Source organism: Methylocaldum sp. GT1BB (genome assembly GCF_051027545.1).
In the GTDB taxonomy this organism is placed as follows: Bacteria; Pseudomonadota; Gammaproteobacteria; order Methylococcales; family Methylococcaceae; genus Methylocaldum.
In genome coordinates this window covers 1321786-1779529 of sequence record NZ_CP194902.1, presented here as the reverse complement: position 1 = coordinate 1779529, position 457744 = coordinate 1321786, and the positions used below count along the sequence as shown (strand labels likewise).

Genomic DNA, 457744 nt, shown 5'->3' with positions numbered 1-457744 from the left:
AAGCCGCATTGGCGGCCAAACAGGTGGTCGGGTGTTCCTCTTCCTCTACACTGATGACTTCTGGCGCGACTATGAGTCCTATCGATCAAAGGGCGTCGTGTTCGTCCGTGAACCAAAGCATGAGTCGTACGGGACGGTTGCCGTGTTTCTCGATCTCTACGGCAACATGTGGGATCTTCTTCAGCCAACGGAATCACACATCAGGCTTCGCAATGGCAGCGCCTAACAATTCATTCAAGCCGATGCCGCTTCACGGCACGGCATAACTCAAGCATTGAGGCCGTAGAACACCCTCAACTCGAAAATTGAGCCCGGGAACAATCAATCGGTTGTTTGCCCTAAAATGCTCGAAAATAGGGTCTTTCTACAGCTTCGTTAAGCGTCCAACACCAGTCGAGGTATCTAATGCCAACAGCCAGACCATTCCTCATGTTTCAGGGCGGCAGCGCGCAGGCTGCGCTTGACCTGTATTTCGCCACCTTCCCTGATTCCCGCATGGTGCGAGTCGAATACTGGACTCAAGGCGAGCCGGGTGCTGCCGGCACGATAAAGGTCGCCTTATTCACTATTTGCGGCCGCGAGTTCATGTGCTCGGATAGCCCGATAAAGCATGATTTTTCGTTCACGCCTTCGAGTTCCACTTTCGTGGAATTTGGTTCGGCAGCAGAGCTAGAGCAGGCATTTGAAACGCTGTCTGAGGGCGGCCAAGTCCTGATGCCTTTGGACAACTACGGGTTCAGCCAGCGGTTCGGCTGGGTAAATGATCGCTTCGGCGTATCTTGGCAGCTGAACCTTGCTGCCTAACACGGCACGCCAGCCGACCGTTTTGCCTCCGCTCCGCCGCGGCAAAACGTCGGCCGAGTTCAGGCGTTGGGCGGTATGAAGATCGAGCGGTTGGCCACTGCGCTGGATCCTGACTGGCTGCGCTTGCGCCTCGAGTTGTGGCCTGATGGGCGCGCAGACGAGCATCTGGACGAGATGGCCGCCTTCTTGGTAGAGCCGGAGCGCTACGCTCAGTTCATCGCCCGGTCAGCAGAGCAAGGAGCAGTTGGTTTCGCCGAAGCCTCCATCCGGACCGACCACGTGAACGGCACTAAGTCCGCGCCCGTCGCATTCCTGGAAGGTCTGTACGTGAGCCCAGGCGCCCGAAAACGAGGCGTGGCAAGAGCTTTGGTCGAGGTGGTGGCTCAGTGGGCCACTTCTAGAGGTTGCGTGGAGTTGGCTTCCGACACGCCCATCGAGAACGAGGTGAGTCAAGCCGTCCACCGCAAGCTGGGCTTCGCAGTGACGGAGCGAGTGGTGTACTTCAACAAGACGCTCAAACCCACGAATGCCGCCTTGCCCGCGCGGCCGGCCGTGGAGGGTCGCGTTAGCTCGAACGTTAGGCGTCCCATCAACAAGATCAGTATGTTGAGCGATGAAGACCAAATCCGCGCGCTTGTTCAAACGTGGCAGTCCGCCACCAAGGCAGGCGACATAAAGACCGTGCTTGGTCTCATGACAGACGATGTTGTCTTTCTCGTTCCTGGCCGGCCGCCTATGCGAAAGGCGGAGTTTGCGGCCCTGTCACAGGTCCCGCCCGGCAGCCCTCGTCCGAAGTTCGAGGGCACGTCGGAGATTCAGGAGGTTCAAGTTTCTGGTGACATGGCGTTCGTATGGACCAAACTTTCTGTCGCGGTCACACCGCCAGGGGCGAGCCAGGCGATAGAGCGAGTGGGGTATACGCTTACGGTCCTGCGGCGTGAGCATGGCGAGTGGCTCCTGGCCAGAGACGCAAACCTCTTGTCACCAGTTCAGCGTTCTAGCACATGACGTCCAACCGATCGCTCCAACCGACGCGCTACCGCGAGCTTTGCCCGCTTCCGCGCGCGTGTGAGCTCAAACGTTAGGCTCAAGAATATGGCGCGAAGATACCTCACCCAGTCCGAAGCAGAGTCCGCCCTGAGTAGAGGGAAAGCAATTGAGTGCTTCCTCGGCGCTTGTGTCAGAGACGGGAAGCCAGGCATTCGGTGGCTTTCTGCGCGTGTCTCTAAAGAGGGCTTCACTGTCTCAGTCTATGAGAGCGCGAATATCGGGAGCGCAGAGTTTACTGACGTTTACGAATTCGGACCGCTCGACCCGGAACTTGAGTTTGAGGATCCGGTAGAAACGTTCAGCGCCGACTCCTTTTCCAAGCTTACCGCTGAGCTAGAGCGTCGGTTCTTTTGCTGCACAGAGCGCTTAGTGAACGAGTTCGTAATTCAAGATGAGTATGCAGACTATTTGGCGCAGAAGCGCTCGTAAGGTGGGGCCCAACAAGGCGCTCGAGGCGACGCCGCTAAGCTTTGCAGCTTTATCAGGCATCGTCATCGGCGCGCGTCAGCTTGGTCGTTGGGCGGCATGAACACACCGCGCGATCCATCGTCGAGCATTCGCTCGTTGTCGGGCAAATGCCTATGCGGTGCCGTCCGGTACACGGTCGAAGATAGCTTCTGCTACGCACTCAATTGCCATTGCTCGAACTGCCGCCGCGCTACTGGGGCTGCCTTCAAGCCGTTCGCGGGTATCGAGCGTGAGAAGCTCATCCTCAGCCAGGGGCCCGAATCCCTGCTCATCTTCGGAGAGGAACTTGCCCACGACGCACGGTGCGCGAAGTGCGGTTCCCTCCTTTATTCCGTGGTTCGAGAAGGTCAGTTCGTCCACGTACCGCTCGGGACGCTTTGCGATGAACCTACCATCCGTCCCTCGGCGCACATCTTCGTCGGCTCGAAGGCGCCGTGGTTCACCATCACCGACAGACTCCCTCAGCACAATGAGTTCGACTGAGAACCAAGGCGCCCGCATGCCGCCCGACCCTTCGTTGCACCCGATTCGCTACAGCGGGCTTCGCCCGCTTCCGCGAGCGGGTGAACTCAAACGTCGAGGGTGTAGAAAAACGCTCAACTCGAAAATTCAGTCCATGAACAATCAACGAGTTACAGACCCTAGAATGCGCGAAAAAAGGGTTTTCCACAGCCTCGATAGGCAGAAGGAAATTATGAAGCAGCTACTCGCTGTGGTATTTGTACTGTTTACATTTCGAGCCTATGCCGTTGGTTGGGAAGAAAGCGACAAAGTAGCTGCCATATTTAAAGGCTCCGGCGTGAACGGCACGTTCGTTCTCTATGATGTCACCGCGCAACGATTAATTGGCTACGGCAAAGCTCGCGCTGAAACACGTTTTGTTCCAGCCTCAACGTTCAAGGTTCCCCACTCGCTGATCGGACTCTCAGTTGGCGCGGTAGAGAGTGTTGACGAAGTCCTGCCTTACGGTGGTCACCCACAGCCGTTCAAAACCTGGGAGAAGGATATGGGATTGCGCGATGCGATTACCCTGTCCAATGTCCCGATCTACCAGAGTTTGGCCCGACGTATCGGCTTAACGCGCATGAGCGAGAATCTTTCGCGGCTTGATTTCGGAAATGGAGAAATAGGTACTTCCATCGATACCTTTTGGCTGAATGGCCCACTCAAAATCAGTGCTGTGGAGCAAACTCGTTTTCTTGCCAAGTTGGCTCAGGGGGCATTGCCGTTCCCCCGGTCGGTTCAGAAAAGCGTTCGCGAAATCGTTCTAATGGAGCGGGGAGAAAATTGGGCGCTATATGGTAAAACGGGTTGGGAAAACGCTCCTAACCGAGGTATTGGCTGGTGGATCGGGTGGGTACAAAAAGGCGATCGTGTATATGCGTTTGCATTGAATATGGATATTCAGCAAGCAACCGATGCCAAGAAACGTGTAGAACTGGGTAAAGCGAGCCTTAAAGCGTTGGGGATACTGTGACGACAAAACAGATGCCTAACAATCGCATGCACTCGGACAGCAAAAGGCGCCACATCGCTCTGCCTTTTGCTGCCGGTGATGCACAGCATTAGGCCACGCAAGCAGGACTATGCACTGACTCGTCGCACTCATGATTCACGTGCCTGTACCGTCAGAGGCTCGTACCTGGTATCAGCGGGCGTTCCCCGAAGCGGATCAGGTTCACTCCATCTCAGGACTCCAAGCGGTTCGTGTCGGCGATGTTCAGTTGGAGTTCGTGCCCTCCGACGAGAAGGTCTCCTCTGGTCCGGCGGGTACCGTCGCCTACTGGCAAGTGCCAGAGTTCAACGCAGCGTTGGCCGCACTCCAGGATCTCGGAGCCACGCTCTACCGCGGGCCGCTGAACATAGAGAATGGTCTCGTCATATGCCAAGTCCGAGCCCCCTGGGGCAACTGCATTGGCATCAAGGGCAAGAGAAGCTAGGCGCTCGCGCGGCGGTGGACTGCTCGTCTCACGTCAAGGCTGCTTTCGCCCGAACGCGTGGCCTTACCCTTCGCCAGAGCCGATCTCCACCTGCATGGCACTTGGCCCCTCGGCTCAAACGTTGGGCGTCATCGAAGCCATGGTTAAACGGCCGTGTCGAAATTGGACAGCACCGTTCGACTACGTAAAGAGCATTTCGCTCGCTTAGGAGATCACGATGAGTAAGGTACGCGTGCTGTGTTTCAGTCTTTCCCTTGATGGATTCGCCGCCGGGCCCGAACAGAGCCTCGAAGATCCGAATGGTATCGGGGGTCTGGATGTACACGAGTGGTTTTTCCCGACCGCAACGTTTCAGCAACTGCTGTACGGCAAAGAAACGGGCACAACCGGAATAGACAACGATTTTGCGGCGCGCGGCATCCAAAACATCGGAGCGTGGATTTTGGGCCGCAATATGTTTGGCCCGGTTCGCGGCCCTTGGCCAGACGAGCACTGGAAAGGCTGGTGGGGTGAGAACCCTCCGTTTCACACACCGGTCTTTGTGCTGACGCATCATGCACGCGCGCCCATCGCGATGGCAGGCGACACGACATTTCATTTCGTCACGGAAGGAATCCACGCGGCCCTAGAGCGCGCCAGAGCGGCGGCAGGTGGTATGGATGTGCGCCTTGGCGGTGGAGTGGCAACGGTTCAACAGTATTTGCGCGCGGGTCTAGTCGACGAACTCCATCTTGCTTTTGCGCCTGTTCTGCTAGGTTCAGGGGAGAACTTGTTCTCCGGCATCAACATGCGCTCGCTCGGCTATCGATGCGTGGAGCGTGTGGCTACCGACAAAGCAACTCACGTTGTCCTAAGAAAAACCTGAGTATCGAGATAATGCCGCCCAACAAGGCCCGTCGGCTGCGCTTGGGCGTTAGCTGCAATCAAAAAGGAGACACGCCATGAAAATTACCGTTGAAACCACCGTAGCTGCACCCATCGAGGAAGTCTGGCGTGCATATACGACACCCGAGGACATCAAACAGTGGAATGCTGCATCCGATGATTGGCACACAACCGCTGCCACGGTCGATTTACGCGTTGGCGGTACCTTCTCCTCACGAATGGAGGCAAAAGACGGCAGCATGGGGTTTGATTTCGCTGGCACTTATACGAATATCGTGAAGCACAAATTGATCGAGTATTCCTTCGGCGATCGCGCAGCGCAGGTAGAGTTCGCTGATAGTCCGAAAGGCATTAAAGTACGCGTAACCTTCGATAGCGAGCCAACTCATTCTATCGAACAACAGCGCGAAGGGTGGCAAGCCATTCTTAACAACTTCACTCACCATGTTGAGGCAAGCAGGTAGTTTCTCGCGGCGCCAATCGCCGCCGACAACCCGTTTCGACACCGACTCGCAAAAGGGGCCGCCTCCCGCCCCTTTTGCTCGCGGGTTAACGCGAACGTTGATGCTGTAGAAAAACGCTCAACTCGAAAATTCAGTCCATGAATAATCAACGAGTTATAGACACTATTAATCAGGCCCGTAAATACCCTCCTGGTATTTCGGGCCGCCGCCCAGGCCGGTACACGCCCGGCCTGGGCTCACGCGGCTTGTCGCCGCGCCGGGGCATCCCTGCCCCGGATTAACCCGGCCTATATTTATAAGCCGGGTTAATAAAATGCTCGAAAATAGGGTTTTTCTATACCCTCGTTACACTTCGAGATCGTGTATGAGGAAAGTCGCCTTTTTTGGGATATTGCTGCTACTTTTCGGTAGGAATGCGGTAGCGGGGTGGTATCAGGTCACTAATTACATCGGCAAAATTGGTACGTACCCCATCCATTTTTCACTTCAGGAATACGACTTTGGCAGTGGCCTAGCCTTCCACGGGAGCTACTACTATGACAAGAACATTATTCCGATTCCGATCTACGGCAAACGCGGTAGCTCAGGCACTATTGAGCTTTGCGAAATTCATGACGAGACTGAATTTGATCGCATTATTGTTCAAGGTTCCCGATCTGGATTTGACACATCATCTTGCCAATTCAAGCTGAGCGCAGATGAGACTGGTGCTCAGGGAACATGGGTCAGTGGCGGAAAGAGCTACGATGTGAGCCTGCACCGAAACACTATTTTGGATGACAAGACCGGCGCGGGATTGACGAAAGGCAATATAGAAATCCCATTTTGGGGGCAAACCAAGAATCACGCATTCATTGGTGTTTATGAAGGTACCGAGTCCGGCGTGATTTTCAAAACGATCAAAGTGATAGACAAGCACACCCGAACCGTAACTCAGGAGTTTAATCCGCAAGACCACGACTGTTCATTCGGGTTCATCATGACGCCTATATACATGAATGTCGGGAGCTATAAATCTAAGGTAGAACAAATAACCCTTAGTTGTGACAGAAAAGACAGTGATTTTGCTTTTTACGTCTTCAATCAGAAATCCAAACAATTTGTATTTTCGCAGACGAGGTAATCCAACTTCCGGTCCCAGCTGCCCGGCAAAAGCCGCGTGGTTTCGGTGTTACGAGTCACTGTTTGGACGGCCGCTTTTGTGGTCGGATGAGTAATTCTTTAAGTCTGCCATGAAGAGATTGCTTGCGCTCTGTCTCCTCGGATCGCCGGCGAGCTTCTACGCCGCGGACTTTTGTGAACGCGATACAACAATCGATCCGGAGTTTCCTGCCGGTCTCGGTGGTTCCTACGAAATCGTCGGGAAGGACCCTCTTACGGGATCCGCCTATGCGGGATCGCTTATTGTCGATTACGGCAAATCCACCTATTCGCTCACCCGCTCGGCTCAGGATGATAAGGTCCATGGAGACGCTTGGATCGAGCGCTGCGGCGCCGACAAGATCGTCGTTTTGATCGCTCGCCACTACACCAAGCCCGCACCGTTGGATCTCAGATGTTCTCTCGGAGCAGATGGCGGCAACTATTATCGAACGACTTGTAGAACCCGTTACCTGGGCACCCACCGTTGGAGCGGTCTGGAAGCATGGTTTCAAGAACAGGAGTGAGCTTGCCTATCAACACCGTCAACACGGACGGCCACAAGCGATGCGCCTTCGGCGACGGTAAATTGATTCAAGCTTTCGTAGGTCGGCAATCCTTTGCCGACGAAGACGCTCGGTTGGCAGGTGGCGTCGGGAAAGGATTCCCGACCTACAGGGCGGCACGGTTGTAGGTCGGCAATCCTTTGCCGACGAACCCGTTGGCCCAACGGCACCGTCGGGAAGGGCGGCTTCGGCGCTCCAATCGCAAACGGTCATCCCAGGAGCGCTGGGATGACCCTTCCAATCGCAAACGGCCTGGCCGGGAGCGCCGGCCACGCCCTTCCCGAAGACGCCGTTTGCGATTGGGAAGGGATTCCCGACCTACGCGCGAATGCCCGTACAGTAGGTATGAAAATGCTCTAAGTACATTCCGCAAATATTTGCGGAATCTCGACAGATTGGCTTGATTGGCGGGGTTGTCCTGCAGGTTGTCTATGCCGCAAGACTTCCCTGAATGTACTTAGCGTCATACGGAGAAAACGAGAATGCCGCTTTCTGACGATTCAAAAGCTCAGGCGGGCACGAGCAACGAATATCTTCTTGCGGTAACGGTCGGCGAACGCAAGCCTCTGAATAGCACCGTCTATCTGGCACCCTACGATCACTATTGGCCGAAACAGTTTGCGTTGCAAGCCAGCAGAATTCGTGACGCCCTATCCGAGAAGGTGCTGCTGCTTGAGCACGTCGGTTCCACATCGGTTCCGGGATTATCAGCGAAACCGCTCATCGACATGGTCCTCGCAGTGTCCGATTCCGCGGATGAATCGTCCTATGTCGCTCCGCTTGAGTCGCTCGGCTTTGTGATGCGCATTCGCGAGCCCGATTGGTTTCAACACCGAATGCTAAAAGCCCCGGAGCCTGACGGTAATCTTCACGTGTTCACTGTCGGATGCCCTGAAATCGATCGGATGCTGGCATTCCGGGATTGGCTCCGGACACATGATGACGACCGGAAACTCTACGAGGAGACCAAGCGTCAATTGGCAGCACGAATCTGGAAAGACATCCAGGACTATGCGGACGCAAAAACAGAGGTCATTCATGACATACTCGCTCGGGCACAGCGTTCACCATGAAAACCATAGCGACGTATTTAAGCTTGGATTGCGAGAGCGAAGCGAAACATAATCTAAGCTTATTCATTCGAGTTAGATGCCTTCCAACGGGCTTTGCCCGCTCCCAAGCGACCCTGAACTCGGGCATGTTAGAGGACATAATCGGAGTCCAGTCAAGTGAATGTATCTGAACAAAAAATATCGCCGTCAGCTATGGCGGCGGCGAAAAACGGAAACATCATCGAAGCCATTAAGATCGTTCGGGAAGATACCGGCCTGGATTTGAAACATGCCAAGGAATTGGTTGAAAGAGAACTCAAGCATGATGGCCGGTCTTCATCATCTTCACCGCACTCGAGTATGCCAATCAATGCGCTTGTGGCATTGCAAAATGGTCAACTGATAGATGCCATTAGACATTACCTGGAACATAACAAAATTGGCTTGAAGGACGCGAAGGAAGCAATAGAAGACTACTTGGCAAAAAACCCATCGGTTCATCAACAGTTTAAGGCAGCCGCAGCTAAGGGGAGGAATCCTGTCGCAAGGATACTATGGGCAATCGTCGCAGTAGGCTTGATAGCCGTTGGAGGATACCTGGTTACCAAGAATTAACGCTTTAACCGGGAACCCAAGGTAACGAGCCTGACGAGAGCCGTTTGGAGAGTTGTTCTTATTTGCAGCTTTGGGTTTTTGAAGGATTTTCCCCGTCGAGCCCATTAGCTAACACGTTGACGTTTTATAAAACGTTTAACCCGCAAATTAAAATCATAAATAATCGATGAGCCCGCGCAGGGGCGCATTAGCTTAACCGTAACGCCCCCCCTGCGCGAGTTCGGTCAATGGTCTTTGTCCGTTCACAGAGCCGATAGCGCCATATCCACCATCGACCACAACCCTGCCCAAGAGGTTTTTCATCGGCCATGGGCGATCAAGTCTATTGAAGCTCCTGTTCCGATACATTGGTCTAAGGGAGACGCGAAAATGCCGGACGCCGATCTACCGCCAAATTTCCCGCGAGTCTGCCCATGAACTCCGTACCTGCGACCAGCTATCGACAACCCGCCGTATTTTTCGGCCACGGCAGCCCGATGAACACGCTGCAGCACAATCGGCATACCGACGCCTGGGCATCATTCGGAAGGCGGTTGCTGCAACACCCGCCGGCAGCCGTGCTCTGCATTTCGGCGCACTGGTATATCCATGGCACCGCCGTCACCGCGATGGCCGCGCCGCGCACGATCCACGATTTCGGCGGCTTTCCGCAGGCCTTGTACGAAGTGGAATACGCCGCGCCTGGCTCTCCCGAGCTGGCACAACGCGTGGCGGAATTGTTGTCGCCGCTCGCCGTCGCACTCGATCGGAACTGGGGGCTGGATCACGGCACCTGGTCGGTGCTCGCGCATGTCTTTCCGCAGGCGAAAATTCCCATCGTGCAGTTGAGCATCGATGCGAGCAAGCCGCCCCTGTTTCATTTTCAGCTCGGCCAGAAATTGGCGGCATTGCGCGATGAAGGCGTGCTGATCATGGGCAGCGGCAATACCGTGCACAATCTGCGAATGGTGAACTGGGACCATGACGCGCCCGCCCACGATTGGGCGCTGCGTTTCGACGAACGCGTGCACGATTGTCTCGTCAATGGGGACCATACGTCATTGATCGACTATGAGCGGCTTGCCCCCCAGGCTCTACTCGCCGTGCCGACGCCGGATCATTATTTGCCGCTGTTGTACGTCTTGGGCGCGCGCCAGCCTGGAGACGACCTCCGATTCATTACCGAAGGTATCGAGCTGGGTTCGATCAGCATGCTGGCGTTTGCCTTTTCCTGACAAGCAATCGGGTGAATCGGTGAACACGAAAGGCATCGGCACGGCGGATTGGATGGAGCGTCAGCGAAACTTATCGCATCTTTAGCCGGTTTCTCGGGCGAATCTCGCCAGTCCGGTCGCTTAAGGAAGCTCTGATCAAGTTGATTCCGTTCATGGTTCGACAAGCTCACCACGAACGGAACCAATACGTTACCGTTCGTCCTGAGCCCTTCGACTTGGCTCAGGACAGGCCTGTCGAAGGATTCAATCAGAGCTTCCTTAAGGCGAACGTGGCGATAGCTTGTCTTCACGAAAAACCTGTAAACAAAAACTCACACGCCAAAACGGTCTCGCAAACGAACCCTTCCGCATAAGGTCCTAATTCACAGAAAACAACGCACAGTGTTGCAAAAAGCTATCGTGATCGTCTTACAGATGGCAGAAGGACGCTAGACCATTTTCCGATCTGGTATCAGGGAGCCCGATAGATAGGTCGGCAATCCCTTGCCGACAAAGTCTTTTGCCGAGCCGATAAGTCGGCAAGGGATTGCCGACCTACGTTCTTCCCACCCGAACACGAATCCGTACACAGCGATGAAAAACGCGCTAGCTCATGAAACACGGAACCGCGCAAGAAGACGCATACCGAGAGAAAAGGCCAGGACGTATTGGGCGGCTTTTCAAAATCGGAGATTGATCGCGAATCGTTGTACCCAGTACACGGAAGGTGCTCTATGACGAAAACCGTTGAGATTTCATCGATTCACGAGAGGCCTGTAACCGAAGACGGCAAAAGCAAGAGAGTCGACATCGTTTACTTCAATGGTGGGGGCGCCCACAAAGGCGTAGCCATGGCTCTACAGGCCGAACTGCAACGCTCTCTTCCCGAAGCCGATGTTCGGGCAGTCAACACCGACCAGATTTTTTCTCACGTTTCTTTGTTGGATTGGCTCACCCGAGCGGGCATTAAGCTTTACAACACGGGTCTGCAATGGGAAACGATGATCGGTTTGCGGCAATACATCGCGCTCGGAAGGGGATTGATGACCTTGATGCAGCCAGCGGCCCCGCGCCTTGCCGCGTTTTGGAAACACGCAGCGCCGCATGTCGTGATCTCGACGATTCCTCTTTGCAATGGAATCATTTTCGCCGCCGCCCGCGAAAGTAACCCGGAAGTGCGCTGTGTGACGATTCCGGTCGATTTCGAAGAGTTCCATAGCCGGTACTGGTTCGACCCGGCCTTGATGTCCTACTACTTGTGCGGAACCGAGCGGCTCGTGCAGCAAGCCTTGCAAAACGGCGTGCCGGAGTCTCATGTCTTTTCTCTCGGGGGTATGCCGGTTCACCCGTCTTTTCTCGCACCCGTCGATACCGACGCGGCAGACGCTCTCGAAGAATTGGGATTGCGAAGGGATCTTCCGACAGTACTCATCTTCTTTGGCGGCCAGGGCTCAAGGTACATGGTCGACATCGCGCGGCGGCTGGATGCTGCAGCGACTCCCGTGAATATGATCGTAATCTGCGGTTGTCACAGAGCAGCCTACGAGGCACTTTGCAAGTGGCGCTCACGCAAGCCCAAGCTGATCGTGGGATACACCGCCAAGGTCGCGGAATACATGAGGCTTGCAGATGTCATGGTAGGCAAGCCAGGCCCGATCTCCATCCATGAAGCCATAGCCTGCCGCATCCCGCTCGTGCTCATGGACAATCCGTCCATGCGCATACTTTTCGAATACAACATCCGTTGGGCAGAGGAAAACGGTATCGCCAAACGGGTCCGGTCCCTGGCGGAAATTCCCGAGGCAGTAAATGAAATCCTGGCATCGGACCACTACCGTCGGAACGTGGCTCGCATAAACGTCGATGCCAATGCGTGCGTTGCTGCTTGTCTACGGCAATTGATGTAAGAGCGTTAGCGGTAGGATGGGTAGAGCGCCAGCGAAACCCATCGCTTTCTGGCTGAAAGGCGGTCTGCTTGGCTGGCTCCTTGAGCCGGCTTGGCTTGCCGGAATGCGACGAATGGGGATGCAGTCGCTCGCAGCGTTCAAATTCCTGGTTGAAAACGGGACCCTACAAAGGCGATCATTCCGGGCTTCCGATGGCTCCGACCACATACTAACGGCAACTGAATCAACCCAACGAAACGACCAACGCTTCGCTGCACCGGACGGCAATTCCGCCGTGTTCCATAGCCGCCGGTGAACTTTGGCGTTGGGCATAAGGATACCTGCATGATTAGGCATCTCTCTATTGCACTGCTCGTGATTCCAGCGATTGCGCTCGCAGACAATCACCGCCCCGAGGACTGGCCAGAGGGCAGCGCGATGCACACGGGACGTTCCGCGCAAGTTAGTTTCGCCGCCGCTGATAAACGCCTCAATGAGATTTACCAGAAACTGCTTCGATCCATGCCGGCAGATGAGCCGGACAATTTCCCAAAAACAGCACTCATAGCGGCACAGCGGGCCTGGATCAAATTCAGAGATACGGAGTGTGCCCTGGTCGGTGAAACCGAGGGAGGCGTGCGCATGTGGAAGTCAGCATTCGACACGGCGTGCCAGTCCCAGATGACGGATGAACGCGTTGAACGGCTGGAGAAGCTTCTTACCGGCTATGAAAATTAGAGCGTTTTCCGAGTCGGTGTAAGGGATTCGGATATGTAGGTCGGCAATCCCTTGCCGACGTATCGGCTCGGCGAAGGGCTTTGTCGGAAGGGCAGCTCTGGCGCTCCCAGAGATACCGTTTGCGATTGGAAGGGTCGCGACTAAGAGCCTATCCCAGTAGGAACAAAAGCGTGATGAGCGACCTCTAATGCCGAAATTTCGAGTCAAGAGGGGCTCTTATGGGACTGGTGACGAAAGATGATGGCTGGCGCATTCCGGATGAGCTGTGGGAACGGATGGAACCGCTCTTGCCGCCGCGTAAACCGCATCCGCTCGGGTGCCATAACCCGCGGGTGCCGGACCGACAGGCGATGAATGCGATCTTGTTTGTGCTCCGGACCGGGTGTCAGTGGAATGCGCTGAACGCCACCGGGATTTGCTCCAGCAGTTCGGCCCATCGCCGCTTTGTCGAGTGGACCGAAGCCGGGGTGTTCCAGGCGTTCTGGCGCGAAGGACTGCTGACTTATGATGCGTTGAAGGGCTTGGACTGGTCGTGGTTGGCCATGGATGGGGCCATGACGAAAGCGCCGTTGGCGGGTTCAAAAAAACGGGACCGAATCCGACCGACCGGGGCAAACAAGGTGCGAAGCGAAGCCTGTTAACCGATGGCGCGGGCCTGCCGCTGAGTGTGGTGATTGCCGGCGCCAATCGGCACGACCTGAAGCTGGCGCGGTCCACCTTGGCGGCCATCGGCGTCCCGCGCCCTGTACCCACGCCGGAGCAGCCGCAAGGCTTGTGCCTGGACAAAGGCTATGACTATGACGAGGTGAGGGACTTGGCCAAGGCCTTTCAGTTTACCGCTCACATTCGAGCGCGCGGTGAGGAGGCCGAAGCGATCAAGAAGGAAGCCGGTTTCAAGGCGCGGCGCTGGGTGGTCGAACGGACCCACAGCTGGCTCAACCGATTCCGCCGGATTTTGATCCGCTGGGAAAAACGAACCGACACCTATCTTGCCATGCTGCACTTGGCCTGCGGCATCATTACTTGGCGGGCAACGGGTCTACTGGGATAGGCTCTAAAGCGACCGTTTGCGATTGGAAGGGTCGCGACTAAAGCGACCGTTTGCGATTGGGAAGGGATTGCCGACCTACGTTCTTCCCGCCCGACACGAAGCCGTACGCCGGGATGGAAAACGCTCTAAGTACATCCCATAAAGTTCTGCGGAAAGGGCGTACACTGGTGGCATGAAAGCCATCCTGATCCCCCCGTTGGGCAAAGCGCAACAGAGTGAGTTAGACACCCTGTATCGAAAGACCAAGGACCCACGACTCCGAACTCGTGCCCAGATGGTCTTGCTCTCGGCCGAGCGGGGTCTCAAAGCGCTGGAGATCGCGGGGATCGTGCGGGAGAGCGAGGACACCGTGGTGCGGTGGCTGAAACGGTATCAGAGCGAAGGCGTGGACGGGCTGAAAGATGCGCCGCGAGCGGGACGGCAAGCCAAAGTGACGGCGGCGTATCGGGCCGCCCTGGTGGCGGCGGTACGGCGCCGTCCGCGCAGTTTGGACCTGCCGTTTTCCATATGGACCCTGCAACGGCTGGTGGATTACCTGGCCGAGCAAACCGGGATTCGCATCGCTCTGGAAACCCTGCGCCAAACCTTGAAGCGCGAAGGGATTGTGCTCAGTCGTCCGCAGCATAAGATCAGCAGCCCTGATCCAGACTATGCGGTGAAAAAAAAGCGGTCGAAGACACCCGTGATCACTTGAAACCGGGCGATGTGTTTTACTACGCCGACGAGTTTAACCTCAGTTGGCTGCCTACCTTGACGGCGTTGTGGAGCCCGGTAGGCCAGCAAATTATGATTCCGACCCCAGGTCAGCCTAAGAAGCGCTATGGGTTGGGAGCGGTGAATTACCATACCGGTGAAACCGTGGTCTTATTCAAACGACACAAGCGCCGTCGGGAGGTGGCCGAACTGCTGCAAGCCATAGTGGACCAGCATCCCACGGGGACGATTTACGTCGCGTGGGACAATGCCGACACGCATCAAGACGACGAGATCGAAGCGGTCGTGCGCGGAGCCGCCGGGCGACTGGTCCTGCTGTACTTGCCGACCTATAGCCCTTGGCTCAACCCGATCGAGATGCTGTGGCGCCATTTCCGCCGCGAAGTGACCCATTGCGAACTCTTCGAGACGGTAGCCGCCTTGCTCCAAGCCGCCCGCGAGTTCTTCGACCGTCACAACCGCTCTCCACAGCAGGTGCTCTCGATTATCGGTTCCTATGCCGCAAAAGTTTCATGAATGTACTTAGAAGCAGCAGACAAATAGGGTCGATTCGCGATTGATGCTGGACTCGCCTGTCCCACACTTTGCGGCGGAGCAGCCCGCAGAGGCGAATTGCAGGGATGTGCAAGGCTGTTGTTCATCGGCGTTTCGCCTCCTTGAACAAGGCGGATATTGCAGCGCGTAGCAGTTTGAAGACGACTTCTTAGGACAACGATATTCACGAGTCCCGTTTAACCTAAAACCGGCGGTTGGACGTGCTCGAGTGTGCGGCGGGCGGGTCGGATGGCAAGGCGCGACGAGGCCGCGGGGTAGTCTCCCGCAACGAGGAGCAACACCGCCAGGCGGCCCGCCCGCCGTGCAATCGGGTGCGTAGCAACGTCACCCAAAGGGTGAGACCCCCGATGGCTATAAAGGGGTTTTCTCATAAGAGCTTATTTAGCCATCGAAGCGGTCAACCGCCGTTTTTAGGTTTAACCACGCTGATGGTGCCATCCCCTTCCATGTAGGCTGCCTGTATCTGGGACAGGTCCGCTACCCCACTCTCGCGGACCTTGCGCATCAGTTCCTCCTCGGTCAGGAACTCTCGGCGCAAGTTACGATGCAGAATGCGCCCGTCCTTTATCAGTTCGAGTGCTTTAGGTGCCAGGACGCGCTCGATCCATCGGAACCGGTAAGCGGCCCAATCGAGCAGGAAATTCCAGAACACGATGGTGCTGATCAAAAGTAAGCGTCCGCCGAGGACCGTCTCGACGGATTGAAAGGCTCAGGCGACACTGGTGCGAGCGGATGCACGGGGTGTCCGCACACTCTTGAGGTGGACGCACTGATGACTCACGATGCTGACTTCACAATGGGCGTGGTGGCGATGGATACCTTGGGCCGGCGGCGGTTTGCGCCTGAGTTCAAGCGCGAACTGGTGGAGCGGACCCTACAGCCGGGCGCCTCGGTCGCGGGGATTGCGCTGGCGCATCGGATCAACGCCAATCAACTGTTCAAATGGCGCCGACACTACCTTAAGGACCGGAACGCCCCGGCCGGTCCGCCGGGGCCGACCTTATTACCGGTGGCGATGACGCCCGCATTGGCCGCGCCAGCGCGCGAAGCTACGGTATCCGCTCCACCGGGCACCATCACCATCGAACTCGGGGGTACGCGGGTTCAGGTGAAAGGTTCCGTCGATGCGGCGACCTTGCGCACCGTCCTCGCGAGTCTCAAGGGCCCATGATCGCGCCTCCGTCCGGCACCCGCATCTGGATCGCTGCCGGGGTGACCGATCTGCGCCGCGGCTTCGATGGCCTGGCCGCCCTGGTCCAGACCCAGCTCCAAGCCGAGCCCTTCTCCGGACACATTTTTGCCTTTCGCGGGCGACGCGGCGACCGGATCAAACTGCTCTGGTGGGACGGCGATGGACTCTGCCTGTTCGCCAAGCGGCTGGAGCGGGGCCGCTTCGTCTGGCCGCAGGCGACGGGCGGCACGGTATCCCTCACCCCCGCCCAGTTGTCGATGCTGCTGGAAGGCATCGACTGGCGCCGCCCGATCCGCACCGCGCCTTCTCACGCCGCCTGACGGAGGGCGGGTATAATCGGGGCATGACCAACCCCGACGTGCTTCCCGATGAGATTCCCGCCCTCAAGACGCTGATTGAAGCCCAGCGCGTCGAAATCGCCCACCTGAAACTCCTCGTCGCCAAGCTCCGCCGCCAGCAGTTCGGGCGCCGCTCCGAAAAAATGGCCGGGCTCCTCGATCAATTGGAACTTCAGCTGGAGGAACTCGAAACGGGCGATGCGGAACTCGCGGCGATCGTCGAACCGCGCGCAGCCGAGCGCCGGGTAAGAACGCCCCGGTCACTGCCCGATCATCTGCCCCGCGAAACTCAGGTCCATGCCCCCGGCTTGGCCGAGTGCCCCGACTGTGGCGGTCCCTTGAAGCCCTTGGGCGAGGAGGTCGCCGAAATCCTGGAGTACGTCCCGGCCCGCTTCCGGGTGATCCGCCACGTCCGCCCCAAGTGTGCCTGCGCCCGCTGCGACCGCATCGTCCAGGCGTCGGCGCCGAGCCGGCCCATCGCCCAAGGCTTGGCGGGTCCTGGGCTCCTGGCCCATGTACTCGTCTCGAAATACGGCGATCATCTGCCGCTGTACCGCCAGTCGGCCATCTACGCCCGCGAAGGCGTGGACCTGTCCCGGTCCACCTTGACCGATTGGGTCGGGGAAGCCGCGGGCCTCCTCCGGCCGTTGGTCGCGGCAATCCGCCGGCATGTGCTCGCCGGCGACAAACTCCATGCCGACGATACCCCGGTCCCGGTGCTCGCGCCCGGTCAGGGGCGCACGAAGACCGGTCGGCTGTGGACCTATGTCCGGGACGACCGCCCGGCCGGTGATCTCACGCCGCCCGCGGTGTGGTTCGCCTACGCGCCGGACCGCCAAGGCCAGCATCCCAGGACGCATCTCAAGGACTTCGAAGGCGCCCTGCAGGCGGATGGCTATGCGGGATTCAACGGGCTGTACGACACCGGTCGCGTGCAGGAAGTGGCCTGTTGGGCGCACGTCCGGCGCAAGTTCTACGAGCTCCACAAGGCCCACAGGAGTCCCTTGGCGGCCGAGGTGCTCCAGCGTATCGGCGCGCTCTATACGATCGAAGCCGAGATCCGGGGCCAGCCGCCGGAGGCCCGTGCCGCAGCGCGGCAAGCCCGCGCGGGTCCGCTCCTCGCGGCGCTTCAGACCTGGCTGCACACCACGCTGACACAGGTCTCGAAAAAGTCGGCGCTAGCCGAGGCGATCCGCTATGCCCTGACCCGCTGGCCGGCGCTGACCCGCTATCGCGATGACGGTCGTCTGGAGATCGACAACAATGCCGCGGAACGCGCGTTGCGGGTGGTGGCGCTCGGCCGGAAGAACTATCTATTCGCCGGCTCCGACGCCGGCGGCCAGCGAGCGGCGGCGATCTACACCCTGATTGGCACGGCCAAGCTCAACGGCCTCGATCCGGAGGCGTACCTCCGGACCGTGCTGGCCCGCATCGCCGAGCATCCCGTCAATCGAATCGACGAGTTCCTACCCTGGAACCTGGCCGATCAGGTGACGGAACTGACCCAGCCCATCGCGGCTTGACGCCGTCAACACGGTAAGGCTCGGACGCTTACGATCAAAATGAGTCCGTCGGTTATGGACTTGTAGTCGGCCGCCATGGCGTTCTGTGCCGCATCGGCGATGATCACCACTACGATGAGGTCGCTGACGGCAACCGAGCCGATGTCACGCTTGATGATCAGGCGGAAGATCAGGAATAAGAACCAGTAGACCAGCGTCCCGCGAATGATCGTCTCCGCGACGGGAGCGCTCGGGATGAAGAGTTCCGCCCAATCGATGTTGAGAAACGCGTCCACTGCTCGCTACCTCGTGACTGCTTTCCCCTAAATAGACTGCCGGAACCGGTAGCGAGTTTGTGAAGAGGTTAGGAAAAGCCGCTCGATCAGACGAGGGAGGAAAGATCCTTTTCGATCTGAGCGAACACCTCCTCCTGGCGTTTCATGTCTTGCGGCAATGTCTTGGCCGCCTGTTTCAGCGAATCGGCGAGATCCTTCGCCAGTTCCTCCGCACCCGGCACGTTCTTCAGCAAGGCCGCGATCTCGCGCTGCTTGAGCAGTTCCAGTTGGGCCTTGATTTCGCCGTTCTCGGCTTCCAGCCCCGCCGCCAAGCGGGCGCGATAGCCGGACACCGCCTCCCGGAGGCCGTCGATCAGATCGTCGCGCGGATCCTTGTTAGCCGCCGACGGCTTGGGCTTCACGCCCGGCACTTCGGGGAGCCGCACCACCGCGCCCGGCTTGAAGGCGTCGGCGCGGGCGAGATGGGGGTTGGCCTTGAGCAGCGATGCCTCGGCGACCTTGCGCGTTTCCGGCGTGAGATTGGCGAAGAGGCGATCGGCCAAGGCACCGATATTGGCCTCGCTCCTGAGCGTAATGACACGCATGAATTCACTCCTTACCTAAATATGGACATTTAATGCGTTCCACGGTGCCGGCAACGCCGTTCCGTTGACCTCGATGGCACCGCTGGTCAAGTTGCCGAGGACCGCAAAATTTCTCGCGGTCAGCGACAGGGTCGGAAATTCGGTCACGCCGACCAGACGGTTGTTGGCCACGCTCGCGTGATCGCACCCGATGCGCCCGACCAGCGGCGCCGGTCCTGCGGTGACGGCACCGCTCAGTTCGGCATCGTTCTGATCGAAGAGACAGCTCAGCACGTCATCGATTTCCACCAAAGGCATTACCGTAAGCGTCCCGCGCAGGCGGTTTCCCCGCAAGCTGGTATTGCCGCGCGCCAGGCTCGCCAGGATGCGCGCCCGAAAGGCGCTCAGGTAGAGGTAGCCTTCCTTCACGGGCAAGACCATCACCCCCGGCGCGGTCACCGTAGTCCCGCCCGCGGGTCCGCCCTGCGCCGCGCCGGACGGGGCGACGACGATCGCTTGCCAGGCGGCGGCACTCGTGGTTTCGGTCCCCTCCAGGCGCGCCAGCGAGTTGTCTTCCACCGCCAGTTGGCTGAAGCTGGCGCCCACCGCCAATCCCACGGTGCGCCCCAGGAAGCTCTGGGGGCCGATGCCGAACATCCGGTTGCCCGCCACCCGCAGTTCCCCCGAAGCCACCGCCAGCAGTGCCGCGCGCAGCGGGCTCTGGGCGGCTTGACGGGCGACGCCGGCGAACAGGTTGTTGACCACGTCAGCCCGCGCGACATCCGTCAGGAGCACGCCGAAAAACGGCCGACCCTCCTGATTGAATCCCGCCCCCAGGTTCGAAAACTGGTTGTTTTCCAGGCACAGATAGGCGGCGCCGGCCTTGCGCTCCATGACCAGCGCGCCGAGTCCCGTGTCCTCGATGACGTTGGACTTGATCATGGCCCTGCCCAGCGTTTGGCGGATCGCCAGGCCGTTGCCGCGTAGTCCGCGAATCCGGTTGCCGTGGATCATGACCCGATCGATGGAAACCTTGTCCAGGCCGGGTTCCAGCACGATGCCGTCCGCCGCCGCCTCGCCCGAGCCCACGATCTCGTTGTCGACGATGCGCAAGCCGTCGGTGCCCGCGACCACCCCGGCGCCGGTGATATGCATGAGGTTGCCGGCAATGGCGATGCTCGCCGCCGGCAGCGCTCCGCCCGTCACCGCGACGCCCGCCAGGGAGCAGCCGAGCAGCAAGTTGCCCGCCAGCCGCAGTTCGCCGTAATGAAGGCTCATGCCGGCGAAGTTCACTCCCCGCTGGCTGCACAGGAACACGTTGTCTGTCACCCGGCATTGCCCGGTAAGCAGATAATTGCGCTCCCCGGTCAGGGCCGCCACGCCCTGCTCGGCAACCAGGGTGCAATCGCGGATCGACGCGGCGAGCACCGCGCCCGAGAGGCCCACCGCGGCGGAGGTGGCATCGCCGGCCGCCACGCCGAGCACGGCCAGATGCACCAGGTGCAGATCGATGCAGGCCGCGACCTCGATAAGCGCGGTCGTGCCTCCGCCGGCGGCTGCCCCCAGCAGGGCCAAGTTCTCGACGGTCACGCCGATGCCCTGGGCGATCCGCATCAGGGGCCCGGCGGCGGCCCCCTGCAGAAGAGTCTGCCATCCCTGACCGCGAATCCTCAGGGAACGGACGCCTTCCAGGTTGAGCGGCGCGTCCAGCCGGTAAGTCCCGGCATCCAGACAGATGGTGCCGCCGCGCTGGCGGATGCTGTCGATGGCTTGCTGGATGGTCGCGGTGCCCGCGTTATGTCCCTCGGGATGGACGCACACGGTGCAATCGCAGCTCTCGCCCACCGCTTCGGGCGGCCAGAATACCCGGCAATCGGTCTCGCTATCGGGCAGGGTCACCACCGCGAGCCGGGCATAATGGTGATGAATTCCCCGGGGCGGGGCATGGTCCAGCGGCTCGATGCTGCCGTCCGCCACGCGCGCCGCGAACACCCAGTAATCGCCGGCCCGGTATTCGCCGCCGGCCGGGTCCAGGTCGAATTCGACGAGAACGCCGTTCTCCAGCGCCAGTTGGGTGCCGACCGGCGGCAGCGGAATGCCGTCGGAGCTCGCCGAGGCGTTCAGATCGTGGAAGGTGGAACCGTCGGCGCGACGCACCAGCCCCGACTGATCCCAGCGCCGGATGCGGGTATGGCGGGTAGCGTTGGTGCGGCCTTGGGCGTCGACGGGAAAGAGTCCCGCGGGCAGCGCGTCTTCGAGCAAGATCGAGCGGGTGGCGGCGTCCACCCCGTCGCCGGACCGGATGCGCCGCAGCAGGCCGGGTCTCCCGTGCAACTCGTGCCAGTCGTCCAGGATTTCGATCCAGTCTCCGGCATGAAAGCCGAGCACTTCGTCACGGCCGACGCTCTCCACCGCCAGCCGGTTGCCCCCGTGGATCTCGATGACCCGGGTGGCGACCGTGGCATTGTCGCGCGACCACTTGAAGGTGGCCGTTCCCTGCCCGCCGCCGCGATGAATCTCCACCCGGTACAGCTGGTTCTCCAAACCCTTGTAGCCCGCCGTGGGCGGCACCAGGCAAGGGTTGGGATCGCCCGGCACATCCCCCGTGGAATTGGTGAGCCGGCCCGCCGAGGGCCGGATGACCGCCGCCCAGCCGGGCACCTCGCCGTCCGGCGTGGCGCAATTGGCGTTGTCGATGCCGGCCAGCACCTTCACCTGCCAGACGGTTTGCAGGCGCGCCGTGGTGTCCACTCCCACCGCCTTCTCGACCAAGGGCGGTTCCTGCAAGTGGGTGACCTCGCGCTGCCAGACGTCGAGATACACCAGGTGCGGCCCCCCCGTGAGCACCGGACGGTTGAAGATATCGGCAGGCGCGGCCTGATCGGTCGCGTTGAACGGCAGGTACGGCTGCCCGAAAAACGGCACGTCGCCGGTGCCGGTGAGTTCGGCGAGCGTGGCGTCCCACTGCGCGGGCTGTGCGCCGTGATTCTCCGCCAGCAGGCCGTCCACATACAGGCGTCCCGGACCTATGGTCAACGCCCCGGCGGTGGCGAGGATGCGGAAGCCGTTGGGCGTGGTGCGGGGCACCACCGCGCGGCCCACGGTATCCAGCGTCCCGGCCTGGAGGCGGCGCGCGAGCTCCGCCACCCACTCGTTCCAGTCGGAATCCAGTTGCACCCTCCCCTGTTGCATCACCACCCCGAAGAAATCCTTCCACGGGTGAAAACTGAAACGGCTGCAGTCGAAGCTCATGGCTCGGGCTCCTCAAGTCTCGTAGAAAACGCCGGACGACAGCCCGACGCGTAAGAATTCGCGCAAACGTACGTGCAGATTGGCCTCGCGCTGGGCGGCGAACAGCGCGTGATAGGCGCCCATCTCGCTCTCGTCGTCCGCCCCGCGCCGGATTTCGTCCGGAGTGCTGCGCATGAGCTGGCAATACGCCGGGACGCCGTAGCGCAGCGAGGTGAAATGCGGAGCAATGTCGGACTCACCCTCCGCGCTCTCCGGCTGACAGCGATGGCGGCGCGGCACCAGCGAGGCGAAGGGCAGATAGGAAAAACGCACGCAGCCGGTCTGGCGGCGCCGCGCGTACACCGGCGGCAGAGTATCGCCCGGCGTGGCGCGGGCCAGGAGGATGCTGTTGGAAATAAGACCCACGGCGTCCGCGTTGATCTTGCCGATTGCGGTGCAGGCGGTGAGGGAAAGTTCGCCGCCCGGCGAAACCTCGTCCGGCGCGCAATAAGCCGTGGCGGCGGGATCGTTGGCGTCGAGGATGGCATCCGTGGCCGCGAGTCTCGCCCCCTCGGCCACCCGCAGGGCGCCCAGGATCGCCCGTTCCAGTTCCACGGCCAGACCCGGCAGTTCGGCCACCAGGCTCGCGGCGCCCGGTGAAACGGGATCGCCCGCCCCGTCCAGCGCCAAACCGGGCACCAGGGTGGCATGGGCGATGCGCAGGCGCGCGAGTTCGTTGCCCGCGGCGGGCACGTGCAGCCGCGCGCCGGCCACCAGCAGCCCCTCCAGGGTGAAGGCACTGTTCGCCCCGCCCGTGACGGGGAAATCCCCGCCGAGGATCAGCGTCGGCCGGCACCGCCCGGCGGCCCGCAGGATCACGTGCCCGCCGGCATTCACGTTCACCGCCAGGGTTTCGTCGTAGCGCCCGCTGTCGGTGATTTCCACCACCCCGTCGCCGGCCAGGGCCGCCAGGGCGGCCTGGATCGTGGGGTGGTCGTCGGGCACCCGGATCACCAGAGCGCCCGGCGCGTCGGCGCGGCGCTCGCGGGGATATTCGCCGCCGCCCAGGTCCGCCGGGAACCCGTAGTGATAGGTGACCTGGAGGCTTTGGGGCACGGCCACGGAATCCCCCAGCGCGATTCTTCCCAGCACGGGATCGATGCCGTACTTGTCGCCCAGGGTCGTACCGTCCGGCAAGCTCCCGGTAAGCGGCGCGTGCGCCCAGCCGCCGCCGTCGTCGGCCAGGTTGCAGGCCACGACGCTTTCCCGGGGCACCTCGACCCCGTCCGCGTACAGCACGACACTGGGCTCGGCGTTGTCGACCTCCGCCCCGGACGATTCCCGCGAACCGTAATAAAGCGCCTTGCGGGCATCCAGCATCCGGCGGCCGATCGGGTCAGGCACGTTGATGGGCTCGGCCAGGTGGGTGATTTCGTCCTCGGCCACGGGGTTGGCGTAAAGCTGGAGCGGATGGCCCAGGGGGCTCGCCAGGTAGCGCCGGTCGTCGACCCGCACCGCCGGGCTCCGGGTATGCGGATAGGCGTCGAGTCGCCAGAGGAATATCCCCACGTTGGGGATGTTGAAGCGCCCGCGCCGGCTCTCGATCCGCCGGACGTCCACGGTGTGCGCCGCCGAATCGAAGGCCGTGCCGATCCGCGCCAGCGGCTCCCATTGCCGGAGGTCGGGCGCGTACCGGCTGTGCGGCCTGAGATGGTTCATGTACTGGGTGGTCCCCAGCAACTGGAAGAACTCCACCGCGCGGGCGTTCCACCCGGTGACGTCGCGGGCGAGCTGCTCCAGCACCGCCGCCGTGCCCTTGCGGCGGCGCAGGGCGATGGTGTGGGCGACCTCGGCGCGGGCCAAGCCGCGCGCCTCTCCCAGGGCGTGCAAGGGTTCGTAGCCGATCAGGTCGCCGATATAGGGAATCGCCCAGTCCGCGCAGGTCTCGATGAAAAGGTCGTCGTAGAGCTGGTCGAGATTCTCCTCCAGGACCGCGAACTCGTCCGCGAAGGCCATCAGCAAGGCCTTGAGGGGGCCGCGGGCGGCTTTCCCGCGCAGCGCCTCGATCCGCTCCTGCTCGGCGACGGTCGCACTGGGCAAAGCTTTCAGGGCGGCGAGCTCGGCGGCTTCCGCCGGCGTCAGCAGGCTCTTTAAACCCGTGGCGAGCTCGGCGTCGCGGATGCGGTGTATGGCCGGCAGTAGCCGGAACAGGGTATCGGCGTCGAAGCTCATGACATCGTCTCCAGCACCAGGGGCGCGGCGTCCAGGGTGAGCAGCTCGGCGGCCAGCGGCGCCGCGCCGAGGGAGGCCACGGGCAGCGCCGCGAACAGGCGGGGCGCGAATTTCGGAACCGGCGTGTCGCTCCGGTGCAGCTCGGCCACGTGCACCGCCTCGACGCCGGTTACGGCCTGGGCGACGGCGGCCACCTCGTCCACCGAGACCCCCTGGCCGAAGCCGCGCGCCTCGAAGCCGAAGGCTTCCCTGAGGCGGGCTTCGACGCCGGCAAGCACCAGCTCCGGCTCGGCCTCGGCGGCGACTTTCACCGCCAGCCGCGTCCGGAACCGCGCGTCGCGATAGCTGACCAGGGTCAGCGGCAGGAGCGGATCGCCATGGCGGCGCAACGCCGTCTGCAGGTTGCGGAACGTATCGCCGTTCGCGGGAACGGCGCTCCCCTCCTCGCCCGCCACGGTGAGGAACACCCCGCGGGCCGGACCGCTGGGCAGCCACAGGGCGTGGGCCTTGGCGATGCCGGCGAAGGCGCGGGCGAAATCCCGGTAGTCCCGGATCGATACCGCCCGCTCCAGGGTGAGCACCGTGAGCGGCGCGTTGACCCGCGCCCGCTCCTCGGCTTCCGGGTCTTCCCCGCCGCCCGCCGGCTCGGGATTGGTGGCGCCGGTAACGCCCAGTGGGCGCGAGAGCAGGGTGGTGAGCTTGCCCGCCGCGACATTGCCCGCGAGCCCCAGGCCCTTGCGATAGGCGGCGCGCAGGTTATGGTCGCCGGACGGCGGGCGGGCACCCTCGATGCCGTCGCCGAACCGCACCGTGGCTCGCGCCTGGTCGTCGATGGCGAGTTCGTACACCCGCTCGTTCGGCCCCCGGGCGTAGAGGCTGGGAACCTCCTGCCAGAGGAGATCGTTGGCGCGCAAGGCTAGGGTCGACTGGCGCCCGCTCGGGGTGGCCGCGCTCACGAAGGTGAGCGGCGCCTGGCGCAGGCCGAAGCCGGCGTTGGCCACGCGGGCGTCGCCGCTGCCCAGGATCTCGTTCACCGTTTCCCCGTGGGTGGCGCGCGCGACGTTGGCGTTGACGCGCACGGACTCGCGGTCGTAGACGTGCTTGAGGGGCGCCGCGAGGGTGAAATAGCTGCGGTCGCGGTCCTGGCTCACGGAAGTAGCCAGTTCCCCGACGAAAGCGATTTCCGACACCTCCTCGTCGCCCGGTTCCGGCGGCGCCGGTTCGATGGCCGCGGCGGCCGCCTCCAGCACCCCTTCCCGCCCGTCCCGGTCCAGCAGCCGGAGGCGCAACTCCGCGCTGCCCGGGTTGGCGAGCCGCTCGCCGAACTGCGGCGGGGAGAGCACCAGCCATGCGCTGCCGGATTTCTGCTCCGGCGCGGCCGCGAGGCGCAGGGAGTCTCCTTCCTCGACGGTCACGCTGCCCCCTTCCACAAGCGTCATGGTCACAGCGCTCCTGCCCTTGCGCAGCCGCACGCGGGCGCGCTTGCCGCCGATCGCCAGCGCACGGCCGGGGCCGATTCCCGGCGCGAGCCGGCCCAGCGCGAGCAGGTCGCCGTAGAGAGGAAATCCGAGCGGCGTCGAGGTCACCGGCAGCGGCTCGGACTGGGCCAGCACCAAGGTCTCGCGCAGACCGAACAGGCCGATGTTTTCGGTCGTGTCCGGCACTATGCGGGTAATCTTCCCGCTCAAGCCGTAGTCGCGGCGGGAAAGATGCGCGACGGATTGGGCGCGATAGAGTTCCACATACCCTGCGGCGAGCTTCGACGAAACGGCACTGGCTAAACCCGACGGCATCGAGGAGAGTGCGCTAGCGACCGGTGACGCCACGGCCGAGTTGGCGAAAGCCACCGGAATCAACTCGATGGGGCCCAGAATCCCGATATCCACAGAATCGGGCGGCGGCGCCGCGGCGACCAGGGCGATCCAGCCGCCCGGAACGATTTTCGGATACTCCGCGTCGAGATCGATCCGGGAATTCTGAATCCCGAAGTTCGCCCACTGTTGCCCGTCTGCGGTGAGGAGACCGTTAGGCGCGGGGTTGTTCGGCGTGAACAAGATCCGCGGGTCCGGCGCATTGTGACCGAACAGCGCGGCACGCTGGCGGAAGACGTAAACTGTCGCGCCCGCGCCTGCCGGCTCGACATGGGGGCTCGCGCTGCCCAGCGGCTCGTCCCAAACGATCCGGGTGCGCTGCTTTTCCCGGTCCTCCTCCACGGACGTGAGCACCCGGACGTCCCAGCGCTCGCTGCCGGTATCGTCGAGCCGCTCCTGGCCCACCACGAGGATGACATCGCCCGCCCCCACGCCGTTGCCCACTCCGGCCAGCCACAGCTCGCGGTCGCCGAAGCGCGGGCGCCAGGGGACCGAGGCCTGCACAGGAATGGCGTTCCATTCGGCGCGGGCTTCCACCGGCTCCACGGTCTCGAAGGTCTGGGGCTGCTCGCCCGGACCCGGCACGCTCTGCACCCTGGCACCCACCGGAATCTCCACGGGACCCGCGGCCAGCGCGGGACTGCCCGGAACCTCCTGCAGGGTGAAGGCGAGAAAGGTCGAGGCGGCCACGCCGGGCGCGAGCTCGTAGCCGATCAGGCGGGCCAGTTCGAGAATCGAGCGGCGCTCGGTCGCCGTGCGCAGGAAGTTCTCGTTGGCAATGCGTTCCTGATAGAAGGACAGCACGTCCAGGGTGGTGGCCAGCGCATCGCAAAGGGCGATGGTGAAATCGCCGCCGTCCCGGGTGGTAAGCCCCGCGAGGGCCGGCAAGCCGCTGCTCGAAAGCCGGGCGAGCAGGGATTCCCTGAAGCTCGCGTGCACGCCGACCCGGTAGGCGACGGCGGACTGGCCGGGCGGGTTGTCGATGCGCGCCGGCGTCTCGGCGTCGAGGCCCGCGCAGCATCCGCAGTGGTCGAGGCTGGAATCGGCCATCACTTGCCTCCGAATAGGGACAGGCGAAGCACGCCGTGCTCCGGGAAATTGGGGTCGTTGTCGAGGCGGGGAATCTCCAGCCGGGACAGGCGCAGGAAACCGTCGGCGAGCGGCCCCGGGTCCTCGCTGCCCTGGCGGTGGAAGCGGGTCACCTGCACCGAGCCCACGCCCGCGACCTGGCGGGCCGCCGCGTATAGCGAGCTCAGGTAGACGGTTTGGCCGAAGCTCAGGTTATCGGGATGAAACAGCCCGCGCCGCCCGTCGGGCAGCATCCGGTTGCCCAGGACCGCCAGCAATCCCGCGCGCACGTCGGAACGGAAATAATTCGCCTGGACGCAGACCAGGAGATCGATTTCCAGGGAGACGAACACCGGATCGTTGATTTCGGTGTCGTGGCCCGCCATTCGGTAACGCTCGAGGTGGCGGGTGATCCGGGGCTCGAAGTCGTCCGTGGCTATCGACAGGCCGCCGGCCCGGTCCACGGTGACGAACACCGTGTACCAGCTCCCGGTCCAGCGCAGCGTCGCCGCCGCACGCTGCACGCCGGGATGGCGCTCGGTGACTTCGGCGTAGTCCTCCGGCGTGACCGCCCGTTCCTGGCGGCGGAAGGCTTGCGGGGCGCGCCGGCGCACCACCGCGGCGTCTTCCGGGTCCACGCCGCCCTGGGCGGCCAGGGGATTGCGCGCGCCGAGCACAGAACCGTCGCCGCTCGCCACGTGGGCGATGGTGTCCGCGCCGACGTTCCCGGCGCGGCCGTTGCCGACCCGGTAGCGCGTTGTAAATGCCATACCGGTTTTGGGCCGTTGCCCGTGCACACCGTTGCCGAAGCGCAAGCTGGCCGAACCGTCGTGCTCGACCTCGACGACGAAATGGGGATCGTCCGGCTCGCTGTTCAAAAGGTCGCGCCGCGCCGTCCAAGTGCCGCCGTTCAGGGTGATCGCGGGCAGGCAGTCCTCCATAAGCCATTGCATCGCGAACGCCGCCGGCGCTTCCGGATCGAAGGCCAGGCGTTCGGTGCGGCTCACTCCCTCCTTCACGGTCGTCTTGAGCACCGTGCCCGCGTAGGTGAGCGGCAGGTTACGGAGCCTCGGCGCGAAACGCGGCGAAAGCTCCACGGGCTCGGCGCCGGTGCAGCGATTGGCGTCGCGCTCGGGCGGATAAACCAGCCGCGCCGGGGGCACGCTGCCCAGGTTCTCGTCCGCCGGCAAGGTGAAACCGTGATCGGCGAGCACCAGGTTGCCCCTTGCGACGCTGACCCGGTCGAGCTCCACTTCGCCGTGCGCCTCGTCGGTGACCGAGGAAATGCACAGCGGGAACGGCAAGGCGTCCTCGGCGGCCCAGGCGATCTCGGTAATCTCTGCACCGCTGACGGGATCGGTGAGCGGCGCCGCGGGGTCGTCCGGCGAGAACTTGCGTACCGAGACCAGCCGCACCACGTGGCGGTGCGCGGGATCGGCGTCGCCCGGCTCGCCGGTCGAAGGTCCCAGCACCTCCTCGAACAGCAAGGCGTCGCCCGCTTCCAGCACGGCGAGATGGCCGGCGAGCGTCGCCCGAATCGCGCCCTTGGGCAGACAGCAGCGGCGATCGCCCCAGGCATGGAAATCGATTTCGTTATGCGCCGCGTAAAGCACGACATCGTGCAGCGGCTCGAAAATCGCGGGACTTTTCCGCAAGGCGGCTTCGTCATCCCGCGATCCGGGGACGATACGCGACGGCAAACCCGGCACCCGGCCGTAGAAACGGGTGCCGGCCCGCGGCAAGGCCACTCCGTCCGCATTCACCGCCACGTGCAGCCAGACTCGGGCATTGCAGCCTTCGTGCATGGGATAGTCGACCAGCAGGGCATGGCGGCGGAGCGAAGTGCGCAGGCGCGCGGTTTCCAGGTAGGCTTCGGTGGCGATGGCGTCCTGCCGGTAGGACAGTTGATCCGCCACGTAGGCCATGAGTTCGGCGAGGGTCACGCCCAGGTCGGCGGCGCTGCGCTCGCGCCAGTCCGGCACCAGTTGGCTGATCCGGTCCAGGATGAGCCGGCGGAAGCTTGGATAATCCTTGGCGAGATAATCGATCTCCGGCGCCGGGACGGGCTCTTCGGGACAGTCCTCCCGCTTCCGGCAGTCGAACTCGCTGTCGCACTCGACCTTGAACGAGAATTCCACCTCGGAAAGCCGCGGGTCGAAGTTTTGCGGCGGCGTTTCGTCCAGCGCCGAGCGCACCAGACGCAACCGGTACGGCGAGAAATCGCCGTAGCGGTCGACGCGGACCAGCAGGACGTGGTCCGGCTCGGGCAGGCCGGCGAAGAACGCCGCTTCGGCGGGGGTGGCCTCCGCCGGCGGCGCGGAAGCCGGCGCCACCCATTCGACGCGGACGCCGCGCACCCGCTCGCCGCCTTCGATGCGGACCTGCTGGGCCGCGAAACCCGGCGGAACCGCCTTGAACAGCCGGACCAACAAGGTTTGCTGGCGCGGGCTGCCGAGCGGCGCTTCGCGGTCCAGCACTTCCAGATAGTCGATGCCGTTGAGGGTGGGATGGGCGGCGACCTTATTGCGGCGCCGTTCGTCGCAGCAATGGTAGATCATGGCAGCGCCCCTCCGCGTTCGAACGTCGCTACTTGGCTGGTACCGGTACGGCGGATCGCATAGCGCACGGTCACCCTCAGGGTCGACTCGATCGCTTCCACCTCCACGCCGTCGAGCGCGATCAGATGGCCCAGCCATTGCTGCAGCGCGCCCTGCACCAGGAACTGGGTGGTCGCGGCCAGTTCGACGCTATTCGGCGCGAACACCAGTTGCATGAGCCCGCTGCCGAAATCGGGCCGCATCACCCGCTCGCCCGGCGAGGTGAACAGCACCTGCTCGATCAGGCCGCGGATGTACGCCTCCTCGCCGGCTTCGGCGGTGCGCCCTCGATCGTCGAACTGGTAGGGGTATTGAAGGTTCATGGATGTTAGCTATCAGCTGTCAGCTTTCAGCGATCAGTTATTCTTCTCGTTCCCACGCGTGGCGTGGGAATGCCGTTCTGGCGCGCCGCGCCCCGTCACGGCCCGCAGCGCGGGCCGAATCGGTTCCCACGCAGCGCGTGGGAACCAGAAATCAACTCGCTGTCAGCTTTCAGTTCTCGGCTGACAGCTGACGGCTGATAACTGTCAGCTATCAAGCTCCTATCACCCGCGTCTGCGCCGCCACCGGCAGAAGCGGCGTACCGTTCGGCGCGCAAACGGCCCGACTGTCCATCAGCACCAGCGGCTGGCCGTTGGAAAAGACCCGCGTGGCCGCCACCACCCACTGTCCGGTGACGCAGGGCACCGGGCCGCCGCTCACGTTGAACGGGCAGCCGGCGATGGCGTAGGGCGCGGCCATGGTTACCGTGGGCTGGCCGCTCACCAGCACCCTCGGGTTCGGAGCGGTGGGCGTTGCCGTGCCGCCGTGCGCGCACAGTACCGAAGCGCCGACATGCAGAAGCGGTCCGGGCATCTCAGACCACCGTCAGCGCGCCGTTGTTGATGGTCACGGTCGGCCCGACGAGGGTGATCATCGCGCCCTTGCCGTTCTGGATGTAGATGCCGGTGTCGTTGACGATCAGCGTCGCCCCCGTGGCGCTTTTCAGCATGATGCCGCCGGTGGGACCCGGCAGGTCCGAAATCGTCAGTCCGTTCTGCAACGGCGTCTGCAGGGTGATGGCGGACAGGCCCGGCGGCGTGGCGCGGGCCAGCGCCGGCACTTCGGCCCCGCTGCCCCAGAAACAGCCCACCCAGATCGGATAGTCCGGATTGCCCTGCTCGAATTCGATCCACACGCCCGAACCGATAATGGGCAGGGCGAACATGCCGTTCTGGATGCCGGCGATCGGCACGCAGGGCATGGCCCAGGTCGCCGGAGCGAGGCCCGCCACGTCCGGCACCTGCACCTGCAAGCGGCCCTGCTGCAAGGGATCGATGTTGTTGAGCACCATGCCGCGGTACTTGCCGTAATACTTGCCGCTCTCGTTCATACGGGCACCCTCGGCGTGATGGAAACCAGGCCGTTCCGCGTGAGCCGAAAGCTCTGCTTGAACTCGCCGCGCTTGAGAGTGCTGGTGACGCTCTCGACGTAGTAGAGCCCGTCGTAGGCCACGCCCGCACCGCGTACTCCCACCAGTTGCCGGGCCTTGAGCACCCGGCCGTAGCGCAGCACGTCCAGGCTGCCGTTGGCGCTGACCGCGTCCTGCGACTTCTTGGCCTCCGCGAGTCCCTTGGAAATCGCCTGCATGGGATTCATCTTGGCGGTGTCCTTGAGCACGGTAAGATTGGCGATGGGCGTCGGCAACGCACCCAAGGGCGGTTGCAAGGGATTGAGATTGGGGATGGGAATCGGAATCGGCACACGGGTCAGCTGGTTCTGAATGAAGACCACCGGCAGCACCCCCTTGGTGGGATCGAAGGAAAAACTCAGCGACTCCACGTTGGTCAGTGCGTCCATGTCCACGTTGAGCGCCGGCTGCGGCACGCCCACTTTGATCTCGGGTCCGAAGTAGGCGATGTTGGTGCCGGGCGCCGGCCCCGGTTCGACGTAAAAGACGTAGCCCACCTCATCCGCCAGTTGCCGGATGTATTGGAGATCCGTGCCTTGCTGGGCGGGAATCTTGTCGACGGGAATGGGCACGTCCGGGAACAGCACGGGGATCACCAGCGGAATGAGGCCGAACGGCGCGTACTTGGCGCACAACAGCGCCACCCGCGCCTCGATCGGCAGCGCCGGGAACGGCAGGCCGCTGAAATCCAGCATGTCCATCGCCTTGGTGAGGTCTTCGCCGGTGACCGTCACCGTGCCGGGAGCCCCGTTGCTTCCCGCCTGCACCTCGACATTGGTCATGACGCCGTCGAACAGCGGCTGCGGCGTGCCGTTCAGGGTCACGATCAGCATCACCCGCAGCGGCGGCGTCGCGGGACCGGTACTCTGCGCCCCGGCGATCAGAAAAATCGTGTTCAGCTCCGACTTGCTGCTGAACTGGAACGAAAGCTGGAAACCGCTGGCCGCGCCGGCCGCCGTGGTGACCTGCACGCTGTCGAGCGCATCCATCACCACCCGCGGAGCCGGAATGGGCACCACCGGGCCCATCAGCAAGGTGAGCTGAATTCCGTTTTTCATTGATAACCCCAAGACTTGCGGCTGCGCGGCACCGCCCCCACAGGGCAAAGGTATCTACACAAATCGTCACCCCGGGAGGGAATGCCGGGGTCCAGAAGCCATGGATGGCAGAGGCGTGTCACTTCCCTGTGCTCTGGATTCCGGCACAAATTCGCAAGGAGCGAATTTGGACGTGCTAAGCACGGTCCGAAGGACGAGCCCCAGGGAAGGGGCGAGCAATCCCTGCCGGAACTACGGCTTTGTGCATTTAGGTAGATACCCCTACCCACAGAGGGGATGAAGCCCGCATCAAGACGGCTCTGCAGCGGGTTAGCCAGCATCCGCCCCCCCCGGAATGCCTTCCGGCAAGGTGATGCGCAGGCGCCGCCCGGCGGTCTCGGTCAGTTCCTCCGGACGCATGGCGCGGTTGGCGTCGCAGATGCGCCAGTATTGCAGCGGGTCGCCGAGATAGCGCGCGGCCAAATTGTCCAGCCGGTCTCCCTCGACCACCGTGTGCTCCTGCAGCAGCGCGAAGTTCTCCGGCGGCGGCACGAAGCGGCGTTTCAGATACACCACGGTCGTGCCGTCCGGCCGCGTAAGCTGGGCCGCCGCGATGCCGTGGTAACGGCTGGTGGCGGGAAACAGCGGCGTGACCAGGACGTTGGCTTGTAGAAAGGCTTGGATTGGATCAGTCATTAGTTAGCTCTCGGTAGTTAGCTGTCAGCCGTCAGCTTTCAGGTTTCAGCATTCTGCGATTCCAACTTATCTGCTGACCGCTGATAGCTGACGGCTCATTCAATCCCTCCGATACCAAGTGCCGCGAAGCTGCCCGGCTGGGCCTTCGCCGCGAGTTGTTCCTTGGTTTGCAGATAGCTCATGAACAGGCTTCCGCCCTTGTGGGCGAAGCCGAGGTCGTCCACCGAGAGCACGCGCAGCCCCAGGCTCACCTTGGCGCGGATCGGGTTCAGCGCGGGATCGAAAGCCTCCTCGGTGATCGAGAAGTCCGTCAGCCGCACCGGCACCACACGGCTCTTGCTCCACACGAACAGCATCAGCGGCGCCTCCATGGGCGCTATTTCCAGCGTCCCGGAACTGGCCTCGGCATCGACCCGCAACAACTGGGCGCTGGTCGGATGCGCCAGGGATTCGAGCACCGCCAGTTGAGGCTGGATGCCGTGCTCGACCACGGCGCGATGCTGGTCCGGAAACTCCAACTGGTCGGCGGCGTCGATCTCGGCGTCCAGCTTGATCGTCTCCACCGCCGGCCCCTTGAAGCGCATCGGCTCCGAGCGGTTGACCGCTTCCCCCCCGGCCGACTGGATCTGCAATGTGCGCGACAGCGAGTCCGGGTTGTACTGCAGCGAAATGATGCGCAGCACTCGCGCCGACTCGGGATCGATCAGCACCAGGCCGCCCTTGAGGACACGCGGAGAATTGGGAAAGGTGGTCATTCAGGCACCTCGGGCACTCTCGGTTTGCGATCGGGCAGATCGACCTTGGGCGGCTTGGGTTTGGTGCCCGAACAATCCTCCGTATCGCCGCTGAGGTTGTAGATACTGCCGTTGCACTGATCACAGGGCGTATTGTCCGGCGGATTGATGAGGGTCCTCCCCCTGGAGTTGATCTTGACCAGGTTGGTCTGCCAGCCCAGGCACCAGGTGATGGCGTCCTTGAAACCGCGCGTGCATACCTTGAAGGCCGTGCTCAGCGCCTGTACCGGCGTTCCGGAAGCGCCGAAATTGCAGCCATGGTCGGAAGTCGGGAACCTAGTTGTGCTTGCGTGCATGTCGTTCTTCTACCGCTCTTCATATCAGGAAACTGCAAACCTCATCGGGAGATCTAGGGCGGCCCCCGGTGGCAGATTTTGTCGTGCCACCACACCGTATCGGTTCCGGACTTGAGGCCATACTTCGGCTTAACGCCGTAAGTGCTGCCCTTGGCATGGCCTAACGGAGCTAAAAAGTTCGCGATTCCGTCATAGAACCGTTGCAGGTCGAAGCAACGGGGGTCGCAGTGGCCGCCGGCAAACGCGTCTTCGACAAAGTGGGTCGTGGTCATGGGCCATACCCCCGCCGCGACTGCCGCTCTCAGATACATCAGGGTCGTATTCCAATATTGTTCGGCCGAGTAAGGGGGATCGGGGAGCGGCAAAATATCGGGATTCGAAGGATCGCAGGTGTTCTCGCTTTTCGCGCCTTTCTTGACACCCACCTGTACGAGCTCGACCGAAACCGTCGCTCTCGCCCGCTGCGCGCGGGCTTCGAGCACGGGTCCGATCACCTTGCAGCCTGATGTCAGGTCCGCCTCTTTACCCTTTACGGCGACCGCCGCCGCGCCTTCCTTCTTCTCCCGCCGGCAGATCTCTGCGACGGCCCAATTGCCCGTGGAGAAAATCTTCCCGCTCGTCGCATCCAACTTGTCCTTCGCACCTTTTTTCTCATCTGCAACCTCCTTTGCGCTCAAGGGAAGCCCAGTCAACGCATCAGCCAAGGCTTTGTCTTTTGCTGCCGTATTCGTTGCTTTCCAGACTTTGCGTAATGCGGTCTCACGGTCTGCTTCCCGAAGCAGGTCCTCGCCCTTTTCAAATTCGGTGGTGGTCGGGCGGCGAGGATCGTAGAAATCCGGGCGCTGGATGATTTCCTGCCCGGTAGCGGGCACGAAAACGTTTGGACCGCTGCCCAGAGGGCCCCGTGCTTTCTTGGCTTCCGTCTCCAAATGAGCCCGGGAGCTGGCCCCAGATGTGTCATGCAACAAGAACTTGGCGCCTGCGACGGAGCCGAAGGATTTGACGGGAGCAACTCCGATATCCTGAAACAGCGAGATGGCCAAACCCTGTTTTTCATCCTTAGGAATGGTTTTTCCCGCCCAATCATCTTTCTTCGCCTCCTTGGTACCCTTGTCGTCCGGGTCACGGAAAAGCCGATCCGGCGTGCCGCCCGCCAGGGATGAAATCGGGAGCCGGTCACTTCTATCGGCTCTTTGACCGGAGCCTGTTCCCGCCGCACCCGACTGCTGCACCACGTGCGTCAGCTCATGCGCCAGCAGGCGCTGCCCCTCGCGCGTCTCCGGCGCGAACCTACCGGTGCCGAACACGATGTCACGTCCCACGGTATAGGCGTGGGCGTCGACCTCCCGAGCCGAGCGCTCGGCGTTCGCGCCGGTGTGTATGCGTACCCTGGAAAAGTCATAACCAAAGCGCTGTTCCATATCCCGACTCAGTGCCGGCTCGAGCGGCCGGCCGGAACCGGCCAAGATCTGGTCGACACTGGTGGGCACCGCTTCGCCGGCTGACTGCCTAGCGAACCGCTGGATACGCAACGGCGCGACACGGACGGCGGGCCGCGCCGGCATCGCTAGCACCTGATCGGCGATCCGATCCGCTTCCCGTTCGTACGCGTCGTCGGGTTCGCCAACCGCCAGCTTGGTCTGGATGCCCGCCATGCGCTTCTTGCCGCATTCCTCGCATTCGCCGCTCAGACCAGGCGAGCCGCCGCAGGCGCACTTGCGCTGCAAGAGTACGCCGCGTCCCGTTACTGACGAGGCTCCGGCGGTGTTCTTCGGCTGTGTTCCCGTGTACGTAATCATCGGTCTATACCTTGGACGGCGCTCCTCAGAATCTCCGGTTTATTCTTAAAAACAATTCCGACGCTGACCTCGTTCGTGCGAAGCGGCCTCCATTCCTCTTGCACCGCTTGTCGGGATTCTTGTCCCTCGACCCCGACCAACGCTGCTATAGGGTGAGCCTCCCATTGATGGGTTTCGCTGCGCTCTACCCATCCTACGCAAGGCTCTCCAGCTACGGGCATTTCTTGGCGTCCTGACCCTTGCAGGGATTCGACACCATGAACCCCTTGGTCTTGAAGCGTTCACAACATACGTTTTTAAGGGCGGATGCACTGTATGAGACTTGGACTTTGGTGCCGCCCTCTACAGAGTGATAGTTGATCTTTCTGATCGTGTCCTGCTTGGCTACATGCACACAAGCCAGCGAGCCTAAACTCAGGCTGCCTTCGTGAATGGCCTGGTTGCCGGTCTTCGGCCCCTCGACAAAGAACACCGCGAAATTCATTGTCGCTTTCGAAGTGTCTTTGAAGTACTTGCCGGCGCGCTTATGGCCGGTGATTTGTTCCGCCTTCGGAACCGACGTGTGGTGATATCCACAGCCCTCGATGCGCGTGACGGTGTGCGCTCCACTATCGGTAAGTCCTTGGGACGCCTTCCCTCCGACGATTCCCACCTTGATATCAGCTAGGCTGACGGGGCTGGAAAAGTACTTAGCCGCAAGTTCGCCGGTTGGTACCAAGTCTCCGTCCGCGTCCGTCGTTGTTCCGGTGAAATCAATGCTTATCTTTTGTATCCAGGGCTTTTTGTTCTTGTCGGTTTTCATCGTGAATGAATCCTCGACGTCCGCCCCATGGTCGCAAGCGCCGAAGTTGGCGCTAGTCTTTGGCCGATAAGGCATGATGGCCAGTTGTGGCTTGTTGTGAGCAACACTGCTCCAATCTGGATCTGATTGCTGAACGACATGGGTCAATTCATGGGCAATCAAGCGTCGTCCTTCGTGCGTCTCCGGTATGAACCGACCCGTACCGAACACTATGTTCTGACCAACTGTGTAGGCATGGGCGTTCACCTCCAGCGCCGATTGCTCGGCGGCTCCGCCCAAATGCACTCTTACTCGTGAAAAGTCGTGGCCGAAGCGTTGCTCCATGTCCTGCCGTAACGCGGGCTCCAGTGGCCTGCCGGGACTCGCGAGGACTTGATCGACGCTGGCAGGCGCAACCTCCATTTGCCCCGAAGGTCTCCCGGTAAAACGCTGGATGCGCAGGGGCGTCGCACCAGCCGCAGGGTGTACCGGCATCGCCATCACCCGATCGGCGATCCGGTCCGCTTCCAGCTCTAATGGGTCGTTACTCGCACCTACCGAGAGCTTGCGCTGCAACGCGCGTGATTGGCACTCGTCGCACATTTCCCCCAGTGGAGATTTCGAGGAGCCGCAGGCGCATTTGCGCTGGAGCAGTCCGTCGGCGACGGACACGGCCGAAGCTTTGGGCTTGGCGGGTGCGGTTTGAAGGGCTGCGGCGGCGCTCATCGCCCGGTCTCCCGCGCAATACCCCGAGCTAACTGCGCCCCCACAGTCACCGGTTTTGACTCCGTTTCGATGCGAACTCCGCCTACCTTGAGCCGCGGTAAACTTCCTCGGGACACGAAATGCGCCGCGGCATTCGGTTCGGCGAGGAGAAGACGGTTCAATTCCTCGCGCAAGCCCTCGGCAATGGCGTGTCGGTCCTCGTGCCGAAATCCTTTCAGCACCAGCCGATCGATATGCACTACGACACGCTTCATACCCACCCCCGCGTTTCCACGTCCGTCAGGGGCCGCTCGCGCTTGGCGGCTTCGTCGTAGGCGGCGCGCAACAGGTGCGGCATGCGTACCGGTTCCGCGGCTTCGGCGGCGAAAAAGGCGGCGTTGAGGGCGATGTTCCGGATGTTGCCGCCGGCGACGTGGAGCCGGGCGAGCTTGGCGGGGTCGAGCCCCTCGGTCGGGGTGGCGGCGGGAAAGATGCCGCGCCAGATGGCTTCGCGCTCCGCGGCGTCCGGGAAGGGGAACTGGACAACGAAACGCAGCCGGCGCTGGAAGGCCGTGTCCAGAGCCGCCTTCTGGTTGGTGGTCAGGATGGCGAGGCCGCGGTAGGCCTCCATGCGTTGGAGGAGATAGCTCACCTCGATATTGGCGTAGCGGTCGTGGCTGTCCTTGACCTCGCTGCGCTTGCCGAACAGCGCGTCGGCCTCGTCGAACAGGAGGATGGCGCCGCTGTCCTCGGCGGCGTCGAACACCCGCCTGAGATTCTTCTCGGTTTCGCCGATGTACTTGCTGACCACCGAGGACAGGTCGATGCGGTACAGGTCCAGGTGCAGCTCGTTAGCCAGCACTTCGGCGGCCATGGTCTTACCGGTGCCGCTCTCGCCGGCGAACAGGGCCGAGATGCCTAGCCCGCGCGCGCCTTTGCCGGAAAAGCCCCAGTCCTCGTAGACCTTGAGCCGGTGCCTCACGTGGGCGGCTATCTGGCGCAGCGTGGCTTTTTGCGGCTCGGGCAGTATCAGATCGTCCCAGGTGGCGGCGGAGTCCAGCCGCTGTGCCAAATCATCGAGCCGGGTTCGGCCCAGCGTCCGGCAGGCTCGCCAGAGTTCTGCGTCGGGATGGGAGCTCGCGGCCAAGGTCGCGCGCAAGGCCGTGCCGGTGTTCGAAATCGTCTCGGCGCCCAATCGGAACTGGCCGGCAACCCCCTCCAGCGCGCCGTTGAGCCGGGTAACCGCATTCCCCAAGGCCGCTTCCCACAGCCGTTTTTGCTCACTGGCGTCGGGTTTGTTGACGACGAACCGCAGGTTCGCCCGGTGTACGGCCAAGGGTTCGGGGGCGGAGAGGAACACCAGGCCGCCGAGCCGTTCGGCCAGCCGAACCGCCGGTCCGTAGGCCGTTTCTTCCCGGTCGCAGTCGATCAGCAGCGCGGCTTCCAGCAACACCGCCTCCCGCTGCCACAACACGGCCAGCGAATCCAGTTCGTGGACGGCGGCGGGAACGTCTCCGGCCCGCAGAACGCAAAGCTGCAAACCCATCGCCGAGGCGACCCGAGCCGCGACGTCCTGCCGTCCCGAGGCGTCATCCCCTGCCAGTTGCACTATGGGCCAGGATTCGCGTCTTTCAAAGGCTTCCAGCACCGCTTCGGCGACCCTGAGTTGAGATTCGGCCATCGCCCGGACCGGCGGGCGCGGCTGCAACAGCGGCTGCAGCCGAACATCGAGATAATTCACCCCGGCGAGATAGTGCAGGACCCGCTCGTCCATCTTCAGGCGGGCGGCGCTGAGTCCGGCGTTCTCGTCCACCTCGATCAGCCGCCAGCGTCGCAGCGGGCGGGCCGGCGTAAGCGCGCTCCAATGGGCGTCTTCCAGGACGGCGAGCGCCAGGCCGAAAGTGACATGCGTCCTGGAAGGCTGACCCTGGGCAGCCGCGCAACGGGCGGCCAGTTCGCTGTCCATCTCCGCCCCGGCGCAGAGGAGGATCAGGTCGCGCTCAAAAGGACTCAGATCGAACCGTTCGGCCAGGTGGTCGATGGCGGCGGGCGCGGGCATCGCGGCCCTTGCATTATCCAAAGCGGCCGGATCATCGCTCCCGTGCCCGTCGAGCCGCGCCTTCAGGCGGGCGAATTCCGCCGTCAGCAGGCGCTGGTTACCGGCGGTCCAGTCGTGTTCGAACTCCCGGGCGTTCATGTGATGGTAATCCGGCGATCGAGGAACACCGGCGGTTTGGCCGCGCGGTCGATGATCGGGCTGTCTATCCCGTCGATCCGGAGCCGTGCCAAATGGGAGCCGACCGGTGCGTCCTCGATCACGAAATTGAGCGCGGTAACCGGCGGGACGTAAGCCACCGGAGCGAACTCCTGCTGGCCCAGCACCAGAACCGCCCGCTGTCCGGCGCGCAAGGCGGGATGGAAATTCAGCGTGAAACTGGCAGTTCCGTTGCCATCGCGGACCACGTTCATGGGCAAGCCGGTGATGTCGGGAGCCAGCGTCAGGGCGAGCCGGTTGGTCTCGCGCGGCTCGGTCTCACCCGGACGGACCAGCCGCGCACCGACACGCCAGACCCCGACCGGAAAGCTGGCTGCCTGCGCCACCGGGATGGAAAACCGAATCAGCGCGGCGCCCCCCGTTCCCATGGCAGCGATGCTCTGCTCCACCTCGAAACGATCGTTGCTAAGCAACACCGTGCGCCCGGTCCCGTCCAGGTGGTGGCCTTCGAGATCGATGGTCTCTCCCAGCCGCGCCACAGGCTGACCGCCGGACGGCTTGACCGCTTCCAGCATGGGCAGCGACGGCACCAGGCCGGGTTCCACCACCACGCCGCGGTCACGTTGGGTGATCGGATCGATCGGACCGCGGGACAGCACCGGGAGGGGCGAACGGACGGGCTCGGCAGCCTCGATAAGCACCACGCTCGCCAGGTAGGCGGCGGTGGGCCGGTAATGGCTCTGGATCGCGGTCCAGAGCTTGGACATTTCCTCGGTATTGAGATACGCCGGGGTTATCTTGATCTGCTCGATCTGGTCCGCCAGGCCCGACTCGGCCAACGCGCGCTGCAGCGGGGTGCCTGGCGGCGGTGAGGGAGTCAGGGCGTTGCGGATCGCCTGGCGGGCGAGCACCGGGGTTTCGTGCAGGAATTGCATGGCGTAGCCGAGCAGGATCTCGGCGTGCAAGTCGCCGCTGCTGTAGGCCGAAATGAGATAGTGCAGGTCGAGTGCAAGGGGCGGATTGGAAAGGCGATGCCGACCCGAGGCGTCGCGCGAGGGCAGGCCCTCGTTGCGCCAGCCGGTGTTGGGCGTGACCTGGTGCAGGAACAGGTTGAGCTGGGAAGCTTCGCTGCCGTTGGGCGGCACCACCCGGTCGGGCGGGCCGACGCTCACCGACACCGAACTGCCGATGACGCCGGCCACGTTCTGATTGATCAGGCCGTCGTTGAGCAGGTCGCGCAACACGGCGGTGACTCCGGCGATGGCGAGCGCGCTGCTCATGGGCGCTCTCCCCGCCGCCGCGCCAGGTATTCTTCCAGGGTCATCGGCTTGGCCGACGGCGGCGTCCGGCGCTTGGACGGAGGCGCTTCGTGCACCGCGGTGACCTCGATCCGGCCTATGGTCACGTGCACCTCGGTGGATTCCCCGGCCCGGCTTGCCGAGACGGCGCCCCGTGAGGAATCCGGCGGCCGATTCCCCGCATTCCATGCCGGCGAATGCATGGCCCGTTGCGGAGGAAGAAGCGGCTCGACCATGTGTGCCAGGCCATGGACATTGACTCGTCCTTCGCGATCGGCAGAATCGCCCTCGATCATCCTGCGGGAGCTGCGAGGCACGAGGTCTGCCACGGATTCAGCAGACGATTCCTCAAGGCTTTCTGCATCCATAAAGCCCGCTTGCCCCGTCTCGGCTGCGACCGGCGTCGGGCCGATGCTCGCTCTGGGTACGTCCGGAACAAAGGCCGCATGGTCGGCGACGCGTGCTTCGAAAGCGGGCTTGTCCGGTACGTTCTCCGGAACATCGAGCCGCCGCACCGGGTCCTCTACGGTCCACTGGCGGGCAGACCGGCTGTCGCCGGGAACCGAGTTCGGCAGAACGGCTTCCGGCAACTCCGGTTCGACCAGGGCGGGCGGCGGCGCATAGGGCAGCCGTGCGGCGGAATGGACGCTTTGCGTAAGGCCCATGGCCCGTCCGACGAGACGCTGCACGAATCCGCTCATGATGCGTCCACCATTTCGAGATAGATCGCGCGCCGCTCGGGCGAGAGCGCCAGAATCTCGGGTTCGGTCCAACTGTAGGCGCGGGCGAGACGATGAACTTCGGTCAGCAGCGCGCGGGCACGGGCCTCGATTTCCTCCCAGAGCAGCGCGCCGATGTCGAGGCCCGCCACCCACCGGTGTCCGCAAGCCTCGCAGGCCAGCTCCAGGGCGATGTCGGCCATGGGGTCCAGCGCTTCCAGCCCGGCCTCGACTTCGGCCCGCAGATCGGCGTCTTCGGTCCAGGCCGTATTCCCGCCGTCGACCCGGCAGCGGTCGAGAAACTTCCGGCTCGCCGTCTCCACGTCATGTTCCCCCGCGACCGCTGCAAGATCGCGGCTCGAAGGCGGGCGGAAACGGAAACCGGCGACCTCCAACTCGGAACGCCCGTCGCCCTGCCCCGTGCCGGCGAGCAATTGCCGGCTATCGAGCGCGAACTCCAGCCGTTCGCCGCAGCGCTCGCAGTCCAGGTACGCCTCGATGCGGGATCCGAAGCTGGCCTCGCGTAGGCCCAGCAACGCGGTGTTGATCACACCCAAGGGGAGATCGGGGAGGCGGGAGGACGGAAGGTCCGGACGGGCGAAACCGCCCAGCAACAGCGCCCGATCGATCGGGTGCCGCGTTCGACCGCGCTCCCACAGCGCCAAGAGTTCCGCTTCGCTCGGAGCCCGCATGAGCTTCAATCCGGTTCGGTGAAGCTAGTCTCGGCGGGCTCGGTCACGTCGTAATCGCGCTCCCAGCCCTCGTTCTCGAGCTTGATGGTCTGGATCGCCACGGCGTTGGCATTGGCGTCGAGATCGGGCAGCGCCTGGTACTCGGACACCCAGCAGCGGAACACCTTGTAGGCCAGCGCGAGTTGCCCGGCCTCGTTGTAGACCTCGATGATGATGTCCTTGCGGAAATCCTTCAGCGAGACCTCGGCGCCCAGGCCGGAGCCGAAGTTCCACACCTTGTTCGCCCATTTCTCGAATTCGGTATCGTGGGTGACGCCCCGTTCGAGCGTGATGGCCTCGAACTTGGTGCGACCGGGAGACTTGCGCGAGGTGGAAGGGTCGCCGCCTTCGCGGTGTTCGACCATCTCGGTGGAGCGCTTGAGAGCGCCCACCTTGGAGATGCCGGCGACGTAGCGGCCGTCCCATTTCACGCGGAATTTGAAGTTCTTGTACGGATCGAAACGCTGAGCGTTCACGGAAAACTGCGCCATCTTGAATTCTCCCCGGTTAAGCCTGAATCTGTCCGGCCAACTGCTGGATGCGGATCACCACGAATTCGGCGGGCTTGAGCGGAGCGAAGCCCACCAGGATGTTCACGATGCCCAAATTGATATCGTTCTGCGTGGTGGTCTCGCGGTCGCACTTGACGAGATACGCTTCCCTGGGACTCTGGCCCTGGAAAGCGCCCTGGCGGAACAGGTTCTGCATGAACGCGCCCACGTTGAGCCGGATCTGCGCCCAGAGGGGTTCATCGTTGGGCTCGAACACCACCCACTGGGTGCCGCGGTAAAGACTTTCCTCGAGAAAGAGGGCCATACGCCGCACCGGCAGGTATTTCCATTCCGAAGCGAGCAGATCGGCCCCGACCAGGGTGCGGGCGCCCCACACGACCTTGCCGGCGACCGGAAAGCTGCGCAGGCAGTTGAGGCCCAGGGGATTCAAGCGCCCGTTCTCGCCGTCGGTGAGGGTGTAGGTGAATTCCTGGACCCCGGAGAACGACGCTTCCAGGCCGGCCGGCGCTTTCCACACGCCGCGCTGGGCGTCGGTCCGCGCCATGATCCCGGCCACTGCGCCGCACGGGGCGAAGCTGCCCAGGCGATTCTCGTTGAGGGGGTCCGGCATTCGGAGCCGCGGGAAATACATGACCGCGTTGCGGGCGTCGTCGTTGCCGATGGTTCCGCGGACCCCGTTCACCCCGGCCTCGGCCGTGGCGACCGCCGTGCTCGGATTCGCGGTCCAGGCCGCGGGCGGGTCGACGATCAACATCGCCCGGCGGTCCTGGCAGTAACTTGCCGCGGCGGCCCAGGTCGCGTTGTCGACATCCGGCCACGACGCACCGGTGCCGGCCGGCGGCGTATCCCGCTCCGTTCCCAGAGGCGGAATGCAGAGCAAGTTGAACAGGTCGACCGGCTCCAGGGCATGGATCCCGGTGCGTTGATTCGGATCGCCGGTGATTTGCCCGTCGACCAGCGGGTCTCCGTCGTCGGTGGCGTTGCCTACCGCCGCTTGCGTGGCGTCGGTGGGGCTTTCGCCGTCCGGTGCCGAGGTACGCACCCTCACGAAACTCGACCCCTGGGCGAGAACGGTATCGACGAAGCGCGGATCCGTGACCTTGCCCGACACGTTGCGGAAACGCTCGGAGGCGATCACCCGTGTGCCGCCGGGGCGGTCGAGCTGCTCGACGGTCAGGTTGAACAGGGCCGTGTCGCCCGGATCGCGGGTTTCGTGATCCACCGTAGCGCGCAGGGCGGCACCCCAGGTGCCTGGGCTGGATGCTTCCAACACCAGGTTGCCGGTCGTCGTGACCAGGGTGATGGTCGCGGTGCTGGCCGCCACGTCGCCATTGAAGACCCGCACGATGATCGCATCGCTCCCGCCGTGCTGGAAGAAATGGCTGACGGCATAGCTCATGGTGCTGGCCTGCCACAAACCGCCGAAGAGGCGGGTGTACTCGGCGAAGCTCTGGATGCGAACGGCTTGGTTCACGGGGCCTTGCAACGCCCTTCCGATGAAGGCGGTAATGGAGGTGGCCACGCCCGTGATGGTTCGAACGCCGCTGGGCACTTCTTCGATATAGACACCGGGATAGGTAAGAGCAACGGGCATGGCGATCTCTCCGTATCGACTGGTTGGTTAAGAACGGGGACCTGCATCCCCGGCCGTCATATCAAGGCGTGGCATCCCGCGCGACGAGGATCTCGACGCTGGCGGGCTTGTCGGAGCTGCTATTGGTGAATTTCATTTGGCGTGGCGCCACGCCGAACAAGGCGACGCCGCCACCGGAGAAGATTTGGGGACTGTCCAGTGTCAGAGAGGAGGAATCGGTGGTCCCGTCACTGACCTTGAAGCTCAGATGCGTACCGTAAGCGGAAGACTTGATCACCAGAAGGTGAATGGCGCTGCTTCCCCCCGGTTGCAGGTCGATGACCTTATCGCTGTCGCCCGGCTGGATCGAAACCTCGATCCGGTCGGTTGCCTCGATCTCCTGAGGCGGGCGGGAAAGAGTCACCGCCGCGCTGCCACTGACCTGTATCGTGAGCGACCAACTCAGAGTTGCCATGAGCTTTCTCCTTTTTTATTTGAGCGTCATGAGCCTTTCCCGAGCGGTAATACGCCTCTTGAGGACCCTTTGTCAAGGCCGAGAGACATCCGTCGATATCTTGAGACGGAATACGAGATTTACGCAGTCGTAACCATCACGGCAGCCGGACATGGCGTACCGGGTGACGGGAGAACAGGCGGGCCATCAAAGCGCCAAAGCCTGACCGACTTTCCATGTCCCTGTCTTCCAAGCCTCTCGATCGGCTATCGTTCCAGAATGAGCTCGGCTAGCTTCGTACCCAGCACTCTCGATCGAATCTTTCCGAACGCCGTATCGCGGCCGGTCGAGGTGTCGTCCTCGAACGGCGAAAAGCCGCAATCATCGGTCGTTCCCAGTTGATCGAGCGAAAGGTATTCTGCGGCCTTCAACACGCGATCGCGCACCGCCTCCGGCGTCTCGACCTCCGGATTGAGCACGTCGATCACGCCGACGAAAATCCTCTGCCCCGGCCACACATGCCGCCGAAGCGCGGCGAGCGCGCGGTCGGACTGTTTTTCGCTGGCCAGCTGAACGTAAAAATTGTCGGCCTTGAGCTCGAGCAAACTCGGCAAGAGTTCGGCATAGTCCACGTCCGCACTGTGGGTCGAGTCGCGGTCGCCGCCGGGGCAGGTATGAACGCCGATGCGCCGCCGCTCCTCGGGAGTGAAATGATCGAGCACGCGATTGTTCAAAGCGATGAATTCCCGAAGCAACCGCTTCGAGGGATCGAGCTTGACCGCGAGCCGACCCTCCGTGAAATCGATCTGCACGCGATAGGCTCCCGCCTCGAGACAACCCCGGATATCCCGGGCGGCTTCCCGGACGAGGTCGTCGAGGAAAGCTTCCCGAGGATAGCCTTCGATCCCGTCGGGCGGATAGATCAGACTGAGCGCCGAAGCCGAAATGACGGCCTGCTTCACGGGCAATGAGGTCAGGCGTTGGGCAGCCCGGAGGTATTGGTCGGCGTACGTCGCATAGCGAAACGGCTCCGCCGTCAACCGCGGCAACTGGCGCGTATGGCCATCGGCAAACGTAATGACCGCGCCGTCCGGGGCGATGTTGGGAAGGCCCTGTAGCGGATAAGTGGCAAAGCTCGGCTTGGTTTGTTCGCCATCCGTAACGACTGGCGACCCGGTGTCTTCGAAGCGGCGGAGGGTATCGCGCAGAGCCTCCTCGGACACCGTCGCCAGTCGTTCCGAGGAAGCTCGACCGGCACGAAACTCCCGCAATAACGCAAGAAGCTCCGGAGGACGGGGAATGCTGCCTATCGGTTCAGTTGGAATCGTCATGGTATTCTCCGCAAGATAACGAAATGGAGGAGATCACTTTCGGCCGCAAAGTGTCTCTATCAGCGTTCATGCCGAGCGGCCGTTCTGTCGGGTGCTCCCGGACACGGCACCATAGGTGGCGACAAGAAAAGGCACCGCATACGTCAAAATCGCCTGCGTCAAATTCCAGGGCGACGCGCCCAGGAGAGCCTCGGGTTGGTTGATAAGATTCAAGAGCGTGCCGACGACCAGGGTAACCCGCAGCGAGCGAGGATAAACTCCGCCCGTCAGCGCCAACCGGTGACAGGCCATCACTTTCGTCCTGTAACGGAATAACATGTCAACCCAAAAAGCCTTGTTTGCTCGCATTCCTGAAGCTCATCAATATCTATATTTAATTAAAATTCATTAATATAAAACCAATCTTGGATGGAAACCTTATAACTCGGCTCCATCCGATGCGTCAACAGAATCTTCCGTAAACGTCAAATATAGAGATGTAATGGTTATGCGCCTCCCTCCGCGCGACCAGCGCGACATGCTGAAGATCGGCGAGTTAGCCGAAGACCTGGGAACCACGCCCAGAACTATCCGCCTGTACGAAGAACTGGGCCTGATCGCGCCCGAACGGACCCGTGGCGGGACCCGGCTTTACCGCAAGAAAGACGTCAAACGCATGGCGATCGTCCTCCGGCTTGCCCGCTTGGGGATGGAATTGAGCGATGTCCAGCGGCTCGCTTGCGTTCGCGAGCAATGCGGCTCCGGGGCGGAAGCCGTATCGAAGGTATTGCCGCTCCTGGATGAACTGCGGGGATGGATTGATTCGACCCGGAGCGAGCTGGAATTGGTGGAACGCGATCTTGAACGGGCTGAGATGCTGATTCGCCAATGCAGCCGATGCCCGAATCGGCCCAATCGCCTGGATTGCCCGCAATGTCCCGTCGACCGGGATGTCGACTTGACGGATCTCGCCCGTCTTATTTGGGATCCGACCAGCCCCTGATCCGGAACGCCTATCCGGCTATGCCGCAGGACCGGCATTGCCCAAGCGGGCGAGGCGTTCAATGTCACCGGCCCATCACGGGCTACCCGGATATCGCCGTCGGAAAATTCGAGCAGCAGGCCGCGAGGCCGCAACCCACCGCGCGACCTCGGATCGGTGGGTTACGCGGAGCCTGTCGCGAGCGGAGCCGAGGGGCTATCCCACCATCGATGGGTTTCGCTTCGCTCTACCCATCCTACGATGAATGTCCATTCGAATGCCGAATGGAATTAGCCGCCACCAGGATTCAACGCGGCGACTCGTGCAGAGACGGCCTGGCTTACGGAACCGCGGCTTCCGAGATCGCGGCGTCGGCCGAAGCGGCGGCGGCCAGCGGCAGATACACCACGAACTCGCTGCCCCGTCCCGATCCCTCGCTGTGGACCTCGACCCGGCCGCCGTGCAGCTCGACCAGGCGGCGCACCAGGGCCAGCCCGATTCCCAGCCCCCCTTGAGACCGGTCGAGGGTACGGTCGACCTGGGTGAAAAGATCGAACACGTGGGGCAACATCCCGGCCGAAATACCGACACCGGTGTCGCGGACGCGGACGACGGCCTCGTTGCCCATTTGCGCCGCCGTGAGATGAATGTGTCCGCCGGCAGGCGTGTACTTGGTGGCGTTGTTGAGCAGATTGGCGAAAATCTGGGCAATCCGCACCGGGTCCGCATCGAGAAGCAAGGGTTCCGGCGGGAGGGAAACGCTCAGATCGTGGTCGTTTGCCTGGATGAGCGGCTGATTGGTTTCAACGGCATGACCGATGACAACCGCCAGATCGACTCGCTCCTTCTTGAGCTCGATCTTGCCGCGGGTGATGCGGGACACTTCCAGGAGATCGTCCACCAGCCGGACCAAATGGTTCACCTGGCGCTCCATCATCGTGAGCATGGCACGAGTGCGTTCGTTGGCCACAGCTTCGGCGTCGGATCTTTGCAGCACGTACAGGGCATTGCGGATCGGGGCCAGCGGATTTCTCAGCTCGTGCGCCAGCATCGCCAGGAACTCGTCCTTCTGGCGGTCGGCAGCGCGCAAGGCTTCCTCCATGTGGTGGCGCTCGGTCATGTCGGTTACCAGCGCCACCAGGTGCGCCGGCACATCCGCCGATTCACGCAGCAGCGAAACGAACTTGCGCACCCAGACCGTTTGGCCGTCCTTGCGCAGGTAGCGGTTTTCCATTTCGAAGTAAGGAAGTTCCTCTTCCCGCAGGCGGCGGAGCGCGGAAAAATTGGCGGCACAGTCGTCGGGATGCACCAGGTCGGGCAAAACGAGGTGACCGAGTTCCTCCTGGGTATAGCCGAGCAGAGTGCAAAATGCGGGATTGCACTTCAGAACATGTCCCTCTTCGTCGGTGATGGCGATGCCGGTCCCCGCATGCTCGAAGATGGCGCGGAAGCGCTGCTCGCTGGCGCGGAGGGCCTCGTCGGCGCGCTTGCGCTCGGTGATGTCGTTGAAAAGAATCGCCACTTTTCGTTCCTCCGGCGCGCCGATCCGAAAGGCGTAAACATCGTAATAACGGTGGAGCTGCGCCGCGCGGTTTTCGAAACGCATCGGCTCGCCCGTCAAGGCGATCCGGCCGTAAATCTCGAACCAGTGTTCCTCGTGCAGAGGGGCGATTTCCCGCATCCGTCTGCCGGCCGCGTTGGGAATTCCCGTCTGGCGTTCAAATGCCGGATTGACGGTCAGGAACCGGTAATCCACGGGTTTTTCGTTTTCATCGAACAACACTTCGATGGTACAAAACCCCTGGTCTATGGACTCGAACAGGGCTCGGTATTTCTCTTCCGACTCGCGCACCGCGTTCTCGGCCACCTTGCGGTCGGTGATGTCCTCGGTAAAAAGGATTATCCCGCCGATGGCGCCATCCGCCCCGCGCCACGGCCGCACCTCCCAACGCTGCCATTGGACGGTTCCATTGGTTCGGACGAAGTGGTCTTCGTCGGCGGTAACGACTTCGCCGGCCAGTGCGCGGCGATGGGCGTTTCTCCAGCGCTCGGGAATCTCGGGGAAGACGTCGTAATGGGAACGGCCCCGCACCTCGCCTTCGAGACTGTAATCGTCCAGCCAACGGCGGCTGACGGCGAGATAACGCATTTCACGGTCGAACATGGCTACCGCCGCGGGTGCATATTCGATAAACAGCCGTAGCCGCTCCTCGTTCTCGCGTGCCTCCGCCGTACGTTCGAGCACGCGGGCCTCGAGCTCGCCGTAGGCGCGCTCTAAACTGAACAGCGCCTGCCGGTGTTGCCGGGTAAGGGCGGCGACCACGAGCGCCGAGAAGGCGACGATGACCAAGAACATCTGTACCAGCCACTGCCGCTCATCGGGAGCGAAGTCGGGATTTGCGAACAGCCCGAGCCCGCCCGCCGTGTAGCGCACCGCCATGACCGTCAGGATGGCCATGGTCAGCGCCATTCCGAAAATTTCGAAGCGCAGCGTGGCCCACAGCAGGGGCAGCATGATGATGTAGCCGTACGGAAATCGGCCGGTGAAGACGAGGTGGGCAATAGCGACGAACACGGCGATCATCGTCCCGGCTTCAACCCAGCGAGCGACTTGGATGTCCCGCCATTTCCATCGAGCCTGAAAGACCTCCAGGACCAGGGGAGCCACGATCAGGACGCCCACGCCGTCGCCGACCCACCAGAGCGGCCAAACCCAGGTGAACGCCTGCCACCCGAGCGCGGCCAAGATCGCGGCACCCAGCGTTGCACTGAGGACGGGGCTCAACAACGCGCCGAAGAGGATCAGCACCAGCACCTCGCGCAACCCGCGCAACTGAAACGGCGCGCCGCACCAGCCGCGCACCAGGCTTGCGCCGACCAGTGCTTCGAGCGTATTGCCCAAATAGATGGAAAGAGCGGCGGAAAGCGGAATGTGGAACAGCCACAGGTCGCCGGCCGCTTCGGCGGGCAATCCGGCCAATATCCACCAAGGCCAATGGCGTTTCTCGCTCAACAACAGCACCGCAAGATAGAGACCGCTCGGCGGCCACAAGGTTACGCCCGATCCGGGCAGCAGCGTCAGCCAATGGCCGAGCCAGGAGCCCAGCAGGTAGGCGGCGGCGAATAAGGCAAGGTGAAGGAATTTTGGGCGGGGCGACTCGAACACGGCTTTACCAGGGTCGTAATTACGGGGCAGGCAGGCAGATGGACCGATCGATTTCGGGGGAGTGGAAGACCGATCTTCCCCGCGTCATGCCCTGGATATCCAGGCGTTTGCCCGGCTCAACGGGCGCGCCGGCAGGAGTTGTAATCTCATCCTAATGTACAGAAAGGGTGTTCCGTTTGAATCAACGCATTTTCGCATTTGGTTCGAAGCGAAGGAAGGGTCAACGGCTCGCGGTAACGGAACCGACAGGCGAGTGCACGGCCACCCGGCCGGGCAAAGACGTCTTTGGAGGTCGCGGATCGAAGCCTCAAACGCGCCATGGGAGTGCGGCCTCTTTATGGCGTTTCGATTGTTTCGGTTGAGCCGACAAATTACCGGCTGGACGGGGCCGTTTCCTCTTGGCCCAGTCCGCCTAAAAATCCTTGACTCGAAAATTCGGCTTTTGGATCATCGACGAGCTACCGTCCCCAATCTGTTCATACCATTGCGTTTTTCATGCCCGTCAGGGCGGCAAATGCGCGATTGCTGCAATCGGAGGACACTTAAAGATGCCTCAAGATCGGTCATTGGTCCCGCGCCCGTCGGAGCAGCACGCCGCCTGGCAAAGAGCGCTGCACGGCGGCGATCTTTCGCGATTGGAACAGCTTGCTCTCAACGACGATCCGGCCGCCGCGCTGTTCGAGCTCGAAACCTACGTCAACGGGATCTACCGGGCCAGTCAGCATCCGCTATCCAACCGTCCGCTGCCCGATATCCGCTCCGAAGTGCGTCTGGTACTGCCTTACATCGAGGAGATCCGGACCCGGCTCGGATGGCGCATTCGGGAGTTCGATCTCGGGCTGCTGCGCCTGATTCGCCGATCGAGCGCGCTGTCGCCGGTGTTGGGAGCCGGAGTCTCGATGGGCGCCGGTGCGCCGTCCTGGTCGGATCTGGTGCTCTTGATGCTGGAGGAAACGCTCGACAAGGGCCTGGAATTCCATGAATCCGTGCCCGCCGCCGACAATCCTCCTCAAGCTCCGATCGAATTCCTTCCCGACGGCACCGTGCGCACCGGCGGGAGCGGCACCTGGCGCTTTGAGCAACGGGTCAGCGAAGTGAGGCGCTTTACCTCGGAGCAGGAGCAAATCGCACGAAGGATCTTCGCCGAGGTGAAGGCCAAACGCTCTTCCACCGATGTCGAGACCCTAATGCAGGGAGCGCAAGTGTGTTACGACCTTTGCGGTCAACACCTGTTTCGCCTGCTCACCAGGATTCTCTATACGCGCGCGAAAGAGCCCGGCGAGATCCACCGGGCCATCGCCGAACTGGCGCATGCGCAGGAGGTGCCGGTGCGCGGTCCCGGCCTGTTTCCGGGCTGGGACTCGATCATTACCTACAACTTCGATGCCCTCATGTCCGAAGCGCTCGCCGAACAGAAGATCCCGCATGCAGCCTGGGCCATGAAGGGCGATGAGCTTCGAGGCGACCCCGACGAACTGGCCCGCAACAGCCGGTGGCACCAACCGGTCTTTCATCTGCACGGCTACACGCCCAGACGCTTGTTTTTGATAACGGACGTCCGCTTTGTCTTTTCGACGTCCCAGTACCTGACGGTGTACAAAGGTCCGCGATCCAGGATTCTGGAGACGGTTTATCGGGGATTTCTGGCCAATCCGGTACATATCGCGCTCTATATCGGTTGTTCGTTCACCGATGACGCGATGAACGACCTGCTTCGGGAAGCCATCGCGGAATACCCGGGCCGCTACCACTACGCGCTCCTGAAGTGGCCGCACGACAGACAGGGGAAGGAACCGGCCCCGGACGAGATCGAGGCGGAATCGGCCAAATACCTCGAATTCGGCGTGCGTCCGGTATGGTTCGACGATTTCAAGGAATTGCCGGGTTTGATCCGGCACTTGCAGTGATGATGGCTTCGGTAACGAGTGTACGTGCCGGTGCCGTGTGCGCCCTTGCTGAATGATCATGCGCGCTCGTTGCCGGCGATCAACACACCCAATCGCAGGCGTTTCGGCGCGCATGAAAGCGTGCGGGCATTTCCGATCTTCGCATTCGTGGTCTTCGTCAGGAGGCCGCTTCGCGTTTTTTCCAAGATCATCAATCGCTCAGCTTCGGGCGGGTCGCGCCGACATCAGCCGTTTTCGGAAACAGTGCGCTGCTCGATAAGAGCGCGATCAGCGTCACCGGCAGCTAACTCTCGGCGGGAAATGCGGGTAATAATAAGCCGTCCCGGTCAAGGCCAAAGGTCGTCTTGGTCCATCGACCGGTCGAACCCGACGGAATTGCGTAGAAAGCGATGAATAACGTTACTTCATTGATTCGATTGATCGACAACGGGCTCTCGACCCAAGTGATGCTTAACGACGGCGGCATGATCTTCGGGTTTTGGCCGCACGACATCATCGCGCGGGGAAATGTAGAGGCGGGGGTTGTCGTGGTAAGGGGGATGGTTTGCGTTGACTGTCAGCCGCCGCAGGACCGCGTCATTCCGCTATGCGACATCGGCGGCGTGTTCAGCGAGCGGCCGCGACAAACCTTCATGGCTGACCCGGCGTTTTTCCAGCGCAACCCGGTACCGAGGGGATGGACGACGATTCACACCTTGCTTCCGAGTACCGTCGCCGCGCGCTGAGAAGAACCGGATCAGGCCGGCATCTCCCGAACAATCCAGTGGTTTATGTTGAGCTCTCTCTTAGCAGGGAGGGGAGCGACAATGCGCACGGGCACATTAAAGGCAAGATTATGGCTTCGTTAGTAAAACATATCGCTTCGATTGAACTGGCGCCCGCCAAAACTATGGGACTCAACGACCTGGGCGTTCCCATCGACGAGACGACGCAGGTGAAAAAGGGAAAATTGCAGGAGTTCCTGCAAACCCTCGACACCGACGCCGTTGCCCGTCGTTACCAGAATGTCCGTTTCACCGCGGTCAAGACGACCGAAGCGGGCCGCCTGTTTTCCAAGTTATTCATCCAGTTCGAAGTGTTCGGCGATGACTGGAGCAGCCGTTGCGACAACACCGGGGTCGATTACGTGCTCTACCGAGGGGACAAGGTTTTGCACCACATCCATCAGGGGAGGATCTTCCTACCGTATTGCCGCAGCTGGTATGAAAACCAGTACGAGCACACCATTCCCAACGGGGTATTCGACGAAGTCACGCGCATCGAATTTGTCGCCAATGCCGATGAAATGCAGCCTGGCTGACAGGAAAGACGAAGCCCGCGCGGTTGCGGCGGCAGAGAAGCAGGCTCACGCCAACATAACGCGGGCGCCGGGCTCCCTGCCCTGTGCTTAAGGTGCGTCCGAAAACAATGTTCCGATTCGTATATCTGGTGTAGGGTGGGTTAGGCGCGCACTCCCACGAAGCATTCGGCAGTCACGGAACTCTTCGCGCGCCGTAACCCACCGGTTGCGCGGCCTTGGTCGGTGGGCTACGGCGCGCGGAAACACCAAAGGAACTTTGCAGGTGTCGTGCGATACGCGCCTAATTCCATTCGGCATTCGAGTGAACATTACGTAGGGTGGGTTAGCGGAGCGTAACCCACCGATTCGAGGTCGCTCGGTGGGTTACGGCCGCGCGGCCTAACCCACCCTACTACGAAATCGTTTTCAGATAGAACAGAATGTTATCGGCGACCAAGTCCGTAACGATCAACTGCCGTTTCCGGTGTCACCGGAGCCGGTTTGCTTTTTCCTCGCGATTGCCTCAGCCAGGTGATCCGCCGCGGCGGTGATTGCGGCGGCGCGCCGGTGCATTAGAGCCAGCATCTCGTTCAGCAAGACTTGAGGATCGTCCTCTACCACGCTTTCGCCCACCAGCCAGCAGGCCAGTGCGGGTTCGTCCCGGCCCAAGGCCCGAGCAGTGTCCCGCTGCCAATCGCTACCGAACAGAAACCGCGCCGCATTGCGAAACAGGTCCCGCTCGGACGCATCGGGGTCGAATACGCGCGTGGCGGAATCGCCCGTCGACGGGTTTGACTCATCCGCACGTGCGTCGAGTGGCGGCTCCTTTTGAGCGGGCGGAGCAGGCACTCTGAACTCCTCGTGAGTGGCCTCGGCCAGGCGCGAGATTTCAGGCAACACCGAACGTATCAGCTCGGCGCCGGCCAGGGGCACCTTCCAGTGGCGTTTCTCGGGAACCCATTGCACCTTCGGAACCCAGCGCAGCATCCGGTGCAGCGTGTCGCTATAGCCCGCCTTGATGATGATGCCATCATCGGTAACTTGTACCCACGGGTTCGGCGGTAAGGGGTTGGCCGCCAGGGCGGCGCGCGCTTGGTTTTCGTCAGTCATAAATTCGGTACGGAGACTTGGCCTCGACAATCAAGTGAAGCGAATAAGGTAACGCAGCCTGTCAACCTGGAAACGGCAGTTCAACCTGCTCGAGTGTGCGGCTGGCCAGGTTCTTTTGTTCGAACAAACCCGCCACAAGTGTGGAGAATTGTCGACTAAATTACAAGGTTATTTGTATGGAAATTAGCTGCGTTGCAATACTCCGCAGCCATCGGCAAGGCCGGAGCGGCGATAAAATTCGTTCATCCGCCCGCTCGTAGTGCCTTATTTTTCCGTCCCGCAACAGCAAACTCGACTGACCGCTCCCGCCCTAATCACACCGAAAACATCTGCCTCACGCACTCAGACCACGGTTTGGCGCGACAACTGCTTAGTTATTCAAAAAGGCCCGAATCGTCCCGTTTGCCGGAATGTGCTTCGTCTATACGGCGTCGATGTGACGGCCTTCGCAAGGGTATCGATGAGGATTGACAGATTGCGGGGTGTGCGATGATCGAGATTTCTGCGGCCGACGGCCACGTATTTTCCGCTTATCGGACCGAGCCGCCGGACGCGCCCAAGGGCGCGGTGGTGGTGCTTCACGAGGTGTTTGGCGTCAACCGGCACATTCGGACGGTGACCGACGCATTCGCGGCGAAGGGTTATATGGCCATCGCGCCAAGCCTCTTCGATCGGGTAAAAAAAGATGTCGAGTTGAGCTATGACGACGCCGGTGTTGCCGAGGGTCTGGATCTCGCGCGGCAGGTAGGACTGACGAACGCCATCGCCGACATTCAGGCGGCGGTCGATGCCGTCGCCAGTACCGGCAAGGTGGCTATCGTCGGCTACGATTGGGGCGGCTACCTGGCTTACCATGCGGCCAACATGGTGAAGGGACTGGCTTGCGCCAGTATCTATTACGCCTGCGGGGTGACCCAGGATTTATACGGAAAGCGGAAGATTCAGACGCAGCTGCATTTCGGGTCTCTCGATCCGTATATCCCTTTCGAGCTGGTCGTTCAATTCCGTTCCGCCAGACCGGACGTCAGCGTTTACGATTATCCGGCGGGACATAGCTTCAACTGTGAAGAGCGCGATACTTACGACGCTTCGGCGGCCCAGAAGGCATTCGAGCGTACCTTGACGCTGATTTCCCACAACTTGGAAGGCCCGCCTCCCGTCACCCTGAAGAACGCGGGAAGCTACGCCTCGGCGAAAGTCGAGAAGAAGAAAAAGCAGGCTTCGGACGACCTCGGACCGCCGCTGTAACGGGAAAGGTACGAAATCCCGAGCAGTTTCGGCGTCTTGAGTTCGGAGCCCGCCGAGAGTTTGAGAAAGAGTCGGAGTGGTTATGACGGTCATCGAGCGCAATTTCGGGAAGAGAACACGCCAGACGATAAGGCGCTTCGGGGAGCTCTTGTGCCTGGATGCCCTGCATGAAGCCAATATCAAGGCTAATCCGGTGCCTTACCTCGAGCGGGCGAGCGAACGCATCTTTCAATTGGAACGGGCTTTATTCGAAGCCGCCCAGGCCGTCGCGCCACCGGCGGAAGTCTCTCCGTCAGGCGAGTGGGTTCAAGTCGACAAAGCGGAGTACGAACGCCTACTGCGCTGCCGCGACATCGTCGAAAAAGCGCTCGCCGAGCATGCGAGGGATGAGGAGTTTTAATCATCGGGCGCGGCCCGGTGCTCGATTTTTGGAGACTTTTGTTATGGCCATGAATCTTAGATCGTTTTTCAACGGCCCCGAGTGGGCGGAAATCGGCATTCCAGACTGGTTTAAGGGACGGGCTGAGGCTTTGATCGCCCAGCTCGGCGACGACCATCCCGATGTCCAGGTATTCAAGGACATTCTTGCCGCCGGGCGGATCGGGCAGGAGGCCGTGATGCGTGCGGATAAGCTGGCCGGAACGACCAAGAACGCCGATGTCTTTCTCCTCGCCGTCGACATCGCGACCCATGGATTTACCGTATTGCAGGTGATCGCACAGATGGTTCCCCTGCGCCGGAAAGCAGCCTAGGGGCTTTCCGATCACGTACGCCGGAGCCCGGCCGCCCCCGTGCTGCCTGCCGGCAAGCCCACCGGTACGTGCTCATTCCTCCTGTGACTGGGAGTTGCGTACCGCCGGGGTGGCGGGAAACCGGGAGAGGTCGCGCCAAAGCGGTCAGGACATCCCCTGCCCCACGAGCTGATCGGCCGGATAAAACAGAATGCAGCCGGGCGCTCAGCCCGAAACCGCGGCCTTGTCCCGAGCGTCGAGTTCCGCGCGGATCTTATCCATGTCCAGCGCCCGGACATGCTCGATCACTTTTTCCAGCGAACTGGCGGGCAATGCGCCGGATTCGCGAACCACCACGATCCTGTCTCGCAACACCATCAGCGTCGGCACCGAGCGGATATCGAATCCTTGCGACAGTTGGCGTTGTTGATCCGTATCGATCTTGCCGAAAAACAAATCGGGGTGTTTTTCGGAGGCGGCTTCGAAAACCGGCGCAAAGGCGCGGCACGGCCCGCACCAGGTTGCCCAGAAATCCAGAACGACGATGGGATGGGTTTCGATCACCTGCTGAAAGGTGTCGTCGGTGACTTCGATAATGGCCATGACTCAAATACCAGGGCTGTTGGGGTGGAGAAAGAGGTCGGCGCAGGTTCGCTGCACCGATGGCGAAAGCTAGCCGGTGATGTCCACCTGCACCATGCCGTTCTGCAGGCGCATGGGATATTCCTTCATCTGCCATCCGGCAGGTTGCAGAGACTTGCCGCAGCGACCGTCGAACACCCATCCATGCGCGATGCAATAAAGAATTCTGCCGTTGAAATCGCCCTGGCCCAGGGAAACGCCTTCATGCGGACAACGCGCTTCATAGGCTTTCGGCTCTCCGCCGTCCGGCCACATGATGACGATCTCTTTGTCGCCCACCTTGCAGGGCACCAACTCCCCTTCGCCGATCAGGCTTTGTTTGCAAACGTCTTCATAGGCCATAAAGGGTCTCCGGATGATTCAAACCAGGCCGGGGTCGATCGAAATGCGCCATTTTCGGTTCAGACAGGACCATGCCTGCAACGACACCGTAGGAGCGGCCTCTTTGCACGGTATCCAGATTTTTTGTGGCGCGTATGTATTGGAAGCGATAAACATGCCATCGGTTTGCAACGGCAATTTCTCAATGATTTCAGGACGATCGTCCCTCGATGCAATGTCCGGAACTGGACAAACCCGACAAACCTGATTGCTGTTTTCCGAAATCGGCAGAGCCTTACGACTATCTTCTTGAATGATGCGGCGCCTTACTCCCGCCTGGCACGCATGCAGGGTGACGAAAAAAGAGGCCGGCAGGACGGTCGGGAGTTTGGCCGAACGATAGGCCTCTCATTCAGAAAGCAGAACAGTGATAAAGTTGGTCGTAGTGCGTAGGCAGGGCTTCGCTCGGAGAATTTCCTGAACTTGGCCTGTCCGCGCGGCCTCCTTGACTGGGCATCAAACCGGCACATCGGTGAATCGAGATGAACGCGAGCGATGTTTTTGGGTTTGCGGACGCATTGGGTCCCGCCAGGATCATTCACGTTTATGAACCCTCCGCAGGGTTGAAAGGCATTCTGGTCGTAGACAATGTTGCGAGGGGTCCCGCCATCGGGGGATTGAGGATGGCGCCCGATGTCAGCGTGGCGGAATGCTTTCGTCTCGCCCGGGCGATGACGTTCAAAAACGCGGCCGCCGGTTTGCCTCATGGCGGCGCCAAGTCCGTCATTTTCGGCGATCCCAAAATGCCGGGACCGGATAAGGAAAGACTCATCCGCGCTTTCGCCTCGAGTTTGAGAAACGAAAGGGATTATATTTTCGCGCCCGACATGGGTACCGATGAAAACTGCATGGCCTGGGTGAAAGACGAAATAGGCCGTGCCGCGGGTTTTCCCAGCGATCTGGGCGGCATTCCGCTGGATGAAGTCGGCGCAACCGGCTGGGGGATTTATCAGGCCACGGAAATTGCGGCGCGCTACTGCAATATGAAGATCGACGGCGCCCGAGTCGTGATCCAGGGGTTTGGCGCCGTCGGCCGGCACTCGGCGCGCTTTCTGGCGCAAGCCGGGGCAGTCTTGGTCGGCGCATCCGATAGTCGGGGCGCCGTTTACAATCCTCGCGGCCTGGATGTCTCGGCTCTGATGGAACTGAAAAAGACGGGAAAGAGCGTTTCCGACGTTACGGCCGGGGAGAAACGGGACCGGGACGCCGTGATCGACATGGAATGCGATATCTGGATTCCCGCCGCACGGCCGGATGTGATCAACGCGGCGAACGCATCGCGTCTCAACACCAAACTGATTGTCGAGGGGGCCAACATCCCCGTCACCCCCGAAGCCGAAAAATTCCTGCACGAGCACGACGTGCTCTGCGTTCCGGATTTCATCGCCAATGCGGGCGGCGTGATATGCGCTGCCCTGGAATATCGCGGCGTCACTCAAGCGATGGTATTTTCGTCGATTGGGGAAAAAGTGCGAAGCAATACGGAGCAGGTCTTGGAGGCCGTCAGTACCAAAGCCATTCTTCCGCGGCACGCCGCTTTGGAGCTCGCCGAGCAACGGGTCAAAAAAGCCATGTCTTACCGGCGCTGGTCTTTATTTTCCTCGGCGGATGATAATCCTAGAAGCGGCAGTTGACCGCTTCGATGCACCAGAAACGCCCGATGAATCCTGAACGCTCGGTCTGGTATCAGTCTCACCTGGTGGGTGAAACCGCTACGCACCCGATTGCACGACGGGCGGGCCGCCTGGCGGCGTTGCTCCTTCTAACAGGGGCCGACCCTGCCGCGTCGTCGCGCCTGGCCAGTCGACCCACCCGCCGCACACTCGAGTGCGTCCAACTGCCGTTTCTAGGATAATAGCCGTAGGATGTGGTGAACGAAGTGAACCGCATCGTTCGAGCGACCTCGGATCGGCGGGTTACGCTGCGCTAACCCGCCCTACAATAAATATTCATTTGAATACCGAATGGAATTACTTCACCCAAAGGCGCTTTCCGGTCGCCGCTCAGAACAGCAGCGATGGCCAGGAGCGGGTAGTCCAAGTTTGGTTCGTTTTTCGCTGACCCAGCTTCAGCCCTTGACCCTGGATTTCAAATGCTCCGCAAGGCGCCTCATGGCCGACGAACTGTCATCGGGCGCAAGGCGAACATTGATGATGCTTGGCGTGGCGCGGTCTGCGAGCGATTTGACGAGCGCCTCCTCAAACGCTTCCTCATCGGGCGCATCGTATCCGTTCAGCGGACCGAAAAGCTCGCCCAGCCGGTCGAAACGCCAACAGCCGATGTCGTTGAAAGGCCCGTCGAGGATGAACCGTTCGGTGCTGTAACCGCAATTGTTGAAAACCACCACGATGGGAGCCAGGCCGAAGCGTACGTGCGTCGAAAGCTCGGTGCCGGTCATTTGAAACGCGCCGTCTCCGACCAGGATGAGCGCACGATGATCCGGACGGGCGATTTGCGCGCCGAGCGCGGCGGGCACCGCAAAGCCCATCGTGGTATAGAAAGCGGAGGACAAGAACTCGCTCCGCTCGTAGACCTGTAGGTCGATCGCGGCAAACAGGCAATCGCCCACGTCGCAGACCACGATCATGTCGGAGGTAAGCGCCCGATTCAGCCGTTCGATCAAACGGGCGATCGTCATCGGCCGGTTCGGTTCGGGAAACCCGCTCGCTTCAGGCACGGCGGGCGCCGCCGGGAAGGTTTCGCTCCGAGCTTTCACCGAGCGCGCCAAGGACATGACGAAATCCGACAGGGTGACGCGGGGATAGCGGTGATAGCGGATCACGACTTCGTTCTGGGCCGCGCGCACGATGCGATGGGGATCGAGACGCGCGGTGTAGATGCCGGTATCGATGTCGTTCAAGGTGACTCCCAGCATCAGCAGCAAATCGGATTGCTCCACCATGTAACGCGCGTTCTCCGAACTCATCGCGCCTTCATAGACGCCGAGATAGGCCGGGTGCCGCTCGGCAATCACCGACTTGCCGGTCAACGTGGCCGCCACCGGCAAGCGTGCCCGTTCGACCAGTTCGACCAGAGCGTCCTGAAGTCCGCGTCGATGCAGTTCGAGGCCCGCCAGAATCGTCGGCGATACCGACTTCGTCATGAGCTCCGCGGTCTCGGCGACCGCTTCCGATAAGGCGGCTTCATCGCTCGAAGGCTCTTCGAGCGGCTCTTCCGGCACCGAATAGCCTTCAGCCATGACCAGATCGCGCGGGAGCTCGATGTAAACCGGTTTGCACGACCGGCGGGCGGTCGCGATGGCGCGGTCGATTTGGCGAAAGGCGATGACCGGGTCATCGAGCACGACCGTGGCGCAGGTGATGCGATCGAAAATCTCGCGCTGAAACGTGAAGGGGCCGAAGCGGTGATGAATCAGTGGATCTTCTCGCTGTTCGCGCACGCCCGGAGCACCGCTGATGACGACCACCGGCGAGGACTCCGCATGGGCACCGGCGACCGCGTTGACCGTATTCAGCGCTCCCACGCCGTAAGTCACCGCCAGCGCGCCTATGCCCTGGCAGCGAGCATAGCCGTCCGCGGCAAAGGCGGCGGTGTCCTCCCGCGTGGTGCCGATGTGCTGGATCGGGCTTTTGACCATCAAATCGTAGAAGCCGAGCACATAATCGCCGGGAACGCCGAAGATATGTTTGACACCGGCATCGTATAGACGCTTGAGGAGGTATTGTCCGATAGAATCCGATTTTGCAGTGCTCATGACGATTTCTCCGGTACTTTCAAATTTGACTGTTTTGGCCGCTTCCGATTGCGTATCCGTAAGTCCATCATCGTTTCCGGGCCAGCCTCGGCCGGCCGATCCACCACCGGTTGACTCCCCACAACACGATGCCGACGCCCAGCAGCGCGAGCGAGATCGCGTAGTCGCTGGCCGGCCGTGCGGATAGTACCGGTAGAGCCAGATAGCCGCAGAAAATCGCGCCAAGCACGGGCGTTCCAGGCGGCGCCCGGAAGTGCGCATGCTCGACTTTCTCCCGGCGCAGCACCAGACAGGCGATATTGACCCCGGTGAAAACGCACAGCAAGAGCAGGGCCGTGGTGCCGCCGAGCTTCCTCACGCCATCCTCGCCAGCCGTAACGACCAGCGCGACCGCAATCGCGGTGGTGAACAGGATCGACACCCATGGCGTGCGCCGGGTCGGATGCACGGCGCCGAACACCGGCGGCAGAATCCGTTCGTTCGCCATGCCGTACAGCAGCCGGCTGGCCATCATCATGTTGATCAGGGCCGAGTTGATCACCGCAATCAGGCCGATGCCGGCAAATACCTTCAGCGGAAACGCCGGCGCACCCACGGCGACCACCTTCAAAAGCGCATCGGATCTGGCGGCCGAAAGCGTCTCGGCCGGAATCAGCAGCGAAGCGGTAAGCGCCACCAGCTCATAAATCAGGGCCGCGGCAATCAGCCCCGACAGCAACGACCGCGGGAAAATCCGCGCGGGGTCCCGGCACTCCTCCGCCATGTTTACCGCGTCCTCGAATCCGACCATGGCGAAGAAGGCCAAGGAAGTGGCCGCCGAAATCGAGAGCAGCAGGTTTCGGTCCTCGGTGTCGAATTCGAGGAGCCGGCTAGGCTCGCCTTGACCGCTCCCCGCCGCGTACACGCCTATGGCGATGACGATCAAGAGGCCCGATATTTCGACGCCGGTCAGTACCATATTGATCTTCACCGACTCGGCCACCCCTCGAAAGTTGATCAGCCCGAGAACGAGGAGAAAACCGACCGCCACCGGCAGCACCGGCCAGGGAGCGAACGGCTGGAGGTAGGTAGCGGCGAATGCGCGAGCCGCCGCCCCGGCGGCCGTAATGCCCGAACTCATCACGGCGAAGGCGACCAGGAAGGTCAGGAACGGGATTTTAAACGCCCGCTGGGTGTACAAGGCCGCGCCGGCCGCGCGGGGATATTTGCCGACCAGCTCCAGGTAGCTGAACGCGGTGAGGAACGCGACTCCGAACGCTACGAGAAATGGCAGCCACAGCGCTCCCCCGATCTGGCCGGCCACGCTGCCGACGAGGGCGTAGATGCCGGTGCCGAGCACATCGCCGATCACGAAGAAGAACAGCAGCTTGGGACCTATCGCCCGCTTCAGCGCCGGCCGGCTCTCAACCGTGCGCTCGCCGGTCTCGCTCATCTCGTCGTCTCGCCATAGCGGACCCCGGCACAAAACAGCACCCGAGAATGTGTTTCGGCGATGCTCCGATCGTTCCCTTGCGGCACTGGGTGCTCCGAGGCAGTAATCCGCATTTCTCACGGATAGAGTGTGCATTAAGAACCGAAAACCGGGAAACTTGTTTTACCATGCTCGTTATCAGGTTATTGCTAAAATTCCATTTAACAAAGGCGCAGGTTGAAATGCAGTAAACTTATCCGCCACCTTAAAAACGCAGTCCTCGTGATCCCCTCGACGGTCCAATCGAAGCTCGTTGCCGCACTTCAGCACAAACGAATGATACTGGCTCGCGTGCTGACGCTTATCGTGATGTTGAGCGTCGGCGGAGTCGGGGAATATATGGTACGGCTGGAACGACAAAACGCCGAACGCGAGCAGCGCAGCCAGGTCATCAGCGAAGTCGGTCAACTCAGAGCCGCGCTGGAAAGCGAGCTTAACGCCACGCTGTTTCTGACGCAGGGCATGATCGCCTATGTCACCACACGCTCGACCCTCGAACCCGAGGTGATCGAACCGATGCTCAAAACGCTCTACGAGTACGGACGGCATGTCCGCAACATCGGACTTGCGCCCGGCAATCGCCTGACCTACATCTATCCGCTCGAGGGTAACGACAAGGCGCTTGGACTCTACTTCCCGGATGTGAAGGAGCAGTGGCCCGCCGTCGAGCGAGCCATCCGCGAACGCAAACCGCGACTCGCCGGCCCAACCCAATTGAAGCAGGGCGGCGTGGGCCTGATCTACCGGATTCCGGTATTCCTCGGCGCCCAGGGAGACTATTGGGGGCTGCTCAGCATGGTGATCGATATCGAAAGCCTGTATGCGCGCGTCGGCGTAGCGCCCAATGTACGGGGATTACAGCTTGCCTTGCGAGGCAGGGACGGCACCGGTTCGGAAGGAGAAACCTTCCTGGGCGACGACTCGTTATTCGATACCGATGCCATTATCGCCGAGGTCATTACACCGGGCGGAACCTGGGAACTGGCAGCGCGGCCCGACCGTGGCTGGGGCCGAGGCGGCCACTTCGGCTGGCTGCGCGGCGGCTTCTGGCTAGTCGGAATCCTGTTGGGGGGCGCCTTGCATCAAGTCCTGCTCTTCGCCGTCCGACGCGAACAACTCTCAGAGCAGCTGCGAGAACGTACGATCGAACTCGAACAAAGCCATGCCATGCTCATCGCGGAAGTCGACGAGCGCAAGCGTCTCGAAGAAGAACTGCGCCACTTCGCGTTTTATGATGCTTTGACGCGGCTGCCCAATCGCCGTTTGTTGCTGGATCGCCTTCATCAGGCGCAGCTCGCGAGCGCGCGCCAAAGATCCCATGTTGCCGTGATGTTTCTCGACCTGAACAATTTCAAGGAGCTCAACGACAATCACGGCCACGATATCGGCGACCAACTCTTGATGGATGTCGCCCGACGCCTGCAAAGCACTGTCCGGGAAAGCGACACGGTCGCGCGTCTCGGCGGCGATGAATTCATAGTGATGCTGGAGGGACTCGGCCCGGAGGCGGAAAAAGCGCGGAATTACGCCGCCGCCCTTGCCGACGATATCCGCAATGTGCTGGGTCAAGAATACGTCCTGGGCGATATCCGGCACCAATGTTCGGCAAGCATCGGCATCAAGCTGTTCCTGGGCACTAACGAGGACCCCGACCAGATTCTCAAGGATGCCGATATGGAAATGTACCGAGCCAAACAGCGTTCCGGCAGGGTGGCTTGGGGCTGAATGTAAACGATCGATGACGGTAAGACACACTGTCGGCAAAGGATTGCCGACCTACGCCCCTATGGCGCGGAGGTCGTAGGGTGGGTTAGGCGCACTATACCGCCGATCGATGCCGAACACTGCGCTTCACGTGCGCCGTAACCCACCATAGTAGGTCGGAAATCCCTTTCCGACACACGGTCGGCAAAGGATTGCCGACCTACCATCCTAGAGCAGTTTCCGTTCGTCGCTCAATCGCGGGCTAAAGCCTGCTCCCACAGGCCGTAAACCAATCCGACAACCACCCTATAATCCGGCAGAAACGGCATGGCAGTTGGCGCATGGCCTCCCCCTCGGCTTATTGGATGATTTCATGGCGAAAGGAAGACGCGTCTTCCAAAGGTTCGATATGGGTCACGATGAGGAGATTCGGAATGACCTCGCGGATATCGGACTCGATGCGCTCCAGGAGTTCGTGTCCCTCCTGGACCGTCATCGCGCCGGGTACGAGCACATGCAGGGTGATCAGCCGCTGGGTGCCGGCGACGCGGGCGCGGAGGTCGTGGAACTGGATGCCTTGCCGCCGGTAGTTGTCGAGAATGCGTTCGATGCGATGGCGTTCCTCGGGAGGTATGGCGGCGCCGAGCAGCCCGGAAAGCGAGCGCAGTATGAGCTGGGTGCCCGAGACCACGATATTGAGGGCCGCCAGAAGCGCGATGGCCGGGTCCAGCCATTGCCACCCGGTCAATGCGATTCCGCCCAGCCCTGCCAGTACGGCGCCGGTGGTCCAGACGTCGGTCATCAAATGCTTGCCGTCGGCCTCGAGCGTGATCGATCCGGACCGGCGTCCCGCCCGCAGCAGCACCCTGGCCACCGCCAGATTGACCAGCGCTGCCGCCACCGAAACCAGCATGCCCAGATTGATCGCCGCCAGCGCCTGAGGATGCATCAGGCGATCCCAGGCCGCCCAGGCAATGCCGGCGGCCGCCACGACAATCAGCGCGCCCTCGAAACCGCTGGAGAAATATTCGGCTTTACCGTGCCCGAACGGATGGTTCTCGTCGGCCGGTCGCGCGGCCAGCGTGAGGACGACCAAGGCCGCCGCGGCTCCGAACAGGTTCACCAGGGATTCGGCCGCATCGGACAGAAGCGCCACGGAACCGGTCACGAGATAGGCGACCGTCTTCAACGCGATCGTCACGAGGGCCGCGAAGATCGATAGCCAGGCATAGCGGGTGAGCGGGGCCTCCGGCGATCGCGAAGCGGTTACTTCATTCCGACCATCCTCAGCGGCGCGACGAAAATAGCCGGCGAGAAAATTACCCGCCGCCCGGACGAGACGCCTCGCCGCATAGTACAGAACCATGGGGCCGGCGACGGATAACAGCCCGCCGAACATGGCGATCAGCCAGTCGTCCCGGTGTAAGGGTTGCAGACTCAAACGCGCGGCCAGCCAAGGCGTCTGCACCAGAACCAGCGACGATCCGACGGTCGCAACGACCATCAGCCAGGCGGTCTTCGTCCGCAAACGGCTCAGAACGGCAGTGGCCGCCGCACTGGCGCAGGTCAGCGCCACCATCGCCATGGCGCGCGCATGTTCGACACTGCCGCCCGGCAGAAGGCTGCGGTCGTAGGTCCACAAGATCAGCGCAGTGATCAGAGCTCCGATCGTGGCGATCAGGAACCACTCCCCACCCGAGAAAAATCGCGCCTCCCGGCGCTTCGGCACCAGCCGTAGCGGCCCGCGCGCCGGCAGTTCCTGAAACACCAAAAGCGCCGTCGGGTGGATGAGCGTCTCCAGCCAGACGATATGTACGGGCAAGTACAGGATGGGATGCCCGATCAGCGGAATGAAGGTGGCCGTAATGACCAAGGGGATGTGGATCAGCAGCAGATATTGGAAGCTGAGCTGGAGATTGCGGAATAGCTGCCGCCCCTCGGCGATGGCTCGGACGATGGTGCCGAAATTGTCGTTGAGCAGGACGATGGAAGCGATTTCTCGTGCGCTGCGGGTACCGCGCTCGCCCATGGCGATGCCAATGTCCGCGGCCTGAAGCGCCGGAACGTCGTTCACGCCGTCGCCGGTGACGGCCACGATCTCGCCTTCCGCCTTCAATGCCCGCACCAGGGCCAGCTTCTGGGTAGGCAGGGCGCGCGCCACCACGTCGACATCCGGACGAAGAGAGGCACCATCATCGAGACGGCGGACCAGTTCGTCGCCCAGAACGATGCCGCCCTTCATCCCGATCTGCCGCGCCACGCCGCCCGCGGTCGCCGGGTGATCGCCGGTGACCATCACCACGCGGATGCCGGCGGCGCGGCATTCCCGCACCGATTCGATCACGCCGTCCCGGATCGGGTCCTCGAAAGCCAGCAATCCCAGGAACCGGCCGCCGCGGTCCGGTTCGCCGCCGCTCCAGGCGCCATCCAGATGCCAGCATGCGCAAGCGAGCACCTTGTGGCCTTCGGCGGCCAGGCGGTCGACCCGCGACGCCCAATCGGTCCGTTCCACCTCGCTAAGGTTTACCAGCGCCAGCAAGACTTCAGGAGCCCCCTTGCTGGCCACGTGTATCCTGTCGCCGATCCGCACCACCACGGTTTCGCGGCGGCGCTGCTCGGTGTAGGGATAGGTCTCGAGCACGACATCGGCAGCGGCCGAAATCGCACGTTTCTGAACGCGTTCGAGGATCGCCGTATCCATGGGATCGCCGGATTCCGCACGGGACGCAAACGCCGCCCATCGGAGCAGTTCATCTTCGGAAACGTCCGCGCCGGGGGCCAGATGTTCGAGCCGAAGACGGCCCTCGGTAATCGTGCCGGTCTTGTCGGAACAGATGCAGGTGATGCGACCGATGTTCTCCACCGATACGCCGCGCCGGACCAGCGCCTTCCGCCGCGCCAGCCGATACACGCCGACGCCCAGAAACAGGGTGAATACCACCGGAAACTCTTCGGGAAGAGCCGCCACCGCGAGGGTCGCCGCGCTGACCAGGGCGTCCACCCAGCCGTGGCCTTGATGCAGCCGCACGCCGGCCAGAATCAGGCAAAGCACTCCGGCAGCCGCGATCAAGAGCGTCACCAGGTTGGAAATGGCGGTCTGCAACGGCGTGCGCTCCCGTTCGCCGGCGGCCGCGGCACGGACGATCTCGCCGTAAAGCGTTTGCCCGCCCGTATACACTACAGTCATTTCCGCCTGGCCGGTCAACAGGCGGGTACCGGCGAATCCCCAATGCACATCGTCGATCCAGGCTGATTCGTCGAATCGCAGCGGCATTGCTCTGAGAGCGTGCTTCGGCACCGGATACGCTTCTCCGGTCAGAGACGATTCATCCGCCTGCAATTGCTCCCCGACGGAGATCAACCCGTCGGCCGGAAAAGCCTCGCCGGTCTCGATCCGCACCCGGTCGCCGGGAACCAGCTCGGAAGCGGAGATTTCCAATAGCGCACCGTCACGGACGACACGGGCGGTCTGAGCAAGCTGCCGGCCGAGTCCTTCAGTCGATACCTGTGTCCGGCGATGCAGAAAGGCATCCATGCCCAGCAACGGCAGAATGGCCGCCATTAGCGTCATCGCCTCGGCATAACTGCCGAGCACGGCATAAATGAGACCGGTTCCGACCAGGAACCAGATCATGGGGTCCTTGAGCGTATCGCGCGCCAGTTCCAGCCACGGACTGCCGGCGATTTCGAGAATGTCGTTCCGGCCATATCGTTTTCTGCGTTCGGCGATATCGATAGAGGACAGTCCGCGTGGGTCATGCGGAAGATCCTTCATTCGTACAGCGGGAATATCGCGACGCATGGCGGTGACGGTCTCTTTGGAAGGAAGCGGCCGGCCGAACCGGGCATTCTGGATAGTTGGCCCCGTATTATCGGCGTCGATGCCGCCGAATGTCACCGTTGCCGTCGCGACACAAGACCTGGATGGTTCTCCGCGTGCAAATAGCGTCGGAACTTGGCGGTTCGCGGGGAACTCCGCGATGCTGTCCGTTTCCAAATAGAAACATCGGCGTTACTTGATAAGGAATCGAGACATCAGGATGCAAAGAGGAATCACTTTAGTCTCGCCGCGCGAATCCGCGTTCGCGGGTGTACAGAATCCACCGCCCTACCAGTCCGAATCGGAGACCTCAAGCTAAGCCGTACGCCATGGAAAGCTCATTCCAACCCGGTGCGGTAGTCGTCAGCAGAGACGGTTTACCGGGTTTTGTCGATCCCGCATTCCTTCCCGTCAACGAACAGTCCGTAGTGCAAGTGCAATTCGAGCGCGGCGAACGGCTGGTGATCCCCGTGAACGTCCTCGATCGGCAGGAAGACGGAACCTATGTTCTGCCCATGACCTTGGCCGAAGCCATGACCACTTGGCGGGACCCGTCGGAAAACGGCGAAACGCTGACCATTCCCGTAGCGGAGGAACGACTGGTACGGCAAATCCGCAAAATCGAAACCGGGCGGGTGCGCATCACCAAACGCATTTCTACCCGGGTCGAAGAGGTCGATGATCCACTAATCCAGGAAACGCTTCATGTCGAGCGGGTCGCCGTAAACCGTCCTATCGATGAGCCGGTGCCCGCCCGGCATGAAGGCGACACGCTGATCATTCCCGTATTCGAAGAAACCCTGGTAGTGCGGAAGCAGCTGATTCTGAAGGAAGAGCTGCACGTGACCCGACGCAAAACGGAATCGCACCGGCCGCAACAAGTGACCCTGCGGCGCGAGGAAGTGTCGGTCGAGCGGGTTCCTCCGGAGAGACAGACGACGGACCTTGAACAGCCTGGAGTCTCAAACTGAGATGCCTCAATGTTTTTGATCGTATTTTTTAACGTTCGGACGAGGAGAAAGCCATGATTAACACAGTGGTTGGATTACTGGATAACCGATCGGAAGCCGAAAAAGTCGTGCACGACCTCGAGCGTGAAGGCTTCGGCCGAGATCACATTCATGTCATGACCAGCGATGTCGAATACGAGCGCGAGCTAGGCGCAGCCGGTGGAGCCCAGAAGGAATCCGGCCTCCGCTTCGTCCTTTCCAAGCTCGGGCTGCTGGAAGAGCGCCGGCATGAAATCGGGCTTCCTGCGGAGGACATCCGTTATTACTCTGAAGGCGTACGCCGCGGCGGCCTCCTGGTCACCGTCGAAACCGACGAAAGCCACGCCGACCGTGCTGCAGAGATTCTGGAGGAACACGGCGCGGTGAATATCGAGGAGCGCGCGGGTCAATGGCAGCAGACCGGCATGACACAACAGCCGACCATGGGCAAAGCGGGCACTACTACAGAACCTATGCGTACCGCCGAGGAAGCGAAAATCCCGGTCGTCGAGGAAGAGCTGAAAGTGGGCAAGCGCGCCGTCAAGCGTGGCGGAGTCCGCGTCTATACCCATGTCAAGGAGCGGCCGGTTGACGAAGACATCACTCTGCGCGAAGAGCACGTCAACGTCGAACGCCACCGGGTCGACCGTCCCGTGTCGGACGCAGACATGGCAGCCTTCAAGGAAGGCACCATCGAGCTCACCGAAACGGGGGAAGAAGCTGTAGCCTCCAAGGAAGCACGGGTGGTTGAAGAAGTCACCGTCAGCAAAGGCGTGACGGAACATATCGAGACCATCCACGATACACTGCGCCGGACCGAAGTCGACGTGGAAGAATTCGGCAGAGGCGCAGCCGAAACACCGTCCGGCTTCGAGCGTTTCGATGCCGATTTTCGCCAGCACTATTCGACCCATTTCGGCAATCAGGGACAGCCTTATGATCGGTACCTGCCCGCCTACCGCTTCGGCCACGCGCTGGGTAGCGATCCCGCCTACTCCGGCAAGGACTGGGCAGCGCTGGAACCGGATGTCCGGCGTGTGTGGGAGAAAAAACAGCCGAGCAGCAAATGGGACCAGATGAAAAACGCGATCCACTATGCTTGGGAACGCGCGCGGGGTCATCGCTGAATGCATCCGGCTCGCCTAACCCTTTAGGAACTTCCTGAGAAAGCCCTCTCCCCTCTGGATGGCGTCGCGAAAGCGCCCCCGCCACTGGGGAGAGCACAGCTGCCCGGTCAGGCTGGAATCCCTTCCCAATCGCAAACGGTCGCTTTAGTCGCGACCCTTCCAATCGCAAACGGTGTCTCCGGGAACACCAAGGCGACGATTTCCGACACAAAGCCCGTCGGCAAAGGGTTACCGACCTACGGCTGTAGCACCCTGTAGGTCGGGAATCCTTTCCCGACGCCACGTCCCGGCCGAGCGTCTTCGTCGGCAAAGGATTGCCGACCTACGTTCTCCCCTCCTGGAACGAATCCGTACACCGGGATGGAAAACGCTCTAAGTACATTCAGGGAATGTCTTGCGGCATAGGCAACCTGCAGGACAACCCCGCCAATCAAGCCAATCTGTCGAGATTCCGCAAATATTTGCGGAATGTACTTAGCAACAGGTCGACCATGCTCGGTCAACGACCTGCCCCGGCGGCCGTTAACGAGAATGAGCGCGTGATGATCCGGACGTGGATCCTGCTCGCTATTGGAGCCGGACATCCGCCCGCCACACCTCGACCAGATTGTCCGAGAACGTCGGCGCATGACCGAAGTTGCAGTAGGCGGCCGAACTGATCACATTGACCGAGCCGTCGCTGCGATTGCGGCTCCGCCAGTATCCGAGAGTCGCGACCACCACGCCCGGCGGAGTATCCTCGGTAACCCGCGCGTCGGCTTCGAATTCGCCGCGGTCGTTGAATACCTTCACATTATCCCCTTCGCGAATGCCGCGCGGTTCGGCGTCGGCCGGGTTGATGAGCACGAATTGCTCGCCCTGGGCGCGAATCTTGTGCTCTTCGTTCGCGTAACAGGAGTTCAAAAAGCCGTGGCTTTTGGGCGAAAGGATATTCAGCGGAAACCGTTTCGCCCGCTCGGGATCGCTCTCCGGCCGCTCGCGGCAGAGCACGTAATCGGGCAAGTCGTCGATCGGTTCCGCGCCTTGGCCGCTTTCGTACATCTGTCGGAAAACGGCGCCGACGAAATTGCCCTGCGCGGCGCCCGAGGCCTTGAACTCGCACTTTCCCGAGGGCGTCGGGAAGTTGCCCTCGGCGTGCGGCGCCGAGGTTTCCGGTTTGCCGCCTCGGATATGGGCGTAACCGCGCCGCTCCAGATAAGCCAGGTCGATGTCCCGAAGCTGCGGCGCATTCCAGTCGACGTAGTGTTCGATCATCTCGCGATCGCTGCGCGTGAACTGTTCGTCGTCGAATCCCATGACTTTTGCCAGGCGCCGGAACAGCTCGGTGTTGGGCACGGCTTCGCCCGAGGCCGGGACGGCTTTCTGGTTGAGGGTCAAATAGAGGTGGCCCCAGGACCACATGATGTCGTCCATTTCCCCCGCCATCGCGGCGGGCAGAACGATATCGGCGTAGGCGGCGGTGTCGGTGATGAAGTGCTCGCTGACCACCGTGAACAAATCCTCGCGCTTCAGGCCCTCGACGATCCTGTTGGTTTCCGGCGCCTGCGACACCGGGTTGGCGTTGTAGACCATCAGGGACTTGACCGGCGGCGCGAGCGGCATGCGCCCTGTCAGCGCGTCGCCCAGCTTCAGGATGTTGATCACGCGGGTCCCCGGCTTGATCCATTCCGGCCGGCACACCCGATCCCAGTGAATCGGAAATTCCCAGACCGGCATTTGTAGCAAGCCGCCGCCCACGTGTCGCCAGGCCCCGGTCAAGGCCGGCAGACAGCACACCGCGCGGATGGTCTGCCCGCCTCCGTGATGACGCTCCAGCGCGACGCCTATGCGAATCGCCGCGGGCTGGGTCGTGGCATATTCGCGGCTCAACTTCCGGATGTCGTCGGCGGGAATGCCGGTGATTTCGGCTGCGTACTCGGGCGTGTAGCGCGCCGCCCTCTCCTTCAGATCCTCGAATCCGATCGTGTATTGGGCGATATAGTCGCGATCCAGCAAATCTTCGGCAATGATCTGATGAATCATCGCCATGGCCAGGGCGCCGTCGGTGCCGGGCTTCGGGGCCAGATGCCAGTCGGCCTGCTTGGCGGTGCGGGATTTGTAGGCGTCGATCACCACCACCTTGGCGCCGTTTTTCTGCGCCTCGTGGACGATATGCCAGTGATGCAGGTTGGTGCTGACCGAATTGCAGGCCCAGATGATGATGTATTTCGACTGGGCGAAGCTTTCCGGATCGACGCCTCCGGTGGGGCCGACCGTGAGCAGCCAGGCGGTGGACGAACCGCTCGCGCAGAAGGTTTTTTCCAGCACGCTCGCGCCCAGCTTGTTGAAAAACGCATCGCCGACGGTCAGGCCCTGAAGAGTGCCCTGGTTGCCCAGGTAGTTGTAGGGAAGAATCGCTTCCGCGCCGTACTCGTCGATGATGGCGGTCCAGCGGGTCTTGATCTCGTCCAGCGCCTCGTCCCAGGAAATCCGCTCGAACCGGCGCGAGCCTTTCGGCCCCACGCGGCGCAAGGGATACAGCACGCGCTCCGGATTGTAGTGATGGTCGTGGAAATCCTTGAGCTTGGTGCAAAGGCCGCCCCGCGTTAGCGGATGATCGGGATTGCCGCGCACATTGACCAGCCGGTCGTTTTCGACTTCGTAGAGCATCGCGCAGGTGTCCGGGCAATCGTGCGGACACGCGCCGAATACGGTTTTCTTCTCGCTGGCAGCTGCCATTTCTTCTCCTCCGGTCAATCGTTTTTATACAAATTTCAATCAAGATGACGCATGGGAATCGTCATACTCGATGTCCGTCGCGTACACATCGTAAGCCTTGCTGTATTCCATGACCCGAGCCACCTCCGCGATGAAATCTTCGCCGTACCCGGCCCGGCGCAGCAGGTGAAATCCGACTTCCATGCCCGAACTGATGCCGCCGCCGGTAACGATCCGTCCGGCGTCGACCACCCGCGCCCGGCTGATGCGGCAGGCCGGGGCCAGCTCGGCCAGGCGGTCGATGGGCACTTTGCCCGACGGGGATTGTTCCACGCGATCGGGCTCCTTGCGGTTGGTCGCCGCTTTTCCGTCCAACAGCCCCATCTTGGCGTAAATCCAGGAACCGGTGCAGACCGAAACCAGCAGGGTTCTCTCGGGCAAGCCGCGGATGAACTCGTGCAGATGCCCGTTGTTGATTTCCTGCCGCGTGCCGAAACCGCCCGGGATCAGGAAGGCGTCCATGTCGGGCCGGTCCGCAAAGGAATAGTTGGGCAGCACCGTAAAGCCGGCCTGCGCCTGCACCGGACGCAAGGACTCGGCGATAAAGAAAGCCTCCAGCTCGGGATCGAATCGCCGGGCGACCGAGAATACGCCATAGGGCGCTGCGAAGTCGACGATTTCCAGATCCTTGCAGATGTAAATGCCTAATCGGAAACCGGGTTTAAACGTGTAACTCATGGTTGTTTCCTTGTGCTGGTCGAGGAGCAATCCGCCATGTAGACAGACCTGTCTACAGCATTGATGAGACAGACCATTCTGTCAATAATCCCGTAAACGCTTTCAAAACCTCTCCTGATTAGCGATGAACTTCAGCCAAGCGAATTTGCCACTCGGGTCGAGGCTTAGCGAACGCCGCGGCGCGCGCCAGCCGTTGAAGCAGGGTTTTGAGATTGAAACGCCGATTGAAGCGGTATTGGAACTCGGCCAGGTACCGCTGGGCGTATTTCTCGAATTTGAACGCGTGATAGGTGCCGGAAATGGCTGTCTTCAGGTTGCTCAACAGCGTATTTACCCAATGGAACTCCGGATGTTGCGCCGACTGCCGCCCAGAGCCCAGGATCAGGCGATGATGGCAAGCGACGACCTGGTGCAGCCTCCGAAACCCGCTCAGGCCATCGGTGAGTGCGTAGGTCGACGGGGCCAAGGCGCGTTTGGCCCAGACCGCGACAGCCTGCTGCGTGAACGGCAGGGGATCGACGCGCAGGAACAACGGACGCCCGTCGTCCGTGGTTTGTACCGCCATCACAAAGGCCAACTTGTTTTCGGAGCCACGCCCCGGTTTCCCCGGCCGCTCACCGCCCAGGTAGGCATCGTCGATCTCGACCCGCCCGGCCAGCTGCCGATCCGTTTCCCGTTCCGCCATCACCTGGATCAACTTGTGCTTCACCAGCCATGCCGTGCGATAACACACCCCGAGATGGCGCATCAGTTCCGGTGCCGAGACATTGTTCTTGGCCTGGGTCAGGAGATACATGGCCAGAAACCAGGTGGTCAGCGGCAGCTTGGTCGCTTGGAAGATCGTCCCGGCGGTCAGCGTCGTTTGGCTCCGGCAGTGTCCGCATTGCCAGTATTTCCGCCCGATCCGTTCGAACACCGTGTGGCGCGCGCCGCCGCAGACCGGACAGCGGAAACCGTCCGGCCAGCGCAGGGCCTCCAGTGCCGCTTCGCACTGCGCTTCACTGCCGTATTGCGTCAGAAACTCGGCTAACGACAAACCCTTTTGAAATTGCACCCGGTTCATAGGCATGGGACACCCCGCTTGTGATAGATGCCCATAGTCTAAGGACCCTAGCGGCTCACTATGTGAGCCTGTACTGAACTTCGTCGCTAATCAGGAAACCTCTTATGACTCAAGACGCCACGCCTCTTACGCCCTCGGCACGCGACCGCATCCTGGAAACCGCGCAGCGGCTGTTCTACCGGCACGGCATCCGTGCCGTGGGCGTCGATCGCATCATCGCCGAGTCGGGCGTCGCCAAGATGTCGTTCTACCGCCACTTCCCGTCCAAAAAAGACCTGGTGATCGCGTTTCTCGAACGGCGCCACCGGTTCTGGATGGACTGGGTCACCCGGCGGGTTCGGGAATTGGCCGAATCCCGAACTTCGCCCAGCCTCGGCATCATCGCGGATGCCCTGAAGGAGTGGTTCTCGGAACCGGACTTTCGCGGCTGCGCGTTCATCAATACGGTCGCGGAACTGAGCGACGACTCGGCGGAAGAACGCCGGATCGCGGCGGATCACAAGCGGGAACTGCGGGATTTCGTCCGAACGATGATCCCGGAGCGGCCGGGACGCTCGGCAAACGACGCGGCGGAACTGGCTCTGCTGATCATCGACGGCGCCATCGTGCGCGCCCAAATGACGGGCAATGCTGAAGTGGCTGAGGAAGCGCGCACCTTGCTCGAATTTTTGGATGGGGAACCGCTCGGATCAACCGCTTAGAACCTACTCGAGCGCCGGAATCGGGGAGGCGACGGCTAGGGAAGTGACACCGCGGAAAACCGAGCGGCGACCAGGACGTCGGAAGAAGGACTTGGTCGGTCCGCTGAACGCCGGCTTCGAAAGAAGCGCGGCGATAGAAGGCGGCAGATCAGAACATGCCGAATCTCCCCAGCCCGAGGTGTCGTGAAAGGCTGCCATCAGAGACAATCAGCTTGCCCAATCGACGATCCGCGACGCTCGTCCCCGTCGCTGATTTCTCCCCGGAGGGGAAACGCTTTTACGGCACCCTCGATCCAGGAGAGGCTGCCAGGCGGAGAATCCATTTTCCGCCCCGCTCATCGGTAAAAAATCGTCGACTAGGGCGCGCAGTTCCGCACGGAATCCTGCTGGTCGGCAATGCAACGGTCGCCGTTGACATGGGGGCCGCCCTCGATCAGGTCATCGCCCGCGCCGCCCCAAAGGATATCGTCGCCCTCGCCGCCGTCGATCATGTCGTTACCCAGGCCTCCGCGCAGCACATCGTTGCCGTCGCCGCCGCAGATCAGGTCATCCCCGCCGCGGCCGTCGATCACATCGTTGCCAGCCAAGCCGACAATCACATCGTTGCCCGGCGTTCCCCGCAAGGCATCATTGCCCGCAGTGCCGACAATGGTCGCCGGCATGCCGAAGCACGCGGGCGAAGCGGGCGCGCTGACGAAGAGCACGGCCTGGCCCTGGAAAGCATTGCCGGCCACCGTTTGGCCCAACGCCCCCACCAGGAAGTCGGGTGCGCCATCGCCATTCACGTCGCCCGCCCCGGCTACCGCAGAACCAAACTCCGCGTTCGTTTGGGGCGTCGTATGATCGAGGGTGTGAAGGAGGGTCCCATCGGCCCCGCTGAAGACGAAGGCCTGGCCTTGTTGGCTGTTGCCGGCCACGTTCTGTCCGGGCGCGCCTACCAGGAAGTCGGATTTGCCGTCGCCGTTCACGTCCTGTGCCCCCGCTGCGGCATGGCCAAACCGGGTGCCGTCCTGGGGCGTCGGATCATCGAGGGTCAAAAGCAGGTTGCCATCGTCCCCGCTGAAGACAAAAACCCGGCCCTGAGCCACATTTCCGCCCACGGTTTGCCACGGCGCCGCCGCCAGGAGGTCGGGAATCCCATCGCCGTCGACATCCCCTGCCCCGGCCACGGCAAAGCCAAACCGGGCATCGCCTTGAGGCGTCGGGTCGTCAAGAGTATGGAGCAGACTCCCGTCGGCCCCGCTGAAGACGAAGACGTGGCCGTGAATCACGTTGCAGCACGTGACGCCTCCGGGCGCGCCTACCAGAAGGTCGGATTTGCCATCGCCGTTCACATCGCCCACTCCGGCCACCGCAGAGCCAAACTCGGCGAAGGACTGGGGCATCGGGTCATCGAGGGTCAGAAGCAGACTCCCGTCGGCTCCGCTGAAGGCGAAAGCCTGGCCTTGGTTAGTACGTCCCCCGACGTATTGCCCAGGCGCTCCCACCAGGAAGTCGGGGGTATCATCGCCGTTGATATCGCTCACCCCGGTCACGGCAAAGCCGAAATAAGCGAGTTCATCGGGTATGGGCTGGTTGACGGTATGCAGCAGTCTCCCGTCCGCTCCGTTGAATATAAAGGCCTGGCCCCGATAAGCATTTTGCGATGGCGCCCCCACCAGAAGATCGGAGCTGCCGTCGCCGTTCACATCCCCCACCCCGGCCACGGCCTGGCCGAACTCGGCCTGCATCTGAGGCACGGGATCATCGAGGGTCAGGAGGACACTGCCATCGGCTCCGCTCAGAACAAACGCCTGACCTTGGTCAACATTGCCGGCCACCGGCTGTCCCCATGCCCCGACCAAGAGATCGGGGATGCCATCGCCGTTCACGTCCCCCGCTGCGGCCACGGCCTCGCCGAACAGACCGCCTCCCGTCATGGGATTGTCGAGAGTCAGTGGTGTATACGGGGCCTCGGCGCGGGCCGAGACCAGCCAAACCCCGGCCAGCAGGCCGAGACCGTAATTCAATACCCTGGGCCGGACTCCGGCCCTGAAGGCTGCATGGAGAACCGCCGACGAGCCGGTCCTTTTTCCGTCATCGCTTTTCATACGAGTTCCTCCCTAATCGAATTGGTATAACCGAACGAAAGCCTCGGCTTTTTGGAATTCTTGCCGGGGCTCGGTGATATTGCGAAATTGATGCCACCGAGTGACAGCAGGTCGGGTCGGATGGAATCCGGATTTGGCCGTCGAGCGAAAGACGCAGGCACTTAAAGCAAGCAACTCATTGATTAACGATTAATTTTTACCGGATTCACGCACGATATGGGGCCGTGCAAGCATCGTTCTTAAAAGACTCGCTAAACGTATGGGGAAGTTTGTGGATTATCGGGTTAGGTCACACCCAGGCTCGGAATCGAGGGAAGGATGGGCCGGGAAAAGACCTTGGGTCGCCCGCCCGGTTGCCGGTTTCAAGAGAAGGGCGACGATCTGCCTGGCGTCCGAATGCCGTCCACCGCTATGCCAGACCGGAGGATGCAAAGTCCCTCCCTCGGTGGAAAAGGGTTAGTAGGTGCGGAATCGGTTTCCGACATAACCGATCTATCGGCCACGGCTTGTCGACCTATGGCGACATTACAGGTTACAGTTTTGCACGGTATCCCGGTTATCGGCGGCGCAACGATCGCCGTTGACATGAGAGCCGCCGTCGGCGATGTCGTTGCCACCGGCACCGTCCACGACATTCAGCATATCGTCCCCCTCTCCGCCCCGAAGGATATCGTTGCCTGAACCGCCGCTGGCCCGGTCTCGACCGGGGCCGCCCTCGAGCAGGTCATCGCCCGCGCCGCCCCAGAGGATATCGTTGTCCTCGCCGCCACTGAGCTTATCGTTACCCGTGCCCCCACGGAGCGTGTCGTTGCCGTCGCCGCCGCAGATCAGGTCATCGCCGCCGCGGCCGTCGATCACGTCGTGGCCGGCCAGGCCGACGATGACGTCGTTGCCCGGCGTTCCCCGCAAGACATCATTGCCCGCAGTGCCGACAATCGTCGCCGGCATGCCGAAGCACACGGGCGTCGTCGGCCGGCTGACAAAGAGCACGGCCTGACCCTGACCAGGATTGCCGTCCACGCTTTGGTTCCAGGCACCTATCAGGAGGTCGGTTTTGCCGTCGCCGTTGACATCCCCCGCGCTCGCCAGTACCTGACCGAAGTGGGCGTCATCCTTGGGCGTCGGATGGTCGAGGGTGTGCAGCAAGATGCCATCGGCCCCGCTGAAGATGAAGGCCTGCCCCTGATGTGCATTGCCGCCCACGGTTTGCCTGGGCGCTCCAACCAGGAGGTCGGATTTGCTATCGCCGTTCACATCGCCCGCGCCGGCCACGGCCGAACCGAAGTGAGCACCTTCCTGAGGCAGGGGAGTATCGAGGGTCTGAAGGAGGGTCCCATCGGCCCCGCTGAAGACAAAGGCCCGTCCCTGGTACTCGTTGCCACCCACGTCTTGCAGGTAAGCTCCCACCAGAAAGTCGGGGGTGCCATCGCCGTTCACATCGCCCGCGCCGGCCACAGCATCACCGAAGTGCGCACTTTCCTGGACTATCGGGTCATCGAGGGTGTGCAGCAGGGTGCCATCGATCCCACTCAGGACAAAGGCCCGGCCTTGGCCGCGATTGCCGGCTACAGTTTGCCCGGACGCTCCCACCAGGAGGTCGGGAACCCCGTCGCCGTTTACATCGCCCGCGCCGGCCACGGCCGAACCGAAGTGAGCACCTTCCTGAGGCAGGGGAGTATCGAGGGTCTGAAGGAGGGTCCCATCGGCCCCGCTGAAGACAAAGGCCTGGCCCTGGCCGAAATTGCCCCCCAAATCTTGCGAGGATGCCCCCACCAGGAGGTCGGAAATCCCATCGCGGTTGACATCCCCCGCACCGGCCACGGCATCGCCAAAGTAGGCGTCGTCCTGAGGCGTCGGGTTATCGAGGGTGTACACCAAGGCCCCATCGGCACCGCTGAAAATATAGGCTTGGCCCTGGTCAGCGTGGCTGCCCACATCCTGGAAGGGCGCCCCCACCAGGAGGTCGGGAATCCCGTCGCGGTTGACATCCCCAGCCCTAGCCATGGCTCGACCAAAATAGGCGACAGCCTGGGGTGTCGGGTTATTGAGAATGTGCAACAGACTGCCGTCGGCCCCGCTGAAGACAAACGCCCGGCCTTGGGCATAGTTGCCATCCGCGTTTTGCCAGGACGCCCCCACCAGGAGATCGGGAATCCCATCGCGGTTGACATCCCCCGCACCGGCCACGGCGTCGCCAAAGTAGGCGTCGTTCTGGGGCGTCGGGTTATCGAAAATAAGGGGCACATAGGGAGACTCGGCGTTAGCCGACGCCAGCCAAAATCCGACCAGGACTCCGAGACCGCGCTTCAGGACCATAAGCTGGATTCGGGCACTCAAGGCCTCGCTTGAGAGCCGCCAACGGGCCGGTCCGTTTTCCACGCTTTTCATACGAGTTACTCCCTATCTCTATGGGTATCATCGAACGAAGGCCGCGGTTTTTTTTGCGTTTTTACCGGGCATCGGTGAGTGTGCGAAATTAATGCCATCCGTGGGCGGTTGGGTCGGATCAATGGAATCCGGATTTGGCCGTCAGGCGAGGAATGCGGAGTTGGATCAATGTCACATTCGGAATGAACTTCTCTGTTCGCCGGATAGTCGCACCGCACTTGTCCTTGCAACTGCTGCCTTCAAGAAGCTTACTTCGTCACATGCAACGACTTGCGGTTCGCGGAATTCGTATTGACACCATGGCGACCGAGCTGTTAGCGTGAAGCCATGAATCGACGGCAGCCCTCCATCCCTCCTCTTCTGGCTCTTACCCCGAGCCTCGGTCTGCTGCTGCCCCGCGCGGGCAAATAACTCACCTCATTTTTTCCTTCGATCGACTGAACACCCTTCACGGGATAACTGCGTCCGTACGACGCCTTTTCCTGGAGTACGACCATGAACCACCTGACGCCCGCCCTACCCCTGCTTCGACTTCAACCCGGTTGCCGGGCCTTGCGTTCGCGGCAGCCCGGCAGCCTTTCCGTCGCCGCAATGGACACTCATCGCATCCGACGAAAACCCAGGAGTCACCGATCATGTTGAAGCAGCCGAACACCAAATACCGTTCCTTTCCCAAGGTCCGACTCGCGGACCGCACCTGGCCCGACCGGGTCGTCACCCAAGCTCCCATCTGGATGAGCACCGATCTTCGCGACGGCAATCAGGCGCTGTTCGAGCCCATGAACGCCGAGCGCAAGATGCGCCTGTTCGAGAAGCTGGTGGATATAGGCTTCAAGGAAATCGAGGTCGCCTTCCCTTCCGCCTCGCAGACCGAATTCGACTTCGTCAGGACTCTGATCGAAGGCGGACACGTCCCCGCCGACGTCACCATAGAGGTGCTCACTCAGGCCCGCGAACACCTGATCCGTCGCACCATGGAATCGCTCTACGGCGCCCGCCGGGCCATCGTCCACGTCTACAACGCGACTGCCCGGCCGTTCCGGGAAATCGTTTTCGGCATGAGCCCCGACCAGGTCATCGCGATGGCGGTTTCCAGCGTGAAGCTGGTTCGGGAACTCGCGCAGGCGCATCCGGACACCGAATGGGTGCTCGAATACAGCCCGGAAGCCTTTACCGGCACCGAACTCGAGTTCGCCCGCGACATCTGCGACGCGGTAGTGGAGGCCTGGGGCGCGACTCCGGAGCGCAAGGTCATCATCAACCTGCCGGCGACGGTGGAGATGGCGACACCCAATGTCTACGCCGACCAGATCGAATGGATGCACCGGAATCTGGCGCGGCGCGAATGCGTCGTTCTGAGCGTCCATCCCCACAACGACCGGGGCACCGCGGTCGCCGCAGCGGAACTTGCGGTCATGGCCGGGGCCGATCGTGTCGAGGGTTGTCTGTTCGGCAACGGCGAGCGGACCGGCAACGTGGACTTGGTGACTTTGGCACTCAATCTGTACACCCAGGGCATCGATCCGGGCCTCGATTTTTCGAACATCAACGAGATCGCGCGGACCGTGGAAGACTGCATCCGCTTGCCGATCCATCCGCGCCACCCTTACGTGGGCGATCTGGTATTCACGGCCTTTTCCGGCTCGCATCAGGATGCGATCAAAAAGGGCCTGGCCCATCAGCGGCCCGATACATTCTGGGAAGTGCCTTACCTTCCCATAGACCCGGCCGATTTGGGCCGTTCCTACGACGCCATCATCCGGGTCAACAGCCAGTCGGGGAAAGGCGGCATCGCCTACCTGCTCGAGTCGGCCTATGGACTGGTGCTGCCTCGCCGGCTACAGGTCGAATTCAGCGGCATGGTGCAACGGCATGCCGACGCCACCGGCGCCGAAGTCATGCCGGACGAGCTTTGGCGAATGTTCTCCGAAGAATATCTGGGACCGGCGACGACCATCCGCTATCTCGAGCATCATCTGTTCGAGCATGGAGCGGTTCAGGGAATTCGCCTGATGCTGGAGACGAACGGCCGGCGGATCACGCTGACCGGCGAAGGCAACGGTCCCATCGATGCCGTGGCTCACGCCTTCGGGGGAATGGTGCGGGTGCAATCCTATGAAGAACGTTCCATGGGACAAGGAGCCGACGCCAGAGCCGCCGCCTTCGTCGAAGTCGCGATCGACGGCATTCCCGGCATCCGCTATGGCGCCGGCATAAACGCCAACATCGTCACGGCGTCGGTGCTGGCGATCGTCAGCGCCCTGAACCGCGGCCTCAACGGCATCGAACCCGAGGCGCGGGAAGAGGTTGTCGCCATTTTGGAAAAGTCCGTGCGACAGGTCGCTTGATTCGCCGGAAACGGAACGAGACGAACGGCGTTTGTCGCGAGAGCGAAGTCCAGGGAGGGACTTCGTCAAAAAAAGGAAACCGGCAAACCAATCAGGACGCTGAGAAGCTCATCATATTCTGCGTGCCCGTGTTTCCGTCCATTGGAAGACTTCCATGACGGGACTGCGCTCGGCACGCCAAATTGAAAATCGGTGTACGGACCGATGCGCCATCACTGTTCTTTCAAGCACCGCCGCTTGCATCGCGGCTTGTTGCGATGCCGGATCAACCGAGCCGGACGTAATATCCAGATCTCCTTCCACTCGATCGAGCGCGCTGTCGTCCAGCCTTGACGATGCAATACCCGTTTCTTGCCGGGACGGCTTATCCAAGGCACGAAACTCGGATTGACCATAGGCACTGGTTATGGATGAGAGCACAAGCGATAACAGACCACCCCGTGTGAATGATTTTTTCATCCGGCTCTTCATGATTTTCTGATCGAGGTAAAAAAGCGGGGGAGCGCATGACCGCTCCCCCGCCTGGTTCTCCGGCCCTCATCAGCATTCGATATGAGCCCGAGGCTTCTCGTTATTTACCACCAATGCTCTGCTGCGTGACCGACACGATAGTCTGATCGGCGCCGCCCTTACTAAAAAGGGCTAGATTGACCGCAGTTATCGTGGTTACGGCTATGTTCTGGTTAACGTTACCAGCGTTGACCTTACCACCGTTATCTTTCTTAAACGGTATCAAAGTCCCGCCTTCGACGGCAGAGAGTTGCCCTTCGGTCATCGGTTTTAAGCTGGACACCTTACCCAACGCACGGAAGTCGTTATCGGCCATTGCAGGCCCGGCAACCATAACCGATGACAATACAGCCGCTAATGCATAAGACTTCATAATGGAACTCCTTCTCTCATGATCCAATAATTATGATGACGACGATTTGATCCCAGAGAAATCAAAGTATGCCGATTTTTCACGGAACCCTATCCAATCGGGCTCCGTAACCGAGCTGGCCCGGATTTTACGGACACTAATTCGAACTCCTTTTGCTCATCGTCCAAGTTTTCGATGGCCGCTTGATACGAGAGTTCAACGAAATTCTACGTACGCCGCTTGACGCAGCCGTTGCCCATCCGACTCGCGGCCGTCAGCTTACTGCACGCTTTCAGCCACCTGAGGAAGCTCTGAACAGTGGATTCCGTTCATGCCCCTTCGACAGGCTCAGGAGAGCGTTCGACAAGCCTGTCCTGAGCCGAGCCGAAGGGCCTATCCTGGGCCCTTCGACAAGCTCAGGACAGGCCTGTCGAAGAACTTAGAGCGTTTTTCATCCCGGTGTACGGCTTCGTGTCGGGCGGGAAGAACGTAGGTCGGCAATCCCTTGCCGACTTATCGGCTCGGCAAAGGATTGCCGACCTACCTATCGGGCGCTCTGACACCGAATCGGAAAATGCGCTCATCAGAGCTTCCCTGACAGGCGTGACTGTAATCCGGCCGCCCCGATCGGAATAAGGCGGCCTTGGCTTTAATAGCGGAACACTGCGGGCTGGAACCGGATGCCGTCATCCGAAGCACCGACGACCGCTCGTCGCAGCGGCGCGTGCTGAAAGGCGTTGTTCGCGGCCAACGGGAAGGATTGTTCGGAGTGCCCTTCTTCGTCTACGGTCCGCACCGCTACTGGGGCAATGACCGTCTCGAGTGGCTGTTGCGGGACATTGCCATCGACTTGGGTAAGAGCGTCCCCGATTCAAAAAATGATGTTTTTTCCGGTTTGTTTTCATTCGATGGCGATGTCAAAACCGATTGAATTCGACACCGAACGGCTTCGGCTACGGCAGTGGCGTATCGCCGATCTTGAACCGTTTGCGCAGCTGAACGCCGATCCGCGGGTGGCGGAAACGTTTCAACGCCCGGCCATCCGCTCCGTAAGCACTGTTTGTATCGCCTGCCCAAAGCGCGATGGGAAAGCCATGCGCAGACAAAGCTCGGGATTGATACAAATGAGTTTTAATGCCCTCCCCGATTTGGAGGAGGGCGCAAAGTGCGCCGGTCTTGCCGATAAAAGCCCGACCTTTTACGGCATGCGGCGGTTTTCACTTGGGGCCCCGGCAAATTTACGGATTGCAGTTTTGGAAAGAATTCTTCGAATTGCCCGCGCATAAGTCCCGACCGGCGCCACCGTCGATTCGATCATTGCCAGGACCGCCTAAAATGGCGTCGTTGCCCGCGTCGCCCCGAAGCGTATCGTTGCCGCCGGCACCCGAAATCGCGTCGTTTCCACCACCGCCGCCGACGATATCGTCACCCGCACCGCCACGAAGCCGGTCGTTACCCTCGCCACCACAAATCAGATCATCCCCGCCACGGCCGTCGATCGTGTCGTTGCCGCCCAAGCCGGAAATGACATCGTCGCCCGACGTGCCGCGCAACGCATCGGGGCCATCCGTTCCCTCGATCGCTCCGGCGGGTGGGGAGCCAGCGCACGGGTCCGTTGCCGAGGCTACGGCTATCCCTGACGGCTGGACAATGTGGGGATCGGTAATCGAAGTCAGCAAGACGCCGGTGCGCGCGTCATACACCTTGACATCATTGGCATAGTATTCCGAGACGTACAATTTCCCCTTGTAGGGATGCAGCGCGATCTGATCCCATCCGATCGATGCGAACGTACTGGAAACCGGAATTGAAAACAGATGCTCGGCGCCGAGTACCGCGGTAACTGCGTTATACGCAAAGACGTCGACGAGACCCTCGAAGCCGCTTCTGGCAAAGACCCGGCGTCCTGCGAAATCCACCAGGCCGGAAACGCCCTGTATACCGGATAACGGTCGTGTGTCGACCTGTTTTAGCCCGGGGATCGTGAACGACTTAATTTCAGCAGGAAAGCCATTAAGGACAAGGCCCGACGTGCCACCCGGAGCGCAAAAGACATTGTTGGGTTCATCGGAACCGAGAGACAGGCCCTCGCCCGTATCCCTCAACAGGCCCGCGCCATCGATGGTGAGGCGGCGCACCCTCCTGTCCGTATACGATACGGCCAGCACCGAGCCATCGCTGCAGACTTCGATCGAACTGGTATCAGAGCCCACGAACAAGGTATGGATCTCGGTCTGGCTGGCGATGTCGACGACCGAGATCGGTTGAGGATCAATGGAATCGCACACCAGCAGGAACTTGCCGTCCGGGCTGATCGCGAGCTCCTCGCCATGATTGGAAATGGGAATCGGGTTTGGGCCTTCGGCAAGTCGGGGTGGCAACGCGGTCAAATCGATGACGAAGACCTCGCTGTTGAAATTGGTCACAAAGCCCCGAGTCTGATCCGGCGTAATAACAACGTCACCGATACTGAAACCTGGGATTGTCGTTACCGAGCCCAACACCGTATCGGTGTCGGCATCGAATACCGTAACTGATCGTGTAGCATCATCCGCTACCATGCCGAGAGTCCTCGCGAAGAGCGAGGGGGCCTGTAAGGCCAGGACAAGAATAACGCCATTGAGCACCGTCGCCGGGCCAATCCTTGTCCCGTAATCGCTATCCATACGACTTCATCCCTGCAGGTGTGATTGAAAGGCGGTCTGCAAAATCGATTGAAGAAAAGGTGCATAATCTTGGACACACTCAGGATCGGACCATTCGTATCGGATCCAAGAATTAACGTGAAGCGCCGTATGCGCATCAGTCGGTCGACACGGACCGGACCCATCCAATTTCCACCCTTCGTTCGAGGTACCAAGAACTATGAGTTCGTCCATCACCCGGAGAAAGTTTATGCTTGCCGCGTCGTCACTCGGGCCTCTCATCCTGACCAACCCACTTTACGTCTTCGCCAAGACCGGCCGTGGTGACTCGGAAGTATCTCGCCCACGCAATGAGGCAGAGCGACGACCGCGATCGGGTGACGAGCGGAAGCCTCGCATCCTGGTCTTCGACGTCAATCAGACGATGCTGGATCTGAATGCGCTTCGGCCGCAATTCGAGCATGCGTTCGGCAACGGCGCCGCGCTGGACGAGTGGTTTTCGCTTCTTTTGCAATACTCGATGGTTGTGTCCCTGACCGACGCGTACTCCGACTTCGGATCGATCGGCAAAGCGACGCTGGACATGCTGGCTGACACCAAGGGAATCAAGCTCTCCGCCGAGGACAAGAAGCGTATTCTGCAAGGCATACTGACGCTCCCGCCCCACCCGGACATGGTCGACAGTTTGGAACGCTTGCGCGCCGCGGGCTTCCGAATGGTCACGCTGACCAATTCGAGCCCAGCGGCCGTCAAGGCACAGCTGGAAAACGCCCGGCTCACCGAGTATTTCGAGGAGTCCATCTCGGTGGACTCCATACACCGTTTCAAGCCCGATTTGCAGGTCTATCGGAGCGCAGCCGAGCATCTCAGTGCCAAGCCGAACAAACTACGGCTCATCGCCGCGCATGCCTGGGACGTGTTCGGCGCGATGCAGGCGGGATGGCACGCCGCGTTTGTCGCGCGACAGGGAATCCCCCTGTTCCCGCTGGCTCAGAAACCGGATATCGTAGCCTCCGACATGAAAGGCGTGACCGACGCGCTCCTGCGGTAAGGTCTTGCTCTACGAGCAGCTGGCACCATCACCGTTGCTCCCCTACCGAACAACCCTATCGAGGACACAGAATGATTACCGGCGGCTGCCTGTGCGGCACGATCAGATATGAAATGGATAACCCGCTTCAGTTCGCGCGTAACTGCCACTGCGCCATGTGCCGAAAATCTACCGGCGCAGCCTTCGCGACCTGGGGCTATGTCGAAGTCCAAAATTTTCGGTGGGTCCAGGGGGAGGAGTTCTTGGGACACTACCCGTCGTCTCCCGAGATCACGCGAACTTTCTGCGAGGTGTGCGGTTCGACCCTGCAGTTTCTTGCCATGCGGGCTTCGGCGGCAGCTTTCGGTTTGGCATTGGGCACGGTCGACAGCGATCCCGGCTGCAAACCCATGCGTCATGTGATGGTCGGTTCCAAGGCGCCATGGTTTGACATCACCGATCATTTGCCGCAATCCATGCTGGCTGCGCCGGATGACTAATTAGCCGGCATTCCGTGCTCCGACCTAAAAAGGACATACCACAGTACGTCCGTTCTAAACCAGGCAGTTCGACGCCCTCAGGAGAATCCAGCTTCATGAACACCTATCTGGTCTTCTCGTCGTCTTATACTTTCTGCTGAGTGTTCATGTCTCCGGGCGTCAGGGGGCTAGCAAAACGCTCATCGGCATGGATGCCGATCCGTCGAGCCCCCTCAACAAGGCCATTCGCGCGCATGGCAATGCCGCGGAGTACGTGCCCCTGTTGATCGTTCTTTTTCTTTACTTCAATACCGTTGGCGCCGGCGCATGGGTCGAGTGGACGGTAGTCGCCCTCACCCTCTGCCGAGTGCTTCATGCGGCGGGCATGCTGATGTCCGCCGATCTCAACCGGCCCCATCCGCTTCGCATCATCGGAGCCTTGGGTACTTACCTCGGCGGTTTCGCCCTCGGAATCGCTCTCTTGCTTAGCACAGCATCGTGAAAGAAATGAAAATAGCCATCATCGGAATCGGCGGGGTGGGCGGGTATTACGGCGGCAAGCTGGCCCGGTTTTACGCGGCTGGAAATGATCCCGAGATCGTGTTCGTCGCCAGGGGCGAGAACTTGAGGGCGATCCAGGCTCACGGCCTTCGTCTGACTACCGAAAACGAAAGCTTTACCTCGCGGCCTCACGTGGCCACCGACGATCCGTCCGAGCTTGGGGTCTTCGATTTAGTCCTGTTTTGCGTCAAATCCTACGATCTCGAATCCAGCGCGCATTCCCTCAAAGGCAATGTCGACGAACGGACCACGATCATCACGCTGCTCAACGGCGTCGACAACGCCGAACGCTTGAAAGCGATTCTCCCCGAAGCGCGCATTTGCAACGGTTGCGTCTACATCGGCGCCCGCCTCGCTGCCCCAGGCGTAGTCCACCAGGCCGGAGGATCGTGCAAACTGTTTTTCGGCCCGGAGAGCGCAACAGCCGGAGATTTCGAAGCGATCGAAGCGCTCCTGCGGAAAGCGGACATCAAGGCCGAGTACCGGCGGGACATCGACGCCGTGGTCTGGGAAAAATATCTGTTCGTTTCGCCTTTCGCGAGCGCGACGGCCTATTTCGACAAAACTCTCGGCGAACTCATGGACGACGACGAAAGCAAGGCGGTCCTGATCAGACTATACGAAGAACTCGAACGCGCCGCACGGGCGAAAGGCGTTCGTCTCCCGCTCGACATCCGGGAGCTCTCGCTGGGCAAGGCCGCATCGTTTCCCCATGGTGCGAAATCGTCCATGCACATGGACTTCGAAAAAGGCGGGCGGACCGAATTGGAAACGATGACGGGAGCCGTGGTCGGAATGGCGCGCCAGTACGGAATTCCCGCGCCGCTCCACGAACAGGTCTATCGCGCCTTGTCGGCGCGTGCGGAACGGTTCGTCCAGAAAAGCGAACCGGCGTGAATGCGCTTCAGCTCATAGGATGCGCTGAGGTACGACAAATCGGCAGGGCGAGGCGCAACGCGACGAGCGGGCAGGCCAGGGACGGGCTGCCCCGGACTCGCGAGCGAAGCGGGACAGCGTAGCGTGGCGAGGCCAATTTGCACGGCGGAGCCGCCCGCAGGGTGCCGGATAGGGAGGTCCGGCATGAACCGCATCGATCGCGAACAATGCCTGTCCTGAGCCCAGTCGAAGGGCCTATCCTGAGCCCGGTCGAAGGGGGCTTCCCTTCGTTCAGCGCATCCTGTGAGCTAATAAATGGGCAGAAATACGTCAGTAACAGCCTCGCCTTCCGACACATCCGGAAAGAACCGGATTCGTTGCAAGAACATCGGAAAATCTCTCGGTTCTTCTCCGCTTTGCGGCAACCATTCGGAATAAAGGTATCGGATGGTATCTCGAAGGGTGTCATCGGAGCCGATGTGCCGCAACACCGCGCATCTGCCTCCGGGAATGGTTTTGCTCACTATCCGGACTTCGTTGTTGGCGAGGTCGTGAACGGTTGCTGCACATATGTCGATACGATAATCCTCAGGGGCGATTTCTGCCGGGTCGTTGTAGAGAATGTTGAATGTGGCACTAACCTTTGGCGAGAGATGATTCTGCTTTCGCCATTCGATGAATTTCCGTATTGAGTTACCGATCAGTTGTGGGTCGCCACGATGTTCAAGCGCGGCGACCTTGGTTTCATTGAAGGTGACGATTTTGACCTGCTCGCCGTTCGTTATCGATTTCATGTGATTGCTCCTTAGTTCGCTCAATCGTTGATAGGTCGCGTACCAAGGATTCCACTGCGGCTGACGCCTGAATTCGGAAGGTGACTGCCCGATGCTCTTTTTGAATGCGCGAGAGAACGACTCTGGCCCTTTGTAGCCACTGGCCAAAGCTATGTCGATGACTTGGCGGTGGCTGCGAAATGCTAGCTGATAAGAGGCTCGTTTCAAGCGACAAAGTTGAACATACTCGTATACACCGATCCCGAAGAGTTCAGAGAACTGCCGGTGGAAATGATATTTCGAGAAGGCCGCAACACCGCTGAGTATTTCCACGGAAAGTTCGTCCTCCAGGTGGTTATCAATGTATTCAAGCACCTTCCGGAACCGAGCGTGGACCTTCGCTGTGTTAGTGTTCAAAGAAACGTCTCCTTGGCGTTCAGGAGACTATCGTTCCAAGAACGAAGGGGCATAACAGATCTTGCGGAGCTAACGTTTTTGTTGACACATAATCGGGATAGGGCGATGCCTTACGGCACCGCTCCTCCCACACCACCGGGCATACGGGTCAGGTACCACGGCGGTTCGATGAATAACGGCCATCTCATGCTGCCAGCTCCGGCAGCCCCAGGTTAAGGAAGGTACGGCGCGGTAAGGCCAGCGTCAAAGCGGGCGTCTTGCTAAGCCGCCAGGGGCCATGCGCCGATTTACTGGTGTTCCAGGCTTCCCGGACGCTGACCCCGCATCTTCTCAGTTCGCGGTAACCCGCTCTTCCCCATTGCTTCCACTGATAGTAGCCGTAGGCGAATCCGGTTATCGAGCCGTTGTCGGCAAAGGGTTGCCGACCTACAACATCTGTAATCGCCGATGTCAGTCAGGGGCCGGCAAAAACCGGGGACGACACCTTGGGCAAAGTCACCTTCACCAGCAAGCCGCCGCCCGGTCGGTCGGCCAGGGCAATTTCGCCGCCGTGGCGGCGCACGACCATGCGGGCGATGGTGAGCCCCAGCCCGGTGCCGCCGGTTTTGCGGCTGCGCGAGGCTTCCAGGCGGAAGAACGGGACGAAAACCCGATCCCTCATCGCGTCGGGAATTCCGGGTCCGCGGTCGCCGATGGTGATCTCGATGCAGTCGCCGCTATCGATCAGCACCACGTCCGCTGCTCGCCCGTAGGTCAGGGCATTGTCGATGAGGTTGGCGAAGGCGCGGCGCAGCGACACCGGGCGGCCCGAATATTTCAGATGCAAGGGGCCTTCGCAGGAAACAGGCTTTCCGGCGTCGGCGAAATCGTCGCATAGGCTTTGCAGCAGTACCGACAGATCGAGAACGGTCGGAGGTTCCGCCGCCGAATCGTCGCGGGCGAAGGACAAGCTCGCTGTCAGCATCGATTCCATCTCGTCCAGGTCGGCGGCCGCTTTCCGGCGTTGAGCGGGGTCTACTATCAATTCCGTGCGGAATCTCAGCCGGGTCAGTGCGGTTCTCACATCGTGGGAAATGGCGCCCAGCATTAAAGTACGGTCTTCGATCAGGCGGCGGATGCGGTTTTGCATGTCGTTGAAAGCCGCCGCGGCCTGGCGGATTTCGCTGGGGCCGGTCTCGCTCATGGGCGGGACATCCACATTGGCGCCGAGCCGTTGCGCGGCAAGGGCGAACCGGGCCAGTGGAGCGGTCACCTTGCGCGCGGCCCATAGCCCCAACGCCATGATGCCGAATAATGACACGCCGATTGCCAGCACCAGCCGCAAGGTCGAAAGCGCGCCGACACGCTCGGTTGCCATCGAGAACTGCACCCAGGTGCCATCCGACAGCGCCACCCAAACGTGCAGAGGGCCCGGTGCCGGCATCATCCAGTCCAATGCCGGCCGCTGCGCGCCGGCCGGATACCCGGCCTCGACCCGCTCTAGCCCGTAAGACTCCGAAAGAACGCGGACATCGCGCGCCAGATGGTGGGTCATCGCGTCTTGAGCCATGGCGGGCGGCGTTTCTCCGGGCCGCCAGGCAACCGACAGGCCCGGTTCGCTCAAGGCGGGAATCAAGGCCGGCCGGGAATCGGGGGACACCCGATTCAGCACCGAGGCGACGACGGCGGTACGGTGCAGGTTTCGGAAAGTCTCGTTCCATCCCTTGCCGTGGAACAGATCCAGCATGAAGATCGACAGGCTTGCCAACATGGTGAGAGCAAGCCCAGCGACGAGCAGCCCAACGATCCTGCCGGCGATGCTGTCGGGCCAGAGTCTCATTGGGTCTCACTTCTCGCGAAGGACACGGGGCACGAACAAATAACCGCCGCCGCGCACGGTCTTGATCAGCGTCGGGTCGTTGGGATCGGCCTCGATCTTGCGGCGCAGCCGGCTCAGCTGTACGTCGATGCTGCGGTCGTACGGGCCGGCAATGCGTCCTTTGGTCAAGTCCAGCAACTGGTCGCGGCTCAAGACGCGTTGCGGATGTTCCGCGAAGGCAGCCAAGAGATCGAACTCGCCGCTCGTCAGCGGCATCAGCACGCCCTCCGGTGAATGCAGTTCCCGCTTGGCGAGGTCGAGCCGCCAGCCGTCGAAGACCAATGTCTTGGCTCCGTCGGACGCATGGCTCGGCGCTCCACCGGTACGCCGCAGCACCGCCTTGATGCGGGCCAGGAGTTCGCGCGGGCTGAACGGCTTCACCACGTAGTCGTCGGCGCCCATTTCCAGCCCGACGATGCGGTCGGTCTCCTCGGCGAGCGCGGTGAGCATGATCACCGGCAGATTCGACGTCGCCCGCAGCCGGCGGCAGAGCGCGAGGCCGTCGTCGCCCGGCAACATCAAATCCAGCACCACCAGATCGAAGCGCGCGACATCCATGGCTCTCGCCATGGCGTGTCCATCCGCCGCCGCATCCACTCGATAACCATGCCGTGCGAGAAACCCGGACAACAATTGGCGGAGTTCGCGGTCGTCGTCTACGATCAGAATACGCGGAGACTTCGACATGGGCGGATTGTCAGACATCCTTCACAACATTCCAGAAAAACTTTGTAACTTTCGGTAACAGATGGCGCAAATGAAATCGGCCGTTACAAATCTGCCACTCGGCGAAACCGTTCCGTAACCGATCGGGATTATCGTGTTATCCAACTCAAATGGAGAGGTCCCAAGCAATGAACGCCCCGTCTCGACCCGAGAATTCCACTACCCCAAAACGGCTGCTGAAGCCGACCGCATGGATCGTTTACCTGGTCATCGGTTTCGAAATCCTGTTCATGATCAGTCCGGCCGCCCTCTATTTTTACTCCTTGTACGGGCCGGCCTTGAATGTTCTCAACCGTTGGGAAGCCACGGCCTGGCTGACCCAGTTCTTTCTGCCCCATATTTCGACGACCCGGAGTCCGGTTCTCAACGCGCTGCCCTGGATCGGCGGGGTCTTCGCAGTGATCGGAGCGGCATGGTTCCTGGCCTCGGCGGGCCAGCTCTATTGGAACAAGTTCCGCCAAAAAGGACTGGTCACGACGGGCCTGTATGCCTTCAGCCGTCACCCGCAATATACCGCGCTGGCGCTGCTTGGACTGGGCACCCTGCTGATGTGGCCGCGCTTTCTCGTCTTGATCGCATACGTGGCGATGCTGTTCATGTATCGCTATCTCGCCGCCCTGGAAGAGCGGCGCTGCGAAGCGGAGTTCGGCCAAGCCTACCGGGATTACCAAGCCCGCACCCCGCCGATTCTGCCTTTCATTCCGCATTCCGCGGATCGCGGCGGACATCCCCGGATCGGACTCGGTGCATTGGGCGCCGTCGCGAGCATCATCGCTGCCTTGCTCATCGGATTCGGTTTGCGGGAATATACGCTATCGGAAATCACGGCGGTTTACCCAAACCGCGCCGCCGTGTTGTCGCCTGCTCCGCTCAGCGAGGAGGAACTGCTCGCGGCCTATCGTACCGCACTCAAGAACTCAGAGGTTCCGCAGCTGCTGGCGCGCTTTGGCGCGGATCCGCTGGTGGTCCATGTGGTACCTCGGGATTGGCACCTGGCCGACTTGCCGATCGACCTCGAGCCGGGGCGAGGAGGCCACCACACGCCGGCGAACTTCGACAGACGTTACTACAAGATCCTGTTCAGCCAAGCGCGCATCCATGAGAAGCGCGCGGCCGGGACGGACATCGTTCGATCGGCCTATGGTGTCGATCCGTTGCTGTTGGTCGAAGTCGACATCGCCGCCGGCAAGGTTACCGCCATCGAAACGCCCCCTGCCCACGTCGTGTGGGGCGATATTCCGACCCCTTTGTTTTAATCACGGAGATTCGTTATGAGGTTGCATCGTCTTGCAAGGTTCGTTGTCACGGCTGCGCTTGCGGCTATCGCGTCCGCTTGCGCCGACAAATCCTTGGTCGGCACGGCAGGAAACGGCGACATTGCGACAGTCAAGGTGTCCGGAGCAAGACAAGACATATCGGCCTCACATCCAAGCCTGTTCGACCTCTACGTCTCGGGAGACGGCAATACCGTTCGGGTGCCTTCCGGGAGCGCCATCAGGACATTGTGGGTTAGCGGAGTCAATCACAGGATTACCGTTTTATCCGGTGCGACCGTGCAATCCATCCAGATATCCGGAGTCGGAACGTCCATACGTCTGCCCGAGAACATCCATGTCGCCGTGAGCAGCAGCGGGGTGGCTGGCCGGGTTGTCGATGACACTGATGGTACGGGGCTCGACGATTAGCCTCCGCGCATTTGGAAAGAGGGAGGGGACCGGCAAACATCACGCACGCACTGAAAAAGAACCATTTTGGACAATCTGAACCCATTTCGCGAAGGAGATAGAGATGACCGTTAAACCGATTCCCGACGGCTTTCATACCGTGACGCCTTTTGTAGTCGTGGAAGGCGTCCCCCGGCTGATCGAATTCCTCAAGACCGCATTCGGAGCCATCGAGTGCATCAGAATTCATGACGCCGAGGGGCGCGTCATGCATGCCGAGGTCAAAATCGGAGATTCGATCGTGATGATGGGCGAGGCGATGGAACGACGTCCTTGTATACCGGCACTGCTTCATCTCTATGTACCCGACACGGATGCGACCTATCGCGCGGCACTGGATGCCGGTGCGACGTCGTTCATGGCACCGGGCGATCAGTTCTGGGGCGACCGTATGGCAGGCGTCCAAGACCCGGCCGGCAACCACTGGCTGATAGCGACCCATGTGGAGGATGTCGAGCCATCCGAGATCGCCCGGCGGGCGCTGGCTTTCAAGAAGGAATGAAACGATGGTCTACCAAGGTAGCTGCCACTGTGGAATTCATACCTTTGGCGAAGGCACCGACCCCTCGGGCCGCGCCATGGCGGCCATCAATGCCCGCTGTCTCGAAGGCATCGATTGGTCACGAGTTTCGACCAAGCACTTCGACGGGCGCAGCCTCTGACCGTGTCGTCCGGCGAGGAGCGACAGCGATCAGGCAGACCGCTTTTAAAGCAAGGAACCATTCATGACACGCGACGAGCAATCCATACGCGAACTGATAACGACCTGGCATCGCGCTACCGCATCCGGCCAGGTGTCCGAGATTCTGCCCCTCATGTCGGAAGACGTCGTTTTCCTGGTCGCAGGGCAAGCTCCGATGTGCGGCCGGCAGGCATTCGAACAAGGCTTTCGCAACGTGCTGCAAACCCACCGCCTGCATGTCGAGGGCGAGATTCGGGAGATCGAGATCTCGGAAAATTGGGTCTATTGCTGGAGCTGCCTATCGGTTACCGTGACGCCCCGAAACGGGGGGGTTCCGGTACAGCGGACCGGCGACACGCTAACCATTCTCCGCAAGGGAGCTGATGGGGCTTGGAGGGTTTTTCGCGACGCCAACCTGCTGGCCGTCGCGGCGTCCGAGAAGACCGATGATGCTTAACCCGGCGTGGCTCGGAAAACATGAACGTAAAAGAGCGGCCTTGTCCTTGTGGCGGCGCTCACTCCGGTTCGGCGCGTATTTCTACATCGTGCCCAGTTGGTTCATATGCTCTGTGCCGCAAATCGAGTCCAGATGACCGTAAGCGTGATGAACCCGGCAAAAAATGCGGCAAACCGGACCGGCACGTAATTAAAGCCGATATGGATAACCGCATGGGCATAGCGCGTTGCCACGAAAATCCAGGCCAAAGCAACCTGCACATTGTCGAACTTGCCGGTCGTCAACATGAACAAACAGACAACATAGAAAAGGACGGGGAGTTCCAGGAGGTTCATATACGCTCTGGCAGGACGTTCAATCCATTCGGCGGGCACTGGCGCAGTCGACGCATAAGTCCGGAAGTAACGCTCCGATGCCGTGCCACGGATGAATGCAAGGTTTCTGTATACGACCATCAGTACCGTCACCATGGCTGTAAGGCCGGCAAGCGCAACAACTGGCTTAATCAACATGCCGGGATTCAGGTGGACATCCGCAGTAGCGGGCGTCATCCGAATAGCCGCCACCAGCATCGCAACGAATAGTGCGACGATAATGCCGACCATAATGTATGTTCTAACCAGTGTATCCGTGGGGATTTTCTCAACTGTCCAATCAGTCTGAAGGTGTCCGTGCCGTTTGGAAGGGCTGGTCATAGTGTCTCTCCTTGCTGCGGGTCGGGATAGTTTCGGGGCGCATCGCTGCACGCTTCGAGGCGCCCCAAGCTTAAATACTTGTATTATGCAAGCGCTGTACTTTCGCACATGGCATTGCCTTTGCCAAGTGCCGGCTTGGCTCGGGAGACGGTTCAGGCCAAGTGCTCGGCTTCCCAGCGTTCCAGCTTCTCCAGAACTTTCCTGACAAATTCGTCGCGGTTCCCCTCCAACTGACCGGCGACGTCGGGCGGAATCTTGGCAGTGCCCACATGCTCATCGGACCATTTGACGATTTCGATCATGACATGGATCAGCGACTTGCCGGATGGCGTCAGGTAGTACAGCTTGCGGGTCTTGCTTTCCGGGTGCGCGACGGATTTGACCAGGCCGGCCTGAACCAGGCGGCGAAGCCGGTCGGCCAGGATATTGGTGGAAATTCCTTCGAAGGAATTGAGGAGATCTTTGTATTCGTGCAGGTTGCGGAACATCAGGTCGCGGACGATCAAGAGCGTCCATCGATCACCGATAAGGTCCAGGGCATGGGCCAGCGGACAGGGCGAGCTGTCGCTATGGCATAACAGTTTGGGCAAGACAAATCTCCAGAACAACGCTTGCGTTACGCAAGCGTTTGCAGTAGTTTCTAAAATGCTTTTGATAAACAAGTATTTTAAGCTTTGGAGGAATTCCATGACGAAAAAGTTTCTGTTGGCCGTGCTGGCTTATGTCGCCCTCTCGTTCGCCATCGGCGCCCCCTGGCACTTCATTCTGTTCAAGGATGTGTACCACGAGTTGGGCATATACAACCGTGCCGAACCGATCATCCCCCTCGGTCTACTTTCGATGTTCGTCCAGGGCGCGATCATCGCCCTGCTGTACCCGTACTTCGGCTGCGAAAAGACGCCGATTCGCTCAGGGCTGGCTTTCGGCGGCCTCATGGGCTTGTTCCTGTTCAGCGTGTCGACCTTGGCGAACGCGGCGAAAATCCAGGTCTCTTCCATCGAACTCTGGCTGACGGTTCAGAGCACCTTTCACCTGATCCAATTCGCCGCCGCGGGGGCAGCTATCGGCTGGATATACGGCAGCGACTTCAAACATGCCGGTCGATCCCAAGCTCCGGTGCGAGCCGCCGGTACCGTCCGATAATGCTGAACCGGACTTTTGGAGGAACTGATCATGGCTTGCGATCCGGGCTTGTCGCAGCGCTTGGAGGAAATGCTCGCCGAGCGTGCCGGCTTCGAGGCCAAGAACATGTTCGGCGGCATCGGCTGGCTGCTGCACGGCAACATGTGTGTCGGCATTTATCGATCATGGCTGATCGTCCGGGTGGGCGAACATACGGCCCGCCGGCTTTTCGAGGAAACCCATGTCAAACCGATGGATATCACCGGAAAGCCCATGAAAGGCTGGGCCATGATCTCCGACGAAGGGCTGGCGGAAGATCGTCAACTTCAGCATTATGTCGACTTGGCTATCGAATTCGTTACCGGCCTGCCCCCAAAAAATCCGTGATGGTGATATGAACCGTCCGCATCGATCCGGAGGACCAATCCCCATGAAGCCGTCCGACTACTGCATCTTCGACACCCCGCTCGGTCCTTGCGGAATCGCCTGGCGCAACGGCTGGACCAAAGGCGCCCCGCCGGCAGTGACTTCGTTTCAGCTTCCCGACCACACGGCGCAAGCGACGGAAGCGAGGCTCGCACGGGAATCCGGCGCGCGCCCGGCTAGCGCTCCGCCGCCCGCGATCGCGGCCATTATCGAGCGAATTCGCAGGCACTTCGAGGGAGAGGCCGAGGATTTTCGGGACATCGATGTCGACCTCGACGGCGTGGGACCCTTTGCACGGGAAGTGTATGAAGCCGCTCGTGCCATTCCGGCCGGGCGAACCATGACATACGGCGAGATCGCGGAAGCCCTGGCGCGCCCCGGTGCGGCGAGGGCCGTCGGCCAGGCTCTGGGGAAAAACCCGATCCCCCTGATCATCCCCTGCCACCGGGTACTGGCGGCCGGCGGCAAGCCCGGCGGATTTTCGGCGCCGGGCGGACTGGCGACCAAATCCCGGATGCTGGCCGCCGAAGGAGTCGCTTGGGCTCTGCCGCCGACACTCAAGTCGGCACAAGATCTCCGGCGTGCGGCGGCGCGCCTTAAAGCCCTCGATCCCCGCCTGGTCGATTGCTTGTCCCGGCCCATCGCATTCAAGCCGAATGCCGAACACTCTCCCTATGCGGCGCTGCTAAGCGCGATCGTTTACCAACAACTGACGCCCAAGGCGGCAGCCACCATCCTGAACCGGGTGAAGGGACTTTATCCGGGGACGACGATTCCGGAACCCGGCGAACTCCTGAACACCCCCGACGAGGCTTTGCGGGAGGCGGGCCTGTCGAAAGCGAAAACCGCCGCGCTGAAGGATCTGGCGGCCAAGACTCTGGACGGTACCGTACCGACGGCAAGGGCCATCGTTGCGCTGCACGACGACGAGATCGTGCAACGGCTGATCTCGATTCGAGGCGTCGGGCGGTGGACGGTGGAGATGCTGCTCATCTTCAATCTTGGCCGGACGGACGTCTTTCCGGTCGACGACTACGCGCTCCGAAAAGGTATCGCGAGAGTCTACGGGATGCCGGAAGTCCCCTCCCCCAGCCAGCTCATTTCTCTGGGGGAGCGTTGGCGACCCTATCGCACGGTGGCCTCGCTTTACCTCTGGAATGTCGTCAATGCCGAAGTCTTTTGAACAAGAGTAAACCTATGATGGATGGCAACCGCCAAGTCACCCTGTTTCATGCCCCCAATACCCGTTCTCTCGGCACCCTAACCCTGCTCGAGGAACTCGGCGCCGATTACCGGCTGCACGTGTTTAACCTGAAAACGGGCGAGCAGCGCAAGCCCGACTATCTCGCCATCAATCCCATGAGCAAGGTACCCGCCCTGCTGCATGGCGATGCCCTGATCACCGAGCAGGTGGCAATCTTCATCTACCTCGCCGACCTCTATCCGGAGGCGGGACTCGCGCCCGCCGTCGGCGATCCCCTGCGAGGACCTTATCTACGCTGGCTGGTGTTCTACGGTTCCTGTTTCGAACCGGCCATGGTGGACAAAGGCTTGGAGCGTGAGGCCGCTCCGCGGTCGACCTCCCCGTACGGCGATTACGACACTATGTTAAAAACGCTGACCGATCAGCTCGCAAAGGGGCCTTACATTCTGGGCGAGAGGTTCACCGCCGCGGATGTGCTTTGGGGCATCGCCCTTTCCTGGACCACGTCGTTCAAGCTCGTGCCGGAATCGCCGACGATCAAGACCTACATCGACCGCATCAATACCCGCCCAGCGGTGGCGCGAGCCAGAGCCAAGGATGCCGAGCTCGCCGCGGCTCAGGGTTAGGGCCTCTTTTCGCTTTTGTATCAAAGGGATCCATAAATGATTCGGCTTTCGTTGCAGAGGCGTGGCTTGATGCTTCTGTCGGCTGCCACCGTTCTTTTTTCTTCCGCTGCCCCTGCTCAGGAGAAAAATGAGAGCCCCAAGGAACTGGAGCTCAGTTATGAGACCTTCGACCAGCGCCCTGGCAGCGGCTGGCGCAAAATCGCCGATCAGGGAAAGTATCTGGAAGCCGCCAAGCTGATCGACCGGTACGAAAAAGAAGCCAAGGTCCTTGAGGAGTGGCAGCGCGTGAACCTGCGGTTCCATGCGGGTCAGCTCTATGCAGCGGCCGAAGAGAAAGACGAGGCGCTCGCGCGCTTTAGGGCCGCTTTGTACGAAAATGAACCGGCCGAGTCACCGATCCGGTGGAACGCTTATGTCCGGGCGACAATCGCCTTTCTGGAACGAAACCGCGAGAAACTGGCCGAACTCCGGGAAGAGATCGCCAAAGGGCCAAGACTTCAAGGTGCCGTACCGAACCTCGACGTCGTCGATCGCTTGATCACATGCTTCGACGAGCCTTATTCGGTTGCGTATGGCGGAAAAACAAAAGCGTGCAAGTGACCCATCCGCGAAAGCCGACGAAAGGATTCAGCGGGCACACGCTCGCTCATGCCGAACCTTGACCTCACGAAGCGAGTATCTGTACTCGGCTTACTCGTACGTTTGATATAGGGCGGTCCGGCGGCATCGCAGCGCTCTGCGCTGAAGCCACGGTCGCTTCTCTGCGTTTTCGGAAAGCGCCGGAAAAATTTTTCCCGATTTCACGATCAAGTGTCGAATCGGCGCCTCCCCAAACGACTATCCAGCGCCTACAGCCTTTTCATCACGATATGGAGGAAGCCATGAAATACCTGTGCCTGGTTTACAGCGAGGAAGAAAAGCTGCACAGCCTCCCCGAAAGTCCGAAAGATGCCGAATGCCTGGCCTACGCCAATTCGCTCCGCGAGAGCGGGCATCTGCTTGGCGGAGAACCCCTGGAATCGGTTCAGACCGCCACGACCGTACGGGTCCGCGGCGGCAAGGTGTCGGTCACCGATGGCCCATTTGCCGAAACGAAAGAACAACTGGCCGGGTTCTACCTGATCGATGCACGGGATCTCAACGAGGCTATCCAGATCGCCGCGAAGATCCCGCCGGCGCGCGTGGGCAGCATCGAGGTGCGTCCGATCCGGGAGTTGAAGCCGTAGGACGAATACGGTCCATCCCGCCCGTGAAATTCAACAAAAGAGAAAGCCATGAAATATCTGTGTCTGGCGTACGAAGCGGAAGAAAAACTTAACGCTTTGTCCGCAAGCGAGTGGGATGCCCTGCGGCGCGAGACGCTCGCCTATGTCGAGGAGCTTCGCGAAAGCGGCCACCTGATCGTCACTCACGCCCTCAAGAGCGTTCGAACCGCCGCGACGGTACGGGTTCGGAGCGGCGGACTATCGGTGACGGACGGTCCTTTCGCCGAAACCAAGGAGCAACTGGGCGGTTTCTTTCTGATCGAAGCCGCCGATCTGAACGAGGCGGTCCGGATCGCATCGAGGTGGCCGTCGGCGCGCCTTGGCAGCATCGAGGTCCGCCCCATCGAGCCAGTGCTGAACGTGGAAAGCCGCTACGGCGGAGCCCCGTGACGCCGCCCGACGCGAATACCATGCGATCGCAGAGAGAGGTCACCATGAATCACCCTATTTATCTACCGAAAATCGTATCCAAGGCCGAGTGGCTCGCCGCACGCGAGGAACTGCTCATCAAGGAAAAAGAACTCACCCGGGCGCGTGACGCGCTGAATGCCGAACGCCGCCGGCTGCCGATGGTGAAGATCGACAAGGCTTATGTCTTCGAAGGACCGGACGGCCAGTTGAATCTGCCCGATTTGTTCGAGGGCCGCCGCCAGCTCATCGTCTACCATTTCATGTTCGACCCAAATCGGGACGAGGGTTGCGTCGGCTGTTCATGGGTGGTCGACAGCATGGGCCACCCCGCCCATCTTCACGCCCGCGACACCTCGCGGGTCCTCGTCTCCCGCGCGCCGCTGGCCAAGATCGAGCCGTTCAGGAAACGCATGGGCTGGGACGTGCCCTGGTATTCCTCTTTCGGAAGCGACTTCAACCGGGACTTCGGCGTCACCACCGAGCAGGGCGAAACGTTCGGCGTGAGCGTCTTCCTCCGCGAGGGAGGAAACATCTTTCAAACCTACTTCACGGCCGGACGTGGCGCCGAGTACCTCGGCAGTCATTGGAGCTACCTCGACTTGACACCCTTCGGCCGGCAGGAGGATTGGGAAGACTCTCCGGACGGATGGCCGCAAACTCCACCGTATGGATGGTGGCGCCACCATGACAAATACGCTGGGTGAAAGGGAGCTCATGTACCCCCCACTTCGGTGAAGCCCGACTCAACCCATCCATCTACGGGAGAAAAGCCATGAAAACTGAAACGACCGAAACCGAGATCCGAAACCTGGTGAACAGCTGGCTGAAAGCCGTGCTGGACGGAAACATGGACGCAATCGTTTCCCACTACGCCCCGGACATCCTCGCATTCGATGCCGTATCGCAATTGCAATTCAAGGGCGTGGACGCGTACCGACAACACTGGGAAGCCTGCCTTGCCCTGTGTCCCGGCCCGATGATCTTCGAAATTCACGACCTGAGCATCGTGGCAGGCAATGACGTGGCGTTCTGCCATGCTCTCAACCGGTGCGGCGGAACGGGAGAAAACGGCGAAGAAAAAGTCGGATGGATGCGGATGACTGCCTGCTACCGCAGGCTGAACGGACAATGGAAGATCGTGCACGAGCATTTTTCGGCGCCCTTCGATATCGAGAGCGGCCGCGCCTTGCTCGACCTCACGCCGTAACACAGCCATGAGAAAACTGCTCCGGTCGACGGTAACGTCCCTGGACCGCTCCATGGCCGGGCCTAACGGGTGCTGGACTGGCATGCCGAGGGAGAGGACTTCGGTGATGTCGATTTCGCGGTTCCTCATTCGACCACCTAGCGGCAGTTGGGCGTTTTCCATCTGTTCGCCGAAAACCAACCGATAAGGATCCACCACCATGGCAACCGAAACCATCCAAGCCTACGACGAAGCCCAGATTAGACAACTCATCGCCGATCAGATGGATGCCGTCTGCGCCAAGGACGTGGGCCGAATCATGTCCCGCTACGCGCCTGATGTCGTTTTCTACGATTGCAAACCTCCGTTCCAAACCAAAGGCGCAGAGGACTACCGCCGTATTTGGGAAGAGTGCTTGCCGTGCTTCCCGGACTCTTTCGCCATAGAAACGCGGGACCTCGACATCTTCGTAAGTGGAGACCTGGCGCTCGCCCACTGGCTGTTCCGCTTCACCGGGGAAGAAAAGGACCATCCGGCAATGCAAACCTGGATGCGGCTCACGGCCGGCTATGAGCGGAAAAAGGGCAGCTGGCGGATCGTGCACGAGCATTGCTCCCTCCCCTTCGATCCGCCTACCGGCAAAGCCGTATTCACGCTCGACCTTTAGCCCGATCCCATGACGACAGCCGCCCCGTTCGATCTTGGATGACGACTGTTTTTTTCATCAATCGATAAGAGGAGAAAAAATCCATATGACCGATTCCACCCCGACAAGCGCTGCCGACCGTGAAATTGTCAGCTCGCGAGTGTTCGATGTACCGCGCGAGCGCTTGTTGAAGGCGTGGCGCGATCCCGCCCAATTGGCCGCGTGGTGGGGGCCGAAGGGTTTTACCAACACTTTTCACGAATTCGACCTGCGGCCGGGCGGCGTCTGGCGTTTTGTCATGCACGGTCCCGACGGGGTCGATTATCCGAACGAGAGCGTCTTTCTCGAGGTCGTCGAGCCCGAGCGCATTGTGTTCCAGCATGTGTCAGGTCCGCGGTTTCAGATGACGGTCACCTTCACGGAGGAGGCCGGGGGAACCCGGCTCGAATGGCGGATGCTCTTCGAAAGCGCCGCGGAATGCGACAAGGTCCGGGCGGTGTGCGTCGAAGCGAACGAACAGAATTTCGACCGCCTTCAGGCACAACTGGCGAAGCTGACCCCGTAGGCGTCTTAATACCTCAACCGAGAAAAGGAGATACCATGCATATCCAACCCTATTTGTTCTTCGAAGGCCGCTGCGAGGAGGCGCTCGATTTCTACCGCCGCGCGCTCGGCGCCGAAGTAATGATGCTGATGCGTTTCAAGGAAAGCCCTGAGCCCCATCAGTGCCCGCTCCCGCCCGGAGCCGAGGAAAAAGTCATGCATTCGAGCTTCCGTATCGGCGAGAGTACGGTGCATGCTTCCGACGGTTTCTGCCAGGGGCAGCCGAACTTCCAGGGCATTTCGCTATCGCTCTCGGCGCCGAACGAAGCGGAGGCCGATCGCCTGTTCGCCGCGCTGGCCGAAGGCGGACAGGTGCAGATGCCGTTGGGCAAAACCTTCTTTTCGCCGTGCTTCGGCATGGTCACCGACCGTTTCGGCGTGGCGTGGATGATCATCGTAGAGAGTGCGGAATAGAGCCAACCCAGGAGCTCGGCTTCCGCCGGTCCAGGCCGTCCGGAAGCCGAGCTCCTCAATTGAAACTGAACAGGACAAACACCCATGCGATTCATGATCATCGTCAAAGCCACCAAAGACTCCGAGGCGGGCGTCATGCCGACCGAGGACCTCATTGCCGAGATGGCGGCATACCACGAGGAACTGGCAAAAGCCGGCACACTGATCGATGGCTCCGGGCTCCAGCCGAGCGCGAAGGGTTGGCGCATCGAGTACTCCGGCGAGAAGCGTTCGGTGGTGGACGGACCCTTTGCCGAAACCAAGGAGTTGATCGCCGGCTACACCATTATCCGGGTGAAATCCAAGGAAGAGGCGTTGGAATGGACCAAGCGCTTCCCTAATCCAGCCGGTGACGGCAGGGAAGGCGAGATCGAGGTCCGCCAGTTGTTCGAGCTGGACGACTTCGAACCGGGTGAGGCGATCGAACGCTGTCGCAAACTCGGGATCGGTACGGAGAACTAGCCGCGTATCGTCTCCCGCCGGGTCCCTGACAGTCCCTTCTTGCGTCCGACACCGCACTGGAAAAATCTATGTTCAAGAACATTGCCGTCGTAGCTACCCTTCTGATCGCCGCGGTCCTCATCTATGCCGCGACCAGACCCAACACTTTCCGCGTCCAGCGCTCGACCAGCATCAACGCGCCGCCGGAAAAAATCTTCATGCTTATTAATAACTTGCGCAAGATGAACGAGTGGTCGCCGTTCGAAAAAAAGGACCCGGCGATGAAACGGACTTATACCGGCGCGGCCGACGGCAAGGGCGCGGCGTACGAATGGGACGGCAACACGGATATCGGCCAGGGACGCCTCGAGATCACGGAGTCGTTTCCCCCCTCCAAGATCACCATGAAACTCGACTTCATCAAGCCTTTCGAAGCCCACAACATCGTCGAGTTCACGCTAGAACCGCAGGGCGACGTCACCCGGACCACCTGGTCCATGCAAGGCCCCAGCCCTTACATTTCAAAACTCATAGGACTCTTCATCAGCATGGACAAGATGATCGGCAAGGACTTCGAGGCCGGCCTCGCCAGCTTGAAAGCCATCGCGGAAAAGTAAATGTTGCGCAGAGCCGCCGTCCCGGTCGGCTCGTCGACGCGGCGGAGTAAGTCTTGAATAGGAAAACGTGATGAAGTACCTGTGTTTGATTTGTGCCGAAACGGTGATGGAGCAAATGCCCGAAGCCGATGCGGAGAAGCACCTGGAAGAGTACCGCGAGTTTACCGACGGTATCCGGAAAAGCGGCCACTTCGTCGGGTGCAATCGGCTGCTTCCGCCCGCTGCCGCGACCACGATCCGGGTGCGGAACGGCAAAGTCTCGGCGACCGATGGACCCTACGCGGAAACCAAGGAGCAGCTCGGCGGTTACTACGTCATCGAAGCCAAGGATATTGATGAGGCGATCGAGGTCGCCTCGATGATTCCCGGGGCCAAGATCGGATGCGTCGAGATACGGCCCATCGCTGAGGATTCCAAGACGCTGAGCGCGCTTGGCTTTGTCGGGCTGACCACAGGAGACGGTACGGCGTGACGGACTCCCGCCAAGTTCGGCGCCGGTACCACGCCCCTAACCGTCGATGCGCGGTGTGCGAGTTTCGTTGTATAGACAACATCAGAGGATGATCACAGTCATTTGGGATACTTGGCTGAAACCCGGTACGGAACGAGAAGGACTCCGGCTGACGCGCCAAGTATGGTCGGACATGCGAAGCTTCGACGGTTACATCTCGCGTCAGATTTTCATCGATCAGGATGATCCGGGACATATCATCGCTCTCGCCAACTGGCGAAATCGGGCGGATGCGGACGCCGTCCGGGAAAAATACAAGGACTCCGAGATGATCCGCCAGTTCACCCCGCTCCTCGCCCGCCGCCGGGAACGATGGATGACTTGCGAAGATCACGCGTCGTGAACAAAGCCGCCCCTGTACCAGACCGGCAACCGAGCTTGGATTGTCGGGCGGTCCAAGGCGAACACCCGTAAGCACGACTTTTACCCGTGTAATATTGACATTATTTTTTACCCGGATAAAATTGACTTCGTTATTTTCAAACGAGGTCGCCTTATGAACACTAATCCACAACCGACATGGATCGCGTTTGCAGGAGCCAAACGCATCGCGCTGGGTCCGCCCCGTGACGTGGCCGCGAAGGTGAAGTCTTTCGTCGATACGGATAGCCAAGACATCGTCTTGATCTTCGACGCCGTCACCAGCGCGCCCGTAGAGCTGGACCTCCGCGGCTCCGTGTCCGCGGTTCTCGATCGGCTGTCGCACGCGCAGGGCAACCAGACCGAGCCGGTCGCGGACACCTCGGCGAGCGCACCGCGAACCGCCGGACGACCGAAGCTCGGTGTCACGGCCCGCGAAGTCACCTTGCTGCCCAGGCATTGGGAGTGGCTGACCTCCCAGCCCGGAGGCGCCTCCGTGGCGTTGCGAAAGCTCGTCGAACAGGCCATGCGCGCGAACAGACAGGACGATCAAGTCCGTCAGGCGCGAGAAGCCGCGTATCGATTCATGAATGCGATGGCCGGAAACGAGCCCGGCTTCGAAGAAGCCATACGGGCCTTGTTTGCCGGCGATCAAGACCGATTACATCAGGCTGTCGCGAAGTGGCCCGCCGACGTACGACAACATACGCTCACCTTGACGGAAACGGCTGCCGTTACGCGTCCCAAGCCTGAGACGGCGCCGGCGGATTGAGTTCGCCCGGCGTCGGCTCGCCACTTTCTAGGCGCGAGATATCCATCAAGCGATATAACAGGCGCTTGGAAACCGATGCCAGCGGTTCGCACGGAGCGCTGGGTCGCCCATGTCGTGAGTGATCTTTTACTTGGAAGGAGCAAGGAGATGACGGTTAAAGCGATCCCCGACGGATACCACAGCGTGACACCGTACCTGGGCATCAAGGGTGCGGCCGAGGCCATCGAATTTTACAAACGGGCATTCGGCGCTGTGGAGCTTTTTCGTCTGGTGGCGCCCGGCGGCGAAATCGGACACGCCGAGATCAGAATCGGCGACTCGACCGTCATGCTGGCCGATTCGTGCGAAGCGAGTCCGTTACGCAGCCCTCAAGCGCTGGGCGGCTCGTCGGTCGGTCTTCATGTGTACGTGGAAGACGTGGATACTCTGTTCGCCCGCGCCGTCGACGCCGGAGCGAAAGCCGTCAGGCCGGTGCAAGACCAATTTTACGGCGACCGCACCGGCACGCTGGAAGATCCTTTTGGGCACGTCTGGTTTCTCGCGACCCGCAAGGAAGAGCTTACCCCAGAGGAAATCAATAGGCGTGCCGAGGCAATGTTCAAGCAAAGCGACGCCTAGAGCGACAGATGTCGTCGTCAAACGAGAACGCTGCAGAACGGGTGCGTGAGACGGTAGACGCCATCTACCGTTCCGATTCGCGCCGCGTGTTCGCTACCCTGGTGCGTTTGCTCGGCGACTTCGATCTCGCCGAAGAAGCGCTGCACGATGCCTTTCGGGCGGCGCTGGAGCAATGGCCGCAGGAAGGCATGCCAGCCAATCCGCGGGCTTGGCTGGTATCCACCGGCCGCTTCAAGGCCATCGACAACCTGCGCCGGCGTGCACGGTTCGTCGACTTGCCGCCGGATGCCGCCGAACGGCTCGGCACCGATGATTCGGAGGGACGGGACCCCGCGGATATCGGGAACGGCGGGGCATCGCTGATGGCGCTCGCCGAACGGGTAGCGGACGGGCTCGGCGATCCGGCGGCATGGGACGACGAGAGCGTCGAAGACGACCGGCTGCGGCTGATTTTCACCTGCTGCCATCCTGCCTTGTCGCCGGACGCGCAGGTCGCGCTCACGCTGCGCGAGGTGTGCGGCCTCACCACCGAAGAAATTGCTCGCGCTTTCCTCACCGCCCCGTCCACACTGGCTCAACGTATCGTGCGCGCCAAGGCGAAAATCCGCGACGCCCGCATTCCCTATCAGGTGCCGACACGCGAAGATCTGCCGGAGCGCTTGGACGCCGTGCTGCGTGTTGTTTATCTGGTGTTCAACGAGGGCTACTCCGCCTCGCTGGGCGGCTCGCTGACAAGACACGATCTCTCGGAGGAAGCGATCCGTCTCGGGCGGTTGCTGATCGAACTGCTGCCCGAACCCGAAGCGCAGGGGCTCCTGGCGCTGATGCTGCTGCACGAATCGCGCCGTGCCGCGCGCACCTCGCCCGGCGGCGAACTGATACTGCTGGACGAGCAGGACCGCGCGCTTTGGAACCGGGACCAGATTGCGCAAGGGCTGGCGCTGGTGGAACGGGCGCTGTCGTCGCGACGGTTCGGCCCGTACACGCTGCAGGCGGCGATCGCGGCCGTGCATGCCGAAGCGCCGAGCGCCGGCGAGACCGACTGGGCGCAGATCGTCGGGCTATATAACGTGCTGTTGCGAATCGAGCCGTCGCCGGTGGTGGAACTGAACCGCGCCGTGGCGGTGGCGATGTACGACGGGCCCGAGGCAGGCCTCACGCTCGTGGACGGCATTCTCGCCCGAGGCGATTTAGAGGACTACCACCTGGCGCATGCGGCTCGCGCCGACCTGTGCCGCCGGCTGGAACGAACGGCGGAAGCCCGCGCCGCTTACGAGCGGGCGCTTAGCCTGACACGGCAGGAACCGGAGCGGCGGTTTCTCGAACGGCGGCTGAACGAGCTTTTGGATTGAAACGGCCGGTACTTATGGAAGAACATCGCGAGTTGCGTAGGAATCGGAAAGAGCCCCTGGCCGTGCCATCATTCGCGTCCTCGATAGCCTCGCTAGGCTTCAATCGCCCCGAGCATTATCATGTTCCTCCGGATCGTTATTAATCAGGCCCGTAAATACCCTCCTGGTATTTCGGGCCGCCGCCCAGGCCGGTACACGCCCGGCCTGGGCTCACGCGGCTTGTCGCCGCGCCGGGGCATCCCTGCCCCGGATTAACCCGGCCTATATTTATAGGCTGGGTTAATAACACATGCCGCTTACAGTCGGTCATGACGGTCCGCAATATCGGCATTCTTTTTCATGAGACGGAAACCATGCTCTACCGCGGTAGTTGCCATTGCGAAGCGGTCCAATTCGAGGTCGAGGCCCCCGAGCGCGTTGTCTGCCAGGACTGCAATTGCTCGATTTGCTCCAAGTCCGGCTTCCTGCACCTCATCGTCCCCAAATCGCAATTCAGGCTGATAAAGGGTGAGGAGAACCTCGTTGTCTACACCTTCAACACTGGCGTCGCCAAGCACCTGTTCTGCAAGACCTGCGGCATAAAGCCCTTCTATATCCCTAGATCGAACCCGGACGGCTACGACGTGAACGTCCGCTGCCTTAGTCCGAAGCCCAAGGAACTGGTCATCGAGCCCTTCGACGGCCAAAACTGGGAATCCCATGCGCACGCGCTGGCGCATCTCAGCCGGGAAGCTTGATCGTCCGCGCCGGTAATGCCGAACGAAGCCGGAGCCGATTCTCCTCTGGGAGGCTGCTCATGAAGGTGCGCCCCGCGGCATCCTCGGATTGTGAACGGCTGATCCGCCTTTTCCGGCAACTGGGCTACGTTATCGACGTCGGCGAACTTCGGGCGAGACTCCTCGCCTATGACGGATCGGATTCTGATCTGGCGCTGGTGGGCGAAATCGGCGCGGAGGTGGTCGGAACGATCGTTCTGCACGTCGTTAGTCCGCTCCACGAAATCGGAAAATGGGGACGCATTTCCGCTCTCGTGGTCGACCAAAGCATGCGACGACGAGGCATAGGCGCCGAATTGCTGCGCGCAGCGGACGACTTCTTCATCGGGCGGGGATGCACCCGGGTCGAGTTGACCAGCAGCGACCTGCGCACAGACGCCCACCGCTTCTACATGGCGAACGGGTACGAAAACCGGTCGAAACACTTCGTAAAACATTATCCGAACGCCTGACCGGCGAGCCGCCCTAACGGGCATGAGCGTTTTTCGGCTCACGACGATGCTTCCGTTGGCGGACTCCATGTCTCTCGATCCCGCAAAAGCTCCGTCCCGCGCGGCAATATTCGGGATCAAGTCGGGCCGAGCGAGCCGATTCCGCCGCCTTCTACATTGTTAAATGACATTGAAGGCATCAGAGGCCGAATGCAGACTTCCGCAGTTACCGATGATCTCGGGATTGTGCACGACTCATGTCGAACAAGGAGGAAAGGGCATGCCAGCTTTCATCTTCAGCTCAACGCTTTGCCAATATCTACGGGTCTTATTGCCGCTAGCTTCCGCCTTGGCGGCCGAATCTGCCGAGGCGACGGTTTTTACCGTAGGCGGAAGCGCCGATAAAAGCACGGCTTGCACTCTGGCCGATGCCATTACGGCGGCGATATTCAATACCCGGACCGGCGGCTGTCCCGCGGGCTCCGAAGACGACACCATCGAACTCACCGGCGACGTCGTCCTGACGGAAGCATTGCCCGTGGTGGCGAGCGACTGCCGTTACTACCCGGATCCCTGTGTTCAAACGCGCATAACGATAGACGGCAACGGCCATTCGATTACACTCTCGGACGCCCCGAATACGCCCGTCTTCGATCTGCTATCGCTCCGTGTGGCATGCGGCGATGGCTTTTATTCGGTACCGCCCAGCGTCATGCTGTACAACGTAACGCTTCAACAGGGCAAAACCGGAATTTCTCCGATAAGCGATACCACGGGCTTGGAGTGTCCGCCAATGCTGGTTCTCACGAATACTCGCGTTTTCGGTAATCGCGGAGACGGCATTTCGGCGCGTTTTGCATCGATGCAGATCGCGAACAGCCCGATCGCCGACGATCGCGGCCGGGGCATCAAGGGCCATGGCGGCGGCATTGACCCCACCCGCCTTCGCGCCACCCTCGGTGAGCGGCACCGTTGAAACGGCCTGGAACACCATGAGTTACCGCTCCGATTATCCTGGAAACGGCAGTTGGGCGTGCTCGAGTGCACGTAGCGGCTTCACCCAAGCGGTGAAATCGGTAGGAGGGACGACGGTCAGAATCCATGAGGCGTTTCTACTCCATCCAAGCGGTCAACTGCCGTTTCTAGGATTATCTCCGCCGAGGCGGGGTTTGCGTGGCATGAAGCGGTGCGCCGGACCGGCTGCAGGAAGACTCCAAGGAATCGTCTTGCGGCACCACGTTGGCCGTGATGATTTCCTGCGCCCTGAGTTCCGCGGAGGCAAGCTCGTCTCTGAAAATATCGGTTTCATACGCCGGAGCGGTAACTTCCGCTAGCGAGGTGTCCAGCGGCCGGCCGGGTTCATCGATATGGATGGACGTCACCGTGGACAATCCGGGGCGGATGGGCCGTTTCAGGATCTCGTCCTTGCGCAGGGCGATGCGCACCGGCACCCGCTGGACGATGTGGATGAAATTGCCGGTCGCATTGTCCGGCGGCAACAGGGCGAACACGCTGCCGGTGCCGGGCACCAGGCCTTCGACCGTGCCGTGATAGACACGGCGCCGTCCGTACAGATCGACGATCACCTCGGCCGACTGGCCGGGCCGCACTTTGCGCAGCTCGGTCTCCCGGAGGTTCGCCTCCACCCAGAGATGGTCCAGCGGCACCACCATGAGCAGCGGATCTCCGGGATGGACCCGATCCCCGACCTGAGCTTTGCGTTTCGCCACATAACCCGAAACGGGCGCCCGGATGCGCTGTCGGACGAAATCGAGGTAAGCGTTGACGAAGCGGTGCTTGGCGGCCTCCACTTCGGGGTGTTCGGTGCGACTGGTTCCCCCGACCCGCGCCTCGATGGACTGGAGTTCCGCGCCGACCTCCCGCAGTTCCGCTTCGAGGGCCGTCATCTGATCCTCGGCGTTTTGCAGGACTTGCTCCGAAACCGAACCGCTGGGAAACGCCTGACGGAAGCGAATGACGTCGTGGCGCACCCGGGCGAGCTGGGCCGAGCGCGCGTCCAGTTTCTGGCAGAGTTGCTGGCGCGTCGCGAACAGCGCGCCGATCCCGCGCACGGTCCGCCCCAGGTCACCCTCGCTTTGCCCCAGGGCGGCATGGGCGCGGTGTTCGTCGAGCCGGACCAGCAGGTCGCCCTTGTTCACGAACTGGGTTTCCTCGGCCAGGACCTGGGTGACGATGCCGGTCGCATCCGCTTCGACCGGAATCAGATTGCCGGCGACGAAGGCATTGTCGGTCTCGACCCGGAAACGGCCATGCACCCACCAGTAGATGGCCGCGGCCAGAGCGCACGCGAGCACGGCCAGCGCCACCAGCAAAAGACGACGGTTGCGCCGCGCGCGGATCGCCTTCGGATGAATCTTCATAGATGCCTGTTCGAGTTTTTGGAATTATTTTGAATCGAGTGGAAGAGACTGTCTTTGGGCTCGACAGAATAGCGCCTAGGCTTGGTCCATGTTTCGGCAGGAGCCCTCTCAATCTGAAATCGGTCGGAGGCGGGTGTCGTCGAGACCGTTGGCGTATCCGCCGCCCAATGCCTCGATGAGATCGGTCATGGCAACGAGCTGATCGGTTTCCAGGGTCTTGAGCGTGAATTCCTGATCCAGAACGGAATGCCGGCGCGCCAGCATCGTCCGGCGATCGTCCAGGCCGCTGCGAAGCCGCTCTTGAGCCAGATCGAGGGCTTCCCGCTGCGAAGCCAGCAGGCGGTTGTGCGCTTCGACGATGGCCCGGGTGTCGCGCCAACTGCTGAGACTGTCGGCGACTTCCTGCACCGCTTGCAGCAGGGTCTTGTTGTAGAGCTCCACGGCTTCGTCGTATTCCGCCCTTTGCACCGACAGCTGGCCGCGCAGCCGCCCGCCTTCGAAGATGGGGAGCCTGAGGCCAGGCGCGACGCCATAGGCGAAGCTGTTACCCGAAAAAAGGATATTGGCGAGGGAGCTCGCACCCTTGGTCATGCGAAGGGCGTTCAAGCCGACGAACGCGGTCAAATCGACCGTCGGGTAAAAACTGGCTCTGGCTACCTTGATCCGTTGCGCCGCCGCCTCGGCCCGGTGCAGTGCGGCAGCGAGGTCCGGACGGTGGGCGAGCAGTTCCAGCGGAAGCTTTGTGGGCAGCGGAATTTTTTCGGGCAGCGTCACGCTGCGATTAAACAGGTGCTGTGTCGCATCAGGACCGCGGCCGATCAAGCGGGCAAGCAAGTTCCGCTGCAAGTCCAGGTAGTCGCGGGTAATGGCTCGGCGCTTGCCGGTCGCTTCCAGCTCGGATTCGGCCTGTTTGACCGGATCCGCGGAGTCCAGCCCCAGCTCGTAACGCGTTTCGGCCAGTTGGAGCAAATTACGCCGCAATTCCACCATGTCATCAGCGAGATCGAGCTGCTGCCGCAGCGCGACCCCTCGGAAGTAACACCTCGCTATCGCGGCGGTCAATTGCAGCCTGACTTCGGCCTGTTCCGCGTCTTCGGCTGCCGCTTCGCCCAGAGCCGCTTCCAATGCCGCCCGATTTTTTCCCCAGAAATCGAATTCGTAGCGGAGGCTCAAGGGATTGATCAACGCCGAGACGGTATGCGCTCCCCTAAGGGCGACATTGAAGCTGTACTCGGAAAACCGCGCCGTTGCGACCTCCGCCTCCGCATCCAGGAACGGCAGCAGTCTCGCCCCCTCCACGCGGGCAAAGCCTTCCGCCTCGCGCAGCCGGGCGGCAGCCACCTTGAGACCTGGGTTATCCTTGAGCGCCATGTCCATCAGGTGGTTCAGCTCGGAGCTGCCGAACTGCCGCCACCAGCTCTCCTGTGGCCACGAATTCCGTACCCCCAGAAGCTCACCGTCGCGGGCTTCGGACAGTTTCTGGGTAATGCCCGGGGCGTCGGCAAATTCGGCACGCTGCCCGCCGGACGGAATCCAGGCGCAGCCTGCGATCAGAAACAGGACGCTAAGACCAGCAATCAGGCGACGATAGGCAGATCGGCGATTCATGGTTGCTCCATCAGTTCCTCGGCCTTGGTTTCCCTCAGGTCCTCCGCCGGACTCGGACGCAGCGGCCTGTGAGTGGGATGGGCCAGCCACACCAGCCCGGCCAGCCCGAGAAAGAGATATCCCGCCATCAAGAAGGCATCGTTGACCGCCAGAATGGCGGCCTGCTGTCTGATGAGGGCCAGAAGCTTGCCCTGTACGATGCCGGGATCGAGGCCGGCAGTCTCCAGACGCGACGAGAGCCGCGGCAGCAAGTCCAGCGACGGAAACCGGCGCCCCCCGAATTGATCGGCCAGATGAAGCTGATGAAAGGGGCTGCGCCGAAACAGCATGACGCCCTGCAAGGTAATGCCGAGCGCACCCGCGGCGATTCTCAGCGCTGCTGCCTCTTCCGCGGCGCGCATCATTTGGCTCGGCGTCAGCCCGTGAAGGGCGATGGCGGTCAGCGGCGTGAAGAACGAACCCAGAAAAAAGCCGAGGAGCAGCATGGGCCAAACGATCTGATCGAACGATCCCGGATCGTCGAAGAGCCCGATCCAGGACAGGGTGAACGCCAAGCCCAGCAGGTTGAGGCAGGCGAACACCCGCGCATCGACGCCCTTGATAAGCTCGTGCATGACGGCGATCGCCGGCGCCGCCAAAAAGATCATCACCAGGAACAAGAGGCCGGCAAGAAATGACGAGTATCCCAGCAGCAATTGGAGCTGGACGATGAACAGCGACAGCAGTCCCTGGATCGCCAAGAAACCTAGGACAAGGCAAATGATGCCAATCGTGAAGTTGCGATGGGTAAACAGCCGGATGTCCATCGCAGGGTGCCGCTCTCCCAGTTCCCAGATGACGAAACAAGGCAGCGCTACGACAACGGCGATCAGTACGCCGCGCAGAAAGGGCGAATCGAACCAGTCGAAATCGTTGCCCATATTCAGAATGGTTTGCACGCCGCCGAAGATCAGAGCCAACAGGATAAAGCCGGCGAAATCGAAACGGGTGTAGCGCCGCTGGAATCCCCGCCCATAAAGTAATGAACCGGTTACGCCGGCAATGGCCAGGGCGACGGGGATGTTGAGATAAAACAGATAACGCCACCCGATTTCGTCGGCCAGCCAGCCGCCGATGGGAAATCCGATCGTAAACGGCATCAGGGTGAACAACCCCCATATCCCAAGCCCCACCGATTTGAGCCGAGCGGGATACTCTTTCAGCAACAGGGCTTGTCCGATTGGCAGCGTAACGCCGCCGGCAAAGCCGAGAACGATGCGCGCCGGCAGGAACAGCCGCAAAGTTTCGCTGATGGCGCAGAAATAAGAGGCCGCTGCATAGATCACAAAGGCCGTAGCGAACAAGCGGTAATCGCCGAAACGCCCGGACAGCCAGCGGGCGATGGGAAACGCCAAGGCCAGAGCGATCATGAAATCGGTCTGGGCCCAGGTGCCGAGGCTCGGCGATACTCCTCCCAGGTCGCCCGCGACATGCGGCATCAGCGCGATATAAGAGCCGGCGTTGAAAAGCACGACCATGTGCCCCAAGCCGAGCGCGATGTTGAACAGAGTGAAGCGCCAGCCGCGAAGGCGTCTGGGGAAGAAAACGGTCACCTAATCGACGCCTTGACCGCAGTCAGCCGGGCGGCGCAGCGGCCATCCGCCGGCGCCGCCTTTTCCAGAGGGCAGGCGATGAGCATGAAGCGCAGCCGCCCTTGTCATTCGGAGCGGCTGCTCGCCATAGCCGCCGAAGCGGCTTCGATGCTCTGCTGATCGGACCGGGCTTGCCGCGGCGCCGGCAGCCCCAAGTCGGCCAAGCCGCGGCGAACGAGCTTCGCGCCGACATCGGTCACGAGCTGCTTGAACTTTTCCGCTTCGTGGTCGAGAAGATTGGGTGCCGCTCCGGCCACCGGATACGCATCGGCATCGGCTCTTCCGATGACTTGCCCGGTGGCGGGGTCAATCAGCTTGACCAGCACCTGCAAGGGCGTCTGCGACTCGAAAATCCTGTAGGTCCCGATTCCCACCTCCAGCACGGCATCCACCCGCTCTTTGGCGTGGGACCGATAATCGACGGACGAGGTGTCGCCGTTGTACCACTGCCGGATGGCGTTATGCCAGTAGGCGAGATTTGCGGTGCGGTTGCCGGGGGCGATCGGCAACGGGTAGTACTGCTCGGCGGAAACGGCTTTGAATCCCCCGGCGGTCAACATCTCGGCCGCTTCCCGCGCCAACACCAGCGTGGGGGCCCAGTTCTCCGCCAGCGAGGCGACCGGAGCCAGCTCAGGATTGTCTGCCACGGACGCGATTCGCGGGAGAGACGGTTCCGGCACGATATCATTGTGGCTTACCAGTCCGGCGATCAGTACTCCGCCGGGATTCCGGTAAATCTTCCTTTCCAGAAACAGATCGTAAGGAACGGTATCGTTTTGCCGATAAATGGGCAGCCGGGATTCGATGAGGTCCGGCATCACTTCGAGGGGCGGCGGTTCCACCGGAATCACGAGGATCGACTGCAAGCTGCCCGACCGGTCGGCAGGCGGCTTGATCGGAGGAGCGAGACAAGCGTTCAGTGCAACCAGCAAAAACAGCAACAAGCTATAACGTTTCATATTTGGGAGGTACCCCAGTCCCATGGAATCCAGTGCGAGATAAAGAACCCGGACATCGCTTCGAACAAGCTATTCGTCGCTTTCCGACGTAGACATGTCCGATGCGCCGGGCACCCGTGCCCCATCCTTAGCAACCCTAATGCCACAACGCAGGTGATTGAATTCAAAAAACATTTCAAAGAAACACCGGCCAATGTCGTCATAATGACATCGACTCGACAACAAACAACAACCCGGCCTGACCTTCAACCCTCCAACAAAGCTTCGAATCCATTAATCAGGCCCGTAAATACCCTTCTGGTATTTCGGGCCGCCGCCCAGGCCCGGCACACGCCCGGCCTGGGCTTACGCGGCTTGTCGCCGCGCCTGGGCATCCCTGCCCCGGATTAACCCGGCCTAATTTAGAGGCAGGGTTAATAACCGTGCATTCGGAAATAACGCGCCAATTGCCACAAGAACTCATTGCTGTCACTATGACAGCACTGTGGTTAATTCGACTACGCCTCTATGGGAATGTTCGACTACGAACCTTTGAAATATGAACGAACGCTCGAAGATAAGAACGACCGAGAGCGCGATTCGCGAAGCGGTCTTGAGCCTGACGGCGAATCTTTCGATGAAAGAGCGCCTCGAGGGATTTCTCGAAATTTTCGCCAAAGTCACGGGAAATCACGCTTGCGCCCTGTTGCGCTTCCAAGACGGGGTACTCGTGCCCGTGGCGACGCGGGGCCTTTCGCCCGAGGTCATGGGACGCCAATTCGCCCCGGAGCAACATCCCCGGCTGGCGGCGATCCTCGGTTCGAGAACACCGATCCGATTCGAGGCCGACGACCCTAGGCCCGATCCTTACGATTCGCTATTGCTGAATGATGCCGGAGGCCGATTGCCCGTCCATTCCTGTATCGGCTGTAGCCTTTATAACGAGAACACCCTGCTCGGAGTGCTCTCGGCGGATGCGTTAAAACCCGGCGTATTCGACGGCATAGACGACCACATATTCCAGACCTTTGCCGCCATCGCGACGGTGGCGCTGCGTCACGAATCCTTTATCAGTGCGCTCGAAAGATTGGCTAGACACCGCGAACTGGTGACCAGCGAACTGGTCAACGAGGCCCTACAGCGCCGCGGGCAGATACTCGGCGACAGCCCCGCGCTGCAGGAACTGAGGCGCAACATCGGTATCGTAGCCCGATCCGATCTGACGGTCCTGGTGATGGGAGAAACCGGGGTGGGCAAGGAGGTGGTCGCTCGCGTCATACACGCGCAATCGCTGCGGGCCGACCAACCCCTGGTGTACGTGAACTGCGCCGCGCTGCCGGAGTCCTTGGCCGAAAGCGAACTGTTCGGACATGTCCGCGGCGCTTTCACCGGCGCCCATACCGATCGGGCCGGCAAATTCGAGTTGGCGGAGGGAGGCACTTTGTTTCTGGACGAAGTCGGCGAACTGCCCCTGGCTATCCAAGCGAAGCTGCTGCGTGCCCTGCAATTCGGCGAGATCCAGCGGCTCGGCTCGGACAAGAGCCACCGGGCCGACGTCCGCATCATCGCCGCAACCAATCGGCAGCTCGACGAAGAGGTGAAGGCGGGGCGGTTCCGAGCCGACCTCTATCATCGGCTCAGCGTGTACCCTTTGAACGTACCGCCGCTGCGGGAACGGCTCACGGATATTGCACCGCTGGCCGGATATTTCCTGGATCAGGCGCGGACGCGCCTGGGCTTGGACCGCGCCAACCTGGCGCCCGCGACCATCGAAGCCCTGAGGGCCTATTCATGGCCCGGCAACGTACGGGAACTCGAGCACGTCGTTCTCCGCGCCGCTCTGCGCGCCTCGGCGGACCGGGGACGTTCGTTGACCTTGCAACCCGAAGATTTGGACATCGGCTCTGAAATCCACTGGAGCGTGGATGCCAAGACCGGCTTGGCGTTCGGAACGAACCCGATATCGCTTGCACGTGCGGTGGACGATTTTCAGCGGCAGTTGATCCTCAAGACGCTGGACGAGTGCCGTTTCAATTGGTCGGAAACGGCTCGCCGCCTGGGACTGGACCGGGGCAATCTGCATCGCCTTGCCAGGCGCCTCGGACTAAAGCCGATCAGCCGCATGGCTTGACGCCGCGGCATTTCTTATCGTCGTTTCCGTTGGCGCGTATGGATTGATTGCAGGCGCCTTATTCCAAATCGCTTTCCGAGGAATTCATTCTTGTAGGATGGGTAGAGCGAAGCGAAACCCATCGAGCGACCTTGAATCGATGGGTTACGCGGAGCCTGTCCTGAGCCCTTCGACGATGCTCAGGACAGGCTTGTCGAAGGGCCTGTCCCGAGCGGAGCCGAGGGGCCCGTCCTGAGCCTGTCGAAGGGCTAACCCACCCTACGATGAGTGTTCACTCGAATGCCGAATGGAATTATGAGTGGGAGCGGGCTTTAACCCGCGATCGAACGACGAAAAAAGCCGGACAACGTCCGGCTTGAGCTTAGGAAAGCAACCATAGCCTCAGGCGGTTGATCACTACGTTGCCAAAAAGTTTAGCCGGGACCAGGTCGCCGGAGAATCGTGAGGATCGCGACCGGAAATAAGGCCTTGTTCGCCTCGGAGCGGCAGCCACACGACGAACTCGGTGCCGCGTCCTTCGCCCTCGCTGGAAACCTCCACTTTCCCGCCATGCATTTCGATCAAGCGTCGCACCACGGAAAGCCCTATCCCCAGGCCGCCTTGCGTGCGGTCCAATGTCCTCGGCCCTTGAGTAAACAGATCGAAAATGTGGGACAAAAGCTCGGGAGGTATGCCGATTCCCTCGTCCTTGACGTGCACGGCCGCTTGGCCCGATTCGATCTCCACCGAGAGCCAAATCCGCCCCTCCTCGTTACTGTATTTTGCGGCATTGTTGAGAATATTGGCCAAGGCTTGGGTAAGGCGCACCTCATCACCGTCCAGATCGAGATCGAGCGGCCCCGATTCGACGATGAGCTTGAGCCGACGGGCCTTGATCAGCGGCAAATTGACTTCGATGGCCCGAACGATTATCGCAGCGAGATTGAGCGGGGCCGGGCGAAGCGTAATCGTCCCTCGGGTAATCCTGGATACGTCGAGCAAGTCGTCGATCATTCGGGACAACTGAGCCGCCTGGCGGTCCACCACCTCCCGTGCCCACTCCGCCCTTGGCTCTTGCAAGTCCAAGCGGCGCAACACTTCGACCGCGTTACGGATGGATGCCAACGGATTGCGCAATTCATGAGCCAGCATCGCGAGAAATTCGTCTTTTCGCGACTGAACCGAAATGGCGTCTTCGGCGGATATCGAATCGTCAATGTCCATGAGCTGGACGCTACAATCGGATGGCAACATAACACTCAGTCCATTTTGGTCCTTGAAAACATCTTTGCCGTATCGCGTGGATACCAAGCGACCCGGCAAATTACATTGCTGCTCTGGATGCGCGAGAGCCTTGCAGAGCAGCACGAATAAATCGGCGAAACCAACCGTATCGCGAGCAAACGGTAGACTCGATCAGGTCTCGTACCGGTTTTCGCAAAAGCGGCGGGCAATTACGCCGAACAGATGCTGGACCAAAGTGCGAGACCTCACTTATCCCGGTCATCGAAATTCGGATATAACCGAGCCTCGTTCTGCTGCTCGCGGTCGTACTCCAGTTGGCAATCGATGCAGCGTACCGCGCGGGGATTGGCCGCAAGGCGCTCCAAAGGAATAGGAGCCTCGCAATCGAGACAAACCACCAGCCCCCGTTCGGGGTCGGTAATTTGTTGTTCGTTCTCGGCCAATGACGCCTTCAGGCGTTGCAACGCTTCGGCTCGCGTACATTCTTCAACGATCTGAGCAATATCGATATAGTCCATGTCGGCAGCCTCCTTAGCATGAGGGAAATTTCCGCCTGGAACCGTATCAGCAAGGCACATCAGGCGACCTAACCCCTTCGAGAAAGTCGCCGCTTATTCAGTTCCCGCTACCGTATTGGTACTTAATGGTGTCGAGTAAGTCGAGCCGACGGTATAGGTTTGTACACCTATGGAAGCATACTTATGTTATGCCGCGAATTGATGCGGGTATCTTCTTGTACGCACAATTTGGTAGCTGATCGGGACTCCGAACGAGACACGAGCGACGGAAACCATCTCAAGGAAGAACCCTATGAAAACCCTCAGCATTGCCGCTGCCGCCGCAGCGGTTTCGATTTTGTCGGGCGTCGTCGCCGCTAAGCCGGCCGTTCCGTCGAGCATCTCGTTCGGTGCAAAGTATCCGACATCCTTTGACGTTGACTCGCATTTTTCCTTCACGGAAACCGACCGCTGCATCGTCAGACAAAGGACATTCGAACAGGGGGAGCCGGTGATAAAGGCCGTTTCGGAATGTGAAAAGCCGATCATTATGGTCTTCTGCATTCTTACGGTGGAGGACGGCTGGTCTTGCTGTTCAAATGCCGAATATCCCGGTCAACCGCTGATGGGCCGCGGTGACTATCATGCCCTCGGCAGCCGCGATCTGGTTGAATCGGAACCTCGTAACAGTTTTGCTGTCGGTTGCGTACCGACCAAGGTCGGCCCTGCCCTACGAACCTTGAATCCGCTAAGCCTGGGGTCCGTCCCGGACGATCCATGCTATTTAGCGATACACGGACTCGATCAAGCCTTGCTTCAAACTCCACAAGGCGACCCGCATGAAATCTTGAAGACGCTCGGCTTTACCGCAATGGCCCGGCCGCTTCGGTCATTCACGCAATCGGCAAAACCGTTCGCCTATCTCCGTAAGACCATGCTTGGCAAGACGGGATAGCCAATGCTCCGCTTGAAATGAGGGTGCCGCCGAAAGCGACACCCGATGCGACCCGAGGAAAGATCACCTTCTGAGCGGCCGTGAGCCGTTGAAAGCGGCAGGGATAGTTGCGGCGCCCCCGAAGGAATCGGCAATAGCGTCTTCGAGGTGGAAATGACAATGCGCCAGTCCGCATTTACGCAGCCGGCTATTCGGCTGGTTCGTTCTGCTCGAACTTCGAAAACTCATCCGGATCCAATTGGCCATCCTGATTCCTGTCCATTTCGCGCCAACGTTCCATTAACTTGCTGTCGGAGCGACCTTCGCTTTCGGAAATCAGGCCGTCGCGGTTCTCGTCCAGCTTTTTGAAACGCTCGCTCTTGATTTCCCGTTCGACCTCGACCTGATGCTTGGTCGCCGGTATGTCCTTTTCGATCTGCTGGCCGGACGGGCGCTGGGCCGGCGGCTCGGCCGGCTGGTTGGTAATGTCCAGGGATCTTTCAGTCGCTTCATCCGGGTTGGGAGTTCCCGGAACTCGCTGTTGCTCAGCCGCTGCCCAGGATGAACCCAGCAATGCGAGCACGGTGATGATGATTGATGTTTTCATGACAGACCTCCGTATCCACAATGAATATTCAATGCTTTAAAGCAGTAATCGGAGGATTTCCGCTCCTAATGATTAGGACCCGCTTGTCCCTGCGCGGTTCTGAAACGAAGTCGCCGGTATAAATCGCGATAGCTGAATGGACCCCAAAAAACGCCGGAGCCGGACGCAAACGAGCTCAATGCGCCGCGCCGGGGACGCGGCGATCAGTCTTTCGTTCTGACGCCGCTCCGGAAGTACTTGTGACGGGATGCGTTGGAAAAGCAGTGATCGTCACCACGACGCCGGATGACAATCCAGAGATTTGAGTACAAGGGTGGGACTCTGTTGGCTCTTGCCGACGGCCTTGTCCCGATACATGGCTTGATCGGCTGCCCTCAGCAATTCGGCGGTGGTCGAGCCGTCTTCAGGATAGACGGCGATGCCCACGCTAGCGCCTAAGACCGGCATCAACTTATTGGTTCCATTGACGTCCACGGACGGTTGGAAAAACGCTTTCTTGATTTTCCTGGCCACGGATTCCGCACCGGAACGGTCTCCGATATTCTGCAGAAGCACTACGAATTCGTCTCCTCCCAATCGGCCTACGGTATCCGTTTCCCGAACGGAATGCTGAAAAATGCGGGCGGCGCGTTGCAAGACCTTGTCCCCGGTCTGATGCCCGTAATAGTCGTTGACCTGTTTAAATCCGTCCAAATCGAGGTAAAGCACGGCCACCTTCCGCCTCGACCGGTGAGCTTCGGCCAGCGATTGATCCAACCGATCCATGAATAACTGACGATTGGGCAGTCCGGTCAACGGATCGAAATTGGCCAACAAAAATAGCCTGTTGCCCTCCTCGAGTTTACGTTTTTCATAGCGGTCATAGATTCTGGCAACACTGAAAAACATGAGGAGACATGCCAAGGATCCCACAAAAATCAGGTTCAGCCGGTTCCAATCAAGATTCGCCCACCCCAATTGTTGTTCGATTTCGAGAGATAAGTGTTTCTCCGGCTCTCCGAAAGAGCTGCGAAAAAGCAGCTTGGGAAACAAGCTGGATTCGAGGGGCGTTGCCGGCGAAGCCTGCTTATGAATCAACTTGTCACCCGGATTTGCTCCAGCGTGCACCGACTCGAACAGGGTGAGCGCCAACGCAACGGAATCGGAAGGGAGATGGAAAAGAGCCTTCACCCTGCATATCACTACGGCGAAACTTACGCCGCCTGTTAAACTTACCGGCTCCACGAGCGCATAACCCCAATCGCCGTTATTGAGCAGGAACGAGCGACTGGCGGCAATTTCTCCGGACCTCAGAGCGCGCTGAAAGGCGTTTCCGAGTACCGATACCAAATCGACATCGGTCTCCGACAAGGGTCGCGTCTCATCGGCGTCCGGCGCAATGGAATTCGGAGCATACAAGAACGGTTTGCCCACAGCCGCGACTCGAATCAGGCGATTCCTACGATCGGAAAAAAGATGTACCGAAGAAGCGACACCCTCATGAAGCCTTAAGGCAACGAATTCTTCCAAAGTCTCCTTGTCGAACTTCGGAACGGTGCCCATGAAGTAGATGCCGGCATCCTGGTCCGAGATCAGGCGCGCGTAGGTAGTGATCTTCTCCTGATTTATGGGCTCCTCGGTCTTGAGGAATGCCGCCAGTCCATGTGTCGCATCAACATAGCGACGCGTTTGCGAAACCAATTGCGTTTGAATCAGGGCGGACGTCTCGGAAAACCGCTGGGTTTCCCGCTGAATGTCGAGAAAAACGGCGAACGCCAATCCCGCAGCGGCGATCAATATCCAGCATATCGTCAACAAGGCGTAGAAGGAAAACCGCTTGACGATCAGTTCGATTATCCCCTTTTGCAACAACGCCGCGGCCTGCATAGCCTTTATGCTACTATTCGCTGCCGGCTGCCCGACTTCAAGGATTCCCGGATTGCCACCGGAATGGCGATCCAGCTCGAAGGGGATGTACGATTCTGCATCTCTACGAATCCATGATTGCAAAAGATTTTGGAAGAGGAGATACATGTTTAAACCCAGACTCGACGTATTCCTTGCTTGCCCGATTCATACCAGCGCTCTCATCGCGAACTTTTTGGTTCTGCTGTTCTTGCCCCTGGTACGCCCACCGATCACCCTGTCCATGCTGCTAGTCGCGCTACTGGTCTACCTCTCGATGTTCTTTGGCGCCAAATCGGCGGCTAACGAAACCCAGAGACTCTTGTCGTTGAGTAACGACGATAAACCAAGCGTTCACTGAACGGTCATCCTGCTATCTCGCCGGTCGAAACTGTTCGACGTTCAGCTTACATGCGGACGGCGCGAGATAATGTGATTTAGTACCAACTTCCGGAAAAACCGCTCGTTAATGATTAATGCAAAAACCATGCACAAGCCAAATGTTTCGAGCGCCGCAGTTGATGTTTCATCCGCTGCGACGAACTCCGCATAAGGCGGGGACGCGCGTCGAAGACTCCGATTGAGTCGCCTTTGTGACTCCGAAGCACAACTCACCCGGCTTGCTGCGCCGCCTGGCGGCGCTCGTTTACGACATGGTCGTGCTGGTTGCGGTACTCTTCGCCGCAACGGTCCTCCTGCTGCCGCTTCATCACGGAGAAGCCTTTCAACCGAACCACGGGCTGTATAGCGCATATCTATTGACGGTCAGCTTCGCGTTTGTCGGGTGGTTCTGGACCCATGGCGGACAAACTCTCGGAATGCGTTCCTGGAAAATTCGCCTGTGCACGACAGCCGACACTTCCATCTCCTGGGGCCAGGCTTCGATTCGCTTCTTCTGCGGCTTGATATCCTTCGGCTGCCTAGGCCTCGGCTATCTCTGGGTTTTGTTCGATTCGCAAGGCCGTAGCTGGCACGATCTCGCGTCCCGGAGCAAAATCGTTTGGCAAGATTTAGAGCCTTCAGAGAAAACAGGGATGAATTAAGCGTCTAAGGCAAGAACAATGTCGGATGTCGCGGCGAAATCGGGCATCCAGCTTGCCCCCGCCGCTCATCCCGGCACAACGATCTCGCAAAACGCAGCGGAGATGTCTCATGCAGGACCGCGCCGATGTATTCGAAAACCCCGTGTCACGGGAGGTCTGGAATTGGAAATACCGTCTCACGGACGAAGCGAGCCGCGACTTTGGCGTAAGGGATACCTGGCGGCGTGTAGCGCGAGCCCTGGCCAGCGCGGAGCCCGAAAATTCCGCCCATTGGGAACGCGCTTTTTTTGAAGCCTTGGAAGACTTCCGGTTCTTGCCGGGCGGGCGAATTCTGGCCGGAGCCGGCAGCCGACACGATGTCACGCTGTTCAATTGTTTCGTAATGGGCACTATTGAAGATTCCATGGAAGGCATCTTCTCGGCGCTCAAGGAAGCGGCGCTCACCATGCAGCAAGGAGGCGGCATCGGTTACGACTTTTCCACCCTGCGCCCGTCCGGCATCCCCGCCCACCGATGCGGTGGCGTCGCCTCCGGCCCGGTATCATTTATGCGCATTTGGGACAGCATGTGCGCCACGGTTCTTTCGACCGGTGCCCGACGTGGTGCCATGATGGGTACATTGCGCTGCGATCATCCGGACATCGAAACCTTTGTCGGTGCCAAACGAACCCTCGGCGAGCTACGGAATTTCAATCTTTCCGTACTGATCACGGATGATTTCATGGACGCGCTGAAGCATGATCGGGATTGGCCGCTGGTATTTCCCGTCAATCCCGAGGGAACCCCTGCCGGTACCGGACAGATCGTTCTGAGACGCTGGTCCCATATCGACACCCCTGTTCCCTGCCGCATCGTTCGAGTGATCAGAGCCCGCGACCTGTGGAATGCCATCATGCGGTCCACCTATGAACATGCCGAACCGGGCGTTCTGTTCATCGACCGCATCAATCGGGAAAACAATCTTTGGTATTGCGAACACATATCGGCCACCAATCCTTGCGGCGAAATCCCCTTGCCCCCTTACGGCGCTTGTGATTTGGGCTCCATCAATCTCACCCGCTTCGTATCGCGGCCGTTCGAGGATCACGCCGCTCTGGATTTCGCGGGCATCGAACGGATTACCGCCGTGGCTGTGCGCATGCTGGACAACGTCATCAATGTCAGCCGGTTTCCCTTGCCGCAACAGCGGAATGAAGCGCTCGATAAACGGCGTATCGGTCTGGGAATTACCGGGCTGGCAGACGCCCTGATAATGTTGGGTGTACGCTACGACGACGAACAGGCGTGTCAGCTTGCCGACAAAATCATGCGAACCGTGTGTCTCGCGGCATATCGGACGTCGATCGAACTGGCGAGCGAAAAGGGTTCTTTCCCGTGTTTGGATCGCGACAAATACCTACAGAGTCCATTTGTTCGGGCCTTGCCGCGCGCCATCAGAAACGGCATTTCCGAACACGGCATTCGGAACAGCCATCTGCTGGCAGTCGCGCCCACCGGCTCCATTAGTCTGCTCGCGAACAACGTGTCCAACGGGCTCGAACCGGCATTTGCCGAGCGCTATCAACGACGCGTCCTAACTCCCGAAGGCCTTCAGAACTACGACATCGAAAACTATGCGGTCCGGTTGTGGAAGCTCGAACGTTCGAAGCACACGCTGCCGCCGGCTTTTGTCACCACCTTCGAATTGTCGCCGCTCGCACATTTACGTATGCAGGCCGCAATCCAACGTTCGGTGGACAACGCCATTTCGAAAACGGTCTACCTGCCCGAGAACTTTCCTTTCTCCGATATGGAGTCACTGTACCGCCAGGCCTACGACATGGGACTAAAGGGTTGTACCACTTATCGGCCCAATCCCATTACCGGAGTCGTAATCAGCCCGACGGAGCCCATGACGGATTCCGCTATCTGCTGCGAACAGAACGATTAGCCCGTGACGCCGCCGGCACATGTCGCTATGTCACGACACTCGGATATAAAACAGGCGCGGAACTGAGAAAGGGGTTTTGGCGGGAACCGGGACACCGGCGGGGCGTAAGAAGCGATTAAATCTCGTTACGCCCCGGACCGTCGTGTGGTTAAACGATTAGAGGGCGGTGGACGAAATTTTATGGTTCTTGATTTCGCCACGCTGCATGCGGACGTGCTCCTCGAGCTGACGCTTTGCGGCATCGAACGCGTCGCGTAACGCGACGTACACATCCTCATGTGCCTGCTTGTCGTGATGGTCGCGGCTGACCACGATCTGCTTCTGAGGAACGCTCAAATCGATTCTGACTTTATAGAGATTACCCTGGTGCTGATGATGATGCTCCGCCTCGACGGCGACTCTACAGCTGATGATGTGATCACAGAATTGCTCCAGTTTTGCGGCTTTCTCCCGAATGCGGGTTTCAACGGCGTCGGAATGAGGAATGCCTCGAAACGTAATCTCTAGTGGTACTTGCATAGGTCTTTCCCATTAAGTGTCAAGTCTGTAAGTAGTCCAAAAAGTCTCCACCGAAGCCCTGGTCCAGCGCATGCTGTCCGGCTCGTCCAAATTTCCGGCTTCTGCTTGGTGGTTCGGTCCATTGGTTGTTGTGTTGTGACCCTGTAAGGCTTGGGTCGATGGGGCCGAATATGCGCTCAGCCCCTTATTTCCGTGCCGCTCCGGGCACATGATATACAACCCGAAGTCGCCCTGTCGACTTGCGCCCCGCCGCATATTCACGCGAAAGCTTATTCATAAGACTCGTGCGCTCGAAAACGGTTGCCGGCCGATTTGCCACGGGAACCGGTGTTCGATTACGAGGCGTTCGTTCGCCAGAACTCGCGCAGCGCCGTCAAGACCTCGTCTAGGTCCGCCTCGGTATGATCCGCGGAAACCTGAAACCGGATTTCTTCGTCGCCGCGGGGCACTACCGGATAAACGATCCCGGTCGCCAGAATGCCCCGCTCGCGCAGATGAAGGACCATGCTCCGGGTCCTTTCGGTATCCCTGAGCATCAAAGGGACGACCGGATGCGCGCCGGGAAGCGTCTCGAATCCCGAATCCGTTAGAGCTTGCCGGAACTTGGCCGTCAAGTCTCGCAGCCGCGCGAGCCGCTGCTGCCCCTCGGAACCGCTCACGATTTCCACGGCTCTCGCGCCGGCGGCCGCTTCGCCCGGCGTGATCGGGTTCGAATAGATGTAGAGCGGGGCTTTTTCGCGCAAAAAATCGACCAGCAGCGAACTGCCGACGACATACCCCCCGTTGACGCCGAAAGCCTTTCCCAAGGTACCGATCAAAATATCCGCCGGCCCGCACTCCGCATACTCCTCGGTGCCTCGGCCGGTTTGCCCGAAAGCGCCGACGCCATGGGAGTCGTCGACTACGACGAACACCCCTTCGGCAAATTTTTCATCATAGGTCTCGGCCAGCGCGAGCAGTTCCCTTAGTGGAGCATGATCGCCCCGCATGCTGAAGATGCCATCAGTCACGATGATTCCCCGCCGGCACGACTCGGCCGCCTGCCGTAAAAACGTCTCGGCCTGATCGAGGTTCAAATGCTCGTAAACGAACTTCTCCTTCGGCCGGGCCAGGCGGATCGCATTGATGATGCAGTTGTGGTTCAACTCGTCGCTGATGACCGCGGTTTCGGGGCTGATCAGACTCGGCAAAACGCCCATCACCGCCGCGTAAGCCGAGCTGAACAGCATTGCCGCCTGGCGGCCGTGGAACTCGGCCAGACGCTGTTCCAGCCGCACATGCGGCTCGTAGGTGCCGCTGATGAAGCGCACGGCTCCGGGACCCGCACCGTAATTCCGGACGCCTTCCTCCTCCGCCCTCATCACGTCCGCGTGATGCGCGAGCCCAAGATAGCCGTTGGAGTTCATGCGGAGAAACGGATGGTCTCCCTCTCCTTTCAGCAGATAACGGATGCCGTGCCCGTCCCGCGGCGGCAGAACGCCGGTAATGATCGTTTCCCGGCTCTTGCGCACGCCGGACCGGTCCAGCTGCGCCAGCTCTTGCTTCAACAAAGCCTCCATTCGGTCCATGGCCATAGTTCACCTCGTCGCTCAAGAATTGATTCCGGAAACGGCAATCGGACGCGAATCAAAGCCGGGATAGCCGGGCTCCATGGAGCTTTTCCAATCCGTTCAGGCAGTCCGCTGCCGTCCCTATGCAGATACACCCTGCAATTTGGCGCGAATCTTTTCGAGCATGTCGCTCGTCATACGCGTTATGTCGTAATGTGGCGTCCAGCCCCACTCCGTCCGTGCCGCGCTGTCGTCCAGGGATTGGGGCCAGGAGTCGGCAATCGCCTGACGCACCGGGTCCACCTCATAGTCGATCACAAATTCCGGAATATGTTTCCGAATCTCGGCAGCCAATTCGCCAGGGGTAAAACTCATGGCGGTCACATTGAATGCATTGCGGTGCTTCAGCCCGGCAGCGTCGGCTTCCATCAGCGTCATCATGGCTCGGACGGCATCGGGCATGTACATCATGTCGAGACGCGTGTCGGCCCGGAGAAAACAGGTGTAATGACGATAGCGGATCGCTTGGTAGAAGATTTCCACCGCGTAATCGGTGGTTCCGCCGCCGGGCGGAGTCCGATAGGAAATGATCCCCGGCAGGCGCAGGCCTCGGGTATCGACGCCGAACCGGCGAAAATAGTAGTCGCAGAGCAATTCGCCGGTAAGCTTGGTGATGCCGTAAATCGTCGTCGGACGCTGGATGGTGTCTTGAGGCGTGTCTTCGCGCGGCGTGGTCGGTCCGAAAGCGCCGATCGAACTCGGAAAGAATACGGCGCATCGGTACTGGCGGGCGACTTCCAGCATACGATACAAACCGCCCATATTGACGTTCCAGGCCACCTGGGGCCGATCTTCGGCTACGGCGGAAAGAAGTGCCGCCAGATGATAAATGGTCTCGATCCGGTAACGGCGCACCACGTCCTGAATCTGGCGCAACTGGGTACAGTCGAGATGCTCGAACAGGCTATCGCTTTCGCCCGCGCCGGCGGGGGGCATGCGAATATCGGCCGCCACCACGAGGCCGTCTCCGTATCGGGTCCGCAACGCCGGAATCAGCTCCGAACCGATTTGGCCGAGCGCGCCGGTCACCAAAATTCGACCTTGTGTACCCATCGTATTCTCCTTCCCCTCGCGGAGCTCCGGATCAGCAGAAAGCCAGCGGTTTCCGAGAGATCGATAGGCCAAGGTTAAATCTCGCCGATGACCGGGTCAATGCAACGGGGATGACGGCGCTGATGCTACTGTTCAGAACCCGTATGAGCCTTGACAATAGGTTTCGGGAACCACAAGCTGGGTCACTGGTCAGCACTCGTGCCCGGAGGTATTCACCATGACCAAAAAAGAAGAAAAGGCCTATTCCCAGGAAGAAATCGAAGAGCGCCTGAAGCAGGAGCTTCCGTATTGGTATTACGAGAACGGCTGGATACGCCGAAAATTCCGAACCCACAGCTGGAAAGCCACCCTGATGGTGGTGAATACGGTCGGACATCTCGCGGAGGCCGCCTGGCATCATCCCGATCTGACCGTGTCTTATGCGTTCGTCATCGTCAAGCTGATGACTCACACGGCAAAAGGCGTAACGGACAAGGATTTCGCTCTGGCGAAAAAGATCGAGGAGGTCGTGCAATGGCAGCCTGGCGCGGAAACCGGCGGCATCCTGGAAGGCACACCGGACGATCCGCGCTTCAGGTATCTCAAGTACGACTGAGCGACTCGAGCAACTGCTGCGCTTCCTTTTGCAGCTTCGGACGAAGGAACAGCAGTTTCCATCGGCTGCCGCCGCACTTTCGCCACAGCACCACCGAGCGGATACCGGCCAGCAAGAGCGCACGGATTCTGTTGCCGTTCTCCGGATCGGACAGATACATCTGCTCGCCCGCCACCATCACCCGCGGCTTCAGTTGGCTGACGGTCTGATGATAGGTTTCGGCAAGCGTTGCGACCACCTCCTCGTCCAGAACACCCCGCTCTTCGGCAATGGCGGCGGCTTTTTCCATGCCTGCACGAATGGCCTCGAGCATGCGGGGCTGCTTCATCAGCTTGCGTTCGAGAAAAATAAGCGTCGAAGCGTAGCGCGCCTGCTCCGGATCCACGACATCGGGACCACCCAACTGTTTTTCGATCTGCCTGAGCCCCGTCATAACGCAGTGGAGACCGCCGTAAACATCCACCACGTCCCCCGAGTCGATCTTGAGCACGCTGCCGATGCTGGCCGCCATGTCCTCGCGATCGGCCGTTCCCCGCTTGGCGATGTGCTGCACGAGGTAAACCGCCTGGGACAGGCCGGCCAAAGCGATCACTTGATTGCGTAAAGTTTTTGTCATCACAGACTGCAACGAATGGCGAAAAATGACAGACCCGTTCTCCGCGAGGGATTATTGGTCGCGCCGATTGTATTTCACCGCGTTTCCCTTGGCCAATTCGACAGGATACTTTTCAGCGTTCTTCAGCATCTTTTCCTGCACGGCCTCCTCCAAATCGATACTCATGAGGTCGGCCAGCCGCAGCAGATAAATCAGAACGTCGGCGATCTCCTCCCGCACTGCGCGATAATCTTCGGGATTTTCGGCCAGACGATGCGATTCATCATCCTTAAGCCATTGAAAACGCTCCAGCAGTTCCGCCGCCTCCACGGAAAGCGCAATCGCGAGATTTTTCGGACTGTGGAATTGGTCCCAGTCTCTGTCACGGGCAAACTCTCGTAGAGCCTGTTGTATCGCTGCAATGTTCATGGAAAGCTCTGTTAGCGTATTTTTTTATTGAGGCGGATTAAGCGAAAATAGTTAACACGAATATGGCAAGAGAATGAATACAACAAGCTCTGGACGAACTCCGTGTGATTTCGTTCAATGTTTGTAAACAATCGCTCGTGAAGGTGTAAAAAAATGGAAAGTCTTATTCAGAACCTGCAACGCACGATTCGCGCCTTGGAAACCCTGAGCGAAAAAAAGCTGCCCGAAGCCGATCAGGTGGACGAACTGCTTGATCAACTGTTTCAGCAGAAAATCGACCTTGTCAATATCACCATCAGCAGCTCGTCACCGGTTTACCAGCAGGCGGTTCAGGCCATGAACCAAGCGGCGGCTCGGGTCGAAAGAGCCGTCAAGGAGCCGTCCCGCATAGGCGATGCCGTTCCGGTCGTGTACGATGCGGTGGGCAAGCTGGCCAAGCTTTTGAATCATGTGATGCCTTGACGCGAATGCAGCCCACGCCACCGGGCCAGCGCTTTCCCTTTCCGCCGCTGAAGGCGGCCGGAGACGCGGCGCTCGCGTCAGAATCCATTCCCCTCGGCCACCTCCGTTGTCCGCCCATCGATTCAGAGACCTATCGAAGGTTGGAAAGGCGGGTGGGGCGCTGCCACCTCAACCAAAGACTGGGCATAGAGCATGATTTCGAGGCTCGCGTGTTCGGCCAGGGACGCACTTTATTCCATATCGAAAATTGGTATTCCGTTCATGGCTTGATGCGCCATATCCTGCGACTCTTGTGGCTGCACAACCGAGGCCGCGAAAATGCCCGAACCATCCAAATCCATCATAACGAGATCAAGCTCGAACGGCTCCCGCGGGCGTTCGACGGTTTTACTCTGCTGCACATTACCGATCTTCATCTGGACATCTCGGAGGATATTCCCGACACGCTCATCGACGCCGTAAACCGGGTCGATGGCTACGACATCTGCGTTCTGACCGGCGATTTTCGTGCACAAACCTATGGTCCGTACGAACCGACGCTGACGGCCATGCAAAAGGTTCGTCCGTTTCTGAAGGGGCCGGTCTACGGCGTCCTGGGCAATCATGACACCATCCGCATGTCGCCTGGGCTGGAAAACCTGGGAATCCACATGCTGTTGAACGAGTCTATCGCCCTAACTCGCGGCGATGCGACCATCTATCTCGCCGGCATCGACGACCCTCACTACTACCGCGCCGACAACATCGAGAAAGCCACCGATCAAATTCCACAGGAGTCGGTTTCCATTCTGCTTTCGCACTCGCCGGAGATGTATCGGCACGCGGCCTATGCCAATTTCGACGTGATGCTGAGCGGCCACACGCACGGCGGCCAGATTTGCCTGCCCGGAGGCATTCCCATCATTCTCAACGCAAACGCCCCTAGAGCGTTCTGCAACGGACCATGGCGTTACCACTCCTTGCAGGGTTACACATCAGCCGGCAGCGGTGTCAGCATCGTGGATGTGCGTTTGAACTGCCCGCCCGAGATAACCCTGCATCAGTTGCGCTCGACCTAGTAGGGCTGCTCGCGTATCCGGAGCTGGAAAAGGATACGCGAGACCACGAGTTCCAGGAATGTAAAGCCGGCGACGAGACCGGCCACATGGATAAGCTCCAAACCCAGCTCGACACGCACTGCAAGTAAAGGGAACAAAGACTCCGGAATTTGATCCAGTCCTAATGCCATGCCACTGGCCGGAACACCAAGACGCCTCTTGATGAAGCTGGAAAAGAGATCGCCCAGCATCGCCGTGGCGCCGATGCAAAGACCCAGCTCGAAGGGAAATCCTACCCCCGCGGCGGCCAGTCCGGTAACCGGAATCGCAGCAATGAACCCTCTCCAGGTCTTGGACGAGCCAAACAGCGGCCGCCGGTCGACGAAATGCGCGCCGCCGTCTATAGGCCATGCCAAACGCTCGCCCAGTCCCTTGTTGATCAGTATGGGAACGCCGTTAGCGGCCATTAGCAGGAATAGAAGTTTAAGAGTCAGCATTGTCACCGTAATCGGCCGCCCAAAACCGGTACCGCAATTCGAGAATGTCGCCGCTTCAGCTCAAGAGCACTGCCACCAGGCCGGTTATGAAAATGCCGTCGAAAGTGCCGGCGCCTCCGATGGATGCAATCGGAGCCGCCATTCGGCGAATATCCTTCAGGCGCAAGAGATCGGCACCGATCAAGACCCCCAACGATCCCGAGATATAGGCGAGAGGAGCCCGATATTCCTCTCCCAGGAAAATGGCGGCCAGAGCCGCCGCGAGCGGAGCGACCAAGACCGGCATGCCGATGCCGACGCCCGGAATGGGCCGGCTCATGAAGTAGCTGACCGAAGCGACAAAAGCCGTAGCCGCAATAATTTGCAAAGGCGGAACACTGTAGCTGTTGACCAGGTACAGCGAGAACAGCACCGGCACCAAACAGCCGCCCACGTTTACCGCGACTTGAGTGCGGCCGGTAAAAGGCACCGGCGGCCGGCGCAGCAAGCCGTATCCTATTCTTTCAATCGGCGGTGGCGCGGCGGATACCCGCAGCGTAAACAAAGGCAGATTGATGGCGCTGCCGAGCAAGGAGGTAATCAACAGCGTCAGCGCCGATTCCGGATTCAAACCGAGTTTCTGGAAAGTTAGGGTAATCAGCCCCAGCTTGATACTGAAGATAATCCACAGCAGCAAGCCCAAAAAGAACAAAAAGTAGAGAGGTGAAAACGGTGATCGCATCAGCGCTGGTCCAGCCCATAAAAAAGGCCGTGGGGCATGTCCCACGGCCCCTCATGGGTTATTCGACTTTAATGCTTTTACGCTTGGAGGTGGCCACCTTGGGAATGGTCAACTCGAGCACGCCATCTTTGAAATTCGCCTTGACCTTATCCCCTTCCACCGGGCAAGGCAGGCGGATGGTCCGCTGAAATTCGCCCCGACTCAGCTCGCGCCGGTAGAACTGGCCTTTTTCCTCCTCTTCCTCGCGTCGGGTCGTGGCTCGAATGCTGAGTGTATTGTCCTGCAGCGAGACATCGAGGTTTTCCTTGCTGACCCCCGGCAACTCCGCACGGACCAGCAACTCCGGTTCGCGGTCGATCACATCCACTCTAGGCACGCGCCCGCCGAAGACGGACTCTCTTTCCGGCCAGCCCCGTCCAAAAAAGAACGGTTGCATCCAGTTGCGCCGCACCTCGTCGAACCATTGCTCGAGCTCGTCCAAGGGGCTTAGGAATTGCCCCGCTTGCGGCTGCGTCACTTCTTTGCCGGTGGACTTTTTGGTCTGACTCTCTCGCTTGTCGGTCATGGCATTTCCTCCTTTATAAACGCAAACTTGGATTCACATATCAGGCACGCTGGAGAGAACAAAGCCGGACATGCCGGTTTCTGAAATAAGACCGTTAACGACATTTTTCAACGGCTTTGCGACGAGCTGCTGCCTTCCATAAGAGCCTATCCCAGTAGACCCGTTGCCCGCCAAGTAATGATGCCGCAGGCCAAGTGCAGCATGGCAAGATAGGTGTCGGTTCGTTTTTCCCAGCGGATCAAAATCCGGCGGAATCGGTTGAGCCAGCTGTGGGTCCGTTCGACCACCCAGCGCCGCGCCTTGAAACCGGCTTCCTTCTTGATCGCTTCGGCCTCCTCACCGCGCGCTCGAATGTGAGCGGTAAACTGAAAGGCCTTGGCCAAGTCCCTCACCTCGTCATAGTCATAGCCTTTGTCCAGGCACAAGCCTTGCGGCTGCTCCGGCGTGGGTACAGGGCGCGGGACGCCGATGGCCGCCAAGGTGGACCGCGCCAGCTTCAGGTCGTGCCGATTGGCGCCGGCAATCACCACACTCAGCGGCAGGCCCGCGCCATCGGTTAACAGGCTTCGCTTCGCACCTTGTTTGCCCCGGTCGGTCGGATTCGGTCCCGTTTTTTTGAACCCGCCAACGGCGCTTTCGTCATGGCCCCATCCATGGCCAACCACGACCAGTCCAAGCCCTTCAACGCATCATAAGTCAGCAGTCCTTCGCGCCAGAACGCCTGGAACACCCCGGCTTCGGTCCACTCGACAAAGCGGCGATGGGCCGAACTGCTGGAGCAAATCCCGGTGGCGTTCAGCGCATTCCACTGACACCCGGTCCGGAGCACAAACAAGATCGCATTCATCGCCTGTCGGTCCGGCACCCGCGGGTTATGGCACCCGAGCGGATGCGGTTTACGCGGCGGCAAGAGCGGTTCCATCCGTTCCCACAGCTCATCCGGAATGCGCCAGCCATCATCTTTCGTCACCAGTCCCATAAGAGCCCCTCTTGACTCGAAATTTCGGCATTAGAGGTCGCTCATCACGCTTTTGTTCCTACTGGGATAGGCTCTAAGTCGTGCAACATTCGACAACAACCCATGTCAAAGTGTTGCAAGAGAAAGCCGTATCGGCAACATGGCGTGGGGTTCGTAAGATGTCCCCTTCGGTTTTCTTTTCCCCTTCTTCAACTGTCGGCGCTTCAAAACACCATTTTTGCATCGCCCTTTCTTATTCGCTACTCTAGCTTACCGGATAAACAACCGCTATCTTTTGATGGAAATTCTCATATTGGTCTTTCTTTTTCTGTTGAATGGCGTATTCGCCATGTCGGAAATGGCCATAGTCTCCGCCCGGAAAATCCGCCTGCAACAGTCCGCCCAAGAAGGCCATTTCGGCGCTAAAGCCGCCCTCCAGTTAGCCAACGAACCTTCTCATTTCCTTTCCACGATTCAGGTCGGCATCACCTTGATCGGGATTCTCATGGGCGCTTTCGGTGAAGCCGCCATTTCCGGCGAACTAGCCGAATATCTCGAACAGTTTCCGGAAATTGCGCCTTACAGCCGCGGTCTATCGCTGGCCGTGGTGGTCATCGGGATTACTTACTTTTCTCTGATCATCGGCGAGCTGGTTCCGAAGCGGCTAGCGCTGCAAAAGCCGGAGAAAATCGCCATGGTTATCGCCCGGCCGATGAATTTCATTTCGCTGGTGGCGTATCCTCTGGTCAAGATTCTGAGCCTATCGACCGACTTCATTCTGCGGCTGTTTAGAGCGCGACAGCCCGAGGAGCCGCTGATCACCGAAAAGGAAATCAGGATCATGATCGATCAGGGCACCGCAGCCGGCGTGTTCGATAAATCCGAACAGGAGATGGTTTCGAACGTCCTGCGCCTGGATGTGCTTCGCGTCGGGGCGATCATGACGCCTCGGATGGATATCTATTACCTGGACATCAAGGATTCATTCGAGGAAAACCGCCGAAAGATCATCGACAGCCCCTATTCGAGAATCCCCGTCTGCAAAGACGGGCTCGACAACGTCATAGGATTCGTCCAGGCCAAGGATCTGCTGACCAAAGCCCTCCTCGGCGATTCCATCGACCTGGGCCGACTGATCAAAACGCCACGCTACGTGCCGAAATCCCTCAATCCCATGCAACTGTTGGAGGAGTTCAAGCGCTCGAAAACGCCCATGGCTTTAGTCGTGGACGAATACGGCGAAGTCGCCGGACTGGTCACGCTCAAGGATGTGATGGAAGCCATCGTGGGCGACATTCCTATGGCTGAAGGGGAAGAAGAACCGGAAGCCATTCAGCGAAACGACGGTTCCTGGCTTTTGGACGGAATGCTGAGCACCGCGAAATTCAAGCAGATCTTCGACTTGGAGGAACTACCCGACGAGGCCACGGGCAATTTCCATACGATAGGCGGCTTCGTCATGCTGCAGCTCGGTCACGTTCCGCGCGCGGCCGATCATTTCGAATGGAATCACCTTCGTTTCGAAGTGGTCGACATGGACAAGAATCGAGTGGACAAGTTGTTGGTTTCGCCGATCGATTTCGGCTAATATGGCTTGAGACGACGGAGAAACTCGACGTAGCCCTAAACTTGGCTTGATCAGCGTAACTCGTTCTTCGTGGTGCCGCAGCGTTCGCACCGATAAACGGTAATCAGCTTGCCCTGCTTGACGTCAAAGGGCTTTTCCCGCACCACTATCCATTTGTGAAAACCGCTCCGGCACAATGTCTTGCCGGCGTGCTTTTCCGAGGCCTTCGGCCGCCGGAAATTAACGACATCGCCCATGGATCGAACTCCTCAACTCAGGAAAAAATGGTTCTGAAAGTCAAATTAATGCGTTCGGTCTTAGGCTCCCGCGCTTTCGGCACGGAATGTCGCCACCCATGCTGCAAACGCCCGCCCATGAGCAGCAGACTGCCGTGGGTCAAGACGATTTCCAAGGTTTCTCCGGTCTTGTTGTGGCGAAGCCTGAACAGCCGTTCGGCGCCAAAACTCAAAGAGGCGATGAACGGGTTCGATCCGAGCTCTTTCTCCTTGTCGGCATGCCAGCCCATCGAGTCCCGGCCGTCTCGATAGAGATTGCCGAGCACGCTGTTGAACCGCCGCCCGCAAAACCTTTCAACGCGGTCCTTCAGCATCGACAAGGTTTCGTTCCAAGGCAGCGGTTCATGGCTCACGCCGGAGTAGCGGTAAGCCGCGCCCGCGTCCCCGTACCAGCACACCAACCGCGGTACCCTCACCCGCCTGCCGAAAACCGTGATGTCTTCTTCCTGCCAAGCCAAATCCCGCCGCAAAAGGATATGAAGCGCATCCGCTTCCGGGCGAGAAACGAAATCTTCGACGAAATACAATTCGCCGTCCCGAGGCGCGAGATTAACCGTGGGCCATTGGGCCGGTGAGCCTGGCTGACGCAAACCGAACAACCCCGTTCAAAGACCAGCGCTATCCATCCGTTCCACCAAACGCTGCAGACCACCGGAAATCAGAACGGTGTACACGGCGCTCTCTTCGATGGCTTTCAGGGCGGGCGGCAATTGCTGCAATTGTCCCCGTAGCCGCTCCCGCATGACAGCGAGCGTCTCCTGTGCACCGACGCGCTTGCCTTTGGTCATTACCTGGCGAAGCAGCGGTTCGCCTTCGATCTGAGACTCGCTTTCCTCGGCCATCACATCGTGCAGCATGTGGCCTTCATCGTCGTAACGGCGGTACACCTGCTTGCGCCCAGGCCAATTCTCCTTGCCTTTCGATCGCTTGCGTCTGGGACGCCCCGCATATTCCTGCAACTTGTAAGCGCAGTTCAAGTACGGCATATCCTGGGATGTCGTCAAACGCGTTCCGACTCCGAATCCATCGATAGGAGCGCCTGCCTCGAGCATCCTCAGGAGTTCGTGCTCGTCCAGATCGCCGCTGGCGAAAATGCTGCACTCCGTGAGCCCGCCCTCATCCAGAATCGACCGTACCCCCTTAGCCAGTTCCGCCATATCGCCGCTGTCTAAACGCACCCCTTTTATGGGGATGTTTCTTTCGGCCAGCCTGGGAGCCAAAGCAACCACTTTTCGGGCGGCTTCCAGCGTGTCGTAGGTATCGATCAGAAGCAGCACGTTGCCCGGCAAGCTTTCCGCAAACCGCTCGAATGCTTCGACCTCGTCGTCATGCGCCATGATGTAGGAATGGGCCATGGTGCCGTAAACCGGAATGTCGAATAATTTTCCGGCCAGAACATTCGACGTGCCGTCGAAACCGGCCAGATAAGCGGCGCGGGCGGCCATCAGACCGGCCTCGGCGCCGTGGGCGCGGCGCAGTCCGAAATCCACCAAAAGCTTTCCCGGCGCGGCGAGCGCCGATCTAGCCGCTTTCGAAGCGATCATGGTCTGGAGCTGAACGATATTGATCAAACGGGTCTCGATGATCTGGGCCTCGGCAATCGGCGCCGTTACCCGAACGATCGGCTCGTTCTGAAAAAAGACCGTTCCTTCCGGGATGGCATAAACATCCCCGGTGAAGCGAAGCTTGGACAAATGGTCGATAAACTCGGGCGTAAAGTAATCCAAAGTACCGAGCCACTCGCACTCCTCGTCGGAAAACTCGAAGTCTTCCAGGAATTCGACAAGCTGTTCCAGCCCGGCGGCAATCAGAAAATTTCGGTTCGGCGGAATCTTCCGTACGAACAGTTCGAAGGTCGCGGTGCCGGACATGCCCTCCCGATGATAGGCCTGCAGCATGGTAAGCTGATAAAGATCGGTAAGGAGCGCGGCGTGTTGTGTTTTCATGCTGTAATCCGGTCCTGCGATATCAGACGGGCGTTCGAGACAAAGTCGGCGATTATTAACGGCCCTTAAAAACTACGCGGAATTTTTTGGCTGTTCGGAGTCACAAATAAATAATGTCTAGCGATATCGAATCATCGGGCGATCGGACATCGGCTGTCAAACGGACTATTGCTTCAAATGCCGTTCGAGCCGGTATTGAATGTCTGGTTCGCTCCAACGCCAAGACTTATAATTCTTGGGCGTCCGGACATGGCATCAAGTTCAAAGCCTGCTTCAGAAGCGGCATTGCCCTGTTTGAACTTCGGCGCAATCCACCGGCTTTTAGTTCAGACGATGTCGCACTGGCGAGATCACAATCGCGGCTGGCCCGCGAGTCCGTGTCGAAAATCACAGATTTCACAGATTGAGTATGACCAATGGCTAAAATTGTCTTGAAGGTAACGGGCATGAAGTGCGGCGGCTGCGAAAATCAGGTCCAGGACGCCGTTAAATCCTGTGTCGGCGTTTCATCAGCCAAGGCTTCCCACACGGCCAGCACGGTCGAAATCGATTACGACGAAACAAGAACCGACCTGGCCTCGGTTAAGCAGGCAATCACCGAAAAAGGCTTCACGGTCGGCTGAAAGTTCCGTCACGCGAGCTTTTGCGCCAGGCGGTACTTTCCTCCGTTAGGATGAGCAATCCGTTCGGCTTTGCAGGGACCGTAGCCGCGTCCACAAATCCAGCACACGATAGGAAAAATGTTTGCCGACTCATAATGGTATTCGGAGCAGTGCCGATGGATAGAATGGAATGGCGAATCGCGCCGTATCCCTGTCTAATGTCTGAGAGGTTTTCAAGCAGGGAGATGCTTATCGGCCTTCGTGCCGCGGCTCGATGCTCAACTATAAAAAGGGTATTCACATGAAAACGCCTGCGCATATCGCCGTTACGGGAGCGGCGGGGCAAATTAGTTATGCATTGCTGTTTCGGCTGATTGCAGGGGACTTGCTGGGCGACGATCAACCCATCGTATTGCATTTGCTCGAGATTCCGGAGGCCATCGTCGGATTGGACGGCGTAAGGATGGAACTCATCGATTGCGCCCCGCCCTTACTCCACGATGTGATCGTATCCGATGATCCTTATGTGGCGTTCGAAAATGCCGATCTCGCCTTCTTGATCGGCGCGAAACCGCGGGGGCCCGGCATGGAGCGCAAGGATCTCTTGAGGGTGAATGCGGACATCTTCGCCATCCAGGGCCGGGCGCTCAATGCCGCCGCCAAACGCAGCGTCAAAACGCTGGTGGTCGGCAATCCCGCCAACACCAATGCCTTGATCACCCAGCACAATGCCCCCGATCTTCCGCCGGAAAATTTTTCCGCCATGACCCGGCTCGACCACAATCGGGCGGTAAGCCAGTTAGCCCTGCATTGCGGTTGCTCGGTGAGCGATATTCGGAAAGTGATCATCTGGGGCAATCATTCGACCACGCAGTACCCGGACTTGCATCATGCACTGGTTCAGGGAAAGCCGGCGCTCGACAGGGTCGAATGGGATTGGTACGAAAAGGAGTTCATTCCGACCGTACAGAACCGCGGCGCGGTGGTGATTCAAACACGCGGAAAATCGAGTGCCGCTTCCGCCGCCAACGCAGCGCTAGACCATATGCGGAATTGGCTGTTCGGCACGCCGACTGGGGACTGGACCAGTATGACTATCCTCAGCGACGGCAGTTACGGTATCGCACCGGGCCTCATGTTTTCCTACCCGGTCGAAATTGGGGACGCACAGTACCGGATCGTACAAAATTTGGAAACCGGCGAGTTCAGCCGGGAGAAACTCAAGATAACCGAAGCCGAGCTGTTGGCCGAACGCGAAGCGGTGCGGCATCTCCTCCGTTGAACGCGGGCGGCGGCGCAGTGTCGGCCGCCGCGTCCCGGATAAAAAGTCAGTTTTTTACCAGCAGCAATTCCAGCAACGCCTTTTGCGAATGCAAGCGGTTCTCGGCCTCGTCCCAGACCACGCTTTGCGGGCCTTCCAGCACTTCGGCGCTGACCTCCTCGCCGCGATGGGCCGGGAGACAATGCATGAATAGCGCCTCCGAAGCCGCCAGTTCCATCAGAGTCGAATCGACTTGGTAGCCTTGGAAGGCATTCCTGCGCTGCGCCTGTTCGGATTCCTGCCCCATGCTTGCCCAAACATCCGTCACCACCAAATCCGCTCCGCGCGCTGCGTCCGACGGATCGCTCAGCAGTTCCACGCGATCGCCGGCCCATTCGATCAATGCCGATTCCGGCTCGTAACCTGCGGGGCAAGCAATCCGGAGCTTGAAATCGAGCAATCCTGCCGCGTGAATATAGGTCTGGCACATATTGTTGCCGTCGCCGATCCAGGCCACCGTCTTGCCGGCAATGTCGCCGCGGTGCTCGAAATAGGTCTGCATGTCGGCGAGCAGCTGACACGGATGGAATCTATCCGTGAGACCGTTGATGACCGGCACCCGCGAATAGGCCGCGAAAGTTTCCACCGTTTCGTGGGCATGGGTACGCAGCATGACCCCATCGACCATGCGCGAAACGACGCGGGCGGAGTCTTCGATGGGTTCGCCCCGTCCCAACTGGGTATCCCGCGGCGACAGAAAGATCGCGGCACCGCCGAACTGCACCATGCCGACCTCGAACGACAATCGGGTGCGGGTGGAGGACTTCTCGAACATCATCCCGAGCACTTTGTTTCTCAGCGGCTCGTATGGGCTCTTCATGTGCTTGAGCTCGATGGCCCGTCGGATGAGCGCGCGGAACTCCTCGCTGCTCAAATCCAAAAGAGTAATCAAATGACGTGGTTTCATACGCGTTCTCCGACCCCATGGGCCGTGTAGTCGGCGACCAGAGCAGAGATCCCTTCGATTAACAGCTTCTCTTCATCGTCGTTCAAAACGAACGGCGGCAACAAGCGTATCGTTCGGTCCGCCGTAACATTGATCAAAAACCCGCGGCTCAGCGCCTGAGCGACCAGATCGATGCAAGGGGTATCGAGCTCGATGCCGATCATCAGCCCTTTCCCGCGGATATCCACGACACGAGGATTGCCGGCCAGCTTGTCGCGAATCCCGATCAACAAACGCTCGCCGAGTTCTCCCGCACGCTCCACCAAGCGGTTTTCGGAGATCGTCCGCAATACGGCCAGTGCGGCGCTACATGCCAGGGGATTGCCGCCGAAGGTGGACGCGTGCTTGCCGGCGGTCAACATGTCCGCCGCAATTCCTCTGGCGAGGCAGGCACCGATCGGTACGCCGTTGCCCAAGGCTTTGGCCAGGGTCATGACATCGGGCATGATGCCGTGGTGCTGGAAGGCGAACCATTTGCCGGTCCGGCCGATACCGGTCTGGACCTCGTCCAGCATCAAGAGCCAACCGCGCTGATCGCAGATGCGGCGAAGGCCGGGCAGGAAATCGTCAGCCGGAACGCGTACGCCGCCCTCGCCCTGCACCGGTTCCACCAGGACCGCCACGACATTGGGGTTGGCCACGGCCTCGACAGCCGCGACGCTGCCGTACGGCACTCGCACGAAGCCTTCGACCAGGGGTTCGAAACCCTCCTGCACCTTGGGATTGCCGGTGGCGCTCAAGGTCGCGAGCGTGCGGCCGTGAAAGCTGCCCTCCATGACGATCACGGCGGGCCGATCGATGCCGCGATGATGCCCGTAACGGCGGGCGATCTTGATGGCCGCCTCGTTCGCCTCGGCGCCGGAATTGCAGAAAAAGGCGTTATCCAGTCCGCTCAGGCGGCACAGTTCGCCGGCGAGCTCTTCTTGCAGCTCGATGCGGTAAATGTTCGAAGTGTGCAGCAATTTGCCCGCCTGTTCGCAGATCGCACGGGAAACGGCTGGATGGGCATGACCCAGGCTGCATACTGCCACCCCTGAAATGGCGTCCAGATAGCGCTTGCCCTCCGTGTCCCAAAGCCATGCACCCTCGCCCCGGTCGAACGTTACCGGCAACCGGGCATAAGTCGGCATTACCTGACTGGTCATCACTCGTCTTCCCCAAAATAAAAAGGCAGTCGCAAGACTGCCCCAAAAAGAAGGGAAACATTATAGTGAAAAAATACTTAGGTACAAGCACTTGGAGGCTTGAAGGCCGGATACCGGCAACGACTCGGCAGCTTGGCGCCGGTTACCCGAAGTTCTCGGCTTTTTGCAGGATGATCCCTCAATTCCGGCGTCATCTCTTCGATACTGGCTCGACTTTTTTGCAGGATCAGCTGTCTTAACGAATAGCGGGTCAAGACCTGCCAAGCGTCGACAGCAAGATGTCCATCACCAGTAAGGAGATTCGGCTATGGGAGATCGACCGTTTTTGACCGACGTCAAAACGTTAAGAGAACGCGCAAGGCAGCACATCGAGCAGGGCGCGGTGACTCCGGGATACAAGGCCGACCGAGAGGTTGTGATCCGACTGCTCAACGAAGCACTGGCCACGGAAATCGTATGCGTGCTCCGTTACAAGCGCCACTATTTCATGGCGACCGGCATCAATGCGCAAAGCGTCGCCCAAGAGTTCCTGGAGCACGCCAACGAGGAACAGATGCACGCGGACAGCATTGCCCAACGCATCGTGCAGTTGGGTGGAGAGCCCGATTTGGCGCCGGAAGGATTGCAATCGAAAAGCCATTCCGAATACGTGGAGGGCGAGTCGCTGATCGATATGATCAAGGAGGATCTGATAGCCGAGCGTATCGCGATCGACAGCTACCGAGAGATCATCGAGTATCTCGGGAATAACGATCCCACCACCCGCAACCTTATGGAAGGCGTCCTGGCCAAAGAAGAGGAACATGCCGAGGATCTGGTCAGCCTCTTACAGGAGCTCGGACAGTAAACCGATGAGTGTCGGCAGGAATTAACGCGCGGCGGATCATCAAACCCTGACTGTTCGAAAATAGGCTCAGACTTCCGCCAGATTGCCCTTTTCCTCGAGCCAAACCTTGCGATCGGCGGCGCGCTTCTTGGCCAGGAGCATATCCAGGCGCTCGTCGGTCGCTTGCTGCTCTTCCAGGGTCAGCTGAACCAGCCGCCGGGTGTCGGGATTCATCGTGGTTTCGCGGAGCTGCGACGGATTCATCTCGCCCAAGCCTTTGAAGCGCTGGACGTTAATCTTGCCCCTGATCTTTTCCGCCTCGATCCGGTCGAGCACGCCCTTTTTTTCCGCTTCGTCCAGGGCGTAATAAACGTTCTTGCCCACGTCGATCCGGTACAAGGGCGGCATGGCGACGAAGACGTGGCCAGCCGAAACTAAAGGTCGGAAATGACGGACGAACAGCGCGCACAGCAAGGTTGCGATGTGGTTGCCGTCGGAATCGGCGTCCGCCAGCACGCAGATCTTGCCGTAACGCAGCCCGCTCAGATCGGCGGAACCCGGCTCTACGCCGATCGCCACGCTGATGTCGTGCACCTCCTGAGACGCGAGCACGCCGCCGGAATCCACTTCCCAAGTGTTGAGAATCTTGCCGCGCAAGGGCATCACCGCCTGGTATTCCTTGTCCCGCGCCTGTTTCGCGGAACCGCCGGCGGAATCGCCCTCCACCAGGAACAACTCGGTCAGCTGCATGTCCTGGGAACTGCAATCGGCGAGTTTGCCAGGAAGAGCAGGCCCCGCCGTGATTTTCTTGCGGGTCACTTGGCGGCTGGCCTTGAGCCGCTTTTGGGCGCTCTCGATCACCAGTTCGGCAATGCGCTCGCCGATGGCGGGATGCTGGTTGAGCCACAGGCTGAACGCATCCTTAACCACCCCGGACACGAACGCCGCGCATTCGCGGGAACTGAGCCGTTCCTTGGTCTGGCCGGAAAACTGAGGCTCCTGCATCTTGACCGAAAGCACGTAATGGCAGCGCTCCCAGACGTCTTCCGGCGCGATCTTGATGCCGCGCGGCAGAAGATTACGGAATTCGCAGAATTCCCGCACCGCCTCGGTCAGTCCGGTGCGGAGTCCGTTGACGTGGGTACCGCCCTGGGGCGTCGGCACCAGATTAACGTAGCTCTCCGTGACCGGTTCGCCTGCCTCGGGCGTCCAGAGCACCGCCCAGTCGGCGGCCTCCTGATGGCCTTCGAGATTGCCGACGAAGGGTTCTTCCGGGACGCACTCGTTCGATCCGATGCGGTCCAGCAGATACTGTGGAAGTCCGTTCTCGTAGTGCCATACTTCCTCTTCGTTGGCCTGTTCGTCCTTGAGAGTGATTTTGAGCCCCGGACACAGCACCGCCTTGGCGCGAAGCAAGGCTTTCAGGCGCGGAACGGCGATGCGCGGCGTATCGAAATAGCGGGCTTCGGGCCAGAACCGGACCGTGCTGCCGGAATCGCGCTTGGCGGTAGTTCCGATTTCGCGCAGCTCGGAGGTTTTTTCACCTTGGGCGAAACTCATCGCATAGATTTTCCCGCCCCGGCGCACTTCGACTTCGAGCCGGTCGGACAATGCATTCACGACCGAAACGCCGACCCCGTGCAGTCCCCCGGAGAAGCGGTAATTCTTGTTCGAAAACTTTCCGCCCGCGTGCAGCTTGGTCAGGATCACCTCCACCCCGGATACGCCGAGTTCCGGGTGAATATCCACCGGCATGCCGCGGCCGTCGTCCCGGACCTCCACCCCGCCGTCAGCCAGCAGCCGCACTTCGATGGATTTCGCATAACCCGCCAAGGCTTCGTCGACGCTGTTGTCGACCACTTCCTGGACCAGGTGATTCGGGCGCGCGGTATCGGTGTACATGCCCGGCCGCTTGCGCACCGGGTCTAGTCCCGAGAGAACTTCAATGGATGAGGCGTCGTAGATTTCGTTCATGGGGAATGGAGTGATCGGCGAAGCCGGAGAATATAATCGACGATGGAAGGCTCAGTGTTCGTTCAAAAACGTTCCAATTACTTACTGTTTGCCTCTTGAAATTGACCAGATCGCGGGAATTCCAGCCCATCAATTCCTGTTGCCGTAACCCTTGGGAGTTTCGAATAGGCGCAGTTGAGGGTCGTCGTGGCCTTTCCGCCGGGCGACACCGTAAAACGAGTTCTCCTCGACGTCTTCGTTACCCCACTGCGTCCATCCACTGCGTGGGAACCGAGCGAAAAGCTCCAGATAGGGGCCGGGAGAACAAGACTCGATCAAATCGTAGATTTCGTCGGGCTTTCGCGAGTGCTCACGTTTTCGCGTGGCAAATAAGTTGACTTGCGTCCGCCCCGGCGGCAGCGTTCGCATACTCCCCCGGACGCCGAACAAAACCAATTCCGTGACGTTTCGGAAGTAAAAGCCGACGCCACGTCCATCCGGCCCCCCATCCTTACGGATTTTGTACCACACCAGGTTCGACTTATAGGTAAAGCCCCAAGACTCCATTACTCTTAAGCCTTCCTGGAGTAATGCGTTTGGCACCCAGAGATAAAGATGAGATTTTGCGGCGGCCAGCTTCGAAACAGGAAGTTCAAGTATTTCCTTAAGCTCCATAGTAGGGTATCGAAGTAAGCGTTTATGCTCCGGCGCCATCTTTCCGGTTCGGTTTTGAAACTGCCAAGGCGGATCAGCGAGTATGGTCGAATATTGTCCGCCGATCTTGGTCATCAAATCTTCGGATGGATTCGGTTCCGCGATGTTATAGATTTTTGCGACCATAGGTGTTTCCCATCTTAATTCAAATCACCAAAACTTCTTTCGGAATTCCGATCAGCAACAAGGGGCAGGGATTACCCACGCCACGCCGAACGCGATCCTCCAGCTTGCGCCAATGAGTTGTTGCTTCTCCGAACTTATCAGACACAAATGCATGTGCCCAACCCTCTTCAAACGAACCTTTCTTCTTTGTCATATGGTTAATGATTCTAAGCTGGCGCGGTGTCGGTGTGTAATACGGCGTCAACTCGGCTAGCCCCTGGATGGCATGTTTCCGCGCAAATTCCGTGACGACCTCTCGGAGGGATTCTTGGAGCGTGGAGCCACGGGTAATGATGGCACCAACCGAGATAACGCCATCGGCATGTAGCCGCTTGAAGTTTTCCAAGTCCCGATCAAAAAACGGATCCTTGTTGTTCCATTCGATTTCTAGCGCGAACGTACCGTTTGAGAAACGTTTAACGTGGTCAATCTCGTGGGAAACCGATTCTTTTTCCTCGCCGTCCACAATCTTTTTGATTTCAAAGTTATGTTTCCGCCAGCCGTAGTCGTTAGCCAGCGCCCGCCGCATCCTCTGAGTGAGTTCACCTTCTCCTCCGCCGCCGCGAATCAATTCCACAACAGGTATTTCAACGTCCAGAAGGACCTTTTCGAGCTCGGTGACTCCATCAGCCATATCGTGCATCAGAATAGCTTCCGCGTGATGCAGCGTGAGGACTTGGAAACCCTTCGCCCGCAGCTTTTCGAACATTTCGAATCCCCCCAATCGCTCTCCCGTAGCAAACCCGCGGACATCGCCGGTCCTGAAAAGATAATGGCCGACATTATTCGAATAGCGGTGACCGGAGCCACCATCGACTCGTTAAATCACCTCCAAAATCGCCCGCTTCACCGAATCCAAGGTCGCGTCCACCGTCACCGGCTTGGCCGTGCACTGGGCGATGGCCGTGTCGGGGTCCTTGAGGCCGTTGCCGGTCAAGGTGCAGACGATGGTGCTGCCTTCCGGAATGCGGCCGGACTTGATGTCGTGCAGGGCTCCGGCCAGGGAGGTGGCCGAGGCCGGTTCGCAGAAGATGCCTTCCTTTTCCGCCAAAAGTCTCTGCGCCGCCAGGATTTCCTCGTCGGTAAAAGGCGCGAACCAGCCGTCCGATTCCTTCTGCGCTCGCCAGGCGCCGTCCCACGACTGCGGATGACCGATGCGAATGGCGGTAGCAACGGTTTCGGGATGGTCCACGAACTCGCCGCTGACGAAGGGCGCGGCGCCCGCGGCCTGATAGCCGCACATGATTGGCCGTTTGTCGGTGACCGGCGTATGGGTTTCGGTCCCGAGGGCGTATTCGCTGTAACCCTTCCAATAAGCCGTAATGTTCCCCGCATTGCCCACCGGCAGACAGTGATAATCCGGAGCGCGGCCGAGGACGTCGACGATTTCGAAAGCGGCCGTCTTTTGCCCTTCGATGCGATACGGATTGATCGAATTCACGATGGTCACCGGCGCATGGTCCGCGATCTCCTTGACCAACTGCATTCCGGCGTCGAAATTGCCGTTAATCTGAATGACCTCGGCGCCGTAGATCATGGCCTGGGCCAGCTTGCCCATGGCGATCTTGCCTTCGGGGATCAGCACGAAAGCGGTGATGCCGGCACGCGCAGCGTACGCGGCCGCAGCGGCCGAGGTATTGCCGGTGGAGGCGCAGATGATGGCCCGGCTGCCCTCATGCACGGCCTGGGTCACGGCCATGGTCATGCCGCGGTCCTTGAACGAGCCGGTAGGATTCAAGCCTTCGAACTTGACGTAAATATCCACATCCTTGCCGATCAGCGTCGGGATGTTGACCAACTGGATCAGCGGCGTGTTGCCCTCGCACAGGCTGATGGGCCGGGTGTCCGGGGTTACCGGCAGGCGGTCGCGGTATTTTTCGATAAGACCGGTATAGCGGGTCGAATATGCCATGATGAGTCTCTAAGCGATTTGTTTAAAAACTTGATTATTTTGCTCGATCGCACCAGTAACCGGGCTCGCGATGCAGGTGGGCAATAGCCACAATCAGGATTTCGTGGTCCAAGAGCTGATAAATCATGCCGTAGGGAAAACGCTTCGTCCGATAACGCCGGGTGTTTTCGCTAAAGCGGTGCCAAGCATGAGGAAACCGTTTGACATTCTCGACGGCTTCGCGAATTTCCGACAAAAACTGAATACCTAAGCCGGGCAGTTGCGATTCATAGTATTCCACGGCTTCGTCCAATTCCTTCTGTGCCGGAGCGAGAAACCGGACATTCATTTAACGGAATACTTCGCCATCACATCTTCCATCGAGACGGATTCCATTTTTCCGGAGCGATAGTCTTCCAGACGCCTTTCTGCCTCTTCGGCCCACAATTTATCGATGGCCTCATCCGGCTGGTCAAGACTATTTAAGACTTGTTCGATCAACTCGATTCGTTCGCCGGGGGGCAGAGCCAATGCCTGCTTGATTAAATCGTTTGTCGCTGACATATCATTTTCCTCTGGCGCCGTTGCGATATCGCCTGTCATAGATAGAGAAGCATCACGAAGTTCATAGTTCGTCGATCTGAGGCGAGCAAGAGTATCTTCCGCAATGTTCAGTTTCCCTCGCCTAAATTAGGCTGACATATGCTGCACCACCCCCTCCTACGAGATTTCGGAAAGAAACAGTTCCTTCAATTCTTTAGTCAAAGATGACTGGACGTTATTTGGTGGCCCGTAAAAATGCTGCTTCTCGGCATCTAAATCAAAATTAGCTGGCGGTTTGCCACCGCGTCGCTCATCCCAACGCTGCCCATAATCATCCCACCCGTACAAATACGCCCATCCTCTTTCATCGTGCGGACATGGATTACCTTCATGTGGCTTCTCGAAAATCTCAAACATCTTGTGTTTCCGTCCGAGGAGATATGCCTCTCGAATTTCCCATTGGGTCGGGTTGCGTTTATATCGGAGTGCCATTGGGTAATACCTCGAATTGGAATGTTACCCCAGTGTTTCCAACCGAATCCGCTTCACCGGTCCGCTGATGGCGGACAGCGCTTCGATCTCCCGGACGGCGTCGTTCAGCTTCCGCTCCTGGACTTTCTGCGTCAGCATGATGACGGGCAGATGGCGTTCGCCTTCCGGCGGTTCCTTCTGGATAACGGCCTCAATGCTGATATTGTGATTGGCCAGAATGCGCGTCACGTCGGCCAGAACGCCCGGCTTGTCCTCGGCGCTGAGGCGGAGATAGTAGGCCGTTTCGATATCCTCGATCGGCAAAATGGGAATGTCGGAAATCGCCTCGGGCTGAAAGGCCAGATGCGGCACCCGGTTCTCGGGATCGGAGGTCAATGTGCGCACCACGTCGATGATGTCCGCTACGACCGACGAGGCCGTGGGCTCGGCCCCGGCGCCCGCGCCGTAGAACAGGGTCGGGCCCACGGCGTCACCCTTGACCAGAACGGCGTTCATGACGCCGTTGACGTTGGCGATCAAGCGCCGCTCGGGAATCAAGGTGGGATGCACCCGCAGCTCGATGCCTTTTTCGGCGCGACGGGCGATACCGAGCAGTTTGATGCGATAGCCCAAGGCTTCCGCGTAGGCCACGTCGAGCGCCGTGATGCTGCTGATGCCCTCGGTCCAGACCTTGTCGAACTGGAGAGGAATGCCGAAGGCGATGGACGCCAGGATCGTCAGCTTGTGGGCGGCATCGATGCCCTCCACGTCGAAGGTCGGATCGGATTCGGCATAACCCAGCGCTTGCGCCTCCTTAAGCACATCCTGAAAATCCCGCCCCTTTTCGCGCATCTCGGTCAGGATGAAATTGCAGGTGCCGTTGATGATCCCGGCCAGCCACTCCACCTTGTTGCCCGAAAGCCCTTCCCGCACCGCCTTGATGATGGGAATCCCACCGGCCACGGCCGCTTCGAAAGCCACCATCAGCCCTTTTTCGCTGGCCTTGGCGAAGATCTCGTTGCCGTGGAGGGCGATGAGCATCTTGTTGGCGGTGACCACGTGCTTGCCGGCGTCCAGCGCTCGCATTACCAGATCTTTCGCCGGGTCGAGACCGCCGATCAGCTCCACGACGATGTCTACCTCGGGATCGGTAACGACTTCGTACGGGTCCGTAGTCAATCGGATGCCGGCAGTGTCGCAAATCCGGGAACGGTTGAGGTCTCGAGCCGCCACGACGCTAATGTGGATTTCCCGGCCGGCTCGGCGCGTAATTTCGCCGGCGTTCCGCTTGAGGACCTTGACCGTGCCGCCCCCGACCGTGCCCAAACCGAGCAAACCGATATTTACGGGTTTCAAGACGCTCTCCTGTGTAGCAACAAAAATGCCGAAATTATACCGAGTTATCCTTGCGCATCATATGTCGTATGCCTCGGATCGCCTGGCGGGTGCGGTGTTCGTTCTCGATCAGGCTGAAGCGGACGTGATCGTCCCCGTACTCGCCGAAACCGACGCCGGGAGACACCGCCACCTGGGCCTCCAGCAGCAGTTTCTTGGCGAACTCGAGGGAACCCAGATGCCGGTACTGCTCCGGAATGGGCACCCAAACGAACATGGTGCCTTTGGGTTTTTGGACCGTCCAGCCGATGTTGTCCAGCCCTGCGCACAAGACGTCGCGGCGTACGCGGTAGGTTTCCCGGATCTCGGCGACGCAGTCCTGAGGACCTTCCAAAGCGGCGATCGCGGCCACCTGGATCGGTGTGAACGTGCCGTAGTCGAGATAGGACTTGATGCGCCCCAAAGCCGCGACCAGTTCGCGGTTGCCGCACATGAAGCCCACCCGCCAACCGGGCATGTTGTAGCTCTTGGAGAGCGTGAAGAACTCGACGGCGATGTCGGTGGCTCCGGGCACCTGCAGGATGGAAGGCGCGGCATAGCCGTCGAACACCAGGTCCGCGTAGGCGATGTCGTGCACGACCCAGATTTTGTATTCCCGAGCCAGCTCGACGACCTTTTCGAAGAACTCCAGTTCCACGCATTGGGTGGTCGGATTGCCGGGGAAGTTCAGAATCAGCATCTTGGGCTTGGGCCAGGAGGTCTTGATGGCTTTTTCCAATTCATCGAAGAAATCCACGCCCGGCACCAGCGGCACGTGGCGCACATCAGCCCCCGCCAAAACGCAGCCGTAAGGATGGATGGGATAAGCCGGATTCGGCACCAGCACTGCATCGCCCGGCCCCAGGGTGGCGAACATCAGATGGGCCAGGCCCTCTTTAGAACCGATGGTGACGATCGCCTGGGAGTCGGGATCGAGATCCACGCCGAAACGGCGCCGATACCATCCGCAGATGGCTTTGCGAAGACGGGGAATGCCTTTGGAAACGGAATACCGGTGGGCGGTTCCTTTCTGCGCCACCTCTACCAGTTTGTCGACGATATGCTGTGGCGTGGGCCGGTCGGGATTACCCATGCCGAAGTCGATGATATCGACACCCTGGGCGCGCTCCTTGGCCTTGAGTTCGTTAACGATATTGAAAACGTAGGGGGGCAGGCGCTTGATACGTTGAAATTCTTCCATCCAGGACTCTTTGCGTAGGGGGTATTTTTTTAAGCGGAATGCGTAGGCGCGTGGCCAAACAACTTAAAGTACCGATGCGCTTTTAGACTGTCAACGGCGCTTTGGGCCTGACAGGCTAGCCGAATGCGGCCAGCCGTGGGAAACTGCGCCTGCATCGCGATCTAACTTTACGCCATCCATGAAACCCCAGCTCCCCGTTGTCTTGTGCTTGTCGGGACACGACCCCACCGGCGGCGCCGGCATTCAGGCCGATATCGAGACCGTTTCCCGATTCGGCTGTTATCCCTGTTCGGTGGTGACTGCTTTAACCGTTCAAGACACGCATAACGTCCGCAAGATCTTGCCGCAAAGGTCCGGGGAACTTCTGGAGCAAGCGCGCACGGTGCTTCTGGATCTGCCCGTCGACGCCGTCAAAATCGGTCTTCTGGGAAGCGTCGACATCGTTTATGCAGTAGACGAGCTACTCAAGATCGCTGGCGGCATTCCGGTCGTTTTGGACCCGATTCTGGCGGCGGGAGGCGGAACAAACCTGGCAAACGAGGCGCTGATCGAAGCGCTAATAGAGACGCTGATTCCACGAGCGACGGTGCTGACGCCGAATTCGCCCGAGGCCAGAAAATTGACGGGAATGGAGGATCTGGACGATTGCGCCGACGCGCTGCTAGCACTCGGTTGCCCGAATGTCTTGCTGACGGGGACCCATGAAGGGGATGACGAAGTCATCAATCGCCTTTACCGCAGCTCCGGCAAGACAACTTACCGTTGGCCGCGCTTGCCGGGAAGCTATCACGGCTCGGGCTGCACCCTGGCATCCGCCGTCGCCGCCTTGCTAGCCCGAGGCCGGGACATCGAGTCCGCTGCGTCGGAGGCTCAGGATTTTACTTGGCAAGCGCTGAATAACGGATTTCGGCTGGGCGGCGGACAACTGCTCCCCAATCGGCGTTATTCCGCGCCGTGAGGAGAGTCGTTTCGCACTGCGTCACTCAGTAGGTCGGGAATCCTTTCCCGACGTTAACAGCACGCTTGTCGGCAAGGGATTGCCGACTTACGACTTTAATCACCCCGCGACTTGAATACGGTCTACCACATCGTGCACGCCGGGGACGTACCACGCGTCGAGCACCGCCAGGCGCCTCTCTTCATCGCTGGCGAGATATCCTTCCAGCGTTACCGTTCCTTGCTCGGCCGTGATATGGATCTGCGGCTGATGAACCAGAGGGTCTTTTTCGAGCACCATGAGCACGGCATCTGCCAGCTCGCCATCGGTTTCCTGCTCGGGAGGGACGACATGCAGCAAGTTGACGACCGATTCGCAGCCGGCCGCCCACCACGCGAGCACCTCTGCGAAGCGGCGATGAGACAGGCTGAGCACGGTGCCCGACAGCGTGACGGTTCCATCCTGCACCTCGATCTCGATGCGCTGCTCGCCCCAATCGCCTTCGCTGCGATCGGGCCACTCGCTGCGACCGACACGAATCGTGTCGAGCCGGTCGCTTTCGCGCACATAGAGGCCGCATTCCCGGAAAACCGGCTCCTGCTGCAATAGGTTAATGATCTCGTCGCGCAACCCGCCCTCCCTCTCGGAGGGAGGCACGGCGACACGCAATCGATCCACGACCGGTGAATTGTCCGCATGGCGATACGCAGCGGCGTGCGCAATCCGTTTTGCCGCGATGTCGCCGACCATACCCTCCAAGACTATGGCACCGTCCTCGACATCGACACGGATTGGATAGTCGTGCAGATTGACCCGGGTGTCATGTTCCAGGTCGGCCAATATGGCCTTGATTCGATCAGCATGCGGATTGGTCGGCATATCGCCCTCCTTAACTCCGAATTGCGCGGGCGCTGTTCGATGAAACAGACGAATCTTTCCTAACCCACAACATGGTGTTTTCCCTCCACGGCCACCGAACTCGCCTGAGGCCCCTGCTCGCCCATTTCTTCAACGAAACGGACGGTATCGCCGATGCCCAATTTGTCGAAATCGCCTTGCACCACGCTGTTCCGATGGAAATAAATCAGGCGCCCGTCCGGTGTCTCGATCATCCCATAATCGCCCTCCGGGTTGATTTGGGCAATGCTTCCATGCGGCATAACCTCGTGGGCCTTGATGTCCTGCCGAACGCGCCGGGCGTAATCCTCCAATTGCCGGCGGGCGGCGTCGAAGGCATCGCGGATCGCCACGTAAGCATCCTCGTGCGCATGATCTTTGCCGGGATCGCGGCTGACCACCAGTTCATCGCCCGGCACGGTGATATCGATTCTGACATGGTAGGTATTGCCTTGCCGGTGGTGGCGATGAAGTGCTTCGACCATCACCCGGCAGGACATGATATGCTCGAAAAACTGATCCAGTTTCTCGGCGCGGTCGTGAACGGCTTTTTCCATCGCCTCGGATGGCTCCATATTTCGAAAAGAAATTTGTAACGGCAGTTGCATGCTCTCGCTCCTCAATCCGATCCAGAACTGTAGTTATCCACAGATTCGGCGGAAAAGCATGACGTAAAAGCCCGTACCCCTTGCGCCTCCATGAGGCAGCCCGGAAACCGCCGGTCGGCGATACTTCGCCACACCGACAATCGCGGATCGCGGGGACCTCAACGTGACCAATTCACCCGAAGGAGATACTCCTCCTCCTGATAGGAAAAATCGAGATCGCCCTTGTAGGCGTGCTGGACGGCTTGCCCGGCCGCCCTGGCGAGTTGGGGATTGGTGAATGTCACCAGCATGCCGCCGTTCTGTTCCTCGACGGCCATGATGCGTTTCAGCGGGTGTTCGGCCTTCTCCCTTTCCTCCACATTACGGATGAGATGCAGAATCTCATCTTTGTGTTGAGCCAAAAACTCGCCCGCCAAAGTCAGAAATCCGGCCGGACATTTATCGTGGATACGATGACAGGCGGGACAAAGCGACTCGTTCGCGCCAGCAGGCGCGTCCGACCATTGCCACCGGCCGTCGTGATAAACCGCTCGGCATTCCGGACAAACCGTAGGTTCCGGCAATTTTTGCCGTATTTTATAGGTGTCGTGCTCATGCTCACGGATCAGACGATCTTGGCGATCTCCGTGGTATAGGTTGGGTGGTTGAGTCATGACAGAATCTCCCTGCTTGGGTATGTCGCCCGCAAACCTGATGCGAAGTATTTCTTCCCACGCTTGAAATCGACGGCGAATCATCGGGCCATTCGGCTTAGATTACAGATTGAAGAATATGCCTCTCGAACAGGCGCAGCAATACTCGATCGGACACGAGTGCGGCATTTAAATTCACAGATCCTATATTTCACGGGCGAAGGCCACGGACATCGTTTTTGCTCGTTCCCGCCGCGATTTCAGGCGAAAATAGCCGCACTACCTTAGACATTTGAATCGCTACAATCGTGAACCTTCGTATCGCTATCGCTCAACTCGACTTTCTGGTCGGCGACCTTCGAGGCAATGCAAGCCGCGTGCTGCACACCGCCAGCGAGGCCCGCGACCGGCTCCGCGCTCATGCCGTGGTTTTCCCCGAACTGGCCCTGGCGGGCTATCCGCCCGAAGACCTGATCCTGCGCCGCGATTTCATGGCGCAGGCCGAGCGCATCCTCGACGAAATAGCGGGGCAAGTGCACGGCATCGACGTCATCGTGGGTTTTCCGGAGAACCGAACCGGGATGCCTTACAACAGCGCCGCCGTGCTGCGGGACGGCAAGATTCACGCGATCTACCGCAAGCATGCCCTGCCCAATTACGGTGTGTTCGACGAGAAACGTTATTTTCTGCCCGGATCCGAACCCTGCGTGTTCGACTTACAGGGTGTGCCGGTGGGGATTACCATTTGCGAGGATCTTTGGTTGCCCGGTGCGGTGGAGCAAGCCGCGCAAGCCGGCGCCAAGCTGATCCTGAACATCAATGCTTCGCCCTATCACGCCAATAAAATCAAGGAACGAGAGGCAGTCGCCCGCGAGCGCATCGCAGTGACCGATGTCCCTCTGGTTTATGTCAACTTGATCGGCGGGCAGGACGAACTGGTCTTCGACGGCGCGTCATTCGTGATGAACCGGGAAGGAACCGTGACCTTCCGCGCGCCGGAGTTTGAGGAAGCGCTGTTACCCGTCGACTTTGCCTGCGGAGACACGGTGGAGCCGATTGCCGACGGCATTACCGAACCGTTGACCGAGATCGAAAGCATCTACAAGGCTCTCGTTACCGGCATCCGCGATTATGTCGGCAAAAACCGTTTCCAAGGCGCGGTGCTCGGATTGTCCGGCGGCATCGACTCGGCCTTGACCTTGGCTCTCGCCACGGACGCTTTGGGAGGCGATAAAGTCGAAAGCGTTTTGATGCCGTCGCGTTACACCGCGGCGATGAGCATCGAGGATGCCCGCTTGGAAGCCGAGGCCCTGGGCTGCCGCTATCACATCATTCCCATCGAACCGGCCTTCGATGCCTTTCTCGGTATGCTCGAGGAGAGCTTTGCCGGCTTGCCGCCCGACACTACCGAGGAAAACATCCAGGCGCGTTGCCGGGGCGTCATTCTCATGGCGTTTTCCAACAAGAAAAGGAAAATCCTCCTCACGACCGGCAACAAAAGCGAAATGAGCGTGGGCTACGCCACGCTGTACGGCGATATGGCCGGCGGATTCGCGCCGTTGAAGGATGTCCCCAAGCTTTTGGTGTACCGCTTGGCGGAATACCGCAACAGCCTCTCGCCGGTCATTCCGCAACGGGTAATCGAGCGTCCGCCCTCCGCCGAACTCAAGCCCGACCAAAGGGACGAGGACTCGCTGCCGCCCTATTCGATTTTGGATCCGATCCTCGAAATGTACGTGGAGCACGACAAATCGGTGGACGAAATCATCGCCGCCGGATTTCCCGAGCACGAAGTCAAGCGGGTGGCGAAGATGGTGGACAGCAACGAATACAAGCGTCGCCAGGCCCCGCCCGGCGTCAAGATCACGCGCCGCGCCTTCGGCCGGGATCGGCGGTATCCGATCACATGCGGATATGGGCGATAGGGAAACAATCGGACGAACGACAGTTACGACCCGAACGACATTTTCGATTGTGCTAAGGCAAAAAAAGAAGGCAGAACAAAGTGCTTGGGGGGGGATGGGGGTGTTCTGCCTTCTGGGGAAGTCTTACAGCGGTCCGGCTTACGGCCCGCTTACCACTTACGGTCGGAGGAAAACTCTCGAACGCTTGCTATCGGCTGACATCGCTGATGTTTTCTTCGGTCCGGAATATTTCCTTGCGCCTATGCCCGGCACGAAGATCCGCCTTGCGTCCTTATAAGTCACCTCCGCGAAAATCACTTACATCAACACGTCTCAATCGGTGCCGTCGTCTCATTCGCGAACCTGGGCTTCTCCCGCCTTCGTCGTTCGCAATCACTCCTCGACAGGCGAAAAAAAAGAAACATCCCTATTTCAACTCGCATCCCATCGATCGACTCCTTTCCACTAGGGCGGATATCACCGTTCCATGACCGCCATTCCAATCAGATTCGGAACATTCCGACTCCGTTCAGAAGGTTCCGAATCACTCACGTCGGACGGAACATCCAATCCCGTCGGGACCACCCTGTCCCTGGCGACATCCTCACTCCTTTCGCCACATCCTAACTTCCTAGCGGAAACTCCTGTCTCCGGCTCGATGCCGTGTCGTGGTTTTCACCTCCGACGACGGTTGCTCTCGAGTGGTTGCTATTAAACCGTGGTTAACTTTCACCGAGAATACGGATGAATTCGTACGTGATTTCGCACAAAGAGGAAGTTCACTTTCGAAAAGCCCCGGCACGACCGATTCGGAAGCCGGTGGATTCCGGCAAAGTGCGCTGCCGCCAGAAAGGCGTCCGCCGCGATATGGCGGCAGCGCGGTTCAAGTGGGCGAATCACTTTGGGTTACGCCGAAGCGGTTCCTAAATGACGTCGACCAATCATGATCAGGCCGGACAAAGCAGACCCCAGTAGCCAGACCGAGGCTGGCACCGGAATCGGCGCGACAGCGCCGCCTGGACTTACGTCAATCCTCAAGCTGCCGAAGTCTTTCTCGATCCAGGCAAAACCGTCCGCAGGCGCATAAGCCGCAAGAATGTCTTTTATCGTCAGCTCGATTTCGACAGCGTCAGCGGCCACAGAGTTACTGGCAGTCAAGTCCCAAGGGCCTCCGTTGGTGCCGTCGTCAGCTCCGAACGCGGAGAATGTCTCGGCCTGTGTATCGCCGATGGATTGATGGGTTTCCGGATCTACAATCCGCAGAGATGAGAAAGCCGATACCCAGGAGCCGTCTCCGGTTACTTGATAAACGCCATTCTGACTCCAGCTCACGTCGGTAATCGTCTGATCAGGTATAACCGGTTTAACCGTGGCTCTGATTGTGAATCCGGCAATTTCGGTATCGACCTGACCAATACCATTGCCATTGCCATTGCCATTGTCGGCCTGACCAGCACCGACAGATAGCGCGTCGAATGTCAACGGGCCAGGATTGAAGTTAAGACTGACGCCGGTGTCGTCCCGAACGACTTCCGGGTCTCCAAGTGCGCCTAGATCACCCTCCACCAGCGTGAAGTCGATGATATCGCTCGTCCACGTCTGTGCATGGGCAGGCGCCCACGCCAATCCCAGCGACAGCACGGCAGCTGGCGGGATGAATGTCTTTAGCTTAAACATAGTGCCTCCAACACTTTTTTCCCTAAACGCCACCCGATTTGTAAAGCGGACCGCAACGTTTCCGTTACGCCGCCAAACCGGATAACAGCCACTTTCCCTTGGCAACTCTGGACGCCTCGTGTCCGGCAGGAGGGTGACTACCCACCATGACGGCACCGTGGCTTGCCACTCAAGCTCCGAAGGCTATCGACATCATCGCTCAATCCTTTCTCGGCCGAGAGCGAGGAGAGTCGCGCCCGCGGCTATGCGTCACAGAGCAGCTAGGTTGTTGACACAAATCGGCAGGAACCGACTGTGATCCACAAAAAAACGGGCCCTCTTGCCCATAGCGAAGAGAACCCGCTTTCTCAGGATAACGCCCCACCAGAGGTGGGTTTCGCAATCGAAACGACCGGCTGGACCGAATCGATTGCCAACGAAAATCATGATCGCCGAGCTCCGCTTGTTGGCATGCATTTCCGGAATTACCCCTTTTCGGAACTGTCCCACTAACGTTCATGAACGGACCGGTAAGCAGCCAAATAAGCGAATCCAAGAAATTACATTTAAACGCCTATACCCCCTCTCCGAAAATACGCGCAAACTCGTAAGTATCTTGTCACGAGACCGTCACATTATCGAAAAACAAGCAGCCGTCCGCCGAGCCTCAGTCGGGCCTCAGCGTCGCCAGCAACGCGCTCAAAATTTCAGGGTCGACCGGTTTCACCAAGTGATGATCGAAACCCGCGGCCTTCGAACGGGCGCGATCGTCTGCCTGGCCGTAGCCCGTAACGGCGATCATCAGCGCCTTTTGCAATCCCGGTAACCCTCGCATTTGCTTCGCGACTTCATAACCGTCCATTCCCGGCAATCCGATATCGAGCAGCACTGCCTCCGGCTGGAACTCCGCGGCGACCGCGAGAGCGCCAGGGCCATCGAAGGCGGTACGCACGTCGTGTCCGTCCAGGCTAAGCAGCAATGCCATGCTTTCCGCGGAATCGACGTTATCGTCGACCACCAGAACCCGAACGCCAGCCAAACTCGATGCGGATTCGCCGCCTGCCGACCCCGAACCTTCATGAGTCGGCGCAGCCGCCATCCGCGGCAAATGCACAATGAACTCGGCACCGCTGCCGGACCCCGCGCTTTGTGCTAACACTCTCCCCCCGTGCATTTCTATCAGCCGCCGCACCAGTGCCAGCCCGAGCCCAAGCCCGCCCTGGGAACGATCGAGCGAACGGCTACCCTGGGTAAACAACTCGAATATATTCGGCAAAAGTTCGACGGGAATTCCCATGCCATTGTCGCGCACCCGTATCAACACTTCGTCCGCAGAGCTTTCGATGATCAGATCGATACACCCGCCGGCATCCGTGTACTTGGCCGCGTTATTCAGAAGATTGGCGATCACCTGCACAAGCCGCGTCAGATCGCCCTCGACTTGCACCGGCTCCTGCGGCAAGTCAACAGTCAGCTTGTGCCGGCGGGACTTGATCAACGGCAGGCTGGTTTCGACCGCCCGATCGATTACGGTCGAGATTTCGACCGCCGTCTTTTTCAACACGATGGTACCGCGGGTAATGCGGGAAATATCCAGCAGATCGTCGAGCAAACGGCTCATCTGGACCACCTGCCGGCCGATCACTTCACGCGTCCATTTCAGCTCGGGGTCGGTCAGCCCCAATTGGCGCAACACCTGCACGGCATTCCGGATCGGCGCCAGCGGATTCCGTAGTTCATGGGCCAGCATGGCGACGAACTCGTCCTTCAAGCGGTCGGCCTCGCGCAAGGCCTGTTCCGCCTTTCGGTGATCGGTCACGTCGATTGCCATGGAGGCAAGGAATGGCCTTCGATCGGGCAAACGCATGGGAGCCGACCCATAAAACAGCCAGCGCCGCGGCTCGCCTTTCTTGGTCCACACCGTAATCTCCTCGGGCTCCGCAATCGAGCCTTCGGTAAACCGCCGCTGTGTTTCCGCCAGAATGCTGTCCACCGCTTCCTCGGGAATCCGTCGCCCCTTCAGAAACCAGGCTCGCGCATCGGGAATGTCCTCATGGGTCCACCCCGTCAATTCGGTGACCGCACAACTGATTTCGAGGATCTGGCCGTCCATGGCGTGGACGAAAATCGGGATCGGCGCCTGTTCGACCACCCGGCGGAAACGCTCTTCGCTCTCGCGAAGAGCTTCTTCGGCCTGCATGCGTTCGGTTATATCGCGCACGATACCCAGTATTGCCGGACGCCGATTGAAATGTATGCGGCGCGCGCAAAGTTCGACGCAGATGCGTCGTCCGTCCCGGTGCAGGAACGCCGCCTCGCGACGCCAGGGAGACTCAAGTCCCTCGGAGCCGCTCTGTATGAATAGTTCGCTCCACGATTCGAAATCTTCGGACGCGATCACCGATCGAAACGACAAGCCGATACAGTCCTCGCCCGTATAACCCAGCAAGGCCGACAACGCGGGATTCGCGAAGACGAAACGGCCGTCGTGAGCCACGAATACGCCGTCATCGAGAGAATCGAGCAGCGTCTTGTATTTCGCCTCGCTTTCCGATAGCGCCTGGGCGGCCTCCCGGCGCACGTTTCTGAGCTCGATATGGGTCGCTACACAGGCCAGTAGCTGGCGCGCGGAGAGGGGCTTGATCAGATAATCGTCCACGCCGGCGTTCAATTCTTCGCTACAGGTTTTTTCCTCCGAGCGCGCCGCGGTCAGAATCACCGGGATGTGGTGAATCTTGGCGTTGCCCTTCAATGCGTGCAAAAGCACGGGACCGTCACGCTGCAGGGTCCTGAGGTCGGCCAACACCAGGTCGGGAGGATCACTCAGAACGGCATCAAGCGCTGCCGTGCCGTTGGTTACGACCAGGACCTCGTAGCGATCGCCCAAAAATCGCTGGAAATAACTGCGCATCTCGGCGCTGCCCTCGACGATGAGCAGACGGGCATGCCGCTTGTGCCGTCCGCCCCTCCGGACAACTGTGGGCACCGAAACGCTGTCCGTGCTTTGCTGGCGAAAACTAGACTTCGGGACTATGGCAGCAGCGCTATTGTTGGATAAGCGCCGCGAAGTGCTGAATGAATCGCGGGAGGGCGGGGTAGGATTGTTCTTACGAAACACCCGGAGGTGGTCGCTGAAGCCCTTGCCCGCAGCGGCCGATCTTCCTGCGGCAATTTGGTCATCCTTCTCCATGCTGGTCATCCTGTCGTGTTTATGAGCTGGCGAACCATACTCGAAACCATAAATTCTACCCGAAACGGTGTCCATTCCAAGGGTTCCGAGCATGCATAATCCTCTTATTCGATTGCTTTTACCGCAATTCGGCTGAGCGAATCAAGCCTCCCCAAAAATCGAGCCGCTTGTTAGCCATCCTCGGCGATATCCGACTTCAACACGTCGAATTCATCGAACGCGATATTCAGACTAAGTGCCAAGTTGAGAATGCTGGCAAGGGTGGTGCTGGCAAAGATGCACAGCATGATGGCAATCTGATATTTCACCGCCAGCCACGGTTCGCTGCCGCCCAGGATCTGGCCGGTCATCATGCCGGGCAGCGATACCAGCCCCAAAGTCGCCATGCTGGCCAGGGTCGGGTTGATCGCCGCTTTGACGGCTTCGCGAAAATAGGGCCGTACCGCCTCCCAGCGGGTGGCGCCGAGCAGCAGATAAGTCTGGTACTCGTTTTCGTTTTTCTTGAGTGCGGTATAGAAGCGCTCCAGTCCGATGACATTTCCCTGCAGGCAATTGCCGAGAATCATGCCTGCGAGGGGAACCAGATAGCGCGCGTCGTAATAGAGCGGCGGCCGTATCACCAAAAACAACAAATACGCCGTGGAAAACAGGACGCTGGCGGTCACCGCCGCGAAAGTGGCGGCGAAGAAGTAACGCCGCTTCAAGCCGGCGCGCTTCAGAATCGACCAATCGGCTACTACCAGCATCACCAGAACCCAAAGGCCGTTCAGCCAGGGATTATTGAGCGTGAACAATGTCTTCAGATAAACGCCCACCAAGGCCAATTGAAGGCTCATGCGGAGGATGCCGGTCGCGATCGCCCCGCTCAAGCCCAGTCCGATCAGTCCGAGCAGCAGCCACGGCAACAGCACGACGCCGTAAAGCACCGTCATTTGCGGCAGGGCGATATCAAGCGTTTCCATCGCGACGCGTACGGATCAGGCGCCCGCCGTCCAGTTCCAAAACCACATCGCAGCGCGTGTCCCAGTCGGGATCATGGGCCACGGAGAGCACGGTGAAACCGGGATCGCCGAATACGTCCAGCACCGTCCGCTTGCTTTCGGCATCCAGGGCGCTGGTCACCTCGTCCAGGAGATAGAGATTTTTCCCCAGCAACAAGGCACGCGCGATGGCGATGCGCTGCTTTTCGCCGCCTGAAACGCGGCGGCATTCCTGCTCCAGAATATCCGGGGACAGGTGAAGACGCGCCAGCGCATCGATCAACCGACGCTCGGACGGTTTATTTTCCCGATGCGTCTCGAATTGAAACGGCAACATCAAGGCTTCGCGTACCGTTTCGGCGCCGAGGATCGGCTCTTGCCCGATATAGGCTGCGCGGCGCCGGATGATTCGCACGGCCGACGGATCGAGCGGCTCATCGTCGAACAGAATTCTTCCCCCGGCCAGCGGATAAAGTCCCAACAAGGTCTTGAGCACCGTGCTCTTGCCCGAGCCCGATCTGCCGCGGAGCACGGCCTTTTCACCCGCGCCCAGCGTGAAGCTGAGATCGGTCAGGATCGGCTTGCCGCGTACCGATACCGAGACCCGGTCGAAGCGGATCAGCGTTGCGTTCGCCGTCCGGCCATCGACCGGTTCATGTACCCGGTTACCGGGCGGCATCGCCCACGAACGGATTGGTGCCGCGCTCGTCGCCGAAGGTGGACGCGGGACCGTGGCCCGGAATGAAAACGATATCGTCGCCCAAGGGAAAAAGCCGCTCGCGGATGGACCGCACCAGCGTGCCGTAATCGCCCCCGGGAAAGTCTGTCCGCCCGATGGAGCCTTTGAACAGCACATCCCCGACAATGGCGAGACGTTCGCCGGAGTGGAAAAAGACCACGTGGCCGGGCGTATGACCGGGGCAATGTATCACTTCGAGGGTTTGATGCCCGAACTCCACCGTATCGCCGTCCTCCAGCCAGCGGTCGGGGGTGAAGGTGGCTGCCGGCGGAAAACCGAACATCTCGCATTGCTTCGGCAAAAGATCGATCCAGAACCGGTCTTCCTTCTGCGGGCCTTCGATCGGAATTCCGAGCTGCCCGGCCAAAGCCGCCGTGCCGCCCACATGGTCCACATGGGCGTGAGTGAGCAAAATCTTGACCAGCGTCACGCCGGCATCTTCGACCGTCTTGAGGATTCGATCGAGATCGCCGCCCGGATCGACCACGGCGCCTTCCATGGTTTCCTCGCACCAGAGGAGCGAGCAGTTTTGCTGAAATGCCGTGACGGGGATGACAGTTGCTTTCATGTCGAAGTCGGGAATTTGAGTTCAAGGGAAGATGATACCGGAAGAAAGCAAACGTACGGACCTGTCATCAGGCGAGAACGGTCGCCGTCCTTCGCCCAGGTTCAGAGTCGTAGGTCGGCGATCCTTTGCCGACGTGCCGGATTTGCCGGGAAAGGGTCGCCGATCTCCAAACTTCGGCCGGGTTCGGCCCCCTGTGTCGGCAAAGGATTGCCGACCTACAAGTTGTCGACGAATCCGTAAGGCTAAGGCTCGATCTCCATCAAGACCTCGTTGGGATTCACCCGGTCGCCTTTCTTGACGTGAATCGCGGCGACCGTGCCGCCGACGGGGGCCTGGATTTCCGCTTCCATCTTCATCGCCTCGGTGACCAGAACGCCCTGCCCCGCGCTCACCTTGTCCCCCGGCTGCACCAGGATATCGACGATATTGCCCGGCATCGCGGTCACCACATCGCCCGGTTTGCCCGGCACGGGACGCCCGCTTGGCGTGACGCTCCGCCGGTAGCCGCTCAGCACCTCGAGATCCACTTCCTGAGGCACGCCGTCCAAGGTGATGTAGAACCTCCGGTGGTGCGGATCGTTGAAATTGGCGCCGGTGATGTGGACATCGTATGCCTCGCCGTGAACGAACACCTTGAACTCGGTGGGCACGTCGCCGCGCTCCGCCGGCTGGGACGGCGCCTCCGGCGGAGCCAAAGGCTCCGGCTGGAGCCGGCCTTCGCGCCGCTCCTGAAGGAATTTCCGGGCGACCTCCGGAAACATCGCATAGATCATCAGATCGGTCTCGCTCTCCGCCAGATCGCCGATCTCCGCGCGCAAGTTGTCCAGTTCCGGCGGCAGAAGGTCCGCGGGGCGGCATTCGACCGGTTGCTCGCGGCCGATGGCGCGGCGCTGGAGGTCCGGATCGACCGGTGCCGGCGGGCGGCCGTAACCGCCCTGGAGATAACGTTTGACCTCGTTGGTAATGGACTTGTAGCGCTCGCCGGTGACCACGTTCAGCACCGCCTGAGTGCCGACGATTTGCGAGGTCGGTGTCACCAGGGGCGGATAGCCGAGGTCGCGGCGCACCCGCGGGATTTCGTCGAAAACGTCGAGGATGCGGTCGAGCGCGCCCTGCTCCTCCAACTGCTTGGCGAGGTTCGACATCATCCCGCCCGGCACCTGGTTGATCTGAACGCGGGTATCGACGCCGGTGAATTCGCTCTCGAACCGGCGGTATTTTTTTCGGATCTCGGCGAAATAGGCGGCGATGTCCTGCAACAGTTCCAGATCCAGGCCGGTGTCGTGGCGGGTGCCGCGCAAGGCGACCACCATACTCTCTGTCGGAGGATGGCTGGTGCCGCCGGCGAAGGACGAAATGGCCGTGTCGATGTGGGTGCAGCCGTGCTCAACCGCCTTGAGTTCGCACATTTCGGCCAGCCCTGAGGTGGCGTGGGAATGGAGATGCAGCGGCGCGCTCAGGCTGGCCGAGAGCGCCGAAACCAGCTCCGCCGTGGCCATGGGCGTCAGGAGTCCCGCCATGTCCTTGATGGCGATGCTGTCGGCGCCCATCCGGACCAGGGCCTGGGCCTGCTCCACGTAAAGGTCGACGGTGTGGACCGGGCTCAGGGTATAACAGATGGCGGCCTGGGCGTGCTTGCCCGCCTCCTTCACCGCCCGGATGGCGGTCTCCAGATTGCGGAGGTCGTTGAGCGCGTCGAAGATGCGGAATACGTCGATGCCTTCCTTCGCCGCAAGCCGGACGAACTCCCGCACCACGTCGTCGGAATAATGCCGGTAGCCCAAAAGATTCTGACCGCGCAGCAGCATCTGCAAGCGGGTATGGGGCAAGGCGCGGCGGAGCTTCTTCAGCCGTTCCCACGGATCTTCCTTCAAAAACCGCATGCAGGCGTCGAAGGTGGCGCCGCCCCAGACTTCCAGCGACCAATAGCCGACCCGGTCCAGCTTGTCGCAGATGGGCAGCATGTCCTCGGTGCGAAGGCGCGTCGCGATCAAGGACTGATGGGCGTCGCGCAATACGGTGTCGGTGATGTAGACCTTGCTCATGATGGTTTCAAAGCCCCACGTGGGCGGCGATGGCGGCCGCGACGGCCAAAGCCGCGTCGTCGTGGCTGCGTTTCAGTGAATAATTCAGGAGTTCGGGATGATCCTGCAGAAATCCGGTGTCGAAGCGCCCGGCGATGAAATCGGGATGATCGAGGATTTCCCGGTAGAACGGCATCGTAGTCCTCACCCCGCTGATGGCCATATCGCCGAGCACCCGACGGCCGCGGGCCAGCACTTCAGTCCAGGTGCGGCCGCGCACGATGACCTTGGCGCACAGCGAATCGTAATAGGGTGGGATTTCGTAACCGGTATAAATGGCGGTGTCGATGCGGACGCCGGGACCGCCGGGCGCGTAATAACGCGTGATGCGGCCGTAGCTCGGCAGAAAATCGTTTTTCGGGTCTTCGGCGTTGACTCGGAATTGCATGGCATAGCCGGCGACCTTCACGTCTTCCTGGCGGAAAGGCAAAGGTTCGCCGCTGGCGATGCGGATTTGCTTCTGCACGATATCGAAACCGGTGATTTCCTCGGTAATGGTGTGCTCCACCTGCACTCGCGTGTTCATCTCCATGAAATAAAATTCGCCCTGCTCTGTGAGCAAAAATTCCACCGTCCCGGCGTTCCGGTAATTCGCGGCGCGGGCGGCGCGCACCCCGAGCTGGCCCACGTACTCCCGCTGTTCCGGCGTGAGCTGGGGCGAGGGCGCGATTTCGATGAGCTTCTGATTGCGGCGCTGAATCGAGCAGTCGCGCTCGTACAGATGGACCACGTTGCCGTGGTGATCGCCCAGCACCTGCACCTCGATATGGCGGGGCCGCTCGATGCACTTTTCCAGAAACACTTCGGCGTTGCCGAACGCCTTGGTGGCCTCGGAAATGACCCTTTCGTAATTCTGGCGGAGCTCTTGGGGCGTATCGCAGCGCCGGATGCCGCGCCCGCCGCCGCCCGAAGTCGCCTTGAGCATGACCGGATAACCGATGCGTTCGGCTTCCTTCAGCGCCCGATCGAGACTGTCGACGTTGCCCTCGCTGCCCGGCGTTACCGGCACGCCGGCGCGGATCATGGTCTCGCGGGCCACGGTTTTGTCGCCCATGCGCCGGATGGTGTCGGCGTCCGGACCGATGAAAACAATGCCGCGCGCCGCGCAGGCGGCGGCCAGTTCCGGGTTTTCCGACAGAAAGCCGTAGCCCGGATGCACGGCGTCGCAGCCGGTTTCCACGGCCAGGTTGACGATGCGGTGGGGATTCAGATAGCCGGCCAGTTCTTCCGAACCGATGCAGTAGGCTTCGTCCGCTTTTTTCACGTGGAGCGCGAAACGGTCGGCCTCGGAAAAAATGGCCACCGAGCGAATATCCATTTCGGCGCAGGCGCGAATGATGCGCACCGCGATTTCGCCGCGGTTGGCGATGAGAATTTTCCGAATCATGTGGTTTCTCGTAGATCGGAACCGATTTATCCGAATGGAGAAATCCTATTCTACAGAAACCGAATGCCAAGACCAGCTGGGCAATGCCTTGTTTTTATTATGGAAATCATAAGAATTTCGAATGCACGAGCGGGGAAGAAGATTTCCGAGACTCGTTCGAGCGGATACGGAAAACCATCGCCCCGCACCGCAAGCCGACCACCGCCGTCGATTCAGCCAACATTCCTTAAAGTGCCATCCGGCCGTATCGGGAGAGAATCGGCCGGCATCATTTGCATGGTCGGTTGCCGCCGCCCGGATCGCCCATGAGCAGGTACAGCACCCGGTCGTCGCCGCGGCGGCCGGCGCTGTAGTCCGCCAGAGCGGTCTCCAATTCCCCGTTGGGTCCCGCCGAAACGAGCCGTGCATTGCCCGGCAGCCACATATCATCGCTATCGCCGCAGACGCCGTTGCGGTTCAGATCGTCGCAGGGGATCTGGAGCAGGATCGGATTTCTGCAATAGCGCTCGGCGTCCGAATTCGTGCATTCGGGCGCATGGCGTCCGAATCCGTCGAGAACGCCCGTGTCGCCGTTGGCCAAACCGTTGATGAAACGGCCGCTGTCGCAGCTCGCGTCGGAGAAGCTGCAATGGGCCTTGCGGACGTCGATCCGTACGCCATCCGTCAGGTACGGGCCGCGCCAGCCGCGCCCGCTCGCAGGATCGAAGGTCCGAAGATGCGGCGGCAATGACGCCGGGTCGAACAGGTCGCGGATCGAGCGCGGGATCTCGCCGACGTCGGCACGGTATCCCCCAAGGCCGGCCCGTCCGCCCAGAATCGCCGTGCGGATGGCGCCCAGGCTGGCGTCGGTGACAGCGCATTCGGCCGCGAAATCGTCGCCGCGCACGAGCGACATCACCACGCCTATCGATACCGAGACGATGACCAGTACGGCCGCGCGCTCGGCCAGAGTCATCCGGCGGCGCGCCTTGAAAAAGCGGTGTAGCGGTTGGTTCGACGCGATCATGTGCGGTTTACTTGGTTGGTCGGATCAGCACCGGCGAGACTTTGATAACAGAAAGCGTGCCATTGGTTTAAACGATTGATTTGCCGCACTCGGTTTGATGAGCACGGCGAGTTCGGTTCGTGCGCCCTGGACAAAACGCCCGGTGGCACACGGGAAATAGCACAGAGCACCGGGGCGAATGGCGCACATCTCGCGCGCAGGGTACGAAAGTAGATCGGAAATCGCTTTCAAACGCAAACGGCTGCCGCCGTCGCAACGCTTCCGGGTACTACGGTTTCGTCGGCAAATGATACCAATCTGCGACAGCTGACTCGCGTCTATATTTTTTCGGCGCAGGAACCCGCCATGAAGGCTGCTTTCCAACCCATGCAGAACACCCCTGCTGCGACAAACGCTTCAGCGCTTCGTCAACGCTCTGGCGAATCGCCGACCGACCGCGGTATTTGCCACATCCGCCCCCGTGCCGGCCGCAAGATTTGGTTCTGGGCTGCATCGCCTTAGCGGTAACTCGTGGCGGAAATTCAAGCATCTACCAAATCTTGCCTTCCTTAAGTCGCCAAAAGTGAGCGATATCCCTCACAAAAGCGAGGCATTTACCACACATTACAGCGCCAAAATTGGGGAAATAATCCTTAAACATTTGATAATACGATAATGTTTTAATGTGGTGCGGTCTTTGCCATAACGCTCCGCGTCGGCGCCCGCCGTCCGATTCTCTTGTGTGTACTTAGAGCCTATCCCAGTAGGAACAAAAGCGTGATGAGCGACCTCTAATGCCGAAATTTCGAGTCAAGAGGGGCTCTTATGGGACTGGTGACGAAAGATGATGGCTGGCGCATTCCGGATGAGCTGTGGGAACGGATGGAACCGCTCTTGCCGCCGCGTAAACCGCATCCGCTCGGGTGCCATAACCCGCGGGTGCCGGACCGACAGGCGATGAATGCGATCTTGTTTGTGCTCCGGACCGGGTGTCAGTGGAATGCGCTGAACGCCACCGGGATTTGCTCCAGCAGTTCGGCCCATCGCCGCTTTGTCGAGTGGACCGAAGCCGGGGTGTTCCAGGCGTTCTGGCGCGAAGGACTGCTGACTTATGATGCGTTGAAGGGCTTGGACTGGTCGTGGTTGGCCATGGATGGGGCCATGACGAAAGCGCCGTTGGCGGGTTCAAAAAAACGGGACCGAATCCGACCGACCGGGGCAAACAAGGTGCGAAGCGAAGCCTGTTAACCGATGGCGCGGGCCTGCCGCTGAGTGTGGTGATTGCCGGCGCCAATCGGCACGACCTGAAGCTGGCGCGGTCCACCTTGGCGGCCATCGGCGTCCCGCGCCCTGTACCCACGCCGGAGCAGCCGCAAGGCTTGTGCCTGGACAAAGGCTATGACTATGACGAGGTGAGGGACTTGGCCAAGGCCTTTCAGTTTACCGCTCACATTCGAGCGCGCGGTGAGGAGGCCGAAGCGATCAAGAAGGAAGCCGGTTTCAAGGCGCGGCGCTGGGTGGTCGAACGGACCCACAGCTGGCTCAACCGATTCCGCCGGATTTTGATCCGCTGGGAAAAACGAACCGACACCTATCTTGCCATGCTGCACTTGGCCTGCGGCATCATTACTTGGCGGGCAACGGGTCTACTGGGATAGGCTCTTAGATGAGGTTATGCGTGAAAAAGACTGTGTTTAACGAACGATTGACGAAGGCGCTGACCGGCGCCCTGTCATTTTCCTGCGCGATCTCGGCATTCGCCGCCGACAAGACGGAAAGCCAAAGCGGCGATGCCGTGCGACTCGAAAAAATTCTCGTGACCGAATCGTGGACACCGAATTTCAAGTCGCTGAACACCAGCGAACTGACCGGCAAGACCATAGCCAGGAAGCAGTCTTACACCAGCGATACCTCTGCGCTTTTCGACGACGTGCCGGGATTCAGCCGCTATGGTTCGGGCGGATTATCCAGTCTCCCGGTGATTCACGGCCTCAACGACGACCGGGTCAAGGTACGGATCAACGGCATGTCAATCACCTCCGCCTGTGCCAACCACATGAATCCGCCCCTGTCCTATATCGATTTGCGCAACGTGGAACAGGCGACGGTCGTGGCGGGCATCACGCCGGTCAGTCTCGGCGGCGACAGCCTCGGCGGAACCATCATCCTCGATTCCATCACTCCCCGTTTCGCCACGGCCGAGGAAGGGGCGATATTCGGGGGCAGTATTTCCTCGTTCTATCGCACCAACGGCGAAGCCTTCGGCGGCAGCGTGACGCTCAACGCGGCGGGCGAGCACATGGCCTTGTCCTATACCGGTTCCCACACCGAGAGCGACAACTACAAGGCGGGCGGCGGCTTCGAGGTCAAATCCAGCCAGTACGAGGCCCAGAACCACTCGATGACCCTGGCGCTCGGCAACGACGATCATCTGCTCGTCGTCAACGCCGGGCAGCAGAACATTCCGCGCCAGGGCTTTCCCAATGCCCGCATGGACATGGTCGACAACGACAGCACCTTCGGCAATGTCCGGTACAAGGGGAAATTCGGCTGGGGCGATCTGGAAACCCGGTTTTACTACGAGCACACCGAGCACGAGATGAACTTCCTGGAGGACAAACGACCCGGCGACATGCCCATGAAGACGAAAGGCAACAATCTCGGTTACCAGATCAAGGCGGAAATACCGCTATCGGATCGAGATACCCTGCGCATCGGCAACGAATATCATAGCAACGAACTGGACGACTGGTGGCCGCCGGTCGCCGGCAGCATGATGATGGAACCCGACATCTTCTGGAACGTCCGCAACGGCGAACGCGACCGCATCGGCACATTTGCCGAATGGGACGCCCGCTGGAGCGAGGAATGGAGTTCGCTGCTCGGACTGCGCCACGATCACGTGAGCATGAATGCCGACACCGTGCAGCCTTACTCCTCGACGTCGATGATGCAGCGCGCCGACCAGCGGGCGGCCGGCACCTTCAACGCCAGAAGCCGCGACCGTACCGACGACAACTTCGACGTGACCGCCCTGGTGCGCTACACGCCGAACGACACCAGCCATTTCGAAGCGGGCTACGCGCGCAAGAATCGCTCCCCTAACCTTTATGAACGTTATGCCTGGGGTTTGGGCAGCATGGCCATGTACATGAACGGCTGGTTCGGCGACGGCAACGGCTATGTCGGCGACCCGGATCTGGAGCCGGAAGTAGCGCATACCATAAGCGCCACGTTCGGTTGGCATGACGCGCAGCAACAGGAATGGGACGTCAGGATCACGCCTTATTACACCTATGTCGAAGATTACATCGACGCGGACCGCTGTCCGGTGACCGCCGGCACGCCGTGCACGGCGGCCAATCTGGCGGCGACCGACGGCTTCGTGTTCCTCAAGTTCGCCAACCATGACGCTCAACTCTACGGCGTCGATTTCTCCGGCAAGGCGCTCCTGGGCGACACCCGATTCGGGCGCTTTACCGGCCGGGGCGTGCTGGGTTATGTCCGCGGCGAAAATCTGGATACCGGCGACAACCTCTATCACATGATGCCGGTCAACGGCAAACTGACCGTCGACCACCAATGGGGCGGCTGGAACAACGCCGTCGAACTCCAATTGGTGGCGTCCAAAACCGATGTGGCGGACGTCAGGAACGAACTCAAGACGGGCGGCTACGCTTTGGTCAACCTGCGCACCGGCTACGAATGGAAGCATGTCCGCATCGACGCCGGCCTCGACAACCTGCTCGACAAGAACTACGACTTGCCTCTGGGCGGCGCCTATCTCGGTGCGCGCCCGTTTGTCTATGGCACCGCCCTGCCCGGCATGGGGCGCTCGGCTTACGTGGGGGTGACCCTGACGTTCTGACGAGCGCGTCCCGGAGCGGCTTCCAAGGCCGGCGGAATTTCGTGCGATGCCTTGAGCGTTTTTCACCACAGTATGGCGGGGTGAAACGGGAACTCGGCACGCACACCCCCGGAATGCAGGCCAAAATAAGCTGGTAGGTCGGCCATCCTTTGCCGACAATGATGTCGGGAAGGGATTCCCGACCTACTGGGCGGCGCTACGCCAGACCGAACAATGTCCTAAAACGAAATTCTGACGCCGGCCTCGACGATATGACTGGACACGGCCTGCTGGCCTAACCGGGTTTCATAGCGCAGAAAAGCGGCGTTGCCGCCGGGCAAGGTGGCGGCCAATGATCCGCCCAGATTGAAATAATCGCGGTCCGGAGCCGAGTTGGAGATGGAGAAGCTGCCGGTGCCGGCGGCCGCGTCCGCGAAACGGACGCGGAGGTCGCGCGAACCATTCTGGTACTGGTGTTCCCACTCGAAGCGAATCGACGGCGTCAGCACCGCCCAAGGCAGGCTGAACGACCGGCCTATCTGCGCGCCCAGATCCGTGGTCAGGGAATGATCGTCCTGGCTGCCGAAGGCCAGGCCCAGGCCGCCGCCGCCTTTTTCCTGGTAGGCGTCGATCTGGAGCTTGGCATACTCCATGCGGAGGTACGGGTTCAGGTTCCATTCGCTGATCGCGAAATCCTTGCCGAAACTGACGGCGAAGCCGTACTGATTGCCTTCCGGATTGCTGCGCGCCCGCGACGAAAATCCGGTATAGCGGATATTGCGCTTCATGTCGTAATCGTGGCGGGTGAAATTTCCTATCCAATCCACGTAGAAATCCGCCGGCAGGTAATAACTGCCGTAGAAGGAGCCGTGGTAGGAATCGGTGTCCATCGCGCCGGAATCCTGGCTGAAGACGGCGGAGGTGCCGTCGTAGCCGAACGCGAGGCCCAGGATCAGCTGATCGGTCAGCCGGTAATCGGCACCCAGGGTAAGGCCGCCGGTCGTGAACCGGTAGCCCCGCTCCTCGCCGGTAGAGTCCCTGTCGCCGCCGTTGAACCGGCCCTGCACGAAAAACCCGAAGGGACTGTCCCGCAACGGATCGTCCGGTCCGTCGCCCGCCGCACCGCCCGATTCCTTCCCGAGCGCACGCGCGAGCTGGGCGTAAGAAATGTTTCGGCCGTCGATATTCATGGCCAGGTCGAGACCGCCGCCGCCGTGCCGCAGCATGGTCAAGCGCTGCTTCAGGTTGGCCATGCGCCCGGTGCCTATGCGCAGCGGCATGCTGGTTTGGGAAGCCACCTGCTCGGGGGTGATCAGGCTCAAGGCGGCGATCTTCTCGGCGTCGGTCAATCCGGAGCCCAACAGATCCGAACAGCGCTGGGCCAGTTCGCCGGTGGCTCCGTCACAGGCCCCTACCAGGGCATTGGCCACGGAGCGCTGGTTTTCGGTGAGTCCGGGAAGCTCGCTGAGCGGCGTTGGGGTCGGTGCCGGAGTGGGCGTGGTTGGCACAGGCGTGATGGTGATGGTGACGGAACTCGGGAACTGGGTAGGACTACAAGGCTCCTGGATCGAAGTATCGAAACATTCGAAATTCAGCCTAAACGACCTGTCTGAGGTTAGATTTGGATTGTTGACGATGGGAATCGTGATGGGTTGAGTTTGCGGCAATGCGCTTCCGCGGACAAAACTGTACGAGTTGTCCACTGAGCCGTAGTCCGCCGGAGCGGTCGCTGTACCGTTTTGCGTAAACCAGCGGACAATCAGATTACCGCCGAGTTCACTATCATTTGGCTCAAGCGCATAGCTGAGAGTAAAACTTACCGACCCAGCATCGGCCCGCACTGAAACAAGCCCTGAAGGATTAACCGAAACAATATCGGCCAGTGCCAGGTGTTGGTATCCGCCCAGGGCAATCGCGAGCGCCGCCATCGACCATCGTAAAGGGGTGATGAAAAAAAGAAGGAACCGTGTAAAACATGATTCTTCCCCACGGGAGCCCCCACCCCGATATTCGCCTGCGGACAGGCCATGGATAACCCTATTCATGAGATGCACCTGGTGATGAGTTCGAACAATCGATTTGCCCGAATTATTTATTGTTCGTAATCCGCCGCCCCCGGAAGCCCACTTCGGGCATGCAGATAATACCGCAACGGATCGGCGTGGGCGCACATGAGTGTGCTTCAGCGTCCCCTGCGCTTTACTCAGGCCTCTGCGCCACCCTGGGCGATCGCGTCCGATTCCTGCGAGGCGTCCAGCTTGTAGCCGTAACCCCGAACCGTCTTGAGAAGCTTATGGTCGTAATTCTCATCGATCTTGCGCCGCAACTGGCGGACGTACACGTCGACCACATTGGTCATGGGATCGGCGCTGTAACCCCAAACCTGCTCCAGAATCCGCGTTCGGCTCAAAACCTTGCCGGGAGCCTTCATGAAACTCTCGAGCAGCGCGAACTCCTTGGGCGTCAGATCGATCACCTGATTGCCGCGCCGAACCTCATGGGTCTCCTGGTTCAGCACCAGATCGGCGATGCGGAGTTCCCTGGCCTCGCTCTTGATCCCTACTCCGCGCCGCCGCATCAGCGCTTCGATGCGTGCGAGCAATTCTTCGAACGAGAAGGGCTTGGTCATATAGTCGTCCGCTCCGGAGCGGAGGCCGGTCACCTTGTCCTGCACCGTATCCATGGCCGTCAGCATGAGTATGGGCGTGTCGACGTGATCGGCGCGCAGGCGCTCGCACACTTCGAGACCGGTAAGATCGGGCAGCTTTCGATCCAGGATGATCAACCGATAGGCCGCCGTGTTTCCCAGCGCGATGCCGTCCCGTCCGGTACGGGCGACATCCACCGCATACCCCTCGGCCTTCAACCCTCGTCTGACGAATTCGACGATACGCTCGTCGTCTTCCACCAGCAGAATATCCAAGGTCTTGTTACCTCTCCCAAAAAAAGCGTTTTATTAGACATTTTGCGCATTCCGTTGGAGCAGGCTCTAGCCCGCGATTCCGAACGGCTGCCCATCGCGGGCTAGGTAGGATGGGCAAAGCGTAGCGTGCCCATCGAAACGTCTTCGTCGGCAAAGGATTGCCGACCTACTAGCCTCGGGCGCTACATCGCGACGAAATCAGCTCTAAAGCCCGTTCCCACAAAACGCCGGCCTTCGAGCTATGCGGCCGATTCTCGGACGTAGTCGAAATCGTCGGCGCTCGCATCGACAGCGCTGTCTTTCAAATCAACTTGCGGCAATGTTACTGCAAATGTCGTTCCCGCTTCTTCGCTGCTGTCCGCCGAAATCTCCCCGCCGTGCGCGGCCACGATGGCTTTTGCGACCGGAAGCCCGAGGCCGGTGCCGTCGTCGCTGGAACGGCGGGCGTTCGTGCTGCGGTAGTAACGGTCGAAGATCATCTTGAGGTCCTGGGCGGGAATGCCTATGCCGTGATCGATGACGCGCAGAAGCGCTTCCGTTCCGTCGCCCTCCAGATCGATGATGATCCGGCCGCCGGCATGCGAATACCGGCAAGCATTGTCCCCGAGAACGAAAATGATCTGTCGAAGCCGCTGTTTGTCGCCGCGGACCCACACCGGCGTATCCGTTACGTTCAGCGTCACCTCGATCGATTTCTCCTGCGCCAGCACACGTATATCCTCGGCCGCATTGACGACCAGTTCGACGAGATCGAGGGTTTCCCACTCGAACTGTAGGTTCGCGGTTTCGGCCCTGGCGAGGAACAACAGATCGTTGACCAGCTTACCCAATTGCAGCGACAGTTCGAGAATGCGCTGCAAGGATTCCTTGTACTCCTCGGCATCCTTGTTCCTCCCCCGAAGCGTCACTTCGGCCTCGCCGCGGATCACCGTAATCGGGGTGCGCAGTTCGTGACTGATATCGGCGAAGAACTGCCTCCGCGCATGATCCATGCGTTGCAGCTCGCCGTTGAGGTGGTTCAGCTCGAGCGTCCGCTCCGCCACCTTTTGTTCCAGCACAGTGCGCGCCTCGCCGAGCTTCCGCTGCTGGACTTCCAGCTCTTGCGCCATTTGATTGAAGTGCTTGGCGAGATAACCGAATTCGTCCCGGCTATCGATGGGAATGCGATAAGGGAGATTGCCGGCCGCGATTTCGTCGGTGCCTCGCATCAGGGCCTCGATCGGCCTTCGGATGCTTCTGAAAAGCATGGCGCCCGCGGCGATGCTGAAAACCACCGAGACGATGGCCGTGCTGATGGAAATCCAGCTGGAAAGCCCGATCAGCCCCATCAATCGCTCTCTCGCCACCAGGGCCCGCTCACGCTCGCGATTGATCGCATCATCGATCAGCGGGTCGAATTTGCGGTCGATGTCTTCCTCCAGAACTTCCGACAGCAGCAATAACGCCGCTTCGCGCCGACCCTCCTGCCGCAGGCGGTCGACCTGGTCGAACCGATTCATGCCGGCTTCGAGCGAGGCGCTCAGACGGGCGATGCTGTCCAGTTCGCTCTGACGGGTCTGCCAGACCTCGATATCGCTGGCGGCGTCCAGGTCGGTTGCCGCGGCTTTCCGCAGGCGTTCTACCGCATCGTGCAGACGCTGGCGGGACATCTCGACATCAGCCGCCGTGCCTTGCTGATCGACCAGGAGCAGATCCATGCGTTGCTTAAAATAGCGATAAGCTTCCCGGTAGAGCTGCTGATAGCGGTCGAACGCCTCGTAAGCCGACTGGCTGCGGGACGAATACAGGGCGATTTTGTGAGACCCCCAGTACAGCGTAAAGCCGAGCACGAAGACAAAACACAGAGAGATGGCGACAACCATCGCCAATCTGATACGCAACATGAGCTATCCCACCGAAGGATGAGGCCGATCGAATCCGGATTTCGTTTCGCCCGTTTTCATCAGCCAATAAGCGACAACAGCCGTTTTATTTGTCGGGGGATAGTAATACGAAAAGCGCCGAATGCCGAATTCGGGCGCATTTGTCGGAAAAGAATTGCCGACCAGCGAATGGATTCCTTTCCACAATACAAGTGCAGAATTCCGCCTCGTGTTCGAGGCTTATTCCTGTGGCAATTCATTGAAATCGAGTTCCGGCAGAAAGCCCTTGTCGGCGAGCCGAGCATCGGACCGGGGAGCGGCAGCGTGGGCGACGGGCCCGACCACCTTGTCGATCAGCGACAGCAGCCGGCTTATAGAACGATCCGGAAGGGTTTCGTGTGCGCCGAGCCCGACATTTTCGTCAGCTCGTAGCCGTTCCGCAGGGTGGCCACAACGACGAGCCCTTCGATGTCTCCGCTTTCGACCAACTCTTGAAGCTCCTCCATGAGCTCTCGGCTTTCCTCGCAAACAACCCGCTCGGCGGATCGCCCCGTGTCGAATTCGGTGGACGTTCCGGGGAACCGGATAATCTTGCGGGAGGCGCATTGGCGGGAATGCGCGGACGTTTTCTTAGCCATGATCGCGGCCTCCCTGCGCCAGGCGCTCACTGACGGCGTAGACCTTCAAAGGCACGTCAATCCACGCAAAATGACCATATTTACACTATGTGTAATTGTGGTAACCTTATGTAAAACAAGTTTAGGAAGAGGGGATGGACGTTCGATTTTCGGACGAGCTGTATGATCGGCTCGAAACAGATGCTCGGTTCGTTGCTGGCTTTCCCGGCGCAATAGTCAGCATGTACCGAAAACGGTTACAGCAGATCCGTAGCGCCACAGATGAGCGAGATTTGTATGCATTGAAATCTCTTCGTCTTGAAAAATTAAAGGGCAATAGAAGCCATCAGCACTCAATGAGACTGAATGATCAGTGGCGGTTAATTATAGAGATCCAGGGGAAAAGCTCAGAAAAGATCATTCATATCATCGGGATTGAAGACTATCACTGAGGAGACGACATCATGAATACAAGAATTCCTGCGGAAGTGTTTCCACCTGGCGAGTTTCTGCGGGAAGAATTGGAGACGCGGAATTGGAGCCAAGTGGAGCTTGCTGAGATTCTTGGGCGACCTGCGCGCCTTATTAGCGAGATTATTTCCGGCAAACGAGCTATTACGCCGGAAACAGCCAAAGGGCTTGCGGCGGCTTTCGGGACCAGCGCGCAATATTGGATGAACCTTGAAACCAGTTACCAGTTATCAAAAGCCAAGATTCAGGAAGAAGAGGTATCTAAACGCGCCAAGTTATATGACAAATTCCCGGTCAAGGAAATGATTAAGCGTGGATGGATAACGGCATCGGAAAATCTCGAGGTATTGGAACAACAATTTTTGAGGTTTTTCGATTTATCCCATATCGATGAAGAACCTAGTTTTATACATGCCGCTAAAAAAACGTCTTACAAGTCCCTGCCTATCGAGCAGTTGGCATGGCTCAACCGTGTAAGGCAAATTTCTAAAACAATGATTGTCCCTCCCTATCAGGAGCACCGTCTCCAGGACGCCATTCCGGCATTGGGGCGCCTGCTCGGTGATCCAGAAGAAGTTAGGCATGTGCCCCGCATTCTTGCGGAATGCGGGGTTCGGTTCGTCGTTGTTGAAGCTTTTCCAAAGTCCAATATTGACGGCGTTTGTTTTTGGCTGGACTCGTCATCGCCCGTAATCGGCATGTCGATCCGATATGACCGGATCGATAATTTCTGGTTCGTTTTGCGCCACGAGATCGAGCATGTTTTACAAAAGCATGGACAACAAGAGGGATGCTTTGATGTCGGCTTAGAAGGCGAAAAGGCGTCAACCGCTGACTCGGTGCCACCAGAAGAGCGAATTGCGAACGCAGCCGCAGCTGAATTCTGCGTTTCGCAGTCGGAGCTGACCAATTTTATTATGCGGGTGCGGCCTTACTTCTCCGAGCAGCGAGTCGTGCTGTTCGCACAGAGGTTAAAGGTTCATCCGGGCCTTGTTGTTGGCCAGCTTCAACGGAAACTGGATAGATACGACTTCCTGAAGAAATATCAGGTAAAAATACGGAATTTCGTAACGCAGTCTGGTATGGCTGATGGGTGGGGACATACCGTTAATATTTTTTGACGTTGGATTAGGAGATTCGTGACATGGCTAGCCACAAAGAGCAGCTCCAAAGGTTTTTTAGCATGTATGAGAAGGAAACCGGTTATTCCTCTTCCGCAATTACTGCGCATGATGTGGCTGCTTGGGCCATAAAAAAGGGTCTGTGGCAGCCGAGAAAAATCGACTTGGTTAACCAACTAGCTGATGAATTGGCTAAAGCTTGGCGCGAGGAGTACCGGACGGATAAATATGGAAGACGGTATCGCGCTAAGCATGCCAGAAAGGAAAAAGCCGATGGAAAAAATCTCACGCTATGGGCTGATATTGACGACGATAACGCCCCACGCTCCCACTTTGAAGGTGCTTTTGCCCAGAGACGCCGACAAATTGTTGGCGATTGTTTACAGCTAAAGACGGACATGGATGTTTATAACGACAGGCATATGGACGGCGAACCCATCCAGATTATTTTGGACTTTACTCAGGACGTTGAAGAACTTCAGTTGCTCAACCGGATGCCGCCAGATGAGGCTGCATAACACGCATGCAAAATGGGTTGGGCTTACAGCAAAACCATTTCGCCTAACGGCTGGTTCGACTGAGCCGGCGGCATTCCACATTCCATATAAGGGCATAATATGAAACAAATCTATCGCGCCGTTACCCACCCCAACGGTTGGAGCGGCTTGGCTGATTATGAAATCAGGCAAGATGGCAAGATTTACCGAACAGTTTCACATCCTGAAGGGTGAAGCGGACTCCCGGATTATGAATTCCGTAGCGACAGCAAAATCTATCGTACTGTAACGCATCCCATGGGGTGGTCTAGCTTGCCAGACTATGAAATCAAAGCCGACGGCAGGATTTATCGAACAGTTACACATCCCGCAGGCTGGGGAGGCCTCGCTGATTATGAATTCCGGTAGCTTCGCGTTTAACAATTCAATCCAGCATCGTTTGGCGGAATACACGCGTACGCTATTCCGCTCTACGGCCCTGAAACCGCAGGCTATATCGATTTTTTGATTAGTTGTTAACCATCACGAAGAATGACACCCAGCGTCCCTATCCCAACCGACAACATCTACAAGTTCACTTGTCTTTTCGGTCTCGCGTTGATCGTTGTCTCGATCTTCTCGTTTGCCTCCATGTACACATCGTTCTTGGACCGGAAGGTTAAATACATGGAGATAATTATCCCGCTTGAGGCCAAAGAGCAACGAAGCAAGGCGGACGACGATCTCCTTGAACTGAACAGGAAACTCATCGACATAGCCCGCGTAGGGCGCATTAGCGTTAGCGTAATGCGCCGAATGGAACGACCCCGCTGTCTCATTTCAGCCGCAAATGGGACGATTTTCAGAGTGAGGGCATTGCATTCACATGCGTGACAAATAAGCGGTAGATGAGTTCGGTGAATGCCGGATTCAACTAAGCAGCGGGGGGCAGCGCTAAGCCCTGCCACTAAAGCGTCGGGATATCTCGCCGTCAATTTTGGGCCGGCGGAAATCGAGCACGTGCATATAGGACGTCAGGCTTCTGTGCTTTGCTGTCCGGTTCTTACTGTTCATGACTTGGACAGGAGGGTTAGGCCCGCCGGTTGTTCGGAACAAACTCCCTCCGGAAGCCTATCCCCCTGCTCCAGACTGTTTTAATCATGCAGCTAGGGCAGGGAAAAAGACTATGCTTATCGGCTGCGCCGAGCTGATGATAGCTCTCACAATTCCAGTTTCCCCTAGTAATTTATCTTTTGGCTTCGAAGGACTTGCAGGGTGGAAGTTCGAGCGAGTAATGACAACGATTTAAGATTCTCAACGAAGCGATCCCGCCGGCCCAAAAGCGAACAAGGGGTTTAGGGTCGGCAAAATTGCAAACATCGGGATAAGGAAAAGCAGTGGATAAGATTCTGGAAAACTTAGGCAGTCTAGACTGGTGGTTTACAGGCGTATTTTTCATAGTTCTTGCGGGCATTTTGCCCCGTATCCCGAGAGTTCTGTCTGCAGTCCCTGGTAAGTTGAGGTCTTGGTTACGTTACCTTAAAAGAAATGATTTGCTGTGGGTCAGAAGCATCCGCCATGATGACGTTTTGATACTGCATCAGGTTGTTCGCACGTATGCTCTGATGATTGCTTTTGTAGTTGTGTGCCTGCTGTTTTTTTATGGCTTTCTGGCGAGCCCATTGGCTGCTATCGCGAAAACGTTGTTCGGGAAGATCTACATATGGCTCTTCTCAACACCGATTTACATACTAGAAGTTGCTTATATGCGCCAGCGAGATCGGATGAAGCTTATATTGAAATACCGGCGGCATCGCTTGCTACGGCCCAACAAACTATTCCGCCTAACGACTCCGCCTGCGCGCGCAGTGCGACAAACCACGAACCAAATTTCAGAAAGCCAAAGCCTGTAGTTTGGTCTGTGTGGGGAAGACCTTGGAAGCAGGTTATAGTTACTGCGTTTTCAGGAATGGAGAATTGGCAGGATCGGAGTTAGTCAGTCAAAGAGCTGGGTTTCGTTCCTCAACCCAGCCTACGGCACTCCCCGCCGAGGAGCGGGCAAGCTGCACGGCATGTCCGACCTGTTTGCTACCTGCTGAGCCTCAAGGCCTGCACCGCATCCATAGCTTTAGAAGACTGCAATCAACGCAATTTCAGGATCAGATTAGTTGCCACTATCCGGCGGATTGGGCTGGACCGATAGAGCCGGACGTTACCATGGGGGAGCGAGATTAAACTTACAGGGCAACACGGCTACCCGCTGTACGAGGGCTAATTGTCCCGTCATTAGCCCTCTGTTACGCCTTATTGAAGCAGGTTCTGAAGATCCCTGACAGCCTCACCATAGCGCGTATTGTGACCTTTAACTATCGCCTTCGCCAGCAGGTCTAAGTCAACGTCTGCCATTCTACGTGGCGAGGAAGCGCCCGGCGCATGCTCATAGTTAAAGACAATCACGTCTATAAACACCGGTCGCCGGAGCTGCTTGCCTCCAAGCATCTTAATCAGCGCTCCGGTAATTGCGGGATAAGGTGTAAAGCTGGGGTTGCTAAGCCAATCCCTTAGATCCGCTTCCGGGACGCTGAAATCGACCCCAGCCAAGCGCAATGCATGCATAGCGTCGATTTTTATGGGTACTGCCTGCAGCTGCTCTGCAGATAATGGTTGTTGGATAACGCCCAGCGGTTCGATAGTGAAGTTTATTGTGACCTTGCCTTCAGAATTATCCATTTGCATTGTTCCTGGCCCCGCCGCGCCAAAAGTCCTGGTCACGGTACCTACAACTTCCCAAACATCGGGATCAAAAATGCCGCGATCGAACTCGCGGACCTGGCAAGTGACAGTCACGGGCAGTCCGCTCTCGTGGATAAGTGTGCGGTTTACGTCGATAGTCCCACCTGTATCCTTCTCCACCATTCCCACTAACTCTGTATCCGCCTCATTGCCAATGCCACAGTGAAGCTTCCAATCACAGGCGCCGCCTTCGCGACAGTCATCGATCTTCATATTGTTGACGGTGACGTGGACCTTGCGCGTGACTATGCCTTCGGATGGGAAGGGCATACCTTCTTGCCGCAGACTCCACTGCTGCACATTTAGACCCTCACACTTCGAGAGCATCATCTCAAAGAAGAATTCGAAAGTAGGTAAACAAAATCCGCCGCCTCCCACTTCTGGAAATTCGCAGCCGGGGTCAACGACTGCAACGTCTAAACCCCAGCCCGTCGGCGGCTTGCCAACGCGCGTAGCGTGGGTCAGGCATTTATTGGGGTCCACTCCGACAGGCCGTAAGCGGCTATCAAACGGGAAAGCCCACTTCTGTGCTGCGTTGTCATTGCAGACGCTTACAGAGACGCCCATGCCGGTTCGAACAGGGCCATTCAAATCGAAACACAACTGCGGAGCCGAGCGGTGCATCACAAGACGCGACGTGCCGGGGTCGAACCGAAAATCCTGCGCAGCAGAGCTGTTGCAATCCATCAACGATAACAATCCTCCCTGAATCGATCCCTCAACGCACTTACCCGGAAAGGCCGGGGAGGTGATCGGCTCAGCCCAGGCAACCCGCGCGCCGACCGTCATTATCGCGCTGAGTAGCGACATCGCTATGGATCGACTCAACATCGGCAAATTGTGTCGCGATAGATTGATTTCGACTGCGAGACACCGAGTCGTGCTTGTCCTAGATACTTTGTGCACCATAACAACCTCCCCTGTCCACTGTTGAGTTCCCATGATGGGCGTGAGCGGTATTAGGTGTCAACGGCGCCGCACGCCCGCCTGCCAGGCACTTCTCCCCGCCTGGAAGGAAAAACGGGTCATTTAAAAAACGGGGCAGGCTTTGGCTTTTTGATATTTAGCGTGGCGGATACGGTCACTTACGGAAAGCGTAGCGCTCCCGATTGGGGGAATCGAAACTGGGCGATCCGCAGGGGCGAGTTAAAAGAAGGCTTTGAGGACCAGCGAGAGGACCCCGGCCAGCAGTACGCCCATCATCCACTTGAGCACGGCCAAATCAGTGCGAATGGGGGGCCAGGGCGGTTTCCAGATCGGTCTTGGTAACCGATTGGGTGTGGGTGTCGGCGGTTATAGTGGTCATTCAACTCAAGAGATGTCTGACCTGAGAAATATTCCTGCCGGACTTGCGGCGGCTGCGCGAGAGTAGCCTCGGAACCGAAATGGCGTCAATGCCGCGCTTTACTTTCCCACGATGGCATATACCGCCGACCGGCTCAGGCCGTACCGGGCCATCAGCTCTTTCACATTCCGCCCGTTCCATTCGGTCAGGATGCGGGCGTTTCCTTCCTCCCGCGTGAGCGGTGCCTCGGCCGGCTTGTGGGTCAGCCTCGATTCGACGGTCGCGGCGGATCTCAACGGCTTTGTGCACGTCGACGGAGAAGGCGACGGCGGCGATGATCTCGGTGCGGAGTTCCTTGGGCGAGAGCATGGGCTACTCCGGGATGTAGGGCCGTAGGCTGGGTTGCAGCGATAGCAAAAACCCAGCGAATCCACATGTCAAAGAGCTGGGTTTCGTTCCTCAACCCAGCCTACGGCACTGGCTGGAGAAGTGGACTTAGAGCCTATCCCAGTAGGTGCCCAAAACCCTTCGACAGGCCTGTCCTGAGCGGAGTCGAAGGGCTCAGGGCGAACGGCCTACTGGGATAGGCTCGTAGCCGGGGCCCGGCGCGCGGATGAGTTTTTGCACATCGCCTTTTTCGATTCTCCTTCGAACGGTTGATATAGCTCACCGACAGGCGCGGCAATGCGCCGATCATCTCTCTGATGGGTTATAGTCTACGGATCACGGTGGTCGACGGCCAGCCGGTGCCGGAATGCGACTGACCGGCGCTACCGAACTCCGCCCTCAAAGGGGTGAGGAGCTAAAACACGAGCGGGCATCGCGCTACTTCGGTTCCATCGGCACCATCCGCGAAACCGCCGCATCCCAGATCCGGTCCGGCATCAAGCCGTGCAGCAGGGACATCAGCTTGGAAGGCGCGCCGACGTGATAGCGGGTGTCCGGCTTCGGGCTTGTCGCCGCCTCGACGATGACCTCGGCAACCTCCCGGGCCGTCAGCACCCCCGTCCTGCCGAACCTGAGCATTTCCCGCGTGGTCTCGGCAAGGTTCTGTTTGAACACTCGGTAGGGACTGTCCGCTCCCGTGTCGGGAATGGTGCTGATCGCCGCTTCGGCGAACCGGGTCGCGACCGGTCCTGGCTGGACGTCCACCACATCGATGCCGAAGGTGCTCGCCTCCATGCGTAGGGTTTCGTTGATCGCCTCCACCGCGTGTTTTGTCGCATGGTAGAAACCGGCACCCGGCTGGGTGATTTCGCCGGCGACGGAGCTGACATTGATGATGCGGCCCCTGCCCGCGCGGCGCATTCCCGGCAGTACCAGCTGGCACATACGGACGAGGCCGAAAACATTGACCTCGAATTGCCGCCGCACGGCATCCATGGGCACCTCTTCGACAGGCCCGTACTGCCCGTATCCCGCATTGTTCACCAGTACATCGAGGCGTCCGTGAGCGCTCTCGACGGTTCTTACGGCATTTTGCATCGAAGCGTCGTCCGTCACGTCGAGCTGAACCGTGTCGCAGCCCTTCGCTTTCAACTCCTCGATATCGGCGACCCGGCGCGCGGTCGCGACGGTCATGAATCCGGCTGCCTTAAGAGCCAGGGCGGCCGCCCGCCCGATGCCCGAGGACGTGCCGGTTATCAAGGCGACGGATTGATTTTCCGAGGCGGGATTGATTGGTGTATCGGCCATGACGCGTTCCTCCTGGCTAACCCGAAACGATAAAAAGGTTTCGAGATTAGACAGAATTGATCTTCGGGCTTCCCCCGGATTTCGTCGAAACCTTCGCCGCGATGGCCTGGACGGTCGTCGTCGTGAACCGTTCCACAGAGTCTCAAGCCAGCACCGGCAGCCACACCGAGAACTCGCTCCCCTTCCCCGGTCCTTCGCTGTAGGCCTCGATTCGCCCCTGGTGCAACTCCACCAGGTTCTTGACGATGGCCAGACCTAGCCCCAGCCCGCCCTGAGCGCGATCGAGGGTTCTCTCGGACTGAGTGAAGATATCGAAAACATGGGATAACAGCGATTCCGCCATGCCTTCCCCGTTATCCTTTACTCGGATTAGAGCTTCTTCGCGCTCCCGAGTCACAGTCAGCCAAATGGTCCCTCCCGTGGGCGTGTATTTGGCGGCGTTGTTCAGCAGATTGGAGATCAGTTGCGCCAGACGCGCTCCGTCCCCCATGAGCCGAATGGGAACATTCGGGACCGAAACGATCAATTCGTGCTGACGCGACTGAATCAAGGGCCGGGTGCTTTCCAAGGCCTGATCGACTACCGCTGCGAGCTCGATCGGTTCCTTCCGGATGGTGATCTTGCCCTGCTCGATCCGAGAGATATCGAGGAGATCCTCTACCAGGCGAGCCAAATGCCCGGTCTGACGGTCGATAACCTGCTGAACCGTTTGAAGCTTCGGATCCGTTACGTTCATTTTTTTCATGATTTGCGCGGCATTCTTGATCGGCGCCAGCGGATTCCGAAGTTCATGGCCGAGCATGGCCAGGAATTCGTTCTTGCGCCTGTCGGCTGCCTTCAGCGCATTCTCGATCCGCTGCCGTTCGGCGAGCGCAACTTCCAGCTCGCGCACGCGTTTCGCCAGTTCCTGCTTCTGCCGGTAGAGCTGCATGAAGACGGCGACTTTGCTCGACAGGATGTGCGGATCCAGCGGCTTGAACAGGAAATCCACGGCCCCCGAGTCGTAACCCTTGAATACGCGGGCATGGTCGTGAATGCCGGCGGTGACGAAAATGATGGGGACCTCGCGGGTGCGCTCGGTTCCTCGCATCAATTCGGCCAGCTCGAACCCGTCCATTCCCGGCATCTGCACGTCGACGAGCGCCAGCGCCACCTCGTGCACGAGCAGAAGATCCAATGCCTCCTCGCCGGAACGCGCGCATAGCAGATCGGCCTCATGCCCGCTTAAAAGGCCCGCCAGCGCCACGAGATTCTCCTCGCGATCATCGACCAACAGGATTTTCGGTTTAGCGGTCATGATTCTCCTTACGCTCGGTTGCTTCACCGCACCCCGCCGACCGGAGCAGATATGCGCGAATGCCCGCGGCCGGCAGCACGCGGGCATGCTTGCACAGGGCAATGGCGGCGTTCGGCATGACCGGAATCGAGGCGTCTTCCGGAGCCTGGACGATGGCGAGCCCGCCTGCGTCCTCGATGGCCTTGAGACCGCTCGCACCGTCGGCATTGGCGCCGGAGAGCAGGACTCCGATCAGCCGCGCGCCGAAGACATCGGCCGCGGATTCGAACAGAACATCGATGGAGGGTAAACTGAAATTTACCGGCTCGTCTACCGAGAAGGCAAAAACCACCTCCCGATCGATCAGCAGGTGGTAGTCGGCCGGAGCAACATAGATCATCGAACCTGAGACCGGTTCCTTGTCCAGTGGTTCCCGTACCGGGCGGCCGGCCTTGGCCGCGACAACTTCGGGCAGCACGCTGGGCTTGTGCCGCGGCAAATGCAGAACGATAACGATGGGTACGGTGAAGTCGTCGGGCAAATCGGCGAGCAGAGTCGAGAGCGCTTCCAGCGCCCCGGCGGAACCGCCCACCACGATCGCCTCCGCTGTGGCCGGCATCGTCCATGATTCCATATTGTGTTTCATTCCTTCTGATAGATTCTTTCGGCGCCCGCGAACTCGCTGAATTCCGCAGCGTGATCCGAGAACCGCAGCGTCTCCTTGGCCCCCAGGGCCAAAAATCCCTTCCGGGACAACGAATCCCGAAACAGCCCTATCGCCCGGTCCTGCAACGCGCGGTCGAAGTAGATGAGGACGTTGCGGCAGGTGACGAGCTGAACCTCGGCGAAAACATTATCGGTCGCGAGGCTGTGGTCGGAAAACAAGATGTTCTTGCGCAGAGCTTTGTCGAACACGGCCGAACCGTAGGCCGCGGTGTAATAATCGGAGAGCGACGTACGTCCGCCCGCAGCCTGGTAGGCTTCGCTGAACCCCGCAATCCGATCCAGATCGTAGATGCCCGCCTTGGCCTTCCGCAGCGCTTCCGGATTGATGTCCGTCGCATAAATCAGGCTTCGGTCGAGCAGTTCCTCCTCTTTCAGCAAGATGGCGAGGGAATAAACCTCTTCGCCGGTGCTGCAACCCGCGACCCAAATCTTCAGGGACGGATAAGTTTGCAGAAAAGGGACCACTTTTTCGCGCAGCGCCAGATAAAACGCGGGATCGCGAAACATCTCGCTCACTATGATGGTGAGAAACGACAAAAGCTCCGGAAAGACGCCGGGCTCATGCAGGATTCGCTCCTGGAGCCCCGACAGCGATCGACAGCCGAACCGCTGCATCGCCTGGGAAAGCCGGCGCTTCAGCGATGCCGGCGAATAATGGCGAAAGTCATAGTGAAACCTGAGGTAAATCGCCTCGAGGATTAACTTGAGCTCCGTGTCGAAAGTGTCGTCGTGCAAAGCATCCTCTACTTGGGGATCCAGACCTTGATGAGCGAAATCAGCTTATCGATATCGATGGGCTTCGCGATGTAATCGTTGGCGCCCGCTTGAAGGCATATCGCTCGGTCGTCGGGCATCGCCTTTGCGGTGAGCGCGATGATCGGGAGATTCTTCCATTCCGGGCGCTTGCGGATCTCCCGCGTTGCGGTGAGGCCGTCCATCTCGGGCATCATGATGTCCATGAGAACCAGATCGACCGCGGCATCGGGCTCCTGCGCGGAACGCTCGAGGACCTCGAGCGCTTCCCTGCCGTTGCGGGCGATGCGCACCTTGGCGCCTTTCGGCTCGAGCACGCTGGAAATCGCGAAGATATTGCGCACGTCGTCCTCGACCACCAGGATGTTGCGGCCTTCGAGCGCTTCCTCGCGGTTGCGCAGCTCGCGCAGAATCTCCTGATGCTCTCGGGGAAGCTGGGCCTCCACCTGGTGGAGAAAGAGCGTCACCTCGTCCAGCAAGCGCTCGGGCGATCGCGCGCCCTTGACGATGATGGTGCTGGCATAGCGGCGCAGCCGGCTCTCCTCCTCCCGCGTCAGCGTCCGTCCGGTGTAAACGATGACGGGCGGGAACGAGAAGGCCTCGCCGGAAGCCATTTTGTCGAGCAGTTCGTAACCCGAGATGTCCGGCAGGCTGAGGTCGAGGACCACGCAGTCGAAGGTGGAGTCCTTCAGCTGGCTCAGCGCCTCGCTGCCGGTCCCGACCGAAACGACCTCGACCCCCTCGGTGCGGAGAAGCCGCTCTATGCTCTCGCGCTGGACCACGACGTCCTCGACCACCAAAACGCGGCGGACGTTCTGTTCCAGCTTCCGCTCCAGCTTGCGGAAAGCGCTCACGAGCTGCTCGCGCATGACCGGCTTGAGCGCGTACCCGACCGCGCCCATTTCGAGGGCTTGCTGGGTATAGTCGGAAATCGAGATGACGTGCACCGGGATATGGCGGGTCGCGGCATGGCCCTTGAGGCTCTCGAGCACGCTGAGCCCCGAATGGTCCGGAAGGTGGATATCGAGAATGATCGCGCTGGGCAGGAATTGCTCTGCCAGCGCGAGGCCCTCGCCGGCACTCGCCGCGATCAAGCACTGGAAACGCATTTCGTGCGCGAGATCGCGCAAGATGCCGGCAAACGCCCGGTCGTCCTCGATGATCAGAATGCTCCGATCGCCCGGCGCGAGACGCTCGCGGTCGTCCTGCGCCGGCTCTCCGGCCGGGTCAGCGGAGACTCTTTCCACGCTCGGTGCGGAACGCTCGGCCGCCGGACGGGCCTTAGCCAGGAAAATTACCTCCGCTTCGGGAGGCCGTTCCTCGCCGGCTTGCTGTGCGAATTCGGTAGGCAGCACGAGCGTAAAGGTGCTCCCTTTACCGGGAACGCTCTCCACCGAGATTTCGCCGCCCAATCGGTGTGCGAGTTCCCTTGAAATCGTCAAACCCAACCCGGTGCCCCCGTGCCGTCGCTGGGTACTCCCGTCGGCTTGGCGGAATGCCTCGAATATGGCGTCCTGGTGCTCGGGCGGAATGCCGATACCGGTGTCGCGGACGGCAAAGCTGATCCGGTCCGGTCCGACTTGCTCCACGCGCAGGCCGACCTCGCCCGCCTCGGTGAACTTGCAGGCGTTCGAGAGCAGGTTTCTCAGAATCTGCTGGAGACGGAGCGGATCGCTAGTGATCACCCTTGCCGTCCCGGGCTCTATGCGAGCTTCGAATGCGAGCTTCTTCTGCGAAGCTACCGGTTGAAAGCTTCGCTGGAGCGTCTCTACCAAGGTCTCGAGTTGAACCGGCTCAGGCCGTATCTCCATGCGGCCCGCCTCGATCCTGGAGAGATCGAGAATATCGTTGATCAGGTCGAGCAGGTCGTTGCCCGACGTGTAGATGATCGATGCGTACTTGACCTGCTCCGGGGTCAGATTGCCGTCCCTGTTGTCGGCGAGGAGCTTGGCCAGAATGAGCGCGCTGTTGAGCGGGGTGCGCAGCTCATGGCTCATGTTCGCCAGGAATTCCGACTTGTATTGGTTGGCTCGGGCGAGATCCTCCGAGCGCTTCATCAGCTCCCCCTGAGCTCGCGACAGCTCGTCGCGCTGTTCCTCGAGCCGGACGTTGATCTCGGTCAACTCCTCGTTCTGCGCTTCCAGGCGCGCCTCCGACTCGGACAGCGCCTTGCTCTGGCTCTCTAGCTCCTCGTTGGCCACCTTCAGCTCCTCCTTTTGCCTCTGCAGTTCGTCGGCCTGCCGCTGCGTTTTCCGGAGGAGGTCCTCGAGCCGGGTGCGGTACAGGGTTGAGCGAATCGCGCTGGCCACCGACTCGGCCATCGTGCCGAGGATATCCATGTCCGAGATGCCCACCGGCTGGATGAAACCGAGCTCGACCACCGCCTTGACCTTGCCGTCGATGATCGCCGGCATCACCACGAGGTGCCTGGGACCGGCTCCCCCGAGCGCCGACGAAACCCGGAGATACCCGTCGGGCAGTTTATCGAAGCGCAAGACCCGCTGGTCCTTGACCGCCTGGCCGGCCAGCCCTTCACCCGGCGCGATGCGTTCGGGACAGGCCGAATCCGCTCCGACGGCGTACGTCGCCATGCGACGAAACTCGCCGCCGTCCCGCTCGGCCGCGTAGAGAACGCCGACCGGCACATCGAGGTACTCGCAGAGAAAGCGCAGAATATTGTCGCAGAGGACCGGCAGTGTCTGCTCTCCCTGCATGCGGATGCCCAAGTCCCGCTGACCGGAACGAATCCAATCATCCTCCCTGAGCCTGAGTTTTATAAAGATACTCTGTCGGGCGATCACCGCCACCACCCAGATCGCCAGCGTGCCGAGGGTTCTGTTCAACCACGGAATGGTCGGCAAGGGATCTATGGAAGGCGGGGAGAGAAATCGGCCGGCGACGATCAAGACCGTTGCGACGACGGCTATGACGATCGGCATCCGCGGACGCCAAACATAGAGGCTGAAAGCGAGCGGGAGGAAGTAGACGGCCCATGCAGCGATGCCGAGCGGGGTCATGATATCGGTCACGAAGCCGAATGCGACGCCGAGCACGATGGCGGCATCGGCCACCGGGGTGCGCTGCTTCTCGAACCGTATCATCGCGCGGCTCTCGGCTTTCGAGAAACGACGCGCTGAATCTTGCCGATGGCGAACATGGAGCTTTCGAGCGACACGGTAGTGTTTCCGGAGAAGAATGGGAAATTTGATCGGTGTGACACCTTTCACCGAAAGGGTGCGTTTCAGCTAAGACGCTGTCAAGCGAAGAAAAATCCGACATGCGGATGAAGAAGCCGAAAACGAAGGGATTCGGCTACCCGAACGGACGAGAGGCAGGTCTACGGCGTAGTCTCGGAATGGGTATTTCCGTCCAAGACCGATAGGCCCGGCGGATGCCGACTCGAACTCGGTCCGTCGATATTAGATGACTTCCGCTTCTCCTCCGATCGAGCCCCGGAAACTTGTTTCCGGACCGCGTCCATCATCCGAAAACCGAGCAACAAGGCCAAGATCGCGGCATCGATCGCGGGCCTCGAGATATCTTTCTTGACCAGCCACCAGAAATGAACGACTCCGAGAATGGCGATCAGATAAACCAATCGGTGCAGCACTCGCCAGCGCTTCCCGCCGAGACGGCGGATCATCCCGTCGGTCGAGGTGACGGCGAGGGGAACGAGCAGAAGCAAGGCGGTGAATCCCACGGTGATGTACGGCCGCTTGGCGATGTCCTTGACGATGCCGGCCCAATCGAAGAACTGGTCCAGAACCAGGTAGGTGAGGAAATGAAGGCATCCGTAGAAAAAAGCGAACAGCCCCAGCATCCGCCGGAAACGCCCCGGCCAGGACCACCCGAAAAACCGCCGGAGCGGCGTCACCGCCAAGGTGACCAGCAGCAGGGTCAAGGTCCAGTACCCCGTGGTCCGGGTGATTTTCTCGATCGGATTCGCCCCCAACTGATCGAGCACGCCGTCGGCGATCAGCTTGAACAGGGGGATCGATAAGATCAGGAAGAGTCCTCGCTTGAGGGCGGCTATCGTCTTGGGATGGGGATTTCGAATATTCATGACGTCCAATTAAGAAAACCTGAGAAGCTTGGGTAGGTCGGGAATCCCTTCCAATCGCAAACGGTCGCTTTAGCCGCGACCCTTCCAATCGCAAACCGTCGCTTTAATCGCGACCCTTCCCGACGCCTTTGTCGGCAAAGAGCGATGTAGGGCGGGTTAGCGTACTCGCGTAACCCGCCTTACGAGGTTCATCGAACTTACGTAACGGACGTCGAAAAAAGCGGAGCATTGCGTACTTTTTCAACCAGTGGGGGGACAAACATTCCATCCCAAACCCAACATACCTTAAGGATGCTCTGATTAAGTCCTTCGACAGGCTCAGGACGAACGGTAACGTATTGATTCCATTCGTGGCGAGCCCTTCGGCTTCACTCAGGACAGGCCCTTCGACTGGGCTCAGGACAGGCTTGTCGAACGCTCTCCTGAGCCTGCCCTGAGCCTGTCGAAGGGCATGAACGGAATCCACGGGTTCAGAGCTTCCTTAAAAAAACTTACGCAAATCCATCCCCGCATATAACTGCGCCACCTGATCGCCATAACCGTTGAAAGGCAAGGTGGGACGCTTGAAGAATTCGCCGATGCGGCGTTCCTTGGCCTGGCTCCAGCGGGGGTGGTCGACCTCCGGATTCACGTTGGCGTAAAAGCCGTATTCCCTCGCGCCCGCCTTCATCCAGGTGGAGACCGGCTGCTTTTCCACGAAGCGGATGCGCACGATGGACTTGGCACTCTTGAAGCCATACTTCCAGGGCACCACCAGCCGTATCGGCGCGCCGTTCTGGTTGGGCAGGACCTCACCGTAAAGCCCCACCGCAAGGAGGGTCAAGGGGTGCATGGCCTCGTCCATGCGCAGCCCCTCGACATACGGCCAGTCCAGCACTGCCGAGCGCTGGCCGGGCATCTGCGCGGGGTCCAGCAAGGTCGTGAACTCCACGAATTTGGCGTTGCCGGTGGGTTCCACGCGCCTGATCAGTTCCGCCAGGGGAAAGCCCACCCAGGGCACCACCATGGACCAGGCTTCGACGCAGCGCAGCCGGTAGACGCGCTCTTCCAGCGGGGCCAGTTTCAGCAGCTCGTCGATATCGTAAGTCTTGGGCTTGCGGACTTCGCCCTCCACCGCCACCGTCCAGGGACGGGTTTTCAGGCTCCCGGCCAGTTTCGCGGGGGACTCCTTGTCGGTGCCGAATTCGTAGAAATTGTTGTAGCGGGTGATGTCCTCGTAAGGCGTTGTCTTGTCCGGGAGCACGTAATCGCTCTTTCGGACGTCGGGCAGCTTCTCACCGGCGGCGAGACCCGGCGGCAGTAGAGCCAGGGCCGAGGCTCCGGCCGCGAGTTGCAGGAACCGCCGCCGGCCGTAAAACAGCTCGCGCGGGGTGATTTCCGAGGGCCTGATATCGGAGGGTTTCTTGATCAGCATCGCGATTGACCTCTTGAACGGAATGGGCCTGAAAAAGCGCGTCCAAGCGTTTTTCGAGCTCCGGGATTATTTGATGAGAGCGGACGTTGACCTCGTAATCCAGCTCGCGCGTAACGGTTCATGTTTCCCCTCCCGATTCGGTCCGCGATTTCGTAGGGCGGGTTAGGCGCACACCGGAACCGGCTGACCACCGATCACTACGCTTCGCGTGCGCCGTAACCCGCCAAAGCAGAGCTACGTTCGGGGGCTTTCCAGGGAAAGCCGCATCAAAAGTCATCATATGTAACTGTCAGCCTCCGTCCTCGAAACCGGGGTACAGCGTCATGCCGCCGTCCACGTACAGGGTGGCGCCGGTAATATAGTCCGACTCGTCGGACGCCAGCCAGACCGCCGCCTTGGCGATGTCGCGGGTGTGTCCGACCCGTCCGTAGGGAATCAGCTCCAGCAGCCTGGCTTCCCGTTCCGGAGTCATCCAGGAGTCGTAGTTGATGCAGGTCTTGATGGCGCCCGGCGAAATACCGTTGACCCGGATCTTGTGGACCGCCAGTTCCTGAGCCAGGGTTTTCATCAGCATCGCGACGCCCCCTTTGGAGGCCGCGTAGTTGACGTGGCCGGCCCAGGGAATCACATCATGCACCGAGGACATGCAGATGATCTTGCCGGCCGAAACCGAGAGCTCCGGATTCACGCCCCGGCGGATAAACTCTCGCGCCGCCTCCCTCGCGCACAGAAACTGCCCGGTCAGGTTGACGCGGATCACCGTTTCCCAGTCGTCCAGGCTCATTTCGGTCAAGGGCGCGTCCCTCTGCAAGCCGGCGTTGTTCACCAGGATGTCCACACCCCCGAAAGCTTCCAGAGCGGCGCCGAACATGGCCCGCACCTGTTCCTCTCGGCTCACGTCGGCCTCGACCGCGACGGCTTCGCCGCCGTTATCTCGGATGCGTTGCACCAGTGCCTCGGCCTTGTCCGGTTCGGTCACATAATCCACCACCACCCTGGCTCCGGCTTCGGCCAAACCCTCGACTATGGCCGCTCCGATGCCCGTGTTGCCGCCGGTGACGATGGATCGCTGGCCTTCCAGCAGGCGCTTTTTCGTGTTCGCAGTCGAATTCATGATTTTTCTCCCTATCAACGAACGTCTAGCTATTCGACAGCGTTACGGAACATCAGTCGCGGCGCGGCTCAGCGGAATAATGGCACCTAAAGTGGAAGAAACGACAGATGCGGAATTTTTCATGATCCTTAATAAAGGGTTTAAAAGTGCTTTCTGCGCGACATCGACTCGCGACATGTTTTTATAGCAACCCTCGCGCCATCGATAGCTCAGGACAAAAAAGGGTTAAATAACAAACTGTTATCGATGCCATGCGAGCAATGGCGAGAAACTGGCGAGCATTGGGGCCACTAATAGTTGCGGGCGGCCGCGGGTATTTGTGGGAGGGAAGTTGTAAGGCAATGCCATTTAGTGAAGATGGCTGACGTCACCCCGGCAAGGAAGGGTGGCTTCGGTGCTCCAATCGCAAACGGCCTGGCCGGGAGCGCCGGCCACGCCCTTCCCGAAGACACCGTTTGCGATTGGAATGCCGGGGTCCAGAAGCCATGGACGGCAGAAGCCTGTCACATCCGTGTGCTCTGGATTCAATGCTGGCTTGGCCTGTCCTGCCCGGCACCCTTCGGCCAGTTTTGTAGGACGGGTTAGCGGAGCGTAACCCGCCTTCGGAGAAAGCGAGACATCGGCCACGCTTTCCCTATGCCCAACTACATTCGTGCTTATGTCCCCGGCGGTTCATACTTCTTTACCGTAGCGCTGCTGGAACGTCGCCGTCGCTTGCTGACCGACAACATCGACGCGTTACGCGAAGCCTTTCGCACCGTGCGAACTCAACGCCCGTTCCGGATCGAGGCCATCGTCATACTCCCCGATCATTTACATTGCCTTTGGACCTTGCCGCCGGACGATGTGGATTTTTCGACTCGCTGGCGCTTGATCAAATCGGCTTTCGCGCGCGCCATAGCGCCGGGGGAACGGCTATCGACCCGAAGGGAGATGAAACGCGAACGCGGCGTCTGGCAGCGGCGGTTTTGGGAACATGCCATTCGGGATCAAAGCGATTTCGACGCCCATCTCGACTACATCCATTACAACCCGGTCAAGCACGGCTGGGTACCGCGCGCCGCCGATTGGCCGCATTCGAGCTTTCACCGATTCGTTCGGTTGGGGCAGTATTCCTTGGAATGGGCGGCGCCGGTCGACATTCGGGCTTGGGATTTGGAATAAGGATCGAGTCTCGGAAGGCGGGTTACGCGAGTACGCTAACCCGCCCTACAAAACTTTATGTTTACTTATGTTCAGGAAAGCCACAAGGACGGGTTAGCGCAGCGTAACCCGCCTTCCGTACCCCCCGCTCAAACCTGCTTCGGCCGCCTTATCCCCAGCTTTTGCATCCGATAACGGAGCGTGCTGGGCGTAAGGCCCAATTTCGCGGCGGCGCCGGTCCTGCCTTCGATGATCCAGCGTGACTCCTCCAGGACCTTCAGCAGGTGGCCGCGCTCGACGGCCTCCAGCAGCAGTTCCGAAGCTTCCGTCTGCGGCGGGTCTGGAGAGGAATCGTCCAGCTTGAGGTCGATGTCGACCAGCGGCGTTTTCGCGAGCACGGCTGCCCGCTCGATGATGTTTTGCAGTTCCCGGACGTTGCCGGGCCAGGTATAGCGTTCCAGCGTCCGCAACGATTCCGGTGCGATGCCGGCAAGAGGCTTGCCGAGCTTGCGGGCGAATTGGCGGAGGAAATGATCGGCGAGGACCGCAATGTCCTCGCTCCGCTCCCGGAGCGGCGGTACCCGCAGGGGAAACACGTCCAGCCGGTAGTAAAGGTCGACGCGGAATTCGCCGGCTTTGACCGCGTCCGCCAGATTGCGGTTGGTGGCGGCGATGACCCGGACGTCGACCCGGATCGTCTGTCCGCCGCCGACCCGCTCGAACTCCCGTTCCTGAAGCACCCGAAGCAATTTGGCCTGGGCCGGCAGACTCAGCTCGCCAACCTCGTCCAGGAACAGCGTGCCCCGGTCGGCCATTTCGAACCGCCCCTTGCGCTGCGCGGTCGCGCCGGTGAACGCGCCTTTCTCGTGGCCGAACAGCTCGCTTTCGATCAATTCGGCGGGCAACGCGGCGCAATTGAGCTTGACCAGAAGCCGGTCCTTGCGCGGGCTGAGATTGTGGATGGCATGGGCGATCCGCTCCTTGCCGGTGCCGGTTTCGCCTGCAATCCGACATGCAGCGCGTGCGGACGATCACACGCATGGGCGATCCGCTCCTTGCCGGTGCCGGTTTCGCCTATGATGAGCACCGTGGAATCGGTGCCGGCCACCTGTTCGACATCGGAAAACAGGCTGCGCATCGCCGGCGATCCGCCGATCATTTCCTCGAAGCGGTACGGCGCGCTGATTTCTTCTTGCAGAAAAACGTTTTCGGTTTGCAGGCGATGGAGTTCCGCTTCGATCTTCCGGCGCTCGTCGACGTCCCGAAGTATGAAGGTGTAGTACCGCTTGCCGCCCAGTTCCAGGGGGGACAGGGTGGCCTCAATGGGAAACTCCTCCCGATTGGCGCGCAACGCGGTCAATCCCTCCGGCGCCCACACCGGTTGCGGTTTCGCGCTCTCTCCCGTGCTCTCCCGAAGATGGCGTTCCAGGAGGTTCCGGAAACCCTTGGACAGGAAACGGTCGAACGGCTGGCCCTGCGCCCAGCTCTTCGAGCATCCGAAAATCCGCTCGGCGGCGTTGTTGAACAAAGTGATGCGGCGGCTCTCATCGATGGTGACGATGGCGTCCATGGCCGAGGCCAGGATGGAACCCAGCCGCTCCTCGCTGCGCCTGAGCAGTTCTTCCGCCCGCATGCGCTCCAGCTCCGCCCCGGCCCGTGCGGCGAAGATTCTTAACACGGAAAGCTCGGACGGGTCTCCGCTCATGGGTTTGACGTCGATCAGGGCCAGATGGCCCATCACCTCGCCCGCCCTGTCCGCGAGCGGAATCGCGAGATAACTCTCGGCGCCGATGGCGGCCAGTTCCTCCCGGTGAGACGGAAAAAGATCCTGGACGCCCGCCTTGTAAAGGCGCATTTCTCCGGCCAAGACCGCTTCGCAGGGCGTGCCCGGCAGATCGTATTCGAAGTTTTCGAGAAACTCGCCGTCGGCCCAGAAAGCGAGCGTCCCGACGCGGGTTTTCACCTCCGTAAACTCGGCCACGAACGCGTACTTGACGTCCAGGGCCTCGGCCAGATGGCGCACCAGCGAGCGCATGAAATCGTCGCCGGTGACCGCGGCGGTACCTTCCGCGATGATCCTGAGGAGTTGATCGATATGCAGGTCGGTAGAGGTTCTGGACATGGATGGGAGCTGTTCGGCCTCCAGCCCGGTTTGGTTGAAATCACGTTTTCCAGAATACGCGGAATCTTCGTCCGAGCAAAAGCCTTCCAAGCCTGACCGTACATACCGGATCGAGAAGGCCCGGACGAACTTACGAGATAGCGTGCATTGACGACATTTCGTAAAACACGTCGACGAACTCCTGCCGGACCCGAACTGAAACGTCATCCATTTCAATTACTTGCACACGCAGACCTTATTGGCATCGCTCTTGCGCCTAGTCTGCCGACCGCGCATCGACACGCCAGTTCGAGGGGCAGACCAAAACGTCAGAACGTGGAGACGGTCGTCCCACCGAGAGGTGTCTGTCGTTAAGCGGACTAGCAGTTCATAAACACCGAAAAGGGACAATGACAATGAACATTCAAACGCAACGCGCATTCTTTATGCACGCCCTTAGCCTACTGGGCATGCTGGCGGCACTGTTCTCTCCGCTGCGGGCCACGGCGGCGGCATCTTACTCGCCAGGCATCTATGTCTTCGAATTGAACGGCAAGCCAGTCGCTTATCTCTCTTCGTTCGAAGGGAGCGAAGCCAGCGGACAGGTCATCTCGCAACCCGCCGGGCCGGCTCAGTTTCCGAACAAAGTCCTGGGAGAAACCCGGTACAAGGATTGGACGGTAAAGCTGGACGTGGCTCCGGAAGGCGAGTTGCTCAACTGGGTCCAGGCCAGTCTGCATTCGAACTTCTATGCCGCTCATGCGGGGATCGTCATCCTCGATCTCCACGGAAACGAAATGCGGCGAGCCACCTTATTCAATGCCGTGATTTCGGAGATAAGCATTCCGGCGCTGGACAAGACCTCGCGGGAGAAGCTGCAACTCACGCTCAAGCTACGACCCTCGTATGTCAAATGGCAAAAAGGCGGAGCGCGCTATGCGGGACTGGAGCGCGCCGTCAATCAGTCAAGAATGCTGAAGTCCAACTTCCGGTTGGAAATCGATGGGCTGGATATGTCCAGAGCCATCGGCGTCGGTGCTTTGACCGTCAAGAGAAAGCTCCAGGAGAGAGGCGAGTTTCGCGAGTATGAGTACGATTTTGCCGGCCGGGAAGTGTCGAACCTGAGCGTTGCCATGCCGGAAGCGGCTTCGGGCGGACTGATCGAGTGGCACCAGGACTTCGTCCTGAGCGGCAACTCGTCCGATGCGAAGGAACGCAAAGGAAGCATCACCTTGCTCGCTCCGGACCTGAGAACTCCCCTTCTGACCATCGGTCTCGACCATCTCGGCATCTATTCCCTCGATTACGGTCTTGGCGGGTCGGGCGGCGACTCGCGCCCGACGTTCAAGGCCGGGCTTTATGTCGAGGGGATTTCGTTCGACGGCGCAAAGCCCTGATCAACCGACGCCGCTCCGCCCTACCGAGCAGAAAGGAAAAAGAAATGATCGAATGTCGATATCTTGGCGATCCGGCGGTGGTCGAGGCCTTCGGGTTCATCGCAAGCAAACCGGCCCAACCCGCTTTCGCTTCCCGTTCCGAACCGGTCTTGGGGATCGAGGAACCGTTGCGGAGACCTGCCGGATCTATGGAGCACGAGCCGACTCGCGGAGTTCCCGATGGACCATCCCGGAATCCGGCCGGAACGGCGGACGAGCTTGAAACGCGTGCTCGCCTCCGGAAGACCGCGGGATTCGCGCACGCACATTGCAGGAACGAGTACGAAAGCTTCTTCGAATTCGGCTTGCCCGGAATGGTGATTCTCAGTCCTGCCCAAGGATGGGTGAAGGTCAATCGGGCGTTCTGCGAAATGCTCGGCTACTCCGAGGCAATGCTGAACGGCACAAGCTGGGTGGAAATCACCCATATCGATGACTTAGGCGATGACTTCGCGCATTTCGAACGTCTCTGGAACGGGGAAATCGACGCCGTCCGCTTCAAGAAACGGTTCGTCCACCGCAATGGACAGCTCGTTTATACCGACACCTCGGTGCGAGCCTTGCGGAACCCGCAGGGCGGCCTGCTGCGCTTCCTGGTCACGGTCTCGGACATCACGCAGGAGGTGGAACGCCGGCAGAACCTGGAACGCCTGGCTTATTACGATTATCTGACCCAATTGCCCAATCGCGCCCTGTTCGCGGACAGGCTTCGCATGAGCAGAACCCGGCGCTCCAAGCGCCAGCTCGCTGTTTGCTATCTCGATCTCGACGACTTCAAGCTCATCAACGACACCTTCGGGCACGAAACCGGCGATCGACTGCTGGTGGAAGTCGCAAGGCGGCTCCGCGAGGAACTGCGCGAAGGCGATACCGTGGCCCGGCTGGGCGGCGATGAATTCGCCCTGCTGCTGAACGACATCGGCGGCCCGGCGGATTGCCGCGAAACCGTGGCCCGCATCTTCGCCGCGCTGGCGAAGCCTTTCCCCGTTGTCGACGATGTCGTTCCAATTTCCGCGAGCATCGGGGTGACCCTGTTCGCCGGAGCGGGGGATGACGACGACGGTCTGCTGCGGCAGGCCGATCAAGCGCTTTACCTCGCCAAGCGGGCGGGCCGGAATCAATGCTGGCTGTTCGACGGCGATTCGGCGGAGCCGCTCCATGCTTCCGGCGAAAGGATGAGGAGGGAGTGAGTGAGGCAATGCTCTTAGAGCTGCTGCCGGATTGGTTTACGGCCCGCTCCCACACTAAGCGAGTAGGTCGGGAATCCCTTCCCGACAAAGGCCCTTACCAAGCCAACGTGTCGGCAAAGCATTGCCGACCTACGACCACAATGATTTTGGCCTGCATCAGTGTTGTAGGTCGGGAATCCCTTCCCGACAAAGGTTCTTACCAAGCCAACGTGTCGGCAAAGGATTGCCGACCTACGACCACAATGATTTTGGCCTGCATCAGGCCGTGGTCGAGTGCCGCGTGATGCCGAGCCGTTCCATGCGGGAACGGAGGGTGGTCGAAGGCATACCCAGGATCACGGCCGCGCCCTTTTCGCCGCTGATCCGCCAGCTTGTGGCCTCCAGCACCTTGAGGATATGCGCCCGTTCCACTTCTTCCAGGGTGGCGAAGCCACCGTTCCGCGTTTCCGCGGCGGGACGCTGAATACAGTCGATGGGCGCCAGTTCGCCGCCTTCGGACAGAATCACGGCTCTTTCGATCACGTGCTGCAGCTCGCGGATATTGCCGGGCCAGGGATAGGCGCAAAGCGCCGACAGTATCGGCTGCGCCACGGTCTCGATCCGCTTGCCGAGCAGGGTGGCGTACTTTTGGACGAAATGCCGGACCAGCAAGGGAATATCGTCCGCCCTTTCCCGAAGCGGGGGCAGATGGATGGGAAACACGTTGAGCCGGTAATAAAGATCCGCCCGAAACTGGTTCTCGCGGGACATCCGGCCGAGATCGCGGTTGGTGGCAGCGATGACGCGGACGTTGACCTTGATCGTCTGGGTGCCGCCCACCCGCTCGAATTCGCCCTCCTGCAATACCCGCAGCAGCTTGGCCTGAAGATCCAGGGGCAATTCCCCGATTTCGTCCAGGAACAGGGTGCCCCCGTCGGCCAGTTCGAAGCGCCCCTGCTTGCGCGACAGGGCTCCTGTAAAGGCCCCTTTCTCATGGCCGAACAACTCGCTCTCCGCAAGATTGGCCGGAATGGCCGCACAGTTCAGTTTGACCAGCACATTGGCTTTGCGGCTGCTGAGATTGTGGATCGCACGGGCGATGAGCTCCTTGCCGGTGCCGGTTTCGCCGGTGACCAGCACCGTGGAATCGGTCTCGGCCACCTGGTTGATGAGCGTCACAACCTGCTTCAGCGCCGCCGACCCGCCGATCAGTTCGTCCAGATTGTGGGCGGCCTTGATTTCTTCTTCCAGGTAAAGCTTGATGCCCTTGAGCTGCCGGCATTCCGCCTCCGCTTGCATGCGCCGCTGCCGCTCGCCGGAGTCGCGCAGAATCACGGTAAAAAGCTTTTCGTCGCCGGCTTCCACCCGCGATATCGAACCTTCGATCGGCACCTCCGCGCCGTCGCCCCGCAGAATGCCGACGCCTTCCGGCAGCCAGATCGCCTGGTCCGACGAGTGGTCCATGCAGTGGCCGAGATGCTCCTTGAGCGCGGGCGTCAGGAACCGCTCCAGGACTCCCCCCACCGCTTCGCTCTCCCGGCATTTCAACAGTTTTTCGGCCGCAGCATTGAAAAGGACGATCCGGCCTTCCGCATCCACCGTGATGATGGCGTCGAGCGCATAGGTCACGATCCGGGAAAGCCGTTCCCGGCTGGCCTGCAGCTCGCTTCGGAGCCGCGCCAGCGTCAAATGGGTATCGACCCGCGCCAGGACCTCCTCGTGCTGAAAGGGCTTGGTGATGTAATCGACGGCTCCGAGCCGCAAGCCTTGCAGCTTGTCGGCGGTATCGTCGAGAGCGGTCATGAAGAGTACCGGGATGGATTCCGTCTTCGGAGATTCCTTGAGCTTGGCGCAGACGGCGAATCCGCTCATGCCCGGCATGAGCACGTCGAGCAGGACGAGATCGGGAACCAGGCGCTCGGCCTGGAGGATGGCGCCGGCCCCGCTTTCCGCGATCGATACCTCGTATTGCGCCTCCGTCAGCAAATCGTACAACTCGGCGAGGTTCACCGGATTGTCGTCCACCATGAGAACCAGGGGTTTTCGTTCCGTGTTGCGGGTCATATCCGACAATTCCAACAGTTAAACGACAGGGCTGTAAGCATTTCGAGCCTCAGGCCGGCGGGTCCGGCTCGTCCAGGAACCGCTTCAAGGCGGGGAGCAGCCGGCCCATTTCGGATTTCAATACCTGAAAATCCGCCTTCGCATTCCCGAACTCGGCGGTGCGGCCGGCATTCTCGAGCCGTTGGGCGATCTCCGACACGGTGGCTGCGCAAAAACTCGCCGCCGAGCTCTTGAGCGTATGAGCGGCCCTCTCCAGGGTGGGTCCGTCGGCGCTTTCGATGGCCGCCTCGCATTGGTCCAGCAGATCATCGGATTGTCCGATGAAGATTTCGGCCATACTGCGCAGCAGAGGCCGCCGGTTGCGGACCCGGGCCAAGGCTTCGGAGAGATCGAACGGGGGTTGGTCGGACGACATGGCGGATGCCCCTTGAGTGTCGGAAGATGCCGGCTCCTCGTTCCAGCGTTCGACGGCCGCCAGCATTTCCGCCTCGCGTATGGGTTTGGATACATAAGCGTCCATGCCGGCCGCGAGGCAACGTTCCTTGTCGCCTTTGAGCGCGTGAGCCGTCATCGCCACGATGTAGGCATGGCGGCCGGTGTCCCGTTCCCGCTCCCGAATCGCGGCCGTGGCCTGCAAGCCGTCCATCACCGGCATTTGCACGTCCATCAGCACCGCGTCGAAGGATTCCCGCTCGAGCAAGCGCAAGGCTTCCTCGCCGTTGCCCGCCATCAGCACGGAATGCCCGCGGTCTTCCAGCAAGGCCTGCACCAGCCTCTGGTTGACCGGATTGTCCTCGGCCACCAGGATGCGCAGCCCGCGCTGCACGGCACGGAACGGCGATGCCGGCAACACTTCGGGCGTAACGGGCGTGGCTTCCGACTCGTCCAGGGCAGCCTGGATCGCCTCCATCAGCTCCGAATACTTGACCGGCTTTCGAAGGAAACGCGAAATGCCCAAGCGGCGGGAAAGTTCGAAGTCGCCGCCGCGGTCCGCCGAGGACAGCAGCATGATGGTGGTCAGGGCCGTGCTGGGCGTCGCCTTGATGTGGGCGGCCACCTCGAAACCGTCCATCTCGGGCATCATGGCGTCCAGCAGGATCAACCGGAACGGCGCCCCTTGCTCGGTGGCCCGCTGGATCTCGTGCAGCGCGGCCTTGCCGGAATCGGCCTGCACCGGGCTCATGCCCCACTGCGTCAGCATCTCCATGAAAATGTAGCGGTTGACCGGATGATCATCCACCACCAGGACTTTGACCCCGTGCAGATCGAAGGACCTTTGCCGGGGGCCCGGCGCCGTTTCCGACGGTACTTTTAACGGAACCGTGAAATAAAAGGTGCTGCCGCGGCCTACTTCGCTTTCGAGGCCCATGTCCCCCCGCATCAGATTCACCAGGCGCGAGGAAATCGCCAATCCCAGCCCGGTTCCGCCGAACATGCGCGTGGAAGAGGCATCCGCCTGGGTAAACGCGTCGAAGATCACCGTTTGCTTGTCCGCTGGGATTCCGACGCCGGTATCGCTCACCGAGAAGCGGGGACAGATGCTGTCGGCACAGCGGTCGCATCCGGACTCGACCCGCACCACGATCTCGCCCTGCGGCGTGAACTTGATGGCATTGCTCACCAGATTGATGAGAATCTGCCGCAAACGGCCGACGTCTCCGGAAACGATGTCGGGTATCTGGGGATCGATGAGATAAGTCAGCTCCAGGCCTTTGGCATGGGCCTGAGGCGCCAGCAGCTTCAGTGTGTCGCCCACGGCGTCGCGCAAATCGAACTGGATGCACTCGAGCTCCAGCTTTCGTGCCTCGATCTTCGAAAAATCGAGTATGTCGTTCAGCAGGCGCAGCAGGGATTCGGCGGATGAACTGGCCATGGTGAGATAGTCTTTCTGCTGCGGCGTGAGTTCGGTGCGCAAGGCCAGTTCCAGCATGCCGATGACGCCGTTCATGGGCGTGCGGATTTCATGGCTCATGTTGGCCAGGAATTCGCTTTTCGTCAGCGCCGCCTGAAGGGCCGCGTCGCGCGCATGAATGAGGCCCTGCCGCATCCGTTCGAGATTCTCCGCCAAGGCGGCCACTTCGGCGATTCCGGAACGGGTGCCGAACTCGGTGCCGTGGTCGCCGGCCGTGATCTGATCCGCCTCCCGCCGAAGAATTTCCAGCGGCCGAACCAGGCGCCTTCCCAACAAGGCCACGACGATCAGGGTCAGGCCCAGATAGGACGCCACCAGATAAATGCCGCGGCGGTACAGGGACATAAGCTCCTGCCGGACCGGGATTTCGTCGTAACCCAAACGCAAGACCGGCTGTCCGCCGGCATCGCCTTCGGTCAAAGGCACCGCGATGAAATAAATGCCGTCCTCATGCTGTCCGAAGAAGAAATCCTCGTTGAAAGGTTCTTGTGTGGCCAGCGGGATATTGGGCGGTATTATCCGGTCGCCCATCTGCACCTCGGCAAAAATCAGCCGGCCGTTCAACAGAAACTCGCCCATGAGCGCCGCGATTTCCGCCGTATCCCCCGTCGTCAGCCGAGAACCGATCAAATTGCCGAAAAGCAATGCATCCGAGCGCACCTGATTGACGAATTGCCGCTCGACACCAGGCTTTGCGATCAAATAAACCCCGAACAGCAAAAGGGGCACCAGCATGATATGAACGCCTACGATGGACAGCAGCAGGCGCCCGTTGAAGCTATGGAAGAAACGTTTCAATCGGCAGACCCCGCCCAAAGAGTGTTGATAGGTTTCAGCCCTCTGTACTGATCCAAATCCTTGGCCCACATGAACGTCACCGAATCCGGATGTTCCAGCAAGGCGGCGTTCAGCGTCTGTCTATCGTGAAAAGCCTGGGGCCTCTGGCCGCCGAGGCGGAATACGATCGCCAGGACCTGTTTCTCGTAGGCGTCGGAGGACATGAAGGTAACCTTCTGCAAAAATACTTCGAACAGCAGGGACTCGCTGACATTCAGCAGAGGTTTGATGGTCTTGCCGTTCTTCTCGACCGGTACGCCTAGATAAAGCTTCCGGGTCTCCTGCAGCGAAAGCTTGGGAATGTTCGACTGGGAACTTGCGGCGAGAACGAGTTCGCGCAAGCCGTCGGCCTCAATGGCCAGCGCGCCGGACGCGAGCGATAACAACAGGATCAGGAACGACAGCTTGGACATGGCTAGGGGAACACCGCGCTCCATTGGAGCCCCACCTGCCCGAAGGCGCCATCCCTCGTGTGCTCGCGCGAAAGCTCGAGTTTCAGAGCCATCTTGTAGGGCAGTTCGTAGCGTACGCCGCCCATGTATCGATCACGCACGAAGTTTCGAAAATGATCGAAGTACAAGTCGCCGTTATCGTTGAACGTGCCTTCAATCCGGCTGTACAAGGTCAGATCGTCGGCCACCCGCCATTCCGCCTGCCCGTAGAGGTTCAGCACGTCGGATTCGGGTTCCGAAGCGCCGCCCGTGAAATCGTTATGGATGTAAAAGGCCTCGCCCAGGAAACCGAGATTCTCCGATCGCCAATTGGCAAAGACGCCCGCCACGATCTGATTGATTCGGTCCACGCCGATCCGGCGGCCGGATATTTCGGTATAGCTGAAGGAAAAACCGATCTCGTCGGAACCGAAGCTGACCGGCTGATATCCGAGGCGCAAAGTCACGGCCGGGAGCCGCGTACCTTCCGGGTCCAGAACGTCGAACGCGTCCAGCCGCTTCTTCTCGAGGTCCGGACCCACTCCGGCATTCAGAACGTAATAGAGACTGGAATCCCCGAGTTCCCGAACCCCTTCGACGTAAAGCCCGGTGACATGCATCGGCAGCGGGCCGCCGGACGTTTCGTAAGTCATCACACCGGGACGGGTGATGCTGGTCATCATGTAAGCCCCGTGATGAAAATGGATGTTCCAGTAGCCGATGGGATTGTGAAAGCGGCCCACCCAAAACGTGGTGTCCTGCCAGCGCCAGCCGAGCTGCAACCTCTGAACCTCCTGCGCGGAGCGGTCCACCAGCCACTCCAGCAGGAAGCGGAACCGGCCTTGATCCAAGCCGTAGAAGAGATTCAGCCCCGGATTGATCCAATAGTTCTTCAGGCTGGAACCGTCTTGAAGATCGAAGCGATGGAGACTGGTGAGCTCGGGAAAGAGCAGCAGATCGCCGGGAAAGGCATCGGCAGAAACTATCTGCGGAGCCAAAACGCCGGATAGCACCCCGGCAAGAATCACTCGCCGAGAGCAAGCGTTGCCGTCAAAAGCTGAAAGAAAAGCTTTCCGAAAGAGTGTTCTGGTCCGACTCCGGATGCTGTGACGAACTGCCATCAGTGCCGTATTGCCTTTTAATTGTTCTTTTCCGACTGCGCGCCCGTGAAGGCAAGCCATGGACCTGCTACTCCGGACGTTTTCCCCCTAACAGTCTAAGAAGCCGTCTTCAAACTACTGCGGGCCAGGCTAACGGCCGTTTCGTCCGCGGGTCCCGCGGCTTCGGGTCGCCCTTTCGCGCCTTGTCCTGACATCGCTCGTGACGTTTGAAGACCGCTTCTTGCAGCAACCGGCCGTCACATGGACAAACACGGAAACGGGCGGTTGACCCGCCCGATTTTTGACCGCTCGACTTGGACCACTTGACAGTGGCAAAAGCGATAACTTTTCTTATCAACTGTATATGGTCGTATACACGGACACCCAAGGTCAATGATCGGCGGAATCCATATCCAAACAACTGCTTCCTGAAAGCTGCGCCGGAAAAACCGGGTCGATAAGACCTAACCCGTTCCACTCTACGAAGCTTAAACCCGCGCCCAGGGATTAATCCCCTCCGAACGGCACTGCCTAACCAACAAGAAAAGGTATATCGCGTCGAACACGATGAATCCCGCATACAAAAACGGCAGGAGAATCGACTCGGGGGCTTGGACATACTGCGCGGGAATCAGAACAATCGAACCGAACATCCGCGTCAGGACGATATAAACCGACTGGCCGCGCGTGCTTTCGCGGCGGGCCAACAGATACAGGTAGGTTATGGAAATCAGCAACTGATCTCCCCATCCCGTGTAGTTCCCATGAAAGTCCTTGAATTCCAGGGTAATCGCGATGACCCCGAAAAACGCCGTCACCAGCCCCAGGACGAAAGCCGGGATAAACCATTGCCTTGGAAACACAGCAGGAAACTCTTCCCGCCCGAACCGCAGATATTGATACACGATGGCCAGATCGATGAAAAACCAAGCGATATTCGCGTAATTCACCGGTGGCATATCCGGATAAACGAAACCGAAAATGAATTCGTAGGAGACGTTCACGCACATCGGTGCGAACGGCATGCCATACGTTTGATCCTTGAAGCCGCGGCGGATGATGAGGATATAGGCGGCAATCCATAGGGTCATCGATGCCGTGGCTGAAATCTGGAAAGTGAGTTCTTGTTGTGGCGTCATGGCTGGGTACCTTTGGAAGTGTCGGAGCCGTCGTTCACAGGCCTAGGGCCAATCCGCCCAAGACCAGGGGCAGCCACAGGAGGAATTCGGCATCCATCGCCGCATCGCCGGGATTGCCGTCGGCGGCTACCAGCTTTTGGCCATGATCGACGATTGCCCGGACATAGAGGTGAACCGGCGCCAATGCCAGCATCCAGGCCGGAATCCACTGCAGATGGACGGACACTGCCAATACCATGAGCGCAATGCCGTTCACCGCTTGAATAAGCTTGCTCGTCCTCGCCACGCCCAGCAGCAGGGGCAGGGTCTTGACGCCTTCCACCCGATCACGCGCCAGGTCTTTGAAATCGCAAAAGACGGTATTCACGAAGTCGGAAAGCATCATGTAAACGAAGAAAAACACGGTTTGGCGCAAATCCTGAGCATCGACGAAGCGGGAAGCGTAGAGCATCAAAAGGCCCCAGAAGAATGCCGTGTAAAAGGCCTTGATGCCTGGAATGTCTTTCAGTCGCCGATAGGGTAGAAGTTTGCCGGCCAGTGTCCCGAACAGTGAGGTTCCGTACAGGGCCACCGCCAAAGGAAAACAGAGGAGCAATAAAAACGCTTCCAGGCCGGAGAAAACCAAGGCTATGCCCGCGGCGGCTACGAATGCGGCCACGCCGAAGGCGGTAAACAGCGATTTTCTCGAAAGGGTCTTGGTGCGCGTCGACTCCAGGTTTCCATCCAGCCTGCCGACATCGGCGAGATGATCGATCAAATAACTGGAATACACACAGAGAAATGCGGACGAGACGAGAGGCAGCGAAATCTCGCCGGTATGGGCCAGGGACACCACCGACGTGACGCTGGCCGCGCCGAACGGCAGAACGAGGCCGAGATTGGCGGTATTTTCAAGAAACCTTCGGAAGCTGAACAACGGCTCCGGGTTCTCGGCAAATTTGGAGACTTGGTAAATCGACATAAATCCTCCCGAGTATTTTCATTTTTCGAAACGCCTGGCGTGTTGGGCTCGATGCGATCCGTGTGACCGTGAGCCCGGTGCCGAATACAAGGGAGGAATCATGCCAGCACGAATATTGTTCTATTTTTCAGTCACTTATCTGGCATATACAGCTATGGAAAGAAACCGGCACCGTTTGCCCAGCCGAACGGCATTTCCGGAAAAATGCCGTATCTCATTAAAAATCAAGGATTGTTAATGTGTTGGCCTCGACCAACACCCTGTTGGGGCGACTGCGCGGTAAAAGTCGGAGGACCGTCTTTCCGGGTCTCGGCATTCCAGATTCCGATGACATGCGGATCGATTTGTTCGCCTGCCCGCCTACCGCGCATCCGAATCTCTAAGCGTTTTTCACCGCAGTTTAGCGGTGAGAATCGGGAACTTGGTAGGTCGGCAATCCTTTGCCGACAAAGCCCCTCACCGCCCCAATGTGTCGGCAACGGATTGCCGACCTTATATCTCGATTCTGGATTCCACAAGAGGCAGAATCTCCGACTGATCATCGGACCCAGACGCTGGGCAAGACGTTGCCGACCTTGGGCCTGAAGCCCGCGCCGTAGATCGTCCCCCAGCGTCCCTTCCTCGCCATAGAGTTCGAACGGTATCGTAGGGCTGCCTTGGGCAACACCCTGGATGGATAAGGCTGAACCCGGCAGGAGCGGTTTCGATCGGTCAGCACTTTGCCCCATCGTCAACGCAGACCAAGGAGACCCTATGACGTTCAGCCCCATCGGGATCGACATCGCCAAAGCCAAGTTCGACGCCGCCGCGCTCCGCAACGGCAAGTACAAAACCAAGGTCTTCCAGAACACGCCCGAAGGGTTTAAGGCGTTCCTGGCCTGGCTGCAAGCCTTCCAAACGCCCCACGTATGCCTGGAGGCCACCGGCCGCTATGGTGAGGGCTTGGCCCTGTTCCTGGTCGACCACGGCCTCGCCGTCAGCGTGGTCAACCCCGCCCAAATCCACGCCTTCGGCCAAGCCGAACTGAGCCGCACCAAGACCGATAAAAGCGATGCCAAGCGCATCGCCCGCTTCTGTCTCAGCCAACGGCCGCTGCTCTGGCAGCCGCCTCCGCCGGCCGTGCGCCCATTACAAGCCTTAGAGCCTATCCCAGTAGGAACAAAAGCGTGATGAGCGACCTCTAATGCCGAAATTTCGAGTCAAGAGGGGCTCTTATGGGAATGGTGACGAAAGATGATGGCTGGCGCATTCCGGATGAGCTGTGGGAACGGATGGAACCGCTCTTGCCGCCGCGTAAACCGCATCCGCTCGGGTGCCATAACCCGCGGGTGCCGGACCGACAGGCGATGAATGCGATCTTGTTTGTGCTCCGGACCGGGTGTCAGTGGAATGCGCTGAACGCCACCGGGATTTGCTCCAGCAGTTCGGCCCATCGCCGCTTTGTCGAGTGGACCGAAGCCGGGGTGTTCCAGGCGTTCTGGCGCGAAGGACTGCTGACTTATGATGCGTTGAAGGGCTTGGACTGGTCGTGGTTGGCCATGGATGGGGCCATGACGAAAGCGCCGTTGGCGGGTTCAAAAAAACGGGACCGAATCCGACCGACCGGGGCAAACAAGGTGCGAAGCGAAGCCTGTTAACCGATGGCGCGGGCCTGCCGCTGAGTGTGGTGATTGCCGGCGCCAATCGGCACGACCTGAAGCTGGCGCGGTCCACCTTGGCGGCCATCGGCGTCCCGCGCCCTGTACCCACGCCGGAGCAGCCGCAAGGCTTGTGCCTGGACAAAGGCTATGACTATGACGAGGTGAGGGACTTGGCCAAGGCCTTTCAGTTTACCGCTCACATTCGAGCGCGCGGTGAGGAGGCCGAAGCGATCAAGAAGGAAGCCGGTTTCAAGGCGCGGCGCTGGGTGGTCGAACGGACCCACAGCTGGCTCAACCGATTCCGCCGGATTTTGATCCGCTGGGAAAAACGAACCGACACCTATCTTGCCATGCTGCACTTGGCCTGCGGCATCATTACTTGGCGGGCAACGGGTCTACTGGGATAGGCTCTTAGTGCGTCGGCTCGAGAGCCTCCTCGAGATGCGGCAGATGGAAAAAAACCGCCTGGACGGGGCCGACCCCACCGTACGCCCCTCCATCGAAGCCGTGCTCGCCACCCTCGACACCGAGATCGCCGCTACCCAACAACGCATCCGGGAGCACATCGACCACGATCCGGACCTCCGCCAACGGCGTGACCTGCTCGACACCATCCCCGGTTTGGGCGACGCCACCATCCCGGTGCTGCTGGCCGCCCTGGGCGACGTTCACCGCTTCGAAAACGCGCGCAGCGTCGCCGCCTTTGCGGGCCTCTCGCCCAAAGAGCACCAGTCCGGGAAGTGGAAAGGCCACACCCGCCTGTCCAAGACCGGCGATGCCTTGCTCCGCAAGGCCCTTTATATGCCGGCCATCGTCGCCTGGCGCCATAACCCACTGATCCGGGCCTTCTGCGAACGCCTTAAAGCCCAAGGCAAGAACGGCAAACTCATCGTCGGCGCCGCCATGCGCAAGCTCCTCGTCCTGGCCTACGGCGTCCTTAAGTCCGGCCGACCGTTCGATCCCAATCATGGGCTTGCATCGTGATTTCTAAGACGGTATCTACTGCACCTTCGGGGCGCTACGCCAAACCAGAAAACGCTCTAGCTCCACGCTCTAGTGTTCACCCTTTCAATCCACTCGTGGCGATGCCCTGAATGAAAAGGCGCTGGAAGACCAGGAATATGATTAGTGTCGGAAGGGCGATGAGCACGGCGCCCGCCATCAGCATGGTCCATTCGACCCTGAATTCGTAGCGGAACATGGCGAGGCCGACCGGAAGGGTGAACCGGTCGCTGGTGGTGGTCACGACCAGCGGCCACAGGAATTCGTTCCAATTGCTCTGGAAGGTATAGATGCCCAGCGCCGCCAGCGCGGGCCGGGACGCCGGCAGTACCACCCGCCAAAACACTTGGAATCGGTTGCAGCCGTCGATGCGGGCCGCCTCTTCCAGCTGCTTGGGGATGGACTCGAAAAACTGCTTCATCAGGAAAATGCCGACCACCTGAACCATGGCCGGCGCGACCAGCGCGGTATAGGTATTGACCAGACCCAGGGCATTCAAGAGCATGAATTTGGGCACCAGGGTTACATGAGCGGGCACCATCAGCGTCGCCAGCAACAGGGCGAATAGGACGTTCCGCCCCGGAAAGCGCAAGCGGGCGAAGGCATAGCCCGCGAGGGCGTCGAAGAAAAGGTTCGCCAGCGTCACCGCCAACGCGACGCCGCCGCTGTTGAGCAGCCACCGGGCGAACGGAATTTCGGTCCAGAGCCGCCGATAATTCTGCAAGGTGAACTCGTCAGGAATGAGCTCGATCGGCCAACTGAAAACATCTCCCGGCGGTTGAAACGAGATGGACAGGGACCAAATAAAGGGGAGCGTGAAAATGCCGGTGGCCGCAAGCAAGAGCGCAAGGACGGCCGACCTCCGGATTGCGTTTCGAACGGTCCGAGATCTGTTCACGGCGCTTCCGGACGGACGATCTTCCGCTGCATCCGGGTGACGAGCAGTATGATCGCGAACAACACCACGGCGGCCGCCGCGGCATAGCCGAAGCGGAAATACCGGAAGGCGCTGTTATAGATGAAATAGCTGAGCGTGGTGGTGGCATTGACCGGCCCGCCCGCGCTCATCATGTAGATTTGATCGAACACCTGAAAGCTGCCGATGATCCCGAGGGTCACCACGAAAAACAGCGTGGGCTTGAGGCCCGGCACCGTGATGTGCCGGAAGCGCGCCCAGGGACTCGCGCCGTCGATCCGGGCGGCTTCATAGAGCGAAGCCGGGATACTCTGTAGCCCGGCCAGAAACGCCACCATGAAATACCCCGAGGTCGACCATACGTTGAGCGCCATGATTGCGCCGAGCGCATATTTGGGCGATCCGATCCAGTCCGGCCCGACGATTCCGAACTGCGACAGGACGTAATTGAGCAAACCCGGCTTCGAGTAGATCCACAGAAAGATGATGGACGTCACTACCGAGGAAGTGATGGCCGGGATGTAAAACGCCGCGCGAAAAAATCCACGGGCCGGAATGTTCTGGTTGACGGCGAGCGCCAGCAACAAGGCCAAGAGAGTCTGGGCCGGCACCACGCCCAGGACATAGACCGTGGTGTTGCGCAGAGCGGCGAAAAACAGCTCGTCGCCCGTCAATTCGACGAAATTCGCGACACCGAGGAAATGCTGTTCGGGCCGAAAAAGATTCCAGTCGAAAAATGCGACGACGAAGATGAAAATCAGGGGGCCGAACACGAACAGCGAAAGAACGACGAGTCCCGGCGACAGAAAGAAAAATGCGGCCCAAGCCTCGCGATGACGCTCGGGCATGTCAGCGGGGCGGCCCGGACCGGCTTTGCGACTCATGGCCTCGGACATCGGCGTGAAACTGCCCTCCCCGTTCCACCCGGCGCTTCAAATCGTCCAGCGTCGATTGAACCGCGGCGCCGGTGAGAAAGATGGCTTGCAGCGCGCTCTGGGTTTCGTCCAGGACTCGCTGGTTCACCCTGAATTGCCAAATCCGCGCATGATCGAGGCTTTGCAGAAAAACCCGCTTCAAGGGATCGCGCTCGATCTTCGATTCCAGCGCAATCGAGCGCCGGGCCGGCAGGCCGACATCGGATTTGACCCAGATGCGCCCGCCTTCGCGGCCGGTGAGATAACGAAGCAGCTGCCATGCTCGATCCGGGTTTCGGGTCCGCTTGGGGACGGCATAACCGGCCACGAACGCGACCGAAGCCGCCTTCTTTCCGGCGGGCAGCAAAGCCGCCCGATATGGGGTGCCTGCATGGGTCTCGTTCAGGAAATTCGCCGCCCAGAGTCCCGAGATCGCCATGGCGACGCGGCGGCGGCCGAAAGCGTCCATGTTCCAGGCCGCTCCGACGTCGGAAGGCATGACGGCGATGCCGTCCGTCTTCATCCGCTGAAGGAAACCCAGCGCTTCCGCGAAGGCGGGTTCGCCGAAAGCGGCGCGGCCTTGCGCGTCGAGATATTCGCCCCGGTTCTGCCAGACGAAGGGCAGCGAATATTCGAGGTCTTCGGCATGGCTGTATCCGTACTGGTCGACGCTGCCGTCGCCGTCGGTATCGCGGGTGAGCCGCCGGGCGTACTCGGCGAATTCTTCCCAAGTCCTCGGAGGTTCCGCGAGTCCGGCTTCGGCGAACATCGCCGGGTTGAAATAAAGCGCCAGGGTCGAATAATCCTTGGGCAATCCGTACAACGCGCCGTTGGAACGAAACGCATCGAGCAGCATCGGCTCGAAGTCGTCCGGAAAAAAGCCGGGGTCACGGACAAGGAAACCGTCGAGCGGCAGCAAAACGTCATACTCGACCAGCAGCGGAATCCAGAAAGCCTCGATCATCACCACATCCGGCGCGGTCCCGGTGGCCAGCATGAGCAGCAGCTTGTCCATGTAATTGGCCGTGATCGGCTCGTACCGGACCGGAAGGCCGGGATGCCGTTGCTCGAAAGTGTCGATGAACGTCCGCGTCAGATTTTCTTCGATCGGCGATGCGATCCAGCCGGTCAGACGGATCGAATCGGAATCCGGCCGCCCGCAGCCGAAGAGAAATGCCGCGATGAATACAGCAATCGCTCGTAAAGGCATGATGCGGCTCATCGACTCGACCCACCTCCCTTGCGAGTTGCAACATGGCCAGCACCCACATAGCTCTCTGACACAAGAATTCCGACAGCCGATAAATTTACGACCGCCGCCCGAATGTGAAGTTTTTGCCCGGAGAAAAACTAATCGGCCCGGTCGGCCTGGGTAATCACCATGATCGGCCAATAGGTGTCGGTCGGATAACAATGCCAGAGCTGGGATTCTTCCACGAATTTGGCGAAGAGATTTCTTTCCGCATAAAGCGCCCCGTCGGCGACCCAAAAGCGAACAAACGGCCCGAACGATTCCGACGGATCGCCGGCAATATCCTCGAAATGGATCGATGCGCTATCCAGACAATCGTAGCGCGTGAAGTGCCGCTCCTGAACTTCCCAGAAATGGTTCCGGTATCTCGCCACGACGGATTTTTCCGGTCCTTGCCGGATGAAATTACCACCGACCCGGAATAAAGGCGCTGGGCCAAGCGTTATGGCGTATCCCGGGTCACTGCTTTCGAATACGAGTCGAATCATGCTCCTGCTCCCGAATGGACTTTACTTATAGGCATCCGAGGCTGGACAAAGTTGTCGCCGTACTTGCCGGCCCGCCGTGACAGTCAACCCGAAAGGCTTTCGGATTTGTTCACGGCTTCCCTAAACAGCGAATCGGTCTCGAGAGCCGGCGCTAAAGCCGGTAGATATACGATAAATTCGCTTCCCCTGCCGGGACCTTCGCTTTTGGCTTCGACCCAGCCGCCATGCAATTCGACGATTTTCTGCACGATGGTCAGGCCCAGCCCCAAGCCTCCTTGCGCGCGGTCCAAGGTGCGTTCGGCTTGCGTGAAAAGCTTGAAGAGCTTGGGCAACAAGTTTTTCGGAATACCTTCGCCGGTGTCGCGCACCGAAATAATCGCTTCGCCGTTTTTCCGAGCGGCCGTCACCCAGATCGTCCCGCCATCCGGCGTATACTTCGCGGCGTTGTTGAGCAGATTGCCCACGACTTGCGCCAGGCGTATGGCATCCCCGTCCAGCCGCAGAGGGGCCTCGGGCAGCGTGAGCTTGAGTTCGTGATGGCGGGCCTCGATCAGCGGGCGGGCGGTTTCGAGCGCCAGCTCGATCACTTTATCCACTTCGACCGTGGTCTTATGCAAGGTGATTTTGCCCTGGACGATGCGGGAAACATCGAGAAGATCGTCCACCAAGTGCGCCAGTTGGTTGACTTGCCGGTCGATGACGTCGCTCGCCCAAGCTAGCTTGGGATGGGGCAGACCGACCTTCTTCATCACCTTTACGGCGTTTCGAATCGGCGCCAAGGGATTCCGGAGCTCGTGCCCCAACATGGCCAGAAATTCGTCCTTGCGGCGGTCCGACTCGCGCAGCGCTTCTTCCGCTTGCTTGCGCTCCGTGATATCCAGGAACGCCCCGATACATTGGCGGACCGTCCCATCGGCATCCCGCGAAAAAACCGCATCGCGCGACAAGCACCATATCCAACGGCCGTCCGCGGTTTTGAAGCGGTATTCGATTTCCGAAACGTCACCATCCGCGATGCGCGTAAGATTCTCCAGATGGGCGACGACTCGCGCCTGGTCGTCCGGGTGAAACAAGGCGAAAAACGCCGGCCCGGGCAGGGCCTTGAGATCATCGAGCGTATAGCCGGTGAGCCTCGTATACTGGGCGTTGATGAAGGTATCGGTACCGGTCTTTATGTCGTAGATGTAAAGACCGTTCAGGGAAGACATCAGCACCTTGCGGGCAAAGGTTTCGCCATCCTTCAGCTTTTGCTCGGTCTCCCAATGGTCGACGATTTCTCTCTTCAGCTCCTTCTCGCGATCGATCACCGCTTCGCGCGCCCGGGCCTCCGATTTTTTCAAGCGATCGAGCACCAGGCTGAGCAGCATTCCGACGCTGAACAGCAGGAGCAAACGCAGTCTTTCGGCGGTTTCAGCGATATCCAGCGAATAACTGGGCTCGACCAAGAAGTACATGCCGACAAAAGTACTCAGGGCAGTGGCAAGAAGCCCCGGACCGAGCCCCCCGCGCCAAGCCGCCGGCAGTACCGCAACCAAAAACAGCAGCAGCGGCGGAGATCCGGCGAAAACCGGATTGAAAAACGCCAGAATGAGCGATACGGCCAAGGTGCCGAGTACCGCTATGACGTAGCTGTTCAACAAAAACCGTTTGATTTGAGTGCGCTCCCTGTTGAAAGCACTCCTTGCCGGTAAGTAGAGTTACCTAAATTGACGAACCTCGATAAGACCCCAAAGTTAAAGTAGAAGTTTCATCACTCGGGCCGATTTGCCCCCTTCTGACCGAAGTAATTGCACCGTTCCCGAAAATCCCGGCGGCGAGGTCGGCATTGCGCCACCCATTCGGCAGCTAATCGCCGCTCGCAATCTGCCTGATCATGTAATGGACCGCATCTCGAACGGCGTCGTCGCTTAAATCGGAATGGGCGCCTTTTTCCGGCATGCCCAAAAAACCTTTGGTCGCATGATCCGTCAGCAGCGACGGCAATTCCAGGGTCCGCGATTCCCAGGCTTCGGAATCGTCCAGCATGGGGGCCCCGTCTCGGCCGGAATCATGGCACTCGGCACAGAAGGCGCTATACACATACTTGCCGCGGGCGTAATCCGAGGGGCGGGATGCCGTCTGCATAGACGTTTTCGTCTCGGATTCCGCGCAGCTTGCCAAGATCAGGGCGAAAAAGACGACAGTAATCGGGCGTTTTAATACCATGCGCATAAGAAATCAACCAAGGTAAGGCTAAGTTAAGAAAGCTCTGAACAAATCCGCGCGCCGAGCATAACGCGCCTGTCGGGGAACGGCTCCGCCTGATCGCGACCTACGAGAGCCACATCGCTACAACGAAAAGGCCAGCATCCCTTGGAGCCGGGCGAACCGGACGCACCAAGCGAAGTTTGCCCGCTCAGCGAACCTGTAAATTCACCATGGTGATGTCGTCCGCGAACTCGTTCTCCCCGCTGAAGGTCCGCAGCTCGCTCATCAGTTTTCGAATGGTCGCTTCCGGCGATTCCGAGCGGTCGGCGGCGAAGATGTTGCACAATCGCGAAATGCCGAAGAATTCTCCCTGTTCGTTCTGCGCCTCGATCACGCCGTCGGTGTAGAGCAGCAATCGGTCGCCCGCCTCCAGAATGAGGCTTTTTTCCTCGAAAAACACGTCCCGCTTGACGCCGAGGATCAGTCCTTCCGCGTCCAGTTCGCTAACGGTCCAATCCCGCTGCCTCCGCAACAAGGCGCGGTTGTGTCCGGCGTTGGCATAGCGCAGCAGGCGTTCTCCGAGATCGTATTTCAGATAGAACATCGTGATGAAAAGCTCGGCCGCACTCAAATCCTCGTAAAGGAGATGGTTGAGTGCCCGCAACACCTCGGCGGCGCTCTGCGGAGCCGGATTGTCCGGCGTCCTTCGGGTCTCGGCTTTCAAGGTGCTGCGCATTTCGGTCATGATGAGAGCGGCACCGACGCTATGGCCCGATACGTCGGCCACGACGATATCGGCATTTCCATCGTAATGGAAGTAATCGAAATAATCGCCGCCGACGTGGCTCGCCGGGACGCAGACCCCGGCGATCTCGGCCATCGGAAGCCGCAGCGGTCTTTTCGGCAGCAGCGAGAGCTGAATGTGCTTGGCGATTTCGAGTTCGTGCCGTTCCTCTTCCGCCCGCCGGCGCTCGGTCACATCGGTCTGAATGCCGATGTAGTGGGTGACGACACCCTGTCCATCCCGCACCGGCGACAGCAGCAGCTCATTCCAGAAGGGAGTTCCGTTCTTCCGGTAATTTCGCAACACGACCTCGCAACTGGTTCCTTGCCTCAATGCTTGGCGAATCGTCTCTTTAGCGGCTTCTTCGGTTTCCGGACCCTGCAATATCTTGAGGTTTCGTCCCAGCAACTCCTCGCGCGAATAGCCGGTAATCCGGCTCAACGCCGGGTTGACGTAAATATTCGGGTAATGCGGCTGCCGGGCGTCGGCGATCACGATACCGACACTCGCCGCTTCGATGGCTCGCTCGCGCAAGCGCAGGGTATCCTCGGCTCGCTTGCGCGCCGTAATATCCAGATCCATGCCGCGCCATTTGACGACCTGTCCCTCGTCGTCGAATATCGGGGCGCCGGTGGATTCGGTGAAAACCTCGTGTCCGTCCCGGTGGCGGTAATGATTGATGAGCCTGTAAAAACCCTCGTGAACGCGCTCGGTCGGCGGCAAGGTCTCGGCCCAGTGTTGCCGATCCTCGGGAGTCAGGAGATCCAGGTAGCGCTTGCCGATGATTTCTTCGGGCTTCAAGCCGAGGATGGTATAGACCGAGCCGCTGCTGTAAACGTAACGGCCTTCCGGGTCCTGCTCCCACAACCACTCGCCGACCATCTCCGCGACTTGCCGAAAGCGCTCTTCGCTCTCCTGCAACGCTTCCTTGGCGCGCTTCTGCTCGGTGATGTCCCGCTGGGTCGCGAGATAACGGGTGACCTTGCCGGAAGCATCGCGGATCGGGGTGATCGTTTCGAGCGCCCAATACAGTTCGCCCGATTTTTTCCGGTCTTGAATCTCTCCCTGCCACTCTTTGCCGGCCCGAATCGTTTCCCACAGCCGCCGGTAAACCCCCTGCGGCGTCTGGCCCGACTGCAACAGCCGCGGGTTCAGACCGATGACTTCGTCGGCGCTGTATCCGGTCAGGCGGCAAAAGGCCCGGTTCACAAAGGTGATGCGACCTTCGAGATCGGCAATCATGATCGCGTTCGGGCTTTGCTCCACCGCACCGGACAGAATCGACAGGTATTCCTCGTTCTTTTTTCGCCGAGTCAAATCGTGGGTGATGCCGACGAATAAGCGGCGATTCCCTTGCCGAAGCTCGCCGATGGAGAGATACATCGGGAAAACGCTGCCGTCCTTGCGCTGACCGGCGACTTCGCGGCCGGTACCGATAATCTTCTTGATGCCGGTCTTGCGGTAATTGGCGAGATAGCCGTCGTGCTCTTCGTGATAAGGCGACGGCATGAGCCGGTTGACGTTCTCCCCGATCAGTTCCTCCCGTTTGTATCCGAACAATCGCTCGGCGGCCGGGTTGAGCAATTGAATAATCCCGACATCGTTAATGACGATGACGCCGTCGCTGATGGTGTCGAGTATCGCCCTGAGATTGGACTCCGTATCGAATACGCCGTCGCGCTTCTCGCACGGACCGATGCAGGTCAGGTGAAGAAGGTTCATACGGACGCCGTCTTCCTTTAGAGGCGTGAGTCTATACCGGGCACCAAATACCGTTCCGTCCTTGCGGCGGAACCGAGTCTCATTGGTATTGAAGAAACGTTCCTGCGCAACCGTCGTAGGCTTGCGATCCCAGCGGAGCGGCGTTGATTCCGCCGGCACCTCCAGTTCCGAAAACACGGATCGTCCCCGAAGCTCTTCTTCGGAATAGCCGAACAACTCCTCCGCTGCCCGATTCATGAAAACGACGTTGCCTGCCTCGTCGAGCATGCACACCGCGTCGTCGAAGCCGTCCAGCAAGGTTCGGGTAAACCGGTCTATCGACTTGAATCCGGACATCCCATCCGGAAACATCGATGCTGGATTGCTCTTTTTTTCCTTTGGCATATACCAACCTATTCAGACAAAACCATCTGTCCGTCCTGGATCTGAAATATAGCTAGCGATCAAATGACGCCAATCAGTGAATTCCCGCGTTCCATGTTGTCGGCGGCGATTTCGATGATTCGGAAAACCGCTCGAATTCCAGGCTGATAAGATAATTAGACCGGTCAACGCGGCTGATTGTGCTTTACCTACTTGGACCTATTATGACCGGTATGATTTCGAATCGAGAATTATCAATGACGGGATCGACTCCGCCTTAAATCGGCCGGAGACAACGCTGGGGACGGACATGAGGGCTGGGGTGAGTCGGCGCTCCATGCCGGGAGAACCTCGGTCACCCCTTCTTGCTTCGAGAAAGGCGGACCTTGACCAACGGTCCGCCGCGCTCCGACTTAATCTTTCAACTGAAAGACGGGACCATACTGCGTTTCGACGCCGAAGTCTTGCCACACGAAGGTAGGTTTCGTGATCGGTTGCGTAGGCAAGGGAAAGGTAATGACATCGACGAGGCCGGACGCGATACGGCCTAGAGTGTGCAACCCGCCTTTCAGAAACCCGCCGGAGAGCCCAAAAATGACGTTGGTTTCGTTCGTGGTATTGATCATGTTCTTGGGGAACTCGACCCATCCCATGGCCAGATTGCTCAGCCCCGAACCCAATTTCATGCCCACGTCATGACCGTAATTGTCCGAAGCCATCGACGCGGACGACATGACCAGCGCCGCCGTCGCCGAAAGGAAAATGGTTCTTATTGATCTCGACATGAGTGGCCCCTTGCTGGCAAACAGTGATTTTCGTGACCATAGCAACGAGAAAGTTCTTTCACCTCGAAGCTTCGCTTCGATCTTCCCGTGTTCCATGAAGCGTAGGCAAAGGTCCGTGTTTTTTCAAATGACACGCTTGCCGTCTTTCTTCACCAGGGAAGTTCGCGTCCGCGAAAATCCAGGAACCGCCCCGAGTCGCGGAGAGCGAAACCTTCGATCGTCCGCCGCATGCCTGCGACGCTTTCGGCCGGCGACGTCGGCGCGTTTGAACCGCCCATGTCGGTCTTCACCCAGCCGGGATGCAAAATCATCACACCTACCCCGCGGGGCTTGAGATCGATCGCAAGGCTCTTCATGGCGGCATTCAGCGCGGCCTTACTGGTGCGGTACATGATTGCGCCGCCGCTCGAGTTATCGGCCATGCTGCCCATGAGGCTGGTTATGGCGACCACCAACTTGCGCTCACTGCGCGAAACATGGGGAAGAAACGCCTCGGTCATCTTGACCGGCGCCTCCGCATTGATCTTCAGAACCCGCGCCCAAAGCTCGTAATCGAGCGCCCCAAGGACATTCCGGCCGGAGTCGCCGTAGATTCCGGCGTTATTGATCAACACGTCGATCGTTTCGGACGCCTGGGCGTGCGCCAGCGCATCGACCTGGTCGAAATTTCCGAGGTCCAACTGATGAATGGAAACCGACGGATGATGGATGGCCAAACCCTGCAAATCCGACGCTTGCTCGGGACGGCGGCAACACGCCAGAACTTTCCAGCCCGCATCAGCGTATTGCCTGCAAAATTCGAGACCGATGCCACGATTGGAACCGGTTACCAGTACAGTAGCCATGCTGATTTCTCCTTTAGAACCATTTCATTGATTGCCCTGGCGCACGACAGCGGCGCCGTCCGTCAGACCTTGTAAAATGTTTGACAAATCCTTAACTTCAGCATCATTCAACATATTCCGACGCGGAGACCCTGATGCACACCGAAGAACGACGTCTGCTGACCAATTTCCTCGACCAGCTCAAGCAAATTAAAGTATCCAGCAAAGATCCGGAAGCCGACACTCTCATCAATCAGGCCACGGCACAACAACCCGATGCCGTTTATCTGCTCGTACAGAAAGCGCTGTTGCAGGAAAGAGCGCTGAATGCCGCCAAGGCCCAAATCGAGCAACTGCAAAATCAGATCAATCAATTGCAGGTTAAAAGCTCCCAAGCGAGCGGTTTTCTGGGTGCGGACCCTTGGGGCACATCCCCCAACCGGCCAGCGTCCATGCCGCCTGCCGGTGGACCGCCGGCATCGCCCCATGCTACGAATATGGCCGGACAAAGCTCCGCCATGAGTTTCTTAGGTACGGCGGCAGCGACTGCGGCCGGAATCGCGGGCGGCGCGTTTCTGTTCCACGGCATCGAAAACCTTTTGCACCACGGTTCCGGCGGCGGATTCCTCGATTCGGCATCGACTTCTCCTGAAAACGTCGAAAACATCACCATCAACGAGTACTACAACGCTGACGAACCGGCTTCCGATTCCGGCTTCGACGACTCCGGCGATGGATTCGACGAATATGACGACGATGAATCGTTGGACGTGTAGCGCTCCCGGTTGAACGCACACAAGCGGACATCCTTGCACCGCCGATGATCGAACCGGTCGCGCTCGACGATTTCTTCGTTAACGTCTTCTCGGCCGCTACGATCATCCTCGCTGGCGCCTCTTATGCCGCGCTTTTAGCCTGGGGCAAGCTGACGCGCCGTCCCGGATTCTTGATTTTGGCCTATGTCAGCTACGGCGTTCTGGCCGTCTCGGTTTGGCTGTTGGCGGAAACATCCCATTTCGAAGGCTTTTGGCGCATCATCGCCGGCCTCATGCTGATCGGCTACTTCGCCGCGCCTCAGGCGATCTGGCGGCTATGCACGGTCACTCATGCCGGCGAACACTCCGAACACGATCGTCCGATCATCAACCAACAACAAGAGGGGGAACAATCGTGAACACCACGCCTCTATGGGCATCCGAAACGTTTTGGAAGAAAACCGCCATCTGGGTGACGGCGGTTTCGTTTCTGCTGCTGATCGTCCTGACCTTCGACTCGATGGCCAAGGTGTCGGCCGGCAGCACCGCGCGCGTACCCGCCTACAGCGTCATCAACAAGAAGATCGATTACCGTCTCAACGCCAAGCTGAACCGCTACGTACCGGTTGTCGAAAGCGATGCGCCTCTGTTCGGCAAGACCTTGAGCGACGAAGAGGCGGAAAAGCTCGTGACCCTCGGCAAGAAGACCTTTCAGGCGAAGAACTGCATCAACTGCCATACGATTCTGGGGAACGGCGCCTACTACGCGCCCGACCTGACCAAGTCCTGGCTGGATCCGAATTGGGTGGACGAAACCAACCGCGAGACGCTGATGCTGGCTTTCCTCCAGGACCCGGCCGGCAACGCCAGGTCGTACGGCACCGGGCGCAGGATGCCCGACCTCGGCATCACCGAAGACGAGGCCAGGGGACTGATCGCTTTTCTCAAATGGACCGCGGCCATCGACACCAACGGCTTTCCTCATAACTTCAAGACCCTATACGCACAGGAGAACCAATAATGAGCGTCGGAGTCCTTGACAGTCGAAATCTCAATGGCGGACAAAAGCTCGCGGTGAAATATTTTATTGTCGCGATGGTTCTTTTCGTGGCGCAAATCCTGTTCGGCCTGCTCGCCGCCGTTCAGTTCCTCGCTCCCGGCTTTCTGTTCGAAACCCTGGATTTCAGCGTGAACCGCATGCTCCACATCAACGCGATGATCGTGTGGATGCTGTACGGGTTCATCGGGGCCGTCTACTGGTTTCTCGAAGAAGAGAGCGGAGTCGAGATCGTCGGGCTCAAGCTCGGGGAGATCGCCTTCTGGGTGCTGACGGCCGCGGTCGGCGTCGTCGTGCTGGTGTATCTGTTCCTGCAAATCGGCGCGGGCGACGATACCACCCGGTGGCTGATCAACGAAGGGCGCGAATACATCGAGGCACCTCGGTGGGCGGATATCGGCATCGTCGCCGGCATGCTGGTGTTCTTCTACAACGTCGCGGGCACCTTTTCCAAGGGCCGCTGGTCCGGCGTCTCCGGCGTGCTCACACTCGATCTGGTCGCCCTGGTCGGTCTCTATCTGGCGGGGATGTTCTACACCACCAACGTGACCGTGGATCACTATTGGTGGTGGTGGGTGGTCCATCTCTGGGTGGAAGCGACCTGGGAGGTGCTGGTCGGCTGCATCATGGCCTGGAGCCTGATGAAGCTCCTGGGCGCCCGGCGCAAGATCGTCCAGACCTGGCTGTACATCGAGGTGGCGCTGATGTTCGGTTCGGGCATCCTGGGGCTGGGCCATCACTATTTCTGGATCGGCACCCCCGAGTACTGGTTCCCCATCGGCGGCTTCTTCTCCGCCCTGGAGCCGATTCCGCTGGTCGCCATGGTGGTGCACTCCATCTATGACGCCGGCGTCCACAAGTTCAAGAGCACCAATCATCCCGCGCTGGGCTGGGTGATCGCGCACACTTTCGGCAATTTTTTCGGCGCCGGCGTCTGGGGCTTCATGCACACCCTGCCGCAAATCAATCTCTACACCCACGGCACTCAATGGACGGCTTCCCACGGCCATTTGTCGTTCTTCGGGGCTTACGCCACGATCAATATCGCCTTCTTCTATCTCGCGGTACAACAGTGGCGCGGCAATGTGTGGATGGGCGCCAATCTCGCCGACAACGGCTGGAAGTGGAAATGGTCGATGGTCCTCTTGAATCTCGGCGTGGTCGGCATGACCGTGGCCCTGCTCATCGCCGGCTACGAGCAATCGTTCATCGAACGTGCTATCGAAGGCTCGACCTGGAGCGGTTATTTCGCCGCCCAGACCCACCCCTGGTTCACGCAGGCCATGTTTTGGCGGCTGATTTTCGGAATCGTCACCGCCGTCGGCCTGGTTCTGCTGATCTGGGATCTGGCGACCATCGGCGCTCGCGAAACCCGGCCCGCGCTGGTCATCGAACGGCCCGAAGAGCCGGGAATCAAGGCGGCTGTTGTGGAAACGGCGTAATTCCCGAGGGCATTCAAATGAACGTTCGCTGTAGGGCGGGTTAGCCCTTCGACGAAGCTCAGGACAGGCTCCGCGTAACCCGCCGGTGTGGGGTTCTTCGGCGGGTTACGGCCTTCCGGCCTAACCCGCCCTACGAGGCCCGCGAGACCGCCCGCTCGATCAAAGCCGCATCGGCCTCGCCGAACCCGCCGTCGATGAGACGCAGCATCGCTTTCTCGGCGGCCGGCGAAAACGCCCAGCAACGGCTCAGGGTTTGCAGCAGTTCGGCTAACTCGTCCCCGGCTGCGGACGACAGCGTTTCATGCGGCGCCTTCCCTTCCCGGCGCAAGATGCACTCGATCAGAATCGCGCCCAGGAAGCGCAGGCTGTGAATCACGTGGGTATTCATGTCGCTGATCAGGTAATCGAACTTCTCCGCAAAAACCTTATCGCCCAGATAGGGACTGAATAAACCCTGCCGAACCGTCTCCCGAAGCAACCCGAAAAATTTCCTCTGTCCGTCGTGGACATTGGGGTCGTGGAAGAACTTGAAGGCATGTTCGAGGTCGTGCACGAAAAAAGCGAAACCGTTCGGCTTCTTGAGAACCGGCCGCAAGAGCCGCGGATAATCGGCCACGACCGTGACCGGCCGCCGGCCCGTCGCCTGCATCTCAAGGACTTCTCCGGGCGGCGGAATCCGCTCGGTCAGCAGTAGGGGCCATTCGCCGCGCAACCACGCCGAGAGCGCCACCGAAGCATTCGGGATAAGACCGAAAAAGTGATAACGCTCGATCCGATCGACCAGCACCCGCTCCAATTCGCTTCCGGCCGATCGGTCGAAATCCGCCAGCCAGCTTGATGCGTCCGGCCTCGGATCGCTCTTGACCTTGCGCGACGCGAAACGCGGTCCGTGCATCCCGATCTGCCAGATAAAGAAATACAGCGCCGCATAGGCGGCATCGCTCAAGCCCCCGGAACGCCAACGTGCGGTCAGTTCGGGAATTCGGACCAATCGGTCGGAGAAATTCTGCACTCGCGGTCTCGTGATATGCCAATTTGACCTTATTGTCGGCCAGACGCCTTTTTCGACAAAGGATTGTCAACCCACGCTTCTTGGATCAGCTCAGGGGAGAGCCGTGGCGAGGCGAAAAACATATCGAAATGTCCGTGCTGAGTTTTCTGCCAAAAAGAGTAAGAAACATGGAAAAACGAAAACAACTAAAACTAAGACATATCATGCCCTGGTGCCTGGTAGCCCTGTTCGGCCGGGCCGAAGCGGCAAGGAGGAAAAGCCGCCTCCTCGCCCGCGATATCGCTTGCCGCCGCGACATCGAAGAAAGTCGCGCTGCGACTCGTGGGGCTGCACTCCACCAACGGCACCTTCGCCATCAAGGACAGCGCCGGAAACCTCAAGTCTTTCACGATCTATGTCCAGGGCGGCCGCGCCCTGCCGACCCCGAAAACCGTCACCAGCGTAGACATCTCTCCCGGTCAGCGCTTCGACGTGTTGACGACACTCCCCACCACCAGCGGAACCTGGTATCCGCAAGTCACTTACAAACGGCTGCGGGACAATTCTCCCTATGCCACCGTCTACGGGAAGATAACGTTTTAACAAATCTTCCTTCTCCGATTTATTCCAAATCGCTTTCAATAAGGAGCTCATTTTTGTAGGGTGGGTTAGGCCGTGAGGCCGTAACCCACCGAGCGACCTCGAATCGGTGGGTTACGCTGTGCTAACCCACCCTACGATTAAAGTTCTGGGGGAAACCGAGAGCCAATCGTCCGGGTCGTTGAGCCGAGAAACGCGCTATCCGTTACTGCAATAAAGCCACACTCTCGAAATAACGGCGCTTGATCGCCTGGGCGAGCTGATGCACGGCCATGGCGTAGTGGGTGCTGTGGTTGTAGCGGGTGATCACGTAGAAGTTTTGGTGACCAAGCCAGTATTCGTCGCCGGAGTCGGCGCTGAGGCGGAGCAAGCGCACCGTGGAATCGCGGCCTAAGGCGGCGACGGGTTGAATGCCGTAGCTCGTCAAAGCGGCCAGGGAATAGCGGGTATCGAACCCCGATTCGAGATTTCTGGCCATGGCGCTGCCCCGGGCGGCGGTCACCACCGGTTCGCCCGGCCGCCAGCCGTGGGCTGCGAAATAATTGGCGATGCTGCCGATTGCATCTACCGGATTCCACAAATCGCGGTGACCATCACCGTCGAAATCCACCGCCCATTGCAGAAAACTGCTGGGCATGAATTGGCCCAGACCCATCGCGCCGGCATAAGAGCCTACCGGATAGAACGGATCGACCCGTTCGTCCCGTGCCATCAACAGGAACTTTTCCAGTTCGGTCTTGAAATAGTCTCCCCGGCGCGGGTAATCGAACGATAACGTGGTCAGCGCATCGATCACCCGATGGTTGCCCACATTGGCGCCGTAAATCGTCTCCACTCCCATGATCCCGAGAATGTACTCGGGCGGCACGCCGTACAGCGCGCCGGCACGCTCCAACGCCGAAGCATGACGGCGCCAGAAGGCGGCCCCGCTGGAGATGTGCTTCTCGGTAAGAAACTTGGAGCGGTAGCGCGACCAGGCTCCGGGGCGCGGCTGTCCAACCGCATCGGCCTGTTTACCCAGGTAATCGAGCGTCCACTGTTTACGCTTGGCTTGCGAAAACACGCCGCTCAGATACTCGCGGGAAAATCCGTGCCGGCTGACCATGTATTCGATGAACTGTTGAAGCGCCGGGTAGCCGGCGTAATCCCCGGTGATCCGGAATGCCCGGTAATGACTGCCTCCGGATGAACTGCGGATCGAAGGGTAGGATGATTCGGGCCTACGCCGCGCAGCCGCGGAGGCTTGTGCGGACGAGTTCCGGGATAGCCGGGTCGGAGGAGAGACATTGGCCTTACCGATTTTTTTCGGCGACTTCGCGGGCGGCCGGCTAGCACAGCCGGCTACCAGAAGTGCCGCCAATAGCAATAGGACCAAGGGTTTCAGCTTTACGGTCATGGGCGTTTCGGAACGGGGAGGAGCACGGGTTGGAGGCTACATATCACACGTAGGATTACCTATTTGTCAACGGCCATGCACAAACAGTCTCTCGGCTTATTCTTGGCCGTGCTCCTCCCCGGCCGCCGAAGCGCAGCTTTCGCCGCTCGGAAACAAGGAAGCTCTGATTAAGTTTTTCGATGGGCTCAGGACAGGCTTGTCGAATGCTCTCGTGAGCCTGTCGAAGGGACATGAACGGAATTCACTTATTCAGAGCTTCCTTAACTGTAGACGTTTGCGCTCTTCCCTCCGGGTGGATTGCACTGGCCACTGCGCTCCCTGATTAGGCGACAAAAAAGCCGTTAATCGAAAACGATTAACGGCCTCGTAAAATGATTTGGATCGACGAACCGCCGATCCGTTATTTATTATTAACCCGGCCTATAAATATAGGCCGGGTTAATCCGGGGCAGGGATGCCCCGGCGCGGCGACAAGCCGCGTGAGCCCAGGCCGGGCGTGTACCGGGCCTGGGCGGCGGCCCGAAAGACCAGGAGGGTATTTACGGGCCTGATTAATAATACCTAAACGCCGAAATTCTTCTCGACGAAATCCCAGTTGACCAGGTTCCAGAATGACTCGACGTATTTCGGACGGGCGTTGCGATAGTCGATGTAGTAGGCATGCTCCCAAACGTCGCAGGTGAGCAGCGGCGTTTGATTGCTCGTCATTGGGTTGCCGGCGTTGCTGGTGCTGACGATCGCGAGACTGCCGTCTGCGTTCTTCACCAGCCAAGCCCAGCCCGAACCGAATGTGCCGATGGCGCACTTGGTGAATTCTTCTTTGAACTTTTCGAACGAGCCGAACGATTGATTGATCGCGCCGGCCAATGCTCCGGCGGGTTCTCCGCCGCCGTTAGGTTTCAGGCAATTCCAATAGAACGTGTGATTCCAGACTTGAGCGGCGTTGTTGAAAATACCGCCCGAGGATTTCTTGATGATGTCTTCCAGGGACAGATTCTCGAATTCGGTCCCGCCGATCAGGTTATTGAGGTTGGTGACATACGTCTGATGATGTTTACCGTAATGGTATTCGAGAGTTTCTGCAGAGATATGCGGCTCCAACGCATTCTTGGCATAAGGTAACGGGGGAAGTTCATGAGTCATCAGATTCTCCTTTTGTCTATTGATAAAATCAGCACACCCAATCGTGTCGACGGGTGAAATTCCAACTTAAATAGTAGGGAATATAGTCTAACATCCGAAAGGCAACGCAAAAAGCATGTGAAGCATCGATCGACATGTCCGTCCTCTTTTCCTTTGACAAAAAAAAGAGCTTCCCATGAAGCTCTTTTTCGGAATACCTGATTCTCAGGTCGATTTCGGACCATCGCTGTTTTTACCTCTCAACAGGTGGATTGGCCATTCTCTTTAGACTTTAAATCTTGTGGTTACCGGTCCATTGCTGGACTTGCGCCTTCCAGCTTCCGTCCGCTTGACGTTTCAATACACTGTAAAGTACCCCGTCGTAGCGATACTTCATCACTTGCGACGGACCTTGCAGCGTCTTGATGTCGGACAACTTCGTCGTTGCGACGATGGTATCGTCCTTCTCGCCGCGCACATCGACGACATCCATCGCATAAACGCCTTTCTGAATCAGTGTTTGCCAAAACGCGCGGATTTCGCCGACACTTTTCGATACTGAACCGTTAGGCTGTACCAGCATTGCATTATCGGCATACAAAGACAGAATCTCGTCGACTTTGCCTTTGGCGAAAGCGGCATTCCACTTTGCAATACTGGACTCCGCAATTTGTCTAACATCTTCGGCTGCCTGGGACGCTCCCGTTCCCGAGGCGGCGAATAATGCGACTATCAGTCCTAAGCTACGTCTCATGTGACCACCTCCTGAGGCTAAAACTTTTTGCCCACGACTGTAGACTATAGAGCAACAAAGTTGGTTTACAATATCTAATAACCTTTACGAATTGTTTCCATAATTAAAATTATCAACTCGGATCACCATGGATAAATTGACTAGCATGTTGGTATTCACCAAGGTCGCGAAAGCCGGGAGTTTCGCTTCGGCTGCCAAAGAACTCGGACTGTCCCGAGCCATGGCGACCAAGCACGTGATGCAATTGGAAAACGGCCTCGGAATCAGGCTGTTGAACCGCACGACCCGAAACCTCAGCCTCACCGAGGTTGGAATGGTTTATCTGGAACGCTGCCTGCAGATTCTCGACGAAATGGAAGAAATGGAAATCGCCGTCACCCGGTTGCAAACGGAACCCCGCGGAACTCTCAAGGTGAATGCGACGCCGTTCTTCGGCGCGTACCATTTGGCACCGGCGATAGCCGCCTACATGGAGGCGTTTCCGGAGGTGAACGTCGAGCTGGTGCTGCAGGCGGGCTATATCGATTTGATCGAGGAAGGATTCGACCTTGCGATTCATCTCGACGAAATGCGCGATTCCAGTCTGATCGCCCGCAAGCTGGGCAGCTCTCAGCGTATCGTTTGCGGCTCGCCCCAGTACTTCAATAAGCACGGAATACCCAAGACGCCGGACGATCTCCGTAAGCACAACTGCTTGACCAACTCCAGCTTGCCGCCGCGCGACCAATGGCAGTTCAGCATACCCGGCGGCGAAACCACCGTGGTCAAGGTCACCGGCAACATGGAAGCAAATGTCGCAGATGCCTTGCGCATGGCCGCGATCAACGGTCTGGGCTTGGTGTTGCTGCCGACTTATATGGTCGGCCAGGACATCCGCAAAGGCAGACTGAACCCGGTGCTCACCGATTACGTACCGGCGCCCTTGGAGATTCATGCGGTTTACCCGCATCGCAAGCACTTGTCGGCCAAAGTTAGAACCTTCGTCGATTTCTTGAGCGAACGGTTTCATCCGAAACCCTACTGGGAAGACTGGGCGGATGCACAGGAATAAGCGCTGCATTCGGATCGCGGCTCTCGACCGAGACCGCATCACCTTCTTCCACGGCAGATATCGACGATGGCGCTTGAAATCGAACGTAAATTTTTGGTCCTAAACGACAGTTGGCGCAATTCGGTCAGGGATTCCGCCTATTTTCGTCAGGGGTATCTCAATAACGAAATCCATTGCTCGGTCCGGGTGAGGGTTTGCGGCGACCGGGCCTGGCTCAACATCAAGAGCGTTACCATAGGTACCCAGCGGCAGGAGTTCGAATACGAAATTCCGGCAAACGACGCTCACACCATGTTGAGCACCTTGAGCCGCAGGCCCCTAATCGAAAAAACCCGGTACTTCGTCGACGTGGGGCCCCATACATGGGAAATCGACGTTTTCGAGGGCGACAACACCGGCCTCGTGGTCGCGGAAATCGAACTGGGAAATCCGGACGAAACGTTCGAGAAACCCGGCTGGTTGGGTGAAGAAGTGACTTACGATCCGCGTTATTACAACACGAGTTTGTCGACGAACCCCTATAATAGCTGGCAAGATTAAGTCCAGCGGAGGAGCGTTCCTCCGTCGTTCTTCCGGACTCTCAACGGAAATTTGGCTTCCTGGCCGCCGGGGTCGGCAATATGACGACTTTTTTCTTCATCGTGCTGCTATTCGCCGTCTTGATCTTGGCGGCGACGTTCGTCGGGAGAAAATTGCCGAAAACCCATGTGGCCGCCAGCCGGATCCGCCTTAACGCCCCGCCGAATAAGGTTTGGGACATCATCAATGATTTCGAATCTTACGCGACGTGGCGGCCGGGATTGCACCGTACCGAGCGCGGTCCCGATATCGACGGGCTGCCCAGCTGGTACGAAATCTGTTCCCAGCATAGCCGAGTACATTTTCGAGTAGTCGAACGTAAACTGCCTTCACGCCTCGTCACCAAAATCGTCGGCGACGACCTTCCCTTGAGCGGTACTTGGATTTACGAACTCGAAGAAGACGGCGACGGTACCGTTTTGACCATCACCGAGCAGGAAAACATCCATAATCCGCTACTTCGATTCTTCGACCGTTTTGTAATCTGTTATTACGGCGTCATGGATGTCTATCTGATTGCCCTGGCGATTAAGCTAGGCGACTCGGCCAGACCGCAACACCTCAGCCTCAAAATCGACGATTCGAGCATGACCGCCTGATCCGTCGGCATAAAGACGCGCCACGTGATTCGGAGACGGCTGTCGTGAGCGGATATCGATCACGCCGGCGACCTCATCGCTCGCCCAAAATAATCGAAGCGCCCTAGTTGACAGGACTTACAAGCCGGGCATAAAGTATTGACCCGATACCAAAAGCAGCGGCCGGGCGTTCCCGCATGCCCTGCTGCAGCCTGAAAAGTATCGATAGGGCCCCGTTTTCCGGGTTCCAAAACGGGCTTCTTCGTATTCTAAACGCAGAAACCGCAATGACCTTATACCTTTTATCGGCATCTGCGGCAACTCTGGCTCCTAACAACCCCTGGCCATTGAAGGCCAGCTTATAACCGGATTAGGGTGAAAAAAATGAATGTCGAGAACCAAGCAGTAAAGAAAGATTATTTCTGGATTTATGTCGCTCTCGCAACGATCGCGCTGGTCGGCGTCATCGCGATGGTGAAGTTGAGTGAAAACGACAAATACGACCCGATTCGCCAGCAACTGTCCGAAGAGGCGGCCCAAATGAATATCCGAGTTTTGAACTAATCGTCGCCTCGTATTACGAGACCACCATCAAGAGGTCACCTTCATGAGAACAAGAGCGTTAAGTTCCAAATTACTTTGCGTGTTGGCCGCCGTCTTCTTTTCCTGCGGCACGGCGTTTGCGGCCGAATATATAGAGCGAACCCTCATGGGAAATACGATACCGGCGCAAAAATGTGCCGCAAAGGACGAAGCCTCGCAAAAAGCTACCGATAAGTACACCATCGACAAATTCACAAGACGGTTCTGCGAAACGCAAGGCTACGGATGGTATGTTTCCGAAGCTAAAGACCAAGGGAAGCTGGTTTGCGAGGAATGCAGCGGCGATGCCTCCGGAGCAGGTAAATACAGATGCCACGTGGAGGATATCGTCGTAGCCTGTAAGCGCCTCAAACCGGGCTCGGTAGGGCTGTTTCCCGGAGAAGGTTAAAAAAGGTTAAAACCGATCGCCCCCGCTGAACTCGGCAGTCAGGCGAAAGCTGCCATCGGTTCAGCGGTTTCCGGCGATATGCCGCAATAATATCGCCAATATCGCCTGACGTTTGCCTTTACCCCCTCGTCGACGGCGATGACAAACACCTAGAATACTCGGGCAAAGGCTTCAAGCCGAGTTCCCAAGCCCATGCCCAAGCCCCTGGTCTGCCAGACAAAGCAAACTCTCCTTCTAACAAAAGCGAGACGAGAATGGCGCCAGGCGCGATCAACCGACCTGTTCGACGAACGTCCGACAACGGTTCGGCGCGTATCAGCCTAGAATTGACCGCTTTCCAGGGCGGATATTCTTCCATCACATCAACCCTTTACGCGTATTCGACGCATCACAGCGCAAGTTTTAATCTGTGGTGCCATTTTCCGTTAGAATTACGCGCCCATCGCTTCACCAATTTGCCTTAGTGTGCTGCCGCCCATGAATATCGTGCTGCTCGGCATCGTCGCCTACATCCTGGTCCAGCTGCTGATCGGCATGCTGGTGTCCAGACATATATCCAGCGAGGACGATTATCTTTTAGCCGGCCGTAGGCTTGGGCTTAAGCTAGGCACTTTCACGGTTTTCGCCACCTGGTTCGGGGCGGAAACCTGCATCGGGGCCGCCGGATCGATCTACCAGTCAGGACTTTCCGGCGGGTCTGCCGATCCTTTCGGCTATGCCGCTTGTCTCCTTCTGATGGGACTCTTTTTCGCGGTGCCCCTTTGGCGCAGAAAACTCACGACTTTGGCGGATTTGTTCCGAATCCGTTATTCCCCCAAAGTCGAGCGGCTGGCGGTGCTTATGCTCGCCCCGACGTCCATCATGTGGGCCGCGGCACAGATTCGTGCGTTCGGACAAGTCATTTCGGCCTCTTCCGATTTCGAGGTCGAAATCGCCATCACGATAGCGGCGACGGTGGTCATTATTTATACGGTTTACGGCGGTTTGTTCGCCGATGTCATCACCGACCTGATCCAGGGCATCGCGCTCATCGTCGGCCTTGCCGTTCTTTTTTACGCCGTAACCAAGGCCAACGGCGGCTTAGCAGAAAGTTTCGGTGCGATCGAGCCATCTCGACTCAGGCTGTTCGGCGGCGGCGAGAAACCACTGCTGGAAGTGATTGAAACTTGGGCGATACCGATCACCGGCTCATTGTTCGCTCAGGAGCTGTGCGCACGCATCCTGGCGAGCCGCTCCCATCATGTCGCCCGAGCGAGCTGTCTGGCGGGAGGCGGACTGTATCTGCTGGCCGGATCGATTCCGGTCTTTATCGGACTGCTCGGCGTTCACCTGCTGCCGGAACTCGAAAATCCGGAGCAGATCCTGCCGAGACTCGCGCAAGAGCACCTCTCCACTTTTGCCTACGTGCTGTTCGCCGGAGCCCTGATTTCCGCGATTCTCTCGACCGTGGACAGCGCCCTCCTCGCCGCCTCGGCTCTGGTTTCCCACAACCTCGTGATCCCTTTGGCGGGAAACGTATCCGAATCCGGCAAGGTCCGCATTGCCCGCACCGGCGTGTTGATCTTCGGTATCGTGGCCTATGTGTTGGCGCTCTACGCCGAAGGCGTGTATGCGCTTGTGGAAGAGGCGTCAGCCTTCGGCGGCGCACCGATTTTCGTCGTCATCCTGCTCGGCTTGTTCACTCGCATCGGCCAAGCCAAAAGCGCTGCCGCAGCGCTGGTCGTCGGCATGACCGTGTGGCTGATCGGCAGTTATGCGCTGGAGCTGGCGACCCCTTATCTGGCATCTCTGGCGGCCAGCTTAATAGCCTATCTTTCCGTGGCCGTTTGGGAAAATCGTACCTTGAATACGGCTGCTGAAGCCTCCACATGATGTGAAACCATGTTAGACCAACAACCCCCCACTCGATATAACCAATTCCTGAAGATCGCCACCTGGTTCGAAGGCGGCCTGATTCTCCTTGCCTACGTGATAGGCTGGGCGGTTTCGATCAATCCGTTGGCGCATATCGGATTCAGCCCGATGGCCTTGGTTTGGGGCATCGTGGGCACATTGCCCCTCTATTTGCTGTTTGCCCTGTCCTATAACCTGCCTTGGAGCGGCATGCGTGCGGTAAAGAACTTCTTGGTAGAAAAACTAGGGCCTTTTCTGAGCCGCTATCGCTGGCAAGAATTGCTGTACCTGGGCTTTTTGGCCGGCATTTCCGAAGAAATCCTGTTTCGCGGCCTGCTTCAGCCCTGGTTCGAACAAAACTGGGGATGGATAGGCGGCATCGCCTTCAGCAACTTGGTATTTGCCCTGGTGCATTGGGTCACGCCTCTTTATGCACTGCTTGCCGGACTTACCGGCGTTTATCTCGGGATCGCGCTCGATTTCGGCGGCGAACGCAATCTGGTCATCCCCATTCTCATCCATGCCATCTACGACTTCCTGGCTTTCATCGCCGTGGCGCAGACCTACCGTCGGGAAAAAAGCCGGTCGTTCTGATCCGCTGGTTACTCGGGCCCATGTGTCGGCAAAGAATTGCCGACCTGCGTCTGGCCGGGAATTCCCGCGCCGGCATCTCGCGGAAAGCGCACTAGGCCCGGCTATCGTGTATCGGCGCTTCGCGGTACTTGAGGGGTGCCCCCGAACGGTCGGACGAGACGGCCAGGATTTCGGCGATGATGGACAAGGCTACCTGTTCCGGCGTTTCCGCGCCGATGTCCAGGCCGACGGGACCGTGGAGGCGACCTAGTCGAGCTTCATCTAAGCTCAAACCGTCTTGGGCCAATTCTTCGAGCATCTTTTGAGTGCGCTTACGTGGACCGAGCATGCCGATATAAGACACTGGCGAATGCAACAAATGGGCGAGAATGGCCCGGTCGTGATGATAATTGTGATTCATTACCACCGCCGCGCCGGCTCCTTCGAGCGAAATCTCGTTCGCCACGGCGTCGGCCCGGCACAAACGCACCTCGTCCGCCATCGGAAAGCGCTCCCGTGCGGCATACGCGGGGCGGCCATCGACTACCGTGACATCCCAGCCCAGCCGTTTGGCCAGATCCGCCAAGGGAATCGCGTCATGGCCGGCACCGAAGATGATCAAAGCCAACGGCGGCCGGATCGCCTCGACGAAAATCTCGAGCTCGCCCGAACCGCTGCCGTAAGTTTTTAGTTCCGATCGGCCGCTGCTCAACACCATCCGTGCATCGTCGACGATTCGCTCGGCATACGGGCTTTGTCCAAGTTCTCCGCCGATGGCGTTATCCGCGCCGATCCATAGACGCTCACCCGATCGGTGACGAAGATCGCCTCCGCAGCCGACGACCACGGCCACCGCTAGCGGTCGGCGTGATCCGAGACTATTTTCGACGGCCTGAAGATAGGCAGGAATCTCCCCTTGCAACAGCGGTTCGACCAGGATGCGGATTACGCCGTTGCAGCCCAGCGCCAGTCCAAACACCAAATCCGCATCGGAGGTATGGTCGTAAGTGACGACTGCCGGCCGACCGTCCGCGGCAATGTCTTCGGAGCGGGCGCAGATATCGGCTTCCAGGCAGCCGCCGCTGACACCGCCGACCGTCGAGCCGTCTTCCAGAATCAGCAGGCGCGCGCCGGCACGCCGATAAGTCGAGCCTTTGGCCTCGATTACGGTCGCCAATGCTCGCGGCTTTCCGCCGTCCTTAAGTGCGGCCAGAATGTCCTGCAATTCCTTGCTTTGCGACATGGGGATTTCCCTTAAGCGGTTTTGAGATCGTGCTTGGACAAAGGCAGCGAGCGGACGCGTTTGCCCGTCGCGGCGAACAGCGCGTTGGCAACGGCCGGAGCCAGCGGCGGCACCCCGGGTTCGCCCACGCCGGACGGCGGCTCCCGGCTAGGTACGATGTGCACCTCGACCGCCGGCATCTCGTCGATCCGCAAGATCGGATAGTCGGTGAAATTGCTCTGCTCCACTTCGCCCTTGTTCAGAGTGATTTCCCCGTAGAGCGCCGCGGAAAGCGCCCAGACGATGCCGCTTTCCATTTGCGCCGCGATGGTGTCCGGGTTGACCACTTGGCCGCAATCGATGACACAGACGACCCGATGCACTCTGGGTTGTCCGTCCTCCACCGAAACCTCGGCGACTTGCGCCACATAGCTGCCGAACGAGGAATGCACGGCGATGCCGCGCCCGCGGCCTTTAGGGAGGGCCGAGCCCCAGCCGGCTTTCTTCGCCGCCAGTTCGAGGACGCCCCGATGCCGGGGATGCTTCGTCAGCAGTTCGTAGCGGAACCGGTACGGGTCCTTGCGGACGGCATGCGCAACTTCGTCGATGAAGCTCTCGACCACGAATGCGGTATGCGAATGACCCACCGAACGCCACCACAGCACCGGAATGTCGAGCTTGGGACTGTGCAGATCGACGCGGATGTTCGGAATCGCATAGGGCAGATCGGCCGCTCCTTCGACGGATGACACATCGACTCCGTCCCGCACCATTGCACCTTCGAACGGCGTCCCGATGGCGATGGATTGGCCGACGATGGTATGGGTCCAGGCGACCAGCCTGCCTTTCGCATCGAGGCCTGCGGTCAGCCGGTCGTGGAAGGCCGGGCGATAGTAGCCGCCCTTGATGTCGTCCTCGCGGGTCCAAACCACCTTGACCGGTTTCTTCACCGCCTTCGCGACGTGTACGGCCTCGCTGACGAAATCGGACTGCGGGTTTCCCCGCCGACCGAAACCGCCCCCGAGGAAAGTGGTGTGAAGCTCGACCTGTTCCGGCTTGAGCCCTGCGATGGTAGCCGCCCGGTTGCGGTCGGCTGTCTGGAACTGGGTGCCGGTCCAAATCTCGCAGCGGTCCTCGCGAAGATCCACCGTGCAGTTCAAGGGCTCCATGGGAGCGTGGGCCAGATAAGGCACTTCGTACTCGGCGCTGAACGGTTTGGCGATTTTGGCGAGAATGCCGGTTGCATCGCCTCTTTCCTTGGCCGGAAGCCCCGACATCCTGGCCAATCGGGCGAAATCCTCGCGAAGCTTCGCGGAAGAGAGATCGGCATTCGCCCCGCGATCCCACACGATCTCCAGAGCATCGCGTCCCTTCTTGGCCGACCAGAAATCCTTAGCCACCACGGCGATACCGGACGGAACCTGAACCACGTCCACCACGCCGGCAACGGCTTTGGACTTGGCGGCATCGAAGCTCTTCACTTTGGCGCCGAACACCGGCGGCCGCGCGATCAGGGCGGTCAACAGCCCCGGCAACTGCACGTCCATCCCGAATTGGGCCGTGCCGTTGGTCTTGGCCGGCGTATCGAGACGGCGGGTCGGCTTGCCGATCAGCTTGAACTGCTTGGGATCTTTAAGTTTAACTTGGGCCGGCATCGGCAGCTCGGCGGCCTTGGCGCTCAATGCACCGTAGGACAGGCGCCGCCGGGTCGGCGTATGGATGACATAGCCGTTCTCGGCACGACAGGAATCCGGCTTGACCTTCCAGGTATCGGCGGCGGCCTGAATCAAAAGCGTCCGCCCGGCCGCACCCACCTTGCGGAGCTGCTCCCAGGAGGTCGCGACGCTCGTGCTGCCGCCCGTAGCCTGTATGTTCCAGACGGTATGGTTGTAAACCGGCGCAACCGGAGCGGCTTCGACCCTGACCTTGCTCCAGTCGGCCTCCAGCTCGTCGGCCACCAGCATCGCGAGCGAAGTGTAAACGCCCTGCCCCATTTCGGACTTGTTGATCAGGATCGTGACCGTTTCGTCCTCGCCGATGCGGATAAAGGCATTGGGCGGATAAGTTTTGGCCGGATCTTCCGCCGCCATGGCGAACTTCATGGTGCGCGGCAGATAAAAGGCAATGACCAGGCTGCCTCCGAGCGCTGCGGACGATTTGAGGAATTGCCGGCGTCCCGGATTGGCGGGTTCGATGCTCATGACTAAGCTCCTTTTGCCATATCCGCGGCCCGGCGTATCGCCTTGCGGATGCGTTGATAGGTTCCGCAGCGGCACAAGATGCCGGACATTGCGCTATCGATATCGGCATCGCCGGGATTGGAATTTTTCGCGAGCAGCGCCGCGGCCGCCATGATCTGGCCCGACTGGCAGTAGCCGCATTGCGGCACATCCACTTCGATCCAGGCCTTTTGTACCGGATGATCGCCCTGTGCGGACAAGCCTTCGATGGTCGTCACCTGTTTGCCGCCCACGCTGGACACCGGAGTGATGCAGGCGCGGGCCTGTTCGCCGTCGACATGTACGGTACACGCGCCGCACACGGCCACACCGCAGCCGTACTTGGTGCCGGTGAGACCGAGATGATCCCGCAGAACCCAGAGCAAGGGGGTGTCTCCGGAAACGTCCACTTGATAACTTTTGCCGTTGACGTTCAGCGCGATCATGTATTCCCTCCTCTGGCTATAATGGAAACCGCACTGGACATGCGGTTTAAGATGTCTATTCGGCAAAATGCCCGAGGCGCCCAACGATGTCAACCAACCCGAACCAGCCGGAAATCGGCCTGGTGCTGCTTGCCGCAGGAGGCTCCCGGCGTCTCGGCAAGCCCAAACAGCTGCTGCACCATCGCGGAGAAAGCCTCCTGCGCCGGGCGGCGAAGTCGGCCCTGGCCTCACGATGCTCGAAAATCGCAGTCATTCTTGGCGCCGACGCCGAGGCATGCGCCCACGAACTCGAAGAGCTTCAGCTGCTGACCGTTATCAATCCGGAATGGGAAGAAGGCATCGGCAGCTCGATCCGGATGGGAGTGACGGCGCTCAACAGCGCGGCGCCGGAGCTGGACGCGGTGCTTCTGGCTTTGTGCGATCAGGCTTTGATCGATTACCGCCATTTGAACGGCCTGGTCGAGGCTTTCTGCACATCCCGCCCGACTGTGGTCGCCTCCCGGTACGGCGATGCCTTCGGCGCACCGGCGGTGTTTCACCGTTCGCTTTTCGGCGATTTGGCTGGTCTTGCGGGCGATGAAGGCGCAAAGAAAATCATCGTGCGGCATCTTCGATCCACCCTATTCGTCGACTTGCCGGAAGCCGGCATCGATGTCGATACGGTCGAGGATTACGCACGCCTGACAGGTTCGCCGAGAAGCGGCTGAACGTTGCGCGCGCCTTGAACAGCGGACGGCGGCGAGTTGGAACGCCGGCGCAATCGGGCCCGAACGACTTCAGGACCTCTCCGGCTTGTAACCGATGTCCACGATCACGCATCGCAGCGGTCCCGTGGGCGCATTGACGATCACTTCGTCGTCGATGGCTTTCTTGAGCAAGGCTCTAGCCATGGGCGAATCGACGCTGATCCAGCCTTTCTGCGGATCGAATTCGTCGGGACCCACGATACGATACGTGGATTCCTCGCCATCGGCGTTCTCGAGTGTGACCCAGGCACCGAAAAAGACGCGCTCCCGGTCCGAGGGCAATTGGGCGACGACTTTAAGCTCCGGCAGCCGTTTCTGCAGGTAGCGGATGCGCCGGTCGATCTCTCTTAGTTCTTTTTTCCGGTAGATGTATTCGGCATTCTCCGACCGGTCACCTTCGGCGGCAGCGGCCGAAAGATGCTTGGTCACATCGGCGCGGCGCTCCCAAAGCCCCTTGAGTTCGGCCCGAAGCTTCTCCGCGCCTTCCGCGGTGATGTAAGGTGAGGATTTGGAGGATGGAGGCCGCCAGCGCGCCATGTCGATATACAGTGACTCTTTTTGTTTTGGCGGAGAAGTATATCAAGGCCGCTCGTCGATCACGTTCCGGATGAATTTTTCCTGTGCCTCGACGCTTTCCGCCAAACGGAACTGGACCAGAGCCCGCTGCAAGTTCTGCCCCGGCTGCTCGACCTTGAAATAGCGGTCGCCTTCCAAGTGGTCGGTCAGGAAACGTAAACCGAGCTCCAAGGGAAGCAGCCGAATCGCGTCGTACAAATAGTAGCGCTCGATGTCCGTCAAAAAAGCCCCGGTTTCGGCGAAATAAGTCCGGAGAATGGCACGGCAGACGTCGAGATCGAACGTCACTTTCGCGGAATCGTCCGCCGCTTCGCCCGATCGATTGCAGCAGGAGCGGAGGCAATCCCCCAAGTCGTAATGAACGAGTCCCGGCTTCACCGTGTCGAGATCGATCAGACTGGCGGCGCGTCCGCTCTGCGCGTCGAACAGCACGTTATTGAGCTTGGGATCGCCGTGGATGACTCTGAGGGGTAGCTTGGCCTCTTCCAGAACGGCAAAAACAGAGCGGCGGGCGTTCACGAAATCCAGGGCGAAACGAAGCTCCGCATTTTCCGAGGCCCCTACGCCATTGGCGACGACTCGATCGAAACGGGCGAGGTACCGGGGTGCGATGTGAAATCCAGGCAAGGTGTCGTGCAGCAAACAGGCATCGAGATCGCTGGTCAAGGCATGGAACCGACCCAGGGCATAACCCACATCTTCCGCCTGGGCGGAATCCTGCAAGGTGTTTTGGCTCCGTGTATCCGGAATGAAGCTGAGGGCGCGCCAAAAGTCGCCCTCATCGTCGACCCAGAAGCTTAAGCCGGCGCGGGTGGGCCGAATTTCGGGAAATCTCAGATCGCGGACGGCGTCGGTGCCGGCTTGACGTTCCGTAATATGGCTCAACAGAACCCGCAGGTTCTCCATGATCAACCGGGGCTCCGGGAAAACCCGACGGTTGATGCGTTGAAGAACGAATCGCCCCCCGCCAGGCGGTTCGGCGACAACCAGAAAAGTATCGTTGATCAGCCCTTCGCCCAAAGGCTCGACGCTCAGATGGCCGTCTTCGTCCACGAAATGGCGAGCAATGCGGTTTCCGATTTCGCTCAAGTCCATGATCGTTCGAACTTCTCCAAATGGCAAACGGTCCATTCCGCGGGCGCCTATGCTCTGCTCTGATCGTTATACACAAATACTCGCGAGACTCGAATCACGCCCTCAGACTCGTCATTCCGGCAGGGATGCCGGAATCTAGGGCCAGGGATGGTAGTTGGCCAGTCACCAAAAACTTCTCACGAACTGGCAGTCAAATTCGTCCACAAATCCCGCCACTCCGGATTACTCTGCTCGATTAAGCCCAGCTTTGCAACGCGGGGCCATCTCTTGATTTGCTTTTCCCGCAAGATGGCGCTTTCCATCTGCTCGTGGAGTTCGTACCAAACCAGATGGTGAACCTCGTATCGCTTCGTAAATCCCTCGATAAATCCATTCCGATGTTGGAAAACCCGTTTGATCAAATCCGAGGTCACTCCAACATAGAGTGTCCCGTTCCGCCGACGGGTGAGAATGTACACACAAGGTTGTTTATCCATATAGGGACAACTGTTGTTTATCGAGAGAGGTTCACGAGTTCATCGATAAATTTGTGGAGATCGGGGAGCTACCCTCCTTGGCACTGGATTCCGGCATCCCTGCCGGAATGACGGATTCGGAGGCATTATTCGAATCACGCAGACACTTGCGTATAAAGCTGAGAGCTCCGCTTGGGCGCTATGCCCGAGAAGCTCCGGCTTCTCGCAGCCGCATGCGAATCGAGACGCAGGAGCGTCTCGAAATAGGTTCCCAAACGGGAGTTTGGGAACCAGCGTAAAGCGGGATGCGGAAGTAGTAGATCGGGAATCCCTTCTCGACGCATCTGCTGCGACGGTCAGGGTACGGGTTTGCCCGAGGACAACCCCAGGCGTTCGCGGGTTTTTTCCTTCTGTTTCTCGCTCTTGCGGAGCAGCAGATACACCGCGCCGGCGCCGCCGTGCCACTTCTGCGCGCTGTGAAAAGCCATAATCTCGGGAAACATCGGCAGCCAACGCGTCAGATAGCTCTTCAGCAAGGGCTTCTGCTCCTTGTTACCGCGTCCCTTGCCGTGGCTGATCAGAGCCGATCGCACGTCGTGGCGCACGCAGTCACGGATGAATCGATAGACTTCGTGGCGCGCCTGCTCCACCGTCAGACCGTGCAAGTCCAACATGGCTTCGATCATGTAGCCGCCCTGCTGCAGCTTGCGAAAGACGCCGTTTTGAATGCCGTCGCGTTTGAAACTGATGATGGCCTCGGGATGAACGAATTCGACGAACGCCGTCGGAAGCTGGTTTTCATCGAAGGCAGTACCGCGCTGGGCCGATTCGCGCCTGTAAAGCTGGCCGGGCGTGGGCGCCTCGCGATGGGTCAGAATGGCTCGGCCGGATTGATCGATGGGCCGCACATCGGCCATTTCTTGCTGAAATAATTTTAGGTCGTCGTCGGTCATATCTTTTACCTCGATCTAATGTCGAGTTCGTGCGACGGGTTTGACGATCGTTGTCATGATCGATGTTCGTTTCGATCCGAACTCGGTCCGCGCCGCCGGGTGAAATCCGCCGACGGGCAGCAGCCGTCGAAAGGCTTACGCTTAGAGCATAACAAACTTTACCGGTAGACACGGAAGATTCCCGATGCTATCGGCTGAAACCAAAGCCGGATTATGTCGACGGAAAACGGGATGATCTATGAACCGCAGTCGCCGAAAGTTTCTCTTACGCTACGGGATTGCCGGCCCGGGCCTGCTCGCCGCCCGCGAACCGTTTCGACAACTCTACGGGAAAGAGGTTTCTCCCATGGAACAGACTCCCCACAGAACCAAGCTTTTTTTGTGCGGCGACGTGATGACCGGACGGGGCATAGACCAGATCCTGCCGCAGCCCAGCGATCCCCAGCTCTACGAGCCCTATGTCAGGAACGCCAAGATTTACGTCAAGCTGGCGGAACGGCTCAATGGCCCCATCTCTCAACCCGCCGATTTCTCCTACGTTTGGGGCGATGCCCTCGCTGAACTCGAGCGTGCCGGACCGGATGTTCGCGTGATCAACCTCGAGACGGCGATCACTGCCAGCGACGAGTACTGGCCCGACAAAGGCATCAACTACCGGATGCATCCGGCCAACACCCCCTGCCTCACCGCTGCCCGGATCGATTGCTGCGTACTGGCCAACAATCATGTGCTCGACTGGGGCTATCAAGGGCTGGCCGACACTTTGGACACCTTGAAACAAGCCTCGCTGAAAACCGCGGGTGCCGGCCGAAACAGCCGGGAAGCGGAAGCCCCGGCGGTTCTGAATCTGGCCGGCAAAGGGCGTGTCCTGGTTTTCGGCTTCGGCTGCGATTCGAGCGGAATCCCGCCCGAATGGGGGGCGACGGACGACAAGCCCGGCGTGAATTGGCTGCCCGACCTGTCGTTGGGAAACGTGCAACGGCTTGCCGATCGAATAAGACGCATCAAACAGGAGCGGGACATCGTCGTGGCATCCATACACTGGGGCGGCAATTGGGGCTACGCGATTCCCGACGAGCAGCGACGTTTCGCGCATGCATTGATCGACGAAGCCGGCGTCGACGTGATCCACGGCCATTCGTCCCACCATCCCAAGGCCGTGGAGGTTTACCGGGACAAGCTCATCCTCTACGGCTGCGGCGATTTCATCAACGATTACGAGGGCATCGAAGGCTACGAATCCTTCCGGGGCGATTTGGCGCTGATGTATTTCCCGACCGTGAATCCCGCCGACGGAACACTGTCGGATCTCGAAATGGTCCCGCTGCACATGAGGCAGTTTCGCTTGAACCGACCTTCCGCGGATGACTTCCGCTGGATTCGGGACCGGCTCGACCGGGAAACCGACAAGTTCGGCGGAGCCGTGGAAACGCTCGATGAGCGACGTTTGGTCCTGCGCTGGCGCTGATCGAGTAGTTTGAATCCGACTTCTCAATCTCATTGCCGCTAAGGTAACAGGCGTCGGTGCGGCGTCGCGCGCCGCACGAATCGAATCGCGGCAAAAACGTGGCCGACCGCGCGTCATGGCTTCGCCTAAAATTGTTATGGCCGTTCGGATCGCCCGCTCTTTTCGGAACCTAGGATATTTATATATAGGCCATGTAAGATACGTCGCCGTAAGCGCGCATCGGAAAACAAATAGAAGAAATGTTATTCAACTCGGTCGAATTCCTGTTTTTCTTTCTACCCGTCCTGCTGTTCGCTTTTTTCCGATTGGGGCGCCACAGTCGGCGACTCGCCGCCCTTTGGCTGACCGCCGGATCCCTGCTCTTCTATGGCTGGTGGAACCCGGCATATCTCGGCCTTCTGCTCGCCTCCATCGTTTTCAACTATCTGGTCGGCTACGCGATCGCACGCGGCAACGACATCGGCTCCATCCGCCGCAAGCGGTTTCTAACACTAGGGATAACGGTGGATCTCGCGTTGCTCGGGTACTACAAGTACGCGAATTTTTTCATCGATAGCGTCAATGCCGTCTTCGGCACTAGCCATGGCATTGCTGAAATCGTCCTACCTCTCGGCATTTCGTTTTTCACCTTCACCCAGATTGCCTTCCTCGTGGATGCCGCTCGAGGCGAAGCCAAGGAATTCGATTTCGTCCACTATAGTTTGTTCGTGACTTATTTCCCGCATCTGATCGCTGGTCCGGTATTGCATCATAAGGAAATGATGCCCCAGTTCAGCCAGGCATCGACGTATCGTTTCAGCCACGAGCACCTGACGGTCGGGCTGACGGTTTTTGCCATGGGCTTGTTCAAGAAAGTCGGCCTGGCCGATGGTGTCGCTCCCTATGTCTCGGCGGTATTCGACGCCGCCGAGAGAGGGGAGGTTCTCGGCCTCTTTCAAGCCTGGGGCGGTACGTTAGCGTACAGCTTACAGCTCTATTTCGATTTCTCGGGTTACTCCGATATGGCGATCGGGCTCTCATATATGATCGGCGTACGTCTGCCGATCAATTTCAATTCGCCCTATAAAGCGGTCAACATCGCCGACTTCTGGCGCCGCTGGCACATGACTCTGTCTCGGTTCCTGCGCGACTATCTCTACATTCCATTGGGCGGCAACAGAAAGGGACCGGTCCGCCGCTATGTCAATCTGATGACCACTATGTTACTGGGCGGACTTTGGCACGGCGCGGGCTGGACATTCGTCTTGTGGGGCGGTCTGCACGGCCTGTATCTGATTATTCATCAAGTTTGGCAGGCGCTCCGCGCTCGCTTGGGCCACGATCCCGCCCGCACCTCGATCGGCGGACGCATCCTGGGCGTGACCCTGACATTCCTGGCCGTTCTGTTGGGCTGGGTTTTCTTTCGTGCGCCGACTGTAGCCGGCGCGCTATCTATTCTGCACAGCATGGCCGGGTTGAACGGCGTCACTCTACCGGACGCCGTTGCGTTGCGCATTGGCCCGGTGGCGGCATGGCTCGGTGAATTGGGAATAGTGTTCACGCCCGGTGGAGGCCACGAGTTCCTCATGAATTTCGTTTGGCTCGCCGTACTCCTGCCAATCGTATTCCTGGCGCCCAATACCCAGCAGATCATGCAGCGTTTCAGGCCATTTTTGGACTATCACTCGAAGGCCGACGGTTCGCGCCTCGCTTGGTCGGCCGAATGGCGATGGGCGCTGGCGATGGCTTTTGTGCTGGCCTCCGGCTTATTGTCGCTGACCCGACCGAGCGAATTTCTTTATTTCCAGTTCTGAAAGTCTCGAACCGTTCATGAAGCGCTACCTCCAGTTTTGGCTGATCTTGACCGGGACGATGTTGTTGGCGGTGGCGGCATGCAACCTCGTGGCGGACCCCTATGGCTTGTTCCGATTGGTGGACGAACCTGGATTCAACCGCATTAAGCCCAGTGCAGGCGCTCATGGAACCATGGCCAAGGCTTACCAGGTCTTGCGTGTGCAGCCACGTGGCTTGATTCTCGGCAATTCGCGCGCGGAAGTCGGCTTCGATCCCGAATACGAGGCTTGGCCGGCGGACTCGCGTCCCGTATTCAATCTGGCTTTGCCGGGCACCGGTACCGAGACCACCGTACGCTTTCTGCAACACGTTCTAGCCAATGACAATGCCGGCTCCAAAGTCGTACCCAAGGTAGTCGTTTGGGGTATCGACTTCATGGACTTTCTAATCGACGCCCGTACATCGCGCCGCATCGCCGTGACGAGCAAGGAAGGAAACCGCCTTCTGACCAACCTCGATGGCTCCCCGAATCCCACGCGAGCGCTACAGCAGGCACGTGATTATCTCGAGTCTACGCTTACGCTGGGCGCCTTCATCGACGCGATAGAGACGCTTGGCCACCAAGGAGATCCGTATGCGGTAGATTTGACTCCGCTGGGGTTCAACCCCATGCGCGACTACCTCAAGATTACAGCCGACGAGGGGTACTGGGCGGTATTCAGGCAACGAGATCTGGAGAACGTCAAGGCGTACCTGCGCCGCCCAAAAGACATTTTCGATGCCGACGGACATTCGTCACCTCGGCTGGACGATCTAAGACGGGTCCTTAGCCTGTGCCGACAACACGGCATCGCTCTACATCTGATCATTTACCCTTATCACTCTCATCTGATGGAAATCATCCGTATTACCGGGCATTGGCCGGCTTTCGAAGACTGGAAACGAGCGATTACGCATATCGTCGGGACGGAAGCAGGCAGGCGCGGCGAGCCGCCCGTTTTGCTTTGGGATTTCAGTGGGTTCGATGAACTGACCACGGAAGCCGTTCCCGGCAAAAATGACCGGCAAGCTAGGATGCACTGGTATTGGGAAGCAGGACACTTCAAACGAGAACTGGGCAATCTGATTTTGGATCGCATATTCACGCTCGCGGACGCCGGCGATCAATTCGGCACATTACTCCGGCCGGAAAATGTGGAGGCGCAAATTGCCTTGCTACGGATGCAGGAAGCGGAATACCGCAAAAGCCACCCACGGGATGTGGCGGAACTGGAGAGTATCGCCGAACAGATCAAATCCCGGCGACGAGACCTTAGAAATCATTAATGCTCCGGAAGTCCTCAGCCCTTCGTCGCGCCGGCAGCTAACCGGCGGGGGCGAGGCGTCGGGGCGGGCCCGACGCCTCGCAAAAACAGGGCTGAATCTGCCCCGCTCAGGTCCTCACGCCGCCTCCTCGAGGGAGGAACATCACGATGGAGACGCGCCGGTTTCTTGCCCTGCCCTCCGGCGTATCGTTGGCCTCACGCGGCTGGATGTCGGCCAGGCCGACGGCACGCAAGCGCTCGGGCGAAATGCCGTGTGCGATCAAATAGCGGGTGACGGTGCTGGCCCGAGCTGTCGACAGCTCCCAATTGGACCGGAACTTCGCCGTGGCGATGGGACGGTCGTCGGTATGCCCCTCGACCTCGATCGTGCCGCCTTGAGCACCAAGCACGCTGGCCAGACGGTCCAGCACGCTCGCACCTTCGGGTTTAAGCTCGGCGCTGGCCGGGTCGAACAATATCGCGTCGTTAATCTCCAGGCGAACTTCCCCGCTGGCCGCCGAAATCTCGACCGAACCGCCGAGATCCGCGTCCGAGAACGCTTTGTCGAGGGATGCTGCCGCATTTAGCGCCATGTCGCCGGCTTCGGCTATCCAGCCTTTTTCGGGAACCGCCGCGACCGGCTTGCTGGAAGGTCCGGCCACGTTTGACGTTTCCTCGGCCTTTTGCGCCGGAGGAACTGCCTCGACAATCACATCCTTATATTCGGGCTCGCGTCGGGATAACGCGGATACAGTCCTCGCCGCATCCGGATAAGCGGGGTAAACCTTGATCTCGGCTTCCGCTATAGGGTTCCTATCCTGGGCCGTCCGGACAGGCGGAGACGCTGGGGCCCGGTTCGTCGAAATGGTCTTCGATGCCTTGATGACCGCGGGAGAAACCGGAATCGAAGCCGCAACTTGTGTCGATTGCGTCGCTGTTTCGGGATGGGCGGTTTTCGCCTCCACCGTCAGCGCCTTTTGATAGGCGAACAGGAATACGAAAAACGAAAACAGCAAGGTCATCACGTCGAGATAGCTCAACAGCCAGCCGCCCTGCTCGGACGGCCGTTCGGCCCCCGCCGCTCGCCAAGGATCGGTGGTGGCGTCCCGCCGAGTCTCCGGACGCCGGAACTGGGTCATCGCCGATGCGTGATTCGATGACATTCGGACAACCCGCCGCTACGATTTGGCCACGCTGAGCGGGAGCGAATCAATCGGTTCGCTCGCCTCCGGGTGGTCGAAGAAGGCCTGCCAATAATCCCGGAACATCGCCGCATGACACCGGTCATGCAACATGAGCACCGATTCCATCTGCACGTATGCCCAAGCCAGGTTCTCGTTGGCGCGCCGTTCCAAGCGCGTTGCCAGGGGTTTCAACACCAGATTGGCCAATACCAGCCCGTACACCGTGGTCAGCATGGCGAAGCCCATGGACTCTCCGATCTGCTCCATGCGATTCGCGTCCAAACCGTACATCATCCCGATGAGGCCGAGCAGCGTTCCCAGCATGCCGAAGGCAGGCGCGAAAGCGCCCATGGTCCGGACGATCTGGATTTCGGCCTGATCGCGCTCTCGCTGCGCGCCGATTTTCCACTGGAGCATGCGCGTCAGGTCGGCCTGCGGCGTGCGATTGATCACCAGCTCCGCGCCGGTTCGAAGCAGAGATTCCTGCAGCCGCCGGGCCGCCTGCTCGGCCGCGCGGACACTGCCGCGGCGATGCGCTTCCACGAGGTGCAAGAACACTTCCAAGTCTTCGCTGTCCATCGACGCCTTATTTGTTAGCTTGCTCCGCAGCCGGCGCAACAAATCGGTCACGCCGCGAAACGAATGGGCAAGCACCGTGGCGGCGAACGTTCCGACGACTACCAGAAAAAGGCCCGAAAGATTGAAATACCGGCCCGACGGGTCGGCCCACAAGAGAAGAACGAACAGGCCGAACAACCCCGACCCGATCAATACTTTTACGATAACGGCTTTCATGACGCTCCCGCTCGATTTTGGTTGTATCGGAAGCGTTTATGCAGGTTCCGTTCCTATCGGATATTCATTTTTAAATCAATAACATGATGAAATTTTCCGCCATTTCGTCGGATTTTTGACGCGCCAAAGAGGCGGCGGCTTGCCGGAACCGGCAATAGTTGCCGGCGACTTGATGACAGGATCGATTTGCAGCCTTACTCGACATTCGTAGTGAACGAAGCGCCGCCCGTCAAAGTCGAATCGCGTAAGGTGGCCGAAAAATGGAAACAGACGAATCAACCGCTCAAATCATCCCGTTTCCCGACCCGAAACGGTGGCCGGCGATTGCCCGAATTTATATCGATTACCTGACGCTGGGCGATCCCCGCGCGGCGTTTTTCTATCTGGAATACCAGTTGACCGCGATGAGCCTGCGGGAAATTCCGACCGCGCTCAAAAGCGAAATCGAACGCGAGTACAAAAGACGCGGCTTTCGGGGCCCGGTGTATTTCGGCAAGCCGTGGTAAATTCCGGGCTAGTCCTCTCGGGCCAGGCCCTTGATGATGTAACCTCCTGATTTTTCATCGTATTCCAACTTTAACAGCTTCCGCTCCTGGGCTTCTTCCAGCAGTTTTCCGAAGGTGCGGAAACCGTGATAGCTTTCGTTGAAACCGGGTTTTCGCCGTTTCAGCGCCTGCTTGACCATGGACCCCCACACCTTTTCTTCTTCCCCGCGCTCTTCCAGAAGATCCTCGACCGTCTCGAGCACCCAATCGACCGCTTGTTGCTTCTTGTCTTCCTCGGCTTTCTTTTCGCCTTCCGGACCCGGCTGGCGCGCCGTCTTGGCGGGCGCGCGCCTGGCCTTCGGCCTCGGCTTCGCGGCCTCGCGCACCAAATCGTCGTAAAAGATGAATTCGTCGCAATTGGCGATCAGCAAATCGGAGGTGGATTTCTTCACCCCGACGCCGATCACGACCTTGTTGTTCTCCCGCAGTTTGCTGACCAGGGGTGAAAAATCGGAGTCGCCGCTGATGATCACGAAGGTGTCGACGTGCGACTTGGTGTAGCACAGGTCTAGCGCATCGACGACCATGCGGATGTCGGCGGAATTCTTGCCCGATTGGCGCACGTGCGGAATTTCGATCAGCTCGAAGGCCGCCTCGTGCATGCCGCCCTTGAATTCCTTGTAGCGGTCCCAGTCGCAATAGGCCTTCTTGACCACGATATTGCCCTTGAGAAGCAGCCGCTCCAGCACTTTCTGGACGTCGAAGGCAGCGTATTTGGCGTCGCGCACGCCGAGGGCTATGTTCTCGAAGTCGCAGAACAAGGCCATGATTTGAGTCTTAGGTGTGTGGGTCATAGATTGGTTTATGTAAATGGCCGGATTCGGGGACCTTGTTCAAAACGTCGGCCCAGCCGAGATTGTCCACGATGCGCCGAAAAGAATCATCCAGGGGCGCTTCCAAACGGAGCCTCTCGCCCGTATCGGGATGAGTGAATGCCAGACCGGTCGCGCAGAGCAGCAATCGATGGCAGCCGAAATGACTCCTGAAAAAATTGTTGTGGCGCCCGTCGCCATGGCTGGTATCGCCTACAACCGGGTGAAAAATATGCTTCATGTGGCGCCGGATCTGGTGTTTCCGCCCGGTTTTAGGCGATACCCGCAGCAGCGAGTAGCGGGCCGTCGGGTAACGGCCGACCGCGAAAGGGAGTTCCGCAATCCCTAGCCTGCGGTAGCACGTTACCGCCGGCTGAGCCGGTTTGTCCCGTTGCGCATTGGCGTCGGTGATCCGGTCTAGCTGTTCTTCCAGCGCATAATCGATAATGCCGGTTTCGTCCGCATAGCCGCGGACTACGGCGAGATAGGTCTTGTCGACGTCGACGCCGCCGCCGGAGAATAATTCCGTCATCCGCCGGGCGGTATCCGCATCGAGCGCGAACACCAGTATGCCCGAGGTCGGCTTATCCAGGCGATGGACCGGATACACCCGGCGGCCGAGCCGGTCGCGAACGATCTGCATGGCGTACCGGATTTCGTGGCGATCGATCGCGCTCCGGTGGACGAGCAGGCCGGCGGGTTTGTTCACCGCCACGAGAGAGTCGTCTTGATAGAGGATTTCCATGCTTCGGCCGAGTCGCCTTAAAGGCCGCGGTTCACAAAGCGCGACACAAGGTCTGCCAAAGCGCTCAACGCAACGGCTCCGCCGTATAGCGCACCCGGAGACGGTGCGTCCCGCCCGGCTCGATCGTCACCACATCGTCCGCCGCGTTGGCGCTTTCCACGCACACCATGCGGAGATAACCGTCCTCGTCGAAATCGCCCAGCGCCTCGGCCCTCTCGGCCCAAGGATTCCACACCACCGTGGAGCGGCTGCCCCGGTTGGCGATGCGGATGCGGCGATTCAAGCCCGGATCCTCGATCACGCAATCAGCCGTGGATTCGAGATAAATCCGGTCGGTTTCCCCGGAAAAGCTCACGGGGCCCGACTGCTGTTTGCGTCGTCCCTCGTCCGTTTTGTCGATATAGGAACAGCCATCGAGGCCGTGTATCGAGATCCGACGAATGTCGCTGACCTGAAAATATGTGTGCAGAGCCTCGCCGATAGTGACCGGCGCAGGCCCGTCGTTATGCGTCACCAGCTCCATCTCCAGCGCCGTGCCTATGGTCATATAAAGTTCCAGCGGTGTCGAATGCGGCCATAGTGCGTAGGTCTCGTCGCTTCGGATGAGGCGAAAACCCAAGCGGTTCGAACCGTCCTCCAGCGCCAGCACTTCGATCACTTCCCACGGCTGGGTGCGCGCGAAACCGTGAGCGGGAAAAGAGGATTCGCCGGGATGCGGCCCGAACCAAGGCCAACAGACCGGCACGCCGCCGCGGATCGATTCGCCCGGCCCGAACTTCGCCTTCGGCGACAGCCAAATGACCAGTTCCTCCTGATACGGCGCCCAACTCATCAAATGAGCTCCCTGCAAGGCGATGCTCGCCATGGCGAGACCGTTGCTGATCTCCACCACACCCTGCCCGTTCGGACCTTCCTTGAAAACAACCTCGCCGGTGATGCCAAAGCGCTGGTCTAAGACGGAAATATCGTTCGGGTCCATAATAAATCCTCCTGTCAGGGTTGGGGTTGATTAAAGAGACTTAGCCATTAGACAAGTCGACGAGTTGGTGCGATGGGCGCCGGCTCACCGGGGGCAAACTTTATTGCAAAAGCGTGTCGCTGTTGCAACAGATGTCACATTTTTTCGCGAAGAATGGGGAGATGTAGGATGGGCAAAGGCCGACAAAAGGCTGTGCCTTTCAAGCTAAAATGAGCCTTCCGAATCAACCCACCCCATCGCCGACCCCATGAAAACACCCTTCTGGCGCGAAAAATCACTGGCCGAAATGAGCGAACAGGAATGGGAATCGCTGTGCGACGGATGCGGAAAATGCTGTCTGCACAAGATCGAGGACGAAGACACCGGCGAATTGTTCTTCACCAGCGTGGCGTGCCGGCTGCTCGACATCGGGGCTTGCCGCTGTACTCATTACCAAGAGCGCACGGTCTTGGTTCCGGAATGTCTGGACCTGCGCGCCGGCTTCACGCAATACCATTGGCTTCCGTCCACCTGCGCCTACCGGCTGCTGGCGGAAGGCAAAGACCTGCCCGCTTGGCATCACCTGGTTTGCGGCGACCGCGAAGCCGTGCACGATGCCGGGGTTTCCATACGCCGTTATGCAATACCGGAAGCCGAAGTAGAGTCCGTGGAAGATCACGTGATCGAATGGATGGATTGAAACCGGATTCCTCATCGGATCGTCACCCGTGAAAACGTTCACCCGCTACGAATCCGTCGACGAGGTGCTGCGCTGGCTGGACCGGCAGGTTTCCGCGTTGCCGCCGGAAACGGTCGCGGTGTCCGAAGCCTGCGGGCGCGTTCTCGCCGAAACGGTGCAGTCGCCCATCGATGTGCCCCCATTCGACCGCGCCGCCATAGACGGTTATGCCGTACGCGGATTCGAAACCATCGGTGCGGGCGCCTACAGCCCGGTGATGCTGAAATTGCACGATACAGCAGTCGCCCTACAACCCGGAACGGCAGCGAGAGTCGTGGCAGGCGCGCCACTGCCGGACGGCGCGGATACGATCGTTCCGTTCCCGCTCGCCGAGGAGTCCGGCGGTTTCGTGAATATCGCGGCGGCGGTTGCGCCGGGCGAACACATCGTCCGCCGAGGCAAGGACATCGCCTGCGGCAGCCCGCTGCTGCCCGAAGGCAGGCTTTTGCGCGCCCAGGATCTGGCCTTGTTGGCCGCCTGCGGATTGGATCGGATAATCGTCGTTCGACGACCCAGGATAAGGCTCGTGACCACCGGCGACGATTTGGCGGTTCCGGAACAGCCTCGCAGTGCTCATCAGCATTTCGAGGCCGGCTCGTCGATGTTGAAAGCGCTCGTGGCGCGGGACGGGGGCGAAGTCGCAGCTTGGATGCATGTAACCGACGATGCGATCGGGGAGGCGTTGCGCACGGATGAAATCGACGCGGTGCTGATCGCGGGAAGCAGCGGCGAAGGCTGGAACGACCGTGCCGCCGAAGCGCTGGAAACGGCCGGAGAGCTGGCCTGGCACGGCATCGCCCTGGAGCCGGGGCGCTCGACCGGCATCGGACGGATCGGAAACACCTTGGTGCTTCTTCTGCCGGGAGAACCGGTGGCCAGCTTCTGCGCCTATGATCTTTTCGCGGGCCGCGCCATACGGCGCCTGGGCGGCCGAAGCACGGCCTGGCCTTATCCGGCACGGCGGGTCGTCTTGACCAAGAAAATCAGCTCGGAACTCGGCAGCACCGACTATTGCCGGGTACGGCTGACGCCGAACGGCGCCGAACCCGTCGCCGTGGGCGGCAATACCCGCCTCTCGGCCCTTGCCGCTGCCGACGGATTTCTGCTGGTGCCCGAAGACTGCGAAGGTTATCCGCCCGGCGCCGAAGTGACCGTATTCCTTTATGACTCCCTCGACTCGGAACCGAATCATGTCCTCTAACGACGACCTCAGGCGCGCGGCCCGCCAAGAGCAATTTCTTGACGTCATCGACCGCACGGAAGCGGCGGCGCGGTTTCATGCCCGTCTCCGGCTGGAGCCGTCCGGCCGTGAAACCGTTCCGCTCGCCGATGCCTTGGGCCGGGTGCTGGCGCGCACCGTGAGCGCGCCCGTGGACGTGCCGGCCTTCGATCGCGCCAGCGTGGACGGCTTCGCGGTCCGGTCCGGGGATACTTACGGCGCGAGCGACGAAGTTCCGGCGGCGTTGTCCCTGAACCCGGAGGTGCTCGCGCCCGGCGTCGAACCGTCGATGGCCGTCACGGCCGGGACCGCCACCCCCATCGCGACAGGCGGCATGCTGCCGAGGGGCGCCGATGCGGTGGTGATGATCGAGCACACCGAATTGCTGGAAGATCGCCAGCCGCTCCGCATCGAAATCCGCAAACCCGCCCTGCCCGGCCAGTTCGTCGCTTTCGCCGGCACCGACGTCGCCAAAGGCGAAACCGTGATGCGCGCCGGGCAATGGCTCACGTCGCGGGAGCTCGGGGTGTTGGCCGCCATCGGTCTGGACCAGGTGGACGTTTATCTCCGCCCGCGCGTCGCAATCATCTCCACCGGCAACGAAATCGTTCCGCCCGGCGAGCCGCTGCGCCCCGGCAAGGTCTACGACTCCAACGGCACGATACTCGCGGCGGCCGTGCGCGAACTCGGCGGCGAACCGGTGAGCCTCGGCGTGGTGCCGGATGACGAGTCGGCACTCGATAGCGCGTTGAGGCGGGGCTTGGAATGCGACATGGTGCTGCTCTCGGGCGGCACTTCGAAAGGCGCGGGCGACCTGTCCTACCGCGCCGTCAGCGCCTTGAAGAACCCCGGCATCGTGGCGCACGGGGTGGCGCTCAAACCCGGCAAGCCGATTTGCCTGGCCGTGACCGACGGCAAGCCTGTGGTGGTGCTGCCCGGCTTTCCCACCTCGGCGATCTTCAACTTCCACGAGTTCGTCGCTCCGGTATTGAGGCGCCTGGCGGGACTGCCCGCCGCGAGAACACGGTCGGTCGAAGCCACGCTGCCCATGCGGGTTACATCGGAGCGGGGACGCACCGAATACCTTTTGGTCAGCCTGATGCCGACCGACGACGGACTCGCGGCCTACCCAATGGGAAAAGGCTCCGGCGCGGTGACCGCTTTCAGCTTCGCGGACGGGTTCATCGCCATCGACCAGCGCACCGAACAGGTTCCGGCGGGCAGCGCAGTCTCGGTGCAACTGCTCGGCCAGGCGCTGGAACCCGCCGAACTGGTGTTCGTGGGCAGCCAGTGCGCGGGGCTGGATTATCTGTTGACGCTATTGCAGCAGCGGGCCTTAAGCGTCAAAGCCTTCTACGTCGGCAGCATGGGCGGCGCGGCGGCGGCCAAGCGGGGCGAATGCGACATCGCCGGGGTGCATCTCATGGACCCCGCGACCGGCGAATACAACCGCCACCTGCTGACGGCGGAACTCGAACTCGTCCCTGGCTACCGCCGCATGCAGGGCATCGTGTTCCGCAAGGACGACCCGCGGTTTGCCGGAAAACCGCTCGAAGCGGCGCTGGCCGCTGCGCGCGAGGATGCGAGCTGCCTCATGATCAACCGCAATGCCGGCAGCGGAACCCGCATCCTGATCGACCGCTTGCTCGAAGGCGGGCAGCCGCCCGGCTACCCCGTGCAACCCAAGTCGCACAACGCGGTGGCCGCCGCCGTGGCGCAAAGCCGCGCCGACTGGGGCGTCGCCATCGAAACGGTCGCCGCCCAATACGGTCTCGGGTTCATACCCGTTCAGGACGAACATTACGATTTTCTGGTGCCGAAAAGCCATTTGGAAAAACCCGGTGTTCGCCGTTTTCGGGAGTTTCTCGGGGATGATCGGGTGAGGCAGGCGCTAGTCGATATGGGCTTTCGTTTATAGCCATAGCCCTTGGGTTACAATCCCTTTGGTTTATGCAGGTACAGCCCTGAATTTCTTACTCCAAGAAACGATTGAGACCCAATCATGGTAAAGGACGAATCGGATACGCAGAACATGATGACGGTTCCGGAAGTCGCGCGTTATCTGCGTCTCAAAGAACGCAAGATTTACGATCTGCTTGCCCAGAAACGCATTCCCTGCACTCGGGTCACGGGCAAGTGGCTGTTCCCGAAGGAGCAGATCGACATCTGGCTCAAGCAAAACAGCGAGTTCCAGGTACAGCCGGGCGCGGAAGTCCGCCCGCTGCCGCAGGTGGTGGTCGGCAGTCACGATCCGCTGCTGGAATGGGCACTGGGAGAAACCGGCTACCCCTTGGCCATGCAGATGAACGGCAGCACCGAGGGTTTGGAACGGTTCACCGCCGACGAAGGGGTGCTGTGCGGCATTCACCTGCTCGACCCGGCAAGCGGCGAATACAACTTGCCGGCGGTCAAGGAACATCTGAAAGGCGCGGAAATCGTGGTTCTGCACTGGGCCTGGCGGGAGCAGGGACTGGTGCTCCCGGCCGGCAATCCGCTCGGCATCCGTGCCCTCTCCGATTTGGCCCGGACCCGCGCGCGGATCATCGAAAGACAGGAAGGCGCCGGCAGCCGTCTGCTCTTCCGGCACTTGCTCAAGCAGTCGGGGCTTTCGATCGAGAGTTTGAATCTCCTGCCCCAGCCGGCCCGCGGCCACGTCGACATCGGGCTTGCGGTCTGCAGCGGCCAGGCGGACGCCGGCATCGCGGTGCAGTCCGTGGCCCGGCAAATGAAACTGGAATTCCTGCCTCTGGCGCGGGAACGCTTCGACCTCGTCATCCGCCGGCGCGATTATTTCGAGCCGCCGTTCCAAACCCTGCTGAAATTCACCCGCGCCCCGGAATTCGCGGAAAAGGCCCAAAGCCTAGGCGGCTACGATATCGGGGCGCTGGGCGAAGTGCTGTACAACAGCCCGTGAACTGGCGGCTATCGCCCTATCCTGCGTAGCATGTTGCTCGTTTCCCGAGTCGTTCTACGGCTTCGGTCATTCGACAAAAAATCTAGCGAATGTCGGGAAGGGATTCGCGGCCTACAGGGTGCACGGTCGTAGGTCGGCAATCCCTTGCCGACGAAGACGCTCGGTAGGACCGTAACGTCGGGAAAGGATTCCCGACCTACAGGGTGCTCAGTCGTAGGTCGGCAATCCTTTGCCGACGAATCCGTTGGCCGGACGGCGGCGCCGGGAAAGAATTTCCGAGCCGCGGGCCCACGATCCGGAAAATTCGCGGATCGAATACGCCGCCATTATTCACACATACTCTTCATTTGAGCGAGCGATTGCGCCATCTGCTGCTCGCAGGTTTGGCGGGCCGCTCCCGTCGCGCCGGCGCACGCAATCTTCGGGTCCATCTGGAACATCTGCGCTTTCATCGCCTTGCAGGCTTCGCTGTTCTTGTCGAAGCTGATGGCCGGCTGCCCGCCGTTTCCCTTGCAGGGCCCTTCGTAGGTGTAGCGTGATGTCATGGCGAAAGAGCCTTCTGGGCTCTTCCCGGCGGCTTCGATCAAGAACGAACGCGGCCCCTCACGGGTTATGGTGCTGCGGTAGACGCCGCTTTCGCACGTGGCCTCGTAAACGGCGCGATTATCCTTGTTTTCGAGGATCTTGCCGCGGCATGTGCTCGGCCCCTGCTGCTGCTCACTCTTCTTGGCCATGTCCATGATGCTGTCCATGCACATCGACATGCTTTTGGGCATGGCGCTCACAGCCTCTCCGTCGCCTTCGCCGCCGTCGAACTTGAGAATCTCCATGCGCCATTGGCCTTTCTGGGCCGGCGCATCGCGAAATACTTTGGGCACTTCTTCCGCCGAGGCGGCGGATGCGCCGCCCGCAATCACCAGAATCCCCACCACACCGAACTTGCCGATCTTGTTCACAGACATCTCCAATTAGGGGTAATACTCAGGACACCGGCAGGCAACGGTGCCCGTTCCGGCGCCATGGAAGCTTAGCCGAGTTCTCGCCCGACTGCCGTGATCCGCCGATCGCTTTTGTTGGAAAACCGACATTCTTCCTGTTCGAAACCTGACATTCCTTTCGCCACCATAGCTATCCGACGCTCGCCGGCCGAACTACTTGTATCGATATTTATTAACGTATATAACGAAGCACAAACCGAACGATTAAGCCCAAGCGAAAACGCGTTTCCGCCGAATATTCAACAGCATAGGCACTAGGCCTCCGGCAGTTGCGGGACGCCAGCCGTTGCCGACCAATTCCCTCTCGTCGAGATGTTCGCCCCATTATTGGCCCTGTTTTTGCTCGATTATCGTTATAACTTTAAATAAATAACGAATTAACGTTCAAAGGGTTTTTCGGCTACGCAATGACGTGGACCGGAAGGGGGGAAACACCAATCAAAGAACCAGCCATCGCGATCGGAGACGGCTTGCAATGAGGCGTCGCAGCTTAACGGCCAAACAAATTGGGGAAACTTCTCATGACTATAAGAAAAAAAACAGCGCTCGCCGTCGCTTGTCACGGCTTACTCTTTAGCTCGCCTCACGGCGTGTCTGCGGCGACCATGGAAGAACGCATGCAGGCGATGGAACGGCGCCTCGTGGAAATGGAAACCCGCCTGGAACAATCGGAGAATGAAAACACGCAGCTTCGTAAACAAATCGCCGCAAAAACGCAGGAAACGAATCCGAAAAATCTCCCCGTTGCCACATCTGACGGCGAGGTAAAAGCGCTGAACGACAAAGTCGCCACGCTCGAGAAAAAAATCGAGCAGGATCGCAAGGTGACGGCGGAAGCGGCAAAGAATGCGCCCAAGGTCGAGATCGGCAACAAGGGCCTGGTCGTCAAATCCGCCGACGAGAACTATCGCCTGAGCCTCCGCGCCTATGCCCAGGCCGACGGCAATTTTTTCATGGACGATTCGACGGGCGATGCGATTCCGGACAAGTTTTCCATCCGCCGCGCCCGTCTGACCATCGACGGCACCTTCTTCAAATGGGCGGATTTCCGTTTCTCGCCGGATTTCGGCCAAGGCAATCTGCGCCTGTTCGACGCCTTCGCCGATTTGCACTATTTTCCGTACGCCAGCCTGATGGCGGGCAAATTCAGACCGCCCATCAACGGCCTGGAACGTCAGCAAGGCGCGCCCAATATCGCGTTCGTCGAGCGAGCACTGACCCAGAACCTCACGCCGGCACGCGATATCGGCGTAATGCTGCACGGCCAGATCCCTTACCCCGGCTATAAAACGCAGTACACGATCTTGCCGGTGTTCAAGGAGTTCTTCGGCTACGAACTCGGCGTCTTCAACGGCGCCCGCGACGGGGGTAACGTAGACAGCGAGCGGGACGACAACAAGGAGTTCGCCGGCCGTCTCATTTCGCATCCTTTCATGCACAGCGGCATCCCGGCTTTGGAAGGCCTGGGTATCAATCTTGCTGGCAGTTGGGGGCAACCGAGAGGACACAGCTTGAACCGGCTGACCTCGGCCGGACAGCAGGCTTTCCTGAATTACAACCCGAACGTCACCGCTTTCGGAGACGCCTACCGCATCACGTCCGGGGCTTATTGGTACTGGGGGCCGTTCGGGCTGCTGACCGAGTACGTGATTTCATCCCAGCGCCTCGCCGACGGTACGAGAACCCGAACCGCGCGCCAGGACAACACCGCCTGGCAAGTGCAGACCTCGTATGTGCTGACCGGCGAAAGGAACTCGTTCTTCGGGATCAAGCCGGCCCGAAACTTCGATCCCTTCGCCGGCACCTGGGGCGCTTTCCAGATCGCCGCGCGATGGGGCGAACTGGACGTGGACGACGACACTTTCAAGCACAACGGCGCTTTCGCCAACCCGTCCACCTCGGCCAGCAAAGCCACCGAGTGGGCGCTGGGCCTCAACTGGTATCTCAACCCCAATATCAAGTTGATGGCCGATTACGCCCAGACCTATTTCGACGGCGGCGCGGCCCGAGGCCGGGACCGTCCGACGGAAAAAGTGTTCCTGACCCGGTTTCAGTATCAGTTCTGATACAAGAGCCGAAAACCCGGATTTCTCGAAAAACCCGATCTGTTCAAACTGTGGAGAACTCAGCCATGCATCGCTTCTTATTGATCTTTTTGCTCCATCTGATAACCATAGGCCACACCGCTCAGGGCGCCGAGACAGGCAAGCTCACCATCACCGCCGCGGCGGATCTCAAGTATGCAATGGACGAAATCGTGACATCCTTCAAAGACCGCCACCCGGAAGCGACGGTGGATCTCGTCACCGGTTCGTCCGGCAAGTTTTACGAACAAATCGTGCACGAAGCGCCTTTCGACATCTTCTTTTCGGCCGACATCAAGTTTCCGGAAAAGCTTAAAGAGCAGGGGCTGACGGCTTCCGAGGTCAGGATGTACGCCCGCGGCCGCATCGTGCTGTGGAGTGCACGGACCGACGCCAGCAAGATGACACTAAAGAACTTGGACAGTCCCCAAATCACCAGGATCGCCATCGCCAATCCCAAGCATGCCCCCTACGGCATGCGTGCGGAGGAGGCACTGAAGAAAGCCGGTCTGTGGTCGAAAGTGGAAAAGAAATTGGTGTTCGGCGAAAACGTGGCGCAGACCGCCCAGTTCGCCGAGACCGGCGCCGCCGATGTCGGCATCATCGCCCTGTCGCTGGCCGTGAGTCCCGCGCTGAAGGAGAAAGGCGGGTATTCGCTGGTTCCGGAGAATCTGCATTCCCCTCTGGATCAGGCCTACGTCGTCGTCAAGCGGGCCGAGAACAATCCATTGGCCGAGACGTTCGCCGAATTCGTCGCCGCCGAACCGGCGCGGGCGATCTTCCGTCGCTACGGCTTTGTTCTGCCGGGCGAAGCGGCGCCCGCGCTATGAGTCGGCACGCCGATCCGAATCTCACTGCGCCCGCGACGACGCGGCGCGGGGTATCCGCCTTCGGCGGCGGGGCGCTAATCGTTACCCTGGGCGGCCTGATCGGACTGGGAGGCGCGGAATTCCGCTTGCCGCTGCTCATCGGGACATTTCAATTCCCGGCCCTGGAAGCGGTCATCGTCAACAAGTTCGTCAGTCTGGCGTTGTCGGTGATCAAGATGTGGCGCGCTGGATAATCGCCATGTTCTCGCTTACCGTCGCGATGTTCGGCGGACACGGCGCTACCGAATCGGCTATCGGTGAACGTGTTTTTGTTTGACGATATTCAAAGGTCCTATGATGAAACACCCGTTCTTCGTACTTTCCATTTGCCTTTTGGCCACAGCGCCGCCGCTCGCGGCGCGGGACACTCTGACGGTGGCCGCCGCGGCGGGCATTCAGGCCAACTTTCCGGAACTGAAACAGGCTTTCGAGCAGGAATCCGGCATCGAGATCGAGCCGGTGTTCACGTCCTCGGGCAAGATCGCCGCCCAGGTCGAACAGGGCGCGCCCTTCGATGTCTTCGTTTCGGCGGATGTCAGTTATCCCGAGCATCTGTACAAATCCGGTTTGGCCGTCACGCCGCCCAGGGTCTACGTCTACGGGGCGCTGGTGGCGTGGACCCTCGGCGACGTCGCCTTCGACAAGGGCTTGACCGCGGTGCTCAAGGCGCCGGGCATCCGCAAAATCGCTCTCGCCAATCCGAAGGGCGCGCCTTATGGCCGGGCGGCCATGGAGGCTCTGCGCCACTATCGGTTGCTGCCCGCTCTCCAAGAGAAAATCGTTTACGGCGAGACCGTTCCCCAGGTCAACCAGTTCGTGCTGTCACAGGCGGCCGAGATCGGCTTGACCGCGAAGTCCACGGTGTTGACGGCGGCGCTGAAGGACCGGGGACACTGGATGGAAATTCCCGAGGAAGCCTATCGACCCATCGCCCAGGCCGCCGTCATTCTGAAGCACGGGGAGGAACATCGGCCCGCGGCGGCGAAACGCTTTTTCGACTTCCTGTTTTCTCGGACCGCACGGGACATCTTCGCCCGGCAAGGGTATCGGCTGCCGTGAACCGATTGCCGGGAATCATCGTTGCCGTCGCCAGCGAAGGGGATATTTCGCTGGTCGATGTCGCCGTGGGAGAAAACACGCTGACCGCGATGCTGGTGGAAACGGCGGAATCCGCACCCTATCTCGAAGCGGGCAACGCCGTATCGGTCCTGTTCAAGGAAACGGAAGTTTCGCTCGGCAAAGACTTGAGCGGTCGCCTGAGCCTGCGCAACCGGCTACAGGGCGAAATCGCCGACATCCGCAAGGGCAAGCTATTGGCCGAGGTGACGCTCGATTGCGGAGGCCACCGCCTGGTGTCCGTTATCACTCGCCGGGCCGCCGAGCGGCTGGAATTGGCCGTGGGCGATCGCGTCGAGGCCTTGATCAAGGCCAACGAGGTCATGCTGGGGGAACGCGCCGATGGCCTATGATTGGCAACCCCTGATCCTCACTCTGAAGCTCGCCACGGTCACGACGGCGATATTGTTCCTCATCGGCGTGCCCCTGGCTTACTGGCTGGCTTTCGGCCGCTTTCGCCTGAAGGCGGCGGTGGAAGCCCTGGTCGCCATGCCCTTGGTCTTGCCGCCCTCGGTGCTCGGCTTTTATTTGCTCCTGGCTTTCAGCCCCAAAAACGCCTTCGGCCGTTTTCTGGACGAGACCTTCGGGCTGCGGCTCGTGTTCAGTTTCGAAGGACTAGTCGTCGCGTCCGTATTGTTCAGCCTGCCGTTCATGGTCCACCCGGTGCAGTCGGGTTTTCAGAACCTGCCGCGCAGCCTCACGGAGGCGGCCTACACGCTCGGCTTGTCGCGCTGGAAAACCCTGACGCGGATTCTGCTGCCCAACATCAAGCCCTCCCTGCTTGCCGGAGCCGTGATCAGTTTCGCCCATACCATCGGCGAATTCGGCGTGGTGCTGATGATGGGCGGCAGCATTCCGGGCGTGACCCGAGTGGCTTCCATCGCCATTTACGATGAGGTGGAATCGCTCAACTACGATGCGGCCAATTTTTATGCGTTCGTCTTGTTCGCCCTGAGCTTCTCCATACTGCTTGCGGTATTTTTCATCAACAAACGCGCATTGGGACCCCATTGATGCTGGAACTATCGCTGCGAAAAAACCTGCACACCGCGGAAGGGAACGTGACCCTGGACATCGAGCTCGAAGCCGAGACCGGACAGTTTCTCACCTTGTTCGGGCGGTCGGGCGTCGGAAAAACCACTTGTCTTCGCTGCATCGCCGGGCTGACCGAGCCCGATCACGGCAGAATCGCCGTAGGCGGCGAGATCTGGTTCGACCGGACCAAGGGCATCGACATCCCGCCCCAGAAGCGCCGAGTCGGTTTCGTATTCCAGGACTATGCCCTTTTTCCGAATCTGAGCGTGCGCGAGAATCTCCGCATCGCGCTGGGGGATCCCAAGGACGAACGCTATCTGGACGAACTCCTGGAGCTGATGGACATACGGGAACTGGAGCGGCGCCTCCCGACCACCCTGTCCGGGGGACAACAACAGCGGGTGGCGCTGGCCCGCGCCTTGGCCCGGAGACCCCGGCTCTTGCTGCTGGACGAGCCGCTTTCCGCCCTGGACGGTGAAACCCGCCAACGCCTTCAAAACGAAATTCTGAGGATACAGCGGCATTTCAGGATGACCACCCTGATGGTCAGCCACGACCTCGGCGAAGTTTACAGGCTGTCCGATCGGGTCATCGTCATCGAGGGCGGCCGAACGGTCGCCCGCGGACGCCCCGCCGAGGTTTTCAGCAATCGCCGGATCAGCGGAAAATTTCAGTTCACCGGCGAAGTGCTCGCGGTCGAGCCCAACGACGTCGTGTTCACGCTCTCGATCCTGATCGGCAACCGGGTGGTGCAAGTGATCGCCACGGCACAGGAAATGCTGGACATCCAAGTCGGCGACACGGTCATGCTGGTTTCCAAAGCCTTCAATCCGCTCGTGATGAAAGTGGATCGGAATCCCGGCCGCCTCTCCCCATCCCGTTCATGAAGAGCCAACAATCGATGACGAATCCGAATCACAAGATCGATCCGCCCGCCTTGGTCGAGGGCGAACTCCGACTGATCGGCGGCCTCAACGAACGTCTCTTTCGATTGCTCGCCGCCATCGGAAAAACGGGTTCCATCAACCGGGCAGCAAAAGATGTGGGCCTAAGTTACAAAGGCGCCTGGGAAATGGTGGAGCGGGCCAACAACCTGTCGCCGGAGCTTCTGGTTTCCACCGCCGTGGGCGGCCGCCACGGAGGGGGCACCAAGCTCACCGCCGTCGGCCGGGAGTTATTGGCGCTTTTTACCGGATTACAGGAAGAACACCGCCGCTTCCTGGATGCGAAAAACCGGCAACTGGCGGACAACCCGAACCTCATTTTCTTATTCAGGAGATTGAACGTGAAAGCAAGCGCGCGCAACCAGCTCTTCGGCAAAGTGACCGACATCCGTACCGGCGCGGTCACCGTGGAAGTATGCATAGGACTCAAGGGCGGAGAAACGATCGTGTCGGCCATCACCAAGGAATCGGCGGAATCGCTGGGCGTCAGGAACGGCGACGACGCGATGGCGCTGATCAAGGCCCCGCTGGTCATGATCGTCAAGGATTTCGGCGGATACCGCCTATCGGCGCGCAATCAGTTGAAAGGGACGGTCAAGCGCATTCAAAAGGGCGCGGTGAATTCCGAAGTGGTGATCGAACTGGCGGGCGGCGATTCGATCGCCGCCACCATCACCAACGAGAGCGTGGACTCGATGGGGCTGCGCGAGGGCGATGCGGCCCATGCCGTGTTCAAGGCCGGGTCGGTCATACTGGGAGTCGCGGACTGAGCCCGCGTAGGCCGGGATAAGCTTGTCCTGAGCCGAGACGAACGGCTCGATCCGGCCTAGTTCTTTTTCTACGGGTTCCCAAGCTTTCGGGCTTGGGAACCCGGTCTTGCAAGCTCTTGCTTGCTGTCGTTCGGGAAGCGGGGGCTTCCAGGGTAGCGTTCCCAATCCGGAGATTGGGGACGAGAGAAAATTCCGCTTGCAATTATTTTATATTTCTATAATCTTTGAACCATGGAAATCAAATCAGTCGTCACCGCCCTCGCAGCGCTCGCCCAGGAATCCCGCCTGGCCATCTTCCGCCTGTTGGTGCAAACCGGGCCGGAAGGCTTGTCCGCCGGGAAGATCAGCGAGACGCTGGGCATTCCGCCCTCTTCGCTCTCCTTCCACATGAAGGAACTCGCCCACGCCGATCTCGTTTCGTCCCGGCAGGAAAGCCGCTACGTCATCTATTCGGCCAATTTCCGGACCATGAACGAGCTGCTCGGCTTTCTGACCGAAAACTGCTGCAGCGGCAAGCCCTGCAAGCCGACCGCCACATCCGATTGCGCCGGCATCGAGGAAACCCAGGCATGACCGACAAAACCTTTACCGTACTTTTCCTGTGCACCGGCAACTCGGCGCGCAGCATCATGGCGGAAGCCTTATTGAACCAAATTGGCCAGGGCCGTTTCCGCGCCTTCAGCGCGGGCAGTCACCCGGCGGGAACGGTCAACCCGTTTGCCCTGGAAAGGCTGGCAAAAGAAGGAATTCCCGCCACTGGCGCACGGAGCAAGCACTGGAACGAATTCGCGCAAGCCGACGCGCCGGATTTGGATTTCGTCATCACCGTTTGCGATAACGCAGCGGGCGAAGTTTGCCCGGCTTGGCCCGGACAGCCGATCACGGCCCATTGGGGCGTGCCCGATCCTGCGGCGGTCGCCGGTTCCGATGACGAAAAGCGCCTGGCTTTCGCGAAAGCCTTCGCCGTTCTTCATCGGCGCGTCACCTTGTTCGCGAGCCTCAATCCCGCGAGTTTGGAACGGCTCGCGCTGGAGCAAAAAGTCCGCGAGATCGGGCTTGTCGATATACCGCAACATGGCGAATAGCCTTTTCACTTCCCACCTCATCACTTGCATAAGAGGAAATTCCATGAAAAAGCTCGAAATCTACGATCCCGCTCTATGCTGCAGCACGGGCGTGTGCGGGGTTGAGGTCGACCCCGTTCTCGCGCAATTCGCCGCCGATGTGCAGTGGCTGTCGGAACAAGGCGTCGAGGTCGCCCGCCATAACCTTTCCCAGGCCCCGCAAGCGTTCGCGGCGAATCCGGTTGTGAAGGCCTCGCTGGAGAAGGAAGGTAACGAATGCCTGCCTCTGCTTCTGGTGGACGGCCAAATCGGCAGCAAGGGCAGATATCCGGCCCGAGCGGAACTGGCGTCTCTGGCAGGACTGAACATCGAAACGCCTGCGCCCAGCATTTATACGGACGCCGTCGCCGAACTCGTAGCGATCGGCACCGCGATTGCCGCCAACTGCGAGCCCTGTTTCAAATACCACTATCAGCAGGCGAAGAAGCTGGGCATCTCGCGGGAGGACATGATGCGCGCCGTGAAAACCGCCCAGAGCGTGAAGGAGACCCCCGCAAGGGCGATGCTGCAACTGGCCCATCGTTTTCTCGAAGGAGACCCGGTCGAACACCCGGTTGTGCAGAGTTGCTGCGGCTAAGGTGCCGCGATCGACGACTGTGCGGTTCTTCGAACTGCTCCCGCGCTCCTGTTCTCATCGGCAAGGGCGACGCGGGCAAGACTATCCTCGCCGTCGGTGCAACAACGGGCACTGGCCGAGATGTCGGCAGAGCCGCCGTTACGTGAAGTTGAAACCGCAAGATTGATGTCCGCGAAACCTGAGTAACCTATCGGAGCATTTGCCATGAAAAGATTCCATGTCCATATCGCCGTCGACGATCTCGAAAAGAACATCCGTTTCTACAGCGCCTTGTTCCAGACCGAGCCCAGCGTCCTGAAAGACGACTACGCCAAGTGGATGCTGGACGATCCCCGCATCAACTTCGCCATTTCCGCGCGGGGAAGCCGGCTCGGCCTGGATCACCTGGGGCTCCAGGTCGAATCCGGCGAGGAGCTGGAAGAGGTCAACCGCGGCCTGAGCGAAGCGGCCCTGCCGGTCGAGGCGCAAAAACAAGCCGCCTGCTGCTACGCCCAGTCCGACAAATACTGGACCGTCGATCCCCAAGGTATCGCCTGGGAGGCCTTTCACTCGCTGAGCAGCATACCGACCTTCGGCAAAGACACGGCCATACAGATCAAATCCGCCTCGAGCTGCTGCAGCCCTTCAAAATAAGGAATCCATCCGTGAACCCGCGTCCGCTGAACGTTCTCGTACTCTGCACCGGCAATTCCTGCCGCAGCATCCTGGGCGAAGCCCTGATCAACCGGCTGGGCGCGGGACGTTTTCGCGCTTTCAGCGCCGGCAGCCATCCGACCGGCCGGGTCAACCCGAACGCCCTGGCGACGCTGGCCCGCCACGGACTCCCGACCGAAGGCTATGCCAGCAAGTCCTGGGACGCACTCGAAGACACGCCGATCGACATCCTGATCACGGTCTGCGATTCGGCGGCGGGGGAAGCCTGCCCGGTTTACCTGGGATCGGCCGTTCGCGGGCACTGGGGCTTGCCGGACCCGGCCCACGTCACCGGCAGTCCCGAGACCATCGAAGCCGCTTTCGAAGCGACCTACACGGCCCTCGAAAAACGTATCCGCCGACTGCTGGCGCTGCCGGTGGAAAGGATCTCCCGGTCGGAACTGGCCGAGGCGCTCAACCGCATCGGAACGGAAACTCTTTGACCCGCTTGCGAAAGCTACCGCCATGAACAAACAGAAATTCCGAAATACAACCCGAAGCGTCCGTCCCTCTGATCGCGGGCCGGGCGAAAAAGCCAAAGGCATGAGCCTGTTCGACCGCTATCTGACGGTCTGGGTATTCCTCTGCATCGTCGCCGGCATAGGGCTGGGGCATCTTTTCCCCGCAGCGTTCCAAACCGTGGGACGGCTGGAAATGGCGAAGATCAATTTGCCGGTTGCGGTGCTGATCTGGCTGATGATCATCCCCATGCTGGTCAAGGTGGACCTCAAGGCGCTGAAAGGAGTCGTGAAGCACTGGCGCGGGGTGGGCGTGACCCTGTTCGTCAACTGGGGCGTGAAACCGTTTTCCATGGCGCTCCTGGGCTGGCTTTTCATTGGTCAGTTGTTCCGGCCCTGGCTGCCGGCGGATCAGATCGGTTCCTACATCGCCGGGCTGATCCTCCTGGCCGCCGCGCCGTGCACGGCCATGGTGTTCGTCTGGAGTCATTTGTCGCGCGGCGAGCCCCATTACACCCTGTCCCAGGTGGCGCTCAACGACATCATCATGATTTTCGCCTTCGCGCCCATCGTCGGCTTGCTGTTGGGGCTGTCGGCGATCACCGTGCCCTGGGACACGCTGCTCCTGTCGGTGCTGCTGTACATCGTCGTACCCCTGATCCTGGCCAACCTCTTGCGTATGGCGGTTCTGCGCCACGGGGACGGATACGCCCGTCTGGACCGGCTGCTGAAAGTACTGCACCCTGTCTCGCTGACGGCGCTATTGGCCACCCTGGTGCTGCTGTTCGGTTTCCAGGGCGAGCAGATCCTGACTCAACCGATTGTGATCCTGCTCCTGGCCGTGCCCATCCTGATCCAGGTGTTTTTCAACTCGGGACTGGCTTACCTCCTGAACCGGGCCGTGCGTTCGCCCCATTGCGTGGCGGGTCCTTCGGCGCTGATCGGCGCCAGCAACTTCTTCGAGCTGGCCGTGGCTACCGCCATCGCCCTGTTCGGCTTCGAATCCGGCGCGGCCTTGGCGACGGTCGTGGGCGTCTTGATCGAAGTGCCGGTGATGCTGCTCGCCGTCGGCGTGGTCAACCGCAGCCGCGCCTGGTACGAACGCCGCTCGGGCGTGCCGGGCTACGAAGAATGCTGTCCGGCGCATCTGAAAACCGGGCATTGACGAATTGACTGGAGATCGTGTCATGCAAGGCCGTAATCGAAGACTTTGGGCATTTGCCGGGATCGTTCTCGCTCTTGGATTACCCACAGTGGTGCCGGCACAGACGGCAAGTCCGGAACGCGTGGAGGAAATCTCGAAACGCGGGGCCGAGGTCATGCCCTTCGACCTCAAGCAAACCCAGCACGTTTTTACCAAGACCGAAACGGGAGGGGTGCAGCAAGTCGTCGTTAGGGACCCGGCCAATGCCGGGCAGATCAAACTCATCCGCCAGCACCTGACGAAGATTTCCGAGGAATTCGCCCGCGGCGATTTTTCCGATCCTGCTCGCATCCATGGGGAAAACATGCCGGGCCTCGCCGAGCTGAAAAACGCCCAACCGGGAACATTGCACGTGGAATACCGCGAACTCCCGAACGGAGCGGAGATCGTTTATTCATCCGGCAATCCCGCCCTGACCGCCGCCGTACACCGATGGTTCGACGCCCAGCTCGCCGAGCACGGCCCGGATGCCATGCCGGGACATCCTCACGGCACCATGCATCCCATGCATGATAACTAGCGGGATTGCTGGGACTCCTTCGTCATCCCAGCCTACTTTCGATACATGGCATTTGTAGGTCGGCAATCCTTTGCCGACGATGCCATGCGCCGCCCTGGGATGTTCGGCAAGGCCTCCTGACCTCATTGGCACCCCCTGTTCGCAGCATTCGTAGGTCGGCAATCCTTTGCCGACAACTACGCTCGCCAGCCTGCTACGTCGCGAAAGGATCCCCGACCTACTTGGCGGCACAGGTTGGTATGTCGGCAACCCCTTGCCGACGATTCCATGTGCCGACTCCTTGTGTTCGGCAAGGATTACTGACCTACTTGGTGACGCCAGTTCGTAGGTCGAGCGCCGGAACTGGCTATCGCCTTGCTCTGGCCTACCCAGCCACGCGTCACTATCTCGGACCAAGGGTGTTCTAACGGTGTTGCCGCCCCGTCGCGAGCGCTACAATCGGCCGTCCTGGCTCGGATATTAGCCCGTGAATACCTAACGCAACTCGCTGACTGGAGATTCGATCTCATGAATGCCACGAAAAAACGCATCCTCATCGTCGGCGGCGTGGCCGGCGGCGCCACTTGCGCGGCTCGGGCGCGCCGGCTGTGCGAAACCTGCGAGATCCTCGTGTTCGAACGCGGACCGCATGTATCCTTCGCCAACTGCGGCCTGCCTTATTTCGTGGGCGACGTGATCGAATCGGAAGCCAAACTGCTGGTGGCCAGTCCCGAAGTATTCAAGAACCGATTCAACATCGCCGTGCATACGGAAACCGAGGTCACCCGTATCGATAGGCAAGCCAAAACGATCGAGGTGCGCGATCTCAAGACGGGCGCGACGCGGCAAGAATCTTATGACGCGCTGGTCCTCGCGACCGGCGCCAAGCCCGTCCGTCCGCCTCTGCCCGGCATCGACCTGCCCGGCATCCACGTGTTGCGCAATATTCCGGACAGCCGGAAGATCAAGGCAGCAACGGCCAGGGCCTCCCGCGCGCTGATCGTGGGCGGCGGATTCATAGGCCTCGAAATGGCCGAGAATCTGGTCGGACTGGGGCTCGAGGTCACCTTGCTGGAACTGGCCGACCAGGTGTTGCCGCCGCTCGACCCTGAAATGGCCGCCTATGCCGCCGAACGGCTGAAATCCCGCGGCGTCAGCCTCAGACTGGGCGAAGGCGTCGCGGCCTTCGACCAGCACCCGGAGCGCGGCTTGAACGTGCTGACATCCAAGGGCGACACCATCTCTGCCGATCTGGTCGTCCTCGGCATCGGCGTGCGCCCGGAATCGGGACTAGCGGCCGACGCCGGCTTGGAACTGGGCGCCCTGGGCGGCATCCGGGTCGATGAATACATGCGCACCAGCGACCCCGCCATATGGGCCGTGGGCGATGTGGTCGAAGTGAAAAACCGCGTCACCGGAGAATGGCAGCTCGTCCCGCTGGCCGGCCCCGCCAACCGGCAGGGGCGCGTGGCGGCCACCGCCATTCTTCATCATTTCGATCGCAGCAACAGTGCACCGCCTCCCCTGAGATTCGACGGCGTTCTCGGAACCGCCGTGTGCGAAGTGTTCGGACTCACCATCGCGTGTACCGGCGCCAACGAAAAGCTGCTTAGGCGAGCCGGCATGAATTACCAAAAGATCTACCTGCATCCCGGCCACCATGCGAGCTATTTTCCGGGCGCCAAGCCGATTCACATGAAACTGCTGTTCTCCGAGACCGACGGCAGGATTCTGGGCGCGCAAGCCGTGGGCGAGCTCGATGTGGCGCGGCGCATCGATGTCATCGCCACGGCCATGATGGAAGGAGCTTCGGTATTCGACCTGGAGGACCTGGAGCTCTGCTACGCCCCCCAGTTCGGCGCCGCCAAGGACCCCGTCAATCTGGCCGGCATGATCGCCGCCAACCATCTGCGCGGGGATTTCCCCCTGGCGGATTGGGAGGAACTGGCGACCACCTCTGCCCTGCTGGTGGACGTTCGAAGCGAAACCGAGTTTGCCGGCGGCCACATCCCGAACGCGCGGAACCTGCCGCTCGAAACCCTGCGCGACAGGCTTCACGAACTGCCGCAGGACCGCGAAATCTGGCTGATCTGCGGCGTCGGACAGCGTGCTTATTACGCCTTTCGGCTATTGGCGCAAAACGGTTTTCAGGTCAAGGTGCTTTCGGGTGGGATGCAGACTTATCAGGCACGCGTGCAGACGGGCGGCTGAGTCGATCGAAACGACATTTGCTAGGCCCCAAGCTCCAGCTTGGGACCACATTTGTGGGAAGCTCCAGCTTCCTTTCCCATCCTGTCCGCAATAGCCCCTCCCTCTGAAGGCATTACTGAGCCCGAACCGACAATAGCCGCGCTTCTTGCTGCACCAGGCAGTCGGCTGAACGATGCTGGAATGGTAGGCTCAAGCACCATTATGTCAGTCTCTGGCATCGGAAGCAGGAGCTTCCAATGTCACAGATTTCCAAGTAGGGGCCAGCAAATCGACGCCGCTATGCAGGCATTGCATCCCAAACCTGACCGCCCAACGAACGGCCGTTCGCTTTCTTTGATCGCTTCTGCCCATCGGCACCCCAAGCACCCCATTGCTTGAAGAAGAACGCAACGTCTGCATTCAGGCATTGGCGACGAACGTTATCGACCCACTCGGCGCACATCGGCCTAGCACGAGCACCGGATTCGCCACCGACAATCACCCAGTGGATTCCGGTTAAATCCAGATGACCTAAATCCTCAAGCAACGGCTCGATGGACAAAAATCGAATTGTCGCATTGACGTTGCGTAGCGCGTCGATTCGCGACAGACCATGGCGCTTGTTCTCCACGGAGACTCCAAGCCATACGTTGGGCGGAATCTCTCGCCCTGCACAGAATGCGGCCATGCGTTCGGCACGCTTAGTAAGAACCTGGAAGGTGTGCTGCTTGGCCTCCCTCATAATGTCGAAGACACGTGCGACGTAATCGAACGGCACCTCTTCATGAAACAAATCAGACATTGAATTCACAAAGTAGATCGTCGGCTTACGCCGACCCAAGGGTTCCAAAAGACGCTCAGGTCTTAAACTGAGGCGAAATCCGTTCTCATAGCCCTTTAAGCCCATAGCTTGGAGGCGGAGAGCCATGGACTCGGCATAACAATTCTTGCAACCTGGGGAAACCTTTGTGCAACCGACAGTTGGATTCCATGTCTGCTCGGTCCATTCGATTTTGCTGTTACCACTCATGTTGCTCGCTCCACTAGTTGCAAACGCTCGCCACCTTTTTCAAAGTGCAGCGGTTTCTTGGGTCGACGGCCAACTGCATCCAGATTGGATACTAGACCGCGTTTTATGAGGCGGACCAACGAAGCCTGCAGATCGCGGGGAAACCAGTCTGTTTCTTCTAGGATGTCGGCAAATTCATTACGACCGATACGGCGAATACCTGACTTCAGATAGTCCAACCAAAAACGATCTACATCTTCTGGGCTGACATGCCCGGCACTCTGATCAACGAACGTTTCCGCGCCAAACATATCTGGTGTGCCTGTGCGCCGCTCCCGCTCAACGCCTTTTTTGAGGGCTCGCACTTTCTTCTGTACTAGATCAACTTGTTCCGAAATCGTCATGAACTCCACAATCCCCTGCGGATGAGAGGTGACATAGACAAGGTGATACTTGGGACGCTCCTTGGTCGGATCCAGCACCCGAACATAGGCCGATCTCGGCCGGTACTCAGGCTTAGGAACAGGCAGGCAGCGCTTTAAGTTCTCGCGGTAGGTCCTCAGGATCAATTGCTCTCTTTCCTTAGGGCACATTCCATCGAGGTTTATCGTTTCGCCCAAGAGTTCCGCCATTTCCTGCTGCCAGTCCCCCATCGACATGGTGCGATTCACAAAGTCATACATGAAGTTGATAAGAAACTCCGAACGCGGACGCTGCAGCAACCTACGTAGAATCTCGATGCCGACTTCCTTCCAGCCCTTTGGGTCTATGAAGAAGAACACGAAAGCATCCCGAGTTGCCCACTGCAAAAGCTTGTCGCGCAAATCTACGAAATCTCCTTTCCAACACTCTGAGCAAATGCCTCTGGGAGTGTTGCCGTGTAGATAAGTGTCGAGACGAGCAAATGCGGGCGGATCTTTCTCAATATAGAGCGCACGGATGTTCGCATCGATGCCATGGCTGGCAAGTGTCTGATGACAGGCATCCAAAGTGCGCAGAGATATTGCAATGGAGGTGCCCTCCATGTCTTCGGAATCATCGCCCCATGGACCAGCGAAACAGTCGACGTAGCAGAGATCAATGCGTCTGTTACGTCCAGCGCTCATTCCAATAATTCGAAACAGTTGTTGGAGGTAGCTTCTGAGCAGTTCGTGCTTGATCAGCGCCTGCTCACGCCCATCGTAAGAATCCGGAATGGCATTATTATCTGTCATGTAGCGTCCCTATTGACTACCGAACGTTCGTTCGGTAGCGTACGAACATGCCTTCGGATAGTCAATACCTTGCGGCGCTGCGTAGCTACTACGCTAAGCATAAGACCTTGCCGTCGTATGCCGCGATCGGACGGTTGGTTGGGCTATCGTCCAAGGCATCAGTTGCGCAGATGATTGGCCGGTTGAAGGAACAACAGTTCCTCGACAGCGCACCAGATCGACGGCTACGACCAGGCAAGAGGTTTTTCGAACGCTCTATCGGTGAGAACCTGCACGCGGGCCTGCCCAGCCCTGTGGAGGAAGCCATTCTTGATGATTTGTCTATAGATTCCTACCTGGTCCGTGACCCGACCAATACTATGTTGATCCGGGTTAAAGGTGACTCCATGGTGGACGCAGGTATCCTTGAAAATGACATTGTCGTTGTTGAAAGGCAGTCAACCGCATTGGATGGACAAATCGTAGTGGCAGCCCTTGAAGGCGAACTAACACTCAAACGGCTCAGGCTCAACCAAGGACGGCCGATATTGTTGCCGGAGAATCAGAATTACGCAGCGATCCAACCTACCGAGGACTTCACTATTCTTGGTGTCGTGGTTGGGTTGATTCGTCACTATTAACGGACCGATTGAGCTGCACGTCATATCGCTTCTTGCTGATTTGCTGGTTGTCAGGTGGAGACTTGGGGACGAGCAAGATCCACAACCAGCAACAACCAACAAAGAGCCGTGGCTTGCTAAAACCATTCGAGCAAAAAGGAAAAGCATGAAATCTGCTAGGTGCATCCTGCTTGCCTTGTTTGCGGCCATGGCTTCCGCGGCGTTGGCGGAGTCCGGAAAGCGCGAGTGCCGGTTCCCGGAGGACCCGTCCTATCCGGGAAATATCTTCGAGCCGCCGGCATGGCCTATGACGGACCTCGAAACGTACTCGCAGGGGCGGCTGGGCGTGATCAAGCCGACCTACGATCATTTTTATCTGTTCATCGCCTATCGAAGCTTGGCCGGATTGCCAATCACGCAAAACGACATGGAACGGCTCCGTCCCCACGATCCCTGCTGGTACACGGATGCACGCGGGTTCTATGGCTATGAACCGACTGCCGAGGATAAATTCCAGTCTGCCCTGAGCGAGTGGCAGCGCGCGCGAGCAAAGGTCGGCGCGGTTCCCGAAGTTCCAACGATCGACACCCGTTCGTCTCACCCTGAATACAGCTTCGTGGAATTTCTGAATTGTCACGCGGATGCGTTCAGAAACGCGGCCACGGTATTGGACAATCGATTGTCGGCGTACGGACAAAGCCCGCAAGTTCTCGACTGGGTAAAAGCCCAGGACAACGAGGGGCTTCCGCTCGATGAACTGGCGCAAATCGCAGCCATGAAGAAACTGCCGGACAAGTTTCGCCGCGAGCTGACGCTGGTGGTCTGGACGCGTGCATTCGTTCTCGAACGCTGGGATGTGCTAAGGAGATTCGCGCCCCGAATCAAACACCTGATCCCCGAAGCCGGACGTCTAGTCGACGAAATGCTTAGAGGGCCGGGCGGAAACCGACGCCGGGCCTTCGGCGCCATGCTGATCGCGCGCTATCCGGGCATGGTCGGCAACATGAGCGACAAAATCACTTACTCGGTGGCGCTGGACGAGTTCGCGCAGGTCAATGTGCGTCGCTCGATGGCGCAGGATGGTGAACGAGAGAACTGGTGGTGCGGCTTTCCCTCCAGTGTCTTTTGGGCTCAGATGGGGTATGGCACGGTTATGGACGAACCTCCTCCCAAGTTTCTCTCGCCGAAGTCGATCGAGGCGCTCCGGGTGGAACGGCAGCAGCTGCGCAGAACTTCCAATGCCACCGATTACCTTTCCGGTTTGGTTATGGCATGGGCGAGAACGGCTCCGCGCGACCCGAGATTGCCAGAGGCTCTGCACATGCTGGTACGTTCATCCCGTGGAGGATGTATCCGCCAACCCGACTCCGGCGCAATGTTCAGGCATCTGCACACATATTTCCCTGGCAATCGATGGACCAAGATCACAAAAGTTCATTACCAGTAGTGACCCTGGTGGCACACAGCTCGCTCCGCTACCCTCGGCTGAAGATCCGCCGTGTCCGAAGCAGATAGGGAGCGAGTACGGCTGGGGCAAGAAACCAATCGCAGTAACGACACCAGCAGCCTCGTTAATCGTGGTTATATTTATCTGAACCAACCCACGGTGCTGATCTAGACGTTTCGGAGAAAAACAATGAACATGTCGAACAGGCTGATCTTATCCGTCGCTCTTGCCGTTTGCTGCTTCGGCGCGGCAGTAGCGGACGAAGGAAAGGACGAGTCCGGGAAGGGGAAGGATAGGTATTACTCGGATAGCGACTGGAGAGGAGAAGAGCACCGGGATAGCGGAAAGTCGGGAAAAAAGGAAAGAGACCGGTATTACCCCGGAATGGAGCTAAAGGAGGATAAGCACTGGGAGGGTGGTAAGGATTGGAAAAAGGAAGAAGACCGACATTACTCCGGGAAGGACTGGGATGATGATAGGCATGACCCTTACTTCCACGAACACGGCTACACCCGCCTCGATATCCCGCCGGGGCATTATCCCCCTCCGGGCGAATGCCGCGTCTGGTATCCGGGCCGACCTGCCGGGCACCAGCCTCCTCCCGGCCAGTGCCATCGGTTGCGCGCCAAGGTGCCGCCGGGCGCCTGGCTCATCCGGCATCCGAGGGATAGGGCCGACCACGTCCACGTGATCGTCTATGACGACTATCACCCCGGCACCATCCGGGTCATCGGGGAGTTCGATATCGGTACGGGCATATTCGTGGACCTCGTCGTGGATAGATGAAGCCCGAAAGGGTGTTTCAGCGGACCGGCCGCAACGTCGCTAGACTCCGCTTGCGTGCGTCCGCCGAACATCAGTGCCGGAATGTTGAAAAATCCTTGGATCGAAAACTCAGCCTATGCACATTCAACGGATTAAACGTCCCAAAATGCTCGAAGCGATTTTTTTCACTTCGTCGGATAGCAATTCAACCGAGGAGCAAGCATGGCGTTTCTGATCGGAGCGGTTCTGGCCATTGTGATCGGCCTGTCGGCGACCTTGTTCGGCCTGGATCGTGATCGTGCGTTTTATCCCACGGTGATGATCGTCATCGCGTCGTACTATGTCCTCTTTGCGGTCGTGGGCGGTTCCATGAACGCATTGATTATTGAGCTCATCGTTGCCGCGGTGTTTTTTGGCGCCTCTATCGCCGGATTCAAGTACACCTTGTGGCTTATCGTTGCCGCCCTGCTCGCACACGGCATCTTTGATTTCGTCCATGGCCGGTTCATCGCAAACCCCGGAGTGCCGGCCTGGTGGCCTGCCTTCTGCCTCACGTATGACGTCGCTGCCGCGGCTTACCTCGGATGGCTGCTCACGCGTAAGCGAGTTCGGGCCGATGCCATCCCAGGAAGCGCATCGCAAATTTCAAATAACTAGGTTTTTGATCCGCCGACCCGGCAGCTTATCGGGCTGGCGAGTCAATCGACAGGGCGCTCGGGATAGAACTCTTGACCGGCTATTTGATCTCGCCGAGGAGTTCGAGATCAAAACCACAGGTACGGTCGCCCAATCCGCCGATGCAGCTTACCTCCACGGCTTGCGTGCGTCTTCGCGTTACGTGCTCCACGACCCCGGCGATCAGCCCTCCCTCAAAATGGCAGAGTGTACGCCCCACGGGTTGGAGACCGCTGCACGTGACGCATTCGTAGACATCGACATGAATCTTGTCCTCGGTCAGCAAGGGGACTTCGATGATTCCGATCTTGAGGGCCGCGCAGAGCCCGAGAAAGTCTTCGAGCTTGCCGATTCCAAGACCCATGCCCAGTTTTTTGCCGGCGTAATAGGCCATCGCCGAGGCACCCCTGCCGAGGATATCTTCGATCGCCACCAGTCTCAGCAGTCTGAAGAGCGCCACACCGGCATCATCCCCGAGGCTGGGACGCACGATGTTCAAGGCGTTGGCAATATCGACCGTGGGGTACCCGGCTTCAAGCACTTTCGCCGAGCCGGTAAATGGGGTTGTCGAATGCATGAATGATGGTCCTCTTCTACTTGATCGTTGCGTCAGAAGTGCAATAAAAACCGTAGAGACATAAGGCTCATTTACCCTCGCCCTGTGTCATGATCGGCCGCCCGGCGCCCCCGACCTCAGTGGTTTAGCTCAAGCATAGATGAAAATGCGAAATGCAAGGTCTAACGCCGTCCAGCCAGGAGAACACCCTATTGACGAAATTTGACATCAAGAGCTAGTTTGACCTAGCTTCATGATGCTGATGCTCGAGCCGATGGCGGTGCCAGCGGGCCTCGCCTGACAGACAACCGGATTGAGATGTTCGTCCGCCGGGAGACCGCCTTCATTTCGGAAGCCTCTACCGCCCCTCTCTTTGCTTCTCCAGGATCGGATGATTCGTCAATCCGTTCCCGAAAGCTCGGCTTCCATATAACCGTGACACCTCTATTCGTTTATAAGGAAACGCGATGAAAGTTGACGTTGGAAAATGGGCCGTTATTGTTCTTGTGATCGCCCTGGCCGCCGGTTGCTCGAGCATACGGGCGAGGACCGAGATACTCGAAAACGAGTGGGCGGTTTACCCCGGCGTTCGGCAAGACGCGAAAGAGATCGGCGAAATTTTCGGCGGCGAGCGTTCGGCATCCGCATGGCTCAACGGACTGGTGGCATCCGTCCTTATTTTCGATCTGCCTTTTTCGGCCGTCTTCGATACGTTTGTGCTTCCATACGACTGGCATCGCGTTCGCAACCCGAGCGCTTCCGAAGAAACCCGCGACTCGTCGACAGAATCACCGGCTCCCGAATCCGGGGAAATCGAAGAAGCGCGTTGATCTGAAATTCATGTTGTAAGGGATCTACTCATGATGACCGCATCTTGCATGGGAAGCTACGGAATGGCACCCGTGAGCGAGCAATATCGCTTGAATATTGCCCTGGTGGCCGAGGAAGGTGCGGGGCTCCGCGCCTTGAAGGCGCTAGACGAAAGCGGACACCGGGTTGCGATGGTGCTCACGTCGCCTCCGGACACGCGCAAATCGGCCTTGTGGTCGTACGCCGAAAGGCGCGGACATTGTCTCTTGCCCGCCTCGGCCGTCAAAGACGCCGCTCTCGCCGACATTTTCCGCAAAGAGAATGTGGACCTCCTGCTCAACGTCCACTCGCTGCACGTCGTAAATGGCTCGATCCTGGAGGCCCCCCGGATCGGCGCGTTCAACGTGCACCCGGGCCCCCTGCCCCGTTATGCCGGTCTCTACGCGCCGGGCTGGGCCATCCTCCGCAGCGAACACCGGTACGGCGTCACCGTTCATCGCATGTTCGCCGGCATCGATACCGGACCCATCGCCTATCAGACGCTCTTCGACCTGACCGAAAGCGACACCGCATTTTCGGTGGGCCTGCGCTGCGTGGAAGAGGGTCTCTCTCTCCTCTCCACTCTGGTCGCCGCGGCCGCCCTCGACCCGGCCTCCATTCCCCACATCGAGCAAGATCTCACGATGCGCGAATACTTCGGCAGGGTAATCCCCGAGGGCGGCACGCTGTCTTGGGATCGCCCCGCCGCCGACGTCGACCGCTTCGTCCGCGCCTTTTGCTATTTCCCCTTCCCGTCTCCGTGGGGAGCACCGAAGACGCGGGCCGGCGCTCGGGAGATCGGGATCGTGAAAACCTCGCCCACCGGAGAGCCGAGCTCTGCGCCGCCGGGGACGATCGAGACGATGCCCGGAGGTGAAGTGTGGGCCGCGTGCGCGGACGCGTGGCTTCGGCTCGAGGTGATCACGGTCGACGGCCGGCGCGTCCCGCCGGCCACGGCGCTCTCCGCCGGCGATCGCCTGGGCGCCTGACGCCGGGGACGGCGAGGCTGTGCCCGTGAATTCCGATGCGCGCCCGGCGGCTTCGGTGCGGCGCCGGGGCCGACGTGACCCGATCGAATGGCGAGCGGCTTCGCGACACGGGATTCGAGCTGACAAAGAGCCCGCCCGACGCACCCGTTCCGATACCTTCTGTAGCCTGAAGGTTTACAATGGCGCGCCATAAAAACATTACGGGGCGAACGGCAGCTTGGGGAAAGCCTATGACATCCGGGCTTCCCTGACTGCGCGAAGCCCGGTTTAACGAGTGGCGGAAGCCAACGAGATCAAGCCTAGGGGGAATTCATGTCGGTCGACATTCTGCTGACCGTGGTCGCCACGGCCACCGTGCAGTCCATTTTCGGCGCAGGCGTCTTGCTGTTCGGCACGCCGATCCTGTTGCTGCTCGGTTACGAATTCGTGGACGTGCTTATCGTGCTGCTGCCGATTTCGATCGCCATCAATCTGTTGCAGATCGCGAAGCACCATGCCCACATCGATTTTACCTTTTACCGGAACGTGCTGTTTCTGACGCTGCCGCCCATCGCGCTCTTTCTGTTCCTGGTGACTCATACCCGGATCAACATCGGCGTGTTGATCGGATCGTTTCTGCTGCTCATCGCCTTGAAGGAATATTCGCCGACCGTGACCCGCGCCATCGACGCCCTGATGAAGTACGAAAAGGCTTACTTCGCGACCATGGGCGTTATACACGGGCTCAGCAATCTGGGCGGCTCGCTCCTCACGGCGCTGGTGCACCACAAGGACTATGCAAAGGATGTGGCCCGCGTCACCGTTGCGGCTTCCTACGCCACCTTTGCCGTGGCGCAAATCCTCACCTTGTGGCTGTTCAGCCGGTCGCAGATCGATGTGCCTTTTGCCGAAAATGCAATCTATCTGGTAGTCGGCGCTCTGGTTTTTCTGCTGACCGACGAAATGCTTTACACGCACATCGAGCAAGCCAGGTACCGCCGCATCTTCGCGGGTTTTCTGGCCATCGCCGGAATAGTGTTGATGATTCGAGCTTTGAGTTAGATATGATGAGCCAACTCTTCGCCATCGCCTTGGGCGGATCGCTCGGAGCCGTGACGCGTTACCTGGTCGCTACCGGCATCTACGCCTGGCTGGGTCGAGGCTTTCCTCACGGCACCCTGTTCGTGAACGTATCGGGTTCGTTTCTGATGGGATTCCTCACCGAACTGATGCTGCAACGGTTTTCGCTGGCCGTCGAATACCGGGCGGCGATTCTGGTAGGGTTCCTGGGCGCCTACACGACCTTCTCGACCTTTGCCATCGAAACCTTGTACCTGTTCGAAGAAGGCAATCTCGCCAAAGCCGGACTGAATATTTTCTTGAGCGCCGTGTTGTGTCTCGCGGCAGTCTGGATCGGACTGGTACTGGGCCGGCAGATATTTGCCTCCGATCTCTATCCCTGGCTCGGGCACGGGTTTCCGTACGGCGGCCTGGCGCTCGCCCTGACGATCGCCTTCAGCCTGGCCGCAGCGGCCGAATTCGTTTTTCTTTACTTCGATCTGTCTACCCTGTACCGGGCGATTGTCTTGATCAGTCTGCTCGGTGTGATGACCCTGGCGGCGACCTTGTGGCTCGCATTCCAATTGCCCGAAATTCGGGCGGAGTTTCAGGGTCTATTGAGCATCTTCGCCGTGAATGCCCTGCTCGGCGTTACGGCGGTCTGGTTGGGCACACTCACGGGAAACTGGTTATGGCACATCAGCAAGTCACCATAGCGCGGATTTATCTTAGGGAAGGCGAACATATCCTGTCCAAGCTCATGAAGTTCCTGCACGAAGAGGAACGGGTGGCCGGCGTCACCGTACTGCGGGGCATGACAGGATTCAGTCGAAACGGAAAAATCCGTACGGCCTCACTGGTCGACCTGTCCCTGGATTTGCCCCTGGTGGTCGAGTTTTACGACGAGCCGGATCGGGTGGAGACCGTGATTCAAGAACTGCTGCGGCGGATGGATTTATCCCATGTGGTCACATGGTCCGGAGTCCGCCACATGAAAGAGGAATAATCGGCCACTTCGGTCGTCAAGCATATTGGCGATCGGCGACTTAGAGTGTTTTTCAACCCGGTGTACGGATTCGTGTCGGGCGGGAAGCACGTAGGTCGGCAATCCCTTGCCGACTTATCGGCTCGGCAAAGGACTTTGTCGGAAGGGGCGTCCTGGCGCTCCCAGGACGGCCTTTTGCGATTGGAAGGGGGACTTTGGAGCTCCCAAAGTTCCCGTTTGCGATTGGAAGGTCGCGACTAAAGCGACCGTTTGCGATTGGGAAGGGATTGCCGACCTACATATCGGGCTCCCTGATACCGGATCGGAAAATGCTCTAATTCGGTCTGTCCGGCCATAATGCCGGCGTCATGATGCTCGGCCTGGCTCGGATGGACGAATTATCGGTACGCGATGATTGTCCAAAAAAACGGGACCATTCAAAAAGGAGCGAACGATGAAACACCTGATAAGCATGCTGTTGCTAGCTAGCGCCGTCCTCTGGGTATCGCCGAGCATCCAAGCGGGCGAAGAGTTCTACGGCACCATTGAAAAGCGTCCCGAAGGCAAGGTCGGCACCTGGATGATAGGCGGTCGCGAGGTCGTGGTGACGGAAAAAACCAAGTTGGAGGAAGACGACGGCCCTCTGGTGGTTGGAGCGTGCGTGGAGGTCGAGTACGAGGGAGGCTCGGTCGAGGAGATTGAAACCGAAAAGCCGGGGAAGTGCCGAAAGTAACGGAACCCCTTTCATATGCCAATGGACTTGGAGAAACCTGAAGCCGGCCCTGCGAGAATTGGCCTTGGATCGAGTTATGATCGGCCAGGGCGCGGCTTCAGTAGTTCCGACATTGGCAACGAGTCCCTGCCGAATCCGGCCACGCGGGATATAACCGCGCCCTAGCCGACCGGAAAGCTCGGCACTACCGCGTCGTTCAAGCTAGAGCATTTTCATACCTACGGGGACTCGCGAGTAGGTCGGGAATCCATTCCCGACGCAACGGGTTCGTCGGCAAAGGATTGCCGACCTACGAAAGCTTGAGTCGATCTACCCTGGCCGAAGGCGCCAACGACTCCTGCCAGGCCTGTTTTGCCGTACGAGCGCGATGAAAACGCTCTAAGTACATTCAGGGAAGTCTTGCGGCATAGGCAACCTGCAGGACAACCCCGCCAATCAAGCCAATCAGTCGAGATCCCGCAAATATTTGCGGAATGTACTTAGCTCCTCATGGCTTGCCTGCGGAGGAATCCACTTTCGTTTCGGTCCTCGCCTTTTCGCGGGCCACGCGCGCGAGGGTCACGTATTTGCTGCGCAGTATCGCCAATTCCTCTTCTTCCAGCTCTTCCAAATCCAACAGCGTGTCATCGGCTTTTTCGATGGCACGGATGAGTTCGTCCAGTTTCACTTGGAGGGCTTCGGTATCCCGGTTCTGGGTGTGCTGAATCAGGAATACCATCAGGAACGTCACGATGGTGGTCGCCGTATTGATCACCAGCTGCCAGGTATCGCTGAATCCGAAGATCGGTCCGCTGACGACCCATACCAGGATCACGATCATTGCGATGTTGAAAGCCAAGGGCCGCCCCGACAAGCGAGAGAACAGTCTCGCGAACCGGTCGAACTTGGCGTTCCAGTAAGCGGTATTCTCGAGGTTCTTCTTAGCCCAGGCGGCGCATTTGACTAGAAAAGCAAGCATACGGATATACCAAGACATCGCGGCATTCCTCCAGATTTCGGATCTTTGTAGCTCATTGTTTTTAGATCGATCGGACCAAGCTTGAACACGACCGAGCGGCCCACTAGCCAGTGTAGGGTTTTGCCGCGTGGACAGCCAGAGGCGTTTTGAAAGAAATCAATCTCGGCGGCCGGCTTTGGTAAATCGGCCTGGATCCGGCAATAGAAGAAGAGAATTCGACTGAAACTACGCCGGCCGCCAGTCGGCGTTCATTTTGCCGTCGACAAGGCCGATGCGCCGGTCGGCGGCCGAAGCGAATGCAGCGTCGTGGGTCACGGCGACCACCGTCTTGCCCATTTGGTGAGCCAGATCGTGGAGAATCTGCCGCACCGTGGCACTCGATACCGAGTCGAGATTGCCGGTCGGCTCGTCGGCCAGAACGACCAGGGGATCGTTGGCCAGCGCGCGGGCGATGGCGACGCGCTGACGCTGCCCCCCCGAGAGCTGGTGCGGATGTTTCGCGCTCTGCTCGGCGACGCCCAGCCGAGCCAACAATTCCATGCCGCGCGAACGGATCGCGGCATCGCCGTGCTTGCCGAGCCGCCGCATCGGCAGCGTAACGTTGTCGAGCACCGAAAACTCGGCGAGCAGGAAATGGAACTGGAACACGAATCCCAGTTTCTCCAGCCGGCGGTTCGCCAACTCGTTCTCGCCGTACGCCGAAGTATCCTCGCCGTCCAGCCACACCCGCCCCGAGGTGGGAACGTCGAGCAGACCGAGCAGATAGAGCAGCGAGGACTTGCCGGAACCGGAAGGCCCCATGATGCAGACGAACTCGCCCCGCTCGATATCGAGGTTGATGTCCTCCACCAGGGTCACCGGAACTTCCCCGGCCAGCGTGCGCCCGAGATGCTCGGCTCGCAGGACCGCCGTCATGCTGCGCCCCGCAGAATCTCCACGGGATGCACGCGGCCCGCGCGGCGTGCCGGCAGATAGGCGGCGAGAATGCACGAGACGAGGGCGAAAGCGGTGGCGATGGCGAATTGTTCCGGTCCCCACCAGATCGGCATCTGTACTTTTTCCGTAATGCCGGGCGGCCTGAACTCGATGGTCGACAGCAGCTTCATGAGTCCAGCCCCCAGAACCAGGCCGAATACGCTGCCCACCACGCCGATGATGACCCCTTCGAGCAAAAAGATGAGGCGTACATCGCGGGCGTGAAAGCCGATGGATTTCAGGATCGCGATATCGCGGGTCTTTTCCATCACGATGGTCGACAGGGTGTTGTATATCCCGAAGGACGCCACGATGAGGATCGCCGACACCACGCTGTACATGATGATGTTGCGTACGATCAGCACGCTCAAGATGTCCTCGGAGGCTTCGATCCAGGACACCGACTTGTAGCCGGCGACCGCTTCGATTCGCTGGGCGGCATCGCGGGCCTCGTAGGGGTCGTCGAGCTGGATGATCAAGCGGTTAACCCGATTGGGCCGGTCGAACATCACCTGGGCGCGCTTCAGCAAGGTGAACGTCTGGGTCTCGTCGTAGTTCGCGTTGCCGGTGCGGAAGATGCCGACCACCTTCATCGGACGGCTGGCGCCGTTCGCGGCGACCACGTTCACGTTGCGGCCCAGGCCGAGATTGAATTTCTGCGCCAGCCCCGTGCCGACGACGATTCCGTTCGGATTGGCCGCGAGCGCGTCGATCGAGCCTTCGATCATCTTCTCCTCAAGCGTCGACACCGTCTTCATCTTGTCCGGCACCACGCCCGAGAGGGTGACGCTTTCCTCCCGGCCGGCGAATACGAGCACAGCCGAACCGACCAGTACCGGCGCGACCTTCAGTCCGGGCATGGACTCCACGAATTCGAGTTTTTCGCGATAACCGCGGATGCCGCGCGTTTCCGTCTGCGGCTTGACGTTGCTGATCCGGATCGCGCCGCCCGCCCAGCGCAGCTCCGCCGGCTGCGTCCGGGGCAAGCGGTATTCGTCGTAGACCGTGATGTGCGGACTGTTGTCGATGAGACGCTTGATGAAGTCCTTCTCGGAGCCGCGCATCAGGGACGACACCGCCAGGAAGAAGGCTACGCCGAGTATGACTCCGGTAAGCGAAACAAAAGTCTGGCGTGTGCGACCCGTAAGATGCGTGAGCGCCACCTGGAGCTGGATGCGCATCAGGACACCGGCACGGGAGATGATGAACGGATACGGGCGGCGCGTCCGTCGCGAAGGTTTTCCGAAGGCGTCTCGACGACTTGGGCCTCCGGAGACAGTCCCTCGACGATTTCGGTACGAACGGCGCCGGTTACGCCGGTCCGCACCGGCTGCTGGTGTAGCCTCCCGTCCTCAACCACCCATATGGTGCCGTTCTGGACCGCGGTGGACGGTACCAGCAGGGCATTTTCCCGCTCGGAAACGATCAGGTTGGCGTCGACCGTCATGCCCACCTGCAACTTCTCCGGGTCGGCGAGCCGGATGCGAACCCGGTAGCTGCGTGCGATCGGGTCGCCCTTGGGCGTGATTTCGCTGACTTCGCCGTCGAGCACTTCGTCCGGCAGCGCGTCGGCGCGCAACACCGCCTTCTGCCCCACATGCACCCGCAAAATGTCTTCTTCGTCCACCTCGGCCGTGACCCGCAAAGGCGCGCAACAAGAGAGATAGAACAGGGCCTGTCCGGCGGGAATGAACTGGCCGATCTCGCCGTCGCGCCGGATGATCAGGCCGTCCGCGGGCGCCGTGAGAGTCATGAAATCACGCTGAGCCCGCGCGCGCTCCAGCGCCGCCTCGGCCGCTTCCAGATCGGAGCGCGCCCGGTCCAGTTCGACTTTGGCAATGACATTGCGGCGCACCAGTTCCTGCAAGCGCTGATACTGCGTGCGCGCGAACCGCACGCGGGCGGCCAGTTCCTCGACCGTGTTCCTCAAATCCGCGTCGTCGAGCCGAGCGAGTACCTGTCCCTTACGCACTTGACTCCCTTCATCGACGTTGAGTTCAACCAAATGGCCTGCCTGCCGCGCCGCGATCGGCAGCATGACCGTCGGTTCCACGGTGCCGGTCGCGTAAATCGCCTCCACCGCGGGCCCGCGAGTCGGCGTCACGACGGTGACCGTGACAGGACCTTCGCGCCACCAATAAATTCCGCCGGCGGCAGCGAGCACGCCGATGGCAAGAATCCAGATCCACTTTCTTTGCATTGTTCGGAAGGGGAGAATGACGGTCGTCGATGGTGGGTCTATTGCTGGTTAATTGTTATAGCAAGAAAGGCGGCCCGGTTCCGGGCCCTGTCGAGACTGCCAGACTTGCCCGCATCGGGTTCTTGTAGAGGACACATGCTCCCATTTTAAACGACATCGAGATGACGAAGCGCGGTCGGCTTGTCGATGCTCCCGACGATCACCCGTGCCGCTTCGAGAACTTTCTGCGACTTCATCGGATTGCCGCATGAACCGACGAAACCTCGGCAGTCTAATCGAAATGAAAGCATTATGCGGATGAGCCAAGATATGATCAGTCTGATCTTCGAATCCGAGCAGCTAGCGAAAACCACCAAGCTCGCACCGGCGCCTTTCTTCCGAATCACCGGCAATTTCATCAGCCAAGGGCCCAACGGGACAGTGGTCGCCAAATTCAGCAATCACTTCTGGGATATGCAAGGCCAGCAGCACTTCACCCAGTACGCCTGCCACGACCGGACGTCGATCCATTTTGAGGATGCGCTGGCAAACACCTCGGAAAGCTTCGGCCCGTTCGATGAAATCTCCGTTGCCGATGGAGTGGTCTACGCCAATGGCCAACTCTTCGCCCGGTTCACCGAGGAAACACAACTCTGGCATTGTTACAAGACCGATACCTATTGGTTGAGCATGATCATCGCGTCGCCGCCCTCGCTGTAGATTGAGTCTTCCTGCAAGGGATTCGACGCCACTATTTCGCTGGGTCCGTTCCCTAACTTAAAGCTCTTTCCCGGGCACTCCATTCCTGAAACGAGGCATAGGCTATGGCGAGCAAGGTCGGACCCAGAAATATGCCGAGGAAGCCAAAGGCCATCACCCCGCCCAAAGTTCCGAGAAACACCAGGATGAATGGCAGATGACTCCCTTTGCCGATGAAATAGGGCTTAAGAAAATTATCGACGAGCCCCACCACTAGAAGCCCCCAGAGCACGAGAAAGACGGCCCACCCCGTCGAACCCTTTCCGAACAGCCAGATGGCCGCGGGTAACCAGATTAATGCGGGACCGACGGGAATCAAGGACAGAACGCACGCCAGCACGCCGAGCAACAGGACGCGGGGGATGCCCGCGATCCACAACCCGATACCAACCAAAATCCCCTGAATCAGCGCGGTACCGATAACGCCGTAAACGACGCCTTTGATGGTGTCCCCCGCCACATGGAGTAATGCCGGCGCCCGTTGGCCGCCGACCCGGGTGAACAAGGGGGCCAGCCTTGTGGATAACGCGGCACCGTCCCGATACAAAAAGAACGCGATGAACACGCTGAGGCTTAAGTACAGGAGACTTTCTCCGAGGTTTGCCGCACTGCGCAACGCCCAATCTCGCAGGGGCATGAGGTACTTCAGCAACGCCTCGGTCAAGCGGGCGCCGCTCCCCGCCATCTCTTGCCAGTGGTCGTGCAGACGCGAACCCACAACCGGCAGCTTGGCTACCCACGCGGGTGGGGTTGGCGGTCCCTCGCTGAGGAGTTGCCGTGCCATCTCCACGAGCGCGGTCACGTCTTCCGCCAAACTGGTGCCGAGGAGCGCCAAGGGGACAATCAAGACGGCTGCCACTATCAGGACCATCAGTCCACTGGCCAATCCTTTCCGGCCCGCGACGGCCGATTCGATCCTTTGATAAACCGGCCACGTGGAAAAGGCCAGGATGACCGACCACAGGATCGCCGAAAGGAACGGACGCAGCACGACGAAACAGCCCAGGATCAATACGAGGACTACGGCGAAGCCGGCCCACTGGTCGACACGGTTTTCGCTCAGCACGTCGTTTTCTCAGATCGACTGGAAATGCCCAATCACCACCCGCTTACTGTTCGTAACGAAAGTCAAACCACATGGTCACCCCGGCATGGAAGGGGCCGACTAAAGGCCCGTTTGCGATTGGGACTGCCGGGATCCAGGTTACAAGGATGTAGAGGGCAGGCCATCCTTGGCCTCTGGATTCCGGCACTCCCTGCCGGAATGACGGGTAATGCTGGCATTGCTTTCTTCACTCACTGTAAAAGATAAGGAAAGGTCGAGCCCTGTCGTTCTCCAAAGCCCTTGGTAGTCTAAGAGGGTGTTTAGAAAGCGTCACGAGCGGCCCGAAGGCAAGCCTGTCCTGAGCTCCGTCGAAGGGTCCGTCCTGAGCTTGTCGAGGGGCTGCCCTCAGGCCGTGCAGTAGCTTCTCGCACACACGCTAAGCTAACCCACGACCTCTTTGGCTTCGGCATATCAAACTCAATCGTTATCACTCCAAGCGCTCGCATATCCGCGCGTTTCGCGTCAAGCCAAGGACTCGAACGCTGTCCAGGCTAGAGCATTTTCATACCTACTGTACGGGCATTCGCGAGTAGGTCGGGAATCCCTCCCAATCGCAAACGGTCGCTTTAGTCGCGACCCTTCCAATCGCAAACGGGAACTTTGGGAGCACCAAAGTCCCCCTTCCAATCGCAAACGGCGTCTTCGGGAAGGGCGTGGCCGGCGCTCCCGGCCAGGCCGTTTGCGATTGGAAGGGTCATCCCAGCGCTCCTGGGATGACCGTTTGCGATTGGAGCTCCGAAGCCGCCCTTCCCGACAGTGCAGTTGGGCCAACGGGTTCGTCGGGAAAGGATTGCCGACCTACGACTGTAGCACCCTGTAGGTCGGGAATCCTTTCCAATCGCAAACGGCGTCTTCGGGAGCGCCGAAGCCCCCCTTCCCGACGCCACGTCCCGGCCGAGCGTCTTCGTCGGCAAAGGTTTGCCGACCTACGAATGTTTGAAGTAATTCACCCGAGCCGAAGGCGCCAACGACTCCTGCCAGGCCTGTTTTGCCGTACGAGCGAGATGAAAACGGCCTAGGCTCTTGGGAGCGTATATCGGCGCAGTAGTCGGGCGAAGTCGCCCAAGGCCTCGATGCCGGTGTCTTCCGCCTGCCGGCACCAGTTCTCGAGCAATTGCACGCGGGCTTCATAATGGCTGGCGGATCGGATCCAGAGCTGTTTCAGGTCGTGTTTGGAACGGTAGATCGTCTCGAGCGTCCGGCTCAAGTTCAGCGCCTGTTTTAAGGTTTGGCAGGCCGCTTCATCGAGTTCGACGCCCTCCCGGACCAGAAGCGTTTTTACCTTATGCAGCAAAGGCCGGTGGGCGGAAGGAGCGGCCTTCCACTCGTGCCGCAGTACCGGGAGCACGACGCGACGCCCGTACAAAGCCAGGACATGATGGCGGTTGCGCATTACGGCCTGGACCGTGGCCGGGTTGATCGGTTTGGGAGCGCGCTCGAGGCGGATTCGAGGCGCCGTGCGGCGGATCTCGGCCAGCCGAAACCTTTGCAGCAGGCGGATGTAGACCCAGCCGATGTCCAATTCCCACCAGCGATGGGCGAGACGGGCCGAGGCCGGATACGCGTGGTGATTGTTATGCAATTCCTCGCCGCCGATGAGGAGCCCTAAGGGAAACAGGTTCGTGGAGGCGTCCGGGGTTTCGAAATTGCGATAGCCCCGGTAGTGGCCCAGGCCGTTGATCACGCCCGCCGCCCAAAAGGGAATCCAGAGCATTTGCACCGCCCACACCGTGATGCCATACAGGCCGAATAGCACGACATCGATGACGAACAGCAGGGCAACACCCCCGCCTCGATAGCGGCTGTAAAGGTTCCGTTCGATCCAGTCATTCGGGGTGCCATAGCCATAGTGGTCCAGCGTTTCGACGTGGCGGGCTTCGGCCCGGTATAACTCGGCGCCTTCCCACAGCACTTTCCGAATGCCGAAGACGCGGGGGCTGTGAGGGTCTTGCGGGCTTTCGCAATGGGCGTGGTGTTTGCGATGAATCGACACCCATTCCTTGGTGACTATACCGGTGGTCAGCCACAGCCAGAATCTGAAGAAATGGCTGACGACAGGATGGAGATTCAGAGCGCGATGCGCTTGGTGACGATGCAGGAAAATGGTCACACTGGCAATGGTGACGTGGGTCAGGCCCAGGGTAATGGCAATGAGTCCCCATCCGGGAATGTTGAGCAATCCATCAATCATCTATCCCTATCCTAAAAACGGGGGGAATAACATGTTTAGTCCTTCATCGAATTAGAGCGAGTACGACCGGGAAGGTTTTGCACCGTGTCGCCAGCGTGCGCAGGCGACTTTTTGACGTTGCCGGCACCTAATCCTTTCTGATCAGACGCAACAGAAGCAAGAAGGCTACGGCGCCAACCGTCGCGATAATCAAGCTCCCAAGCCTGCCGCCCCCGGCGGACAAACCCAGCACATCGAACAGAACACCGCCCAACACGGCACCGAACACCCCGACAATAATGTCTCCGATGGCGCCAAACCCGCCGCCTTTGACCAATTGCCCGCCAGCCAACCGGCCGCCAGGCCAATCAATACATACCACATCACTTCCATAGAGCCTCCCGTTTACCCGGGTCAATCGAGTTATTGATTTCCAGTCTGAACGTCCGTGGGGCCGAATGCTTTTTTAAGAACCAGATAGGTCGCCGACAATCCCAGGAGGATAGCTCCAATGCCTATGAGTAGGCCGGGCTCTGCATGTTTTAGGTCCAGGGTGATGAGTTTGTTGCCTAACGCGATGATGGCAACTTCCACCACGAAGGCCGGGTTGATGGAGCCCTGCACGAGATAGCTTTTGATGGACTTGAGGAGCTCCAAGCCGATGACCAGGATGAGAAAAAGGCTGAATGATTCGAATAAGCGATCGATCTCAACCAAGTAAAAAGAAGACTGGATAATGTTCTTGATGACGACCCGGCCGAGCTCGAGGGTTCCCAAAATCACGGAAATCAGCAGCAAGAAAACCAGCATGTAGACGATGTATTTTTCGGCACTATCAATGGTTCTTAGCACTCTCACGAGGTTTCCTCAGCGTCGTTCACCTTCTTCCGCCGTGGGTAGGCCGCCATCAATGCTTTGAGCCGGTCGAGGTCGACCGGTTTGACCAGGTGCCCATCGAATCCGGCGGTCCGGGATCGGTCGCGGTCTTCATCCTGTCCATAGCCGGTCATCGCCACCAGCAACGCCCCCTCCAACTCGGGCAGCGCCCGCAGACGGCGGGCCACCTCGTAGCCATCCAGACCCGGCAATCCGATATCGAGCAGGACGATCTGGGGGGTGAAACATCGTCGCGGCTTCAAGAGCGCTCGGACCATCGAGTGCCGTCTGCACCTCGTGACCTTCGAGTTGCAGCAACAGCGCCGTACTCTCCGCGGTGTCCACGTTGTCATCGACCACCAGGATACGGTAGCGCATGAGGGGCATGGCTTGGGCCGCTTCGGTTTCCGACGGAGCGGCAGGGACGGCCGTTTCCGGCAAGGCCGGCAAACGGACCGTGAACTCGCTTCCCTCATCCACCCCGGCACTGTGTACGCTTATCTGTCCGCCGTGCAATTCGACCAGGCGGCGAACCAGCGTGAGCCCGATGCCAAGGCCGCCCTGGGTACGATCCAGGGATTTGTCGGCCTGCACGAAGAGGTTGAAAATCAAAGGCAGGAGTTCCTGGCTGATGCCGATGCCGGTGTCGGCGACCCTGAGCACCGCTTCCCGCCCTTCGAGTGTCAGGGTCAGGGTGATATGACCGCCGGACGGCGTGTATTTGACGGCGTTGCTCAGAAGATTCGAGACGATCTGCTGCAGTCGGGCCGGATCGCCTTCGACCGACAGGCCGTGCTCAGGCAGCGACGACTCGAGCCGGTGCTGACGCGCGTCGAGCTGAGCGCTCGCATCTTCGACCGCCAGCGCCACCAGGCGCGTCAGATCGACCGGCTGTTTCTGAAGAGCGATCACCCCACGGGTGATGCGGGACAGATCGAGGAGATCGTCGAGCAGCCGTGCCTCCAGGCGGAGCTGGCGATCCAGCATGGCCTGGGCCTGCTTCTCCGCCGCTTCTCCGGCATCGCCGCGCCGCCAGATTTCCAGGGCGTTGCGGATGGGCGCCAGAGGATTGCGCAACTCGTGGGCGAGCATGGCCAGGAACTCGTCCTTGCGCCGATCGACCGTTTTGAGCGCGTCCAGCGCCGCCAGTTGCTCGGTGATATCCTCGATCGCCAGGAGGATGCGCTCCTGATCGCTCCAGCGCAACACCTGCGCGTTGAGACGCATCGTCCGCTCTCCGAGCTCGGGAAAAATCTGGGTGACCTCCTTATCCTGGAAAGCAGTCTGGGCGGGCAAAACCTCTTCGAGAAGCCGGCGCAAGGCGGGAATGTCCCATTGCCCATGGCCCAATTCGTAGAGCCGGACCTGCTCGGTCGCTTCGCGCGTGGTTTTGAAGTTCCGGTAGAAGGCGCGGTTCGCCTGCTGAATACGGAGATTGCCGTCGAGCACGAGTAGCGGCTGACGCATGGTTTCGACGACAGCCTCCGCGAAATCGCGCGATTGCCGCATCTCGTCGTTCAGCACGTTGAGTTCGCGGTTGCGGGCGCGCAGTTCGTCGTTGCTCGATTGCAGCTCTTCCTGGGCGGTCTCGAGTTCCTCGTTGGTACTCTGGAACTCCTCGTTACTCGATAGCAGTTCCTCTTCCGTTGCCTTGAGTTCTTCCACCGTCGTCTCGTGTGCATCCAGCATGGCCCGAATGTAATCGCGAGCCGCTTCGAGGTCCTGCGTAAGCCTCTGGATCTGGCGATCCTTTTCGCTTTCCGGCCGGAAACTTTCCGCGCGTTTCCCCGAACGCATTCGGCTCCGCAACGAACTCCAAAATTCCCCGACAATGGTTGCGCCTTGGTCCACTACCAGTGAGGCTTGCGCTTCAAAAAAAATCAGAAACCACGGGTTTTCCGCCCCGGCGATCCGAATCGGCATGACCTCGATATTTACCGACTCCGTATCGTTTGACCCCTCCACGCGCACGCCCTCCCGCCGTGTCGGAGCCCCTTCCTTGCGGGCCTGCTCGATGGCGCTGCTCAGGTCGACGAGGAGGCCCGGACGGGCCAGCTTCTGCAGCTTGAAAGTGGGAGGACCGGTCGGATTCGTCAGGTACGGGCCGGTCTCGCCTCGGAACTGAAGCACGTTCATCTCCGAATCGCATAGAACGCCCGGCGGAACGTAGCGAGCCATGGCCAGGCGATCCGCCTCCCGTTGCAAGCGCTCCGCCTCCACGGGTTCGCTGGCCAGCGTCAATTGTTTCGGGCGGGACCGGTCCAGCAACGCGGGATACTCCTCCAGCAACGCCAAGTGATTCTTCTGTCCGGGCAGGATCGCCTTGGAGTAGATTTTGAGCCGCTTGTCGACGGAGCTGAACAGCTCGGAGAAGGGGCCTACGGTTTCGGAGGGTCCCAGCAGAAGAAATCCGCCCGGATTCAAGGCGTAATGGAACAGCGGAATCACCCTCTTCTGCAAAGCCGGCTCGAGATAGATCAAGAGGTTGCGGCAACTCACGAGATCCAGCCGCGAGAAAGGAGGATCGCGGGCCACGTCGTGGCGGGCGAATACGCACAAATCGCGGATCGTGCGGGTGATTTGATAGTGGCCGCCGACCTTGACGAAGAAGCGCCGGAGCCGCTCGGCGGAGACGTGGCGGGCGATATTTTCCAGGTAAAGTCCGGTACGCGCCTTCTCGATGGCGGACTCGCTGAGATCGGTGCCGAAAATCTGAATCGGGGTTTGGGTCAGGCGCTCGCCCAAAAATTCCAGAAGGCAGATGGCGATGGAATAGACCTCCTCGCCGCTGGCGCAACCCGGGACCCAGATCCGCAGCGGAGCTTGAGATGGACGGCGTTCGAACAAGCGCGGAAAGACGGTTCGGCTCAACTCTTCGAACAACTCGGGATCGCGGAAGAAATCGGTCACCTGGACCAGCAGGTCCTGAAAGAGGGCCTGGGTTTCCGCCGTGTCGCTTTCCAACAAATTCAGGTACTCCGGCAGCGTATCCAGCCCGTGCAGGGCGAGGCGGCGCGCGAGTCGCCGCTGCACGGTACCGCGCTTATAGTGCGTGAAGTCCACGCCGGAGACGTTGCGGAGGCGACGAAAGAGCCGGTTGAGCGTTTCCTCGTCCGTGGGCGGAGGTTCGCCGGCGGAGGCGGTGCTGTCTACCTTCAGGTATGGATGGCCGCCGAGGCGAGCGAGTTCGCGGGCAATCTCGCGCGGGGGCAGCACCCGATCGACCACGCCGAGATCTACCGCCGCCTTCGGCATGCCGTTGAATCTGGCCGAGCCTTGATCCTGGGCGTAGGTGATACCGCCGGAACCCTTGATCGCCTGCATCCCCAGCGCGCCGTCCGAGCCCGTGCCCGAGAGAATGACCCCGACCGCATTGGCCCCCTGCTCTTGCGCGAGGGAATAAAACAAGCGGTCGACGGGCATGGGCGGCACGGGAAGCCCGTTGCGGGCAGCGAGAGCCAGATGGCCCTGGACCAGGGTCATGACGGCATTGGGCGGGATGATATAGATGTGGTCGGGTTCGACCGCGAGCCCCTCCGTCGCCTCCTGGACCGGCAAGGCCGTTCTGGTCGAGAGGATCTGCGTCAGGACGCTTTCGTGGTGGGGGTCGAGGTGTTGGACCAACAGAAAAGCCATACCGCTGGTGGCGGGAAGGTCGGCCAGAAATTCCGACAATGCTTCCAGTCCGCCGGCGGAAGCTCCGATGCCTACAATGGGAAACGCCATCAAGCTGCATACTCCTGAGTAAGAAATTCTGTCTCGATATTCGACATTATCCGGTACGGCGATGTCCAAGTCCGATTAAAACAAAGGTCCACCTTGAGTGGCGAGCGACGGCGTCCGCACGCCTGCCCGAATCTTTTAACAGTACACTACACGGATTGGTCTGCACCTGCTTGAATTGCCGGCCGCTCAATTCCGGAATTTTTGCGTCACGATCAAGCCGTGAATGCCGCCGTCCATGATGCCGATACCGACACGCCCGAATTGCGGCCGTAAGATATTCGCGCGGTGGCCGGGCGAGTTCATCAAGCCGGCGTGCGCGATGTGAACGCTGGGGGCGAGAGCCAGGTTTTCGCCGGCGATCAGAAAACCGACATTCGATTCGCGCATTCGGTCGAACGGGCTTTTGCCTTCCGGAGTGTAATGAGAAAAATAACCGCGGGCGAACATGTCGGACGAATGTCTTCGCGCCACTTCGGTCAAGGCGGGATCGATCTTCAGCGGCGAAAGTCCTTCCGTGGCGCGCTCGCGGTTGACGAGTCCAAGCATTTGCTCCTCGAGCGCCGGTCTCGGCTGCGGGGCTCCGACCCTGAACGGCAACGAAATATGCTCGTCGGATTCCGGGTAAACCGGAAGCCGGCGGTTCAGCCCGTGGGTAAGCGCATCTTCGAAAATCGGCATCAGAGCCGTGGTCAGCCGTTCCACCAGAACCGCGAAGCGGTTCGCCGTCCCGCTTTCGCGGGCATCCTCGCGTAGATCGCCCGGCAGCGGGACCACGAACAACAAGGCGGCGGCGATGGCTGCCGTTATCAGCCCGTTGGCCAATCCCGGAAGCGTGCCGAACAGGTGATTGAAGAGCCGTCGGTGAATGCCATGCGGCAAGCGTTTGAGCAGCGCATTCCCGAGCAGCCCGATGGCCAAGCTGGTGAGCAGAACGATGAGAAGAAACGCGGCAGGCTGCTGCCACGTGTTCGACAAACCGGTTTTCGAACCCAGTAAATCCGCCACCGGTCGATAAAAGAACCAGGCCGCAAGCAAGCTGCCCAGCCAGCGCAGAAGATTGAGAAAACCCAGGATGAAACCGCGCCGCCATCCACCCCAGACGGCGAACAGAATCAGCAGAAGAAGGAAGACGTCGATGACGTTGAAGGCCATGTCGATAATCCCGTTACCGGCCGATGCTCTTTATTAGATGGCCGTGGTTGCGCATTTGCTTGTCGATGCGGTTCCTATCCCTGAATCGATCGAGCAGCCCCCGCCGCGGTTTGTCCGGCCGTTCTTCTCCGGGAAGGAACCCCGGTTCGCCCGGAAGGTCATTTTTCATAAGGGGCGAACTGCCGTTTCGCAGGGAAGTAGAGCGGAACGGCGAGCAATTCGGGAAAGGATCGCACGGAAGCCGGACAGCCGGCGGGAGATAGCAATGCGTACGAACAGCAACGGCAGTTTCGATGCACTGATTTCCGGGACGATCGTCGGTATTGCCACAACGCTCGCGGCGGCAGCGTGCGGCAAGGCCGAGCGTTCCGGCGCCGTGGCGCCTTTGAACGCCGTGAGTCACGTCACTTGGGGCGACCGGGCCGCCCGGCAGAACGATGTCAGTCTCAAATACACGGGCACCGGATTCGTGCTCAATCACGCCGCGGCCGTTCTGTGGGCGAGTCTCTACGAACGCTGGTTCGGACGAGCCGCCGAGTCGGGCGATGTCGCCAGAGCATTGACGGGCGGAGCGATAGTCGCTGGCCTTGCCTATCTGACGGATTATCATCTGGTCCCCGAGCGCCTGACGCCCGGATACGAGAAGCGCTTGTCGGGCAAGTCGCTGGCGACGGTTTTCGGCGCGTTGGCTTTGAGCCTGCCGCTGCGCGGATTGGTTCAGCATTTGAGACGCTAACCCTCGCTTCGAGAGAGCTTTTCGCCGCCTTGCCGGACGGAGCCGTTCACGGCGATGACCGTCATTCCGCTTCGACGTAGCCGGTCTGGATTCTCTGTTGCACATGCATTCCGTTCTTGGGCGGTTACCGATCCCTTATAATGCACGCCCCAACTTATTTTTGAGCGGAATCATGTCCACTATCCCAGCTTGCCCCCAGTGCACTTTAGAAAACACCTACCCGGACGGCGACAATTATGTGTGCGCCGACTGCGGCTACGAATGGCCGATCGAGGAAACCGCGGCCTCCGACGACGACGCGGATGCGGTCGTTAGAGACGCCAACGGCAATGTTCTGTCCGACGGCGACACGGTCGTGCTGATCAAGGATCTGAAAGTCAAAGGCTCGTCCATCACGCTCAAAATGGGCACCAAGGTGAAAAGCATCCGTTTGGTCGGCGGCGACCACGAAGTGGACTGCAAGCTGGACAACGGCAATTTCATGCTGAAGGCCTGCTTTTTGAAGAAGGTCTGATAAGCCGCTTTTGACCGATAGCGCTCTGATTCCAGATCCCTTTCAATCAGGCGTTCATTTTCGTAGGGTGGGTTAGGCGCACATCAGCACCAACCGACCGCCGATCACTGCGCTTCGCGTGCGCCGTAACCCGCCGAGCGACCTTCCATCGGCGGGTTACGCGGAGCCTGTCCTGAGCCTGTCGAAGGGCCTGTCCCGAGCGGAGACTAGGGCTAACCCGCCATCGATGGGTTTCGCTTCGCTCTACCCATCCTACGATGAATGTTCACTCGAATGCCGAATGGAATTGCGCCGGGATTTCGCAAAGCTTCCATCCCGGCCTCCGTCCGAGCTCTATTGATTCCGGCTCTCGCTTACCGCAGCGGCGTTACTCGTCCAGTCGCCCGGAATTCCCGGTAGTCCTCTAGCACCTGGGCATGGTCGAAGACCAGAGGCTGCGGCAGTTCATCCGGCATGACCACGCTGCAATGCTTGGCATCGTCTGCGGCTATCGGCTCGCCGCTGGCCTCCGCGACGTACACGACGGTCACGGTATGGCCTCGAGGATCTCGCTTGGGGTCCGAATAAATCCCCAGCAGGGCAATCAGGCGAACCTCCAGCCCGGTTTCCTCCTGGGCTTCGCGCCTGGCAGCCTGTTCCACGGTTTCGCCGATATCGACGAAGCCGCCCGGAATAGCCCAGCCTTGAGGCGGAAAGGCACGTTCGATCAAGACAATGGGCCGGCCGGGCCGGTCGGTCAATTCGATGATAGCGTCGGCGGCAAGGGCGGGAGTCATCGGTCGCGGCATGGCGTTTTCCTGTCGTTCAAGCCTGATCCGATAGACACTTTATCAAATCCAAGTTCTGAGAAAAGTCGGGCGTGGCTTGGATGGTCCCCTTGGACAAGGTCAGTCCGGCGCGAACAGGTCCGACGTCACCGGACGCTGCGCGTTTTCCAGGACTGAAAAGCTGACGCCCAACAGGCGGACCTTGCGCCGGCCGGCTTCGGTGCGATTTAGGAGTTCCGCAAGGTGGGGCCGGACATCGCGGATGTCGCGAAAGGGCCGATCCAGGGTTCGGGCGCGGGTGACCAATTCGAAGTCGTCGTATTTGACTTTGACGGTGAGGCCACGAGCTTGTAGGCCGTGCCGGGCCAGTTTCTTCAGAACGCCTTCGGCGAGTTTGGCGAGGTGCTGGCACATTTCGGCCCGGTCCGAGAGGTCGGCGGGAAAGGTGGTTTCCGCGCCCCAGGATTTCCGCGGGCGGTTGGGGACGACCGGCCGCTCGTCGATGCCGCGGGCGATCCGGTAGTAGTGCTCGCCGGCCTTGCCGAACTGCCGTGTCAACGTGGCCAGCGCCAGGCGTTCGAGATCCCGGCCGCAACGAATGCCCAGCGCGAGCATTTTCGCTTCGGTGGCTTTGCCTATGCCGTGGAAGGCGCCGATGGGGAGCTCCGCGATAACGACCCTCCCCTGTTCCGGCGGAATCAGGCAAAGCCCGTCGGGCTTGTGGCGGTCGGAGGCGATCTTGGCGAGGAACTTGTTGTAGGAAACTCCCGCGGAGGCGGTGAGCTGGGTCGCTTCCCGGATGCGCCGCTTGATTTCCCCGGCTATTCGCGTGGCGGAACCTTGGAGAATCGGACTTGCCGTGACATCCAGATAGGCTTCGTCCAGGGAGATGGCTTCGACCAGGTTCGTGAAGTCGAGGAAGATGGCACGAATTTCCGCCGAGACCGCCCGGTACACGTCGAACCTCGGCCGAATGAACACTGCCTCGGGACACAGCCGGTAAGCCTTGGCCGCAGGCATGGCCGAGCGGATACCGAACACCCTCGCCTCGTAGCTGCACGTCGCCACCACTCCTCGCGAGTTCGGGGCGCCGCCGACCACCACGGGTTTGCCGCGCAATTCGGGAAAGTCCCGCTGCTCCACCGCCGCGTAGAAGGCATCCATGTCGATGTGGATGATCTTTCGTGGGCGTTGGGGCGGCGGAACTTGATCAGAGCCGTTCAAATAGGGTCACCGGGTCTCATTAGGGCTGCTGTCGGACTGCAATCTCGAACCGGCTGTCGCGGGCTAGAGCATTTTCATATCTACTGTACGGGCACTCGCGAGTAGGTCGGGAATCCTTTCCCGACGCCACGTCCCGGCCGAGCGTCTTCGTCGGCAAAGGGTTGCCGACCTACGAATGCTTGAATCCATTCACCCGAGCCGAAGGCGCCAACGACGTCCGCCAAGCTGGTTTTGCCGTACGAGCGCGATGAAAACGCTCTAAAGCCCGCTCCCACGGCAAGATCAATTGCAATCAATACCTGGAAATAGAAACAGCTCCAAGGATACCCGGACCTCGATCTCATCCAAAATGATGTATCCCGCCGGGCGGCCGTTGCGCTAAAAGCGGTCGTCGGCCGGTGTCAAGTCTTGTCGGCGAGACAGCTTTGTCGGAAGGGGCGTCCTGGCGCTCCAATCGCAAACGGTCTGGCCGGGAGCGCCGGCCAGACCCTTCCCAGGACGGCCGTTTGCGATTGGAAGGGGGACTTTGGTGCTCCCAAAGTTCCCGTTTGCGATTGGAAGGGTCGCGACTAAAGCGACCGTTTGCGATTGGGAAGGAATTGCCGACCTACTTACCCCCGAATTTCGACATGCTGCCTAGGCTCCAACTTCGACACGAATGTCCGAAAACTTGTCGTCGTAAAAGGCGATCCGGTCTTTCAGTTCACGATGCTCTTCGTAGGGGTCCTCGTAGGTCCAGACCGAATCCTCGAGTTTCGTTTCGCCGAGCTTCAGATCGAAGTAATGAGCGGTCCCCTTGAACGGGCACTCTGTCGTGGTATCCGAGCGTTCGAGCCGATCCAGCCTGACGTCGGAACGCGGGAAATAATAACGCGCAGGATGTCGGTCTTCGTCGACTTCGATCACGTCGCGCGAGTCGGCAATCACTTCGTTGTCGATTTTGACTTGCACTCTTTGACCGAGATGCTTTTCTTGCACTTTATGCTCTGGCCATTTTTGGTGTCCTGGCGATTTTTTCATGCTGACCTCCTGGCTTCTTGGCCATGATCGATGTCAAAGGCAGTCTCTACGGCCCGCATGCCTATCGGCCGCTGCCGTAGGGACGGGTGATGATCTCCAGAAGATGACCGTCCGGGTCTTCGAAATACACTCCGCGGCCGCCGTCGTTGCGATTGATCTGGCCCGGCCGGTGCTGGCCGGGATCGGCCCAGTACTCGAGACCCTGCTCGAGTATGCGGCCGAAGATCCGATCGAAGTCGTCTTCGCCGATCAGAAAAGCGTAGTGCTGCCAGGCGATCTCGCCGTCGGTCTCGTAGAAATCGAGCGAAACGCCGTTGCTGAACTCAACGACGAGGAAAGGTCCGAACGGTTTCTGCCCTGGCAGGCCGAGAATTTCGGTGAAGAACGTCGCCGACTTCCGCTTGTCCCGGCACGGGACGATGGTGTGATTGAGCTGTACGCTCATCTGCGATGCTCCCTGACGCCAAGTCTGTTAGCTTTGTGACCGAACGCAAGGTCAAGCAGTTCAACCCGGCTTCGCCGAATCACCGATCTCGCTGATCGGCAGTCGGACAACGAATTCGCTACCCTTTCCCCGGCCCTCGCTAAATGCTTGTATGGTGCCGCCGTGCATCGCCACCAGACTTTCGACCAGCGATAGGCCGATCCCCAAGCCCCCTTCGGTGCGGTCGAGAGTCCGGTCCACCTGATAAAAGAGATCGAACAGATGACACAACGCCGCCGGATCGATGCCGCGCCCGTTATCGCGGACCCGGATGGCGACCTCGTCGCCTTCGCGTTCGACGCTCAGCCGGATTTGCCCTCCCTCATCGGTGTACTTGGCGGCATTGTTGAGCAGATTCGAGACCACCTGCGCCAGCCGCACGAAGTCGCCTTCGACGTGGATAGTTTCCGAAGGCAGTTGCACGCGGAGTTCGTGCCGGCGCGCGTCGATCAGGGGACGGCTGGTTTCTACCGCGCGCTGCACGATATCGGCCACTACCAGCAATTCCCTGCGCAGTTCGATCTTGCCGCGGGTGATGCGGGATACGTCCAAGAGATCGTCCACCAGCCGGGCCAAATGCTCGACCTGCCGATCGATAACATCCCGCGTCCACTGAAGCTTGGGATCCTCCGTTCCCAATTTGCGCATGATTTGAACGGCGTTGCGGATCGGCGCCAGAGGGTTGCGGAGCTCGTGGGCCAGCATGGCGAGGAACTCGTCCTTCCGGCGGTCGGCCTCGCGTAACGCTTCCTCCGCGCGTTTGATCTCGGTAATGTCCTGGAGGATGCCGCGCAGAATGATGCCGCGGCCTTGGGAGCGCGGGTAAGCCGCGCCCCGGAAGTGTAAAGTTACGAAAATTCCGTCGGCACGAGTGCCCTGCAGTTCCAGGTCAAAAGCCGAATCGGCGGATGCGGTGTGCAGCACGTCGAGCACAGCTGCATGATCCTGAGGGTCGATGAACTGCAGCAATCCCTCAAGATTGCACGGAAAGTCGCTTAAGGGATCCACGGCAAAAATGCGGCGGATGTTTCCGTCGCACAAGAGCTTCTGATCCACCGGGTCCCACTGCCAGACGCAAATGGCAGCTAGCGCTTGGAGATCCCGAAGTTGCTCCTCGGACAGTTGCAACGCGACTCGCTGGCGGAATCGACGAATCAGGAACCAGGCATGATCCGCGATCGCCTGGAGGGATGCGAGATCCTCGTTATCGTAGTCGACTGTTTTGTTGCCGACACCGACCAGCAGCACCACGCGATCATCGTATACGACCGGCACCCCCAAATGGCGCACCAGATGGACATGACCTTCCGGATAGCCCTGCTTGCGACTGAGCCCCTGGTAATCGTTGTGAACGTAGGGCCTGCGATGGCGGGCGCAGTCGGCCCAAATACCGGCGGTGCTTATCGGGTAATGGCGTTGATATACCGCTTGGCACTGGCGAAGGGTTGCGGCCGACCAGGTTCCCAGTTCGATAGTCACCTGGTCTTCATTGACCAGATGGAAGTAGCCGACTTCACTGTCCGTCACTGCGACCGCCGCCTCGATAGCCGCGGAGTACAATCTGGGTTCGTCTGCGTCGAGAGCGTGGCGATATAAGTCCAGTAACGCGGATTTTGCCTTGTCGGGGATTGGGGCTAAGGGCGTCTTAATCATTGATACGAAATCATGTCACAGTGAAACAAGGCAGGCTTGTGGCCTTTCTCACCATTCTGGCCCGATGGCAAGAACGAGAGGGATTAGGGGCGCATGACGCTCAACTTCACAGACGTAAACAAAACTTCGATTTAGGCCCGCGTGTAAACCTTATCACGCGATCGCGAAGAGATCCCAAGGGTCGGTCGTATCGCGCTCTCGCCGCCCGGAAGGTTTATCGTGTTCCTTTAATCTGGAATCGAAACCGAACGCATCGGTATTTATTGATAACTGAATGGCAAGAACCCGCAAGTTCGACCATTTTTTTCGGACAATGTTTTCTTTTTTTCCTGCCCGTCAGAACTCGAAAGCCCAGCTTTCCCGGTCCAACTGGCGCTGCAGCACGATCCGGCGCGGCGGCTGGATCAATAAGGTCCAGGTTTGCTGATTGTTGCGGTACGGCTCCTTTACCGATTTGAAGGGTTGGGGATTCAGCACGGCCAGGCAGAAGCCACCGGGCGCGCGCACCGATTCGTAACGAATCAGGCCGATCCCGGCTTCCCGTGCCTGTTCCGCCAGCAGCTGCGTGCCGGCGTAATCGGAAGGATGCGTCCAGGTCTCCCGATGGGACACCAGGGGCGGCTTCGAAAGGTCGATAGCCTTATCGGCGGCGGCATGAAATTCGAACAGGGTCAGCTCGACGCTCGCCGGACGGCCTGACAGGCCTTCGCTGTCCAGCCAGAACCGCAACCGCCAGTAGCCGCATTCGGCTGTGGCCGTTCGGCGATCCTCGGCGCCGTAAAAAACGCCGGGGTCGGTGCGCCGGCGAAATCGCGAACCGCCCGGCAGCGGCCAATAGCGGAACGGCGTCGCCAGCAGCCAGTGCAAGCCTTGGGCGTCAGCGGGCAGGCGCGGCTTGGCCTCGTCGAGGATGTCTTCCAGCAATGTCTGATCGTCCAGATTGCCCGAAGCGAGGTGCATGGTGGCAACCCGATGCTGCGCCTCGACTGCCCGCCAGCCGCTGCCCCGCCAGGGGCGTGGTTTAAACACGAGCACGGTGAGAATCCAAGTACTCACAGGCATGAATCAGGCCGTCGACCCGCTTGATGACCTCCAACGGCCGCTGCCCGTCGAAAGCGCGGTTGGCCGATTTCAGCCAGCTTCGGGCCAGTTCGTCGTCGCCGCCGACCAGCGATGACAGGGAACGATACAGGCGCACGAAATGGGCGGCCAGCTCCCAGGGTTTGCCGCCTTCCGGAAGAGCGTATCGGCCGTTCAACAGCCGGGACGCGGTCGGTTGGCTGGCGCCGATAATGCTTTTCAGATCGCTGGGCCCCAATCCCAGGCGGCGAGCGGCCTCGATCACTGCTCCGGTGAGGACGCGCGAGCGGTCTGTGGCGGGGGCTGAAGCTGGGTGTGTCATGGGGTCTTTCCTCGCTTGCTTGCCAACGTGTTTATTCTACTGAATAACCCTATCATAAAACACACCGTGTGAATATCCGTTAACAGCCGGATGCACGCCAGATCTACCGAGACGATTATTTCGTCGATCCATCACTCCTGATCCACTTTCTCGATGCGAAAAATATTCGGTTGGCGGACAATCCTAAGCTCGGCTCTCCGTTCCGAAGGTCGAACATGAAAGCAAGCGTGCGTAATCGGCCGGAAGGTGTGGTCAAACCTATACGAAAGGGCTTGATGAGTTTCGAAGTCGCGATCCAGCCGACGAGGACGTGAAAAAGACCGACCGCCCCAAACCGACATGAAGAAAAACACCCTCCTAGCTCAAGAAGGCCGGCATCCCGATGACTCGCTAGCCGCGTTCTTCGAACGGCAAACCCGGCGTCACGGATCTCGGGAAGCTGTTCGCTATAGGCCAAGATACCGCACCATTCGCTGGAGTTACGACATGCTCGGCGAGCGCGTGTTCGGATTGGCACAAACGCTGGCCGCACACGGCATCGGAACGGGCGATCGGGTCGCTCTCTGCGCGGAAAATTCGCCACACTGGGTTGCGGCCTTCTTCGCCATCCTGGCCCGCGGCGGCGTGGTGGTGCCTCTGAATCCGAAAAGCACTCCGGATCAGATCGACCGGATCAGCAAATCCGCCGAGCCTAAGCTGGCCCTGCTATCCCCCTCGCTCGCCTGGCCCGACGAGGCCGTGCCGTGCTTGCCGACGGCCGACTCGTCCTACTCGGCGAACGAAGCCGCGGCCATGCGGGACAAAGCCGTCTTCGAGAACTCCGGCGGGCTCGCCGAAATCATCTACACCTCGGGGACGACCGGCGATCCGAAAGGCGTCATGCTCTCTCACGGAAATCTCCTGGCCGATCTCGACGCCGTGATGAAAGCGGTGCCCTTGACGCCCGACGATCATATCCTCACCTTGCTCCCCTTGTTTCACGTGTTCGGTCAAATGACGAGCCTCCTGTGCTCGCTGTACAGCGGATGCTCGGTCACCTATATCGCCGCCCCGACGACCCGCGCCATTCGGGAAGCATTGACCTACACGCCGGCGACTCATCTGGTCGTGGTGCCCGAAGTGCTCAAGACCATGATGGATCGCCTGGAAAGCCGGCTGGGCCGAATCCCCGGTTTCCTCCGGCGCGCGCTGCGCGACCGCATCCGTTCCCGCATCTCCCGGACACTCCGGACCATCGTTTGCGGCGGCGCTCCGCTCGATCCGACGATCGAGGACAAATGGTGGAACCTGGGCTTCGAGGTCTTGCAGGGCTACGGACTCACCGAGACGAGCCCGGTCGTCAGTACCAACACCTCCGCCGCCCATCGCGCGGGATCGGTCGGAAAGCCTCTGGACGGGGTCGAGGTCAGGTTGGCTCCGGACAACGAAATCCTGGTCCGAGGCCCGATCGTGATGCAGGGGTACTATCGGGATGCCCAACGCACCGAGGCCGTTCTGGACCACGGCTGGTTCAAGACCGACGATGCCGGACGCTTCGACGAGGACGGATTCCTGTACGTCTTCGGACGCAAGAAATACATGATCCTGGGGCCGAGCGGCGAAAACGTCTTTCCCGAGGATCTGGAAGCCGAACTGAGCCGGGTTCCCGGCGTCATCGACAGCGCCGTAGTGGGCTTGCCGAGGAACGGCCGGACCGTCGTTCATGCCGCGCTGCTCTGTGAGCCGAACCGAGCCGCCGGCGCCGTGGCCGAAGCCAACCGGCATTTGGCGCCGCACCAGCAAATCACGAGCTGGTCTGTTTGGCCCGAGCCCGATTTCCCGCGTTCGGTCACGCGCAAGGTTAAAAAAGAGGAAGTCATCAAAAGACTCGGCAGCGAACCGGCCGGCCGGCCGTCTCAAGGCGGGCGGATCACGCCGCTCAAGCGGCTCTTGGTCGAGGTGACGCAAACGGAGATCGGAGAAATCGACGATTCGACGCGGATCGTAGCCGACCTGAACCTGGATTCTCTGCTGCGAATCGAGCTGGTCTCGCGGATCGAGGACGAATTCGGGGTTTATATCGAGGAAATGCAGATCACGCCGGAACTCACGGTCGCCGATTTGGACGCGCTTGTGCAAGGCCAAAAGGGACGAATGCCCCAGTTGGGGCGTTATCCACGCTGGTCGAACTCGGCTTGGGCCGGCCGATTGCGGCCCGCGGTAAATCAGGTTGTCTTCCGCTGGTGGCTTTCGATCTTCTGCCGCTTGCGCATAAGCGGCGAGGAAAACCTGACGAATCTTCAGGGACCGGTGCTGTTCATGGCGAATCACCGCAGTTTTCTCGATCCGGTCATCGCGACCTGGACGATTCCAGAAGTTATTCGCTCGCGCCTCGGCATCGCGGCCGGCACCGAGGTTCTCTACGGCAAATACCCTTGGTTCGCGCCGCTGGCGGAACTCGCGTTCAATGCCTTCCCGTTTCCCACCGGAACCCACGAAAACATCCGGCCGGGGCTCGATTATATCGGCCGCATGCTCGACGACGGCTGGAACGTTCTGATTTTCCCCGAGGGAGGGCTGAATCGGTCCGAACGGCCGCTGCTCGATTTGAAGGGCGGCACCGGCGTGGTCGCCGTCGAAATGGGCGTCCCCGTCGTACCGCTCGTCATTCAAGGCACCGAGAAAATCCTCCCTCCCGACACCCTCGTGCCGAAGAGGCGGGATCAAGTGAGCGTCCGCTTCGGAAAGCCCTTGAATTTGGCAGGACAGGAATACGCCGACGCGACTGCGAGTATCGAATCGCATCTGCGACATTTACTTGAAGATCGGGAAAACCGCGAATCAGCTCGTCGTAGGCCGGAATAAGCGCAACGTTTCCGGCACCGGCTCCCGGCGATGAGTCCTTGTCCCCGACATCGTTTGACCCAAACCAAGATGTCGGGAAAGGATTCCCGACCTACCAGACGGCCCAGGCTCGTAGGTCGGCAATCCCTTGCCGACAAACCCGCTGGATCGCGGAAAGGCTCGCGAATAAAGCAGCCGTTTGCGAGCGGGCGCTACCGCAGACCAAAAATGCTCTATCCGAAGCACTGTCAGGTCTTTTTCTTGTGCCTGATCAGGCGCCGACGCTTTCGAACCTGGCGGGCGGAAAGAATGTTGCGTTTGCCCTTGAACGGATTCTCGCTGCTCCGGAACTCGAGCTTGATCGGCGTTCCCTGTATGTCCAAGGTATCCCGGAAGACGTTGATCAGGTAGCGTTTGTACGCCCCCGGCACTTCTTCCGTTTGATTGCCGTGGATCACGATGACCGGCGGATTCTGACCGCCCTGATGGGCGTATTTGAGCTTGATGCGCCGGCCGCGGACCAAGGGCGGCTGGTGCGCGACCAGGGCGTCCTGAAGGATTTTGGTTAGCCGCGAAGCGGACAAATCCCGCGTCGAAGCCTCGTAAATGGCTTCCACCGTATCCAGCAGATTGCCCACGCCCGTGCCGTGCAGTGCTGAGATGTAATGCTTTTCCGCGAAATCAAGGAACGGCAGTTTCAAATCGATCTGGCGCCGCACGTTGTCTTTCTGGTCCGGACTGAGCCCATCCCACTTGTTCAGGCCGATGATGAGCCCGCGGCCGATTTCCAGAACCATGCCCAGGAGATTGGCGTCCTGATCGGTCACGCCTTCGCGCGCATCGATCAGGAAAATCACGACATGGGCCGTTTCGATCGCTTGCAGGGCCTTGATGACGCTGAACTTTTCGATGGTTTCCGAGACCCGCCCGCGGCGGCGGATGCCGGCGGTATCGATCAGGGTATAGGCTTTGCCGTGACGCTCGAAGGGAATGTAGACGCTGTCCCGCGTCGTTCCGGGCTGATCGTAGACGACTACCCGCTCCTCTCCCAGAATGCGATTCACCAAGGTCGATTTGCCGACATTGGGACGCCCCACCACGGCGATGCGAATGCCGGGCGATTCTTCAGTCATTTCCGGCTCTTCCGGAGCCGGCAACTTGGCTTCCAGCTCGTCCAGCAGCGTATCGATTCCGATCGCATGGGACGCCGAGATGGGGTGGGGCTCACCGAGGCCGAGAGCGTAGAACTCGCCCGCCACGACCGCCAAATCCGCCCGGTCGATCTTGTTCACCACCAGAAGAACGGGCTTTCCGGTCTTGCGCAAGCGTTCGGCAATGGCTTCGTCGCCGGCATTGAGGCCGTGACGGGCGTCGACCAGCAGCAGGATCAGGTCCGCTTCCTCCAGCGCATAACTAACCTGGCGCATAGCCTGTTCGTCGATGCCGAGTTCGGTCTCGACGATACCGCCGGTGTCGACCACGAAATAGTCCTTTTGACCGCGCCTTACCCGGCCGTATTGCCGGTCTCGGGTCAAGCCAGGGAAATCCGCCACGAGCGCGTCGCGGGTCCGGGTCAGATAATTGAATAGGGTGGACTTGCCTACATTAGGGCGGCCCACCAGGGCGACCACGGGCAACATAAACTACTCCAATCGCAAACGGTCATCCGGGGAGCGCCCGGATGACCCTTCCAATCGCAAACGGTCATCCGGGGAGCGCCCGGATGACCCTTCCAATCGCAAACGGTCATCCGGGGAGCGCCCGGATGACCCTTCCACCGCGATGGCGGCCAAGGTGCCGCCGCTGGTATAAACGTAGATGACGTCGTCGAACACGACTGGCGTCGCCGCGATTGGGCTCTTGTCCACCCTGACCCGGCCCACCAAGCTGCCATCCTCCTGGGAAAGCAGATGGAGATAGCCCTCGAAATCACCGACCACGACATAGTCCTTGACCAAAGCTGGCGCCGTCAAACGCCGGAAGTGCAACTCGTCCTGTTTCCACAGATCAGCGCCGTTGCGCACGTCCAATTGCCAAACATCGCTGCTGGCGTCGGTTACGAACAGCGAGCGGCGGGCCGCCGCCATGCCGGTGTAAGAAGATAGTTCGGCCTGGCGCCAGAGCACGTCGCCGTCTTTTAACGATACGGCGGCCACGCCGCCTTGATAACCCGTCACGTAGATGGTGTCTCCTTTCACGATCGGATCGGAATCCATATCGACCAAACGCTCTATTTCGGAGCGACCGTGGGGCAACGCAATCGTCGCCTCCCATTCCGGTTTGCCGTCAGTCAAATTCAGGGCAATCAGCTTGCCGCTGCCATAACCGTCCAGCACGAAATCGTCTGCAATCGTCGGCGAACCACGGCTGCGAATCGAAAGTGCCGGTATCGTCCGGTCATGGTACCAGCGCGTCCCACCGGTATTTTCGTCGAGCGCGGTAATGCGCCCGTCGCTGCTCCGTATCACCACCGTGTCGCCTTCGACGCGCGGCAAGGCGAGAATCTCGCTGGACACGTTGGTTTTCCAAAGCACCGAACCGTCGCCGTCATTCAGCGCCACGATCTCGGCGTTGCTGGTGCCGAGTATGAGCTTGCCCTCACCCGCCACGGGTCCGGCGGAAACGGCCAGCTCAATATCCACGGACCACAGCTTGTCGCCGTTGAGACGGCTGCGCGCCTGAACTTCGCCCTTGCGGTCGGCCGCGAAAATCTTGTCTTCGGTGACGGCGGGAACCAGGTTCACATATTGCTCGGCATAACCTTTGCCGATATTGACATCCCAAAGCACCGTCATTTTGACCGCGGGCTCGAAATCTTTGAGCTCCGCGGGCGGGTCGGCATTATCCGAAGCTCCGAAGTACTCTCCTATACCGGAGGCTGCTTCTTTCAGTGGACCAAGTGCACTACAGCCGGTCAGCAGCAGACCGCACAAAAACAAGACCAGAAAACGGCGCATCAGGACCCGGCTGGTTTCGGCGCGGCCGGTAGATCGTTAAGCTTCAGCTCCAGCAGCGGGGAAGCTTCGCCGAATTCTTTCGCGGCTTCGTAAGCTCTACGGGCTTCGTCGGGCCGGTTGGCGGCCGCGTACAGATCGCCTTTGAGCTCTTGGTAAAGACCCGCAAACTTGCCCATCTGTTCCGCGGTCAACGGCTCCAAAAGGCTCAGTGCCGGACCGGTTTCTCCCGAAGCCAGCATCACCTGGGCGAGACGGAGCCTTGCGATATGCTTGAAGTTTTCGTCCTTGGTTTTTGCAAGCGTCTCTTCCAGAACGGCCTTCGCGCCAGGCAAATCATTGGAATCGACCTTGAGCTTGGCGAGCAGCAACCGGGCGTAATCGGCATAGGCGCTCGACGGGTACGTGGCGATGACCCGCTCGCCCAATTTGATCGCGGGTTCCGTTTGCTTGGTTTCCGACGCCTTCAGCATTTGCAGATAAAGATTGGAAGCCTGCTCGTTTTGGCTGCGCACATTGCCCTGCCACATGTTCCAGCCGATGATGAGCGCGACGCCCAGAAGAACACCGAGAATCAGCGATTGCCGATTTTCTTTCCACCACCGCTGGAGCGCTTCTAAACGCTCTTCTTCTGTCAAATACGTTTCCACTCGAACCTCGTCGCGTTAAATGAGTGCTTGCAAAAAGGGGATCAGCTCGGATTGCGAAAGGGTCGTCTGGCCGGCCTCGGTGCGTAAGTATTTGATGCCGATCAGCTGATCTCGCGCCTCATCTTCACCCATGATCAGCGCCAGTATTGCGCCGCTTTTGTCCGCCCGTTTGAATTGGCTCTTGAAACTGCCGCCGCCGCAATTCACCACCAGCCTCAAGTTCGGCAGGGCATCGCGCAAAGCCTCGGCCAGCACGGCGCCCTTGCGTTCGGCGTGTTCGCCCACGCGGATCAGATAAGCATGGGGCAGCGCCGCGGCATCCAGTTTTTCCGGGGATTCCAGGAGCTCGATCAGGCGTTCCATGCCGAGAGCGAATCCGGTTGCGGCGGAACCTTTTCCGCCCAATTGTTCGATCAGGCCGTCGTAACGTCCGCCGGCGCAAACCGTCCCCTGAGCGCCCAGTTCGTGGGTGACCCACTCGAAAACGGTGCGGCAATAATAATCGAGGCCGCGCACCAGCGTGGGATTCACGGAATAAGCAATACCGGCTTCGTCGAGAAGCTCCCTCAATCGCTGGAAATGAGCTTTGGATTCCCCGCCCAGTTCGTCCGTTAAAACCGGCGCCGCCTGGATCAGCTCGCGCATATCCGGATTCTTGCTGTCCAGAATGCGCAAGGGATTGGATTCCAGGCGCCTCTGGCTGTCTTCGTCGAGCTTCCCATAGTGCGCACGGAAGTAATCCACCAGCTTGGCGCGATAACCGTGCCGCTCTTCGGCCGTTCCCAGGGTATTGATTTGCAGTTCGAGCTTGTGCGCGATGCCGAGTTCCCGCCACAGCCTGGAGCTCAGCAAAATCAGCTCGGCATCGATGTCGGGGCTCGCCATGCCGTAAGCCTCGACACCCACTTGGTGGAACTGGCGATAGCGGCCCTTCTGCGGACGCTCGTGGCGGAACATGGGTCCCGCATACCACAGCCGGTTGATCTGATTGTGCAGCAGGCCGTGCTCCATGCACGCCCGCAGGCAGCCAGCGGTACCTTCCGGACGCAGCGTCAGGGAATCGCCGTTGCGATCCTCGAAGGTATACATTTCTTTCTCGACGATATCGGTGACTTCGCCGATCGAGCGCTTGAACAGTTCGGTCCTTTCCACCAACGGCAGACGGATTTCCTCATAGCCGTAGCTCGCCATGACACGGCGCACCACCGACTCGACATGCTGCCAGCGCGGCGTGCGATCGGGCAGTATGTCGTGCATGCCGCGAATCGCCTGAATCTTTTCCATAGTCGAAAGGGTTGTCGTGGGGTTATTTAAGAAGCGGGAGTCAGTCTACCGAAATGTAGCGCTTGGCCTGCACGGCTTCCTTGGTATTTGGAAATTTCGACCGCAGGGTTTTCGCATAGTCTCTGGCTGCATGGAAATTGCCGAGACCGGCTTCGGTCTCGACGCCGATCCAAAGCGATCTCGGATCCGGTTCCGCCACGGCGTGATAGCGCTCCAAAAACGCGCGCGCGGACATGCCCTGACCGGTTTCGCGGCTCAGCTCGGCCATCTCGATCAACGCCGGCGCAAAGCGGGGATCGTATTCCAGCGCCTGACGCAGATACTGCTCGGCTTCCCCATTTTGACCTGCCGACCGGGCGCAAATCCCGGCATTGGTGAGCGCGATCCAGGGCGAGTTATAGAGCTTCGAACCGATGACTTCCCGGAACTGGCTCATGGCTTCGGCGTACCGGCCCTGCCCGCACAAAAACCGGCCGTAGTTGTTGCGGACGCCGAAGTTTTCGGAATTCGCCGACAAGGCCTTCTTGAACTCGCGCTCGGCGTCGGCCGGCTGATCCAGCCGCTGATAGAGCACCGCCAGCGCGTTGTAGGCCTCGCTGTTTCGTCCGTCCAGTTCGGCGGCCTTGGTCAGATCCTGTAGGGCCACCTCGTAGTTGCCCGCTTCCATGTATTGGATGCCCTTTCGAACATAAATGTCGGATTGGCTGAGCGAGCCGTAGGGATCGTTAGGACGGGTATTGTGCGTCTTCGACGCTCCGCAGGCCGCGAGCGCCACACACACTATCGGACCGATCAAAACCCGGAATTTCATGACTGTACAACCTGTAAGCGGTGCCTGCGCGTCCGGTCGTTCACCCGCCCCACCAGCTGGCCGCAGGCCGCGTCGATGTCGTCGCCGCGGGTTTTGCGGGTCGTGGCGATCAATCCGGCGGCGTGCAGCATGTCGCTGAACCGGCGTATGGTTTCCGGACCGGAGCACCGGTAATTGGAACCCGGAAACGGGTTGAACGGAATCAGGTTGACCTTGGATGGCACGTGACTCAAGAGGCGAATCAAGGCCCTGGCGTGCGCGGGCGTATCGTTGATGCCGTCGAGCATCACGTATTCGAAGGTCACTTTGCGGCGATTTTCCCGCCCGACATAGCGCTTGCAGGCTGCCAGAAGCTCCTTAATCGGGTACTTGCGGTTGATCGGCACCAATTCGTTGCGCAATTCGTCGTCCGGCGCGTGCAGGGAGACGGCGAGCGCGATATCGGACACTTCGGCCAGCCTGTCCAGAGCCGGAACGATGCCGGAGGTGCTGAGCGTCACCCGGCGCTTGGAGAGCCCGTAGGCGAAATCGTCCAGCATCAGGCTGGTGGCGGCGACAACATTGTTGAAGTTGAGGAGCGGCTCGCCCATGCCCATGAGGACCACGTTGGTCACCCGGCCTTCGCCGAGTTCGCGCCGCGCCACCCAGAGCTGGCTGATGATCTCGGCGGCGCTCAGGTTGCGATTGAAGCCCTGCCGCGCCGTGGAACAGAACGAGCATTCCAGAGCGCAACCCACTTGGGACGATACGCACAAGGTGCCGCGCCCGTCTTCGGGAATGAAGACGGTCTCGATGCGGTTTTGGTCATCCAGTTGCAGCAACCATTTGCAGGTGCCGTCCGATGATTTCTGCGCATAGGCGATCTCCGGCACGCGGATTTCGCAACGTTCGGCCAGCCGCGTCCGCAGCGACTTGCTCAAATTGGTCATCGCCGAGAAATCGGCGACGCCGCGCTGATGTATCCATTGCAGCAACTGCGTCGCACGAAAAGGTTTTTCCCCGATCTCGACGAAGAAGGCTTCCATCGCCTTCCGGTCTAGGCCGAGGAGATTCAGCTTTTCGCCGGAATTAACGGGTGCGGGGGCAGAGCTCATTCTCTTTGAAGAAAAATGCGATTTCCTGTGCCGCCGTATCCGGTCCGTCGGAACCATGCACCGCGTTTTCGTCGATGCTGACGGCAAAATCGGCACGGATGGTGCCGGGTGCGGCTTCCTTGGGATTGGTGGCGCCCATGATTTCGCGGTTCTTGGCGATGGCATTCTCGCCTTCCAGAACCTGCACCATCACGGGACCGGTGATCATGAAATTTACCAGATCGTTGAAGAACGGCCTTGCCTTGTGGACCGCATAAAATCCCTCCGCTTGCTCGCGGGAAAGATGCAGCATTTTAGCCGCGACGATTTTGAGCCCCGCTTTCTCGAAGCGGCTGTAAATTTCGCCGATCACGTTCTTGGCTACAGCGTCGGGTTTGATGATGGACAAGGTGCGTTCGACCGCCATTGGATCTCCTTGATTCGGATTCGCCGGTGTTGTGTAGTGAATGAAAACCGAGCGTTCTCGGCTTTCGGAAAAACGTTCGCCGCCCAGATACGGGCAGATAAAACATTGGGATTTTACTGGAAAATTGAGCCGATGATAAGAAATACCGGCCCTTGAACCCGTTTTCAAACGCCATGAGCAGCGTCATGGCGTCGCACGGCAGATTGAAGCCGGCCTTTAGACCGCGAAACCTTCCCCGCAACCGCAGGTCGCCTTGACGTCGGGATTGTCGAAGCGAAACGCTCCGTTGATCCCCTCCCGGCGATAATCCACCCGGAGTTGAAGACTCAACTCGCCGGACCAGAACTCCGGCCACTGCTGGAACCTTATTGTTATCATTCCCAAATCGACAGGAGAAGGGCGCAGGCTTTCGTTGTTTGACTTCCATGACCGCGCCAACGGAGTATCCACGGCGCGGGTGGGTTAGCAGAGCATAACCCGCTTTCAGAGATTCACCGACGCCCCCCGGCGCGATACGCGTCGCTGCTTCCCGCAGGGAGGTGGACTGATTCAAAATTAAAAGCAAATAACCAAAGTCTGACCCCTTCGCTCGTTCAGCGCATCATATGGCTCTGGATAAAAATCTAATTTAACGATCACCCTTTAACTGCTCAGACTTGCATTGTGCCTTGCCGCCTCTTCATCCGCGGGATCAACATAGTAATCGTCACAGGAGCGATAAGTCCTATTTCGGTTATCTTTAACGCGTCCGCCGAGTTGCGTGGCAATTTCAATCATCCATTTTAAAGTCTTCTCGTCGGAATTCTTTGTCATCAAATGACTTTTTGATAAAAATAGTTTTCCTGGAATATCCCCCATAGGGTCACATACTAAAGTGTCTTTCTCCGCCCTGCTGCCTGTGTCACTTTCCTTGAGAGCAATATCGTTACGCGCTTTGGCTAACGCCTTTAGCTGGGCAAGCGATGGCGGTAAATAATAGAAAAGTTTCTTTCTGCCGAGCCACCACGGGCCATATCGTGTTTTTAGGCCCAGGACTATGAAAAATAAACCTTTCTTTACCGCCATTGCTTTATAAGGGGTGGTTATTTGAACGATTTTATGACACCTGCACCACTGTAAAGTCTATTGACATTGGTCAAGCCCTTACCACGCTCATATAACAGAGGAATTCCAAGACCATAATCAGCGCTATAATCCCTAACATGATTAGCCCATTGCCCTTTAGTCGTTAGGTCTGCCCAAAGCGCGGTAGGGCGCAATAGCGTACTCGCGTATTGCGCCGAATAGAGGCCGAATTCATGCGGCGGAATACGGGAGTACCCTATTCCGCCCTACGCAAGCTGGACGAGGAAGTCCAAAACTACCTATCCGCCCGCGCCGATTCCAAGGGAATCGCCTTATCGGAATTAATCAACAGTCTGCTGCGCAAGGATATCGAGTTGATCGAAACGGCTAAACAAGGACGGAATGAAAACGCCCGCGACAGCGGGCGTTTTTGGGCACCAGTGCAGTAGATGACCCTGCGGTGCCTGATGGCTAACGGGTCTCGCGAGGGTGTAAAAAGAACTGTGTAACTGGTTTATATAATCTGACAAAAAGGAAAATAAGAGATGACCAGTAACACAACCAAACAAGATGCCTTATTGGACGAATTGCTCAAAGGCTATACGAATCCGAAAGACATTCTGGGGGAACACGGCTTGCTCAAACAGCTGACCCAGCGTCTGGTGGAACGAGCGTTGGAAGCCGAAATGACGGCCCCTTTGGGGTATGCGCCGCATGCCCTGGAAGGGCGCGGCAGTGGCAACTCCCGCAACGGCAAGTCTGTGAAAACAATTCAGACCGAAACCGGGTCCTTGGCGATTGAGGTCCCGCGCGATCGCAACGGAGACTTCGAGCCGCAACTGGTTTCCAAGCGCCAACGCCGGCTCGAAGGATTTGATGAGAAGGTTCTGGCCCTCTATGCCCGGGGATTGTCGACCCGTGATATTCAGGGCCATCTGGAAGAACTGTATGGCGTGGAAGTCTCGCCGACGCTCATCTCCAATCGCAAACGGTCGCTTTAGTCGCGACCCTTCCAACGTCACCGAATCGGTGTTGGCGGACGTGAAGGCATGGCAGAGCCGGCCCTCGGCCTCGGTCTACCCGATCCTGTATTTCGATGCCCTGATCGTCAAATCGCGCGAAGCGGGACCGGTCAAGAACAAGGCGGTATATCTGGCCTTGGGCGTCAATCTGCAGGGCGAAAAGGAGTTGCTGGGCCTGTGGATTGCGGACACGGAAGGCGCCAAGTTCTGGCTGGCCGTCTTCACCGAGTTGAAAAACCGGGGGGTTCAGGATGGCTTTATCGCCTGTGTGGACGGGCTCAAGGGACTGCCGGAAGCCATCGAAGCAGTGTTTCCCAACACCCAGGTCCAACTGTGTATCGTCCATAAGGTGCGCCATAGCCTGCAGTATGTCACCTGGGAGGAGCGCAAGGCGGTCGCGAAAGATCTGCGGGCGATTTATGGGGCGGCGACCCTGACCGAGGCCGAAGCCGCCCTGGCGCGGTTTAGCGAAACCTGGGACGCGAAATACCCGGCCATCAGCCAAAGCTGGCGGGCGGATTGGGCGCGCTTGACCGTGTTCTTCGATTATCCCCCGGAGATCCGCAAAGTGCTGTACACCACCAACGCCGTCGAATCGCTCAACTTCAGCCTGCGTAAGCTGCTCAAGACCCGCGGCGCGTTTCCGAACGATGAAGCGATTCTGAAAGTCCTGTATCTGGGACTGCAGCGGATCGAGAAGAAATGGACCATGCCGATCCAGGATTGGAAACGGGCGTTGAACCACTTCGTGATCCTCTTTGGTGATCGAGTTACCCTATGAACTAACCCCAGTTACACAGTTAATTTGACACCCCGGTCTCGCACCCCCCTTCTTCATAGTTCCAGCGTCCGCCAGCATCTAGGCAGCCATCAATTTGCAACTGCTTCCGCAACCAAATGCCACCGGCTATCAACAGGATCAGAACTACAGCCAGGATGAGGATTTTCCTGAGTGGCATCACGACTCCATCAATAGTTCGCAGGTAACCCGTTAGGACGGAAAGGACTACAAACCAGGTCGCAGGACAGCGGTGAACTATTTCCTCCCGAACGGCCAGCCGTATTAGCTATCTGATCGGCTGCCGAGGCGCTTGCCGGATCCCCCTTGATATTCTGATCAAACCATTCACGGGTATCCGATATGGTGCAAGCTGTAGCCTCTCCGTACTTACCTCGACGTGTCGCTTCACAGTTTGCCTTGCAATGGAAGTACTTGTCCCCTCCGATCGTATTGGCATCGCGCATATCGCGATAGTTTCGAAGAAAATCGGAGGTCGCTTCCGGAGGCTGGAGCAACTTATCAACGAGTCGACCAATATCTTGAGCAATGCCTTACAAGCCCAAGGGGTCTACGTAGAGTAGCGGGTTATTCCCCACATAGGCATAGGTATTTAGACCACCCACGAGCCCGATCGGATCGCTCTCCAGATACCGCCCGAGGCTCGGATCGTAATCGCGGAAGACGTTGTAATGCAGCCCCGACTCGCCGTCGTAGTACTGGCCCGGGAAGCGCAGGTTGAGTGTGAGGGGCTGTTGATCGCCATCCGGGTCTTCCTCGGGGCGACCGACACCGAACGGGTCGGAGTCCCAAAACCAGCGCGGTAGGTATCAAGTCCCGGCTGTTTATAAACCTTTTTACGGAAAAGATGGGGATGGGATGTTTGCCAATTTTTCAGCCCGCGTAGGATGTGCCGACGAAGGAGGCGCATCGATCACAAACTCGAACGATGCGGTTCCTGCGTCACCGCATCCTACGCGAGCTTTGCTTATCCAGCTTATTGAGGGCAAACTGTCTTTATGGGTAGGCCATCTTTGTAAGCATAGTATTCGACGCAAGCTTTCTGATTTCTAATAACCTCGCGCTTACCAATATCACTACCATATATGACCTCGGCAATTGAGGTTGTCCCGTCTTGATTCCAGTCCATTTCTCGCCACGAGTATCCGTGCCTATAACTGGAAGATGCACGAGAAATAAGATATATGAGTAGAAATATAAAAACCACGCCAACAATTTTTGTCATGAGCTTTATCATCACCTTGCCCATGGAGCACTAGTCCCATCGCTTGATCGAGTAGCAGGATAATTCGTCGTTCCATTGGCCGCTTCGGAAGAAAGTAATCCATTACCAAGATCTACTGGTAAGACGTGGTTTCCATTTATGCCCAAAGTTGTTTCTCCATGTTTAAAAAAGTCATTTAACCCCGCTTCTCGAAGACATCGCTGCACAGGGGATGCACAGTTATTGGTTAGCGCATTATATCCACCTTGCGATCTCCGAAGGCACGCCTCAAATACTGCCTCCTTCTCAGGCGGCAACTTTAAATTTACTCGCGTGCCATCTCGAAAACCATTTTTGTCTACATACTCGGATGTAGGAAGATTGGTCATCCCGCTCGGACCAAAAGAATAAGTGGTGCCGTTAACATCGGCAGATGCATGACCGAACGACGAGCTGCCCCATCCAACCGGCTGCCAGATCGTTACACCGGCTTCTAATCCAAATGGATCAATCCAATTGACCGGATTATTCCCGACATAGGCATAGGTATTTAGACCACCCACGAGCCCGATCGGATCGCTCTCCAGATACCGCCCGAGGCTCGGATCGTAATCGCGGAAGTAGTTGTAGTGTAGCCCCGACTCGCCGTCGTAGTACTGGCCCGGGAAGCGCAGGTTGAGTGTGAGGGGCTGTTGATCGCCATCCGGGTCTTCCTCGGGGCGACCGCCCCCGAAAGGATCGGAGTCCCAAAACCAGGCTACGGTCTGATTTTGATCGGTCAGAAGCCTCGGCGCAGCAAGGTGGTCGGCCTGAACGAAATAGACGGCGGGTTCGCTTTGTGGTGGGGCGCCGCCGACACAGGTCGGGTAATCGCAACGCAAGACCAGCCGGCGCGCGTCGAGGACGGTAATCCAATGGTCGCGGTCGAGGTCGCGGGGGTCGCCGGGGCCAACCGGCTGGTTGCGGGCTTGAAGTAGGATGTCCACATCGCTCCGGTCGATGACCCCGTCGCGGTTGAAGTCCTGCTCGCGACCCTCGGGAGAGCGGATGAAGGCCAGCGGCAGATCGTCGAGATAGACAAATTCCCGCAGGGGCTGGCCTGCTTCGCCGCTTTCGGCAATGAGGTGCCCGGCCGCATCGTAGTGGTAGCCCGTAGTCTGGAAGGTGGTTTTTTGTACGCGCTGTCCCAAACCATTGTATCGGTAGGCGGCCCGGGGCAGGCTCTCCTGGTTGACCGTTGTGAGTCGGCCGTCCTCACGATAGCCGAATTGGTAGCTGCCCGCGCCGACCATGCGACCGGCTTCGTCATAAGCAAAGCTGCGGTTGTCCAGCCCCTCGGCCGCGAGCAGCCGATGAGTATCCAGGGCATAGCGGTATGCCGTCTGACCCGCGCTGCGGGTTTCGAGGAGGCGGTTGCCGACCTCGTCGTAACTCCAACCGCGACTGCCGTAGCGCCCATTGGCGCCGATCAGTCGGTCCAGGGCATCGTAGGTAAAATTCTGGTTGCGGCCCATGTCCAGCCAGTCCGTGATACCGACGATATTGTCTGCTTCGTCCAACGCGTAAGCGTGATGCTGCACCGTACCCACGGTTTGCTCGGTCAGGCGCCCGTCGGCATCGAAGCTGCGCGTCAGGATCAAACCGTTGCCGAAGGTGAGCTCCGCCAGAGGACCAAACGGCCGATAGCTGAGGCCGGTCGCTACCACCTCGGTCTGCCCCTGACTGGTACTCCGGACCTCCGTGATCCGTCCCGTGTTGTCCCGCGGATAACCGATCACCCGCCCAGACGGGTAGGTCAGGCTCACCAAGCGGTCCGCGTCGTCGTAGCCGTAACGGGTGGTATACGACAGTCCATCGATCGTTACGGTTTGGGTCGTCAGCCGGCCACGAACGTCGTACTGGTAGGCGGTATCGCCAGCGCCGTCGGTCAGGCCGGTCAACCGGCCTAGCCCATGGGGTCCCTGGTCATAGCTATAGCTTACATCCGAGACCGTACCGGGATAGTCGATGCCCAAGAGCCGGTTGAGGGCATCGTAGCTGGAGATCGCCGTGGCACCGGTGGCATCTTGTCGGGTGAGCCGGTTGCCGGCGCTGTCGTAGCTATAGAGAACTGTGCCGGTGTTGGGGCTCGCTTCCTGGAGGAGATCGCCAAAGCCGTCATAGGTGTAGGTGGTGGTGAGATTCGAGGGATCGGTGACCGCGAGAAGATGATCCAAGGCATCGTAGCTGTACCCGGTGCTGCCGGCTAAGGGGTCAGTCTCTGAGACCCGGCGGTTCAAGGCATCGTAGGTGTAGTGAGTCACCCGGTTGAGGGGGTCGGTGACGCTGGTCCGGTTGCCGTTGGCGTCATAGGCGTAGGTGGTGGTCTGACCGGCGGCGCCGATGGATTGAGTAAGCTGCGAGAGGGTATCGTAGACCCACTGGTGTTGCCGGACCAGGGTGTTGGACGGATCGAATACCTCTTCTTTCGTCTTGTTGCCGGAGAGGTCGTAGGTGGTGTGGATGTTATTGCCTAAGGCGTCGGTGATATCGGTCCGCCGGTGGGCTGCGTCGTAGGTGTACTCAAGAAACGCGCCGTTAGGCGGCGTGACTTTGGTCAACTGGCCGACGCCGTCATACTCGGACGTCGTGCTCTTGCCGCCCACGGCGCGGTTGATCAGCCGGCCTCGAACGTCGTAGGCCAGATCGATGATGAGCCCGTTGGGATCGGTGATGCGACCGACCCGGCCGTGGGCGTCGTAGGCGCCGTAGGTGGTGACGTGCCCCAGGGCATTGGTGACCGAAGTCAGGTTGCCCTGAACATCGTAGGTCAAGGTCGTCACGTCGCCGACATCGGTGCGGGGACCGTCGACGCTGGTGACTTGACCGAAGTCGTTATAAGTGTAGGTCCAGGTGCGGCTTTGGCCGCCCGCGGTAATGGTCTTGGTGAGGCGGTTGCCGTGGGCATCGTAGGCGAAAGTCGTGGTCCGCCCCGGCTCGGTGATCCGGGTCGGCAGCCGGAAAGCCGGGTGCCACTCGGTGGTGATCGTCCGGGCTTCGGGCGTCCCCACGGCTTCGGTGCGGCTGGTCTCGAGGTTGCGGGTCAGGTCGTATTGATAAGTGGTAGTGACTCCCTTGAAGTCGGTGCGGCTGACGACGTTGCCGTTGGCGTCATAGCTGGCCGAACTGGCTTGCTGACCGCAGCCGCTGCCGCAAGGCTGGGTCACACCGGTGCTGCGGGCGACGTTCAGAATGGTTTGGAACCCGTAGGTCCGGGCTGTTCCGAGCGGATCGGTCACGGTGCTGGAGCCGTCGGCCTGATAGGTCAGGGTCATTCTATCCGCGCCGCCGGCGTGTTCGGTGAGGATACCGCGGCCTTGTTCGTCGTAGGCGAAGGTCGCGAAACGTTCGCCGTTTTCGTCGATAATCCCGGTCAAGGCATAGGGGAACCGGATATCTTCGTAGGTGTACAACCGCTTCGGGTTGTCCGACAGGGTCTCGGGGGTGCTGTCCGGATACAGAACCGTACCGAGGCGTCCGAGCACATCATACTGATAGGTGTAGACGTTGCCGGCCGGGTCGGTCACGGTGCTCAGCCGATTTTGGGCGTCATACGCCAACAGCAATTGGCGACCCGAAAGGCGATCGGTCACATGGGAAAGCCGCCCCAGGCCGTCGTAGGCCAAATCCTGGGCCAGCCCTTCTCGGCTGACGATCGCGGTCAATCGGCCGGTGACATCGTAGTATTCCGAAGTCTCGTCCTCGCCGAAGGAATAGCGCCAGCCCGTGATCGTGCCGGCCTCGCTGAGCGGGGCAAGGGTATCGGTGACATCGGCGTCGGGCCGCCATTCGCTGCCGACCTTGGCAAAGCGATAGGCGCGGCCGGCCGAGAGCAGGCGGTGAACGGCTAGCCTCACGAGATCACCGGGATGCCGATGTATCGGTTCTTCCGATTGAAGAGAGAATCTTAGACGGCGAAACTTTCCCCGCAGCCGCAGGTCGCCTTGACGTTGGGATTGTCGAATCGAAACGCTTCGTTGATTCCTTCCCGGCGATAATCCACCTGAACGCCCGAGAGATAAGCCAGATCGCTGTCTCTCACGACGACTTTCACGCCGTGCTGTTCGAATACGGCATCGCCCTGCTCCACCGCATCGGCGTAATCGACTACATAGGCGAAACCGGTGCAGCCGGACTTTTTCACGCTCAGACGAAGCCCTACCCCTTTGCCGCGTTTTTGCAATTGCTTGGCGATTTGCTCCGCCGCTTTTTCGGTTAAGGTAATGGACATAATACGTAATCTCTGTCGGATCGCTGATTCAAAAAGCTTATAAACGCTCGGGGCATAATCTTTAAATGACCGGCATCACCGGTATCGCTCCCCGGCTCTCAGACGTGGGTATGCCCACGAGGTTTTTCAAGACCTCCAGAAAACGGTCGACTTCCGCCTCGGTGTTGCTCTTGCCGAAGCTTGCGCGTATCGCGCTCTTGGCAACTTCCGGCTCAACGCCCATGGCGATGAGCACGGGGCTCGGCTCCCCCGCGCCGCTGGCGCAGGCTGAACCGCTGGACACCGCGATGCCCTGCCGATCGAGGTTCATGACCAGGGCTTCGCCGTCGTAACCGTCGATGCCGAACTGCAAAGTATTGGGCAGCCGCTCCGCGTGTTCGGCGAACAAGATCGCTCCGGGGATAATCTCCAAACCAACCTCCAGCCGTTTGCGTAGACCGAGCAGCTGAGCGCGTCGTCCCTCCAATTCGGACAAAGCCAACTCCGCCGCTTTACCGAAACCGACGATGGCCGCCACGTTTTCGGTGCCGCCGCGTAGGCCTTGCTCCTGTCCGCCGCCATGCAGCAGGGGTTCTAGCATGACGGTTTTGTCGAGAATCAGCGCGCCCACGCCTTTGGGACCGTAAATCTTGTGCCCGGAAAGGGACATCAGATGAGCGCCTGAGGCTTTGAAATCGAGCGGAATCTTGCCCGCCGCCTGCACTGCGTCACAATGAAAAACGATGCCGCGCTCGCGGAACCAATTGGCGATGGACGCGATATTCTGAATCACGCCGGTTTCGTTGTTGGCCATCATGAGGGTGGCGAATCGAAGCTCGCCGGCCGGCAAAGATTCGATATACGACGCATCGGCCATACCATTCCCGTCCACAGGAATGGTTGCGACCCGCCAGCCTCTGGTCTTCAGGAACTCCAAAGGCTCCGAAACCGATGGATGCTCGGTAGCGCCCGCAGCGATCACGCCCGACTCGCGAGAAAAGGCCAAGCCTTTTAGCGCCAAATTATTCGCTTCGGTCCCGCCGCTGGTAAACACGACCTCGGACGGATGCGCGCCCACCAGGGCAGCGACCTGCTCCCTGGCCGTATCGACCGCGCCGCGGCAGACCCGCCCCATCCGGTAAAGACTCGACGGATTGCCGTAAAAGGCGCCCAGATAGGGCAGCATCGCATCCAAGACCCGCTCATCCAGCGGGGTGGTCGCATTGTGATCGAAGTAGATCATTTCGTCAGAACGCTAAATATGCGTTTCCCGACGCAACAGCATATCGATACCCTGAACGCCGGACGCCTGCTTGTCCTGACGCTCTGCTACCAAGCGCACGTTCTTGCGCTGCAAGACGTCTTGCAAGCTGATGGAGGCCAAATAGTCGCGAATCTGCTCGCTCAATCCCAGCCAAAGATCATGGGTGAGACAGGGCTGATTGTTCTGGCAGTTGGCTTTGCCGCCGCAGCGCGTCGAGTCGATGGTTTCGTCGACCGCGATAATGATTTCGGAGATATTGATCTGGCTGGCGTCGCGGCTCAATTGATAGCCGCCGCCCGGCCCTCGCACTCCTTCGACCATTCCGGCCCGACGCAAACGCGCGAACAACTGCTCCAGGTAGGACAACGAGATGTGCTGTCGTTTGGCGATATCGGTCAATGTCACCGGCCTTTTTTCGCTATGATAGGCCAGATCCAGCATGGCGGTGACGGCGTAGCGGCCTTTCGTCGTTAAGCGCACGGAATGACTCCCGGAAATTCACACTAAATACGTGGGAATTCAGGTTCACATATCCTAGAAAAATAGTCAATTATTAAGGCGCCATAGGATTTTGGCTGTCAAGATAACCGGCATCATGCATTCGCAATCCTGGCAATTTTGGATCGATCGCGGCGGAACCTTCACCGACATCGTCGCCCGCCGGTCGGATGGCCTTCTTATGACCCACAAGCTTCTTTCGGAAAATCCGGACCGCTACCGCGACGCCGCCCTGCAAGGCATCCGCGACATTCTGGATCTGGCTCCCGATGCGCCTCTGGAACAGGCCAACATCCAGGCCGTGCGGATGGGCACCACGGTGGGGACGAATGCGCTGCTGGAAAGGAAGGGCGAACCGACGGTCCTGGCGATCACGCGGGGCTTCGCCGACGCCCTCCGCATCGGCTATCAGAACCGGCCGGATATCTTCGCCCTGAATATCCGCCGCCCCGAACCGCTTTACCAAAAGGTCGCCGAAATCACCGGGCGTCACGACTCCCGCGGCTCGGAGCTGGAGCCGCTGGATCTCGGCGAAGCGGAACAACAATTGACCGGGGCCTACCGGGAAGGTTTCCGGTCGATCGCCGTCGTTCTCATGCACGCCTGGCGGACGCCCGATCACGAACTCGAACTGGAAAAGCTGGCCAAGGCAATCGGCTACACCCAAATTTCCCTCTCCCACCGCGTCAGTCCCGCCATGAAATTGATCGGACGGGGCGACATCACGGTGGTGGATGCTTATCTGTCCCCGGTACTGCGCCGTTATGTCGATCAGGTGGCGGCCGGTTTGGGCATCGGTCTGAAAGACGAAATGCCGCAAGACCGAAAACGCAAGCTGCTGTTCATGCAGTCCAACGGCGGATTGGCGGATGCCCACCGGTTCCGGGGCAAGGACAGCATTCTCTCGGGTCCCGCCGGCGGCATCGTCGGCGCGGTGGCGGTCTCCCGTCTCGCCGGCTTCGATCGTATCGTCACCTTCGACATGGGCGGCACGTCCACCGACGTGGCCCATTACGCCGGCGAATTCGAACGCAGCCAGGAAACCGAGATCGCCGGCGTTCGGCTCAGGGCGCCCATCCTCAATATTCACACGGTCGCAGCGGGCGGCGGCTCGCTCCTGCATTTCGACGGACTCCGCTTTCGGGCCGGCCCCGACTCGGCCGGTGCCAATCCGGGTCCCGCCTGCTACCGGCGCGGAGGACCTCTGTGCGTGACTGACGCCAATGTGATGGTCGGAAAGATACGTCCCGAATTCTTTCCGAAAGTGTTCGGACCGACCGGCAATCAGCCTCTGGATATGGAAATCGTGCGGCGCAAATTCCGGGAACTGGCCGAGACCATCCGTTCCGACTCAGGCCAAGCGCTCTCGTCCGAAGAAGTGGCGGAAGGCTTCATCGACGTGGCGGTGGAAAACATGGCCGCCGCGATCAAGAAGATCTCGGTGCAGCGCGGCCACGATCTGGCCGATTACGTCCTGTGCTGCTTCGGCGCCGCCGGCGGCCAGCACGCCTGCAAGGTCGCCGAGCGGCTCGGCATTTCCAGGATTTTTCTGCATCCTCTGGCCGGCGTGTTGTCGGCTTACGGCATGGGCCTCGCCGATTACCGTGTCATCAAGGAACGCGCGATCGTGACTCTGTTGAACGATTCCACCGTCCCGGAGTTGCGGACGGTGCTCGACGCGTTAGAAGTCGAAGGACGCGCGGAACTGATGACCCAGGACATCCCGCCGGAGCGGATCGTCGCGGCTCGCCTGGCCATGCTCCGGTACGAGGGTACCGACACCCTGTTCGCCGTGCCGTTCGGCGATTCGGCGGATATGCGGGTGAGGTTCGAGGAACGGCACCACCAGCGCTTCGGCTTCGTTTACCCCGACAAGGCCTTGCTGGTGGACACCGCGACCGTGGAGCTGGCCGGCTTGAACGAATCGGCCGAAGAACCGGTGTGCCCCTTGGTGCCCGACGCTTCTCTGGAGCCGGTCGCAAAGGTCCGGATATATTCCGGCCGAAACCATCACGATACGCCGGTTTATCGGCGCGAGAACCTGAAGCCGGGCGTCCGGTTGCAGGGGCCCGCGATATTGGTCGAACCCAACTCGACCACGATCATCGAGCCGGGCTGGCAGGGCGAGATTACCGCTCGCAATCACCTCGTACTGAGCGTTTGTGAAACAGCCGACTGCCGGGCAACCGCGTCGAAGATGGAACGGACGGAAAAGCACGTCGATCCGGCGCGCCTCGAAATCTTCAACCGGCTGTTCATGTCGGTAGCCGAGGACATGGGCTATACGCTGCAAAACACCGCCCATTCGGTGAACATCAAGGAGCGCCTCGACTTCTCCTGCGCGCTGTTCGACGGAAACGGCGGGCTCGTCGCCAATGCTCCGCACATTCCGGTGCATCTGGGCTCCATGGACGAAAGCGTCAAGGCGCTGATCGCGGGTCACGGGGACGACCTGCGACCGGGCGACGTTTGGCTCATCAATTCCCCCTATCACGGCGGTACGCATCTGCCGGACATCACGATAATTACCCCGCTGTACGATGATACGGGCGAATCGGTCCTTTTCTATCTCGCCTCGCGCGGTCATCACGCCGACGTGGGCGGCATCACTCCCGGTTCGATGCCGCCCCGCAGCACGTCCATCGACCAGGAAGGGGTTCTGAGTGCGGGCTTGAAGATCGTCGAAAACGGACACATACGCGAATCGGCCATCCGCGACTGGCTCAATGCAAAGCCTTATCCTGCCCGCGACCCCGACCGGAATCTGGCGGATCTCCGCGCCCAGATCGCCGCCAACCTGAAAGGCATGCAGGCGCTGCGTGGCATGCTCGAACGTTATTCGCTGGCGACGGTCCGGCGCTACATGGGGCATGTGCAGGACAACGCGGAAGAAGCGGTGCGGCGGGTCATCGCACGGCTTTCCGACGGCGAATTCGCGGTGACGATGGATTCTGGCGCGGTCATCCGCGTGGCGATCCGGGTCGATACCAAAAACCGGCGGGCCTTCATCGATTTTGCCGGAACCTCGCCGCAGCAGCCGGACAATCTGAACGCGCCGGCCGCCGTGTGCAAGGCGGCGGTCCTGTACGTGTTCCGCACCCTGGTGAACGACGATATTCCGCTGAACGCCGGCTGTCTCCGCCCGCTCGAAATCCGGATTCCGGAGGGCTCCCTGCTCAACCCCCGCTATCCCGCGGCCGTCGCGGCGGGCAACGTGGAAACCTCGCAGCATATCGTCGACGCCTTGTACGGCGCGCTCGGCGTGCTGGCCGCCTCCCAGGGCACGATGAACAACTTCACCTTCGGCAACGCGCGCTACCAATACTACGAAACCATCTGCGGCGGGGCCGGCGCGGGGGCCGGTTTCGACGGCGCGGACGCCGTGCACACGCACATGACCAACTCCCGCATCACCGACCCCGAAGTACTGGAATGGCGCTTTCCGGTACTGCTGGAAACCTTCGCCATCCGCCGGGGCAGCGGCGGCAAGGGCTTGTACAAAGGCGGCGACGGCGTGATCCGAAAGATCCGGTTTCTGCAACCGATGACCGCAGGAATCGTCTCCAGCCGCCGCCTGCAGCCGCCGTTCGGCCTCAACGGCGGAAACCCTGGCGCATGCGGACGAAACCTCGTGATCCGCGCCAATGGAGAGCAGGAAATTCTCGGGTCGCAGGCCGAAACCGACATGGACGCGGGCGACACGTTCGTCATCGAGACGCCCGGCGGCGGCGGATATGGAAGTTAGATTGTTCCGAATCCCATAGCCTCCTGGCCTCGGACAGCTGCTCGTTGACGGCCGTTTTCACGACTGTTTTGGACATCGAGGTGATCACTTGAAGAGCATTTGCGTATTCTGCGGTTCCAACCCCGGCAAGCGCCCCGAATACCGGATCGCTGCCGAAACCTTGGGCCGGCTGCTGGCCGAAAAAGGTTTGGAACTGGTGTATGGCGGCGGGACCGTGGGTCTCATGGGCATTCTGTCGAGTGCCTGCCTTGCGGCCGGAGGACGGGTGATCGGCATCATCCCGAAAGCTTTGATCGGCCGCGAGGTGGCAGGACGAATGGTGGAACACACCAGCCTTACCCGGCTGGAAGTGGTCGATTCGATGCACACCCGCAAAGCCCGCATGGCAGAAATCGCGGATGGCTTCATCGCGCTGCCCGGAGGTTTCGGAACCTTCGAGGAGCTGTTCGAAATCCTCACCTGGGCCCAACTTGGATTTCATCGTAAGCCGATCGGACTTCTCGATGCGGAAGGCTACTACGAACCTCTCCTAAGCTTGTGCGATCGGGCGCTTACGGAGGGCTTCATGAAACCCGAGAGCAGAAGGCGGCTGCTGGCCCATACCGACCCGGAGATACTCCTTGAGGCCTTGGCCGCATACAGGTCCGAACCGGTCATCCCGTGGATTCGGGACGAGAGGCAGCTGTAATTCCATTCGGCATTCGAGTGAACATTCATCGTAGGATGGGTAGAGCGAAGCGAAACCCATCGATGGTGGGTTAGCCCCTAGTCTCCGCTCGGGACAGGCCCTTCGACAGGCTCGGGACAGGCTCCGCGTAACCCACCGAGCAACCTAAAGATGAATTCCGGATTGAAAGCGATTTGAAATAACTACACCTGAATTCAATTGAAAGCTACGCGGTGAGAAGTTCCGGAGCGTAATGGCTGCCCCGGTTCGTGGCGAGCCTCAGCCCTCAAGTGAAAGGCGCATGAAAGTGAAAGGGACAGGCAGTCAAGCAACGACTTGCTCATACGAAAAGCTCGGGAGATCCGCCCTCTCCTTCGCATGCTCGATCGTAATCCCGCAAATATTCCCGTGCGGGTCCAGTTCAAGCAGCGTATTTTCGTCCAAGTCCCGCGTTTCCGAAACCTCGGCGGGCTTCAACTCGATATAAAGGGTGTCCGTATCCTGAAAGTACATAATCTTCATAACCTAGACGTCCTATCGGACAGAGACGCTAATGTGTCGATTCCTCCAAGGGATAGTTGACCTTCTCATACTCATGAATGAAAAGCCCAAGCGTCTCCACCAGACGGGCAAGCGGGTTGTTTTCATCGGCGCCGCCTGCGTCCAAAAGCTCGTTCAGGATCGACACCGCGCGGTCGTATTCGGCCTCCGAGTGGATCGGATAGAGCGGAACGGCATTGCAAATCGCCTGATAGTGGCGGATCACATCGGAAAGTTCAGTGGCGTGCATCAAGGCCTCCAGCGGTCATAGTCGCTGTGCGTCAGTACCGCACGAATGTAAAGCGTTTGGGTATTGAAATGGATAGCGGCAATCAGCCGGTAATGGTTACCGGCAATGTCAAAGACATAATAATGCCCTACTTTATCCACGGAACCGAACACCGCCTTCAACTCGGCAAAAGAACTGAACCTGTTCGATTCAATCCGTCTTCGCCAATCCTGCAAAGACTTCTCCGCCTGAGGGTGCAAAGCTGCAAAATCTCGTAAAGCCTTGTTGCTGACAACACGCAAATGTTCGACTCCCTAAACTGCCAGAATAGCATCGTCAAGCGATCGCCGGATATGGAATAGATTAACAAGCCTGAAGCATCAAAGATGCAACTTCTGGAGAACGCAAACCGCAGCCATCAACTAACATTCGACTATGGAACGTCAGCCAAAGGACGAAAGCCTGACACCTTCTCGCCACCTTCTCGCTCTGGGTGAACTTCATTCAGTTACTCACAGCGATTCCTATACGCGATAAAGCGCGGTCGGAAAAGATCATGCCGGCCATGGGGTATTAGCACAATAACCAAAGCCTGACACCTTCTCCACTGACACCTTCTCCACCTTCTCTGACACGTGTTAGCTGCGTGAACCACCATAGCCACCCCAAATGGTATAGACAGGCGCCTTGTACGTTCTTGTTCCTTCAGCATCTCTCACAGTGATCTCGTTCAGCCAGTCGTCGGTCAACCGTCCAGAAAGACGCCCCGATAGCTCCAAAATCATCTTGTCTAGGATCGAGAGCGCGGCTGTTGCGTGCGTATGATCCAACTCGAATGGGTTCTTTGGAATTCGCGATTGTCGCCACGATTCCCCTTTAAGGATTTCCAGCCAGGGATATTCTTCCGGTTTTCCGCTAATTGAAATTGTCGAATTCGGCGGTGCCTTGCCCTTGAGGAAGATCTCCACCTTCGGGTGCGCAAGCCAGTTCCTAATTTGGATCAGTTCCTTGAAACTCTGAAAAGGCTCTGCACCCCGATCAAATGCAGTTTGTGCTGCATCGCCGCAGACAAATGGCGCTATGCACCACTTGTCAAGAATGCTGGCTTTTTCAAGGGCTTCCGCTACGACGGGATCGGCTGAGAATTCCGAGAGAACACGGTTAATCAGAGCTTCACTGGCAAATACAGTGGAGATAATTGCGTGACGGACGTAAATGCTTGGATTCACGTCGCCTTCGTGCTGCGAAGCAGCCCACTCCGCGAACTTCCGCGCATCGTTGTAATGCATATAGAAGAAGTTGAGTTCAATGCCTACGTCCGACACTTTCTTCTCTCCCTTGCGGCTAACGCCCTGCTTGAGCCGCGCGTTGCTTTGAATGCGTCGGCTTCAAGCGATTATTGGGCCTACACGCCGACTGGACCAAAGTGGAACCCATAATTGACGTGACTCAATACCAATTTGTTGATGCAGCGGACCGTTACCTTCTGCCCTGCTATGGGACGACCAAACAAGGCGAAGTTCGGGATCGACTTGGCCTGTTCATATTCCCGCATTTGCGGGAAACGTCGATATGAAATTCCATACGCCGCCTCGAAAGGCATACTGCCCGTTCGGAGCAAACTAAAGTATGACGAATAGATCAGTCCGTCGTACCCGGCCACATGCGCCGCCTTAGCTATTTCTCGGGAGATCGGATAGGAATGCTTTCCTGCCAGAAACAGCATATGGACGGCCATATCGAGGCTATCAAACTCCGTGACATGTTCCTCTGGCAAGACATAAGAAAGATCCAGGAGCTTTAAGGTCCTCGTCGGCGCTAGCGAAGCGACGTAGATTTCGTCCTCTGCCGTTACCCGGCACTCATGCACACATACTTCAAGGTCCTGAGATCCGTACATGACCGGGAGGTCGGTGGAGTCCAAACGTCCTGTGCCCAGGAACTCTGTCGGTGGAGTGTCGTATTCCGCCTCCTCAGTCGGCACTTTCGGCGCCTTGCGGATACGATAGAACAAGCGGCTCTCATCGAGTTCAACTAACGGATACTCGTTAATGATCCGCTGGATGATCGCAGCTCGAGAGTGCCCCTCCTGAAGCGCCTTGAGAGGCTCAACCTCACCCACCATCCATAAGCGAGGCCCGTAGCAGAAGAAGCCGACTCCGAGCGTGTTGCTGATCAGTTCGATGTCCTTCTTAGAGCCTATCCCAGTAGGAACAAAAGCGTGATGAGCGACCTCTAATGCCGAAATTTCGAGTCAAGAGGGGCTCTTATGGGACTGGTGACGAAAGATGATGGCTGGCGCATTCCGGATGAGCTGTGGGAACGGATGGAACCGCTCTTGCCGCCGCGTAAACCGCATCCGCTCGGGTGCCATAACCCGCGGGTGCCGGACCGACAGGCGATGAATGCGATCTTGTTTGTGCTCCGGACCGGGTGTCAGTGGAATGCGCTGAACGCCACCGGGATTTGCTCCAGCAGTTCGGCCCATCGCCGCTTTGTCGAGTGGACCGAAGCCGGGGTGTTCCAGGCGTTCTGGCGCGAAGGACTGCTGACTTATGATGCGTTGAAGGGCTTGGACTGGTCGTGGTTGGCCATGGATGGGGCCATGACGAAAGCGCCGTTGGCGGGTTCAAAAAAACGGGACCGAATCCGACCGACCGGGGCAAACAAGGTGCGAAGCGAAGCCTGTTAACCGATGGCGCGGGCCTGCCGCTGAGTGTGGTGATTGCCGGCGCCAATCGGCACGACCTGAAGCTGGCGCGGTCCACCTTGGCGGCCATCGGCGTCCCGCGCCCTGTACCCACGCCGGAGCAGCCGCAAGGCTTGTGCCTGGACAAAGGCTATGACTATGACGAGGTGAGGGACTTGGCCAAGGCCTTTCAGTTTACCGCTCACATTCGAGCGCGCGGTGAGGAGGCCGAAGCGATCAAGAAGGAAGCCGGTTTCAAGGCGCGGCGCTGGGTGGTCGAACGGACCCACAGCTGGCTCAACCGATTCCGCCGGATTTTGATCCGCTGGGAAAAACGAACCGACACCTATCTTGCCATGCTGCACTTGGCCTGCGGCATCATTACTTGGCGGGCAACGGGTCTACTGGGATAGGCTCTTAAACCGAGCAGCAGTCGAGATGCTCGTTTTCTGATGTTCGTTGAATTGGACGATCGGCGCTGCGCCATAGTCGCACTTATGCAGAGTTCCCCACACGAAAAACCTATGAGCAAGCGCTTCAACTCTCTCTTTTGTTAGTTTTCGCCCGGAAGCTTGACCGCAGTTCTGGCACTTAGAATCGTCTGCGTCGCCGATTCGTTCGGCATCCAGTCTCAGGCCCTGATCGGAAAAGCAGTTCGAACACAAAACGAAGCTCATTTAGGTTCCTTGGCCCAACTTAAAGTCGACCTCAAATTCGATATCTAATCCGGAAATGGAAAATATCCAACGTCTTGCTTTGCGTCAAATGCGATATCTTATCCGAAAGGCCAAATAATCCGAATCTGGAGAAGGGATCGAGCTTTCGTTATTTTGCTTACGCCACGCACACGGCGTTCGTTTCCCACCGCGTTTTCATTTCGCCCAACAGTACGGTAGATCAAGAATCCCTTCCCGACACGGCTGCCGGCAAAGGATGGCTGACCTACGACTTTGCCGGAAACGCAGAGCCTGTCCTGAGCGAAGCCGAAGGGCTTATTCCGGCCTAGACATTTTCCGATTCGGTGTCAGAGAGCCCGATAGGTAGGTCGGCAATCCCTTCCCAATCGCAAACGGTCGCTTTAGTCGCGACCCTTCCGACAAACTCCTTTGCCGACCTACGTTCTTCCCGCCCGACACGAAGCCGTACATTGGGATGAAAAACGCTCTATGAGTCATATCGGCCTGTATTTTGACTTGTGAGGGGCAGTTTCCCATGGCGCGCCGCTATATAGCGGTGAAAAATGCTTAATTGCTCCGGCAGCTTAGTGGAATCATGCCAATGATAGCTGGTATGGGATGGGCTGAGCCTGCGCAGCCCATCGATCGCGAACGATGCCTGTCCTGAGCCCAGTCGAAGGGCCTGTCCTGAGCGAGTCGAAGGGCGCTTCCCGATGGTCGGCACATCCTACGGACTGCATTTGTCGAAAATCGCTCTTTGTGCCATAGCAATAACAGCCGTGTCTTGAGCGCGGCTGTCGCCGGAGCCCAGGCGGGCGAATTGATCCATGAATACGTCTTGGCAATGCGCAAGAATCTGAAGGTATCCGATCTCGCCGGGACCATACACATCTACCCGACCCTGGCGCAAAGCAACCCCCGCCTGGCCGAGCAACGTCTCAAGGCTGGCCTGACCCCGACGGCAAAACGCTGGCTTAAATGCCTGTTTGGCTTGCGCGGCAATTAGTAGTACAGCCGCAGCTGTTCCCGCCGGTGGCGCCGATAATGGCAATCTCGAGCGCGGACTTCAGGCAGCAAAAACCCTACTCACTTCAGCGTCAGCACGAGCGTAACCCATTGAATCTACGATGATGAAAAAATCAAATCTGCGCGGATTCGAGCTGATAAGCTGGTTTAGATGACTTTTTCAACACAATCGGCCAAAAGCCGCCAGTCGCCAAATCTCCGTGGACGGTCGGTTCCTTTGGAAAAATCGGCCATTTTGCGGCAGCGACGTGAAGTGCGACGCATCCCCAGCATATCCGCAGAGTTACTGATTCGGTAACTAGCCTGAATATTTCATCAGGACCTCAGTGAAGGTAGGAGGCCGGTCGCGTTCTGGGTTCGGGACCAGAAAAAGGCGTGTTGAGTGCTCGTTTGGGGTGAAAGTCTGAATTTCAGGCAAACGTCCCCCTTACCCCCAGAGAATCAACGTGCCGGGGAACCCACTCGGCCCGGCTCAGCCGGGGGCAAAGCGCTCGGCGATGTGCCAGAACAGCGCCTGCCAGGGGTAAGCATTCGGCAACAGGAAGCGAATGCGACGGGTATTTCGAAGGATCACGCCACCGATTTTGAGGAGCTTGCCCCTGAGAGTGGAACACTGCGCCCGAGCGAGTTCGGTACCGGCGAGGCCGAGGCGACGAAGGGCTTCCAACAAGAGGTAGCCGAGCGAGGCGAGCAGCAGCCGGAATTGGTTGGCCCACCAGACGTGACAACTGGTGCGGTCCGCGAACAAGCCGAGTTGCTGTTCCTTGATCCGGTTTTCCATGTCGCCCCGCGCACAATAGACGTCTTCGTACAGCGCTTGGGAGTCGCCCGCCAGGTTGGTGACCAGGAACCTTGGATTTTCGCCTTGGGGTCCATGCTCGGCTTTGAGGATCACCTGGCGGGGGTGTTTCCAGGTGCCGGCGGTATAGGCAAACTCACCGAAGACCCGCTGTTTTTCCGAGGTGGCGGCAAATTGGGTTTGCGCTGCCTGGCGCCAAGGCGCCGCAAGCTTCAAAAGGCGGTTGTTCTTGGCCAGGCCCACGAGATAACCGACGCCGTGGCGTTCGCACCAGGCCAGAATCCGCCGTCGGCAGAAGCCCGAATCGGCCCGGAAGATGATTTTCACCTCGGGCCAGACGGCACGCAGCCGTTGCACCAGAGCTTTCAGGATCGCCCCGGCGTGCTTGGCCGCGTCGATCTTCGAGGGCCTGAGATAGCTGACCAACAACTGATCGCCGCAAAAGACGTAAAGCGGCAGGAAGCAATAGTGGTCATAGTAGCCATGGAAGAACCGGCCTTCCTGATGCCCATGGACCGGATCATCGGTCGCGTCGAAATCCAGGATGAGCTGATCCGGCGGCGTCGGAAATGAAGCGATGAACTGCTCGACAAACACCTCATGGATCGCCAGGGCCGCCGCCCGATCCATCCGGTTTTCCAAGCGGCACAAGGTGGGGCTGGAGGCACCGGGCGACAGCCGTTCACAGGCCGTCTGCAACGCCAGGTCATGGCGCCAGGTGTCGTGATCGTTGAGGTCTTCATAGCCTTGGCACAGGCCATAAACCCGCTGTCGCAGCAGGTGGAGCACGGCGTGGGCACACCGGCTGGGATCACGCGGGTCCTTCAAGCGTTGGGCCACGCTGTCCAGCAAACCCAGCTTGCGATCGACCTGCCGCAACAGCAGCACTCCGGCATCGCTGGTCACAGCGCCCCGTCGAAGGCCACATCGATGCGGCGGCGTGCCACGGGCGCAAACAGCTCGATTTGTCCGGTACAATGTGTCACGGCGGAATCTCCTCACAAATTCGATGTCAGCAGTTGAATTTTAAGGGCTTTTCGATTCCGCCACCCCTCCTTTCATGAAATATCCAGGCTAGGGCTAGATCATGGCGTCCGAGAAGGATGACTACACGTCCAGCGAAACAGCGGAGTGATGAGGCGCTAACCGATTCGTCCAAACTTTCGTTTTTCTGCTCTCCCGCTAAGCGGCCGTTCAATTTCAAATGGCGTTTCTGTGTACGGCCTGTTACAAGCATGTCAGGATTTTTTACAGAGCCCCAAAGATACAGAGGGAACCGCTGGGCGCGAGGCACTCTAAAGAGTTTTATTTCAAGGTCTTACGGTTAGTATTGGAGGCGATGGCCTAAATCCTGCTTGGCACTTCGAAGGTGCTAGGGGGTCGTTCCGAGGCGGTAGCGACGGTTTACCATCATGCTCACTCGTGAGCGCAGAATTAGGGAAAGTGAGACCAATGAAAACTCTGTGGATAATCGTTTGCCTAGTCGCTTCGTGCCTTGCCTGGGGAAGCGCGCATGCTCTACCGACGCTGCAGGTGACTAACGGCATATTGACCGGGGCCACCGGCGTCGAAGTCACCGTCAACAACGTGACCACGCTATACGATGTCACATTTCAGGGTGGGACCTGTGCCGGGTTGTTCAGCGGGTGCGATTCCAGCAACGATTTCGTGTTTAAGACGGAAGGGGAGGCATTGGCCGCCTCGCAAGCCTTATTGGACCAGGTCTTTTTGGACGGGGCCTTTGGTGCCTTCGATTCCGCCCCGGATACAACCGCGGGGTGCTCAGATTTCGTTCTTTGCATGGTGCTGACGCCCTATGATTTTGGGCTCACCGTAGGCGGGTTGGCCGATGTGGGTTTTGCACAAAATCTGTTTGGCCCGTTGGACGACGTTTCTGGTCTCCTGATTGTTTCCCCCTCGGACGACCTAACTTCCGAAAGCTTCATCTATGCCGTGTGGTCCCGCGTACCGACCAACAACGTCCCGGAGGCGCCGTCACTGGCGCTGGTGGGGGCAGGCATGATGGCCTATGCCGTTTTCCGCCGCCGGAGTTCGAGTCAGCGCAACCGCGCTCGGTAGGGTTCGACCAACAAGCTTCACACGCGCTGCGAGTCATCTGCGCGCGATATCCGAACCCCTGGCTGGGGCCGGGCGAGACAAGCGGGGAAGGTCGCGATTAAAGCGACGTTTGCGATTGGAAGGGGTAGCGATTAACGCCACCGTTTGCGATTGATTCGGCCAGTGCGCCGACCGCCGGGACTCGTCGCCACGATAGGTTCTTTTGGGTGACCGGGATGCCACACAAGGGTTTCGTAAAAAAATCGCGACGCAACGCTGGATTTTTTGAACCTTTCTCGCTCGGAGGGAGAAATACCGATACAACGCGCCAGTGGGAGGTGCGGCGGGCGATGTCATGGCTGGGCCGGATAAACCGGCAAGCGCTTCGAGATCAGGGCCATGAAAGGGATGATCGGCCATGGCTCCGTTCAGGTTCTTGTGAGTGTACCGCCGGAGTTAGTCCGAGCGAAATCGGGAGGCGGGCCGAAACGATGATCCGGCACCGCATTTTGAGCCGAATCCCGATAAGAAGTTTCGGATGGAGCCGGATTAGGACGGGGCGTTCAATCCTTAACCCTAGTCCACCGAAATTTCATACGGCGTTATCGAGTGATCATCAAAAATAATTAAGGAGAAAACCATGGGTATGTCCAACCTCGGCCGGAAACAGCCGGTACCCGCACCAGAAGTGCTTGCATTGGATCAGCTACCGTTCCGAGCCCCCTCGGAGAGCGGTCTGTCGACCGAAGATGTCCGACCGCTCGCTCTTACCGCAAGCGCAGACATCACCACCCAGACGGTCACCGGAACGTTCACACCTTCCACCGGGGTTCTGACGGCACTCGGTGATGCATTCGACAACACGATCGAATTCAGCCGCAATGCGGCCGGAACCATTCTCATCAATGGCGGCGCCGTTCCGGTCGGGGGCGGTACCGCGACCGTCGCCAACACGAGCCTGATTCAGGGATTTGGGCTGGGCGGAAACGACACCATCACGCTCGACGAAACAAACGGTGCTTTGCCCCGCGCCAACCTTTTCGGCGGCACGGGAAACGACACGCTGACCGGCGGCTCGGGCGGCGACCAGCTCTTCGGGCAGGCGGGCGACGACGTCCTCTTCGGCAAAGGCGGCGTCGACTTTCTGTTCGGCGGTTCTGAAAACGATACGCTGACCGGCGGCGACGGCGATGACCAGATGTTCGGCGAGGCCGGCAACGACCGTATGATCTGGAATCCGGGCGATGACAGCGATCTGATGGAGGGCGGAACCGGCATCGACACCGCGGAAGTGAACGGCGGCAACGGCGCCGAGGTGTTTACGGTAACCGCCAACGGATCGCGCGTCCGTTTCGACCGCCTCGACCCGGCCCCTTTCGCACTCGATATCGGCACGACCGAGAATCTCGTCGTCAACATGAACGGCGGTAACGATACGTTTTCCGCAACCGGCAATCTAGCGAGCCTCATCCAGATCACTGTCGACGGCGGCGCCGGCGACGACACGATCCTGGGCAGCAACGGCGCCGACGTTCTCCTGGGCGGCGACGGCGACGACTTCATCGACGGCCAGCAGGGCAACGACGTCGCCTTCCTCGGCGCCGGCAACGACGTGTTCCAGTGGGATCCGGGCGACGGCAGCGACACCGTCGAAGGCCAGGCCGGCTTCGACACGATGCTGTTCAACGGCAGCAACGTGGCCGAGAACATCGACGTTGCCGCCAACGGCGGCCGCGTGCGCTTCTTCCGCAACGTCGGCAGCATCACCATGGACCTGGACGACGTCGAGCGGATCGATTTCAGGGCGCTGGGCGGCGCGGACAACGTCGTGGTCAACGATCTGTCCGGCACGGACGTGACCGAAGTCAACATCGATCTCGCCGGAACGCTCGGCGGAGCGGCGGGCGATGGGCAGGCCGATACGGTGGTCACGAACGGCACGGGCGGCAACGACATCATCGACGTGTTCGGCGCCGGGACATCGGCGTCGGTGGTCGGACTGGCGGCGCAGGTTAACATCGCCAACAGCGAAGGCGCCAACGATTCGCTCGTCATCAACGGCGGGGCAGGCGACGACGGGATCACTGCGACCACCCTCCCGGCGGGCGTGATCAAGCTCGTGATCGACGGCGGCGCCGGCAACGACACGATCCTGGGCAGCCAGGGCGCCGACGTCCTCCTGGGTGGCGACGGTGACGACTTCATCGACGGCCAGCAGGGCAACGACGTCGCCTTGCTCGGCGCCGGCAACGACGTGTTCCAGTGGGATCCGGGCGACGGGAGCGACACCGTCGAAGGCCAGGCCGGCTTCGACACGATGCTGTTCAACGGCAGCAACGCGGCCGAGAACATCGACATCGCCGCCAACGGCGGCCGCGTGCACTTCTTCCGCAACGTCGGCAGCGTCACCATGGACCTGAACGACGTCGAACAGATCGATTTCAACGCGCTGGGCGGTGCCGACAACATCGTGATCGGCGATCTCAGCGGGACGGACGTCACTCAGATCAACATCGACCTGAGAGGCACCGGCGGGGGCGGCGACGGCGCGGCGGACACGGTCACGGTGAACGCCACGAATGGCGCCGACGTGTTCGGCGTCGCGGGCGATGCCGGCGGAATTACCGTCTTCGGTCTGCCGAGCCAGGTGAACATTTCCGGCCAGGAGGTTGCGAACGATCGGTTGACGCTCAATGGTCTTGGCGGGGATGACGTCATCGATGCTACCGGTCTGGAGGCTGGCGCAGTCCAACTGACGATGAACGGCGGCCTCGGCGCCGACGTTCTACTCGGCAGCGAAGGGGACGATCTGTTCAACGGCGGAGACGGCAACGACCTCGCAATCATGGGCGCGGGCGACGACACCTTCGTCTGGAATCCGGGCGACGACAACGACATCCTCGAAGGCCAGGCCGGCTTCGACACCATGCTGTTCAACGGCGCGAACGTCAGCGAAAACATCGATATCTCCGCCAACGGCGGCCGCGCGCGCTTCTTCCGCGACGTCGCCAACGTCACCATGGACCTGGACGACGTCGAGCGGATCGATTTCAGGGCGCTGGGCGGCGCCGACAACATCGTGGTCAACGATCTGTCCGGCACGGACGTGACCGAAGTCAACATCGATCTCGGCGCTTTCGGCGGCGGTAGCGACGGCCAGGCGGACACCATCTTCGTCAATGCGACCCAGGGGGACGACGTCATAATCGTCGTGGGCGATGGCAACGGAGTCTCCGTGCTGGGTCTTGCGGCCCGGATCAACATCACGAATTTCGACCCGACAATGGACCGCCTCGTGATCAACGGCCTCGCCGGCGATGACGTGATCGAGGCGTCGGGGTTGACGGTGGGCAGCATCCAGCTCACAGCCAATGGCGGCGATGACGACGACGTGCTGATCGGCGGTGACGGCAATGACGTGCTGCTCGGCGGCGCCGGCGACGACGTGCTGCTGGGTGGCGCCGGACTCGATGTGCTCGACGGCGGCACCGGGGACAACGTTGTGATCCAGAGCCTGGTGAGCGGTTCGACCACGGAGGGTGCCGGGATTGCCCCTCTGGGTATTCCGGAGATCAGCCTGGTGGGCGTAGGCGCGGAGCTGCAACAGAACGAGTTTCTGATCTAGCGGGTCTCCTCTGATCCGATATGGCGGTTCGCCTGCGAAAGCCCGGTTGCCCTGCCTTGCCGCCGAAGGCGCCGGGCAGGCGCAGCCGGCCTGATTCCGGTCAGAACACGAGCGCTCATGTTTCGGGAAGGAACGAATGCCCGATCCGCAAGGCCCGGCTTGAAGGCTGCCCGCTCTAATTTCATGCGGAGCGTTGAGGGTATCCGTTCAGCCTCTACTTAGGAATTCGAATGGGTACCCACCAACCGCAACCACAACACCAGGGTACATGGGTCCGGTCGGATCTGCGCCGGGCGCTGCAAACTTGCCGGACCTCCTTCTGGTCGGTAGGGTTCTTCAGTTTCTTCATCAACTTGCTGCTTCTGGTGCCGTCGATCTACATGCTGCAGGTCTACGATCGCGTGCTGAGCAGCGGCAGCGAGTCGACGCTCCTGATGCTGACGCTCATCGCGGTGTTCCTCTTCATCGTGATGGGCGGGCTGGAGTGGGTCCGTACCCAGATTCTGATCGTTACCAGCGCGCGTCTGGACAGTCTCCTGGGCGGGCGGGTTTTCGATGCGGTGTTCGCCCAGTCCCTCGCTTCCGGGGGCAGGATATCGTCCGCGCAGCCTTTGACCGACCTGCTACAAATCCGGCAGTTCCTAACCGGGCCGGGCCTCTTCGCGTTTTTTGACGCCCCCTGGTTTCCGGTTTATCTGGGGATGATGTTCCTGTTCCATCCGGTTTTCGGGGCAGTCGGCCTGATTTCGGCGTTCGTGCTGGCGGGCCTTGCTGTCTGGAACGAAGCGGCTACCCGCAAACACCTGCAGGAAGCCAACCGGCACGCCGTGGAGTCCAACCAGTTCACCCAGCGCAATCTGCGCAACGCGGAAGTGATCGAGGCCATGGGCATGCTGCCCCGGATGCGGACCCGCTGGCAGGACAAGCAGACCCTGTTGCTCGAGCTGCAAAGCCAGGCCAGTGCCAAGGGCGGCCTGATCGCCGCGCTGTCGAAGACTTACCGGCTGACCATCCAGTCGCTGATCCTTGGTCTCGGCGCCTATCTGGCCATCCACAGGGAGATCACACCGGGTTTGGTGATCGCGGGTTCCATACTGCTGGGCCGCGCCTTGGCGCCTCTGGACCTGATGATCAGCACCTGGCGGGGTTTTTCGCAGGCGCGGGCCGCTTACCAGCGGCTCGACGAACTGCTCAGCGCCGCCCCATACCGCGAACCGCCGATGCCGCTGCCCGCCCCGAGGGGTGAAATCCTCCTGGAAAGCGCCGTCGTCCAGCCGCCGGGCGCGTCCGCCCCGGTGCTCAAGGGCATCAGCCTTCGGATCGAACCGGGCACCGCACTGGGCGTGATCGGAGCCAGCGCCTCCGGCAAATCCACCCTGCTCCGCGCGATCCTGGGGCTTTATCCCGTAAGCCAGGGGGCCATCCGGCTTGATGGCGCCGAAACCACCCAATGGGACCGGGAGGCGCTGGGCAACTACATCGGCTATCTGCCTCAGGACGTCGAACTTCTCGACGGCAGCATCGGCGAAAACATCGCGCGATTCGGCACCGTCGACCCCGACAGGGTAGTGGCGGCCGCCCGCGCCGCCGGTATCCACGACATGATCTTGCGGCTGCCGGAAGGCTACGACACCAAAATCCTCGGCCACGGCAATATCCTCTCCGCCGGACAGCAGCAGCGGCTGGGACTGGCCCGCGCCTTGTTCGGCGACCCGAAGCTGGTGATCCTGGACGAGCCCAATTCCAACCTGGATCAGGAGGGTGAAAATGCCTTGGTCGCCGCCCTGGCCGAACTGAAGCGCAAAGGGTGCACCGTGATCGTGGTCACCCATCGCAAGAGCCTCCTGAGCCAGGTGGACAAGATCGTTCTGCTGGCGGAAGGTCTGGTGGCCGTGTCGGGACCGCGCGACCAGGTTCTGGCGAGCTTGCAGAATTCGACGCCGCGGCCGGCCGGCGGCCTCCGCCCCGTCGCGGCCGCTCCCGTCCACAATCCGTCTTGATGGCCGTGACGACCTCAGCCCAGCCATCGCTGCTGACCGACGACCGCCGTTTCCGCCGGCTCGGGTTCCTCGTCGTTTTCGCCATCTTCGGCGGCCTCGGCACCTGGGCGGCCCTCGCTCCGCTCAGCAGCGCAGCGCTGGCCCCGGGCGTCATCACCGTGGAAAACTACCGCAAGACGGTCCAGCATCTGGAAGGCGGCATCATCAAGACCATCCGGGTCCGCGACGGCGATTCGGTCGAAAAGGACCAGGTTTTGGCCACCCTCGACGACACCCAGCCGCGAGCCCAGCTCGAAGTCCTGCGCGGGCAGTATTACATCGCCGCGGCACGGGAAGCCCGCCTGATCGCGCAACGCGATGGCCTGAATGAGGTCCGCTATCCTCCCGATTTGCTCGTCCATGCAGACGATCCCCGGATCGATGACGCCATCCGCATACAGAACCACACTTTCACCGTCCGCAAGACGGCCCACGACGGCGAGATTTCCCTGTACCGGCGGCAGATCGAACAGCTCCGCGCCAAGCTCAAGGGTTTGCAGGCCCAAATCACCAGCCGTGATCGCCTGGTGAAGTCATTTCGGCACGAACTGGAGGATTTCGAGGCCCTTCTCAAGGAAGGCTACACCGAGAGGCAGAAAGTGCGGGAACTGGAGCGCAATCTGGCACAGAGCGAGGGCCAGCGCGGGGAATTGGCGTCTGAGCTGGCAGCCACCGAATTACAGATCAGCGAGACCGAACTCAAGATCCTCCAGCTCCAGAAGGAGCTGCAGCGGGAGGTCGCGAAAGAACTAGGCGAGGTCCAGGCGGCCCTGTTCGAGTTGCGAGAAAAGATTCAGTCCCTGGAAAGCACAGTGGCGCGCACGGTCGTCAAGGCACCGGAGCCCGGCATGGTCCTGGGTCTGTCCGTGCACACCCTGGGGGGCGTCATCCAGCCGGGGGGAAAGATCCTGGACATTGTTCCGCAGGATGAGCGCTTGGTCGTGGAAGCCCGGCTGTCGCCTCAGGACATCGACCGTATCCAGCTCGGCCAGATGGCGGAAGTGCGGTTTACCGCCTTCAAATCCCGCGATACCCCAAAAATCGAGGGCAAGCTGATGGTTGTTTCCGCCGACCGTCTGGTGGACGAACAAACCCAGACTTCCTATTACCTGGCGCGGGTGGAAATCACGCCGGAAGGGCTTCAGGACCTGGCCCGCCAGAAACTGGACCTGGTGCCGGGCATGCCGGCCGAGGTCTTGATCAATACGGGCGAGCGCACCCTGTTCGAGTATCTAACCGACCCCTTCGTGAACACCGTCACCCGCTCCTTTATCGAAGATTGATCCATGACATTAGCCGGTTTCGGAAAGGGCTTCCTGTGCCTGGCGGTACTTGCTCTGCCTTCGGCCTGTTGCGCCGAGTCTCTGCTGGAGCTGTACCAGCGCACCCTGGAAACCAACCCCGTGCTGAAAAGCCGCGAATACTCGGTGGATCGAGCCAACGCCCAGAAAGACCAGGCATTCAGCAAATTGCTGCCGCAGATTTTCGCGGTCGGGAATTACTCTTACAACGATCTGCATCAACAGGCCGGACAAAGCTCGCTGAGCCTGAGCAGCTTGCCCGCAATCGATCAGCAATACAGCGGCCTGCGCGGAACGGTGCAGTTGCGCCAGGCCTTGTTTGACCTAGCCTCTTTCTATCGCTGGCAGAGCGCCGAAAATGTCATTTTGCAGTCGGAGCAGGAACTCGAGGCGGCGCGTATCGCTGTCGCGGGGGACCTGGTGGACCGGTATCTCAGGGCAGTCGAGGCTACCGACAACATCGCCTACGTGGCATCGGAAACAAAAGCCGTGGAAAGCCAGCTGAAAGGCCTGCAGCGGATGCACGAGCGGCAGATGGTGAAGGTGACCGATCTGTACGAGGTCGAGGCCTATTACCAAACGTTGGCCACCCGCGGGATCGAGGCGCGAAATGCCAAGGATGTGGCGCTGGAGAAACTGCGCGAGCTGGCCGGGGGTTCGGTGCGGGATGTCAACCCGGTCGGCCGGGAGCACTTTCCCCCCGTCCCGCGCGCTCCGGACGAATGGGTGCAGGAAGCGACCCGTAACAACCCGGCCCTGACCGCGCTACAACACGGCATCGACGCCACAGACAAACTGGTGACCAGCAGCCGGGCCGAGCATGCTCCGCTGCTTACCCTGCAGGTCTCCGAGACCTATGCGGACACCGGATTCGATAACCGTTCCCAGCCCCCTTACAACGTGTTCACCGCCGGCGTGCAGCTCACCGTCCCGATCTTCGAGGGCGGCCGGGTTCAGGCGGGGGTGAGGGATGCACAAGCCAGGCATCGGATCGCCCGGGAGCAGTTCGAGCAGAAGCGCCGAGAAATCGAACAGGAAACACGAACGGCATACCTGGATGCCATGGCCAGCTACTCGCGGATCGACTCCACCCGCCAGGAAGTGCGCGCGCAGGAGAAAGCCGCCGAGGCTCAGGAACGCGGCTATGAGCTCGGCGCTTCGACGATCGTCGACCTGCTCGAGGCCCGGCGCCGGCTGCTGAAGGCACGCGTCGAGCAGGCCAAGGCCCGCTACGACTACATCCGCGGGCTTGTTGGATTACAGGTCAGGGCCGGCAGTCTGTCCACGCCGTTCATGGAGGAGATCAACGGCTGGATGGCCGGGAAGTGATTCAGCGAGCGGGGCACGCGTTTGAAGAGCAGCGTCCAAAGGTGGCCTACATTACCGCCAGTGGCGCCGTTGGCGGTTGTAGAAGATCTCGATCCATTCCGTGATGTCCGCGATGGTTTGTTGTCGCGTAGCATACCGCCGGTGACGGACCCGTTCGTTCTTCAGCGTGCCCCAAAAGCTCTCCATAGGAGCATTTGGAGGCTTGAAACCGAACTGCTCCAGCAACGCCCGATAGGCATGGGCACAATACTGGCTCCCCTGACCGGAATGGTGAATCAGGCCTGGAGCGGCAATGCCGTTAAGTTAAGACGAATAACGTCACCCCGGCAGGGAAGGGGCCGACTAAAGGCCCGTTTGCGATTGGAATGCCGGGGTCCAGACGCTATGGATGGCAGAGGCCTCTCACTTCCTTGTGCACTGGATTCATGCCGCACAGTCCCTGTGCGGCACCCTACGGGCGCTTCGCGTGCAAATCGGCCTCGCCACGCTACGCCGTCCCGCTTCGCTCGCAAGTCCTGGGCAGTCCTTCCCTGGCCTGCCCGCTCGCCGCATTGCGCCTCGCCCTGCCGATTTGTCCGGCACAAATTTGCCAGGAGCAAATTTGGACGTGCGGAGCACGGTCCGTAGGACGAACCCCAGGGATGGGGTGAGCAATCCCTGCCGGAATGACGGCTTAACTTATTAGTCAGGCCCGTAAATACCCTCCTGGTATTTCGGGCCGCCGCCCAGGCCGGTACACGCCCGGCCTGGGCTCACGCGGCTTGTCGCCGCGCCGGGGCATCCTTGCCCCGGATTAACCCGGCCTATATTTATAGGCCGGGTTAATAGTCAGGCCCGTAAATACCCTCCTGGTATTTCGGGCCGCCGCCCAGGCCGGTATACGCCCGGCCTGGGCTCACGCGGCTTGTCGCCGCGCCGGGGCATCCCTGCCCCGGATTAACCCGGCCTATATTTATAGGCCGGGTTAATAATGGCATTGCCTGGAGCGGGCCGCTTTGCCGGCACCTCCCTCCACAAAGACTGGCTGACCAAGGCCGTCGTCATGCGTTCCCCGCGAGCGTAGCCCACGATCTCGCCGGTAAACAGGTCCTTGTGGCTGGCCCGGCACAGCCAGCCTTCCCCGGTCGGGGCCTGTAACGCCCGCTGCCGCAGGCGTTACACAAAATGGAATTAGGCCAATAGTCCGCCGATCAGATCTTTGTGAACTTCGGACTGCCGCCCCGTCTTGAGCCGGCTGGCGACCACGACGCTGCGCAGCTCGGCGAGCGCCCGATCGAAGTCGTCGTTCACGATGAGATAGTCGTACTCGCTGTAATGCGACATCTCCGAGATGGCATCGCGCATGCGGCGGGCGATGGTGTCAGGATCGTCCTGGCCGCGCGCCTTGAGCCGTTCTTCCAGGGTGCGGCGCGAGGGCGGCAGAATGAAGATGGAAATGCAATCGGGCATCAAGCTGCGGATTTGGCGGGCGCCCTGCCAGTCGATTTCGAGCAGCACGTCCTGTCCTTCGGATAGGGCTTTTTCCACGGTTGCCCGAGCCGTGCCGTAATAGTTGTCGAACACCCTGGCGTGCTCCAGAAACCCGCCCGATTCGATCATCCCTTCGAATTCGGCATGATTCACGAAGAAATAATCCCGGCCGTGGACTTCCCCGGGACGCTGCGCTCGCGTGGTATGCGACACCGAAACCGTGAACCCCTCGAGGTTTTCCCGCAGTGCCCTGACCAAACTGGTTTTTCCCGCCCCGGACGGGGCTGAAACGATGAACAGCGTGCCGATACTCATGTGCCTTGAAATGATCCGGAGTGGTCTTAACGGTTGTCCGACGAATGGCGGTTTCCGACCCATGCCGCAGCAGGGGCCGAAAACCGTTAGCTTAGCATGTCATACCGTAGAGGTCGTGAGAATCAGCCGTCTACCGCAGCGTATAGAGAAAGCTGGCAAGATGGCGGGCATCCGCTTCGGTAACACCCGTGTTCGGCATGGCGGTCAGGGGATCGATAGCGGGCGGATCTTGAATCCAGCGCATCAGATTTTCCGGCGTGTTGGTCAGCACGCCGGCGATGTAGACGCGGCTCGCGATTCCGCTCAAAGGCGGCCCCACCAGACCGTTTGCGCCTTCGATTCCGGGGATGACATGGCAGGACCCGCAGCCGTACCGTGAAATGGCTTCCCTCCCCTGTGCGGGATCGCCGCCGGCTACCGATACCGCTGCGGGGTCCTCCTGGCGATCGCAGGCATTCAGAAGAAGAACTGCCGCAATCGCACAGGCTAATGCCGAGAGCTTATGACCGATTTCCATCCTGACCGTCCGTTTCGGCTGGAAAGGCGGGTTCCGATCCGGGGCACGCCATACTCGTCGAGTATGGCTTCGATCTCCTTGCTCCTGCGCTCGATGATGCGTTCCAGTTCTGTGCGTAACCGTTTATCGCCGTGCCTCACTCCCATCGCGATATCGAACACGAAGGGAAGAGACCGGTCGGCCGGCGGCGAGACGGGCACGACGGCGAGCGGAACCGCTTGGTTCTTGGCAAAGTAGCCCGCCAAAGGTCCCCATACGACGGCGATATCGATGTCGCCCGCCACTACCGCATCGATGATCCTGGCCGGCGGATTCTCCTTGGAGTAATCGCCGTAAACGGTGTAACCGACCACGTTATCGATGATCTTTCGGCTGGTCAGGGCATGGGCCGGCGGGGTGTTGGCGAAGTCGTCCCCGACCATCTGCACGCCGATCCTGACGTCGTGCAGCGTAGGATCGTTGAAGGAGCGGATGTTCAGCCCCGAGTCCAGGCGGTAAACGAACACGTAGCTGGACCGATAATACGGCGTCGTCGTCAGTGCGGGCCCGAAGTTGCTCGGGACGCCGAGAACCAGGTCGCAGCGATGGGATTTGAGCGTATTGCGGATAAAGCCGCGCCGCTGCGCCCACCAGGTGTACTCGACTTCGGCATTCAATTCGTGGGCGATGAGATCGCCGATCTTGTTTTCGAAGCCTTCCTGCCTCTGGTTGGAGAAGGGCAGATTATTGGGATCCGAGCAGATGCGGAGAGTACGCTTTGGAGAATGATCATCCACGACGGCTGACGCCATGCCCGGCCAAAACGCCGCAAGCAAGGCAAGCATCGAGAAGAACCCGGATCTACGGCAATGCGAAGACATACAGCATCCCACCCCGCGTCGTATACTCCGGTAAATCGGTCATCGCATTGATGAATCCCAACGCTCCGGTACCGTCACGAGAATCGAGCTCGCCGGCAACGATAGCCCCGGACCAACCGCCGACGCCGGACAGAGTCGCCACGTATTGCTTGCCGTCGGGCCCCCGGTAAGTCATTGGCTGGCCGATGATTCCGGAGCCGCACTTGAATTGCCACAATAACTCGCCGGTCCGGGCATTCACCGCCTTGAACCAGCCTTCCATGGTGCCGTAGAACGCCACGTCGCCCGCCGTCGCCAAGGCGCCGCTCCAGACCGGGAACTTCTCCCTGATCTTCCAGACCGCCTTGGCCGCAACGGGGTCCCAGGCGGTGAACTCGCCCCGGTGTCCGCCGGGACCCGCGTGCATCCGCACGTTGGCGCCGACATAGGGCGTGCCTGCGATATAGTTGGCTTCGACGCCCTCTTCGTCCATGCAGATATTCTGATGAGGAATGTAAAGCCAGCCGGTTTTCGGGGAATAGGCCGAGGGCTGCCAATCCTTCCCTCCTGGCGCTGCGGGACAAATATCGTGCACGACGGTGTTGAACCGGGGCCTTTTCTCATGCACTTCGATGGGGCGTCCGGTTTTCAAATCGACGCCCCTGGTCGTCGTGATATGCACGAAAGGCGTGGCCGACAGCACCTCGCCGGTGGTTCGGTCAAGGACGTACACGTAACCGTTCCGCTCGGGATGGACCAGAACTTTCCGGATCTGCCCGTTAATGGACAAGTCCAGCAGGACGTTTTCGTTAACGCCGTCGTAGTCGTACAGGTCGTGGGGACTCCACTGGTAAAACCAGCGCGCTTCGCCGGTGTCGGGATCGCGTGCGAAGACCCCAGCCGTCCACTTGTTGTCGCCTGGGCGCTGTTCCGGATTCCACGGCCCGGGATTGGCGGTACCGTGATAGATCAGATTCAAGGCAGGATCGTAGGAAATGAAGCCCCACACGGTGCCGCCGCCGATTTTCCAAGCCTCGGGCGGCCAGGTCGCAACGCCCAGATCCTCGCCACGGTCTTGGGGGTAAAACGGCTTGAACCTGGGGCCGATCAGCACGTCCTTGTCGGGGCCGGTGGAGTACGCTTTCCAGACCACGCGGCCGTTGCCGGCATCGAGCGCCGTAAGCCAGCCGCGCACGCCGAACTCGCCGCCGCTGTTGCCCACCAGCACTTTGTTCTTCACGATCAGCGGCGCCATCGTAATGGATTCGCCCAGATTGATATTGCCGATCCGTGCTTTCCAGATTTCATTTCCGGTCTTGGCATCGACCGCCACGGTCTGCCCGTCGAGCGTGTTGAAGAAAATTCGTCCCTTCGAGTACACCGCTCCTCGATTCACGACATCGCAGCAGGCCAACCCTTGAGCCGCGGACAGCGGCTTCGGCTCGTACTTCCATTTGAGAGGCGCGCCCGGACGGGTCAAATCCAGTGCGTAAAGAGTGTTCGGATAAGGGGTCACGATGTACATCGTGTTGTCGGCCACGATAGGCGCGGCTTCGTGGCCGCGTGACAGACCGGTCGAGAAGGTAAAGTTCAACCGCAGATCGTGGACGTTTTCGGCTTTGATCTGGTCGAGCGCGCTGAAACGGGTATTGGCGTAATCCTTGGCCGAAATAAGCCATTGCCCGTCTTCGTCGGACGCTTTTTGCAAAGCAGTGACCGGAGGCTCGGCTCTTTGGGTGTATGCCGCTCCGCCGAAAGGCAGAGACAACGGTAACGCGAAAAGAATTATCGGCAGGGGGAATCGGTAGGCGTACCGTTCATGAAAAGATGGTGAACATAGCCTCCGTGACGTTCGCATCAAGCCTCCTGCTGAGATAGCTTCTCCTTCTGCTCATGGGAGGTGGAGTCTTATCTTGAGACATACCTGATCGGCGAGCGTTCCAAAACTGAAACCTGGCTTACAAAAGCCAAGGCTTTCAGCTCGGCTCCGAACCGGAGCGGTTCAACCCGGCTCGTCTACGAAATGCCGCTTCGCTCTCTCCCTGTGCTCTCTTGACATCCAAGTCGGGAAAGCAACCCGCTTGGCGGGATATGATTCGCCGTAACCCGCTGCTGTCGTAAATCAACCGGATGATCCGCATCGGCGGAGCGCGGTCATTTTGCCCCTGTCGGGCGGCAATTGAGGGTTCAAGTCGGTTCATTTCCGTTGCTCCAACAGCGTTAAACGACACCACCGTAAATTCCGACAGCTTTCAATCGAATCTCCCACATCGATTCCATCTTGGCTTCGCATTCACTGTCTGTTTGATCGCGAAACAACCCGCCAGGTTTCCAAACGTCCCTTTACGGGGAAATCGCTCCTGCGGCATACCGGTACCGAACAGCGTCCAACATAAGAAGCCGAGGGTAAACCGCGCTACATAAACGCCTGGCCGATCGATTCGCCACGGTTCGTAATACTAAACCCTCAAGAATCTCCGCCCAATACCGCAATCACCCCAAGTTGACTACGGTTGCCAAAGCGGTTTGGACATCACTCGTCAGCGTCGTGAAACCGTTACGGAGCACCGAAACGAGAGGCCACCCGATAAGCTACTTTGGAATAGCGTTTAATGGATTCAAGCCTTTTTCGTAAGATGTAAGACCATCGGTGTCCTTAACTATTCCTATAAGCCGGAACAGCCGGAATCGGAAGCTGTAAAAACCCGGCTGAGATAATGCCCGGCCGGGTTATATCGCTATCCGTTCCGGATTGGTTGGTTATTTATTCTTGCCTTTGCCTCATGCCTCGCCCGCCCCTTCCCGCGCCGGCATCCTCGGTCAAACCCCGCAGCCCTTTTCTTTCTTCGCGCAATTCCCGGTACTGGTTTTGATATCGCTCACGCTCCTCCGGCATCATCAGCGGCTCACGCCTGCCTTCCATCTCGCCCGGACGCACACCCTCCCGCCCGACGCCCCTGTCCCGCGCACGTTCTTGAACCTCGCCTTGAAATTCTTGCTGAAAACTTTTTCGCTCCTGCCGAAGATCTTGATACCGCTCCCGATATTGCCCACCCGATGGTCTATCGAGCTTCCGTCCATTGCCGCCCCCTCTCTCCGCCCAGGCCTGGTTCACCGCTAACATGGAAAATCCGATCAACAGCGCCAAAATAGCGTTCTTATGTTTCGTCATTCGCTTCCCCTACTGATAATCCTAGAAACGGCGGTTGGACGCGGCCGAGTGTGCGGCTGGCGGGCCGGCTGGCAAGGCGCGACGCCGCCGTGGGGCCATCCCCCACAAGAAGGAGCAACGCCGCCAGGCGGCTCGCCCGCCGTGCAATCGGGTGCGTAGCGACTTCACCCGAGTGGTGAAATCGGTAGAAGGTAGGACGGTCAGAATTCATAGGGCTTTTCTACTCCATCTAAGCGGTCAACTGCCGTTTCTAGGATAATTGATCAATGACGGACATTCCGGATCGTCTTGTCGCTCGCTTCGATACGTTCGGCTACTATTGCTTGCGGCTCGCTTGCCCTAGCCCGCTCGCCAAGACCCAAGCCGACGTAGCGGCGGCAGAACCAGTTTAGCACTGCCCATCCGTGACGCTGATGACAATGAGGACGTGGCGGAAACATCGAAGCAAGGCGCACAGATCGCCTACCGTCCGAGAACAGAATCCCGGCCATGCCGTCTTGAGATGGATGTCGATCCTTTGTTTGGCGCTGGACCTGTACCGTCCGGCCGCGGCTCAAATTCCCGGCGTTGCCGAGGAATCGGCTGGCCAAATCGGCGGAGTTCCCGTCTCGGTCTGGACCTATCCTAGCGATGGCCTGAAGGTCAAAGGCTTGCTGTTCCTGCCCTGCGCCAAAGACAAACTGCCGCTGATTCTCTTCAACCATGACGGCGTTTCGGGCATTTCCGTGGAACACATGCGGGCCAGTGCGCGTCTGGCGCAGGCGGGGTATGCCGTGTTCACCCCGTCCTATCGAGGCGAGGACGGATCGGAAGGAGACATCGAAGTAGCCGCCGGCGAAGTGCGGGATGTGCTGAATGTTCTGCCGCTGCTGGCCCAAGTACCCGGCGTCGACGGCCGGAAAGTGGCCATGGTCGGGGTCTCGCACGGCGCTCTTATCAGCGTGCTGGCAGCCGCGCGGCAGTCTGAGGTCGATGCCGTGGTCACGGCCGACGGGGTGATGGACATCTACGCCTGGTGGCGCCATCTTCAACAAAACGGAATCTCGGGCCGCGACGAACTGACCCGGCGAATCTACGGCGACGGCCCGGAGGACAAACCGCTGGCTTTCTCGACCCGCCACGCCCTGGCTCAAATCCCGAACTTGAAGGCGCCGGTGCTGATCCTCCAGGGCGGCCGGGACGACATCGTACCCGCCCAGCAGGCGATTACATTCAAGGCGAAATTGGACAGAGCCCGGCATCCGGCCAAATTGAAAATTTATCCCCGCTGCCGGCATGGCTTTCTGGTTTACACACCTTACCTGAAGAACGGCGCGGCACCGGCTGAACGCATCGAGACCGAGAAGGCGTGGCAAGATCTCTTGGGATTTCTCGAAAAGCATCTCAAGTCTTGAAATCCTCTTCGGAATTGCCGAAATAGCTCCGTAAACTGGGTTGGTAAACTCAGCTGTCAGAGCAGTTTCCGTTCGTATGTAAGGATTGATTGTAAATGGCCTTATTCCATTCGGCATTCGAGTGAACATTAATCGTAGGGTGGGTTAGCGAAGCGTAACCCACCGATTCGGGATCGCTCGGTGGGCTACGGCCTCGCGGCCTAACCCACCTACAAAAATTAATGCTTTATTGAAAGCGATTTGGAATTAGTGTGGGAGCGGGCTTTAGCCCGCGATAATCGCTCAATCGCGGGCTAAAGCCCGCTCCCACAAGCCCTAAACCAACTTGAAGTACGCAAAAAATGCGGCTATTTATGGAGGAATTTTCGCCAAGTGAACGCCGGATTTCCCGACATCGGCTTGAGGTGTAGAAAAAAGAAACCCGGCCGAGGCCGGGCACTCAAGACTGCTTCTTGGTGATTCTTAGCGGAATCTTCCCCCAATTCCGTGCAGTCCCCTCCAGCTTAGCCGAAAATCGACTGTGTGCAAGACCTTCCCGCGTCCCCAATGCGGGAACATCCCGATACGTCATTCAATATTCTGCGTCTGTTCTCTCATTTGTTCGATCAGCACTTTCATCTCGACCGAGGACTTGGTCGTTTCAGCATCGGCGGATTTCGAGCCTAGCGTGTTGGCTTCGCGGTTCATTTCCTGAAGCAGGAAATCGAGACGGCGGCCCACCGGCTCTTTCTGGCGCAAGGCCCGCAGCACTTCATCGACATGGGCATCGAGCCTATCCAGTTCCTCGTCGACATCCAATTTCTGTGCGAGGTAGACCATTTCCTGCTCCAGCCGCTCGGAATCCGGATTGGCGCAGACTTCGGCCAGCCGTGCCATGATCTTCTGCCGAATGGATTGGAGTACTTCCGGCATACGCGCCCGCACCGACGATACGTGTTCCCGCAGTTTGACGCAGCGTTCTTTCAACAAAGCCGCCAATTGGCGCCCCTCGTTTTCCCGTACGACTATGGCTTGCTTCAGCACGTCGGTCAAAAGGTCGAGAATTTCGGCGGCAAGTTGTTCTCGGTCGGCCTCGGGCTCGTGCAAGGCGCCCGGCCATTTCAAGACGTCCAGGGCACTGAAGCCGGCCAAGGGCCTATCGCTCAGATCGTCCACCTCCCGGGCGGTCGCCAACAGCTTGGTGACCAACTCACGGTTCATGCGGATGTCGGCACCGCCTTCGACGCTTTTCTTATAGGACAAAATGCAATCCAAGCGCCCTCGGTTGATGAGCGCACCGACGCGGCTGCGGGCGGCAGGCTCCAAAAAGCGGAATGCATCCGGCAAACGCAGGGAAAGATCGAGGTAGCGGTGATTGACCGAGCGTACCTCCCAGGTGAAAAGCCAGTCCCGAATTTCTCGTTCGCCGCTGGCGAAAGCGGTCATGCTGCGGATCATGGAAAATCTTGCTTTATACTGAGTAAATTGAATCACGCATTTAAGTCTTCTGGCCTGTCCCGAATTTTGTCGGTTCGCCCTTTTTTCCGGAGGGAAGAGAACTGAAGTCGGTCCTGCGTAAAACCCTAATGCGAAAGAACGGAATATTAAGCTGAATCCTCCCATGCGGAAACTCTGGCCAGACTCTTCGGACAAGCCTCCGAAAGAGTTTTACTTTTTGAAGTCCGGAACGATCGTCGATCAATACATGATCGAGCGCCCTTTGGCCGGGGGCGGATTCAGTTCCGTCTACCTGGCGCGCCAACTGGCGGATCAGCACCAGGTAGCCATCAAAGAGTACCTGCCGCGCCGCCTGGCGCACCGCACGCCGGAAAATCACGTGATGCCGAACAGCGAAGAAACTCGCTCGATGTTCCTGCGCGGCCGGCGACTGTTTCTTGAAGAAGCCAAAGTTCTCACCAGGTTCAAACATCGCAACATCGTCGAGGTCTTGAACTTCTTTCAGGCCAACTCGACGGTCTACCTGGTAATGACCTTCGAATATGGAAAAATCCTGGGCGATTATCTGCTGAAAGAAAAGAAAAACGGTGTGAGCGATCAGTTCCTGCGCATGGTGTTTCCGGCGCTCCTCGATGGCCTCAGGACGATCCACCAAAACGGGCTGCTGCACCTCGACATCAAACCGCAGAACATTCTGATCCGTTCGGGCGGCGATCCTTTGCTGCTGGACTTCGGAGCCTCGCAGCCTTATCCGTACGAGGAAAACACGCGAATCGGCAAAGTCCTGACCAACGGCTTCTCTCCCATCGAACAATATCAGGACGACGGTGCCTTAGGCCCGTGGAGCGACATCTACGCCATAGGCGCAACCATGCGGATGTGTTTGGACGGCCTCCCGCCTCCCGCGGCTCCGATTCGCGCCGAACGCGATAGCCTCATCCCGGCGGTCAAAGCGTTCAAACGCCGCTATCCGCAAAATCTGCTGCAAGCCATCGATTTGGCCATGATCGTAGATCCCGCGCAACGTCCGCAGTCGATAGAAGAATTCTCGCGGCTCCTCTCCGCGGACAGCCGACCGGCCGAAAGTTGAACGGCCGGAGATCGACTCCGGGTCTCCATCGCTCCACCGTAAGATTCCCCCCCTTCTTGGCCGCGCCTAAAGGTATTTAACTTTGCGGCAAAGGATTGTTCCTCTGCGGAAGATGGCATAATGTATGCCCGCCTTTCTGGAAAAGAAAAATCAGGAACAGTCATGATGAGTGCGAGCATCAACGAACGCAGGCAAAACACGAATCACATGATCGAGGAGCTTCTGGAGGAGAGGCGGCAAGTTTGGTCGCTGTACTGCACAATTGCGGGAATGAAGCCCTTTACGGTCGAGCAGCCCCTTCGGACGAAAGTCCAGGAGTTCTGCCAATTGCTCATCGATTACATATCGCTGGGGCATTTCGGGATTTACCAACGCATCATCGACGGAACCGAACGAAGGCGGAAAGTACTTGAACTGGCGGAAAACATTTACCCTCGCATCGCCGAAACCACCGATGCGGCGGTGGAGTTCAACGACAAGTACGAAACGCTGATCGGAGACGAGCTCAAAACCCATCTCGAGGATGATTTGTCCAAGCTCGGCGAGGAATTGGCGATGCGCATCGAACTTGAGGATCAACTGATTTCGAGCATGATCGCCTGATCAATGCACCGCAACGGGCGGAAGCACTCGTGAACTGGTCGCGACAGTGCCGCCCAAGCCTGAGGCACCATACGGCCGATGAACTATTGCACACACTGCGGAACATCGCTTCGAACGGGCATTCCCGAAGGCGATGACCGTCCGCGCCACATCTGCGACTCCTGCGGGACCATCCATTATCAGAACCCCAAGCTGATCGCCGGATGCATTCCTGTGTGGCAGGACCGGATACTGCTGTGCAAGCGCGCCATCGAACCGCGTCTCGGCTATTGGACACTGCCCGCGGGCTTCATGGAACTCGGCGAAACCTTGCCGGACGCCGCCCGCCGCGAAGCTCGCGAGGAAGCGAATATCGAGGTGGAGCTCGACTCGGTGTACACCATTTTCAGCCTTCCCCATATTTCGCAGGTGTACGTGTTCTTTCGTGCCCACATGCTGGAAGAACGCTACTCGGCCGGCTCGGAAACCTTGGAAGCGCGCCTGTTCAGGGAGGACGAGATCCCCTGGACCGAAATCTCCTTCGAAACGGTTTATCGCTCGCTGCGTCTATTTTTCGCCGATCGCAAGCAAGGCAGCTATGCATTCAGGCTGGAGACCATCACGCCGGATCAGCGCAGAATGCGGGGAGGTTAGAGCGTTTTCCGGTTTGACGCCGCGCCCCAAGGTACGGTAGGTCGACAATCCTTTCCCAATCGCAAACGGTCGCTTTAGTCGCGACCCTTCCAATCGCAAACGGTCATCCGGGGAGCGCCCGAATGACCCTTCCAATCGCAAACGACCGTCCTGGGAGCACCAGGACGCCCCTTCCGACAAAGCCTCTCGCCGACCCCGTGTGTCGGCAAGGGATTGCCAACCTTATATCTCGATTCTGGATTCCACAAGAGGCAGAATCTCCGACTGATCATCGGACCCAGACGCTGGGCAAGACGTTGCCGACCTTGGGCCTGAAGCCCGCGCCGTAGATCGTCCCCCAGCGTCCCTTCCTCGCCATAGAGTTCGAACGGTATCGTAGGGCTGCCTTGGGCAACACCCTGGATGGATAAGGCTGAACCCGGCAGGAGCGGTTTCGATCGGTCAGCACTTTGCCCCATCGTCAACGCAGACCAAGGAGACCCTATGACGTTCAGCCCCATCGGGATCGACATCGCCAAAGCCAAGTTCGACGCCGCCGCGCTCCGCAACGGCAAGTACAAAACCAAGGTCTTCCAGAATACGCCCGAAGGGTTTAAGGCGTTTCTGGCCTGGCTGCACGCCTTCCCAACGCCCCACGTGTGCCTGGAGGCCACCGGCCGCTATGGTGAGGGCTTGGCCCTGTTCCTGGTCGACCACGGCCTCGCCGTCAGCGTGGTCAACCCCGCCCAAATCCACGCCTTCGGCCAAGCCGAACTGAGCCGCACCAAGACCGATAAAAGCGATGCCAAGCGCATCGCCCGCTTCTGTCTCAGCCAACGGCCGCTGCTCTGGCAGCCGCCTCCGCCGGCCGTGCGCCCATTACAAGCCTTAGTGCGTCGGCTCGAGAGCCTCCTCGAGATGCGGCAGATGGAACGCAACCGCCTGGACGGGGCCGACCCCACCGTACGCCCCTCCATCGAAGCCGTGCTCGCCACCCTCGACGCCGAGATCGCCGCTACCCAAACACGCATCCGGGAGCACATCGACCACGATCCGGACCTCCGCCAACGGCGTGACCTGCTCGACACCATCCCCGGTTTGGGCGACGCCACCATCCCGGTGCTGCTGGCCGCCCTGGGCGACGTTCACCGCTTCGAAAACGCGCGCAGCGTCGCCGCCTTTGCGGGCCTCTCGCCCAAAGAGCACCAGTCCGGGAAGTGGAAAGGCCACACCCGCCTGTCCAAGACCGGCGATGCCTTGCTCCGCAAGGCCCTTTACCTGCCGGCCATCGTCGCCCGGCGCCATAACCCACTGATCCGGGCCTTCTGCGAGCGCCTTAAAGCCCAAGGCAAGAACGGCAAACTCATCGTCGGCGCCGCCATGCGCAAGCTCCTCGTCCTGGCCTACGGCGTCCTTAAGTCCGGCCGACCGTTCGATCCCAATCATGGGCTTGCATCGTGATTTCTAAGACGGTATCTACGCATTTCCCGATCCTCACCGCTAAACGGCGGAGAAAAACGCTCTGACCTCCCCGTTCGTCAACTCAGCGGCGAACGTAGGCCGGGATGACGAAGGAATCCCGGCAACCCCGCGACAATGCCGGGTTTCGTTCCTCACCCCAGCCTACATGCTGGGCGCCCTGAAACCGGAGAAGCCTTTTCAGGGCTTCCCTAACAGTGCACTCATCCGTTGCCCCATATCCGTAGGCGTATCGACGACGTCCACGCCCGCAGCCCGCAGGGCCGCCACTTTGCTCGTTCCCGTCCCTTTGCCGCCGGTGATGATCGCACCGGCATGACCCATGCGTTTTCCGGGCGGCGCAGTGAGACCGGCGATGTAACCGACTACCGGCTTCGTGACATGCGCCTTGATGTATTCGGCCGCTTCTTCCTCGGCGCTGCCGCCGATTTCGCCGACCAGAATGATGCCCTTGGTCTGATCGTCATTCTGAAACAAAGCCAAAAGATCGATGAAATCCAAGCCCTTGATGGGATCTCCGCCGATCCCGACGCAGGTGCTCTGACCGAGTCCCGCTTTGGTGGTTTGATGCACGGCTTCGTAAGTCAGGGTCCCGGATCGGGACACGATGCCCACCGAACCCTTTCGATGAATGAAACCGGGCATGATGCCGATCTTGCACTCGCCCGGCGTAATCACGCCGGGGCAGTTGGGGCCGATCAATGCGGTGTCGTAATGGGCCAGGGCCGCTTTGACCCGGAGCATGTGCAGCACGGGAATGCCCTCGGTGATGCAGACGATCACTTTTATACCCCCGTCGGCCGCTTCCAGGATGGCATCCGCCGCGAACGGCGGGGGCACGTAAATCATGCTGGCCGTGGCGCCCGTTTCGCGTACCGCCTGCTTGACCGTGTCGAACACCGGCAAATTCAAATGGGTTTGCCCGCCACGCCCCGGCGTCACGCCGCCGACCAGCCGGGTGCCGTATTCCAGACACTGCTGAGAGTGGAAAGTGGCCTGCTTGCCGGTAAATCCCTGGCAAATGACCTTGGTGTTCTTGTCGACGAGTATGCTCATTGCGCAGCCTCCACAGCCTTTTTCGCCGCCTCGTCCAAATCCGACGCGGTTATCAGCGCCAAACCGGACTGCTCGAGCAAGCGCCGGCCCTCCTCGGCATTGGTTCCTTCGAGCCGAATGATCACCGGCACCTGAACGTGCACCTCTTTGACGGCCGAGATAATGCCTTCGGCGATCAGATTGCAGCGTACGATGCCGCCGAAAATATTCACCAAAACAGCTTTCACCTTCGCGTCGGACAAAATCAGTTTAAACGCCTCGGCGACTTTCTCCGCCGTGGTTCCGCCGCCCACATCCAGGAAATTGGCCGGCTCTCCCCCGTAAAGCTTGATGACGTCCAGCGTCGCCATCGCGAGTCCCGCCCCGTTCACCATACAACCGATATTCCCGTCCAACGTGACATAGCTAAGTCCATGCTGGCGGGCCGCAGACTCCTTGGGATCCTCTTGGGCCGGATCGCGGAGCTCAGCCAGATCGGTATGGGCGAACAAGGCGTTGTCGTCGATGTTGATCTTGGCGTCCAGCACCAGTAACGCACCGTCTTCCGTCACCACCAAGGGATTAATCTCGATTTGGCTCAAATCCTTGTCCAAAAACAGCCGATACATTCCGTTCATGATCTTGGTCAACGCGTTGACCTGGTCGCCCCGAAGCCCCAGGGCAAAGCCGATTTCCCGGCACTGGTAGGCCTGAAGTCCGGCGGCAGGATCGACCGTCAGACTCAGAATTTTCTCGGGGTGCTGCGCAGCCACCTCTTCGATATCCATTCCGCCGGCGCTGGACGCCAAAAACAGCACCCTGGCGCTGGATCTGTCCACCACCGCGCTCAGGTAAAGCTCCCGCGCAATCGGGCGGACTTCCTCGACCAGCACGGCATTCACGGGCAACCCGGCGCTGCCCGTCTGAGCGGTAACCAGACGCGACCCCAGCAATTGACCCGCCGAGGCCCCGACCGCATCGACGCTGCCGACCAGCTTGACGCCGCCCGCCTTGCCTCGCCCGCCGGCATGCACCTGGGCCTTCACCACCCACTGCCCGCCGCCCAAGGCGGTCGCAGCTTCGACCGCCTCTCGCTCCGAAAATGCCGGGGTGCCGCGGGGGACCGGCAAGCCGTAGGACGAAAACAAATGCTTCGCCTGATATTCATGTAGGTTCATTGGATACTCCGTTTAGCTCTCGCGCCGGGCATCAATCCTCAAATCGATGCTACTCTTAATGTCTACGGCTATTCTAATAGACCCGCTCCGAAACCGCACCGCAGCCATGTCGCAATGCCACGCACCGACCCCGAACTCGGGCGAGTCTCCGCTCCCCGTGAAACGAGGGAGCGCAAGGTACCTGCAAACGGTTTTGCGGTGAACGACCCGGCACGAGGCTCTACGGCGCTCAACAGCTGCTACGGACAATGGACTTCGACAACAAGCAAATATCGCCCTGTCCGTTCTCCAAACATTACCGCATTCCTGAAAACCAAGCCTGGCAGTCGCTAACGGTTTATCTTCTATACCGTCTGACGCTGGGTAGCGTTTTGGTGTTCCTGTTTTTTTTGGGTGCGCTGCCGTCGTCGCTGGGTAAACACGACCCCGTGCTTTATGCAGCAGCCAGCAGCATCTATCTAGGATCTATTTTTTTCTCGGCTATTCCTCTGCTCCTGCGCCGCCCCGCCTTCCCGCTTCAAGCACAGCTGCACGTGCTCGCCGATCTAGTCTTGATCCCCAGTATCATGCACGCTTCGGGAGGCGTGGAGACCGGCGTCGGCGTATTGCTGGCTTTGTCGGTGGCGGCTGGCGGCATCCTGACCGGCGGTCGCTGCGCTTTGCTGCTGGCGGCGCTGGCCAGCGTGGCAGTCCTGGGAGAAGAAGTTTACGCCGATCTCTCCGGAGCGTTCGAAGCGGCCTACACTTACGCCGGCATGCTCGGGGCCTCGTTCTTCGGCATCGCGATTCTCGCCCTGGTGCTGGCGAGACGCGCGGAGCAGAGCGAAGCGATCGCGGCGCAACGCGGCGTCGACCTGGCCAATCTTCAGCAGCTCAACGAATTCATCATCCGCCACCTGCAGTCGGGTATTCTCGTCATCGATGAGCAGCATCGTATTTGGATGATGAACGATTCGGCCGCTCGGCTTCTCGGCATCTCTTCGACCGCCCGGTCCTTGGAAACCGCCTGTCCGGAGTTGGCCGAGCTGTTTTGGGATTGGCTGGACGATCCGATCCCCGGCACGGTGGGTCTCGGTTCTCGGGCAGGACAACCCTTGCAAGTTCGCTTCACCCGCTTAGGGCCTACATGGCCTCCGATTTACATGGCATTCCTGGAAGACAATGCCCTGTACAATCAGCGGGTACAGCAAAGCAAGCTGGCTTCGCTCGGCCGCCTCACCGCCAGCATCGCCCACGAGATTCGCAACCCCTTGACCGCCATCAGCCATGCCGCTCAGCTTCTGGCCGAGTGCCCGTCGCTGCAATCTCAAGACCGGCGTCTGATACAGATCGTTCTCGACCATACCGCTCGGGTTAACATCGTCATCGAGAATGTGCTTCAAATCTCGCGGCGAGGCCAATCGAAGCGAGAAATACTTCCCTTGGCGTCTAGTTTGAAAAAGTTTCTGCGCGACTACCGGATGGCGCAGGGAATACATGAAAAAGCCTTTCAACTCGATATCAAGATCGACGATGCGCTGGTCACGGTCGACCCCAGCCATCTCAAACAGATTCTTGAAAATCTTTTTTCGAACGCGCTGAAATACGGCGAGCCGCAACGCGGGGCCATCCGGGTGCGCGTAAGGCGCCGACGGGGCGAACCATGCATCGAAATCATCGATCATGCAGCGCCCATCGATAGTCAGACCGTTCAGCAAATGTTCGAGCCATTCTTCACCACCTCCGCCAGCGGCACCGGACTCGGGCTTTATATCGCGCGCGAGCTGGCGGAACTCAACCAGGCTAAACTGGAATATGAACCTGTCGCCGGCGGCGGTTGCTTCCGGCTCCGTTTGGCCGACGCAGAAAAAACCACAATCGAATTATGAACAGACCGTCCGCCCTGGTCGTCGATGACGAGCCCGCCATACGCGAATTGCTGGAGATCACGCTCGAGCGCATGGATATCGACGTGCAATCGGCCGGCGCATTGCGGCAGGCCCGAGAACTCCTGCAGAACCGGCATTTCGATCTTTGCCTGACCGACATGCGTCTGCCCGACGGCGACGGCTTGGACCTGGTGGAATACATCCAGCTCAACCTTCCGGCACTGCCGGTGGCGGTCATCACCGCGCATGGCAATATGGAGTCGGCCATTCGCGCCTTGAAGAACGGCGCCTTCGACTTCGTCTCCAAGCCGCTGGATCTGCACATTCTTAGGAACCTCGTGAACACGGCGCTCAAGCTCGGTCAGCAAGAAGGCAGGGACCGCCGCTCCCGCCATATATTGCTCGGCGATTCGCAAGCGATGCGCGAAATCCGCTCCAAAATCACCAAGCTGGCACGCAATCAGGCGCCTATATTCATCAGCGGCGAATCGGGGACGGGTAAGGAATTGGTTGCGAGACTGATCCATGCCATGAGTCCGCGGTCCGAAAAGCCGTTCGTCGCGGTGAACTGCGGTGCGATACCGCACGACCTGATGGAAAGCGAATTTTTCGGCCACAGAAAAGGCAGCTTTACAGGAGCGGTCGGGGACAAGCAGGGCTTATTTCAAGCGGCTCACGGCGGCACGCTGTTTCTGGACGAAGTCGCCGACCTGCCGCTGTCGTTGCAGGTCAAATTGCTGCGCGCGATTCAGGAAAAATCGATTCGACCGCTGGGCGAACCTCGGGAAATTCCGGTAGACGTACGTATCGTCAGCGCAACTCACAAGAATCTCGCGGAGATGGTCCGAAACGGCGATTTCCGGCAGGATCTTTTTTACCGCATCAACGTGATCGAGATGCATGTTCCGCCCTTGCGCGAGCGCCGCAGCGATATTCCGGCCTTGATCGACCACATACTCGCAAAACTCACCTCCCCCGGAGATACCAAGGCCGAACTGAGCGCCGAAGCCTTGACCGCACTTATGAGCTATCCGTTTCCGGGCAACGTACGGGAGCTCGAAAATATTCTGGAACGGGCCGTCGCACTCTGCGACGGGCATCGCATTCTGGTCGAGGACTTGAACCTTCCGGAAGGGTCATCCGGGCGCTCCCCGGATGATCGTTTGCGATTGGAAGGGTCATCCTGGCGCTCCCTGGATGACCGTTTGCGATTGGAGATGATCGAAACGGCTTTTCCGACTGCGTCGGAGGAGAACCCCGTGAGGGAACACGGTCTGTCGCTGGAAAGCTATATGGACGAGATCGAAAAGCAGGCGATCATCAAGGCTCTCGAAAAAAACCGTTGGAACCGGACCGCGGCGGCGAAGCAGTTGGGCATCACGTTCCGCGCACTGCGCTATAAGTTGAAAAAGCTGGGACTGGACTGAGCAAATGCGGAAAACCGGTGAGGATGGACGGCCGAGATACACAACGGAGGCGAGTCAGCCGTCGCCCTGAACTAAAAAAATCTAAAGGGCTTACTCCATCGCCCAACGCCGTCAAGCCCGATATTTATCCAGAGTCTTGAGCTTATCCAGAGCGTCCTTGATCTTCCCGGCAACCGCGTCGTTCAGCTCCGTAGGCTTATAGACTCGATCCAGCAATCCTTCCGCGACCAGGGCTTCTTTGACCCATTTCTTGGCGAAACGATAATTTGTCGGCACTGGAGAGACTTCGCCCGTAGCCGGATTGCGCAACTGTCCGCCGCGCTCGGTTTGCGCGGCCTCTTCCTCGGCGGGCGCGGCCGTTTCGGCGACAGCAGGCGCGCCGGCGGCTTCCTCGGCTTTCGTTTCGGGCGCCGCTACCGGGGTTGGCGTGCTATCCGCGCGAGACACGGTCTTGAATACCTCGTAGATCACAAATACGACGAAGATCACCGTCAGACCGACCAGCAATTGCATCATGATCTTTCTCCTCCTCTTCTTGTAGTTTCTATCGACTCGCCAGCCGCCGCCTGAAGTTCCGAGCGTCACCGCGGTTGCGTGCGAGCCGACACACCATAGGCCGAAACGAATAAAACCGCAATATCTCTCTTGACTTTAGTCAACAATTTGCGCAAGAAATCCCCGAAACTCGCATTTTTTGTAAACGCCGATTTTGCCGCTAGCCGGTTCGTCCCGAACTTCTCGAAGGGCCTCGAGGGCTTGCCGGGACAGCTTCTAAGGCATCGCGTGAACGTGGGGGACAGGCCTGAGCGCCTTGTGCTCGAACTGCAAGCGATGAAGCTCCGCGTAATAGGATTGTCCGCGCAGCAATTGCTCGTGAGTGCCGCTTTCGATGATACGACCGTCCCGCATGACATAGATCCGGTCCGCATTCTGGATGGTGGACAGACGATGAGCGATGACCAAGGTGGTCCGGCCTTTCATCAATACCTCCAGCGCCTCCTGGACGTGCCGCTCGGACTCCGCATCCAGCGCGGAAGTCGCTTCATCGAGTATCAGGATGGGAGCATTCTTGAGGACGGCGCGCGCGATGGCGATACGCTGCCGTTGTCCGCCCGAGAGCACGATACCTTGCTGGCCGACGACGGTGTCGAAGCCTTGCGGCAGGTTTTCTATGAATTCCAGCGCATGGGCGGTCCTCGCCGCCTGCCGAATCTCCTCGAAACTCACCGACTCCCGGCAACCGTAAGCGATATTGCTGGCAACGCTGTCGTTGAACAAGGTAACTTCCTGCCCCACGTAAGCAATATGCCGGCGCAGACTCTCCAGGGTGAACTCCCGTATGTCCCGCCCGTCGAGGCGGATTTCGCCTTGAGTGGGCTCGTAAAGGCGAGGCAGCAAGCGTATCAGCGAGGTTTTGCCGCTGCCCGACTGTCCGACCAACGCAATGGTTTCGCCCGGCTTTACCGTCAACTCGATATTCTTCAGCGCGTAATCTCCGTCATCGTGATACGCAAGACCGACTTTCCGGAATTCGATATGTCCCTTTACCGCGTCGAGTTCTCGCGTACCGGTATCGTGTTCGCGCTCCTTGTCCAATAGCTCGAAGATGCTGTCCCCGGCGGCGATCCCCTTCTGCATGATGTTGAGGACCTGGGTGGCACGTTTGATCGGGCTCAGCATCATGGCCATCGCCGCAATGAAGGCGATCAGACTGCCGGGCGTGATGGTGTGGCGCACCGAGTCCAGGGAGACCACGTACAAAATCGCCGCGAACCCGCTGACATAGATGAGCTGTATGAGCGAGCCGCTAACCGCGTCGGTGACGATCAGCTTCATTTGCCGCCGCTGGTTGCGTTCGTTTTCCTTGGCGAACTTTTCGGTTTCGTAGCCTTTCCCGTTGAACACCTTGACGATGCGCTGCGCATCGATCACTTCCTGCGCCACGTGGCCGACATTGCCCATGGACTCCTGAATACGCATGCTGATCTTGCGAAAACGCTTGCTGACCAGGCGAATGCTGATGCCGAGCACCGGGCCGACCACCATGAAGACCAGGGACAACAAGGCATTTTCGTAAACCATCAACAAAGTGAGACCGACGATGGTCAATCCGTCCTTGAACACCGCGACCACGCCCTTGGTCAAGGAATTCGCCACCTGCTCGGTGTTGTACAGCAGTTTGGCGAGCAACTGCCCCGACGAGGCGTGATCGTAATAGGCACAGGGAAGATTCAATAGCTGATCGAACAAATCCCGGCGGAGATCGGCGATCACCCGCCGTCCGACCCATCCGGAACAGTAATCCCCGGCGAACCCGGCGATACCACGGGCGATCGACAAACCCAGCAATATGAAAGGCGCTTGACGCAGAATCTCGGGGTCATTCTCGATGAAACTGCCGTCGATGAGCGGCTGAATCAGCTTGGCGAAAGCGGGTCCCAGCGAGGCATAGGCAATCATGGCCACTATTGAAGCCAGGAACATCTTCCAGTAGGGCAAAGCGTATTTGAGCAGCCGCCGATAGATGATCATTCCATCGGTGAGTGGCTTTCGGTCGGAGTGTTTTTCGCTCATGAGGTCGTGCAGGCTTAATAAAAGGCCGTCCTGATTTCTCAAGCGGCCTGTTCGACTTTGCTAAAATCGTGGTTTTTTCACACGGATAGAAATCATCCAATGGTCGCTGGAGTCATCGCTCCCCCGGTCCAGTATGCCAATTATACCGGCGTCACGGCTGCCTTGGCTTTCGCCTTTTTTGCCTGGCTGAGTCCGGCCGGCACCAATATCGCGTTAGCCGCGTTTTCGCTGGCATTTCTGTTGAATCCGTCGGCATGGCCGGTGTTTCGCCGCGATCCGATGTTCGGACTGTTTGCCGCTTTCGCGATTTATGTGGCCATCGGGGCTTATTTCGCGATCGACGAATTTCCCGAAACGCGCAAACTTCAGATCCGAGACGCCTCGAATTGGCTCAAATTGTTCGCCTTTCTGCCGCTGGCTTGGTGGCTGCGCGGCGACCTGCGGCGCATCCACTGGACGCTGATCCTGGCCACCGGGGGGCTCCTGATCGGCATGCTTTGGAAAGCCGATTGGTCGAACTTGTATCACATGACCGTCGCCGAAAGAACCGGATTCAAACTCCGAATCATCTTCAGCGGTCTGGTGTCGGCATCGGCAATTCTGGGACTCTTGATCTATACCCCGCGAATCTGGAGCACCCGCACGAGTCCCCTGAATGACCTATTTCGCCTCGCCTGTTGGCTGGCCGCCCTATATCTATCCAGTTTCATGCTGATTTCTTCCAAATCCCGCGGCGCCTGGCTTGCCGCACTCATAGCCGTTCCCAGCGCATTGGGTATCCATTATTTTTGGAAGACAAAAAGAACCGACCTTCAGCTCGGAAAGTCGGTTCCTTTCATGCTCCTCGCGCTGGGCGTGGTTGTGGGTCTGTTTGCCCTGAACCACGGCGAGATCCGGACCCGGATCGATCAGGAAAACGCGGTCGTTTCGTCGATTTTGCAGGGAGAAAACCAGCACTTGCCGCGCACGTCGATCGGCTATCGCCACGATATTCAGAAATTCGGATTGCAAAAATATTTGGAGCGGCCCTGGTTCGGCTGGGGCCCCGGCTCTACCGAGCATCTCGTCGAAATCAGCGGTCAACCCGAGCTGATCCATCCACAGGCGAAAGGAGCGGACTGGATGGACCACTTTCATAACACTTATCTGGAAATCCTGGTCCGCTTCGGCCTTTTGGGCGCACTGGTCTTGGCCGCAACGGTTCTTCTGGTGATGGCCAACGTATGGCGCAGCTATAAGACCGGGATTCTGCCGAAAGACCATTTCGCGTTTCTGGCCGGCTGCTTCATTCTCTTGGCCGTGTGGAGCCTGTTCGACTTCCGCATTCTGCACGGCGACTGCCGGGCCTATTGGATTTTACTGGCCGGGATCGCCTATAGCTTTGCCTGGCATCCCGATGCGGCCCGCCATGACTAGGCTACCCGTCGTTTATCTGGGCCGAAGCCGCCTGCAACGAAATCGCGCCAATCTGATCCAGACCCTGCAGATGATGGAGGCATTCCGCCAAGCGGGCGTCGACGCTACGCTGTATTTGCCGCCGTGGCCGGGTTCGCTGGACCTGGAAAGCCGGCTGCGCGATTTCGGCGTCGAATCGTCCTTGGACATCCGTTCCAGCTGGCTGCTGAATCGGCGCTGGAACGCCCGCCCGTTCGTTCGGCTTTATGGCAGGCGACTTCGGAAGGCTCTTGGCGTTTACACCCGCTCCGTGCAAATCAGCGCCACATTGGCCGCTGCCGGAATACCGCATCAACTGGAAATCCACGAGGCGGAGCGCGAACTGATCGGCAAAGGGTATTTGGCCGGCATCGTGAAGCATCATCGGCAGGGACTCATCGGATGGCTCGTCCCCATCAGCCATGCCGCGGCAGACGTATTGATCCGGGCCGGGGCCGTCGCGGAGCGCGTGCTCGTCAGTCCGAGCGGGACCAAACTTTCCGCATTCGACCAGATTCCGGCCTTCGATCCCGACCGTCTCTCCGCCCCTCGCATCGTGTACCTCGGGCGCCTCAGCCGCGACCGAGGCCTCGACGTCTTCCAGGAAATCGCTGCAACGGAAATCGCCGACGTCACCTTGGTGGGCGAACAGGAAGATACGGTCCAAGCCTCGGGCAAGCTGCACGTCGTGCCTTTCGTGCCGCACCGGGACGTGCCGACCTGGTGGGAGCGCTCCGATTTGGTCCTGCTGCCCTACCAGCGAAGCCTTCCCCATGCCGATTCGATCAGCCCCATCAAGCTGTTCGAGGCGATGGCGGCGGGACGTCCGATCATCGTGAGCGATCTGCCCGCGATTCGGGAAATCGTCGATCACGAGAAAACCGCTCTGTTGGTCGAGCCGGCGGACACCGGAGGATGGATCGCGGCGATCAGGCGGCTGCAAAACGATCCGCAACTCGCCTGCCGTCTCGCGCAAGCGGCGAAGCAAAAGGCCCGAGAGTACAGCTGGGAGAAGCGCGCCGAGCGGATTGCCAAAGCGTGTGGCTGGATCTGACGACTTGACTGGCGCGTTTTCACTGCGGACGAAGGCGTCGGCAAAGGATTGCCGACCTACGCCAAATCGGAAAATCCTCTAGCCGCGTTCAGCAACCGTTTCCGTAACCTGCCGGTAAACCCGGTAATTGCCCTCCACCATGGCTTCGACCGAGAACCGTTCGAGAACCAAACGCCGCCCGGCCTGGCCCAGTTCACGGCGCCGCGTCGGATCGTCCAGCAGTTCGACGATAGCGGAAGCCAATGCGGCGCTGTCGCCGGGCTCGATCAGGCGGCCGTTGATGCCGTCCTTCACGATTTCGGGAATGCCGCCAGCCCGTGTTGCCACGATCGGAACCCCAGAGGCCGCAGCCTCCAGCAGCGAGACGCCGAGCCCCTCCATCCAGGCGGGATGGACCACCAGATCGAGACAAGGTATGACCCGCGCCATATCGGTTCGATAGCCGGCGAAAATTACGGTGTCATCGAGTCCGCGGGCACGAGCCGATGTCCGAAGTTCGGCCTCCACGGGGCCCTGCCCGAACAGCAAAACCCGCGTTTGGGGGTGACGAGCCAGGACCACGGGCAAGGCGTCGAATAACACCTCATGCCCCTTGCGGCCGATCAGCTGGGCGATCATGCCGATCGCCGTCTCGCCCTCCGCGAGGCCGAATTCCGAGCGAAACCAAGCCTTATCGCATTCCGGACGGTAGCGCTCGGTGTCGACCGCGCTCGGAACGCAGACCACCCGCTCGGCCGGCACGCCAGCTTCGATGAGCACCTCGCGTATGCCTTCCGATATGGTGACGATGGTCTCGAACAGCGGAAACTTGATGCGGGTGTCGACCCAGCGCGGCGGATTGTCCACTCGCCGGCTATGGATCATCGGAATGTTTTCCAGCCGTCCGGCCAAAGCGGCGAGAAGATCGCCGCGGCGGCTGTGGATGTGCAGCACGTCCGGTTTTTCGTTTCGAATCAGCCGCCGCAGCCGGCCGATAAAGCCGAGATCCGAGTCGCCCCGGAACGGAAGCGGTCGAATCTCGACGGCGGGATTTTGGATAGCCCCGACGATCTCGGCGCCCTCGCTGCATACCAGCACATGCTCTCCTGGAAACCGGCTCAGGCCATTGAGAAGGTAGGCCACCTGCCGGGCACCGCCGTATAGGTGCCGCCCCATTTCCACGTGCAGCACTTTCATGATCTTTTTTCCAGAAGCTCGATGGCAGCGCCGAACACCTTGTCCACGGTATGGAGACGCATGCAATCGAACGTCCCTCCGCAGGTCGGACGACGGCGGCAGGGCGAACATTCGAAGCGCTCGTAAAGCACTCTCGCCGTGGCCCGGCCCGTGTCCAAATAGGGCCGGGTGGAACCGAAGATCGCCACGGTCGGAGCGCCCAGAGCGATGCCGAGATGAGTCATTCCGGTATCGACGCCGATCGACAGCCTCGCTTTCTCGATGATCGCCGCGCACTGTCCCAGGCTCGTCCGGCCGGCCAGATTGATGAGGCCCGGCGTCTGCCTGGCGATGATTTCGGCACGCGCCTTGTCCGCCGGACCGCCCAGCATAACGACGGCGAGCCGGCGCTCGCCGGCCACGCGGACCGACAGCTCCGCCCAGCGTTCGTCGAACCAATGCTTTTGAGGGCGGGTAGTGAACGGGCAGATGACGGCATATGCTCCGGTCACGCCTGCCGATTCCAGCAGTTCTCTTGCCCCTTTTCGATCGTCTTCCGAAACGGCGATATCGAGTTCAAAAGTATCGGTCTGGCCGGTCAAGGTCTCGGCGAGCATCCTGTATTCCTTGCCGATGCGGAGATCATCCACGCGCCGGTCGATAACCTCCGTCATCAGAAACTGGCTGCCCTCGCGCGAACCGAGGCCGATGCGCCGCCGTCCGCCCGAAAGCCAAGCCCAGACGCCGCTCTTGAGCAAACCCTGGAGATCGATCACCCAGTCGAAGCGTTCGACTCGAAGCGATCGGATCAAATCGAAAGCTTCCCTGGCGAACGCACGGTAGCGGCGCTCCCGGCGCAACTGCCGCCAACGGCCCCTCGGCCACAAATAAACCTGGTCCAGATGCGGGTTATGGCGCAGGAGATCGGCGTTGGCGGATTCCGTCAGCCAGGCGATGCGGGCGTTCGGATACGCCTTGCGCAGCGCAGGAATCAGTCCCGAAGCCATGATGACATCGCCGATGGCGCTGAGCCGGATGATCAGGATGCGTTGCGGCGGAGAATCGATTTCCGGCATCAGTGTCAGTCGCCTCTGTCCGCCATGAGTCGCTGATAAAGCTCGAGGTACGCGCCGACCACCGCCTCGCGGCTGTACCGGCTTTGCAGAAATGCATGACCGGCTTCGCCGAGCATGTTTCTTTCGGTATCGGAAAGCGCGAGCGCCGCCCGGATTTGCGCCGCCAGTTCCGAGGGGTCGCCGCACGGCGCCAGGAGACCGGTTCTCCCCTCGTCGATCAGCTCCAGAGCGCCGTCGGTCGCCGTGCTGACCACCGGCAGGCGGTAATTCCAGGCTTCCAGGATGACGTTGCCCAAGGGCTCGTGGCGCGAGGGGCAGACGAACAGATCGGCGAAGGCGTAGAACGGGTCGGGTTGTTGCCAGCCCAACCAGCGGACGCGAGGGGTTAATCCGAGGCTATCGCTCAGCGTCTTCAGCCGATCGACCGCGGGGCCGTTGCCGGCAACGAGCAGGATCAGCGGGCGTCCGTTCGATTCGGCCGGAAGTTCGGCAAAGGCATGCAGCAAATCGTCGAAGCCCTTCTTGTCGATCAGGCGCCCCAAGGCGAATAACACGAGCGCGTCGCTTGGGATATTGTGTTTGTCGCGGAGCTCTTCGAGGTGTTGGCTCGAAAAAACGAAGGGCTCCGGTACGAAATTGCCGATGTGGAACACCCGTTCCGCGGGAAGACCGGACTTGACCAAATAGTCGCAGATGCCTCGCGTATTACCCACCCAGGCATGGGCGTGGCGATAATAGCCGTCGATCTTGTAGAAACCGCCCAGGCGGGCGATATGCACGGCCTTCGCCTTGGCAGGCAAACGGGTCAGGCGCGTCGCGCGCCCCATGTAGGTCTGGACGATGCACGGCTGTCGCCAGGCCACCAACTCGCGAATCCGCCAGACCGACCAGAGATCCCATTGATTGGCGAGCGGCAGGTGTACCTGCTCGATGGCGCTAGTCTTCAGGGCTTCTGCCACCGGACTGCCGGACCGGTTGACGGCGATCACCCGCTGCCCGGCTTCGTGCAGCGCGCCCAGCAAGCGCACGTAGAACTGGTCCGCACCGCCGAACTGTCGGCTGCCGAGAATATGCAGCGACGGGTACATCTCAGCCGGTCAGATTGGAGGCCAGCGGCTCGTCGAACCGATAGCCGAACCGCTCGATGTCGGGTCGGTAATGATCCGCCACGAGTTGGGCCGTCACGTCGTTATAGTAATCCCGATAGTCCTTCCGGCGGTCGGTCGCCTTGCGGCTGTGGGGCAGTTTCGGGGTCTTGATGCCGATCCGCTTGCAGGCCGTTTCGAAGTCCTCGGCCAGGAATTCGTAGCGTCCGAGAAAATCGACGACGGTGTTGCCGTGCAAATCGATCACATAGTCGCTTTGCAGCTCCGTCGACATGTCGGCGTGATACTGCGGCGGGCGGGCCGGATCGAGCTTCCAGCGGAGAAACGCCTCGAAGCTGTCGATGTGGGTAATCAGCTGCGGCCGCTCGCGGCGGATGTGATGATAGGAACTCACCTGCAAATCCCAAGGGTTACGCACGAAGGCGAACTTGAACAAGCTCTCGAAGACCTCTCGCGGGAGCATTTCCTTGGCGGCGATGATCTTGGCGTGGCGCGGGAACTTGGCTCCGATCTTATGGCCGGTCATCCCGCTCAGCTTGCTGCAGAGAAACTGCGGAATCCGGTACGGATCGGTCCACTTTTGCCGCCAAAGCGAGTCGCGAATGCTGGTGCCGCCGGTTTTGGCGATGTGGACGAACAGGAAGTTGTATTTGAGGGAGAGCAACATGGATTCAAAAGAGTTGTGTCAAACCGGATGCAAAACCTTAGCGGAGCCGGAAGGCGTAAATCCCAGCACCTCCAGATAGCGAGCCGCGCTACGCTCCACCGTATACTCCGACGCTGCCTCGCGAAGCAACCGGTTCTCAAGCGGAAACTGCAAGGTGTTCAACATCGCATCGGCCAAGCGCTCCACGTCGCCTACCGGCACCAGCGGACCATAAAGGCCGTCCCGCAGAATCTCCCGCGGACCGCTGGGGCAGTCGGTGGACACCACCGGCGTTCCCAGGGCCAAGGCCTCGGTCAGCACATTGGGCGAACCTTCCCAGGCGGACGACAGCACGAACAGCGAACTCCGCGCCATGTAGGCATACGGATTCGCGACATGGCCGAGCAGCGCGACGGCATCGGCGATCCCCAGATCGGCAGCCAGCTTTTCCAGACTGGGGCGCAGCCGGCCTTCGCCGAGGATCACCAGCCGCGAATCGATGAAGGCCCGCACGCGGGCAAAAGCGCGGATCAAGGTCGAAAAGTCCTTTTGCCGCGTCAAGCGTCCGGCTCCCAGAATGACGGGAACGTCCGACGACGCGAACCAGGGGTGATCCACCGGCATGCGGCTCTTTTCCATCATCTCCGGGGTAATGACCGGGTTTCGGATCACCACGATCTTTTCCGGCGGCAATTTCGCGATCCGCCGCGTGTCCTCCGCGACGCCTTCGGACACGGCGACAATACGGTCCACCGCCGAGTACATTTCGCGCATCGGCCATTGGCGTGCCCAGCGGATCAGTGCCGGCTTGTTCGCCATGGCGGCCGAAAGATGAGTCCCGAGGCGGCCCACCAGACGGGTATCCGCTCGGCTCACGCGCTTGGCGAGCACCGCGGCGCGAATGGCTCTGTCTTTGGCGGCCAACAGGGCAAACGGCCTTTCGGTCTTGAGATAGCGGACCAGCCCCGGCACCGCCAAGGCGGTGTGTCCAACGCCCAAGTCCAGAACCCGCAACCCCGAACCGTTCAGCCTTATGAGTTCGGGCGCGGGCTTGCGCAAGATGGCCAGGAGATCCACCGCCAACCCCTCCTGCGAGAACGCGGGCAACAGATTCATCACCATGCGCTCCACGCCGCCGGTGCCGGAAAACGAAATCAGTACCGCCAGACGCTGTGCACGACCCATTACCCCTCTCCTCTCAGCAGACCCAGAGCATTCAGATATTGCCGCGCGCTGTTGGTAACGGTGTAGGGCATCGTCGCCTCGTGCAACGCTTCGGGCGAGGTCGGACTATCCAGCATGTCGGCGATTTTCGCCGCGAGGGCCGATGAATCGCCGACCGGAACCAGCGGACCATAACGACCGTCTCCGAGCACTTCTTTGGGACCGCTCGGGCAGTCGGTCGATACCACCGATGTGCCGCAGGCCATGGCTTCGATCAATACGACCGGCATGCCTTCGCAAATCGACGTGAGAGCGAAAACCTTGGCCCGGCGCATGTAGGCATAAGGATTGGCCAGGAATCCCGGCAGGTCGACATCGTCCGACACGCCCAGATGACGGGCGAGTTGCTGGAGCTTGTCGCGCTGCCGCCCCTCGCCGCCGATGATCAGACGGCAAGGACGGTCACGCCGCAGCTCCGCGAAAGCTCTCAGCAGGGTGGCGAAATCCTTGCGCGCGCACAATTCGCCGATGCCGAGTATCACCGGCGGCTCGCCCGGCGCGAACCAGGGATGATCCACCGTCGCTTCGGCCATCGCATCGAAACGGTCCGTGAGCACCGGGCTGGGCACCACGGTCACCGCCTTGAGCGGCAGCCCCGCTATCCTGGCCAGATCTTCCGCCGCGCCTTCGGAAGGCGTCAGGATGCAGTCGGCGTGGCGGTAGAACAGTCGGATCGAAGCCAACTGGCCATTTCGCGCCCACCAGCCGCGGCGCTCGAGATTCTTGGAGACCGTCGTGCCTATCCGCACCGCCACGCGGGTATCGACGCGAGCCAGCGCCCGTGCCGTCAAGGCGGTGCGGTTCACCTTGTCCTTGTCGCTCAATAGCACTTCGGGCCGGCTGCGGCGCAAATAACGGACTAACGCCGGCAAAGCGGTGTTGACATGGGAAACGCCCAAGTCGATCGTCCGGACATTGTGCGGCAGATCGTCCCAATGAGGACCATGGCCTTTCACTCTAAGGAGATCGATCCGCAGTCCCCATCGGGCAAACTCCGGAACCAGATTGCGCATGATCCGATCGACCCCGCTATGACCGGAAGTCGCCAGAAATAAAGCCAGATCTGTACGGCTCGAACTCATGGGCGGCTCAGCCCGAAAGATTCCAAATAGGCGCGACTGCTGTTTTCCAGAGTGTACGGCCGTACCGCCTCGCGCAAGAGCTCGGAAGGCGGTGGATTTTCCAGGGTCGCGGCCATCGCCTCCGCGAGAGCTTCGGCATCGCCCGGCGCGACGATCCGCCCGTAACGACCTTCAGCCAGAATCTCCCTAGGCCCGCTAGGACAATCCGTGGCCACAGCAGGTGTACCGACCGCCAGAGCCTCGATGAGCACATTCGGACAACCCTCCCACAGCGACGACAGAACGAACAGCGATGCCCTGGCGAGAAAAGCGTAAGGATTGTCCACGAAGCCCGGCAGGTCGAAATCATCCTGAACGCCGAGCTCGGCCGCCAGGCTTTTCAGCTTTTCCGCTTGCCGGCCCTGCCCCAGGATCATCAAGCGGCAAACCCGATCTCGACGCAGCCGGGCGAACGCCTTCAGCAAGGTCGGGAAATCCTTGGCGCGCCCTAGCCGCCCCGCTCCCATGACGACCGGTGGACTGCCCGGCTTCAGCCAGGGATGATCCACCGGTTTATGGACAAAGTTCAGCAGATCCGGCGCTACAGTGGGATTGGGAAGCACGCTGATGCGTTCGAGCGGAATGTTCAGGAAAGCCGACAAATCGGCCGCCGCGTCGCGGGAATTGGCGATGATGCCGTCGCTTTGCGAGAACAGGCGTTGCTGTCTGCGCCGGAACAGCCACCGCGACCACCAAAACCGATGCTTGAGTTCGGTCCGGGCACCCAGCGAAGTACCGACGCGCAAGAAAAACCGTATGCCGGAATCCCGCAACTTTTTCTTGACCTTCAATGCGATGCGGTCGTCCCGCCCTTGGCCGGTCATGACGACAGCCGGCCTATTGGTCCACAGGAACGCGAGCAGATCTTTTTCGAGCGCCAGGTCGCTCTGGCCATGGAGGGCCACCTGCTCGACTTCGGGGTTCAACCGGTCGGCGAAGACGGTATCGGCTTGGTTGACGATCAAAGCCGTTGGTACGCCGTGGGCGGAAAAACCATTGGCAAGGTGAACGAAGGTGCGCCCAACGCCGCCATCGCCGAAGCTGGGGATGAAAAGACAAACTCGAGGAGGCGTCACGAATCTAAGGACGTCAATTGAACCGTTCGAAATTTTTCATGAAGTCCCTAGTCTAGTGTAGAGCGAGCGGCATGCGGCCATCGGGCGAAACATTCCGCGCAGCCGATCACGCATCCTTATCGGCCAAAAAAGACAACTCGGTGTTCTTGGCGCATACGAGTCGGTGGAGCCGTTTCAACGCATAGCCCAAAATCACCGACGAAGCCAATGCCAAGGCGATGTATTCGGCGGCCTTGGCAAAATCGGTCTGGAGTAAGCCGGCGCCTATCAGACAGGCGGTAATCCCCATAGGCAAAAACCCGATGAAGCTTCCTATGAGAAAATCCAGATGACCGACATCCGTCATCCCCAAAAGTACATTATTGTAGAAGCCGTTCAGTGGAAGCTGTCGAATCAGCACCACGGCCAATACGCCGTTTTGCTTGATCTGCCGTGCCAATCGCTCAAACTGACGAACCTTCTTCAGTCCGTAGCCTACGCCGAATCGGCGGATGAGCAGAAGCGTCACGTATGAACCCAACACCGTCGCCAGTTGGCTCCACACCAGTCCCCAAGCAAAGCCGAACGCCAATCCGCCAAGAGAGCACAAAATCAGGCGAGGCGCCCCGATTGCTGTGAGCGCTACGCCGGCCGAGGTAAAAACCAAGGGCGCCGCCAAACCGTAACTCGCCAACTCGGCTTTGAGCATCAAGCCTTGATCCAGCCAGCTTTTCAGCGGGGTAAAATAAAACGTAACGCCCAAAGCCAGTACGGCCGCAACAGATGCGCCGCGGAGAACACCGCCCGTTCGCGTGGCACCCATCAAGCGCTTTGCATCGACCATCAAAAACCTATCAAGGGAAATCATCCATTCGACTGATCGTATTATATGTAACTAATACGTACAAAAACCATGACCAATTGTCCCGCTCGGGGCTGAAAAGGATTAATCGTGTATATCAGATGCGCCGCCTATCGCAACGGCCAGCGAATCGGAGACGTCAGCGTCGAAAACATCAGTGAACTGCTTGCGGAACCGGATACCTTCGTATGGGTTGGCTTGACCGAACCCGATCCGAACGAGTTGCTGCAACTCCAGGAAGAATTCGGCCTGCACGAACTCGCGGTGGAAGATGCCCGCTCCGCACATCAACGGCCGAAATTGGAAGAATACAAAGGATCATTGTTCGTGGTCTTGCACACTGTAGAGCTCCAGGACGGCAAGGTTCATTTCGGCGAAACGCATCTGTTCGTCGGCAAGCAATTTTTGATATCGATCCGTCACCAATCGTCGCTAGGCTACGGCCGTGCCCGAGTCCGTTGCGAGAGCATGCCGCAACTCCTGGCCAAAGGCTCCGGATTCGCGCTTTATGCAGTCCTCGACCTCATCGTCGACAACTTCATGCCGGTCGTCGAACATTACCAATCGCTGCTCGAAAAACTAGAAGAAGACATCTTTGAAAACCGCTTGCATCGCGATGCGATGGAACGCCTGTACGATCTCAAACGCTGCCTGCTGCGGCTGCGCAATGCCGCGATGCCTTTGCTGGACGTCTGCAATGCACTGATGCGGCTTCACCCCGATGTTGTCTCCAAGGAATTGCGCGTTTATTTCCGCGACGTACACGACCACGTGCACCGCATCATCCGCGCCACCGACACCATGCGTGAAACCCTGTCGGATGCCATGCAAGCAAACCTGGCGCTGATCACGGTCCGGCAGAATGAAGTCGTCAAACGCTTGGCCGGATGGGGCGCCATTTTGGCGTTGCCGACCATGGTGTTCAGCATGTACGGCATGAACTTCAAGTTCATGCCCGAGCTCGATTTCCGATTCGGCTATCCCGCCGCTTTGGCGGGAACCTTGATCGGCTGCGTTTGGCTGTATAGACGCCTGAAACGCGCGGAGTGGCTGTAAGAGGGTGTGTGAGAAGCTACTGCGCGGCTCGATGGCCGCGTTGCGAAGGTGTAGCCGTAGGTCGGAAATCCTTTTCCGACGCCTTGGTCGGCAAGGGATTGCCGACCTACGACTTCTCACACCTCTTAAGAGCGCCCGCATCAGTTGCGCGTTTCTTTCCGATTCGGCTTGTATCCCTTTTTGAAGCGCAGCCGGTAGAGATCCACCAGCCAGCGGCCGAATCCGGCAGGCACCAGCGCCAGCCATAAGGGATCATAGCGGGTCAGCCTTCCCTGCTTGAGAAGACCGGCACCGGTATGAAAGGAAAAACGGATGAAATCGACCATGCTGCGCCGCCGTTGGCGGCGGCTGAGCCATGCCCGGTGCTCGGTTACGTCTTCCAGATAGTAAAGCTGGAATCCGCGCGGGTTGCGCATGCGCAGACGAAAACGGTCGGAAGACAGACCATCGGCCAGGTACTCCACCTGCTGGAAGGGTTCGTTGACACAACGAAAGACATAATGGTGCGAAATCCGTTTCCAGGTCAGCGAGGGCCGGATATGCCTTTCGCCGGCAAAGACCGGATACGGAAACCGGCGCGCGACATCGGTCCGAATCGCATGTTTTTTGTCGCCGCCCACGCCCAGGCGATAGCGCACGTCCAGAAAGCTTGCATCCAGCGGATTATGGGGATAAGGAATGGTCAGCGACCGCTTCCCGTCCATACTCTCCACCAGACCTTCGACACCGGCGAAACGTCCACGCTCACTTTCGGGGATGGACTCCCAATGACGCCGGATACGCTCCAAGGTATCGGGTAAGAGACGGTCGTCCGAGTCGAGATTGAAAAAAAGCCGCCCCCTGGCCAATTCCACGCCTTTGTTGTGAGCGGCGTGCTTGCCCTGATTGCTCTGTTTGACATAAATGACTGGGAATTCGACGCCCGCTTTCCAACGAGCCACGACGGCAGCAGTGTCATCGGTCGATCCGTCGTCGACGATGACGACCTCGAAGTTCCGATAGGTCTGGGCCTCGATGCTGGACAAAGCCCTAGTCAACAAGCCCGCGCGATTATAGGTGGGAATAAAGACGGTAAACATCGGCCTGTCCCTAACCATAGGGTCTCCGTAATTTCACGAACACGTTAATAATCAAGCCTTCAGGCCAAAACTCCGCTCGACGGCGTCGACGATACGCCAAAAATCCAGGACTTGGTGCTTCCGGATTTCGGCTCGTACTCGAAGCGCTTCCGGAAGGCGGCGCAGTGCGGCAAAAAAGCCTCTGACGTATACCATATCGAGTCTTAGCAAGCGTCCGATCAACTGGAACAGATAGCCCGGCAAGAGATAGAGCATCAAGTCCTTCCCCGGCATATGTGTCCATTCGAGCAAGAATCGATTGCACACCCGCGTCTTTCTGACTCGATCGGCGGCCACGTTTTCCGAAATCGAACCTTTTTTTTCATGCACCACCCGACTCGCAGGCTCCAAGAGCGTTCGCCACCCGCGTTTCCAGGCGCGCAAACCCAAGTCGAAGTCTTCGGAATAGAACGGCTTGTAAAGCGGCAAATAGCCGCCCAGCGCCACAAACATCGATTTTCGCAGAGCGACGGAGCCTCCGGAGGCAAATAAGCTCTCCGTCGGCGCAGCGGACTTCAGGTCGTCGAAGCGCCAGCGCACCGACCTAAGCCGGCCCCGTCTTATTCGGAAACACCGCCACGAAACCGGGCTCACCCGTCCGTCCTCGTCCAGAACCAGGGGCGATACGGAGAAGACCTCGGCCTTTTCCAGATGCCGGATCAACGGCGCCATGAAGTCCTCCTGCGGCCGCACATCGGAATTCAGAAAAATCAGGAATTCCGCGTCGGCGGCATCGACCCCCGAATGGATCGCTTCGGCGAAACCGCGATTGGCTTCATGGACGACGACACGAACCGAAGGGAACTCGGTCCGGAGCATCTCGGCACTTCCGTCCGCCGATCCGTCATCCACCACGATGATCGAGCAGGTGCCGGGATAAGCTGCGGCGGCCCGTATCACGGACGGCAGATTGCGGCGCAATAAATGCACTCCGTTGAAATTGGGAATAATCACGCCCACCGGCGGAAAATCAGGCTGAGCCATGAGAAGCTTTAAAAAAACGAAAACCGCCCCCCACAATCAAGCTCAACGGATAGAGCGTCGATCGGGAGAAAAAAGGCAGCGTAAGAAAGGCATGCGCAAAATGGACCGTCGTCACGACAATCAAAAGGAGGCCTATCTGCCTGCGTGTATCATTATCGGCAGTCGCCGTATGCACCCAGAGCTTCGCGAAAAATAGCCCATAGCCGACGATTACAACAATAAGCCCAATCAACCCGTGACTATACAGCAGTTCCAGCAAGAAATTGTGCGGAAAGGAGAAATCGACCACCGAATGAAAGCTGGAAACCCCCTGATAATCGCGGTAGAACTGCCCGAATCCATGCCCGAAAATCCATTCTCGAACCGAACTCGCCGACTGCATTTCGGCAGTCTCCGTCCAAATGGCCACCCGTTCTTCCTTGCGCAAATCACCGAAGAAATCGTCCATCCTGTCGTCGAATCCATAAATTCCCGATGCGTACAGCAAGCCGGGAATAATCAGCACCGCCGCGAGCGTCATCCACCGGTACCTGACCGCCACGAACGGGACGATCACCAGCGAGCCGGCCAGCAGAGCCAGAAAACCCGGCCTGGACTGGGTCTTCAACAGCAACAGCGCATCGCCGAGCAACGCCAAGATGAACAGCCACCGTTGTCCTCCGCCGTTCGCGATCGAAAAATAGAACAGGATCGGCAGCGTCAGCAAGCAGTACAGCGCCAAGAAATGAGGATTGGCGAACAGCCCGAACTTATCGGGAAAAATCGCAAAGCCGATCCACTGGGCGACAACGTAGAACGCAGCCAGCACGGCGATAATCGGCTTATGGGTCAATTGCCAGCGACTGCCGAATCGCTCGGGCAGCATCACCACACCGGCAACCGCCGCCACCGGCCAGGATAGATGCTCCAAAAAGCGAAAGTCGGTCTCGTTGGCGGACGCCATGAGATAGCCTTGTCCGGTCAGCAAAACAACGAGGGACAGCAAAGCGGCCATCGGCCGATCGATTGGGAAGCCGCTGCGGGACAACAGCGCCAGACAGATGACGACAGCGGCGCACAAGTACAGAAAAATCTTATGGATACCGAACCCGAGTAGGAGGGAGATTCCGAAGCCGTAAATCGAGGCGCTCAGAAGGCCGGCGAGAAAACTCATGCCGACGCCTGGAAAACTTCTATTGCTTAAAGCCGTCGTCTCCATCACGACGGCCTACTTTTCCGTTAGGAGACGAGAGAGGGTTCCGTTGGGCAATTGTCCGGAGAGGACCTCGGGTTCGGAAAACCGGAAGCGGCTGATTGCCGCGAAGGGCACTGCATCCTGCATGGGAGTTCCGCGCATAAAAGTGGAAATGGAAGGCGATCGTATTACAAAGCTCCGACGCACGTCAAAGCGGCTTTTAAGGCTGGAACTTCACTACAATGCCTTCCTATAGAGGATCGATAACGAGCGACTGCATCGCCGGCTTCGCTTGAAAAGCGGGTACGGCACCCCAATCTATTGAGTCATCTCGATTAAGCAACATAAAGGCATTTTTCCAATGCGAATGGACAAACTGACCAGTAAATTCCAAGCAGCCCTGGCCGAAGCGCAGAGCCTGGCTTTGGGGCACGACCATCAGTTCATCGAGCCGATTCACGTCATGGCGGCGCTGCTCGATCAGGAAGGCGGCACCGTGCGGCCCCTGGTCTCGCAATGCGGCGTCAACGTCAATCAGCTCCGTACCTCTCTGGAAGAAGCGCTCCACCGCATCCCCCGCGTAGAAGGTATCGGCGGAGACGTACAGATCTCGAACGAACTGGGCCGGTTGTTGAACCTCACCGATAAGCTGGCGCAAAAACGCGGCGACACGTTCATCACCAGCGAAATCTTCGTGCTGGCGGCCATCGAAGACCGTGGCCAGCTCAGCGATTTGCTCAGGAAAGCGGGACTGGACCGGAACAAACTGGAGCAAGCCATCGAACAGATCCGGGGCGGCCAGAAGGCAGACGACGCCAACGTGGAAGAGCAACGCCAGGCGCTTCAGAAATTCACCATCGATCTGACCGCGCGCGCCGAACAGGGCAAGCTCGATCCGGTGATCGGGCGCGATGATGAAATCCGCCGCACCATCCAGGTTCTGCAGCGCCGCACCAAGAATAATCCGGTCTTGATCGGCGAGCCCGGCGTCGGCAAAACCGCCATTGTCGAAGGCCTGGCGCAGCGCATCGTCAACGGCGAAGTGCCGGAAGGGGTCAAAGGCAAGCGCCTATTGGCTCTGGACATGGCCGCCCTGATCGCCGGCACCAAGTTCCGCGGCGAATTCGAGGAGCGGATGAAGGCGCTGCTGAACGATATCGCGAAACAGGAAGGCAGGATCATCCTCTTCATCGACGAGCTGCACACCCTGGTCGGCGCGGGGCGGGCTGAAGGTGCCATCGACGCCGGCAATATGCTGAAGCCCGCTTTGGCTCGGGGCGAGCTGCATTGCATAGGCGCCACGACCTTGGACGAATACCGTCAGTACATCGAAAAGGACGCGGCCTTGGAACGGAGGTTCCAGAAAGTGCTGGTGGACGAGCCCAGCGTCGAGGACACTATCGCGATTCTGCGCGGGCTCAAGGAAAAATACGAGGTACATCATGGCGTCACCATCACCGACCCCGCGATCGTGGCGGCGGCGACCCTGTCGCATCGCTATATCACCGACCGCAATCTGCCGGACAAGGCCATCGACCTGGTGGACGAGGCCGCCAGCCGCATCCGCATGGAAATCGATTCCAAACCGGAAGAAATGGACCGTCTGGATCGCCGCCTGATCCAGCTCAAGATCGAGCGCGAGGCCTTGAAGAAGGAAACCGACGAAGCCTCGCGAAAACGGCTGGAAACACTCCAAGACCACATCTCCGAACTGGAACGGGAATACGCTGAACTGGAAGAGATCTGGAAATCCGAAAAGGCCGCGCTGCAAGGCACGGCCGCCATCAAGGAAAAGCTGGAACGGGCTCGGCTGGACCTGGACGCGGCACGGCGCAACGGCGATCTCGCCCGCATGTCGGAGCTGCAATACGGCGAGATTCCCAAGCTGCAAAAGGAGCTGGATCTCGCCACACAGGCCGAGATGCAGGAAACCAAGCTGATGCGCAACAAGGTCACCGACGAGGAAATCGCCGAAGTGGTCTCCAAGTGGACCGGCATTCCGGTATCGAAAATGCTCGAGGGTGAGCGGGAAAAGCTGCTCCACATGGAGGAAAACCTGGCCCGGCGAGTCGTGGGCCAACAGGAGGCCATCAAAGCGGTGTCGGATGCCATCCGCCGCTCACGCGCCGGTCTCGCCGATCCGCGCCGCCCCAACGGCTCCTTCCTGTTCCTGGGCCCGACCGGCGTGGGCAAAACCGAGCTGTGCAAAGCCTTGGCCGAGTTTCTGTTCGACACCGAGGAAGCCATGGTCCGGATCGACATGTCGGAATTCATGGAGAAGCACTCGGTGGCCCGCCTGATCGGGGCGCCGCCGGGTTATGTCGGTTACGAGGAAGGCGGCTATCTGACCGAGGCGGTGCGCCGCAGACCCTACTCGGTGATCCTGCTGGACGAGGTGGAAAAGGCCCACCCCGAGGTGTTCAACATACTGTTGCAAGTGCTCGACGACGGACGGCTCACCGACGGCCACGGCCGCACCGTGGACTTCCGCAACACCGTTATCGTGATGACCTCGAACCTGGGCTCCGACCGTATTCAGGAGCTGGCCGGCGAGGAGAATTATCAGCGGATGAAGGCGGCGGTCATGGAAGTGGTTACCCACTACTTCAGGCCGGAATTCATCAACCGTATCGATGAAGTGGTGGTCTTCCACCCGCTGATCAAAGAGCAGATCCGCGCCATCAGCCGCATCCAGATCGGCTACCTGCAAAACCGCCTGGCCGACCGCGATATCGCGCTCGAAGTCAGCGAAGCCGCGCTGGACAAACTCGGAGAGGCCGGGTTCGATCCGGTCTACGGCGCACGCCCGCTGAAGCGCGCCATTCAGCACCAACTCGAGAACCCCTTGGCGCAGGATATCCTGGCCGGCAAGATCGCCGCCGGCGATACCGTCAGCGCGGACGTGGAGGACGGAGAGATCGTCTTCCGCAAAGCGGCCTGAGCTGACTGCCCTCTAACTTCGGCACAGGGAAGTGCCGTCGCTTGCTCCGCTCGCATGATCGAGAACGGCGCTATCCGTCGTCGGGTTCTTGCGCCGGCTCATGTAGCCTGAGATTATATGATGCCGACCGGTGGGTTTTTAGGCCGCGGCCTCGATCCGCTCCTTGAAGCCATCGTAATCACCGCAACCCTATACAACAACCGGTGACAGGCATCCGACTTATGGATTCCAAGAATCCAACATCCTCGGCAGTTCCTAGACTTGTGAACCAGGAAGGACAACATATGGATATGCGCAAGGTACTGTGCTTCAATTTTTCGGCCGCTCGGAACGAATCGCTCGATCCCCTGCGGTCTCTCGAATGGACTATCTTTTCCACTGGCGATCTGAACGAGGCCAAGAATCTCATCGATCATCATCGTTTCAAGGTTGGAATGGTTTTCTTCGGTTCCGACCTGCCAAACGACTTATCCTCGATCAAGAATCTTTTCACCGCACGCCGCTCCATGGAATGGATCGGCTTGCTGGCGGCTGAGACCTTGAACAGACCGGACCTATGCGAGCTGATTTCTCGCTACTTTTACGATTATCACACCCTGCCTTTGGATACCGGGCGCCTGCAATTGACGCTCGGCCATGCTCTGGGCATGGCGGATATCTTGGAACGCACCGCAGCCTCCTCGATCCATAGAAATCGCGAGGAGCTGATCGGATGCAGCCCGGCAAGCCTCAGGCTATTCCGAACCATCAAGAAAGTCGCCGCCATCGAGGCGCCGGTATTGATCATCGGCGAGAGCGGCACCGGAAAAGAATCGACCGCTCTCGCCATACATCGAGCCTCTACTCGATGCGACAACCCCTTTGTCAAGGTGAGCTGCGATGGATTGCCGCCGGAAGTCATTCGATCGGAGCTGTTCGGGCACGACAAAGAACGGCATGACCGCATCCACGAACCGGGCAAGAGCCGTCTGGAAGCTGCGGCGGGAGGCACGCTGCTCTTGGATGAAGTCGGCAACCTGACCGAAGACCTTCAAACCGAATTGCTCAACTTTCTCCGGGAAGGGACCACCCCGTCAGGTAGCGACACCGCGAAAACGCCGATCGACGTCCGGATCATCGCCACCGCTCAAACCGACCTGGAACAAACGGTAATGGACGGTCGCTTCCGGGACGATCTCTACCGGCGGCTCAAGGCTTTGACCGTAAACGTTCCGCCGCTGCGCGAGCGTCAGGACGATATCGAACTTCTCGCCAAGCACTATCTTCGCGTGTTCGCCAACGGCGACGGCGATTCCGCCCAAGGCTTTGAGCCCGAAGCATTGAAAGCGATGCGTCGTTACGAGTGGCCCGGCAATATTCGCGAGTTGATCAACCGGATCAAACGGGCCAAGGTCATGTGCGAAGGTCCTTTGATCAACTCGGCGGACCTGGGCTTGAACGACTTCCATCCGAGCTTTGGCAGAGTATTCGACCATCCTATGACCCTGGAAGAAGCCAAAGACCAAACCGAAAAGGAAATTATCCAGCTTACGCTGCAAGCCACGGAAAACAATATTTCTCGTGCGGCGCGGCAATTGGCGGTGTCGCGCATGACACTCTATCGTTTGATGTACAAACATCAGATCAGAAGCCATTGGGTCGGGGAAAATTTGGGAATCGCGGTCCAGGAATGAGCGTCCCACGATCCGCTTCATAGTGCAGCCCATATCGATTGGCCGATCGGATTCGGCCGATTCTATATCTCATCCAATTTGAGCCGGATCAGAGCGACGCCTCCACCAAGGGGCGTCGCGAAATCGATCGTAGCGTGCCCGAAACGCGCACTTGCGAACCGCCCATGAGAGTTGACGCGATGTTCAAGGTTGAGATCACTTGCATGACGCGGCAAGTTCAACATATCTCGACCACTCGCCAGATTTGACGGGATAAATGGGGGCTAATCCCCCACCGGTGAAATGCTGAACTCAAGAAGGTCGGTTTCTTGCCGTAGCCTATCGGCAAGCCGGCTGAAATGGACCAGATCGTAAGTGCGGATGACCATGCAGTACTCGAAGGCTTTGCCGCTGTCGACAAGACGGTAGCTCATGCCCGCGATGCGCGCCTTGTATTGAACGATCAACGCACAGACGGACGATTCATCGGGCGCCGAATCCCTCGAATACCGCAGCCTCAGCTGGGCGTATTGTTGGCTCGGTATCCAGTACTCGATCAATCGGAACAGAGCCAGAGTACCCAAGACCGCACCCGTAACCAGAATCGCGGGGTAATAGAAGCCTATGCCGTAAAGAATGCCGAGGGCGGCAGTCATCCAGATGGATGCGGCCGTGGTCAGGCCGCGGATGGTGAGCCTTTCCTTGAAGATCACCCCGGCCCCCAGAAAGCCGATGCCCGTCATGATGCCTTGGGCCATGCGCGTCGGATCGGTCTGAATCGTGTCCAGCGGAACACCCTTCAACCACAGCCTCTGGTAGCCGGTCAGCAACATCAGTAGCGCTGAAGCCAGACAGACCAGAGCATGCGTGCGAAATCCGGCCGGACGACCGTGAAAGGTACGTTCGAGTCCGATAAGGGCGCCGGCCGTCCATGCGCTCCCTAAACGGATCGCGATTTCGAGGTATTCGTCGCTCATAACGTCCTCCCTAGCGCAGCAATGCCGTTAAGTTAAGCCGTCATGCCGGCATCCAGGACACAAGGATGTGATTCAGCCCAATGCCCTTAGTGGCTTCTAGATTCCGACGAAGAATGACGAAGCAGGACCTGACTTAACGGCATTGCCCGGTGCAGGCCGGATTATTCGGGAATCAGCGTCAAATGATGTTTGGCCGCACCCGGCAGGAAAGGCAAAGCAACGCCTTTGAGCCAGGCTTGCTGCTGGTCGCGGTAATGCACCGAGAACGGGTGCCCGGATTGGCCGCCCGGCATATGGAGAATGCCGTCCTCGGGATGATTCGGCGACACCGCCATGCGCTCGCTGGCGCCGTGGCCGTCAAACAGCACTCGCACGCAGAAGCTGCCGCAGCCGCTCGCGGGCTCCTCGGGCATATCCAGAACCCAGCCGGCGAGTGTGAACGTCTGGCTGAACGGATGGCTCAAATGGACCCGGTTGATCTCACCCCATGCCAAATTCTCCAATCGGTCGACGCCGTTCCGCTGCTTGGCCTCTTCGGCACTGCGGCGGAGCGTCTCGATCAAAAAACTGCGCCAATCGGCATATTGCCGATCCGGCAGCGTTTCCGGAACCTGTTCCGTGAGCAGCGTACGAAGCGGCGTTTCCTGCTCGCGCCAGGCATAGGCGAAATTCGGATCGGCCGCCGCGCACCGACTCACCAGAGGAGCGAACACGGCTTTTGCGAGATTTCGCCGCCACTCGACCAATAGCCCTATACCGATGCTATCGGCATCGAGCCGGCCGTTCCAGCGTTCGATCGAGCGCTTCGCCTCCGCCAGAATTGCGTCTTCTGGCTCACCGTTCAGCACGGACAAGGCCAGGCGGCGATAGAACTCGTAAAACTCGCTGACCGTATCGAGCTGCAAGGCCAGCATATCCTGTTCCGAAACCCGAGGCATCCCCTTAAGCGTCTCGGCGATTCGGTAGGCGCGGTAGCTGTAGGAGAAATTGTGGCCGATCACGTAAGGATATTCCTTGCCCAAAGTACGATTGTTGGCGGTTGCGAGAAACCCTTCGGCGGGATCGACGACCCGCGGCAGTTCTTCGGGCGGAATGAATCCGTCCCAGCGGGCGCTACCGTTTGCCCAGGAAACGCTGACGCTCCCGTCGAAGCCCACCCGCCTCGGGAAAAAGCCCATGTAAGTCCAGGCGATGTGCCCCGCATCGTCCGCCAGAACGACATTCTGGGGCGGCGCGCCGGCGCGGTTCACGACTGCCATGGCCTCATTCAGGGTTTTGACGCGGTCCATCCCCAGTAATCCCAGATTCACGGCTCGCGGGTCCAGCGCAGTCCAACGGACCGCCACAGGCTGGCCGAGCAGCGGCTCCGGTGCGAGCGGCCCCCAAACCGTGCTCTTCAGCTCGAGGGGCTCGGCACTGCCATCCTTAACGACTATGGTCTCGGTCCGGGTCTCGAACCGACGCCAGCCTTCCGGCGTCCGGTATCGGCCGGGATCGGCGGGATCCAGTTCGACCCGCACCAAATCCAGCAAATCGGCGTCTACATTGGTAAATCCCCAAACCACATGACGGTTGCTGCCGACTACGACCAGCGGCACTCCCGGCAGAGTGACACCCGACAAATCCACGTCTCCGTAGAGCAGCCGGGCACGATACCAAATATTCGGCACCGAAAGTCCCAAGTGCATGTCGTTGGCCACAATGGCGCGCCCGTCCTTGGTTTTAGTTCCGCCCACCGCCCAGTTGTTCGAGCCGATGCTGGGCGCTTCCGGCTCGATGACGCTGCCGAGCTTCTGGTCCCCGACCTCCTCGATCAAGCTCGCGATCGATTTCACCGGAACCGGGCGCGCCGGCCGGTGCGAATCGCCGCCGCCCAAGAGAACGGTAACATAGGGATCGGTGTCGGGAGTCAGGAAAGCGGTCACCTCGGCAGGAAGGAGACGATCCATCAGCGTAAGGGTTCGCTCGTCCTTGTCATGTCCGTTCAACGTTTGAAACATGCCCAGCGCGACCAGCATGCTGTCCTCCAGCCGCCAGGCATCGGGATGATAAGCCAGGACGCGGAACTCGAACGGCAAGGCCTTAGCCCGGGAGATGAACGCATTCACGCCATCCGTGTAGGCTTGCAAGACCTTGCGTTGATCCGCCGGCATCCGGTTCACAGCATCCTCGGCCGCGCGCTGAAACTGGTAAGCTCTTTGCCGTTTATCGAGGAGCAACGCTTTCGCGCCGAAAACTTCCGCCAATCGTCCGGCCGTCTTGCGCCTCATCAGGTCCATTTGGAAAAGCCGGTCGCGCGCATGGAGATACCCCAACACGCGGAATGCATCCTCCCGCGTTTCCGCCCGCACCGAAGGAATTCCGAACTCATCCGCTTCCACCTCGGCCTTTTCGGAGAGTCCTGGCAGCCCCGCCTCGCCGTCCATGACCGGCAGCGACTGGGCAATCCTGTCGATCTGATAAGCGGCGGGCGCAATGACGAACAACAACGCGAAACCGAACAAATATAAGAACCGTTTAGCATTCATGAGCGATTATCGTGACTTCTGTTATGGATCGCCGGTAAAAAGCGAGGGCAGTTGAATTCGGGTATACTGCCCCGATTTTCGAAGAGCGAGCAATACCATGAGACCGAGCGGACGCCAGCCGGATGAACTGCGAGAGATCGCATTGACCTGCAATTATACGAAACACGCGGAAGGCTCGGTGCTCGTCGAATTCGGCGATACCCGCGTGATCTGCACGGCCAGCATCGAAGAAAAAGTACCGCCTTTCCTCAAAGGTAAGGGCAGCGGGTGGATTACAGCGGAATACGGCATGTTGCCGCGCTCCACGCATGAGCGGATGGGAAGGGAGGCAGCCAGAGGCAAACAGGGCGGCCGCACCATGGAAATCCAGCGGCTCATCGGACGTTCCCTGCGGGCGGCGCTGAACCTGGAAGCCCTTGGCGAGCGGACCATCACCATCGACTGCGACGTGATCCAAGCGGACGGCGGTACCCGAACGGCCTCGATTACCGGGGGCTATGTGGCCTTGTCCCTGGCCGTAGGCAATCTGATGAAACAAAGAAAGCTCCGGATCAATCCTATCCACGGCCAAATCGCTTCGGTGTCGGTCGGCATCTACAAGGGCGTGCCGGTGCTGGACTTGGACTACCGCGAGGACTGCGAGGCAGAGACCGACATGAACGTGGTCATGAACGAGGCCGGCGCCTATGTGGAGGTTCAAGGCACGGCGGAAGGTCATGCCTTCCGACGCGATGAACTCAACACCATGCTCGATTTGGCCGGCAAAGGAATCGCAGAATTATTGGCTCATCAGCGAGCCGCGCTCGAAAATTGCAAAGCCGGCTGAAGCCGGCTTTGCCTCAGACCATCCCGGAACGCCTTATAGCGGACGTCCAGCGGCCATGGCCGCCGGCACCTCCACCAGCTTGCCCGATCTTACGTCGTAGATGAAACCGTAGATCGGAATGTTCTTCGGCACCAGGGTGTGATTACGGATGCGTCTCACGTCCTCGGCAACGCTCTGTTCCTGATTCTTGATGGTCAGCCAGTTGATGTATTTGCCGTCGGTACACCCCGGCCCTTTACCCACATCGTGCCAACCGCTGGCGTCGATGGTCGCGGTTTCGAGGCTATTGCTCAGAAGATCGCCCATGATCTCATTGGTGAACAGTTCCATACCGCAATCGGTATGGTGAATCACGAACCATTCGCGGGTGCCGAGCAGCTTGTAGGAGATCACCAGGGAACGGATGGCGTCGTCGCTGGCCCGTCCGCCGGCATTGCGGATCACGTGGGCGTCGCCCTCGGTAAGACCGGCGTACTTGGCAGGATCGAGGCGCGCGTCCATACAGGTCAGGATCGCGAAATGCCGCCCCGGCGGCAAGGGAAGATGGCCCTTGTTGAAACTCGCCGCGTACGCTTGATTAGCGCTGAGCACTTCGTTCAAGATTTGGCTCATATCTTTTTCTCCTCTGAGATTGTTATTGTTTATGACGCCGCCTGCTCAAGCAGCAGCCGACGCACCGGCTGATACGCCCCCTTCCCGGAAAGCGATTCGGCCCGCCATCGTGAGACAAGCCGACGATGAAAAAAATCCTGCTCGCCAGCAATAACCCCGGAAAGGTCCGCGAAATCCAGGCCATATTAGCAAACGATGACATAGAGATCGTACCGCAATCCGCTTTCGGAGTCCCGGATATCGAGGAGGTCGGATTGACCTTTGTCGAGAATGCGATTCTGAAAGCTCGGCACGCCAGCCAGCTTTCCGGCCTGCCCGCCATAGCCGATGATTCGGGACTGGAAGTCAACGCCTTGGGCGGCGCGCCCGGCGTTTTCTCGGCCCGATATGCCGGCCCCGGCGCGAACGATGCCGAAAATAACGCCAAGCTGCTCCGCGAACTGGAGAATATTCCGGACGCCGAGCGGACCGCCCGATTTCGCTGCGTCATGGTTTTTCTGCGCCACGCGCAGGACCCGAGCCCATTGATCGGACAAGGCGTATGGGAAGGCATCATTCTGCGCGAACCGCGCGGCAAAGGAGGCTTCGGTTACGATCCGCTGTTTTTCGTGCCGGAAAAAAACTGCACCTCGGCCGAATTGTCCCCGGACGAAAAAAATCGCCTAAGCCACCGCGGCAAAGCTCTGCGGGAACTCGTGGCGCAAATGCGCGATTCAGCTAAATGAGCGTTCGGCCGATATTCCTACGGGACGATGGCGGGGCATTTCGATGAAACGGCCTCGGGGGAATGATCTTTATGAAATTCCTCGGTATAGGCATGCGCCGAAAAGATCAGCAGCACGCCGGCACTGATCATGGCGATTTGTTGAAATGCGGCACTGGCATTGGTGCGGTGGTGCAAACTGGGAATCAGGTCCGCAACCGCTACATAAATGAAACTCGATGCCGCCAAGGCGAGGAAATAAGGCAGCGCCTCGCGCAGATTTTCCAAGCTGTAATACGCCAGGACACCGCCCAGCAGAGTCGCCAAGCTGGACAGCAGATTGTAGAGCAAGGCCTTGGGACGGCTATAACCGCTTTTCAAAAGGATCGCGAAATCGCCCACTTCCTGGGGAATCTCATGGGCGAACACCGCCAGGCTCGTGACTATCCCCAGATGTACATCGGTAAGAAAAGCCGCGGCGATCAGCACGCCATCCACGAAATTGTGGATACCGTCGCCCAATACGATGAGAGTGCCGGCCGGCTGGTGAAAGTGGTCGTCCGTATGCGTCTCGCAGTCACCGGCGTGGCAATGCCGCCAAAGCAGCAGTTTTTCCAACAAAAATAGCGCCAAGATTCCGAGAAGAACGGCGGCGAAGACGCTCTCCGACTGCTCCGTGCCGACCGTTTCGACAGCATGGGGCAAAAGATCCAGAAACGCCACGCTCAATAACGCGCCCAAGGCGAAGCTGATGCCGTGAGGGAGCACGCGGGGATGATGATGGTCGGGAATCATCAGGAACAGCGATGCCGCAAGGACGCTCAAAACGCCGCCGATCAAGGTAAAAATAATTATCCAGAGGAGAAGGTTCATGTCTTATTTAAACCTAGAAGCGGCGGTTGGACCTGCCCGAGTGTGCGGCAGGCGGACCGGATAGCAAGGCGCGACGACGCGGCGGGGTATTCTCCCGCGAGGAGGAGCAACGCCGCCAGCCGGTCCGCCTGCCGTGCAATCGGGTACGTAGCGGCGTCACCCAAACGGTGACGTAGGTAGAAGGTAGGGCAATAAGGATTCATGGAACTTTTCTAGTTATTTAAGCGGTCAACCGCTGTTTCTAGGTTTATTTATTCGCGCCAGATCAACGTAGCCATGCGGCCCGTCACGCGGTCGCGGCGATAGGAAAAAAAATCGTCGGCATTGCCGAAAGTGCAAAGGCCCCCGCCGTAGATTGCCGAAATTCCGACATCGTTCAGTACGATACGTGCGAGGTGATAAAGATCCGCCAGCCATTTTGCGTTCTCCGTTTGGCAAAACGCGGCGGCGAATGCCGCTCTCTTGCGGACGAAGGTCTCCCGGACCTCATGACCTACCTCGAACGCGTCCGGACCGATTGCAGGCCCGAGCCACGCCAACAAATCATCGCCTTCAAGCGCTTCGACGGCGGCTTCGATGACGCCCGCCGCAAGCCCTTTCCAGCCGGCGTGCACCGCCGCGACCCGATCGCCTTCCTTCGAACACAGCAAAACGGGGAGGCAATCCGCCGTCATGACCGTGCAAACGATGCCGGTTTGGCATGTGAATGCGGCATCCGCGCTTCGATAGGTCGATACGTCGGCCCGAATGACGTGTTTTCCGTGCACTTGATTCAGCCACACGGGTTCCGCGGGCAGACTCAAGGCCTCCCGCAGCCGATGCCGGTTTTCCGAGACCCGACTCGGCTCGTCCCCGACGTGAGCGCCGAGGTTGAGGCTCCGATATGGGCCTATGCTCACCCCGCCCCGGCGCAACGTGCTCGCCGCCCGGACGCCGGGCGGCACGGGCCACTCGGGTTCGATCCAGAATCGGCTCATGCCTGTTCTCTCAATGCCGCAAGCAGACCGGAGAAATCCGCAGGGAGTGGCGACTGCCACTCCGTGTACTCACCGGTTGCGGGGTGAATGATCCCGAGCTTTTCGGCATGCAAGGCCTGTCTTTTGAAATTTCGGATGACTGTGATCAGCTCTTCGCTCGCGCCGGCCGGTATCTTGAGCCGACCGCCGTACACCGGATCGCCGACCAGCGGATGATGGATATGGGCCATATGGACGCGAATCTGATGGGTACGCCCGGTTTCGAGCTTTACCCGAAGCAGGGTGTGGTGGGGGAAGCGCTCGGCGATGCGGTAATGAGTGACGGCAGGCTTGCCTTCCTCGCGGACGGCGAAGCGCTTCCGATCGGTGCGATGCCGGCCGATCGGCTCGTCCACTGTTCCGCCGGCGGTGATGGCACCCTGCACCAAGGCCAGGTATTCCCGATGCACGGTCCGAGTCTGGAGCTGCTCCACCAGCGATTTGTGCGCGGACAAGGTCTTGGCGGCCATCAACAATCCGCTGGTATCCTTGTCCAGCCTGTGAACGATACCGCAACGCGGAATACCGGCCAGCCCAGGGGCATGATGCAGCAAAGCATTTTGCAGAGTTCCGTCACGATGGCCGGCCGCCGGGTGCACGACCAGACCCGCGGGCTTGTCGATGATCAGGACCGCGTCGTCCTCGTAAAGGATCGCAAGTGGGATATCCTGGCTCTCGACGGCCGTGGTCTCCTCGACTTCAGCATGCAGGACCACCCGTTCGCCGCCCAGAATCCGGTGCTTCGGAGACAAAACGGCCCCATCGACTCGGGCAGCCCCGTTTTTGATCCAGCTTTGCAGACGATTTCTGGAAAAATCCGGAAACAGTTCGCTTAGAGCTTGATCCAGGCGACGGCCGGCTAGCGATGGAGGAATTTCGGCGGTAAGAACGCGGGTGGAATTCACTTCTATGGGATAGATAATTCAATGTATACTGCGAGCGTTAAGACTGCCGCTCCTATCATGTCGTCTTTTTTCACTTTTTTTCGGCCTGTGCGCTTCGTTCTTTGGCCGCTCGCCTTTGCCATACTGCTATTCGGCTGTTCTACCACTCGCGAAGAAAGGGATGAATACGCCGACTGGACCGCGGAGCAGTTTTACACCGAGGCCAAAAAGGCGCTGACGGAAAAACGTTACGAAAAAGCGGTGAAATTATACGAGAAACTGGAAGCTCGTTATCCGTTCGGCAAATATGCGACTCAGGCGCAACTCGACATCGCCTACGCTTACTACAAAAACGACGAGCCCGATTCCGCTCTTGCCGCCACCGACCGCTTCATCAAGCTCAATCCGACTCACCCGAACGTCGATTACGCCTATTACCTCAGGGGCTTGGTCAATTATAACCGAGGCATAAGCTTTGTTGATCGTTTTCTGCCGACGGACTCGTCGCAGCGTGACCCTGGATCGGCTCGCGATGCCTACAGAGAATTCGAAGAACTGATTGCCAAGTTCCCCAAGAGCCGCTATGTGGACGACGCCAAGCAACGTATGGTGTCGTTAAGAAACAATCTGGCCATGTACGAGGTTCACGTTGCCGACTTTTACATGCGACGTGGGGCCTATCTTGCGGCGGCCAGGCGCTGCGCCGAAATCATTCGCAACTATCAGCGTACTCCGGCCGTGCCCGTGGCTTTGCAGATCATGGAACAGGCCTACCGCAAGCTGGATATGAAGGAATTGGCCGACGATGCGGCTCGCGTCTACGCATTCAATTATGCCCAAGGCGTTCCCGGCCAGGCTAAAGATCTGGTTTACGAGCCGTCTGCCATGGAGCGCTTGTGGAACTTTCTCGGTTTGGAAAAATAGGCTTCCGCTTCGTTCGGTGGATAGGATGAGCTTCACAAGGATGAACACACCCTCCCCTAAAATTGAAAGCCAAAATATTCACGTATTGTGCGTTGGACACGCATCGTACGACCTCATCTTTTCCGTACCGCACCATCCTGAAGCGGACGAAAAAATCTTCGCCGAATCCCTGATGTCCTGCGGCGGCGGTCCGGCCGCGAACGCGGCCGTAACCGTAGCGCGTCTCGGCTATAACGCGGCTTTTGCCGGTTATTTGGGAAACGACCCCTATGGACAAATCCATTTCGAGGAATTGCAACGGGAGAACGTGTCTACCGATCTCATCGTCCGCGGCGCGTCGCCCACGCCATTGTCCGCAATTCTGATAAAACCGGACGGCAAGCGGGCTCTGGTCAATTACAAGGGCGCCAGGGCGCCTTTGCCGGCGGACAGCATCGATTTTTCGGACGTTACGCCGAAAGTCATCTTGTTTGACGGGCACGAGCCCGCCCTCTCCGAACCATTGTGTGCCTGGGCGAAGTCCAGAAACATTCCCACGGTCCTGGACGCCGGCTCTTTGCACAAGGGAACCGACGCGCTGATGTTCTCGGTGGACTTCCTGGTGTGCTCGGAAAAATTCGCGCGGCAATGGCTGGATGATGACGATCCGGCGCAGGCTTTGAATCGTTTGGCCGAACGCTCACCCGCAGTCGTCATAACCTTGGGCGAAAATGGGCTGATCTGGAAGAAGGGCGTCGAGTCGGGAAACCTCCCTGCATTTCCGGTAAAGGCCGTGGATACTACCGGAGCCGGCGATGCGTTTCACGGAGCATTCGCCGCCGCCCTTGCAAGCGGCCAAAATTGGCAGGATATCTTGCACTACGCCAGCGCCGCCGGCGCCCTTTGCTGTACCAAGGAGGGCGCGCGACCAGGCATTCCCGATCGGGAAACGGTCGAACTGTTCTTGAAAAATCAGAAACAATCACCGAGTTATTGACATCGGACAACTTCCCTTTGAAGCTTATGGAATCTCGGGATACGTTCAGCCTTTCTCCATTACCGGGTATGAATGGGTGTATAGGCCGCCAATTTGGCTCCGTAGAGGGAGTCGATCATCAGTTCTTGATCTTAGTGCCATTCGTTAAGCAGCTGATGTATTTAATAAGGAAATGGCACGAAGTGATGAACAGGTGTTTTCGATGAATATCTACGTCGGCAATTTGTCCTATCAAGTCACCAGCGAGGAATTGCGTGAAGCATTCGAACGCTTTGGCGAGGTTACCAGCGCGAACGTCGTGATGGATAAACTTACAGGTCGCTCCAAGGGCTTCGGCTTTGTAGAAATGTCGGATCGGGCTAGCGCTGAAGAGGCTATCAAGCAGCTAGATGGCGCCGATCTCAAGGGGCGTAATATCCGGGTAAACGAGGCACGCCCTCGCTCCGAAAGCCAGTCGAATTTTCCGCCTCGGCGCGCCCGGCACATTTGACGGCTAAAAACGCGCCGTCTCCACATTCCAACTCTTTGGAACACGAGACGGCGTTTTAGCCCCGTTGCGGGCCGATCGTCCTGCGCCGCTAAATGTGCCCAGGAATCAATTTATTATCAAACGCGCATGAGCTGCGCGGCTTCACGGATATTCAGTTAAGCCGCTCTACGAATCCGGCGTCAACTCTGCAACCACCCAGGTCCGGATAGTCGCGCAAATTCTGCAAATGATCGCGATAGACCGGATGCTGGAAAGCAATGCGTTTGACCTTTCCGCCGTCAAACTCGAACTCCAGGGCTCCGCCTTTAGCCAAAGGACTCCCGATTCTTGTCGCAAAAAGCATAATCGCCAAGTTTTTGAGCGGTCGCCCCTGCTCGAATGCAGGTCGGGCGCAGCTCAAGGCATCAATCTGAAGTGCCGAAAAAACCTGAGCCAATTGCGCCGACGTTGCTACAATCCCGGCCCCCGGCACGGCCGGAACATTCAATATCTGTTCGAGACCGAAATCCGCGAGATGGTTTTGTAGCAATACGGTGCCCGTCCCCTTTTCGTCGGACGCAATTAAAGGAAACAATTGACGCTCGGCCACCGCAGGATCGGAGTTCGTCATCGCCGCGGTGAGTTGGCGCTCCACGGAGCGAATGGCAGCGAAATAACTTTCTTTCTCTTGGGTCTGTTGCAAGATTCCTCGCCAATCCTCCTCGGAATTGACCGACAACCCCATTTTTTTCATCGTCTCATAGTCTTCCGAGGCCAAGCATCCGCCGAAGCCCTTAGCCCGGTACTGCTGTAACTGGCTATTGGGAACAGTTCCGCTGAGAACTTGTTGCCCCGGCACGTTGTAGTTCCTCCAATCGGCGCTCTTATCCAAGAAGTAGTAAAGCACGGCATTGCGGTCGAATTTATTGAAGCCGAGATCTTTCATCACGACCTTGAGCTTCCGACAACTGCTCTCGACGTCCTTATAACTGTCCCAGTTCGGCTGAAGATTCGGGCGATCGGGATGATCCGCCTCGGCGATGTATTTCAACAAGGTCCCATTCGCTGATCCCCCCTGCATTTTCGAGCGCCAAAGCTCTTCGAGAGAGAGATCTCTCGCATCCGGCAATCCGTCCGGATTGATCTTCATCAGGAGGGACGAGCGCAAGGCGCCATGGACCCTGACCTCGCCCAAAGCCTTTGCATCGGTGCCCAGGATTGCGACGGGACTGTCCGAAATCTCACGGATGACAAATCGGGTTTTATTGACGATGCCTCCCTGGTTGTTCAGCGTAATGGCCGCTGGGAGCGAATGTGTCTCACGCCTGCTTTGACTCCCTGAAGCATCTGCCTGCGTCATTTCCGCAGACCGATTCTCGTTATTCAGCATCCACCCCGAGGCAAGCTGCCCCACGAGGGCCACACCGGCTCCCGCTCCGGTGAGGGCCAGCACGCCACTCGCCGTGCCGACATCGCTCGCCAGCTTGGCGAAATCGACGTCGCTGTTCAAACTATTGACGAAACTGAAGTCGATTTGGGTGTCTTCGGCGGTATCGAGCCTCATCCAAGGCGTCAGATAAACTTTCTTGGCATTGAAGGTAAAGCTGCACTCTCCGGCCGCCGTCTGATAAACGAGCGCGGGCACTTCCTGGTAAAGCTTGAGCTTATCGTTTCTGATTTGGAATAAAAGTGCGGCCGAGGTACCGCCCTTCTGATAGCTTCTGCCGAAGTCCTGGCATGGCTGTCCGCGGCTTGCATCGCGCTCGAATTCGAATTCGGAAATCAGTTGAACATAGAAATCATCGCCCTGCACCGCAGACATGCCCGGCAAGGCGCGCAGTTCTGCCGATTCCGTCTCCGGATAATCGATGGAAACCTCCCGCGTTCCGGCACACCCCGAGAGGATTAACACTCCCGCGGCGGCGAATCGAGTCAAACTGGAACGGAGGAGCACAAGACGTCGCAAAGCGATCAGCCTTCGTTCGAATACGAAGGTTCGTGGAATTGTCGATTTTGGCATCTGTGTATATTGGCGCACACTACCGGCTTCGGTTAACGCCACCGGCCGAAAAACCGTAGTAATACGGGCGCGATCGCTAAAAGAAGATGAGGGTTAAGGCATGCGCTGCTTTAGAAAGAGTTGCGCTTCAGCATAGGACTATACCGTGTCATTGCCGGCATATCCAGCCGACGGCGGTCTATCGCAATGGGCGAGCCATCATGGACTTTGGTGCCTGACGTCTTTTCCCTTAATCTGAAAAACGACATACTCGGCAAGATTCTGCGCATGGGCGCCGACACGCTCCAAGGCCTTGACGGCCAACACCGTGTTGATCGCGAAACCGATGTTTCGGGAATCCTCCATGATATAAGTCATCAACCGCCTTAAGCTCGCCTCGAACTCATCCTCGAACGCGCGGTGATGGGCGATGATGTCTCGGGCCGCGTCTTCATCGGACCGGTCGAACGCATCCAAAGCTTTTTCCAGCGCATCGACCGCCATTTGCCCCATGACGTGCACATCGCGCAGCAGATGCTCGTTCGGGTCGCTGGTATCGTTTCCATAGATTTGCAGGGCGATGTTCGCAACCCTCATCGCTTCGTCGCCGATACGTTCCAAATCGGTAACGCCCTTCGACACCGCCATGATCATCCGAAGATCCCCGCCAACGGGGCAGCGGCGCGCAAGAACCTCCACAATAGTCCCATCGGTCTCCACTTCGAGAAGATCGAGCTCGTTCTCGCGCTGACCGATCTTGCTGGCCAACGCCATGTCTTTGGTCTTGATCGCCCGCAATGCATCCTTGAGCTGAGACAATGCCAACCCGCCCATTTCGACGATGCGGTAATGAAGCTGGCTCAACTCGCCGTCAAAGCGTTTGACGATGTGCCCTTCACCCTGAGTTGTCATCGCGTCTCCCATCTCGGTTCATGGCCGGATTCCGTTTCATCAACCGAAACGTCCGGTGATGTAATCCTCGGTCAACTGATGGCGGGGATTCGTAAAAATCTGCGCCGTTTCGCCCACTTCGATCAGCCGGCCGAGATGAAAATAGGCCGTCCGCTGCGAAACGCGCGCCGCCTGCTGCATGGAGTGCGTTACGATCGCGATCGTGTAATGCGAGCGAAGCTCGTCGATCAGTTGCTCGATCTTGGCCGTCGCGATCGGATCTAGCGCCGAGCACGGCTCATCCATCAGAATCACCTCGGGGTTGACCGCGATCGCCCTCGCGATGCAGAGCCTTTGCTGCTGTCCGCCCGACAGGCTGGTCCCCGGCTGATGCAAATAATCCTTGACCTCGTCCCAAAGGCCCGCGCGCCTCAAGGACGTCTCCACCACTTCTTCGAGCTCCGCCTTCGAGGAAACCAAACCATGAATCCGCGGTCCGTAGGCCACGTTCTCGAAAATAGACTTCGGAAACGGATTGGGTTTTTGGAACACCATGCCGACTTGAGCGCGTAACGGCACCACATCGAGCGAGCCGTCATAGATATCCTGACCGTCGAGTACGATTTGCCCCGTGACTCGGCACCCCGGGATGGTGTCGTTCATTCGGTTGAGACATCGGATAAAGGTCGACTTGCCGCATCCGGACGGCCCGATAAGCGCAATCACTTCATTGCGGCCGATATCGAGACCAACATCTTGAATGGCGTGCTTTTCACCGTAATAGACGTTTACGTTGCGGCATACGATGCGTGAATTCGGTGAAGTAATTTCACCGACCGTGTGTGAATATTCCCGGTTGAAGGAAGCTTCCGAAATTCTTTCGCGGACTTTCATTCGTGGCGGCTCTCTGTGCGATACCGACGTCTTAAATTCCATAAATGAATTCATACCTCGACCTATTATCTTTCCGACCGTTTGGTGAAAGCGCGTTCTTAGTGATTACCAGCGTCGCTCAAAGCGCTTGCGGATATAAACCGCCAAGCCGTTCATAAAAATCAAAAACACCAGCAAAACCATGATGGCCGCCGATGTACGCTCGACAAAGGCACGCTCCGGACTATCGGCCCAAAGATAGATTTGCACCGGAAGAACCGTCGAAGGCTCCATGATGCTTTGGGGGACGTCGACAATGAACGCCACCATACCGATCATGAGGAGCGGAGCGCTTTCACCCAGCGCACGCGCCATGCCGATAATAGCCCCCGTCATCATCCCGGGAACAGCCAATGGAAGAACGTGATGGAACACCATCTGCATCGGGGAAGCACCCACGCCCAGCGCAGCTTCCCGCACCGACGGCGGAACGGCCTTCAAAGCGGACCGTCCGGCAATGATGATAACGGGCAGGGTCATCAAGGTCAGCACCAAGCCGCCGACCAACGGCGACGATCGCGGCAGCCCGAAGAAGTTGATGAATACCGCAAGCCCGAGCAAACCGAATACGATCGATGGAACCGCCGCCAGATTATTGATATTGACCTCGATGAGATCGGTCCAACGATTCCGCGGCGCGAACTCTTCCAAATAAATCGCCGCGGCCATGCCGATCGGTAGCGAGAGACTGAGGGTTACCAAGAGCGTAAACAAAGACCCCATCACGGCGCCCCATATCCCCGCCAACTCCGGCTCCCGCGAGTCGCCCGACGTAAAGAAGGCCGTGTTGAACGATTTCTTGATACGGCCATCAGCCTCGAGCTTATCAATCCAGGCGATTTGATTATCTTTGATGCGTCGCTCGCCCTCCGCTCCGGTCCGTCCCAACTGCCCTTTCACAAGCATGTCGGTATCGTCGTCGGCGGAAATCCACACCTTCTGAGTCTTGCCGATGAGCTCCGGGTTGGCCAAAACAAGGTCGCGGAGATCGTAGGAAGCGCCTGCACTCAAGAGGCTATAAAGCGCTCTCTTTGCCTGGCGCTCCTTCATGTCGAGGAACATCGAGCTCAGAGCGTTTTTCAAAAGCCGGTCATAATCCGCTTCCATGAGAGCGGACGGGTCGCGTCTACCGTCAGGATCGATGAGTTGGGGATCGAAATAGACGTCCAGCGCGATCGACGTTTGTTGAAAAGCCGTATACCCCCTGGCGATGATGCTTCCGAATAGAAGGACCAAGAAACACAAACCGACAACAATGGACAAGAGCCCATAAAGTCGGAAACGCTTCTCCGCCTGTCGCCGTTTGACCAGGCTAGCATGGACGACATCGATAGTCCGGTCGGATGAAGAGCCCCCCGAAATTTCACAGATCTCATTCATACTGTTCCCGATACTTGCGCACGATATGCAGAGCGATGATGTTCAGCGCCAAGGTCGCCAAAAAGAGCACCAGTCCGAGAGCGAAAGCCGCCAAGGTTTTTGGACTGTCGAATTCCTGATCGCCAACCAGCAGGGTTACGATTTGGGTCGTGACGGTGGTGACAGCCGCCAGAGGATTAGCCGTGAGATTGGCCGTGAGCCCTGCCGCCATAACCACGATCATGGTTTCGCCAATGGCGCGTGACACCGCCAACAGAACACCACCCACTATGCCTGGAAGCGCCGCCGGTATGATCACCTGCCTAATCGTCTCGGATTGGGTCGCACCTAATGCATAAGCGCCGTCGCGAAGCGATTGAGGCACGGCGTTGATGAAGTCATCGGAAAGCGACGACACGAACGGAATAATCATGATGCCCATGACCAACCCCGCAGCCAGCGCGCTTTCAGACGATACGTCCAGACCGATCCGCGCACCCAAATCGCGAACGAACGGGGCAACCACCAGCGCCGCGAAGAAGCCATAAACAACGGTAGGTATACCGGCAAGAATTTCCAGAAGCGGCTTGGCCGTGGCACGGAACCTGGAACTAGCGTATTCCGATAGATAAATGGCCGACAGCAAACCGATCGGAACCGCCACCAGCATTGCAATCAAGGAGATCAACAGAGTGCCTACGAACAGAGGCACGGCGCCGAAAGCCCCGGAAGAACCGACTTGATCCTCCCGGATAGCCATCTGCGGGCTCCAATCCAAGCCGAACAAAAATTCGGTAATGGGTACTTCTTTAAAAAAGCGGATCGATTCGAAAAGAACCGATAAAACGATGCCGATCGTCGTAAAAACGGCAAGGGTCGAGCAAACGATCAGAAAAACCGTTATCGATTTTTCCACGTGGTTCCGGGCTCGATGTTCTTTGCTGATTCGTTGGCGAGCGTAGGCGGCTCCGGTGATAGCCACGAAAGTGGCCAATACGCTCAGTAAACGATTACTCGTATCCTTGAGCCTAAGATAGTGATTTGCCGCAGCCTCGACGGCTGGCTCGATCTCCCCTGCAACGGCGCCGCTTGCAACATTCCGAATATCGTTGACCAATAAGCCGATCCGATCCGGTGGGGCCGAGCTCAATTCTTCCGGGAGTGCCGAAACAACCAGTTGGATTACGATCGAATTTTCAAAGGCGGTCCATAAAAACAAGACCAATAACGCCGGAATTCCACACCAAAGCGCAGCATAATAGCCGTAATAACTCGGTAACGAGTGAAGACTCCTGACCGTTCCACCGGCCACTTGTAGAGACCGCCGGCGACCGATGTGGTAGGCGGCCGCACTTAGCAATACAAGCAGGAACAGAAGTGTGGATTTCTGCATTCTAAGGCAAGCCCTCGAAAAACAAGCGACCGGGATTGCAACCCGGTCGCTGAAATATCGCTTCTCGAATGACTTTCGTCACATCGAGTAGTTCTTCAAACTCTTTGCATTCTGTGCAACCTCCTTGCGCTCGCTATTAGGCAAAGGAATCAGACCTTTATCCGTCAGATAGCCTTCCTCCCCCATGGCTTTCTCGCTCGTAAACTCCGCGACATAAGCTTCGATTCCCGGAATCACGCCGACGTGGGCCTTTTTAACATAAAAGAACATCGGCCGGGAAACAGGATATTGTTGGGCCGAGATAGTGTCGTAATCCGGTGCGATTCCATCCATGGGAATGGCTGAAATTTTGTCGCCATTTTGGTCCAAGAAACTGAAACCGAATATACCTAAAGCTTTGGGGTTGGCATTCAGCTTTTGAACGATCAAATTGTCGTTTTCGCCCGCCTCGATGTACGCGCCGTCCTCCCTGACCGTTTGGCAAATTCCTTTATACTGTGCTTCGTCCTTTTCTTTCCAAGCCTTAATCCATTTGAAGGTCTGACAGCCGCCTTCCAGCGCCAACTCGGCAAAGGCGTCTCGTGTACCGGAAGTCGGCGGCGGCCCCAGCACTTCGATCTTGACATTCGGCAAAGCCGGATTGATTTGGTTCCAAGTCTTGTACGGATTATCTACCAGTTTGTCGCATTCTTGGCAGGATGGATCGGGCACTTTCTTGGCGAGCGCCAGAAACACTTCGCGGCGCGTCAACTCCATCGCCTCCGCTGACTTGGCGTGGGCCAACACAATCCCGTCATAACCGATTTTCACCTCGGTAATTTCTTTTACGCCGGCTTTCTGACAGGCAGCCAACTCGGCCTTTTTCATCGGACGTGACGCATTGGCGATATCGGGGTATTGAACGCCAACACCGCTGCAGAAAAGCTTAATGCCGCCGCCGGTTCCGGTCGACTCGATTTTTGGAGTCTTGAATTTGCCGCCTCTCCCGAATTGTTCCGCGACTACCGTCGCAAACGGATAAACAGTCGAAGAACCCACAATACTGATGTAATCGCGGGCTGCTTCGGCGTGTGCCTTAGCGCCGAACAGCGCCATCGAGATGACCGCTGCGAACCCCAAGAATTTATTTTTCACTAGATCCCCCATCGTAAACTGAATATCAACCACGGCTAGATTCCGGAAATCGCCTCACAGCAGGACATTTTTAACAAAGAATTGTTACCGTAATATTTCAATCCGCCATGGGTCCGAACGCCGTATTTAGATCTCATCAACCTACAAAAGTGTGCCCCAATCAACTCGAGGCCGAAAAACTATGGATTTGAAGTGGCCAGGTTTTGTGCCAGCTCGACTCGGTCCTCTACAGAAAGCGGTATTTCAGCCATACGTTCGACTTGGCGCAAACGAGGCAGAATGCCGATTTTATTGGCGAGCTGAATGCTCAAGCCCGGTCTAGCGTTAATTTCAAGCATCAATGGACCAAAATTCTTATCCAAAACAATATCGACACCGATAAACCCCAACTTGACCAAATCGTGACAGCGCGCCGTCAGCGCAAGAATTTCACTCCAATACGGAATTTCCAATCCGGCTAGCTTGCCTCCCGTATCCGGATGCTGATCAATGGGCGTTTCGCGCCAGACACCGGAAAACGTTCGCCCACTCGCCAAATCTATCCCGACCCCAATGGCACCCTGATGGAGATTCGCCTTGCCGTCGGATAATCGCGTCGGCAGCCGCATCATGGCCAACACCGGCACCCCTCGGAACACGATTGTTCGGATGTCCGGCACGCCCTGATAGCTGATCTGATCGAATATCGGGTCGAATTTGACCCGATATTCGATCAACGCCGAATCGGGCAACCCGCCCAGACTGTACATACCGCTCAAGATATTGGAAATGTGATGCCCCACTTCATCATCATTGGCCAAAGCGCCACTGGCTTTTCGATGGCGTCCGTTTTGGCGGCCGACGATGATCAGGATTCCCTCGCCGCCGCTGCCGTGCGCCGGCTTGATGACGAAATCCTCATACGGCTCGACCATCTCCCTTAACTTCTCGATTTGATGTTCGATCTCGACGATTCCGTACAGTTTCGGCACGGCAATGCCAGCGCTCAAAGCAAGCGCTTTGGTTTTGGACTTGTCATCGACCAAGGGAAAATAGCGGCGGGGATTATACGGGAGAATGAAATCAGCATTGCGTTCGTTCATTCCCATAATTCCCTGGCCGCGCAGGCGCTCCCAAGGAAATCGAATGCTCCAAAATCCCATATGCCTATCGTCTCAGCGCCGCTCTGAAACGCCATAGCTCGGTCAGGCGATAACCGGTATAGCGTCCGAGCAACAAGGTCATAGCGAGTACCACCAAGAGGATTTCCGGGAACACAAACACGAGATGTCCGAGGGTTTTACTGCTCATAATGAGATAGGCAAGCGAAGCAACCAGCAGACTTCCCAGTCCTTGTTTCAGGGCTTCGGCAGGACCCGACTCTTCCCAAACCAGAGACATTCGTTCTATGGTCATCGCTAAAATCACCATCGGGAACAGGGCTATCGAAAGACCACGATCTATACCCAATTTGTGGCTAAATAAGCTGACCGTCGCCATCAGCAAGATAACGATGATCAGCACCGACGCCAAACGGGGAACCAATAGAAGCTTTAGATATTCCAGATAGAAGCGGATGAGGAGTCCCGACGCCACGAGTACGCAAAAAAGCATCACGCCCCATAAGAGTTCGGTCTCTCGAAAAGCCAACGCGATCAAAACCGGCATAAAGGTACCGAACGTTTTGATGCCGATGACATTGCGCAAGAACACGATAAAAAACGCGCCTACCGGCACCAAGAGCAGCACGCGATAGACGTTTTGAGTTTGTACCGGAAGGCTGAACAGAGAAAACTCCATGATGCGCGAACCCATCTGCCGCGCTCGCTGCTCGGCTACTAGGGTCATGTCCTGAGTATGTTTTCTCACCGAATATTCGACTTTGGCATGCTTGCCGCCCGTTACCTCGAGCACCGGAGAATCTCCCAAATGCCACACGACGGCTTCTTTGGGAAATCCGGTTTCACCCGTTTCCGGACCGAACGGCAGCCAACCGACACCGTCGAAGATTTCCAGCCAAGGCGTCAAGGCGCCGTGACTGATACCGTCCCTGAGAATCAGGACATGTGTCATTCGCGCCGGAACATCCGCGGCAGCCAGCAAATTTATGACTCGGCGAACCCAGTCTTCGGAACCCTGGATGTCCTGCCTGAGCAAAACGACGTTAGGATCGGGAGTCGGCGCATTAAGGCGCAACAACAGCTCACGGGCAAACGTAGCGGCATCGGCGGATTTGCTGCGCACCTCGTCCAGCAAGGCCCATGCGGCCGAACGCATCAACTCCGGAAACTCGGATGCCTGTACACTGGGTACCGAAGAGATTGCGGAAGGCAAGGTCGCCATCGGATCGCGGGCCAGATTAATGCGGTAATAAAGCACCTGATAACCTTTTACCCGCCGCACTGCCCATTCAGCGAAGCGCCGTGTCCCGTCATCCTCGGTCGTCAGGCCATAATTGCTGGATACGAAGTTCTCGTCGACGACCGTGTAACCAACAGGGGCGCGGGGAATGGAGAAATGCACCTTTACCGGCGTATCCCGCTTCGCCTTGAATTCGATGCGCGCCTCGACGGTCCACACTTCCGCCTGCTCTGTAGGCAGCAAAGGCAAACCGAGCCGGGTTACCTTGTACCAGCACAGCGAAACACCGATGGCCACCAAGACCAATGCCAGTATCTTAACGTGCAGGTTCCGCAAGAATTTATCCTACGTTAAGGGTGACAGTCGAACCGTGCGTCTATTTGCTTTTGTTTTGGTCAGACTCGCTAGACACACAAGGGTCGCTATCCGCTTTATACAAAAAGGTGTCCCCCGAGTCGACCAGCGCTACGTCTTTGAGAAAACTTCGGCCTAAAAGCACCGGGTAATTGAAATTGCTCCGATCGACAAGAGTGAACTCGGTTTCGTAATTTCTGCCATTCTTGCACAGCACCAGCTTCACGACGTCACGCTTGGTCGCGCGTGTCTTACGCTCCTTGATATAAACAGTCCGGACTAGAGGACGCTCAACCGTGATGGATTTATCGTCGTCGGTTCCGGTCAGCGTGAAACGTACCCATTCCTCACTATTTTTCGTAAAGTGCTCGATGTTGTCGGCATGCAAAGACGACGTTTTGGCACCGGTATCCAGCTTCGCCGTTATGCGGATGTTCCATGGCTTGAGAAACACGGATTCCAGCCAGCCCATGACGGCTTTTTCGCGGACGGCCGATTGCGCCTCGGCAGCCAAAATCGCGATTGAGAGTGTCAACAAGAAGATCAAGGTGCCGAATCGCATCACGAAGCTATAGATTTGGAGCACTCGTCTACGCTAACGGGAATCGACGAGCGGCGGAACACGATTAAGGACGTGAGGCTGGTGGCGTCGGATAGCTGCCAACGGCGTAGAATGGCACGACCGCAGATACTCTTCACATTCACCACGCGGGGAACGACTTGCCGAAGCTGACTTCTCCGGCAAGTACAAGAAAGCAAAACTAATTTAGAATCGATCCAAACCGGGGAGTTGGATCAAGACTAATCTTCGACTATCGTCAAACCTTTTTTCTGGCTCGCGTAATAAGCGGAGATATCCTTCATATCTTCCTCTGACAGCCCCTCGGCGATGCCATTCATGATCGGATTTTTCCGGGCCCCGGATTTGTAATCGTGCAAAGATTTAATGAGATAGCTCTCATGCTGTCCGGCAAGACGCGGAAAGTTCGGATCGGTCGTATTGCCGTCTTCTCCATGGCATCCCCCACAGCTTTCCGCTTTCCCTTGCCCGACTGCCGGATTGCCGGTAACGGGCAATTTGACGTTTATTGCACGGAACCGCGATATATAAGCGGCGATGTCCTCTATATCTCGATCGCTCATGTTTGCCGCGTTTCCAAGCATGCTTCCGTGCTTACGCTGTCCGGAGCGGTAAGCCTTAAGCGCTGAAACGACATAATCGGCGTGCTGCCCCCCGACGCGCGGCACATGATAGGTGGGATAGGCATTCGTGTACCCAGCCACCCCGTGACACCCTTCGCAAGTATAAAACTTCGTTTTTCCCGCTTCGGGATCTCCGGCCGCATTGACGCCCGGAACGATTAACGCACCAGCCAAACCTGCAGCCATCAGGCCCCACAAATTATTTGTTTTCATTCAATGTGCTCCAAGAATCTACGGACTTATCAAACTAGCGAAACAGGCGCCGCGATGAATTGCTCCCCCGCATAGACAGCAAAAACCCGGATTGAACCGGGCAGCATGTCGGGGACAACGAGGACCCCAAAGTTAAACGAATTATATTACCGATAAATCACTGTTTGACAATCGCTCGACAAAAAACGGCAAGCCGATTTTGAGAGATCGGCCCGCCGTTTGGATGCCGTCCTACATGCTCAGCGCTTGTTTCAAGGCTTCTTCTACGTCACCCGCATCGATCGTTGCTGCCGCTTCGACTTCCTCGCCCTCCGCGAGCTTCGCCCGGCGTTTGCGATCGAGATGGTAGGCCAATCCCGTTCCGGCGGGAATCAAGCGACCAACGATAACGTTTTCCTTCAGCCCGAGGAGCTTGTCGCTCAAACCGCGAATCGCGGCTTCCGTCAGCACACGAGTAGTCTCTTGGAAAGAGGCGGCGGAAATAAACGACTCGGTAGACAACGAGGCTTTTGTAATACCCAAGAGAACCGGCTCGTAGCACGCCGGAATCTTGCCTTCGGCCTCGGCCTTATCGTTCTCCTCCAGCACCCGCGCACGATCGGCTTGCTCACCCTTGAGGAAAATGGTGTCGCCGGGGTCCGTAATTTCAACCTTTCTCAGCATCTGGCGAATGATAACCTCGATGTGCTTATCGTTGATCTTCACGCCTTGCAGCCGGTAGACGTCCTGGATTTCCTTCACCAAATAAGATGCCAATTCGGCCACCCCACGAAGCCGGAGGATGTCGTGAGGCGTCAGATCGCCCTCGGCTATCGTTTCACCTTGTTCCACATGCTCGCCCTCGAACACCGTGATGTGACGCCATTTCGGGATGAGCACTTCATGCTGGTGGCCGTGGGCATCGGTAATAATGATGCGACGCTTGCCTTTCGTCTCCTTGCCGAAGCTGACGGTGCCGGTAGCCTCCGCCAAAATTGCCGGATCTTTCGTCTTACGGGCTTCGAAAAGATCGGCAACTCGAGGTAGACCACCGGTAATGTCGCGAGTCTTACTGGACTCTTGAGGAATCCTCGCCAAGACGTCACCGACCTGCACCAAATCGCCGTCGTGAATACCGATGATGGCACCGGCCGGCAGAAAATATTGGGCCGCGATTTCCGTAGAGGGAATCCGAATGTCGTTCCCTTGCTCGTCGACCAGCTTGACCATCGGCCGCAAATCCTTGCCCGCGCCACCTCTCTGCTTGGGATCGATGACCACCATGGAGCTCAAGCCCGTCACTTCGTCCGATTGCTCGCGAACCGTGACGCCCTCAATGAAATCGACCAGCTTGGCGTAACCCTTAACTTCGGTAACAACCGGGTGGGTATGCGGATCCCAGTTCACCACGACCTGACCGGCCCTGACCGGACTGCCCTCGCGTACCGACAAAACGGCACCGTAAGGGATCTTGTAGCGCTCACGCTCACGGCCGTGTTCGTCGATCACGCTGACTTCACCCGACCGCGAGACGGCGACCAGGTTGCCGTCCTTGTTGACGACCGTCTTCAGATTAGTCAGCTTGATCGTACCCGCGGATTTCACTTCCACGTTGCTAATGGCTGCCGACCGGGATGCCGCACCGCCGATGTGGAAGGTGCGCATGGTCAGCTGGGTGCCGGGTTCGCCGATCGACTGAGCCGCGATAACCCCAATCGCCTCGCCGCTATTGACCTTGTGGCCACGCCCCAGATCGCGTCCGTAACACGTAGCGCAAACGCCGTAGCGGGTTCTGCAGCTGATGACCGACCGTACGCGCACGTTGTCGACGCTATGGGCTTCCAGCACATTCACGGCGTGTTCATCCAGGATCGAGCCGGCGGTCAGGATCAACTCCTGAGTGGACGGATCTCTGACGTCCTCGGCCAATGCCCGTCCGAGCACCCGCTCAGCCAGAGGCTCGACCACATCGCCGCCCTCGATCAAGGGCGCCATGAGCAAACCGTCATTGGTGCCGCAATCGTCTTCGGTGATGACCAAATCCTGGGCCACATCCACAAGCCGGCGCGTGAGATAACCCGAGTTCGCGGTCTTGAGCGCGGTATCGGCGAGACCTTTACGAGCGCCGTGAGTCGAGATGAAGTATTGAAGAACGTCCAATCCTTCCCGGAAGTTGGCGGTAATGGGCGTTTCGATGATCGACCCGTCCGGTTTCGCCATAAGGCCGCGCATACCGGACAACTGGCGAATCTGCGCCGCGGAACCACGGGCACCGGAATCGGCCATCATAAAGATCGAGTTGAAGGACTTCTGCTCGGCGGTTTGTCCATCGGGCATCTCGACTTTTTCCGTACCCAGTCCTTCCATCATGACCTTAGCGACTTGGTCGTTCGCATGCGACCAGATATCGACGACTTTGTTGTAGCGCTCGCCGTCGGTCACCAAACCCGAAGCATACTGATTCTGGATCTCCTTAACTTCCAGTTCTGCGGCCCGGATAATTTCTTCCTTCCGAGTCGGGATAGCCATGTCGTCGACACCGAAAGACATGCCGGCGCGGGTCGCGTGAGAAAAGCCCAGATACATCAACTGATCGGCAAAGACAACCGTGGCTTTGATGCCCAAAGTGCGATAGCAGTAGTTGATCAGTCTGGAGATCGCCTTCTTGGTCATATCCTGGTTGATCATCTCGAACGGGATTCCCTCCGGCACGATGGTCCAAATCAGCGCGCGCCCCACAATGGTTTCAACCCGCTTAAACGCGGTCGTTCTTTCGCCGTTCTCCCCGACAATGGTTTCATGGATCCGAACATGCACGCGGGCATGGAGATCGACCGACTTGGTTTGAAACGCCCGATGAACTTCGGCCACGTCCGCGAAAAACATGCCGGTTCCCTTGGCATCGATTCTTTCGCGGCTCATGTAATAGAGCCCTAACACCACGTCCTGGGTAGGATTGATGATCGGCTCGCCGTTGGCCGGCGACAGAATGTTGTTCGTCGCCATCATCAGCGTGCGAGCTTCCAACTGCGCCTCCAGAGAAAGCGGAACGTGAACCGCCATCTGGTCGCCGTCGAAGTCGGCATTGAAGGCCGTGCAGACCAAGGGGTGCAACTGGATCGCCTTACCCTCGATCAGGATCGGTTCGAACGCCTGGATGCCGAGCCTGTGCAGCGTAGGCGCACGGTTCAGCAAGACCGGATGCTCGCGGATCACCTCGTCGAGAATATCCCAAACTTCCGCGCTTTCTTTTTCCACCATTTTCTTGGCGGCCTTGATCGTGGTCGCAAGCCCGCGGAACTGAAGTTTGCTGAAGATGAACGGCTTGAACAATTCGAGAGCCATCTTCTTCGGCAAGCCGCACTGGTGCAACTTCAAGGTAGGACCGACAACGATCACCGAACGGCCGGAATAGTCCACGCGCTTTCCGAGCAGGTTCTGGCGGAATCGCCCCTGCTTGCCTTTGATCATATCGGCTAGCGATTTGAGCGGCCGCTTGTTCGAGCCGGTTATGGCGCGTCCGCGACGGCCGTTATCGAGCAAGGCGTCGACAGCTTCCTGCAGCATGCGTTTTTCATTGCGCACGATGATGTCCGGCGCATTGAGATCCAACAGCCGCTTCAGGCGATTGTTGCGATTGATCACGCGGCGGTATAGGTCGTTCAAGTCCGAGGTGGCGAAACGGCCGCCATCGAGCGGAACCAGAGGACGCAATTCCGGCGGCAATACCGGCAAAACGGTCAGAATCATCCACTCGGGACGATTGTTGGACGAAATCAGCGATTCGATCGCCTTGAGGCGCTTGGTGTGTTTCTTGATCTTCGTTTCGGAATTGGTCGAATCGATCTCTTCCCGCAGCGTGGCTACTTCCGCGTTGAGATCCATGGTCTTCAGCATCTCATAGATCGCTTCGGCACCCATCTTCGCGACGAATTCATCGCCGTGCGTCTGTACCGCCTGCTGATATTCCTCTTCGGTCAAGAGCTGGCCGCGCGTGAGCGGGGTCATGCCATGATCGATAACGACATACGATTCGAAATAGAGCACCCGCTCGATTTCGCGCAGGGTCATGTCGAGCAGCAACGCGATTCGAGACGGCAGCGATTTGAGGAACCAGATATGCGCGACAGGGCTGGCCAGTTCGATATGGCCCATGCGCTCCCGACGGACTTTGGACAGAGTCACTTCGACGCCGCATTTTTCGCAAATGACGCCGCGATGCTTCAGGCGTTTGTATTTGCCGCAAAGACATTCGTAGTCGCTGACCGGGCCGAAAATTTTTGCGCAGAACAAACCGTCGCGTTCCGGCTTAAAAGTACGGTAGTTGATCGTTTCGGGCTTCTTCACTTCTCCGTAAGACCAGGACCGAATCATATCGGGCGAAGCAAGACTGATGCGGATGCTATCGAATTCTTCCGCCTGGTTTTGACGCTTTAAGAAGTTAATGAGATCTTTCACAGACGTTCTCCTAAATTCGGTTCTGCCGATCCGGACCTTTAGACGGTCCGGATCATGCGTCTAGCGTATTAGTCCTGTTCCAACTCGATGTTGATGCCGAGGGATCGAATCTCTTTGATCAACACGTTGAACGACTCGGGCATGGCCGCCTCCATGCGATGGTCACCATCGACTATGTTCTTGTAGATCTTGGTACGCCCGGTGACGTCGTCCGATTTGACCGTGAGCATTTCCTGAAGGGTATAGGCTGCGCCATAAGCTTCCAGCGCCCAGACTTCCATCTCCCCGAAGCGCTGACCGCCGAACTGGGCCTTGCCACCCAAAGGTTGCTGCGTAACCAGACTGTACGGTCCGGTGGAGCGGGCATGCATCTTATCGTCGACCAGATGGTTAAGCTTGAGCATATACATATAGCCGACGGTGACGGCCCGATCGAAGATTTCGCCGGTACGTCCGTCCGTTAGCCGCGTTTGGCCGCTTTCCGGTAGATCCGCCAAGCGCAACATGGTCTTGATATCGTCCTCGGTGGCACCGTCGAAAACCGGCGTAGCCATGGGCACCCCTCCCCTGAGGTTGGAGGCGAGTTCGAGAATCTCGTTATCGGACAACAGGTCTAAATCTTCGTTCTTGCCACTGCAGTTATAGACTTCCTTCAAGAACTGGCGCGTTTCCTCGATCTTGGCCTTGGCTTCCAGCATCTTGCCGATCTTGAGCCCCAACCCTTTGGCAGCCCAGCCAAGATGGGTTTCCAATACCTGACCGACATTCATACGCGAAGGCACGCCTAGCGGGTTGAGCACGATGTCAACTGGAGTTCCGTCCGCAAGATAAGGCATATCCTCGACGGGGACGATCTGAGAAATAACACCCTTGTTACCGTGGCGTCCCGCCATCTTGTCACCCGGCTGGATGCGACGCTTGACGGCCAGATAGACCTTGACCATCTTCAAGACCCCGGGCGGCAAATCATCGCCCATGGCGATCTTTTTCTTTTTTTCCTCCAGCCGCTTGTTCATTTCCTCGCGCTGCTGAGCGATCTGCTCGGCGATGGCTTCGAGTTGAACGTTCAAGTCTTCGTCTTGTAGGCGAATCTCCAGCCACTGGGACTGTTTGAGTCCCTCCAGATACTCGCGGGTGATTACCTCTCCGGAGCGCAGCCTGTTCGGGCCCGATTCGGCCAGCTTGCCCAGCAGCATCTGCTCCACACGCTGGTAAAAGTCCTTTTCGATGATCCGCAACTGGTCGTTCAGGTCCTTCTTGACCCGGTCGATTTCCGCCTGCTCGATCTGCTTCGCCCGATCGTCCTTTTTGACGCCGTCACGAGTGAACACTTGGACGTCAATGACAGTGCCGTCCATGCCGGAGGGCACGCGCAGAGATGTGTCTTTCACATCCGACGCCTTCTCGCCGAATATGGCCCGGAGCAGTTTTTCTTCAGGGGTCAGCTGGGTTTCGCCTTTGGGCGTGACCTTCCCCACCAGAATATCGCCCGCCTTTACCTCGGCCCCGATATAAACGATCCCGGACTCATCCAGCTTGGCCAGCGCGGCTTCGCCGACATTCGGAATATCGGCAGTGATTTCTTCCGGTCCGAGTTTAGTATCGCGAGCGACGCAAGTTTTTTCCTCGATATGGATGGTCGTGAAGCGGTCGTCCTGCACCACTCGTTCGGAAATCAGGATAGAGTCCTCGAAATTGCATCCATTCCAGGGCATGAACGCCACCAGAAGGTTCTGACCCAAGGCTAGTTCACCCATGTCGGTGGACGGTCCGTCTGCGAGGATGTCGCCCTTCGCGACGCTGTCACCCAGTTTTACTAGGGGCTTTTGATTGATACAGGTGTTCTGGTTCGACCGCGTGTACTTGGTCAGGTTGTAGATATCGACGCCCGGTACGCCTGCTTCGGTTTCGTCGTCGTTCACACGCACGACGATACGTCCGGCGTCCACGAACTCCACCGTCCCGCCACGCTTGGCGATAACCGTTACCCCGGAATCTCTGGCTACGATGCGCTCCATGCCCGTGCCGACCAAGGGCTTCTCGGTCCGCAGTGTCGGTACGGCCTGGCGCTGCATGTTGGATCCCATCAATGCCCGGTTGGCGTCGTCATGCTCCAGGAACGGGATCAGCGATGCCGCGACCGACACGATCTGGCGTGACGACACGTCCATGTAATTGATTTGATCGGCCGATGCAAGGGTAAACTCGTCTTTGTGCCGGCAAGAAACCAGGTCATCGATCAGTCGACCATTTTCATCCACCTTGGCGCTGGCCTGAGCAATGAAATACTTGCCCTCTTCAATCGCGGAAAGATATTCGATTTCGTCGGTGACGATGCCGTCGATCACCTTACGGTATGGCGTTTCGAGAAATCCGTATTCATTGGTACGCGCATAAACCGCCAATGAATTGATCAGACCGATATTGGGTCCTTCCGGCGTTTCGATGGGACAAACGCGCCCGTAGTGGGTCGTATGGACGTCTCGCACCTCGAAACCCGCACGCTCCCTAGCGAGGCCGCCCGGTCCCAAGGCCGAAACACGGCGCTTGTGGGTCACCTCGGACAACGGATTGTTCTGGTCCATGAACTGAGATAACTGGCTCGAGCCGAAGAACTCCTTGATCGATGCCGCGACCGGTTTGGCATTGATGATTTCCTGCGGCATCAGGTTCTCGGCATCCGCCAAGGACAGGCGCTCCTTGACGGCGCGCTCGACGCGGACCAGACCCAGCCGGAACTGATTCTCCACCATTTCGCCAACGGACCGTACACGGCGGTTGCCCAGATGGTCGATATCGTCGACCGTGCCTATGCCGTTACGAATATTGATGAGTTCCCTGAGGACATCAATTATGTCTTCTTTCGTCAGTACGCCCGGTCCGGTAATCTCCGAACGCCCGAGGCGGCGATTGAACTTCATCCGACCGACCGCCGACAGATCATAGCGGTCCGGGGAGAAGAAAAGATTGTCGAACAGCGTCTGCGCGGCTTCTTTGGCTGGCGGCTCACCGGGCCGCATCATGCGGTAGATTTCCACCAGCGCATCGAGCTGAGTCTCGGTCGTGTCGATCCGCATGGCGTTCGCCATGTACGGGCCGCGGTCGAGGTCGTTGATGTAAAGCGTGTCGATGGCCTCGATGCCGGCCGCAATGATGCGGCTCAATAGGTCCTCCGTGATCTCGTCGTTCACCTTGGCCACCAACTCTCCTGTGCTCGGGACGATCACATTATGAGCGAGAATTTTGCCATAGAGGTAATCCCGCGGCACGTCCAATTGCTTCAGCCCCGCTTTATCCATCTGCCGGATGTGCCGAGCCGTGATCCGATGCCCCTTTTCTACAATCATCTGACCATCGGCCTTGATGTCGAAACTGGCGATGTCGCCACGCAAACGTTCGGGAATCAAATCAAGCAGAATGCCTTCTTTGATAAACGAGAAGCGATTGGTCTCGAAAAACAGTTTTATGATCTGCTCGTTATCGTAACCTAGGGCCCGCAAAAGAACTGTGGCGGGCAGCTTTCGCCGACGGTCTATTCGTACGTAGACACAGTCCTTGTGATCGAACTCGAAGTCCAGCCAGGATCCCCGATAGGGAATGATCCGCGCATTGAACAGAAGCTTCCCGGATGAGTGGGTCTTTCCGCGATCATGATCGAAGAACACGCCGGGCGAACGATGCAGCTGCGAGACAATCACGCGCTCCGTTCCATTGACAACGAAAGTCCCCGTGTCCGTCATGAGCGGGATTTCGCCCATGTAAATTTCCTGCTCTTTGATATCCTTCACGACCTTGGCACTGGCAGGCGCCTCACGGTCATAGATCACCAAACGCACCAGCACACGCAAGGGGGCCGCGTAATTCGCGCCCCGCTGCTGACATTCTTTGACATCGAACGTGGGCTCGCCCAAGGAGTAATTTACGTATTCGAGAATGGCATGCCCAGTATGGCTCTCGATCGGAAAAACTGATCTTAACGCGGCATGCAGACCCTCATCGACACGCTTGCTGGGAAGAACGTCAGCCTGCAGAAATCTCTTGTATGAATCGACTTGGGTTGCTAAAAGATAAGGGACTTCAAGTACGTCACGACGCTTGCCAAAGCTGTTACGAATGCGTTTTTTTTCGGTGAAAGAATAGGCCATAGTGGTTCCTTACCTTAAATGTTCAAACGAAATTACCACGATGTCTAAAAGGAAATTAGAAGACTCGGATGACCACTTGCGGATTAGAATTAGACATAGGACAGTAGAAGTAATTCGGCCGGGGACTCGATTGCACTGTACGCCTCAACTGCTCTCCGCTAGGACGAGCCATACACGTTTACGAAAGATCGTCGCAAGCGCCGAAAGGCCGGCAGCCATCAGCTGCCAGCCTTATAAAGGTCGACTTAGGTCAGACGGAGCAACAATTATTTAATTTCAACCGCAGCGCCGGCTTCGACCAATTGTTTCTTGATATCTTCGGCCTCTTGCTTGCTCACGCCTTCCTTGACCGTCGAAGGAACACCTTCGACCAGATCCTTAGCCTCCTTCAGACCCAAACCGGTGATCGCGCGAATCACTTTGATGACGTTCACTTTGTTATCGCCGAAGCCGGTCATAACAACATCGAACTCGGTCTTTTCTTCAGCCGCCGGTGCAGCCGATGCTGCCGGTGCCGCTACAGCTACCGCAGCTGCGGCGGAAACGCCGAATTTCTCTTCCATGGCGGAAATCAAATCCACTACTTCCATCACCGTCATGTTGGCAATGGTTTCTAAAATATCTTCTTTAGATACAGCCATCGAAATACTCCAAAATAAATCTTCTAACCTTGCTTACGCTGCCTGCTTTTGATCGCGCACCGCTGCCACCGTCCGAACCAGCTTGGCATGAGGCTCCGCCAGGGTTCTGACGAACTTCTCGATCGGCGCTTTCATTACGCCCATCAACATGGCCAAAGCTTGTTCTTTGTTCGGTAGCTTGGATAGCCGTTCGATCTCCGAGGCGCCATACAGCTTTCCACCCACAGCAACCAACTTCACTGCCAGTTTTTCATGCTGCTTCGAAAAGTCGTAGACCACGCGAGCCGCGGAACCTGGATCTTCAATCGAAAATGCCAAGATCAACGGCCCGACCAACCCTTCTTGCATGCACGCAAACTCGGTGCCTTCCACGGCCCGACGGGCGAGGGTGTTTTTGATAACCCTCAGATACACACCCGATTCGCGCGCAACCTTACGAAGGTTGGTCAGTTCAGAAACGGTTAACCCGCGATACTCTGCAGCTACTGCAGAGTGCGCTTGAGCGGCAATAGCAGCGACTTCTGCGACGACGGCTTTCTTGTCATCCAGTCTTAGCGCCACCTTTTACCTCCAATAGTAGTCTGAACAGTTGGGAACCATTCAGAGCCAAAAAACATCCAGAATCAGGATGCCCCTAAAAACGGCTCCTTTCACCGATCACGGATTCAGTACACCGTCTGCGCAGGCTTTATCGATTAAGCGCACCAGGCGCGCCTGCGGTCTTTGACGGTTACCGGCGGTGCCGGCAACCCAAAGTCTGTCTTACTTATGCCGCCAGACTACCATGATCGACCTGCAATCCAGGCCCCATGGTGGATGACACGGTAATTTTCTTCAGATAGACGCCCTTCGATGTGGAGGGCTTCGCCTTCTTAAGGTCGGATAGTAGCGCCTCGAGATTCTCCTTCAGCGCCACCGCCTCAAAGTTCACTTTGCCGATGGTGCAATGAATAATGCCTTTCTTGTCGGTTCGATAACGAACTTGTCCCGCCTTGGCGTTCTTGACCGCCCCTGCCACATCCGGAGTTACCGTGCCGACTTTGGGGTTGGGCATCAGGCCGCGCGGACCGAGAATCTGACCTAACTGCCCCACCACGCGCATTGCGTCCGGCGAAGCAATGACAACATCGAAATTGAGTTCACCTGCCTTGACTTGAGCGGCGAGGTCGTCCATACCGACGATATCCGCACCAGCCTCTCTCGCCGCGTCGGCGTTAGCGCCTTGCGCAAACACGGCGACACGAACGGATTTTCCGGTACCATGGGGCAGCACGGTCGCACCACGAACCGCCTGATCCGACTTTCTCGGGTCAACACCGAGATTTACGCTTACATCGACCGCCTCGACAAACTTGACTGTCGAAAGCTCTTTCAAGACAGCGAAGGCCTCGTCGGCAGCGTATATTTTTCCAGGCTGGAGCTTTTCTTTGATCGATTTAGCACGCTTACTCAACCTCGCCATTACACACCCTCCACATTCAGGCCCATGCTACGCGCACTGCCCGCTATAGTACGGATCGCTGCATCCATATCGGCCGCAGTCAGGTCAGGCGATTTCAAGGTGGCGATTTCCGCCAACTGCTCGCGAGTAACGGTTCCCACTTTGTTTGTATTCGGGTTGCTGCTACCCTTAGCCAAACCGATCGCTTTTTTCAGCAAAACCGAGGCCGGAGGCGTTTTCGTGATGAATGTAAAGCTACGATCGCTATATACCGTGATAACAACGGGCAGAGGCAATCCCTTTTCGACACCTTGCGTGTGAGCATTGAATGCCTTGCAAAACTCCATGATATTTACACCGCGCTGGCCGAGCGCCGGCCCGACGGGAGGACTGGGATTTGCTTCACCGGCCTTGACCTGAAGCTTAATATATGCGGTTATTTTCTTTGCCATTATTTACTCCTGATGGGTGATAACGCTTTAAAGCTCCCCATGCCCGCAACATACTGCCTACGCTCGCCGCGGGAAATTATGAACAACAGTAGGATTATGCTTTTTCGACCTGACCGAAATCGAGCTCAACCGGCGTTGAACGCCCGAAAATCAAAACCGACACACGGAGTTTGTTTTTCTCGTAATTGACTTCTTCCACCACGCCATTGAAGTCCTTAAAAGGACCCTCAACTACTCGGACAACCTCACCAACCTCGAAAAGCACCTTTGGCTTTGGTTTCGTTGCGCCTTCTTCGACCCGACTCAAGATGGCCTCGGCCTCCCGATCCGAGATCGGCGCCGGCCGATCCGATGTTCCGCCGATAAAACCAAGAACTCGCGGAACCTCTTTAACGAGATGCCAGGTTTCGTCGTTTAGCTCCATCTGAACCAGAACGTATCCCGGAAAAAACTTGCGCTCGCTTTTCCTTTGCTGCCCCATACGCATCTCAACAACCTCTTCTGTAGGGACAAGAATCTTCCCAAAGAAGCGTTCCAAGCCCGACCGCTTAATTCGCTCTTCCAGAGAACGCTTTACTTGATTCTCGAAATTGGAGTACGCATGCACTACGTACCAACGCAATGCCATGCTATGCCCCCTGCCCGGTCAGTTGGCTAATTACCCAGAACAGGAACATATCTAGCAGCCACAGCATTAAGCCGACAAGGAAAACCAAGGCCATAACGATTAATGTTGCCTGCACCGTTTCTTGGCGCGTCGGCCACACCACCTTTCTAACCTCAACCCTCGCCTCTTTCAGAAAACCCCAAAAGCTCTTTCCGAGCGAGGTCGTTAAAATCATTGCAACCGAGGCTATCGACAAGCCGACGACACCGAGCACTCGGTACAATAAAGACTGCTGAGAGAAGTAGTAAAAACCGACTACTCCAGCAATCAACAAACCGATTGCGAGCACGAGCTTCGCCGTGTCGATGACCGAAGAACCTGACTCTGCTCGAGCAGCCATGAACACCCTAACCAAAATTAAAAGCGATTACTTTGCAGCAGAGATGGCAGGCCAGGAGGGACTCGAACCCCCAACCTGCGGTTTTGGAGACCGCTGCTCTGCCAATTGAGCTACTGACCTATATACCCTGCCGACTTGACAAGTCGCCCGCGCGGTAACGCGCAGAACCCGCGACTTCTACTCCAACACCTTGGACACGACACCGGCCCCGACGGTCCGGCCGCCTTCGCGTACCGCAAAGCGCAAGCCTTCCTCCATCGCGATCGGCGCGATCAATTTCACCGTGATCTTGACGTTGTCCCCCGGCATGACCATCTCCACCCCTTCCGGCAACTCCACCGCCCCCGTCACATCCGTCGTCCGGAAGTAGAACTGCGGCCGATAGCCATTGAAGAACGGGGTATGACGCCCACCCTCTTCCTTGGACAACACGTAAATCTCCGCTTCAAAATGGGTGTGCGGGGTAATCGTGTTCGGCGCCGCCAACACTTGACCACGCTCCACATCTTCCCGCTTGGTGCCGCGCAGCAACACCCCAACGTTATCGCCCGCCACCCCTTCGTCCAGGAGCTTCCGGAACATCTCGACACCGGTGCAGGTAGTCTTGGTGGTCTCACGCAGACCAACAATGGAAATCTCGTCCCCAACCTTGACCTTGCCGCGCTCGATCCGCCCCGTCACCACCGTGCCGCGCCCCGAAATCGAGAACACGTCTTCGATCGGCATCAGGAACGGCTTCTCAATGTCGCGCTTCGGCTCCGGAATATACGCATCGAGCGCATCCACCAGCTTCAAAATCGCCGGCACACCGATCTCGCTCTGATCCCCTTCCAGCGCCTTCAGCGCCGAGCCACGCACGATCGGAGTGTCGTCTCCGGGGAAATCGTACTTGGACAGCAGCTCGCGCACTTCCATCTCGACCAATTCGAGCAGCTCGGGATCATCCACCATATCGGCCTTGTTCAGAAAGACTACGATATAGGGCACCCCAACCTGACGCGCCAACAGGATGTGCTCACGGGTCTGCGGCATCGGACCATCCGCGGCCGAGCACACCAGAATGGCACCATCCATCTGCGCCGCACCGGTAATCATGTTCTTGACGTAGTCGGCGTGACCGGGGCAGTCGACGTGCGCATAGTGTCGTGTGGGGGATTCATATTCCACGTGCGCCGTCGCGATCGTAATGCCGCGCGCCCGCTCTTCCGGCGCCGCATCGATCTGATCGTATGCCTTGAATTCGCCACCAAAGCGCTCCGCACCCACCTTGGTCAGAGCCGCCGTCAGGGTCGTCTTGCCATGGTCAACGTGACCAATCGTCCCGACGTTCACATGCGGCTTTGTGCGCGTAAACTTTTCTTTGGACATCCGCCAATACCCCTTAATCTGATAACCGATACATTCAAACTGGAGCCCATAACCGGACTTGAACCGGTGACCTCTTCCTTACCAAGGAAGTGCTCTACCGACTGAGCTATATGGGCAAGAAACCTGACGCCCTTTTTTGCTGGAGCGGGTGATGGGAATCGAACCCACGCCATCAGCTTGGAAGGCTGAGGTTCTACCATTGAACTACACCCGCGCACAAAATCCTAAATCTAATGGTGGAGGGGGAAGGATTCGAACCTTCGAAGGCAGAGCCGTCAGATTTACAGTCTGATCCCTTTGACCGCTCGGGAACCCCTCCAAGGGTTAAGATGTGAATTATTCGGCATTCGATTGTCGGTGTCAATATTCAAGACGCGCCAATTCTTGAATCGTTATGCAGACAGCTTGTTACAGCGCCGAGGTCCCCCTGCAAGATCGCGGGAAACAGCTCGATCACTCGAGAAATTGCGCGATCTATTGATTCGCGCTCGTCACTACCCGGCTTGCCGAGCACATAAGGTACGACATCGTCGCGATTACCGGGGTGACCGATGCCAATGCGTATACGACAAAACCCAGCCGCCCCCAACTTGTCGATTAGATCCCTCAAACCGTTATGCCCCCCGTGCCCACCGCCGCATTTCAGTCGAGCGACACCAGGAGCAAAATCGAGCTCATCGTGAGCCACCAATATCTGCTCGACACCGATTTTATAATATCGAGCCAGTGCCGCGACCGATTGCCCACTCCGGTTCATGAACGTCATCGGCTTTAGGAGCAGAACGCTTTCGTTTTCGAGTTCCGGCGTCGCGACCAATCCCTCGAAACGCCGATCCTCCCTAAACGGAACGCCATACGAAGATGCGAGCTCATCCACAAACCAAAACCCGGCGTTATGCCGGGTTTTTTCATATTTGGTCGTCGGATTCCCTAAACCGACAACCAGCCGGAATCGAATAGACAAAAGCCCCTCCCGGCCATTTTGTCAGCAATGAACCAGCCTATTCAGCCGGACTCTCCGACGATTCAGCAACCTTCCCGGACTGAATCGCCGCGACCGGCAAATCGTGCTCCGGTCCATGAGCGAGAGCGAGAATTTCAACTCCTTCAGGCACCTTCAAATCCGAGAGATGGACCGACTGCCCCACATCAACATGCGCCAGATCAACCTCTATGTATTCGGGTAGCTGGTCCGGTGTACAAGCGACCTCCACGTCGACCAAGTTGTGGGTTACTACCCCGCCTTTTTTCACGCCAACCGAGATATCCTGATTGACGAAATGCAAAGGCACATGAACGCGAATCTTCTCTCCCCGGCTTACACGCTGAAAATCCATATGCATGATAATCGGCTTACTCGGATGCCTCTGCAAACCCTTCAGGATCGCCCGCTCCTCTCGTCCACTGACCTTAACAGTCAGAACATGGGAATAAACGGCCTCGCTCTCCAGACTCTTCACGACCTTATTGTGCTCCAGCACCAAGCCAATCGGGTCGGCGTTACCGCCGTACAAAACCGCCGGAACCTTGCCAGCCCGACGCAGCCGCCGCGCATCACCTTTACCGGTATTCGTTCTCAATTCAGCATCAAAGACAAAACTGCCTACCATCTTTCTCTCCAAAATACTCTTAGCAGTGAGTTAAAAAATTGGATCAATCTACATAAAGCGAACTGACCGACTCGCCGACCGCGATACGGCGTATCGTCTCCGCCAACATCTCAGCGACGCTCAACTGCCGGATCTTTTTACATTGCTGAGCATCCCGACGCAGCGGAATCGTATCCGTCACAACCAACTCATCGAGCACCGAATCTTCGATATTTTCTATCGCCCGCCCGGACAACACAGGGTGAGTACAATACGCCACTACTCGCCGCGCACCATGGTCCTTTAATGCGCCGGCCGCCCGGCACAAGGTTCCGGCCGTGTCCACCAGGTCATCGACCATGATACAGGTGCGCCCTTCGACATCGCCGATGATATTCATCACTTTAGCCTCATTCGGCCTCGGACGACGCTTGTCGATGATCGCCAAATCGGCATCGTCGAGACGTTTGGCCAATGCCCGCGCCCTTACCACCCCACCCACATCGGGGGAAACAACAATCAGATTCTGATATTTCTGCCGCCAAACATCGCCCAATAAAATTGGCGACGCGTAGACGTTATCCACAGGAACATCAAAAAAACCTTGAATCTGATCGGCATGGAGATCCACGGTCAACACCCGATCCGCTCCTGCCGCACAAATCATCTTGGCAACCAGCTTTGCCGTGATAGGAACGCGGGCCGACCTGATCCGTCGGTCTTGACGCGCATAGCCGTAGTAAGGAATCACTGCCGTAATCACGGACGCCGACGACCGACGAAAAGCGTCGATCATGACGAGCAATTCCATGATATTTTCATTGATTGGCGCGCAGGTGGGCTGAATCAGAAAAACTTCTCGCCCACGGACATTTTCCTCGATCTCGACTGCTATTTCGCCGTCAATGAATCTTCCAATGGTTGCCATCCCCAAGCGCATGTTCAGCTTGCGCACAATGCCTTCGGCCAAGGCAGGATTGGCATTCCCGGAAAACACCATAAACGAGGCGTCTGTCATTCAAGACACTCCAAAGTCGAGACGTCGAGTCGGAATTACTATGGCTGGGGCGCCAGGATTCGAACCTGGGAATGCCGGGATCAAAACCCGGTGCCTTACCGCTTGGCTACGCCCCAATAATGTTGTTGACGGCCCTATTCAGACCAGCTTCAGCGCCTGATGGAGAGCCGACCGATTCCGTCCTCGCGCGACAAACACCGACCAGTCGCTCTCTAATGTCATGGCCGCCGCCCGCGCATCAGCTTCATCAGAAAATGCGGCAAACACGCAGGCCCCGGTACCGGTAAGTCTGGCGGGCGCAAAACGCCCCAAACTGCTCAAGGCAACTCCAACTTCCGGGTAGAATTCCGAAACCACAGGCAAACAATGGTTTTCCTGCTGCCCCGCAAGAAAGTCCACTATTTTGATCGGTTTGTTATTTCGTGTCAAACCGGGCGCCGAAAAAATTTGCGCGGTCGCCACATGGCAGCTAGGCACCACGACGACATACCAAGGCTCCGGCAGCTCCAATGGAGTCAACACCTCCCCAACCCCCTCGGCCCAGGTCGAACAACCATTGACAAAAACCGGAACGTCAGCGCCCAACTGCAGACCCAACACCATCAGATCCTGCAAAGACAAGCCTGTCCGCCATAAGGCATTCAACCCAAGCAGCGCTGTTGCGGCATCCGAGCTTCCGCCCCCAAGCCCACCTCCCATGGGCAGATTTTTCTCAATTTCAATCTCGACTCCGTATTCAACATCGGTTACGCGACGCAGGAGTTGCGCAGCCCTTACCGTGAGATCCTGCTCTTCCGGCACACCGGGGAGCGGGCTCAACAGCCGAATGCGGCCATCGGAGCGACGGCGCAGCGTAATCCAGTCGCAACGATCGATGAATTGAAATACGGTTTGGAGCAAGTGGTAACCATCGTCTCGCCGGCCCACTATTCTCAGCATTAGATTAAGCTTGGCCGGTGCTGGCAGACGAAGCACTTCCGCGTCCATCATGCACTACCCCTTAACACGCCAGCTATCCGCTATTAGTTTGAGCCTAACATCTGGCCCTTGAATCGCGATCTTCTGCGGCATAACCCGGCCCCCCACATTCATATAATTTTGGAATTGGAGCGTCCAACCCGATTGCCTAAACCCCAGCAAGGAACCGGACTCCCCATAAACAGGGGTATGCGTTTCGTTCGGATCGGGCAACCCCACAATCCAGTACCGCAAGCTCGACAATGGCACGGCAAACCCCAGCCGGTCCTTTAACATGGCATCGGGATCGCGGGACAACTCCGTAACCCCATCGCCTTCGTTAACGTAAATCAGGTCTTTTTGCAGAATGATAGAAACCATGCCCTGGCTAAAAGGCCCCGACACTCGCAAGCGATCCTGCTCCGCATCGTGCTCCCAGAACAGATTAGCCTGCCAGGCATCGTTCGCGGTTTGCACGCCAATCCGCCCCTCCAGCTGCCAGACTTTTAAGTCATAATTTTTCTCTTCGGCCTTTGGGGCTAGAGCAGGACGAGGCGGCTCCTTTTTGAAAACAGCGCAACCGGTCAGCGACGCGACCAACACAAAAACAAGGAATCTAAACAAAATTAGGCCTTTCTAACACCCGCTATTTGAAGGCTTCCCGATACTTGATCTTAATTTTTTTCATGTCCTCATGGCCTGGATCCTTCTTGAGCGCCTCTTTCCATATCTTTTTGGCTTCTTGATGTCGACCGGACTCCCACAACACCTCCCCCAAATGTGCCGCTATCTCAGGATCACTGACCGACTCATAAGCGCGCCGCAGATAATCGAGTGCCGAATCGTAGTTTCCCAAACGGTATTGCAGCCAACCGTAACTATCCAGGATAGCCGGATCATCTGGCTTCAGCTCTATTGCCCGATCGAGATACCGCTTTGCTTCATCCAATCGGTCGCCGCGATCGGCCAGGGTGTAACCCAAGGCATTAAGCGCGTTGGCATCGTCTGGATTCTTTTCCAATACTGCACGCAGGTCCGCCTCTAACACCTCGACACGGTCTAGCTGTTCGGCAACCAAAGCGCGGGAGTAAAGCAACTCCATCTGGCCCGGCATTTCTTCCAACGCCTCCGTCAGCAAATCAAACGCTGCCTCATAGTCCTTAGTTTTGGACAAGAGCTCTGCCTCCAGCAGGTAGAGCCGCAACGCCTCATTCGGAAATTCTTTGCGCACGTCAACTAAACGCTGCCGAGCGTCGGCCATACGGCCGAGATTAATCAACGCGGTAATTGAATTAACCTTAGCGTCGAATTCCAATGGCCCGGACCCAACTTTGTCGAACCGCTCCAGCGCATTTTGCAGGCGATTCTGGCGCGCTTCGATCAACCCCAAATAGAAATAGGCCTGTCCCCGCCACTTGGGTACGGTCGTTAGATCGGAAAACTCTTTCCTCGCCTTCTCGTCTTGCCCCGCCTCCATCAACAATGTCGCAAGGCCGAAACGCGCATCATGGTTATCCGGATCCTTCTCCAAAATACGAGTCAGCTCTTTCTCCGCCCCTCGAAAATCTCCAGCTTTCGCCAAAAATTGGGAATAGATCAGGCGCAAACGGACATTATTGGGATCGCTCCTCAGCGCCTTCTGAACCGTAGCCCTCGCCGCCTCGGAGTCACCCATCTGAGACATGACTTGGGCCTGCAATAGGCGAGCCCTATTCCAATCAGGGTGCAGAGCCAGCGCTTTTTCCGCTTCCTGCAGGGCTAACTGATACTCACCCCGGCTGCTGGCCAAAAGCGCATACGCGAAGTGAATCTCGGCCATACTCGGAAATTCCGTGACCAAGCGCTGCATTACTTTCGCCCCATCTTCCTTCGGAACCTCCGAATCCAGCCACTTGACCAATTCGATCAATGCATTTTCCAGGTCTACGTCGGGCAGGGTCAGTAGCGCCCTCAATTGATCCAGAGCCTTATCAGTTTGCCCGGCTTTCAGAAGCAACAAAGCCGCAACACGACGCGCCGAGGCATTTCCCGGATCTCGTTCGCTCCACAATGTAGCCGCTGTTAGAGCTTTTTCTGTATTCTTAAGATAGAGCCCGATTTGTGTTGCTCGCTCTGCAACCTGAGCATCTTGGGTAAGCTTGGCTGCTTCCAAATAATTGTTCAGAGCAATCTCGTACTGCCCGCGCTGGCCGGCCAATTCTGCCGACAATAACAAGTAGACGACTTCCGAATGCTGATTAAGCTCTTGGACATCTGCTTGACGGACCCCTTCCAAGGACTCGTCAGTATGAGGCCGCGATGGATTAATACCCGCGCATCCCGATAGCCCAATAGCACCGACACACGCCAAACAGACCAATCGTTTCAACACTGACGAAATTCCTAAGCCGAAGTTAATAAAAGAACCTTGGATAGTATTGACAACGCTTTTCTCCCTTCATCCGAAGCAGCATCGCGAAAATGTCCCGAGCTTTCGATTAAAGCGGGGTAGACTGACTTATAAGCCGGCGAGATTGTACGCTGTCCGTAACATGCAACAATAGACCCGAACCAACGGTATTTGGCTGCATTTGAGGTTTTTCTTAGAATTATATTTGGAAAGTCTCAGAAATTTGAGCTCATGAGCATTTTAACCTTAGGGTTGAATCACAACACAGCACCGATTTTGATCAGAGAACGCCTGGTCTTTCCGGCCGAACGAATCAAATGTGCCTTGCAGGATCTGATTCAATTACCCCAAATTGGCGAAGCCGCGATTCTATCCACGTGCAACCGAACGGAATTGTACTGTGGCGTCGAAACCGATGATCAAAACATTCTGATCGACTGGATCGCTCAAGAGCAGAGTCTTCAACGGGAAGATTTTCAACCGTATCTCTATGTCCACACCGACGGTGAGACGATCCGTCACATGTTTCGCGTCGCCTGCGGGTTGGATTCGATGATACTGGGAGAGCCGCAGATTCTCGGACAGATGAAATCGGCCTACCAAGCCGCAGCCGAAGCCGGAACTCTCGGCAAAACCTTGAGCAAACTGTTTCAGCACACCTTCACCGCCGCCAAGAAGGTACGAACCGACACCGCGATAGGTTCCAGCCCGGTTTCGGTTGCCTTTGCCGCGGTGCGCCTAGCACAACGAATTTTCGACGATCTTTCCGAACAGGCTGCCATACTGATCGGCGCCGGAGAAACGATCGAACTGACAGCCCGCCATCTGGCCGAAAGCAAAATCGGCCATCTGATAATCGCCAACCGCACCTACGACAAAGCACACACTTTGGCCACCCAGTTCAACGGGTTTGCCATCTCATTGGCCGAATTGCCGAAGCATTTGGCCAAGGCCGACATCGTCGTTTCATCCACCGCCAGCCAATTGCCGATTTTGGGTAAAGGCGGCGTCGAGAGCGCCCTCAAAGCCCGCAAGCATAAGCCGATGTTCATGGTGGATTTGGCCGTGCCTCGCGACATCGAACCGGAAGTCGCCCAACTGAGGGACGTTTATCTCTATACCGTCGACGACCTGCGGAACACCATCGAAGAAAACCTGAAATCGCGCCAGGAAGCAGCCAAGAAGGCCGAAGAAATTATCGACACCGAAGTGGAGCATTTTTTGGGCTGGTTGCGCGCTCAGGGTGCGACCTCCACCATCCGCGACTTCCGCAGCCACGCCGAAACGATCCGAGCCGAAGCCTTACATCGAGCAAAACAGGCATTACGATGCGGTAAATCTCCCGAAGAGGCGCTGGATCTTTTGGCGAATCTGCTCACCAATAAATTGATTCACATACCCAGCGTCCAAATCAAGCAAGCGGGCATCCATGAACGGCACGATCTGATTGCCGCCGCCCGAGAACTTTTTCAACTCAAAAACAGCTCTTCTTAATACGTGAAACCATCCATTCGCCAAAAACTCGATCATCTTGCCCAGCGATTCGAAGAAATTACCGCCCTCCTTGCCGAACCGTCGATTCAGAACGATCAAGACCGCTTCCGTGCCCTGAGCCGCGAGTACGCTCAACTCAATCCGTTGGTCGGCTGTTTCAACAAGTATCTCGGTGCAATCGAAGATCTTTCCTACGCGCAGAGTCTGCTCGACGACAGAGACCCGCAGGTGCGTAGCCTCGCCAAGGAAGAACTGGCCGATGCCGAGGGCAGAAAGGAAGCCTTGGAAAAGGAGCTGCAAATCCTTTTGCTGCCCAGGGATCCAAACGACGAACGCAATATCTTTCTGGAAATCCGGGCCGGCACCGGTGGTGCCGAGGCCGCACTGTTCTCCGGCGATTTATACCGCATGTACAGCCGCTATGCCGAGCAAAAGGGATGGAAGGCGGAGGTGATCAGCGAAAGCGAGGGCGAACACGGCGGCTACAAAGAAATCATCGTCCGCATCAGCGGTCAGGACGTTTATTCACGCCTCAAATTCGAGGCCGGCACCCATCGTGTACAACGCGTGCCGGAAACAGAGGCCCAGGGCCGTATTCACACTTCGGCCTGCACGGTCGCGGTACTGGCCGAGGCCGACGAAATCGACGTCGACATCAGCCCGGCCGATCTTAGAGTCGATACCTACCGCGCATCGGGCGCCGGCGGCCAGCACGTCAACCGGACCGATTCGGCGGTGCGCATTACCCATATACCCACCGGGATTGTCGTGGAATGCCAGGACGAACGCTCTCAACACAAGAACCGCGCTCGCGCCATGTCTTTGCTGAAATCGCGCATCCTCTCCGCCGAACAGGAAAAACAGAGCGCCGAAATCGCCGCCTCACGTAAACTGCAAGTCGGCAGCGGCGACCGTTCGGAACGCATACGTACGTACAACTTTCCCCAGGGCCGACTCACCGACCATCGCATCAACCTGACTCTTTATCGGCTCGAAGCCATCATGGAGGGCGATCTCGACCCGGTAATCGATCCCTTGATCAATGAGCACCAAGCCGAATTGCTGGCGCAACTGGCCCAGGACTAATGCGATGAGTACTCCTCTTGCCTCACCGAGATCCAGCGGCATCACCATAGCGGCCGCGCTTCAGACCGCCAGAAGTCGCCTCGAAGGTTTGAGCGAAACGGCGCGGCTCGATGCGGAAATTTTGTTAGCCCGCGCATTAAACCGAGATCGATCGTATCTTCGCGCATGGCCGGAGCGAAAGCTTTCGCCCGATGTAGAAGACCGTTTTCACCATCTGATCGAGCGACGACAGTCCGGAACTCCGGTCGCGTACCTATTCGGCGAAAAGGAGTTCTGGTCTCGTACGTTTAGGGTTAGCCCCGACGTGCTCATCCCACGCCCCGAAACCGAGTTGCTGGTCGAATTGGCGCTGGCGGCCACTCCGGCATCCCAGACGGCCGATATTCTGGATCTGGGGACCGGCAGCGGCGCCATTGCCGTGACCATCGCGGCGGAGCGCCCGGCAGCCCGCGTCACCGCAACGGATCTTAGCCCCGGCGCTTTGAACCTCGCGCAGGAAAATGCGGTTCTGCACGGCGTCCGCAACGTTCGCTTTCGACTGGGCGATTGGTTCGATGCGGTAGCAAGCGACGAGCAGTTCGATTTGATTGTCAGCAATCCGCCTTATGTCGCGGACGACGATCCGCATTTAAACCGAGGCGATGTGCGCTTCGAACCGAGTTTGGCACTAACAGGCGGACTACACGGACTGGATGCTTTCCGGATCATTGCTCGGGAAGCCTGCGATTACTTAAAACCGCATGGACAACTCATACTGGAACACGGTTTCGATCAGGCGGATTCTCTGGCTGACCTTCTGAACGAATTCGGTTACGCCGAAATCAGCCGCCATTCCGACCTTCAAGGTCACTTCCGCGTCACAACCGCACGGTGGGAACCGAGCAGCCGATCCTTTTCGGAACAAAAGCATGCACGATAAAGAAATTCATATCCCCCGCCCCTTAGTCAACCAACTGTTGCACTATGCCCAAACATCGCCGGAAGTTGAAGTCTGTGGTCTGATCGGAGCGAAAGACGGCACCCCAAGCCACTGTTATCCGGTCAAGAATGCGTCGACTACGCCCGACTGCCGGTTCCAGATGGAACCTCAGGACCAAATCGATGCCATGCGTAAAATGCGGGAGCGAGGAGAGGAACTGTTCGCGATCTTTCATTCGCATCCGGCCGCCCCAGCCGAGCCTTCCGCCATCGATCTCGAACAAGCGGCCTATCCCGATGCGGTATATATCATTATCTCCCTGAACACAAAGGGAGTTCTTGAAATGCGAGGTTTCCGGATCAATCAAGCGCGCCAAATCGAAGAAATCGCGTTGCTCCTGTAACGCTCACGGCGCAAAGTCGGCTAACGGGGCAGGCCTAGAGTTTCTTGCGATTTCGGAAAATCAGACCCCACGCTCATGACGAAACTCGTCACCTCCGAGATATCGAGAGCGGATTTGACTACCTTCGACTCGTGCACGATGACGGTGAACCCATTGGTCGGATTCGGCGAAGTGGGCACGTATAGAACATATCTGTCGCCCTCTCGGTTCGTGACGTAAGCCGGCAGCCACATCCCTTCCCTAGGATATTCCACATAAACGATTTCCCGCTTTTGCTCATCGGGCCTGCTGCGAAACATATCGACAATCTTTTTGGTCACCCGGTAAACCGTGTTTAGGAACGGAACTCGCTCTATCGCGAGATCGACTAGGGAAAGAACCAGGGAATGGCGCCGTTTGTTGACGGTGTGCCCGATGTAAGTCAGCAGGCCGAAAACGCCGGCGAACGCGAGAAAAGTTATGCCGTAATTGCCGACCGCCTCTTGCACGCCGAATACCGTACTCAGAATCAAATGGGCGAGAAATATGACGATCTGCGCCACTACGATGATTGGCAGTACCGCCAGAGTACCGATCAAGAAATTGTTCAAGACGATCTTGGCGAGGTGCTTGGCCTCAGCGAAATTACTCGGCGCCATGAGTTTTCTCCCTGAATGTCTAATTTGCCTTGTTAGACAATACGCCGCGCAACAATGATCACCAGGCCTCCTCATGCCTGAAGCGGCGGCTCCTTCACTGACTTGGCCCGACTTCGGTCCGGCTGTCGAACCACCCGCGCCGAATCATCCACTTCGCTGCTTCCAACACCGGGAGTATCGTGGCCGACGCGCCCAGCACTACCGCCCACTCGATTCGCGACAGGCCGAAAGTGCCGAATGCCTCCTGAAAGAACGGCACATAGATGATAGCGAGGAGCAACATCGCCTCCCAAGCGATCGCCAGATTCAGCCATTTGTTCGCGAACGGCCGACGAAACACGGAAAAACGGTCGGATCGAAAATTGTAGGCCTTGAAGAACTCGATCGAGACCAGCGTCGCGAAAGTCACCGTCATCGCCTTGGAAAGCTCGTTGCCGTTGTGTAACGCCCAGACAAAGACACTGAGATTGACCAGAGTCGACCAAATACCGCCGACCAGCATCAGCGAAACGACGGGAAAACTGAAAATCCCCTGCTTCGGGTCGCGCGGCTTCTGTTGCATCAAGGCTTTGTCCATCGGATCGACCGCCAACGCCAGAGCGGGAAGTCCATCGGTAGCCAAATTCACGTAAAGAATTTGCACCGCGCTTAAAGGCAGCGGCAACCCTGCCAGCGTAGCGCCCGCCATCAGGCCGATTTCACCGATGTTGGAAGACAACAGATACATCAGGTATTTCTTGATGTTGCTGAAAATCCCCCGCCCTTCCTCTACGGCGGCGACGATGGAGGCGAAATTGTCGTCGGTGAGCATCATTGCAGCGGCCTCCTTGGATACATCGGTGCCGGTGATGCCCATAGCCACTCCGATGTCGGCCTGTTTGAGAGCCGGAGCGTCGTTCACGCCGTCTCCGGTCATGGCGACGATGCGGCCTTGTTCTTGCAGAGTCCGGACGATGCGAATCTTATGCTCGGGAGCGACACGGGCGAAGACCTCGATTCGCCTGACCGCCTGCGCGAATTCTTCATCGCTCATCGCGTCCAGTTCGACGCCCGTAATCACTCGTCCGTGGTTCAAAATGCCCAGCTCGCGGGCAACCGCTCGGGCGGTGGCAGGATGGTCCCCCGTAATCATGATGACCTTAATGCCGGCCTTTTCGCAGGTGGCGATGGCGGACTTGGACTCGGAGCGAGGCGGGTCGATCATCCCGACCAGCCCCAGGAAACACATGTCTTTTTCAGCCGTTTCCAGAGACGTGTCTTCCTTTTGCGCCACTGCCAGAACACGAAGCGCCTCGCCGGCCAAGCGCTCGGCTTCGGCCTGTATCACGCCGCGGGCCGCATCGTCCAAAGGAGCCTCCCCCTCTGCGCTCAGCCAGCGATCGCTGGCGCTAAGAATGACCTCCAAGGCACCTTTGGAATAAGCTATCCGCCCGCCCTCGGCATTCTCATGGAGCGTCGTCATCCGCTTGGATTCCGAGGTAAAAGGAATCTCGCCCACGCGCGGAAACCGGCGGTCCAATTCGGAGGGTTTTAACCCGGCCTTGGCGGCAGCGACCACCAACGCGCCTTCCGTGGGATCGCCTTTAACCTGCCAGCGGCCCTCTTCAGTTCGATGCACGCCCGCATCGCTCGCCAGTGCCGCCGCTTGAAGCAGATTCAACACTGGAGGGGTAGGAGCGACTTCCCGAGCCTTGTGGAGAAACCGGCCCACCGGTTCGTAACCGGCACCGGTAACGCTGAACAAGTCTCCGCCGGTCCAAATCTTGCGGACGGTCATCTCGTCCTTGGTCAAGGTCCCGGTCTTGTCCGAACAAATAACGGACGTGCTGCCCAGGGTCTCGACGGCCGGCAGACGCCGGATGAGCGCGTGACGCCGGACCATCCGGCGAGCGCCGATGGCCAGAGAAATCGTCACCACGGCAGGCAGGGCTTCGGGCACCACGGCAACGGCCAGGGCAATGCCGAAGATCAGCATGTGCTCGAAGGATTCGCCGCGCCAAATACCGAGAGAAACGATAACAGCGACGATGAAAATGGCGGCGACGGCGAGCACGTTCCCGACTTTGTCCAGGCTCTTCTGCAGCGGCGTCTCGCGCTGTTCAGCCCCGCGCAAGAGCCCCACGATACGCCCGAATTCGCTTTCCATCCCGGTCGCGACGACAATGCCCTGGCCCCGCCCATAGGTCACGGCAGTGCCGGCAAACCCCATATTTTGGCGATCACCGATGGCTAGCCCAGGATCGTTCAGCGGCGCGGTACGCTTTTCCACCGGCGCCGATTCACCTGTTAGGGGCGCCTCGTCGATTTGAAGGTTTACGGCTTCGATCAGACGCAGATCGGCGGGAATGCGGTTGCCGGTCAGCAAACGGACAACGTCTCCGGGAACCAGATAGCGTGCGGGTATCTCCACGAACTTGCCGTCGCGCATCACGCTAGCCATCGGTGCCGCCATCTGCTGCAGGGCTTCCATCGCGCGTTCGGCGCGGTACTCCTGGAAAAATCCGAGCAATACGGCGAATAAAACGATCACCGCGATGACGATGGATTCGACGGTATGCCCCAAATAAGCCGAAAAGCCGATGGCGACCAGCAGAATAACGACCAGAACGCTTTTGAACTGCGACAGAAAAAGTCTGAACGCCGGGGCCCCCTTGCCCTGCTCGATCTCATTGAATCCATGCTTGGCGAGACGGTGATCCGCCTCCTCTTCGGTCAATCCGCTTGGACCGGATCTAACGGCCTCATAAATCTGTTCAACCGTCCTGGCATGCCAGGACGGTTGCTGCTCCGTTACATCGGCCAGATCGGGTTTTATCAGCTCGATCCGATTCAGACTATTCCACACGAACCGCCAATGGAAACCGATGCCGGCCAACACAGCAACATGGAACAACTCGTGGGGGCCTAACACCCCGCCGACGATAACCGGCCATCGCAAAAAGTCGAGAAGCGCTCCCGAGGTGTAAGCCAATGCGCTGAACAGCAGCGTTTTGACGAATGAAAAACCGTAACGGCGCCAAACAGCTATCCCGGACGCCAGCCCCAGCCAGCCTAACCCTAAATACAGCGTCAAACCGAGCGCTTCCGGGATGTCCTGGAAAAAGATGACCTTGAGGGTCAACCCCGTAATCGCCAATCCCCAAATCAAAAGCAAAAAGCCCCAGCGCCAAAGACCGGAGAAAAGAATGCAGTGGACAGGGGTGAAACTCCCGGCGATCAACAAAAAGATCGCGGCATGATCCAGCCGCTGCAATACCGCACGTCCTGCCCCGCCGACGGACAGCAGATGGAACACGCCGCTCATGGAGAGGAGAAAAATGCAGGTAAAAACGAACACCCCGACAGCCACTATGTGGCCGACGTTGCCCCTGGCCCGGCGAATCAAGAAAAACCCCAGAACGGCAAACACGCCTGCGGCCAGCAAATGCATGAGAGAGCTTACGGGATCGGCAAAACCAGGAATCGAATAAGTCTCCATAGCGGGATAGGGCGTCAAAACGGCCAATTGAAAGGGGCAGGGATCTTGCGCCGGCGATGGAGTGCGGCCAAGAAACGGGGCTTGGGCCGGCAAACGCGCGAACGGTCCCACCGCGCCGAAACATCTCGCTTCGGGCGGCACTTAGATTCGGGAAGTGATCGATGGGACCTTAAGGGCTTGCTGATCGCCGCGGTATGACGCAAGGCTACTGCAATTTTTTCTTTAGCAAATCGTTCAACTGCTGCGGATTGGCCTTGCCTTGGGTCGCCTTCATAGCCTGGCCGACGAAAAATCCGAACAGCTTGTCTTTACCGGCCTTGTACTGTGCCAACTGCTCCGGATTCGCCGCAATGATTTCATCGATGATTTTCTCGATCGCTCCGGTATCGGTGATTTGTTTCAGCCCCTGTTTTTCGATAATGGCGTCGGCGGTCTCGCCGGATTCCCAAAGCGCTTCGAAGACCTGCTTAGCCAGTTTTCCTGAGATCGTACTATCGGCGATGCGCCTGATGAGACCCGCGAGGCGAGGCGCTTCGATCGGACATTTCTCGATCTCTAGACCGGCCTTGTTGAGTGCACCGGACAAGTCGCCCATGACCCAGTTGGCACATAACTTGGGATCGCTGCCCGCCGACTCCCTGACCACGGCTTCGTAATAATCGGCAAGCTCCCGCGTGGCCGTCAGCACGGTCGCGTCGTAATCGTTCAGACCGTACTGGGACTTGAAACGGTCGCGCTTTTCGTCCGGCAACTCGGGCAACCCCTTGCGCACGTCTTCGACAAAATTGCTCGATATTTCCAAAGGCAGCAGATCGGGATCGGGAAAATAGCGGTAGTCGTTCGCTTCTTCCTTGCTGCGCATGGAGCGGGTTTCGTCCTTGTTGGCATCGTACAAACGGGTTTCCTGTACGACTTGTCCGCCGTTTTCGAGAATTTCGATCTGCCGCTCGATTTCGTAGTTGATGGCACGCTCCACGAAGCGGAACGAGTTCAGGTTCTTGATTTCGGCACGGGTGCCGAACTTCTCCTGACCTTTAGGGCGCACCGATACGTTCGCATCGCAGCGGAACGATCCTTCCTGCATATTGCCGTCGCAGATCTCCAAATATCGAACCAGGGCATGCAGCTTTTTCATGTAAGCCACCGCCTCCTTCGCCGAGCGAAGATCCGGCTCGGACACGATCTCCAGCAGCGGCGTGCCGGCCCGGTTCAAGTCGATTCCGGTAAAGCCGTGAAAATCTTCATGCAAGGACTTGCCGGCGTCTTCTTCCAAATGGGCGCGCGTGATCCCAATGATTTTCTCGATGCCGTCCACGGAAATGTTCAAATGCCCCTGGCTTACGACCGGAAGATCGTATTGGCTGATTTGATAGCCCTTCGGCAAGTCGGGATAGAAGTAGTTCTTGCGCGCGAATACCGAAAAAGGAGCCACGCGGGCGCCGATGGCAAGACCGAATTTGACCGCCATGCGCACCGCCTCGCTATTCAACACGGGCAATACGCCGGGCAAACCCAAATCCACCGCACAGGCCTGGGTGTTGGGCTCGGCGCCATAGGCCGTAGCCGCACCCGAAAAAATCTTGGATTTAGTAGCGAGCTGGGCGTGAATTTCCAACCCGATGACCGTTTCCCATTCCATACAAACCTCTTAAACGAAATCTTTCGGAGCCCGCCGGTGCCAATCGGTCGCTCGCTGATACCGATGCGCGACATTGAGCAAACGCTCCTCGGAAAAGTAATTGCCGATGATCTGCATGCCGACCGGCAAATTCTTGGAAAATCCGACCGGAACCGACATGCCGGGGAGACCGGCCAAATTTACGGCGATCGTATAGATGTCCGACAGGTACATCGCGATAGGGTCGGCGGTCTTCTCGCCGAAGCGGAATGCAGCGGACGGCGAGGTAGGCCCCATGATCACGTCGACATCCTCAAAGGCCCGTTTGAAATCGTCGCTGATCAAGCGTCGGACTTTTTGGGCTTTAAGGTAATAGGCATCGTAGTAACCCGCGGACAGCGCATAAGTGCCGATGAGAATGCGCCGCTTCACTTCCGCACCGAAACCTTCACCGCGAGAGCGCATGTACAGATCGTGCAAGTCTTTCGGATCCTTACAGCGATACCCGAAACGGACGCCGTCATAGCGGGCCAGGTTGGACGAACATTCGGCGGGTGCCACAACGTAATAAGCCGGTACCGACAACTTCATGTTGGGCAACGAAATCTCTTTCACGGTCGCGCCCAGCTTCCGATATTCGTCAATAGCGTCGTCAATCAGGCGCGCGATGTCCGAATCCAAGGCCTCATCGAAAAACTCTTTGGGCAGGCCGATCCTGAGCCCTTCCAAGCTGTTGTTGAGAGAGGCGGAATAATTCGGCACCGGCCTATCTACGCTAGTCGAGTCCTTTTCGTCGAACCCGGCCATGACTTGAAGCATGAGCGCGCAGTCTTCCGCGGTTCGGGCCATGGGACCACCTTGGTCGAGGCTGGACGCGAATGCGATCATTCCCCAGCGGGAAACCAAACCATAGGTGGGTTTCAAACCGGTGATGCCGCAAAAAGACGCAGGCTGGCGAATCGATCCGCCAGTATCGGTTCCGGTGGCCCCCGGAGTCAGACGGGCCGCCACCGATGCCGCCGAGCCGCCGGACGAACCGCCCGGAACCGCATCGGTGTCCCACGGATTTTTTACCGGTCCGAAATAGCTCGTTTCGTTGGATGACCCCATGGCAAACTCATCCATGTTGAGTTTGCCCAGCATGACCGTTCCGGCCTGCTTGAATCGCTCAACGACCGTGGCATCGTACGGGGCGATAAAATTATCGAGCATCTTCGAACCGCAACTCGTCTTCACGCCTTTGGTGCAGAAAATATCTTTCTGAGCGATGGGGACGCCGGTCAAGACACCGGCAGAACCCTGTGATATCGCCGCATCCGCCGCTGCAGCCTGCGCTAGCGCCTGCTCTTCAGTGACGGTCACAAAGCAATTGAGTTGCGGATCGTAGAGCCGGATGCGTGCCAGAAAAGTCTGTGTCAATTCGATGCTGCTGAATTCTTTTTTTCTGAGTCCGTCAGCTAATTCGGCAATGGTTTTGTCGTGCATGAGATAGTTCCGAAATCCAGAATACGCGCGAAACGGCGGTAGCCCTCCGGCTTCGGCCGTTCCTATCGATCACTCGATAACCTTGGGCACCAGATAAAGCCCCGCTTCCACCAAGGGTGCATGGGCCTGGAATAACTCCCGCTGGTCGGTCTCGCTCACCGTATCCGGCCTCAAGCGCTGAGCCTGATCCAAAGGGTGAGCCATCGGAGTGACCTCCGAGGTATCCACGGTGCTCATTTCCTCGACAAAATCCAATATGCCTGTAAGATCTCGAGCATAAGCGGCCGCTTTTTCGGCATCAATGGCAAGCCGGGCAAGCCAAGCAATTTTGTAAACTTGGTCAATATTTAAGGACATATTTGCATCCGATGTTTCGTTCAGTCATATAATACCTGATATATGGCTTTTGTCGCTCCGGGCTATCCGTTGTAAAATCACGGCATTCACAAGGACTATATGCCTATGTTCTTCAGACACCTCCGAGGATTTTTCTCGAACGACTTGTCCATCGACCTTGGCACCGCAAACACCTTGATCTACATCCGTGGCCAAGGCATCGTGGTGAACGAGCCGTCAGTGGTGGCTATCCGCGAGGATCGCACCCGCGGACAGAAATCCATCGCGGCAGTCGGTTCGGCTGCAAAGTCGATGTTGGGGCGAACCCCCGGCAACATCACTGCCATCCGGCCTCTCAAGGACGGAGTGATCGCCGACTTCACCGTCACGGAGAAGATGCTCCAGTACTTCATCCACAAGGTACACAGGAACAAGCTTTTTCGGCCTAGCCCCAGGGTTTTGATCTGCGTACCGTGCGGTTCTACCCAAGTAGAACGACGGGCGATCAAGGAATCGGCGGCCGGAGCTGGGGCCCGGGAGGTCTATCTCATCGAAGAGCCCATGGCGGCAGCCATCGGTGCCGGACTGCCGGTGCATGAAGCGCGCGGATCGATGGTCCTGGACATTGGCGGCGGAACATCCGAAGTAGCGGTAATCTCGCTGAACGGTATCGTCTACTCCGCCTCGGTGCGCATCGGTGGCGACCGCATGGACGAAGCCATTATGAATTACGTACGCCGGAACTATGGGACACTGATCGGAGAGTCCACCGCCGAACGGATCAAGTACGAAATCGGTACTGCCTATCCGGGTAGCGAGATCAAGGAAATTGAAGTCAAGGGACGCAACCTGGCGGAAGGCGTCCCGCGCAGCTTTGTCTTGAACAGCAACGAAATCCTCGAAGCGCTTCAGGAACCTTTACAGGGGATTATCGGAGCGGTAAAAGTGGCGCTGGAACAGACACCGCCCGAACTGGGTGCTGATGTCGCGGATCGGGGCATCGTTTTGACCGGCGGGGGCGCGTTGCTTAAGGACATGGACCGCCTGATCGCCGAAGAAACCGGACTTCCCGTTTTTATCGCGGAAGATCCGATGACCTGCGTTGCTCGCGGAGGTGGGCGAGTACTGGAACTGCTGGACGAAATTGGCGCGGCAGCATTCTCACTTGAATGAAGTCGGCCGGCTGCCGGCTCGCGTCGTTTTAAGAGGATTGGGATATCAAACGGCTGTTCACGCGAGGCTATTCACTCAATATCCGTCTATTGCTGTGTTTGGCGGCTGCCTTGGTCTTGCTCGCCGCCGAGCAACACGGCGTCTTTCATGCCGCGCGAACGCCTTTCGCGTCCGCGACCTACCCTTTACAGCAAATCGTTAGCTCGCCCGTACGTTTTGGACAGCACATTATAGAATCCGTATCTACATACGCGGGGCTGGTGGCGGAAAACCAAAAATTAAGGGAGGAGCAGCTCGTCCTCAAGACGAAGCTGTTGAAATTCGCCGCCTTGGAGCAGGAGAATATCCGGCTTCGCGGGCTTTTGGACACCTCTTATAAAGTTGGCGAGCAGGTATCGATAGCCGAGCTACTGTCCGTCAATCTTGTCCCCTACGAGCATATCGTCGTGGTAAACAAAGGTGCCCGATTCGGCGTTCATGCAGGCCAACCTGTGTTCGACGCGAACGGAGTCGTGGGACAGGTGCTGCGAGTTGGGCCCTACAGCGCCGAAGTGATGCTGATTACTGACCCGAATCATGCCATTCCGGTACAGGTAAATCGGAACGGCCTTCGTACTCTTGCTTTGGGCACCGGACAAACCGATCGCCTGGCACTACCCTATCTTTCCAGCAATGCCGATATTCAGGTAGGCGACCTCCTCGTAACCTCGGGACTCGGAGGCGTTTTTCCCCATGGTTATCCCGTGGCGACGGTAACAGACGTCGCACCGCAAAAAACATCCTTTGCAAAAATCTCTGCCGCGCCGGTAGCCCAGCTCGACCGAAACCGCGAGCTGTTGTTGGTCTGGAGCGACTCGCGATCCATCCCGCGCATCCCTGCCGGTCAAGAGCAGCATTCAAACACTTTACCCCCTAATGGCGACCGTTAAATCGTCCTCGGCCGGACTGATGGTGGTACCGCTAAGCCTGGTATTTGCCATGACTTTGCGCATTCTGCCCTTACCTCACGAGCTATTCGTACTCAACCCTGATTGGACCGCTTTGTTCCTGATTTACTGGACGATTGCGATACCGGACCGTGTAGGGGTAGGCACGGCCTGGCTCACCGGACTTTTCGTCGACACCCTAACCGGGCGCATGTTAGGTCAGCATGCCCTGGCTTACTCCGTCATTGCCTATGTCAGTCTGCGATTGTATCGCCGACTGCGCCTTTACCCGCTCCCCCAGCAATCTCTCTGGATACTCCTGCTCCTGCTGATCAGCCAATTTCTGATCCTCTGGACGCAAAACATCAAAAACATGAATGTCCTAAATTGGGCATATTGGCTACCATCATTCACCGGCGCACTCGCCTGGCCGGCGGTTTTGATGACGCTACGGCGAATCAGGCGCCATTTCAGCATCTTCTAACGTTCGGCTATGCGGTAAGTGATCGCTATGAGCCGCCCCTTCGACCTCAAAGGCAAGTTTTACGAGAACCGACTGTTTCTCAACCGCATCGCCGCCAGCGTGCTATTCATGCTGCTGGCTACCGCGGGACTTGTAATTCGCCTGATTTATCTCCAGGTGATGGGGCACGAGCACTACACGACCTTATCGCGAGACAATCAGGTCAAGATATCTCCATTAGCGCCGTCCCGCGGCTTGATTCTCGACCGTAATGGCGAAGTTCTGGCAGACAATACGGCCACTTATAGCTTGGAAATCATTCCCGAGCAGGTTCCGGATCTGAACGCCACCTTAGCCGAACTCAAGAACCTGCTCAATCTGAGCGACGAAGATATAAGCCGATTCAAAGCTCAAAAAAGCCAACGAAAAAGTTTCGAAAGCGTACCCTTGCGCCTGGAATTGACAGAGGAAGAAATTGCCCGCTTCGCTGTCAAGATGCCTTATTTCCCCGGCGTCGAAATCCGAACTCGGTTCATGCGCAGTTACCCTTACGGCCATTTGACATCCCATGTCGTAGGCTACGTAGCTCGCATTAACGAAGCTGAGCTCCGATCACTGGACCCGGCACAATACCGCGGAACCTACCATATCGGAAAGAGCGGCATCGAAAAGGCCTACGAATCCGTTTTGCATGGCAAGACTGGCTACGAGGAATACGAGACCAACGTCCAGGGCCGCGCTATCCAGGTGCTGAACACCACTGATCCCGTAGCGGGAGCCGATCTTTATCTTTCGCTGGACATCCGATTGCAGAAAACCGCGTTCGATGCGCTCGGCGAGTATGACGGATCGGTGGTCGCCCTAGATCCTGCTACCGGCAGAGTATTGGTATTAGTTAGTAAACCAGGCTTCGATCCTAATCCGTTTATCCACGGCATCCGCAAAGAAGACTACGATATCCTTCAGAATGCACCGGAGCGGCCGCTATACGACCGGGCACTGCGGGGCGCGTATCCCCCGGGCTCGACGATTAAGCCGTTCGTGAGCTTGGCGGGTTTAAAAATCCTGGACATAAGTCCGGCAAGACGAGTGCTTTGCCCCGGTTATTACCGCCTTCCCAACGCGGACCACAAGTACCGGGACTGGCGCAAGCAAGGACACGGCTCAGTGGATCTCAAATCGGCCATCACCCAATCCTGCGACGTTTTCTTCTACGACCTCGCCCACCATATCGGCATCGACCAGCTACATGATTTCATGCAGCTATTCGGCTTCGGGGAGCGAACCGGAATCGATCTCGTCGGCGAAAAATCAGGCCTCTTTCCTTCGAAGGAATGGAAGAAAAAAAAGCGCAAGCAAGTATGGTATCCCGGCGAGACGGTCATCGCGGGCATTGGACAGGGCTATGTCCAAGTTACGCCTGTCCAACTAGCCAGAGCCACGGCGGTACTCGCCAGTCGAGGGCGAAACGTGGAACCTCGGGTCGTGGACACCATGAAAGCTCCGTACGAGATCCAAAACCCCTACCCTAAGAGCGGTGACGAATTTGTCGCCGATCTCAGACCCGAGCACTGGCGTACGGTGATTGATGCTATGGTCGATGTGGTCCATAGTCAACGGGGTACAGCCAAAGGAATAGCCCACGGGCTTTCATATACCGTCGCCGGCAAAACCGGGACCGCACAGGTGTTCACCGTGAGGCAAGACCAAGAATACAAGAACTTGAAGATTACCAAGGCTATGCGCGATCACGCCTGGTTCATAGCCTTCGCGCCGGCGGAAGCGCCTCGCATCGCGATCGCCGTACTTGCCGAAAACGGTGGGCATGGCGGGTCCGTCGCTGCCCCGATCGCCCGCGCCATCATGGATCAGTATCTACTGGAAAACCCATGAACATAGACCCCGTTCTCGCTCAACTCCGGATCACGCCGCCTCAGCACGTTTCGCCGCTGCAAAAGTTCCATATCGACGTGCCGCTGTTGGCCGGACTGGGAGGATTGTGCACTCTCGCCTTCATCATCCTTTATAGCTCCGGCGGCCAAGATATAAACGTACTCTTACGTCAGTCGGCGCGCCTCGGGCTGGCGATGGCCATCATGATCGCCATCGCGCAAATTCACCCGCGTCACTTCAAGTTTTATAGTCCGGTTCTTTATCTGCTCGGAGCACTGCTTCTGACAGCCGTTCTGGTGATGGGCAAGATAAGCATGGGCGCCCAACGCTGGCTAGACCTCGGAATCATTCGCTTTCAACCATCCGAACTGACCAAGTTGTCCACCCCCATGATGATCGCCTGGTATTTGTCCGGAAATACATCTCCGCTACGATTGAAGCAATTGGTTCTTGCCGGTGTATTGGTTCTGATTCCCACGGCGCTGATCGCCAAGCAGCCGGACCTCGGCACGGCTGTATTGGTAGCCAGCGCCGGCTCGGCCGTGGTGTTCCTCGCGGGAATCCCGTGGCGCTACATACTGGCCCTTGCAATTTTGGGTGGAAGCTTGCTACCTGTAGGCTGGCACTTTATGCACGGCTATCAGCGGGATCGGGTTTTGACATTCCTGAACCCGGAAGGGGACCCTTTAGGACGCGGTTATCACATTATTCAATCCAAAATCGCGATCGGTTCCGGCGGCATCTACGGCAAAGGATGGCTACACGGCACGCAGGCGCACCTGGAATTTCTGCCGGAGCGCTCCACCGATTTCATTTTTGCGGTGTTCGCCGAGGAGTTCGGATTGGTCGGCTGCTTGGGCCTTTTGGGGCTTTATTTGTTTGTTCTCGGGCGTTGTTTTTACATCGTGGTCCAGGCGCAGGACAACTATAGCCGACTCCTGGCCGGGGCGCTGACCGTGACTTTCTTTGTATATGTATTCGTCAACATCGGCATGGTGATCGGCATTCTCCCTGTGGTGGGAGTACCCCTGCCCTTGATCAGCTACGGCGGCACGTCAATGGTGACCCTGCTCGCCGGGTTCGGTATGCTAATGTCCGTCCAGACCCATCGTAAACTCCTGCCGAACGGATGATTATGAGATCCCTCAGTCTCATTTTGCTCATTGCTTCTCTTTATGGCTTTTCTTCACTCGGGAAGGCTGCGGAAAGTCTGCCGCAGCGACCGGACGTCCGAACTTTCATTCGGGATATGAGCCGCAAACATCACTTCAGCGCCTCAGAACTCAACAAGATATTCCAGGACGTGACCATCCAGGAAAAGATTCTCGAAGCCATGGCCAAACCATATGAAGCCAAGCCTTGGCATGTCTACCGCAAGCTGTTTCTCACCGAGAAACGCATACAAAGCGGGGTCGACTTCTGGGGCAAGAACGCTGCCGCTTTGAAGGCCACGGCCAGTAAATACGGCGTTCCCGCCGAGGTGATCGTCGCCATTATCGGAATCGAAACCAGCTACGGCCAGTCGCCGGGCAAGTACCGGGTGATCGACGCACTTTCAACTCTGGCCTTTGCCTATCCGAAACGGGCCGAGTTTTTCCGGCGCGAGTTAGAAGAGTTCCTGGTGTTATGCCGGGAAGAACACATGAATCCCGGCAGTCCCACGGGATCCTACGCGGGCGCGATGGGTATGCCGCAGTTCATGCCGAGCAGCTATCGGAGATATGCCGCCGATGGCGACGGCGATCAACGACGCGACATCTGGAACAATCCGGCCGACGCCATTGCCAGTGTCGCCCGTTATTTCTCCGTTCATGGATGGCAGTCGGGCGAGCCGGTAGCCTTCCCCGCTTCGGTGAACGGCGCTGTACACGAGCGGCTGGCAAACGGCAACCTAAAACCGAGCCGAACCTTGCAGGAATGGCTTTCGCTTGGCGTCATCGATTCCAGCGCGTCCTTGCCCGCCAACGTCAAGGCTGCTCTGGTCAAACTCGATGAAGAAACGGGGCCTGTCTATTGGCTGGGGCTTCACAATTTTTACGTCATCACCCGCTACAACCATAGCCCGCTATACGCGATGGCCGCCTACGAACTGAGTCGTGAATTGGTTTCTCGCCGTAGCGCCGGTAGTTCGTCCTGACCCAAAGACTCCAATGCCTTATCCGGCGGCCCCGGAACGCCGCATGCCCGTGTTACAATGCGGCGCCGATTTTTAACCTGACCGAAAGCAGAAAGCCGTGAAAATAAAATTACCCAGCTTGCTTTTCCTTTTCGCCTTGCTCGGATTTTACCGTCTCAGCCTCGCCGATCAGGTTTTGATCCCGGCGCCCCCCGAAATCGGCGCCAAGGCTTATATTCTGGCGGATTTCAACAGCGGACGCGTGCTCGCCGAGAGCAATGCGGATGAACGCCTCGAGCCTGCCAGCCTGACCAAGATCATGACCGCCTACGTGGTATTCCGGGAATTGGCCGCAGGCCATCTAAAACTGGATGACATGGTCATGGTGAGTGAAAAAGCCTGGCGCACCGAAGGATCGCGCATGTTCGCCCAGGTCGGCGCCCAGATTCCGGTCGAAATGCTGCTCAAGGGCATGATCGTTCAGTCCGGAAATGACGCTAGCGTGGCCTTGGCCGAACATATTGCCGGCGACGAAGCCGTGTTCGCTCAGATGATGAACCAACAGGCCGAACGGCTGGGTATGAAGAACACCCATTACAAGAACAGCATGGGCTTGCCGGATCCCGAGCATTATACGACCGCTCGCGATTTGGTTATTCTCACTCGTGCCATGATCGACGAATTCCCCGAGTTCTATAAATGGCACGCCATCAAGGAATTTGAATTCAACGGCATCAAGCAGCATAACCGCAACCGCCTATTATGGCGCGACCCGACCGTTGACGGCGTGAAAACCGGACATACCGAGGGCGCGGGATTCTGTTTGGTGACATCCGCGGTAAGAGAAAACATGAGACTGATCTCCGTAGTCTTGGGCACCAAAAGCGATAATGATCGAGCCAATGCCAACCAGGCTCTGCTCAATTATGGCTACCGTTTCTTCGAAACTCGGCCGATCTACAAAGCCAACGAAAAATTATCCGAAACCCGAGTGTGGAAGGGCGAAGACACCGAACTGGCTTTGGGTCTCAACCGTGATTTCTACGTCACGTTCCCGCGCGGCCAGTACCAAAATCTCAAAGCTGGCATAGAAGTCAACGGCATGGTCGTCGCTCCGGTGAAACAAGGCGACAAACTCGGCATGGTAAAAGTGACATTCAATGATCAGACCGTCGGCCAACAGGATCTGGTGGCCCTGAAAGTCGTCAACCAAGGCGGATTTTTCCGTCGAACGTTCGACCAAGCCCGATTGTTCTTCAAATAAACACGGGGAGCCGGCTTAAATGGCACAAAACGACTGCCTCGTCTATCTGAACGGGGACTATTTACCACCGAACAACGCCAAGGTATCCGTTTTGGACCGCGGCTTTCTATTCGGCGACGGCGTTTACGAAGTCATTCCCGTCTACGGGGGACGTCCGTTCCGGCTGGACGAACATTTGCGCCGGCTAGATAACAGCCTGCGCGGCATTCGGATGACGAATCCCCTTTCGGATAGTCAATGGGCGGACATATTCGACCGTCTTATTGCCGGGGCGCATGATCAATATCTCTATCTACAAGTCACGCGCGGAGTCGCGCCAAAACGGGACCATGCCATCCCGGCGGACGTCAATCCGACCGTATTCGTCATGTGCTCGCCTATCGCGCCCATTCCCACCAGCGGGGTATGCGCCGTCACCATGGACGATATCCGCTGGCAGTGGTGCCATATCAAAGCCATCACGCTGCTCGCTAATGTGCTGTTGCGGCAAGAGGCCGTGGATCGCGGCGCAGCGGAAGCCATCCTGACCCGTGACGGATGGGTCACCGAAGGCGCCGCGAGCAATGTATTCGCGGTTGTCGACGGTATCCTGGTGACCCCCCCCAAGGGCAACGACCTCTTGCCTGGGATCACCCGCGATCTGGTGTTGGAACTGGCACTGGAAAACAACGTGCCTGCGGTCGAACAGCGCATCCGTTTGGATGATTTGAAGCGTGCTTCAGAAATTTGGCTGACCAGTTCGACCCGGGAGATTCTCCCCGTCATCGAACTCGATGGCGTACCCGTTGGCGGCGGTGAACCAGGGCCCCTTTGGTCGCGAATGCAAGCCATTTACCAAGCATATAAACAGAGGTTACGCACGGCATGAATACCGAAACTCCCGCTGCGCTGCTCCAGTTCCCTTGCGACTTTCCGATCAAGGCGTTCGGCCACAGCCGACCGGACTTCGACGGGTTGATTGCCGAAATTGTGCGCCGTCACGCTCCGAACCTGACCGAAGACGCCGTGACCGCTCGTCCCAGCCAAGGAGGGAGGTTCACGGCAGTCACCGTGACTATCCGGGCCGAAAGCAAAGCGCAACTGGATGCCATTTATCAGGATCTGACCCGTTGCACCGAGGTCATCATGGCTCTGTGAGATGTAAAGCTACTACGCAACAGCCCGATGGCAGCGTTGCGCGGTGCTCGGACAGTCCGGGCAAGAGCCTGGCGCAACCTAATATTTAATATTTGAGAGGAATCTCGCCTTATGCAATAACCGATCCGCTCGACTTCGCCCACCTCGCATTGTCCTTCCGAACCCGCTGAGCAGCACCGACCGAGCGTTTCATGGCAGAACCGAATACCACTCCTCCCGAAGAAACACTCAAGCATCATCTGGAAGAGGTCATCACGCTGCTTAACAAACAGAAGCTCGAGGAGACCATTCTCCAACAGCGCGCGATGCCCCGCCACGACTTGGTGGAAACCCTGCTGCACAAGCGCCATCAGGCGGCACTGAAACAAAAGCTAGACCAACTCCATGCGGCAGACATCGCCTACATTCTTGAGGCGCTGCCTCTGGAACAGCGGCTGTTGGTCTGGAACCTGGTCAAGTCCGAACTCGACGGACAGATCCTGCTCGACGTGTCCGACGCCGTGCGCGAAACGCTCATTTCCGATATGGACACGGATGAGCTGTTATCCGCCACGGGACAGCTTGAAACGGACGAAATCGCCGATCTTGCACCGGACTTGCCGGAAGAAGTCTTGCAGGAACTTCTGGAGAAACTGAACGATCAGAACCGAAAACGTCTGCAATCGGTGCTGTCGCACGAAGAGGACACCGTGGCAGCCCTAATGGATTTCGGCATGGTCACGATACGGGAAGATATCAGCCTGGGCGTGGTGTTGCGCTATCTCAGACGTCGCGGCGATCTGCCCGAACACACCGACAAGCTGTTCGTGGTCGATGAGCACAATGTATTGAAGGGTGTGCTGCCTCTGAAACGCCTGCTCACCACCTCTCCCGAAAAGCCGGTCTCGGAAATCATGAGCAAGGACGTGGTGTCCTTTCATCTCGATGACGACGCCGAAGAGGCGGCCCGAGCCTTCGAGCGCTACGATCTCCTGTCGGCACCGGTGGTGGATCGCGAGGGAAAGCTGCAGGGGCGTATCGGCGTAGACGCCATCGTCGATTATATTCGCCGAAAATCGGACGAAGAGATGCTGTCCCAGGCCGGCCTGTTGGAAGAAGAGGACATTTTCTCCGGCGTCTGGAAAAGCGCACAAAACCGTTGGTTCTGGCTGGCAATCAATCTCGTCACGGCTTTCATCAGCACCCGGGTAATCGGCCTTTTCGAGGACACTATCGTCAAGGTGGTCGCTTTGGCTTCGCTCATGCCCATCGTCGCCGGCATCGGGGGCAACACAGGCAATCAAACCAGCATGATGATCGTCCGCTCCATCGCCCTCGGGGTGATCAATCCCTCGAATGTGAAGCGGCTGGTTTTCAAGGAACTGGCCATCGGTTTCCTCAACGGAGCAGTATGGGGTTCCGTGCTGGGCTTGATCGCCTATCTGCTTTACCGTGACGTCGAGCTCGGACTGGTCATGATGGGCGCCACCTTGCTAAATCTATTGGTGGCGGCGATCATGGGGATCGCCGTGCCTCTGGTGCGCGACCGGTTGGGGCTCGATCCCGCGGTCGGCACCAGCGTACTGCTGACTGCCATGACGGACGGCATGGGCTTTTTCATCTTTCTGGGTCTCGCGACACTGGTTCTCCTGTAACACCTCTCCCATGAGCGACACAACCGAAGTCCTGCACCTGCGCAATCTGGGCCTTACAGAGTACGAAACCACTTGGCGCGCCATGCAAGACTTCACCGAGCAGCGCGACGAGGACACGCCGGATGAGCTGTGGCTATTGGAACATCATCCGGTCTATACCCTAGGGCTGAATGGAGATGTCCGGCACATGATTCGAACGACGGACATTCCCGTAGTGAAAACCGACCGCGGCGGGCAGATCACCTACCACGGCCCCGGCCAACTGATCGCTTATGTGCTGGTCGATCTTCGACGGAAAAACCTGGGAATTAGGCGCTTGGTCAGCACCCTGGAAAACGCGGTGATCGGCCTGCTCAAGCAGTATGGCATCACGGCCGAGGCGCGGCGAGACGCACCCGGCGTCTACGTCGACGGACGTAAAATTGCGTCGCTAGGTCTGCGCGTGCGCAAAGGTTGTAGCTATCATGGTCTAAGTCTTAACGTGAGTTCGGATCTGTCGCCGTTTTCGGCCATCAACCCATGCGGCTATGCAGGTCTCGAAGTCACCAGTCTGACCGCGCTCGATGTGGCGATTCAACCCCACGAGGCGGCCGCTCCATTGACTGTGGAAATCATGCAAACTTTGAATTACGAGCGAGTGGTCCCTATCCGTGGCTGACAAAGATTCCTATTTGGCCCCCTCCAGGCTGAGCCCCGACACCCATCAACGCAAAGCCGACAAGCTGAAGCGTATCCCGATCAAGGTGATTCCAAACGAGTCCCCTTTGCGCAAGCCTGCCTGGATACGCGTCAAGGCGGCGAGCGGCGAGAGCGTGAATCGGATCAAGCAGATCCTGCGCGAACAGAATCTCCATACGGTCTGCGAAGAAGCCGCTTGCCCGAATCTGTCGGAGTGCTTTGGCCACGGCACGGCCACGTTCATGATCCTGGGCGATATCTGTACCCGCCGCTGCCCATTCTGCGACGTGGCCCATGGCCGTCCTTCGGAGCCGGACCCCAACGAACCCGAACACCTCGCGGAGGTCGTTCGGCAGCTAAGGCTCCGATACGTCGTCATCACCTCTGTAGACCGGGACGACCTTCGCGACGGCGGCGCCGGTCATTTCGCCGCCTGCATCCAAGCCGTCCGCCATCGGAATAAGGACATCAAAATCGAGATACTGGTGCCGGACTTTCGCGGCCGGATCGATGCCGCGCTCGATCGATTGGCAGCGACGCCCCCCGATGTCTTCAACCACAATCTCGAAACCGTACCACGCCTCTACCGACAAGCACGCCCCGGCGCGGATTACCATGTATCTCTCAACTTGCTGGCCCGCTTCAAGCAGATTCATCCGGAAGTGCCCACCAAGTCGGGATTGATGCTGGGCTTGGGCGAAACGCTCGATGAAGTGAAACAAGTCATGGCGGACTTGCGCGAACACGGCTGCGATATGCTGACCGTCGGCCAATACCTGCAACCGAGCCGCGACCACTTGCCGGTAGCCCGCTACGCGACGCCCGAGGAATTCGAACACCTCGCCGAAACCGGCCGAAATCTCGGCTTCTCCGCGGTCGCCAGCGCGCCGATGGTGCGCTCGTCCTATCATGCCGATCTGCAGGCATCTACTGTGCTGGAAGATTATTGAGCCGTAACCCGCTTCTTCCCGCAGCACCTTGGATATCGAGCGCCTCAAAAATGCCCTGCCGGAAACCCCGGCCTTCGTCTATGACGAAGCGCGGATCATCCATACGCTTGACCTCCTGGACCGACTACGCGAAACCTCCGGCTTACGTGTGTTGTACTCGATCAAGGCATTTCCTTTCGCCGGAGCACTGCGCCTGATTCAGCCCAGAGTCGACGGTTTTTCGGTCAGCTCTCTGTTCGAAGCCCGCCTGGCCTCCGAAATTGTCGAAACGAGCGGTCATCCGCCTCAGAAGAGCTCTCTGCATATCACCACCCCGGGCCTCAGAACAAGCGAAATCGAAGAAGTCGCCGCACATTGCGATTTCATCAGCTTCAATTCTCTGGAACAGTTCGAACGGCTCGGACCGCACGTGGCCGGGCGGGCGAGCATCGGGCTGCGTGTCAATCCGCAGCTTTCGTTCCTCGCCGATGGCCGCTACGATCCTTGCCGGCCGTATTCGAAATTGGGCATTCCTGTCGATAATCTCGCCAGCATTCTGGATCGGAATCCGTCTTTAATGAGCGGTATTGCCGGACTCCATTTTCATACTTCGTTCGAATCGCGCTCCTTCGCTCCCCTGAAGTCAACTCTCGACCGGATCGAAAACGTGCTCGGCGGGTTTATGAACAGGCTCGAATGGATCAATCTGGGCGGCGGCTATCTCTTCGAAAATGGCGATGATCTGAACGAACTGTCCGAGTTGGTCGCAGCCTTGAAACGGCGACGCGACGTCGAGATCTATTTCGAACCGGGCAAGGCCGTCGTCGGTCGCGCCGGTTATCTCGTCGCGAGCGTTGTCGACCGATTCGAGCGGGGCGGCAAATTCATTGCCGTCCTGGATACGGGCGTAAACCACCTTCCGGAGATCTTCGAATATCAGAAGGTCCCTCCGGTTGCTGAACATCGGCCGGATGGGGCATTCGAATGCCTGCTCGTCGGCAGCACCTGCCTCGCCGGCGATGTCTTCGGCGAATATCGATTTCGCGAACCCTTGAGAGTCGGCGACCGTGTGGTCTTTCCCGATGTCGGAGCTTACAGCCTGATCAAGGCCAACCGCTTCAACGGTTACGATTTGCCCGCGATTTTCGCATCCGATCGTTATGGCCGAGTCAAGGCAATGAAGCGTTTCGGGTACGAAGACTACCGAACCCAATGGATGGCCTCCGAACCCGATCTTGCCGCCAATCGCAGCCGAGACTAAATTTAAGGCAACTTCGCCAGCCCGAATCAAACACCCGGAGCCAACACATGGAGTCGGCTATCTATCAACTTTTCCGCAAACCCGTCATTTCGCAACTGCTCGCACTAGCCGCCGTCTCGGTTCTGCTCGCTGGATGCGCCGGGACACGGGAAGTCAAGCGGACGGTCCATTTTCCCGCTTCGAACGAAGTGGCACGTTACGCCCTCAGCCTGCAAGGAGCACCCTATCGCTACGGTGCCGAATCGCCGCGGGAAGGATTCGATTGCAGCGGCTTCGTCAAATACGTCTATGAAAAATACGGCGTTCGCCTGCCGCGAACCGCTTATCAAATGGCTGCTGCGACCCCGCGTGTCGACAGCCGGAACCGACGACCCGGCGACTTGGTCTTCTTCAATACGACCGGACAGCCGTTCTCCCATGTCGGGATTTATATCGGTAACGATACATTCGTACATTCCAGCAGCGTAAAAGGGAAAGTGATCGTCTCCAGTCTTGAACGTCCTTATTGGCTGGAGCGCTTTTTGGGCGTACGCAGACCTTACCTCCCGGACGGTGCGTCAGTCGCCGCTAGTGCCGAGAGACACGAACTTAATCATCACAGGGTAGGAAAGCCATGAAAGCGATCTTGATGACGCAACCGGGACTGCCGGATCTGCTCGAACTGCGGGATATCGAAGAACTGGCCATCACCGAGCCCAGCCAAATCAAAGTCCGGCTCAGGGCGGCCGGGATCAATCCGGTCGACACCAAAATACGGCGAAACGGTCTTTTTTACCCAAATCCCTTACCGGCGGTGCTCGGCTGCGACGGTGCCGGAGAAGTGGTCGAAATCGGCGGAGCCGTGAGCCGATTCAACATCGGCGACTCGGTATGGTTTTGCCATGGCGGACTGGGCGGCGACCAGGGCAATTATGCCGAGTACACCGTGTTGGACGAGCGCTGGGCCGCTCCCATGCCGCAATCGCTCGATTTCGAACACGCCGCCGCAGCGCCCTTGGTATTGATTACCGCTTGGGGCGCCCTTTACGACCGTGGACGGCTACAAGCCGGCCAAACCGTTCTGATTCACGCCGCAGCGGGCGGCGTCGGTCATGTGGCGGTCCAACTGGCAAAACTCCGCGATGCGCGGGTGCTCGCCACCGTCGGTTCGGCGGAGAAAGCCGAACTCGCCAAGAACTGGGGCGCGGATGCGGCGATCGATTACCGACAGGAAGACTTCGCACAGCGCGTAAACGAGCTGACTGACGGACAGGGCGCGGATCTGGTGATCGACACGGTCGGACCCGATGTGTTCAGACATAGCATCGACTGCACCGCCCATTTCGGCGATCTGGTCACGCTGCTGGACCCGGGCAACATCTCTTTGCAAGAAGCGCGGATGCGCAATCTCCGGATAGGCTTCGAGCTGATGCTGACCCCGATGCTGCGCAACCTGCACGAAGCCCGCGATCACCACGTGGAAATTCTGCAGCAATGCGGCGAATGGATCGACCAAGGCGTGTTGGACATTCATGTCAGCCAGGTATTGCCGCTGGAAAAAGCCGCCGCCGCGCACGCCCTGATCGAAACCGGACATACCACGGGCAAAATCGTCTTGAAAATATCGTAGGGCGGGTTAGCCCTGAGCGTAGCAGTAGCGAAGGCGAAGGGCGTAACCCGCCAAAACAAGATGGCTAATCCAGCTTTCTAACGCCGCTTTCGCCGCCGAGAAGAACGATGTCCGCGCCGCGCAAAGCGAAAAGGCCGACGGTCACGACACCGGGGATGTTGTTGATTTCCCGCTCCATCTCCACCGGATTCAGGATGTTCAGATTGTGCACATCGAGAATCTGGTTGCCGTTATCGGTGATATAGTTTTCGCGCCACTGCGGTTGCCCGCCCAACTTTACGAGCTGACGGGCCACATAGCTCCGGGCCATAGGGATGACTTCCACGGGCAGCGGAAACTTGCCCAGGACATCCACACATTTGCTCTCGTCCACGATACAGACGAATTTACGGCTGGCCGCCGCGATGATTTTCTCCCGGGTCAAGGCTCCGCCGCCGCCCTTGAGCATCTGTTTGTGAGGATTGACCTCGTCGGCTCCATCGACGTAAACCTCCAATGAGCCCACGGCATTTAAATCCAGAACCGGTATACCGATTTTCTTGAGCTTAGCGGTGCTCGTCTCCGAGCTCGATACGGCACCTTCGATATCCTGTTTGAAATCGGCCAACAAATCGATGAAATGATTGACCGTCGATCCTGTGCCGATGCCTAGCACCGACACGCCCTTTACATAGTCTAGGGCGGCTTCCGCCACTTTCTTCTTAAGCTCGTCTTGGGTCATTTTCGTCGCTCCATCATGTGGTTACTTGAAAATTGCGGGATAATAGCGTGATCATGCCGGCGCTGTCATGCTTCATAGCGGTCCCGGCCGCGTTTCTCACTTGTATCTTTTAAGACTAAAAAATGATTCATAAGTATATCGAGCGCATTTTGCGCGCCCGAGTTTACGATGTTGCTTCGGAAACTCCCCTAGACTTCGCGCCGGGGCTAACGCGCCGCTTCGACAACTCGGTTTACATCAAGCGCGAAGACCTTCAGCCAGTCTTTTCCTTTAAACTTCGAGGCGCTTACAACAAGATCGTTTCACTGGATGATGCAGCAAAACGGGCCGGCGTAATCGCAGCCTCGGCCGGCAATCATGCTCAGGGCGTTGCGCTCTCGGCCCAGCGACTGGGCATCCGGGCGGTCATCGTGATGCCCTGCACCACGCCGGCCATCAAAGTGCGGGCGGTGCAGAATTTCGGGGCGGAAACCGTTTTGTTCGGCGATTCGTACGACGAAGCGTACGAGCACGCTATGAACCTTGCCGAAGAGCAAAAATTGAGCTTCGTCCACCCCTATGACGATCCCGAGGTTATTGCC

General features: G+C 59.1%; 418 protein-coding genes, 5 tRNA genes and 14 pseudogenes (2 of these 437 running past the window's edge). 194 read left to right on the top strand and 243 right to left on the bottom strand.

Annotation, left to right across the window (positions count from 1 at the left end; translation table 11 throughout):
* The 19 genes and pseudogenes from ACR2TX_RS09380 to ACR2TX_RS09290 all read left to right on the top strand — a co-directional run.
* Positions 1–226 carry the 3' portion of a VOC family protein gene (locus tag ACR2TX_RS09380; protein ID WP_086135731.1) on the top strand. It extends 200 nt beyond the left edge of the window, so only the last 226 of its 426 coding nucleotides appear in the window; the start codon falls outside the window, past its left edge; its stop codon occupies positions 224–226.
* Positions 227–405: 179 nt separating this feature from the next.
* Positions 406–804, top strand: coding sequence for a VOC family protein (locus tag ACR2TX_RS09375; RefSeq protein WP_434131919.1), 399 nt, complete (start codon positions 406–408; stop codon positions 802–804).
* 75 nt (positions 805–879) lie between these two features.
* Positions 880–1320: pseudogene (aac(6'), locus tag ACR2TX_RS09370) on the top strand (aminoglycoside 6'-N-acetyltransferase); the annotation flags it as partial.
* Between the two features lie 87 nt (positions 1321–1407).
* A complete protein-coding gene (locus tag ACR2TX_RS09365) occupies positions 1408–1812 on the top strand; it encodes an SgcJ/EcaC family oxidoreductase (RefSeq protein ID WP_077730077.1) in 405 nt (134 codons plus the stop codon).
* Positions 1813–2379: 567 nt separating this feature from the next.
* Positions 2380–2805 carry a GFA family protein gene (locus ACR2TX_RS09360; protein WP_077730010.1) on the top strand — a complete coding sequence of 142 codons (426 nt, stop codon included), beginning with the start codon at positions 2380–2382 and terminating at the stop codon, positions 2803–2805.
* 211 nt (positions 2806–3016) lie between these two features.
* Positions 3017–3799, top strand: coding sequence for a class D beta-lactamase (gene blaOXA, locus ACR2TX_RS09355; RefSeq protein WP_077730076.1), 783 nt, complete (start codon positions 3017–3019; stop codon positions 3797–3799).
* A gap of 130 nt (positions 3800–3929) precedes the next feature.
* On the top strand, positions 3930–4262 hold the full coding sequence (locus ACR2TX_RS09350) for a glyoxalase/bleomycin resistance/dioxygenase family protein (protein WP_133718446.1): 333 nt from the start codon (positions 3930–3932) through the stop codon (positions 4260–4262).
* A 217-nt stretch (positions 4263–4479) separates the two neighbouring features.
* Positions 4480–5127 (top strand): dihydrofolate reductase family protein, encoded by a 648-nt coding sequence (locus ACR2TX_RS09345; RefSeq protein ID WP_077730008.1) that lies wholly within the window; start codon positions 4480–4482, stop codon positions 5125–5127.
* A gap of 76 nt (positions 5128–5203) precedes the next feature.
* Positions 5204–5611, top strand: coding sequence for an SRPBCC family protein (locus tag ACR2TX_RS09340; RefSeq protein WP_077730007.1), 408 nt, complete (start codon positions 5204–5206; stop codon positions 5609–5611).
* Between the two features lie 364 nt (positions 5612–5975).
* The gene (locus ACR2TX_RS09335) at positions 5976–6734 is read left to right on the top strand and encodes a hypothetical protein (protein WP_086135723.1); all 759 of its coding nucleotides are present in this window, start codon (positions 5976–5978) and stop codon (positions 6732–6734) included.
* A 109-nt stretch (positions 6735–6843) separates the two neighbouring features.
* Complete coding sequence (locus ACR2TX_RS09330; protein WP_086135722.1) at positions 6844–7278, top strand: hypothetical protein; 435 nt, start codon at positions 6844–6846, stop codon at positions 7276–7278.
* A gap of 521 nt (positions 7279–7799) precedes the next feature.
* A complete protein-coding gene (locus ACR2TX_RS09325) occupies positions 7800–8390 on the top strand; it encodes a GrpB family protein (RefSeq protein ID WP_434131917.1) in 591 nt (196 codons plus the stop codon).
* A gap of 156 nt (positions 8391–8546) precedes the next feature.
* Entirely contained in the window at positions 8547–8984 is a 438-nt protein-coding gene (locus ACR2TX_RS09320; protein WP_139841199.1) for a hypothetical protein, read from the top strand.
* 413 nt (positions 8985–9397) lie between these two features.
* On the top strand, positions 9398–10198 hold the full coding sequence (gene ygiD / locus ACR2TX_RS09315; protein ID WP_434131915.1) for a 4,5-DOPA dioxygenase extradiol: 801 nt from the start codon (positions 9398–9400) through the stop codon (positions 10196–10198).
* 713 nt (positions 10199–10911) lie between these two features.
* On the top strand, positions 10912–12084 hold the full coding sequence (locus ACR2TX_RS09310; RefSeq protein WP_434131914.1) for an MGDG synthase family glycosyltransferase: 1173 nt from the start codon (positions 10912–10914) through the stop codon (positions 12082–12084).
* Between the two features lie 324 nt (positions 12085–12408).
* Entirely contained in the window at positions 12409–12801 is a 393-nt protein-coding gene (locus tag ACR2TX_RS09305; protein ID WP_434131913.1) for a lysozyme inhibitor LprI family protein, read from the top strand.
* A 218-nt stretch (positions 12802–13019) separates the two neighbouring features.
* Positions 13020–13852, top strand: a pseudogene (locus tag ACR2TX_RS09300) (IS5 family transposase).
* Positions 13853–14024: 172 nt separating this feature from the next.
* On the top strand, positions 14025–14546 hold the full coding sequence (locus tag ACR2TX_RS09295) for a helix-turn-helix domain-containing protein (protein ID WP_156882070.1): 522 nt from the start codon (positions 14025–14027) through the stop codon (positions 14544–14546).
* Positions 14543–15082 (top strand): IS630 family transposase, encoded by a 540-nt coding sequence (locus ACR2TX_RS09290; RefSeq protein ID WP_434130369.1) that lies wholly within the window; start codon positions 14543–14545, stop codon positions 15080–15082. The genes ACR2TX_RS09295 and ACR2TX_RS09290 overlap by 4 nt, the downstream gene beginning before the upstream one ends.
* Before the next feature lie 436 nt (positions 15083–15518).
* Here ACR2TX_RS09290 and ACR2TX_RS09285 read toward each other — a convergent pair whose 3' ends face one another.
* A complete protein-coding gene (locus tag ACR2TX_RS09285) occupies positions 15519–15788 on the bottom strand; it encodes a DUF421 domain-containing protein (protein ID WP_434131911.1) in 270 nt (89 codons plus the stop codon).
* 105 nt (positions 15789–15893) lie between these two features.
* Between ACR2TX_RS09285 and tnpA the strand changes: the two genes are divergently transcribed.
* From tnpA to tnpC, 3 genes are read left to right on the top strand one after another with little or no spacing between them, the layout of a single operon-like run.
* Positions 15894–16292 (top strand): IS66-like element accessory protein TnpA, encoded by a 399-nt coding sequence (gene tnpA, locus ACR2TX_RS09280; protein ID WP_434131909.1) that lies wholly within the window; start codon positions 15894–15896, stop codon positions 16290–16292.
* A complete protein-coding gene (gene tnpB / locus ACR2TX_RS09275) occupies positions 16289–16633 on the top strand; it encodes an IS66 family insertion sequence element accessory protein TnpB (RefSeq protein ID WP_077732713.1) in 345 nt (114 codons plus the stop codon). Before tnpA ends, tnpB begins: the two co-directional genes overlap by 4 nt.
* A 23-nt stretch (positions 16634–16656) precedes the next feature.
* Complete coding sequence (gene tnpC, locus ACR2TX_RS09270; RefSeq protein WP_434130602.1) at positions 16657–18174, top strand: IS66 family transposase; 1518 nt, start codon at positions 16657–16659, stop codon at positions 18172–18174.
* Positions 18175–18179: 5 nt separating this feature from the next.
* Here the strand turns inward: tnpC and ACR2TX_RS09265 are convergent, their stop codons facing one another.
* The 25 genes from ACR2TX_RS09265 to nrtS form a co-directional block, all read right to left on the bottom strand.
* Complete coding sequence (locus tag ACR2TX_RS09265; RefSeq protein WP_434131907.1) at positions 18180–18449, bottom strand: hypothetical protein; 270 nt, start codon at positions 18447–18449, stop codon at positions 18180–18182.
* Between the two features lie 86 nt (positions 18450–18535).
* Positions 18536–19033 (bottom strand): hypothetical protein, encoded by a 498-nt coding sequence (locus tag ACR2TX_RS09260; protein WP_086134070.1) that lies wholly within the window; start codon positions 19031–19033, stop codon positions 18536–18538.
* Positions 19034–19048: 15 nt separating this feature from the next.
* Positions 19049–22264: a DUF6519 domain-containing protein gene (locus tag ACR2TX_RS09255; protein ID WP_434131905.1), complete on the bottom strand. Its 3216-nt coding sequence runs from the start codon at positions 22262–22264 to the stop codon at positions 19049–19051.
* 12 nt (positions 22265–22276) lie between these two features.
* Positions 22277–24475, bottom strand: coding sequence for a hypothetical protein (locus ACR2TX_RS09250; protein WP_434131902.1), 2199 nt, complete (start codon positions 24473–24475; stop codon positions 22277–22279).
* The gene (locus ACR2TX_RS09245) at positions 24472–27396 is read right to left on the bottom strand and encodes a putative baseplate assembly protein (RefSeq protein ID WP_434131901.1); all 2925 of its coding nucleotides are present in this window, start codon (positions 27394–27396) and stop codon (positions 24472–24474) included. Before ACR2TX_RS09245 ends, ACR2TX_RS09250 begins: the two co-directional genes overlap by 4 nt.
* The gene (locus tag ACR2TX_RS09240; protein ID WP_086134068.1) at positions 27396–29972 is read right to left on the bottom strand and encodes a putative baseplate assembly protein; all 2577 of its coding nucleotides are present in this window, start codon (positions 29970–29972) and stop codon (positions 27396–27398) included. The genes ACR2TX_RS09245 and ACR2TX_RS09240 overlap by 1 nt, the downstream gene beginning before the upstream one ends.
* Entirely contained in the window at positions 29969–30334 is a 366-nt protein-coding gene (locus tag ACR2TX_RS09235; RefSeq protein ID WP_077729991.1) for a GPW/gp25 family protein, read from the bottom strand. Before ACR2TX_RS09235 ends, ACR2TX_RS09240 begins: the two co-directional genes overlap by 4 nt.
* Positions 30335–30545: 211 nt before the next feature.
* Positions 30546–30866: a hypothetical protein gene (locus ACR2TX_RS09230; RefSeq protein WP_434131898.1), complete on the bottom strand. Its 321-nt coding sequence runs from the start codon at positions 30864–30866 to the stop codon at positions 30546–30548.
* Between the two features lies 1 nt (position 30867).
* Positions 30868–31383, bottom strand: coding sequence for a phage baseplate assembly protein V (locus ACR2TX_RS09225; protein WP_077729989.1), 516 nt, complete (start codon positions 31381–31383; stop codon positions 30868–30870).
* Positions 31380–32519 (bottom strand): hypothetical protein, encoded by a 1140-nt coding sequence (locus ACR2TX_RS09220; RefSeq protein WP_434132446.1) that lies wholly within the window; start codon positions 32517–32519, stop codon positions 31380–31382. Before ACR2TX_RS09220 ends, ACR2TX_RS09225 begins: the two co-directional genes overlap by 4 nt.
* Before the next feature lie 309 nt (positions 32520–32828).
* Positions 32829–33194: a LysM domain-containing protein gene (locus ACR2TX_RS09215; RefSeq protein WP_156880490.1), complete on the bottom strand. Its 366-nt coding sequence runs from the start codon at positions 33192–33194 to the stop codon at positions 32829–32831.
* Between the two features lie 95 nt (positions 33195–33289).
* Entirely contained in the window at positions 33290–33949 is a 660-nt protein-coding gene (locus ACR2TX_RS09210) for a hypothetical protein (protein WP_156880492.1), read from the bottom strand.
* A complete protein-coding gene (locus tag ACR2TX_RS09205; protein ID WP_156880494.1) occupies positions 33946–34284 on the bottom strand; it encodes a hypothetical protein in 339 nt (112 codons plus the stop codon). The genes ACR2TX_RS09210 and ACR2TX_RS09205 overlap by 4 nt, the downstream gene beginning before the upstream one ends.
* A gap of 53 nt (positions 34285–34337) precedes the next feature.
* The gene (locus tag ACR2TX_RS09200; RefSeq protein ID WP_347258975.1) at positions 34338–36083 is read right to left on the bottom strand and encodes an eCIS core domain-containing protein; all 1746 of its coding nucleotides are present in this window, start codon (positions 36081–36083) and stop codon (positions 34338–34340) included.
* Positions 36084–36294: 211 nt separating this feature from the next.
* Complete coding sequence (locus ACR2TX_RS09195) at positions 36295–37590, bottom strand: eCIS core domain-containing protein (RefSeq protein ID WP_434131895.1); 1296 nt, start codon at positions 37588–37590, stop codon at positions 36295–36297.
* On the bottom strand, positions 37587–37844 hold the full coding sequence (locus ACR2TX_RS09190; RefSeq protein ID WP_434131894.1) for a hypothetical protein: 258 nt from the start codon (positions 37842–37844) through the stop codon (positions 37587–37589). Before ACR2TX_RS09190 ends, ACR2TX_RS09195 begins: the two co-directional genes overlap by 4 nt.
* Entirely contained in the window at positions 37841–39766 is a 1926-nt protein-coding gene (locus tag ACR2TX_RS09185) for an ATP-binding protein (RefSeq protein WP_434131891.1), read from the bottom strand. Before ACR2TX_RS09185 ends, ACR2TX_RS09190 begins: the two co-directional genes overlap by 4 nt.
* A complete protein-coding gene (locus ACR2TX_RS09180) occupies positions 39763–41064 on the bottom strand; it encodes a DUF4255 domain-containing protein (RefSeq protein ID WP_434131889.1) in 1302 nt (433 codons plus the stop codon). Before ACR2TX_RS09180 ends, ACR2TX_RS09185 begins: the two co-directional genes overlap by 4 nt.
* Positions 41061–41783 (bottom strand): hypothetical protein, encoded by a 723-nt coding sequence (locus tag ACR2TX_RS09175; RefSeq protein ID WP_086134060.1) that lies wholly within the window; start codon positions 41781–41783, stop codon positions 41061–41063. The genes ACR2TX_RS09180 and ACR2TX_RS09175 overlap by 4 nt, the downstream gene beginning before the upstream one ends.
* A complete protein-coding gene (locus ACR2TX_RS09170; protein WP_434131888.1) occupies positions 41780–42493 on the bottom strand; it encodes a hypothetical protein in 714 nt (237 codons plus the stop codon). The genes ACR2TX_RS09175 and ACR2TX_RS09170 overlap by 4 nt, the downstream gene beginning before the upstream one ends.
* A 5-nt stretch (positions 42494–42498) precedes the next feature.
* Entirely contained in the window at positions 42499–43023 is a 525-nt protein-coding gene (locus tag ACR2TX_RS09165; protein ID WP_077729977.1) for a phage tail protein, read from the bottom strand.
* A 16-nt stretch (positions 43024–43039) separates the two neighbouring features.
* Positions 43040–44638, bottom strand: coding sequence for a phage tail sheath family protein (locus ACR2TX_RS09160; RefSeq protein ID WP_434131886.1), 1599 nt, complete (start codon positions 44636–44638; stop codon positions 43040–43042).
* 61 nt (positions 44639–44699) lie between these two features.
* Positions 44700–45092 (bottom strand): hypothetical protein, encoded by a 393-nt coding sequence (locus ACR2TX_RS09155; protein ID WP_077729975.1) that lies wholly within the window; start codon positions 45090–45092, stop codon positions 44700–44702.
* Between the two features lie 245 nt (positions 45093–45337).
* Positions 45338–46402, bottom strand: a complete 1065-nt coding sequence (locus ACR2TX_RS09150; RefSeq protein WP_434131883.1) for a cobalamin-independent methionine synthase II family protein — start codon at positions 46400–46402, stop codon at positions 45338–45340.
* 66 nt (positions 46403–46468) lie between these two features.
* Complete coding sequence (nrtS, locus tag ACR2TX_RS09145) at positions 46469–46693, bottom strand: nitrate/nitrite transporter NrtS (protein ID WP_133718773.1); 225 nt, start codon at positions 46691–46693, stop codon at positions 46469–46471.
* Between the two features lie 196 nt (positions 46694–46889).
* Here nrtS and ACR2TX_RS09140 point away from each other — a divergent pair, with 196 nt between their 5' ends.
* On the top strand, positions 46890–47384 hold the full coding sequence (locus tag ACR2TX_RS09140; RefSeq protein WP_168175393.1) for a MerR family transcriptional regulator: 495 nt from the start codon (positions 46890–46892) through the stop codon (positions 47382–47384).
* A gap of 319 nt (positions 47385–47703) precedes the next feature.
* Here ACR2TX_RS09140 and ACR2TX_RS09135 read toward each other — a convergent pair whose 3' ends face one another.
* A complete protein-coding gene (locus ACR2TX_RS09135; protein ID WP_434131881.1) occupies positions 47704–50529 on the bottom strand; it encodes a PAS domain S-box protein in 2826 nt (941 codons plus the stop codon).
* Between the two features lie 548 nt (positions 50530–51077).
* Here ACR2TX_RS09135 and ACR2TX_RS09130 point away from each other — a divergent pair.
* The 3 genes from ACR2TX_RS09130 to ACR2TX_RS09120 all read left to right on the top strand — a co-directional run bounded on the left by ACR2TX_RS09130 (position 51078) and on the right by ACR2TX_RS09120 (position 53736).
* Positions 51078–52436 (top strand): SIR2 family NAD-dependent protein deacylase, encoded by a 1359-nt coding sequence (locus ACR2TX_RS09130; RefSeq protein WP_434131879.1) that lies wholly within the window; start codon positions 51078–51080, stop codon positions 52434–52436.
* Positions 52437–52825: 389 nt separating this feature from the next.
* Entirely contained in the window at positions 52826–53161 is a 336-nt protein-coding gene (locus tag ACR2TX_RS09125) for a hypothetical protein (protein WP_077729970.1), read from the top strand.
* Positions 53113–53736: a hypothetical protein gene (locus tag ACR2TX_RS09120; RefSeq protein WP_434131877.1), complete on the top strand. Its 624-nt coding sequence runs from the start codon at positions 53113–53115 to the stop codon at positions 53734–53736. The genes ACR2TX_RS09125 and ACR2TX_RS09120 overlap by 49 nt, the downstream gene beginning before the upstream one ends.
* Before the next feature lie 447 nt (positions 53737–54183).
* Here the strand turns inward: ACR2TX_RS09120 and ACR2TX_RS09115 are convergent, their stop codons facing one another.
* Positions 54184–54825 carry a hypothetical protein gene (locus ACR2TX_RS09115; protein WP_434131875.1) on the bottom strand — a complete coding sequence of 214 codons (642 nt, stop codon included), beginning with the start codon at positions 54823–54825 and terminating at the stop codon, positions 54184–54186.
* Between the two features lie 489 nt (positions 54826–55314).
* On the opposite strand from ACR2TX_RS09115, the gene ACR2TX_RS09110 reads away from it, so the two are divergent.
* From ACR2TX_RS09110 to ACR2TX_RS09100, 3 genes are all read left to right on the top strand, one after another.
* Entirely contained in the window at positions 55315–56073 is a 759-nt protein-coding gene (locus tag ACR2TX_RS09110) for a dienelactone hydrolase family protein (protein WP_434131873.1), read from the top strand.
* Positions 56074–56155: 82 nt separating this feature from the next.
* Complete coding sequence (locus ACR2TX_RS09105) at positions 56156–56473, top strand: hypothetical protein (RefSeq protein ID WP_086134049.1); 318 nt, start codon at positions 56156–56158, stop codon at positions 56471–56473.
* Positions 56474–56522: 49 nt separating this feature from the next.
* Positions 56523–56825, top strand: a complete 303-nt coding sequence (locus tag ACR2TX_RS09100) for a hypothetical protein (protein ID WP_434131871.1) — start codon at positions 56523–56525, stop codon at positions 56823–56825.
* A 204-nt stretch (positions 56826–57029) separates the two neighbouring features.
* Here ACR2TX_RS09100 and ACR2TX_RS09095 read toward each other — a convergent pair whose 3' ends face one another.
* Both ACR2TX_RS09095 and ACR2TX_RS09090 read right to left on the bottom strand, forming a co-directional pair.
* On the bottom strand, positions 57030–57407 hold the full coding sequence (locus tag ACR2TX_RS09095; RefSeq protein WP_077729964.1) for a thioredoxin family protein: 378 nt from the start codon (positions 57405–57407) through the stop codon (positions 57030–57032).
* Positions 57408–57476: 69 nt separating this feature from the next.
* Entirely contained in the window at positions 57477–57788 is a 312-nt protein-coding gene (locus tag ACR2TX_RS09090) for a Rieske (2Fe-2S) protein (RefSeq protein WP_077729963.1), read from the bottom strand.
* 521 nt (positions 57789–58309) lie between these two features.
* On the opposite strand from ACR2TX_RS09090, the gene ACR2TX_RS09085 reads away from it, so the two are divergent.
* Entirely contained in the window at positions 58310–59461 is a 1152-nt protein-coding gene (locus ACR2TX_RS09085) for a Glu/Leu/Phe/Val family dehydrogenase (RefSeq protein ID WP_077729962.1), read from the top strand.
* 434 nt (positions 59462–59895) lie between these two features.
* On the opposite strand, the gene ACR2TX_RS09080 is transcribed toward ACR2TX_RS09085, so the two are convergent.
* Together ACR2TX_RS09080 and ACR2TX_RS09075 are read right to left on the bottom strand one after the other, a co-directional pair.
* Positions 59896–61542, bottom strand: a complete 1647-nt coding sequence (locus tag ACR2TX_RS09080) for an alpha-keto acid decarboxylase family protein (RefSeq protein WP_077729961.1) — start codon at positions 61540–61542, stop codon at positions 59896–59898.
* A 67-nt stretch (positions 61543–61609) separates the two neighbouring features.
* On the bottom strand, positions 61610–62974 hold the full coding sequence (locus ACR2TX_RS09075; RefSeq protein WP_434131869.1) for an APC family permease: 1365 nt from the start codon (positions 62972–62974) through the stop codon (positions 61610–61612).
* A gap of 315 nt (positions 62975–63289) precedes the next feature.
* Here ACR2TX_RS09075 and ACR2TX_RS09070 point away from each other — a divergent pair, with 315 nt between their 5' ends.
* On the top strand, positions 63290–64738 hold the full coding sequence (locus ACR2TX_RS09070) for a diguanylate cyclase domain-containing protein (RefSeq protein WP_434131867.1): 1449 nt from the start codon (positions 63290–63292) through the stop codon (positions 64736–64738).
* 337 nt (positions 64739–65075) lie between these two features.
* Here the strand turns inward: ACR2TX_RS09070 and ACR2TX_RS09065 are convergent, their stop codons facing one another.
* Positions 65076–68519, bottom strand: coding sequence for an HAD-IC family P-type ATPase (locus ACR2TX_RS09065; RefSeq protein WP_434131865.1), 3444 nt, complete (start codon positions 68517–68519; stop codon positions 65076–65078).
* Positions 68520–68866: 347 nt separating this feature from the next.
* Between ACR2TX_RS09065 and ACR2TX_RS09060 the strand changes: the two genes are divergently transcribed.
* Both ACR2TX_RS09060 and ACR2TX_RS09055 read left to right on the top strand, forming a co-directional pair.
* Entirely contained in the window at positions 68867–69508 is a 642-nt protein-coding gene (locus ACR2TX_RS09060) for a YsnF/AvaK domain-containing protein (RefSeq protein ID WP_434131863.1), read from the top strand.
* Between the two features lie 53 nt (positions 69509–69561).
* Positions 69562–70653 (top strand): DUF2382 domain-containing protein, encoded by a 1092-nt coding sequence (locus ACR2TX_RS09055; RefSeq protein WP_077729958.1) that lies wholly within the window; start codon positions 69562–69564, stop codon positions 70651–70653.
* Positions 70654–71220: 567 nt separating this feature from the next.
* On the opposite strand, the gene ACR2TX_RS09050 is transcribed toward ACR2TX_RS09055, so the two are convergent.
* From ACR2TX_RS09050 to ACR2TX_RS09040, 3 genes are all read right to left on the bottom strand, one after another.
* Entirely contained in the window at positions 71221–73371 is a 2151-nt protein-coding gene (locus ACR2TX_RS09050) for a molybdopterin-containing oxidoreductase family protein (protein ID WP_077728730.1), read from the bottom strand.
* 39 nt (positions 73372–73410) lie between these two features.
* The gene (locus ACR2TX_RS09045) at positions 73411–74088 is read right to left on the bottom strand and encodes a DJ-1/PfpI family protein (RefSeq protein ID WP_086134041.1); all 678 of its coding nucleotides are present in this window, start codon (positions 74086–74088) and stop codon (positions 73411–73413) included.
* A 118-nt stretch (positions 74089–74206) separates the two neighbouring features.
* On the bottom strand, positions 74207–75157 hold the full coding sequence (locus ACR2TX_RS09040) for an IS1595 family transposase (protein ID WP_434131861.1): 951 nt from the start codon (positions 75155–75157) through the stop codon (positions 74207–74209).
* Between the two features lie 98 nt (positions 75158–75255).
* Here ACR2TX_RS09040 and ACR2TX_RS09035 point away from each other — a divergent pair, with 98 nt between their 5' ends.
* The gene (locus ACR2TX_RS09035; RefSeq protein ID WP_434131860.1) at positions 75256–75852 is read left to right on the top strand and encodes a TetR/AcrR family transcriptional regulator; all 597 of its coding nucleotides are present in this window, start codon (positions 75256–75258) and stop codon (positions 75850–75852) included.
* A gap of 356 nt (positions 75853–76208) precedes the next feature.
* On the opposite strand, the gene ACR2TX_RS09030 is transcribed toward ACR2TX_RS09035, so the two are convergent.
* Positions 76209–77942 carry an FG-GAP-like repeat-containing protein gene (locus ACR2TX_RS09030; RefSeq protein WP_434131858.1) on the bottom strand — a complete coding sequence of 578 codons (1734 nt, stop codon included), beginning with the start codon at positions 77940–77942 and terminating at the stop codon, positions 76209–76211.
* 525 nt (positions 77943–78467) lie between these two features.
* Entirely contained in the window at positions 78468–80330 is a 1863-nt protein-coding gene (locus tag ACR2TX_RS09025) for an FG-GAP-like repeat-containing protein (protein ID WP_434131856.1), read from the bottom strand.
* A gap of 635 nt (positions 80331–80965) precedes the next feature.
* Between ACR2TX_RS09025 and leuA the strand changes: the two genes are divergently transcribed.
* A complete protein-coding gene (gene leuA / locus ACR2TX_RS09020; protein WP_434131854.1) occupies positions 80966–82678 on the top strand; it encodes a 2-isopropylmalate synthase in 1713 nt (570 codons plus the stop codon).
* Positions 82679–82789: 111 nt separating this feature from the next.
* Here leuA and ACR2TX_RS09015 read toward each other — a convergent pair whose 3' ends face one another.
* On the bottom strand, positions 82790–83137 hold the full coding sequence (locus tag ACR2TX_RS09015) for a hypothetical protein (RefSeq protein ID WP_139841056.1): 348 nt from the start codon (positions 83135–83137) through the stop codon (positions 82790–82792).
* 112 nt (positions 83138–83249) lie between these two features.
* Entirely contained in the window at positions 83250–83561 is a 312-nt protein-coding gene (locus ACR2TX_RS09010; RefSeq protein WP_077728724.1) for a hypothetical protein, read from the bottom strand.
* 610 nt (positions 83562–84171) lie between these two features.
* Between ACR2TX_RS09010 and ACR2TX_RS09005 the strand changes: the two are divergent.
* Together ACR2TX_RS09005 and ACR2TX_RS09000 are read left to right on the top strand one after the other, a co-directional pair.
* Positions 84172–84471: pseudogene (locus ACR2TX_RS09005) on the top strand (DsbA family protein); the annotation flags it as partial.
* Positions 84419–84826: a GNAT family N-acetyltransferase gene (locus tag ACR2TX_RS09000; protein ID WP_434131851.1), complete on the top strand. Its 408-nt coding sequence runs from the start codon at positions 84419–84421 to the stop codon at positions 84824–84826. The pseudogene ACR2TX_RS09005 and the gene ACR2TX_RS09000, both read left to right, overlap by 53 nt.
* Here the strand turns inward: ACR2TX_RS09000 and ACR2TX_RS08995 are convergent.
* Positions 84779–86206 carry a hypothetical protein gene (locus ACR2TX_RS08995; protein WP_086134037.1) on the bottom strand — a complete coding sequence of 476 codons (1428 nt, stop codon included), beginning with the start codon at positions 86204–86206 and terminating at the stop codon, positions 84779–84781. The two genes, ACR2TX_RS09000 and ACR2TX_RS08995, sit on opposite strands and share 48 nt — an antisense overlap.
* Positions 86207–86435: 229 nt before the next feature.
* On the opposite strand from ACR2TX_RS08995, the gene ACR2TX_RS08990 reads away from it, so the two are divergent.
* The 4 genes from ACR2TX_RS08990 to ACR2TX_RS08975 all read left to right on the top strand — a co-directional run bounded on the left by ACR2TX_RS08990 (position 86436) and on the right by ACR2TX_RS08975 (position 89152).
* Entirely contained in the window at positions 86436–87236 is an 801-nt protein-coding gene (locus ACR2TX_RS08990; RefSeq protein ID WP_168175342.1) for a haloacid dehalogenase type II, read from the top strand.
* A 71-nt stretch (positions 87237–87307) separates the two neighbouring features.
* Complete coding sequence (locus ACR2TX_RS08985; RefSeq protein WP_086134036.1) at positions 87308–87715, top strand: GFA family protein; 408 nt, start codon at positions 87308–87310, stop codon at positions 87713–87715.
* Positions 87716–87800: 85 nt separating this feature from the next.
* The gene (locus ACR2TX_RS08980; RefSeq protein ID WP_077728719.1) at positions 87801–88196 is read left to right on the top strand and encodes an MAPEG family protein; all 396 of its coding nucleotides are present in this window, start codon (positions 87801–87803) and stop codon (positions 88194–88196) included.
* Between the two features lie 5 nt (positions 88197–88201).
* Positions 88202–89152, top strand: a complete 951-nt coding sequence (locus ACR2TX_RS08975) for a ketopantoate reductase family protein (protein ID WP_240506935.1) — start codon at positions 88202–88204, stop codon at positions 89150–89152.
* 287 nt (positions 89153–89439) lie between these two features.
* On the opposite strand, the gene ACR2TX_RS08970 is transcribed toward ACR2TX_RS08975, so the two are convergent.
* From ACR2TX_RS08970 to ACR2TX_RS08960, 3 genes are all read right to left on the bottom strand, one after another.
* The gene (locus ACR2TX_RS08970) at positions 89440–90321 is read right to left on the bottom strand and encodes an AraC family transcriptional regulator (RefSeq protein WP_434131849.1); all 882 of its coding nucleotides are present in this window, start codon (positions 90319–90321) and stop codon (positions 89440–89442) included.
* A 454-nt stretch (positions 90322–90775) separates the two neighbouring features.
* Complete coding sequence (locus tag ACR2TX_RS08965) at positions 90776–92140, bottom strand: ATP-binding protein (protein WP_205781039.1); 1365 nt, start codon at positions 92138–92140, stop codon at positions 90776–90778.
* Between the two features lie 6 nt (positions 92141–92146).
* Entirely contained in the window at positions 92147–92866 is a 720-nt protein-coding gene (locus ACR2TX_RS08960) for a response regulator (protein ID WP_077728708.1), read from the bottom strand.
* 167 nt (positions 92867–93033) lie between these two features.
* Between ACR2TX_RS08960 and ACR2TX_RS08955 the strand changes: the two genes are divergently transcribed.
* The 5 genes from ACR2TX_RS08955 (at position 93034) to ACR2TX_RS08935 (ending at position 95768) form a co-directional block, all read left to right on the top strand.
* Positions 93034–94161, top strand: coding sequence for a methyltransferase family protein (locus tag ACR2TX_RS08955; RefSeq protein WP_166642692.1), 1128 nt, complete (start codon positions 93034–93036; stop codon positions 94159–94161).
* Positions 94162–94176: 15 nt separating this feature from the next.
* A complete protein-coding gene (locus ACR2TX_RS08950; protein WP_077728706.1) occupies positions 94177–94590 on the top strand; it encodes a hypothetical protein in 414 nt (137 codons plus the stop codon).
* Positions 94591–94693: 103 nt separating this feature from the next.
* Positions 94694–95131, top strand: a complete 438-nt coding sequence (locus ACR2TX_RS08945; protein WP_077728705.1) for a VOC family protein — start codon at positions 94694–94696, stop codon at positions 95129–95131.
* A 4-nt stretch (positions 95132–95135) separates the two neighbouring features.
* Complete coding sequence (locus tag ACR2TX_RS08940; RefSeq protein ID WP_208110222.1) at positions 95136–95291, top strand: hypothetical protein; 156 nt, start codon at positions 95136–95138, stop codon at positions 95289–95291.
* A gap of 63 nt (positions 95292–95354) precedes the next feature.
* Positions 95355–95768, top strand: coding sequence for a YybH family protein (locus ACR2TX_RS08935; RefSeq protein WP_434131847.1), 414 nt, complete (start codon positions 95355–95357; stop codon positions 95766–95768).
* Between the two features lie 101 nt (positions 95769–95869).
* Here the strand turns inward: ACR2TX_RS08935 and ACR2TX_RS08930 are convergent, their stop codons facing one another.
* Together ACR2TX_RS08930 and ACR2TX_RS08925 are read right to left on the bottom strand one after the other, a co-directional pair.
* Positions 95870–96463 (bottom strand): MAPEG family protein, encoded by a 594-nt coding sequence (locus ACR2TX_RS08930; RefSeq protein ID WP_077728702.1) that lies wholly within the window; start codon positions 96461–96463, stop codon positions 95870–95872.
* 152 nt (positions 96464–96615) lie between these two features.
* Positions 96616–97053: a winged helix-turn-helix transcriptional regulator gene (locus ACR2TX_RS08925; RefSeq protein WP_168175341.1), complete on the bottom strand. Its 438-nt coding sequence runs from the start codon at positions 97051–97053 to the stop codon at positions 96616–96618.
* Positions 97054–97150: 97 nt separating this feature from the next.
* Here ACR2TX_RS08925 and ACR2TX_RS08920 point away from each other — a divergent pair, with 97 nt between their 5' ends.
* The 22 genes from ACR2TX_RS08920 to ACR2TX_RS08815 all read left to right on the top strand — a co-directional run bounded on the left by ACR2TX_RS08920 (position 97151) and on the right by ACR2TX_RS08815 (position 111259).
* Entirely contained in the window at positions 97151–97606 is a 456-nt protein-coding gene (locus ACR2TX_RS08920; RefSeq protein ID WP_205780664.1) for a hypothetical protein, read from the top strand.
* Between the two features lie 30 nt (positions 97607–97636).
* The gene (locus ACR2TX_RS08915; protein WP_133718821.1) at positions 97637–97972 is read left to right on the top strand and encodes a TfoX/Sxy family protein; all 336 of its coding nucleotides are present in this window, start codon (positions 97637–97639) and stop codon (positions 97970–97972) included.
* A 43-nt stretch (positions 97973–98015) separates the two neighbouring features.
* Positions 98016–99194: a methylated-DNA--[protein]-cysteine S-methyltransferase gene (locus tag ACR2TX_RS08910; protein WP_077728699.1), complete on the top strand. Its 1179-nt coding sequence runs from the start codon at positions 98016–98018 to the stop codon at positions 99192–99194.
* A gap of 17 nt (positions 99195–99211) precedes the next feature.
* Entirely contained in the window at positions 99212–99841 is a 630-nt protein-coding gene (locus ACR2TX_RS08905) for a glutathione S-transferase family protein (RefSeq protein ID WP_434132444.1), read from the top strand.
* Between the two features lie 36 nt (positions 99842–99877).
* Positions 99878–100441, top strand: a complete 564-nt coding sequence (locus tag ACR2TX_RS08900; protein ID WP_434111233.1) for a hypothetical protein — start codon at positions 99878–99880, stop codon at positions 100439–100441.
* A gap of 281 nt (positions 100442–100722) precedes the next feature.
* Complete coding sequence (locus ACR2TX_RS08895) at positions 100723–101067, top strand: YciI family protein (RefSeq protein WP_077728697.1); 345 nt, start codon at positions 100723–100725, stop codon at positions 101065–101067.
* A 48-nt stretch (positions 101068–101115) separates the two neighbouring features.
* Positions 101116–101496 (top strand): YciI family protein, encoded by a 381-nt coding sequence (locus ACR2TX_RS08890; protein ID WP_077728696.1) that lies wholly within the window; start codon positions 101116–101118, stop codon positions 101494–101496.
* A 56-nt stretch (positions 101497–101552) separates the two neighbouring features.
* Positions 101553–102221, top strand: a complete 669-nt coding sequence (locus ACR2TX_RS08885) for a DUF899 domain-containing protein (RefSeq protein ID WP_168175343.1) — start codon at positions 101553–101555, stop codon at positions 102219–102221.
* Positions 102222–102289: 68 nt separating this feature from the next.
* A complete protein-coding gene (locus ACR2TX_RS08880; RefSeq protein ID WP_086134029.1) occupies positions 102290–102724 on the top strand; it encodes a YybH family protein in 435 nt (144 codons plus the stop codon).
* 199 nt (positions 102725–102923) lie between these two features.
* Positions 102924–103370, top strand: coding sequence for a YybH family protein (locus ACR2TX_RS08875; protein ID WP_086134028.1), 447 nt, complete (start codon positions 102924–102926; stop codon positions 103368–103370).
* 85 nt (positions 103371–103455) lie between these two features.
* A complete protein-coding gene (locus ACR2TX_RS08870; protein WP_077728693.1) occupies positions 103456–103914 on the top strand; it encodes an SRPBCC family protein in 459 nt (152 codons plus the stop codon).
* A gap of 35 nt (positions 103915–103949) precedes the next feature.
* Positions 103950–104366 (top strand): VOC family protein, encoded by a 417-nt coding sequence (locus tag ACR2TX_RS08865; RefSeq protein ID WP_086134027.1) that lies wholly within the window; start codon positions 103950–103952, stop codon positions 104364–104366.
* Between the two features lie 84 nt (positions 104367–104450).
* Positions 104451–104867: a YciI family protein gene (locus tag ACR2TX_RS08860; protein WP_086134026.1), complete on the top strand. Its 417-nt coding sequence runs from the start codon at positions 104451–104453 to the stop codon at positions 104865–104867.
* Between the two features lie 68 nt (positions 104868–104935).
* Positions 104936–105463, top strand: coding sequence for an SRPBCC family protein (locus ACR2TX_RS08855; protein WP_077728690.1), 528 nt, complete (start codon positions 104936–104938; stop codon positions 105461–105463).
* Positions 105464–105533: 70 nt separating this feature from the next.
* Complete coding sequence (locus ACR2TX_RS08850; RefSeq protein ID WP_133718811.1) at positions 105534–105935, top strand: YciI family protein; 402 nt, start codon at positions 105534–105536, stop codon at positions 105933–105935.
* Between the two features lie 88 nt (positions 105936–106023).
* Positions 106024–106317 carry a putative quinol monooxygenase gene (locus tag ACR2TX_RS08845; protein ID WP_434131844.1) on the top strand — a complete coding sequence of 98 codons (294 nt, stop codon included), beginning with the start codon at positions 106024–106026 and terminating at the stop codon, positions 106315–106317.
* A gap of 153 nt (positions 106318–106470) precedes the next feature.
* Entirely contained in the window at positions 106471–107106 is a 636-nt protein-coding gene (locus ACR2TX_RS08840; RefSeq protein ID WP_077728687.1) for a DUF2239 family protein, read from the top strand.
* Between the two features lie 147 nt (positions 107107–107253).
* Entirely contained in the window at positions 107254–107724 is a 471-nt protein-coding gene (locus ACR2TX_RS08835; protein WP_077728686.1) for a VOC family protein, read from the top strand.
* Between the two features lie 8 nt (positions 107725–107732).
* Positions 107733–109076, top strand: a complete 1344-nt coding sequence (locus tag ACR2TX_RS08830) for an RNA polymerase sigma factor (RefSeq protein ID WP_086134021.1) — start codon at positions 107733–107735, stop codon at positions 109074–109076.
* A gap of 353 nt (positions 109077–109429) precedes the next feature.
* Positions 109430–109813 carry a GFA family protein gene (locus ACR2TX_RS08825; protein WP_077728748.1) on the top strand — a complete coding sequence of 128 codons (384 nt, stop codon included), beginning with the start codon at positions 109430–109432 and terminating at the stop codon, positions 109811–109813.
* 59 nt (positions 109814–109872) lie between these two features.
* Positions 109873–110304 (top strand): GNAT family N-acetyltransferase, encoded by a 432-nt coding sequence (locus ACR2TX_RS08820; protein WP_086134020.1) that lies wholly within the window; start codon positions 109873–109875, stop codon positions 110302–110304.
* Positions 110305–110563: 259 nt separating this feature from the next.
* A complete protein-coding gene (locus tag ACR2TX_RS08815) occupies positions 110564–111259 on the top strand; it encodes a hypothetical protein (protein ID WP_434131843.1) in 696 nt (231 codons plus the stop codon).
* A gap of 172 nt (positions 111260–111431) precedes the next feature.
* Here ACR2TX_RS08815 and ACR2TX_RS08810 read toward each other — a convergent pair whose 3' ends face one another.
* The 4 genes from ACR2TX_RS08810 to ACR2TX_RS08795 all read right to left on the bottom strand — a co-directional run bounded on the left by ACR2TX_RS08810 (position 111432) and on the right by ACR2TX_RS08795 (position 116862).
* Positions 111432–112664 carry an HlyD family efflux transporter periplasmic adaptor subunit gene (locus tag ACR2TX_RS08810; RefSeq protein ID WP_077728682.1) on the bottom strand — a complete coding sequence of 411 codons (1233 nt, stop codon included), beginning with the start codon at positions 112662–112664 and terminating at the stop codon, positions 111432–111434.
* Between the two features lie 108 nt (positions 112665–112772).
* Entirely contained in the window at positions 112773–114272 is a 1500-nt protein-coding gene (locus ACR2TX_RS08805) for an efflux transporter outer membrane subunit (RefSeq protein ID WP_077728681.1), read from the bottom strand.
* Entirely contained in the window at positions 114269–115864 is a 1596-nt protein-coding gene (locus tag ACR2TX_RS08800; protein ID WP_077728680.1) for a DHA2 family efflux MFS transporter permease subunit, read from the bottom strand. The genes ACR2TX_RS08805 and ACR2TX_RS08800 overlap by 4 nt, the downstream gene beginning before the upstream one ends.
* A gap of 104 nt (positions 115865–115968) precedes the next feature.
* Entirely contained in the window at positions 115969–116862 is an 894-nt protein-coding gene (locus ACR2TX_RS08795; RefSeq protein ID WP_077728679.1) for a hypothetical protein, read from the bottom strand.
* A gap of 538 nt (positions 116863–117400) precedes the next feature.
* Between ACR2TX_RS08795 and norR the strand changes: the two genes are divergently transcribed.
* Positions 117401–118972, top strand: a complete 1572-nt coding sequence (gene norR, locus ACR2TX_RS08790) for a nitric oxide reductase transcriptional regulator NorR (RefSeq protein ID WP_077728678.1) — start codon at positions 117401–117403, stop codon at positions 118970–118972.
* A gap of 396 nt (positions 118973–119368) precedes the next feature.
* Here the strand turns inward: norR and ACR2TX_RS08785 are convergent, their stop codons facing one another.
* Together ACR2TX_RS08785 and ACR2TX_RS08780 are read right to left on the bottom strand one after the other, a co-directional pair.
* The gene (locus tag ACR2TX_RS08785; RefSeq protein ID WP_077728677.1) at positions 119369–120205 is read right to left on the bottom strand and encodes a sensor histidine kinase; all 837 of its coding nucleotides are present in this window, start codon (positions 120203–120205) and stop codon (positions 119369–119371) included.
* A gap of 236 nt (positions 120206–120441) precedes the next feature.
* Complete coding sequence (locus ACR2TX_RS08780) at positions 120442–120714, bottom strand: TraR/DksA C4-type zinc finger protein (RefSeq protein WP_166642682.1); 273 nt, start codon at positions 120712–120714, stop codon at positions 120442–120444.
* Between the two features lie 292 nt (positions 120715–121006).
* Here ACR2TX_RS08780 and ACR2TX_RS08775 point away from each other — a divergent pair, with 292 nt between their 5' ends.
* Positions 121007–121648 carry a hypothetical protein gene (locus ACR2TX_RS08775; RefSeq protein ID WP_077728675.1) on the top strand — a complete coding sequence of 214 codons (642 nt, stop codon included), beginning with the start codon at positions 121007–121009 and terminating at the stop codon, positions 121646–121648.
* A gap of 187 nt (positions 121649–121835) precedes the next feature.
* Here ACR2TX_RS08775 and ACR2TX_RS08770 read toward each other — a convergent pair whose 3' ends face one another.
* Together ACR2TX_RS08770 and ACR2TX_RS08765 are read right to left on the bottom strand one after the other, a co-directional pair.
* Complete coding sequence (locus ACR2TX_RS08770; protein ID WP_077728674.1) at positions 121836–122234, bottom strand: hypothetical protein; 399 nt, start codon at positions 122232–122234, stop codon at positions 121836–121838.
* A 270-nt stretch (positions 122235–122504) separates the two neighbouring features.
* The gene (locus ACR2TX_RS08765; RefSeq protein WP_168175340.1) at positions 122505–124100 is read right to left on the bottom strand and encodes a GGDEF domain-containing protein; all 1596 of its coding nucleotides are present in this window, start codon (positions 124098–124100) and stop codon (positions 122505–122507) included.
* 145 nt (positions 124101–124245) lie between these two features.
* Here ACR2TX_RS08765 and ACR2TX_RS08760 point away from each other — a divergent pair, with 145 nt between their 5' ends.
* From ACR2TX_RS08760 to ACR2TX_RS08750, 3 genes are all read left to right on the top strand, one after another.
* The gene (locus ACR2TX_RS08760) at positions 124246–124479 is read left to right on the top strand and encodes a hypothetical protein (protein ID WP_077728672.1); all 234 of its coding nucleotides are present in this window, start codon (positions 124246–124248) and stop codon (positions 124477–124479) included.
* Between the two features lie 232 nt (positions 124480–124711).
* The gene (locus tag ACR2TX_RS08755; RefSeq protein ID WP_240502397.1) at positions 124712–125161 is read left to right on the top strand and encodes an RDD family protein; all 450 of its coding nucleotides are present in this window, start codon (positions 124712–124714) and stop codon (positions 125159–125161) included.
* Between the two features lie 109 nt (positions 125162–125270).
* Positions 125271–127091 (top strand): adenosylcobalamin-dependent ribonucleoside-diphosphate reductase, encoded by a 1821-nt coding sequence (locus ACR2TX_RS08750; protein ID WP_434131840.1) that lies wholly within the window; start codon positions 125271–125273, stop codon positions 127089–127091.
* 156 nt (positions 127092–127247) lie between these two features.
* Here ACR2TX_RS08750 and ACR2TX_RS08745 read toward each other — a convergent pair whose 3' ends face one another.
* From ACR2TX_RS08745 to ACR2TX_RS08735, 3 genes are all read right to left on the bottom strand, one after another.
* Complete coding sequence (locus ACR2TX_RS08745) at positions 127248–127610, bottom strand: HPF/RaiA family ribosome-associated protein (protein ID WP_077728670.1); 363 nt, start codon at positions 127608–127610, stop codon at positions 127248–127250.
* Positions 127611–127945: 335 nt separating this feature from the next.
* A complete protein-coding gene (locus ACR2TX_RS08740; protein ID WP_434131838.1) occupies positions 127946–129184 on the bottom strand; it encodes an aminotransferase class I/II-fold pyridoxal phosphate-dependent enzyme in 1239 nt (412 codons plus the stop codon).
* A gap of 117 nt (positions 129185–129301) precedes the next feature.
* Positions 129302–130273, bottom strand: coding sequence for an L-threonine 3-dehydrogenase (locus tag ACR2TX_RS08735; protein WP_434131836.1), 972 nt, complete (start codon positions 130271–130273; stop codon positions 129302–129304).
* A 217-nt stretch (positions 130274–130490) separates the two neighbouring features.
* Here ACR2TX_RS08735 and ACR2TX_RS08730 point away from each other — a divergent pair, with 217 nt between their 5' ends.
* Positions 130491–130868, top strand: a complete 378-nt coding sequence (locus ACR2TX_RS08730) for a 4a-hydroxytetrahydrobiopterin dehydratase (RefSeq protein WP_077728667.1) — start codon at positions 130491–130493, stop codon at positions 130866–130868.
* On the opposite strand, the gene hflD is transcribed toward ACR2TX_RS08730, so the two are convergent.
* Positions 130855–131484 (bottom strand): high frequency lysogenization protein HflD, encoded by a 630-nt coding sequence (hflD, locus tag ACR2TX_RS08725; RefSeq protein WP_133718726.1) that lies wholly within the window; start codon positions 131482–131484, stop codon positions 130855–130857. The genes ACR2TX_RS08730 and hflD overlap by 14 nt on opposite strands.
* A gap of 51 nt (positions 131485–131535) precedes the next feature.
* On the bottom strand, positions 131536–131892 hold the full coding sequence (locus ACR2TX_RS08720) for a nucleotide pyrophosphohydrolase (RefSeq protein ID WP_077728666.1): 357 nt from the start codon (positions 131890–131892) through the stop codon (positions 131536–131538).
* Between the two features lie 153 nt (positions 131893–132045).
* Between ACR2TX_RS08720 and ACR2TX_RS08715 the strand changes: the two genes are divergently transcribed.
* On the top strand, positions 132046–132354 hold the full coding sequence (locus ACR2TX_RS08715; RefSeq protein ID WP_077728665.1) for a hypothetical protein: 309 nt from the start codon (positions 132046–132048) through the stop codon (positions 132352–132354).
* Entirely contained in the window at positions 132351–133412 is a 1062-nt protein-coding gene (locus ACR2TX_RS08710; protein ID WP_434131833.1) for a metallophosphoesterase, read from the top strand. Before ACR2TX_RS08715 ends, ACR2TX_RS08710 begins: the two co-directional genes overlap by 4 nt.
* Here ACR2TX_RS08710 and ACR2TX_RS08705 read toward each other — a convergent pair.
* The 4 genes and pseudogenes from ACR2TX_RS08705 to ACR2TX_RS08690 all read right to left on the bottom strand — a co-directional run bounded on the left by ACR2TX_RS08705 (position 133409) and on the right by ACR2TX_RS08690 (position 136096).
* A complete protein-coding gene (locus ACR2TX_RS08705) occupies positions 133409–133888 on the bottom strand; it encodes a CDP-archaeol synthase (protein ID WP_240506927.1) in 480 nt (159 codons plus the stop codon). The two genes, ACR2TX_RS08710 and ACR2TX_RS08705, sit on opposite strands and share 4 nt — an antisense overlap.
* A 55-nt stretch (positions 133889–133943) precedes the next feature.
* Positions 133944–134609: a DUF1614 domain-containing protein gene (locus tag ACR2TX_RS08700; protein ID WP_077728663.1), complete on the bottom strand. Its 666-nt coding sequence runs from the start codon at positions 134607–134609 to the stop codon at positions 133944–133946.
* A gap of 58 nt (positions 134610–134667) precedes the next feature.
* Positions 134668–135174, bottom strand: coding sequence for an Hsp20/alpha crystallin family protein (locus ACR2TX_RS08695; protein WP_086134008.1), 507 nt, complete (start codon positions 135172–135174; stop codon positions 134668–134670).
* A 146-nt stretch (positions 135175–135320) separates the two neighbouring features.
* Positions 135321–136096, bottom strand: a pseudogene (locus ACR2TX_RS08690) (IS5 family transposase).
* Between the two features lie 334 nt (positions 136097–136430).
* Between ACR2TX_RS08690 and ACR2TX_RS08685 the strand changes: the two are divergent.
* A complete protein-coding gene (locus tag ACR2TX_RS08685; RefSeq protein ID WP_240502395.1) occupies positions 136431–137720 on the top strand; it encodes a hemolysin family protein in 1290 nt (429 codons plus the stop codon).
* A gap of 50 nt (positions 137721–137770) precedes the next feature.
* Here ACR2TX_RS08685 and ACR2TX_RS08680 read toward each other — a convergent pair whose 3' ends face one another.
* From ACR2TX_RS08680 to ACR2TX_RS08670, 3 genes are read right to left on the bottom strand one after another with little or no spacing between them, the layout of a single operon-like run.
* A complete protein-coding gene (locus tag ACR2TX_RS08680; RefSeq protein WP_434131830.1) occupies positions 137771–137956 on the bottom strand; it encodes a hypothetical protein in 186 nt (61 codons plus the stop codon).
* 17 nt (positions 137957–137973) lie between these two features.
* A complete protein-coding gene (locus tag ACR2TX_RS08675; protein WP_077728744.1) occupies positions 137974–138585 on the bottom strand; it encodes an alpha-ketoglutarate-dependent dioxygenase AlkB in 612 nt (203 codons plus the stop codon).
* A gap of 15 nt (positions 138586–138600) precedes the next feature.
* Positions 138601–139941 (bottom strand): nicotinate phosphoribosyltransferase, encoded by a 1341-nt coding sequence (locus ACR2TX_RS08670; RefSeq protein WP_077728660.1) that lies wholly within the window; start codon positions 139939–139941, stop codon positions 138601–138603.
* Positions 139942–140054: 113 nt separating this feature from the next.
* On the opposite strand from ACR2TX_RS08670, the gene ACR2TX_RS08665 reads away from it, so the two are divergent.
* The 3 genes from ACR2TX_RS08665 (at position 140055) to ACR2TX_RS08655 (ending at position 141825) form a co-directional block, all read left to right on the top strand.
* On the top strand, positions 140055–140348 hold the full coding sequence (locus ACR2TX_RS08665; RefSeq protein ID WP_143735059.1) for a hypothetical protein: 294 nt from the start codon (positions 140055–140057) through the stop codon (positions 140346–140348).
* Between the two features lie 9 nt (positions 140349–140357).
* Positions 140358–140564 (top strand): heavy-metal-associated domain-containing protein, encoded by a 207-nt coding sequence (locus tag ACR2TX_RS08660; RefSeq protein WP_077728659.1) that lies wholly within the window; start codon positions 140358–140360, stop codon positions 140562–140564.
* Positions 140565–140844: 280 nt separating this feature from the next.
* Positions 140845–141825: a malate dehydrogenase gene (locus tag ACR2TX_RS08655; protein WP_077728743.1), complete on the top strand. Its 981-nt coding sequence runs from the start codon at positions 140845–140847 to the stop codon at positions 141823–141825.
* A 46-nt stretch (positions 141826–141871) separates the two neighbouring features.
* On the opposite strand, the gene argF is transcribed toward ACR2TX_RS08655, so the two are convergent.
* Together argF and ACR2TX_RS08645 are read right to left on the bottom strand one after the other, a co-directional pair.
* Positions 141872–142771: an ornithine carbamoyltransferase gene (gene argF / locus ACR2TX_RS08650; RefSeq protein WP_077728658.1), complete on the bottom strand. Its 900-nt coding sequence runs from the start codon at positions 142769–142771 to the stop codon at positions 141872–141874.
* Positions 142768–143955: an acetylornithine transaminase gene (locus ACR2TX_RS08645; RefSeq protein WP_077728657.1), complete on the bottom strand. Its 1188-nt coding sequence runs from the start codon at positions 143953–143955 to the stop codon at positions 142768–142770. Before ACR2TX_RS08645 ends, argF begins: the two co-directional genes overlap by 4 nt.
* A 307-nt stretch (positions 143956–144262) precedes the next feature.
* Here ACR2TX_RS08645 and ACR2TX_RS08640 point away from each other — a divergent pair, with 307 nt between their 5' ends.
* Positions 144263–144802 (top strand): ferritin-like domain-containing protein, encoded by a 540-nt coding sequence (locus tag ACR2TX_RS08640; protein WP_077728656.1) that lies wholly within the window; start codon positions 144263–144265, stop codon positions 144800–144802.
* A gap of 66 nt (positions 144803–144868) precedes the next feature.
* Here the strand turns inward: ACR2TX_RS08640 and parE are convergent, their stop codons facing one another.
* The 9 genes from parE to alaC all read right to left on the bottom strand — a co-directional run bounded on the left by parE (position 144869) and on the right by alaC (position 153093).
* A complete protein-coding gene (gene parE / locus ACR2TX_RS08635) occupies positions 144869–146755 on the bottom strand; it encodes a DNA topoisomerase IV subunit B (RefSeq protein ID WP_077728655.1) in 1887 nt (628 codons plus the stop codon).
* Between the two features lie 129 nt (positions 146756–146884).
* On the bottom strand, positions 146885–147574 hold the full coding sequence (locus tag ACR2TX_RS08630) for an MT-A70 family methyltransferase (RefSeq protein ID WP_077728654.1): 690 nt from the start codon (positions 147572–147574) through the stop codon (positions 146885–146887).
* Between the two features lie 19 nt (positions 147575–147593).
* Positions 147594–148322 (bottom strand): BglII/BstYI family type II restriction endonuclease, encoded by a 729-nt coding sequence (locus tag ACR2TX_RS08625; RefSeq protein ID WP_077728653.1) that lies wholly within the window; start codon positions 148320–148322, stop codon positions 147594–147596.
* Between the two features lie 111 nt (positions 148323–148433).
* Entirely contained in the window at positions 148434–149525 is a 1092-nt protein-coding gene (thrC, locus tag ACR2TX_RS08620; RefSeq protein WP_434131827.1) for a threonine synthase, read from the bottom strand.
* Positions 149526–149559: 34 nt separating this feature from the next.
* Entirely contained in the window at positions 149560–149853 is a 294-nt protein-coding gene (locus tag ACR2TX_RS08615; protein ID WP_086134001.1) for a type II toxin-antitoxin system RelE/ParE family toxin, read from the bottom strand.
* Positions 149850–150107: an addiction module protein gene (locus ACR2TX_RS08610; RefSeq protein ID WP_240506925.1), complete on the bottom strand. Its 258-nt coding sequence runs from the start codon at positions 150105–150107 to the stop codon at positions 149850–149852. Before ACR2TX_RS08610 ends, ACR2TX_RS08615 begins: the two co-directional genes overlap by 4 nt.
* A gap of 117 nt (positions 150108–150224) precedes the next feature.
* Positions 150225–150464, bottom strand: a complete 240-nt coding sequence (locus ACR2TX_RS08605) for a hypothetical protein (protein WP_139841054.1) — start codon at positions 150462–150464, stop codon at positions 150225–150227.
* Positions 150465–150563: 99 nt separating this feature from the next.
* Positions 150564–151874, bottom strand: a complete 1311-nt coding sequence (locus ACR2TX_RS08600) for a homoserine dehydrogenase (protein ID WP_086134000.1) — start codon at positions 151872–151874, stop codon at positions 150564–150566.
* A gap of 34 nt (positions 151875–151908) precedes the next feature.
* The gene (gene alaC, locus ACR2TX_RS08595) at positions 151909–153093 is read right to left on the bottom strand and encodes an alanine transaminase (protein WP_077728648.1); all 1185 of its coding nucleotides are present in this window, start codon (positions 153091–153093) and stop codon (positions 151909–151911) included.
* A 178-nt stretch (positions 153094–153271) separates the two neighbouring features.
* On the opposite strand from alaC, the gene thiD reads away from it, so the two are divergent.
* Positions 153272–154051 (top strand): bifunctional hydroxymethylpyrimidine kinase/phosphomethylpyrimidine kinase, encoded by a 780-nt coding sequence (gene thiD, locus ACR2TX_RS08590; protein WP_086133998.1) that lies wholly within the window; start codon positions 153272–153274, stop codon positions 154049–154051.
* A 99-nt stretch (positions 154052–154150) separates the two neighbouring features.
* On the opposite strand, the gene ACR2TX_RS08585 is transcribed toward thiD, so the two are convergent.
* The 3 genes from ACR2TX_RS08585 to ACR2TX_RS08575 all read right to left on the bottom strand — a co-directional run bounded on the left by ACR2TX_RS08585 (position 154151) and on the right by ACR2TX_RS08575 (position 156188).
* Positions 154151–154909: a BON domain-containing protein gene (locus tag ACR2TX_RS08585; protein WP_077728646.1), complete on the bottom strand. Its 759-nt coding sequence runs from the start codon at positions 154907–154909 to the stop codon at positions 154151–154153.
* A 59-nt stretch (positions 154910–154968) separates the two neighbouring features.
* Complete coding sequence (locus ACR2TX_RS08580; RefSeq protein WP_077728645.1) at positions 154969–155535, bottom strand: HPF/RaiA family ribosome-associated protein; 567 nt, start codon at positions 155533–155535, stop codon at positions 154969–154971.
* A 158-nt stretch (positions 155536–155693) separates the two neighbouring features.
* The gene (locus tag ACR2TX_RS08575) at positions 155694–156188 is read right to left on the bottom strand and encodes a BCAM0308 family protein (RefSeq protein WP_077728644.1); all 495 of its coding nucleotides are present in this window, start codon (positions 156186–156188) and stop codon (positions 155694–155696) included.
* Positions 156189–156475: 287 nt separating this feature from the next.
* On the opposite strand from ACR2TX_RS08575, the gene ACR2TX_RS08570 reads away from it, so the two are divergent.
* Positions 156476–158092 carry an NAD+ synthase gene (locus tag ACR2TX_RS08570; protein ID WP_434131824.1) on the top strand — a complete coding sequence of 539 codons (1617 nt, stop codon included), beginning with the start codon at positions 156476–156478 and terminating at the stop codon, positions 158090–158092.
* Between the two features lie 885 nt (positions 158093–158977).
* Here the strand turns inward: ACR2TX_RS08570 and ACR2TX_RS08565 are convergent.
* The 8 genes from ACR2TX_RS08565 to ACR2TX_RS08530 all read right to left on the bottom strand — a co-directional run bounded on the left by ACR2TX_RS08565 (position 158978) and on the right by ACR2TX_RS08530 (position 169681).
* Positions 158978–159748 carry a VPLPA-CTERM sorting domain-containing protein gene (locus tag ACR2TX_RS08565; protein WP_347258020.1) on the bottom strand — a complete coding sequence of 257 codons (771 nt, stop codon included), beginning with the start codon at positions 159746–159748 and terminating at the stop codon, positions 158978–158980.
* Between the two features lie 646 nt (positions 159749–160394).
* Positions 160395–162917 (bottom strand): hybrid sensor histidine kinase/response regulator, encoded by a 2523-nt coding sequence (locus tag ACR2TX_RS08560; protein WP_168175339.1) that lies wholly within the window; start codon positions 162915–162917, stop codon positions 160395–160397.
* 170 nt (positions 162918–163087) lie between these two features.
* The gene (locus ACR2TX_RS08555) at positions 163088–163879 is read right to left on the bottom strand and encodes an ABC transporter permease (RefSeq protein ID WP_077728637.1); all 792 of its coding nucleotides are present in this window, start codon (positions 163877–163879) and stop codon (positions 163088–163090) included.
* On the bottom strand, positions 163866–164576 hold the full coding sequence (locus ACR2TX_RS08550) for an ABC transporter ATP-binding protein (protein ID WP_077728636.1): 711 nt from the start codon (positions 164574–164576) through the stop codon (positions 163866–163868). Before ACR2TX_RS08550 ends, ACR2TX_RS08555 begins: the two co-directional genes overlap by 14 nt.
* Positions 164563–165204: an MBL fold metallo-hydrolase gene (locus tag ACR2TX_RS08545; protein WP_077728635.1), complete on the bottom strand. Its 642-nt coding sequence runs from the start codon at positions 165202–165204 to the stop codon at positions 164563–164565. Before ACR2TX_RS08545 ends, ACR2TX_RS08550 begins: the two co-directional genes overlap by 14 nt.
* Positions 165205–165446: 242 nt before the next feature.
* The gene (gene oadA / locus ACR2TX_RS08540; protein WP_434131820.1) at positions 165447–167249 is read right to left on the bottom strand and encodes a sodium-extruding oxaloacetate decarboxylase subunit alpha; all 1803 of its coding nucleotides are present in this window, start codon (positions 167247–167249) and stop codon (positions 165447–165449) included.
* 7 nt (positions 167250–167256) lie between these two features.
* Positions 167257–168675, bottom strand: a complete 1419-nt coding sequence (locus ACR2TX_RS08535) for an acetyl-CoA carboxylase biotin carboxylase subunit (RefSeq protein WP_434131818.1) — start codon at positions 168673–168675, stop codon at positions 167257–167259.
* Positions 168676–168943: 268 nt separating this feature from the next.
* On the bottom strand, positions 168944–169681 hold the full coding sequence (locus ACR2TX_RS08530) for a hypothetical protein (protein WP_434131816.1): 738 nt from the start codon (positions 169679–169681) through the stop codon (positions 168944–168946).
* An 804-nt stretch (positions 169682–170485) separates the two neighbouring features.
* Here ACR2TX_RS08530 and ACR2TX_RS08525 point away from each other — a divergent pair.
* A pseudogene (locus tag ACR2TX_RS08525) lies at positions 170486–171318 on the top strand (IS5 family transposase).
* A gap of 20 nt (positions 171319–171338) precedes the next feature.
* Complete coding sequence (locus tag ACR2TX_RS08520) at positions 171339–173528, top strand: TonB-dependent receptor plug domain-containing protein (RefSeq protein ID WP_434131814.1); 2190 nt, start codon at positions 171339–171341, stop codon at positions 173526–173528.
* A gap of 218 nt (positions 173529–173746) precedes the next feature.
* On the opposite strand, the gene ACR2TX_RS08515 is transcribed toward ACR2TX_RS08520, so the two are convergent.
* The 4 genes from ACR2TX_RS08515 to ACR2TX_RS08500 form a co-directional block, all read right to left on the bottom strand.
* A complete protein-coding gene (locus ACR2TX_RS08515) occupies positions 173747–175210 on the bottom strand; it encodes an autotransporter outer membrane beta-barrel domain-containing protein (protein WP_434131812.1) in 1464 nt (487 codons plus the stop codon).
* A gap of 500 nt (positions 175211–175710) precedes the next feature.
* Complete coding sequence (locus ACR2TX_RS08510) at positions 175711–176430, bottom strand: response regulator transcription factor (protein ID WP_077728629.1); 720 nt, start codon at positions 176428–176430, stop codon at positions 175711–175713.
* A gap of 239 nt (positions 176431–176669) precedes the next feature.
* The gene (locus ACR2TX_RS08505; protein WP_077728628.1) at positions 176670–178313 is read right to left on the bottom strand and encodes a sensor histidine kinase; all 1644 of its coding nucleotides are present in this window, start codon (positions 178311–178313) and stop codon (positions 176670–176672) included.
* A gap of 350 nt (positions 178314–178663) precedes the next feature.
* The gene (locus ACR2TX_RS08500; protein WP_434131810.1) at positions 178664–178930 is read right to left on the bottom strand and encodes a hypothetical protein; all 267 of its coding nucleotides are present in this window, start codon (positions 178928–178930) and stop codon (positions 178664–178666) included.
* A gap of 134 nt (positions 178931–179064) precedes the next feature.
* On the opposite strand from ACR2TX_RS08500, the gene ACR2TX_RS08495 reads away from it, so the two are divergent.
* The 4 genes from ACR2TX_RS08495 (at position 179065) to ACR2TX_RS08480 (ending at position 182890) form a co-directional block, all read left to right on the top strand.
* On the top strand, positions 179065–179361 hold the full coding sequence (locus tag ACR2TX_RS08495; RefSeq protein ID WP_434131808.1) for a type II toxin-antitoxin system RelE/ParE family toxin: 297 nt from the start codon (positions 179065–179067) through the stop codon (positions 179359–179361).
* Positions 179362–179373: 12 nt separating this feature from the next.
* Positions 179374–180501 carry a HigA family addiction module antitoxin gene (locus tag ACR2TX_RS08490; RefSeq protein ID WP_434131806.1) on the top strand — a complete coding sequence of 376 codons (1128 nt, stop codon included), beginning with the start codon at positions 179374–179376 and terminating at the stop codon, positions 180499–180501.
* 23 nt (positions 180502–180524) lie between these two features.
* A complete protein-coding gene (locus tag ACR2TX_RS08485) occupies positions 180525–181019 on the top strand; it encodes a hypothetical protein (RefSeq protein WP_434131804.1) in 495 nt (164 codons plus the stop codon).
* 1355 nt (positions 181020–182374) lie between these two features.
* Positions 182375–182890 carry a hypothetical protein gene (locus ACR2TX_RS08480; RefSeq protein ID WP_434131802.1) on the top strand — a complete coding sequence of 172 codons (516 nt, stop codon included), beginning with the start codon at positions 182375–182377 and terminating at the stop codon, positions 182888–182890.
* A gap of 391 nt (positions 182891–183281) precedes the next feature.
* Here the strand turns inward: ACR2TX_RS08480 and ACR2TX_RS08475 are convergent, their stop codons facing one another.
* The 10 genes from ACR2TX_RS08475 to ACR2TX_RS08430 form a co-directional block, all read right to left on the bottom strand.
* Positions 183282–184601 carry an RICIN domain-containing protein gene (locus ACR2TX_RS08475; RefSeq protein WP_077728623.1) on the bottom strand — a complete coding sequence of 440 codons (1320 nt, stop codon included), beginning with the start codon at positions 184599–184601 and terminating at the stop codon, positions 183282–183284.
* Positions 184602–185174: 573 nt separating this feature from the next.
* On the bottom strand, positions 185175–185351 hold the full coding sequence (locus tag ACR2TX_RS08470; protein ID WP_434131800.1) for a Mor transcription activator family protein: 177 nt from the start codon (positions 185349–185351) through the stop codon (positions 185175–185177).
* 529 nt (positions 185352–185880) lie between these two features.
* Positions 185881–186750, bottom strand: coding sequence for an SDR family NAD(P)-dependent oxidoreductase (locus ACR2TX_RS08465; RefSeq protein ID WP_434131798.1), 870 nt, complete (start codon positions 186748–186750; stop codon positions 185881–185883).
* Positions 186751–186892: 142 nt separating this feature from the next.
* Complete coding sequence (locus ACR2TX_RS08460) at positions 186893–188047, bottom strand: sensor histidine kinase (protein ID WP_086134872.1); 1155 nt, start codon at positions 188045–188047, stop codon at positions 186893–186895.
* Positions 188037–188645: a chemotaxis protein CheB gene (locus ACR2TX_RS08455; protein ID WP_086134940.1), complete on the bottom strand. Its 609-nt coding sequence runs from the start codon at positions 188643–188645 to the stop codon at positions 188037–188039. Before ACR2TX_RS08455 ends, ACR2TX_RS08460 begins: the two co-directional genes overlap by 11 nt.
* A gap of 23 nt (positions 188646–188668) precedes the next feature.
* Positions 188669–189511, bottom strand: coding sequence for a CheR family methyltransferase (locus tag ACR2TX_RS08450; protein WP_077728618.1), 843 nt, complete (start codon positions 189509–189511; stop codon positions 188669–188671).
* Positions 189496–192606 (bottom strand): response regulator, encoded by a 3111-nt coding sequence (locus ACR2TX_RS08445; RefSeq protein ID WP_434131796.1) that lies wholly within the window; start codon positions 192604–192606, stop codon positions 189496–189498. The genes ACR2TX_RS08450 and ACR2TX_RS08445 overlap by 16 nt, the downstream gene beginning before the upstream one ends.
* A 236-nt stretch (positions 192607–192842) precedes the next feature.
* Positions 192843–193568, bottom strand: coding sequence for a sulfite oxidase heme-binding subunit YedZ (locus ACR2TX_RS08440; RefSeq protein ID WP_434131795.1), 726 nt, complete (start codon positions 193566–193568; stop codon positions 192843–192845).
* 481 nt (positions 193569–194049) lie between these two features.
* Positions 194050–194982, bottom strand: coding sequence for a protein-methionine-sulfoxide reductase catalytic subunit MsrP (gene msrP, locus ACR2TX_RS08435; protein WP_434131794.1), 933 nt, complete (start codon positions 194980–194982; stop codon positions 194050–194052).
* Positions 194983–195271: 289 nt separating this feature from the next.
* Positions 195272–196096 (bottom strand): SDR family oxidoreductase, encoded by an 825-nt coding sequence (locus tag ACR2TX_RS08430; protein ID WP_434131793.1) that lies wholly within the window; start codon positions 196094–196096, stop codon positions 195272–195274.
* Between the two features lie 636 nt (positions 196097–196732).
* On the opposite strand from ACR2TX_RS08430, the gene ACR2TX_RS08425 reads away from it, so the two are divergent.
* Positions 196733–197260: an REP-associated tyrosine transposase gene (locus ACR2TX_RS08425; protein WP_434131791.1), complete on the top strand. Its 528-nt coding sequence runs from the start codon at positions 196733–196735 to the stop codon at positions 197258–197260.
* Between the two features lie 128 nt (positions 197261–197388).
* Here ACR2TX_RS08425 and ACR2TX_RS08420 read toward each other — a convergent pair whose 3' ends face one another.
* The gene (locus ACR2TX_RS08420) at positions 197389–198246 is read right to left on the bottom strand and encodes a sigma-54 interaction domain-containing protein (RefSeq protein ID WP_434132442.1); all 858 of its coding nucleotides are present in this window, start codon (positions 198244–198246) and stop codon (positions 197389–197391) included.
* Positions 198129–199361 carry a PAS domain S-box protein gene (locus ACR2TX_RS08415; protein ID WP_434131790.1) on the bottom strand — a complete coding sequence of 411 codons (1233 nt, stop codon included), beginning with the start codon at positions 199359–199361 and terminating at the stop codon, positions 198129–198131. The genes ACR2TX_RS08420 and ACR2TX_RS08415 overlap by 118 nt, the downstream gene beginning before the upstream one ends.
* Before the next feature lie 395 nt (positions 199362–199756).
* Between ACR2TX_RS08415 and ACR2TX_RS08410 the strand changes: the two genes are divergently transcribed.
* Positions 199757–200737, top strand: coding sequence for a phage tail protein (locus ACR2TX_RS08410; protein ID WP_168175336.1), 981 nt, complete (start codon positions 199757–199759; stop codon positions 200735–200737).
* Between the two features lie 44 nt (positions 200738–200781).
* Positions 200782–201966, top strand: a complete 1185-nt coding sequence (locus ACR2TX_RS08405; protein ID WP_434131789.1) for a diguanylate cyclase domain-containing protein — start codon at positions 200782–200784, stop codon at positions 201964–201966.
* A gap of 258 nt (positions 201967–202224) precedes the next feature.
* Here ACR2TX_RS08405 and ACR2TX_RS08400 read toward each other — a convergent pair whose 3' ends face one another.
* From ACR2TX_RS08400 to ACR2TX_RS08375, 6 genes are all read right to left on the bottom strand, one after another.
* Positions 202225–204009, bottom strand: a complete 1785-nt coding sequence (locus tag ACR2TX_RS08400; RefSeq protein ID WP_434131788.1) for a sigma 54-interacting transcriptional regulator — start codon at positions 204007–204009, stop codon at positions 202225–202227.
* Positions 204010–204058: 49 nt separating this feature from the next.
* Positions 204059–206719 carry a response regulator gene (locus tag ACR2TX_RS08395; RefSeq protein ID WP_434131787.1) on the bottom strand — a complete coding sequence of 887 codons (2661 nt, stop codon included), beginning with the start codon at positions 206717–206719 and terminating at the stop codon, positions 204059–204061.
* Positions 206716–207171 (bottom strand): hypothetical protein, encoded by a 456-nt coding sequence (locus ACR2TX_RS08390; protein WP_086134881.1) that lies wholly within the window; start codon positions 207169–207171, stop codon positions 206716–206718. The genes ACR2TX_RS08395 and ACR2TX_RS08390 overlap by 4 nt, the downstream gene beginning before the upstream one ends.
* 2 nt (positions 207172–207173) lie before the next feature.
* The gene (locus ACR2TX_RS08385; RefSeq protein ID WP_434131786.1) at positions 207174–208187 is read right to left on the bottom strand and encodes a hypothetical protein; all 1014 of its coding nucleotides are present in this window, start codon (positions 208185–208187) and stop codon (positions 207174–207176) included.
* Between the two features lie 590 nt (positions 208188–208777).
* Complete coding sequence (locus ACR2TX_RS08380; RefSeq protein WP_156880629.1) at positions 208778–209428, bottom strand: hypothetical protein; 651 nt, start codon at positions 209426–209428, stop codon at positions 208778–208780.
* Positions 209429–209462: 34 nt separating this feature from the next.
* Positions 209463–210389 (bottom strand): UbiA family prenyltransferase, encoded by a 927-nt coding sequence (locus ACR2TX_RS08375; protein WP_156880630.1) that lies wholly within the window; start codon positions 210387–210389, stop codon positions 209463–209465.
* A 753-nt stretch (positions 210390–211142) separates the two neighbouring features.
* Between ACR2TX_RS08375 and ACR2TX_RS08370 the strand changes: the two genes are divergently transcribed.
* The 3 genes and pseudogenes from ACR2TX_RS08370 (at position 211143) to ACR2TX_RS08360 (ending at position 213013) form a co-directional block, all read left to right on the top strand.
* Complete coding sequence (locus ACR2TX_RS08370) at positions 211143–211559, top strand: IS110 family transposase (protein ID WP_434131785.1); 417 nt, start codon at positions 211143–211145, stop codon at positions 211557–211559.
* A gap of 50 nt (positions 211560–211609) precedes the next feature.
* Positions 211610–212436, top strand: a pseudogene (locus ACR2TX_RS08365) (IS5 family transposase).
* A 43-nt stretch (positions 212437–212479) separates the two neighbouring features.
* On the top strand, positions 212480–213013 hold the full coding sequence (locus tag ACR2TX_RS08360; RefSeq protein WP_434131784.1) for an IS110 family transposase: 534 nt from the start codon (positions 212480–212482) through the stop codon (positions 213011–213013).
* 76 nt (positions 213014–213089) lie between these two features.
* Here ACR2TX_RS08360 and ACR2TX_RS08355 read toward each other — a convergent pair whose 3' ends face one another.
* The 9 genes from ACR2TX_RS08355 to ACR2TX_RS08315 form a co-directional block, all read right to left on the bottom strand.
* On the bottom strand, positions 213090–213929 hold the full coding sequence (locus ACR2TX_RS08355; protein WP_205781118.1) for a carbohydrate ABC transporter permease: 840 nt from the start codon (positions 213927–213929) through the stop codon (positions 213090–213092).
* The gene (locus tag ACR2TX_RS08350) at positions 213926–214831 is read right to left on the bottom strand and encodes a carbohydrate ABC transporter permease (RefSeq protein WP_434131782.1); all 906 of its coding nucleotides are present in this window, start codon (positions 214829–214831) and stop codon (positions 213926–213928) included. Before ACR2TX_RS08350 ends, ACR2TX_RS08355 begins: the two co-directional genes overlap by 4 nt.
* Positions 214797–216071, bottom strand: coding sequence for an ABC transporter substrate-binding protein (locus ACR2TX_RS08345; RefSeq protein ID WP_434131781.1), 1275 nt, complete (start codon positions 216069–216071; stop codon positions 214797–214799). The genes ACR2TX_RS08350 and ACR2TX_RS08345 overlap by 35 nt, the downstream gene beginning before the upstream one ends.
* A gap of 140 nt (positions 216072–216211) precedes the next feature.
* Positions 216212–216601: a hypothetical protein gene (locus tag ACR2TX_RS08340; RefSeq protein WP_077728604.1), complete on the bottom strand. Its 390-nt coding sequence runs from the start codon at positions 216599–216601 to the stop codon at positions 216212–216214.
* 83 nt (positions 216602–216684) lie between these two features.
* Positions 216685–218238, bottom strand: coding sequence for a PAS domain-containing sensor histidine kinase (locus ACR2TX_RS08335; RefSeq protein ID WP_434131778.1), 1554 nt, complete (start codon positions 218236–218238; stop codon positions 216685–216687).
* A gap of 208 nt (positions 218239–218446) precedes the next feature.
* Entirely contained in the window at positions 218447–218725 is a 279-nt protein-coding gene (locus ACR2TX_RS08330; protein ID WP_166642648.1) for a c-type cytochrome, read from the bottom strand.
* Positions 218726–218996: 271 nt separating this feature from the next.
* Positions 218997–221678, bottom strand: a complete 2682-nt coding sequence (locus tag ACR2TX_RS08325; RefSeq protein ID WP_240507079.1) for a PAS domain S-box protein — start codon at positions 221676–221678, stop codon at positions 218997–218999.
* A 392-nt stretch (positions 221679–222070) separates the two neighbouring features.
* Positions 222071–222442: an exosortase system-associated protein, TIGR04073 family gene (locus ACR2TX_RS08320; protein WP_077728601.1), complete on the bottom strand. Its 372-nt coding sequence runs from the start codon at positions 222440–222442 to the stop codon at positions 222071–222073.
* Between the two features lie 149 nt (positions 222443–222591).
* Positions 222592–223287, bottom strand: coding sequence for an SDR family oxidoreductase (locus ACR2TX_RS08315; RefSeq protein ID WP_434131775.1), 696 nt, complete (start codon positions 223285–223287; stop codon positions 222592–222594).
* 134 nt (positions 223288–223421) lie between these two features.
* Here ACR2TX_RS08315 and ACR2TX_RS08310 point away from each other — a divergent pair, with 134 nt between their 5' ends.
* The 4 genes from ACR2TX_RS08310 to ACR2TX_RS08295 are packed head-to-tail and all read left to right on the top strand — an operon-like array spanning position 223422 to position 226520.
* Positions 223422–224042 (top strand): DUF2076 domain-containing protein, encoded by a 621-nt coding sequence (locus ACR2TX_RS08310; protein WP_077728599.1) that lies wholly within the window; start codon positions 223422–223424, stop codon positions 224040–224042.
* Positions 224043–224086: 44 nt separating this feature from the next.
* Positions 224087–224440 (top strand): hypothetical protein, encoded by a 354-nt coding sequence (locus tag ACR2TX_RS08305; protein ID WP_077728598.1) that lies wholly within the window; start codon positions 224087–224089, stop codon positions 224438–224440.
* Positions 224437–225042 carry a c-type cytochrome gene (locus tag ACR2TX_RS08300; protein ID WP_240502393.1) on the top strand — a complete coding sequence of 202 codons (606 nt, stop codon included), beginning with the start codon at positions 224437–224439 and terminating at the stop codon, positions 225040–225042. The genes ACR2TX_RS08305 and ACR2TX_RS08300 overlap by 4 nt, the downstream gene beginning before the upstream one ends.
* A complete protein-coding gene (locus ACR2TX_RS08295) occupies positions 225042–226520 on the top strand; it encodes a cbb3-type cytochrome c oxidase subunit I (protein ID WP_156881111.1) in 1479 nt (492 codons plus the stop codon). Before ACR2TX_RS08300 ends, ACR2TX_RS08295 begins: the two co-directional genes overlap by 1 nt.
* 130 nt (positions 226521–226650) lie before the next feature.
* Here ACR2TX_RS08295 and ACR2TX_RS08290 read toward each other — a convergent pair whose 3' ends face one another.
* A complete protein-coding gene (locus ACR2TX_RS08290; RefSeq protein WP_434111101.1) occupies positions 226651–227532 on the bottom strand; it encodes a hypothetical protein in 882 nt (293 codons plus the stop codon).
* Between the two features lie 321 nt (positions 227533–227853).
* Here ACR2TX_RS08290 and ACR2TX_RS08285 point away from each other — a divergent pair, with 321 nt between their 5' ends.
* Entirely contained in the window at positions 227854–228114 is a 261-nt protein-coding gene (locus ACR2TX_RS08285) for a hypothetical protein (RefSeq protein WP_434131772.1), read from the top strand.
* 202 nt (positions 228115–228316) lie between these two features.
* Here ACR2TX_RS08285 and mltB (ACR2TX_RS08280) read toward each other — a convergent pair whose 3' ends face one another.
* The 3 genes from mltB (ACR2TX_RS08280) to ACR2TX_RS08270 all read right to left on the bottom strand — a co-directional run bounded on the left by mltB (ACR2TX_RS08280) (position 228317) and on the right by ACR2TX_RS08270 (position 231383).
* Positions 228317–229507 carry a lytic murein transglycosylase B gene (mltB, locus tag ACR2TX_RS08280; protein ID WP_077728593.1) on the bottom strand — a complete coding sequence of 397 codons (1191 nt, stop codon included), beginning with the start codon at positions 229505–229507 and terminating at the stop codon, positions 228317–228319.
* A 561-nt stretch (positions 229508–230068) separates the two neighbouring features.
* On the bottom strand, positions 230069–230650 hold the full coding sequence (gene sodB, locus ACR2TX_RS08275; protein ID WP_077728592.1) for a superoxide dismutase [Fe]: 582 nt from the start codon (positions 230648–230650) through the stop codon (positions 230069–230071).
* A gap of 271 nt (positions 230651–230921) precedes the next feature.
* The gene (locus tag ACR2TX_RS08270; RefSeq protein WP_086134892.1) at positions 230922–231383 is read right to left on the bottom strand and encodes a YybH family protein; all 462 of its coding nucleotides are present in this window, start codon (positions 231381–231383) and stop codon (positions 230922–230924) included.
* Positions 231384–231510: 127 nt separating this feature from the next.
* On the opposite strand from ACR2TX_RS08270, the gene ACR2TX_RS08265 reads away from it, so the two are divergent.
* The 7 genes from ACR2TX_RS08265 (at position 231511) to ACR2TX_RS08235 (ending at position 237069) form a co-directional block, all read left to right on the top strand.
* Complete coding sequence (locus tag ACR2TX_RS08265; protein ID WP_077728590.1) at positions 231511–232434, top strand: LysR family transcriptional regulator; 924 nt, start codon at positions 231511–231513, stop codon at positions 232432–232434.
* Between the two features lie 66 nt (positions 232435–232500).
* Complete coding sequence (locus ACR2TX_RS08260) at positions 232501–232974, top strand: CYTH domain-containing protein (protein ID WP_077728589.1); 474 nt, start codon at positions 232501–232503, stop codon at positions 232972–232974.
* Between the two features lie 80 nt (positions 232975–233054).
* Complete coding sequence (locus ACR2TX_RS08255; RefSeq protein ID WP_434131771.1) at positions 233055–233612, top strand: SRPBCC family protein; 558 nt, start codon at positions 233055–233057, stop codon at positions 233610–233612.
* A 363-nt stretch (positions 233613–233975) separates the two neighbouring features.
* Positions 233976–234155, top strand: coding sequence for a hypothetical protein (locus tag ACR2TX_RS08250; protein ID WP_077728587.1), 180 nt, complete (start codon positions 233976–233978; stop codon positions 234153–234155).
* Positions 234156–234198: 43 nt separating this feature from the next.
* Entirely contained in the window at positions 234199–234582 is a 384-nt protein-coding gene (locus ACR2TX_RS08245) for a hypothetical protein (protein WP_240502392.1), read from the top strand.
* Positions 234583–235059: 477 nt separating this feature from the next.
* Entirely contained in the window at positions 235060–236454 is a 1395-nt protein-coding gene (locus ACR2TX_RS08240; protein WP_205780657.1) for a sodium:solute symporter family protein, read from the top strand.
* Between the two features lie 9 nt (positions 236455–236463).
* The gene (locus tag ACR2TX_RS08235; protein WP_077728585.1) at positions 236464–237069 is read left to right on the top strand and encodes a CPBP family intramembrane glutamic endopeptidase; all 606 of its coding nucleotides are present in this window, start codon (positions 236464–236466) and stop codon (positions 237067–237069) included.
* Positions 237070–237160: 91 nt separating this feature from the next.
* Here ACR2TX_RS08235 and ACR2TX_RS08230 read toward each other — a convergent pair whose 3' ends face one another.
* Genes ACR2TX_RS08230 through ACR2TX_RS08220 form a run of 3 tightly spaced genes read right to left on the bottom strand, consistent with a single transcriptional unit; the run spans position 237161 to position 240935 of the window.
* Entirely contained in the window at positions 237161–238291 is a 1131-nt protein-coding gene (locus tag ACR2TX_RS08230) for an XdhC family protein (RefSeq protein ID WP_434131770.1), read from the bottom strand.
* A gap of 11 nt (positions 238292–238302) precedes the next feature.
* Entirely contained in the window at positions 238303–240471 is a 2169-nt protein-coding gene (locus ACR2TX_RS08225; protein WP_434131769.1) for a molybdopterin cofactor-binding domain-containing protein, read from the bottom strand.
* A 2-nt stretch (positions 240472–240473) separates the two neighbouring features.
* Complete coding sequence (locus ACR2TX_RS08220; protein WP_347257982.1) at positions 240474–240935, bottom strand: (2Fe-2S)-binding protein; 462 nt, start codon at positions 240933–240935, stop codon at positions 240474–240476.
* 86 nt (positions 240936–241021) lie between these two features.
* Here ACR2TX_RS08220 and ACR2TX_RS08215 point away from each other — a divergent pair, with 86 nt between their 5' ends.
* Positions 241022–241642: a nucleotidyltransferase family protein gene (locus ACR2TX_RS08215; RefSeq protein ID WP_077728581.1), complete on the top strand. Its 621-nt coding sequence runs from the start codon at positions 241022–241024 to the stop codon at positions 241640–241642.
* Positions 241643–241711: 69 nt separating this feature from the next.
* Here the strand turns inward: ACR2TX_RS08215 and greB are convergent, their stop codons facing one another.
* The 4 genes from greB to smrA form a co-directional block, all read right to left on the bottom strand.
* Positions 241712–242218: a transcription elongation factor GreB gene (gene greB, locus ACR2TX_RS08210; protein WP_077728580.1), complete on the bottom strand. Its 507-nt coding sequence runs from the start codon at positions 242216–242218 to the stop codon at positions 241712–241714.
* 42 nt (positions 242219–242260) lie between these two features.
* Positions 242261–243352 (bottom strand): aminoglycoside phosphotransferase family protein, encoded by a 1092-nt coding sequence (locus tag ACR2TX_RS08205; protein WP_086134897.1) that lies wholly within the window; start codon positions 243350–243352, stop codon positions 242261–242263.
* 176 nt (positions 243353–243528) lie between these two features.
* On the bottom strand, positions 243529–243828 hold the full coding sequence (locus tag ACR2TX_RS08200; protein WP_077728578.1) for a GIY-YIG nuclease family protein: 300 nt from the start codon (positions 243826–243828) through the stop codon (positions 243529–243531).
* Positions 243829–244163: 335 nt separating this feature from the next.
* Positions 244164–244760 (bottom strand): DNA endonuclease SmrA, encoded by a 597-nt coding sequence (gene smrA / locus ACR2TX_RS08195; RefSeq protein ID WP_156881105.1) that lies wholly within the window; start codon positions 244758–244760, stop codon positions 244164–244166.
* A 238-nt stretch (positions 244761–244998) separates the two neighbouring features.
* On the opposite strand from smrA, the gene ACR2TX_RS08190 reads away from it, so the two are divergent.
* The 3 genes from ACR2TX_RS08190 (at position 244999) to ACR2TX_RS08180 (ending at position 249327) form a co-directional block, all read left to right on the top strand.
* The gene (locus ACR2TX_RS08190; RefSeq protein ID WP_434131768.1) at positions 244999–246228 is read left to right on the top strand and encodes a CapA family protein; all 1230 of its coding nucleotides are present in this window, start codon (positions 244999–245001) and stop codon (positions 246226–246228) included.
* Positions 246229–246467: 239 nt separating this feature from the next.
* Positions 246468–248021 carry an MBOAT family O-acyltransferase gene (locus ACR2TX_RS08185; RefSeq protein ID WP_434131766.1) on the top strand — a complete coding sequence of 518 codons (1554 nt, stop codon included), beginning with the start codon at positions 246468–246470 and terminating at the stop codon, positions 248019–248021.
* Positions 248022–248037: 16 nt separating this feature from the next.
* On the top strand, positions 248038–249327 hold the full coding sequence (locus tag ACR2TX_RS08180; protein WP_077728574.1) for a hypothetical protein: 1290 nt from the start codon (positions 248038–248040) through the stop codon (positions 249325–249327).
* A gap of 106 nt (positions 249328–249433) precedes the next feature.
* Here ACR2TX_RS08180 and ACR2TX_RS08175 read toward each other — a convergent pair whose 3' ends face one another.
* Together ACR2TX_RS08175 and ACR2TX_RS08170 are read right to left on the bottom strand one after the other, a co-directional pair.
* The gene (locus tag ACR2TX_RS08175) at positions 249434–250468 is read right to left on the bottom strand and encodes an OmpA/MotB family protein (RefSeq protein WP_434131765.1); all 1035 of its coding nucleotides are present in this window, start codon (positions 250466–250468) and stop codon (positions 249434–249436) included.
* A 15-nt stretch (positions 250469–250483) separates the two neighbouring features.
* Positions 250484–251284 (bottom strand): motility protein A, encoded by an 801-nt coding sequence (locus ACR2TX_RS08170; protein ID WP_077728572.1) that lies wholly within the window; start codon positions 251282–251284, stop codon positions 250484–250486.
* A gap of 260 nt (positions 251285–251544) precedes the next feature.
* Between ACR2TX_RS08170 and ACR2TX_RS08165 the strand changes: the two genes are divergently transcribed.
* Positions 251545–251790 (top strand): hypothetical protein, encoded by a 246-nt coding sequence (locus ACR2TX_RS08165; RefSeq protein WP_077728571.1) that lies wholly within the window; start codon positions 251545–251547, stop codon positions 251788–251790.
* Positions 251791–251798: 8 nt separating this feature from the next.
* Here ACR2TX_RS08165 and ACR2TX_RS08160 read toward each other — a convergent pair whose 3' ends face one another.
* The 3 genes from ACR2TX_RS08160 to ACR2TX_RS08150 all read right to left on the bottom strand — a co-directional run bounded on the left by ACR2TX_RS08160 (position 251799) and on the right by ACR2TX_RS08150 (position 254365).
* Entirely contained in the window at positions 251799–252623 is an 825-nt protein-coding gene (locus tag ACR2TX_RS08160; protein WP_077728570.1) for an NYN domain-containing protein, read from the bottom strand.
* The gene (truC, locus tag ACR2TX_RS08155; protein WP_434131763.1) at positions 252607–253386 is read right to left on the bottom strand and encodes a tRNA pseudouridine(65) synthase TruC; all 780 of its coding nucleotides are present in this window, start codon (positions 253384–253386) and stop codon (positions 252607–252609) included. Before truC ends, ACR2TX_RS08160 begins: the two co-directional genes overlap by 17 nt.
* Before the next feature lie 64 nt (positions 253387–253450).
* On the bottom strand, positions 253451–254365 hold the full coding sequence (locus ACR2TX_RS08150; protein ID WP_434131761.1) for a D-hexose-6-phosphate mutarotase: 915 nt from the start codon (positions 254363–254365) through the stop codon (positions 253451–253453).
* A 247-nt stretch (positions 254366–254612) separates the two neighbouring features.
* Between ACR2TX_RS08150 and ACR2TX_RS08145 the strand changes: the two genes are divergently transcribed.
* The 4 genes from ACR2TX_RS08145 to ACR2TX_RS08130 all read left to right on the top strand — a co-directional run bounded on the left by ACR2TX_RS08145 (position 254613) and on the right by ACR2TX_RS08130 (position 259216).
* The gene (locus ACR2TX_RS08145; RefSeq protein WP_077728567.1) at positions 254613–255044 is read left to right on the top strand and encodes a YcgN family cysteine cluster protein; all 432 of its coding nucleotides are present in this window, start codon (positions 254613–254615) and stop codon (positions 255042–255044) included.
* A 28-nt stretch (positions 255045–255072) separates the two neighbouring features.
* Complete coding sequence (locus ACR2TX_RS08140; RefSeq protein WP_434131760.1) at positions 255073–256284, top strand: molybdopterin molybdotransferase MoeA; 1212 nt, start codon at positions 255073–255075, stop codon at positions 256282–256284.
* A complete protein-coding gene (locus ACR2TX_RS08135; protein ID WP_434131758.1) occupies positions 256274–258220 on the top strand; it encodes a molybdopterin biosynthesis protein in 1947 nt (648 codons plus the stop codon). The genes ACR2TX_RS08140 and ACR2TX_RS08135 overlap by 11 nt, the downstream gene beginning before the upstream one ends.
* 84 nt (positions 258221–258304) lie before the next feature.
* A complete protein-coding gene (locus ACR2TX_RS08130) occupies positions 258305–259216 on the top strand; it encodes a substrate-binding domain-containing protein (RefSeq protein ID WP_434131756.1) in 912 nt (303 codons plus the stop codon).
* Between the two features lie 326 nt (positions 259217–259542).
* Here ACR2TX_RS08130 and ACR2TX_RS08125 read toward each other — a convergent pair whose 3' ends face one another.
* Entirely contained in the window at positions 259543–260172 is a 630-nt protein-coding gene (locus ACR2TX_RS08125; RefSeq protein ID WP_077728564.1) for a hypothetical protein, read from the bottom strand.
* 563 nt (positions 260173–260735) lie between these two features.
* On the opposite strand from ACR2TX_RS08125, the gene ACR2TX_RS08120 reads away from it, so the two are divergent.
* The 16 genes and pseudogenes from ACR2TX_RS08120 (at position 260736) to ACR2TX_RS08045 (ending at position 273798) form a co-directional block, all read left to right on the top strand.
* On the top strand, positions 260736–262280 hold the full coding sequence (locus tag ACR2TX_RS08120; RefSeq protein ID WP_434131754.1) for a porin: 1545 nt from the start codon (positions 260736–260738) through the stop codon (positions 262278–262280).
* Between the two features lie 65 nt (positions 262281–262345).
* Positions 262346–263128, top strand: a complete 783-nt coding sequence (modA, locus tag ACR2TX_RS08115; RefSeq protein WP_434131753.1) for a molybdate ABC transporter substrate-binding protein — start codon at positions 262346–262348, stop codon at positions 263126–263128.
* Positions 263125–263331: pseudogene (locus tag ACR2TX_RS08110) on the top strand (hypothetical protein); the annotation flags it as partial. The gene modA (ACR2TX_RS08115) and the pseudogene ACR2TX_RS08110, both read left to right, overlap by 4 nt.
* Before the next feature lie 130 nt (positions 263332–263461).
* Entirely contained in the window at positions 263462–264226 is a 765-nt protein-coding gene (gene modA / locus ACR2TX_RS08105; protein ID WP_347258640.1) for a molybdate ABC transporter substrate-binding protein, read from the top strand.
* Positions 264223–264636, top strand: coding sequence for a TOBE domain-containing protein (locus tag ACR2TX_RS08100; RefSeq protein ID WP_434131751.1), 414 nt, complete (start codon positions 264223–264225; stop codon positions 264634–264636). The genes modA (ACR2TX_RS08105) and ACR2TX_RS08100 overlap by 4 nt, the downstream gene beginning before the upstream one ends.
* A complete protein-coding gene (modB, locus tag ACR2TX_RS08095; protein WP_077728561.1) occupies positions 264626–265297 on the top strand; it encodes a molybdate ABC transporter permease subunit in 672 nt (223 codons plus the stop codon). Before ACR2TX_RS08100 ends, modB begins: the two co-directional genes overlap by 11 nt.
* Positions 265297–266205: an ATP-binding cassette domain-containing protein gene (locus tag ACR2TX_RS08090; RefSeq protein WP_347258641.1), complete on the top strand. Its 909-nt coding sequence runs from the start codon at positions 265297–265299 to the stop codon at positions 266203–266205. The genes modB and ACR2TX_RS08090 overlap by 1 nt, the downstream gene beginning before the upstream one ends.
* 14 nt (positions 266206–266219) lie before the next feature.
* On the top strand, positions 266220–267032 hold the full coding sequence (locus tag ACR2TX_RS08085) for a TOBE domain-containing protein (RefSeq protein WP_168175332.1): 813 nt from the start codon (positions 266220–266222) through the stop codon (positions 267030–267032).
* 231 nt (positions 267033–267263) lie between these two features.
* Positions 267264–267605, top strand: a complete 342-nt coding sequence (locus ACR2TX_RS08080) for an ArsR/SmtB family transcription factor (RefSeq protein WP_077728558.1) — start codon at positions 267264–267266, stop codon at positions 267603–267605.
* The gene (locus ACR2TX_RS08075) at positions 267602–268117 is read left to right on the top strand and encodes an arsenate reductase ArsC (protein ID WP_434131750.1); all 516 of its coding nucleotides are present in this window, start codon (positions 267602–267604) and stop codon (positions 268115–268117) included. Before ACR2TX_RS08080 ends, ACR2TX_RS08075 begins: the two co-directional genes overlap by 4 nt.
* A gap of 43 nt (positions 268118–268160) precedes the next feature.
* Positions 268161–268733, top strand: a complete 573-nt coding sequence (arsD, locus tag ACR2TX_RS08070; protein ID WP_434131748.1) for an arsenite efflux transporter metallochaperone ArsD — start codon at positions 268161–268163, stop codon at positions 268731–268733.
* Positions 268734–268937: 204 nt separating this feature from the next.
* Positions 268938–269366 carry an ArsI/CadI family heavy metal resistance metalloenzyme gene (locus ACR2TX_RS08065; protein ID WP_156881096.1) on the top strand — a complete coding sequence of 143 codons (429 nt, stop codon included), beginning with the start codon at positions 268938–268940 and terminating at the stop codon, positions 269364–269366.
* A gap of 11 nt (positions 269367–269377) precedes the next feature.
* Positions 269378–269869 carry an arsenate reductase ArsC gene (locus ACR2TX_RS08060; protein ID WP_434131747.1) on the top strand — a complete coding sequence of 164 codons (492 nt, stop codon included), beginning with the start codon at positions 269378–269380 and terminating at the stop codon, positions 269867–269869.
* 100 nt (positions 269870–269969) lie between these two features.
* Positions 269970–271049, top strand: coding sequence for an ACR3 family arsenite efflux transporter (arsB, locus tag ACR2TX_RS08055; protein WP_434132440.1), 1080 nt, complete (start codon positions 269970–269972; stop codon positions 271047–271049).
* 22 nt (positions 271050–271071) lie between these two features.
* On the top strand, positions 271072–271608 hold the full coding sequence (locus ACR2TX_RS08050; protein ID WP_434131745.1) for an aspartate carbamoyltransferase: 537 nt from the start codon (positions 271072–271074) through the stop codon (positions 271606–271608).
* A 507-nt stretch (positions 271609–272115) separates the two neighbouring features.
* On the top strand, positions 272116–273798 hold the full coding sequence (locus ACR2TX_RS08045) for an FAD-dependent oxidoreductase (protein WP_434131743.1): 1683 nt from the start codon (positions 272116–272118) through the stop codon (positions 273796–273798).
* A gap of 277 nt (positions 273799–274075) precedes the next feature.
* Here ACR2TX_RS08045 and ACR2TX_RS08040 read toward each other — a convergent pair whose 3' ends face one another.
* Positions 274076–274807, bottom strand: a complete 732-nt coding sequence (locus ACR2TX_RS08040; protein ID WP_086134914.1) for a DUF5131 family protein — start codon at positions 274805–274807, stop codon at positions 274076–274078.
* Entirely contained in the window at positions 274804–276000 is a 1197-nt protein-coding gene (gene tcmP / locus ACR2TX_RS08035; protein ID WP_434131742.1) for a three-Cys-motif partner protein TcmP, read from the bottom strand. The genes ACR2TX_RS08040 and tcmP overlap by 4 nt, the downstream gene beginning before the upstream one ends.
* 47 nt (positions 276001–276047) lie before the next feature.
* Here tcmP and ACR2TX_RS08030 point away from each other — a divergent pair, with 47 nt between their 5' ends.
* From ACR2TX_RS08030 to ACR2TX_RS08015, 4 genes are all read left to right on the top strand, one after another.
* On the top strand, positions 276048–276620 hold the full coding sequence (locus tag ACR2TX_RS08030; RefSeq protein WP_086134917.1) for a LexA family protein: 573 nt from the start codon (positions 276048–276050) through the stop codon (positions 276618–276620).
* Between the two features lie 145 nt (positions 276621–276765).
* Positions 276766–278046: a hypothetical protein gene (locus ACR2TX_RS08025; RefSeq protein WP_139841129.1), complete on the top strand. Its 1281-nt coding sequence runs from the start codon at positions 276766–276768 to the stop codon at positions 278044–278046.
* Positions 278047–278235: 189 nt separating this feature from the next.
* On the top strand, positions 278236–278832 hold the full coding sequence (locus tag ACR2TX_RS08020) for a hypothetical protein (protein ID WP_434131741.1): 597 nt from the start codon (positions 278236–278238) through the stop codon (positions 278830–278832).
* A 201-nt stretch (positions 278833–279033) separates the two neighbouring features.
* Positions 279034–279468, top strand: a complete 435-nt coding sequence (locus ACR2TX_RS08015) for a hypothetical protein (RefSeq protein ID WP_156881089.1) — start codon at positions 279034–279036, stop codon at positions 279466–279468.
* Between the two features lie 79 nt (positions 279469–279547).
* Here the strand turns inward: ACR2TX_RS08015 and ACR2TX_RS08010 are convergent, their stop codons facing one another.
* The gene (locus ACR2TX_RS08010; protein ID WP_077728548.1) at positions 279548–280063 is read right to left on the bottom strand and encodes a V4R domain-containing protein; all 516 of its coding nucleotides are present in this window, start codon (positions 280061–280063) and stop codon (positions 279548–279550) included.
* Positions 280064–280509: 446 nt separating this feature from the next.
* Here ACR2TX_RS08010 and ACR2TX_RS08005 point away from each other — a divergent pair, with 446 nt between their 5' ends.
* The 6 genes from ACR2TX_RS08005 (at position 280510) to ACR2TX_RS07980 (ending at position 284636) form a co-directional block, all read left to right on the top strand.
* Complete coding sequence (locus ACR2TX_RS08005; protein ID WP_077728547.1) at positions 280510–280872, top strand: YceK/YidQ family lipoprotein; 363 nt, start codon at positions 280510–280512, stop codon at positions 280870–280872.
* Positions 280873–280902: 30 nt separating this feature from the next.
* Entirely contained in the window at positions 280903–281880 is a 978-nt protein-coding gene (locus ACR2TX_RS08000; protein WP_434131740.1) for a methionyl-tRNA formyltransferase, read from the top strand.
* Between the two features lie 312 nt (positions 281881–282192).
* Positions 282193–282921: a TSUP family transporter gene (locus tag ACR2TX_RS07995; protein ID WP_077728545.1), complete on the top strand. Its 729-nt coding sequence runs from the start codon at positions 282193–282195 to the stop codon at positions 282919–282921.
* Positions 282922–282923: 2 nt separating this feature from the next.
* Entirely contained in the window at positions 282924–283634 is a 711-nt protein-coding gene (gene crcB, locus ACR2TX_RS07990) for a fluoride efflux transporter CrcB (RefSeq protein WP_434131739.1), read from the top strand.
* Positions 283610–283924 (top strand): DUF190 domain-containing protein, encoded by a 315-nt coding sequence (locus ACR2TX_RS07985; RefSeq protein ID WP_434131738.1) that lies wholly within the window; start codon positions 283610–283612, stop codon positions 283922–283924. The genes crcB and ACR2TX_RS07985 overlap by 25 nt, the downstream gene beginning before the upstream one ends.
* A 433-nt stretch (positions 283925–284357) precedes the next feature.
* Complete coding sequence (locus ACR2TX_RS07980) at positions 284358–284636, top strand: DUF5666 domain-containing protein (RefSeq protein WP_086134922.1); 279 nt, start codon at positions 284358–284360, stop codon at positions 284634–284636.
* Between the two features lie 487 nt (positions 284637–285123).
* Here ACR2TX_RS07980 and ACR2TX_RS07975 read toward each other — a convergent pair whose 3' ends face one another.
* From ACR2TX_RS07975 to ACR2TX_RS07960, 4 genes are all read right to left on the bottom strand, one after another.
* On the bottom strand, positions 285124–285612 hold the full coding sequence (locus ACR2TX_RS07975; protein WP_077731490.1) for a low affinity iron permease family protein: 489 nt from the start codon (positions 285610–285612) through the stop codon (positions 285124–285126).
* 207 nt (positions 285613–285819) lie between these two features.
* A complete protein-coding gene (locus tag ACR2TX_RS07970) occupies positions 285820–286509 on the bottom strand; it encodes an ABC transporter ATP-binding protein (protein WP_434131737.1) in 690 nt (229 codons plus the stop codon).
* Entirely contained in the window at positions 286506–287750 is a 1245-nt protein-coding gene (locus ACR2TX_RS07965) for an ABC transporter permease (protein WP_434131736.1), read from the bottom strand. Before ACR2TX_RS07965 ends, ACR2TX_RS07970 begins: the two co-directional genes overlap by 4 nt.
* On the bottom strand, positions 287750–288769 hold the full coding sequence (locus ACR2TX_RS07960) for an efflux RND transporter periplasmic adaptor subunit (RefSeq protein WP_077731493.1): 1020 nt from the start codon (positions 288767–288769) through the stop codon (positions 287750–287752). The genes ACR2TX_RS07965 and ACR2TX_RS07960 overlap by 1 nt, the downstream gene beginning before the upstream one ends.
* Positions 288770–289066: 297 nt before the next feature.
* On the opposite strand from ACR2TX_RS07960, the gene ACR2TX_RS07955 reads away from it, so the two are divergent.
* Entirely contained in the window at positions 289067–289468 is a 402-nt protein-coding gene (locus ACR2TX_RS07955) for a hypothetical protein (protein WP_133718698.1), read from the top strand.
* A 52-nt stretch (positions 289469–289520) separates the two neighbouring features.
* On the opposite strand, the gene ACR2TX_RS07950 is transcribed toward ACR2TX_RS07955, so the two are convergent.
* From ACR2TX_RS07950 to ACR2TX_RS07920, 7 genes are all read right to left on the bottom strand, one after another.
* Complete coding sequence (locus ACR2TX_RS07950; protein ID WP_434131734.1) at positions 289521–290573, bottom strand: AI-2E family transporter; 1053 nt, start codon at positions 290571–290573, stop codon at positions 289521–289523.
* Positions 290574–291627: 1054 nt separating this feature from the next.
* On the bottom strand, positions 291628–292803 hold the full coding sequence (locus tag ACR2TX_RS07945) for a DesA family fatty acid desaturase (protein ID WP_077731496.1): 1176 nt from the start codon (positions 292801–292803) through the stop codon (positions 291628–291630).
* A 127-nt stretch (positions 292804–292930) separates the two neighbouring features.
* Positions 292931–293164 (bottom strand): GlsB/YeaQ/YmgE family stress response membrane protein, encoded by a 234-nt coding sequence (locus ACR2TX_RS07940; RefSeq protein ID WP_210023924.1) that lies wholly within the window; start codon positions 293162–293164, stop codon positions 292931–292933.
* Positions 293165–293205: 41 nt separating this feature from the next.
* The gene (locus ACR2TX_RS07935; RefSeq protein WP_434131733.1) at positions 293206–293634 is read right to left on the bottom strand and encodes a phosphate-starvation-inducible PsiE family protein; all 429 of its coding nucleotides are present in this window, start codon (positions 293632–293634) and stop codon (positions 293206–293208) included.
* Between the two features lie 2 nt (positions 293635–293636).
* A complete protein-coding gene (locus ACR2TX_RS07930; protein WP_434132438.1) occupies positions 293637–293876 on the bottom strand; it encodes a response regulator in 240 nt (79 codons plus the stop codon).
* Positions 293770–297384, bottom strand: coding sequence for a chemotaxis protein CheB (locus ACR2TX_RS07925; protein WP_434131731.1), 3615 nt, complete (start codon positions 297382–297384; stop codon positions 293770–293772). Before ACR2TX_RS07925 ends, ACR2TX_RS07930 begins: the two co-directional genes overlap by 107 nt.
* Positions 297385–297570: 186 nt before the next feature.
* Positions 297571–298536, bottom strand: a complete 966-nt coding sequence (locus tag ACR2TX_RS07920; RefSeq protein WP_086134929.1) for a CvpA family protein — start codon at positions 298534–298536, stop codon at positions 297571–297573.
* Positions 298537–298801: 265 nt separating this feature from the next.
* On the opposite strand from ACR2TX_RS07920, the gene ACR2TX_RS07915 reads away from it, so the two are divergent.
* Positions 298802–299272: a hypothetical protein gene (locus tag ACR2TX_RS07915; protein ID WP_133718704.1), complete on the top strand. Its 471-nt coding sequence runs from the start codon at positions 298802–298804 to the stop codon at positions 299270–299272.
* A gap of 172 nt (positions 299273–299444) precedes the next feature.
* On the top strand, positions 299445–299786 hold the full coding sequence (locus tag ACR2TX_RS07910) for a zinc ribbon domain-containing protein YjdM (RefSeq protein WP_077731502.1): 342 nt from the start codon (positions 299445–299447) through the stop codon (positions 299784–299786).
* Positions 299787–300139: 353 nt separating this feature from the next.
* Here ACR2TX_RS07910 and ACR2TX_RS07905 read toward each other — a convergent pair whose 3' ends face one another.
* The 7 genes from ACR2TX_RS07905 to ACR2TX_RS07875 all read right to left on the bottom strand — a co-directional run bounded on the left by ACR2TX_RS07905 (position 300140) and on the right by ACR2TX_RS07875 (position 306336).
* Positions 300140–300574 (bottom strand): NUDIX hydrolase, encoded by a 435-nt coding sequence (locus ACR2TX_RS07905; protein ID WP_156881079.1) that lies wholly within the window; start codon positions 300572–300574, stop codon positions 300140–300142.
* 99 nt (positions 300575–300673) lie between these two features.
* Positions 300674–301777: a DNA polymerase IV gene (gene dinB, locus ACR2TX_RS07900; protein ID WP_434131729.1), complete on the bottom strand. Its 1104-nt coding sequence runs from the start codon at positions 301775–301777 to the stop codon at positions 300674–300676.
* A 636-nt stretch (positions 301778–302413) separates the two neighbouring features.
* A complete protein-coding gene (locus ACR2TX_RS07895) occupies positions 302414–302797 on the bottom strand; it encodes a DUF427 domain-containing protein (RefSeq protein WP_086134932.1) in 384 nt (127 codons plus the stop codon).
* Between the two features lie 61 nt (positions 302798–302858).
* The gene (locus ACR2TX_RS07890) at positions 302859–303242 is read right to left on the bottom strand and encodes a VOC family protein (RefSeq protein WP_077731506.1); all 384 of its coding nucleotides are present in this window, start codon (positions 303240–303242) and stop codon (positions 302859–302861) included.
* Positions 303243–303302: 60 nt separating this feature from the next.
* Positions 303303–304934 (bottom strand): ATP-binding protein, encoded by a 1632-nt coding sequence (locus tag ACR2TX_RS07885; RefSeq protein ID WP_434131727.1) that lies wholly within the window; start codon positions 304932–304934, stop codon positions 303303–303305.
* A 336-nt stretch (positions 304935–305270) separates the two neighbouring features.
* Positions 305271–305996, bottom strand: a complete 726-nt coding sequence (locus ACR2TX_RS07880) for an RES family NAD+ phosphorylase (RefSeq protein WP_434131725.1) — start codon at positions 305994–305996, stop codon at positions 305271–305273.
* The gene (locus ACR2TX_RS07875; protein ID WP_086134934.1) at positions 305956–306336 is read right to left on the bottom strand and encodes an antitoxin Xre/MbcA/ParS toxin-binding domain-containing protein; all 381 of its coding nucleotides are present in this window, start codon (positions 306334–306336) and stop codon (positions 305956–305958) included. Before ACR2TX_RS07875 ends, ACR2TX_RS07880 begins: the two co-directional genes overlap by 41 nt.
* A 339-nt stretch (positions 306337–306675) precedes the next feature.
* On the opposite strand from ACR2TX_RS07875, the gene ACR2TX_RS07870 reads away from it, so the two are divergent.
* On the top strand, positions 306676–309180 hold the full coding sequence (locus tag ACR2TX_RS07870) for an AMP-binding protein (protein WP_434131724.1): 2505 nt from the start codon (positions 306676–306678) through the stop codon (positions 309178–309180).
* 227 nt (positions 309181–309407) lie between these two features.
* On the opposite strand, the gene der is transcribed toward ACR2TX_RS07870, so the two are convergent.
* From der to ACR2TX_RS07825, 9 genes and pseudogenes are all read right to left on the bottom strand, one after another.
* Positions 309408–310799 (bottom strand): ribosome biogenesis GTPase Der, encoded by a 1392-nt coding sequence (gene der, locus ACR2TX_RS07865; protein ID WP_077731509.1) that lies wholly within the window; start codon positions 310797–310799, stop codon positions 309408–309410.
* 3 nt (positions 310800–310802) lie between these two features.
* Positions 310803–312116 carry an outer membrane protein assembly factor BamB gene (gene bamB, locus ACR2TX_RS07860; RefSeq protein ID WP_434131722.1) on the bottom strand — a complete coding sequence of 438 codons (1314 nt, stop codon included), beginning with the start codon at positions 312114–312116 and terminating at the stop codon, positions 310803–310805.
* Positions 312116–312763, bottom strand: a complete 648-nt coding sequence (locus ACR2TX_RS07855; protein WP_077731511.1) for a YfgM family protein — start codon at positions 312761–312763, stop codon at positions 312116–312118. Before ACR2TX_RS07855 ends, bamB begins: the two co-directional genes overlap by 1 nt.
* 15 nt (positions 312764–312778) lie before the next feature.
* Positions 312779–314047, bottom strand: a complete 1269-nt coding sequence (hisS, locus tag ACR2TX_RS07850) for a histidine--tRNA ligase (RefSeq protein ID WP_434131721.1) — start codon at positions 314045–314047, stop codon at positions 312779–312781.
* Between the two features lie 40 nt (positions 314048–314087).
* Positions 314088–314858 carry a type IV pilus biogenesis/stability protein PilW gene (gene pilW / locus ACR2TX_RS07845; protein WP_434111024.1) on the bottom strand — a complete coding sequence of 257 codons (771 nt, stop codon included), beginning with the start codon at positions 314856–314858 and terminating at the stop codon, positions 314088–314090.
* On the bottom strand, positions 314855–315952 hold the full coding sequence (gene rlmN / locus ACR2TX_RS07840; RefSeq protein ID WP_434131719.1) for a 23S rRNA (adenine(2503)-C(2))-methyltransferase RlmN: 1098 nt from the start codon (positions 315950–315952) through the stop codon (positions 314855–314857). Before rlmN ends, pilW begins: the two co-directional genes overlap by 4 nt.
* Complete coding sequence (gene ndk, locus ACR2TX_RS07835; RefSeq protein ID WP_077731515.1) at positions 315927–316358, bottom strand: nucleoside-diphosphate kinase; 432 nt, start codon at positions 316356–316358, stop codon at positions 315927–315929. Before ndk ends, rlmN begins: the two co-directional genes overlap by 26 nt.
* Before the next feature lie 216 nt (positions 316359–316574).
* Positions 316575–316676 (bottom strand): annotated as a pseudogene (locus tag ACR2TX_RS07830) (iron-sulfur cluster assembly protein IscA); the annotation flags it as partial.
* 324 nt (positions 316677–317000) lie between these two features.
* Positions 317001–317423 (bottom strand): hypothetical protein, encoded by a 423-nt coding sequence (locus ACR2TX_RS07825; RefSeq protein WP_434131717.1) that lies wholly within the window; start codon positions 317421–317423, stop codon positions 317001–317003.
* Positions 317424–317656: 233 nt separating this feature from the next.
* On the opposite strand from ACR2TX_RS07825, the gene ACR2TX_RS07820 reads away from it, so the two are divergent.
* Positions 317657–317872: a hypothetical protein gene (locus ACR2TX_RS07820; protein WP_156881071.1), complete on the top strand. Its 216-nt coding sequence runs from the start codon at positions 317657–317659 to the stop codon at positions 317870–317872.
* A gap of 96 nt (positions 317873–317968) precedes the next feature.
* Positions 317969–319226 (top strand): annotated as a pseudogene (locus tag ACR2TX_RS07815) (IS256 family transposase).
* Positions 319227–319414: 188 nt separating this feature from the next.
* On the opposite strand, the gene ACR2TX_RS07810 reads toward ACR2TX_RS07815, so the two are convergent.
* From ACR2TX_RS07810 to iscR, 6 genes and pseudogenes are all read right to left on the bottom strand, one after another.
* A complete protein-coding gene (locus ACR2TX_RS07810; protein ID WP_434131716.1) occupies positions 319415–319741 on the bottom strand; it encodes a hypothetical protein in 327 nt (108 codons plus the stop codon).
* 39 nt (positions 319742–319780) lie between these two features.
* Positions 319781–320041 (bottom strand): annotated as a pseudogene (locus tag ACR2TX_RS07805) (RHS repeat-associated core domain-containing protein); the annotation flags it as partial.
* A 439-nt stretch (positions 320042–320480) separates the two neighbouring features.
* Positions 320481–324344, bottom strand: a complete 3864-nt coding sequence (locus ACR2TX_RS07800; RefSeq protein WP_434131714.1) for an RHS repeat-associated core domain-containing protein — start codon at positions 324342–324344, stop codon at positions 320481–320483.
* Positions 324345–324394: 50 nt separating this feature from the next.
* Positions 324395–324718, bottom strand: a complete 324-nt coding sequence (locus ACR2TX_RS07795; protein ID WP_077731521.1) for a HesB/IscA family protein — start codon at positions 324716–324718, stop codon at positions 324395–324397.
* A 61-nt stretch (positions 324719–324779) separates the two neighbouring features.
* A complete protein-coding gene (locus tag ACR2TX_RS07790; RefSeq protein ID WP_434131712.1) occupies positions 324780–325940 on the bottom strand; it encodes a cysteine desulfurase family protein in 1161 nt (386 codons plus the stop codon).
* A gap of 12 nt (positions 325941–325952) precedes the next feature.
* Positions 325953–326441: a Fe-S cluster assembly transcriptional regulator IscR gene (gene iscR, locus ACR2TX_RS07785; protein WP_077731523.1), complete on the bottom strand. Its 489-nt coding sequence runs from the start codon at positions 326439–326441 to the stop codon at positions 325953–325955.
* A gap of 115 nt (positions 326442–326556) precedes the next feature.
* Here iscR and ACR2TX_RS07780 point away from each other — a divergent pair, with 115 nt between their 5' ends.
* Both ACR2TX_RS07780 and ACR2TX_RS07775 read left to right on the top strand, forming a co-directional pair.
* Positions 326557–330204 carry a hydantoinase B/oxoprolinase family protein gene (locus ACR2TX_RS07780; RefSeq protein ID WP_434131710.1) on the top strand — a complete coding sequence of 1216 codons (3648 nt, stop codon included), beginning with the start codon at positions 326557–326559 and terminating at the stop codon, positions 330202–330204.
* An 88-nt stretch (positions 330205–330292) separates the two neighbouring features.
* Positions 330293–330892, top strand: a complete 600-nt coding sequence (locus tag ACR2TX_RS07775; protein ID WP_434131708.1) for a TIGR00730 family Rossman fold protein — start codon at positions 330293–330295, stop codon at positions 330890–330892.
* A gap of 303 nt (positions 330893–331195) precedes the next feature.
* Here ACR2TX_RS07775 and ACR2TX_RS07770 read toward each other — a convergent pair whose 3' ends face one another.
* From ACR2TX_RS07770 to ACR2TX_RS07750, 5 genes are all read right to left on the bottom strand, one after another.
* Complete coding sequence (locus tag ACR2TX_RS07770) at positions 331196–331393, bottom strand: DUF2283 domain-containing protein (protein WP_077731526.1); 198 nt, start codon at positions 331391–331393, stop codon at positions 331196–331198.
* A 28-nt stretch (positions 331394–331421) separates the two neighbouring features.
* On the bottom strand, positions 331422–331661 hold the full coding sequence (locus ACR2TX_RS07765) for a hypothetical protein (RefSeq protein WP_077731527.1): 240 nt from the start codon (positions 331659–331661) through the stop codon (positions 331422–331424).
* Positions 331661–331942, bottom strand: coding sequence for a type II toxin-antitoxin system HigB family toxin (locus ACR2TX_RS07760; protein WP_077731528.1), 282 nt, complete (start codon positions 331940–331942; stop codon positions 331661–331663). Before ACR2TX_RS07760 ends, ACR2TX_RS07765 begins: the two co-directional genes overlap by 1 nt.
* Before the next feature lie 336 nt (positions 331943–332278).
* A complete protein-coding gene (locus ACR2TX_RS07755; protein ID WP_077731529.1) occupies positions 332279–332965 on the bottom strand; it encodes a hypothetical protein in 687 nt (228 codons plus the stop codon).
* A gap of 80 nt (positions 332966–333045) precedes the next feature.
* Positions 333046–333765 carry an RES family NAD+ phosphorylase gene (locus ACR2TX_RS07750; protein ID WP_434131705.1) on the bottom strand — a complete coding sequence of 240 codons (720 nt, stop codon included), beginning with the start codon at positions 333763–333765 and terminating at the stop codon, positions 333046–333048.
* Between the two features lie 144 nt (positions 333766–333909).
* Between ACR2TX_RS07750 and ACR2TX_RS07745 the strand changes: the two are divergent.
* A pseudogene (locus ACR2TX_RS07745) lies at positions 333910–334742 on the top strand (IS5 family transposase).
* A 1021-nt stretch (positions 334743–335763) separates the two neighbouring features.
* Positions 335764–336012, top strand: a complete 249-nt coding sequence (locus ACR2TX_RS07740) for a hypothetical protein (protein WP_434131704.1) — start codon at positions 335764–335766, stop codon at positions 336010–336012.
* 492 nt (positions 336013–336504) lie between these two features.
* Here ACR2TX_RS07740 and ACR2TX_RS07735 read toward each other — a convergent pair.
* Positions 336505–337817 (bottom strand): annotated as a pseudogene (locus ACR2TX_RS07735) (IS1380 family transposase).
* A 466-nt stretch (positions 337818–338283) separates the two neighbouring features.
* Between ACR2TX_RS07735 and ACR2TX_RS07730 the strand changes: the two are divergent.
* From ACR2TX_RS07730 to ACR2TX_RS07710, 5 genes are all read left to right on the top strand, one after another.
* On the top strand, positions 338284–338910 hold the full coding sequence (locus tag ACR2TX_RS07730) for a PEP-CTERM sorting domain-containing protein (protein ID WP_086133844.1): 627 nt from the start codon (positions 338284–338286) through the stop codon (positions 338908–338910).
* Positions 338911–339529: 619 nt separating this feature from the next.
* Positions 339530–342514: a beta strand repeat-containing protein gene (locus ACR2TX_RS07725; RefSeq protein ID WP_347258165.1), complete on the top strand. Its 2985-nt coding sequence runs from the start codon at positions 339530–339532 to the stop codon at positions 342512–342514.
* Between the two features lie 230 nt (positions 342515–342744).
* On the top strand, positions 342745–344514 hold the full coding sequence (locus tag ACR2TX_RS07720; protein ID WP_347258166.1) for a type I secretion system permease/ATPase: 1770 nt from the start codon (positions 342745–342747) through the stop codon (positions 344512–344514).
* Positions 344514–345836 (top strand): HlyD family type I secretion periplasmic adaptor subunit, encoded by a 1323-nt coding sequence (locus tag ACR2TX_RS07715; protein WP_434111008.1) that lies wholly within the window; start codon positions 344514–344516, stop codon positions 345834–345836. Before ACR2TX_RS07720 ends, ACR2TX_RS07715 begins: the two co-directional genes overlap by 1 nt.
* A gap of 3 nt (positions 345837–345839) precedes the next feature.
* Positions 345840–347183 (top strand): TolC family outer membrane protein, encoded by a 1344-nt coding sequence (locus ACR2TX_RS07710; protein WP_434131703.1) that lies wholly within the window; start codon positions 345840–345842, stop codon positions 347181–347183.
* A gap of 51 nt (positions 347184–347234) precedes the next feature.
* On the opposite strand, the pseudogene ACR2TX_RS07705 reads toward ACR2TX_RS07710, so the two are convergent.
* The 7 genes and pseudogenes from ACR2TX_RS07705 to ACR2TX_RS07675 form a co-directional block, all read right to left on the bottom strand.
* Positions 347235–347465, bottom strand: a pseudogene (locus ACR2TX_RS07705) (IS3 family transposase); the annotation flags it as partial.
* 696 nt (positions 347466–348161) lie between these two features.
* Positions 348162–348308 (bottom strand): annotated as a pseudogene (locus ACR2TX_RS07700) (IS3 family transposase); the annotation flags it as partial.
* 45 nt (positions 348309–348353) lie between these two features.
* Positions 348354–348968: a guanylate kinase gene (gene gmk / locus ACR2TX_RS07695; protein ID WP_434131701.1), complete on the bottom strand. Its 615-nt coding sequence runs from the start codon at positions 348966–348968 to the stop codon at positions 348354–348356.
* 130 nt (positions 348969–349098) lie between these two features.
* Positions 349099–349485, bottom strand: a complete 387-nt coding sequence (locus tag ACR2TX_RS07690) for a c-type cytochrome (RefSeq protein WP_077731539.1) — start codon at positions 349483–349485, stop codon at positions 349099–349101.
* Positions 349455–350309 carry a quinoprotein dehydrogenase-associated putative ABC transporter substrate-binding protein gene (locus ACR2TX_RS07685; protein WP_156881115.1) on the bottom strand — a complete coding sequence of 285 codons (855 nt, stop codon included), beginning with the start codon at positions 350307–350309 and terminating at the stop codon, positions 349455–349457. Before ACR2TX_RS07685 ends, ACR2TX_RS07690 begins: the two co-directional genes overlap by 31 nt.
* A 16-nt stretch (positions 350310–350325) precedes the next feature.
* Positions 350326–352182 (bottom strand): methanol/ethanol family PQQ-dependent dehydrogenase, encoded by a 1857-nt coding sequence (locus tag ACR2TX_RS07680; protein WP_434131700.1) that lies wholly within the window; start codon positions 352180–352182, stop codon positions 350326–350328.
* A 906-nt stretch (positions 352183–353088) separates the two neighbouring features.
* Entirely contained in the window at positions 353089–353496 is a 408-nt protein-coding gene (locus ACR2TX_RS07675) for a hypothetical protein (protein ID WP_434111005.1), read from the bottom strand.
* Positions 353497–354002: 506 nt separating this feature from the next.
* Between ACR2TX_RS07675 and ACR2TX_RS07670 the strand changes: the two genes are divergently transcribed.
* Positions 354003–354890 (top strand): alpha/beta hydrolase family protein, encoded by an 888-nt coding sequence (locus ACR2TX_RS07670; RefSeq protein WP_168183857.1) that lies wholly within the window; start codon positions 354003–354005, stop codon positions 354888–354890.
* 567 nt (positions 354891–355457) lie between these two features.
* Here the strand turns inward: ACR2TX_RS07670 and ACR2TX_RS07665 are convergent.
* On the bottom strand, positions 355458–356327 hold the full coding sequence (locus ACR2TX_RS07665) for a YicC/YloC family endoribonuclease (RefSeq protein ID WP_434111003.1): 870 nt from the start codon (positions 356325–356327) through the stop codon (positions 355458–355460).
* Positions 356328–356490: 163 nt separating this feature from the next.
* Between ACR2TX_RS07665 and ACR2TX_RS07660 the strand changes: the two genes are divergently transcribed.
* The 4 genes from ACR2TX_RS07660 to ACR2TX_RS07645 all read left to right on the top strand — a co-directional run bounded on the left by ACR2TX_RS07660 (position 356491) and on the right by ACR2TX_RS07645 (position 360093).
* Positions 356491–357417, top strand: a complete 927-nt coding sequence (locus ACR2TX_RS07660; protein ID WP_434111001.1) for a serine/threonine protein kinase — start codon at positions 356491–356493, stop codon at positions 357415–357417.
* 162 nt (positions 357418–357579) lie between these two features.
* Entirely contained in the window at positions 357580–358020 is a 441-nt protein-coding gene (locus tag ACR2TX_RS07655) for an Rsd/AlgQ family anti-sigma factor (protein WP_133718619.1), read from the top strand.
* A 78-nt stretch (positions 358021–358098) separates the two neighbouring features.
* Positions 358099–358653 (top strand): NUDIX hydrolase, encoded by a 555-nt coding sequence (locus ACR2TX_RS07650; RefSeq protein WP_077731905.1) that lies wholly within the window; start codon positions 358099–358101, stop codon positions 358651–358653.
* Between the two features lie 483 nt (positions 358654–359136).
* Positions 359137–360093: an IS110 family transposase gene (locus tag ACR2TX_RS07645; protein ID WP_434131698.1), complete on the top strand. Its 957-nt coding sequence runs from the start codon at positions 359137–359139 to the stop codon at positions 360091–360093.
* 198 nt (positions 360094–360291) lie between these two features.
* Here the strand turns inward: ACR2TX_RS07645 and sucD are convergent, their stop codons facing one another.
* Complete coding sequence (gene sucD / locus ACR2TX_RS07640; RefSeq protein WP_077731906.1) at positions 360292–361167, bottom strand: succinate--CoA ligase subunit alpha; 876 nt, start codon at positions 361165–361167, stop codon at positions 360292–360294.
* Positions 361164–362324, bottom strand: coding sequence for an ADP-forming succinate--CoA ligase subunit beta (gene sucC / locus ACR2TX_RS07635; protein WP_077731907.1), 1161 nt, complete (start codon positions 362322–362324; stop codon positions 361164–361166). Before sucC ends, sucD begins: the two co-directional genes overlap by 4 nt.
* A 248-nt stretch (positions 362325–362572) precedes the next feature.
* Here sucC and ACR2TX_RS07630 point away from each other — a divergent pair, with 248 nt between their 5' ends.
* Positions 362573–364192, top strand: coding sequence for a sensor histidine kinase (locus ACR2TX_RS07630; protein ID WP_434131696.1), 1620 nt, complete (start codon positions 362573–362575; stop codon positions 364190–364192).
* The gene (locus ACR2TX_RS07625; protein WP_077731909.1) at positions 364189–365619 is read left to right on the top strand and encodes a sigma-54-dependent transcriptional regulator; all 1431 of its coding nucleotides are present in this window, start codon (positions 364189–364191) and stop codon (positions 365617–365619) included. Before ACR2TX_RS07630 ends, ACR2TX_RS07625 begins: the two co-directional genes overlap by 4 nt.
* A 111-nt stretch (positions 365620–365730) precedes the next feature.
* On the opposite strand, the gene ACR2TX_RS07620 is transcribed toward ACR2TX_RS07625, so the two are convergent.
* Together ACR2TX_RS07620 and msbA are read right to left on the bottom strand one after the other, a co-directional pair.
* Positions 365731–366135, bottom strand: coding sequence for a hypothetical protein (locus tag ACR2TX_RS07620; RefSeq protein ID WP_077731910.1), 405 nt, complete (start codon positions 366133–366135; stop codon positions 365731–365733).
* A 255-nt stretch (positions 366136–366390) separates the two neighbouring features.
* Positions 366391–368193, bottom strand: coding sequence for a lipid A export permease/ATP-binding protein MsbA (gene msbA / locus ACR2TX_RS07615; protein ID WP_086134869.1), 1803 nt, complete (start codon positions 368191–368193; stop codon positions 366391–366393).
* A 99-nt stretch (positions 368194–368292) separates the two neighbouring features.
* Here msbA and ACR2TX_RS07610 point away from each other — a divergent pair, with 99 nt between their 5' ends.
* Entirely contained in the window at positions 368293–369609 is a 1317-nt protein-coding gene (locus tag ACR2TX_RS07610; protein WP_086134858.1) for an O-antigen ligase family protein, read from the top strand.
* Positions 369602–370681 (top strand): glycosyltransferase family 4 protein, encoded by a 1080-nt coding sequence (locus ACR2TX_RS07605; protein ID WP_434131694.1) that lies wholly within the window; start codon positions 369602–369604, stop codon positions 370679–370681. The genes ACR2TX_RS07610 and ACR2TX_RS07605 overlap by 8 nt, the downstream gene beginning before the upstream one ends.
* 78 nt (positions 370682–370759) lie before the next feature.
* On the opposite strand, the gene ACR2TX_RS07600 is transcribed toward ACR2TX_RS07605, so the two are convergent.
* The 8 genes from ACR2TX_RS07600 to ACR2TX_RS07565 all read right to left on the bottom strand — a co-directional run bounded on the left by ACR2TX_RS07600 (position 370760) and on the right by ACR2TX_RS07565 (position 378908).
* Positions 370760–371857 carry a glycosyltransferase gene (locus ACR2TX_RS07600; protein WP_086134859.1) on the bottom strand — a complete coding sequence of 366 codons (1098 nt, stop codon included), beginning with the start codon at positions 371855–371857 and terminating at the stop codon, positions 370760–370762.
* Entirely contained in the window at positions 371854–372912 is a 1059-nt protein-coding gene (locus tag ACR2TX_RS07595) for a glycosyltransferase family 9 protein (RefSeq protein WP_434131692.1), read from the bottom strand. Before ACR2TX_RS07595 ends, ACR2TX_RS07600 begins: the two co-directional genes overlap by 4 nt.
* A gap of 5 nt (positions 372913–372917) precedes the next feature.
* Entirely contained in the window at positions 372918–374000 is a 1083-nt protein-coding gene (locus tag ACR2TX_RS07590; protein ID WP_434131691.1) for a glycosyltransferase, read from the bottom strand.
* Position 374001: 1 nt separating this feature from the next.
* Positions 374002–374685 (bottom strand): sulfotransferase family 2 domain-containing protein, encoded by a 684-nt coding sequence (locus ACR2TX_RS07585; RefSeq protein ID WP_077731915.1) that lies wholly within the window; start codon positions 374683–374685, stop codon positions 374002–374004.
* Between the two features lie 18 nt (positions 374686–374703).
* Positions 374704–375849 (bottom strand): glycosyltransferase, encoded by a 1146-nt coding sequence (locus tag ACR2TX_RS07580; protein WP_434110989.1) that lies wholly within the window; start codon positions 375847–375849, stop codon positions 374704–374706.
* Positions 375849–376970, bottom strand: coding sequence for a glycosyltransferase (locus tag ACR2TX_RS07575; protein WP_434131690.1), 1122 nt, complete (start codon positions 376968–376970; stop codon positions 375849–375851). Before ACR2TX_RS07575 ends, ACR2TX_RS07580 begins: the two co-directional genes overlap by 1 nt.
* Positions 376967–378085, bottom strand: coding sequence for a glycosyltransferase (locus ACR2TX_RS07570; protein ID WP_434131689.1), 1119 nt, complete (start codon positions 378083–378085; stop codon positions 376967–376969). Before ACR2TX_RS07570 ends, ACR2TX_RS07575 begins: the two co-directional genes overlap by 4 nt.
* Before the next feature lie 106 nt (positions 378086–378191).
* Complete coding sequence (locus ACR2TX_RS07565; RefSeq protein WP_166642674.1) at positions 378192–378908, bottom strand: TVP38/TMEM64 family protein; 717 nt, start codon at positions 378906–378908, stop codon at positions 378192–378194.
* 108 nt (positions 378909–379016) lie between these two features.
* Here ACR2TX_RS07565 and corA point away from each other — a divergent pair, with 108 nt between their 5' ends.
* Positions 379017–379982, top strand: a complete 966-nt coding sequence (gene corA / locus ACR2TX_RS07560) for a magnesium/cobalt transporter CorA (RefSeq protein WP_086134863.1) — start codon at positions 379017–379019, stop codon at positions 379980–379982.
* A 140-nt stretch (positions 379983–380122) separates the two neighbouring features.
* Here the strand turns inward: corA and ACR2TX_RS07555 are convergent, their stop codons facing one another.
* Genes ACR2TX_RS07555 through ACR2TX_RS07545 form a run of 3 tightly spaced genes read right to left on the bottom strand, consistent with a single transcriptional unit; the run spans position 380123 to position 383237 of the window.
* Positions 380123–381061, bottom strand: coding sequence for a glycosyltransferase family A protein (locus ACR2TX_RS07555; protein ID WP_168183858.1), 939 nt, complete (start codon positions 381059–381061; stop codon positions 380123–380125).
* Between the two features lie 51 nt (positions 381062–381112).
* Positions 381113–382084: a glycosyltransferase family 2 protein gene (locus ACR2TX_RS07550; protein WP_086134865.1), complete on the bottom strand. Its 972-nt coding sequence runs from the start codon at positions 382082–382084 to the stop codon at positions 381113–381115.
* On the bottom strand, positions 382071–383237 hold the full coding sequence (locus tag ACR2TX_RS07545) for an O-antigen ligase family protein (RefSeq protein WP_168183859.1): 1167 nt from the start codon (positions 383235–383237) through the stop codon (positions 382071–382073). The genes ACR2TX_RS07550 and ACR2TX_RS07545 overlap by 14 nt, the downstream gene beginning before the upstream one ends.
* Positions 383238–383619: 382 nt before the next feature.
* On the opposite strand from ACR2TX_RS07545, the gene clpB reads away from it, so the two are divergent.
* The gene (clpB, locus tag ACR2TX_RS07540) at positions 383620–386199 is read left to right on the top strand and encodes an ATP-dependent chaperone ClpB (RefSeq protein ID WP_077731924.1); all 2580 of its coding nucleotides are present in this window, start codon (positions 383620–383622) and stop codon (positions 386197–386199) included.
* A 221-nt stretch (positions 386200–386420) separates the two neighbouring features.
* A complete protein-coding gene (locus tag ACR2TX_RS07535; RefSeq protein WP_086134868.1) occupies positions 386421–387872 on the top strand; it encodes a sigma-54-dependent transcriptional regulator in 1452 nt (483 codons plus the stop codon).
* Positions 387873–388135: 263 nt separating this feature from the next.
* Here the strand turns inward: ACR2TX_RS07535 and ACR2TX_RS07530 are convergent, their stop codons facing one another.
* Together ACR2TX_RS07530 and ACR2TX_RS07525 are read right to left on the bottom strand one after the other, a co-directional pair.
* Positions 388136–388828 carry an MgtC/SapB family protein gene (locus ACR2TX_RS07530; protein WP_077731927.1) on the bottom strand — a complete coding sequence of 231 codons (693 nt, stop codon included), beginning with the start codon at positions 388826–388828 and terminating at the stop codon, positions 388136–388138.
* A gap of 161 nt (positions 388829–388989) precedes the next feature.
* Positions 388990–391356 carry a penicillin acylase family protein gene (locus tag ACR2TX_RS07525; protein ID WP_434131688.1) on the bottom strand — a complete coding sequence of 789 codons (2367 nt, stop codon included), beginning with the start codon at positions 391354–391356 and terminating at the stop codon, positions 388990–388992.
* A gap of 97 nt (positions 391357–391453) precedes the next feature.
* Between ACR2TX_RS07525 and rph the strand changes: the two genes are divergently transcribed.
* Positions 391454–392182 (top strand): ribonuclease PH, encoded by a 729-nt coding sequence (gene rph, locus ACR2TX_RS07520; RefSeq protein WP_077731929.1) that lies wholly within the window; start codon positions 391454–391456, stop codon positions 392180–392182.
* A gap of 33 nt (positions 392183–392215) precedes the next feature.
* Here rph and ACR2TX_RS07515 read toward each other — a convergent pair whose 3' ends face one another.
* Positions 392216–392794 (bottom strand): beta-class carbonic anhydrase, encoded by a 579-nt coding sequence (locus ACR2TX_RS07515; protein WP_156881457.1) that lies wholly within the window; start codon positions 392792–392794, stop codon positions 392216–392218.
* A gap of 125 nt (positions 392795–392919) precedes the next feature.
* On the opposite strand from ACR2TX_RS07515, the gene ACR2TX_RS07510 reads away from it, so the two are divergent.
* Positions 392920–393519, top strand: a complete 600-nt coding sequence (locus ACR2TX_RS07510) for an XTP/dITP diphosphatase (protein ID WP_434131686.1) — start codon at positions 392920–392922, stop codon at positions 393517–393519.
* Between the two features lie 17 nt (positions 393520–393536).
* Here the strand turns inward: ACR2TX_RS07510 and ACR2TX_RS07505 are convergent, their stop codons facing one another.
* The 3 genes from ACR2TX_RS07505 to rluD form a co-directional block, all read right to left on the bottom strand.
* Positions 393537–394370: a ZIP family metal transporter gene (locus ACR2TX_RS07505; RefSeq protein WP_077731932.1), complete on the bottom strand. Its 834-nt coding sequence runs from the start codon at positions 394368–394370 to the stop codon at positions 393537–393539.
* Between the two features lie 251 nt (positions 394371–394621).
* Positions 394622–395347 (bottom strand): peptidoglycan editing factor PgeF, encoded by a 726-nt coding sequence (gene pgeF / locus ACR2TX_RS07500; RefSeq protein WP_434131685.1) that lies wholly within the window; start codon positions 395345–395347, stop codon positions 394622–394624.
* On the bottom strand, positions 395344–396291 hold the full coding sequence (gene rluD / locus ACR2TX_RS07495; RefSeq protein WP_205780852.1) for a 23S rRNA pseudouridine(1911/1915/1917) synthase RluD: 948 nt from the start codon (positions 396289–396291) through the stop codon (positions 395344–395346). Before rluD ends, pgeF begins: the two co-directional genes overlap by 4 nt.
* Before the next feature lie 57 nt (positions 396292–396348).
* Here rluD and ACR2TX_RS07490 point away from each other — a divergent pair, with 57 nt between their 5' ends.
* From ACR2TX_RS07490 to ACR2TX_RS07480, 3 genes are all read left to right on the top strand, one after another.
* A complete protein-coding gene (locus tag ACR2TX_RS07490) occupies positions 396349–397194 on the top strand; it encodes an outer membrane protein assembly factor BamD (RefSeq protein WP_077731955.1) in 846 nt (281 codons plus the stop codon).
* Between the two features lie 40 nt (positions 397195–397234).
* Positions 397235–398170, top strand: coding sequence for a carbohydrate kinase family protein (locus ACR2TX_RS07485; protein ID WP_086133769.1), 936 nt, complete (start codon positions 397235–397237; stop codon positions 398168–398170).
* Between the two features lie 202 nt (positions 398171–398372).
* Entirely contained in the window at positions 398373–398660 is a 288-nt protein-coding gene (locus tag ACR2TX_RS07480; protein ID WP_077731935.1) for an RNA recognition motif domain-containing protein, read from the top strand.
* Between the two features lie 151 nt (positions 398661–398811).
* Here the strand turns inward: ACR2TX_RS07480 and ACR2TX_RS07475 are convergent, their stop codons facing one another.
* The 30 genes from ACR2TX_RS07475 to ACR2TX_RS07330 all read right to left on the bottom strand — a co-directional run bounded on the left by ACR2TX_RS07475 (position 398812) and on the right by ACR2TX_RS07330 (position 429884).
* Entirely contained in the window at positions 398812–400659 is a 1848-nt protein-coding gene (locus ACR2TX_RS07475) for a hypothetical protein (RefSeq protein WP_240506863.1), read from the bottom strand.
* 198 nt (positions 400660–400857) lie between these two features.
* Positions 400858–401550: a phosphate signaling complex protein PhoU gene (gene phoU / locus ACR2TX_RS07470; RefSeq protein WP_166642721.1), complete on the bottom strand. Its 693-nt coding sequence runs from the start codon at positions 401548–401550 to the stop codon at positions 400858–400860.
* 39 nt (positions 401551–401589) lie between these two features.
* Entirely contained in the window at positions 401590–402423 is an 834-nt protein-coding gene (gene pstB, locus ACR2TX_RS07465) for a phosphate ABC transporter ATP-binding protein PstB (protein ID WP_077731937.1), read from the bottom strand.
* A gap of 105 nt (positions 402424–402528) precedes the next feature.
* Entirely contained in the window at positions 402529–403842 is a 1314-nt protein-coding gene (gene pstA, locus ACR2TX_RS07460) for a phosphate ABC transporter permease PstA (protein ID WP_434131683.1), read from the bottom strand.
* Positions 403835–405214 carry a phosphate ABC transporter permease subunit PstC gene (gene pstC, locus ACR2TX_RS07455; protein ID WP_077731939.1) on the bottom strand — a complete coding sequence of 460 codons (1380 nt, stop codon included), beginning with the start codon at positions 405212–405214 and terminating at the stop codon, positions 403835–403837. The genes pstA and pstC overlap by 8 nt, the downstream gene beginning before the upstream one ends.
* Positions 405215–405292: 78 nt before the next feature.
* Positions 405293–406360 carry a PstS family phosphate ABC transporter substrate-binding protein gene (locus tag ACR2TX_RS07450; RefSeq protein WP_077731940.1) on the bottom strand — a complete coding sequence of 356 codons (1068 nt, stop codon included), beginning with the start codon at positions 406358–406360 and terminating at the stop codon, positions 405293–405295.
* A gap of 167 nt (positions 406361–406527) precedes the next feature.
* Positions 406528–407490 (bottom strand): alpha-L-glutamate ligase-like protein, encoded by a 963-nt coding sequence (locus ACR2TX_RS07445; RefSeq protein ID WP_086133750.1) that lies wholly within the window; start codon positions 407488–407490, stop codon positions 406528–406530.
* A 4-nt stretch (positions 407491–407494) separates the two neighbouring features.
* Positions 407495–409024: an inactive transglutaminase family protein gene (locus ACR2TX_RS07440; protein ID WP_086133751.1), complete on the bottom strand. Its 1530-nt coding sequence runs from the start codon at positions 409022–409024 to the stop codon at positions 407495–407497.
* A 40-nt stretch (positions 409025–409064) separates the two neighbouring features.
* Positions 409065–409556, bottom strand: a complete 492-nt coding sequence (locus ACR2TX_RS07435) for an ATP-dependent zinc protease family protein (protein ID WP_240502618.1) — start codon at positions 409554–409556, stop codon at positions 409065–409067.
* Between the two features lie 287 nt (positions 409557–409843).
* Positions 409844–410443, bottom strand: coding sequence for a c-type cytochrome (locus ACR2TX_RS07430; protein ID WP_434131682.1), 600 nt, complete (start codon positions 410441–410443; stop codon positions 409844–409846).
* 246 nt (positions 410444–410689) lie between these two features.
* Positions 410690–414883: a DNA-directed RNA polymerase subunit beta' gene (gene rpoC, locus ACR2TX_RS07425; protein WP_077731957.1), complete on the bottom strand. Its 4194-nt coding sequence runs from the start codon at positions 414881–414883 to the stop codon at positions 410690–410692.
* A gap of 80 nt (positions 414884–414963) precedes the next feature.
* Complete coding sequence (gene rpoB, locus ACR2TX_RS07420) at positions 414964–419040, bottom strand: DNA-directed RNA polymerase subunit beta (RefSeq protein ID WP_434131680.1); 4077 nt, start codon at positions 419038–419040, stop codon at positions 414964–414966.
* Positions 419041–419306: 266 nt separating this feature from the next.
* Entirely contained in the window at positions 419307–419681 is a 375-nt protein-coding gene (rplL, locus tag ACR2TX_RS07415; protein ID WP_077731946.1) for a 50S ribosomal protein L7/L12, read from the bottom strand.
* 33 nt (positions 419682–419714) lie between these two features.
* Positions 419715–420242, bottom strand: a complete 528-nt coding sequence (gene rplJ / locus ACR2TX_RS07410) for a 50S ribosomal protein L10 (protein ID WP_077731947.1) — start codon at positions 420240–420242, stop codon at positions 419715–419717.
* Positions 420243–420447: 205 nt separating this feature from the next.
* Positions 420448–421143 carry a 50S ribosomal protein L1 gene (gene rplA, locus ACR2TX_RS07405; protein ID WP_086133753.1) on the bottom strand — a complete coding sequence of 232 codons (696 nt, stop codon included), beginning with the start codon at positions 421141–421143 and terminating at the stop codon, positions 420448–420450.
* Complete coding sequence (rplK, locus tag ACR2TX_RS07400; RefSeq protein WP_077731949.1) at positions 421143–421574, bottom strand: 50S ribosomal protein L11; 432 nt, start codon at positions 421572–421574, stop codon at positions 421143–421145. Before rplK ends, rplA begins: the two co-directional genes overlap by 1 nt.
* 94 nt (positions 421575–421668) lie before the next feature.
* On the bottom strand, positions 421669–422202 hold the full coding sequence (gene nusG / locus ACR2TX_RS07395; protein ID WP_077731950.1) for a transcription termination/antitermination protein NusG: 534 nt from the start codon (positions 422200–422202) through the stop codon (positions 421669–421671).
* 1 nt (position 422203) lies between these two features.
* Positions 422204–422581, bottom strand: coding sequence for a preprotein translocase subunit SecE (gene secE / locus ACR2TX_RS07390; RefSeq protein ID WP_077731951.1), 378 nt, complete (start codon positions 422579–422581; stop codon positions 422204–422206).
* 44 nt (positions 422582–422625) lie between these two features.
* Positions 422626–422701: transfer RNA gene (locus ACR2TX_RS07385), tRNA-Trp, on the bottom strand.
* 57 nt (positions 422702–422758) lie between these two features.
* Positions 422759–423949, bottom strand: a complete 1191-nt coding sequence (gene tuf, locus ACR2TX_RS07380; RefSeq protein WP_086133754.1) for an elongation factor Tu — start codon at positions 423947–423949, stop codon at positions 422759–422761.
* Positions 423950–423989: 40 nt separating this feature from the next.
* Positions 423990–424065, bottom strand: a tRNA-Thr gene (locus ACR2TX_RS07375).
* 24 nt (positions 424066–424089) lie between these two features.
* Positions 424090–424163, bottom strand: a tRNA-Gly gene (locus ACR2TX_RS07370).
* Positions 424164–424183: 20 nt separating this feature from the next.
* Positions 424184–424268 (bottom strand) — tRNA-Tyr (locus ACR2TX_RS07365).
* 48 nt (positions 424269–424316) lie between these two features.
* Positions 424317–424907, bottom strand: a complete 591-nt coding sequence (gene pth / locus ACR2TX_RS07360; RefSeq protein WP_205780893.1) for an aminoacyl-tRNA hydrolase — start codon at positions 424905–424907, stop codon at positions 424317–424319.
* Between the two features lie 43 nt (positions 424908–424950).
* Complete coding sequence (locus ACR2TX_RS07355; RefSeq protein ID WP_077732581.1) at positions 424951–425559, bottom strand: 50S ribosomal protein L25/general stress protein Ctc; 609 nt, start codon at positions 425557–425559, stop codon at positions 424951–424953.
* 43 nt (positions 425560–425602) lie between these two features.
* Positions 425603–426556: a ribose-phosphate diphosphokinase gene (locus ACR2TX_RS07350; protein ID WP_077732582.1), complete on the bottom strand. Its 954-nt coding sequence runs from the start codon at positions 426554–426556 to the stop codon at positions 425603–425605.
* 41 nt (positions 426557–426597) lie between these two features.
* Positions 426598–426672 (bottom strand) — tRNA-Gln (locus ACR2TX_RS07345).
* Positions 426673–426694: 22 nt separating this feature from the next.
* The gene (gene ispE / locus ACR2TX_RS07340) at positions 426695–427531 is read right to left on the bottom strand and encodes a 4-(cytidine 5'-diphospho)-2-C-methyl-D-erythritol kinase (protein WP_434132434.1); all 837 of its coding nucleotides are present in this window, start codon (positions 427529–427531) and stop codon (positions 426695–426697) included.
* Positions 427532–427549: 18 nt separating this feature from the next.
* The gene (gene lolB, locus ACR2TX_RS07335; protein WP_168175540.1) at positions 427550–428137 is read right to left on the bottom strand and encodes a lipoprotein insertase outer membrane protein LolB; all 588 of its coding nucleotides are present in this window, start codon (positions 428135–428137) and stop codon (positions 427550–427552) included.
* A 22-nt stretch (positions 428138–428159) separates the two neighbouring features.
* Positions 428160–429884 (bottom strand): tetratricopeptide repeat protein, encoded by a 1725-nt coding sequence (locus tag ACR2TX_RS07330; protein ID WP_240502656.1) that lies wholly within the window; start codon positions 429882–429884, stop codon positions 428160–428162.
* A gap of 249 nt (positions 429885–430133) precedes the next feature.
* Here ACR2TX_RS07330 and hemA point away from each other — a divergent pair, with 249 nt between their 5' ends.
* Genes hemA through ACR2TX_RS07310 form a run of 4 tightly spaced genes read left to right on the top strand, consistent with a single transcriptional unit; the run spans position 430134 to position 433804 of the window.
* Positions 430134–431396: a glutamyl-tRNA reductase gene (gene hemA, locus ACR2TX_RS07325; protein WP_086133756.1), complete on the top strand. Its 1263-nt coding sequence runs from the start codon at positions 430134–430136 to the stop codon at positions 431394–431396.
* A 3-nt stretch (positions 431397–431399) separates the two neighbouring features.
* Positions 431400–432482 (top strand): peptide chain release factor 1, encoded by a 1083-nt coding sequence (gene prfA, locus ACR2TX_RS07320; protein WP_347257452.1) that lies wholly within the window; start codon positions 431400–431402, stop codon positions 432480–432482.
* Between the two features lie 4 nt (positions 432483–432486).
* Positions 432487–433401, top strand: a complete 915-nt coding sequence (prmC, locus tag ACR2TX_RS07315; RefSeq protein WP_434131679.1) for a peptide chain release factor N(5)-glutamine methyltransferase — start codon at positions 432487–432489, stop codon at positions 433399–433401.
* On the top strand, positions 433391–433804 hold the full coding sequence (locus ACR2TX_RS07310; protein WP_156881169.1) for a Mov34/MPN/PAD-1 family protein: 414 nt from the start codon (positions 433391–433393) through the stop codon (positions 433802–433804). The genes prmC and ACR2TX_RS07310 overlap by 11 nt, the downstream gene beginning before the upstream one ends.
* Before the next feature lie 20 nt (positions 433805–433824).
* Here the strand turns inward: ACR2TX_RS07310 and ACR2TX_RS07305 are convergent, their stop codons facing one another.
* From ACR2TX_RS07305 to gatC, 5 genes are all read right to left on the bottom strand, one after another.
* Positions 433825–434442, bottom strand: coding sequence for a DUF502 domain-containing protein (locus tag ACR2TX_RS07305; protein WP_086133758.1), 618 nt, complete (start codon positions 434440–434442; stop codon positions 433825–433827).
* 94 nt (positions 434443–434536) lie between these two features.
* A complete protein-coding gene (trhA, locus tag ACR2TX_RS07300) occupies positions 434537–437920 on the bottom strand; it encodes a PAQR family membrane homeostasis protein TrhA (protein ID WP_434132432.1) in 3384 nt (1127 codons plus the stop codon).
* A gap of 205 nt (positions 437921–438125) precedes the next feature.
* Entirely contained in the window at positions 438126–439559 is a 1434-nt protein-coding gene (gene gatB, locus ACR2TX_RS07295) for an Asp-tRNA(Asn)/Glu-tRNA(Gln) amidotransferase subunit GatB (protein WP_434131677.1), read from the bottom strand.
* A gap of 9 nt (positions 439560–439568) precedes the next feature.
* Positions 439569–441023 carry an Asp-tRNA(Asn)/Glu-tRNA(Gln) amidotransferase subunit GatA gene (gene gatA / locus ACR2TX_RS07290; protein ID WP_133718021.1) on the bottom strand — a complete coding sequence of 485 codons (1455 nt, stop codon included), beginning with the start codon at positions 441021–441023 and terminating at the stop codon, positions 439569–439571.
* A gap of 69 nt (positions 441024–441092) precedes the next feature.
* Positions 441093–441380 carry an Asp-tRNA(Asn)/Glu-tRNA(Gln) amidotransferase subunit GatC gene (gene gatC, locus ACR2TX_RS07285; protein WP_077732592.1) on the bottom strand — a complete coding sequence of 96 codons (288 nt, stop codon included), beginning with the start codon at positions 441378–441380 and terminating at the stop codon, positions 441093–441095.
* 105 nt (positions 441381–441485) lie between these two features.
* On the opposite strand from gatC, the gene ACR2TX_RS07280 reads away from it, so the two are divergent.
* From ACR2TX_RS07280 to ACR2TX_RS07210, 15 genes are all read left to right on the top strand, one after another.
* Complete coding sequence (locus ACR2TX_RS07280) at positions 441486–442532, top strand: rod shape-determining protein (RefSeq protein WP_077732593.1); 1047 nt, start codon at positions 441486–441488, stop codon at positions 442530–442532.
* Positions 442533–442576: 44 nt separating this feature from the next.
* Positions 442577–443461, top strand: coding sequence for a rod shape-determining protein MreC (mreC, locus tag ACR2TX_RS07275; RefSeq protein WP_077732594.1), 885 nt, complete (start codon positions 442577–442579; stop codon positions 443459–443461).
* Positions 443462–443480: 19 nt separating this feature from the next.
* A complete protein-coding gene (gene mreD, locus ACR2TX_RS07270; RefSeq protein ID WP_434131676.1) occupies positions 443481–443942 on the top strand; it encodes a rod shape-determining protein MreD in 462 nt (153 codons plus the stop codon).
* A 27-nt stretch (positions 443943–443969) separates the two neighbouring features.
* A complete protein-coding gene (gene mrdA / locus ACR2TX_RS07265; protein ID WP_077732596.1) occupies positions 443970–445814 on the top strand; it encodes a penicillin-binding protein 2 in 1845 nt (614 codons plus the stop codon).
* Complete coding sequence (gene rodA, locus ACR2TX_RS07260) at positions 445811–446947, top strand: rod shape-determining protein RodA (RefSeq protein ID WP_077732597.1); 1137 nt, start codon at positions 445811–445813, stop codon at positions 446945–446947. The genes mrdA and rodA overlap by 4 nt, the downstream gene beginning before the upstream one ends.
* The gene (mltB, locus tag ACR2TX_RS07255) at positions 446944–447951 is read left to right on the top strand and encodes a lytic murein transglycosylase B (protein WP_280858710.1); all 1008 of its coding nucleotides are present in this window, start codon (positions 446944–446946) and stop codon (positions 447949–447951) included. Before rodA ends, mltB (ACR2TX_RS07255) begins: the two co-directional genes overlap by 4 nt.
* A 97-nt stretch (positions 447952–448048) precedes the next feature.
* Positions 448049–449194, top strand: a complete 1146-nt coding sequence (locus ACR2TX_RS07250) for a D-alanyl-D-alanine carboxypeptidase family protein (RefSeq protein ID WP_434110949.1) — start codon at positions 448049–448051, stop codon at positions 449192–449194.
* 19 nt (positions 449195–449213) lie between these two features.
* Positions 449214–450062 carry an aminotransferase class IV gene (locus ACR2TX_RS07245; RefSeq protein WP_434110947.1) on the top strand — a complete coding sequence of 283 codons (849 nt, stop codon included), beginning with the start codon at positions 449214–449216 and terminating at the stop codon, positions 450060–450062.
* A complete protein-coding gene (locus ACR2TX_RS07240) occupies positions 450059–450331 on the top strand; it encodes a YbeD family protein (RefSeq protein ID WP_434110945.1) in 273 nt (90 codons plus the stop codon). The genes ACR2TX_RS07245 and ACR2TX_RS07240 overlap by 4 nt, the downstream gene beginning before the upstream one ends.
* Before the next feature lie 191 nt (positions 450332–450522).
* Entirely contained in the window at positions 450523–451965 is a 1443-nt protein-coding gene (mgtE, locus tag ACR2TX_RS07235) for a magnesium transporter (protein ID WP_077732602.1), read from the top strand.
* A gap of 10 nt (positions 451966–451975) precedes the next feature.
* Positions 451976–452623: a lipoyl(octanoyl) transferase LipB gene (gene lipB, locus ACR2TX_RS07230; protein ID WP_077732603.1), complete on the top strand. Its 648-nt coding sequence runs from the start codon at positions 451976–451978 to the stop codon at positions 452621–452623.
* Positions 452616–453593, top strand: a complete 978-nt coding sequence (lipA, locus tag ACR2TX_RS07225; protein WP_168175541.1) for a lipoyl synthase — start codon at positions 452616–452618, stop codon at positions 453591–453593. The genes lipB and lipA overlap by 8 nt, the downstream gene beginning before the upstream one ends.
* A 28-nt stretch (positions 453594–453621) precedes the next feature.
* Positions 453622–454833, top strand: coding sequence for a carboxynorspermidine decarboxylase (locus tag ACR2TX_RS07220; RefSeq protein ID WP_434131675.1), 1212 nt, complete (start codon positions 453622–453624; stop codon positions 454831–454833).
* A gap of 47 nt (positions 454834–454880) precedes the next feature.
* Complete coding sequence (locus ACR2TX_RS07215; protein WP_086133764.1) at positions 454881–455450, top strand: C40 family peptidase; 570 nt, start codon at positions 454881–454883, stop codon at positions 455448–455450.
* The gene (locus ACR2TX_RS07210) at positions 455447–456442 is read left to right on the top strand and encodes a zinc-dependent alcohol dehydrogenase family protein (RefSeq protein ID WP_434131674.1); all 996 of its coding nucleotides are present in this window, start codon (positions 455447–455449) and stop codon (positions 456440–456442) included. Before ACR2TX_RS07215 ends, ACR2TX_RS07210 begins: the two co-directional genes overlap by 4 nt.
* A gap of 64 nt (positions 456443–456506) precedes the next feature.
* On the opposite strand, the gene rpiA is transcribed toward ACR2TX_RS07210, so the two are convergent.
* Positions 456507–457163: a ribose-5-phosphate isomerase RpiA gene (gene rpiA, locus ACR2TX_RS07205; protein ID WP_086133766.1), complete on the bottom strand. Its 657-nt coding sequence runs from the start codon at positions 457161–457163 to the stop codon at positions 456507–456509.
* Between the two features lie 122 nt (positions 457164–457285).
* On the opposite strand from rpiA, the gene ilvA reads away from it, so the two are divergent.
* Positions 457286–457744: the 5' end (the start) of a threonine ammonia-lyase, biosynthetic gene (gene ilvA, locus ACR2TX_RS07200; RefSeq protein ID WP_086133767.1), read on the top strand. Its footprint extends 1071 nt past the window's final position; 459 of the gene's 1530 nt are visible here — the first part of the coding sequence; it begins with the start codon at positions 457286–457288; the stop codon falls past the right edge of the window.

Bases quoted from the DNA above. Each gene is read 5' to 3' on its own strand.
- ACR2TX_RS09375 (WP_434131919.1), top strand. From the start codon at position 406: ATGCCAACAGCCAGACCATTCCTCATGTTTCAGGGCGGCAGCGCGCAG.
- ACR2TX_RS09365 (WP_077730077.1), top strand. From the start codon at position 1,408: ATGTTGAGCGATGAAGACCAAATCCGCGCGCTTGTTCAAACGTGGCAG.
- ACR2TX_RS09360 (WP_077730010.1), top strand. From the start codon at position 2,380: ATGAACACACCGCGCGATCCATCGTCGAGCATTCGCTCGTTGTCGGGC.
- blaOXA (WP_077730076.1), top strand. From the start codon at position 3,017: ATGAAGCAGCTACTCGCTGTGGTATTTGTACTGTTTACATTTCGAGCC.
- ACR2TX_RS09350 (WP_133718446.1), top strand. From the start codon at position 3,930: ATGATTCACGTGCCTGTACCGTCAGAGGCTCGTACCTGGTATCAGCGG.
- ACR2TX_RS09345 (WP_077730008.1), top strand. From the start codon at position 4,480: ATGAGTAAGGTACGCGTGCTGTGTTTCAGTCTTTCCCTTGATGGATTC.
- ACR2TX_RS09340 (WP_077730007.1), top strand. From the start codon at position 5,204: ATGAAAATTACCGTTGAAACCACCGTAGCTGCACCCATCGAGGAAGTC.
- ACR2TX_RS09335 (WP_086135723.1), top strand. From the start codon at position 5,976: ATGAGGAAAGTCGCCTTTTTTGGGATATTGCTGCTACTTTTCGGTAGG.
- ACR2TX_RS09330 (WP_086135722.1), top strand. From the start codon at position 6,844: ATGAAGAGATTGCTTGCGCTCTGTCTCCTCGGATCGCCGGCGAGCTTC.
- ACR2TX_RS09325 (WP_434131917.1), top strand. From the start codon at position 7,800: ATGCCGCTTTCTGACGATTCAAAAGCTCAGGCGGGCACGAGCAACGAA.
- ygiD (WP_434131915.1), top strand. From the start codon at position 9,398: ATGAACTCCGTACCTGCGACCAGCTATCGACAACCCGCCGTATTTTTC.
- ACR2TX_RS09310 (WP_434131914.1), top strand. From the start codon at position 10,912: ATGACGAAAACCGTTGAGATTTCATCGATTCACGAGAGGCCTGTAACC.
- ACR2TX_RS09305 (WP_434131913.1), top strand. From the start codon at position 12,409: ATGATTAGGCATCTCTCTATTGCACTGCTCGTGATTCCAGCGATTGCG.
- ACR2TX_RS09295 (WP_156882070.1), top strand. From the start codon at position 14,025: ATGAAAGCCATCCTGATCCCCCCGTTGGGCAAAGCGCAACAGAGTGAG.
- tnpA (WP_434131909.1), top strand. From the start codon at position 15,894: ATGACTCACGATGCTGACTTCACAATGGGCGTGGTGGCGATGGATACC.
- tnpB (WP_077732713.1), top strand. From the start codon at position 16,289: ATGATCGCGCCTCCGTCCGGCACCCGCATCTGGATCGCTGCCGGGGTG.
- tnpC (WP_434130602.1), top strand. From the start codon at position 16,657: ATGACCAACCCCGACGTGCTTCCCGATGAGATTCCCGCCCTCAAGACG.
- ACR2TX_RS09260 (WP_086134070.1), bottom strand. From the start codon at position 19,033: ATGCGTGTCATTACGCTCAGGAGCGAGGCCAATATCGGTGCCTTGGCC.
- ACR2TX_RS09255 (WP_434131905.1), bottom strand. From the start codon at position 22,264: ATGAGCTTCGACTGCAGCCGTTTCAGTTTTCACCCGTGGAAGGATTTC.
- ACR2TX_RS09250 (WP_434131902.1), bottom strand. From the start codon at position 24,475: ATGAGCTTCGACGCCGATACCCTGTTCCGGCTACTGCCGGCCATACAC.
- ACR2TX_RS09245 (WP_434131901.1), bottom strand. From the start codon at position 27,396: ATGGCCGATTCCAGCCTCGACCACTGCGGATGCTGCGCGGGCCTCGAC.
- ACR2TX_RS09240 (WP_086134068.1), bottom strand. From the start codon at position 29,972: ATGATCTACCATTGCTGCGACGAACGGCGCCGCAATAAGGTCGCCGCC.
- ACR2TX_RS09235 (WP_077729991.1), bottom strand. From the start codon at position 30,334: ATGAACCTTCAATACCCCTACCAGTTCGACGATCGAGGGCGCACCGCC.
- ACR2TX_RS09230 (WP_434131898.1), bottom strand. From the start codon at position 30,866: ATGCCCGGACCGCTTCTGCATGTCGGCGCTTCGGTACTGTGCGCGCAC.
- ACR2TX_RS09225 (WP_077729989.1), bottom strand. From the start codon at position 31,383: ATGAACGAGAGCGGCAAGTATTACGGCAAGTACCGCGGCATGGTGCTC.
- ACR2TX_RS09220 (WP_434132446.1), bottom strand. From the start codon at position 32,519: ATGAAAAACGGAATTCAGCTCACCTTGCTGATGGGCCCGGTGGTGCCC.
- ACR2TX_RS09215 (WP_156880490.1), bottom strand. From the start codon at position 33,194: ATGACTGATCCAATCCAAGCCTTTCTACAAGCCAACGTCCTGGTCACG.
- ACR2TX_RS09210 (WP_156880492.1), bottom strand. From the start codon at position 33,949: ATGACCACCTTTCCCAATTCTCCGCGTGTCCTCAAGGGCGGCCTGGTG.
- ACR2TX_RS09205 (WP_156880494.1), bottom strand. From the start codon at position 34,284: ATGCACGCAAGCACAACTAGGTTCCCGACTTCCGACCATGGCTGCAAT.
- ACR2TX_RS09200 (WP_347258975.1), bottom strand. From the start codon at position 36,083: ATGATTACGTACACGGGAACACAGCCGAAGAACACCGCCGGAGCCTCG.
- ACR2TX_RS09195 (WP_434131895.1), bottom strand. From the start codon at position 37,590: ATGAGCGCCGCCGCAGCCCTTCAAACCGCACCCGCCAAGCCCAAAGCT.
- ACR2TX_RS09190 (WP_434131894.1), bottom strand. From the start codon at position 37,844: ATGAAGCGTGTCGTAGTGCATATCGATCGGCTGGTGCTGAAAGGATTT.
- ACR2TX_RS09185 (WP_434131891.1), bottom strand. From the start codon at position 39,766: ATGAACGCCCGGGAGTTCGAACACGACTGGACCGCCGGTAACCAGCGC.
- ACR2TX_RS09180 (WP_434131889.1), bottom strand. From the start codon at position 41,064: ATGAGCAGCGCGCTCGCCATCGCCGGAGTCACCGCCGTGTTGCGCGAC.
- ACR2TX_RS09175 (WP_086134060.1), bottom strand. From the start codon at position 41,783: ATGAGCGGATTCGTGCAGCGTCTCGTCGGACGGGCCATGGGCCTTACG.
- ACR2TX_RS09170 (WP_434131888.1), bottom strand. From the start codon at position 42,493: ATGCGGGCTCCGAGCGAAGCGGAACTCTTGGCGCTGTGGGAGCGCGGT.
- ACR2TX_RS09165 (WP_077729977.1), bottom strand. From the start codon at position 43,023: ATGGCGCAGTTTTCCGTGAACGCTCAGCGTTTCGATCCGTACAAGAAC.
- ACR2TX_RS09160 (WP_434131886.1), bottom strand. From the start codon at position 44,638: ATGCCCGTTGCTCTTACCTATCCCGGTGTCTATATCGAAGAAGTGCCC.
- ACR2TX_RS09155 (WP_077729975.1), bottom strand. From the start codon at position 45,092: ATGGCAACTCTGAGTTGGTCGCTCACGATACAGGTCAGTGGCAGCGCG.
- ACR2TX_RS09150 (WP_434131883.1), bottom strand. From the start codon at position 46,402: ATGACGATTCCAACTGAACCGATAGGCAGCATTCCCCGTCCTCCGGAG.
- nrtS (WP_133718773.1), bottom strand. From the start codon at position 46,693: ATGGCCTGTCACCGGTTGGCGCTGACGGGCGGAGTTTATCCTCGCTCG.
- ACR2TX_RS09140 (WP_168175393.1), top strand. From the start codon at position 46,890: ATGCGCCTCCCTCCGCGCGACCAGCGCGACATGCTGAAGATCGGCGAG.
- ACR2TX_RS09130 (WP_434131879.1), top strand. From the start codon at position 51,078: ATGCCTCAAGATCGGTCATTGGTCCCGCGCCCGTCGGAGCAGCACGCC.
- ACR2TX_RS09125 (WP_077729970.1), top strand. From the start codon at position 52,826: ATGAATAACGTTACTTCATTGATTCGATTGATCGACAACGGGCTCTCG.
- ACR2TX_RS09120 (WP_434131877.1), top strand. From the start codon at position 53,113: ATGGACGACGATTCACACCTTGCTTCCGAGTACCGTCGCCGCGCGCTG.
- ACR2TX_RS09115 (WP_434131875.1), bottom strand. From the start codon at position 54,825: ATGACTGACGAAAACCAAGCGCGCGCCGCCCTGGCGGCCAACCCCTTA.
- ACR2TX_RS09110 (WP_434131873.1), top strand. From the start codon at position 55,315: ATGATCGAGATTTCTGCGGCCGACGGCCACGTATTTTCCGCTTATCGG.
- ACR2TX_RS09105 (WP_086134049.1), top strand. From the start codon at position 56,156: ATGACGGTCATCGAGCGCAATTTCGGGAAGAGAACACGCCAGACGATA.
- ACR2TX_RS09100 (WP_434131871.1), top strand. From the start codon at position 56,523: ATGAATCTTAGATCGTTTTTCAACGGCCCCGAGTGGGCGGAAATCGGC.
- ACR2TX_RS09095 (WP_077729964.1), bottom strand. From the start codon at position 57,407: ATGGCCATTATCGAAGTCACCGACGACACCTTTCAGCAGGTGATCGAA.
- ACR2TX_RS09090 (WP_077729963.1), bottom strand. From the start codon at position 57,788: ATGGCCTATGAAGACGTTTGCAAACAAAGCCTGATCGGCGAAGGGGAG.
- ACR2TX_RS09085 (WP_077729962.1), top strand. From the start codon at position 58,310: ATGAACGCGAGCGATGTTTTTGGGTTTGCGGACGCATTGGGTCCCGCC.
- ACR2TX_RS09080 (WP_077729961.1), bottom strand. From the start codon at position 61,542: ATGAGCACTGCAAAATCGGATTCTATCGGACAATACCTCCTCAAGCGT.
- ACR2TX_RS09075 (WP_434131869.1), bottom strand. From the start codon at position 62,974: ATGAGCGAGACCGGCGAGCGCACGGTTGAGAGCCGGCCGGCGCTGAAG.
- ACR2TX_RS09070 (WP_434131867.1), top strand. From the start codon at position 63,290: ATGATACTGGCTCGCGTGCTGACGCTTATCGTGATGTTGAGCGTCGGC.
- ACR2TX_RS09065 (WP_434131865.1), bottom strand. From the start codon at position 68,519: ATGCGTCGCGATATTCCCGCTGTACGAATGAAGGATCTTCCGCATGAC.
- ACR2TX_RS09060 (WP_434131863.1), top strand. From the start codon at position 68,867: ATGGAAAGCTCATTCCAACCCGGTGCGGTAGTCGTCAGCAGAGACGGT.
- ACR2TX_RS09055 (WP_077729958.1), top strand. From the start codon at position 69,562: ATGATTAACACAGTGGTTGGATTACTGGATAACCGATCGGAAGCCGAA.
- ACR2TX_RS09050 (WP_077728730.1), bottom strand. From the start codon at position 73,371: ATGGCAGCTGCCAGCGAGAAGAAAACCGTATTCGGCGCGTGTCCGCAC.
- ACR2TX_RS09045 (WP_086134041.1), bottom strand. From the start codon at position 74,088: ATGAGTTACACGTTTAAACCCGGTTTCCGATTAGGCATTTACATCTGC.
- ACR2TX_RS09040 (WP_434131861.1), bottom strand. From the start codon at position 75,157: ATGCCTATGAACCGGGTGCAATTTCAAAAGGGTTTGTCGTTAGCCGAG.
- ACR2TX_RS09035 (WP_434131860.1), top strand. From the start codon at position 75,256: ATGACTCAAGACGCCACGCCTCTTACGCCCTCGGCACGCGACCGCATC.
- ACR2TX_RS09030 (WP_434131858.1), bottom strand. From the start codon at position 77,942: ATGAAAAGCGATGACGGAAAAAGGACCGGCTCGTCGGCGGTTCTCCAT.
- ACR2TX_RS09025 (WP_434131856.1), bottom strand. From the start codon at position 80,330: ATGAAAAGCGTGGAAAACGGACCGGCCCGTTGGCGGCTCTCAAGCGAG.
- leuA (WP_434131854.1), top strand. From the start codon at position 80,966: ATGTTGAAGCAGCCGAACACCAAATACCGTTCCTTTCCCAAGGTCCGA.
- ACR2TX_RS09015 (WP_139841056.1), bottom strand. From the start codon at position 83,137: ATGAAAAAATCATTCACACGGGGTGGTCTGTTATCGCTTGTGCTCTCA.
- ACR2TX_RS09010 (WP_077728724.1), bottom strand. From the start codon at position 83,561: ATGAAGTCTTATGCATTAGCGGCTGTATTGTCATCGGTTATGGTTGCC.
- ACR2TX_RS09000 (WP_434131851.1), top strand. From the start codon at position 84,419: ATGATGTTTTTTCCGGTTTGTTTTCATTCGATGGCGATGTCAAAACCG.
- ACR2TX_RS08995 (WP_086134037.1), bottom strand. From the start codon at position 86,206: ATGGATAGCGATTACGGGACAAGGATTGGCCCGGCGACGGTGCTCAAT.
- ACR2TX_RS08990 (WP_168175342.1), top strand. From the start codon at position 86,436: ATGCTTGCCGCGTCGTCACTCGGGCCTCTCATCCTGACCAACCCACTT.
- ACR2TX_RS08985 (WP_086134036.1), top strand. From the start codon at position 87,308: ATGATTACCGGCGGCTGCCTGTGCGGCACGATCAGATATGAAATGGAT.
- ACR2TX_RS08975 (WP_240506935.1), top strand. From the start codon at position 88,202: ATGAAAATAGCCATCATCGGAATCGGCGGGGTGGGCGGGTATTACGGC.
- ACR2TX_RS08965 (WP_205781039.1), bottom strand. From the start codon at position 92,140: ATGAGACTCTGGCCCGACAGCATCGCCGGCAGGATCGTTGGGCTGCTC.
- ACR2TX_RS08960 (WP_077728708.1), bottom strand. From the start codon at position 92,866: ATGTCGAAGTCTCCGCGTATTCTGATCGTAGACGACGACCGCGAACTC.
- ACR2TX_RS08955 (WP_166642692.1), top strand. From the start codon at position 93,034: ATGAACGCCCCGTCTCGACCCGAGAATTCCACTACCCCAAAACGGCTG.
- ACR2TX_RS08950 (WP_077728706.1), top strand. From the start codon at position 94,177: ATGAGGTTGCATCGTCTTGCAAGGTTCGTTGTCACGGCTGCGCTTGCG.
- ACR2TX_RS08945 (WP_077728705.1), top strand. From the start codon at position 94,694: ATGACCGTTAAACCGATTCCCGACGGCTTTCATACCGTGACGCCTTTT.
- ACR2TX_RS08940 (WP_208110222.1), top strand. From the start codon at position 95,136: ATGGTCTACCAAGGTAGCTGCCACTGTGGAATTCATACCTTTGGCGAA.
- ACR2TX_RS08935 (WP_434131847.1), top strand. From the start codon at position 95,355: ATGACACGCGACGAGCAATCCATACGCGAACTGATAACGACCTGGCAT.
- ACR2TX_RS08930 (WP_077728702.1), bottom strand. From the start codon at position 96,463: ATGACCAGCCCTTCCAAACGGCACGGACACCTTCAGACTGATTGGACA.
- ACR2TX_RS08920 (WP_205780664.1), top strand. From the start codon at position 97,151: ATGACGAAAAAGTTTCTGTTGGCCGTGCTGGCTTATGTCGCCCTCTCG.
- ACR2TX_RS08915 (WP_133718821.1), top strand. From the start codon at position 97,637: ATGGCTTGCGATCCGGGCTTGTCGCAGCGCTTGGAGGAAATGCTCGCC.
- ACR2TX_RS08910 (WP_077728699.1), top strand. From the start codon at position 98,016: ATGAAGCCGTCCGACTACTGCATCTTCGACACCCCGCTCGGTCCTTGC.
- ACR2TX_RS08905 (WP_434132444.1), top strand. From the start codon at position 99,212: ATGGATGGCAACCGCCAAGTCACCCTGTTTCATGCCCCCAATACCCGT.
- ACR2TX_RS08900 (WP_434111233.1), top strand. From the start codon at position 99,878: ATGATTCGGCTTTCGTTGCAGAGGCGTGGCTTGATGCTTCTGTCGGCT.
- ACR2TX_RS08895 (WP_077728697.1), top strand. From the start codon at position 100,723: ATGAAATACCTGTGCCTGGTTTACAGCGAGGAAGAAAAGCTGCACAGC.
- ACR2TX_RS08890 (WP_077728696.1), top strand. From the start codon at position 101,116: ATGAAATATCTGTGTCTGGCGTACGAAGCGGAAGAAAAACTTAACGCT.
- ACR2TX_RS08880 (WP_086134029.1), top strand. From the start codon at position 102,290: ATGAAAACTGAAACGACCGAAACCGAGATCCGAAACCTGGTGAACAGC.
- ACR2TX_RS08875 (WP_086134028.1), top strand. From the start codon at position 102,924: ATGGCAACCGAAACCATCCAAGCCTACGACGAAGCCCAGATTAGACAA.
- ACR2TX_RS08870 (WP_077728693.1), top strand. From the start codon at position 103,456: ATGACCGATTCCACCCCGACAAGCGCTGCCGACCGTGAAATTGTCAGC.
- ACR2TX_RS08865 (WP_086134027.1), top strand. From the start codon at position 103,950: ATGCATATCCAACCCTATTTGTTCTTCGAAGGCCGCTGCGAGGAGGCG.
- ACR2TX_RS08860 (WP_086134026.1), top strand. From the start codon at position 104,451: ATGCGATTCATGATCATCGTCAAAGCCACCAAAGACTCCGAGGCGGGC.
- ACR2TX_RS08855 (WP_077728690.1), top strand. From the start codon at position 104,936: ATGTTCAAGAACATTGCCGTCGTAGCTACCCTTCTGATCGCCGCGGTC.
- ACR2TX_RS08850 (WP_133718811.1), top strand. From the start codon at position 105,534: ATGAAGTACCTGTGTTTGATTTGTGCCGAAACGGTGATGGAGCAAATG.
- ACR2TX_RS08845 (WP_434131844.1), top strand. From the start codon at position 106,024: ATGATCACAGTCATTTGGGATACTTGGCTGAAACCCGGTACGGAACGA.
- ACR2TX_RS08840 (WP_077728687.1), top strand. From the start codon at position 106,471: ATGAACACTAATCCACAACCGACATGGATCGCGTTTGCAGGAGCCAAA.
- ACR2TX_RS08835 (WP_077728686.1), top strand. From the start codon at position 107,254: ATGACGGTTAAAGCGATCCCCGACGGATACCACAGCGTGACACCGTAC.
- ACR2TX_RS08830 (WP_086134021.1), top strand. From the start codon at position 107,733: ATGTCGTCGTCAAACGAGAACGCTGCAGAACGGGTGCGTGAGACGGTA.
- ACR2TX_RS08825 (WP_077728748.1), top strand. From the start codon at position 109,430: ATGCTCTACCGCGGTAGTTGCCATTGCGAAGCGGTCCAATTCGAGGTC.
- ACR2TX_RS08820 (WP_086134020.1), top strand. From the start codon at position 109,873: ATGAAGGTGCGCCCCGCGGCATCCTCGGATTGTGAACGGCTGATCCGC.
- ACR2TX_RS08815 (WP_434131843.1), top strand. From the start codon at position 110,564: ATGCCAGCTTTCATCTTCAGCTCAACGCTTTGCCAATATCTACGGGTC.
- ACR2TX_RS08810 (WP_077728682.1), bottom strand. From the start codon at position 112,664: ATGAAGATTCATCCGAAGGCGATCCGCGCGCGGCGCAACCGTCGTCTT.
- ACR2TX_RS08805 (WP_077728681.1), bottom strand. From the start codon at position 114,272: ATGAATCGCCGATCTGCCTATCGTCGCCTGATTGCTGGTCTTAGCGTC.
- ACR2TX_RS08795 (WP_077728679.1), bottom strand. From the start codon at position 116,862: ATGAAACGTTATAGCTTGTTGCTGTTTTTGCTGGTTGCACTGAACGCT.
- norR (WP_077728678.1), top strand. From the start codon at position 117,401: ATGAACGAACGCTCGAAGATAAGAACGACCGAGAGCGCGATTCGCGAA.
- ACR2TX_RS08785 (WP_077728677.1), bottom strand. From the start codon at position 120,205: ATGTTGCCATCCGATTGTAGCGTCCAGCTCATGGACATTGACGATTCG.
- ACR2TX_RS08780 (WP_166642682.1), bottom strand. From the start codon at position 120,714: ATGGACTATATCGATATTGCTCAGATCGTTGAAGAATGTACGCGAGCC.
- ACR2TX_RS08775 (WP_077728675.1), top strand. From the start codon at position 121,007: ATGAAAACCCTCAGCATTGCCGCTGCCGCCGCAGCGGTTTCGATTTTG.
- ACR2TX_RS08770 (WP_077728674.1), bottom strand. From the start codon at position 122,234: ATGAAAACATCAATCATCATCACCGTGCTCGCATTGCTGGGTTCATCC.
- ACR2TX_RS08765 (WP_168175340.1), bottom strand. From the start codon at position 124,100: ATGCAGGCCGCGGCGTTGTTGCAAAAGGGGATAATCGAACTGATCGTC.
- ACR2TX_RS08760 (WP_077728672.1), top strand. From the start codon at position 124,246: ATGTTTAAACCCAGACTCGACGTATTCCTTGCTTGCCCGATTCATACC.
- ACR2TX_RS08750 (WP_434131840.1), top strand. From the start codon at position 125,271: ATGCAGGACCGCGCCGATGTATTCGAAAACCCCGTGTCACGGGAGGTC.
- ACR2TX_RS08745 (WP_077728670.1), bottom strand. From the start codon at position 127,610: ATGCAAGTACCACTAGAGATTACGTTTCGAGGCATTCCTCATTCCGAC.
- ACR2TX_RS08740 (WP_434131838.1), bottom strand. From the start codon at position 129,184: ATGGCCATGGACCGAATGGAGGCTTTGTTGAAGCAAGAGCTGGCGCAG.
- ACR2TX_RS08735 (WP_434131836.1), bottom strand. From the start codon at position 130,273: ATGGGTACACAAGGTCGAATTTTGGTGACCGGCGCGCTCGGCCAAATC.
- ACR2TX_RS08730 (WP_077728667.1), top strand. From the start codon at position 130,491: ATGACCAAAAAAGAAGAAAAGGCCTATTCCCAGGAAGAAATCGAAGAG.
- hflD (WP_133718726.1), bottom strand. From the start codon at position 131,484: ATGACAAAAACTTTACGCAATCAAGTGATCGCTTTGGCCGGCCTGTCC.
- ACR2TX_RS08720 (WP_077728666.1), bottom strand. From the start codon at position 131,892: ATGAACATTGCAGCGATACAACAGGCTCTACGAGAGTTTGCCCGTGAC.
- ACR2TX_RS08715 (WP_077728665.1), top strand. From the start codon at position 132,046: ATGGAAAGTCTTATTCAGAACCTGCAACGCACGATTCGCGCCTTGGAA.
- ACR2TX_RS08705 (WP_240506927.1), bottom strand. From the start codon at position 133,888: ATGCTGACTCTTAAACTTCTATTCCTGCTAATGGCCGCTAACGGCGTT.
- ACR2TX_RS08700 (WP_077728663.1), bottom strand. From the start codon at position 134,609: ATGCGATCACCGTTTTCACCTCTCTACTTTTTGTTCTTTTTGGGCTTG.
- ACR2TX_RS08695 (WP_086134008.1), bottom strand. From the start codon at position 135,174: ATGACCGACAAGCGAGAGAGTCAGACCAAAAAGTCCACCGGCAAAGAA.
- ACR2TX_RS08685 (WP_240502395.1), top strand. From the start codon at position 136,431: ATGGAAATTCTCATATTGGTCTTTCTTTTTCTGTTGAATGGCGTATTC.
- ACR2TX_RS08680 (WP_434131830.1), bottom strand. From the start codon at position 137,956: ATGGGCGATGTCGTTAATTTCCGGCGGCCGAAGGCCTCGGAAAAGCAC.
- ACR2TX_RS08670 (WP_077728660.1), bottom strand. From the start codon at position 139,941: ATGAAAACACAACACGCCGCGCTCCTTACCGATCTTTATCAGCTTACC.
- ACR2TX_RS08665 (WP_143735059.1), top strand. From the start codon at position 140,055: ATGTCTAGCGATATCGAATCATCGGGCGATCGGACATCGGCTGTCAAA.
- ACR2TX_RS08660 (WP_077728659.1), top strand. From the start codon at position 140,358: ATGGCTAAAATTGTCTTGAAGGTAACGGGCATGAAGTGCGGCGGCTGC.
- ACR2TX_RS08655 (WP_077728743.1), top strand. From the start codon at position 140,845: ATGAAAACGCCTGCGCATATCGCCGTTACGGGAGCGGCGGGGCAAATT.
- argF (WP_077728658.1), bottom strand. From the start codon at position 142,771: ATGAAACCACGTCATTTGATTACTCTTTTGGATTTGAGCAGCGAGGAG.
- ACR2TX_RS08645 (WP_077728657.1), bottom strand. From the start codon at position 143,955: ATGACCAGTCAGGTAATGCCGACTTATGCCCGGTTGCCGGTAACGTTC.
- ACR2TX_RS08640 (WP_077728656.1), top strand. From the start codon at position 144,263: ATGGGAGATCGACCGTTTTTGACCGACGTCAAAACGTTAAGAGAACGC.
- parE (WP_077728655.1), bottom strand. From the start codon at position 146,755: ATGAACGAAATCTACGACGCCTCATCCATTGAAGTTCTCTCGGGACTA.
- ACR2TX_RS08630 (WP_077728654.1), bottom strand. From the start codon at position 147,574: ATGGTCGCAAAAATCTATAACATCGCGGAACCGAATCCATCCGAAGAT.
- ACR2TX_RS08625 (WP_077728653.1), bottom strand. From the start codon at position 148,322: ATGTTCGAAAAGCTGCGGGCGAAGGGTTTCCAAGTCCTCACGCTGCAT.
- thrC (WP_434131827.1), bottom strand. From the start codon at position 149,525: ATGGCATATTCGACCCGCTATACCGGTCTTATCGAAAAATACCGCGAC.
- ACR2TX_RS08615 (WP_086134001.1), bottom strand. From the start codon at position 149,853: ATGAATGTCCGGTTTCTCGCTCCGGCACAGAAGGAATTGGACGAAGCC.
- ACR2TX_RS08610 (WP_240506925.1), bottom strand. From the start codon at position 150,107: ATGACAGGCGATATCGCAACGGCGCCAGAGGAAAATGATATGTCAGCG.
- ACR2TX_RS08605 (WP_139841054.1), bottom strand. From the start codon at position 150,464: ATGTTTGAGATTTTCGAGAAGCCACATGAAGGTAATCCATGTCCGCAC.
- alaC (WP_077728648.1), bottom strand. From the start codon at position 153,093: ATGGAAGAATTTCAACGTATCAAGCGCCTGCCCCCCTACGTTTTCAAT.
- thiD (WP_086133998.1), top strand. From the start codon at position 153,272: ATGAAACCCCAGCTCCCCGTTGTCTTGTGCTTGTCGGGACACGACCCC.
- ACR2TX_RS08585 (WP_077728646.1), bottom strand. From the start codon at position 154,909: ATGCCGACCAATCCGCATGCTGATCGAATCAAGGCCATATTGGCCGAC.
- ACR2TX_RS08580 (WP_077728645.1), bottom strand. From the start codon at position 155,535: ATGCAACTGCCGTTACAAATTTCTTTTCGAAATATGGAGCCATCCGAG.
- ACR2TX_RS08575 (WP_077728644.1), bottom strand. From the start codon at position 156,188: ATGACTCAACCACCCAACCTATACCACGGAGATCGCCAAGATCGTCTG.
- ACR2TX_RS08565 (WP_347258020.1), bottom strand. From the start codon at position 159,748: ATGTTTAAGCTAAAGACATTCATCCCGCCAGCTGCCGTGCTGTCGCTG.
- ACR2TX_RS08560 (WP_168175339.1), bottom strand. From the start codon at position 162,917: ATGGAGAAGGATGACCAAATTGCCGCAGGAAGATCGGCCGCTGCGGGC.
- ACR2TX_RS08555 (WP_077728637.1), bottom strand. From the start codon at position 163,879: ATGGAAACGCTTGATATCGCCCTGCCGCAAATGACGGTGCTTTACGGC.
- ACR2TX_RS08550 (WP_077728636.1), bottom strand. From the start codon at position 164,576: ATGCCGCCCGGTAACCGGGTACATGAACCGGTCGATGGCCGGACGGCG.
- ACR2TX_RS08545 (WP_077728635.1), bottom strand. From the start codon at position 165,204: ATGAAAGCAACTGTCATCCCCGTCACGGCATTTCAGCAAAACTGCTCG.
- oadA (WP_434131820.1), bottom strand. From the start codon at position 167,249: ATGAGCAAGGTCTACATCACCGACACCGTATTGCGCGACGCCCATCAG.
- ACR2TX_RS08535 (WP_434131818.1), bottom strand. From the start codon at position 168,675: ATGATTCGGAAAATTCTCATCGCCAACCGCGGCGAAATCGCGGTGCGC.
- ACR2TX_RS08530 (WP_434131816.1), bottom strand. From the start codon at position 169,681: ATGATCGCGTCGAACCAACCGCTACACCGCTTTTTCAAGGCGCGCCGC.
- ACR2TX_RS08505 (WP_077728628.1), bottom strand. From the start codon at position 178,313: ATGTTGCGTATCAGATTGGCGATGGTTGTCGCCATCTCTCTGTGTTTT.
- ACR2TX_RS08500 (WP_434131810.1), bottom strand. From the start codon at position 178,930: ATGGCTAAGAAAACGTCCGCGCATTCCCGCCAATGCGCCTCCCGCAAG.
- ACR2TX_RS08495 (WP_434131808.1), top strand. From the start codon at position 179,065: ATGGACGTTCGATTTTCGGACGAGCTGTATGATCGGCTCGAAACAGAT.
- ACR2TX_RS08490 (WP_434131806.1), top strand. From the start codon at position 179,374: ATGAATACAAGAATTCCTGCGGAAGTGTTTCCACCTGGCGAGTTTCTG.
- ACR2TX_RS08485 (WP_434131804.1), top strand. From the start codon at position 180,525: ATGGCTAGCCACAAAGAGCAGCTCCAAAGGTTTTTTAGCATGTATGAG.
- ACR2TX_RS08475 (WP_077728623.1), bottom strand. From the start codon at position 184,601: ATGTTGAGTCGATCCATAGCGATGTCGCTACTCAGCGCGATAATGACG.
- ACR2TX_RS08465 (WP_434131798.1), bottom strand. From the start codon at position 186,750: ATGGCCGATACACCAATCAATCCCGCCTCGGAAAATCAATCCGTCGCC.
- ACR2TX_RS08460 (WP_086134872.1), bottom strand. From the start codon at position 188,047: ATGACCGCTAAACCGAAAATCCTGTTGGTCGATGATCGCGAGGAGAAT.
- ACR2TX_RS08455 (WP_086134940.1), bottom strand. From the start codon at position 188,645: ATGCCGGCCACAGCGGAGGCGATCGTGGTGGGCGGTTCCGCCGGGGCG.
- ACR2TX_RS08445 (WP_434131796.1), bottom strand. From the start codon at position 192,606: ATGATACGGTTCGAGAAGCAGCGCACCCCGGTGGCCGATGCCGCCATC.
- ACR2TX_RS08440 (WP_434131795.1), bottom strand. From the start codon at position 193,568: ATGAATATTCGAAATCCCCATCCCAAGACGATAGCCGCCCTCAAGCGA.
- msrP (WP_434131794.1), bottom strand. From the start codon at position 194,982: ATGCTGATCAAGAAACCCTCCGATATCAGGCCCTCGGAAATCACCCCG.
- ACR2TX_RS08430 (WP_434131793.1), bottom strand. From the start codon at position 196,096: ATGAATTCGACTGCGAACACGAAAAAGCGCCTGCTGGAAGGCCAGCGA.
- ACR2TX_RS08425 (WP_434131791.1), top strand. From the start codon at position 196,733: ATGCCCAACTACATTCGTGCTTATGTCCCCGGCGGTTCATACTTCTTT.
- ACR2TX_RS08415 (WP_434131790.1), bottom strand. From the start codon at position 199,361: ATGTCCAGAACCTCTACCGACCTGCATATCGATCAACTCCTCAGGATC.
- ACR2TX_RS08410 (WP_168175336.1), top strand. From the start codon at position 199,757: ATGAACATTCAAACGCAACGCGCATTCTTTATGCACGCCCTTAGCCTA.
- ACR2TX_RS08405 (WP_434131789.1), top strand. From the start codon at position 200,782: ATGATCGAATGTCGATATCTTGGCGATCCGGCGGTGGTCGAGGCCTTC.
- ACR2TX_RS08400 (WP_434131788.1), bottom strand. From the start codon at position 204,009: ATGACCCGCAACACGGAACGAAAACCCCTGGTTCTCATGGTGGACGAC.
- ACR2TX_RS08390 (WP_086134881.1), bottom strand. From the start codon at position 207,171: ATGTCCAAGCTGTCGTTCCTGATCCTGTTGTTATCGCTCGCGTCCGGC.
- ACR2TX_RS08380 (WP_156880629.1), bottom strand. From the start codon at position 209,428: ATGACGCCACAACAAGAACTCACTTTCCAGATTTCAGCCACGGCATCG.
- ACR2TX_RS08375 (WP_156880630.1), bottom strand. From the start codon at position 210,389: ATGTCGATTTACCAAGTCTCCAAATTTGCCGAGAACCCGGAGCCGTTG.
- ACR2TX_RS08370 (WP_434131785.1), top strand. From the start codon at position 211,143: ATGACGTTCAGCCCCATCGGGATCGACATCGCCAAAGCCAAGTTCGAC.
- ACR2TX_RS08360 (WP_434131784.1), top strand. From the start codon at position 212,480: ATGGAAAAAAACCGCCTGGACGGGGCCGACCCCACCGTACGCCCCTCC.
- ACR2TX_RS08350 (WP_434131782.1), bottom strand. From the start codon at position 214,831: ATGAGTCGCAAAGCCGGTCCGGGCCGCCCCGCTGACATGCCCGAGCGT.
- ACR2TX_RS08345 (WP_434131781.1), bottom strand. From the start codon at position 216,071: ATGCCTTTACGAGCGATTGCTGTATTCATCGCGGCATTTCTCTTCGGC.
- ACR2TX_RS08340 (WP_077728604.1), bottom strand. From the start codon at position 216,601: ATGATTCGACTCGTATTCGAAAGCAGTGACCCGGGATACGCCATAACG.
- ACR2TX_RS08330 (WP_166642648.1), bottom strand. From the start codon at position 218,725: ATGCAGACGGCATCCCGCCCCTCGGATTACGCCCGCGGCAAGTATGTG.
- ACR2TX_RS08325 (WP_240507079.1), bottom strand. From the start codon at position 221,678: ATGCCAAAGGAAAAAAAGAGCAATCCAGCATCGATGTTTCCGGATGGG.
- ACR2TX_RS08320 (WP_077728601.1), bottom strand. From the start codon at position 222,442: ATGTCGAGATCAATAAGAACCATTTTCCTTTCGGCGACGGCGGCGCTG.
- ACR2TX_RS08315 (WP_434131775.1), bottom strand. From the start codon at position 223,287: ATGGCTACTGTACTGGTAACCGGTTCCAATCGTGGCATCGGTCTCGAA.
- ACR2TX_RS08310 (WP_077728599.1), top strand. From the start codon at position 223,422: ATGCACACCGAAGAACGACGTCTGCTGACCAATTTCCTCGACCAGCTC.
- ACR2TX_RS08305 (WP_077728598.1), top strand. From the start codon at position 224,087: ATGATCGAACCGGTCGCGCTCGACGATTTCTTCGTTAACGTCTTCTCG.
- ACR2TX_RS08295 (WP_156881111.1), top strand. From the start codon at position 225,042: ATGAGCGTCGGAGTCCTTGACAGTCGAAATCTCAATGGCGGACAAAAG.
- mltB (WP_077728593.1), bottom strand. From the start codon at position 229,507: ATGACCGTAAAGCTGAAACCCTTGGTCCTATTGCTATTGGCGGCACTT.
- sodB (WP_077728592.1), bottom strand. From the start codon at position 230,650: ATGACTCATGAACTTCCCCCGTTACCTTATGCCAAGAATGCGTTGGAG.
- ACR2TX_RS08270 (WP_086134892.1), bottom strand. From the start codon at position 231,383: ATGAGACGTAGCTTAGGACTGATAGTCGCATTATTCGCCGCCTCGGGA.
- ACR2TX_RS08265 (WP_077728590.1), top strand. From the start codon at position 231,511: ATGGATAAATTGACTAGCATGTTGGTATTCACCAAGGTCGCGAAAGCC.
- ACR2TX_RS08260 (WP_077728589.1), top strand. From the start codon at position 232,501: ATGGCGCTTGAAATCGAACGTAAATTTTTGGTCCTAAACGACAGTTGG.
- ACR2TX_RS08255 (WP_434131771.1), top strand. From the start codon at position 233,055: ATGACGACTTTTTTCTTCATCGTGCTGCTATTCGCCGTCTTGATCTTG.
- ACR2TX_RS08250 (WP_077728587.1), top strand. From the start codon at position 233,976: ATGAATGTCGAGAACCAAGCAGTAAAGAAAGATTATTTCTGGATTTAT.
- ACR2TX_RS08245 (WP_240502392.1), top strand. From the start codon at position 234,199: ATGAGAACAAGAGCGTTAAGTTCCAAATTACTTTGCGTGTTGGCCGCC.
- ACR2TX_RS08240 (WP_205780657.1), top strand. From the start codon at position 235,060: ATGAATATCGTGCTGCTCGGCATCGTCGCCTACATCCTGGTCCAGCTG.
- ACR2TX_RS08235 (WP_077728585.1), top strand. From the start codon at position 236,464: ATGTTAGACCAACAACCCCCCACTCGATATAACCAATTCCTGAAGATC.
- ACR2TX_RS08230 (WP_434131770.1), bottom strand. From the start codon at position 238,291: ATGTCGCAAAGCAAGGAATTGCAGGACATTCTGGCCGCACTTAAGGAC.
- ACR2TX_RS08225 (WP_434131769.1), bottom strand. From the start codon at position 240,471: ATGAGCATCGAACCCGCCAATCCGGGACGCCGGCAATTCCTCAAATCG.
- ACR2TX_RS08220 (WP_347257982.1), bottom strand. From the start codon at position 240,935: ATGATCGCGCTGAACGTCAACGGCAAAAGTTATCAAGTGGACGTTTCC.
- ACR2TX_RS08215 (WP_077728581.1), top strand. From the start codon at position 241,022: ATGTCAACCAACCCGAACCAGCCGGAAATCGGCCTGGTGCTGCTTGCC.
- greB (WP_077728580.1), bottom strand. From the start codon at position 242,218: ATGGCGCGCTGGCGGCCTCCATCCTCCAAATCCTCACCTTACATCACC.
- ACR2TX_RS08205 (WP_086134897.1), bottom strand. From the start codon at position 243,352: ATGGACTTGAGCGAAATCGGAAACCGCATTGCTCGCCATTTCGTGGAC.
- ACR2TX_RS08200 (WP_077728578.1), bottom strand. From the start codon at position 243,828: ATGGATAAACAACCTTGTGTGTACATTCTCACCCGTCGGCGGAACGGG.
- smrA (WP_156881105.1), bottom strand. From the start codon at position 244,760: ATGACCGACGACGACCTAAAATTATTTCAGCAAGAAATGGCCGATGTG.
- ACR2TX_RS08190 (WP_434131768.1), top strand. From the start codon at position 244,999: ATGAACCGCAGTCGCCGAAAGTTTCTCTTACGCTACGGGATTGCCGGC.
- ACR2TX_RS08185 (WP_434131766.1), top strand. From the start codon at position 246,468: ATGTTATTCAACTCGGTCGAATTCCTGTTTTTCTTTCTACCCGTCCTG.
- ACR2TX_RS08180 (WP_077728574.1), top strand. From the start codon at position 248,038: ATGAAGCGCTACCTCCAGTTTTGGCTGATCTTGACCGGGACGATGTTG.
- ACR2TX_RS08175 (WP_434131765.1), bottom strand. From the start codon at position 250,468: ATGTCATCGAATCACGCATCGGCGATGACCCAGTTCCGGCGTCCGGAG.
- ACR2TX_RS08170 (WP_077728572.1), bottom strand. From the start codon at position 251,284: ATGAAAGCCGTTATCGTAAAAGTATTGATCGGGTCGGGGTTGTTCGGC.
- ACR2TX_RS08165 (WP_077728571.1), top strand. From the start codon at position 251,545: ATGGAAACAGACGAATCAACCGCTCAAATCATCCCGTTTCCCGACCCG.
- ACR2TX_RS08160 (WP_077728570.1), bottom strand. From the start codon at position 252,623: ATGACCCACACACCTAAGACTCAAATCATGGCCTTGTTCTGCGACTTC.
- truC (WP_434131763.1), bottom strand. From the start codon at position 253,386: ATGGAAATCCTCTATCAAGACGACTCTCTCGTGGCGGTGAACAAACCC.
- ACR2TX_RS08150 (WP_434131761.1), bottom strand. From the start codon at position 254,365: ATGGACCCGAACGATATTTCCGTCTTAGACCAGCGCTTTGGCATCACC.
- ACR2TX_RS08145 (WP_077728567.1), top strand. From the start codon at position 254,613: ATGAAAACACCCTTCTGGCGCGAAAAATCACTGGCCGAAATGAGCGAA.
- ACR2TX_RS08135 (WP_434131758.1), top strand. From the start codon at position 256,274: ATGTCCTCTAACGACGACCTCAGGCGCGCGGCCCGCCAAGAGCAATTT.
- ACR2TX_RS08130 (WP_434131756.1), top strand. From the start codon at position 258,305: ATGGTAAAGGACGAATCGGATACGCAGAACATGATGACGGTTCCGGAA.
- ACR2TX_RS08120 (WP_434131754.1), top strand. From the start codon at position 260,736: ATGACTATAAGAAAAAAAACAGCGCTCGCCGTCGCTTGTCACGGCTTA.
- modA (WP_434131753.1), top strand. From the start codon at position 262,346: ATGCATCGCTTCTTATTGATCTTTTTGCTCCATCTGATAACCATAGGC.
- modA (WP_347258640.1), top strand. From the start codon at position 263,462: ATGATGAAACACCCGTTCTTCGTACTTTCCATTTGCCTTTTGGCCACA.
- modB (WP_077728561.1), top strand. From the start codon at position 264,626: ATGGCCTATGATTGGCAACCCCTGATCCTCACTCTGAAGCTCGCCACG.
- ACR2TX_RS08090 (WP_347258641.1), top strand. From the start codon at position 265,297: ATGCTGGAACTATCGCTGCGAAAAAACCTGCACACCGCGGAAGGGAAC.
- ACR2TX_RS08085 (WP_168175332.1), top strand. From the start codon at position 266,220: ATGACGAATCCGAATCACAAGATCGATCCGCCCGCCTTGGTCGAGGGC.
- ACR2TX_RS08080 (WP_077728558.1), top strand. From the start codon at position 267,264: ATGGAAATCAAATCAGTCGTCACCGCCCTCGCAGCGCTCGCCCAGGAA.
- ACR2TX_RS08075 (WP_434131750.1), top strand. From the start codon at position 267,602: ATGACCGACAAAACCTTTACCGTACTTTTCCTGTGCACCGGCAACTCG.
- arsD (WP_434131748.1), top strand. From the start codon at position 268,161: ATGAAAAAGCTCGAAATCTACGATCCCGCTCTATGCTGCAGCACGGGC.
- ACR2TX_RS08065 (WP_156881096.1), top strand. From the start codon at position 268,938: ATGAAAAGATTCCATGTCCATATCGCCGTCGACGATCTCGAAAAGAAC.
- arsB (WP_434132440.1), top strand. From the start codon at position 269,970: ATGAGCCTGTTCGACCGCTATCTGACGGTCTGGGTATTCCTCTGCATC.
- ACR2TX_RS08050 (WP_434131745.1), top strand. From the start codon at position 271,072: ATGCAAGGCCGTAATCGAAGACTTTGGGCATTTGCCGGGATCGTTCTC.
- ACR2TX_RS08045 (WP_434131743.1), top strand. From the start codon at position 272,116: ATGAATGCCACGAAAAAACGCATCCTCATCGTCGGCGGCGTGGCCGGC.
- ACR2TX_RS08040 (WP_086134914.1), bottom strand. From the start codon at position 274,807: ATGAGTGGTAACAGCAAAATCGAATGGACCGAGCAGACATGGAATCCA.
- tcmP (WP_434131742.1), bottom strand. From the start codon at position 276,000: ATGACAGATAATAATGCCATTCCGGATTCTTACGATGGGCGTGAGCAG.
- ACR2TX_RS08030 (WP_086134917.1), top strand. From the start codon at position 276,048: ATGCCTTCGGATAGTCAATACCTTGCGGCGCTGCGTAGCTACTACGCT.
- ACR2TX_RS08025 (WP_139841129.1), top strand. From the start codon at position 276,766: ATGAAATCTGCTAGGTGCATCCTGCTTGCCTTGTTTGCGGCCATGGCT.
- ACR2TX_RS08020 (WP_434131741.1), top strand. From the start codon at position 278,236: ATGAACATGTCGAACAGGCTGATCTTATCCGTCGCTCTTGCCGTTTGC.
- ACR2TX_RS08015 (WP_156881089.1), top strand. From the start codon at position 279,034: ATGGCGTTTCTGATCGGAGCGGTTCTGGCCATTGTGATCGGCCTGTCG.
- ACR2TX_RS08010 (WP_077728548.1), bottom strand. From the start codon at position 280,063: ATGCATTCGACAACCCCATTTACCGGCTCGGCGAAAGTGCTTGAAGCC.
- ACR2TX_RS08005 (WP_077728547.1), top strand. From the start codon at position 280,510: ATGAAAGTTGACGTTGGAAAATGGGCCGTTATTGTTCTTGTGATCGCC.
- ACR2TX_RS08000 (WP_434131740.1), top strand. From the start codon at position 280,903: ATGATGACCGCATCTTGCATGGGAAGCTACGGAATGGCACCCGTGAGC.
- ACR2TX_RS07995 (WP_077728545.1), top strand. From the start codon at position 282,193: ATGTCGGTCGACATTCTGCTGACCGTGGTCGCCACGGCCACCGTGCAG.
- crcB (WP_434131739.1), top strand. From the start codon at position 282,924: ATGATGAGCCAACTCTTCGCCATCGCCTTGGGCGGATCGCTCGGAGCC.
- ACR2TX_RS07985 (WP_434131738.1), top strand. From the start codon at position 283,610: ATGGCACATCAGCAAGTCACCATAGCGCGGATTTATCTTAGGGAAGGC.
- ACR2TX_RS07980 (WP_086134922.1), top strand. From the start codon at position 284,358: ATGAAACACCTGATAAGCATGCTGTTGCTAGCTAGCGCCGTCCTCTGG.
- ACR2TX_RS07975 (WP_077731490.1), bottom strand. From the start codon at position 285,612: ATGTCTTGGTATATCCGTATGCTTGCTTTTCTAGTCAAATGCGCCGCC.
- ACR2TX_RS07970 (WP_434131737.1), bottom strand. From the start codon at position 286,509: ATGACGGCGGTCCTGCGAGCCGAGCATCTCGGGCGCACGCTGGCCGGG.
- ACR2TX_RS07965 (WP_434131736.1), bottom strand. From the start codon at position 287,750: ATGCGCATCCAGCTCCAGGTGGCGCTCACGCATCTTACGGGTCGCACA.
- ACR2TX_RS07960 (WP_077731493.1), bottom strand. From the start codon at position 288,769: ATGCAAAGAAAGTGGATCTGGATTCTTGCCATCGGCGTGCTCGCTGCC.
- ACR2TX_RS07955 (WP_133718698.1), top strand. From the start codon at position 289,067: ATGAGCCAAGATATGATCAGTCTGATCTTCGAATCCGAGCAGCTAGCG.
- ACR2TX_RS07945 (WP_077731496.1), bottom strand. From the start codon at position 292,803: ATGATTGATGGATTGCTCAACATTCCCGGATGGGGACTCATTGCCATT.
- ACR2TX_RS07925 (WP_434131731.1), bottom strand. From the start codon at position 297,384: ATGGCGTTTCCCATTGTAGGCATCGGAGCTTCCGCCGGCGGACTGGAA.
- ACR2TX_RS07920 (WP_086134929.1), bottom strand. From the start codon at position 298,536: ATGGCCTTCAACGTCATCGACGTCTTCCTTCTTCTGCTGATTCTGTTC.
- ACR2TX_RS07915 (WP_133718704.1), top strand. From the start codon at position 298,802: ATGCGTACGAACAGCAACGGCAGTTTCGATGCACTGATTTCCGGGACG.
- ACR2TX_RS07910 (WP_077731502.1), top strand. From the start codon at position 299,445: ATGTCCACTATCCCAGCTTGCCCCCAGTGCACTTTAGAAAACACCTAC.
- ACR2TX_RS07905 (WP_156881079.1), bottom strand. From the start codon at position 300,574: ATGCCGCGACCGATGACTCCCGCCCTTGCCGCCGACGCTATCATCGAA.
- ACR2TX_RS07895 (WP_086134932.1), bottom strand. From the start codon at position 302,797: ATGAAAAAATCGCCAGGACACCAAAAATGGCCAGAGCATAAAGTGCAA.
- ACR2TX_RS07890 (WP_077731506.1), bottom strand. From the start codon at position 303,242: ATGAGCGTACAGCTCAATCACACCATCGTCCCGTGCCGGGACAAGCGG.
- ACR2TX_RS07885 (WP_434131727.1), bottom strand. From the start codon at position 304,934: ATGATTAAGACGCCCTTAGCCCCAATCCCCGACAAGGCAAAATCCGCG.
- ACR2TX_RS07880 (WP_434131725.1), bottom strand. From the start codon at position 305,996: ATGCCTGTGAGTACTTGGATTCTCACCGTGCTCGTGTTTAAACCACGC.
- ACR2TX_RS07875 (WP_086134934.1), bottom strand. From the start codon at position 306,336: ATGACACACCCAGCTTCAGCCCCCGCCACAGACCGCTCGCGCGTCCTC.
- ACR2TX_RS07870 (WP_434131724.1), top strand. From the start codon at position 306,676: ATGAAGAAAAACACCCTCCTAGCTCAAGAAGGCCGGCATCCCGATGAC.
- der (WP_077731509.1), bottom strand. From the start codon at position 310,799: ATGTTGCCCGTGGTCGCCCTGGTGGGCCGCCCTAATGTAGGCAAGTCC.
- bamB (WP_434131722.1), bottom strand. From the start codon at position 312,116: ATGCGCCGTTTTCTGGTCTTGTTTTTGTGCGGTCTGCTGCTGACCGGC.
- hisS (WP_434131721.1), bottom strand. From the start codon at position 314,047: ATGGAAAAGATTCAGGCGATTCGCGGCATGCACGACATACTGCCCGAT.
- pilW (WP_434111024.1), bottom strand. From the start codon at position 314,858: ATGAAATTCCGGGTTTTGATCGGTCCGATAGTGTGTGTGGCGCTCGCG.
- rlmN (WP_434131719.1), bottom strand. From the start codon at position 315,952: ATGAGCTCTGCCCCCGCACCCGTTAATTCCGGCGAAAAGCTGAATCTC.
- ndk (WP_077731515.1), bottom strand. From the start codon at position 316,358: ATGGCGGTCGAACGCACCTTGTCCATCATCAAACCCGACGCTGTAGCC.
- ACR2TX_RS07825 (WP_434131717.1), bottom strand. From the start codon at position 317,423: ATGGCGGTAAAGAAAGGTTTATTTTTCATAGTCCTGGGCCTAAAAACA.
- ACR2TX_RS07820 (WP_156881071.1), top strand. From the start codon at position 317,657: ATGCGGCGGAATACGGGAGTACCCTATTCCGCCCTACGCAAGCTGGAC.
- ACR2TX_RS07795 (WP_077731521.1), bottom strand. From the start codon at position 324,718: ATGTCCATTACCTTAACCGAAAAAGCGGCGGAGCAAATCGCCAAGCAA.
- ACR2TX_RS07790 (WP_434131712.1), bottom strand. From the start codon at position 325,940: ATGATCTACTTCGATCACAATGCGACCACCCCGCTGGATGAGCGGGTC.
- ACR2TX_RS07780 (WP_434131710.1), top strand. From the start codon at position 326,557: ATGCATTCGCAATCCTGGCAATTTTGGATCGATCGCGGCGGAACCTTC.
- ACR2TX_RS07770 (WP_077731526.1), bottom strand. From the start codon at position 331,393: ATGAAGATTATGTACTTTCAGGATACGGACACCCTTTATATCGAGTTG.
- ACR2TX_RS07765 (WP_077731527.1), bottom strand. From the start codon at position 331,661: ATGCACGCCACTGAACTTTCCGATGTGATCCGCCACTATCAGGCGATT.
- ACR2TX_RS07750 (WP_434131705.1), bottom strand. From the start codon at position 333,765: ATGGTGGGTGAGGTTGAGCCTCTCAAGGCGCTTCAGGAGGGGCACTCT.
- ACR2TX_RS07730 (WP_086133844.1), top strand. From the start codon at position 338,284: ATGAAAACTCTGTGGATAATCGTTTGCCTAGTCGCTTCGTGCCTTGCC.
- ACR2TX_RS07725 (WP_347258165.1), top strand. From the start codon at position 339,530: ATGGGTATGTCCAACCTCGGCCGGAAACAGCCGGTACCCGCACCAGAA.
- ACR2TX_RS07720 (WP_347258166.1), top strand. From the start codon at position 342,745: ATGGGTACCCACCAACCGCAACCACAACACCAGGGTACATGGGTCCGG.
- ACR2TX_RS07715 (WP_434111008.1), top strand. From the start codon at position 344,514: ATGGCCGTGACGACCTCAGCCCAGCCATCGCTGCTGACCGACGACCGC.
- ACR2TX_RS07710 (WP_434131703.1), top strand. From the start codon at position 345,840: ATGACATTAGCCGGTTTCGGAAAGGGCTTCCTGTGCCTGGCGGTACTT.
- gmk (WP_434131701.1), bottom strand. From the start codon at position 348,968: ATGAGTATCGGCACGCTGTTCATCGTTTCAGCCCCGTCCGGGGCGGGA.
- ACR2TX_RS07690 (WP_077731539.1), bottom strand. From the start codon at position 349,485: ATGGAAATCGGTCATAAGCTCTCGGCATTAGCCTGTGCGATTGCGGCA.
- ACR2TX_RS07685 (WP_156881115.1), bottom strand. From the start codon at position 350,309: ATGCTTGCCTTGCTTGCGGCGTTTTGGCCGGGCATGGCGTCAGCCGTC.
- ACR2TX_RS07680 (WP_434131700.1), bottom strand. From the start codon at position 352,182: ATGCGAACGTCACGGAGGCTATGTTCACCATCTTTTCATGAACGGTAC.
- ACR2TX_RS07675 (WP_434111005.1), bottom strand. From the start codon at position 353,496: ATGACGAAACATAAGAACGCTATTTTGGCGCTGTTGATCGGATTTTCC.
- ACR2TX_RS07670 (WP_168183857.1), top strand. From the start codon at position 354,003: ATGTCGATCCTTTGTTTGGCGCTGGACCTGTACCGTCCGGCCGCGGCT.
- ACR2TX_RS07665 (WP_434111003.1), bottom strand. From the start codon at position 356,327: ATGATCCGCAGCATGACCGCTTTCGCCAGCGGCGAACGAGAAATTCGG.
- ACR2TX_RS07660 (WP_434111001.1), top strand. From the start codon at position 356,491: ATGCGGAAACTCTGGCCAGACTCTTCGGACAAGCCTCCGAAAGAGTTT.
- ACR2TX_RS07655 (WP_133718619.1), top strand. From the start codon at position 357,580: ATGATGAGTGCGAGCATCAACGAACGCAGGCAAAACACGAATCACATG.
- ACR2TX_RS07650 (WP_077731905.1), top strand. From the start codon at position 358,099: ATGAACTATTGCACACACTGCGGAACATCGCTTCGAACGGGCATTCCC.
- ACR2TX_RS07645 (WP_434131698.1), top strand. From the start codon at position 359,137: ATGACGTTCAGCCCCATCGGGATCGACATCGCCAAAGCCAAGTTCGAC.
- sucD (WP_077731906.1), bottom strand. From the start codon at position 361,167: ATGAGCATACTCGTCGACAAGAACACCAAGGTCATTTGCCAGGGATTT.
- sucC (WP_077731907.1), bottom strand. From the start codon at position 362,324: ATGAACCTACATGAATATCAGGCGAAGCATTTGTTTTCGTCCTACGGC.
- ACR2TX_RS07630 (WP_434131696.1), top strand. From the start codon at position 362,573: ATGGACTTCGACAACAAGCAAATATCGCCCTGTCCGTTCTCCAAACAT.
- ACR2TX_RS07625 (WP_077731909.1), top strand. From the start codon at position 364,189: ATGAACAGACCGTCCGCCCTGGTCGTCGATGACGAGCCCGCCATACGC.
- ACR2TX_RS07620 (WP_077731910.1), bottom strand. From the start codon at position 366,135: ATGATGCAATTGCTGGTCGGTCTGACGGTGATCTTCGTCGTATTTGTG.
- msbA (WP_086134869.1), bottom strand. From the start codon at position 368,193: ATGAGCGAAAAACACTCCGACCGAAAGCCACTCACCGATGGAATGATC.
- ACR2TX_RS07610 (WP_086134858.1), top strand. From the start codon at position 368,293: ATGGTCGCTGGAGTCATCGCTCCCCCGGTCCAGTATGCCAATTATACC.
- ACR2TX_RS07605 (WP_434131694.1), top strand. From the start codon at position 369,602: ATGACTAGGCTACCCGTCGTTTATCTGGGCCGAAGCCGCCTGCAACGA.
- ACR2TX_RS07600 (WP_086134859.1), bottom strand. From the start codon at position 371,857: ATGAAAGTGCTGCACGTGGAAATGGGGCGGCACCTATACGGCGGTGCC.
- ACR2TX_RS07595 (WP_434131692.1), bottom strand. From the start codon at position 372,912: ATGCCGGAAATCGATTCTCCGCCGCAACGCATCCTGATCATCCGGCTC.
- ACR2TX_RS07590 (WP_434131691.1), bottom strand. From the start codon at position 374,000: ATGTACCCGTCGCTGCATATTCTCGGCAGCCGACAGTTCGGCGGTGCG.
- ACR2TX_RS07585 (WP_077731915.1), bottom strand. From the start codon at position 374,685: ATGTTGCTCTCCCTCAAATACAACTTCCTGTTCGTCCACATCGCCAAA.
- ACR2TX_RS07580 (WP_434110989.1), bottom strand. From the start codon at position 375,849: ATGGGTCGTGCACAGCGTCTGGCGGTACTGATTTCGTTTTCCGGCACC.
- ACR2TX_RS07575 (WP_434131690.1), bottom strand. From the start codon at position 376,970: ATGAGTTCGAGCCGTACAGATCTGGCTTTATTTCTGGCGACTTCCGGT.
- ACR2TX_RS07565 (WP_166642674.1), bottom strand. From the start codon at position 378,908: ATGGTCGATGCAAAGCGCTTGATGGGTGCCACGCGAACGGGCGGTGTT.
- ACR2TX_RS07555 (WP_168183858.1), bottom strand. From the start codon at position 381,061: ATGTTTACCGTCTTTATTCCCACCTATAATCGCGCGGGCTTGTTGACT.
- ACR2TX_RS07550 (WP_086134865.1), bottom strand. From the start codon at position 382,084: ATGGCTCAGCCTGATTTTCCGCCGGTGGGCGTGATTATTCCCAATTTC.
- ACR2TX_RS07545 (WP_168183859.1), bottom strand. From the start codon at position 383,237: ATGAGTTTTCTCGCCGGCCTTCTGAGCGCCTCGATTTACGGCTTCGGA.
- clpB (WP_077731924.1), top strand. From the start codon at position 383,620: ATGCGAATGGACAAACTGACCAGTAAATTCCAAGCAGCCCTGGCCGAA.
- ACR2TX_RS07535 (WP_086134868.1), top strand. From the start codon at position 386,421: ATGGATTCCAAGAATCCAACATCCTCGGCAGTTCCTAGACTTGTGAAC.
- ACR2TX_RS07530 (WP_077731927.1), bottom strand. From the start codon at position 388,828: ATGAGCGACGAATACCTCGAAATCGCGATCCGTTTAGGGAGCGCATGG.
- ACR2TX_RS07525 (WP_434131688.1), bottom strand. From the start codon at position 391,356: ATGAATGCTAAACGGTTCTTATATTTGTTCGGTTTCGCGTTGTTGTTC.
- rph (WP_077731929.1), top strand. From the start codon at position 391,454: ATGAGACCGAGCGGACGCCAGCCGGATGAACTGCGAGAGATCGCATTG.
- ACR2TX_RS07515 (WP_156881457.1), bottom strand. From the start codon at position 392,794: ATGAGCCAAATCTTGAACGAAGTGCTCAGCGCTAATCAAGCGTACGCG.
- ACR2TX_RS07510 (WP_434131686.1), top strand. From the start codon at position 392,920: ATGAAAAAAATCCTGCTCGCCAGCAATAACCCCGGAAAGGTCCGCGAA.
- ACR2TX_RS07505 (WP_077731932.1), bottom strand. From the start codon at position 394,370: ATGAACCTTCTCCTCTGGATAATTATTTTTACCTTGATCGGCGGCGTT.
- pgeF (WP_434131685.1), bottom strand. From the start codon at position 395,347: ATGAGCCGATTCTGGATCGAACCCGAGTGGCCCGTGCCGCCCGGCGTC.
- ACR2TX_RS07490 (WP_077731955.1), top strand. From the start codon at position 396,349: ATGTCGTCTTTTTTCACTTTTTTTCGGCCTGTGCGCTTCGTTCTTTGG.
- ACR2TX_RS07485 (WP_086133769.1), top strand. From the start codon at position 397,235: ATGAACACACCCTCCCCTAAAATTGAAAGCCAAAATATTCACGTATTG.
- ACR2TX_RS07480 (WP_077731935.1), top strand. From the start codon at position 398,373: ATGAATATCTACGTCGGCAATTTGTCCTATCAAGTCACCAGCGAGGAA.
- ACR2TX_RS07475 (WP_240506863.1), bottom strand. From the start codon at position 400,659: ATGCCAAAATCGACAATTCCACGAACCTTCGTATTCGAACGAAGGCTG.
- phoU (WP_166642721.1), bottom strand. From the start codon at position 401,550: ATGACAACTCAGGGTGAAGGGCACATCGTCAAACGCTTTGACGGCGAG.
- pstB (WP_077731937.1), bottom strand. From the start codon at position 402,423: ATGAAAGTCCGCGAAAGAATTTCGGAAGCTTCCTTCAACCGGGAATAT.
- pstA (WP_434131683.1), bottom strand. From the start codon at position 403,842: ATGAATGAGATCTGTGAAATTTCGGGGGGCTCTTCATCCGACCGGACT.
- pstC (WP_077731939.1), bottom strand. From the start codon at position 405,214: ATGCAGAAATCCACACTTCTGTTCCTGCTTGTATTGCTAAGTGCGGCC.
- ACR2TX_RS07450 (WP_077731940.1), bottom strand. From the start codon at position 406,360: ATGGGGGATCTAGTGAAAAATAAATTCTTGGGGTTCGCAGCGGTCATC.
- ACR2TX_RS07445 (WP_086133750.1), bottom strand. From the start codon at position 407,490: ATGGGATTTTGGAGCATTCGATTTCCTTGGGAGCGCCTGCGCGGCCAG.
- rpoB (WP_434131680.1), bottom strand. From the start codon at position 419,040: ATGGCCTATTCTTTCACCGAAAAAAAACGCATTCGTAACAGCTTTGGC.
- rplL (WP_077731946.1), bottom strand. From the start codon at position 419,681: ATGGCTGTATCTAAAGAAGATATTTTAGAAACCATTGCCAACATGACG.
- rplA (WP_086133753.1), bottom strand. From the start codon at position 421,143: ATGGCGAGGTTGAGTAAGCGTGCTAAATCGATCAAAGAAAAGCTCCAG.
- rplK (WP_077731949.1), bottom strand. From the start codon at position 421,574: ATGGCAAAGAAAATAACCGCATATATTAAGCTTCAGGTCAAGGCCGGT.
- nusG (WP_077731950.1), bottom strand. From the start codon at position 422,202: ATGGCATTGCGTTGGTACGTAGTGCATGCGTACTCCAATTTCGAGAAT.
- secE (WP_077731951.1), bottom strand. From the start codon at position 422,581: ATGGCTGCTCGAGCAGAGTCAGGTTCTTCGGTCATCGACACGGCGAAG.
- tuf (WP_086133754.1), bottom strand. From the start codon at position 423,949: ATGTCCAAAGAAAAGTTTACGCGCACAAAGCCGCATGTGAACGTCGGG.
- ACR2TX_RS07355 (WP_077732581.1), bottom strand. From the start codon at position 425,559: ATGGTAGGCAGTTTTGTCTTTGATGCTGAATTGAGAACGAATACCGGT.
- ACR2TX_RS07350 (WP_077732582.1), bottom strand. From the start codon at position 426,556: ATGACAGACGCCTCGTTTATGGTGTTTTCCGGGAATGCCAATCCTGCC.
- hemA (WP_086133756.1), top strand. From the start codon at position 430,134: ATGAGCATTTTAACCTTAGGGTTGAATCACAACACAGCACCGATTTTG.
- prmC (WP_434131679.1), top strand. From the start codon at position 432,487: ATGAGTACTCCTCTTGCCTCACCGAGATCCAGCGGCATCACCATAGCG.
- ACR2TX_RS07310 (WP_156881169.1), top strand. From the start codon at position 433,391: ATGCACGATAAAGAAATTCATATCCCCCGCCCCTTAGTCAACCAACTG.
- ACR2TX_RS07305 (WP_086133758.1), bottom strand. From the start codon at position 434,442: ATGGCGCCGAGTAATTTCGCTGAGGCCAAGCACCTCGCCAAGATCGTC.
- trhA (WP_434132432.1), bottom strand. From the start codon at position 437,920: ATGGAGACTTATTCGATTCCTGGTTTTGCCGATCCCGTAAGCTCTCTC.
- gatB (WP_434131677.1), bottom strand. From the start codon at position 439,559: ATGGAATGGGAAACGGTCATCGGGTTGGAAATTCACGCCCAGCTCGCT.
- gatA (WP_133718021.1), bottom strand. From the start codon at position 441,023: ATGCACGACAAAACCATTGCCGAATTAGCTGACGGACTCAGAAAAAAA.
- gatC (WP_077732592.1), bottom strand. From the start codon at position 441,380: ATGTCCTTAAATATTGACCAAGTTTACAAAATTGCTTGGCTTGCCCGG.
- ACR2TX_RS07280 (WP_077732593.1), top strand. From the start codon at position 441,486: ATGTTCTTCAGACACCTCCGAGGATTTTTCTCGAACGACTTGTCCATC.
- mreD (WP_434131676.1), top strand. From the start codon at position 443,481: ATGGTGGTACCGCTAAGCCTGGTATTTGCCATGACTTTGCGCATTCTG.
- mrdA (WP_077732596.1), top strand. From the start codon at position 443,970: ATGAGCCGCCCCTTCGACCTCAAAGGCAAGTTTTACGAGAACCGACTG.
- rodA (WP_077732597.1), top strand. From the start codon at position 445,811: ATGAACATAGACCCCGTTCTCGCTCAACTCCGGATCACGCCGCCTCAG.
- mltB (WP_280858710.1), top strand. From the start codon at position 446,944: ATGATTATGAGATCCCTCAGTCTCATTTTGCTCATTGCTTCTCTTTAT.
- ACR2TX_RS07245 (WP_434110947.1), top strand. From the start codon at position 449,214: ATGGCACAAAACGACTGCCTCGTCTATCTGAACGGGGACTATTTACCA.
- ACR2TX_RS07240 (WP_434110945.1), top strand. From the start codon at position 450,059: ATGAATACCGAAACTCCCGCTGCGCTGCTCCAGTTCCCTTGCGACTTT.
- mgtE (WP_077732602.1), top strand. From the start codon at position 450,523: ATGGCAGAACCGAATACCACTCCTCCCGAAGAAACACTCAAGCATCAT.
- lipB (WP_077732603.1), top strand. From the start codon at position 451,976: ATGAGCGACACAACCGAAGTCCTGCACCTGCGCAATCTGGGCCTTACA.
- ACR2TX_RS07215 (WP_086133764.1), top strand. From the start codon at position 454,881: ATGGAGTCGGCTATCTATCAACTTTTCCGCAAACCCGTCATTTCGCAA.
- ACR2TX_RS07210 (WP_434131674.1), top strand. From the start codon at position 455,447: ATGAAAGCGATCTTGATGACGCAACCGGGACTGCCGGATCTGCTCGAA.
- rpiA (WP_086133766.1), bottom strand. From the start codon at position 457,163: ATGACCCAAGACGAGCTTAAGAAGAAAGTGGCGGAAGCCGCCCTAGAC.